This is a genomic window from Streptomyces sp. NBC_00096 (assembly GCF_045041305.1).
GTDB lineage: Bacteria > Actinomycetota > Actinomycetes > Streptomycetales > Streptomycetaceae > Streptomyces.
In genome coordinates this window covers 167,637-629,009 of record NZ_CP108221.1, presented here as the reverse complement: position 1 = coordinate 629,009, position 461,373 = coordinate 167,637, and the positions used below count along the sequence as shown (strand labels likewise).

At 72.4% G+C, this 461,373-nt stretch carries 401 protein-coding genes, 5 tRNA genes, 7 pseudogenes and 3 riboswitches (2 of these 416 running past the window's edge); of the genes and pseudogenes, 236 read left to right on the top strand and 177 right to left on the bottom strand.

What is annotated here, in order from left to right:
- From hpnE to OG904_RS02825, 6 genes are all read left to right on the top strand, one after another.
- On the top strand, positions 1-985 hold the 3' portion of the coding sequence (gene hpnE / locus OG904_RS02850) for a hydroxysqualene dehydroxylase HpnE (protein WP_405487016.1). It extends 389 nt beyond the left edge of the window; 985 of the gene's 1,374 nt are visible here — the last part of the coding sequence; its start codon lies off the left edge, out of view; its stop codon occupies positions 983-985.
- A gap of 92 nt (positions 986-1,077) precedes the next feature.
- On the top strand, positions 1,078-2,172 hold the full coding sequence (locus tag OG904_RS02845) for a polyprenyl synthetase family protein (protein ID WP_405487014.1): 1,095 nt from the start codon (positions 1,078-1,080) through the stop codon (positions 2,170-2,172).
- A 125-nt stretch (positions 2,173-2,297) separates the two neighbouring features.
- Positions 2,298-4,331: a squalene--hopene cyclase gene (gene shc / locus OG904_RS02840; RefSeq protein ID WP_405487012.1), complete on the top strand. Its 2,034-nt coding sequence runs from the start codon at positions 2,298-2,300 to the stop codon at positions 4,329-4,331.
- The gene (locus OG904_RS02835) at positions 4,331-4,993 is read left to right on the top strand and encodes a 1-hydroxy-2-methyl-2-butenyl 4-diphosphate reductase (RefSeq protein WP_405487010.1); all 663 of its coding nucleotides are present in this window, start codon (positions 4,331-4,333) and stop codon (positions 4,991-4,993) included. The genes shc and OG904_RS02835 overlap by 1 nt, the downstream gene beginning before the upstream one ends.
- A 5-nt stretch (positions 4,994-4,998) precedes the next feature.
- Entirely contained in the window at positions 4,999-6,030 is a 1,032-nt protein-coding gene (gene hpnH / locus OG904_RS02830) for an adenosyl-hopene transferase HpnH (protein WP_405487008.1), read from the top strand.
- Positions 6,027-7,460, top strand: a complete 1,434-nt coding sequence (locus OG904_RS02825) for an aspartate aminotransferase family protein (RefSeq protein ID WP_405487006.1) — start codon at positions 6,027-6,029, stop codon at positions 7,458-7,460. The genes hpnH and OG904_RS02825 overlap by 4 nt, the downstream gene beginning before the upstream one ends.
- A 66-nt stretch (positions 7,461-7,526) precedes the next feature.
- On the opposite strand, the gene OG904_RS02820 is transcribed toward OG904_RS02825, so the two are convergent.
- Positions 7,527-8,333 (bottom strand): tyrosine-protein phosphatase, encoded by an 807-nt coding sequence (locus tag OG904_RS02820; protein ID WP_405487004.1) that lies wholly within the window; start codon positions 8,331-8,333, stop codon positions 7,527-7,529.
- 361 nt (positions 8,334-8,694) lie between these two features.
- A riboswitch (cyclic di-AMP (ydaO/yuaA leader) is annotated at positions 8,695-8,889 on the top strand.
- A 4-nt stretch (positions 8,890-8,893) separates the two neighbouring features.
- On the opposite strand from OG904_RS02820, the gene OG904_RS02815 reads away from it, so the two are divergent.
- The 9 genes from OG904_RS02815 (at position 8,894) to OG904_RS02775 (ending at position 17,013) form a co-directional block, all read left to right on the top strand.
- Complete coding sequence (locus tag OG904_RS02815; protein WP_405487002.1) at positions 8,894-9,913, top strand: peptidoglycan DD-metalloendopeptidase family protein; 1,020 nt, start codon at positions 8,894-8,896, stop codon at positions 9,911-9,913.
- Between the two features lie 200 nt (positions 9,914-10,113).
- A complete protein-coding gene (locus OG904_RS02810; RefSeq protein ID WP_405487000.1) occupies positions 10,114-10,941 on the top strand; it encodes an SGNH/GDSL hydrolase family protein in 828 nt (275 codons plus the stop codon).
- Positions 10,942-11,100: 159 nt separating this feature from the next.
- Positions 11,101-12,303, top strand: coding sequence for an MBL fold metallo-hydrolase (locus OG904_RS02805; protein WP_405486998.1), 1,203 nt, complete (start codon positions 11,101-11,103; stop codon positions 12,301-12,303).
- A gap of 326 nt (positions 12,304-12,629) precedes the next feature.
- Positions 12,630-14,312 carry an ATP-binding protein gene (locus tag OG904_RS02800; RefSeq protein ID WP_405486996.1) on the top strand — a complete coding sequence of 561 codons (1,683 nt, stop codon included), beginning with the start codon at positions 12,630-12,632 and terminating at the stop codon, positions 14,310-14,312.
- A 38-nt stretch (positions 14,313-14,350) separates the two neighbouring features.
- Positions 14,351-14,782 (top strand): roadblock/LC7 domain-containing protein, encoded by a 432-nt coding sequence (locus tag OG904_RS02795; protein WP_405486994.1) that lies wholly within the window; start codon positions 14,351-14,353, stop codon positions 14,780-14,782.
- Complete coding sequence (locus OG904_RS02790) at positions 14,779-15,198, top strand: DUF742 domain-containing protein (protein WP_405486992.1); 420 nt, start codon at positions 14,779-14,781, stop codon at positions 15,196-15,198. The genes OG904_RS02795 and OG904_RS02790 overlap by 4 nt, the downstream gene beginning before the upstream one ends.
- Entirely contained in the window at positions 15,176-15,868 is a 693-nt protein-coding gene (locus OG904_RS02785; RefSeq protein WP_405486990.1) for a GTP-binding protein, read from the top strand. Before OG904_RS02790 ends, OG904_RS02785 begins: the two co-directional genes overlap by 23 nt.
- The gene (locus OG904_RS02780; protein WP_405486988.1) at positions 15,865-16,410 is read left to right on the top strand and encodes a GAF domain-containing protein; all 546 of its coding nucleotides are present in this window, start codon (positions 15,865-15,867) and stop codon (positions 16,408-16,410) included. The genes OG904_RS02785 and OG904_RS02780 overlap by 4 nt, the downstream gene beginning before the upstream one ends.
- Positions 16,411-16,584: 174 nt before the next feature.
- Positions 16,585-17,013 carry an MmcQ/YjbR family DNA-binding protein gene (locus tag OG904_RS02775; RefSeq protein ID WP_405486986.1) on the top strand — a complete coding sequence of 143 codons (429 nt, stop codon included), beginning with the start codon at positions 16,585-16,587 and terminating at the stop codon, positions 17,011-17,013.
- On the opposite strand, the gene OG904_RS02770 is transcribed toward OG904_RS02775, so the two are convergent.
- The gene (locus OG904_RS02770; protein ID WP_405486984.1) at positions 16,975-17,874 is read right to left on the bottom strand and encodes a transketolase family protein; all 900 of its coding nucleotides are present in this window, start codon (positions 17,872-17,874) and stop codon (positions 16,975-16,977) included. The two genes, OG904_RS02775 and OG904_RS02770, sit on opposite strands and share 39 nt — an antisense overlap.
- Before the next feature lie 39 nt (positions 17,875-17,913).
- Positions 17,914-18,618, bottom strand: coding sequence for a transketolase (locus OG904_RS02765; RefSeq protein WP_405486982.1), 705 nt, complete (start codon positions 18,616-18,618; stop codon positions 17,914-17,916).
- 144 nt (positions 18,619-18,762) lie between these two features.
- Between OG904_RS02765 and OG904_RS02760 the strand changes: the two genes are divergently transcribed.
- The 4 genes and pseudogenes from OG904_RS02760 to OG904_RS02745 form a co-directional block, all read left to right on the top strand.
- Positions 18,763-18,836 (top strand) — tRNA-Pro (locus OG904_RS02760).
- Positions 18,837-19,373: 537 nt separating this feature from the next.
- Positions 19,374-19,742: a VOC family protein gene (locus OG904_RS02755; protein WP_405486980.1), complete on the top strand. Its 369-nt coding sequence runs from the start codon at positions 19,374-19,376 to the stop codon at positions 19,740-19,742.
- Between the two features lie 413 nt (positions 19,743-20,155).
- A complete protein-coding gene (locus OG904_RS02750) occupies positions 20,156-20,320 on the top strand; it encodes a hypothetical protein (RefSeq protein WP_405486978.1) in 165 nt (54 codons plus the stop codon).
- Positions 20,321-20,445: 125 nt separating this feature from the next.
- A pseudogene (locus tag OG904_RS02745) lies at positions 20,446-21,063 on the top strand (transposase); the annotation flags it as partial.
- A gap of 149 nt (positions 21,064-21,212) precedes the next feature.
- On the opposite strand, the gene OG904_RS02740 reads toward OG904_RS02745, so the two are convergent.
- Positions 21,213-22,262: an NUDIX domain-containing protein gene (locus OG904_RS02740; RefSeq protein WP_405486976.1), complete on the bottom strand. Its 1,050-nt coding sequence runs from the start codon at positions 22,260-22,262 to the stop codon at positions 21,213-21,215.
- Between the two features lie 235 nt (positions 22,263-22,497).
- Between OG904_RS02740 and OG904_RS02735 the strand changes: the two genes are divergently transcribed.
- A complete protein-coding gene (locus tag OG904_RS02735; RefSeq protein ID WP_405486974.1) occupies positions 22,498-22,641 on the top strand; it encodes a hypothetical protein in 144 nt (47 codons plus the stop codon).
- 104 nt (positions 22,642-22,745) lie between these two features.
- On the opposite strand, the gene OG904_RS02730 is transcribed toward OG904_RS02735, so the two are convergent.
- Positions 22,746-23,408, bottom strand: a complete 663-nt coding sequence (locus OG904_RS02730; RefSeq protein ID WP_405486972.1) for a LysE/ArgO family amino acid transporter — start codon at positions 23,406-23,408, stop codon at positions 22,746-22,748.
- Between the two features lie 70 nt (positions 23,409-23,478).
- On the opposite strand from OG904_RS02730, the gene OG904_RS02725 reads away from it, so the two are divergent.
- Positions 23,479-24,393, top strand: a complete 915-nt coding sequence (locus tag OG904_RS02725) for a LysR family transcriptional regulator ArgP (RefSeq protein ID WP_405486970.1) — start codon at positions 23,479-23,481, stop codon at positions 24,391-24,393.
- A 60-nt stretch (positions 24,394-24,453) separates the two neighbouring features.
- The gene (locus OG904_RS02720; RefSeq protein WP_405486968.1) at positions 24,454-24,846 is read left to right on the top strand and encodes a molybdopterin-binding protein; all 393 of its coding nucleotides are present in this window, start codon (positions 24,454-24,456) and stop codon (positions 24,844-24,846) included.
- A gap of 90 nt (positions 24,847-24,936) precedes the next feature.
- Here the strand turns inward: OG904_RS02720 and OG904_RS02715 are convergent, their stop codons facing one another.
- Positions 24,937-25,530, bottom strand: coding sequence for a hypothetical protein (locus OG904_RS02715; RefSeq protein WP_405486966.1), 594 nt, complete (start codon positions 25,528-25,530; stop codon positions 24,937-24,939).
- 147 nt (positions 25,531-25,677) lie between these two features.
- Here OG904_RS02715 and corA point away from each other — a divergent pair, with 147 nt between their 5' ends.
- Both corA and OG904_RS02705 read left to right on the top strand, forming a co-directional pair.
- Positions 25,678-26,760 (top strand): magnesium/cobalt transporter CorA, encoded by a 1,083-nt coding sequence (gene corA / locus OG904_RS02710; RefSeq protein ID WP_405486964.1) that lies wholly within the window; start codon positions 25,678-25,680, stop codon positions 26,758-26,760.
- A gap of 122 nt (positions 26,761-26,882) precedes the next feature.
- Positions 26,883-27,506, top strand: a complete 624-nt coding sequence (locus OG904_RS02705) for a GNAT family N-acetyltransferase (protein ID WP_405486962.1) — start codon at positions 26,883-26,885, stop codon at positions 27,504-27,506.
- Between the two features lie 60 nt (positions 27,507-27,566).
- Here the strand turns inward: OG904_RS02705 and OG904_RS02700 are convergent, their stop codons facing one another.
- Positions 27,567-28,553: a class I SAM-dependent methyltransferase gene (locus OG904_RS02700; protein WP_405486960.1), complete on the bottom strand. Its 987-nt coding sequence runs from the start codon at positions 28,551-28,553 to the stop codon at positions 27,567-27,569.
- A gap of 249 nt (positions 28,554-28,802) precedes the next feature.
- Here OG904_RS02700 and OG904_RS02695 point away from each other — a divergent pair, with 249 nt between their 5' ends.
- Positions 28,803-29,648 carry a chitosanase gene (locus OG904_RS02695; RefSeq protein WP_405486958.1) on the top strand — a complete coding sequence of 282 codons (846 nt, stop codon included), beginning with the start codon at positions 28,803-28,805 and terminating at the stop codon, positions 29,646-29,648.
- Here OG904_RS02695 and OG904_RS02690 read toward each other — a convergent pair.
- Positions 29,621-31,090 carry a glycosyltransferase family 87 protein gene (locus OG904_RS02690; protein WP_405486956.1) on the bottom strand — a complete coding sequence of 490 codons (1,470 nt, stop codon included), beginning with the start codon at positions 31,088-31,090 and terminating at the stop codon, positions 29,621-29,623. The two genes, OG904_RS02695 and OG904_RS02690, sit on opposite strands and share 28 nt — an antisense overlap.
- 114 nt (positions 31,091-31,204) lie before the next feature.
- Here OG904_RS02690 and OG904_RS02685 point away from each other — a divergent pair, with 114 nt between their 5' ends.
- Together OG904_RS02685 and OG904_RS02680 are read left to right on the top strand one after the other, a co-directional pair.
- Positions 31,205-32,458, top strand: coding sequence for a molybdopterin-dependent oxidoreductase (locus OG904_RS02685; RefSeq protein ID WP_405486954.1), 1,254 nt, complete (start codon positions 31,205-31,207; stop codon positions 32,456-32,458).
- A 5-nt stretch (positions 32,459-32,463) separates the two neighbouring features.
- Positions 32,464-32,868: a hypothetical protein gene (locus OG904_RS02680; protein ID WP_405486952.1), complete on the top strand. Its 405-nt coding sequence runs from the start codon at positions 32,464-32,466 to the stop codon at positions 32,866-32,868.
- Between the two features lie 266 nt (positions 32,869-33,134).
- Here OG904_RS02680 and OG904_RS02675 read toward each other — a convergent pair whose 3' ends face one another.
- From OG904_RS02675 to OG904_RS02665, 3 genes are read right to left on the bottom strand one after another with little or no spacing between them, the layout of a single operon-like run.
- Positions 33,135-33,899, bottom strand: coding sequence for a methyltransferase domain-containing protein (locus OG904_RS02675; RefSeq protein ID WP_405486950.1), 765 nt, complete (start codon positions 33,897-33,899; stop codon positions 33,135-33,137).
- Positions 33,896-34,555: a DUF2064 domain-containing protein gene (locus OG904_RS02670; RefSeq protein ID WP_405486948.1), complete on the bottom strand. Its 660-nt coding sequence runs from the start codon at positions 34,553-34,555 to the stop codon at positions 33,896-33,898. The genes OG904_RS02675 and OG904_RS02670 overlap by 4 nt, the downstream gene beginning before the upstream one ends.
- A complete protein-coding gene (locus OG904_RS02665) occupies positions 34,552-35,271 on the bottom strand; it encodes a glycosyltransferase family 2 protein (protein ID WP_405486946.1) in 720 nt (239 codons plus the stop codon). Before OG904_RS02665 ends, OG904_RS02670 begins: the two co-directional genes overlap by 4 nt.
- Positions 35,272-35,440: 169 nt before the next feature.
- Between OG904_RS02665 and OG904_RS02660 the strand changes: the two genes are divergently transcribed.
- Together OG904_RS02660 and OG904_RS02655 are read left to right on the top strand one after the other, a co-directional pair.
- Entirely contained in the window at positions 35,441-36,205 is a 765-nt protein-coding gene (locus OG904_RS02660) for a response regulator (RefSeq protein WP_405497712.1), read from the top strand.
- Complete coding sequence (locus OG904_RS02655) at positions 36,202-37,323, top strand: sensor histidine kinase (RefSeq protein ID WP_405486944.1); 1,122 nt, start codon at positions 36,202-36,204, stop codon at positions 37,321-37,323. Before OG904_RS02660 ends, OG904_RS02655 begins: the two co-directional genes overlap by 4 nt.
- 107 nt (positions 37,324-37,430) lie before the next feature.
- Here the strand turns inward: OG904_RS02655 and OG904_RS02650 are convergent, their stop codons facing one another.
- Complete coding sequence (locus tag OG904_RS02650) at positions 37,431-38,456, bottom strand: NAD-dependent epimerase/dehydratase family protein (RefSeq protein WP_405486942.1); 1,026 nt, start codon at positions 38,454-38,456, stop codon at positions 37,431-37,433.
- A 271-nt stretch (positions 38,457-38,727) separates the two neighbouring features.
- Between OG904_RS02650 and OG904_RS02645 the strand changes: the two genes are divergently transcribed.
- The 3 genes from OG904_RS02645 (at position 38,728) to OG904_RS02635 (ending at position 42,246) form a co-directional block, all read left to right on the top strand.
- Complete coding sequence (locus OG904_RS02645) at positions 38,728-39,081, top strand: DUF805 domain-containing protein (protein ID WP_405486940.1); 354 nt, start codon at positions 38,728-38,730, stop codon at positions 39,079-39,081.
- A gap of 234 nt (positions 39,082-39,315) precedes the next feature.
- Positions 39,316-41,535: an NADP-dependent isocitrate dehydrogenase gene (locus tag OG904_RS02640; RefSeq protein ID WP_405486938.1), complete on the top strand. Its 2,220-nt coding sequence runs from the start codon at positions 39,316-39,318 to the stop codon at positions 41,533-41,535.
- A 183-nt stretch (positions 41,536-41,718) separates the two neighbouring features.
- Positions 41,719-42,246 (top strand): GNAT family N-acetyltransferase, encoded by a 528-nt coding sequence (locus tag OG904_RS02635; protein WP_405486936.1) that lies wholly within the window; start codon positions 41,719-41,721, stop codon positions 42,244-42,246.
- A gap of 61 nt (positions 42,247-42,307) precedes the next feature.
- Here the strand turns inward: OG904_RS02635 and OG904_RS02630 are convergent, their stop codons facing one another.
- The gene (locus tag OG904_RS02630) at positions 42,308-42,748 is read right to left on the bottom strand and encodes a hypothetical protein (RefSeq protein ID WP_405486934.1); all 441 of its coding nucleotides are present in this window, start codon (positions 42,746-42,748) and stop codon (positions 42,308-42,310) included.
- Positions 42,749-43,181: 433 nt separating this feature from the next.
- Between OG904_RS02630 and OG904_RS02625 the strand changes: the two genes are divergently transcribed.
- The 4 genes from OG904_RS02625 (at position 43,182) to OG904_RS02610 (ending at position 48,346) form a co-directional block, all read left to right on the top strand.
- Entirely contained in the window at positions 43,182-44,891 is a 1,710-nt protein-coding gene (locus tag OG904_RS02625) for a glycoside hydrolase family 71 protein (RefSeq protein ID WP_405486932.1), read from the top strand.
- A gap of 88 nt (positions 44,892-44,979) precedes the next feature.
- Positions 44,980-45,130, top strand: a riboswitch (cobalamin riboswitch).
- Positions 45,131-45,158: 28 nt separating this feature from the next.
- Positions 45,159-46,937: a ribonucleoside triphosphate reductase gene (locus OG904_RS02620; protein ID WP_405486930.1), complete on the top strand. Its 1,779-nt coding sequence runs from the start codon at positions 45,159-45,161 to the stop codon at positions 46,935-46,937.
- Complete coding sequence (locus OG904_RS02615) at positions 46,934-47,569, top strand: anaerobic ribonucleoside-triphosphate reductase activating protein (protein ID WP_405486928.1); 636 nt, start codon at positions 46,934-46,936, stop codon at positions 47,567-47,569. Before OG904_RS02620 ends, OG904_RS02615 begins: the two co-directional genes overlap by 4 nt.
- Before the next feature lie 87 nt (positions 47,570-47,656).
- The gene (locus OG904_RS02610; protein ID WP_405486926.1) at positions 47,657-48,346 is read left to right on the top strand and encodes a hemerythrin domain-containing protein; all 690 of its coding nucleotides are present in this window, start codon (positions 47,657-47,659) and stop codon (positions 48,344-48,346) included.
- Here the strand turns inward: OG904_RS02610 and OG904_RS02605 are convergent.
- Positions 48,343-48,762: a YybH family protein gene (locus OG904_RS02605; protein ID WP_405486924.1), complete on the bottom strand. Its 420-nt coding sequence runs from the start codon at positions 48,760-48,762 to the stop codon at positions 48,343-48,345. The genes OG904_RS02610 and OG904_RS02605 overlap by 4 nt on opposite strands.
- A gap of 108 nt (positions 48,763-48,870) precedes the next feature.
- On the opposite strand from OG904_RS02605, the gene OG904_RS02600 reads away from it, so the two are divergent.
- The gene (locus OG904_RS02600) at positions 48,871-49,794 is read left to right on the top strand and encodes a LysR family transcriptional regulator (RefSeq protein WP_405486922.1); all 924 of its coding nucleotides are present in this window, start codon (positions 48,871-48,873) and stop codon (positions 49,792-49,794) included.
- A 37-nt stretch (positions 49,795-49,831) separates the two neighbouring features.
- Positions 49,832-51,118, top strand: coding sequence for an aminotransferase class V-fold PLP-dependent enzyme (locus OG904_RS02595; protein ID WP_405486920.1), 1,287 nt, complete (start codon positions 49,832-49,834; stop codon positions 51,116-51,118).
- 71 nt (positions 51,119-51,189) lie between these two features.
- On the opposite strand, the gene cobF is transcribed toward OG904_RS02595, so the two are convergent.
- The gene (gene cobF / locus OG904_RS02590; protein WP_405486918.1) at positions 51,190-51,942 is read right to left on the bottom strand and encodes a precorrin-6A synthase (deacetylating); all 753 of its coding nucleotides are present in this window, start codon (positions 51,940-51,942) and stop codon (positions 51,190-51,192) included.
- Positions 51,943-51,960: 18 nt separating this feature from the next.
- Here cobF and OG904_RS02585 point away from each other — a divergent pair, with 18 nt between their 5' ends.
- The 4 genes from OG904_RS02585 to OG904_RS02570 are packed head-to-tail and all read left to right on the top strand — an operon-like array spanning position 51,961 to position 55,224.
- Positions 51,961-52,716 (top strand): (Fe-S)-binding protein, encoded by a 756-nt coding sequence (locus OG904_RS02585; protein WP_405486916.1) that lies wholly within the window; start codon positions 51,961-51,963, stop codon positions 52,714-52,716.
- On the top strand, positions 52,713-54,200 hold the full coding sequence (locus tag OG904_RS02580) for a lactate utilization protein B (RefSeq protein WP_405486914.1): 1,488 nt from the start codon (positions 52,713-52,715) through the stop codon (positions 54,198-54,200). The genes OG904_RS02585 and OG904_RS02580 overlap by 4 nt, the downstream gene beginning before the upstream one ends.
- Positions 54,197-54,829, top strand: a complete 633-nt coding sequence (locus OG904_RS02575) for a lactate utilization protein C (protein ID WP_405486912.1) — start codon at positions 54,197-54,199, stop codon at positions 54,827-54,829. Before OG904_RS02580 ends, OG904_RS02575 begins: the two co-directional genes overlap by 4 nt.
- A 5-nt stretch (positions 54,830-54,834) precedes the next feature.
- Positions 54,835-55,224, top strand: a complete 390-nt coding sequence (locus OG904_RS02570) for a VOC family protein (RefSeq protein WP_405486910.1) — start codon at positions 54,835-54,837, stop codon at positions 55,222-55,224.
- 19 nt (positions 55,225-55,243) lie between these two features.
- Here the strand turns inward: OG904_RS02570 and OG904_RS02565 are convergent, their stop codons facing one another.
- Positions 55,244-55,774, bottom strand: a complete 531-nt coding sequence (locus tag OG904_RS02565) for a DUF309 domain-containing protein (protein WP_405486908.1) — start codon at positions 55,772-55,774, stop codon at positions 55,244-55,246.
- Between the two features lie 108 nt (positions 55,775-55,882).
- On the opposite strand from OG904_RS02565, the gene OG904_RS02560 reads away from it, so the two are divergent.
- Positions 55,883-55,956, top strand: a tRNA-Pro gene (locus OG904_RS02560).
- A 167-nt stretch (positions 55,957-56,123) separates the two neighbouring features.
- Here OG904_RS02560 and OG904_RS02555 read toward each other — a convergent pair.
- The 4 genes from OG904_RS02555 to rfbB all read right to left on the bottom strand — a co-directional run bounded on the left by OG904_RS02555 (position 56,124) and on the right by rfbB (position 61,262).
- Complete coding sequence (locus OG904_RS02555; RefSeq protein ID WP_405486906.1) at positions 56,124-57,800, bottom strand: 3-deoxy-7-phosphoheptulonate synthase; 1,677 nt, start codon at positions 57,798-57,800, stop codon at positions 56,124-56,126.
- Between the two features lie 115 nt (positions 57,801-57,915).
- Complete coding sequence (locus tag OG904_RS02550) at positions 57,916-59,181, bottom strand: hypothetical protein (protein ID WP_405486904.1); 1,266 nt, start codon at positions 59,179-59,181, stop codon at positions 57,916-57,918.
- A gap of 40 nt (positions 59,182-59,221) precedes the next feature.
- A complete protein-coding gene (gene rfbA, locus OG904_RS02545; protein WP_405486902.1) occupies positions 59,222-60,091 on the bottom strand; it encodes a glucose-1-phosphate thymidylyltransferase RfbA in 870 nt (289 codons plus the stop codon).
- 154 nt (positions 60,092-60,245) lie between these two features.
- Positions 60,246-61,262 (bottom strand): dTDP-glucose 4,6-dehydratase, encoded by a 1,017-nt coding sequence (rfbB, locus tag OG904_RS02540; protein ID WP_405486900.1) that lies wholly within the window; start codon positions 61,260-61,262, stop codon positions 60,246-60,248.
- Positions 61,263-61,684: 422 nt separating this feature from the next.
- On the opposite strand from rfbB, the gene OG904_RS02535 reads away from it, so the two are divergent.
- From OG904_RS02535 to OG904_RS02495, 9 genes are all read left to right on the top strand, one after another.
- Complete coding sequence (locus OG904_RS02535; protein ID WP_405486898.1) at positions 61,685-62,626, top strand: acyltransferase; 942 nt, start codon at positions 61,685-61,687, stop codon at positions 62,624-62,626.
- Positions 62,627-62,769: 143 nt separating this feature from the next.
- On the top strand, positions 62,770-64,974 hold the full coding sequence (locus OG904_RS02530) for a prenyltransferase/squalene oxidase repeat-containing protein (protein ID WP_405486896.1): 2,205 nt from the start codon (positions 62,770-62,772) through the stop codon (positions 64,972-64,974).
- The gene (locus tag OG904_RS02525; protein WP_405486894.1) at positions 64,971-66,206 is read left to right on the top strand and encodes an MFS transporter; all 1,236 of its coding nucleotides are present in this window, start codon (positions 64,971-64,973) and stop codon (positions 66,204-66,206) included. The genes OG904_RS02530 and OG904_RS02525 overlap by 4 nt, the downstream gene beginning before the upstream one ends.
- On the top strand, positions 66,203-67,129 hold the full coding sequence (locus OG904_RS02520) for an NADP-dependent oxidoreductase (RefSeq protein WP_405486892.1): 927 nt from the start codon (positions 66,203-66,205) through the stop codon (positions 67,127-67,129). The genes OG904_RS02525 and OG904_RS02520 overlap by 4 nt, the downstream gene beginning before the upstream one ends.
- 385 nt (positions 67,130-67,514) lie before the next feature.
- A complete protein-coding gene (locus OG904_RS02515; protein ID WP_405486890.1) occupies positions 67,515-67,862 on the top strand; it encodes an ArsR/SmtB family transcription factor in 348 nt (115 codons plus the stop codon).
- Between the two features lie 91 nt (positions 67,863-67,953).
- Positions 67,954-68,799, top strand: coding sequence for an aldo/keto reductase (locus OG904_RS02510; protein ID WP_405486888.1), 846 nt, complete (start codon positions 67,954-67,956; stop codon positions 68,797-68,799).
- Complete coding sequence (locus OG904_RS02505) at positions 68,796-69,329, top strand: hypothetical protein (protein WP_405486886.1); 534 nt, start codon at positions 68,796-68,798, stop codon at positions 69,327-69,329. The genes OG904_RS02510 and OG904_RS02505 overlap by 4 nt, the downstream gene beginning before the upstream one ends.
- A complete protein-coding gene (locus tag OG904_RS02500) occupies positions 69,326-69,817 on the top strand; it encodes a hypothetical protein (protein ID WP_405486884.1) in 492 nt (163 codons plus the stop codon). The genes OG904_RS02505 and OG904_RS02500 overlap by 4 nt, the downstream gene beginning before the upstream one ends.
- A gap of 6 nt (positions 69,818-69,823) precedes the next feature.
- A complete protein-coding gene (locus tag OG904_RS02495; RefSeq protein ID WP_405486882.1) occupies positions 69,824-70,864 on the top strand; it encodes an MAB_1171c family putative transporter in 1,041 nt (346 codons plus the stop codon).
- Here the strand turns inward: OG904_RS02495 and OG904_RS02490 are convergent.
- Complete coding sequence (locus tag OG904_RS02490; protein WP_405486880.1) at positions 70,849-71,757, bottom strand: aldo/keto reductase; 909 nt, start codon at positions 71,755-71,757, stop codon at positions 70,849-70,851. The two genes, OG904_RS02495 and OG904_RS02490, sit on opposite strands and share 16 nt — an antisense overlap.
- An 84-nt stretch (positions 71,758-71,841) precedes the next feature.
- Here OG904_RS02490 and OG904_RS02485 point away from each other — a divergent pair, with 84 nt between their 5' ends.
- The 4 genes from OG904_RS02485 to OG904_RS02470 all read left to right on the top strand — a co-directional run bounded on the left by OG904_RS02485 (position 71,842) and on the right by OG904_RS02470 (position 74,138).
- The gene (locus OG904_RS02485) at positions 71,842-72,819 is read left to right on the top strand and encodes an ArsR/SmtB family transcription factor (protein WP_405497710.1); all 978 of its coding nucleotides are present in this window, start codon (positions 71,842-71,844) and stop codon (positions 72,817-72,819) included.
- 84 nt (positions 72,820-72,903) lie between these two features.
- Positions 72,904-72,977: transfer RNA gene (locus OG904_RS02480), tRNA-Met, on the top strand.
- 80 nt (positions 72,978-73,057) lie between these two features.
- Positions 73,058-73,249, top strand: coding sequence for a hypothetical protein (locus OG904_RS02475; RefSeq protein WP_405486878.1), 192 nt, complete (start codon positions 73,058-73,060; stop codon positions 73,247-73,249).
- A gap of 10 nt (positions 73,250-73,259) precedes the next feature.
- Positions 73,260-74,138: a PhzF family phenazine biosynthesis protein gene (locus OG904_RS02470; RefSeq protein WP_405486876.1), complete on the top strand. Its 879-nt coding sequence runs from the start codon at positions 73,260-73,262 to the stop codon at positions 74,136-74,138.
- Positions 74,139-74,242: 104 nt separating this feature from the next.
- On the opposite strand, the gene OG904_RS02465 is transcribed toward OG904_RS02470, so the two are convergent.
- Positions 74,243-76,309 (bottom strand): phosphocholine-specific phospholipase C, encoded by a 2,067-nt coding sequence (locus OG904_RS02465; RefSeq protein ID WP_405486874.1) that lies wholly within the window; start codon positions 76,307-76,309, stop codon positions 74,243-74,245.
- 323 nt (positions 76,310-76,632) lie between these two features.
- Here OG904_RS02465 and OG904_RS02460 point away from each other — a divergent pair, with 323 nt between their 5' ends.
- Positions 76,633-78,408 carry an ABC transporter ATP-binding protein gene (locus OG904_RS02460; RefSeq protein ID WP_405486872.1) on the top strand — a complete coding sequence of 592 codons (1,776 nt, stop codon included), beginning with the start codon at positions 76,633-76,635 and terminating at the stop codon, positions 78,406-78,408.
- A gap of 11 nt (positions 78,409-78,419) precedes the next feature.
- On the opposite strand, the gene OG904_RS02455 is transcribed toward OG904_RS02460, so the two are convergent.
- Positions 78,420-79,172, bottom strand: a complete 753-nt coding sequence (locus tag OG904_RS02455) for a BTAD domain-containing putative transcriptional regulator (RefSeq protein ID WP_405486870.1) — start codon at positions 79,170-79,172, stop codon at positions 78,420-78,422.
- Positions 79,173-79,493: 321 nt separating this feature from the next.
- Here OG904_RS02455 and OG904_RS02450 point away from each other — a divergent pair, with 321 nt between their 5' ends.
- From OG904_RS02450 to OG904_RS02430, 5 genes are all read left to right on the top strand, one after another.
- Positions 79,494-79,760, top strand: a complete 267-nt coding sequence (locus OG904_RS02450) for a StsA-related sactipeptide RiPP (protein ID WP_328301962.1) — start codon at positions 79,494-79,496, stop codon at positions 79,758-79,760.
- Between the two features lie 71 nt (positions 79,761-79,831).
- Positions 79,832-81,325 carry a StsB family radical SAM/SPASM domain sactipeptide maturase gene (gene stsB, locus OG904_RS02445; RefSeq protein ID WP_405486868.1) on the top strand — a complete coding sequence of 498 codons (1,494 nt, stop codon included), beginning with the start codon at positions 79,832-79,834 and terminating at the stop codon, positions 81,323-81,325.
- Positions 81,306-81,593, top strand: coding sequence for a PqqD family protein (locus OG904_RS02440; RefSeq protein WP_405486866.1), 288 nt, complete (start codon positions 81,306-81,308; stop codon positions 81,591-81,593). Before stsB ends, OG904_RS02440 begins: the two co-directional genes overlap by 20 nt.
- On the top strand, positions 81,590-83,005 hold the full coding sequence (locus OG904_RS02435; RefSeq protein ID WP_405486864.1) for an NAD(P)/FAD-dependent oxidoreductase: 1,416 nt from the start codon (positions 81,590-81,592) through the stop codon (positions 83,003-83,005). Before OG904_RS02440 ends, OG904_RS02435 begins: the two co-directional genes overlap by 4 nt.
- Positions 82,995-84,959 carry a prolyl oligopeptidase family serine peptidase gene (locus tag OG904_RS02430; protein ID WP_405486862.1) on the top strand — a complete coding sequence of 655 codons (1,965 nt, stop codon included), beginning with the start codon at positions 82,995-82,997 and terminating at the stop codon, positions 84,957-84,959. Before OG904_RS02435 ends, OG904_RS02430 begins: the two co-directional genes overlap by 11 nt.
- An 18-nt stretch (positions 84,960-84,977) precedes the next feature.
- Here OG904_RS02430 and OG904_RS02425 read toward each other — a convergent pair whose 3' ends face one another.
- The 6 genes from OG904_RS02425 to OG904_RS02400 form a co-directional block, all read right to left on the bottom strand.
- Positions 84,978-86,267 carry a helix-turn-helix domain-containing protein gene (locus OG904_RS02425; RefSeq protein WP_405486860.1) on the bottom strand — a complete coding sequence of 430 codons (1,290 nt, stop codon included), beginning with the start codon at positions 86,265-86,267 and terminating at the stop codon, positions 84,978-84,980.
- Positions 86,268-86,349: 82 nt separating this feature from the next.
- On the bottom strand, positions 86,350-86,988 hold the full coding sequence (locus tag OG904_RS02420) for a GAF domain-containing protein (protein WP_405486858.1): 639 nt from the start codon (positions 86,986-86,988) through the stop codon (positions 86,350-86,352).
- Positions 86,985-87,878, bottom strand: a complete 894-nt coding sequence (locus tag OG904_RS02415) for a S8 family serine peptidase (RefSeq protein ID WP_405486856.1) — start codon at positions 87,876-87,878, stop codon at positions 86,985-86,987. The genes OG904_RS02420 and OG904_RS02415 overlap by 4 nt, the downstream gene beginning before the upstream one ends.
- The gene (locus tag OG904_RS02410) at positions 87,869-90,829 is read right to left on the bottom strand and encodes an AAA family ATPase (RefSeq protein ID WP_405486854.1); all 2,961 of its coding nucleotides are present in this window, start codon (positions 90,827-90,829) and stop codon (positions 87,869-87,871) included. The genes OG904_RS02415 and OG904_RS02410 overlap by 10 nt, the downstream gene beginning before the upstream one ends.
- 146 nt (positions 90,830-90,975) lie before the next feature.
- Complete coding sequence (locus tag OG904_RS02405) at positions 90,976-91,425, bottom strand: aroma-sacti cluster domain-containing protein (protein WP_405486852.1); 450 nt, start codon at positions 91,423-91,425, stop codon at positions 90,976-90,978.
- Positions 91,426-91,438: 13 nt separating this feature from the next.
- Positions 91,439-92,422 carry a hypothetical protein gene (locus OG904_RS02400; RefSeq protein WP_405486850.1) on the bottom strand — a complete coding sequence of 328 codons (984 nt, stop codon included), beginning with the start codon at positions 92,420-92,422 and terminating at the stop codon, positions 91,439-91,441.
- Positions 92,423-92,598: 176 nt separating this feature from the next.
- Here OG904_RS02400 and OG904_RS02395 point away from each other — a divergent pair, with 176 nt between their 5' ends.
- From OG904_RS02395 to OG904_RS02380, 4 genes are read left to right on the top strand one after another with little or no spacing between them, the layout of a single operon-like run.
- Positions 92,599-93,540: an ABC transporter ATP-binding protein gene (locus tag OG904_RS02395; RefSeq protein ID WP_405486848.1), complete on the top strand. Its 942-nt coding sequence runs from the start codon at positions 92,599-92,601 to the stop codon at positions 93,538-93,540.
- Positions 93,541-93,544: 4 nt separating this feature from the next.
- Positions 93,545-94,354 carry an ABC transporter permease gene (locus OG904_RS02390; RefSeq protein ID WP_405486846.1) on the top strand — a complete coding sequence of 270 codons (810 nt, stop codon included), beginning with the start codon at positions 93,545-93,547 and terminating at the stop codon, positions 94,352-94,354.
- A 20-nt stretch (positions 94,355-94,374) separates the two neighbouring features.
- Positions 94,375-95,550, top strand: coding sequence for a YcaO-like family protein (locus tag OG904_RS02385; RefSeq protein WP_405486844.1), 1,176 nt, complete (start codon positions 94,375-94,377; stop codon positions 95,548-95,550).
- Entirely contained in the window at positions 95,550-96,881 is a 1,332-nt protein-coding gene (locus tag OG904_RS02380; RefSeq protein WP_405486842.1) for a TfuA-like protein, read from the top strand. The genes OG904_RS02385 and OG904_RS02380 overlap by 1 nt, the downstream gene beginning before the upstream one ends.
- On the opposite strand, the gene OG904_RS02375 is transcribed toward OG904_RS02380, so the two are convergent.
- Positions 96,833-99,664: a glycosyl hydrolase 2 galactose-binding domain-containing protein gene (locus tag OG904_RS02375; RefSeq protein ID WP_405486840.1), complete on the bottom strand. Its 2,832-nt coding sequence runs from the start codon at positions 99,662-99,664 to the stop codon at positions 96,833-96,835. The genes OG904_RS02380 and OG904_RS02375 overlap by 49 nt on opposite strands.
- Before the next feature lie 211 nt (positions 99,665-99,875).
- Positions 99,876-100,985, bottom strand: a complete 1,110-nt coding sequence (locus tag OG904_RS02370) for an MFS transporter (protein WP_405497708.1) — start codon at positions 100,983-100,985, stop codon at positions 99,876-99,878.
- A gap of 192 nt (positions 100,986-101,177) precedes the next feature.
- On the opposite strand from OG904_RS02370, the gene OG904_RS02365 reads away from it, so the two are divergent.
- The 3 genes from OG904_RS02365 to OG904_RS02355 all read left to right on the top strand — a co-directional run bounded on the left by OG904_RS02365 (position 101,178) and on the right by OG904_RS02355 (position 104,863).
- Positions 101,178-101,930: an AraC family transcriptional regulator gene (locus OG904_RS02365; protein ID WP_405486838.1), complete on the top strand. Its 753-nt coding sequence runs from the start codon at positions 101,178-101,180 to the stop codon at positions 101,928-101,930.
- 164 nt (positions 101,931-102,094) lie between these two features.
- Entirely contained in the window at positions 102,095-103,765 is a 1,671-nt protein-coding gene (locus OG904_RS02360; RefSeq protein ID WP_405486836.1) for an FAD-dependent monooxygenase, read from the top strand.
- A gap of 48 nt (positions 103,766-103,813) precedes the next feature.
- Entirely contained in the window at positions 103,814-104,863 is a 1,050-nt protein-coding gene (locus OG904_RS02355) for an enoyl-CoA hydratase/isomerase family protein (protein WP_405486834.1), read from the top strand.
- 170 nt (positions 104,864-105,033) lie between these two features.
- Here OG904_RS02355 and OG904_RS02350 read toward each other — a convergent pair whose 3' ends face one another.
- The gene (locus OG904_RS02350; protein WP_405486832.1) at positions 105,034-105,960 is read right to left on the bottom strand and encodes an SDR family oxidoreductase; all 927 of its coding nucleotides are present in this window, start codon (positions 105,958-105,960) and stop codon (positions 105,034-105,036) included.
- A gap of 281 nt (positions 105,961-106,241) precedes the next feature.
- On the opposite strand from OG904_RS02350, the gene OG904_RS02345 reads away from it, so the two are divergent.
- Positions 106,242-107,489: a cytochrome P450 gene (locus tag OG904_RS02345; protein ID WP_405497706.1), complete on the top strand. Its 1,248-nt coding sequence runs from the start codon at positions 106,242-106,244 to the stop codon at positions 107,487-107,489.
- A gap of 64 nt (positions 107,490-107,553) precedes the next feature.
- On the opposite strand, the gene OG904_RS02340 is transcribed toward OG904_RS02345, so the two are convergent.
- Both OG904_RS02340 and OG904_RS02335 read right to left on the bottom strand, forming a co-directional pair.
- Positions 107,554-108,225: a response regulator transcription factor gene (locus OG904_RS02340; RefSeq protein WP_328301998.1), complete on the bottom strand. Its 672-nt coding sequence runs from the start codon at positions 108,223-108,225 to the stop codon at positions 107,554-107,556.
- The gene (locus tag OG904_RS02335; protein ID WP_405486830.1) at positions 108,222-109,421 is read right to left on the bottom strand and encodes a sensor histidine kinase; all 1,200 of its coding nucleotides are present in this window, start codon (positions 109,419-109,421) and stop codon (positions 108,222-108,224) included. The genes OG904_RS02340 and OG904_RS02335 overlap by 4 nt, the downstream gene beginning before the upstream one ends.
- A gap of 132 nt (positions 109,422-109,553) precedes the next feature.
- Between OG904_RS02335 and OG904_RS02330 the strand changes: the two genes are divergently transcribed.
- The gene (locus tag OG904_RS02330; protein ID WP_405486828.1) at positions 109,554-110,474 is read left to right on the top strand and encodes an ATP-binding cassette domain-containing protein; all 921 of its coding nucleotides are present in this window, start codon (positions 109,554-109,556) and stop codon (positions 110,472-110,474) included.
- Positions 110,471-111,322, top strand: a complete 852-nt coding sequence (locus OG904_RS02325) for an ABC transporter permease (RefSeq protein WP_405486826.1) — start codon at positions 110,471-110,473, stop codon at positions 111,320-111,322. The genes OG904_RS02330 and OG904_RS02325 overlap by 4 nt, the downstream gene beginning before the upstream one ends.
- Before the next feature lie 46 nt (positions 111,323-111,368).
- Here the strand turns inward: OG904_RS02325 and OG904_RS02320 are convergent, their stop codons facing one another.
- Complete coding sequence (locus OG904_RS02320) at positions 111,369-112,439, bottom strand: alpha/beta hydrolase (protein ID WP_405486824.1); 1,071 nt, start codon at positions 112,437-112,439, stop codon at positions 111,369-111,371.
- 326 nt (positions 112,440-112,765) lie between these two features.
- On the opposite strand from OG904_RS02320, the gene OG904_RS02315 reads away from it, so the two are divergent.
- Entirely contained in the window at positions 112,766-113,548 is a 783-nt protein-coding gene (locus OG904_RS02315; protein WP_405486822.1) for a hypothetical protein, read from the top strand.
- An 86-nt stretch (positions 113,549-113,634) separates the two neighbouring features.
- Entirely contained in the window at positions 113,635-114,597 is a 963-nt protein-coding gene (locus OG904_RS02310) for an exonuclease SbcCD subunit D (RefSeq protein ID WP_405486820.1), read from the top strand.
- Between the two features lie 16 nt (positions 114,598-114,613).
- Here the strand turns inward: OG904_RS02310 and OG904_RS02305 are convergent, their stop codons facing one another.
- From OG904_RS02305 to OG904_RS02285, 5 genes are all read right to left on the bottom strand, one after another.
- Positions 114,614-116,194, bottom strand: a complete 1,581-nt coding sequence (locus OG904_RS02305) for a molybdopterin-dependent oxidoreductase (RefSeq protein ID WP_405486818.1) — start codon at positions 116,192-116,194, stop codon at positions 114,614-114,616.
- Positions 116,195-116,270: 76 nt separating this feature from the next.
- On the bottom strand, positions 116,271-116,549 hold the full coding sequence (locus tag OG904_RS02300) for a hypothetical protein (protein WP_405486816.1): 279 nt from the start codon (positions 116,547-116,549) through the stop codon (positions 116,271-116,273).
- Between the two features lie 295 nt (positions 116,550-116,844).
- The gene (locus tag OG904_RS02295; RefSeq protein WP_405497704.1) at positions 116,845-117,249 is read right to left on the bottom strand and encodes an alpha-N-acetylglucosaminidase C-terminal domain-containing protein; all 405 of its coding nucleotides are present in this window, start codon (positions 117,247-117,249) and stop codon (positions 116,845-116,847) included.
- Between the two features lie 18 nt (positions 117,250-117,267).
- On the bottom strand, positions 117,268-117,420 hold the full coding sequence (locus tag OG904_RS02290) for a hypothetical protein (RefSeq protein WP_405486814.1): 153 nt from the start codon (positions 117,418-117,420) through the stop codon (positions 117,268-117,270).
- Entirely contained in the window at positions 117,402-119,126 is a 1,725-nt protein-coding gene (locus OG904_RS02285; protein WP_405486812.1) for a ricin-type beta-trefoil lectin domain protein, read from the bottom strand. Before OG904_RS02285 ends, OG904_RS02290 begins: the two co-directional genes overlap by 19 nt.
- A gap of 228 nt (positions 119,127-119,354) precedes the next feature.
- On the opposite strand from OG904_RS02285, the gene OG904_RS02280 reads away from it, so the two are divergent.
- Genes OG904_RS02280 through OG904_RS02270 form a run of 3 tightly spaced genes read left to right on the top strand, consistent with a single transcriptional unit; the run spans position 119,355 to position 122,323 of the window.
- On the top strand, positions 119,355-119,999 hold the full coding sequence (locus tag OG904_RS02280; RefSeq protein ID WP_405486810.1) for a TetR/AcrR family transcriptional regulator: 645 nt from the start codon (positions 119,355-119,357) through the stop codon (positions 119,997-119,999).
- A gap of 33 nt (positions 120,000-120,032) precedes the next feature.
- Positions 120,033-120,977: a serine/threonine dehydratase gene (locus OG904_RS02275; RefSeq protein WP_405486808.1), complete on the top strand. Its 945-nt coding sequence runs from the start codon at positions 120,033-120,035 to the stop codon at positions 120,975-120,977.
- A 38-nt stretch (positions 120,978-121,015) separates the two neighbouring features.
- Entirely contained in the window at positions 121,016-122,323 is a 1,308-nt protein-coding gene (locus OG904_RS02270; protein ID WP_405486806.1) for a penicillin-binding transpeptidase domain-containing protein, read from the top strand.
- A 6-nt stretch (positions 122,324-122,329) separates the two neighbouring features.
- Here the strand turns inward: OG904_RS02270 and OG904_RS02265 are convergent, their stop codons facing one another.
- A complete protein-coding gene (locus OG904_RS02265) occupies positions 122,330-122,779 on the bottom strand; it encodes a universal stress protein (protein ID WP_405486804.1) in 450 nt (149 codons plus the stop codon).
- Positions 122,780-122,961: 182 nt separating this feature from the next.
- Here OG904_RS02265 and OG904_RS02260 point away from each other — a divergent pair, with 182 nt between their 5' ends.
- Entirely contained in the window at positions 122,962-123,318 is a 357-nt protein-coding gene (locus tag OG904_RS02260) for a hypothetical protein (RefSeq protein WP_405486802.1), read from the top strand.
- Positions 123,319-123,361: 43 nt separating this feature from the next.
- On the opposite strand, the gene OG904_RS02255 is transcribed toward OG904_RS02260, so the two are convergent.
- Both OG904_RS02255 and OG904_RS02250 read right to left on the bottom strand, forming a co-directional pair.
- Positions 123,362-125,329, bottom strand: a complete 1,968-nt coding sequence (locus OG904_RS02255) for a hypothetical protein (protein ID WP_405486800.1) — start codon at positions 125,327-125,329, stop codon at positions 123,362-123,364.
- Positions 125,330-125,331: 2 nt separating this feature from the next.
- Positions 125,332-125,404 (bottom strand) — tRNA-Cys (locus OG904_RS02250).
- 305 nt (positions 125,405-125,709) lie between these two features.
- On the opposite strand from OG904_RS02250, the gene OG904_RS02245 reads away from it, so the two are divergent.
- From OG904_RS02245 to OG904_RS02215, 7 genes are all read left to right on the top strand, one after another.
- Entirely contained in the window at positions 125,710-127,047 is a 1,338-nt protein-coding gene (locus OG904_RS02245) for an ABC transporter substrate-binding protein (protein ID WP_405486798.1), read from the top strand.
- A gap of 59 nt (positions 127,048-127,106) precedes the next feature.
- Positions 127,107-128,000, top strand: a complete 894-nt coding sequence (locus OG904_RS02240; RefSeq protein ID WP_405486796.1) for a carbohydrate ABC transporter permease — start codon at positions 127,107-127,109, stop codon at positions 127,998-128,000.
- Positions 127,997-128,872: a carbohydrate ABC transporter permease gene (locus tag OG904_RS02235; RefSeq protein ID WP_405486794.1), complete on the top strand. Its 876-nt coding sequence runs from the start codon at positions 127,997-127,999 to the stop codon at positions 128,870-128,872. The genes OG904_RS02240 and OG904_RS02235 overlap by 4 nt, the downstream gene beginning before the upstream one ends.
- Before the next feature lie 85 nt (positions 128,873-128,957).
- Entirely contained in the window at positions 128,958-131,981 is a 3,024-nt protein-coding gene (locus OG904_RS02230) for an alpha-mannosidase (protein WP_405486792.1), read from the top strand.
- Positions 131,982-132,130: 149 nt separating this feature from the next.
- Positions 132,131-132,811, top strand: coding sequence for a DUF4328 domain-containing protein (locus tag OG904_RS02225; RefSeq protein ID WP_405486790.1), 681 nt, complete (start codon positions 132,131-132,133; stop codon positions 132,809-132,811).
- 291 nt (positions 132,812-133,102) lie between these two features.
- Positions 133,103-135,127, top strand: a complete 2,025-nt coding sequence (locus OG904_RS02220; RefSeq protein WP_405486788.1) for an FAD-dependent oxidoreductase — start codon at positions 133,103-133,105, stop codon at positions 135,125-135,127.
- Between the two features lie 69 nt (positions 135,128-135,196).
- On the top strand, positions 135,197-135,613 hold the full coding sequence (locus tag OG904_RS02215) for a PaaI family thioesterase (protein WP_405486786.1): 417 nt from the start codon (positions 135,197-135,199) through the stop codon (positions 135,611-135,613).
- 15 nt (positions 135,614-135,628) lie between these two features.
- Here the strand turns inward: OG904_RS02215 and OG904_RS02210 are convergent, their stop codons facing one another.
- Complete coding sequence (locus tag OG904_RS02210) at positions 135,629-137,614, bottom strand: hypothetical protein (protein ID WP_405486784.1); 1,986 nt, start codon at positions 137,612-137,614, stop codon at positions 135,629-135,631.
- A 231-nt stretch (positions 137,615-137,845) separates the two neighbouring features.
- On the opposite strand from OG904_RS02210, the gene OG904_RS02205 reads away from it, so the two are divergent.
- The 5 genes from OG904_RS02205 to OG904_RS02185 are packed head-to-tail and all read left to right on the top strand — an operon-like array spanning position 137,846 to position 143,766.
- Positions 137,846-139,195: an ABC transporter substrate-binding protein gene (locus OG904_RS02205; RefSeq protein WP_405486782.1), complete on the top strand. Its 1,350-nt coding sequence runs from the start codon at positions 137,846-137,848 to the stop codon at positions 139,193-139,195.
- Positions 139,192-140,118, top strand: a complete 927-nt coding sequence (locus OG904_RS02200) for a carbohydrate ABC transporter permease (RefSeq protein WP_405486780.1) — start codon at positions 139,192-139,194, stop codon at positions 140,116-140,118. Before OG904_RS02205 ends, OG904_RS02200 begins: the two co-directional genes overlap by 4 nt.
- Positions 140,115-140,945: a carbohydrate ABC transporter permease gene (locus OG904_RS02195; RefSeq protein WP_405486778.1), complete on the top strand. Its 831-nt coding sequence runs from the start codon at positions 140,115-140,117 to the stop codon at positions 140,943-140,945. Before OG904_RS02200 ends, OG904_RS02195 begins: the two co-directional genes overlap by 4 nt.
- 2 nt (positions 140,946-140,947) lie before the next feature.
- Complete coding sequence (locus OG904_RS02190; RefSeq protein WP_405486776.1) at positions 140,948-142,756, top strand: glycoside hydrolase family 36 protein; 1,809 nt, start codon at positions 140,948-140,950, stop codon at positions 142,754-142,756.
- On the top strand, positions 142,753-143,766 hold the full coding sequence (locus OG904_RS02185; protein WP_405486774.1) for a LacI family DNA-binding transcriptional regulator: 1,014 nt from the start codon (positions 142,753-142,755) through the stop codon (positions 143,764-143,766). The genes OG904_RS02190 and OG904_RS02185 overlap by 4 nt, the downstream gene beginning before the upstream one ends.
- 33 nt (positions 143,767-143,799) lie before the next feature.
- Here OG904_RS02185 and OG904_RS02180 read toward each other — a convergent pair whose 3' ends face one another.
- The gene (locus OG904_RS02180; protein ID WP_405486772.1) at positions 143,800-144,669 is read right to left on the bottom strand and encodes a DeoR/GlpR family DNA-binding transcription regulator; all 870 of its coding nucleotides are present in this window, start codon (positions 144,667-144,669) and stop codon (positions 143,800-143,802) included.
- A gap of 129 nt (positions 144,670-144,798) precedes the next feature.
- Here OG904_RS02180 and galT point away from each other — a divergent pair, with 129 nt between their 5' ends.
- Complete coding sequence (gene galT, locus OG904_RS02175; protein WP_405486770.1) at positions 144,799-145,848, top strand: galactose-1-phosphate uridylyltransferase; 1,050 nt, start codon at positions 144,799-144,801, stop codon at positions 145,846-145,848.
- Entirely contained in the window at positions 145,845-147,080 is a 1,236-nt protein-coding gene (gene galK / locus OG904_RS02170) for a galactokinase (RefSeq protein WP_405486768.1), read from the top strand. Before galT ends, galK begins: the two co-directional genes overlap by 4 nt.
- 12 nt (positions 147,081-147,092) lie before the next feature.
- Here galK and OG904_RS02165 read toward each other — a convergent pair whose 3' ends face one another.
- Both OG904_RS02165 and OG904_RS02160 read right to left on the bottom strand, forming a co-directional pair.
- Positions 147,093-147,935, bottom strand: coding sequence for an alkaline phosphatase family protein (locus OG904_RS02165; RefSeq protein WP_405486766.1), 843 nt, complete (start codon positions 147,933-147,935; stop codon positions 147,093-147,095).
- Between the two features lie 115 nt (positions 147,936-148,050).
- On the bottom strand, positions 148,051-150,189 hold the full coding sequence (locus OG904_RS02160) for an alpha-galactosidase (protein ID WP_405486764.1): 2,139 nt from the start codon (positions 150,187-150,189) through the stop codon (positions 148,051-148,053).
- A gap of 174 nt (positions 150,190-150,363) precedes the next feature.
- Here OG904_RS02160 and OG904_RS02155 point away from each other — a divergent pair, with 174 nt between their 5' ends.
- The 6 genes from OG904_RS02155 to OG904_RS02130 all read left to right on the top strand — a co-directional run bounded on the left by OG904_RS02155 (position 150,364) and on the right by OG904_RS02130 (position 158,673).
- Positions 150,364-151,521 (top strand): ROK family protein, encoded by a 1,158-nt coding sequence (locus OG904_RS02155; RefSeq protein WP_405486762.1) that lies wholly within the window; start codon positions 150,364-150,366, stop codon positions 151,519-151,521.
- Positions 151,522-151,777: 256 nt separating this feature from the next.
- Positions 151,778-153,055 (top strand): ABC transporter substrate-binding protein, encoded by a 1,278-nt coding sequence (locus tag OG904_RS02150; protein ID WP_405486760.1) that lies wholly within the window; start codon positions 151,778-151,780, stop codon positions 153,053-153,055.
- On the top strand, positions 153,055-153,981 hold the full coding sequence (locus OG904_RS02145) for a carbohydrate ABC transporter permease (protein WP_405486757.1): 927 nt from the start codon (positions 153,055-153,057) through the stop codon (positions 153,979-153,981). The genes OG904_RS02150 and OG904_RS02145 overlap by 1 nt, the downstream gene beginning before the upstream one ends.
- 7 nt (positions 153,982-153,988) lie before the next feature.
- Positions 153,989-154,834: a carbohydrate ABC transporter permease gene (locus OG904_RS02140; protein ID WP_405486755.1), complete on the top strand. Its 846-nt coding sequence runs from the start codon at positions 153,989-153,991 to the stop codon at positions 154,832-154,834.
- A gap of 72 nt (positions 154,835-154,906) precedes the next feature.
- A complete protein-coding gene (locus OG904_RS02135) occupies positions 154,907-156,871 on the top strand; it encodes a glycoside hydrolase family 5 protein (protein ID WP_405486753.1) in 1,965 nt (654 codons plus the stop codon).
- Between the two features lie 47 nt (positions 156,872-156,918).
- On the top strand, positions 156,919-158,673 hold the full coding sequence (locus OG904_RS02130) for a glycoside hydrolase family 35 protein (RefSeq protein ID WP_405486751.1): 1,755 nt from the start codon (positions 156,919-156,921) through the stop codon (positions 158,671-158,673).
- Positions 158,674-158,694: 21 nt separating this feature from the next.
- On the opposite strand, the gene OG904_RS02125 is transcribed toward OG904_RS02130, so the two are convergent.
- Together OG904_RS02125 and OG904_RS02120 are read right to left on the bottom strand one after the other, a co-directional pair.
- On the bottom strand, positions 158,695-160,269 hold the full coding sequence (locus OG904_RS02125; protein ID WP_405486749.1) for a carboxylesterase/lipase family protein: 1,575 nt from the start codon (positions 160,267-160,269) through the stop codon (positions 158,695-158,697).
- Positions 160,270-160,299: 30 nt separating this feature from the next.
- Positions 160,300-161,931 carry a carboxylesterase/lipase family protein gene (locus tag OG904_RS02120; RefSeq protein WP_405486747.1) on the bottom strand — a complete coding sequence of 544 codons (1,632 nt, stop codon included), beginning with the start codon at positions 161,929-161,931 and terminating at the stop codon, positions 160,300-160,302.
- A gap of 264 nt (positions 161,932-162,195) precedes the next feature.
- On the opposite strand from OG904_RS02120, the gene OG904_RS02115 reads away from it, so the two are divergent.
- The 11 genes from OG904_RS02115 to OG904_RS02065 all read left to right on the top strand — a co-directional run bounded on the left by OG904_RS02115 (position 162,196) and on the right by OG904_RS02065 (position 175,931).
- Positions 162,196-163,368, top strand: a complete 1,173-nt coding sequence (locus tag OG904_RS02115) for an ABC transporter substrate-binding protein (RefSeq protein WP_405486745.1) — start codon at positions 162,196-162,198, stop codon at positions 163,366-163,368.
- Position 163,369: 1 nt separating this feature from the next.
- Complete coding sequence (locus OG904_RS02110) at positions 163,370-164,248, top strand: branched-chain amino acid ABC transporter permease (RefSeq protein ID WP_405486743.1); 879 nt, start codon at positions 163,370-163,372, stop codon at positions 164,246-164,248.
- Complete coding sequence (locus tag OG904_RS02105) at positions 164,245-165,222, top strand: branched-chain amino acid ABC transporter permease (protein WP_405486741.1); 978 nt, start codon at positions 164,245-164,247, stop codon at positions 165,220-165,222. The genes OG904_RS02110 and OG904_RS02105 overlap by 4 nt, the downstream gene beginning before the upstream one ends.
- Positions 165,219-166,004 carry an ABC transporter ATP-binding protein gene (locus tag OG904_RS02100; RefSeq protein WP_405486739.1) on the top strand — a complete coding sequence of 262 codons (786 nt, stop codon included), beginning with the start codon at positions 165,219-165,221 and terminating at the stop codon, positions 166,002-166,004. Before OG904_RS02105 ends, OG904_RS02100 begins: the two co-directional genes overlap by 4 nt.
- Positions 166,001-166,708, top strand: a complete 708-nt coding sequence (locus OG904_RS02095) for an ABC transporter ATP-binding protein (RefSeq protein ID WP_405486737.1) — start codon at positions 166,001-166,003, stop codon at positions 166,706-166,708. The genes OG904_RS02100 and OG904_RS02095 overlap by 4 nt, the downstream gene beginning before the upstream one ends.
- Positions 166,709-166,831: 123 nt before the next feature.
- Positions 166,832-168,898 (top strand): SpoIIE family protein phosphatase, encoded by a 2,067-nt coding sequence (locus OG904_RS02090; RefSeq protein WP_405486735.1) that lies wholly within the window; start codon positions 166,832-166,834, stop codon positions 168,896-168,898.
- A 194-nt stretch (positions 168,899-169,092) separates the two neighbouring features.
- Complete coding sequence (locus OG904_RS02085; protein WP_405486733.1) at positions 169,093-172,998, top strand: Pls/PosA family non-ribosomal peptide synthetase; 3,906 nt, start codon at positions 169,093-169,095, stop codon at positions 172,996-172,998.
- 22 nt (positions 172,999-173,020) lie between these two features.
- Positions 173,021-174,427, top strand: a complete 1,407-nt coding sequence (locus OG904_RS02080; RefSeq protein ID WP_405486731.1) for a M1 family metallopeptidase — start codon at positions 173,021-173,023, stop codon at positions 174,425-174,427.
- Between the two features lie 75 nt (positions 174,428-174,502).
- A complete protein-coding gene (gene panD / locus OG904_RS02075) occupies positions 174,503-174,922 on the top strand; it encodes an aspartate 1-decarboxylase (protein WP_328302091.1) in 420 nt (139 codons plus the stop codon).
- 14 nt (positions 174,923-174,936) lie between these two features.
- Positions 174,937-175,290, top strand: a complete 354-nt coding sequence (locus tag OG904_RS02070) for a GNAT family N-acetyltransferase (RefSeq protein ID WP_405486728.1) — start codon at positions 174,937-174,939, stop codon at positions 175,288-175,290.
- Complete coding sequence (locus tag OG904_RS02065; protein ID WP_405486726.1) at positions 175,284-175,931, top strand: arylsulfatase; 648 nt, start codon at positions 175,284-175,286, stop codon at positions 175,929-175,931. Before OG904_RS02070 ends, OG904_RS02065 begins: the two co-directional genes overlap by 7 nt.
- Before the next feature lie 382 nt (positions 175,932-176,313).
- Here the strand turns inward: OG904_RS02065 and gndA are convergent, their stop codons facing one another.
- Positions 176,314-177,759: an NADP-dependent phosphogluconate dehydrogenase gene (gndA, locus tag OG904_RS02060; RefSeq protein ID WP_405486724.1), complete on the bottom strand. Its 1,446-nt coding sequence runs from the start codon at positions 177,757-177,759 to the stop codon at positions 176,314-176,316.
- A 206-nt stretch (positions 177,760-177,965) separates the two neighbouring features.
- Between gndA and OG904_RS02055 the strand changes: the two genes are divergently transcribed.
- A complete protein-coding gene (locus tag OG904_RS02055; protein WP_405486722.1) occupies positions 177,966-179,222 on the top strand; it encodes a transglycosylase family protein in 1,257 nt (418 codons plus the stop codon).
- A gap of 192 nt (positions 179,223-179,414) precedes the next feature.
- Here the strand turns inward: OG904_RS02055 and OG904_RS02050 are convergent.
- Positions 179,415-180,137 (bottom strand): annotated as a pseudogene (locus tag OG904_RS02050) (DMT family transporter); the annotation flags it as partial.
- Between the two features lie 201 nt (positions 180,138-180,338).
- Here OG904_RS02050 and OG904_RS02045 point away from each other — a divergent pair.
- Positions 180,339-181,814 carry an SDR family NAD(P)-dependent oxidoreductase gene (locus tag OG904_RS02045; RefSeq protein ID WP_405486720.1) on the top strand — a complete coding sequence of 492 codons (1,476 nt, stop codon included), beginning with the start codon at positions 180,339-180,341 and terminating at the stop codon, positions 181,812-181,814.
- A 129-nt stretch (positions 181,815-181,943) separates the two neighbouring features.
- Here the strand turns inward: OG904_RS02045 and OG904_RS02040 are convergent, their stop codons facing one another.
- Positions 181,944-182,279, bottom strand: coding sequence for a hypothetical protein (locus OG904_RS02040; RefSeq protein ID WP_405497702.1), 336 nt, complete (start codon positions 182,277-182,279; stop codon positions 181,944-181,946).
- A gap of 343 nt (positions 182,280-182,622) precedes the next feature.
- Between OG904_RS02040 and OG904_RS02035 the strand changes: the two genes are divergently transcribed.
- Together OG904_RS02035 and OG904_RS02030 are read left to right on the top strand one after the other, a co-directional pair.
- Positions 182,623-182,799 carry a hypothetical protein gene (locus OG904_RS02035; protein ID WP_405486718.1) on the top strand — a complete coding sequence of 59 codons (177 nt, stop codon included), beginning with the start codon at positions 182,623-182,625 and terminating at the stop codon, positions 182,797-182,799.
- Between the two features lie 148 nt (positions 182,800-182,947).
- A complete protein-coding gene (locus tag OG904_RS02030; RefSeq protein ID WP_405486716.1) occupies positions 182,948-183,940 on the top strand; it encodes an NAD-dependent epimerase/dehydratase family protein in 993 nt (330 codons plus the stop codon).
- On the opposite strand, the gene OG904_RS02025 is transcribed toward OG904_RS02030, so the two are convergent.
- From OG904_RS02025 to OG904_RS02015, 3 genes are read right to left on the bottom strand one after another with little or no spacing between them, the layout of a single operon-like run.
- Complete coding sequence (locus OG904_RS02025) at positions 183,928-185,397, bottom strand: lipase maturation factor family protein (protein ID WP_405486714.1); 1,470 nt, start codon at positions 185,395-185,397, stop codon at positions 183,928-183,930. The genes OG904_RS02030 and OG904_RS02025 overlap by 13 nt on opposite strands.
- Positions 185,355-185,951 (bottom strand): DUF1990 family protein, encoded by a 597-nt coding sequence (locus OG904_RS02020; RefSeq protein WP_405486712.1) that lies wholly within the window; start codon positions 185,949-185,951, stop codon positions 185,355-185,357. Before OG904_RS02020 ends, OG904_RS02025 begins: the two co-directional genes overlap by 43 nt.
- Positions 185,948-186,901: a YndJ family protein gene (locus tag OG904_RS02015; protein WP_405486710.1), complete on the bottom strand. Its 954-nt coding sequence runs from the start codon at positions 186,899-186,901 to the stop codon at positions 185,948-185,950. The genes OG904_RS02020 and OG904_RS02015 overlap by 4 nt, the downstream gene beginning before the upstream one ends.
- 186 nt (positions 186,902-187,087) lie before the next feature.
- Between OG904_RS02015 and OG904_RS02010 the strand changes: the two genes are divergently transcribed.
- The 4 genes from OG904_RS02010 (at position 187,088) to OG904_RS01995 (ending at position 191,891) form a co-directional block, all read left to right on the top strand.
- Positions 187,088-188,437 (top strand): DUF6777 domain-containing protein, encoded by a 1,350-nt coding sequence (locus OG904_RS02010; protein ID WP_405486708.1) that lies wholly within the window; start codon positions 187,088-187,090, stop codon positions 188,435-188,437.
- A gap of 7 nt (positions 188,438-188,444) precedes the next feature.
- Complete coding sequence (locus tag OG904_RS02005; RefSeq protein WP_405486706.1) at positions 188,445-190,508, top strand: SpoIIE family protein phosphatase; 2,064 nt, start codon at positions 188,445-188,447, stop codon at positions 190,506-190,508.
- 52 nt (positions 190,509-190,560) lie between these two features.
- The gene (locus OG904_RS02000) at positions 190,561-191,421 is read left to right on the top strand and encodes an Fpg/Nei family DNA glycosylase (RefSeq protein WP_405486704.1); all 861 of its coding nucleotides are present in this window, start codon (positions 190,561-190,563) and stop codon (positions 191,419-191,421) included.
- A gap of 71 nt (positions 191,422-191,492) precedes the next feature.
- On the top strand, positions 191,493-191,891 hold the full coding sequence (locus OG904_RS01995) for a hypothetical protein (RefSeq protein ID WP_405486702.1): 399 nt from the start codon (positions 191,493-191,495) through the stop codon (positions 191,889-191,891).
- Positions 191,892-191,960: 69 nt separating this feature from the next.
- Here OG904_RS01995 and OG904_RS01990 read toward each other — a convergent pair whose 3' ends face one another.
- Positions 191,961-192,425, bottom strand: coding sequence for a hypothetical protein (locus OG904_RS01990; protein WP_405497700.1), 465 nt, complete (start codon positions 192,423-192,425; stop codon positions 191,961-191,963).
- Positions 192,426-192,661: 236 nt separating this feature from the next.
- Positions 192,662-193,201, bottom strand: a complete 540-nt coding sequence (locus tag OG904_RS01985) for a sigma-70 family RNA polymerase sigma factor (RefSeq protein WP_405486700.1) — start codon at positions 193,199-193,201, stop codon at positions 192,662-192,664.
- A gap of 285 nt (positions 193,202-193,486) precedes the next feature.
- Here OG904_RS01985 and OG904_RS01980 point away from each other — a divergent pair, with 285 nt between their 5' ends.
- Positions 193,487-194,692: a CapA family protein gene (locus OG904_RS01980; RefSeq protein ID WP_405486698.1), complete on the top strand. Its 1,206-nt coding sequence runs from the start codon at positions 193,487-193,489 to the stop codon at positions 194,690-194,692.
- A 105-nt stretch (positions 194,693-194,797) separates the two neighbouring features.
- Here OG904_RS01980 and OG904_RS01975 read toward each other — a convergent pair whose 3' ends face one another.
- Positions 194,798-195,259: a universal stress protein gene (locus tag OG904_RS01975; RefSeq protein ID WP_405486696.1), complete on the bottom strand. Its 462-nt coding sequence runs from the start codon at positions 195,257-195,259 to the stop codon at positions 194,798-194,800.
- A 153-nt stretch (positions 195,260-195,412) separates the two neighbouring features.
- Here OG904_RS01975 and lysX point away from each other — a divergent pair, with 153 nt between their 5' ends.
- Together lysX and OG904_RS01965 are read left to right on the top strand one after the other, a co-directional pair.
- Positions 195,413-198,724 carry a bifunctional lysylphosphatidylglycerol synthetase/lysine--tRNA ligase LysX gene (gene lysX, locus OG904_RS01970; protein ID WP_405486694.1) on the top strand — a complete coding sequence of 1,104 codons (3,312 nt, stop codon included), beginning with the start codon at positions 195,413-195,415 and terminating at the stop codon, positions 198,722-198,724.
- Between the two features lie 116 nt (positions 198,725-198,840).
- A complete protein-coding gene (locus tag OG904_RS01965; RefSeq protein ID WP_405486692.1) occupies positions 198,841-199,746 on the top strand; it encodes a polysaccharide deacetylase family protein in 906 nt (301 codons plus the stop codon).
- Positions 199,747-199,865: 119 nt separating this feature from the next.
- Here the strand turns inward: OG904_RS01965 and OG904_RS01960 are convergent, their stop codons facing one another.
- Positions 199,866-200,558 (bottom strand): class F sortase, encoded by a 693-nt coding sequence (locus tag OG904_RS01960; RefSeq protein WP_405486690.1) that lies wholly within the window; start codon positions 200,556-200,558, stop codon positions 199,866-199,868.
- A 352-nt stretch (positions 200,559-200,910) separates the two neighbouring features.
- On the opposite strand from OG904_RS01960, the gene OG904_RS01955 reads away from it, so the two are divergent.
- A complete protein-coding gene (locus OG904_RS01955) occupies positions 200,911-201,405 on the top strand; it encodes a hypothetical protein (protein ID WP_405486688.1) in 495 nt (164 codons plus the stop codon).
- A 130-nt stretch (positions 201,406-201,535) separates the two neighbouring features.
- Here OG904_RS01955 and OG904_RS01950 read toward each other — a convergent pair whose 3' ends face one another.
- The 3 genes from OG904_RS01950 to OG904_RS01940 form a co-directional block, all read right to left on the bottom strand.
- On the bottom strand, positions 201,536-202,186 hold the full coding sequence (locus tag OG904_RS01950; RefSeq protein ID WP_405486686.1) for a hypothetical protein: 651 nt from the start codon (positions 202,184-202,186) through the stop codon (positions 201,536-201,538).
- Positions 202,187-202,401: 215 nt separating this feature from the next.
- Positions 202,402-203,172 carry a hypothetical protein gene (locus tag OG904_RS01945; protein ID WP_405486684.1) on the bottom strand — a complete coding sequence of 257 codons (771 nt, stop codon included), beginning with the start codon at positions 203,170-203,172 and terminating at the stop codon, positions 202,402-202,404.
- 39 nt (positions 203,173-203,211) lie between these two features.
- Complete coding sequence (locus tag OG904_RS01940) at positions 203,212-203,382, bottom strand: hypothetical protein (RefSeq protein ID WP_405486682.1); 171 nt, start codon at positions 203,380-203,382, stop codon at positions 203,212-203,214.
- A gap of 937 nt (positions 203,383-204,319) precedes the next feature.
- Here OG904_RS01940 and OG904_RS01935 point away from each other — a divergent pair.
- Complete coding sequence (locus tag OG904_RS01935; RefSeq protein ID WP_405486680.1) at positions 204,320-205,150, top strand: SAM-dependent methyltransferase; 831 nt, start codon at positions 204,320-204,322, stop codon at positions 205,148-205,150.
- Positions 205,147-207,336, top strand: coding sequence for a putative bifunctional diguanylate cyclase/phosphodiesterase (locus OG904_RS01930; protein WP_405486678.1), 2,190 nt, complete (start codon positions 205,147-205,149; stop codon positions 207,334-207,336). Before OG904_RS01935 ends, OG904_RS01930 begins: the two co-directional genes overlap by 4 nt.
- A 148-nt stretch (positions 207,337-207,484) precedes the next feature.
- Here the strand turns inward: OG904_RS01930 and OG904_RS01925 are convergent, their stop codons facing one another.
- Positions 207,485-208,594 (bottom strand): FAD-dependent monooxygenase, encoded by a 1,110-nt coding sequence (locus OG904_RS01925; RefSeq protein WP_405486676.1) that lies wholly within the window; start codon positions 208,592-208,594, stop codon positions 207,485-207,487.
- 105 nt (positions 208,595-208,699) lie between these two features.
- Between OG904_RS01925 and OG904_RS01920 the strand changes: the two genes are divergently transcribed.
- Positions 208,700-209,344 (top strand): TetR family transcriptional regulator, encoded by a 645-nt coding sequence (locus tag OG904_RS01920; RefSeq protein ID WP_405486674.1) that lies wholly within the window; start codon positions 208,700-208,702, stop codon positions 209,342-209,344.
- A gap of 421 nt (positions 209,345-209,765) precedes the next feature.
- Here the strand turns inward: OG904_RS01920 and OG904_RS01915 are convergent, their stop codons facing one another.
- Positions 209,766-210,644 (bottom strand): LysR family transcriptional regulator, encoded by an 879-nt coding sequence (locus tag OG904_RS01915; protein WP_405486672.1) that lies wholly within the window; start codon positions 210,642-210,644, stop codon positions 209,766-209,768.
- Positions 210,645-210,738: 94 nt separating this feature from the next.
- On the opposite strand from OG904_RS01915, the gene OG904_RS01910 reads away from it, so the two are divergent.
- The 6 genes from OG904_RS01910 to OG904_RS01885 all read left to right on the top strand — a co-directional run bounded on the left by OG904_RS01910 (position 210,739) and on the right by OG904_RS01885 (position 217,379).
- Positions 210,739-211,443: a succinate dehydrogenase cytochrome b subunit gene (locus tag OG904_RS01910; protein WP_405486670.1), complete on the top strand. Its 705-nt coding sequence runs from the start codon at positions 210,739-210,741 to the stop codon at positions 211,441-211,443.
- 2 nt (positions 211,444-211,445) lie between these two features.
- Positions 211,446-213,410, top strand: coding sequence for a fumarate reductase/succinate dehydrogenase flavoprotein subunit (locus tag OG904_RS01905; protein WP_405486668.1), 1,965 nt, complete (start codon positions 211,446-211,448; stop codon positions 213,408-213,410).
- Complete coding sequence (locus OG904_RS01900) at positions 213,407-214,153, top strand: succinate dehydrogenase/fumarate reductase iron-sulfur subunit (RefSeq protein WP_405486666.1); 747 nt, start codon at positions 213,407-213,409, stop codon at positions 214,151-214,153. Before OG904_RS01905 ends, OG904_RS01900 begins: the two co-directional genes overlap by 4 nt.
- 159 nt (positions 214,154-214,312) lie before the next feature.
- Positions 214,313-216,220 carry a stealth family protein gene (locus tag OG904_RS01895; protein ID WP_405486664.1) on the top strand — a complete coding sequence of 636 codons (1,908 nt, stop codon included), beginning with the start codon at positions 214,313-214,315 and terminating at the stop codon, positions 216,218-216,220.
- Between the two features lie 36 nt (positions 216,221-216,256).
- A complete protein-coding gene (locus tag OG904_RS01890) occupies positions 216,257-216,904 on the top strand; it encodes a hypothetical protein (protein WP_405486662.1) in 648 nt (215 codons plus the stop codon).
- 103 nt (positions 216,905-217,007) lie between these two features.
- Positions 217,008-217,379, top strand: a complete 372-nt coding sequence (locus tag OG904_RS01885) for a cupin domain-containing protein (protein WP_405486660.1) — start codon at positions 217,008-217,010, stop codon at positions 217,377-217,379.
- A 49-nt stretch (positions 217,380-217,428) separates the two neighbouring features.
- On the opposite strand, the gene OG904_RS01880 is transcribed toward OG904_RS01885, so the two are convergent.
- Both OG904_RS01880 and OG904_RS01875 read right to left on the bottom strand, forming a co-directional pair.
- Positions 217,429-219,846: an ABC transporter gene (locus OG904_RS01880; RefSeq protein ID WP_405486658.1), complete on the bottom strand. Its 2,418-nt coding sequence runs from the start codon at positions 219,844-219,846 to the stop codon at positions 217,429-217,431.
- Positions 219,847-219,856: 10 nt separating this feature from the next.
- Positions 219,857-220,891: an LLM class flavin-dependent oxidoreductase gene (locus tag OG904_RS01875; protein ID WP_405486656.1), complete on the bottom strand. Its 1,035-nt coding sequence runs from the start codon at positions 220,889-220,891 to the stop codon at positions 219,857-219,859.
- Between the two features lie 88 nt (positions 220,892-220,979).
- On the opposite strand from OG904_RS01875, the gene OG904_RS01870 reads away from it, so the two are divergent.
- Positions 220,980-221,474, top strand: a complete 495-nt coding sequence (locus OG904_RS01870; RefSeq protein ID WP_405486654.1) for a hypothetical protein — start codon at positions 220,980-220,982, stop codon at positions 221,472-221,474.
- Positions 221,475-221,593: 119 nt separating this feature from the next.
- Here the strand turns inward: OG904_RS01870 and OG904_RS01865 are convergent, their stop codons facing one another.
- On the bottom strand, positions 221,594-221,809 hold the full coding sequence (locus tag OG904_RS01865) for a dodecin (RefSeq protein ID WP_405486652.1): 216 nt from the start codon (positions 221,807-221,809) through the stop codon (positions 221,594-221,596).
- A 167-nt stretch (positions 221,810-221,976) separates the two neighbouring features.
- Here OG904_RS01865 and OG904_RS01860 point away from each other — a divergent pair, with 167 nt between their 5' ends.
- The 3 genes and pseudogenes from OG904_RS01860 to OG904_RS01850 form a co-directional block, all read left to right on the top strand.
- Positions 221,977-223,236: an extracellular solute-binding protein gene (locus tag OG904_RS01860; protein WP_405486650.1), complete on the top strand. Its 1,260-nt coding sequence runs from the start codon at positions 221,977-221,979 to the stop codon at positions 223,234-223,236.
- A gap of 165 nt (positions 223,237-223,401) precedes the next feature.
- Positions 223,402-224,250, top strand: coding sequence for a GNAT family N-acetyltransferase (locus tag OG904_RS01855; RefSeq protein WP_405486648.1), 849 nt, complete (start codon positions 223,402-223,404; stop codon positions 224,248-224,250).
- A pseudogene (locus OG904_RS01850) lies at positions 224,247-224,777 on the top strand (lysophospholipid acyltransferase family protein); the annotation flags it as partial. The gene OG904_RS01855 and the pseudogene OG904_RS01850, both read left to right, overlap by 4 nt.
- Positions 224,778-225,013: 236 nt before the next feature.
- Here the strand turns inward: OG904_RS01850 and egtD are convergent.
- Genes egtD through egtA form a run of 4 tightly spaced genes read right to left on the bottom strand, consistent with a single transcriptional unit; the run spans position 225,014 to position 229,573 of the window.
- Positions 225,014-226,066 carry an L-histidine N(alpha)-methyltransferase gene (egtD, locus tag OG904_RS01845; RefSeq protein ID WP_405486646.1) on the bottom strand — a complete coding sequence of 351 codons (1,053 nt, stop codon included), beginning with the start codon at positions 226,064-226,066 and terminating at the stop codon, positions 225,014-225,016.
- On the bottom strand, positions 226,063-226,854 hold the full coding sequence (gene egtC, locus OG904_RS01840; RefSeq protein WP_405486644.1) for an ergothioneine biosynthesis protein EgtC: 792 nt from the start codon (positions 226,852-226,854) through the stop codon (positions 226,063-226,065). The genes egtD and egtC overlap by 4 nt, the downstream gene beginning before the upstream one ends.
- Positions 226,854-228,176, bottom strand: a complete 1,323-nt coding sequence (egtB, locus tag OG904_RS01835; RefSeq protein ID WP_405486642.1) for an ergothioneine biosynthesis protein EgtB — start codon at positions 228,174-228,176, stop codon at positions 226,854-226,856. The genes egtC and egtB overlap by 1 nt, the downstream gene beginning before the upstream one ends.
- Positions 228,173-229,573 (bottom strand): ergothioneine biosynthesis glutamate--cysteine ligase EgtA, encoded by a 1,401-nt coding sequence (egtA, locus tag OG904_RS01830; protein ID WP_405497698.1) that lies wholly within the window; start codon positions 229,571-229,573, stop codon positions 228,173-228,175. Before egtA ends, egtB begins: the two co-directional genes overlap by 4 nt.
- A 106-nt stretch (positions 229,574-229,679) precedes the next feature.
- Here egtA and OG904_RS01825 point away from each other — a divergent pair, with 106 nt between their 5' ends.
- Positions 229,680-230,516 (top strand): TIGR02452 family protein, encoded by an 837-nt coding sequence (locus OG904_RS01825; RefSeq protein WP_405486640.1) that lies wholly within the window; start codon positions 229,680-229,682, stop codon positions 230,514-230,516.
- 248 nt (positions 230,517-230,764) lie between these two features.
- On the opposite strand, the gene OG904_RS01820 is transcribed toward OG904_RS01825, so the two are convergent.
- Complete coding sequence (locus tag OG904_RS01820) at positions 230,765-231,226, bottom strand: type II toxin-antitoxin system PemK/MazF family toxin (protein ID WP_405486638.1); 462 nt, start codon at positions 231,224-231,226, stop codon at positions 230,765-230,767.
- Positions 231,227-231,862: 636 nt separating this feature from the next.
- Here OG904_RS01820 and OG904_RS01815 point away from each other — a divergent pair.
- Complete coding sequence (locus tag OG904_RS01815) at positions 231,863-233,068, top strand: glycosyltransferase (protein WP_405486636.1); 1,206 nt, start codon at positions 231,863-231,865, stop codon at positions 233,066-233,068.
- Positions 233,069-233,716: 648 nt separating this feature from the next.
- Here OG904_RS01815 and OG904_RS01810 read toward each other — a convergent pair.
- On the bottom strand, positions 233,717-234,412 hold the full coding sequence (locus tag OG904_RS01810; protein WP_405486634.1) for an alpha/beta fold hydrolase: 696 nt from the start codon (positions 234,410-234,412) through the stop codon (positions 233,717-233,719).
- A gap of 148 nt (positions 234,413-234,560) precedes the next feature.
- Positions 234,561-235,832, bottom strand: a complete 1,272-nt coding sequence (locus OG904_RS01805) for an MFS transporter (protein WP_405486632.1) — start codon at positions 235,830-235,832, stop codon at positions 234,561-234,563.
- Positions 235,833-236,139: 307 nt separating this feature from the next.
- Here OG904_RS01805 and OG904_RS01800 point away from each other — a divergent pair, with 307 nt between their 5' ends.
- From OG904_RS01800 to OG904_RS01780, 5 genes are all read left to right on the top strand, one after another.
- A complete protein-coding gene (locus OG904_RS01800; RefSeq protein WP_405486630.1) occupies positions 236,140-237,264 on the top strand; it encodes a LacI family DNA-binding transcriptional regulator in 1,125 nt (374 codons plus the stop codon).
- 419 nt (positions 237,265-237,683) lie between these two features.
- Complete coding sequence (locus OG904_RS01795; protein ID WP_405486628.1) at positions 237,684-238,883, top strand: thiolase family protein; 1,200 nt, start codon at positions 237,684-237,686, stop codon at positions 238,881-238,883.
- Positions 238,884-239,111: 228 nt separating this feature from the next.
- The gene (locus tag OG904_RS01790; protein WP_405486626.1) at positions 239,112-240,551 is read left to right on the top strand and encodes an aldehyde dehydrogenase family protein; all 1,440 of its coding nucleotides are present in this window, start codon (positions 239,112-239,114) and stop codon (positions 240,549-240,551) included.
- Positions 240,552-240,612: 61 nt separating this feature from the next.
- Complete coding sequence (locus OG904_RS01785; protein WP_405486624.1) at positions 240,613-241,089, top strand: thioredoxin family protein; 477 nt, start codon at positions 240,613-240,615, stop codon at positions 241,087-241,089.
- Positions 241,090-241,128: 39 nt separating this feature from the next.
- Positions 241,129-242,559, top strand: coding sequence for a dihydrolipoyl dehydrogenase family protein (locus OG904_RS01780; RefSeq protein WP_405486622.1), 1,431 nt, complete (start codon positions 241,129-241,131; stop codon positions 242,557-242,559).
- On the opposite strand, the pseudogene OG904_RS01775 reads toward OG904_RS01780, so the two are convergent.
- A pseudogene (locus OG904_RS01775) lies at positions 242,547-242,657 on the bottom strand (class II glutamine amidotransferase); the annotation flags it as partial. The gene OG904_RS01780 and the pseudogene OG904_RS01775 sit on opposite strands and share 13 nt — an antisense overlap.
- 424 nt (positions 242,658-243,081) lie before the next feature.
- On the opposite strand from OG904_RS01775, the gene OG904_RS01770 reads away from it, so the two are divergent.
- Entirely contained in the window at positions 243,082-243,279 is a 198-nt protein-coding gene (locus OG904_RS01770) for a hypothetical protein (RefSeq protein WP_405486620.1), read from the top strand.
- A gap of 664 nt (positions 243,280-243,943) precedes the next feature.
- On the opposite strand, the gene OG904_RS01765 is transcribed toward OG904_RS01770, so the two are convergent.
- Positions 243,944-244,222, bottom strand: a complete 279-nt coding sequence (locus OG904_RS01765; protein ID WP_405486618.1) for a hypothetical protein — start codon at positions 244,220-244,222, stop codon at positions 243,944-243,946.
- 23 nt (positions 244,223-244,245) lie between these two features.
- Here OG904_RS01765 and OG904_RS01760 point away from each other — a divergent pair, with 23 nt between their 5' ends.
- Positions 244,246-244,428 carry a hypothetical protein gene (locus OG904_RS01760; RefSeq protein WP_405486616.1) on the top strand — a complete coding sequence of 61 codons (183 nt, stop codon included), beginning with the start codon at positions 244,246-244,248 and terminating at the stop codon, positions 244,426-244,428.
- A gap of 76 nt (positions 244,429-244,504) precedes the next feature.
- Here OG904_RS01760 and lysA (OG904_RS01755) read toward each other — a convergent pair whose 3' ends face one another.
- The 3 genes from lysA (OG904_RS01755) to OG904_RS01745 form a co-directional block, all read right to left on the bottom strand.
- The gene (lysA, locus tag OG904_RS01755; protein WP_405486614.1) at positions 244,505-245,866 is read right to left on the bottom strand and encodes a diaminopimelate decarboxylase; all 1,362 of its coding nucleotides are present in this window, start codon (positions 245,864-245,866) and stop codon (positions 244,505-244,507) included.
- Positions 245,867-245,875: 9 nt separating this feature from the next.
- Positions 245,876-246,292: an SAV_915 family protein gene (locus OG904_RS01750; protein ID WP_405486612.1), complete on the bottom strand. Its 417-nt coding sequence runs from the start codon at positions 246,290-246,292 to the stop codon at positions 245,876-245,878.
- Between the two features lie 170 nt (positions 246,293-246,462).
- Positions 246,463-248,028 carry a Na+/H+ antiporter gene (locus OG904_RS01745; protein ID WP_405486610.1) on the bottom strand — a complete coding sequence of 522 codons (1,566 nt, stop codon included), beginning with the start codon at positions 248,026-248,028 and terminating at the stop codon, positions 246,463-246,465.
- A 252-nt stretch (positions 248,029-248,280) separates the two neighbouring features.
- Between OG904_RS01745 and OG904_RS01740 the strand changes: the two genes are divergently transcribed.
- The gene (locus OG904_RS01740) at positions 248,281-250,881 is read left to right on the top strand and encodes an ATP-binding protein (RefSeq protein ID WP_405486608.1); all 2,601 of its coding nucleotides are present in this window, start codon (positions 248,281-248,283) and stop codon (positions 250,879-250,881) included.
- Between the two features lie 16 nt (positions 250,882-250,897).
- Here OG904_RS01740 and OG904_RS01735 read toward each other — a convergent pair whose 3' ends face one another.
- From OG904_RS01735 to kdpF (OG904_RS01700), 8 genes are all read right to left on the bottom strand, one after another.
- Complete coding sequence (locus tag OG904_RS01735) at positions 250,898-253,441, bottom strand: ATP-binding protein (RefSeq protein ID WP_405486606.1); 2,544 nt, start codon at positions 253,439-253,441, stop codon at positions 250,898-250,900.
- Between the two features lie 10 nt (positions 253,442-253,451).
- Positions 253,452-254,135, bottom strand: a complete 684-nt coding sequence (locus OG904_RS01730) for a response regulator (RefSeq protein WP_405486604.1) — start codon at positions 254,133-254,135, stop codon at positions 253,452-253,454.
- 124 nt (positions 254,136-254,259) lie between these two features.
- On the bottom strand, positions 254,260-255,003 hold the full coding sequence (locus OG904_RS01725) for a potassium-transporting ATPase subunit C (protein WP_405486602.1): 744 nt from the start codon (positions 255,001-255,003) through the stop codon (positions 254,260-254,262).
- Between the two features lie 5 nt (positions 255,004-255,008).
- Positions 255,009-257,108, bottom strand: coding sequence for a potassium-transporting ATPase subunit KdpB (gene kdpB, locus OG904_RS01720; protein ID WP_405486600.1), 2,100 nt, complete (start codon positions 257,106-257,108; stop codon positions 255,009-255,011).
- Entirely contained in the window at positions 257,105-258,769 is a 1,665-nt protein-coding gene (gene kdpA / locus OG904_RS01715; RefSeq protein ID WP_405486598.1) for a potassium-transporting ATPase subunit KdpA, read from the bottom strand. The genes kdpB (OG904_RS01720) and kdpA overlap by 4 nt, the downstream gene beginning before the upstream one ends.
- 8 nt (positions 258,770-258,777) lie before the next feature.
- Entirely contained in the window at positions 258,778-258,867 is a 90-nt protein-coding gene (gene kdpF, locus OG904_RS01710; RefSeq protein WP_042817481.1) for a K(+)-transporting ATPase subunit F, read from the bottom strand.
- 239 nt (positions 258,868-259,106) lie between these two features.
- Entirely contained in the window at positions 259,107-259,865 is a 759-nt protein-coding gene (locus OG904_RS01705) for a DUF4118 domain-containing protein (RefSeq protein ID WP_405486595.1), read from the bottom strand.
- Positions 259,866-259,911: 46 nt separating this feature from the next.
- Positions 259,912-260,001 carry a K(+)-transporting ATPase subunit F gene (kdpF, locus tag OG904_RS01700; protein WP_405486593.1) on the bottom strand — a complete coding sequence of 30 codons (90 nt, stop codon included), beginning with the start codon at positions 259,999-260,001 and terminating at the stop codon, positions 259,912-259,914.
- A gap of 241 nt (positions 260,002-260,242) precedes the next feature.
- Here kdpF (OG904_RS01700) and OG904_RS01695 point away from each other — a divergent pair, with 241 nt between their 5' ends.
- The 5 genes and pseudogenes from OG904_RS01695 to OG904_RS01675 form a co-directional block, all read left to right on the top strand.
- Complete coding sequence (locus OG904_RS01695) at positions 260,243-262,120, top strand: APC family permease (RefSeq protein ID WP_405486591.1); 1,878 nt, start codon at positions 260,243-260,245, stop codon at positions 262,118-262,120.
- A gap of 237 nt (positions 262,121-262,357) precedes the next feature.
- Positions 262,358-264,502 (top strand): potassium-transporting ATPase subunit KdpB, encoded by a 2,145-nt coding sequence (gene kdpB / locus OG904_RS01690; RefSeq protein ID WP_405486589.1) that lies wholly within the window; start codon positions 262,358-262,360, stop codon positions 264,500-264,502.
- A 319-nt stretch (positions 264,503-264,821) separates the two neighbouring features.
- Positions 264,822-265,628, top strand: a complete 807-nt coding sequence (locus OG904_RS01685) for an SDR family NAD(P)-dependent oxidoreductase (RefSeq protein WP_405486587.1) — start codon at positions 264,822-264,824, stop codon at positions 265,626-265,628.
- Between the two features lie 258 nt (positions 265,629-265,886).
- The gene (locus OG904_RS01680; protein WP_405486585.1) at positions 265,887-266,582 is read left to right on the top strand and encodes a GNAT family N-acetyltransferase; all 696 of its coding nucleotides are present in this window, start codon (positions 265,887-265,889) and stop codon (positions 266,580-266,582) included.
- Positions 266,583-266,662: 80 nt separating this feature from the next.
- Positions 266,663-266,813: pseudogene (locus OG904_RS01675) on the top strand (DNA-binding response regulator); the annotation flags it as partial.
- Positions 266,814-267,025: 212 nt separating this feature from the next.
- On the opposite strand, the gene OG904_RS01670 reads toward OG904_RS01675, so the two are convergent.
- The 4 genes from OG904_RS01670 to OG904_RS01655 all read right to left on the bottom strand — a co-directional run bounded on the left by OG904_RS01670 (position 267,026) and on the right by OG904_RS01655 (position 270,822).
- Positions 267,026-267,832 carry an SDR family NAD(P)-dependent oxidoreductase gene (locus OG904_RS01670; protein ID WP_405486583.1) on the bottom strand — a complete coding sequence of 269 codons (807 nt, stop codon included), beginning with the start codon at positions 267,830-267,832 and terminating at the stop codon, positions 267,026-267,028.
- Positions 267,833-268,885: 1,053 nt separating this feature from the next.
- Positions 268,886-269,035: a hypothetical protein gene (locus tag OG904_RS01665; protein WP_405486581.1), complete on the bottom strand. Its 150-nt coding sequence runs from the start codon at positions 269,033-269,035 to the stop codon at positions 268,886-268,888.
- 64 nt (positions 269,036-269,099) lie between these two features.
- On the bottom strand, positions 269,100-270,434 hold the full coding sequence (lysA, locus tag OG904_RS01660; RefSeq protein WP_405486579.1) for a diaminopimelate decarboxylase: 1,335 nt from the start codon (positions 270,432-270,434) through the stop codon (positions 269,100-269,102).
- A gap of 13 nt (positions 270,435-270,447) precedes the next feature.
- Positions 270,448-270,822, bottom strand: coding sequence for an SAV_915 family protein (locus OG904_RS01655; protein ID WP_405486577.1), 375 nt, complete (start codon positions 270,820-270,822; stop codon positions 270,448-270,450).
- A gap of 293 nt (positions 270,823-271,115) precedes the next feature.
- Here OG904_RS01655 and OG904_RS01650 point away from each other — a divergent pair, with 293 nt between their 5' ends.
- The 4 genes from OG904_RS01650 to OG904_RS01635 all read left to right on the top strand — a co-directional run bounded on the left by OG904_RS01650 (position 271,116) and on the right by OG904_RS01635 (position 274,341).
- Complete coding sequence (locus tag OG904_RS01650) at positions 271,116-271,628, top strand: universal stress protein (RefSeq protein WP_405486575.1); 513 nt, start codon at positions 271,116-271,118, stop codon at positions 271,626-271,628.
- Between the two features lie 177 nt (positions 271,629-271,805).
- Positions 271,806-272,201, top strand: coding sequence for a luciferase family protein (locus OG904_RS01645; protein ID WP_405486573.1), 396 nt, complete (start codon positions 271,806-271,808; stop codon positions 272,199-272,201).
- 480 nt (positions 272,202-272,681) lie between these two features.
- Positions 272,682-273,839 carry a hypothetical protein gene (locus tag OG904_RS01640; RefSeq protein WP_405486571.1) on the top strand — a complete coding sequence of 386 codons (1,158 nt, stop codon included), beginning with the start codon at positions 272,682-272,684 and terminating at the stop codon, positions 273,837-273,839.
- A gap of 49 nt (positions 273,840-273,888) precedes the next feature.
- Positions 273,889-274,341, top strand: coding sequence for a hypothetical protein (locus tag OG904_RS01635; protein ID WP_405486569.1), 453 nt, complete (start codon positions 273,889-273,891; stop codon positions 274,339-274,341).
- A 141-nt stretch (positions 274,342-274,482) separates the two neighbouring features.
- Here the strand turns inward: OG904_RS01635 and OG904_RS01630 are convergent, their stop codons facing one another.
- Positions 274,483-275,052, bottom strand: coding sequence for a hydrolase (locus OG904_RS01630; RefSeq protein ID WP_405486567.1), 570 nt, complete (start codon positions 275,050-275,052; stop codon positions 274,483-274,485).
- Between the two features lie 87 nt (positions 275,053-275,139).
- Entirely contained in the window at positions 275,140-275,586 is a 447-nt protein-coding gene (locus tag OG904_RS01625; protein WP_405486565.1) for a MarR family winged helix-turn-helix transcriptional regulator, read from the bottom strand.
- A gap of 135 nt (positions 275,587-275,721) precedes the next feature.
- On the opposite strand from OG904_RS01625, the gene OG904_RS01620 reads away from it, so the two are divergent.
- Both OG904_RS01620 and OG904_RS01615 read left to right on the top strand, forming a co-directional pair.
- Positions 275,722-277,275: an FUSC family protein gene (locus OG904_RS01620; RefSeq protein ID WP_405486563.1), complete on the top strand. Its 1,554-nt coding sequence runs from the start codon at positions 275,722-275,724 to the stop codon at positions 277,273-277,275.
- A gap of 133 nt (positions 277,276-277,408) precedes the next feature.
- A complete protein-coding gene (locus tag OG904_RS01615) occupies positions 277,409-278,173 on the top strand; it encodes a metallophosphoesterase (protein WP_405486561.1) in 765 nt (254 codons plus the stop codon).
- On the opposite strand, the gene OG904_RS01610 is transcribed toward OG904_RS01615, so the two are convergent.
- Positions 278,146-278,436 (bottom strand): DUF2087 domain-containing protein, encoded by a 291-nt coding sequence (locus tag OG904_RS01610; protein ID WP_405486559.1) that lies wholly within the window; start codon positions 278,434-278,436, stop codon positions 278,146-278,148. The two genes, OG904_RS01615 and OG904_RS01610, sit on opposite strands and share 28 nt — an antisense overlap.
- A 220-nt stretch (positions 278,437-278,656) precedes the next feature.
- On the opposite strand from OG904_RS01610, the gene OG904_RS01605 reads away from it, so the two are divergent.
- Positions 278,657-281,407, top strand: a complete 2,751-nt coding sequence (locus tag OG904_RS01605; RefSeq protein WP_405486557.1) for a penicillin acylase family protein — start codon at positions 278,657-278,659, stop codon at positions 281,405-281,407.
- A 95-nt stretch (positions 281,408-281,502) separates the two neighbouring features.
- Here the strand turns inward: OG904_RS01605 and OG904_RS01600 are convergent, their stop codons facing one another.
- From OG904_RS01600 to OG904_RS01575, 6 genes are all read right to left on the bottom strand, one after another.
- Positions 281,503-282,156 carry a hypothetical protein gene (locus OG904_RS01600; protein ID WP_405486555.1) on the bottom strand — a complete coding sequence of 218 codons (654 nt, stop codon included), beginning with the start codon at positions 282,154-282,156 and terminating at the stop codon, positions 281,503-281,505.
- The gene (locus tag OG904_RS01595; protein ID WP_405486553.1) at positions 282,153-282,566 is read right to left on the bottom strand and encodes a DUF6114 domain-containing protein; all 414 of its coding nucleotides are present in this window, start codon (positions 282,564-282,566) and stop codon (positions 282,153-282,155) included. The genes OG904_RS01600 and OG904_RS01595 overlap by 4 nt, the downstream gene beginning before the upstream one ends.
- Positions 282,557-283,093: a DUF6230 family protein gene (locus OG904_RS01590; protein WP_405486551.1), complete on the bottom strand. Its 537-nt coding sequence runs from the start codon at positions 283,091-283,093 to the stop codon at positions 282,557-282,559. Before OG904_RS01590 ends, OG904_RS01595 begins: the two co-directional genes overlap by 10 nt.
- A 248-nt stretch (positions 283,094-283,341) precedes the next feature.
- On the bottom strand, positions 283,342-284,118 hold the full coding sequence (locus OG904_RS01585; protein ID WP_405486549.1) for a MerR family transcriptional regulator: 777 nt from the start codon (positions 284,116-284,118) through the stop codon (positions 283,342-283,344).
- 64 nt (positions 284,119-284,182) lie between these two features.
- Positions 284,183-285,388, bottom strand: a complete 1,206-nt coding sequence (locus OG904_RS01580) for a methyltransferase (protein WP_405486547.1) — start codon at positions 285,386-285,388, stop codon at positions 284,183-284,185.
- A 149-nt stretch (positions 285,389-285,537) separates the two neighbouring features.
- Positions 285,538-285,888, bottom strand: coding sequence for a tetratricopeptide repeat protein (locus tag OG904_RS01575; RefSeq protein WP_405486545.1), 351 nt, complete (start codon positions 285,886-285,888; stop codon positions 285,538-285,540).
- A gap of 209 nt (positions 285,889-286,097) precedes the next feature.
- On the opposite strand from OG904_RS01575, the gene OG904_RS01570 reads away from it, so the two are divergent.
- Complete coding sequence (locus OG904_RS01570; RefSeq protein WP_405486543.1) at positions 286,098-287,063, top strand: pirin family protein; 966 nt, start codon at positions 286,098-286,100, stop codon at positions 287,061-287,063.
- A gap of 687 nt (positions 287,064-287,750) precedes the next feature.
- Here the strand turns inward: OG904_RS01570 and OG904_RS01565 are convergent.
- Positions 287,751-288,635, bottom strand: coding sequence for a helix-turn-helix domain-containing protein (locus OG904_RS01565; RefSeq protein WP_405486541.1), 885 nt, complete (start codon positions 288,633-288,635; stop codon positions 287,751-287,753).
- 393 nt (positions 288,636-289,028) lie between these two features.
- On the opposite strand from OG904_RS01565, the gene OG904_RS01560 reads away from it, so the two are divergent.
- The 3 genes from OG904_RS01560 (at position 289,029) to OG904_RS01550 (ending at position 292,310) form a co-directional block, all read left to right on the top strand.
- Entirely contained in the window at positions 289,029-290,264 is a 1,236-nt protein-coding gene (locus tag OG904_RS01560) for an ice-binding family protein (RefSeq protein ID WP_405486539.1), read from the top strand.
- Positions 290,265-290,440: 176 nt separating this feature from the next.
- Positions 290,441-291,193, top strand: a complete 753-nt coding sequence (locus OG904_RS01555) for a DUF5819 family protein (protein WP_405486537.1) — start codon at positions 290,441-290,443, stop codon at positions 291,191-291,193.
- Positions 291,194-291,236: 43 nt separating this feature from the next.
- On the top strand, positions 291,237-292,310 hold the full coding sequence (locus OG904_RS01550; protein WP_405497696.1) for an HTTM domain-containing protein: 1,074 nt from the start codon (positions 291,237-291,239) through the stop codon (positions 292,308-292,310).
- Positions 292,311-292,418: 108 nt separating this feature from the next.
- Here OG904_RS01550 and OG904_RS01545 read toward each other — a convergent pair whose 3' ends face one another.
- The 3 genes from OG904_RS01545 to OG904_RS01535 all read right to left on the bottom strand — a co-directional run bounded on the left by OG904_RS01545 (position 292,419) and on the right by OG904_RS01535 (position 294,025).
- Positions 292,419-292,589 (bottom strand): hypothetical protein, encoded by a 171-nt coding sequence (locus OG904_RS01545; RefSeq protein ID WP_405486535.1) that lies wholly within the window; start codon positions 292,587-292,589, stop codon positions 292,419-292,421.
- 37 nt (positions 292,590-292,626) lie between these two features.
- Positions 292,627-292,983 (bottom strand): PRC-barrel domain-containing protein, encoded by a 357-nt coding sequence (locus OG904_RS01540; RefSeq protein WP_405486533.1) that lies wholly within the window; start codon positions 292,981-292,983, stop codon positions 292,627-292,629.
- A 406-nt stretch (positions 292,984-293,389) separates the two neighbouring features.
- Positions 293,390-294,025 (bottom strand): CBS domain-containing protein, encoded by a 636-nt coding sequence (locus OG904_RS01535; protein WP_405486531.1) that lies wholly within the window; start codon positions 294,023-294,025, stop codon positions 293,390-293,392.
- A gap of 181 nt (positions 294,026-294,206) precedes the next feature.
- Here OG904_RS01535 and OG904_RS01530 point away from each other — a divergent pair, with 181 nt between their 5' ends.
- The 3 genes from OG904_RS01530 (at position 294,207) to OG904_RS01520 (ending at position 296,887) form a co-directional block, all read left to right on the top strand.
- On the top strand, positions 294,207-294,488 hold the full coding sequence (locus OG904_RS01530; RefSeq protein WP_405486529.1) for a hypothetical protein: 282 nt from the start codon (positions 294,207-294,209) through the stop codon (positions 294,486-294,488).
- Complete coding sequence (locus OG904_RS01525; protein ID WP_405486527.1) at positions 294,485-294,625, top strand: hypothetical protein; 141 nt, start codon at positions 294,485-294,487, stop codon at positions 294,623-294,625. Before OG904_RS01530 ends, OG904_RS01525 begins: the two co-directional genes overlap by 4 nt.
- Before the next feature lie 213 nt (positions 294,626-294,838).
- Complete coding sequence (locus OG904_RS01520) at positions 294,839-296,887, top strand: M60 family metallopeptidase (RefSeq protein ID WP_405486525.1); 2,049 nt, start codon at positions 294,839-294,841, stop codon at positions 296,885-296,887.
- A 45-nt stretch (positions 296,888-296,932) separates the two neighbouring features.
- Here the strand turns inward: OG904_RS01520 and OG904_RS01515 are convergent, their stop codons facing one another.
- Positions 296,933-297,418, bottom strand: coding sequence for a Crp/Fnr family transcriptional regulator (locus OG904_RS01515; RefSeq protein WP_405486523.1), 486 nt, complete (start codon positions 297,416-297,418; stop codon positions 296,933-296,935).
- A 111-nt stretch (positions 297,419-297,529) separates the two neighbouring features.
- Positions 297,530-299,893 carry a phosphoketolase gene (locus OG904_RS01510; protein WP_405486521.1) on the bottom strand — a complete coding sequence of 788 codons (2,364 nt, stop codon included), beginning with the start codon at positions 299,891-299,893 and terminating at the stop codon, positions 297,530-297,532.
- A 206-nt stretch (positions 299,894-300,099) separates the two neighbouring features.
- On the opposite strand from OG904_RS01510, the gene OG904_RS01505 reads away from it, so the two are divergent.
- The 8 genes from OG904_RS01505 (at position 300,100) to OG904_RS01470 (ending at position 310,068) form a co-directional block, all read left to right on the top strand.
- Positions 300,100-301,302 carry an IS110 family transposase gene (locus tag OG904_RS01505; protein ID WP_405486519.1) on the top strand — a complete coding sequence of 401 codons (1,203 nt, stop codon included), beginning with the start codon at positions 300,100-300,102 and terminating at the stop codon, positions 301,300-301,302.
- 309 nt (positions 301,303-301,611) lie between these two features.
- Entirely contained in the window at positions 301,612-302,040 is a 429-nt protein-coding gene (locus OG904_RS01500; RefSeq protein ID WP_405486517.1) for a DUF1003 domain-containing protein, read from the top strand.
- Between the two features lie 167 nt (positions 302,041-302,207).
- Positions 302,208-302,888, top strand: a complete 681-nt coding sequence (locus OG904_RS01495) for a helix-turn-helix domain-containing protein (protein WP_405486515.1) — start codon at positions 302,208-302,210, stop codon at positions 302,886-302,888.
- Positions 302,885-303,640 (top strand): HAD family hydrolase, encoded by a 756-nt coding sequence (locus OG904_RS01490; RefSeq protein WP_405486513.1) that lies wholly within the window; start codon positions 302,885-302,887, stop codon positions 303,638-303,640. The genes OG904_RS01495 and OG904_RS01490 overlap by 4 nt, the downstream gene beginning before the upstream one ends.
- Complete coding sequence (locus OG904_RS01485) at positions 303,637-306,090, top strand: glycoside hydrolase family 65 protein (RefSeq protein WP_405486511.1); 2,454 nt, start codon at positions 303,637-303,639, stop codon at positions 306,088-306,090. Before OG904_RS01490 ends, OG904_RS01485 begins: the two co-directional genes overlap by 4 nt.
- Before the next feature lie 161 nt (positions 306,091-306,251).
- Entirely contained in the window at positions 306,252-306,767 is a 516-nt protein-coding gene (locus OG904_RS01480) for a flavodoxin domain-containing protein (RefSeq protein ID WP_405486509.1), read from the top strand.
- Between the two features lie 27 nt (positions 306,768-306,794).
- Positions 306,795-307,382, top strand: a complete 588-nt coding sequence (locus tag OG904_RS01475) for a hypothetical protein (protein ID WP_405486507.1) — start codon at positions 306,795-306,797, stop codon at positions 307,380-307,382.
- A gap of 34 nt (positions 307,383-307,416) precedes the next feature.
- Positions 307,417-310,068 (top strand): cation-translocating P-type ATPase, encoded by a 2,652-nt coding sequence (locus OG904_RS01470; protein WP_405486505.1) that lies wholly within the window; start codon positions 307,417-307,419, stop codon positions 310,066-310,068.
- Between the two features lie 25 nt (positions 310,069-310,093).
- Here OG904_RS01470 and OG904_RS01465 read toward each other — a convergent pair whose 3' ends face one another.
- From OG904_RS01465 to OG904_RS01455, 3 genes are all read right to left on the bottom strand, one after another.
- Entirely contained in the window at positions 310,094-310,969 is an 876-nt protein-coding gene (locus OG904_RS01465; protein ID WP_405486503.1) for a universal stress protein, read from the bottom strand.
- A gap of 173 nt (positions 310,970-311,142) precedes the next feature.
- Positions 311,143-312,015: a universal stress protein gene (locus tag OG904_RS01460; RefSeq protein WP_405486501.1), complete on the bottom strand. Its 873-nt coding sequence runs from the start codon at positions 312,013-312,015 to the stop codon at positions 311,143-311,145.
- A 38-nt stretch (positions 312,016-312,053) separates the two neighbouring features.
- The gene (locus tag OG904_RS01455; protein ID WP_405486499.1) at positions 312,054-312,677 is read right to left on the bottom strand and encodes a CBS domain-containing protein; all 624 of its coding nucleotides are present in this window, start codon (positions 312,675-312,677) and stop codon (positions 312,054-312,056) included.
- Between the two features lie 286 nt (positions 312,678-312,963).
- Here OG904_RS01455 and OG904_RS01450 point away from each other — a divergent pair, with 286 nt between their 5' ends.
- From OG904_RS01450 to OG904_RS01430, 5 genes are all read left to right on the top strand, one after another.
- A complete protein-coding gene (locus OG904_RS01450; protein WP_405486497.1) occupies positions 312,964-313,866 on the top strand; it encodes a universal stress protein in 903 nt (300 codons plus the stop codon).
- Positions 313,866-314,732 carry a universal stress protein gene (locus OG904_RS01445; RefSeq protein WP_405486495.1) on the top strand — a complete coding sequence of 289 codons (867 nt, stop codon included), beginning with the start codon at positions 313,866-313,868 and terminating at the stop codon, positions 314,730-314,732. The genes OG904_RS01450 and OG904_RS01445 overlap by 1 nt, the downstream gene beginning before the upstream one ends.
- Before the next feature lie 328 nt (positions 314,733-315,060).
- Complete coding sequence (locus OG904_RS01440; protein WP_405486493.1) at positions 315,061-315,354, top strand: hypothetical protein; 294 nt, start codon at positions 315,061-315,063, stop codon at positions 315,352-315,354.
- 129 nt (positions 315,355-315,483) lie between these two features.
- Positions 315,484-315,602, top strand: a tRNA-OTHER gene (locus tag OG904_RS01435).
- Positions 315,570-315,902, top strand: coding sequence for a DUF2867 domain-containing protein (locus OG904_RS01430; RefSeq protein WP_405497694.1), 333 nt, complete (start codon positions 315,570-315,572; stop codon positions 315,900-315,902). Before OG904_RS01435 ends, OG904_RS01430 begins: the two co-directional genes overlap by 33 nt.
- Here the strand turns inward: OG904_RS01430 and OG904_RS01425 are convergent.
- The 6 genes from OG904_RS01425 to OG904_RS01400 form a co-directional block, all read right to left on the bottom strand.
- Positions 315,796-316,908: a type IV pilus twitching motility protein PilT gene (locus OG904_RS01425; RefSeq protein WP_405486491.1), complete on the bottom strand. Its 1,113-nt coding sequence runs from the start codon at positions 316,906-316,908 to the stop codon at positions 315,796-315,798. The genes OG904_RS01430 and OG904_RS01425 overlap by 107 nt on opposite strands.
- On the bottom strand, positions 316,905-320,738 hold the full coding sequence (locus OG904_RS01420; protein WP_405486489.1) for a hypothetical protein: 3,834 nt from the start codon (positions 320,736-320,738) through the stop codon (positions 316,905-316,907). The genes OG904_RS01425 and OG904_RS01420 overlap by 4 nt, the downstream gene beginning before the upstream one ends.
- Positions 320,739-320,806: 68 nt before the next feature.
- Positions 320,807-321,331 carry a type II secretion system protein gene (locus OG904_RS01415; RefSeq protein ID WP_405486487.1) on the bottom strand — a complete coding sequence of 175 codons (525 nt, stop codon included), beginning with the start codon at positions 321,329-321,331 and terminating at the stop codon, positions 320,807-320,809.
- Positions 321,328-321,762 (bottom strand): prepilin-type N-terminal cleavage/methylation domain-containing protein, encoded by a 435-nt coding sequence (locus OG904_RS01410; protein ID WP_405486485.1) that lies wholly within the window; start codon positions 321,760-321,762, stop codon positions 321,328-321,330. The genes OG904_RS01415 and OG904_RS01410 overlap by 4 nt, the downstream gene beginning before the upstream one ends.
- Positions 321,759-322,970, bottom strand: coding sequence for a type II secretion system F family protein (locus OG904_RS01405; protein WP_405486483.1), 1,212 nt, complete (start codon positions 322,968-322,970; stop codon positions 321,759-321,761). The genes OG904_RS01410 and OG904_RS01405 overlap by 4 nt, the downstream gene beginning before the upstream one ends.
- 94 nt (positions 322,971-323,064) lie before the next feature.
- Complete coding sequence (locus OG904_RS01400) at positions 323,065-324,924, bottom strand: GspE/PulE family protein (protein ID WP_405486481.1); 1,860 nt, start codon at positions 324,922-324,924, stop codon at positions 323,065-323,067.
- 300 nt (positions 324,925-325,224) lie between these two features.
- Here OG904_RS01400 and OG904_RS01395 point away from each other — a divergent pair, with 300 nt between their 5' ends.
- The 3 genes from OG904_RS01395 (at position 325,225) to OG904_RS01385 (ending at position 327,458) form a co-directional block, all read left to right on the top strand.
- Complete coding sequence (locus tag OG904_RS01395) at positions 325,225-325,563, top strand: type IV pilin protein (RefSeq protein ID WP_405486479.1); 339 nt, start codon at positions 325,225-325,227, stop codon at positions 325,561-325,563.
- Between the two features lie 287 nt (positions 325,564-325,850).
- Positions 325,851-326,669, top strand: a complete 819-nt coding sequence (locus OG904_RS01390; protein ID WP_405486477.1) for a prepilin peptidase — start codon at positions 325,851-325,853, stop codon at positions 326,667-326,669.
- 234 nt (positions 326,670-326,903) lie between these two features.
- Positions 326,904-327,458 carry a PadR family transcriptional regulator gene (locus tag OG904_RS01385; protein WP_405486475.1) on the top strand — a complete coding sequence of 185 codons (555 nt, stop codon included), beginning with the start codon at positions 326,904-326,906 and terminating at the stop codon, positions 327,456-327,458.
- 153 nt (positions 327,459-327,611) lie between these two features.
- On the opposite strand, the gene OG904_RS01380 is transcribed toward OG904_RS01385, so the two are convergent.
- Positions 327,612-329,600, bottom strand: coding sequence for an FG-GAP-like repeat-containing protein (locus OG904_RS01380; protein WP_405486473.1), 1,989 nt, complete (start codon positions 329,598-329,600; stop codon positions 327,612-327,614).
- 229 nt (positions 329,601-329,829) lie between these two features.
- The gene (locus OG904_RS01375; RefSeq protein WP_405486471.1) at positions 329,830-331,059 is read right to left on the bottom strand and encodes a hypothetical protein; all 1,230 of its coding nucleotides are present in this window, start codon (positions 331,057-331,059) and stop codon (positions 329,830-329,832) included.
- Between the two features lie 336 nt (positions 331,060-331,395).
- Between OG904_RS01375 and OG904_RS01370 the strand changes: the two genes are divergently transcribed.
- The 4 genes from OG904_RS01370 (at position 331,396) to OG904_RS01355 (ending at position 334,958) form a co-directional block, all read left to right on the top strand.
- On the top strand, positions 331,396-331,992 hold the full coding sequence (locus OG904_RS01370; RefSeq protein WP_405486469.1) for a hypothetical protein: 597 nt from the start codon (positions 331,396-331,398) through the stop codon (positions 331,990-331,992).
- On the top strand, positions 331,989-333,644 hold the full coding sequence (locus OG904_RS01365; protein WP_405486467.1) for a prepilin-type N-terminal cleavage/methylation domain-containing protein: 1,656 nt from the start codon (positions 331,989-331,991) through the stop codon (positions 333,642-333,644). The genes OG904_RS01370 and OG904_RS01365 overlap by 4 nt, the downstream gene beginning before the upstream one ends.
- Positions 333,645-333,648: 4 nt before the next feature.
- Entirely contained in the window at positions 333,649-334,041 is a 393-nt protein-coding gene (locus OG904_RS01360; RefSeq protein ID WP_405486465.1) for an excalibur calcium-binding domain-containing protein, read from the top strand.
- Between the two features lie 212 nt (positions 334,042-334,253).
- On the top strand, positions 334,254-334,958 hold the full coding sequence (locus OG904_RS01355; protein WP_405486463.1) for a M24 family metallopeptidase: 705 nt from the start codon (positions 334,254-334,256) through the stop codon (positions 334,956-334,958).
- Positions 334,959-335,111: 153 nt separating this feature from the next.
- Here the strand turns inward: OG904_RS01355 and OG904_RS01350 are convergent, their stop codons facing one another.
- A complete protein-coding gene (locus OG904_RS01350) occupies positions 335,112-336,341 on the bottom strand; it encodes a DUF3472 domain-containing protein (protein ID WP_405486461.1) in 1,230 nt (409 codons plus the stop codon).
- Positions 336,342-336,735: 394 nt separating this feature from the next.
- Here OG904_RS01350 and OG904_RS01345 point away from each other — a divergent pair, with 394 nt between their 5' ends.
- The 3 genes from OG904_RS01345 (at position 336,736) to OG904_RS01335 (ending at position 340,200) form a co-directional block, all read left to right on the top strand.
- Positions 336,736-338,370 carry a ricin-type beta-trefoil lectin domain protein gene (locus OG904_RS01345; RefSeq protein WP_405486459.1) on the top strand — a complete coding sequence of 545 codons (1,635 nt, stop codon included), beginning with the start codon at positions 336,736-336,738 and terminating at the stop codon, positions 338,368-338,370.
- A gap of 105 nt (positions 338,371-338,475) precedes the next feature.
- The gene (locus OG904_RS01340; protein WP_405486457.1) at positions 338,476-338,937 is read left to right on the top strand and encodes a ricin-type beta-trefoil lectin domain protein; all 462 of its coding nucleotides are present in this window, start codon (positions 338,476-338,478) and stop codon (positions 338,935-338,937) included.
- A 183-nt stretch (positions 338,938-339,120) separates the two neighbouring features.
- Positions 339,121-340,200, top strand: a complete 1,080-nt coding sequence (locus OG904_RS01335; protein WP_405486455.1) for a hypothetical protein — start codon at positions 339,121-339,123, stop codon at positions 340,198-340,200.
- Positions 340,201-340,329: 129 nt separating this feature from the next.
- On the opposite strand, the gene OG904_RS01330 is transcribed toward OG904_RS01335, so the two are convergent.
- Positions 340,330-341,280 carry a TauD/TfdA dioxygenase family protein gene (locus tag OG904_RS01330; RefSeq protein WP_405486453.1) on the bottom strand — a complete coding sequence of 317 codons (951 nt, stop codon included), beginning with the start codon at positions 341,278-341,280 and terminating at the stop codon, positions 340,330-340,332.
- 154 nt (positions 341,281-341,434) lie between these two features.
- On the bottom strand, positions 341,435-342,895 hold the full coding sequence (locus OG904_RS01325; RefSeq protein WP_405486451.1) for an MFS transporter: 1,461 nt from the start codon (positions 342,893-342,895) through the stop codon (positions 341,435-341,437).
- Positions 342,896-342,996: 101 nt separating this feature from the next.
- On the opposite strand from OG904_RS01325, the gene OG904_RS01320 reads away from it, so the two are divergent.
- Positions 342,997-343,851: a helix-turn-helix transcriptional regulator gene (locus tag OG904_RS01320; protein ID WP_405486449.1), complete on the top strand. Its 855-nt coding sequence runs from the start codon at positions 342,997-342,999 to the stop codon at positions 343,849-343,851.
- Positions 343,852-343,969: 118 nt separating this feature from the next.
- Here the strand turns inward: OG904_RS01320 and OG904_RS01315 are convergent, their stop codons facing one another.
- Entirely contained in the window at positions 343,970-344,386 is a 417-nt protein-coding gene (locus OG904_RS01315; protein ID WP_405486447.1) for a hypothetical protein, read from the bottom strand.
- Positions 344,387-344,508: 122 nt separating this feature from the next.
- On the bottom strand, positions 344,509-345,498 hold the full coding sequence (locus OG904_RS01310; protein WP_405486445.1) for a LysR family transcriptional regulator: 990 nt from the start codon (positions 345,496-345,498) through the stop codon (positions 344,509-344,511).
- 103 nt (positions 345,499-345,601) lie between these two features.
- On the opposite strand from OG904_RS01310, the gene OG904_RS01305 reads away from it, so the two are divergent.
- Positions 345,602-346,522, top strand: coding sequence for an NAD(P)H-binding protein (locus OG904_RS01305; protein WP_405486443.1), 921 nt, complete (start codon positions 345,602-345,604; stop codon positions 346,520-346,522).
- Positions 346,523-346,694: 172 nt separating this feature from the next.
- Positions 346,695-348,689 carry a UvrD-helicase domain-containing protein gene (locus OG904_RS01300; RefSeq protein ID WP_405486441.1) on the top strand — a complete coding sequence of 665 codons (1,995 nt, stop codon included), beginning with the start codon at positions 346,695-346,697 and terminating at the stop codon, positions 348,687-348,689.
- 18 nt (positions 348,690-348,707) lie between these two features.
- Here the strand turns inward: OG904_RS01300 and OG904_RS01295 are convergent, their stop codons facing one another.
- The 8 genes from OG904_RS01295 to OG904_RS01260 all read right to left on the bottom strand — a co-directional run bounded on the left by OG904_RS01295 (position 348,708) and on the right by OG904_RS01260 (position 355,750).
- Positions 348,708-350,132 carry an ATP-binding protein gene (locus tag OG904_RS01295; protein WP_405486439.1) on the bottom strand — a complete coding sequence of 475 codons (1,425 nt, stop codon included), beginning with the start codon at positions 350,130-350,132 and terminating at the stop codon, positions 348,708-348,710.
- Positions 350,129-350,851 (bottom strand): response regulator transcription factor, encoded by a 723-nt coding sequence (locus OG904_RS01290; RefSeq protein WP_405486437.1) that lies wholly within the window; start codon positions 350,849-350,851, stop codon positions 350,129-350,131. Before OG904_RS01290 ends, OG904_RS01295 begins: the two co-directional genes overlap by 4 nt.
- Before the next feature lie 81 nt (positions 350,852-350,932).
- Positions 350,933-351,508: a hypothetical protein gene (locus OG904_RS01285; protein ID WP_405486435.1), complete on the bottom strand. Its 576-nt coding sequence runs from the start codon at positions 351,506-351,508 to the stop codon at positions 350,933-350,935.
- A 129-nt stretch (positions 351,509-351,637) separates the two neighbouring features.
- Positions 351,638-352,423 carry a cytochrome c biogenesis CcdA family protein gene (locus tag OG904_RS01280; protein WP_405486433.1) on the bottom strand — a complete coding sequence of 262 codons (786 nt, stop codon included), beginning with the start codon at positions 352,421-352,423 and terminating at the stop codon, positions 351,638-351,640.
- Complete coding sequence (locus tag OG904_RS01275) at positions 352,420-353,043, bottom strand: TlpA disulfide reductase family protein (protein ID WP_405486431.1); 624 nt, start codon at positions 353,041-353,043, stop codon at positions 352,420-352,422. The genes OG904_RS01280 and OG904_RS01275 overlap by 4 nt, the downstream gene beginning before the upstream one ends.
- Positions 353,040-353,819 (bottom strand): thioredoxin family protein, encoded by a 780-nt coding sequence (locus tag OG904_RS01270; RefSeq protein WP_405486429.1) that lies wholly within the window; start codon positions 353,817-353,819, stop codon positions 353,040-353,042. The genes OG904_RS01275 and OG904_RS01270 overlap by 4 nt, the downstream gene beginning before the upstream one ends.
- 316 nt (positions 353,820-354,135) lie before the next feature.
- On the bottom strand, positions 354,136-354,702 hold the full coding sequence (locus tag OG904_RS01265) for a hypothetical protein (RefSeq protein WP_405486427.1): 567 nt from the start codon (positions 354,700-354,702) through the stop codon (positions 354,136-354,138).
- A gap of 202 nt (positions 354,703-354,904) precedes the next feature.
- Positions 354,905-355,750: a CAP domain-containing protein gene (locus OG904_RS01260; RefSeq protein WP_405486425.1), complete on the bottom strand. Its 846-nt coding sequence runs from the start codon at positions 355,748-355,750 to the stop codon at positions 354,905-354,907.
- 164 nt (positions 355,751-355,914) lie between these two features.
- Between OG904_RS01260 and OG904_RS01255 the strand changes: the two are divergent.
- A pseudogene (locus tag OG904_RS01255) lies at positions 355,915-357,030 on the top strand (ATP-binding cassette domain-containing protein); the annotation flags it as partial.
- 28 nt (positions 357,031-357,058) lie between these two features.
- Here the strand turns inward: OG904_RS01255 and OG904_RS01250 are convergent.
- Both OG904_RS01250 and OG904_RS01245 read right to left on the bottom strand, forming a co-directional pair.
- On the bottom strand, positions 357,059-358,201 hold the full coding sequence (locus OG904_RS01250; protein WP_405486423.1) for an FAD-dependent oxidoreductase: 1,143 nt from the start codon (positions 358,199-358,201) through the stop codon (positions 357,059-357,061).
- Positions 358,202-358,355: 154 nt separating this feature from the next.
- Entirely contained in the window at positions 358,356-359,192 is an 837-nt protein-coding gene (locus OG904_RS01245) for an alpha/beta fold hydrolase (RefSeq protein ID WP_405486421.1), read from the bottom strand.
- A gap of 139 nt (positions 359,193-359,331) precedes the next feature.
- On the opposite strand from OG904_RS01245, the pseudogene OG904_RS01240 reads away from it, so the two are divergent.
- Positions 359,332-359,442 (top strand): annotated as a pseudogene (locus OG904_RS01240) (beta-1,3-glucanase family protein); the annotation flags it as partial.
- Positions 359,443-359,721: 279 nt separating this feature from the next.
- Entirely contained in the window at positions 359,722-360,084 is a 363-nt protein-coding gene (locus OG904_RS01235) for a transglycosylase family protein (RefSeq protein WP_405486419.1), read from the top strand.
- Positions 360,085-360,123: 39 nt separating this feature from the next.
- Here the strand turns inward: OG904_RS01235 and OG904_RS01230 are convergent, their stop codons facing one another.
- Both OG904_RS01230 and OG904_RS01225 read right to left on the bottom strand, forming a co-directional pair.
- Complete coding sequence (locus tag OG904_RS01230) at positions 360,124-362,244, bottom strand: SpoIIE family protein phosphatase (RefSeq protein WP_405486417.1); 2,121 nt, start codon at positions 362,242-362,244, stop codon at positions 360,124-360,126.
- 223 nt (positions 362,245-362,467) lie between these two features.
- Positions 362,468-363,868 carry a short-chain fatty acyl-CoA regulator family protein gene (locus tag OG904_RS01225; RefSeq protein WP_405486415.1) on the bottom strand — a complete coding sequence of 467 codons (1,401 nt, stop codon included), beginning with the start codon at positions 363,866-363,868 and terminating at the stop codon, positions 362,468-362,470.
- Positions 363,869-364,250: 382 nt separating this feature from the next.
- Between OG904_RS01225 and aceA the strand changes: the two genes are divergently transcribed.
- The 4 genes from aceA (at position 364,251) to metE (ending at position 370,950) form a co-directional block, all read left to right on the top strand.
- Positions 364,251-365,543, top strand: coding sequence for an isocitrate lyase (aceA, locus tag OG904_RS01220; protein WP_405486413.1), 1,293 nt, complete (start codon positions 364,251-364,253; stop codon positions 365,541-365,543).
- Positions 365,544-365,583: 40 nt separating this feature from the next.
- On the top strand, positions 365,584-367,182 hold the full coding sequence (gene aceB, locus OG904_RS01215; protein ID WP_405486411.1) for a malate synthase A: 1,599 nt from the start codon (positions 365,584-365,586) through the stop codon (positions 367,180-367,182).
- Positions 367,179-368,063, top strand: coding sequence for a 3-hydroxybutyryl-CoA dehydrogenase (locus tag OG904_RS01210; RefSeq protein ID WP_405486409.1), 885 nt, complete (start codon positions 367,179-367,181; stop codon positions 368,061-368,063). The genes aceB and OG904_RS01210 overlap by 4 nt, the downstream gene beginning before the upstream one ends.
- A 148-nt stretch (positions 368,064-368,211) precedes the next feature.
- Positions 368,212-368,437: riboswitch (cobalamin riboswitch) on the top strand.
- Between the two features lie 173 nt (positions 368,438-368,610).
- On the top strand, positions 368,611-370,950 hold the full coding sequence (metE, locus tag OG904_RS01205; protein WP_405486407.1) for a 5-methyltetrahydropteroyltriglutamate--homocysteine S-methyltransferase: 2,340 nt from the start codon (positions 368,611-368,613) through the stop codon (positions 370,948-370,950).
- A 73-nt stretch (positions 370,951-371,023) separates the two neighbouring features.
- On the opposite strand, the gene OG904_RS01200 is transcribed toward metE, so the two are convergent.
- Complete coding sequence (locus OG904_RS01200) at positions 371,024-371,557, bottom strand: hypothetical protein (RefSeq protein ID WP_405498409.1); 534 nt, start codon at positions 371,555-371,557, stop codon at positions 371,024-371,026.
- Here OG904_RS01200 and OG904_RS01195 point away from each other — a divergent pair.
- Complete coding sequence (locus OG904_RS01195; protein ID WP_405497692.1) at positions 371,451-371,828, top strand: patatin-like phospholipase family protein; 378 nt, start codon at positions 371,451-371,453, stop codon at positions 371,826-371,828. The genes OG904_RS01200 and OG904_RS01195 overlap by 107 nt on opposite strands.
- On the opposite strand, the gene OG904_RS01190 is transcribed toward OG904_RS01195, so the two are convergent.
- The 3 genes from OG904_RS01190 to OG904_RS01180 all read right to left on the bottom strand — a co-directional run bounded on the left by OG904_RS01190 (position 371,731) and on the right by OG904_RS01180 (position 377,369).
- Positions 371,731-372,432 carry an aspartate/glutamate racemase family protein gene (locus OG904_RS01190; protein WP_405497690.1) on the bottom strand — a complete coding sequence of 234 codons (702 nt, stop codon included), beginning with the start codon at positions 372,430-372,432 and terminating at the stop codon, positions 371,731-371,733. The genes OG904_RS01195 and OG904_RS01190 overlap by 98 nt on opposite strands.
- A gap of 123 nt (positions 372,433-372,555) precedes the next feature.
- Positions 372,556-375,621, bottom strand: a complete 3,066-nt coding sequence (locus tag OG904_RS01185) for an SGNH hydrolase domain-containing protein (protein WP_405486405.1) — start codon at positions 375,619-375,621, stop codon at positions 372,556-372,558.
- Between the two features lie 14 nt (positions 375,622-375,635).
- Complete coding sequence (locus OG904_RS01180) at positions 375,636-377,369, bottom strand: glycosyltransferase family 2 protein (protein ID WP_405486403.1); 1,734 nt, start codon at positions 377,367-377,369, stop codon at positions 375,636-375,638.
- A 231-nt stretch (positions 377,370-377,600) separates the two neighbouring features.
- Between OG904_RS01180 and OG904_RS01175 the strand changes: the two genes are divergently transcribed.
- From OG904_RS01175 to OG904_RS01145, 7 genes are all read left to right on the top strand, one after another.
- The gene (locus OG904_RS01175; RefSeq protein ID WP_328302403.1) at positions 377,601-377,804 is read left to right on the top strand and encodes a cold-shock protein; all 204 of its coding nucleotides are present in this window, start codon (positions 377,601-377,603) and stop codon (positions 377,802-377,804) included.
- 174 nt (positions 377,805-377,978) lie between these two features.
- Positions 377,979-379,211, top strand: coding sequence for a 2-isopropylmalate synthase (locus tag OG904_RS01170; protein WP_405497688.1), 1,233 nt, complete (start codon positions 377,979-377,981; stop codon positions 379,209-379,211).
- A gap of 16 nt (positions 379,212-379,227) precedes the next feature.
- Positions 379,228-380,007 carry an L-threonylcarbamoyladenylate synthase gene (locus OG904_RS01165; RefSeq protein ID WP_405486400.1) on the top strand — a complete coding sequence of 260 codons (780 nt, stop codon included), beginning with the start codon at positions 379,228-379,230 and terminating at the stop codon, positions 380,005-380,007.
- Between the two features lie 145 nt (positions 380,008-380,152).
- The gene (locus tag OG904_RS01160; protein WP_405486398.1) at positions 380,153-380,686 is read left to right on the top strand and encodes a DUF6328 family protein; all 534 of its coding nucleotides are present in this window, start codon (positions 380,153-380,155) and stop codon (positions 380,684-380,686) included.
- A gap of 156 nt (positions 380,687-380,842) precedes the next feature.
- Positions 380,843-382,336, top strand: a complete 1,494-nt coding sequence (locus OG904_RS01155) for a bifunctional phosphatase PAP2/diacylglycerol kinase family protein (RefSeq protein ID WP_405486396.1) — start codon at positions 380,843-380,845, stop codon at positions 382,334-382,336.
- A 129-nt stretch (positions 382,337-382,465) separates the two neighbouring features.
- Positions 382,466-383,314 (top strand): helix-turn-helix domain-containing protein, encoded by an 849-nt coding sequence (locus OG904_RS01150; RefSeq protein ID WP_405486394.1) that lies wholly within the window; start codon positions 382,466-382,468, stop codon positions 383,312-383,314.
- Positions 383,315-383,880: 566 nt separating this feature from the next.
- Positions 383,881-384,693 (top strand): crotonase/enoyl-CoA hydratase family protein, encoded by an 813-nt coding sequence (locus tag OG904_RS01145; protein ID WP_405486392.1) that lies wholly within the window; start codon positions 383,881-383,883, stop codon positions 384,691-384,693.
- A 34-nt stretch (positions 384,694-384,727) separates the two neighbouring features.
- Here OG904_RS01145 and OG904_RS01140 read toward each other — a convergent pair whose 3' ends face one another.
- The 3 genes from OG904_RS01140 to OG904_RS01130 all read right to left on the bottom strand — a co-directional run bounded on the left by OG904_RS01140 (position 384,728) and on the right by OG904_RS01130 (position 388,821).
- Positions 384,728-386,809 carry an ATP-binding cassette domain-containing protein gene (locus OG904_RS01140; protein WP_405486390.1) on the bottom strand — a complete coding sequence of 694 codons (2,082 nt, stop codon included), beginning with the start codon at positions 386,807-386,809 and terminating at the stop codon, positions 384,728-384,730.
- 319 nt (positions 386,810-387,128) lie between these two features.
- Positions 387,129-388,304, bottom strand: coding sequence for a PP2C family protein-serine/threonine phosphatase (locus OG904_RS01135; RefSeq protein ID WP_405486388.1), 1,176 nt, complete (start codon positions 388,302-388,304; stop codon positions 387,129-387,131).
- A 154-nt stretch (positions 388,305-388,458) separates the two neighbouring features.
- Positions 388,459-388,821, bottom strand: coding sequence for a DoxX family protein (locus OG904_RS01130; RefSeq protein WP_405486386.1), 363 nt, complete (start codon positions 388,819-388,821; stop codon positions 388,459-388,461).
- 123 nt (positions 388,822-388,944) lie between these two features.
- Here OG904_RS01130 and OG904_RS01125 point away from each other — a divergent pair, with 123 nt between their 5' ends.
- Positions 388,945-389,796: a LysR substrate-binding domain-containing protein gene (locus OG904_RS01125; protein ID WP_405486384.1), complete on the top strand. Its 852-nt coding sequence runs from the start codon at positions 388,945-388,947 to the stop codon at positions 389,794-389,796.
- Between the two features lie 22 nt (positions 389,797-389,818).
- On the opposite strand, the gene OG904_RS01120 is transcribed toward OG904_RS01125, so the two are convergent.
- On the bottom strand, positions 389,819-390,430 hold the full coding sequence (locus OG904_RS01120) for a DUF4232 domain-containing protein (protein ID WP_405486382.1): 612 nt from the start codon (positions 390,428-390,430) through the stop codon (positions 389,819-389,821).
- A 293-nt stretch (positions 390,431-390,723) separates the two neighbouring features.
- On the opposite strand from OG904_RS01120, the gene OG904_RS01115 reads away from it, so the two are divergent.
- The 4 genes from OG904_RS01115 to OG904_RS01100 all read left to right on the top strand — a co-directional run bounded on the left by OG904_RS01115 (position 390,724) and on the right by OG904_RS01100 (position 393,894).
- Positions 390,724-391,323, top strand: a complete 600-nt coding sequence (locus tag OG904_RS01115; protein WP_405486381.1) for a hypothetical protein — start codon at positions 390,724-390,726, stop codon at positions 391,321-391,323.
- A 137-nt stretch (positions 391,324-391,460) separates the two neighbouring features.
- Positions 391,461-391,931 carry a hypothetical protein gene (locus tag OG904_RS01110; RefSeq protein ID WP_405486380.1) on the top strand — a complete coding sequence of 157 codons (471 nt, stop codon included), beginning with the start codon at positions 391,461-391,463 and terminating at the stop codon, positions 391,929-391,931.
- A 238-nt stretch (positions 391,932-392,169) separates the two neighbouring features.
- A complete protein-coding gene (locus OG904_RS01105) occupies positions 392,170-392,682 on the top strand; it encodes a hypothetical protein (protein WP_405486379.1) in 513 nt (170 codons plus the stop codon).
- 195 nt (positions 392,683-392,877) lie between these two features.
- Positions 392,878-393,894 carry a serine/threonine-protein kinase gene (locus OG904_RS01100; protein WP_405486378.1) on the top strand — a complete coding sequence of 339 codons (1,017 nt, stop codon included), beginning with the start codon at positions 392,878-392,880 and terminating at the stop codon, positions 393,892-393,894.
- Between the two features lie 13 nt (positions 393,895-393,907).
- Here the strand turns inward: OG904_RS01100 and OG904_RS01095 are convergent, their stop codons facing one another.
- The 5 genes from OG904_RS01095 to OG904_RS01075 form a co-directional block, all read right to left on the bottom strand.
- Positions 393,908-394,132, bottom strand: a complete 225-nt coding sequence (locus OG904_RS01095; RefSeq protein WP_405486376.1) for a response regulator transcription factor — start codon at positions 394,130-394,132, stop codon at positions 393,908-393,910.
- A 303-nt stretch (positions 394,133-394,435) separates the two neighbouring features.
- The gene (locus tag OG904_RS01090; protein ID WP_405486374.1) at positions 394,436-396,445 is read right to left on the bottom strand and encodes a SpoIIE family protein phosphatase; all 2,010 of its coding nucleotides are present in this window, start codon (positions 396,443-396,445) and stop codon (positions 394,436-394,438) included.
- 79 nt (positions 396,446-396,524) lie between these two features.
- A complete protein-coding gene (locus OG904_RS01085) occupies positions 396,525-397,241 on the bottom strand; it encodes a 4'-phosphopantetheinyl transferase family protein (protein WP_405486372.1) in 717 nt (238 codons plus the stop codon).
- Positions 397,242-397,252: 11 nt separating this feature from the next.
- Positions 397,253-401,950 carry a type I polyketide synthase gene (locus OG904_RS01080; protein ID WP_405486370.1) on the bottom strand — a complete coding sequence of 1,566 codons (4,698 nt, stop codon included), beginning with the start codon at positions 401,948-401,950 and terminating at the stop codon, positions 397,253-397,255.
- Between the two features lie 109 nt (positions 401,951-402,059).
- Entirely contained in the window at positions 402,060-404,258 is a 2,199-nt protein-coding gene (locus OG904_RS01075) for an MMPL family transporter (protein ID WP_405486368.1), read from the bottom strand.
- A 296-nt stretch (positions 404,259-404,554) separates the two neighbouring features.
- Between OG904_RS01075 and OG904_RS01070 the strand changes: the two genes are divergently transcribed.
- The 3 genes from OG904_RS01070 (at position 404,555) to OG904_RS01060 (ending at position 408,205) form a co-directional block, all read left to right on the top strand.
- Complete coding sequence (locus tag OG904_RS01070) at positions 404,555-405,967, top strand: family 2B encapsulin nanocompartment shell protein (RefSeq protein ID WP_405486366.1); 1,413 nt, start codon at positions 404,555-404,557, stop codon at positions 405,965-405,967.
- 64 nt (positions 405,968-406,031) lie between these two features.
- Positions 406,032-407,303, top strand: coding sequence for a family 2 encapsulin nanocompartment cargo protein terpene cyclase (locus OG904_RS01065; protein WP_405486364.1), 1,272 nt, complete (start codon positions 406,032-406,034; stop codon positions 407,301-407,303).
- 14 nt (positions 407,304-407,317) lie between these two features.
- Complete coding sequence (locus OG904_RS01060; protein ID WP_405486362.1) at positions 407,318-408,205, top strand: geranyl diphosphate 2-C-methyltransferase; 888 nt, start codon at positions 407,318-407,320, stop codon at positions 408,203-408,205.
- An 87-nt stretch (positions 408,206-408,292) separates the two neighbouring features.
- Here OG904_RS01060 and OG904_RS01055 read toward each other — a convergent pair whose 3' ends face one another.
- The 6 genes from OG904_RS01055 to OG904_RS01030 all read right to left on the bottom strand — a co-directional run bounded on the left by OG904_RS01055 (position 408,293) and on the right by OG904_RS01030 (position 413,721).
- A complete protein-coding gene (locus OG904_RS01055) occupies positions 408,293-408,979 on the bottom strand; it encodes a DsbA family protein (RefSeq protein WP_405497686.1) in 687 nt (228 codons plus the stop codon).
- A 77-nt stretch (positions 408,980-409,056) separates the two neighbouring features.
- Positions 409,057-410,370 (bottom strand): methyltransferase domain-containing protein, encoded by a 1,314-nt coding sequence (locus OG904_RS01050; protein WP_405486360.1) that lies wholly within the window; start codon positions 410,368-410,370, stop codon positions 409,057-409,059.
- Positions 410,367-411,206: an iron-containing redox enzyme family protein gene (locus tag OG904_RS01045; RefSeq protein WP_405486358.1), complete on the bottom strand. Its 840-nt coding sequence runs from the start codon at positions 411,204-411,206 to the stop codon at positions 410,367-410,369. The genes OG904_RS01050 and OG904_RS01045 overlap by 4 nt, the downstream gene beginning before the upstream one ends.
- Positions 411,200-411,967 (bottom strand): dihydrodipicolinate synthase family protein, encoded by a 768-nt coding sequence (locus tag OG904_RS01040; RefSeq protein ID WP_405486356.1) that lies wholly within the window; start codon positions 411,965-411,967, stop codon positions 411,200-411,202. The genes OG904_RS01045 and OG904_RS01040 overlap by 7 nt, the downstream gene beginning before the upstream one ends.
- A 22-nt stretch (positions 411,968-411,989) precedes the next feature.
- A complete protein-coding gene (locus OG904_RS01035) occupies positions 411,990-412,547 on the bottom strand; it encodes a DUF6190 family protein (protein WP_405486354.1) in 558 nt (185 codons plus the stop codon).
- On the bottom strand, positions 412,537-413,721 hold the full coding sequence (locus tag OG904_RS01030) for an aminotransferase class I/II-fold pyridoxal phosphate-dependent enzyme (protein WP_405486352.1): 1,185 nt from the start codon (positions 413,719-413,721) through the stop codon (positions 412,537-412,539). Before OG904_RS01030 ends, OG904_RS01035 begins: the two co-directional genes overlap by 11 nt.
- A gap of 381 nt (positions 413,722-414,102) precedes the next feature.
- Between OG904_RS01030 and OG904_RS01025 the strand changes: the two genes are divergently transcribed.
- Complete coding sequence (locus tag OG904_RS01025) at positions 414,103-414,690, top strand: TetR/AcrR family transcriptional regulator (protein ID WP_405486350.1); 588 nt, start codon at positions 414,103-414,105, stop codon at positions 414,688-414,690.
- Between the two features lie 123 nt (positions 414,691-414,813).
- Here OG904_RS01025 and OG904_RS01020 read toward each other — a convergent pair whose 3' ends face one another.
- Positions 414,814-415,392: a YceI family protein gene (locus tag OG904_RS01020; protein ID WP_405486348.1), complete on the bottom strand. Its 579-nt coding sequence runs from the start codon at positions 415,390-415,392 to the stop codon at positions 414,814-414,816.
- Between the two features lie 42 nt (positions 415,393-415,434).
- On the bottom strand, positions 415,435-415,767 hold the full coding sequence (locus OG904_RS01015; RefSeq protein ID WP_405486346.1) for a rhodanese-like domain-containing protein: 333 nt from the start codon (positions 415,765-415,767) through the stop codon (positions 415,435-415,437).
- Positions 415,768-415,861: 94 nt separating this feature from the next.
- On the opposite strand from OG904_RS01015, the gene OG904_RS01010 reads away from it, so the two are divergent.
- Complete coding sequence (locus OG904_RS01010) at positions 415,862-416,317, top strand: MarR family winged helix-turn-helix transcriptional regulator (protein ID WP_405486344.1); 456 nt, start codon at positions 415,862-415,864, stop codon at positions 416,315-416,317.
- 165 nt (positions 416,318-416,482) lie between these two features.
- Here OG904_RS01010 and OG904_RS01005 read toward each other — a convergent pair whose 3' ends face one another.
- Positions 416,483-416,893 carry a Fur family transcriptional regulator gene (locus OG904_RS01005; RefSeq protein ID WP_405486342.1) on the bottom strand — a complete coding sequence of 137 codons (411 nt, stop codon included), beginning with the start codon at positions 416,891-416,893 and terminating at the stop codon, positions 416,483-416,485.
- A gap of 324 nt (positions 416,894-417,217) precedes the next feature.
- On the opposite strand from OG904_RS01005, the gene katG reads away from it, so the two are divergent.
- The 3 genes from katG to OG904_RS00990 all read left to right on the top strand — a co-directional run bounded on the left by katG (position 417,218) and on the right by OG904_RS00990 (position 422,064).
- On the top strand, positions 417,218-419,449 hold the full coding sequence (gene katG, locus OG904_RS01000) for a catalase/peroxidase HPI (RefSeq protein WP_405486340.1): 2,232 nt from the start codon (positions 417,218-417,220) through the stop codon (positions 419,447-419,449).
- Positions 419,450-419,625: 176 nt separating this feature from the next.
- Complete coding sequence (locus OG904_RS00995; protein ID WP_405486338.1) at positions 419,626-419,976, top strand: hypothetical protein; 351 nt, start codon at positions 419,626-419,628, stop codon at positions 419,974-419,976.
- 123 nt (positions 419,977-420,099) lie between these two features.
- A complete protein-coding gene (locus tag OG904_RS00990; protein ID WP_405497684.1) occupies positions 420,100-422,064 on the top strand; it encodes a potassium channel family protein in 1,965 nt (654 codons plus the stop codon).
- On the opposite strand, the gene OG904_RS00985 is transcribed toward OG904_RS00990, so the two are convergent.
- The 3 genes from OG904_RS00985 to OG904_RS00975 form a co-directional block, all read right to left on the bottom strand.
- Positions 422,052-422,489: a hypothetical protein gene (locus tag OG904_RS00985; RefSeq protein WP_405486336.1), complete on the bottom strand. Its 438-nt coding sequence runs from the start codon at positions 422,487-422,489 to the stop codon at positions 422,052-422,054. The genes OG904_RS00990 and OG904_RS00985 overlap by 13 nt on opposite strands.
- 11 nt (positions 422,490-422,500) lie before the next feature.
- Entirely contained in the window at positions 422,501-422,893 is a 393-nt protein-coding gene (locus OG904_RS00980) for a molybdopterin-binding protein (protein WP_405486334.1), read from the bottom strand.
- A 62-nt stretch (positions 422,894-422,955) separates the two neighbouring features.
- Positions 422,956-423,954 carry an NAD-dependent epimerase/dehydratase family protein gene (locus OG904_RS00975; RefSeq protein ID WP_405486332.1) on the bottom strand — a complete coding sequence of 333 codons (999 nt, stop codon included), beginning with the start codon at positions 423,952-423,954 and terminating at the stop codon, positions 422,956-422,958.
- Positions 423,955-424,063: 109 nt separating this feature from the next.
- Between OG904_RS00975 and OG904_RS00970 the strand changes: the two genes are divergently transcribed.
- Together OG904_RS00970 and OG904_RS00965 are read left to right on the top strand one after the other, a co-directional pair.
- Positions 424,064-424,288, top strand: coding sequence for a hypothetical protein (locus OG904_RS00970; protein WP_405486330.1), 225 nt, complete (start codon positions 424,064-424,066; stop codon positions 424,286-424,288).
- Positions 424,289-424,340: 52 nt separating this feature from the next.
- Positions 424,341-424,955 (top strand): RraA family protein, encoded by a 615-nt coding sequence (locus tag OG904_RS00965; protein ID WP_405486328.1) that lies wholly within the window; start codon positions 424,341-424,343, stop codon positions 424,953-424,955.
- A 42-nt stretch (positions 424,956-424,997) separates the two neighbouring features.
- Here OG904_RS00965 and OG904_RS00960 read toward each other — a convergent pair whose 3' ends face one another.
- The 12 genes from OG904_RS00960 to OG904_RS00905 form a co-directional block, all read right to left on the bottom strand.
- Entirely contained in the window at positions 424,998-425,669 is a 672-nt protein-coding gene (locus tag OG904_RS00960) for a DUF6445 family protein (RefSeq protein ID WP_405486326.1), read from the bottom strand.
- 100 nt (positions 425,670-425,769) lie between these two features.
- On the bottom strand, positions 425,770-427,707 hold the full coding sequence (locus tag OG904_RS00955; protein ID WP_405497682.1) for an amino acid transporter: 1,938 nt from the start codon (positions 427,705-427,707) through the stop codon (positions 425,770-425,772).
- Positions 427,708-427,823: 116 nt separating this feature from the next.
- Positions 427,824-429,248: an ammonium transporter gene (locus tag OG904_RS00950; protein WP_405486324.1), complete on the bottom strand. Its 1,425-nt coding sequence runs from the start codon at positions 429,246-429,248 to the stop codon at positions 427,824-427,826.
- A complete protein-coding gene (locus tag OG904_RS00945; protein WP_405486322.1) occupies positions 429,245-430,618 on the bottom strand; it encodes an ammonium transporter in 1,374 nt (457 codons plus the stop codon). The genes OG904_RS00950 and OG904_RS00945 overlap by 4 nt, the downstream gene beginning before the upstream one ends.
- 77 nt (positions 430,619-430,695) lie before the next feature.
- Positions 430,696-431,706: an urease accessory protein UreD gene (locus OG904_RS00940; RefSeq protein WP_405497680.1), complete on the bottom strand. Its 1,011-nt coding sequence runs from the start codon at positions 431,704-431,706 to the stop codon at positions 430,696-430,698.
- Between the two features lie 59 nt (positions 431,707-431,765).
- On the bottom strand, positions 431,766-432,389 hold the full coding sequence (gene ureG / locus OG904_RS00935; RefSeq protein WP_405486320.1) for an urease accessory protein UreG: 624 nt from the start codon (positions 432,387-432,389) through the stop codon (positions 431,766-431,768).
- 65 nt (positions 432,390-432,454) lie between these two features.
- Positions 432,455-433,180: an urease accessory protein UreF gene (locus OG904_RS00930; protein WP_405486318.1), complete on the bottom strand. Its 726-nt coding sequence runs from the start codon at positions 433,178-433,180 to the stop codon at positions 432,455-432,457.
- Complete coding sequence (ureC, locus tag OG904_RS00925) at positions 433,177-434,901, bottom strand: urease subunit alpha (RefSeq protein ID WP_405486316.1); 1,725 nt, start codon at positions 434,899-434,901, stop codon at positions 433,177-433,179. The genes OG904_RS00930 and ureC overlap by 4 nt, the downstream gene beginning before the upstream one ends.
- Positions 434,901-435,389 carry an urease subunit beta gene (locus tag OG904_RS00920; RefSeq protein ID WP_328302493.1) on the bottom strand — a complete coding sequence of 163 codons (489 nt, stop codon included), beginning with the start codon at positions 435,387-435,389 and terminating at the stop codon, positions 434,901-434,903. The genes ureC and OG904_RS00920 overlap by 1 nt, the downstream gene beginning before the upstream one ends.
- Positions 435,390-435,412: 23 nt before the next feature.
- Entirely contained in the window at positions 435,413-436,315 is a 903-nt protein-coding gene (locus tag OG904_RS00915; RefSeq protein ID WP_405486313.1) for a sirohydrochlorin chelatase, read from the bottom strand.
- Between the two features lie 3 nt (positions 436,316-436,318).
- Positions 436,319-436,624: an urease subunit gamma gene (locus tag OG904_RS00910; RefSeq protein WP_405486311.1), complete on the bottom strand. Its 306-nt coding sequence runs from the start codon at positions 436,622-436,624 to the stop codon at positions 436,319-436,321.
- Positions 436,625-436,687: 63 nt separating this feature from the next.
- Positions 436,688-437,653 carry an urea transporter gene (locus OG904_RS00905; protein ID WP_405486309.1) on the bottom strand — a complete coding sequence of 322 codons (966 nt, stop codon included), beginning with the start codon at positions 437,651-437,653 and terminating at the stop codon, positions 436,688-436,690.
- A gap of 348 nt (positions 437,654-438,001) precedes the next feature.
- On the opposite strand from OG904_RS00905, the gene OG904_RS00900 reads away from it, so the two are divergent.
- Positions 438,002-438,946: a tellurite resistance/C4-dicarboxylate transporter family protein gene (locus tag OG904_RS00900; protein WP_405486307.1), complete on the top strand. Its 945-nt coding sequence runs from the start codon at positions 438,002-438,004 to the stop codon at positions 438,944-438,946.
- A gap of 48 nt (positions 438,947-438,994) precedes the next feature.
- Here OG904_RS00900 and OG904_RS00895 read toward each other — a convergent pair whose 3' ends face one another.
- Positions 438,995-439,705: a YoaK family protein gene (locus OG904_RS00895; protein WP_405486305.1), complete on the bottom strand. Its 711-nt coding sequence runs from the start codon at positions 439,703-439,705 to the stop codon at positions 438,995-438,997.
- A 348-nt stretch (positions 439,706-440,053) separates the two neighbouring features.
- Here OG904_RS00895 and OG904_RS00890 point away from each other — a divergent pair, with 348 nt between their 5' ends.
- The 5 genes from OG904_RS00890 (at position 440,054) to OG904_RS00870 (ending at position 443,962) form a co-directional block, all read left to right on the top strand.
- Positions 440,054-440,470: a VOC family protein gene (locus OG904_RS00890; RefSeq protein WP_405486303.1), complete on the top strand. Its 417-nt coding sequence runs from the start codon at positions 440,054-440,056 to the stop codon at positions 440,468-440,470.
- Positions 440,471-440,499: 29 nt separating this feature from the next.
- Positions 440,500-441,183, top strand: a complete 684-nt coding sequence (locus OG904_RS00885; protein ID WP_405486301.1) for an epimerase — start codon at positions 440,500-440,502, stop codon at positions 441,181-441,183.
- Between the two features lie 110 nt (positions 441,184-441,293).
- Complete coding sequence (locus OG904_RS00880; RefSeq protein ID WP_405486299.1) at positions 441,294-442,511, top strand: RNA ligase; 1,218 nt, start codon at positions 441,294-441,296, stop codon at positions 442,509-442,511.
- A 3-nt stretch (positions 442,512-442,514) separates the two neighbouring features.
- Positions 442,515-443,588: an AAA family ATPase gene (locus OG904_RS00875; RefSeq protein ID WP_405486297.1), complete on the top strand. Its 1,074-nt coding sequence runs from the start codon at positions 442,515-442,517 to the stop codon at positions 443,586-443,588.
- Between the two features lie 20 nt (positions 443,589-443,608).
- The gene (locus tag OG904_RS00870; RefSeq protein ID WP_405486295.1) at positions 443,609-443,962 is read left to right on the top strand and encodes an NTP pyrophosphohydrolase; all 354 of its coding nucleotides are present in this window, start codon (positions 443,609-443,611) and stop codon (positions 443,960-443,962) included.
- A gap of 33 nt (positions 443,963-443,995) precedes the next feature.
- On the opposite strand, the gene OG904_RS00865 is transcribed toward OG904_RS00870, so the two are convergent.
- Complete coding sequence (locus OG904_RS00865; protein WP_405486293.1) at positions 443,996-444,493, bottom strand: hypothetical protein; 498 nt, start codon at positions 444,491-444,493, stop codon at positions 443,996-443,998.
- 485 nt (positions 444,494-444,978) lie between these two features.
- On the opposite strand from OG904_RS00865, the gene OG904_RS00860 reads away from it, so the two are divergent.
- The 4 genes from OG904_RS00860 to OG904_RS00845 all read left to right on the top strand — a co-directional run bounded on the left by OG904_RS00860 (position 444,979) and on the right by OG904_RS00845 (position 450,988).
- Positions 444,979-446,172: a sensor histidine kinase gene (locus OG904_RS00860; protein ID WP_405486291.1), complete on the top strand. Its 1,194-nt coding sequence runs from the start codon at positions 444,979-444,981 to the stop codon at positions 446,170-446,172.
- Positions 446,173-446,251: 79 nt separating this feature from the next.
- A complete protein-coding gene (locus OG904_RS00855; RefSeq protein ID WP_405497678.1) occupies positions 446,252-446,914 on the top strand; it encodes a response regulator in 663 nt (220 codons plus the stop codon).
- 46 nt (positions 446,915-446,960) lie between these two features.
- Positions 446,961-447,335 (top strand): YbjQ family protein, encoded by a 375-nt coding sequence (locus OG904_RS00850; RefSeq protein ID WP_405486288.1) that lies wholly within the window; start codon positions 446,961-446,963, stop codon positions 447,333-447,335.
- A gap of 215 nt (positions 447,336-447,550) precedes the next feature.
- Positions 447,551-450,988 (top strand): endo-alpha-N-acetylgalactosaminidase family protein, encoded by a 3,438-nt coding sequence (locus OG904_RS00845; RefSeq protein WP_405486286.1) that lies wholly within the window; start codon positions 447,551-447,553, stop codon positions 450,986-450,988.
- Here OG904_RS00845 and OG904_RS00840 read toward each other — a convergent pair.
- Both OG904_RS00840 and OG904_RS00835 read right to left on the bottom strand, forming a co-directional pair.
- The gene (locus tag OG904_RS00840; RefSeq protein WP_405486284.1) at positions 450,980-451,873 is read right to left on the bottom strand and encodes a helix-turn-helix domain-containing protein; all 894 of its coding nucleotides are present in this window, start codon (positions 451,871-451,873) and stop codon (positions 450,980-450,982) included. The genes OG904_RS00845 and OG904_RS00840 overlap by 9 nt on opposite strands.
- 32 nt (positions 451,874-451,905) lie before the next feature.
- The gene (locus OG904_RS00835; RefSeq protein WP_405486282.1) at positions 451,906-452,922 is read right to left on the bottom strand and encodes a DMT family transporter; all 1,017 of its coding nucleotides are present in this window, start codon (positions 452,920-452,922) and stop codon (positions 451,906-451,908) included.
- A 28-nt stretch (positions 452,923-452,950) separates the two neighbouring features.
- Between OG904_RS00835 and OG904_RS00830 the strand changes: the two genes are divergently transcribed.
- The 6 genes from OG904_RS00830 (at position 452,951) to OG904_RS00805 (ending at position 459,072) form a co-directional block, all read left to right on the top strand.
- Entirely contained in the window at positions 452,951-454,471 is a 1,521-nt protein-coding gene (locus tag OG904_RS00830; RefSeq protein WP_405486280.1) for a PLP-dependent aminotransferase family protein, read from the top strand.
- Between the two features lie 162 nt (positions 454,472-454,633).
- Entirely contained in the window at positions 454,634-455,071 is a 438-nt protein-coding gene (locus tag OG904_RS00825) for an LAETG motif-containing sortase-dependent surface protein (RefSeq protein WP_405486278.1), read from the top strand.
- Positions 455,072-455,079: 8 nt separating this feature from the next.
- Positions 455,080-455,742, top strand: a complete 663-nt coding sequence (locus OG904_RS00820; RefSeq protein ID WP_405486276.1) for a SigE family RNA polymerase sigma factor — start codon at positions 455,080-455,082, stop codon at positions 455,740-455,742.
- Positions 455,739-456,338 carry a hypothetical protein gene (locus OG904_RS00815; RefSeq protein ID WP_405486274.1) on the top strand — a complete coding sequence of 200 codons (600 nt, stop codon included), beginning with the start codon at positions 455,739-455,741 and terminating at the stop codon, positions 456,336-456,338. Before OG904_RS00820 ends, OG904_RS00815 begins: the two co-directional genes overlap by 4 nt.
- Before the next feature lie 130 nt (positions 456,339-456,468).
- Positions 456,469-457,497 (top strand): helix-turn-helix domain-containing protein, encoded by a 1,029-nt coding sequence (locus tag OG904_RS00810; protein ID WP_405486272.1) that lies wholly within the window; start codon positions 456,469-456,471, stop codon positions 457,495-457,497.
- A 162-nt stretch (positions 457,498-457,659) separates the two neighbouring features.
- Entirely contained in the window at positions 457,660-459,072 is a 1,413-nt protein-coding gene (locus OG904_RS00805; protein ID WP_405486270.1) for an AMP-binding protein, read from the top strand.
- On the opposite strand, the gene eno is transcribed toward OG904_RS00805, so the two are convergent.
- On the bottom strand, positions 459,061-460,377 hold the full coding sequence (gene eno / locus OG904_RS00800; RefSeq protein WP_405486268.1) for a phosphopyruvate hydratase: 1,317 nt from the start codon (positions 460,375-460,377) through the stop codon (positions 459,061-459,063). The genes OG904_RS00805 and eno overlap by 12 nt on opposite strands.
- Before the next feature lie 162 nt (positions 460,378-460,539).
- Here eno and OG904_RS00795 point away from each other — a divergent pair, with 162 nt between their 5' ends.
- On the top strand, positions 460,540-460,962 hold the full coding sequence (locus OG904_RS00795) for a MarR family winged helix-turn-helix transcriptional regulator (RefSeq protein ID WP_405486266.1): 423 nt from the start codon (positions 460,540-460,542) through the stop codon (positions 460,960-460,962).
- Between the two features lie 222 nt (positions 460,963-461,184).
- On the opposite strand, the gene OG904_RS00790 is transcribed toward OG904_RS00795, so the two are convergent.
- Positions 461,185-461,373: the end of a LamG-like jellyroll fold domain-containing protein gene (locus OG904_RS00790; RefSeq protein ID WP_405486264.1), read on the bottom strand. It continues 2,475 nt past the right edge of the window; the window shows 189 of its 2,664 coding nt (coding positions 2,476-2,664); its start codon lies off the right edge, out of view; its stop codon occupies positions 461,185-461,187.

The following is a 461,373-nucleotide window of genomic DNA, read 5'->3' as shown; positions in this document are numbered from 1 at the left end:
GAGCGTCGGGCGCGCCGCCCTCGCGCTGCGCCGCCTCGACCCCGCCGACCCGGCGCTCGACGGCCTGGACTTCGCGACCTGGCTCGGCCGGTACGGCCAGTCCCCGCGCGCCATCGAGGCGCTGTGGGACCTCGTCGGCGTCGCCACCCTCAACGCCACCGCCGGCCGGTCCTCGCTCGGCCTGGCCGCCATGGTCTTCAAGACCGGCCTGCTCTCCGAGAACGGCGCCGCCGACATCGGCTGGGCCCGAGTACCGCTCGGGGACCTGCACGACACCCTCGCCCGCAAGGCCCTGGACGCCGCCGGGGTGCGCACCGAACTGCGCACCGGGGTCACCGGCATTTCCCGTACGCCGCAGGGCGGTTGGCAGGTCACCACCGCGAGCGAGTCGCTGGACGCCGCCACCGTCGTCCTCGCCGTCCCGCAGCGCGAGGCGCACGGCCTGCTCCCCGCCGGCGCGCTCGCCGACCCCGACAAGCTCCTCGACATCGGCACCGCGCCCATCCTCAACGTGCACGTCGTCTACGACCGCAAGGTCCTCAAGCAGCCCTTCTTCGCGGCCCTCGGATCCCCGGTCCAGTGGGTCTTCGACCGCACCGACTCCTCCGGACTGCCCGACGGCGGCCAGTACCTGGCCCTGTCCCAGTCCGACGCCCACGAGGACATCGACGAGCCGGTCTCGGTCCTGCGCGCGAAGTACCTCCCCGAGCTGGAACGGCTGCTGCCCGCCGCGCGCGGCGCCAAGGTACGGGACTTCTTCGTCACCCGGGAACGCACCGCGACCTTCGCCCCCACCCCCGGCGTCGGCCGGCTGCGGCCCGGGGCCCGGACCGACACGCCGGGGCTCTACCTCGCCGGTGCGTGGACCGCGACGGGTTGGCCCGCGACCATGGAGGGCGCCGTCCGCAGCGGACTGAGTGCGGCCCACGCCGCGCTCGCCCCGCTGGGCCGCCACCGCGAACACCCCTTGCAGGAGGCGGCATGACCACCACCAGCGCCATCGGCGCCACCGGTACCAGTACCACCGGCAACGCAGCACCACGCACAGCAGTACGTACAGGAACCAGAGGAGAGCCAGTGAACCCGGGGAATCCGGCCGTCGAGAACACGGACGCCAGCACGGGCCCGGCCGGCGGGGAGAAGGCGGACACGCTCGCCCTCCTCGAACGCGGCCGTACGCTCTCGACGCCCGTGCTCCGCGCCGCCGTGGACCGGCTCGCCGCGCCCATGGACACCGTCGCCGCCTACCACTTCGGCTGGATCGACGCACAGGGCAACCCGGCGGACGGGGACGGCGGCAAGGCCGTCCGCCCCGCCCTCGCCCTGCTCTCGGCCGAGGCCGCGGGCGCCGCGGCCGAGGTCGGCATCCCGGGAGCCGTCGCGGTCGAGCTCGTGCACAACTTCTCACTGCTGCACGACGACCTGATGGACGGCGACGAGCAGCGCCGCCACCGCGACACGGTGTGGAAGGTCCACGGACCGGCCCTCGCCATCCTGGTCGGCGACGCGCTGTTCGCCCTGGCCAACGAGGTGCTGCTGGAGCTCGGCACGGTCGAGGCCGGCCGCGCCGCCATGCGCCTGACCACCGCCAGCCGCAAGCTCATCGACGGCCAGGCGCAGGACATCTCCTACGAGCACCGCGAGAGCGTCAGCGTCGAGGAGTGCCTGGAGATGGAGGGCAACAAGACCGGCGCCCTGCTCGCCTGCGCGGTCTCCATCGGCGCCGTGCTCGGCGGCGCGGACGACCGTACGGCCGACAAGCTGGAGGAGTACGGCTACCACCTCGGCCTCGCCTTCCAGGCCGTCGACGACCTCCTCGGCATCTGGGGCGACCCGGAGTCCACCGGCAAGCAGACCTGGAGCGACCTGCGCCAGCGAAAGAAGTCGCTGCCCGTAGTCGCCGCCCTCGCGGCCGGCGGACCGGCCTGCGAGGAACTCGCCGAGCTGCTCGCCGCCGACGCCAAGAGCAACGACTTCGAGAACTTCTCCGAGGAGGAGTTCGCGGCCCGCGCGGCGCTCATCGAGGCGGCGGGCGGCCGCCAGTGGACCGCCGACGAGGCGCGCCGCCAGCACGCGGTGGCGATCAGGGCCCTCGACGACGTGGACATGGACCAGCGGGTGCGCGACCAGCTCGTGGCGCTCGCCGACTTCGTCGTCGTGCGCAAGAGGTGATCGCCACCCGCGCGCGCATATGAATCGCGAGTCGCCGGCCGGTACTGCCTGCCAGTAGTACCGGCCGACGGCGGCCCCCAGTACAGCGGATGACAGCAGAGGACACTGCACGCAAAGGGGAAGCCATGACAGCGACGACCGACGGCGGCGCCAATGCCTGCGGCGCCGATCCGGACGACAGCGCGGCCGCGGGGCCACCGGGCCACGGACCCGGCGGGATGCGGGCGGTACGGGAGGCCACCGAACGGGCGGTCCGGGACCTGCTGGGCCGGCAGGACGAGGCCGGCTGGTGGAAGGGCGACCTGGAGACCAACGTCACCATGGACGCCGAGGACCTGCTGCTGCGCCAGTTCCTCGGGATCCGCGACGAGGCCACCACCCGGGCCTCCGCCCTGTTCATCCGCGGCGAGCAGCAGGACGACGGCACCTGGGCCACCTTCCACGGCGGCCCCTCCGACCTGTCCGCCACCATCGAGGCCTACGTGGCCCTGCGCCTGGCCGGCGACGCCCCCGACGCCCCGCACATGGCCCGCGCCTCGGCGTGGATCCGGGCCCACGGGGGAATCGCCGGTGCCCGCGTCTTCACCCGCATCTGGCTGGCGCTGTTCGGCTGGTGGAGCTGGGACCACCTGCCCGAACTCCCGCCCGAACTGGTCTTCCTGCCGCCCTGGGTGCCGCTGAACATCTACGACTTCGGCTGCTGGGCCCGCCAGACCATCGTCCCCCTCACCGTGGTCTCCGCGCTGCGCCCGGTGCGCCCGGCCCCCTTCGCCCTGGACGAGCTCCACACGGACGCCCGGACGCCGAACCCGGTCAAGCGGCTCGCGCCGGTGACCACCTGGGACGGTGCCTTCCAGCGGATGGACCGGGCCCTGCACGCCTACCGCCGGTTCGCCCCGCGCCGGCTGCGCCGGGCGGCCATGGCGAGCGCGGGCCGCTGGATCGTGGAGCGGCAGGAGAACGACGGCTGCTGGGGCGGGATCCAGCCGCCCGCCGTGTACTCCGTCATCGCCCTGCACCTGCTCGGCTACGACCTCCAGCACCCGGTGATGCGCGCCGGACTGGAGTCCCTGGACCGGTTCGCGGTGTGGCGCGCGGACGGGGCCCGCATGATCGAGGCCTGCCAGTCCCCGGTGTGGGACACCTGTCTGGCGGCCATCGCGCTGGCCGACGCCGGACTGAGCCCCGACCACCCGGCCCTGGTCAAGGCCGCCGACTGGATGCTCGGCGAGGAGATCGTGCGCAGCGGGGACTGGGCCGTGCGCCGGCCCGGACTGGCCCCGGGCGGCTGGGCGTTCGAGTTCCACAACGACAACTACCCCGACATCGACGACACCGCCGAGGTGGTCCTCGCCCTGCGCCGGATCAAGCACCCCGACCCGGTGCGCCTGGAGGGGGCCATCGCCCGGGGGGTGTCCTGGAACCTCGGCATGCAGTCGAAGAACGGCGCCTGGGGGGCCTTCGACGCGGACAACACCAGCCCCTTCCCCAACAAGCTGCCCTTCTGTGACTTCGGCGAGGTCATCGACCCGCCGTCGGCCGACGTCACCGCCCACGTCATCGAGATGCTCGCCGTCGAGGGCCGGGCGGGCGACGCGCGGACCCGGCGCGGGATCGCCTGGCTCCTCGCCGAGCAGGAGCACTGCGGCGGCTGGTTCGGCCGCTGGGGCACCAACTACGTCTACGGCACCGGCTCGGTGATCCCGGCGCTGGCGGCCGCCGGCTTCGCCCCCTCGCACCCCGCGATCCGGCGGGCCGTGGCCTGGCTGGAATCCGTACAGAACGAGGACGGCGGGTGGGGCGAGGACCAGCGCTCCTACAAGGACCCGTCCTGGGCCGGGAAGGGGGTCTCCACCCCTTCGCAGACGGCCTGGGCGCTGATGGCCCTGCTGTCGGCGGGGGAGCGCGAGGCGGCCTCCGTGGAGCGGGGGATCGCGCACCTGGTCTCCACCCAGCGCGAGGACGGCACCTGGGACGAGCCGTACTTCACCGGGACCGGCTTCCCCTGGGACTTCTCCATCAACTACCACCTGTACCGGCAGGTCTTCCCGCTCACCGCGCTCGGCCGGTACCTGTACGGAGAACCGTTCGGCCCCGGTGGCCGGTACGCCGATCCGGCGGCCCTGCCGAACCCGGCCCCGTCCACCGGGGAGGCCTGATGGCAAGCGGGCCCGCCGGGACCCCGCCGCCGCTGCTGATCGCCTGCGCGCTGCGGATCGAGCGGACGGCCCTGCGCAGCGGCCGCGACCGGGGCGCGCCCGAACGGTACGAGGTCCTGCGCACCGGCATGGGCCCGCGCGCGGCCGAGCGCGCCGTCGGCCGGGCGCTGGAGCAGCCGCAGCTGCTCGGGGCCGCGGTGCTCGCCACCGGATTCTGCGCCGGGCTGCTGCCCGGCATGAGCCCCGGCGACCTGATCGTCGCCGAGGAGACCCGGGACCCGCGCGGCACGGTCGCCTGCGCCGGTACCGCCCTGCTCGCCGAGGCGCTGGCCCGGGCCGTACCCGGCCGGACCGTACACCTCGGTGCACTGACCGGATCCGACCACGTCGTCCGGGGCCAGGAGCGCGCGCAGCTGCGCGCCGCCGGCGCCATCGGGGTCGACATGGAATCGGCGGCCACCCTGTGGACCGCGGCCCGGGGCGGGGGCGCCGCCGGCGCGGACCGTCCGGTTGCGGCCGTCCGGGTGATCGTGGACGCTCCGGAGCATGAGCTCGTCCGTATTGGCACTGTTCGCGGAGGAATATCAGCCTTTCGCGTACTGCGCGCACTACTGCCCGCGTTTTATGACTGGCACCGTTCTTTGTTGCTCCCCCGGAGGTGAGCCAGATGGCCATGCCACTGCGACAGACGATCAGGGTCGGGACGTACCTGCTCGAACAGAAGCTCCGCAAGCGTGAGAAGTTCCCGCTGATCGTCGAGCTGGAACCGCTCTACGCCTGCAACCTGGCCTGCGAGGGGTGCGGGAAGATCCAGCACCCGGCCGGGGTGCTCAAGCAGCGCATGCCCGTGGCCCAGGCGGTCGGCGCCGTGCTGGAGTCCGGCGCGCCGATGGTGTCCATCGCGGGCGGCGAGCCCTTGATGCACCCGCAGATCGACGAGATCGTGCGCCAGTTGGTGGCGAAGCGGAAGTATGTATTCCTCTGCACCAACGCGATGCTGCTCCGCAAGAAGATCGAGAAGTTCACCCCCTCCCCCTACTTCGCCTTCGCCGTGCACATCGACGGACTGCGCGAGCGCCACGACGAGTCGGTGGCGAAGGAAGGCGTCTTCGACGAGGCGGTCGCGGCCATCAAGGAGGCGAAGAAGCGCGGATTCCGGGTGACCACCAACTCCACCTTCTTCAACACCGACACCCCGCAGACCATCATCGAGGTACTCAACTACCTCAATGACGATCTCCAGGTGGACGAGATGATGATCTCGCCGGCCTACGCCTACGAAAAGGCCCCCGACCAGGAACATTTCCTGGGTGTCGAGCAGACCCGCGAACTCTTCAAGAAGGCCTTCTCGGGCGGAAACCGCAGGCGCTGGCGCCTCAACCACTCCCCGCTCTTCCTGGACTTCCTGGAAGGCAAGGCCGATTTCCCCTGCACCGCCTGGGCCATTCCGAATTACTCGCTCTTCGGCTGGCAGCGCCCCTGCTATCTGATGAGCGACGGATACGTGCCCTCGTACCGGGAACTGATCAACGACACCGACTGGAGCAAGTACGGCCGCGGGAAGGACCCGCGCTGCGCGAACTGCATGGCGCACTGCGGGTACGAGCCCACCGCCGTCCTGGCCACCATGGGTTCGCTGAAGGAGACGCTGCGCGCGGCCCGCGAGACCATCGGCGGGAACCGGGACAAGTCGGCATGAGCGAAGGCCACGCGGTCCGGGCGGGGGAGGCGGGCGCGCGCGGCCGGGGCAAGGGCTTCGACCTCGGCGCCCTGCTGGCCGAGCGCGGCGGCGAGCGGTACGAACTGCACGCCCGCCACCTCAACCACCAGCTGCCCCGGATGCTGCACACCATCGGCTTCGACAAGGTCTACGAGCGGGCCGAGGGGGCCCACTTCTGGGACGCCGAGGGCAACGACTACCTCGACATGCTGGCCGGGTTCGGGGTGATGGGCCTGGGGCGCCACCACCCGGTGGTCAGGCAGGCCCTGCACGACGTGCTGGACGCCCAGCTCGCCGACCTCACCCGCTTCGACTGCCAGCCGCTGCCCGGGCTGCTGGCGGAGAAGCTGCTCGCCCACAGCCCGCACCTGGACCGGGTCTTCTTCGGCAACAGCGGCACCGAGGCGGTGGAGACCGCCCTGAAGTTCGCCCGGTTCGCCACCGGGCGGCCCAGGGTCCTCTACTGCGACCACGCCTTCCACGGGCTCACCACCGGCTCGCTCTCGGTCAACGGCGAGGACGGCTTCCGGGACGGCTTCGCGCCGCTGCTGCCCGATACGAAGATCGCGCTCGGAGACCTGGGAGCGCTGGAGCGGGAGCTGAAGAAGGGCGACGTCGCGGCCTTCGTCGTCGAGCCGATCCAGGGCAAGGGCGTGCTCGCCGCACCCCCCGGCTTCCTGCTCGCCGCGCAGGAGCTGCTGCACCGGCACAGGGCGCTGCTGATCGCCGACGAGGTGCAGACCGGCCTCGGACGCACCGGGGACTTCTACGCCTACCAGCACGAGGCCGGGGTGGAACCGGACCTGGTGTGCGTGGCCAAGGCCCTGTCCGGCGGCTACGTGCCGGTCGGCGCGACCCTGGGCAAGGACTGGATCTTCAAGAAGGTCTACTCCTCCATGGACCGGGTGCTCGTCCACTCCGCCAGCTTCGGCTCCAACGCCCAGGCGATGGCGGCCGGACTGGCGGTGCTCTCCGTCATGGAGGACGAGCGGGTGGTGGACAACGCCCGCACGATGGGCGACCTGCTGCGGGGGCGGCTCGCCGCACTCGTGGGCGAGTACGAACTGCTCCACGAGGTACGGGGACGCGGGCTGATGATCGGCATCGAGTTCGGCCGGCCGTCCTCGCTGGGGCTGCGGAGCCGGTGGACCATGCTGCAGGCGGCCCGCAAGGGACTGTTCGCGCAGATGGTCGTGGTGCCGCTGCTGCAGAAGCACCGGATCCTCACGCAGGTTTCCGGGGACCACCTGGAGGTGATCAAACTGATCCCGCCGCTCATCGTGGACGAGGCGGACGTGGACCGGTTCGTCGGGGCCTTCCGCGAGGTCATGGACGAGGCGCACGGAGGCGGTGCGCTGATGTGGGACTTCGGCAGGACGCTGGTGAGGCAGGCAGTCGCCAACGGCTGAGCCGGCGGCGGGGGCGCCGCCCGCGCGGGCGGGCGGCGCCGGGCGGACGGCCCGCCTCGCGGGTGGTCAGTCCAGCAGCCGGTCGCGGAGCCGGCCGAGGGTCGCGGGCGTGAGCCCGAGACCCTCGGCGAGGTAGCGCTCCACGCCGCCCCACTCCTCGTCGATCGTCGCGAAGGCCGTGGTCAGGTACGGGGCGCGGGCGTCGAAGAGCGGGGCGAGCAGCTCCATCGCCTCGGGGTGGCGGGCCTCGGGGGTCCCGCTGCCCCGCCGGACCCGGTAGCGGTTGTGCGGAGCGTTCGACTCCAGGTAGTCCGCGACGATCGCCTCGCGCTCGACGCCCAGCGCGAGCAGGGTGACGGCGATCGACAGGCCGGCCCGGTCCTTGCCGGCGGCGCAGTGCATGAGGGCCGGGACGCTGTCCTCGGCGAGCGCGTGCACGACCCGGCCGTGCTCGGCGGTACGGGTCCTGATCATCTCCCGGTACGAACGGGACATCCGTGCGGCGGCCCGGCCCTCGCCGAGGAGTTCGCGGAGCTGGGCCAGGTCCCCCTCCCGGACCATCTTCCAGAACTCCCCGCCGGCCGCCGGATCCGACAGCGGAATGCCGACGTTGCGCACGCCGGGCAGTTCCACGTCCGGACCCTCCAGCGCCTTGTCGGCGTCGTTGCGGAAGTCGAAGACGGTGTGCAGGCCGAGCGAGCCGAGGAACTCCGCGTCGGTTTCGGTGGCATGCGCCAGATGTCCGCTTCGAAACAGTCGTCCCGACTTGACCCTCCGGCCGTCCACGGTCGGCAGGCCGCCCACGTCGCGGAAGTTGCGTACACCGGTCAGTACCGGCTCCGTGTGCGGGCTCTGGGGTATCGGCTGGGTCACAGGGGCTCCTCCGTGTCGTCCGTGTCGTCATCGTCGCGCGGCCGTCGGGCCGTCGTCGCCCGCGCGGTCCGGTGCGTGTCCGAATTGCACTGCTTGCAGCCAACTTGCCATAGCGAGAGGCGAGATCGGACACCTCCCCGTGAGCCAGATCATACGGTGACCGTGAGTGCCTGATCGTGAATGCAGAATTGCCTTGCCGGAGCGGTTGTTGGGCGCTCGGAATGGACGGAGGGTGACCGGAATTCCGGCGGCCCGTCATCTGCAAGATTCTGTTGGGGAATTCATGACTTGTTCCGCGCGGCCGGACTGGATTACGTTCGCGATCGATCCGGACGGACCGCCTAATCCTGCCGCCGACCGGAAACCGCACCCGACTATTCACGCGCGCGGCAGGAGCGGGGGAACCAGGTAAGCCGCTGTTCCGGATCTCCTTCGGGATCTTTGCAACCGGACAGCTTGGGGTGAAGCCGTTCATCTGCCGTTCACCGGCGGATGGGCGGCCGGACATCTCCAGTCCGAACCCGACAGCTCACCTCGCAGGCGTCGGAGAGGAATCCGCCATGCCCGCAACGGGTAAGCACCGCCGTCCCAAGTCCAGCTCGATATCGCGCGGTTTCGCCGTCGCCGGCACCGGTGGCGCGGCCCTCGCACTGCCGCTGCTCGGAGCCACCGGCGCCCATGCCGCCGCCGCCCCGGCCGCCGCGCCCGCCGCCGCTCCGGTCCAGGCCCCGCAGGTCCCGGCCGCGCTCCAGGCCGCGCCCGCCCCCGCGCAGAGCGCCCCCGCCGTCTACACCGTGGTGCCGGGCGACTACCTCTCGAAGATCGCCGAGCGTCAGCACCTCACCGGTGGCTGGCAGCGGCTCTACGAGGCCAACCGCGAGGCCGTCGGCACCGACCCGTCGCTGATCCACCCGGGCCTCAAGCTGACGCTCGGCGCGAAGGGGGCGGCACCGGCCGCCGAGTCCGCACCGGCCGAAACGCCGGAACCGGCCGGGAAGTCCGCTTCCTCCGCTTCTGACGACTCGGATAATTCGGGTGATTCAGGTGATTCGGCGGGTTCTGCCGATTCCGCCGATTCCGCCAACTCCTCCGACGAGGGCTCCTCCGGCGAGTCCGCGGCCCCGGTCGCGCCCGCCCCCAAGCCGGCCGAGCCCGCCGAGCGGCAGGCCACCTCCGGCGGCTTCGTCGCCCCGGTCAGCGGCGGCACGTCCACCGCGTACCGCACCGCCGGCGCCATGTGGTCCAGCGGCTACCACACGGGTGTTGACTTCATCGCGAGCACCGGCACCACCGTCAAGGCGGTAGGCGCCGGCACCGTGGTCTCCGCCGGATGGGGCGGCGCGTACGGCAACGAGGTCGTCATCCGGCACGCCGACGGCAAGTACAGCCAGTACGGCCACCTCTCCCAGCTGTCCGTCTCGACGGGCCAGAGCGTCACCGCCGGGCAGCGCATCGGCCTCTCGGGCGCCACCGGCAACGTGACCGGACCGCACCTGCACTTCGAGATCCGCACGGGCCCCTCGTACGGCTCGGACATCGACCCGCTGGCGTACCTCCGGTCCAAGGGCGTCAGCATCTGAGACACCGCCGGACGCGCGGGTGGGACCGCGCGTCCGGCAGGGCGTGGACGCCCGGAGCGCCGTCTTCATCGGCGCCGCCGGGGGTTCGCGGCGCGTGGGCCGGGACCGGAGGGGGGTCACGGCCCACGCGCCTGTTATTCCTCATCCGGCGGGTGGTGAAGATCACGGTCAGTAAGTCCCTGGCTACGGTCGCGTAGGTCATGATCAGGGGTGAAGGATGGGCTCCCGTGGCAGCGACGACGACATCCAAGACCAAGACCATTGGCTCGTACGCGGCGATCGGGGACAGTTTCACCGAGGGCGTGGGGGACCCGGGACCCGGGGACACGTTCCTCGGCTGGGCGGACCGGCTGGCCGTCCTCCTGGCCGATCAATGCGAGGAGCACGAAGACCCCGGCGAGTTCCGCTACGCGAACCTGGCCGTACGGGGCCGCCTGCTGGACCAGATCGTGGCCGAGCAGGTCCCGCGGGCCAAGGAGCTCGCCCCCGACCTGGTGACCTTCTGCGCGGGCGGCAACGACATCATCCGGCCGGGCAGCGACCCGGACGACGTGGCCGAACGGTACGAGGCGGCCGTGCGCGACCTCACCGGATCGGTCGGCCTGGTCGTGATCACGACCGGCTTCGACACGCGCGACGTGCCGGTCCTCAAGCACCTCCGGGGCAAGATCGCGACCTTCAGCGCGCACGTCCGCTCCATCGCCGACCGGTACGACTGCCCGGTGCTCGACCTCTGGTCGCTGAAGTCCGTACAGGACCGGCGGGCCTGGGACGACGACCGGCTGCACCTCTCGCCCGAGGGGCACACGCGGGTCGCCCTGCGGGCGGCCCAGGTGCTCGGCCTGGACACACCGGCCGATCCGGACCAGCCGTGGCCGCCGATGCGGCCGCGCGGCTCGGTGGACGTCACCCGGGACAACATCCAGTGGGCGCGGGAGTACCTGGTGCCGTGGATCGGGCGGCGGCTGCGCGGGGAGTCCTCGGGGGACCACGTGGAGGCCAAGCGGCCGGACCTGCTGCCGCTGTAGGACCCCGCCGGGGAGCCGTACAGGGGCAGGTGGGGGCGGGTGGGGCGGGGCTCGGGGCGCCTTCGGGGGCGCGGAGCGGAATCCTTGGGGAGTGCCATGCGTTGGGATGGTGGTAACCATGAGAACGCCCTGCCCGCATCCCCCCACACAGGAGGCGCCTTGACCGGCTCCCGTCCCTTGCGTCCACGGCTGCGCGCGCTGCGGCCCGAAGCCTTCGGCGCGGACCCGTCCGGTGCCCGGCTGGAGCGGATCCGGCGCTCGCCGAACTTCGCCGACGGAGTGTTCCAGAACCCGATCGGCACCCGGACCAGGCCCTCCGGGTCGATGGCGGAGTTCGCCAAGATCTACTTCCACAAGGAGCAGCGGCTGCGGCGCAGCCCCGGTGCGCCCATCCCGGTGTACCCGACGACGCTCGCCGAGCTGGCGAAGCCCCCGGCCGGCGGTCTGCGCCTGACCTGGATGGGCCACTCCAGCGTGCTCGCCGAGATCGACGGGCGCCGGGTGCTCTTCGACCCGGTCTGGGGCGAGCGGTGCTCCCCCTTCCCCTTCGCCGGCCCCAAGCGGCTGCACCCGGTACCGGTCCCGCTGGCCTCGCTGGGCGAGGTCGACGTCGTGGTGATCTCGCACGACCACTACGACCACCTGGACCTGCCGACGATCAAGGCCCTGGCCGGCACGGACACCGTCTTCGCCGTGCCGCTGGGCGTCGGCGCGCACCTGGAGCGCTGGGGGATCCCGGCGGACCGGCTGCGCGAGCTCGACTGGAACGAGAGCACCAAGGTCGCCGGGCTCTCCCTCACCGCCACCCCGGCCCAGCACTTCTGCGGGCGCGGACTGCGCAACCAGCAGTTCACCCTGTGGGCGTCCTGGGTCGTCGCGGGGGACGAGCACCGGATCTACCACAGCGGGGACACCGGCTACTTCCCCGGCTTCAAGGAGATCGGCGCCGCCCACGGCCCGTTCGACGCCACGATGATCCAGATCGGGGCGTACTCCGAGTTCTGGACCGACATCCACATGACGCCCGAGGAGGGCATGCGCGCCCACCTCGACCTCCAGGGCGGCACCCCGCACGGCACGATGCTCCCGATCCACTGGGGCACCTTCAACCTGGCCCCGCACCCGTGGGACGAGCCGGGCGAGGGCACGGTGGCCGCGGCGGAGCGTGCCGGGGCCGCCATCGCGCTCCCGGTACCGGGACAGCCCTTCGAGCCGGGCGCGCCGGACGCACCGAGCGAGCCCTGGTGGAGGCCGTTCGTGGCCGCGGGCCCGCCCGCGCCCGTCACCGGGTCCCGGCCCGCCGCCGCGCCCGGCCGGCCGGCCGCGGTGACCCGCGAGGAGCCGGAGGCGGTGGGCTCCTAGGCCGTCGCCTCGTCGCCTCGTCGCCCCGTCTCGTCGTCCCTGTCCTCCCGTCCCGCCGTTCCCCTTCCGGGGCCGGTGGGGCGGGAGGGGCGCATGGCGCGGGCGGGGGTGGCGGGAGGCGGCGGGCGCCCGCGGGTGCCGGGGAGTGTGCGCTCCCGGCGTATTCGGGCTGTCGTACGAGCGCTCCATCGGGAGCGGGAAGCACCCGGGCGAAGTTCCCCAACTGGCCGCCCCGGGACGGAGCGTGCGGTCTAGCGTGGGTATCCGGTGATCAACACCGGGTCCCGGGACGCCCGGGGTCCGGGCCCCACTGACCGAGGACGCAGATGTCCGGACTCCGCGCCGCCCGCCACTCCCCGTCGAGACATGCCGCCACCGGTCCCGGTCGGCAGATACGGCCTCAGCTGATCCGTGCCGCCCTGCTGCCCACGCTCGCCGCCGGGCTCAGCGGCGCCGCCGCGGTGATCTTCACGCTCCAGCTCGGCGGGGGCGCGGGCGCCCGGGACGACCGGCTGTGGCCCGTGCTCTCCGGCTGCGCCCTGCTCTTCGCCGCCGCGTTCGCCGCCGCCCTGCTCGGGGCCCAGCGCGCCGCCAAGACCGTCCGCGACCGCTGCGAGGCACTGCGCCGCTCCAGCGTCCGCGGCCGCCAGGAGCTGCGCACCACCGCCGACCGGCTGGAGCGCGGCGAGCCGACCGCCCGGCCGCTGCGCGGCGGACCGGCCGAGCCGTCCTTCGGTTCGGGGACGGCGGGCGTGGACGAGTTCTGGCTGCTCTCCCAGGAACTGCGCGGCGCCCGCGAGCAGGCCCACGCGACCCTGGTCCGCCTCGGCGGCCCCGTCACGCCCTCCGACAGCGACCGCAAGGTCGAGGTCTTCGTCAACCTCGCACGCCGCCTGCAGTCCCTCGTCCACCGCGAGATCTCGCTGCTGGACGACCTGGAGGACACGGTCGAGGACCCGGACCTGCTCAAGGAGCTCTTCCACGTCGACCACCTCGCCACCCGGATCCGCCGCCACGCCGAGAACCTCGCGGTCCTCGGCGGCGCCGCCTCGCGCCGCCAGTGGACCCGGCCCATCGACCTGAGCGAGGTGCTGCGCTCCTCGGTCGCGGAGGTCGAGCAGTACACCCGGGTCAAGGTGGTGCCCCCGGCGGGCGGCGCGGTGCGCGGCCACGCCGTCGCCGACGTCGTGCACCTGCTGGCCGAACTGATCGAGAACGCCACCGTGTTCTCCGCCCCCGACACCGATGTCGTGGTGCGGGCCGAACGGGTCACCGCCGGAATCGCGGTCGAGGTGGAGGACCGCGGCCTCGGCATGCCGTCCGAGGAAGCGCAGCGGATGAACGCCCTGCTCGGCGACCCCGACCAGATCAGCGTCCGGCAGCTGCTGGCGGACGGGCGGATCGGCCTGTTCGTGGTCTCGGCGCTGGCCCGCCGGCACGGGATCGCCGTCGAACTCAAGTCGAACATCTACGGTGGCGTGCTCGCGGTGCTCGTCCTGCCCCGGGAACTGCTCGGGGCGGAGGCCCTGGGCACTGCGGAGGCCCTGGGCACCGTGGAGGCCCTGGGCACCGCGGGCACCCTGGGCACCGCGGACGCCCTGGGCGGGTCCCGGGCCACCACGCGCGGGACCGGGGAGGGGACGGGCGCGCCGCCGCTGGAGCCGGTGCGCGTGGGCCTGCCCGGGGCGGAGCCTTCCTGCGCCCCGCCGGCCGTGCCGGGATGGGCCGGCGAAGTCCCGGGCACCGTGCCCCGTAAGACGGAGGCGGTCCCGGAACCGGCGTGGACCGTGGCGGCGCCGCTCGCGCCGCCGCTGCCCGTACCCGCCGCCCGGGCCGGTGAGGAACGGCCGCCGCTGCCCCGGCGGCGGGCCCAGGAGCACCTCGCGCCCCAGCTGCGCGAGGCCCCCGCACCGCGCGCCACGGGTGTGGACCAGCCCGTGCACGACCCGGGCCTGATGGCCGCCTTCCAGCGGGGCTTCGGCCTCGCCCAGTCGGAGCACCAGACGTGACCCCGGCCTCACACCCGACAGCTAAGGAGCGCACCCCCATGGGCGGCGAAGTGGCGACCACGACCAGTCGGCTCTCGGACCTGGACTGGCTGCTCAGCGGCCTGGTCCAGCGGGTGCCCTACACGCGCAGCGCGGTACTGCTGACCGCCGACGGGCTCGTCACGTGCGTGCACGGGCTCGACGCCGACAGCGCCGACCACCTGGCGGCGCTCGCCTCCGGCCTCTACTCGCTGGGGCGCAGCGCCGGATCCCGGTTCGCGGACGGCGCCGAGGTCCGGCAGGTGGTGGTCGAGCTCGACTCCGCCCTCGTCTTCGTCTCGGCGGCCGGCTCCGGCACCTGCCTGGCGGTGCTGGCCGACCGGGAGGCCGACGCGGGTGTGCTCGGCTACGAGATGGCGATGCTGGTCAAGAGCGTGCGCCCGTACCTGGCGGCCCCGCCGAGGCGGCCCGTCGCCGACGCGGAGCGATGAGGGCGCGCGCGAGGGGGGCGGCGGCACCGGGGGCGCGGCAGGACACGCCGTGGCTGGACGATTCGGCGGGCCGGGTGATGCGCCCGTACACCGCGAGCGGCGGGCGGACCCGACCGGCCGTCGCCCTCGACCTGCTGTCGCTGGTGACGGCGACCGGTGTACGCCCGCGCGCGCCGCTCGGAGCCGAACACACCCTCGCGCTCCGGCTGTGCGCCGGCTCGGCGGTGGTCACCGTCGCCGAGGTGGCGGGGCACCTGCGGCTGCCGGCGGTGGTGGTCAAGGTGCTCCTCTCGGACCTGATGGAACACGGGGCCGTGACGGTGCGGGCGCCGCGCTTCCCGAGTGGCGGCTCGTTCGCCGACGAAGACCAGTCCCTGCTCCGGGCGGTGCTCGATGGCCTGCGCAAACGGCTCTGAGCCGCCCGCCCACGGATCCTCCGCGACCTTGAAGATCCTGGTCGCGGGCGGGTTCGGGGCGGGCAAGACCACCTTCGTGGGCGCGGTGAGCGAGATCGAGCCGCTCAGCACGGAGGAGCTGCTGAGCGGGCTGAGCGAGGCCGCCGACCCGCTGGACGGGGTCGAGACGAAGACGACCACCACCGTGGCACTGGACTTCGGCCGGATCACGCTGGACGAGCGGCACGTGCTCTACCTCTTCGGCACACCCGGCCAGCAGCGCTTCTGGTTCCTCTGGGAGGAGCTGTGCGCGGGCGCGCTGGGGGCGGTGGTGCTCGCCGACACGCGCCGCCTCGCCGACTGCTTCCCCGCCGTGGACTTCTTCGAGCGGCGCGGGATCGGCTTCATCGTGGCCGTCAACGAGTTCGACGGCGGGCACCGTTACGCCGCCGACGAGGTGCGCGAGGCCGTGGGGCTCGGGCCGGAGGTGCCCGTCGTGCGCTGCGACGCACGGCTGCCGAGCTCCGGAACGGGGGCACTGGCAGCCCTCGTCCACCATCTGCTGGACGCGAAGTATCCGAAGTATCCGAAGTATCCGAAGTATCCGAAGTATCCGGAGCATTCGAGGGACCCGAAGCATGCGTCGTATACGACGTATGAGGAGCGACGGGATTGGGGGGAGAGCGCATGACCTACTACGAATCGACCGGACACCTGCTGCTCACGCCGGTGGACCGGGAGGCGCCCGCGCGCGTGGTGCGGCTGCGCGAACTGGGCCTGGGGGAGCGGGTGGACGGTGAGCTGGACGCCTTCGCGCGGCGGGTCGCGGGCGCGCTGGACGCGCCGTACGCGGGGATCAACTTCATCGGTGAGGAACGGCAGTTCTTCGCCGGCCTGCACCACGCGCCCGACGCCCCGGCGAGCGGGTACCCGGCGCGGGTGCTCGCCCGGGACCACGGCTACTGCCCGCACGTGGTGGTGCGGCGGCGCGCGCTGGTGCTGGAGGACGTACGGGACTTCGCGCGCTTCGCGGGCAACGCCGTCGTGGACGGGAGCGGGGTGCGCTCCTACGTGGGTGCCCCGCTGACCGACCGGCGCGGGATCGTGCTGGGGACGGTGTGCGCGGTGGACGTGGTGCCGAGGCGGTGGGGGCTGGCGGGGCTGGCGACGGTGAAGGAGCTGGCGGCGGAGCTGGTGGAGCTGGTGCACGGGCGGGAGGACCGGTGCGGGTGATGTCGGGGGCCGGGGGCTCGGGGCTCGGGTCGGGGGCTCGGGCTCGGGCTCGGAGGTGATTGTCAGTGGTCGGGTCTACGGTCGGAGACGAGGGGTCACCGGCACCTCAAGAGGACTGAAGAGGGCTGAACAGGGCTGAACAGGGCCGGCGAGGGCTGGAAAGGAGTCGCGGGGATGGCCACGACGGCGGAGGACGTCCGGAAGATCGCGCTGTCGCTTCCGGGCAGCAGCGAGAAGCTCGCCTGGGGCATGCCGACCTTCCGGGTGGGCGGAGCGGACGGGCAGAGCGGGAAGAGCGGGAAGATCTTCGCCGCGCTCGCCGACGACGACACCTCGATCGGGGTGAAGTGCCCCAAGGAGGACCGCGAGGAGCTGATCGAGGCCGAGCCGGAGAAGTTCTTCATACGACCCGGCCACGACGACAACTACGCGTGGCTCAGGGTCCGGCTGGCGGCGGTGGAGGACGCGGCGGAGCTGCGTTCGATCCTGACCGACTCCTGGCTCCAGGCGGCCCCCAAGCGGCTGATCGCGGCCCACCCGGAGCTGAGCGGCCGAGGGGACCCGTCAGGCACCGGTGAAGGCGGCGATCCGCGCGCGCAGTGACGCCGGGTCCAGACCGTGGGCGGCCGTGTGCTCGTCGATCGTGCCGTACCGGCGGAGCTCGGCGCGGGCGACGCCGAGGCCGAGCACCCGGTGCGGAACCGCTTCCAGCGCCCCGTTGGCGGCGCCGGTGGAGGTACCGGCGAGATACGGCTCCACCAGGACCACCTCGGCCGGGCCGTGCCCGACGGCGGCGCGCACCGCCTCGTCGTCGAAGGGCCGTACGGTCGGCGCGTACAGCACGCTCACGTCCATGCCCTCGGTCGCGGCGAGGACGTTGTCGAGCAGCGGGCCGACGGCGACGACGACCCCCGCACGCCCTTCGCGTACGGTCTGGAAACCCGGACCGGTGACGGGGCGGGCCGTTGCGTTCGACTGCGCGGAGAGCCGGACGTAGACCTTGTCGTCCCCGGCGGCGTAGGCGTGGCGCAGGAGCGCCTCGGCTTCGTCCGGGTGGCCCGGGACGTGCACGGTCCAGCCGTCCAGGGTGTCCAGCAGCGCCACGTCGCCCGGCGCCATGTGGGTGAAGCCGCCGGTCGGCCAGTCGTAGCTGGCGCTCGCGCTGACCAGTACCCCGCCCGTGCCCTGGTGCCCGAAGTCGAGCTTGAGCTGTTCGAAGGGCCGCTCCACGAGGAAGCTGGCGAAGGTGTGCAGCACGGGCCGCAGCCCCGTGAGGGCCAGTCCGCCGCCCACGCCGATCAGGAGCTGCTCGCGGATGCCCACGTTGACGACCCGGTCCGGGTGGCGGTCCTGGGCCGGTCGGAATCCGTCCATGGTGATCTCGGCGAGCACGAGGGCCAGCCGGGGATCCCCGTCGAGTGCGTCCGACGTGACCGAGATGAACCGTTCGCGCATGGTGTCCATGTCTCCCCCTGGAATGTCGCTTGCGTGGACTGGGTGTGGTCAGTGCTTCTTCTCGACCCGGGCGACGACGGCGTGCGGCCGGCCCGGATGCGGTGCGGTGAAGGCGGCGTACAGGGCCGCGTGGTCCCGGCCGTCCACGGTGGCCGTCGACCAGCCGGCCGCCTCGAAGCGGGAGGCGATGCCGCCGCGCCAGCCGTGGGTCGCGGAGTCGTTGTCGATCACGACCGTGTGCAGCCGCTCCAGGCCGGCCGGGCCGGCGTAGGCGATCGCCTCGTGGTTGCTTCCCTCGTCCAGCTCCGCGTCGCCGATCAGCACCCACACGGCCGGGTCCGTGAGCCCTTGGGCCCGCAGACCGAGCGCGCTGCCGACGGCGAGCGGCAGCCCGTGCCCGAGCGAGCCGCTGCCGATCTCCACCCCGGGGATCAGGGTGCGGTCCGGGTGGTGCCCGAGGGGCGAGTCGTACGCGCCGAACCCGCTCAGCCAGTCGACGGGGAAGAACCCCTTGGCGGCGAGGACGGCGTAGTAGGCCATGGGCCCGTGCCCCTTGGACAGCAGGAACCGGTCCCGGCCGGGATCCCCGGCCGTCCCCGGACCGACGCGCAGGATCCGGTCGTAGAGCACCCACAGGGCGTCGAGCGTGGAGGTGGCGGCGGGCCCGTGCTTCTCGGCCCCGGTCATCAGGGCCATGAGCGGCCCAAGGTCTTCGTAGCGGAACCCGGTGTCCGCGGCGGCTGCCTGTGTCATGAATCGATCTTGCAACCTCAAGCGCACTTGAGGTCAAGGACCCCTGGTCCTCCCGCCGAAGAAAGGGTGCGCGCGACCACCTCCGGAAGTGCGGTATTGTTCTCCTGCGCCTTCAACCAGGGGAAACCCCAGGTCAAGGGGCATCGGGACGTGGCGCAGCTTGGTAGCGCACTTGACTGGGGGTCAAGGGGTCGCAGGTTCAAATCCTGTCGTCCCGACTTTGCTTCATGCAAGTCGGAGGCCGTTCTCTCACACACGAGAGGACGGCCTTTTCCATGCCCGGAGTCCTGGTGGTCGCGGTGTGGTCGCAGCCGCGCGGGCCGGTCCGTCCGGCGGCCGGTCTTGTCGGCTTCCGGGTGCCGCAGGTCGTGAACGGTCACCCGCGGTACACCGGCCTCGGCGGAGAGCTGGTGGAGCCGGTCGAGAACGGTGGGGGGTTTGAAGGGCAGGCCGTCGGGCCGGCAGAAGTCTCCCACTCGAGGCCCTCCTCCGGACGGCTCCATCTGCTACGCGTGCTCCTCCGTGGCGCCTCTCGGGACCGGCGGAGGCGGAGCTTCATTGAAGCGAGTCCGCTGAACCGGGCGGCCATGCCCACAGCCACTTGAAGCAGCTGGTCAGCGGGGTGGCGTGGTGCTCGTGCTGGTTGTGGGCGGCAGTCTGTGTCGTAGATCGTCCGGCGGGGTGGTTTTCGCCGATGAGTTCACCGTCCTCAGACGGTCTACCCAACGACACCAACCGAGCTCGACAGGAGTGCCATGTCCACCATCCAGCCAGTGATCGTGACTGCCGACCAGGACGTTCTGCTCGGCTTCTATACGAAATTGTTCGGCGCTGAGGAGATCTTCCGGGTACCGGCGGAAGGCCCGGCCTTCTACCTCGGCTTGCGCATCGGCGACACCGACCTCGGGCTGGTGGCCAAGGCGAACCCGGGGACCGGAGCGGCGCCGCGGATCCTGCTCAGCATCGCTGTCGATGACCTCGACGAGACGCTCGGCCGGGTGGCGGTGCTGGGCGGCTCGGTCCGCAGCGGCCCCAACGACATGCCGTGGGGACAGCGCGTCGCCCACATTCAGGACCCCGACGGCAACCCGGTGAACCTCACTCAGCCGATCCCGGCCCAGTGACGCAGTTCCGGGGGAATGTGCTGATCGTGATCTCTACCTGCGGTAGAGATCACGGACCTCGATGAGGCCGGGCGGCAGATCGGCAAGGACCGTCCGGAACCCGCGCTTGACCGTATTGGCGGGCCGCCATGCCCGCGGCGGCGGTGCGTGGGTCGGTCCATGCCGCCTTGCGGCAACGAGTGCCCGATGGCAGGACAGAGTCCGCTCGCTGGGGATCAGTTGGGGACCACGCGGTGTGCGCGATGGCGCATCCCCCGCGTATGAGAGGGCGGCCTTTTCCATGCCCGGAATGCTGGTGGTCGCACGGTGGCCGCACGCTCGCTTCGGGGTTGGCCGGCGGTGGGGTGGAAGCCGGTCGGAAGGCGAGTCCGGCGAACGGGTCGCTGGGGTGCCTGCGCGATGAGCGCCTCCTGGTGAAGACCGCCATGGTGTCGGCCGCGGCGGTCGCCGCCACCCTCATTCCGCTGGCCGGTACCTCGTACGCGGCGGGCTGCTCCAACGCGGGGTGCGACAACCTCGGCCCCGTGTCGCAGGGTTGTGGCGCGCCGACGCGGTCACGGGCGTCAACGGCCCGCTGATCCGCAGCCTGGCCGTCGCGATCCCCAACCCGGGGAGGGCGCCCCCCTGTTGCGGTTGATGATCCGAGGGTGGTGTCACCGGGCCCGGAGGCATCGACGGACCGCTGTACCGGCGACATCGACGGCCCGACACCGGACCCGAGCTTCGCGAGCTGTTCGCCAAGCTGCAGGCCAAGCACGGAACGGTGCTGGTCGTGGTCGACCAGCCGGCCTCGATCGATTGCCTGCCGCCGGCCGCGGCCCGGGACATGGGGTGTCCTGTGGCCTACCGTCCAGGGCTGACGATGCGGCGGATCGCCGACCGCCACCCAGGCGAGGCCAAAACGGATGCGAAGGATGCGTTCATCATCGCGGACGCGGCCCGCGCCATGCCTCCCACGCTGCGGGCGATCGACGGCGAGGCCACCAGGGTCGCCAACCGGCTCCACGGCCTGCCGACCCAGGTCCATCCCCCGCTGGAGCGAGTGCTGGGGCCGCGGTTGCAACACCCGGCCGTCCTGGCTCTGCCGGAGCGGTTCGGTTCACCGGCCCAGATCCGCTGGGCAGGCCGGCGACGGCTGGTCACGCCGTGACGGCCGAAGGCGCCGAGGACGGCCGAAGGGCTGGCCGAGGACATCTTCACCGCCCTGGACGAGCAGACAGCCACCGTCCCCGGCACGGACGCACTGGTCGTCCCGAGTCCGGCCGGCTCACTGACAGCGGTACTTGACCAGCGCAGGCTGCTGGCCCGGCGGTCGACGGCCGCGGTCACATGACCAGCGGCTCAGCCAGGAGGACGACCCGATCGGCCCCGACATCGAAGTCGATGACCTCGGCGTCAAGGAAACGGAAGATCGCCAGCACATCCAGAACCAGCCAGACCCGCAGATCCGGGCACTCCGCGTCCGCGCGGTCAGGGCTCCGGGACGGTGCGGCCGGCGTGGAGTTCGAGGGGGCCGGTGGCCGTGGTGCGCGCCGTGAGGCAGGCCTTGATCTGCCGGCGCAGGGCGGGTTTGACGAAGCGGCGCAGTTCGCTCCGGGGCACCGCCCGCCACTGGAGGAGTTCCGTCGCGGGCAGGCGGATCCGGGCCAGGGCGGCGGAGTCGAGGACGCCGCCGTCGTAGAGGAAGCGGACCCGGGCCGGATAGCCCGGCCGGTGCGACCAGTTGACGGCGAGCAGGCGGCCGGGGGCGAGGTCGATCCCGAGCTCCTCGCGGACCTCACGGCGGGCGGCGGCCCGCGGGATCTCGCCGAGGTCGCTGTCGATGCCGCCGCCGGGCAGGTGCCAGTGGTCCGGGTTGCCGTACGCGGGCTGCACCAGCAGTACCCCGCCCGCGGTGTCGGTGAACACCACGCTGGCCGCCGTCAGGGCCTTGGGCCGGGAGGCCCGGTGGCCGGCGGTGTCGAAGGCGCCCGCGTGTTCCAGCTCCGCCCGGCGCGCCGGGTCGAGCCCGGCCGGCGATCCGGGCTGGGGGACACCGCCGATCAGGTGCGCGAGGGAGCCGGAGTACAGGGCGGCGAGGGCGGCGCGCAGTCGGGGTGCGTTCCGGGCGGGCAGGGCCTCGTAGGCCTCCTCCGGGCTGAGCCAGTGCGCGTCGGTGATCTCGCCGTCCGGGAAGGAGATCGCGGAGACCTCCCCGGGCGTGAGCGGGCCGACGAGGTGGAGGTGGACGACGAGGGAGCGGCCGAGCGGCCCCGGCGGGCGCGAATCGACGGCGAGCAGCCGCCCGACCGGCACGCTCAGGTCCAGCTCCTCCTTCAGCTCGCGGGCCAGGCCCTCTTCCGGGGTCTCGGTGTCCTCCACGCCCCCGCCCGGGAGGTCCCGCTCCGTCTTGTACGAGGTGGTGAGGACGAGGACCCTCCCGCGCGGATCCAGCACGATCCCGGTCGCGGCCACGAGGGGGGAGGGGTGGGCGGCGTAGTAGGCGCGGACCGAGTCGGTGTACGGGGGCTGGTCCGGCACGGGTGCTCCTGGGGGTGCGGGGGTGCGGGGGTGCGGTGTGAGGCTCGTGGGGCCGCGAGTCGAGAGTCGCGGGTCATGGTCATCCGTACCCACTCGGACGGTGTCCATGGGGTGGACCTGTGGCGGTGGTGCCAGGCCGGATGACGGGGATTGGCTCTGCTGGGCAGGCCAATCCGGTTCCAGACTGGGGACCGGCTCCGGGAATTGGTCTGGTGTCCGGCGGAAGGAGACCCGTATGTCCAGTGAGTTCACCACCCTCAGCGACCGCGCCGAGCGCACCCTCCAGCAGCGCCGCGAACTCCAGGTCCCGGCCGCGCCGCCCGCCCTGCGGGAGTGGCTCCAAGGGCTGGTCAGAGCCGTGCGGGAGCCGGTCCGATGAGTCGTGCCCGGTGCTGGCGGTGCCCGCGCCGGCGCTCCCCGGTGCCCGGCTGCGGCGGCTGCGGCGGGCCACACCGGCGGACTTCGGCGGCGCGGGTGCGGAGGTCAGGCCCGGGCGAGGAGCAGGCCGCCCATCGTGACCATGGTCGCCGCGACGAGCCCGTCCAGCACCCGCCAGGCGGAGGGCCGGGCGAACAGGCCGCTGAGCAGCCGGGCACCGTAACCGAGCGCCCCGAACCAGGTCAGGCTCGCCAGCACGGCCCCGGTGCCGAACGCCCAGCGCAGGTCGCCCCGGTCGGCGGCCAGGGAGCCGAGCAGCAGCACGGTGTCGAGGTACACGTGCGGGTTGAGCCAGGTCATGGCCAGGCAGGCCAGTACCGCGCCGCGGGTGGAGAGGGAGGCGGAGGCGCCGGTGGCGGAGGCGCCGGTCGAGCCGGTGCCGGTGTGCTCCGCGGTGAGGGCCGCGCCGGGGGTGGGGCGCAGCACCCGGCGGGCGGCGAGGAATCCGTAGCAGATCAGGAAGGCGCCGCCGACGAGGCCGACCAGGGTGAGGGCGGGCGGCCAGGCGGTGACGAACGCGCCCACGCCGGCCACGCCGAGCGCGATGAGGGCCGCGTCCGAGACGGCGCAGATGGCGACCACGGTGAGGACCGAGTGGCGGCGTACGCCCTGGCGCAGGACGAACGCGTTCTGGGCGCCGATGGCGACGATGAGGGAAAGGCCGGTGCCGAAGCCCGCGAGGCCCGCCGGGATGATGCCGTGTGTCATGTCTTCGACCGTAGGCAGCGGCGGGGCGAGTAGTACAGCTAAAGATTCTTACCTAGCATTAGTCGCTGTGATGGATGAGCTTCCTGCCGACCAGGTCCGGACCCTGCTCGCGGTGATCGACGAAGGCACCTTCGACGCCGCGGCCGCCGCCCTGCACGTGACCCCGTCCGCCGTCAGCCAGCGGATCAAGGCGCTGGAACAGCGGACCGGGCGGGTGCTGCTGATGCGGACCAAACCGGTGCGGGCGACCGAGTCCGGGGAGGTCGTCGTCCGCTTCGCGCGGCAGCTGGCCAGGCTGGAGCGCGACGCGCGGGCCGAGCTCGGCATGGCCGAGGGGCTGGGGCCGGTGCGGCTGCCGATCGCGGTCAACGCGGACTCGCTCGCCACCTGGTTCCTGCCCGCACTGACCGGGGTGCCACAGGACCCGCCGGTCTGCTTCGACCTGCACCGGGAGGACGAGGGGCACGCGACCGAACTGCTGCGGGACGGACGCGTGATGGCGGCGGTGACCTCGCAGCCGGTCGCCGTCGCCGGGTGCACGGTGCGGCGGCTCGGCCTCGCGCGGTACCTGCCGGTGGCGAGCCCGGAGTTCAAGGCCCGGCACCTGCGGGGGGACCTGGAGTGGGACCTGCGGGAGGCGCCCGTCGTCGTCTTCGACCGGCTGGACCTGATCCAGGACGAGTTCGTGCGGATGGTGACGGGGCAGGCCGGCGCCCGGGCCTCGGAGGTGCGCCACCACGTGCCGACCTCGGAGGGGTTCTGCGACGCCGCGGTCGCCGGACTGGGCTGGGCGATGGTGCCGCAGGCGCAGGCCGGCCCGCTGCTGGAAGCGGGGAAGCTGGTGGTGATCGCGCCCGGTCGGACGCTGGACGTACCGCTGTACTGGCAGCAGTGGAAGCTGGACTCGCCCGCGCTGTCGATGGTGGCGCGCGCCGTGGCGCGGGCGGCGGAGGGTGCGCTGCGCCAGCCGGCCGAGCCCGGGTAGCGGCCGCTCGTGGGGGGTGTGGCCTGCGGGAACCGCTCGGGCAGGGCATAGGCTGCGGGCATGGAGTCCTACACGATCGGCCAGGCGGCGCGGTTGCTCGGCGTCAGCGTGGACACGGCCCGGCGGTGGGCCGACGCGCAGCGGTTCCCGACGCGCCGGGAGGGCACGCGGCGGATGGTGGACGGCCCGGACCTGGCCGCGTTCTGCGTGGAGGCCGCGCAGGAGGCCGGTGACGGCGAGGAGACCCCGTACACCTCGGCGCGCAACGCCTTCCCCGGCATCGTGACCGGCGTGAAGCTGGGCACGGTCGACGCGCAGGTGGAGATCCAGGCCGGACCGCACCGCATCGTGTCGCTGCTGACCCGGGAGGCGGTGGAGGAACTCGGCCTCGAAGTGGGGGCCCGCGCGACGGCCCGGGTGAAGTCGACGAGCGTTTTCATCGACCGCGCGTGAGCCCGGCCTGATCGGCGGGGCGCCGCCCCGGGGTGGCCGGTCTCACGACCCTCGGCCAGGCGCCGCCGTCGGCCAACGGCCGGGACGGGCTCAGCGTACGGAGGCCCCGAGGTGGTCGGCGGCCTCGCGCGCCGCGTCCAGTGCTCCGGCGCGGGCGGCCTCGCGGTCGGTGTCGGCGCGGGTGTAGGTGACGTTGACGACCATGTTGCTCAGCCGGAAGCAGACCTGGGCGGCGGCGGGGCGTTCGGGCGCGGTCGTACGGGAGCGGAGGAACGCCTCGTCCCCGATGCCGGTGGCCTCCGCCGGGGCGGTCTTCTCCCAGCCCAGGGTGTTCGCGCGGTCCTCGCGGAGGTCCTCGGCGGCGAGTTCCTCGGTGACGACGAAGGCCTGCAGGAAGACCCCGGCCCGGTTGGGGCCCTCCTCGCGCGGGGCGGACCAGCTGCACGACCCCTCGCCGTCGCGGCCGCCGTAGGAGGTGGGCACCAGCCGGTGGACGGTCTGCGGGGACAGCAGCTCGCAGGAGTGCGGCGCGGCGGTGAAGTCGCCCGGGTGGTTGCGCTGCCAGTGCTTCCACGCCACGAGGGACAGGCCGGTGGCGAGGAGCAGGCCGATCAGGACGAGCGCGATCAGCGTGGCCCGCGCGCGGAATTGGCGGGGTGCGGCTCTGCCGGGGGGTGTGGTCACCGCGGCAGCATAGGGGCCGGGTCCGAGGGGTGCGTAAACGTTTCCGCAGGAGGTCGCGGACGTGGCGCCCGGAGACCGGCGGCGGGCCGCGGCCCGTGCGGTGGCACACTGGCCGCTGATCAGCCGAAGAGGAGTACGTCGTTGTCCATGTTCAGCAACCTGCGCCGGGCCGTGAGCCGCGGCTACCGGCGGGCCGTCGACCTCAGCCACCCGGCGCGCTCCCCGCTCGGCAGCGCCGTCGTCAACTGCATCGTCTACCGCGACGGCGTGCGGCAGGACGGCTGCGCCGACGCGGAGGAGGCGCTGCGCAGGGTCCGCAAGACCGGCGACGGCTTCGTCTGGATCGGCCTGCACGAGCCCTCGCAGGCCGAGCTCGCCGGACTCGCCGAGCTGTTCGGCCTGCACCCGCTCGCCGTCGAGGACGCCGTCCACGCGCACCAGCGGCCCAAGATCGAGCGCTACGACGAGACCCTCTTCGCCGTGCTCAAGACCGTGCGCTACGTGGAGCACGAGGAGCTGACCGCGACCAGCGAGGTCGTGGAGACCGGCGAGCTGATGGCCTTCGCCGGCGACGATTTCGTGATCACCATCCGGCACGGCGGCCGCGGCACCCTCGGCTCGGTCCGCGAGGAGCTGGAGGCCACCCCCGACCACCTGGCCAAGGGGCCCGTCGCCGTCCTGCACGCGATCGCCGATCACGTGGTCGACGAGTACGTGGCCGTCACGGACGCGGTGCAGAACGACATAGACGTGGTCGAGACCATGGTGTTCAGCGAGCACGGCGGCCGCGGCGACGCGGGCCGGATCTACCAGCTCAAGCGCGAACTGCTGGAGCTGCGGCGGGCGGTGGCCCCGCTGAGCCGGCCGCTCCAGCAGCTGAGCACGCTGCCGATACCGGTCATCCCGCCGGAGATGCGCACGTACTTCCGCGACGTCGCCGACCACCTGACCCGTGCCACCGACCAGATCGGCGCGTACGACGCCCTCCTGGACTCCATCCTCCAGGCCCACCTCGCGCAGGTGACCGTCGCCCAGAACGAGGACATGCGCAAGATCACCGCCTGGGCGGCCATCGTCGCCGTCCCGACGATGGTCTGCGGGGTCTACGGCATGAACTTCGACAACATGCCCGAACTGCACTGGACTTACGGCTATCCCATCGTGGTCGCGGTCATGGCCGTCGCCTGCTTCGTCATCCACCGGGGCTTCAGGCGCAACGGCTGGCTCTGACCACCGGGCGCCGTCACGGCGCCAGCGTGCGACGGAAATCCCGGTGGGGCCGACGGCTGCCGCCGGGTAGGGTCCGCCTGTTGGCGCGGCACCACGGTGAGCACGGAACGGGCAGGTCGGGGATGCGGGAGACGAAGACGGCGACATCGGTGGCGGCCGCGACGGCGGAGCTGGTCGGGGAGCGGGTGCGGCTGGAGCCGCTGGACCTCCACCACCACGACGGGCTGAGCGAGGCGATCCGCGACGGGAACCTATGGGAGCTCGCGGTGACGATCGTCCCGCACCCGGACGAAGTCCGGGGATTCATCGAGGACGCCGTCGCGGCCCGCGCGCAGGGCACGCAGATCCCGTACGCGACGGTGGACGCTGCGACGGGACGGATACTCGGCTCGACCCGGCTGATGGTGATCAACACCGCGAACCGGCGGCTGGAGATCGGCTGGACCTTCCTCGCCGAGTCCGCCCAGCGGACCGGCGCGAACACGGAGGCGAAGCTGCTGATGCTGACGCACGCCTTCGAGACGATGGGGATGAACCGGGTCGAGCTGCTCACGGACGTGCGCAACGCGAAATCGCGGGCGGCGATCACCCGGCTCGGCGCGACCCAAGAGGGCGTACTGCGCCACCACATGGTCATGCGGGACGGCTGGATCCGCGACACGGCGGTGTACAGCATCACCCGCCCGGAATGGCCGGACGCGAAGCGCGGCCTGGAGGCCCGCCTGACGGGTCGCTCCGCGGGCTGAGCGCGGCACCGGCCCGGAACTCCGCCCCGGCCGTCCTGGGCGAGGCCGGCCGGGGCGCGGTCAGCGTTCCGCGCGGGTCAGGAAGTGCGTGGGGGCGTCCTCGTACGTGGTCACGTGCCAGCCCGCCGCTTCGAGGGCCGGACGGAGGTTCGGTTCGGCCAGGGGGTCCTCGGGACTGACGGCCCGGCCGTGGCGGGCGGCGCGCTCCGCACGGCCGGAGGGGTGGAAGAGCAGGAGCTCCCCGCCGGGGGCGGTGACGCGGGCCCATTCGCGCAGCGCGACACCGGCATGCGGCAGGTGGTCCAGCAGCCCGGCGGCGAAGATGCCGTGGACGGCGCCGGCCGGGAGCGGGAGCCGCCCGCAGTCGGCCAGCAGCAGCCGTGCCGGGCCGCCGTGGCCCGCGCGGGCGGCGGCCGTGAGCATGGCGTGCGTGACGTCGACGCCGATCACGGTGCCGGTGGCTCCGACCAGGGCCCGTAGCGCGGGCAGGGCGCGGCCGCTGCCGCAGCCCAGATCGAGCGCGCGCTGCCCGGGGCGCAGCCGCATCCGGGCGACGGCGGCCTCGTAGGCGGGGGTCTGATAGGCGAACCGCTCCTCCCAGGCGGCGGCCCGGGGGGTGAAGAAGGCCCGGGTGGCGGTGGTCTCGGCCCGCCCGGCGACCAGCTCGGCGAAGCGGCGCAGCAGTTCGCAGTCCGCCTCGTCGGGCACGGGCAGCCCCCACGCGCTGGCGCCGATGCGGAATCCGTGCGGTGCGGCGCCCCCGCCGAGCAGCGGGTCGGTGGCCCCGCCGCCGGTGCCGCCGGTGCCGGCCGCCTCCGCGAGGAGCCTTGCTCCGTCGCCGAGCGCGAGCACGGGCACCTCGGCCGCCAGGGCCGGTCCGACGAGGGGGAGTGCGGCGGGCGTGGCGGTGGGGGAGAGGATCACCGCGTCGATCCCGGTGAGGCCGGCCGGGAGCGGGTCGTCGGCGTCGGGCCGGCACGGGTGGATCAGCAGACCGGCCGCCTCGATGGCGGCGGTGGGTGCTTCTCCGATCACGAGGACGGCCATCGGCGCCTCCATTTCTTGCGCATGCCTCCGCACCCGATCCCGCGCGTGCTCTTGCATGTGAGCTTCCTGCGGCCGGAATGGGCCGCATATGCGTAAGCATGCCTCGATTCGGCTCTCAGATGCCAGAGGCGGTGCGTCCAATGCGGCCGGGGCCGACCGGGTCGTTCCGGGGTATTGAGCTGACGGGACTTCTGGTAGTAAAGTTTCCTAACGAAGTCGCCCGAGCATCAACTCCCTTATGGAGGTACCGTGTTCACCCCCCACCGCAAGCGACTGGCCGTCAGCGCCGCTCTGTTGGGCTCTGCCCTTCTCGCCGTCCCCGTCACCGCCCACGCGACCGCCGCCCCCGCCGCGGCGCCGGCGGCCGCGCAGGTGTCGGCGGCCGCCGTCGGACTCGACGATCCGGTGAAGAAGGACATCGCCATGCAGATCGTCTCCAGCGCCGAGAACTCCTCGCTGAACTGGAAGGCGCAGTACAAGTACATCGAGGACATAGACGACGGCCGCGGCTACACGGGCGGCATCATCGGCTTCTGTTCCGGCACCCACGACATGCTCGAACTCGTGCAGTACTACACGGACATCAAGCCCGGCAACGTGCTGGCCAAGTACCTCCCCGCCCTGAAGAAGGTCGACGGCAGCGACTCGCACTCCGGGCTCGACCCCAACTTCACCAAGGACTGGGTGAAGGCGGCCTCCGACGCCGACTTCAAGAAGGCCCAGGACCACGAGCGCGACCGCGTCTACTTCAACCCGGCCGTGAACCAGGGCAAGTCCGACGGGGTCGGCGTGCTCGGGCAGTTCATCTACTACGACGCCATCGTCATGCACGGCGACGGCGGCGACTCCACCAGCTTCCGCAACATCCGCAAGCGCGCCCTCTCCAAGGCCAAGCCCCCGGCCCAGGGCGGCAGCGAAACCACCTGGCTCAACGCCTTCCTCGACGCCCGCGTCTGGGCGATGAAGCAGGAAGAGGCGCACAGCGACACCAGCCGCGTCGACACGGCGCAGCGGGTGTGGGTCAAGAAGGGCAACCTCAACCTCAACACCCCCCTCGACTGGAAGGTCTACGGGGACTCGTTCCACATCGGCTGACGGCTCCGAAGAGCGTGCGACGGCGGTCCGGGACGAACTCCCCTGCTGTCCCGGGCCGCCGCCCGCCGCCGCAGCCACCACCCCACCGGCACGGCCGCGCCCGCCAGTCCGTACGCCACCGGGACCGTCGCCCCGCCGAACGCGCGGACCGAGACGTACGCGGCCGCCCCCGCGAGCGCCACCCCCAGCCACTCCGCACGGCCGTCCAGCGCCACCAGGGCGATCAGCAGCAGCGCGTACCAGGAGTACCCCGGGGTCATCAGCAGGAACGCCGTACCCGTCACCAGCAGGGCCGCGCTCCACGGCCGCCCCGGATCCCCGCGCCGCCAGACGTACGCCACCACCGCCAGCATCCCGACCGCGACGGCGGGCACCGACCAGGAGTCCGGGAGCACCAGGCGCAGCAGCGCGTAGCGGCCGCCCGCGCCCGGGTCCTCGTACCCCTCCTCCTGCGCGTAGCCGCCCAGGTACCCGAAGACCGACCCGCGCGAGACGAGCACGTACGGCAGGTACGCCAGGCCCGTCACCGCGGCCGCCGGCGCCAGCAGCGCCGCCGCGTCCCGCCAGCGGCGTACGCCGGCCAGCGCGCCCGGAAGCAGCACGGCGGGCAGCAGTTTGGCGGCGACCGCCAGCCCGAACAGGGCCCCGCCGAGCGGCCGTCGGCGTACCACCGCGCCCAGCGCCGCCACCGACAGCAGGACGGCGAGGACGTCGACGTGCGCGTTGTTCACCGCCTCCACCGCCACCGCCGGACACCAGGCCCAGTACGCGACCGTACGGAGCTCCGCGCCCCGGCGGCGCTGGACGAGCAGCAGCGCCCCCGTGACGGCGAGCGCCAGCAGCGCCCCGCCGGTCTGCAGGCCCTTGTGCCGCACGCCGGTCGGCGACAGGACGTGGACCAGCCCGAACCAGCCCTCGGCGACGGGCGGGTAGACGGTGTGCACGGTCGGCCGGTTGATCCGCGTGCAGACCCCCGGTTCGATCCCCACCCGGTCCGGCCCGGCGCAGGCGGCCCCGCCGCGCGGGAACAGCCAGTCCTCGCGCAGCGCGCGCAGCGCCGGATCGGCGGGGGCGTGGTCGTACGGGGAGATCCCCGCGGCCTGCACCCGCCCGTCCCAGGCGTAGCGGAAGGAATCGGTACTGGTCAGGGGCGGCCCCGCCAGACCCGCCGCGCAGCAGGCCACCGCACCCGCCAGCACGAGCGGGACCACGTACCGGCCCGGCACCCGCCGCAGCGACCGGGCGGCCGCGCCGAACAGCGCCCAGGCGGCCGCGTACCACCACGTCAGCCGCGCCGGGTCGGCGAAGTACCCCTCCTCGCGAACGGCCGGCACGAGGACGGCGGCGAGCGCGGCGAGCAGCACCGCGGTGAGGCAGATCCGGGCGCGGGCACGGGGGTGGGTGCGGGAGTTCTCGCGGGGGCCGACGCGGACGTGGTTCATGCGGGCCAGCCTGGCAGCGATGGCCGCCACCGGACGGGCGGCCGGGCCCGGTGTCCGCGTTTCGTAAGGTGTCGGGCCGCCCGAACGGGGCCCGCCGGCGCTCTGATGGAGGACATGAATCCCCCTGCACCTCCGCCCGCACCGCCCACGCCTCCCGCGCCGCCGCCGTCCGGGCCGCCGCCGTCCGGGCCGACGCCGCCGTCCGGGCCCGCCCCGCGGGAGTCCGGGCCCGGCCGCCGGTTCGCGCTCCGGCCGCCCTCCTTCACCGGCCGGCTGCACGACGCCCGCACCGCCACCGCCATCGGCCGCTGGCTCGGCGCGGCCTTCGCCGTCTGCTTCGTGACCGGCCTGATCAGCCACTACCTCCAGCACCCGCCCGACTGGGCCGCGGACCTGCTGCCCGGCCGGCCGGTCTGGGGGTACCGGCTCAGCCAGGGCCTGCACATCGCCGCCGGGCTCGCCGCGATCGTGCTGCTCCTGGCGAAGCTGTGGACGGTCTACCCGCGGCTCTTCGCGTGGCCTCCGGTGCGCGGCGTACGGCACGCGCTGGAACGGCTGTCGGTCGCGGTGCTCGTGGCCTCCGCCGTCCTGGAGGTCTTCACCGGGCTCCTCAACATCGCCGAGTGGTACCCGTGGCCGTTCGGCTTCATCCAGACGCACTTCGCGCTCGCCTGGGTGGTGACCGGCTCACTGCTCCTGCACCTCGCCGTCAAAGCGCCCGAGATCAAGGCCCATTGGAGCCCCAGCTCGCCCGGTACGCTCCAACTCCCCTCCCAGGACGGCCCGGACCGGCGTTCCCTGCTGCTCGGTGTCGGCGCGGCCGTCGGAGCCGTCACCCTCACCACGGCCGGGCAGTCCTTCACCCCGCTGGCCCGCCTGGACCTGCTCGCACCCCGCCACCCCGACCACGGGCCCCAGGGACTCCCGGTCAACCGCACGGCCGCGGCCGCCGGGATCACGGAGCGGGCGGTACGGGACTGGCGGCTCGAGGTGCGGGGTCCCACCCCGTACACGCTGACGCTCGATCAACTCCGGGCCCTGCCACGGGTACAGGCGCGACTGCCGATCGCCTGTGTGGAGGGCTGGAGCGTGGAAGCGCGCTGGAGCGGGGTGCGGATCCGCGACCTGATGGCGCGGGCCGGCGCCCCGGCCGGAGCCGGGCTGCGGGTCACCTCCATGGAGGCGGGAGGCGCGTACCGGGTGATGGAGATGGGCCGCGACTACGCCGGGGATCCGCTGACCCTGCTCGCGCTGGAACTGAACGGGCAGGTTCTGACCGCCGACCACGGCTATCCGGCGCGCGTCATCGCGCCGAACCGGCCCGGAGTCCTGCAGACCAAATGGGTCACCCTGCTGGAGGTGCTGTGAAGGGCGTGCGGTGGGTACTGGGCTGCGCCGGGCTGCTGTTGATCGCGATCGGCGGGCGGCTGCTGTCGGTGCTGCCCGACCCGGCCGGGGTCCTGGTGTGGCTGGGCGGCGCGCTCGTGCTGCACGACGGGGTGATCGCGCCGCTCGTCCTGGCGGCCGGACTCGCGGTGGCCGCCGGGCCCGCGCGCGGCCCCGTACGGGGAGCCCTGCTGACGGCGGGCGCGCTCGTACTGGTCACCCTGCCCCTGCTGCTGCGACCGGGAGCGCCGCCGAACCCGTCGGCGCTGCCGCTGCCCTACGGCCGGAACCTGGCCGTCGTGCTCGCCGCGGTGGCGGTGGCCGCCGGGGTGGTGGCCCTGGTCGGGCGGTGGCGGCGGCAGCGCGGGCGAGGGCGTCCGGAGTCGGGCTGATGGGATGCCCGGAGCCGCGCTGAGCGGAGGCCCGGAGCCGCGCTGAGGGGACGCAGTCCGCAGCGGCGCCGAGGGGCGCGGGTGGGTGCGCCGGCCGCCCGGTGGCGGGCGGCCGGCGAAGTGGAAGCGGCCGGGATGCGCGGGCGGCCAGTAGGGAGGGGGGAGGGAGGCCGGGAGGGAGGGCGGGCGCAGGGCCCCGACGGGCCGGCGCCCGCCGCCGTGGGGTCCGGGGGCGGGCGCCGCGTGCTGCGGGGGAGGGGGGCGGGTCAGGGGGTTCCCGTCCCGCGGGTCAGGACGGCGAAGCAGCGGTCCGCGACCGTCCAGTGGGCGGCCGGGGTCCAGCCCGCGGCCCTCGCATGCCGGGTCAGGGCGGCCGGGCCGACGCGGGCCCAGGGGAACGGCGCCCCCAGAGCGCCGCGGCCGTCGGCCACCCGGACCTCGCAGCGCTCGTCCACATCGGCCTCGGCCTGCGCGCACTCCACGATCAGCGAGCCGGTCGCCGCCACCACCTCGGCCATCCGGCGCAGGAGCGCCGCCGGGTCACCGCCGATGCCGATGTTGCCGTCGATCAGCAGTGCCGTTTCCCAACGCCCCTCGCCCGGAAGGGAGTCGAAGACGGACCGGTGCAACGCGGCGCCGCCCGTACGGGCCGTACGGGCCACCGCCTCCGGGCTGACGTCGATGCCCAGGGACACGTGCCCCCGGGCGGCGAGTGCGGACACCAGCCGGCCGGGGCCGCAGCCGATGTCCAGGACGCTGCCCCGGCAGCGCCGCAGCACCGTCAGGTCGGCGCCGTCCGGAGCCTCGCACCAGCGCTCCACGTCCAGCGGGAGCAGCCAGCCGTCGTCCCGCCGCAGGTAGAGCGGGCCCCGGCCGGTGCGCAGGGCCACCGTGTACGGGTCGGCGGACCAGGCGGTGACCGGCCCGCCCGCCGCCGGGGCCGCGTGGGCCGGCCGGACCGCCCCGGGCAGCGCACCGGCCGGCCGGGGGGAGTCGGCCGTGCCCGGCCCGGGGGAGGTGAGCGTGCTCATCGGGAGACCGGCCCGGTGATTCCCGCCAGCCGCGCGGCGAAGGCGCCCGCCGGGGCCCCGGCGGCCACCGCGCGGGCGTCCTCGGCGGTGTCCACGTCACGCAGGACGGGGAGCCGGCCGGTCCGGAGCCCGGCCGCGCGCAGGCGTTCGTACTGGACCGCGCCCGTCTCGGGGACCGACATCGGCACCCCGCGCAGCAGCGCGGGGTCCGGGACGGCCAGTCCGAGCGCCCAGAACCCGCCGTCGGCGGCCGGGCCGAACCAGGCGTCGTACGCCGACCAGTCGACCTCCAGCAGTTCCGGGGTGACCTGCGGGGTGTCCATGCCGATCAGCAGCGCGGGCCCGGTGCAGACCCCGAAGGCGGCGGCCAGCCGCAGGTCCAGGGTCCCGGCGCACTGCGGGACCACCTCGATGCCGGGCGGCAGCCACGGGCCCGGCCGGCCGTCCAGGACCAGGACCCGGCGCGCCGCCGGGGTCGCGGCCACGGCGGCGAGGGTGTCGGCGAGCGAGGCCTCGGCCAGCGCGGCCGCCTCGGCCGGGGTGAACGGCGGGGTGAGCCGCGTCTTGACCCGGCCCGGGACCGGTTCCTTCGCGATCACGAGCAGCGTGGTCCCCGTCATTCCCGTCGTCTCCGCCATCTCCGCCGCCCCCGTCATCGGGCATCTCCCGCGGGGGCGCCCGCGCCGGAGCGGTCCGCGGCCCCGCCGGAGGGTTCCGCGAGGACCCGGCTCATGTCGCGCACCGCCTGCCACGTGCCCCGCCAGGTGCCCGTCACCTTCGACTTCCCCGACCGGGGCAGGTACGGCACGTCAACCTCCCGGATCCGCCAGCCCGCGTCCGCCGCCCGGACCACCATCTGCAGCGGGTAGCCGGAGCGCCGGTCGGACAAATCCAGCCCGAGCAGCCCCTCCCGGCGGGCGGCCCGCATCGGGCCCAGGTCCCGCAGCCGAAGTCCGGTCCGCCGGCGCAGCAGCCGGGCCAGCGCCAGGTTCCCGGCCCGCGCGTGCGCCGGCCAGGCGCCGGGGCCCTGCGGACGGCGGCGGCCGAGCACCAGATCGGCCTCGCCGGCGGCCACGGCGGCCACGAAACCGGCCAGCAGCCCCGGATCCAGGGAGGCGTCGCAGTCGCAGAAGCAGACGACGTCCGCCTCGGCGGCCAGCAGCCCGGCGTGGCAGGCGGCGCCGAAACCGCGCCGGGACTCGGTCACCACGGTGGCTCCGAGCGCCCGCGCGAGCTCGGCGGAGCCGTCCGTGGAGCCGTTGTCCACCACCAGCGCCCGCCAGCCGGCCGGGATGCGGGCGAGGACCCAGGGCAGGGCCCCGGCCTCGTTCAGACAGGGAAGTACGACGTCTACCGTCACGGTTTCGCTCACCGGTTCACCGTATGAACCGGGCCCGCGCAAAAGGGGCACCGACTCCTTACGAAACGCGGACATCGACCCCTGCGGACGTCCCTGCCGGTCCCGTGCCGCTCGCGCGGGTGGGAGGCTGGACGGCATGAGCGGCATGAGCGGCATGAGCGGCATGAGCGGCATGAGCGGCATGAGCGGCACGAGTGGCATGAGCAGCACCGAAGCAGCGCCCGCACGGATCCTGGTCGTCGACGACGACCCGACCGTGGCGGAGGTCGTCACCGGCTACCTGCGGCGCGCCGGCTACGCCGTGGAGACGGCCGGCGACGGCCCGGCGGCCCTCGCCCGCGCCGACCGGGTCCGGCCGGACCTGGTCGTACTGGACCTCATGCTGCCGGGTCTGGACGGGCTGGAGGTGTGCCGCAGGCTCCGCGCCACCGGCCCGGTACCCGTGATCATGCTGACGGCACGGGGCGACGAGGACGACCGGATCGCGGGGCTGGAACTGGGCGCCGACGACTACGTCACGAAGCCGTTCAGCCCCCGCGAACTGGTCCTGCGGGTCAACTCGGTGCTGCGGCGCGGGGCGGCCGCGGCGGCGGGGACGGGGGCCGCGGGTCCAGACGTACGGGAGGGGCGGCTCGAGGGTGCCGGGATCACACTGGACCCGGCCACCCACCGGGCCTCGAAGGACGGCCGCGAACTGGCCCTGACGGTACGGGAGTTCGATCTGCTGGCGCATTTCCTGCGGCATCCGGGACAGGCGCACGGGCGGGAGGAGCTGATGCGTGAGGTGTGGGGCTGGGACTTCGGGGACCTGTCGACGGTGACCGTGCACGTACGCCGTCTGCGCGCCAAGGTCGAGGAGGACCCCGGGCGGCCGCGGCTGATCCAGACGGTGTGGGGCGTCGGCTACCGCTTCGAACCCGGCGAGGGCGAGGTGTCCGCGGCATGAAGGACATGGCGCTCATCGCGCTGTTCGCGTTCGGCGGGGCCGTGTGCGCGGGGGCGCTCGGCGCGGTCGTGCTCAGGCTGGTGCGGCACAGGTCGGTGGCGGTCTCCCTGGCGGTGATCGCCGCCGTGGCGGTCACCGCCATGCTGGCCGGGACCCTCGCGGTGGCCCGGGCGATGTTCCTCTCCCCGCACGACCTCGGGGTGGTCACGCTGGTCGTGGCGATGGCGGCGGTGGTCTCGCTGGCCACCGCGCTGCTGCTGGGCCGGTGGGTGGTGGCCCGGAGCCGGGAACTGTCCCTGGCCGCACGGGACTTCGGCGACGGGGGCAGCTTCGCGGCGCCTCCGGGCCTGGCGACGGCGGAACTGGCTTCGCTGTCACGGGAGTTGGCGGCGACGAGCGAGAAGCTGGCGGCATCCCGGGAGCGGGAGCGGGCACTGGAGAAGTCGCGCCGGGAACTGGTGGCCTGGATCTCGCACGATCTGCGGACCCCGCTGGCGGGGCTGCGGGCGATGTCCGAGGCGCTGGAGGACGGCATGGCCGCGGATCCGGGACGGTACCACCGGCAGATCCGGACGGAGGTGGACCGGCTGAACTCCATGGTCGGGGACCTGTTCGAACTGTCCCGCATCCACGCGGGGGCGCTGGCGCTGAGCCCGAGCCGGATGTCCGTGTACGACCTGGTGGGCGACGCGCTGTCCGGGGTGGACCCGCTGGCGCGGGAGCAGCGGGTCCGGCTGGTGGGCGACGCGGTGGACCGGGTGCCGGTGGAGGTGGACGGCAAGGAGATGACGCGGGTGCTGGCGAACCTGCTGATCAACGCGATCCGGCACACGCCGGCGGACGGGACGGTGGCGATCGCGGCCTCGGTCCGGGCGGGCGGGGGCGCGGTGGTGGTGTCCGTGACGGACGGCTGCGGGGGCATTCCGGCGGAGGACCTGCCGAGGGTCTTCGACACGGGCTGGCGGGGCACGTCGGCGCGGACGCCGGTGCCTTCGGCGGGGGCGGGGCTCGGGCTGGCGATCGTGCGGGGCATCGTGGAGGCGCACGCCGGGCACGCGGCGGTGCACAACGTTCCCGGGGGGTGCCGGTTCGAGGTGACGCTGCCGGTGCCGGCCTGAGGCCGGGTGCGGGGTGCCGGTGCGGGTCCGTTGCCGGGGGCCGGCCCCCGGACCCCCGCGCCTCAAACGCCGGCGGGGCCGAAATGAGCCCGAGCGACCCGGTGGGTTCAGGCTGTTGGGCGTTGGGGGGCGTGGGCGAATTCCGTCATGCCTGTGGTGAAGTCCGTTCGGGGGTGCCAGCCCAGGTCGGTGCGCAGGCGGTGGGAGTCGGCCGTGATGTGGCGGACGTCGCCGAGGCGGTACTCGCCGGTGATCACCGGGAGGGGGCCGCCGTGGGCCGTGGCGAGGGCGGTGGCCATCTCGCCGACCGTGTGGGGGGTGCCGCTGCCGGTGTTGTACGGCGTGCACGCGCCGGGCGGCGTCGACGAGGCCTCCAGGGCCAGGGCGTTGGCCTCCGCGACGTCCCGTACGTGGACGAAGTCCCGCCGCTGGCCGCCGTCCTCGTACACCTGCGGCGCCTCGCCCCGGGCCAGCGAGGAGCGGAAGAAGGAGGCCACCCCCGCGTACGGGGTGTCGCGCGGCATCCCCGGGCCGTACACGTTGTGGTAGCGCAGTGCCACCGCCCGGCCGTTCACGCACCGCGCCCACGAGGCCGCCAGGTGCTCCTGGGCCAGCTTCGTCGTGGCGTACACGTTGCGCGGGTCGGTCGGGGCGTCCTCGGCCACCAGGCCGGGCGTCAGTTCCGAGTCGCAGACGGGGCAGTGCGGTTCGAAGCGACCGGCGTCAAGGTCCTCGGCCCGGCGCGGGCCCGGGCGGACGACACCGTGGCGGGGGCACTCGTAGCGGCCCTCCCCGTAGACCACCATCGAGCCCGCCAGGACGAGGTCGCGCACCCCCGAGTCCGCCATCGCGGCGAGCAGCACGGCCGTGCCGAGGTCGTTGTGGGAGACGTAGGCCGGGGCGTCCGTGAAGTCCTTGCCGAGGCCGACCATCGCGGCCTGGTGGCAGACGGAGTCCACCCCGTGCAGCGCGGCCCGGACGGCCCCGGGGTCCCGTACGTCGGCCCGGACGAACTCGGCGTCGTACGCCGGGGGGACGAGGTCCAGGACGAGCGGATCATGGCCGCGAAGACGCAGAGTGGTAACGATGTGGGAGCCGATGAACCCGGCTCCTCCTGTGACGAGTACGCGCATGGCGGGGACGCTACGGACCGTTGGGGGCGGGCGGGGGGTCCCACGCCCCACCGTAAGACTTCCGTCAGCTCATTTCGTCACGATGGGTGACCCTTTCGGACCGGTGAGTCCCAAGTTGCGCCCGTTACTGGTGTGTTTGGGACCCCGAGCGAGGAAAAGTAACCCTTTTGGTGCCTTGCTAAGTGGCTTGACCTCGGCGTAAGCGGGGCATAAGTTCTGCCCCGGCTTGCTTCATCAGGACGGGCCGCGAACCGGTCTCTTGGGGGGACTCATGCACTACTACACCGATGTTCTGAAGAAGTACGTCGACTTCTCCGGCCGCGCGCGCCGCCAGGAGTACTGGATGTTCTTCCTCTTCAACCTGGCCGCGCTGATCATCGTCGCCATCGTCGACAACGTCATCGGCACGTACCCGCTGCTCTACGGCATCTACGCGCTGGCCGTGTTCCTGCCGGGTCTGGGCCTCGGTGTCCGCCGCCTGCACGACACCGGCAAGTCGGGCTGGTGGCTACTCATCGCCTTCGTCCCGCTCGTCGGCGGCATCTGGCTGATCGTCCTCATGGCGACCGAGGGCCACGCGAACCCGAACCAGTACGGCCCGAGCCCCAAGGCGATCCACGCCTGAGCAGGCCTGTAACCGGTAGTGCCGAAGCGCCGCCCCTGGCTGGAAACAGCCGGTGGCGGCGCTTTCGCCGTTCCCGGCGGCCCCGACCGGTCCCCGCGGCCCCGGGCACCGAGCGTGACGTGTCTCTCGCACGGGCTTGCGCCGGGGCGCTGTCCGGACCGGCCCGATCACGAGATATCTTGATGTCGAGCAATGTTGCAGACGAGAGACGCAGACTGTGGAGCGGAGCATCCGGTGACTGACTCGACCATCATCTACACGCACACTGACGAGGCCCCGGCCCTCGCGACGTATTCGTTCCTGCCCGTGATCCAGGCATACGCGTCGACGGCCGGTGTGAATGTCGAGACCCGTGACATCTCCCTGGCAGGTCGGATCATCGCCAGCTTCCCGGAGTACCTGGAAGAGGGCCAGCGGATCGCGGACGCCCTCGCCGAGCTCGGCGAACTGGCGAAGACCCCGGGCGCCAACATCATCAAGCTGCCCAACGTCTCGGCCTCGATCCCGCAGCTCAAGGCCGCGGTCGCCGAGCTCCAGGCCCAGGGCTACGCGCTCCCGGACTACCCGGACGACCCGAAGAGCGACGAGGAGCGGGAGAACCGCGCCCGCTACGACAAGATCAAGGGCAGCGCCGTCAACCCGGTCCTGCGCGAGGGCAACTCCGACCGCCGCGCCCCCGCCTCGGTCAAGAACTACGCCAAGGCGCACCCGCACCGCATGGGCGCCTGGACCCCCGAGTCGAAGACGAACGTCGCCACCATGGGCGAGAACGACTTCCGCTCCACCGAGAAGTCCGCCGTGATCACCGAGGCGGGCACGCTCCGGATCGAGCACGTCGCCGTCGACGGCGCCGTCACCGTGCTGCGCGACTCCGTACCGGTACTCGCCGGTGAGGTCGTGGACGCGTCCGTCCTGCACGTCGACGCGCTGCGCACCTTCCTGAACGACCAGATCGAGCGCGCCAAGGCCGAGGGCGTCCTGTTCTCCGTGCACCTCAAGGCCACGATGATGAAGGTCTCCGACCCGATCATCTTCGGCCACGTGGTCCGCGCCTTCTTCCCGAAGACCTTCGCCCGCTACGGCGAGACCCTGGCCGCCGCCGGCCTGTCCCCGAACGACGGCCTCGGCACCATCCTGAACGGCCTGGGCGCGCTGCCCGACGCCGACGCGATCAAGGCCTCCTTCGACGCCGAGATCGCCGAGGGCCCGGCCCTCGCGATGGTCGACTCGGACAAGGGCATCACCAACCTGCACGTCCCGTCCGACGTCATCGTCGACGCCTCGATGCCGGCCATGATCCGCACCTCCGGCCACATGTGGGGCCCGGACGGCGCCGAGGCCGACACCCTCGCCGTCCTCCCGGACAGCAGCTACGCCGGCGTCTACCAGGTCGTCGTCGACGACTGCCGCGCGCACGGCGCGTACGACCCGTCCACGATGGGCTCGGTGCCGAACGTCGGCCTCATGGCCCAGAAGGCCGAGGAGTACGGCAGCCACGACAAGACCTTCGAGCTGGCCTCCGCCGGCACCGTCCGCGTCGTCGACGCCTCGGGTGCCACGGTCCTGGAGCAGGAGGTCGCCGCCGGCGACATCTTCCGCGCCTGCCAGACCAAGGACGCGCCGATCCAGGACTGGGTCAAGCTCGCCGTCACCCGTGCCCGCGCCACCGGCGTCCCGGCCGTCTTCTGGCTCGACGAGGGCCGCGCGCACGACGCGCAGCTGATCACCAAGGTCAAGACGTACCTCGCGGACCACGACACCGCCGGTCTGACCATCAAGATCCTCTCGCCGGTCGAGGCCACCGCGTACTCCCTGGAGCGGATCCGCCGCGGCGAGGACACCATCTCGGTGACCGGCAACGTCCTGCGCGACTACCTGACCGACCTCTTCCCGATCTTGGAGCTGGGCACCAGCGCCAAGATGCTGTCGGTCGTCCCGCTGATGAACGGCGGCGGCCTCTTCGAGACCGGCGCCGGCGGCTCCGCCCCGAAGCACGTGCAGCAGCTCGTCAAGGAGAACTACCTGCGCTGGGACTCGCTCGGCGAGTTCCTCGCGCTGGCCGTCTCCTTCGAGCACCTCGCCACCACCACCGGCAACGCCCGCGCCCAGGTGCTGGCCGACACCCTGGACCGCGCGACCGGCACCTTCCTCAACGAGGACAAGTCGCCGAGCCGCAAGCTGGGTGGCATCGACAACCGCGGCAGCCACTTCTACCTCGCGCTGTACTGGGCGCAGGAGCTGTCGCGCCAGACCGACGACCCGAAGCTGGCCGCCGCGTTCGACCCGCTCGCCAAGAGCCTGGCCGAGTCCGAGGAGAAGATCGTCGGCGAGCTCATCGCCGTCCAGGGCTCCCCGGCCGACATCGGCGGCTACTACCAGCCGGACGCCGCCAAGGCCTCGGCCATCATGCGGCCGTCCGCGACGCTGAACCAGGCGCTCGCGCTCCTCGGCTGAGCTCCGCCACTGCCGGGCCGCACCGCTGAGGTGCGCCCCGGCTGAGCTCCACCGCTCCACCGCTCCACCGCTCCACGGGCCCGCCCCGGTCGGCAGTCGCCGGCCGGGGCGGAGCCGTTCCCGGGGCCGGCCGGGGCGGAAACCCGGTTGTGTACACCGCCGTCCGGGGGTTATCAAGGGCGCATGATTCAAGGGAGAACAGCCGGGCTGCGCGCCCGGCACGCCGACGACGTGGCCGTGCTCCACGCAGAGCTGTACGAGGACGTGGCGACGCGTTCGCGCGCGGACAGCAGGCCCTGGCGGCCGCTGACCGCCGACCACTCCCCGTACGCGCCCACCGGCCCGGCCGATGACGTGGCGTTCTTCTCGGTGGTCGAGCTGGCCTCGGGCGAGCTCGCGGGCGAGGCCGTGCTGTGGGGCATCGACGCCCACAACCGCTCCGCGCACCTCGGGATCTCGCTGCGGCCCGGCAGCCGCGGCCGCGGTCTCGGCGCGGAGACCGTCCACCTGCTGTGCCGGTACGGGTTCACCGTGCGCGGGCTGAACCGGCTGCAGGTGGAGACCCTGACCGACAACGCCGCCATGATCGGCGCCGCCGAGCGGTCGGGGTTCCGGATCGAGGGCACGCTGCGGCGCTCCGCGTGGGTCACCGGGGCCTTCGTGGACGAAGTGATCCTGGGGCTGCCGGTCGAGGAGTGGCGGGGCGCGTAGGCACTGCCGAACACGGGCACGGGCCCCGCCCGGTCCCGGGCGGGGCCCGTGCCCGGGGTCGTCAGAGCCGGTGCACCCGTTCCGGGGCGAAGGGCAGCGGGTGGCGCCCGGCGGCCAGGATCCGCAGCCCGGGGGCCACGGAGAGCAGGTCGCGGAGCCAGCCCAGGGTTTCGGACGCCAGGTGTTCGCAGCCGTCGAGGACGAGCAGCATGTCGCGCTCCGCGAGCCATGACGCCGCGTTCGAGGTGCCGCACGGCAGGAAGGGGATGCCCGGTACGCAGCCCAGTGCGGCGGTCAGATCGCGGACCCCGAAGCGGTGGTCCATGGCGACCACGGCCACCCCGTCGCAGAAGTTGGACGCGAGCCGTTGCCCGATCTCCCGCACCAGCAGGCTCCGGGGCTCCCGGAACCGTCCGGTGACGGTGAGCACCCTGCCCCGCCGGACGGCGGTGAGCAGCCGGGACAGCTCGGCGGACGTCGCCGGAATCGTACCGGCGCCCATGGAATTGGAATCCCTCATCGGCACGATGCCCCCCATGCATGCGTGACCATACGCGGCAAGAGGGTTGTTTCGAGCCGCATGAAGACGATTATGCGCCACTTTCATGGGAAGGCTAGGGGAATTTCCTATTCCGGTGAAAGGCCCGTGCCGCCCGGTGATCACCGCAGTTGTACAAGTCACATATTTTTGTCCACCGCCTGTCCACGGCCTGTTCGCCACACTGCGAAGAGGTGTCGTCAAGATGAACTCAGGCCGCAGTCAAGGCCGGAGGGCGTCCGAGTGGCCGGATCTCCCGCCATCCGGACGTAGTCCCCGTGGTCCCCGTGACGTACGTGCCGGGCCCCGGCTCACAGTGAACAGTTGTCCGGGGAGCCGGAATCGGCTGTACTGCTGTGCAGCCCGACGTGCGGGCATATTCGGGGAGGGGCCACGAATGAGTAGGGACCAGCGGCGGGCCGAGCGGAGTGCGAGACCTGCATCGCACCGCCGCCGTCCGGGCTTCCGGGGCCGTAGGTCCCTGCTGGCCCTCTTCCTGTCGGCCTTCTTCCTGGTCGGCGTCTGCACCGCGACCGGAATCGCCTGGGATCCCCTGACGGCCGCCGAACGGTCGGACCGCTCCGCGGCCGGGCCGGCCGACGACCGGGTGCCCGGTGACCCCGGTGACGTCGCCACGCCCTCGGCCACCGGCCCGAGCCCCTCCGCGTCCGCCGGCGGGAGTCCGGGTGCGAAGGCTCCGGACAAGGGCGTCCCGCAGACCGGTACGGACAGCGGGGTGCGCCCCGCCGGAGCCCTGCCCTTCGACCTGCCGCAGACGGCCACCCTGCGCTCCGGCGACGCCGGCAAGAAGCTGGTCTTCGCCCACTACTTCACGCCCTACCCGCTCTCCCTCGACAACGCGAAGGCCGACTCCGACTACTACACCCGCAACTACCTGGACCCGGCGGGCGAGAGCGGCAAGCACGAACGCTACGGCGGCCTGCTGCGCGACCGGCCGCTGCCCGTCCAGCCCAAGGACGGCAACTGGGAGCTCGCCAACCTCCAGCAGGAGGTGCGCACGGCCCGCGCCGCCGGCATCGACGGATTCACCCTCGACCTGCTCTCCCTCTCCGGGAAGAACTGGGACCGCTCCAAGCTCCTGATGGAGGCGGCCCGTTCGGTGGACCCGGCCTTCAGGGTCATGCTGATGCCGGACATGACCTCCCTGGGGACCGATGATCCGCGCGTGCTCGCCGACGCCCTGGCCGACCTCGCCGCGGCCCCGGCCGCACACCGCCTCTCCGACGGACGGCTGGTCGTCTCGCCCTTCAAGGCGGAGGCCAAGAGCGCGGCCTGGTGGACCCAGGTCATGGACGCCCTGAAGTCCGGGCACGGCATCCGCACCGCGTTCGTCCCGCTCTTCCTCGACTTCGGCGCGCACAGCGGCGATTTCTCGTCCATCAGCTACGGGTTCTCCGAATGGGGCAGCCGGAGCTACGTCGGCCAGGAGAGCTCCACGCGCGACGTGCGCAGGGCCCACGACGCGGGCAAGATCTGGATGCAGCCCGTGTCGGTCCAGGACGCCCGCCCCAACCAGGGCATCTACGACGAGGCCGGCAACACCGCGACCCTGCGCGCCACATGGACCCGGTCCATCGAGGACGGGGCCGACTGGGTCCAGCTCACCACCTGGAACGACTACAGCGAGGGGAGCCAGTTCGCCCCGTCGCTGCACAACGGTTATTCCTACCTCGACCTGTCCTCGTACTACCTCACCAAGTTCAAGACGGGCAGCTGGCCGAAGATCGTCCGGGACACGCTGTACCTGACCGCGCGCACCCAGTTCGCCTCCGCCGACCCGAGCGGCAGCCAGTCCCTGGTCATGTCGCTCCGCAAGGGCAGCGCCGCGGCCCGCGACACGGTGGAGGTGCTGAGCTTCCTGGCCGCGCCCGCGAGCATCCGTACGGCCGTCGGGACGGCCGAGGACGTGCGCGAGGCCCCGGTCGGGGTGCACTCCGAACTGCTGCCACTGAAGCCGGGCAGGGCCTCGGCGGTCGTGGTGCGCGGTGGCAGCACCGGGGTTCGGGTGGAGCTGGGCTACCCGGTGGACCGTGCGGTGGAGGTCCAGGACCTCCAGTACTACGCGGCCACCAGCGGCCGCGGGTAACGGGCGGGCGGAGCCGGGGCGAAGGGCCTGAGTCGCAGGACCTTCGTCACCCCATATGTAGTGGTGGCGTGCCCGAGTCGTATCCATATGTAGTGTTGGTCCTGCCGGTTCGGCGGGGCCCGCTCATGCGCGCCCCGACCGAGGCAACAGGGAACCCGGTGGGAATCCGGGACTGCCCCGCAACGGTGAGTCCGCTCCGGCGGACGAGTCCGACACCTGCCGGCACGTGATCCATTCTTCCGTGCCAAGCCTCGTGGGAGGGCTGCCGTGACTGCTGCCGTCGACGCCGTAGAGACCGTGACCGAATACCTGGACCGCCGGGACTGGCGGGTGAACGCCAATGCCAACCAGGGGTACTCGCTCGGCGGCCTCATCCTCAACGCCGCGGGCAAGATCACCGCGAACTACTGGCTGGAGCAGGTCTACCCCGAGGCCGTGGCCCGCGCCCACCGCGAGGGCGACCTCCACATCCACGACCTGGACATGCTCTCCGGCTACTGCGCCGGATGGTCCCTGCGCACCCTGCTGACCGAGGGCTTCAACGGAGTCCCCGGCCAGATCGACTCCGCCCCGCCCCGGCACCTGTCCTCGGCCGTCGGGCAGATCGTGAACTTCCTCGGCACCCTGCAGAACGAATGGGCCGGCGCCCAGGCCTTCTCCTCCTTCGACACCTGCCTCGCCCCCTACGTCCGCCTCGACGCGATGACGTACGAACAGGTCAGGCAGTGCGTCCAGGAGCTCGTGCACAACCTGAACGTGCCCTCGCGCTGGGGCACCCAGACCCCCTTCACCAACCTCACCTTCGACTGGACCTGCCCCGAGGACCTGCGCGAGCAGATCCCGGTGGTCGCGGGGGAGGAGACCGGTTTCACCTACGGCGAGCTCCAGGCCGAGATGGACATGATCAACCGGGCGTACATCGAGGTGATGACGGAGGGCGACGCCACCGGCCGGGTGTTCACCTTCCCCATCCCGACCTACAACATCACCCGGGACTTCCCCTGGGAGAGCGAGAACGCCGAACGGCTCTTCGCGATGACCGCCAAGTACGGACTCCCGTACTTCCAGAACTTCATCAACTCCGAGCTCGAACCGAACATGATCCGCTCCATGTGCTGCCGGCTCCAGCTGGACCTGACGGAGCTCCTCAAGCGCGGCAACGGCCTCTTCGGCAGCGCCGAGCAGACCGGCTCGCTCGGGGTGGTCACCCTCAACTGCGCCCGGCTCGGACACACCCACGCGGGCGACGAGGCGGGGCTGCTCGCCGAGGTGGACCGGCTGTGCGCGCTGGCCAGGGACAGCCTCGAACTGAAGCGGACCACCGTCCAGGACCTGATCGACGGCGGCCTCTTCCCGTACACCAAGCGGTACCTGGGCACCCTGCGCAACCACTTCTCCACCATCGGCGTCAACGGCGTCAACGAGATGATCCGCAACTTCAGCGGGGGCGCGTACGACATCACCGCGCCCGAGGGCCACGCCCTCGCGGTCCGGCTCCTCGACCGGGTCCGGGAGCGGATGGTGGACTTCCAGGAGAGCACCGGTCACCTCTACAACCTGGAGGCCACCCCGGCCGAGGGCACCACCTACCGCTTCGCGAAGGAGGACCGGGCCCGCTTCCCCGGCATCCTCCAGGCCGGCACCGACGCCAACCCGTACTACACCAACTCCTCACAGCTGCCCGTCGGCTGGACCGACGACCCCTTCGAGGCGCTGGAACGCCAGGACGAACTCCAGGGCAAGTACACGGGCGGCACCGTCCTGCACCTGTACACCCCCGAGCGGATCCCGACGGCGGAGGCCTGCCGCGCACTGGTCCGGCGCTCGCTGGAGACCTTCCGGCTCCCGTACCTGACGGTCACCCCGACCTTCTCCATCTGCGCGGACCACGGCTACCTGGCGGGGGAGCGGCCCGACTGTCCCACGTGCGGGGCGGTGTGCGAGGTCTGGACCCGGGTCATGGGCTACCACCGCCCGGTCTCCTCCTTCAACATCGGCAAGAAGGGCGAGCACGCGGAGCGCCTCCACTTCAAGGCGGCGGTGTGACCTCCGCGGCGCCGTCCGCCGCGGTCCCGGCCGAGGTGGTCCGGATCGGCGGCTGGTCCCGGCTGTCCACCTGCGACTGGCCGGGCCGACTGGTGACCACGGTCTTCTGCCAGGGCTGCCCCTGGCGGTGCGGGTACTGCCACAACCCCGGGCTGCTGCCCGCGCGCGGGCCCGCCGCCGTCTCCTGGGACGAGGTGCTCGCCCACCTCGTCCGCCGTACGGGGCTGCTCGACGGGATCGTCTTCTCGGGCGGGGAGCCGTTGCTCCAGCGCGGTCTTCCGCAGGCGGTACGGGAGGCCCGCGCGCTGGGTTTCCAGGTCGGCCTCCACACCGGGGGAGCCTTTCCCCGGCGCCTCGCCCGGCTGCTGGACGCGGAGCTGCTGGACTGGGTCGGCTTCGACGTCAAAGCCCCGCCCGGCCGCTACGAACGGGTCACCGGCATCGGCCACGCGTCCGCATCGGCGGAGCGCAGCCTGCGGCTCCTCCTCGCCTCGGGGGTGCCCCACCAGCTCCGCACCACGGTGGACCCGTCCCTCCTGGACCCGCCCGCCATGGCCGACCTGGACGACTGGCTCGCCGGGCTGGGCGCGGGGGCGACACTGCGCCAGACGATGCGCCCGCCCGCCGCCTAGGTCCATCCGTGCGCCCCTGCCGGGTGCGCCCGGGCCTGCGTCATCCTGGTTCCGGGGTTGTGTCGACCAAGACGGGGGTCACGGGAGATGGAGAGTCGGGAAAGGCCGTTCACGCATGACATGGTCGTGGTGCACCGGATGTTCCGGCGCGAGTTCCACGACGCGGCGGGCCGGGTGCGGGCAGCGCCCGAAGGGGGCCGCGCGCAGGTCGATCGGGTCGCCGGGCGGCTGATGCTGCTGCTGGAGACCCTGCACCACCACCACGCCGGCGAGGACGCGCTGTTGTGGCCCGCGCTGACCGAACGGCTTCCGGAAAGCGGGGAGTTGTGGCGGCGCATGGAGAGCCAGCACGAAGGCCTGTCGGAAGGGCTGGGCCGGGCCGCCGTACTGCTGGAGCGCTGGGCGGCCGCCGGGGGCGCCGGGCCCGACGGGGGCGGCCCGAGTGGCGCGGGCGGGGAGGAGCTGGCGGCGGTGTTCGAGGAGGTCTCCCGCGCGGTCGGGGCGCACCTCGACGAGGAGGAGCGGGAGGTGCTGCCGCTCGTCCCCGGAGTCGTGTCGCGGGAGGCGTGGGCGATGGTCGGCGAGGCGGCCAGGTCGGCCATCCCGAAGAGCGGGCTGTTCACCGTCCTCGGGATGATCCTCAAGGACGCGGATCCGCGGGAGCGGGAGATGATCCTCGGCGAGATGCCGCTCCCGCCCCGCGTGATGTGGCGGCTCGTCGGCGAGCGGAACTTCCGCCGGCGGGAGCTGCGCCTGCGGCCCGCGGACGGCCGCTAAGGGGTGTCCTGCACGTCCGCCGGCGCCGGCGTCGGCGCCGGGGTGAACTCCGGCTGGTCCAGCAGCCGGAGCCAGCTGCCGTCGGGCTGGCGGCGTACGACCTGGGCGCGGGCCCCGGTGCCGTCGCTCGGCGGCGTGGAGGTGAGGGCGATGCCGTCGCCCAGCAGCGTCGGCAGCGGCGGCTCCGGGGTGAACCGGGGCCGGTGCTCCAGCACCTTCGCCCACATGGCCCGGATCGCCTCGCGGCCCACCGTCAGCTCGCCGGGCGGGAAGGCCATCACCGCGTCCTCCTCGTACAGGGCGGCGACCCCGGTCGCGTCGCCGGCGTTGGACCGCTCGACGAACAGCCGGGTGATGTCCTCGGGCCGAAGGGCCTTCTCGTACGAGGCGTAGTCGAACGGCGCTGCGTCAGGCATGGCTTCCTCCGTCTGGTCGAGGGGGTTCCCCGGGGTGTGCTTCAAGCTTCGCGGTCACGAGATCAGAAGTCCAACAGCTGGTTCTACTGGAAGCTAGAATCTCCAGTCATGGAACTCAGGCAGCTCGAATACTTCGTCGCGGTCGCGGAGGAGCAGAACTTCACCCGTGCGGCCGAGCGCGTCCACATCAGCCAGTCCGGGGTCAGCGCCCAGATCCGCCGCCTCGAACAGGAACTGGGCGCCGAGCTCTTCGACCGTTCCGGCCGCACCGCCACCCTCACCGTCGCCGGGAAGGCTGCCCTTGAGCACGCGCGCACCGCGCTCGCCGCCACCGGGGCCCTCGCGCAGGCGGTGGGGGAGGTGTCCGACCTGATCCGTGGCCGCCTCACCGTCGGCATGGTCGTCGGCTGCACGGTCACCCCGCTCTTCGACGCCCTCGCGGACTTCCACCGCGCCCACCCCGGCGTGGAGATCGCCCTGCTGGAGGACAACTCCGACCGGCTGGTGCAGGCGGTGCGCGCCGGATCCCTCGACCTCGCCCTCATCGGCAGCGCCGCCACCACCCCGGACGGGCTGGAGGCGCTGACCATCGTCAGCGAGCGGCTGGTCGCGGCGGTGCCGCCCGGGCATCCCCTGGCCGGGGCGGACCGGGTCACCCTCCGCGACCTCGGCTCCCACCCGCTGATCTGCATGCCCCCGGGCACGGGACTGCGTACGGTGTTCGACCGGGCCTGCGCCGCCCAGGGGCTGCACCCCGCGATCGCACTGGAGGCCGGTGCGTCCGACGCCATGGCCGACCTCGCCGCGCGCGGGCTGGGGGTCGCCGTCCTGAGCGCCTCGATGGCCGAGTCCTACCGCGACCGGCTCACCGCGAGGACCATCGACGACGTGGAGATCCCGGCCCTGCTCTGCCTGGTCTGGCGCGACGCGCGCGGACCCGCCGTACGGGAGCTGCTCCTGCGCTGCCGACGCGCCTTCGCGGCCCCGCCGCCCGTGGGCGGGGGTGTCGCTCCGGGCGGCGGCGGGGCATGATCGGCCCGACAGCCGCGCCGCACCCACGGAGGTCCACGTGACCGCGCCAGCAGAGCCCGCAGAGCCCGCCGACCGCACTGACCGGATCGACCGCACTGACCGGATCGACCGCGCAGACCGCACCGACCGCGCAGACCGCACCGACCGCGTCGAGGCCGCCGGTCCGGCCGGGGCCGGTTCGCCCGGCGGGTCCATACGCCCCGCCGAATTCCCCGGCGGGCGGGCGCTGTTCCGGCTCGACCGCGCCGTCAGCCACCTCAACCACGGGTCGTTCGGCGCGGTCCCCGTACCCGTCCAGGAGACGCACGCGGCCCTCCGGGCGCAGGCGCACGGCGACCCCGACGCCTTCTTCATCGGCGCCCCCGACCGGCTCGTGGCGGCCCGGGCCCGGATCGCCGCCCGGCTCGGCGCCGACCCGGAAGGACTGGCCTTCATCTCCAACGCCACCGAGGGCGCCAACGTCGCCCTCGACGCCGTGGAGTTCGCCCCGGGCGACGAGATCCTGGTCACCGACCACGGTTACGGCACCGTCGTGGCGGCCGCCGCCCGCCGGGCCCCGGTCACCACCGTCGCCCTGGACCCGCACCTCCCCGACGAGGACGCCGTACGGGAAACCGTGCTGGCCGGGGTCACCCCGCGGACCCGGGTCGCCGTGCTCGACCACATCAGCTCGCCCACCGCCCGGCTCATCGCCTCGCCCCGGCTGCTCGCCGAACTCGCGGAGCGGGGCATCACCACCATCGTGGACGGCGCCCACGCCCCCGGCATGATCCCCGACCCGCTGGGCGGGGGCGCCGACTTCTGGTTCGGCAACCTCCACAAGTGGGGCTACGCACCCTCCGGCACCGCGCTGCTGTCCGTCGCTCCGCGCCACCGCGAGCGGGTCCGGCCGCTGGTGCCCTCCTGGGAGGACCACTACGGCTTCCCGCGCTCGGTCGAGAACCGCGCCACCTTCGACTACACGGGCTGGCTCGCCGCCCCGGACGGGCTCGACCTCCTGGAGCAGCTCGACGCGGCCAAGGTACGGGCCCACAACAGCGCCCTCGCCGGCTACGGCGCGGCCCTGCTCGCCGCGATCCCCGGGATCACCCCGCTCCCGTACACCGAGGGCCTCGCCCTGCGCACGCTGCTGCTGCCGCCCGGGGTCGCCGCGACCCCGGCCGACGCCCGCGAGCTGCGCGAGCGGCTCGCGGCCGAGCAGCGGATCCGGGTACTGATCTGGCCCTGGCCGGGCGGCGGCGGGATCCGGCTCAGCGGGCAGATCTACAACCGGGCCGAGGAGTACGAGCGGCTCGCCGAGGTCCTGCCCGCCTATCTGCCGTAGGGGTCCCGGGCACCGATCGCCCCGCGAGCGGATCCACCCGCGAGCCGAGCGGGCCCGGGCCGCGAACCGGTCTACCCGCGCCGGAGCAGGTACGTGTCCATGATCCAGCCCTTGCGGGCGCGGGCCTCGGTGCGCAGCTCCTCGATCCGGCCGGCGACCTCCGCCAGCTTCCCCGAGACCAGGATCTCGTCGGGGGTGCCGACGTAGGCCCCCCAGTAGATGTAGAGGTCCTGGTCGAGGTGGGCGGTGAAGGCGTGCCGGGCGTCCAGCATCACCACCACGTCGTCCACACCGGCCGGCCAGCCCTCCGCCAGCCGGCGGCCCGTGGTGATCTGGACCGGGCGGCCGACCCGGTTGAGGTTGGTCCGGTGCCGGGCCAGCAGCGAGGAGATGCTGCTGATGCCCGGGACGACCTCGTGGTCGAAGGCGACCCGGCCCTTCTCCAGCACCTCGTCGAGGATCGCGAGCGTGGAGTCGTAGAGCGAGGGATCGCCCCACACCAGGAACGCCCCGGTCTCGCCCTCCGCCAGGTCCTCGGCGATGAACCGCTCGAAGATCTCGGCCCGCGCGCTGCGCCAGCCGTCCACCGTGGGCGCGTAGTCGGAGGGGGTCCGGTCGCGGTCGGGGTCGCGGCCCTCCACCAGCCGGTGTCCGGGGCGGGCGTGCGCGTCGAGCATCGCCCGCCGCAGCCCGGTCAGATCCGCCTTCTCCTCGCCCTTCTCCAGGATGAGGAATGCGTCCGCCGCGCCGATCGCCCTGACCGCCTGGAGGGTCAGGTGGTCAGGGTCGCCCGCGCCTATGCCGATCACTGAGAACTTCTTCACCGGGCTATTCTGCCCGTCATGCGCGTCGCCCTGTTCGTCACCTGCGTCAACGACGCGCTGTACCCGCGCACCGGCATCGCCGTGGTCCGCCTGCTGGAGCGGCTCGGGGTCACCGTGGACTTCCCCGCCGCACAGAGCTGCTGCGGCCAGCCGCAGTACAACACCGGCTACCGGCGGGAGGCCGAACCGCTGGTCCGGCGGACCGCCGAGGCCTTCGCCGGATACGAGTACGTCGTCACCCCGTCGGGTTCCTGCGCGGCCATGATCCGCGCCCACTACCCCCGGATCGGGCGCTCGGCCGAGGCGGAGGGGCGGGGCGCGGGCCTGGCCGTGCTGGCCGAAGGCCTCGTACCGCGGGTGTACGAGCTCACCGAGTTCCTGGTGGACGTGCTCGGGGTGACCGACGTGGGCGCGCACTTCCCGCACACCGTCACCTACCACCCCTCCTGCCACGGTCTGCGGACCCTCGGGCTCGGTGACCGGCCCCGGCGGCTGCTGGCCGCGGTGCGCGGCCTGGAGCTGCGCGAGCTGCCCGGCGCCGAGGAGTGCTGCGGCTTCGGCGGGACCTTCGCCGTCAAGAACCCGGAGGTCTCGGCCGCGATGGGCGCCGACAAGATCGCGGGCGCGGTGGCCACGGGCGCGGACGTGCTGTGCGGGGCCGACAACTCCTGCCTCGCCCACCTGGACGGCATCCTGCGGCGCGAGGGCGCCCCGCTGCGGGCGCTGCACCTCGCCGAGATCCTGGCCGCGACCGAGGAGGAACCCCTGTCATGACGGGCACGCATCTCGGGATGCCCTCCTTCCCCGAGGCCGCGCGCGAGGCGGTCCGGGACGAGGTGCTGCGCGTCAACCTCCGCCACGCCACGCACACGATCCGCGACAAGCGGGCGCGGGCCGTGGCCGAGCTGGAGGACTGGGACCGGCTGCGCGCGGCGGGCAAGGCGGTCAAGGACCACACGCTGGCGCACCTCGACCGCTACCTGCTGGAACTGGAGGCCTCCGTCACCGCCGCCGGCGGCACCGTCCACTGGGCGGCCGACGCGGAGGAGGCCAACCGGATCGTCACGGAGCTGGTCCTGGCCACCGGCGAGCGGGAGGTCGTCAAGGTCAAGTCCATGGCCACCCAGGAGATCGGCCTGAACGAGGCCCTGGAGGCGGCCGGGATCGCCGCCTACGAGACCGATCTCGCCGAGCTCATCGTCCAGCTCGGCCACGACCGGCCCTCCCACATCCTGGTCCCGGCCATCCACCGCAACCGCGGCGAGATCCGGGACATCTTCGCCGCGGAGATGGGCAGTTGGGGCCGTCCGGCGCCGGAGGGGCTGGGTGACGACCCGCGCGAACTCGCCGAAGCCGCCCGGCTCCACCTGCGCGAGAAGTTCCTGCGCGCCAAAGTCGCCGTGTCCGGCGCCAACTTCATGGTCGCCGAGACCGGCACGATGGTCGTCTTCGAGTCCGAGGGCAACGGCCGGATGTGCCTGACCCTGCCCGAGACGCTGATCTCGGTGGTGGGCATCGAGAAGGTGATCCCGACCTTCCGGGACCTCGAGATCTTCCTCCAGACGCTGCCGCGCTCCTCGACGGCCGAGCGGATGAACCCGTACATCACGATGTGGACCGGGCTGGGGCCGTCGAAAGGGGCCGACGGCGACGGGCCGGCCGTCTTCCACCTGGTCCTGCTCGACAACGGCCGCACCGACACCCTCGCCGACGAGGTCGGCCGCCAGGCCCTGCGCTGCATCCGCTGCTCCGCCTGCCTGAACGTCTGCCCCGTCTACGAGCGCGCGGGCGGCCACGCCTACGGCTCCGTCTACCCCGGCCCGATCGGCGCCATCCTCAGCCCCCAGCTCCGGGGCACCGGGAGCGGGATCGACGCCACCCTGCCCTACGCCTCCACCCTCTGCGGGGCCTGCTACGAGGTCTGCCCGGTCGCCATCGACATCCCCGAGGTACTCGTGCACCTGCGCGAACGGGTCGCCCAGGGCGGCCCGGTGACCCGCGAGGGCATCCGCGTCCGGATCCGCCCGGCGCACGGCCACACCGCCGAACGGGCCGCGATGCGGGCCGCCCGGCTCCTCCTGGACCACCCGGGCGCGCTGCGCGCGGGGGAGCGGCTGCTGGCCCGGGCCCGGCGGCTGCGGCCGCGCCGGCTGCCGGGGCCCGGGCGGGCCTGGACGGACAGCCGGGAGCTACCGGAGCTCCCGGAGCGCTCGTTCCGCGACTGGTGGGCGGCGCGGGAACGGGAGGGACGCCCGTGAGCGCCAGGGACCTCATCCTGGCCCGCATCCGCCGGGCCCTGCCGGAGCCGCGCCCGGACTCCGCGATTCCCCGGGACTACCTCCAGGTCCACGGCGCCCGCACCCCGGCCGAGACCGCCGACCTCCTCGCCGCGAACCTCACGGAGTACCGGGCCAAGGTCCACCGGGTCGACGAGGACGGCATCACCATGCTGCTGATGCGGCTCCTCGCCGAGCGGGGCTCCAAGTCGGTCCTGGTGCCGCCCGGGCTGCCGCCGCACTGGACGGCGGCCGTCGACCCGACCCGGATCCACGACCGGGCCGCCTCCACCCCGTACCAACTGGACGCGGTGGACAGCGTGGTGACCGGCTGCGCCCTGGCGGTCGCCGAGACCGGGACGATCGTCCTCGACGGCGGCCCCGGGCAGGGGCGGCGCCGGATCACCCTGATCCCGGACCACCACATCTGCGTGGTCCGGGTCCCCGGCCAGGTGGTCGACTCGATCCCGCGGGCGCTGCCCCTGCTGGACCCCACCCGGCCCCTGACCTGGATCTCGGGCCCCTCCGCCACCAGCGACATCGAGCTGGACCGGGTGGAGGGCGTACACGGTCCCCGCACCCTGGAGGTCGTGCTCCTCGGCGCACAATGAGTGGCATGTCCGCACACATCGCCCTCACCGCCCTCCTGGTCCACGACTACGACGAGGCCATCGACTTCTACACCCGCGCCCTCGGCTTCGACCTCGTCGAGGACACCGCGCGCCCGGACGGATCCCGGTGGGTCGTGGTCCGTCCGAAGGGCGCCGCGGAGTCCGCGCTGCTCCTGGCCCTGGCGAAGAACGACGACCAGCGCTCCCGGGTCGGCGACCAGACGGGCGGCCGCGTCGGCTTCTTCCTCCACACCGCCGACTTCGCCGCCGACCACGCCCGCATGACGGCCGAGGGCGTCCGCTTCCTGGAGGAGCCGCGCCACGAACCGTACGGCTCGGTCGCCGTCTTCCAGGACCTCTACGGCAACCGCTGGGACCTCCTCCAGCCGGCGTAGCCCCTGACCGGGCGGTTGCTCAGCCCGTGAGGCGCGGCGCCTCCCTCGCGGCGTCGACGACGGCGCCGCCCTCCACCCGCCCCGCCAGCGCCCGCGCCCAGCGAACGATCGCGGCCAGGTCCATTCCGTACGGCGCCCCGGGGGCGGTTCCGGGGGCGGTTCCCGGGGCGGTTCCCGGGGCGGAAGTGCCCCCGGGACCGTAGAGCCCGGCCAGGGCATCGGCTCCGCGGCGCAGCAGGCGCGCCCCGCCCACCGCGTTCCCGCGCGCGGAGTGCGTCAGCCCGACCGCCAGCTGCGCGAGCGCCCGCCACAGTGGCGCCTGCGCCTCGGGCCCGGACTTCCAGGCGTCCTCGAACACCTCGTGCGCGTGGAACGGCATCCCGGCGTCCAGCAGCCGCTGCGCCTCGGCAACGGTCCCGGCGGGCGTGCGCACCACTCCCTCGGGCTGCCGCTCCACGCCCTCGGCCCCGTAGGGCAGGGGCCGCCCCAGCCCGTCCCTGGGCCGCGCACTGCGCGCCCGTCCCTCACCGTCCCGATCCCGTACGTTCACCTCCTCATCCTGCCTGCCGCCGATTACTGGTGCATGCACACCCCTCGTCGTGGGGTAATGTTCTGCATGTGCCGCAGGGACGGGGGAAACCCCAGATCAGAAGCACATCGGGACGTGGCGCAGCTTGGTAGCGCACTTGACTGGGGGTCAAGGGGTCGCAGGTTCAAATCCTGTCGTCCCGACTTTTCGAAGTCGCAGATCAGGGGCCGTTTCAGAGCAATCTGAAACGGCCCCTTGGTCGTTCCCGGCGCCCCGCACGGCCTCGTTGCGGGCCTCTCGCCGGCCCCGGCCCAGAAGGCCGGGCGTCCGCCGCCGTCGGCCTGCTCTCCGCTCGGGGCCGGGGCGATGCTCACGCGGTCAGGCTGAGGGCCGGGGCGGTGGTGGCGAGGAGGGAGGCGATCAGATCGGCCAGGCGGAGGGACTGGGACGGGTTCAGGCGCGGGTCGCACGAGGTGTGGTAGCGGTCTGAGAGCCAGGCGTCGTCGATGTCAACGTCCACGCACTCGGTGACGTCGTCTCCGGAGAGCTCCAGGTGGACACCACCGGGAGGAGTGCCGGTCTCCCGGCAGGCGGCGAAGAAGCCGCACAGCTCCTCCTCGATCGCCCGCATGGTGCGGGTCTTGATCCCACCGGGGCTGGTGACCCCGTTGCCGTGCATGGGGTCGCTGACGAAGCGGTCGGCCAGGCCCATGGTGGAGGCCGCGATGAGCAGTTCCCGGGCACGTTCGTGGGCCAGCGCCCGGCCCATGCGCAGTACGAAGGTGAGCCGGCCGGGGACGTTGTCCGGGTTGAGGACCGCGTGCAGGGCGAGGAGTTCGTCAGGAGTGCAGCCGGGGCCGATCTTGACGCCGATCGGGTTGGCGATGCCGGCGGCGAACCCGATGTGCGGTCCGCTGAGCGACCGGGTGCGCTCACCGATCCACAGCATGTGACCGGAGTGGGCCCAGCGGGCGCCGTCGACGGGTGAGGTGCGGACCTGGGGGAGTTCGTAGTCGAGGAGCAGGGCCTCGTGGGAGGTGTAGATCCCCGAACCGGCCAGGAAGGAGAGGGTCTTGGCCGACTCCCGGTAGGCGCGCAGCAGGTTCCTCGGGTCGGGGACCCGGCCGGCCGCGGTGAAGGCGGCGGCGTTGACGGCGTCACCCAGGTAGGAGGGGACGGAGGTGTCGCCGCGTCGTTCGACGGATGACGAGCGCGGCTTGGCGTACTGGCCGGCGATCCGCCCGACGGTGACGACCCGGGCCCCGGAGCCTTCGGCGATCCGCTCGGACATGGCGCGCAGCAGGTCGACACGGTTGCGCACGGAGAGGGGGGTGTTGTCGGCGAAGGTCTCGGCGCAGTCGCCGCCCTGGAGGAGGAAGGACGGGCCGGCGAGTTCGGTGCGCAGGGCGCGGGCTTCCGGCATCGGGACGAGCGGGTCGGCGTGGGCGAGGATCCGCCGGGCGCGGGCCGTCTCCCGGGGGTCGGGCCAGCGGGGCTGGTGGTCGGGGAGTCCGGTGGGAGGCCGGGTGCCGGCCTCGTTCGTGGTGGTCACGAAGCGGGGGTTGAAGACCTCGTGCACGAGGACCGTGGCGTGGTTGGAGAAGGCGATTTCGTAGGCGCGGCCGGGGGATCCGGCGGGAATCAGGCCGAAGCGGCCGACCGTGAGGCCGGTGGCGAGGATCCGGCGGCGTTCGTACAGGCCCAGGCTGCGCGTGTGCAGGCCGAAGGGGATGTCGCCCCGGGGGATCACGTGAGCCGCGTCGGCCTGGCGGAAGGTGATCAGGTTCTCGCTGACCACGGCGCCCGTGCGGTCGCGCAGCCGGGAGCGTCGGATCCGCAGGTCCGGGTGGGGCCCGGCGCCGAAGACGTCGGTCAGGTGACCCGAGGTCGGCTGGGCGTCCGGGTCGGGGCCGGGCAGCACCTCGGCGGAGAGCGGGGAGTCCATGAGCGATTGCAGCAGCACGGTCGTGGAACCTTCGTTGCGCAGCATCATGCGGGTCGCCGACGGCAGCGCGGGAGGCTCGGCAAATTCGGGGTACGCGGACAATCGAAACACCCTTGGGTCGGAGATGGTCTCGTGGTGTGGGGGTGGACTCGTGGTGTGGGGGTGGGCTGGTGGTGGACTCGTGGTGGTGGTGTGTGCGGCCGGACCGGGCGGTGGGTCAGGCCGCTTCGGCGGGCTCCCGGCCGGCGGAGGCCTCGGCCACCACCTGGCCGATCAGCTTCGCGGCCGCCTCGGCCCCGTTGCCCGTCGGCGCGATGGCCCGGGACGCCCGCGCGGCCCGGCCGCGGAAGGCCTCCGGTTCGTCGAAGGCGTCGCGCAGGATGGCGAGCAGCGTGTCGGCGTCGGGCTCGGTGGCCGTGGTGTATCCGAGGTGGTCGAGCCGGGCCATGGCCTCCCGTTCGTGGTACTCGTCCCGGCCGCTGAGCACGTAGGCGACCGGGGCGTCCATCACGGCCAGCTCGGTGACCGAGAGCCAGCCGGGGGGCGAGAGGATGACCTTGGCGTGCTTGACCAGGGAGTGCCAGTCGGAGACGTAGTCGACGAGGACGACCCCGTCGATCTCCTCGCTGAACGTCTGGCGGCCGATCACGACGAGCCGGGCGTCGGGGCGGTCGGTGCGCAGCTTCTCGAAGGCGGTGAGGTACTCGGCGAGCAGCCGTTCCTTGTTCTCGGTGAACATGGTGGTGCCGCCGAAGCCGACGATGGCGTACTCGGTGCCGTGCAGACCGAATCGGGCATCGATCGAGGCGCGGGGTGCCGGGTCGGCGGCGCACTCGTCGCGGACCATCGGGCCGACCACGTGGCCGTTGCCGGCCGCGATGGCTTCGAACACCGGGGTTCCCCGGTCGAGTTCGGGAACGCTGGGCTTGTCGGTGAGGACGGCGCGGGCCCGGCGGGTCACCCATCCGAAGAGCGTGGTGAGCGAGGCCCGGATGGCATCGACCTCGTCGGGGTCGTCGAGGACGAAGCCGGCCTCCAGGAGGGTGGCGTTGTCGATCTGGCCGAGGGTGAAGTCGTAGCGCTCGGTGACCAGGACGTAGGGGACACCGCATATCTCGGCGGCCAGACAGGCGGCGACGTTGTAGTCGCTGACGACCACATCGGGCCGGACGGAGCCGATCAGCGCGACCGCGGCGAGCATCCGGTCGCCGCTGATGAACGTCCGGTTGAGATAGCCGGTCACGTACGAGGTCCAGTCGAAGCGCCGGGCGAGCTGCGAGGTGTTGGCGTGGTCCTGCTGATCGGAGGCGGTGTGCACGTGCACGCCGAGCTCCTCGAACATCGGGGTGAACAGGGCGCTCTTGGAGCCGAGGTACACGTGCTGCTCCGCTCCGGGGAACAGCGTGCGCACCTTCGCGGCCACCGCGAGGGCCCGCATGTTGTGGCCGGTGCCGGTCTCGGCCGGCAAGTGGAGGACCTTCATCTGTGGGACCTTTCGAGGTGGGTACGGGCCGGACGGCGGCTCAGGCGGCGGCCAGCTCCATGACGTACTGGCCGTAGCCGGACGAGGCGGAGAGCTCCTTGCCGAGCAGTGCCAGCTGCCCGCGGTCGATGTAGCCCATCCGGTAGGCGACTTCCTCCAGGCAGGCGATGCGGATGCCCTGGCGCTTCTCCAGCACCTGGACGAACATTGCGGCCTCCAGGAGGCTGTCGTGGGTGCCGGTGTCGAACCAGGCGGAGCCGCGTCCGAGGTTGACCAGGCGGGCCCGGTCCTCGTGGACGTAGGTGAGGTTGAGGTCGGTGATCTCCAGCTCGCCGCGGCCGGAGGGGGTGAGCCCGGCGGCCCGGCGCACCGCGTCGGCGTCGTACATGTACAGACCGGTGACGGCGAGGTTGGAGCGGGGGGCGGTGGGCTTCTCCTCCAGGGTGAGGATGGCGCCCGCCTCGTCGACGGTGGCCACCCCGTACCGTTCCGGGTCGCTGACCGGGTAGCCGAACAGGGTGCAGCCGTCGAGGCGCGCGGCTTCGGCGCGCAGCATGTCGGGCAGCCGGTGCCCGTAGAAGATGTTGTCGCCGAGGACGAGGCAGAGGTCCTGGCCGTCGGCGAACGGGCCGCCGAGGACGAGGGCTTCGGCGATGCCGCTCGGTTTCCGCTGCACGGTGTAGGTGAGCGAGACGCCGAGGCGTTCGCCGTCACCGAGGAGTGCCCGGTAGCTCTCGATGTGCTCGGGGGCCGAGATGACCAGGATCTCGGTGATCCCGGCCTGCATGAGCACGGACAGCGGGTAGTAGATCATCGGCTTGTCGTAGACCGGCAGCAGCTGCTTGGAGTGCACGCTGGTGAGCGGGCGCAGGCGGGTGCCGGAGCCGCCGGCGAGGATGATGCCGCGCATGGTTCCCCCTTCGGGGTGCTCGGCCCGGGCGCCGGTTCGACGGGCGCCGGGCCTTGGGCGGGTGAGGTGGGCTCGGGCCGTCAGCCGTCAGCCGTCAGCCGTCAGCCGTCAGCCGTCAGCCGTCAGCCGTCAGCCGTCAGGGCGTGAGCCGCCGTCAGCCGACGTCGGCGCCCGTGCTCGCGTCGACGGTGCGGACGGCGGGGGCGGCGGAGAGGAGGGGGCGCCACCAGTCGGCGTGTTCCCGGTACCAGGCGATCGTCCTGGTGAGGCCGTCCTCGAAGGCGACTTCCGGGCGGTAGCCGAGGGCGCGCAGCTTGGAGTCGTCCAGGGCGTAGCGGCGGTCGTGCCCCTTGCGGTCGGCGACGGGGCGGACGGCGGACCAGTCGGCGCCGCAGGCGTCGAGGATCAGTTCGGTGAGGCGACGGTTGGTCAGTTCGCGGCCGCCGCCGATGTTGTAGACCTCCCCGGACTCGCCCTTGGCCAGGACGAGGTCGATGCCCCGGCAGTGGTCGTCGACGTGGAGCCAGTCGCGGACGTTGAGGCCGTCGCCGTACAGCGGCACCGATCCGCCCCGCAGGAGGGTGGTGACGAAGAGCGGGATGACCTTCTCGGGGAATTGGTGCGGGCCGTAGTTGTTGCTGCAGCGTGTGATGGAGAGGTTCAGCCCGTGGGTCCGCGTGTAGGCCAGGGCGAGCAGGTCGGCCCCCGCCTTGGCGGCCGCGTAGGGCGAGTTGGGGGCCAGGGGCCATTCCTCGGTCCAGGCGCCCTCGTCGATGGATCCGTAGACCTCGTCCGTGGAGATGTGGACGAACCTCGGCAGGCCGGCGGCCCGTGCGGCGTCCAGCAGGTTCTGGGTGCCGAGGACATTGGTACGGACGAACTCGGCCGGGTCGTCGATGGAACGGTCCACATGGGTCTCCGCGGCGAAGTTGACCACCGCGTCCACGTCGCCGAGCAGCTTCGGGACGAGCTCCGGGTCACCGATGTCGCCCTCGACGAACCGCAGCCCGGGATGGTCCGCCACCGGGGCGAGGTTGGTGAGGGTGCCGGCGTAGGTCAGCTTGTCGAGCACGGTCACGCGGTCGACCGAGAGGTCCGACCGGCCGTCGAGAAGTCTTCTCACATAATTTCCACCGATGAAACCAGCGCCACCGGTCACTAATATGTGCATGAATTACATCCGCCCTTCGACGGTGTCCAATCGGATTCCGCAGCGCATGGCGCCGTCCGGAAATACGCAAAGAAGAGGGAGGGGAACGATATCGCCCATCCGGCGATCCCCTCGTTGCCTCGTGCACTCCGAGCCGGGACGCGGTCGTGGCTCAGAGGCGATGTCCAAAGATCGTAGAACGTCGAACATGGCTGCGCAACACTATACTCACCACTGCCGAGGTCGGCGGGGTGTGGCGGTGGCCACGCGAAGGGCAATGGGTTCGTCAAGTTCGCACTTGGGAAGTGAAATCGGAATTCAGCATTCCCCCAAGGGGTGCGGATCTGAACTCTTTTGATTCCGGGCGAGCGCGCCGGAAATAACGGACAGAAGCCCGGACGGTGGTTGCGGAGTCTGGCCGGGGGACACTAGTTTCCGGCTACATGAAACATTCCCTGGCGCCATCGGCGCTCTTGGAGGGCGACACCGTGACGGCATCCGGCACGACCGTCGGGTCCGGCAGCTGGATCCGGTTCGGTACGTCGGTGAGCGGATCCTCCCTCGCGGGCGGGGTCTTCGTCGGCTTCCGCTGCCGGCTGGACGGGGTCCGCGTGGCGAGCGGCTGCCAGATCGCCTCGCTGGCTCGCGTGGGCCGCCCGGGCGCCGCCCCCGTCACGATCGGGGCCGGTGCCTGGATCGGTGCGCGGGCCGTGGTGGAACCCGGAGTCGCCATCGCCCCCGGGGCCGTCGTCGCTGCCGGGGCGCACGTCCTCGCCGACGTCGACTCCGATGTGATCGTCGTGGGCCGCCCGGCGCGCGTGCTGCGCCGACGCGAGGTGGCGGAGGACGGGGCGCCCGAGTTCACCGCCACCCTCGAGCGGGTCAGGGCCCGTGGCGGCGCCGGACTGATGTCCGCCCCCGCCCACTGGACCGCGGACGGGGACGGCTTCCTCGACGCGGCCCTCTCCGGCGGCGCCGGCGTGCACCTGGGTGCGGGGGTGATCGCGATGGGCCGCCCCGACGGACCGTCACCGCACGGGGGCGTACGGATCGGCGCGCGGGCCCGGATCGGCGCCGGGTCGATCCTCGAGGGGTCCGGCGGCATCGACATCGGGCCGGACGCCGACCTCGGTGACGGCGTCCTGGTCGTCTCCAGCGGTCATGACCTCGGCCGTCGCTCCCTGCCCTGGCAGGGCGGGCCGGTCCGGATCGGCGCCGGGGTCGCCATCGGCGCGGGGGCGACGATCGTCGGCCCCTGCCGGCTCGGCGACGGGGCGATCGTCGCCCCCGGCTCCGTCGTCATCGGCGATGTCCCCGCCGGCGGCTTCACCGCCGGGGTGATCTCCACCGAGGACGGGCCCGGCCGCACGCCGCCGCTCGCCTGACTCCTTCCACTCGCCCAACTCCCTTTCCTGCCCGTGCCGTCGCACCGCGTCTTCTGCTACGCTCCTTAAAGTTCGAACTTCTTCGAATAACGAAATTTGGGAGCGGGCGCTCCGACCACGCGCTCCGGATCCAAAGGAACCCCATGACCAGTCCTCCTTCTCTCCGCGACTTCGTCCGCGAACACCTCCTGGGCGCAGAGGCCCGAATCCCTGCCGTCCTCGGCCGCGACTCCGCCGACGTGATCACCCCCGACCGCACCCTGCAGGACGCCGCGCTGGCCCTGCTGATCCTCCCCGGTCCGGACGACACGGACCTCGCACGCCAATTGCTCGGCGCCCTGCGGGAGTTCACCGACCCGGACCTGCCGGGCTTCCGTGAACTGCTCGACGTCACCGGCGCGCCCCACCCGATCGGCGACATCCGCACCCCCTCCGTGCAGGCACTCGCCGCCTGGGCCCTGCACCGGGCCGGGACGCTGACCGGTGACGACACCCTGCTCACCGAGGCCGAGAGCCACCTGCGGCGCATCGTCGAGGTCGTCCTCGGCCACGACTGGCCGGCCCGGCTCGACCGCTCCGCGAGCACCGTCCTGGACGAGTCGGGCCCGCTGGAGGAGACCGCCGTACTCGTCCTGGCCGCCGACGCCCTGACCCCCGGCACCGGTTCGGCCTTCCTCGACGCGGCGGCCGACCGGCTCGAGCGCCACGTCCACGGCGAAGCCGTCTGGGACCGCCTGACCCCCCGCGGGGTGCCGGACACGCTCCGCGGCCACCGCACCGGCCCGGCCGCCCTGGCGGCCATGGCCTGGGCGGCGCTCCACCGGCGCGGCCGCGCCGGAGCCGCGGACCGGGCCCGCCGGGTCCTCGTCCACGTCCACGACCACCACCGGCACCTCGGCACCGGCGGCTACTGGGACCGCAGCTCCGCCGACTCCGTGGTGCGCGTCGACGCGGTCGCCGCCCTGCACGGACGCCCCGACTCGCCGTTCCCCGCGCAGTTCGTCGCCGACCACGCCCTCCTCGTCCTGGCGGCGCGGACCGTCGCCGGGCTCGACGACCCGGACGCGCAGGACGGACCGGTCCTCAAGGCCCTCGCGCAGGAGGCGGAAGCCGAGCTGGAACGGAACACCGACCCCGTGGCGGGCGGTGTCTTCCACGGCCAGGGCAGCTGGTTCTCCACCCCCGTCGACCCGACGGTCCCGCTCGCCCGGCACGTCATGGCGCCCCCGCGCACCACCGGCTCGTTCGCCGTCGGCAACACCACGTACGTCCCCTTCCACGCCAAGCACGCCCGCACCCAGTTACTGGCCCTGGCCGTCCTGGGCGACCGGGTGGTCGCCCACCGCGCCGCGCCGGAGCCGGCCGGGCGTCCGGAGCCGGACCCGTTCGACAACGACCTGGGACACGTCACCACCGGGCGGCTGTCCGAGGGGCTCATCGACACCGGTCACTACCTGCGCTGGCTGCGCTCCACCGCCTCAGGCCTGGGCTACGGACTCACCCCCTACCGGTCCCCGCTCGGCCTGCGCTCCGACCGCACCGCACAGACCTTCTCGGTGCTGCACGTGGTGTCCGACCTGCTGGCCCTGGACCAACCGGTGCCGAACACCCCCGGTGTGCTCACCGGTGTCTTCGCCACGCAGAACCCGGACGGTGGTTTCGGCGAACAACCCGGCCTGCCGTCCGAGGTGTTCACCACCTACTGCGCGGTGCTGACGGCCGTCGTACTGGGAGGGGCGGACCACCCCGACTTCGACCGGGACGCCTGCGTGGCCTTCCTGCGCTCCTGCCAGCGCCCGGAAGGCGGGTTCGGCAACGCCCCCGGGTTCCCCTGCGACGCCTGGCACTCCCACCTCGCCACCCTGACCCTCGTCGCCCTGGACGCCCGCCCGGAGCGGGAGGACGACCTGACGGCCCACCTGCTCGCGTGCCGCAACCCGGACGGCGGCTACGGCAACCGGCCCGGCTCCCCGTCCGACACCTTCGCGACCTTCCGTGCGGTCGGCGCCCTGATCGCGCTCGGCCTGCGCCCGCCGCACGCCGAGGAGACCGTCCGGTGGCTCCGCGGCCTGCAGACCGGGACCGGCGGCTTCCGCTACCGGACGGACGGGGCGGAGAGCTTCGTCGGCTCGTACCACGCCATCGGCGGGCTCTACATGCTGGGCGCGCGTCCGGCCGACACCGGGGCCTGCATCCGGTGGATCTCCGTCCGCCAGAGTGCCGACGGAGGGTTCTCCCGCACGCCCGGCGCCCCCTCGGAGACCACCGACGAGGGATTCATCGCGGTACAGGCCCTGCACATGCTCGAAGGGAAGCTCAACCGCTCCTGGGCGGTGATGATGACATGACCACCACTTCACCCGTATCCTCCACGGCCGGCGCGACGCCGGCGCAGCCCCCGGCCGCCCGCTCCTCGCGGACCGTCGCCTTCCTCGCGTTCGCCACGATGTTCGTCATCGGGACGGACACCTTCCTCGTCGCCCCGCTGCTGCCGACCCTGACCGACGCCTTCGACGTCCCGCCCGACATCGCGGGCTGGATGGTGAGCGCGTACGCCCTGGGCTACGCCGTCTTCGCCCTGATCGCCGGTCCGATATCGGACGGGCGGGACCGGCGCCGCGTGCTGCTGGCCGGGCTGACCGGGTTCATCGTCATGACGGCGCTGTGCGGGTTCGCGCAGGGGTTCTGGACGATGATCCTCTTCCGGTTCCTCGCGGGCGTGAGCGCCGCCTTCGTCTCCCCGCAGATCTGGGCCTCCATCCCGGTGCTGGTCAAGCCCCAGGAGATCGTCCGGACCATGGGATTCGCCACCGCGGGGCTGTCCATCGCCCAGTTCGCGGGGATCCCGCTCGGCAGCTGGCTCGCCGCGGGCTCCTGGCACCTGCCCTTCTGGGCCATCGGCGGCCTCTCCGTGGCGCTGTGGCTGCTGCTCGCCCGCCTCTTCCCCTCGGTCCCGGGCCGGCCCGGCGCGGGCAGCGGGGCGAAGGCCGTCTTCGGCGTGTACAAGACGGTGCTGGGCACCGGCCGGCTGCGCTGGTACCTGCTGGGTTACCTCGTCTTCCAGACCGGCAACTTCGAGGCGATCTCCTTCCTCGGATCCTGGTTCACCAAGGACTTCGGGCTGCACGTCGCCTCCGTCGGCACCGCGATGATGGCCGTGGGCGCGGGCAACGTGATCGGCTCCCTGTTCGGCAGCCGTCTGGTCGCGCGCCTGGGTCTGTACCGGTCCCTGCTGACCGGCGTGCTGACCATGGCCGCCCTGTACTGCCTGGTCCCGCTCGCCCCGAACCTGGCGGTCGCGCTGACGCTGCTGGCACTGGTGATGATGACCGGTGGATGCGTCTTCCCGGTCTTCATGAGCATCCTGCAGTCGCAGACCGACACCGCCCGGGGCACCGTCTCCTCGCTGTCCAACTCCGCGATGTACGTGGGCACCACCGTCGGCGGAGCCGTCGGCGGAGTGCTCCTCGGCAACGTCACGGGGTTCTGGGGCGTGGCCGGGTTCACCGTCGCCGCCTACCTGGTCTCGCTCTGCGTGTTCGCGGCGGCCGGCGCCTTCAGGAAGCAGGAGGACGCGTGAGCACCGCCGTCCTCTTCGACCGGTACGGCGGCCCCGGGGTCCTGTACCCGGCCGAGGTGCCCGACCCCGTGGCCGGGCCCGGCCAGGTGGTCGTCCGGCACACCGCGATCGGGGTCAACCCGATCGACTGGAAGATCCTGTCCGGCGAGGTCCGCGAGCACGTCCCGATGGACCTGCCCGGCGGCTGCCTCGGCGTCGAGGCGGCGGGCGTGGTCGTGGAGGTCGGCGCCGGGGTGCGCCGCTTCCGGGTCGGGGACCCCGTCGTCCGGCACGGCCGGCCCGGCGCGTTCAGGGAGTACGAAGCCCTGGCGGCCTCGCAGCATGCCGACGAACTCACCCTGCGCCCCGACCGGTTCTCCGACGAACAGGCCGCCGTCCTGCCGGTGGCCGCCGGCACCGCCTACTCGGCCCTGCGCCGGGTGGGGCTTGGGCCGGGGGACCGGCTGCTGGTGCACGGCGCCTCCGGCGGCGTGGGCCTGGCCGTGGTGCAGCTCGCGCTGCTGCTGGGCGCGGACGAGGTCGTCGGCACGGCCTCGCCCGCCCGCCACGGCCTGGTCCGGGCCGCGGGGGCGACCCCGGTCGGGTACGGGGAAGGGCTGGCGGAACGCCTCGCGGAACACGGGCCGTTCCATGCCTCGATCGACTGCGCGGGTGGGCCGGAGTCCACCGCGGCGGCCGTCCGGCTCGTCGCGGGCGCCGCCCGCCGGGTCACGATCGTCCCGGACGCGGCCGCCCGCGCACGGGGGATCCCCTTGCTGGAGCACTTCCCGCTGGAACTGGCGAGCACCCTGGACCTGTTGGGCACGGCCGCGTTCGAGCTGCCCGTGGCCGCCCGGTACCCGCTGGAGCAGGCCGGCGAGGCACTGGCGCACTCCCTGCGGGGAGGCGTCGGCGGGAAGATCGTGCTGGTGCCCGGCGGGTGACTCCGTGACGCGTGACCCGTGACCCGTGACACGTGACCCCGTGACGCGTGACCCCGTGACGCGTGACCCCGTGACGGGTGACCCCGTGACGGGTGACCCCGTGACGGGTGACCCCGTGACGCGTGACCCCGTGACGGGTGACCCCGTGACGGGTGACCCCGTGACGGGTGACCCCGTGACGCGTGACCCGTGACGCGTGACCCGTGACCGGGCCCCGAGGGCCGGCTGCCGCATCCGCGGCACCGGCCGGCGGGTCCCGGGGCCCAGCGCGCCTCCACCGGACGACTCGATTCTTCTATCATCGTAGAACGTTGAATCTGCCGGGCCTGGAGGTAGCCGCCGGGAAGGCGCGGCCCTGGTGCCCACCACACGAAGAAGGTCGCCCATGCGCAGCCCGCTCTACCACCCCGACCGGTGCGAGGTATCCCTGGACCGGGTGCTGCACGCGCTCAGCGATCCCATCCGCCGGGACATCGCGCGCGTGATGTTCCTGGAGGGCTCCCGCTCCTGCGGCCAGCTCGTCTACCCGATCGCCAAGTCGACGCTCTCGCACCACCTGAAGGTGCTGCGCGAGTCCGGTGTCATGCACACCGAGATCCGGGGCACGACCCGGATCATCACCCTGCGGCGCGACGACCTCGAGGCCCGGTTCCCCGGGCTCCTCGACGCCACGCAGGTCACCAGCCCCGCGCCGGAGGCGGAACCGGCCGGCGTGGGCGCGGCCTCAGCCTGAGGGGACCTTCCGGCCCCGCACACGATCCCCTCGGGCCCTGACACCCGGCGCGACCCCCGTGCGCCGGCCTCTCGCAGTGAAGGGATCACCGATGACCTCGACCGTGCCCCGGCGCCCGGCCCGCAAGGCCGGCGTCGACCTCCCGGTCCTCGGACTGGGCACCTGGCGGACGATCGACCGGGCCGGCCCGGACCGGCTGGCCGACCTGCTGGGGGCCGCCCGCACGGTCGGCGCCCGGCTGGTGGACACCGCCCCGGTCTACTCCGACGCGGAACCCCGGCTCGCGAAGCTGCTCCGCGAGGACCCGTCGTTCTTCGTCGCCACCAAGATCTGGGACACCGAACCGGAGGCCGTCGAAGCCGTCTTCGCCGGCCAGCTCGCGGCCTACGCGCGCACGTGCGTCGACCTCCTCCAGGTGCACAACCTCAACGGATGGCAGGCCAACCTGGCCTGGCTGGAGCGGCAGAAGGCGGCCCGGCGGGTCCGCTTCACCGGCGTCACCTACCAGTTCGACCACGCCTTCGGCATGGGCGGCACCCGGGCCGACCTCGCCCGGGTCATCGCCGCCGACCTGGTGGACTTCGTCCAGGTCAACATGAACGCGGCGGAGCCCACCCTGGCCGAGGACATCCTCCCGGCCGCCGCCGAGGCGGGCATCGGCGTGATCGTGATGCGGCCGTTCGGCGAAGGCGCGCTGCTGGCGGCGCCGCCCCCCGCCGCCTTCCTGCGCGAACTGGGCTGTACGAGCTGGCCCGAGGCGCTGCTGCGCTGGGTGCTCGCCCACCCCCAGGTCACCACCGTCCTGACGGCGACCTCCCGGCCGGAGCACTTCCTGGCCAACGCGGCGGCCGCCCGTTCGGGTCCGCTGGGCCCGGCGGAGGCGTCGGCCGTGGCCGACCACGCCCGGTCGGTCCTGGGGGCGAGGTCCGGGCGATGACCACGAACCGAACGGACGGCGGCCGGCCCGGTGAACGCGGCGGCCCCACGGGCGGGCACGGCGGCGAGAGCCTCACCGGCCGGATCAACCACCTCTTCTCGATCGCCGGATTCCGCGACCACAGCGGCCGCTGGCAGACGTTCGGCACCGGCGAGGTCGCCGACCTGATCAGCCGTTCCGAGGGCCGCTACGGTGTCCGGCTCTCCCGCAGCTACCTGGGCATGCTCCGGTCCGGGCGCTACACCAATCCCTCGATCGCCGTGGTGATCGCGCTCGTCCGCTTCGTCAACGGCCATCTCGTCGAGGGCCATCCGGAGATCACCGTCGACTGGCTCACCTCCGGCGCCACCACGGCCGCCTCCGGTGCACCGGCCGGCCCGCCCACGGCCGACCGGGCCGGACCGGCCGAGGGGCCCGGCACGCTCGCGGACCGGCAGGTGCAGCACATCGCGCTGCGCGCCGGCCGCATGACGCCCGAGCTGAGGGACCGGCTCATCGGGATCCTCGACACCATGGAAGGGACCCCGTGACCACCGGACGGCTGAGCACGATGCGCGACTGCCGCAGGTACGTCCGCTCCCTGCGGCTCGATCCGTACTCCTCCGCGCACGAGCTGTGCGACCAGATCAGCTCGGCACGCGGCAGGCCGATCCGGGTGATCGAGGCGCGGCTGCCGGTCCCCGGCCCGATGGGGGTCTGGGTCTGCCGGACCGACGACGACGTGGTGATCGTTCAGGACCTGGCCGTCGGCGTCCACCGCGACCACATCGTGCTGCACGAACTCGCCCACATCCTGTGCGAGCACGAGGGCGAGCGGTACCGGCACGACGAACCGGCACTGTCCGCGCTCGACGGCCTCCCCGAGGGGGGCGCCGTGGTCAGGTTCCGCTCGGTCCACGGCTCGGCGGCCGAGCGCGAGGCCGAACTGCTGGCCGCCGCGTTCGCCGAGTTCGCGATCGACGACCGGGCCGAGGCGAAGGTTTCCTGGGACGTGCAGCGGTACTTCGGCGGGGCGTGAGGGGGCATGGTCACCCGGCTCCAGTCCCTGCTGTCCGCATTCCTCTGCCTGGCGCTGCTCGCGAAGATGGTGGCACTGCGGTTCGGCTCCCGGCCGACCCCGCAGGCCCCCCTCCTGCTGACCGCGCTGGGCAGCTTCACCGTCGCCGCGCTCGTGGGCATCCCCGCGGTCCGCGCGCGGCTCCCGATCGCGACCGTGCCCGGGGTCGCCTCCATCATCATGGACACCGGCGTGTCGGTGAGCCTGGCCCTGCTGGCCACCTACTTGTGGACGCCGCTGCGGCGCGGCGACCCGGTGCCGTGGTGGCGAGGTCGGCTCTTCCTGACCGCGTTGGCGGTGAGCGGGCTGCTCGCCGCCCTGATGGCATCGACCCCGCGGTCCCTGCGCACCGATCCGCTGCAGAACCAGTACACCGGGGACTGGCGGATCGCCGGCGTCTACGTGATCGGGAACCTGTTCTTCCTGATGTGCTCCGGGGCCTCGGCGATCGCCTGCGCCCGGATCGTCCGGATGGTGCGCGGCCACATCGCCGTCGGGGTCGCGGTGGGGGCCGTCGGGATGGTGGCCTACGCGGTCACCTGTGTGAACCGGCTGTTCCTCGTGGCCGGTCAATCCAGTCTGGCAGGCGACTGGTTCACCTGGTACAGCGTGCTGAACTTCGTCTTCACCGAGGCCGCGGTCCTGGCCAGCGTGCTCGGCCTGCACTTCACCCCCGTCTGGCGGATCACGGTGGGCTGCTGGCGGCTCTTCGACGACCTGCGGGTCTTCCTCCTGCTCGGACCGGCGTGGCGGCGGCTGACCGCGCTCCACCCGGACGTGGTGCTGCCCGGGGAACCCGGCCCCCGCGGCCTGCGGGACCGGCTGGACCCCTCGTACCGCAGGTACCGGCGGGAGATCGAGTGCCAGGACGCCCTGCTGCTGACCGGCGCCCGCCCGGCCGGGCGGCCCGCTGGGCCGCCGCAGGCGCACCGCCGGTCCGGGGGAGCGGGACTCCCGGGCGGCCCTCGCCCGACCGGCGTCGAGGAGCTCGTTCACGCTGCTTCGTGACGGGCGGAGTCCAGGGCGGCGAGTTCCTCCCCGGACAGCCGCAGGGAGCCGGCGGCCACGTTCTGGGCGAGGTGGCCGGGGTCGCCGGTGCCGGGGATGGCCAGGACGTGGGGACCCTGGTGCAGGGTCCAGGCCAGCCGGATCTGGGCTGCGCTCACGCCGTGGGCGCGGGCGACGGCGTGCACCTCGCCGCTGTCCTCGGTGGTCGCCCCGGCCGTGCGTCCGGTGCCGGCGATCGAGTAGAACGGCACGAACGCGATGCGCTGTTCACCGCAGAGGTCCAGGAGCTCCGCCTGCTGCGGTGACGCGCCGATGCCGTACATGTTCTGGACGCAGACCACGGGTGCGATGGTCCGGGCCTCGGCGAGGTGGTGGGCGTGGACGTTGGACAGGCCCAGGTGACGGATGAGCCCGGCCTCGCGCAGTTCGGCGAGTGCGCCGAAGCGTTCGGCGATCGAGTCGGTGCCGACGATGCGCAGGTTCACCACGTCGAGGTGGTCGCGGCCGAGCTGGCGCAGGTTCTCCTCGACCTGGCCGCGCAGCTGCCCGGGGGTGGCGTGCGGCAGCCACTGGCCCGAGGGATCGCGGCCGGGGCCGACCTTGGTGGTGATGACGAGGTCTTCCGGGTAAGGGGCCAGTGCCCGGCTGATCAGCTCGTTGGCGGAGCGCAGGGGCGAGAAGTAGAACGCGGCGGTGTCGATGTGGTTCACGCCGAGCTCGACCGAGCGGCGCAGTACCGCCACCGCCCGGTCGCGGTCGCGCGGGACGGCATCGGCCGCGAACGCCTCGCCGGTCTGGGGGAGGCGCATCGCGCCGAAACCGATCCGGTTGACGGTGCGGTCTCCGAGCGTCCAGGTGCCCGACGCCGCCGCGTCGATCGTCTGTGTGGTCATGGCGGGATGATCTCCACCCGATAGGCTGGCACGCCATTGATTCACACATGTCTGAATCCACTGGGGGCGGTCGTCTTGGCGGAGCTGGCGTTCTCGGCGAGCGATCTGGCGCAGGTGCGGTTCGCCGTATCGCCGATGTGGGAGGTGGCGCCCGGCTTCCGACTGCTGCGGTCCGCCGCGGCGCATCCGCTCCACCGGTCCTGGGCCGACCAGGTACGTCCGCGGCTGGTGGCCGCCGGGCTCGACCGCGGCTGGCTCTCGGAGTTGATCCCGCCCACCGGATACGTCCCGGACTTCCTCAACCCGGCCCCCGCCGGGCCGGCTCCCGCACCGGAGGCGGAGTGGGAGGCGATCCGGGCCTCGTCCGCCGACCGGGTGCGCCAGGACCTCGATCACCTGGCCCGCCATCAGGGCGGCCTCGGCCCCCGGCTGCGGATGCTGCACGCCGATCCGCAGACCCGCATGGTCAAGGTCACCGACGAGCTCGAGACGTACTGGGAGCTGGCACTGGCCCCGTACTGGGCGCGGATCCGTACGATGCTGGACGCCGACGTCTTCCACCGGGCCCGCACGGTCGCCGAGCACGGCGCGCGCCGCCTCTTCAACGATCTGCACGCCTCGCTGGTCTGGGACGACAACGGGCTGCGGATGGCGCACCGCAAGCAGCCGCTGACCCGCGAGACGGCGGGCACCGGGCTGCTGCTGATCCCCTCGGCCTTCACCGGCCCGGGCCTGCGCACCCGTACGACACCGCCGGATCCACCCCAGCTCGCCTATCAGGCGCGCGGTGTCGGCTCCTTGTGGCAGGCGCGGCACGCCGCCCCGGGCGACGCCCTCGTGGCCGTACTCGGCCGCTCGCGGACCCTGTTGCTGACCGAACTGGAGACGCCGGCCTCCACCACACAGCTGGCCCGGCGCACCGGGCTCTCCACCGCCGGGGTCTCGCAGTACCTCACCGCACTGCGCGACGCGGGCCTGGTCAGCGCCCACCGCGCCGGCCGCTCCGTCCTCTACACCCGCACCGCCGCGGCCGAGACCCTCCTCAACGCCGCGCCCACCTGACACGAGACCGGCCCCGAAGGGCTTGCCCGAGTGAACGCCGTGGTCATCGCACGCGCCGGAGTGCCGTAGAGTCAGGTTTACCGACGCGGGGTGGAGCAGCTCGGTAGCTCGCTGGGCTCATAACCCAGAGGTCGCAGGTTCAAATCCTGTCCCCGCTACTGCTGGAAGAGGCCCGGATCCCATGGATCCGGGCCTCTTCCGCGTCCGACAAGATCCGAAAGAGACGGCCTAAGCTCGTATGGGCGAGGACCTGCGCCCGGCTGCGGCCCAGCAGACGCGCCAGTCCGTCGCCGGCGCCCTCACGCCGTTCCCACAGGGCGAGTGCTTCGGCGCCCGGACGGCCCTGTGGGCCGGGGCCCTGGGCGAACTCCTCGCCGTGCTTCCGCTCCTCCTCTCGCCGCTGCGGAGCGCACGTGAAGTCCCCAGGTAGCGTCGGCCCCATGCGCTACCACCACGTCGACGTCTTCACCGGCCACCCCTACAGCGGCAACAGCCTGGCGGTGTTCCCCGAAGCCGATGCGCTGACCGGCGCGCAGATGCAGACCATCACCCGGGAACTGCGGCACTTCGAATCCGTCTTCCTGATCCGCGACGGCGCGGCGGAACGCACCCGGCGGGCGCGGGTCTTCGACCTCACCGAGGAGCTGGACTTCGCCGGTCACCCCCTCATCGGCGCCGCCGCCGTCCTGCACGCCCTCCACGGGACCGCGGAGCACGAGGCCTGGACCCTGCACCTGCCGGCCCGGACGGTGGAGGTCTCCACAGAACGCCGCGGCCCGGGCCGGTACGCGAGCCTCCTCGACCAGGGCGCCGCCGAGTTCCTCGGCCGCCCCGACCCGCACGGCCTCGCCGCCCTGTTCGCCCTCGAACCGGCCGACCTGGACCCCGCCCTGCCCCCGGAGATCGTCTCCACCGGGCTGCGCTACCTGGTGCTCCCCGTACGCGGCGACGCACTGGCCCGCGCCCGCATCACCGCGCCGCTCGACGAGCCGCTGGCCCGCCTCGGCGCCCGGTTCGCCTACCTCCTCGACGCCGCCGCCCTGGAGGGCCGGCACTGGAACAACGACGGAATCGTCGAGGACGTGGCCACCGGCAGCGGTGCGGGCTGCGCCGCCGCCTACCTGCGCCGCCACGGCCGCATCGGCGCCGGGGAACGGACCCTCCTGCACCAGGGCCGCTTCACCGGGCGCCCCAGCGAGATGACCGTCAGCGCGGACGGCCACGGCCGGGACATCCGCTCCGTGCGCGTCGGCGGCAGCGTCGTCCTCGTCGCGGAGGGGCGCCTCCACGAGCTCCCGCCGGGGCCGGTGGCTCGGTAGTCACCGAACATGCGGGTGCCGCACGGGGAGGATTCCGTCAGGGCGACCGGCCCCCAGGAGGACCGGCCCCTCAGGCGGACCGGTCCCTCAGGAGGCCTCGTCCGTCAGGAGGACTGGTCCGTCAGGATCGCCGGGTCCGACAGGCCGGCCGCGCCCGTCTCCACCTTGCCGGCGAAGCGCCGCAGGAAGCCCGGGGTCCCGGACGCGGTGACCGTCACGTCGTACCAGCGCCGCGTGTTCTTCAGCGGGACGCTGTACGTCACGGTCGCGCCCCTGGCGACCGTCAGGCGCTTCGGTCCGCCACCGTAGGCGTTGGTGAGCGTCAGCGCGGCGGTGGACCCTCCGGCGTTGGTGAGGGTGAGGTCCAGGTTCCCGGTGGTGGCGTTGTGGCGGGCGGTGACCTCGGGGCCGGCGGTGGTGCCGGGGTTGCGGAAGCCGCGCAGGAAGCCGTTGGGGCCGTGCACGGTCAGGTCGGTGGCCCCGGCAGAGTAGCGGGTGTTCCAGGTGTCCGTGATCGACTTGCCGGCTTCGGTGGTGTACGTCCAGGGGGCGTCGGTGCGGTTGCCGGAGGTGACGTAGAACTGCGCGCCCAGAGCGGGGCCGCCGCTGAACGTCAGCCGGAACGTGCCCTCCGCGACCAGCGCCGAGCCGTCCACGTACGGGGCGTACTTCAGCGCACGGGTCTGGCGCAGGCCCTTCTCCTGGCGAGGCATGACGCCCTTGGCCGGCGGGGTGGCCCGGAAGTCCGGGTGCCGCTCGCGGTCCGGCGGGAACCAGGCGCCGGTGTCGGGCAGCGGGGCCGTGCCGGAGTCCTTGCGGGCGAAGTCGAAGGCGGAGGTGAGGTCGCCGCAGACGGCACGGCGCCAGGGCGAGATGTTGGGCTCCCGCACGCCGAACCGCTGCTCCATGAAGCGGATCACCGAGGTGTGGTCGAAGGTCTCCGAGCAGGAGTAGCCCCCGGTGCTCCACGGGGAGACCACGAGCATCGGCACGCGCGGGCCCAGCCCGTACGGCCCCGCGACGTATCCGGCCTTGCCGGGGAAGACGTCCAGGGAGGTGGGCGTGGTCGAAAGGCCCTGCGCGGCACTGGCGGGGGCGTAGGGCGGGACGACGTGGTCGAAGAAGCCGTCGTTCTCGTCGTACGTGATGAACAGCGCGGTACGGGCCCACACGTCGGGGTCGGAGGTGAGGGCGTCCAGCACCTGGGCGATGTACCAGGCGCCGTAGTTCGAGGGCCAGTTGGCGTGTTCGCTGAACGCCTCGGGGGCGGCTATCCAGGAGACCTGGGGCAGCGTGCCCGCGGCGACGTCGGCGCGCAGCCGGTCGAAGTACCCCTCGCCGGCCTTGGCGTCCGTACCGGTGCGGGCCTTGTCGTACAGCGGGTCGCCGGGCTTCGCGCCGCGGTAGCTGTCGAAGTAGAGGAGGGAGTTGTCGCCGTAGTTGCCGCGGTAGGCGTCGTTGATCCAGCCCCAGGAGCCGACGGCGTCGAGTCCGTCGCCGATGTCCTGGTAGACCTTCCAGGAGATTCCGGCGGCCTCCAGGCGCTCGGGGTAGGTGGTCCAGCCGTAGCCGGCCTCGGCGTTGTTGAGGACCGGACCGCCGCCCTTGCCGTCGTTGCCGGTGTGGCCCGACCAGAGGTAGTAGCGGTTGGGGTCGGTGGAGCCGATGAAGGAGCAGTGGTAGGCGTCGCAGACGGTGAACGCGTCGGCCAGGGCGTAGTGGAAGGGGATGTCCTGGCGCGTCAGGTGGGCCATGGTCGTGGGCGTCTTGGCGGGCACCCAGTTGTCGTACCTGCCCTGGTTGAAGGCGCTCTGGCCGCCCGCCCAGTCGTGGTTGAGGCCCTGGAGGAACTCCATGCCGAGGTCCTCGGACGGCGGCCGGAAGGGCAGGATCTCCTTCGTGCCGTCGGACTGGTGCCAGACGGACTTGCCGCTGGGCAGGGTCACCGGGCGCGGGTCGCCGAAGCCGCGGACTCCGCGCAGCGCGCCGAAGTAGTGGTCGAAGGAGCGGTTCTCCTGCATGAGCACCACGATGTGCTCGACGTCGGCGATGGAGCCGGTGGCCCCCTGCGCGGGGATGGCGGCGGCGCGCGCGATGCTCTCTCCCAGCATCGTGAGGGCGGTGGTGCCGCCGGCGAGCTGCAGGAAGCGGCGGCGGTTGAGTTCTGCCATGACGGGAACGACCTCTGCGTTTGAGGGGTGGTGGAGCACCCCCAGCACAGCGCGCCCGGGATGCCGGAGAGGGAGCCTGACGTGACGCCGGTGCGTACACCAGTCGAACGGCAGCCGGATTTCTGCCGGGTTCGGCCGGTTCTGGACGGTGCGGGGAAAAGCCTTGGACCGTGCGGGCGCCCGTGCGGGACACTCCGTCTCCTGACCTGACGGTCCGACAAGGCAGGGTTGGGATGGAATCGCCCGAATCGCGCGACAGTTCATCGAATGACAGTCCACGGAACGGAAGTTCGCCGAACGACAGTTCACGGCGCGGGAGTCCGGTGTTCCTCGCGCTCCGCTACTACGGACGGGAGCTGGTCCGCCTCAAGTGGCTGACGGCGCCCGCGATGCTGCTCCCCGCGCTGGGCAACATCGGCATCCACTACATCGCGCCGCTGGTCGTCGCGAAGCTCGTCGGCCGGATCGCCGGGGGCGGCGAAGGCGGCGGAGCCCTCGCCTGGACGATGCCCTACGTCCTCGCCTTCGCCGGGGTGCTGCTGCTCGCGGAGACGGCGTGGCGCATCGGACTGCACTGCCTCAACCGCCTCGACGCCCGCGGCATCGAGCAGCTGTACGTGACCGGCATGGACGAGCTGTTCGCCAAGGACGCCGCGTTCTTCCACGACAACTTCGCCGGATCGCTGACCAAGCGGGTCCTGAGCTTCGCCTCCCGCTTCGAGGAGTTCGTCGACACGCTGACCTTCTCGGTCATGGGCAGCTTCGTGCCCCTGGTGTTCGCCTCGGTGGTGCTGTGGCAGTACGACCCGCTGCTCGTCGTGGGGCTCCTGACGATGATCGCGGTCACGGGGCTGTGCGTGGCACCGCTGATCCGTCGCCGGCAGGCGCTCGTGGCCCAGCGGGAGGAGGCGATCGCCCGGGTGTCGGGGCACGTGGCGGACAGTCTGATGAACATGGACACGGTCAGGGCGTTCGCCGCCGAGTCGCGCGAGGCCGCCGAACACCGCTCCCGCGTCGCGGAGTCGCGCCGGCTCACGCTGCGTTCGTGGGACTACGGCAACCTGCGCATCGACACGCTGGTCGCGCCGATGTCCGTACTGACCAACGTGCTGGGCCTGATGCTCGCCATCGTGCTCGGCGGGGGAGCGCACGGCGTGGAGGCGGTCATCGTGGCCTTCACCTACTACGCCAACGCGACACGGATCATGTTCGAGTTCAACCAGATCTACCGCCGCCTGGAGAGCTCGATGACGGAGGCCGCGCAGTTCACCGAACTGCTGCTGACCCCGCCGACCGTGCTCGACCCGGTGGAGCCGGAGCCGCTGCGGTCGCGCGCCGCCGACGTGCGGTTCGAGCGGGTGACCTTCGCCCACGAGGGCGCGACCCCGCTCTTCGACGGCCTGGACCTGTCCGTGCCCAGCGGATCGAAGATCGGCCTCGTCGGCCGCTCGGGCGGGGGCAAGACCACGCTCACCCGGCTGCTGCTGCGGATGACGGACATCGGCGCCGGCCGGATCCTGATCGGCGGGCAGGACATCAGCAGGCTCAGCCAGGCCGACCTGCGCAGCCTGATCGCCTACGTGCCTCAGGACCCGGCGATGTTCCACCGCACGCTGCGGGACAACATCGCGTTCGCCCGCCCCGACGCCACCGACGCCGAGATCCGCCGCGCGGCCGAGGCGGCGCACGTCACGGAGTTCGCCGACGCGCTCGCCGAGGGCTTCGACACCATGGTGGGCGAGCGCGGGGTGAAGCTGTCCGGCGGACAGCGCCAGCGGGTCGCCCTCGCCAGGGCGATCCTGCGCGACGCGCCGATCCTGCTGCTCGACGAGGCGACCAGCGCCCTGGACTCCGAGAGCGAGATCCTGGTCCAGGACGCGCTGTGGCGGCTCATGGCCGGGCGGACGGCGCTCGTGGTGGCGCACCGGCTCAGTACGGTCGCCACCATGGACCAGCTCGTCGTCCTCGATCGCGGACACATCATCGAGCAGGGCACGCACCGGCAACTCCTCGCCGCGGAAGGCGCCTACGCGAAGCTGTGGCAGCACCAGTCGGGCGGCTTCTTCGACGACTCCGCCGCGGGGGCCGACGTGCGCTGAACCGGGCCCGGTCAGTACTCCGCCGTCATGGCGAGCTGGCGCTCGCGGTCCTGTCTGAGCAGCTGCGGGATGGCGCCGCTCGGGGCCACGCCCAGTTCCGAGAACAGCAGCTCCCGGTAACGGCGGTAGCGGCGGTGCGCATCGGCCACCTCGCCGACCCAGAGGCACGACTGGACGGCTATGCGCCGGGGTCCCTCCCGCAGCGGGTCGGCCTGGGCGGCCGCGTCGGCCAGTTCCAGGACCGCGGAGTGCTGGCGCCGTTGCAGGAACTTCTCGGCGAGGTGCTCCAGCGTCTGGACGCGCTGCAGTTCCCACTTCTCCTGGAACGGCGCGAGCCAGTCGTGGTCCCAGCCGTACAGCAGGGGGTGGCGCAGCACGCTCCACGCGTGCGGCAGCTGGTCGTCGCTCACTGCCGCCGGACCCGCCCCGGAGACGGTCGAGATCAGCCTCGCCGCCGTCCGGTAGTCCACCTCGACGTGGTCGGCGAGGGAGACGGTGGTGTGCGAGGCGTGCAACAGCCCGCCGGCCGTCGCCTGGTTCAGGCGCCACAGCGTCTGGCGTAATCGCGTCGCGGCACGATCGGGCGCGACGTCCGGCCAGAGCCGCGCCGCGAGGTCGCCGCGCCGCATCGGACGGTCGCTGAGCACCAGGGCCGCGACGAGCCGCTGCTGGATGTCGCTGAGTTCGGCGACCCTCTGATCCGTGCGGCAGACGAAGTCTGGCAGGAGCGATATGTGCACGAGACCGAAGCCGATGGGATTCATCGCACCTCTCGGGTCGTCCGGCGGGCCGTCGGCCGCCGGCTGGGCGTGTCAAGGGTCTCCGCTGCCGATTTCCACGTTCGCTTCACATGAGCTTCACAACAGCCGTGGAATGAGGGTGAGGCACGGTATGGAGATCGTCAACCACCCGCGGACAGCAGGTTCCTGGCCCCCCGATCCGGGCCCGGACGCGTGGTCGCCCGCGCGCGTATGTCGCCGCCGCTCCCTTGCCGCAACCCACATTCGTGGGGTTGTCTCACCGATCCGGCACGCGCAGTCTCGGTGGCGTCCCCGTATCGATCGTGACAGCGAAAGGGTGGAAACATGACCTTCAACGCACTGGAGTCCCTGCGTGCCGCCGGCGTTCTCGGCGGCACGATGGCGCCCGCCCTCGAAGAGTTCTACGCCAGCCTGACCCCCGAGGAGACCAAGGTCCTCATTTCGACCAAGACTCGCCTTGCGGCGATCCTCCCCGACGTGGTCGCGCACTCCCAGGACTGGTCCTCGCCCGAGGCCACCAAGGAGGGCTTCGACGCCGCCATGCTCTGTGCCTGCGGCCTCTGGTCGGGCTCCGGCCAGGCCGAGAACTGACAGTTCACAGGCGGGGTCCGACGGCAGCCACCGCGTCGGGCCGCGCCTGTGCCAGCCCAGAGAGGAGCGGGATGCGCGGGAATCTGGTCCGGAACCTGGCGTTGTTCGAGGTGCCGAACGACCTGACGTACTTTGTGCACGACGAGGACCACCTCGTGGTCAACCCGGAGGTGGCCGCCCGGTGCGTCCTTTCCGGACGTGAGTTCCGGGTCCTCCAGACCCTGGCGGCCGCGCAGGCCCGGGGGGAGCGGGCGGCCCTGGAGGCGGACGCGGAGACGGAGCGCGTCCTCGCCAAGCTCATCCTGAACTGGATCGTGTACTTCAACGGCAACAGGCCCCAGGTCAGGCTCGGTGAACCGCCCCTGCGCATCGCGTACTACGCCATCACCGACGGCTGCAACCTGCGCTGCCCCTACTGCTACGCCTCGTCCGAGAAGTGCCTTCCGGGCGAGCTCTCCACCGCCGAGTCGCTGGATCTCGTCTCGCAGATCGCCGAGTTCGGCAGCGAGACCATCGTCTTCACCGGCGGCGAGCCGATGCTGCGCAAGGACCTGTTCCAGATCGTCGAGCACGCCAATCGCGGCGGCCTGAAGTCCAACATCATCACCAACGCGACGATGATCCGGACCGAGGCGACGGCGAAGCGGTTCGCCGAGCTGTTCAACATGGTCACGGTGAGCCTCGACGGCGGCACGGCCGAGACGCACGACCGCACCCGCGGCAAGGGCGCGTTCGCCAAGACCCGCAAGGCGATCCAGCTGCTCAACGCGGCCGGCGTGAAGCCCGCCATCAACCACATCGTCACCTCCGAGAACGTAGAGGAACTGGAGGACTTCGCGTCCTTCCTCGACGGGATCGAGATCCACAGCGTCCGCCTGATGAACCACAACGACCTGGGTCGGGGCGCCGGGGACGACTACGACTTCGGCTGGCAGGACCACCTGCGGGTGCAGGAGCTCGTCTGGACCTCGCCGGTCGCCGGCAAGTTCAAGCCGGACGGGCCGAGGCCGGTGACCCCGTGCTCGGTCAAGGGCAACTGCGGCATGGGCGGCAACGAGATCTACGTCAACTCCCTCGGTGACATGTACCCGTGCAAGCTCGTCACGGGCAAGGGCGAGTACGCCGGCAACATCAGGAAGCAGCGGCTGTCCGAGATCTTCGCCAGCCCGGTCCTGACCTCCATGCGCAAGAGCACCGTGTACGGCGGGGAGTTCCACGCCGACTGCGAGAAGTGCTACATCAAGGCCAACTGCGGCGGCGGCTGCCGGGCCGCGCACATGTCGGAGTCCGGGGACCTGCGGCGCAACAGCCGCCACCTGTGCCGGATCCTGCGCCACGGCATCACCACGCAGCTGTGGACCGAGACCGGGGTGACCCGCGCGGAACTGGCCGCGGGCGGCGTCGACATGACCGTCCCCCGCATGGTCGCCACCGGCGAGGTGCACGTGGCCCACGACCAGTGGAAGACCTGGTCCCGCACGCCCGAGCCCGCGATCAAGGTCGGTGAACTGATTCCCATCATGCCGGTGAACAGGAGGCTGGGCGATGTCCCTGCACATCAGTGACGCGGTCATCTGGCAGGAGACCCCGGACGGCATCTCGCTCTACCACAGCGAGTCCGGGGACTTCCGCACCTTGAACGCGACCGCCGCCCAGATCTGGGCGCTCGTGGAGAGCGACGGGGACCGGGAGACGGTCATCAAGAACCTGTCCCTCCTCTTCGCGGGCCACAACGCCGTTCTGACGGCACGCATCCGCGCGGAAGTGGACGCGTTCATCAGCTCCATGGTCGAGGCCGATCTGCTCCAGGAGACGGAAAACCCGCGCCCATGACCAAGGCCGTCGTCCTCGGCGGGGGCTTCGCCGGCGTACTGGTGGCCAGGGTGCTCGCCGGCCACGCCGACGAGGTCACCGTGGTCGAAGGCGGCCGGTACCCGGTGGGCCCCGCGGCCCGGCCGGGGCTGCCGCAGGCCTTCCACAGCCATGTGCTCGTGACCGCCGGCGCCGAAGCCCTGGAGACGCTGCTCCCGGGCACCCTGGACACGCTCCTGGACCGGGGCGCGCACCGCCGGGGCCTGCCGGACGGCGCCCTGATCCTGAGCGCGGACGGCTGGTTCCGCCGCCACGAGACCGGCGCCTTCCTGGTCTCGTGCAGCCGCTGGCTCATGGACCACGTCATCCGGCAGCGGGCCCTGTCCGACGGCGCGGTGTCGGTGCGGGAGGGCACCCGGGTCCTCGGACTCGCCGGGGACGCCGCGCGGGTCACCGGAGTCGTGGTCGCGGGCCGGGACGGCGCCGCCGAGACCATCCGCGCGGACATCGTGGTGGACGCGACCGGGCGGCGCTCGCGGGCCGGCCGGTGGCTGGCCGCGCTCGGTGCGGCCGGCGTCGCGGAGGAGGTGGTCGACCCGGGCCTGGCGTACTCCACCCGGATCTACCGGGCGCCCGCCCAGCTCGCCGCCGAGATCCCGGCGATCATGCTGCACCCGCGCCCGGAGAACGGACTGCCGGGGTACGGGGCCACGCTGCTGCCCGTGGAGGACGGCCGGTGGATCGTCACGCTGACCGGTACGCGCGCCGCCACGCCGCCGGCCGACGAGCAGGGATTCACCGAATGCGCCCACGCGCTGCGCTCACCGGTCGTCGCGGAGCTGCTGGCCGCGGCCAAACCCCTCGGCGGCGTCCGGCCGTACCGGGCCACCGCGAACCGCCGGAGGTACTACGAACGGGGGCCCCGGCCCGAGGGGTTCCTGGTCGTCGGCGACGCGCTGACCGCGGTCAATCCGGTCTACTCGCACGGGATGTCCGTAGCCCTGCTCAGCGCCGTACGGCTGGACCTCGAGCTGGCCCGGCACGGCGCCGGGCCCGCGGCCCTTCCCGCGCTCCAGGCCGCCGTGGCGGAAGTGGCCTCCACGTCATGGCGGATGGCGACCGAACAGGACCGGGCGCGGCCCGGCACGCAGCCGCCCGCGTCCGCCTCGGCGCACCGGATGCGGGCCAGGATGTCCCGGGCCGTGCTCACCAGCCCGCCGCTGATGACACGGCTCTTCCGGTCCCAGACGCTGGTCCCCGTACCGCCCTCGGCGGCGCCCGCGGACCCGTCCCTCCCGCGCGGGCCGTCCGCCGCCGCCGATCCGCCGTCCGGCACCGACGAGGCGGTCGCGCAGTTCCCCGGGCTCGCCGAGTGGTGGTTCTCCGGGGGCCGGAGCCACCCATCCATCCGGGAAGAGAGCCGTGACGACTGACTCCGTACCGCTGGAATCCGATCCGTCGGGATCCGATCCGTCGGGATCCGAACCGCCGGGATCCGAACCGCCGGGATCCGTACCGCTGATCCCGCACTCCGTCCTGTTCGGGAACCCCACGTACCTCGTCCCCGAGATCTCACCGGACGGGACCCGGCTGCTCTACCTGGCACCGGACGAGGGCGTGCTGAACGTGTGGACGGCGCCGGTGGACCGGCCGCAGGAGGCCACGGTCGTGACGCACGACCGGGGGCGCGGCATCCGGACGTACGGCCTGTGCCACGACGACCGCACCCTGTTCTACCTGCGCGACGAGAACGGCGACGAGAGCTGGCGGGTGCACCTCGTCGACCTCGTCTCCGGCGAGGAGCGCTGTGCCACGCCCTTCGACGGGGTCCAGGCACGCGTGCTGGCGCACAACCGGTGGCACCCGACCACCCTCCTGATCGGGCTGAACCGGAACCGGCCCCAGCTGCACGACGTGTACGCCCTGGACCTGGTGACGGGCGGGCTCACCGAGGTCGCCGAGAACCCCGGGTACCTGAGCTGGATCATCGACACCGATCTGCGGGTCCGCGGCGGCACGGCGATGAAGCCCGACGGCGGCGTGGCCGTCTTCCTGGACCCGCCGCAGGAGCAGGAGCAGGAGCAGGAGCAGGAGCAGGAGCGGCATCCGGAGCCGGACGGGGCGCCGCCCTGGCTGGACGTCCCGTACGAGGACGCCGTGGGCACGCGGGTCATCGGCTTCTCGCGCGACGGCGCCACCTGCTACCTGCTCTCCTCCATCGGGGCCAATGCCAGCCGCCTGTTCGAGGTGGACGTCGCGACCGGCCGGCGGACCCTGCTCGCCGAGGATCCGGTCCACGACGTCAAACAGGTCGAGATGGACCCGGTGACCCGCAGGCCGCAGGCGGTGCTGTTCGCCAAGGACCGCGACGAACGGGTCTTCCTCGACGAGGAGTTCGGCAAGGACATCGGGCGGATCCGCGGCGAGCTCGCGCTCCGCTCGGTGGACGGCGAGCTCTACGTCGACCGCACCGACCGCTCGGGACGGCTGTGGACGGTCTCGGTGGTGACCGGAGCCGGTCCCGTCCTCTACTACGTCTACGACCGGTCGGACGGTACGCTGCGCTACCTCTTCAGCCACCAGACCGAGCTGGAGCGCTACCGGCTGGCGAGGATGGAGCCCTTCGAGTTCTCCGCGCGCGACGGGATCACGGTGCACGGTTACGTGACCTGGCCGCCCGGCGCCGTACGGCGGGGCCTGCCCGCGGTGGTCAACGTGCACGGCGGACCCTGGGCCCGGCACACCTTCGCCTTCGACGAAGAGGCACAGCTGCTGGCCAACCGCGGCTACGCCTGCGTGCAGGTCAACTTCCGCGGTTCGACGGGCTACGGCAAGCACTTCCGCAACCTCGGCGCCAAGCAGTGGGGCGCGGCGATGCAGACCGATCTGCTCGACGCGGTCGGCCACCTCGTCGCCGGCGGGGGGATCGACGCCTCGCGGGTCGCGATCATGGGCTGCTCGTACGGGGGGTACGCCGCGCTGGTCGGTGCGGCGTTCACCCCGGACGTGTTCACCTGCGCCATAGACCTCTGCGGTCCGTCGAACCTCCTGACGATGCTCGCCGCCGGGGCGCCCTACCGGACCCCGCTGCGGTCCTTCATGTACGCCCACGTCGGGGATCCGCAGACCGAGCGCGACATGCTGTGGGAGCGCTCTCCGCTGTCGCGGGTCGACGACATCCGCATACCGGTCCTGGTGGTCCAGGGCGCGAACGACGTCCGGGTCCCGCAGGAGGAGGCCGAGCAGATCGTCGCGGCGCTGGCGGCCAAGGGGCTCGCCCACGAGTACCTGCTCTTCCCCGACGAGGGCCACGGCCTGGCCAGGCCCGCCAACCGCCAGACCTACTACGCCGCGGTCGAACGGTTCCTGGCCGAGCACCTGGCGTGACGCGCACGGGCGGTCCCGTCAGCGCGGGGACAGGACCGCCCGCACCAGGTTCGGCAGGTACAGGCGGGTCTGGGCCTCCTCGTGGGAGGCCCGGACGAATCCGCGGCCCATCAGTGCGTTCAGGTCCTCCACCACCTGGTTCAGCGGCCGGTGCAGCGCTTCGGCGGCCTCGGACGCCGTCAGTGCCCGGCCGAAGCGGACCAGCTCCTGGAGGAGCGCGCGGTGAGCGGCGTCCAGGTGCTCGAAGCCGGACCGGATCAGTCCGCCGATCGTCTCGGGAGCACCGGCCGCCCGCGTCGCCGCCGGCAGGTCGAGCAGGTGCGGCGTCGGCGCGTCCGCGAGCTGGCGCGGACTGAGCACCCCGGACCGCGCGGCCGCCGCCTCCAGCGCGACGGGCAGCCCGTCCAGCCTCCGGCACAGCCGCACCACCGCCCCGGCGTCGGCCGGGCCGAGCGCGAAGCCCGGCCGGACCTCCGCGAGCCGGTCCACGAGCAGCCGTACCGACGGCACGCCGGCGAGGGCGTCCAGCGACCTGGTCGCGTCCCAGTCCGCCCCCGGGGTGGCGAGCGGGGCCACCACGGTCCCCTGGACGCCCGCGACGTGCCACGGCGTGCGCGAGGTGCTGACCACGCGGATGCCCGGGCAGTACGCCAGCAGTTCCTCCACACCGACGGGTCTCCTCGTGTCGGCGACCCCGTCGAGCACGAGCAGCACCTCGTGGCGGCCGAGGAGGCGGCAGACCGTGGACACGTCCTCCGTCCCCGATTCGACCAGCAGCCGCAACGACTGCAGCAGGGAACCGAAAGCCGTGCCGTGTCCGTCCAGGGCCACGGTCCCGGTCCCGATCCACAGCACCGGCCAGCCGCGGCGCGCGCTCAGCCGGGCCGCCACCTCCGCGGCCACCCGCGACTTCCCGACCCCGGGGAGCCCCGAAATGGAGATCATGCGGCGGTGGTCCGACTCCAGGGCGCTGACCATCGCCCGCACCTCGGTGTCGCGCCCGAGGAGGGCGTTGACGGACCGGGGCACCGCGAGGCAGGGATCGGCCGCGGGCGGCCCCTGACGCTGGCTGCCCAGGCCCGCGTTGACGAAGAGCTCGCGGGTCAGGCCGTCGAGTCCCAGGGCGTCGGCGAGCAGGCGGACGGTCTGCATCCGCGCGTTCACCCGGCCCGACTCCAGGGCGCGGATCGTGCGCGGGCTGATCGTCGACAGATCGGCGAGCGTCCGCTGCGTCAGTCCGGCCTGGACGCGCTTGAAGCGGAGCAGTTCGGGAAACGACGGAGCTTCGGCCTCGGCAGTGTGGACCATGGGCCAGGAGCGTAGGAGGGGCGCGTTCCGTCCGCGTCTCGGGTTCGTCGCCGGCACGTCTGCGATCCGTCTCCGTCTGCGGTCAGCCCCTCTTCGAACTGGGGTGCGCACTGCGGTCCAGCAGGTCCAGGGAGATGCTCAGCAACGAGACGGCCAACGGGTCGGACGAGTCCATGACCGCGTGCTGCGACAGCCGCGCCGCCAGCTCGCCCACGCGCGGCAGCGCCCGCTCGCCGCGCTCGCCGCGCCGCAGCAGCGCGAGGCTGAGCGCGGCCTGCGTGGCCAGCAGCCCCAGCAGTTCGATGTCGTCGAGCTCCCGGCCCGGGGCGTTCGTCCCGCGGGTGTGGCGGTCCAGCACCTCGAGCACGCCGATGCACTCCCCGTCCGCGATGAGCGGGGCGGCCATGATGCTCGCGGGCACGTACCCGGTGGAGGCGGCGGCATCGCGGGCGAAGCGGTCGGAGCCGGTCACATCGTCCGTGATCAGGGGCTGGCCGCTGGCCGCCACCCAGCCGGCGATGCCGGTACCGGGCTCGAACCGCTTGCCGACCAGGCCCTGTTCGCCTTCGCCCGCGACCGCCGCGAAGATCAGCTCACCGGTGTCGGGGCTCACCATGAACACCGACGAGGCGGCCGCCCCGTAGATGTGGCGGGCCACCGAGACGACGGACTGCAGCAGTTGACGTTCGGTGGCCATGAGATCTTGTGGCCAGGGCTTCATTCTCCGCCTCCTTGGACCGAGGTGTTCGCGGTGGGGTGCGCGGCCACGTTCGCGGCGCAGTGGTACAGGACGCTCTTGAGCTGGAACGGCGTGAGCCAGGGATGCTTGCTCAGGACGAGCGCCGCGATCCCCGCCATGTGCGGCGCGGCAAAGCTGTTGCCGGTGTTGCGCACGGTGCCGCCGCCCGGGCTCGCCACCGGCACGCGCACCCCCCGGGCACGGAACTCGACCGGCGGCGCGGCGTTGTAGTAGAAGCGCATGCTGTCCGGCTCGGCGTGGCTGGCGACCGAGATCACCGAGGCGAAGTTCCACGGGAAGCTCTCGATGGGCAGGTTGTGCGCCGCCGCCACCACCGTCGTCCGGCGGAAGTAGGCGCGGTCGCACAGCTCCGCCAGGCGGTCGCGGAACTCCGCCCTGTTCGTCGACAGGCTCATGCTGATGACGTCGAACCCCTCCTCGATGGCGAAGGCGAGCCCGGCGACCAGTGCGGAGGCGCTGCCGGACCTCCCGTCGCCCAGCACCTTGAGCGAACTGAGCGAGACCCCCGGCGCGATGCCGCGGATGATCCCCGCGCACGCGGTCCCGTGCCCGGCGCCGTCCAGCGGCTCGCATTCCTCCACGCGCGGCGCCCGGCCCTCGGCCGTCACCACGTGCCACGCCCGCCGGACCGGACCGACCAGCGGATGCGTCCCGTCGACGCCGCTGTCGAGCACGCAGACGCGGACGCCCTCGCCGCTCGCACCCTCCCAGGCCCAGCGCGAGTCGAGCCCGTCGAACAGGGCCGTCCGCAGGGGCTCACCGGGATCACCGTCGGCCGGCATGCTCCACGCGGGCATCCCCGAGGGGTGCGGCTGCCGTTCGCGCCGCCAGGGCGCGCCGTTCACATCCATGTCCGCACCGTCCCCAGGGGCTTCGTCGCACCGGCGGCCTCGTAACCCCCGGCGGCCAGAGCGGCCATGCGGCGGGCACCGGCCGCGTCGCCCAGGGCGCGGTGGGCCCGGGCCAGGTCGAAGTGGACCTCGCCGCGCAGACACGGATCGTCGATGTCCTCCAGCAAGGCCAGCACCTCGGCGCGCACCGGATCCTCGCGGCCCCGGCCGGCGGCGGTCAGCACGGCGGCCGACATGCACAGGATCCGCCCCCGTACGTCCATCTCGGCGCGCCGGCCCAGGAGTTCGGCGATCCGGCCGGCGGCCTCGGCCGCCCGGCCCTGCCGGGCGCACTCGCGTGCCGCCTGCACCCGCATGGTCAGCGCGACCGGTACGTAGCCTGCCTGTTCGAGGGCGTCGGCCGCCCGGCCGAAGCGCCGCTCGGCCTCCTCGTGCTCACCCTCCAGCGAGGCGGCCAGAGCGGCGACCTGGTCGACCAGCACCCGGCCGATGGTCAGCCGGAGCTGGTCGACGGCGGACTCGGCCTCGGCCAGCGCCGCGCGGGCGCCGAGCCGGTCCCCGGTCAGGGCCAGACAGCGGGCGCGGGCGGCCAGCGCGGGCAGGGCCAGGAAACGGTCGGCGGCGAACCGTTCGAGGAGCTCCGCGCAGCCCGCCAGCTTCTCCCCGATCGGGGTCGGCGACCACTGCCGGATCTCGCACAGTGCCACGAGGAGACGGTCCTCCTCGTACGCGTCACCGATGGCCCGGGCGTGGGCGAGCGCGGCGACCGCCGCCTCCTCGGCCGCGCCGAACCGGCCGTGGTCCAGGTGGAGCAGCATCCGCAGCTGCTCGAACCGGCACCAGGCGAACCGGTCGGGCTCGTCGCCGTCCAGTTCGGCCCGCAGCCGCTCGACGTCGACCGCGGTGACCTCGCCGAGCCGCGCCGTCAGCAGGTACCGCTGCACCTGGATCAGGCAGGCCCGCTCCCCGTCGCCGACGGGGCCCTGCCGTGCGGCCTCCGCGACCACCTCCAGTGCGCGCCGGGTGTCCCCGGAGAGCATGAGGGCGTCGCTGAGCCGGACGGCAGCCACCGACCGGCAGCGGTCGGGGCCGCCCCGCGCCAGCGCGAGCGCCCGGCCCAGCAGTCCGATCGCGGTCGGCACGTCACGCTGCCGCAGCGCCACGGTGCCCTCGGCCAGCAGCGCCTCACCCGCCTGCCGCGTCAGCCGCGGCAGCTCCGCATCGTCGGGGCGCAGGCCCCCGAGGAGCCGGGCGGCGGCCTCGAAGTGGAATCCGGGACTGAAGCCGTGCTCGGCGAGGCGCCGGTGCCAGGAGATGCGCTGCTCCTTCTCCAGCCGCCCGTACGCCACTTCGTGCACCGGCTGCTGAACGAAGCGGTATCCCCCCTCCTCCGCCGTGCCCTGGAACAGCCGCTGCCCCGCGAGCGCGTCGACCTGCTCCGCGGGCACCGCCTCACCGAGCAGCGCGAGCTGCTCCAGGGTGAAGGAGGGGCCGATCACCGAGGCCGCGCCCAGCAGCCGCCGGGCGGGCCCGGGCAGCCGGTCGATCATGGCGCCGACCATGGCGGTGATGGTCGGCGGCACCTCCTCGACGGTCCGGCCGTCCCGCAGCCAGTCCATCATCAGCCGGATGTACAGCGGATTGCCCGCGCTGTACAGCGCGACCCGGTCGACCACGTCGAGGTCGTGCAGTTCCACTTCCTCGCCGCTGCTGCGCCCCGCCAGCGCGATCGCCAGCCGCGCGCTGTCGATCTCGACCAGCGCGCCCACGTCGATCACGTCCTCGCCACGGAGCAAGGGGCCGTCGGGACCCGCGGCCCCCGGGGCCCCGGCGAGTTCCGGCCTGGCCACGCAGACCATCAGCAGCGGCACGTCCCGCAAGCTGCCGGCCAGCTCGCCGATGAGCCGCAGCAGCGACTCTCCCGCCCACGCGAGGTTGTCCCACACCACCACGAGCGGGCTGGAAGCCGCGGCCGTGAGCAGCTCGCGCGCCGCCCAGGACACCTCCTCCACGCCCGGCCCAGGCACGGCGGGGGAAAGGCGGGACAGGGAGGCGTCGCGCAGCCCCGTGAGCACCCCGGCGATGCGCTCGTCCGCCCGCAGCAGCTCCGCGCTGGACGGCGCCTGCCTGGTCAGCGCGTCCAGTACCTCCACGAGCGCCGCGTAGTTGCCGTTCGTACCGTAGGACTGGCAGCTGCCGAACACGGCCACGGGAGCGGCCCCGGCCGCCACCAGGTCGTCCACGGTCTCCCGGACCAGCCTGGTCTTGCCGATGCCCGGCGGCCCCAGCACGGTCACCAGCTCGGAGCGCCGGTCGCGGGCGACCCGGTGGTAGATCTGGCGCAGCCGGTGACGCTCGGCGCTGCGGTCCACCATGGGCGAACCGTCGGCCGCCCGGCCGGCGGCGGTCTCACCGGTCACCACCAGCACCGGAACCGGTTCGGCCTTGCCCTTCAGCGTCACCGGCGGCACGGGGGCCATGGTGTAGTGCGGGCGGGCCAGATGGGCCACCGTCTCGTTGACGATGATCTCCCCGGCCACCGCCAGCGACTGCAGCCGGGCGGCGAGGTTGACCACGTCGCCGATGACCCGGATGCCGGCCCGGGCCGAACGCGTCACCAGGGCCTCGCCGGCCGCGATGCCGCAGTGGACCTCGACCGGCGCCGCATCGGTGGCCGGGGTGCGCAGACCGCGGACCTCGGCCCGGATGTACGTCGCGGCCCGCAGCGCCCGCAGCGCGTCGTCCTCCTGGGAGGTGTCCGCGCCGAAGACCGCCATCACGGCGTCGCCGATGAACTTCTCCACCACGCCGCCGTGTTCCTCCACCGCGGCCCCGCAGATCTCGTAGTACTGCTCCAGCAGCTGCTGGAGCTGCTCCGGATCGACGCGCTCGGCGAGCCGTGTCCATCCGACGAGGTCGAGGAAGAGGACGACCACCAGTCTGCGGCTCACGCGTGGTCCTCCTCGAAGGTCGTCCGCCGTCCGGCGGACCGGGTCGGTGCCGGGTCGGTGCCGGGGTGGGTGCCCCGGGCCGCCAAAGGTGCCGTTGCGGACGGCGCGGCAGGTGCAGGTGCAAGTGCCGTCGCCGTCGCGGGGGGTCAGAGCAGTTTCAGATCGTGCGCCCACACGTCGGCGTCCGTCCCGGCGTCCGCCTCGACCAGCCGGTGCTGGACCGATACGACGACGGCGGCCTCCTCCTCGGTCAGAGCCGCCAGCACCTCGCGCTGCGCGGTGCTCAGCTGGTCGACGGGAAGTCCCGCTTCGCGCAGGGCTGTCAGAGGGTCGAACACGTCACTCACCTCTTCCACGGGGCCGCACGGCGGCGGCCAGATACCGATCGGCAGGATCCGGTTGACATAGCAGTAGGCCACCAGCTCCGCCCTGTTCCGGCAGTTGAACCGGTCCAGGAGGACGCTGATCTCCTCACCCACGGTGTGTCTGCTCAGGCGCAGCGCGCGGGCCACGCGGTCGGTCGTGTGCCCCTGCGCCACCATGGCCACGAGTACCCGGCCCCGGCCGGATATCTCGGCCCCCTGTATCGCCGTCATCAGCACGAGCTCCTCACGACGCGTTCCGTACGAACAACTCGCGGACCATGACGGCGGCCATGAACGAGACGCCGTGCCAGCGCGCCTTGCGTTCGAACCAGAGCCAGTCGCCGTCCGGGTTGGCCTCCAGGAACACCGGCTCCCCGGTGTCCGACACCAGCAGGTCGAACGCCCCGTAGCGCAGGTCCCACGCGGCGCACAGGGTGCGCACCGCCTCGGCCACCGGCCGCGGGCAGTCGACGCGCGTCACGGTCACACTGTCGGGATCCGTCATCAGGCTCGACGGATCGGGCTTGCGGACCTCGAAGGCGCAGATCCCGCCGTCGAGTTGGTAGACGCGCAGCTCGCGGGCGTGGGCCACGTACTCCTGGACCACGACCGGACGGTCACCGGCCGCCGCGGCGGCGCCAGTCGGTCCCCCCGCTGCCGCCTCCCGGCCCACGACCGAGGGCAGGTACGCCTTCCAGTTGCGCCGGTCGGCCTCGAACAGCCTGAAGTCCGGCGTCTTGACCACGAGGGTCGGGGCCCCCACCTCGCGCGCGCCCGCCGGGACGTCGTTGGTGACGACGGTGCGCGGCGTCCGCACGCCCAACCCGCGGGCCAGGGCCAGCTGGTCGGGGCCGGCGACGGTTCCGCCGGGCAGGGCCACGGTGGCCGCCGAGGCCACCTGCCGGAGGAATCCGGACCAGGACTCCGCCCGCAGCGGTGTCATCGAGCCCGGCGGCCGCGCCTGCGCCACCAGCGCACAGGCCGAGGAATGGCGCACCCACACCACGGCCGGTCTGACCCGGCGCCCGGCGATGTCCAGCAGACCGGTGTCCACGTCGAGCGCCATGGGCGTCGAGAGGAGTTCGTCCTGCCGGATCAGAACCGTCGGGGTTTCCAGCGGTCCCGTCAATGCGTCGCGAACGATCTCCAATTCACGGCCGCCCGCGCAATTAACAAGAACCACGACGGATTTGCCGTCGCGGTCTTCCGCATGTCCTGAACGGCTCATGCAGCGAATGCTAGCCAACGCGGACGTGCGGAGGGGGGCAGAGCAGAGGCAGTTCAAAGGCAGCTTGGGTCTGCGCCGCGACCGTCCTGTCCGACGGGCGTAACGTCCACCCGCAGCTACTCGATCGGCATTCCTGATACCTGGGGAAACATCAATCACATTGTGGAGGGCGGACCGTGGCGAACGGTGTGGTGAACGCCGAAGAGCTGACCAAACGATACCGGGGGAAAGAGACGCCGGCCGTCGACGGCATCTCCTTCGAGATCGCCAAGGGCGAGACCATCGGGCTGCTGGGACCCAACGGTGCCGGGAAGACCACCCTGATGAAAATGATCTGCGGCGTCACCCCTCCCACCACCGGGAGCATCCGGGTGTTCGGGGTGGATCCGGCCCGTGATCCGGTCGCCGCCAAGAGCGGCATCGGTGCCATGCACCAGTCCGCCCCCTACGACGAGATGCTGTCGGCTCTGGACAACCTGCTGATCGCCACGCGGTTCAAGGGCCTGTCCTGGCGCACCACCCGGCCCTGGGCGCTGGAGGTGGCCGAGTACCTCGGGCTGAAGGACGCCCTGTCCCAGCTCGTCTTCCAGCTGTCCGGGGGACAGCGTCAGCGCCTGCAGCTCGTACGGGCGCTGCTGACCATCCCCGAACTCCTGATCCTCGACGAGCCCTCGGCCGGACTGGACGTGGCCGGACGGCACCAGATCGAGCGGTTCGTGCGGTGGCTCCGGGAGGAGAACGGCATGACCGTGATCTGGACCAGCCACATCATCCAGGAGCTGGAGCGCAACGCCCAGCGCGTCCTGGTCATCAACAAGGGCAAGGTGGTCCGCTTCGCCCAGCCCAGCGAGCTGGTCCGGGAATTCGGCGGCGCGCACCTGCTGGTGAAGGTGGACGACGCCGTCGCGGCCAAGGTCGTCAAGGAGTGGGCCGCCGCCGCCGGCCTGACCGCCACCGCCGAGGACACCGAAGTACGCATCGAGAACGCGCAGGTCCGGGACGTACTGCCGCAGTTGTCACGGCACTGCCACGACTCCGGGGTCGCGATTTCGGGAATCTCCACCGTCACCGACTCGCTGGAGCGGGTATTCCTGCGCATGACCGGGAACGAGGGCTGAGACCGTGTCCGACTTGGCATTCAAGAACACCGCACCGGTCGCCTCGGGAAAGCCGGCCGACTTCATCGCCGTGTTCTACCGCGAATACGCGCTGCTGGCCCGCAACAGGGTCAACCTGATCCTCGGTCTGACCCCGATGCTCGTCTACCTGCTGCTGGTCAACACCTCCCTCGGCAATGTCGTCGGGAACATCACCTACCGCGGTGAAACACTTCCGTTCTCGGTCTTCCTCCTCCCCATGGTGCTGTCCATGTCCGTGGTCAGCGCCTCCGGTACGACCGGCATGGCGATGTTCCAGGAGGAGATGAGCGGAGTGTCGACCCAGCTGTGGAGCTGGCCGCTGCGCCGCTCGCGCTTCCTGGCCGGCAAGCTGCTGGCCGGGGTCTCGCTCGTGCTCGCCCAGAGCCTGCTGGCCCTGGCCGTCGCCGCGGTCATCTTCGACTACCCCTTCCACGCCTCCCACTGGATCTGGCTGCTGCTGGCGCTGGTGCTCTCGTCGGTGGCCTTCAACGGGCTGTACCTCGCCGCGGCGGTCCTGATCAGCGACTACCGCACCTTCATGGTGCTCACCAGCGTGTCGGTGCCCGTCCTGGTCTTCGCCGCTCCCTCGCTGTCCACCTCGCAGCAACTGCCCACCGTGCTCCGGTGGATCTCGACGGTGAACCCGGTGTCGTACGCGGTCACCGGGATGCGCGACGCCGCGATCTTCGGCCTGGGGGAGGCGTGGCCCTCCCTGGTGGTCCTGGCCGCCGTCGCCCTCGTCGCCAACTTCGTCGCCGGCCGCGCGCTGCTGCGCCGCACCCGCAACCTCTGACTCGCTGGGAGCCCCTCATCGTGCAGACCGACGATTCACCCCTGTCCTGGCTCGCCTCGCCGCAGGACCGTTCCGTACTCCGCCTGCCGGGGACGAACAGGGCCCGGCTTCCCGCCGCCACCTGGGAGATGGCGACCCGTGCGGCGGCCAAGGTGGGCGTCACCCGGGTCGCCGACATCACCCGGCTCGACAGCATCGGCATCCCGACCTTCCAGGCCGTCCGGCCGTTGTCCAGGACCCTCGCCGTCTCCCAGGGCAAGGGGATGACGCCCGAACTGGCCCGGCTGTCGGCCGTGATGGAGTCGGTCGAGACCTGGCACGTGGAACAACCCGTGGAGCCCGCCCTGACGGCCGCCCCCCGCGACATCGCCGCGCGGCTCGGCTACGAGGTCTCCGCGCTGGCACCCTGCGTACCGAGCCTGCTGCACGACGGGCTGCCACTGGAGTGGATGGCGGCCAGATCGCTGGTCGACGGCGCGCCGACCTTCGTCCCCGTGGACACCGTCCGGCTGACGCTGGAGGAGAACACCGACTGGAACCCGCCGGTGTTCTTCGAGTCGACGAACGGGCTGGCCAGCGGGAACACCCGGGTGGAAGCCGCCATCCACGCACTGTGCGAGGTCATCGAGCGGGACGCGATGACGGCGGCGCTCGCCGGGGGCGGGGAGATGGGGGTCCGCGTCGACCCCCGGACGTCGGGGTCGGCCGAGGCACGGGAACTGTGCGAGCTGATCGAGCGGGCCGACGTCACCCTCGAGGTCCGCCTGGTGCCGTCGCCCACCGGTCTGCCGTGCTTCCTGGCCTGGGTCGCCTCCTTCGAGTACCCGGCGGCAATGTACGGGTTCGGCTGCCACCTCAGCCCCGACATCGCCCTCACCCGCGCCGTCTCCGAGGCGGCCCAGGCCAGGCTCGCGTACATCTCGGGGGCCAGGGACGACCTGCGGGACGACTTCGGCCACGTGGACGCCGCCCGGCTGGAGAGCGCCCGGACCGCCCCGGCGGCCGACATCGCGGACCTGCTCCGGGAGCCCGTCCGGCACGACAGCCTGGTCGGCGATCTGGAGTACGTGGTCCGGCAGGCGGCCACCGCCTTTTCCCACCCGCCGGTCGTCGTCGACCTGACGCGGGACGAGATCGGGGTCCCCGTCGTCAAGGTCGTGGCGCCGGGCAGTCGCGTATGCGCGGAGGTGCTGTAGTGAGCGGGACCAGGGTGGTCGTCTACGCCGGGCCGACGATCTCGGCGGCCGACGTGCACGCGCTGCTGCCGGAGGCGGAGGTGCGCCCGCCCGCCGGCCGGGGAGACCTGCTGGCGGACCGGTGGCAGCCGGGAGACGTGGTCGTCGTCATCGACGGCTACTTCCGGGAACGGCGCTCCGTCGGCCACAAGGAGATCCTCCAGGTCCTCACCGAAGGCGCCGAGGTCATCGGCGCCGCGAGCATGGGCGCGCTGCGGGCGGCGGAACTGGGCCCGTGCGGGATGCGGGGCACGGGCGCCGTCCACGAGATGTACGCCTCGGGCGAGATCGACGGGGACGACGAGGTCGGCGTGCTGCACGGTCCGGCCGAGATGGGGTACCCGGCGCAGACCGTGGCGCTGGTGAACCTGCGCTACGGCTGCGAGGAGGGGGCCGAGACGGACCTGGTTCCGATGGCGGCCGGCCGGCGGATCGTCGCGGCCGCCGCGGCCCTGCCCTTCACCCACCGGGGCTGGAAGGACATCGAGCGGGCTCTGGAGGAGCGGGACCACGACGCCCTGCGGACGCTGGAGGAGATGATCGGCTCGGGCGTCTGGGACCTCAAGCGGCTCGACGCCGTATCGGCGCTCCGCGAGATCGCGGACCGGGGCACGGTGCCGGCCGCCCCGGTCACGGCCGACGTGCCGTTCACCGGGATCAGCCGCGCCCAGTCACTGGTCCGCCGGACCCGGCGCGAGTACGCCCCCGGCCGCTGGATGTCGGACCTCGACGTGCTGGACGCGGCCCGGCTGTTCGACGACGGCTACCCGGCACTGCACGAGAGCGTGTCGAACGCCCTGCTGGAGGAGCTGTCCGGCGCCCGGGGCGCGACCCTCGAGGAGTACGCGGCGGCCAAACTGGGGCTCGACGCCGGCTCACCGCTGCCGGACCCCCTCACCCGCTGGTTCACGGAAGGGGAACTGGCGCAGCTCACCGGAGCGGACCGGATCCGGCTCCTCATGGTGAGGGTGTGGCCGGTATGGCAGTCGGTCGACTGGAGGCCGGCCGTCCTGGAACGCCTGCGGGAGTCCGCGCGCTGGGAGGAGTGGCGCGAGCTCGTCGCCCGGGCGGACGAGGCCACGGAGGCGGCCCGGCCCCGGCTCGTGGTCCCGCCTCCGGCGATGTGCGCCAAGCTCTTCCTGCGCCACTGGCAACGGCGCGGCACCTCACCCGACGTGGAGATGGCCCGGCGGGGCTTCTCCGGCCTCGACGGGCTCGGCGGGGCGGTCACGAGGTTCTTCGCCTACGACATCCGGCGCGGCCGCGAACGGGGGAGTTCCGCCGCCCGGTGATCCCGGGGCGCGGCCGGGACGGTGGCCACCGGGGTGTTCCAGCCCGAGATCCGCACGCGCGGAGCGGATCCCCGGAGATCGGCGGTGCGGTAGGTCGCCGTCAGGGTCGCGGATTCGCCGGGCCAGAGGCTGACCTGGTTGTCGGACCAGCGGACGGGCAGGACGGGCGCGCCCTTGCCGTCGACGAGGTGGACGTCGGTGAGGAGCGCGGGCGTGCTGCCCGTACCCGCGTGGCGCAGGGTGACCGTGGTGGTGGAGGTCCCCGAGGAGTCCGCGGTCACCGCCGTGGCGGACACCGGGGTCGCGGCCATCGAGCGCAGCCCCGTGAGGTCCGCGTACCCGGTGGAGGGAGTGTGGTACCAGTCGGTGGCCGCGTAGTCGAGGACGTCGGGCCGGGTGGAGAGCCAGTAGACGTTGCGGCTCGTCTCCCGGCCGGCGCCGTCACTGAGCACGAGGCGCGCCAGGTAGGTGGCGGGCAGCCCCTTCACGGAGGCGGGCAGGGTCAGCGCCGTCTTCTTGGCGCCGTCCCCGGCGACCGAGACGCCGCGCACGGTCCGGTCGTACTTGGGCACCCCGGCGGGGGTGAACAGCGTCACCCGCGCGGTCAGTCCCGACGCGGGGGCGTGGCGCCGGTTGACGACGGCCACGGTCCGGTCGTCGTACGAGTACTGGACGTGCAGCGGCTCGTTCGCCTTCTTCGCCCCGAAGTAGGAGCCGCCCTGGTCGAGGTGACGGTCCAGCAGCTGCCAATGGAGTGAGGTCCAGCCGCTGTTGAACATCCAGTAGACCATCCCGGTCGACGGCCGCTCGGCGTCCTTGGCGTTGCGGGCGTACGCCTCGAACTGAGCCCGTACGTTCTCGTACTGGGCGAGCTGCGCCGTGCGGACGTACTCCTCCAGCGAACGCGGAGCACCGTAACGCGCGCTGAGCGCCTCGCCGTACAGCTTCAGCGTGCCGAAGGTGCGTGAAGGGGAGCGGTGGTACTGGCGCGCCGACGGGTCGCGCCACAGCGTGTCCAGTTCGGCGGGGGACATCATGCGGCGCAGGGTGTCGAGGGTGGGGATCGAAGGTCCCGCGCTGGTCTCGGAGTTGAATCCGGTGGCCCCGCCCTCGCGCTTGTCGTACCAGTAGCCGGGCGGCACCCAGTCGTAGGGACCGGTCATCCGCATTCCCGAACTCCCGGTCAGGGGAGCCGAGGCGGCGCTTGCCGCGGACACCACCGGTGTGCGCCAGTCGGCGGCGCGCAGCGCGTTCACGTACCCCTTCTCGATCCGGGCATCGGGCGCGAAATCGCTGCCGATGAGGAAGGAGGCCACGCTGGGGTGGCCGCGCAGGCGGGCGGCCTCGGCGGCCATGGAGGCTGCGGCCACCGGATAGTCCTCCTCCTCCCACGGCTCCCCGGCCTCCGTGCCGTTGACCTGTCCCTCCCACTTGCCGCAGCACTGCCAGCCCGGCAGCGTCAGGATCCCGTACCGGTCGGTGAGGTCGAAGAACTCGTCGGGCTCGATGTGCCCTTCGAGGCGCAGGGTGTTGAGCCCGAGGTCGAGCGCGTACTTCAGCCGGTCCTCCACGTACCCACGGTCCCAGCGCAGGAACTCGTCCGGTGACCAGCCGCCGCCGCGGATGAGCAGGGGGCGCCCGTTGACGGAGTACCGGCGGGCGCCGTCCTCGTCGAGCGGGGCCAGCACCTCGCGGATGCCGAAGCTCCGGGTGGCCTCGTCGGAGAGGGTGCCCGCCACCGTCGCCGTCAGCCGCAGCCCGTACAGCTCCTGCCCGCCCATGCCGGCGGGCCACCACACGCGGGGGGATTCCAGGTGGAGTCGGGGGTGGGAGGCCGCGGTGAACTTGACCGTCTTCCTCTCGTGGGCGCGCAGCCTGACGTCCTGGCGGAACGCGGCGTGCGCCTTGTCGATGAGGCCGGACACCGTGGCGGTGACGGGGGCGGCCGAGTCGTTGCGCACCTCGGCCTTGACGGTCAGCTCGGCGGAACGGAGCGAGGGCAGCGCCAGGCTGGTCACGACGTGGGCGTCGCGCAGGGCGACGGGCCCGCCGCGGCGCACGAGCACGTCGCGGACGATGCCCATGTTCGCGTCGGGCGGCGGCTGCAGCCAGTCGAGCCAGCCCGCGGTGAGGTGCTTGTGCGGGTTGTTCGGCCGGATCCGGAAGGCCACGGTGTTCGCGCCCGCCCGCACGAGAGCGGTGATGTCGAGCTCGTGGTGGGTGTACGCGCCGGTCACCTCGGAGGCGCCGGCGATCTGCCGGCCGTTGACGTACACCTCCGCCGCCGAGATCACCCCGCTGAAGTCCAGGAAGGTGCGGGCGGTGGTGTCGGCCACGGCGAAGTCGGACCGGAACCACCACGGGACGGTGAAGTCCGTGGCGGGGATGCGTTGTTGGTTGGTGGAGTAGAAGGGGTCGGGATACGTTCCGCGCGCGATCAGGGCCGCCAGTACGGTCGAGCGCGGTCCGGCCGGGTACCAGCCGCTGGTCCGGTAGCCGGGGGAGGAGACGGCGGCAGGCGTGTCGGAGACCCGGGCGGTCGACTGCACGGCGTACCCCGACAGCGGGGTCGTGCTTCCCGGGGCCGCCGCGACGGTGGTCACCGCGGTGGCGGTGGCGGTGGTGGTGGTGGCGGGCCGGCCCGGGGCGGGATCCGGGGCCGGGGCGGCGGCCGTCAGCGCGCACAGCAGCCCGAGGACGGCCAGGGCGCGGGTGCGGACTCGGACGCGGACGCGGCCACGGGTGAAGGTGCGGACGCGGGCGCGGACTGGGCGGTGCGGCACGGCGCTCTCCGAGCGGGCTGGTCGTCACGAACGCCCCGACCTTAGCCCCGCCGCCCGTGCCCCCGGCGGTTCGGCGCGCGCACCGGGCCGGGGTGCCGGGCGGTGCAGGACGGCAGTTGCCGGGTGCGGCGCTCGGGACTCCGCATCGCGGGTGCGGGCGCCGTCCGGCCGCGGCGCCGACACGGCGGGCTTCCCGGGGGTCGGTGCGGACTCAGCGGGATGCCGGTGCGGTCTGCGGCTCCGGCGGCTCCGGGAGGCGCCTGGCCAGGGCCCAGGCCAGCAGCGGGAGCACGGCCAGCGGGAGCAGGGCGGTGCGCAGCGAGGTGGCGTCGGCCGCGGCGCCGATGAGGGGGCTCGCGAGCCCGCCGACGCTGACGGTCAGGCCCAGGGTGACCCCGCTCGCCGTGCCCATGCGCGTCGGCAGGTAGTCCTGGCCCAGGGTGACCTGGAGGGAGAACGGCACGTACAGCGCGGCGGCGGCCAGCGCCGCGCAGACGTACACCAGCGGCAGCGGGAGGAAGAGGACGCCGGCGACGGCGGGTACCGCGGCCGCGTAGGACCGGTGGACGGTGGTGACCCGGCCCCAGCGGGTGGCCAGCCGGCCGCCGAGGAGGGTGCCGCCGGCGCTCCCCGCGAAGAGGGCGAACAGGGCGACGGCTCCGGCCGTTTCGCCGCCGCCGCGCTCGCGGACGTAGAGGGCGATGAAGGTGCTCAGGCCGATGAAGACCACGGAACGGACCACGACCACCAGGGACAGCCGCAGGAAGGCGCGCCAGTCGTCGCCGGGCCGCCGGGCCGCGGCCGGGACTCCTGCCCGGCCCGCGGGCGAACCCTTCGCGGACGGGGGCCAGTTGAGGAACACGCCGAGCACCGCCGGGGCGGCCAGCAGCCACCACCCGGCCCGGCCCGGCAGGGCCAGCGCGCCGACGACGAGCAGCGGAGCGCAGGCGAAGCCGATGTTGCCGCCGAGCGCGAACCAGCTCATCGCGCCGTGCCCGGAGCCGCCCGCCGTGCGGACCAGCCGGGCGGCCGCCGGGTGGTAGGCGGCGACGCCCAGCCCGGACAGGGCGACGGCGGCGAGCGTGGCCGCGTACCCGGCGTCGAGTCCGACCAGCGCCACGCCCAGCCCCGCCGCGGCGGTGGCCAGCGGGATCAGCCAGGGCATCGGCCACCGGTCGGTGAGCGCTCCGAACAGCGGCTGGACCACCGAGGAGAGCAGCGAGGCGGCCAGCACGATGCCGGACGCGGCGGCGTACCCGTAGGAGCGCTCGGAGACCAGGAAGGGGACGAGCGCGGCGACGGCGCCCTGGTAGACGTCCACGCAGGAGTGGCCGGCGGAGAAGGCGGCGGTACGGAGCCGGGCGGGGGCCGGAGCGGGCGGCGGCGCAGGTGCAAGAGCGGGTGTCAGCGTCGGTGTCGGTGTCGGAACAGGTGTCGGTGCAGGTCCAGTGGAGGTCACCGGTTGAGAATCTCTCTGGCCGGGGGCGGCCCGCTTCCGATAAATTGCCGGGTGATGCAGAAAATCCGCCACACTCCCCGCGCAGCGACGAGCATCCGCGAGCTCGACACCCACAACGGCATCGATCCGCACCGGCACGACGACCACCAGATCTGTTACGCCGGGTCCGGGGTGGTAGCCGTCACCACCGACGCCGGTACGTGGGTCGCGCCGCCCACCCGGGCCCTGTGGATCCCGGCCGGGACGGTGCACGAGCACCGGGCGTTCGGCCGGGTGGACCTGCACTGCGTGGGCCTGCCGACCCGCCTCAACCCGCTGTCGCTCTCCGCCCCCGCCGTGCTCGCCGTCGGCCCCCTGTTGCGCGAGCTGATCCTGGAGTACACCCGGACCCCCCAGGACGACAGCGCCGAGCGGCGCCGCATGCTGGGGGTGCTGCTCGACCAGCTGCGCGCCTCGCCGCTTCAGCCGCTGCACCTGCCCGCTCCCGCGGACCCCCGGCTGGCCGCGGTGTGCGCGCTGCTGCACGCCGATCCGGCGGATCCACGCGGGCTGGCGGAGCTCGCCGCACAGGCCGGGGCCGGAGCCGGGGAGCGGACCCTGAGCAGGCTGTTCCGCGCGGAGCTGGGCATGACGTTCCCCCAGTGGCGGACCCAGCTGCGGCTGCACCACGCGCTGCGGCTGCTGGCCGTCGACACCCCCGTGACGGCGGTCGCGCACCGCTGCGGCTGGTCCTCGGCGAGCGCGTTCATCGACGTGTTCCGCCGGGCCTTCGGGCACACCCCGGGGGCGCACGCCAAGGGGCACTGAGGCCGGCTCCGGGATCCGGGATCCGGGATCCGGGATCCGGGATCCGGGATCCAGGCTCCGGGCTCCGGGCCCGCCTCGCCGTCCGCGTTCCGCCGGGTGAGCATGGAGGAAGGACCGGATTCGGGGCCGGGCGACGATTCGGGGCCAGGAGACCGGGAGGACCCGTGGCACAGACCCGGACGACAGACGTGCTGATCACGGGTGCGGGCCCGGTGGGGCTGAGCGCGGCGGCCGAACTGCGCCGGCAGGGCGTGGGCTGCCGGCTGATCGACCTGCTGCCGGCCCGGCTCCCGTACGCGAAGGCGGTCGGCATCCAGCCGCGCACGCTGGAGATCTGGGACCGGATGGGCCTGGCCCGTACCGTCCTGGAAGCCGCGGTCGAGCTGAACGGACAGCTGATCTACGTGAACGGCCGCGAGCAGGCCCGGATCACGATGGAGCTGCCGCCCGAGGTGCCCTACCGCTTCGCCGCGCTGCCGCAGTACGAAACCGAGCGCCTCATCGAGGAGTACGTGGCCGGCCTGGGCACCGTCATCGAGCGCGGCACCGAGCTGCTGTCGTTCACCCAGGACGCGGACGGGGTCACCAGCCGGCTGCGCACCGCCTCCGGCGCCGAGGAGGAACTGCGCACCCGGTACCTCATCGGGTGCGACGGAGCGCACAGTACGGTGCGCAAGGGGCTGGGCCTCGCGTTCGAGGGCGGGGCCTTCCCGGAGGGATACATGCTGGCCGACGTCGAAACCGACTGGGACCTGCCCCACGGATACGCCGTGCGGTCCACTCACTACGGCGCCGACGGGGCCATCGACGACGTGCTGGTCTGCGTACCGCTGCCCGGTGCGAACCGCTACCGCATGACGATGCGGATCCCGCCCGAGCTCTCCGCGGAGCCCGGTGGGGCGGGGTCCGGCGCGCCGGGCCCGGTGCCCGGTGACGGTGTGGAGCACGGGCTGGAGAGGGGCGGCCGGGTTCCCGAACTGCCCCACGTCCAGGCCGTCGTCGACCGCCTGGCCCCGACGCCGACCAGGCTCTCCGCGATGCGCTGGTCGTCCGTCTTCCGGATCAGCCACCGCATCGTCGACCGCTACGGCGACGGCCGGGTCTTCGTCGCCGGCGACGCGGCGCACATCCATCCGCCCACCGGTGCCCAGGGCATGAACACCGGCATCCAGGACGCCTGCAACCTGGCCTGGAAGCTGGCCCTCGTCCTGCGGGGAGCGGCGGGACCCGCCCTGCTCGCCGGCTACGACGCCGAGCGCCGGCCGGTCGGCGAAGAGGTCGTCGGCCGGACCGTGCGGCACGCGTCCGGGCCGGGCTTCCACGACGACACGGACGACCCCGGGACCGTGCTGCTCCGCGAGGCGCAGCTGCTCGTCGGTTACCGGGGCGGGCCGCTCGCCGGCAGCCCGTACGGACCGGCCGGGGCTCCCCAGCCCGGCGACCGGGCCCCGGACTGCACCGGGCTGACCCTGCCCATCGCCGCCTACCCCGTGCGGCTGCTCGACGTCCTGCGCGGCCGTACCGCTCACGTGATGCTCCTGTACGCGGCCGGGGCCGCCGCCCTGGCCGGGGCCGCCGAGCGGAGCCTGGCCGCCCGGTCGCGGCTGCCCGGCCTGGAGACCGTCGCCGTACTCGCCCGCGAGGCCGATGCGGACTCGGCCGCCGCCCTGGCCGTCCCCGGATACCGGGACGCCGCCGGGGAGTTCGCCCGGCTGTACCGCCCCGACGGCCCGACCGGTTTCCTCGTACGCCCGGACGGCTACCTCGCCGCCCGCTTCGCCCCCGCCGACACGGAGGCGGCCCTGTCCGGCTACCTCGAGGCCCTGTCCGCCTAGCGGCCACCCCATCCGGGCGCCTTCGGCCGGGCGGCCATACTGGCCGGTGTGAAGACCGAACACGACACCAGTGGCGACACCCGCGAGGACAGCGTGCTGTGCGCCGTCGAAGGCCGCACCGGGGTGATCACACTCAACCGCCCCAAGGCCCTCAACGCCCTCACCCACCCCATGGTGCTGCGCATCAGCGAGGCCCTGACCGGCTGGGAGCGGGATCCGGCGGTGGACCAGGTGCTCATCCGCGGCGCGGGGGAGCGCGGGCTGTGCGCGGGCGGGGACATCCGGGCCATCCACGACGACGCCAAGGCCGGCACGAGGGCCTCGGTGGACTTCTGGCGCGACGAGTACCGGCTCAACGCGCACATCGCCCGCTACCCCAAGCCCTACGTCGCCCTCATGGACGGCATCGTGATGGGTGGCGGAGTCGGCGTCTCCGCGCACGGCAGCGTCCGGGTGGTCACCGAACGCTCCCGCGTCGCCATGCCCGAAACCGGCATCGGCTTCGTCCCGGACGTCGGTGGCACCCACCTGCTCGCCCGCGCCCCCGGCCTGCTCGGTACCCACCTCGCCCTCACCGGCTCCGCCGTGGGGGCCGCCGACGCGCTGCTGTGCGGGCTCGCCGACCACTTCGTACCCGCCGGCCGGCTGCCCGCGCTGACCGCCGAGCTCACCGGAGCCCCCGCCCACGAGGTGCTGGCGCGGTACGCGGCCACGCCCGGGCCGGGACAGCTCGCCGCCTGGCGGGGCTGGATCGACCACTGCTACGCCGCCGCCACCGTCGAGGAGATCGTGGACCGGCTGTTCGCGTACGGAGACCCGGCGGCCAAGGAGGCTGCCGGGACGATCCTCGCCAAGTCCCCGACCGCGCTGAAGGTGACGCTGGAGGCCGTCCGCCGGGCCGCCGCCCTCGGCGGGCTGGAGCCGGTGCTGGAGCAGGAGTTCCGGGTCTCCTGCCATGCGCTGACCTCGCCCGACCTGGTGGAGGGCATCCGGGCACAGGTCCTCGACAAGGACCGCAGCCCGCGCTGGTCCCCGGCCACCCTCGGCGAGGTCACCGGGCAGGACGTGGCCCGCTTCTTCGCCCCGCCCGCCGGCTGAGCCCGCCCGCCGGCTGAGCCCGCCCACCGGCTCCGCGCGTGCTCGAGGGGATCGCCCGGCTGGTGCGGACGGCCTGAGGTCCGCCGAGCGGGTGGTTCCGGGGGCGGCACCCGGGGCGATGCCAGGGGGTGGTGCCGATGATGGTCGGCCACGCGGACGAGTGGGGCCGCTCAGCGGTATCCGGTGGTGTCCGCCGGGCGGTCCGGGTCCTGGACCTCCACCATGTACCGCCAGGCGTCCGGGCGGCTGCCGTCGAGGTCCGTGAAGCCGTAGACCGCGGCGAGCTGCCCGCTGGAGAGCGACTGCCCGTTCCAGCGGGCCAGTTCCGGGTCCGCGGCCAGCGCCGCGACCGCGCGGCCGACGTAGGACGGGGTCTCCGAGATCCCGAAGTGCGGGACCTTCTCCAGCGCGTCGCGCCAGTTCGCTTCGGTGACGCCGAAGGTCTCCAGCATCATCTCCGAGCGCAGCCAGCCCGGGGTCAGGGCCACCGCCGTCGCTCCGCGCGGACCGACCTCGTGCCCGAGCGCGAACGCCATGCGCATTACCGCCGACTTGGCGATGTCGTAGAAGAAGGAGACCCGGTAGCGGCTCGCGTTGTACTCCGCCGTGCCGTCCGTCATCTCCACCAGCAGCCCGCCCGGTTCGCGCAGCAGCAGCGGGAGCGCGTGGTGGCTGGTGACGGCGTGGGTCTCCACCGCGAGCCGCAGCAGGCGCAGCCCGTTGTCCAGGTCGTGCTCCCAGACCGTGCTCTCCCACTCGAAGAGCCGCTCGCCGCCCCAGATGTCGTTCACCAGGACGTGGAGGCGGCCCTGTTCGGCGTCGATCCGCCCGACCAGGGCGGCGACCTGATCGGGCACCAGGTGGTCCGCGACCACCGGGATCCCGCGCCCGCCGGCCGCCGTGACCAGCTCGGCCGTCTCCTCGATCGTCTCCGGCCGGTCGTACTCGGAGCGCCGGCCCCGCGTGCTGCGCCCGCTCACGTACACGGTCGCGCCCCGGGCCCCCAGTTCGACGGCGATGCCCCTGCCCGCGCCGCGCGTCGCCCCGGCCACCAGGGCGACCTTTCCTTCGAGGGTCCTGCGTGCTTCCTCCGTCATGACCGCGAGCCTACGACGCGCACGCGCGGACGGCGCGGACGGCGCGGCCGTGCCCGGGTGACCCCGGGCCCTGCGGTGACCCCAGCCCCGCCGTGACCGGACCCGCCGTGAGACGGGAGCGGGGCGGACTTGAACAACCCGCCCTCCAGGACGCACTGTTGGCCGAGTTCCGTCCATATTGTCAGGAGACCCGCTTGTCCATCGATCCCGCACGCGACGCCCACGCATCCGCTCCGGCACCGGTACCGGCACCGACCCGGGCACCCGCACCCGCGTACGTCATCGACCCCGCGGGCGGTTGCCCGCACGCCCTCAACGCCCGGCTGCGCGCCCAGGGCGACGTGGCCGACGTGGTGCTCCCCGGCGGCGTGCCCGGGGCCGTCGTCCTCGGGCACGAGGCGCTGAAGGAGTTCCTCGCCCACCCCGATGTGGCCAAGGACGCCCGGCACTTCCCCGCCCTGCACGACGGCACCATCGCCCCGGACTGGCCGCTGCGCGTCTTCGCCAACGCCCAGGGCATGCACACCGCCGACGACGCGGACCACCGGCGGCTGCGCTCCCTGGTGGGCAACGCCTTCACCGTCCGCCAGGTGGAGCGGCTGCGCCCCCGGATCGAGGAGCTGACGGCCGGTCTGCTGGACGACCTGGAGCGAGCGGCGGCCCAATCGCCCGACGGGGTTGCGGACTTGCGCACCCACTTCGCGCTCCCGCTCCCCATGGGCGTGATCTGTGAACTGCTCGGCGTGGACCCAGAGCACCGGGGTCGGCTGCACGAGCTGTCCAATACCGTCATCATCGCGACCGACACCACCCCCGCCGAGGTCATGGCGGCCGTACGGGAGCTCGTCGAGCTGATCGCGGCCATCGCCGCCACCCGCAGGGCCGCCCCGGGCGAGGACCTGACGAGTGCGCTGATCGCCGCCCGCGACGGCGACGGCGACCGGCTCAGCGAGGCCGAACTCATCGGCACCATGCGGTTGATGCTGGTCGCCGGGCACGAGACCACCCTCAACCTGATCAGCAACGCGGTGCGCGCCCTGTGCACCCACCGCGACCAGCTCGCCCTGGTCCTGGAGGGGAAGGCCACCTGGTCGGACGTGGTCGACGAGACGCTGCGCTTCGACGGCCCGGTCAGCTGGTTCCCGTTCCGCTACCCGACCCGCGACCTGGCCATCGGCGGGACGGTGATCCCGCGGGGCACCCCGGTCCTCGCCGGGTACACGGCGGCAGGCCGTGACGAGGCCTTCCACGGACCGGACGCCGACCGCTTCGACCTGACCCGTCCCACGGCGGCCCGCAACCTCTCCTTCGGGCACGGCGCCCACTACTGCGTCGGCGCGCCGCTCGCCCGGCTGGAAGCCACCATCGCCCTGGAAGCCCTCTTCACCCGCTTCCCGGACCTGGACCTGGCCGTCCCCGAGCCCGAACTCCCGCACCAGCGGAGCTTCATCGGCAACAGCGTCGAGTCGCTGCCGGTCCGGCCGGTACGGCAGGTACGGAGCGGGACGGCCGGGCAGGGCCCTCTGTAACCCGGCGGCCCCCGCAGCCCGGTCGGCCCCGCAGTCCGGCCGGGCCCGCGATCCCCGGCCGGGCTCAGCGGGGTAGCGTGACGAGACCCGTCTCGTACGCGGTGATCACCAGCTGGACCCGGTCCCGGGCGCCCAGCTTGGTGAGCAGGCGCGACACGTGCGATTTCGCGGTGGCCACGGAGATGAAGAGCTCCCCGGCGATCTCGGAGTTCGACAGGCCGCGTCCGACCAGCGTCAGGACTTCCCGTTCGCGCTCGGTGATGCCCTCGATCGGCCTCGGGGAGCGGGCCGGGGCGGCTTCCGGGCGCCCGGCGAACTCCGCGATCAGGCGGCGCGTGACACCCGGAGCGATCAGCGCGTCGCCGGCGGCGACCACACGGACCGCCGCGAGGATGTCGTCGATCGCCATGTCCTTGACCATGAAGCCGCTAGCTCCGGCCCGCAGCGCGCCGTAGACGTGGTCGTCCTCGTCGAAGGTGGTCAGCACGAGGACGCGGGCGGTCGCCGGACCCGAGGTGATCAGCCGGGTGGCCTCGATCCCGTCCATGCCGGGCATCCTGATGTCCATCACCACCACGTCGGGGTCGATGTCCCCGGCCAGCCGCACCGCCTCGGCGCCGGTGGACGCCTCGCCGACGACCTCCAGGTCGGGGTGGTCGGCCATGATCACGCGCAGGCCGGACCGCACCAGTGGCTGGTCGTCGACGAGCAGGACGCGTACGGGACCGCCGGTCATCGTGCCTCCACCGGAACTCCGGCCGCAGCGGGCAGCGGCAGCCGGGCCGCGACCCGGAACCCACCCCCGGGTCGTGGTCCGGCGCTGAGCCGGCCCTGCAGCAGGGCGACCCGCTCGCGCATGCCGACGATCCCGAAGCCGTGGGCCGGGCCGTCCTCGGTGGCGCCGCGCCCGTCGTCGACGATTTCCACGGATAGTTCCCCGTCCCCGTAGTCGATGGCCACCCGGCAGTGTCCGGTGCCCGCGTGGCGGACCACGTTGGTCAGCGCCTCCTGGACGATACGGTAGGCCGACAGGTCGATGTCGGCGGGCAGCGGCCGCTGTTCGCCGCCGAGTCGCACGTCGACGTGTACGCCGGCGTCCGCCGTTGCCGCCGCCAGCCGTTCGAGGTCCGCAAGTCCGGGCGAAGGCGTGAGCGGTGCCCGGCCCGAACCCTCCGTGCCGGGGTCGGCCTGACGGAGCGCCACCAGCGTGCGCCGCAGCCCCGACAGGGTTTCCCGGCTGGTGGTTTCGATGGCCCGCAGCGCCTCCAGGGCCTCCGCGGGCTGTGTCCGGATGACCCGGCTCCCCACCCCGGCCTGGATGGCGATGATGCCGATGCTGTGCGCGACCATGTCGTGCAACTCCCGTGCGATACGCAGCCGTTCGGCGATCACGGCCTCGGCCACCTCCTGCGAGCGCAGCTCCACCGCGTGCTCGCGGCGCTCCCGGACCAGCAGTCCGGCCGTGCAGGACGCGGCCATCGCCAGGAGGGCGATCACGAGGTTGACGGCCATGCCGTCCCCGTGGGCGAAGCCGCCGACGAGCAGGAGCTGGACGAGGAGGGAGGCGGCCGCGGCGACGGCCGAGGTCCGCCGCGTGCGGGTGGCGACGAGGAGGCCCAGGACCAGGTCCACCGCCAGGAACGGCAGGAACTGCCCCTGGTACGAGGCCGACAGGTCCACGCCCGCGGCGCTCGGGGGGCCCGCCACCACGGCGGTGGATCCGAGGAGCACCAGGACCAGGGCCAGGACCGGCCCGCGGCGCAGGACGCCGGCGAGCAGGCTCGCGGCCAGCAGTGCCCCGATGCCGTGGACCGTGCCCGAAGCCCGCGGGGCGCCCCCGATGAGCAGACCCACCGCGAGGACGTACAGAACACCCCCCGACCAGGCGGTGACCTTCGTTCCCGTGGACGGGGTGGCCGGTATGTCGTTCATCCCGCGAGGTTATCCAGCCGCCGGCCCCGCGGCATCCGCCCGGGGGCTTACGCCCACGGGCCAAGACGGCCGCGCGCGATTGCCTCCCACGGCCCCATGACCGGCCGGGCCCCTCCCGGCAGGGTTGTCCACGTGATCGAAGTCAATGAACTCACCAAGCACTACGGCGGCAAGACCGCCGTCGACCACCTGTCCTTCACCGTGCGGCCCGGCCAGGTCACCGGCTTCCTCGGGCCCAACGGAGCCGGCAAGTCCACCACCCTGAGGATGATCCTCGGCCTGGAAGCGCCCACCTCGGGCACCGCCACCGTCAACGGCGTTCCCTTCCGCAGCCACGCCCGGGGACTGCGGCACGTCGGCGCCCTCCTCGACGCGGGTCAGGTCCACGGCGGACGCACCGCCGCGGCCCACCTGACCGCCCTGGCCCGCAGCAACGGGATCTCCCGGCGCCGCGTGGACGAGGTCCTGCACGAGGTGGGACTGGCCGAGGCGGCGAACCGCCGCATCGGCGGCTTCTCGCTCGGCATGAAGCAGCGCCTGGGGGTGGCCACCGCCCTGCTCGGCGACCCGCCGGTCCTGATGTTCGACGAACCGGTCAACGGCATGGACCCGGAAGGGGTGTTGTGGATGCGCCGCCTCTTCGGCCGCCTCGCGGCCGAGGGCCGCACGGTCTTCCTCTCCAGCCACCTGATGTCGGAGATGGAGAACACCGCCGACCAGCTCGTGGTCATCGGCCGGGGCCGGCTCATCGCCGCCGAGCCGGTACGGGAGTTCGCGGCCCGCGGCGCCGGTCCCGGCGTCGTGGTGGGCACGCGGCAGGCCGCCGAGCTGGCGGCGGTACTGACCGCGGCGGGCGCGTCGGTCGAACCGGAGGGATCGGCGGGCGCCGAGAAGCTCACCGTCACCGGACTGCCCGCGGACCGGATCTCCGTGCTCGCCTTCGAGAACGGGATCCTGCTCAACGAGCTGACCACCCGGACCGCCTCACTGGAAGAGGCCTTCATGGAACTCACCGCCGACAGCGTCGAATACCAGGCAGGACAGCCCCGATGACCACACTCGCCTCTGCCCCCTCCTCCGCCTCCTCTGCCCCCTCCTCCGCCCCCGCGACCGCCTGCGAGCCGCGCGCCCGGTTCGGCGACCTGCTCGCCGCCGAGTGGATCAAGGTGCGGTCCCTGCGCTCCACCCCGTGGACCCTCGCACTCATCACCCTGTTCGTCATCGGCTCATCCGCCGTGGCCGCCCTGGCGAACAAGTCCGTGCCGTCCGGACCCGCCGAATTCCTGCCCTACGACGCCTACCCGCCGGCCGGCTACATGACGCTGATGCTCGTCGCCGGCAGCATGGGCGCCCTCACCGTCGTCAGCGAGTACAGCAGCGGCCTGATCCGTACCACCACCGCGGCCGTCCCCGCCCGCGGGGCGGTGATGCTGGCCAAGGCGGTGGTCACCGCCGCGCTGTGGACCGCGGTCGGCACGGTGATCTCCACCGGTTCCTTCCTGGTCTCCCAGGCCGTCCTGGACGGGCATGGGGCAGGGGTCGGTCTCACCCATCCCGGCGTGTTCCGGGCACTGGTGGCCTCCGCCCTGCTGGGCCCGGTCTGCGCCCTGGTCGGCCTCGGCTTCGGAGCCCTGATCAGGCACGGCGCCACCACCATGGTCACCAGCGCCTTCGTCCTGGTGATGCTGCCGCCGGTCTTCTCGCAGAGCGCACGCTGGTCCGCCGCCGTGAGCCACTCGATGCCGGCCACGGCGTGGAAGCGCCTGGTGCAGAGCTGGGAACCGGATCCCCACTCGCTCGCCTACGACGCCACCGTCCCCGGCTCCTGGACCGTGTACGTCCTCTGGCCGCTGATCGCGGTCGCCCTCGCGGTGGTCCTCGTACGGCGCCGCGACGTGTGAGACGGCCCACGGGTCTGCGGGTCTACGGGGTCTGCGGGCCCCGGGCCTACCGGCCCACCGCCGGCGGGGAGATCTCCGTGCTCAGCCAGCCCAGCGCCTCGGGGTACATCCCGATCCAGGTCTGGAAATTGTGCCCGCCCTGCGGCCTGACCAGGGTCTTGATCCGGACCCCGGAGTCCTTGGCCGCCGCGGTGAAGGCGGTGAGCTGCTGCGGCGGGCTGTCCTTGTCCTGCGCGGACGTGGCGAGGAACAGCCCGATGTCCGCCTTCTTCGTGTGCTCGATCAGCCACATCGGGCTGTTGCGCTCCCGCAGCACCGGATCCTCGAGCACGTCCGGGTCGCCCGTCAGCGGATCCGGGTCCAGGGCCGCGCCCGCCCGGAACGCCTTCGGGTACTGGAGCGGCAGCTTGGCCGCGCAGAACGCCCCGGTCGAGATGCCCATCAGCCCCCAGCCCCTGGGCTCGGGGAGCGTGCGGAAGTTCTTGGCGACCAGGTCGGGCACGTCCTCCGCGAGCCAGCTGGCCACCTTGCGCGCGGGAGTGTTCGTGCAGTCGGTGTTCACCCCTCCGGGGGCCACCTCGGGGATCACCAGGATGAACGGGTGCGCCGCGCCCAGCTGAACCAGCTGCTCCAGGGCGCCCGGCATGCTGCCGATGTCGATCCAGGAGCGCGGCGAGCCCGGGTAGCCGTGCAGCAGCATCAGTACGGGGAAGCGGGTCTTGTCCGCGCCCGGTGCGTCGTACTCGGGGGGAGTCCACACGATCACCTGGCCGGCGAGCTTCGAGTGGGAGCCCCGGAAGTACGTGCTACGGGTGCCGTCGCCGCCCTGGGTGAACTTGGCCCGCCCGAGCGGCGGCCCGGTCATGGCGGAGAGGTCCTGCCCGGTGTCGGTGCCCAGCAGGTCGTCCCAGGAGGAGTAGAGGCCGTAGCTGCCGTTGATCCAGGTGGCCACCACGCAGATGGCCGTGAGCTGGCAGACCCCGATCATCACCAGCCGGGCCGGCCAGCGCACCCAGCCGGGGCCGGGAATCCGGTTCCACAGGAGCAGCGCGGCGAGCATCGCGAGTGCGGTGACGGCGATCAGCGTCACGAGGAACGACGTACTGGTCAGCTCCACTGCGCCGGCTCCTGACGTGCGGACGAGGTGATGGAGAATTCCGGACAATACGTCAAATCTACGGTGCCCGCCGCTCCGGGGAAGGGTGCCGTGCACCGTGTCGGGCCCGGACCGGTACAAATGCGGGGGTCGCGAGGCGCCCCATATCCGCTGCCGGCAGCTCAGGTCTCCGGCCTTGCGGTAGATTCACCGCCTGTTCACCGGCGCGGTTCCGGAGGTTTGTCCGTGCTGGTGTCGTATGCGGCATGATCGACGGGGATATGCGGAACACGCGGAAAATCACCAATCGACGGATTCGATCCGGAACGCGGGCCAGGGTGTCGCCGATGGCGGCGGCGCGCGCGGGCTATCAGGTCAAACTGCTGCTCGACCCGGACCGGGTGCTGGACGCCGACGGCCTGCCCACGGAGCCCGCGGCCGCCGCACTGTCGCTCGGCGCGCCCGGCCGCGTCGAGGTCGCGCAGTACGTGGACGACGCCGGGCTGAGCCTGGGCGGCCAGGGCTGGATCGTCCGCATCCGGCGCCACGACGACGAGAACCGCATCCGCCTCGCCTACAAGGCCCGCTTCGACATCGACGGCGACGGCGCGGACCCGGCCGCGGTGCGCCGCGTGATGGACCGGGCGAGCGGATACAACTTCGGTGTCGGCGACCAGAACTACTCGGTTCAGGTCAACCTCAGCCACACCCGAGCCACCCTCGACTTCACGAACAAGAAGTGCCGGCCGGTCCCGGGCCTGGCGCCCGGCGAGCTCCCCGGGCTCGACGCCTCCCGCGCCCTCGTCCTGGACCGCCTCCCCGGGAAACTCGCCAAGTGGGGTGCGAAACCTGCCGGTTGGGCCGAGTCGGTCACCGCTTCATCCCGTCTCCACGGTCCCGTAAGGCAGGCCAACTACCCTGGCCGGATGCTGGATCACGCGATGGAGACACAAGTCAGCCGGATCCGGACCGCGTCCGGGGAGCTGACCTGGTTCGCCGAGATCACGGCCAAGGGGCGCACCCTCCGGGAGGCCGTCGAGCTGCGCTCCGACCTGATGGGCAAGCTCCGCGCGGAAGGCTGGCTGCTGGAGCGGGACGCCTTCAAGACCGACCTGGTCCTCGGCCGGTGAACACGCCCGGGACCGGTCCGATATCCGGTCCGACCGCTGGTCCGATACCCGGTCCGATACCCGGTCCGGCCCCTGCTCCGGTACGCGTGGCCCACCTGGCCGACCTGCACATAGGGTCCGCGCTGCGCGGGCTGGCGGACTACCCCGGGGCGCCCGCGGTGGACCCGCACGAGGCCCCGTACGAGGCCCTGCGCGCGGCCGTGCGCCGGATCGTCGGGGGCGGCTACCAGGCGGTGCTCGTCGCCGGGGACGTCTTCGACCGCCGCCACGCCGACGCCCGCGCGCTGGCCGCCTGCCAGGACGCGCTCGGCACCTTCCACGAAGCGGGCCTGCGCACCGTCGTGGTCTCGGGCAACCACGACGCGGAGACCCCGCTGCCGCAGAAGCTGCAGCTCCCGCCGTCGGTGCGCTGGCTGGGCGCCGACGCCCCCGAGTCGGTGGTCTGGCCCGACCTCGGCGTCGCCGTCCACGGCCAGTCGGTGGCGGGGCCCGACGAACGCCGCGACCTGGCCGCCGGATACCCCGGCCGGGTCCCCGGCACCGTGAACATAGGGCTCCTGCACACCAGCCTGCACGGCGCGTGGAGCCGCCGGATCTGTGCGCCGACCGACCCCCGAACGCTGGCCCGCGCCGGATACGACTACTGGGCGCTCGGCCACGTCCACCACCGGCTCCTCCCCGGCGCCGGTGCGTTCGCGGTGTACCCGGGCAACACCCACGCCCGCGGCCCCGGCGAGCCGGGCGGGCGCGGGTTCACCGAGCTGCTGATCGAGGGCCCCGGCCCGGACTCCGGCCCCGGATCCGGCCCAGGCGGTGCCGGCCACCGGATCGGGATCCGGCAGGTGGACACCGCCCCGGTGCGCTACGAGACCCTGCACCTCCCGCACCGGGCGACCGCCGAAGCCGACCTGCGGGACCGGTTCGCAGCCGTCGCGGAGCCGCCCGCCGGCGGCGCCGTCATCTGGACGCTCAGCGCCGGGACCCCGCCAGCACTCCTCCACCCGGCCCGCGCCCTGGCCGGCCCGGGCGCGATGGTCTGCCCCGCCTAGGATCCCGTCGGCCGGGTCAGCTCCGGACCCGCACCGCCACGGAGTGCCACCCGGTCGCCCCGTCGGGGAGGGTGCCGGTGCGTTCCCCGGTCTGGACGGCGCCCGTACGGTCCGTGGCGCGGACCTCCAGGACGTGCCTGCCGGGAGCCGCCTCCCAGAACCACACCCACTGGCGCCAGGTGTCGTCCCCGTCGGCTTCCGCGAGCCGGGCCTCCCGCCAGGGGCCCGCGTCCACCCGTACCTCGACCCGCGCGATGCCCCGGTGCTGCGCCCAGGCCACCCCGGCGACGGCCACCCGGCCCGCCGCCGGCTCGGCGGAGGCGCGCGGGGTGTCGATGCGGGACTGGGTCTTGACCGGAGCCCGCTGGGCCCAGGAGCGGCGCACCCAGTACGCGTCGTACGCGCCGAAGGTGGTCAGGCGCAGCTCGCGCAGCCATTTGCAGGCGGAGACGTACCCGTACAGGCCCGGCACGACCATCCGTACGGGGAAACCGTGCCGGAAGGAGAGCGGCTCGCCGTTCATGCCGACGGCCAGCAGTGCCTCGCGGCCGTCCATCACGGCCTCGACCGGGGTGCCGAGCGTCATCCCGTCCACCGAACGCGCCACCAGCTGGTCGGCGGGTCCGCCCTGCGACGGCGGCCGGACCCCCGCCTCGCGGAGCAGGTCGGCGAGGCGTACGCCGAGCCAGCGCGCGTTTCCCGCGTACGGGCCGCCGACCTCGTTGGACACGCACGTGAGGGTGATGTCGTGCTCGACCAGGGGCCGGGAGAGCAGCTCCCGCAGATCCAGGGTGAGGGGCCTGGCCACTCCGTCGCCGTGGATGTCCAGCCGCCAGGAGTCCGCGTCCACGCGCGGGACGACCAGGGCGGTGTCCACGCGGTAGAACTCCTGGTCCGGGGTGAGGAAGCGGGCGGTCCCGGGGATCCGCAGGTCCGCCCCGGCCGGTACCGGCGGGGCCGGGACGGCGGGCCGCGGGAGGACGAGGCCGGCCCGCGAGGCCGTGGCTCCCGCGGAGCCGTGGGCGCCGAGCCGCCGCCCGGCGTACCCGGCCCCGACGGAGACCACCAGGGTGGCGAGGGCGAGGCGGCCGAAGCCGCGCCGGTCCATGGCACCGATCCTTCCGGAGCCGCCGGGCAGAGTCCGCGGCGGGGGTCGGTTCAAGGCGGTGACCAGCAGGTACAGCACTCCGGCGGCCGTGATTCCGCCCGCCGGGGAGGGCAGCGCGTCCTTCCAGGACGCCTCCGGGCGGCTGAGTGCGGCCGCCGCGCCGAGCGCCCCGAAGGCGGCCGCCAGCGAGGCGGCCGAGGGCAGGTGGTGTACGGCGAGCAGCCCCGCCGCGACCGCCGCGGCGGCCAGCACGGCGCCGATGCCGAGGGTCAGGACCAGCTTGTCGTCCGTCCCGAACTGGCGGACCGCCCATTCCTTGACGGCGGCCGGGGTGCGGTCGACCACTGCACCGCCGACCGCGGCGAGCGGGGCGGCCTCGGGCCGGACGGCCACCGCCACGAGCTGCGCCAGGACCAGTCCGGCGAACGCGGCCAGCAGCCCGCCGAGGGCGGCGAGCGCGTACCGCTTCGGTGTTCTCGTACGCGTCATCCGGAGTCACCGTCCGCCCGGTCCGGTGGAACTGGTACCCCCCGGCTTCCAGCGTGCGCCCGAACACCCGCTCCGGTCACTCGTGGGGGTGGTCGGACCCGCTCTCCGCGTCCGGTGGGAGCACGGCCCGGTGGCTGGTGGTCCCCCCGCGCTTGCGCAGTTCCACGATCCCGTCGGTGAGCCGTTCCCGCAGGTCGGAGCGGAGCCCCGGATCCGCTGACCGCGCTAACCGGTCGGCGGTGGGATCGGTGGCGTCGCCGCCGTCGGCGGGTCTGGCGGGTCCGGCGGCCCCACCGGTGAGGAGGGCCAGCAGCTCCAGGGTCGGGGAGGGCCGGTTCGGGTCGGTCTCGGACATGGCGGGAGTCCTTCCGGCGGTGGCTGGAGGCGGCCGGCGGTGGCTGACGGCGGCGGCGATGAGCAGCGGTGGTGCGGTGCGGTGCGGTGCGGTCGTGACGGCGTCGCAAGGGGCGGTCACCGGATCGTCCCGGTGACCGCCCCTGATCGAATCCCGTCAGATTCCGGCAGTGAACCCAGCGCCCCGTCCGCCCGACGGGCAGTCGGCCCGCTTGTCCCCCGGGAGAGTGGGGAGATTCCCCCCGGAGGGTGAGCGGCGCGTCATCCGGGGATCCCCACCGCCCCTCTGGTGTAGGTTATTCGGCCTCGGGCAGCGTGGCCGCGATCCCGGACGCCAGGACGTGCGGGTCCCCGGTCGGCCGGTCCGGGTGACGGGTGGTGAGCCGGGCCCAGTCGTCCTCGAAGCCGTGCCAGTCGATGGCCTGCGGCGCCGCCCGGCGCACCAGCGCCTCCTCCAGCGAGGCGAAGTACGAGGACCAGCGCGGCGCGTACAACTCGCTGATCAGGCCGTTCCATTCGCGGTTCGCGTAGTCGTGCAGGAAGCCGCCCTCACTGGTGCTCTGCGGGCCCCACACGCTGAGGACCGAGCGGGCGTCGTACTCGTACCGGTCGGCCTCGGCCGGGTCCGCGCCGTGCGCGCGGGCGGCCGACAGCCAGGAGCCGGGCAGGAAGTTCGGATCCGAGCCGACGAGCGCGTCCAGCTGCTTCTCCCGGCGGGCTCACTCGGCGGTCAGCTCGCGGAACAGGTCCACGTCCTGGGCCTCGTAGGCCTCCGTGATCCGGGGCAGCAGCACCCGCGAGTGGTTGGCGAGGGCCTGCCGGGCCGGGTCCGCTTCCCCATGGGTGCGGACCGTCAGACCGGCAGGGCCCACGCCTGGTCGACCTGGTGGTCGCCGCAGGGGGCCAGCCGCAGCCGCTCGGCGGGGGTGCCCGGCTCGGCGGGGGCCGCCGGGGCGGCGGGCGCCGTCAGGCAGAGTCCGCTCGTGTCCTCGACCAGGGCTCCGTCCCGGCGGGGCGTCCAGCTCTGCCCCGGCTCCCGGCGCCGCCGGCCGGAGGAGCAGTCGGCCAGTTCCACGAGCTGCTCCGCGCCCACCGACAGGCACTCGCCGGCCAGCCGCAGGCCGCCGTCCCGGTCCAGGGTCCAGCGCTGGTCGGGCGCACCCGTGCAGGCGCCCATGACGACGGCGCCGACAGCCGTGGTGTTCGCCCCGTCGGCGCACGCGGCGCCCGTGCCGGTGCCCCGTCCGGTGATCTGCCCGGTCGGTACGGCCGGTGCGCAGCCGGCACGCGGGGTGAGCCGCCAGACACCGGTGTCGTGCGCGGCCAGCGTCCCGGTCAGGGCGTCGGACACCTCGTCGACCTGCCCCTTCCAGAGGTCCTTCGTGCCGACGGTGCAGGAGCCCAGCCCGATCTCGTCGAGCGGTACGCGGATGTCGCGGGTGGCGCCGGACCGGTTGAGGACGGCGACCGCGCGGTCCCCGTTCGCGAGCGGCCGCACGAGGATGTCGAAGGTGGCGTTGGAGGAGACCACCGCGCCCTGCCGGCCCATCGGGTCCTGGTCCAGCGCGATCAGGTCGGTGTTTCCGAGGGCGGCGAGCCCGGCCGCGGTGAGCTCGGAGACCTGGGAGGACAGGATGAACGGCGCGGCCATCATGGCCCACAGGCCGACCTGGCTGCGGCTCTCCGCCGCGGTGAGCCCGGGTGCGCCCGCGATCAGGAAGTCGGGGTCGTTCCAGTTGCCCGGGCCCGCGTACCGGCCGAGCCAGCGGTTGTAGCCGTAGTTGCCCATGACCGAGCTCCAGCGCGAGGTGTCCGGTGCGGTCGGCTTGTAGACCTTGATGTCCCGGCCCTCGCGCCACAGCTGGCCGGTCTCGCCGACCCAGTCGATCACCTTGTGCCAGTCGGAACCGCCCCACTCGCCCTGCTGGAAGTAGGCGGGCGCGGAAGCCGACAGCACCATGTCCCGGCCGCTTTCGCGCAGCGCCCTGGCGACGGAGTTGTAGGCGTCCCGGTAGGCCTGCTCCTTGGTCCGGCCCTCGGGCACCCAGAGGTTGCAGCCGTCCATCTTGACGTAGTCCACCCCCCAGGAGGCGAACTGCCGGGCGTCGCGGGCGTAGTGGTCGGGGCCGCCGCCCTCGGGGGCGCCGCTGCCGGGGTAGCGCTCGCAGGTGAGGTGGCCGGCGTCCTCGTAGATGCCGAACTTGAGCTTCCTGGCGTGCAGGTACCGGCCGAGCCAGGCCATGCCGTGCGGGAACTTCTCCGTGTCGACGACGAGGGCGCCGTCCGCGTCGCGGCTCTTCTCCATCCAGCAGTCGTCGACGGTGACCGTGTCGTAGCCCTTGGCGGCCAGGCCGGTGGACACGAGCGCGTCGGCGTTCGCCACGACCTTGGCCTCGTCGATGTCGCACATGTAGTGCGCCCAGTTGTTCCAGCCCATGGGTGGGGTGAGCGCGAGCGGGGTGGCGGACGTCGCGTCGGGCCCGGTGGGCTCGGCCGTCGCCGGGGCGGGGCAGAGTGCGAGGGCGAGCAGGGCGGCCGCGGTCAGACAGGGGAGCGACGCACGCAGGCGAGGCGGCACGGAGTCTCCTTGACGAGGGGGCTGTCGAGCGCTCAGTGCAGCGGTGTGACTACCCTCTGTCAACATAAGTCGATGGATATTGCCTCATGACCAGCAATATGGGCGCAGTTGATGTCACACGAAGGGGTTGACCCGAGGTTCGGTACGGCGGCTGTGACAGTGGATGTGACGATGGCTGTGTCACTGGCCATGACGCCGGATGTGACAGTGGCTGATACGATGTATCCCATGCCGAGGAAATCAGCCGCCCTGGACCGCGCGACACCCGACGCGATCGCCGCCGCCGCCCTGCGGATCCTCGACGAGGAGGGGCCCGGCGCGCTCAGCTTCCGGGCCCTCGCCGACCGGCTCGAGGTCTCGCACGCCACCGTCCAGCGCCGCTGCACCGACCTCGCCGGCCTGCTCGACCTCTGCACCGAGCACCTCGCCGCCCAGTTGCCCGAGATCCCGGAGGGCACCGGCTGGGCCGAGGCCACCGAACAGCGGTTCACCGCCCTCTACCGGCTCCTCACGGCCCACCCCGGTCTGCCGGCCCTGCGCGGCGGGCGTCCCTGGCTCGGGCGGCAGCTGCTGGCCCGGCTGGTGGAACCGGCGCTCGCCGACAGCGTGGCCGCAGGGATGACCCCCGCCGGGGCGATGACCGTGTACCGGCGGATGTACCTGCTGACCCTGGGCAGCGCGGCCTTCGTGGACCACCGGGATCCGGCCGGCGCCACCGCCGCCTCGCGCGCGGCGCTGGCCGCCCTGGACCCCGCCGGGTTCCCGGTGCTCTCGGGCGCGCTGGCCGACGTACTGCCCGCCCTGACCGACCACGAGGTGTACTACGGCGCGCTGCGCCAGCTGATCGAGGCAGCCCGGCCCGCCGGAGCCTGACGGCGGACCGGTTCGAACGACAGGAGTGGGTTCATGGAACAGCAGCTCGACTACGCCGCCGTGCGCGCGGCCGCCGGCCGGATCGCCGGGGCGGTACGGCCCGTCGCGGTGATACCGGCGGGCGGGGGCATCTCGTACGCGCTGGAGTACCTCCAGCACACCGGCTCCTTCAAGGCGCGCGGTGCCCGCAACTTCCTCGCGGCCCACCGCGCCGCCGGCACCCTTCCGGACGCCGGGGTCACCATCGCCTCCGGCGGCAACGCCGGACTCGCCTGCGCCTGGGCGGCCCGCGCCGAATCGGTGCCGGCCACCGTGTTCCTGCCGACCGGTGCCCCGCGCGTGAAGGTGGAACGGCTGCGCGGCTACGGGGCCGACGTACGGCTCGTCGGCGACCGGTACGCCGAAGCGCTGGCCGCGTGCCGGGAGTTCGCCGCCGGGAGCGGGGCGCTGAGCAGCCACGCCTACGACCATCCGCTGATCGCGGCGGGAGCCGGGACCCTGCTCGACGAGATCCGCGCCGCCCTGCCCGGCCTGGACACGGTCGTCGTCGCGGTGGGCGGCGGCGGGCTGTTCGCCGGCATCGCCACCGCCGCCCGGGAGCACGGAGTACGGGTGGTCGCGGCCGAGCCGGAGAACTGCCGCGCCCTGAACGCGGCCCTCCAAGCGGGCCGGCCCGTGGACGTCCCCGTGGACTCGGTGGCCTCCGACTCGCTCGGAGCGACCCGGGTCTCCGCGGACGCACTGGCCGCCGTACGGGCGGACAACGCCGCATCGGTCCTGGTCCCGGACGCGGCGATCACCGCGGCCCGGCGCGCGCTCTGGGAGGAGCACCGCATCGTGGTCGAGTCGGGCGCCGCCACCGCGCTCGCGGCCGTACGCACCGCGCCCGGACCGCTGGGCGACCGGGTCGCCGTGGTGCTGTGCGGAGCGAACACGGACCCGTCGGACCTGGGCCGCGCCGGGGCGGTCGTGGGATGACCGCCCGGGCCGCGCCGGGGCGGTCCTAGGATGACCGCATGCTCCTGCCGCCGCGCCGCCCGGCCCTCGTACTCGCCACGCTCGTAACGCTGTTGGCCGCCTGCGTGTCGGGATGCGCCGGGGACGAGCGGGACCCGGCCGGGGGCCGGCCGGGTGCCGAGGGTGGCACCGGGACGGCCCAGGACGCGAAGCCGCCCGCTCCCAAGCCGGCCGGAAGCCCCGGGGACATCCTCGTCGCAGGACGTCCCGTCACGGGTTCGCAGGCCTCCGGAATCCCCAAGGCGCCGTTCAAACGTACGTACACCGACGGGGAGTTGTACGCACCGGTCACCGGCTACCGGTCCCTGGCCTTCGGCGCCGCCGGAGGACTCGAGGGCGTACTGGCGGCCGACATCGACGCGGGGAAGGACGTGGCGACGACCATCGACCCCGCGGTACAGCGTGCCGCCTTCGACGCACTGCGCGGCCGACAGGGCGCCGCGGTCGCCCTCGACGCGGAGACCGGAGCCGTCCTCGGCCTGGTGAGCGCCCCGTCGTTCGACCCGGGTTCCTTCAGCGGGAACACGCAGGCCGACGAAGGGGCGTGGAACGAGCTGAAGGCCCAGGGCCTCGACGGCCCCATGAAGAACCGGGCACTGCGCGACGTCGAGAACCCGGGGGCGGCCGTCCACGTACTCGTCGCGGCCGCCGCCCTGGAGAAGGGCCTCCTCCCGTCCGTGGACACCCCGACCCGCAGCCCGGCCGTGTACCTCGCCCCGCAGAGCACGACCGGGTTCTCCGGCGATCCGGCCCACTGCACCGACGCCAGCCTGCGGGTGGCCCTGCGGTACGCGTGCGCGAACGTCTTCGCCGCCATCGCCTCGGAGCTGGGCGCCGACGCGCTGGCCTCGACGGCGACGGCATTCGGATTCGGCGACGACACGATGGACACGCCCGTGCGCGCCTTCGAAAGCACCTGGCCGAGCAAGCCCGGGAACCCGACCCAGCTCGCCCTCATGGCCAACGGCCTCTTCGAGGTCAAGGCCACCCCGGTGCAGATGGCCATGGTGATGGCCGTGCTCGCCAACGGAGGCAACCTGGTCCACCCCAGCACGGTCACCAGCCCGAAGACACCCGTGCCCGCCCAGCGCGCCGTCTCCCAGCGCACGGCGGACCAGCTGCGGTCGGCGCTCGGCGCCCCGGCCGTCGCATGGGTTCCCTCGGCTTCGGTCTCCTGGGCGCTGTCCTCCACGCGTTCCCCGTCCGGCCGCCCGCTGGCCGTCGCCGTCTGCCTGTCTTCCCCCACCGACGGCACCTCGCAGGCGGGCCCGATCGCGGCGCGGATCGCCGGGGCCGACAAGAGGTAGCTCCCGTCAGGCGGAGTCGTCCTCACGGACCACGACGACCGTACTGGCCGCGTACTGGACCACCTGCTGGCTCACCGAGCCCAGCAGCGCGCCCCTGATGCCGCCGTAGCCGCGGGTGCCGACGACCGTGAGGGCGGCTTCCTTCGAGGCGTCGACCAGCACCTGCGCGGGCGAGCCCTGCTCCACCCGGCGGAAGACCGGAACGCCCGGCGAGGTGCCGACCGCCTCCGCCACCGTGTCGGAGAGCTTCTGCCGGGCCGCCTCCTCGGCGGTGACCAGCTCGTTCCGCTCTGACGCGCTCACGCCGAAGGGGTTGGTGTTCCACTCCCAGCTCATGACGGCGTGCACCCGGCCGCCGATGGCCTTCGCCTGGGCGACCCCCCAGCGCAGGGCCTGCTTCGAGTGGCTCGAACCGTCCACGCCGACGACGATCAGGGGCTCGGTGTTCTGGGTCACGGTGAATCCTCACGTTCATCCGAATGATCGTTCTCATCCTGTATACACGCCCCGCCCGGCCTGACCTCGAACGACGATCGTTGCGCGGACCGAAGACTTTGGAGTACAGCGCGGGAGGTCCCCGCTTGCGAGAGTGGGTGGTGACGAACGGGAACCGTTCGCCGGACGACGAGGAGCGGGACGTGGCACGACGCAATGGATGTCTGATCGGCTGTCTGGTGGCGGTGGTCCCGGGGATCGGACTGCTCGTGGTGCTGCTCTTCGGGGTCGGCAAACTGGTGGACGTGGCCGACAAGACCCTGGTCGACCCCAAGGTGTACGAGGCCGTCAAGGCCGGCGACTCCGAGTCCGAGGTCCGTGCGAAGCTGCCCTCGGGGGAGACCTTCGTGAAATCGACCCTCAAGGACGGCGGCCCCGTCGAGCCCGCGGGCAGCCAGTGCGCCTGGTACCTCTCCAGCGCCGGTGACGGCAACACGGTGTTCCGCTTCTGCTTCAAGGACGGCAAGCTCGCGGAGAAGGCCGACTACCGACTGAAGTAGGACCTTCGGCGCGCGTCCGTGGTGGCGGCGCGTGGGCGGGGCTCTACGGAGCCGTCGCGAGTCGCACGTCCGCGATCAGGGGCACGAGCCGGCCGGCCGTGCAGGCCGGGAGGCGGGCCGTTTCGGCGGCGATCCCTTCGAGGACGGCCGCCCGCTGGTCCGCGTCGCACAGCGACAGGTGGAACAGCAGGTGCCGGCAGGCGCGGGCCCTCGTGCGGGGTGTGGCCGACCGTCTGCGCATGGCGGTGAACGCGGCCCGGGCGAGCTCCCGCGGATCGGGCCGGGGGTCGACGCCGGTCTGGACGACCAGCGCGGCGAGGTTGAACGCCGTGAGGATCCGGACCTGTTCGATCACGGCGGCATTGCCGGCGACCTCCGAGGAGCCCCGGGGATCTCGGTACAGGACTCCGGGGGCGGGGTGCCCCGCGCGCACGGAGCAGAGCCGGGCGAAAGCCTCCCTGTCGTCCGCGTCGGCCATGGCGCGCACGGCGGCGAAGTCGATGGAGTAGTAGCGCTCGTACGGCGTCCCGCGCAGCAGGCCGGCTGCCACCCGTGCGGCGGGCAGCACCTGCGCGTTCACGCAGCCGGAGTACGAATCGGCGAACGGCTCCACCGCGAACGACGCGGTGACCCCGGCCGCCCGGGCCAGCTCGGACAGCCCCCGGACGAGTGGTCCGCTCGGGTCGCTGACGGAGGCGGAGCAGTCGGAGTATTCGGAGGAGCCGGGGTATTCCGAGGAGTCGGAGGAGCCGGGGTACTCCGAGGAGCCGGGGTACTCGGCGGAGTCGGAGGAGTCGGCGGAGTCGGAGGATCCGGAGCCGGTCCCCGTCCCGGATCCGGTGTACGGAGCCATGGCCAGGGCGGCGAGTCGGCGCAGGGCCGGGCCGAGCGGCGCGGGCCCGGGCGAGGGCGGCCCCGCCACGGCGCGGATCCAGGGGAGCTCCCTGAGGTGCGCGAAGTTCCACAGCCCGTGGTTGTACCGGGCACTGCCCTGGTAGAGCTTCGCCAGCAGGGTCCGCAGCGCGGTGTCGGTGACCCCCGGGTGGTACGCCCGGGCGAGGGCCTCCCCGACGCGCAGCGGCACGCGGACCCCGGAGAGCCCGGACTCCCACGCCGCCCGCGCCTCCTCGGCGGCGGCCAGGCCGTCTCTTTCGGATCTTGCCGGGCCCGCGACGCCCGGCACCGCGCCTGGCCGCACTGCCGGGGCGAACGGCCCCCGCAGGAGGGCGGCTTGGCGGACCTGCTCCTGGCGCAGCCGGGTGTGCTCGGGGGAACCGGGCCGCCCGCGCCTGGCGACCATCGAGGTGACGGCGTGCCGCAGCAAGCCGGCCTGCCGGGAGCCCAGTTCACGGCCATCGACCGTCTCCTCCAGGGCCCGCCGCAGGATGGCCGGGTTCGACTTGGGGTCGCGGTGGCGGCCGGTCAGGGGGTGGGCCGCCGCCAGGGCCCCGTACCGCTTCAGCAGTTCGGCGCCCTCCGTGCGCGCGGAGTGGGAGTCGTACGCGTACATGTCGTGCGCGAACGCGCGCAGCCAGTACGCGAGCAACTCGTCCTCGAAGGGCCGCCATACGGTCAGCGCCTCGCGCTGCGCGGCGACGGCGGGGTTCGGCCGCCGCCGCGCGAGCAGCCGGGCCGCCTCGCGGGCCGGGCCGGTGACCTCGGGGCCGTACGCCTCGGGGCCGGTGACCCGGGGGCGCGGAGTACAGGGCAGGTGATCGGCGAACGGCTCCAGGAGCGAGGTCAGTCCGGCGGCGGCTTCCCGCTCCCCGGCGCGCAGGAGCCACGCCACGCACAGCAGCGCGGCCTCCTGGGGTGCGTGGATCTCGTAGCGGCCGTGCTCCAGGAGCGAGCCGAGCCCGGCGAGACCCGGTTCGGTGAGGCCGTGCGCGAAGAGGGCGCGCCGGGTCTGCGGTACGCCCGCCAGCCGGGCGGCCTCCCGCTCGTAGGGCCGTATCCGCGCGTGCGCCGCGCCGGAGCGGGCCCAGCCGGGCCACGTGGATTTCTCGTTCATCGCCGGCGTGGCAGGTCCTGCCCCTGCGCCCTCCGACTGTGCAGGTCGGTGCTCTGGCTGCTGAGCTACACGCCGTGGCGCGAATCTACCCCGGACGGGGCCGTCGGGTCCATGGGGTTCGCCGACTCGACCGCAAGGCCGGCAAAGACACCTCGCGGTGGGCGAGATAAACCGCATTAGTGCAAGTTATCCAGTGAATCGACATCACGCCAAAGCGAATGAGAACTAAAGCGCATCAGTGGAGGTAAACGCCATGGTGATGGAGTGATTTTCGGACGGTGTTCCCACGCCCTGCCGTAATTCGGGACACGCGGATGCTTGCCGGTCGGGAAATTGGTCATATTGGCGGGACCTTGGAACTCCCCCTGGAGGCGGCGACGATGACGACCCGTAAGCGCGTGACCCGTACGGCCATCAGCACGCTCGTGGCCGGTGCCTTCCTGGCGGCCTCCGGGTGCGGCATGAGCGGGGGAGCGGGGGACGTGAAGGAGGGGGAGCGGACCGGAAAGGTGTCCGGACGGATCACGTTCCGCACCCTCCAGCTGAAGCCGGTGTTCACCTCGTACGTGCAGGGCGTCATCGACGCGTTCGAGGAGCGGTACCCGGACGTGGAGGTCACATGGGAGGACGTGCCGGGCGACGGCTACAACGAGAAGCTCGTGGCCGACGCCCAGGCCGGGGCGCTCCCCGACGTGGTCAACCTCTCCACCGACTCCTTCCAGCTCCTCGGCGACCGCGGGATGCTCGCCGATGTGGCCAGGCTCGACCCGGAGGTCGCCGAGGACTACGTCCCCGGCGCCTGGAAGCAGTTCAAGCTGCCCGGCAAGGGAGACGGCGTGTACGCGTACCCCTGGTACGTGACCCCGGAGATCCTCACCTACAACAAGGACCTCTTCGAGAGGGCCGGCCTCGACCCGGCGAAACCGCCCACGAGCGTGGAGCAGTTCTTCGACTACGCCGAGCAGATCGCGGCCAAGTCCGGTGGCCAGTACTCCGCGTTCATGGCCGACCCCAAGGGGCGGCTGCCCGGGGACTGGCAGAAGATGGGCGTCCCGATCCTCAACGAGAAGCAGGACGCCTTCACCTTCGACACCGGCAAGGCCGTCGAGTGGGCCGAGCGGATGAAGGACCTGTACGCCAAGGGCGCCATGCCCAAGGAGTCCCTGCTCAAGAGCGACGACATCAGCCAGCTGTACGGCAGCGGGAAGATCGCCTTCGGTCCCGGCTCCCCGGGCTTCGTCAGGGACATCAAGCAGAACGCCCCGCAGGTCTACGCCAGGACGCAGGTCGGCCCCGCCGTCACCGGAAAACTCGGCCACATCGGCATCTACGCCCAGTCGCTCGGCATCAGGAAGGACACCAAGCACCTGGACGCGGCGACCGAGTTCGCCAAGTGGATCACCAACGGCCCCAACCAGGTGGCCTTCTCCAAGAAGGCCACCATCTACCCGTCCAACGCCGCGGGCCTGGCCGACCCGTACTTCGCCGACAAGGGCGACGGCAAGGACGCGGAGACCCTGGCGCGCGCCGTCGGCGCCGAGCAGCTGAAGAGCGCCGCGCTCGACGCCAACACCCCCGTCCAGTGGACCAACCAGGTCGGTGACGCGGTCGTGCGCGAGATGCAGAAGGTCATCAACGGCGAGCAGGACGCCAGGACGGCGGTACGCAAGGCGCAGGAGGAGGCCAACGAGCTGCTCGCCAAGTCGGCGCGGAAGTGAAGGCCGGGAGGGCCGGAGGGGCCGGTAGGGCAGGGAAAGCCGGGAAGGCGAGGAAGGCCATGGAGGCCGAGACGGGACTGAGTCACCGCAAGTGGTGGACCCCGTACCTCTTCCTCGCCCCCGGCCTCGTGATGGTCACGATGTTCAGCCTCTGGCCGTTCGTCAACACCGTGATCCTCTCCTTCACCGACGCGCAGATCCTGCGCGGCGGCGGGTTCGTCGGCTTCGACAACTACACCCGCGCATTCGCCGACCCGGACTTCTGGGTGGCCACCGGCAACAGCGTGCTGTACCTCGTGGTCGTCGTCCCCTGCCTGGTGTTCCTGCCGCTGGCCCTCGCGGTCCTCGTGCAGACGAAGATCCCCGGCATCGGCTTCTTCCGCTCGGCGTTCTACACCCCGGTGATCGCCTCGGCCGTGGTCGTCGGCCTCATCTGGCAGTGGGTGCTGCGCAGCGACGGTCTCGTCAACACGCTGCTGCGGAAGCTGCGCATCGTCTCCGATCCGATCCCGTTCCTGACCGACAGCACCATGCTGCTGGTGTCCGCGATGATCGTGACCGTGTGGAAGGGCCTCGGCTACTACATGGTGTTCTACCTGGCGGCCCTCGGAAACGTCTCCGCCTCGCTCTACGAGGCTGCGGCGATCGACGGAGCCGGCCCCGTACGCCGCTTCTTCAGCATCACCGTCCCCCAGGTGAAGCCGATGATGCTGCTGGTCGGGACCCTCTCCGCGATCTCCGCGCTGCGCGTCTTCACCGAGATCTACATCCTCGGCGGCGAGAGCGGCGGCCCCGGCGGCGGCGCCCGCACCCTGCCCTTCCTCATCCGGCAGGTCGGCCTCGGCTTCTCCGGCGAGACCGGATACGCGTCCGCCATCTCCATCCTGCTGTTCCTCCTGACACTGGTCTTCAGCCTGCTGGGCCGCCGTCTGTCGAAGGGAGACGAAAGGTGAGGACCCTCCCCTCCTCCGGGAGCACGGCGGGCAAGCGCGTCGGAGCCGATGCCCGGCGGTACCGGCTGGGCCTCGTCGGCCGGTACGCCACGCTCCTCCTGATGCTCGTGATCATGCTCGGGCCGATCGTCTGGCAGTTCCTGACCTCGATCCGCGGGCGCACCGAGAACGTGTACGACGGGGTGCTGCCCTCGCGGCCCACCCTCGGGAACTACTTCCGGGTCGCGGACTCGTTCCCGCTGTTCCAGTACGCCGGGAACACGCTGACGGTCGCGCTCCTCGCCATCACCTCGAACATGCTCTTCGCGGCCATGGGCGGCTACGCCCTCTCCCGGGCCGCGTGGAAGGGCCGCAGGACCGTCTTCACCGTGCTGGTGGCGACGCTGATGTTCCCCTTCGAGTCCGTGATGATCTCGATGTTCCTCACGGTCCGTGAGATGGGTCTGGTCGACACCCTCATCGGCGTCTGGCTGCCCGGCGCCGTCTCCGTACTCAACATCATGATCATGCGCTCGGCCTTCCTCGCCGTCCCCAGGGAGGTGGAGGAGGCCGCGGTCCTGGACGGGGCGGGCGAATGGGCCCGCTTCACCCGGGTCTTCCTCCCCGCCGCCAGAGGAGCCCTGGCCGTCGTCTGCATCACCAGCTTCATGGGTGCGTGGGACGACTTCCTCTGGCCCCTGCTGGTGCTGACAGACAGCGACAACTACACCCTCCAGCTCGGCCTGAAGACGCTGGCCGGCGCCACCACCGTCAGCGACCAGCGGATCATCGCCGCCGGCGCGATGGCCGCGCTGATCCCGATGATGCTCCTCTTCTTCGCGCTCCAGCGGTTCTTCTTCAAGGGCGTCGGCGAGGGAGCCGTGAAGACCTGACCCGGCGCCCCGGGCCTGCCCCCGCACTCCCCTGCTTCCCCCCAACCTCAGGATCCGCTCTCACCCCCAACCTGGAGCAGCCGTCATGCACGACGACCGCAGCATCACCGAACACCGTCTGCGCCGTGTCCTCAAGGAGCGCATCAAGCCCGCCGTCCACTCCCGCCCGGTCCCGCTGGCCGTAGAGCGGTGGGAAGCCCCCGGTGAGCCCGTTCCCGTGGCCGAAGGCCTGGCGGCCGCGTACGAACCCTGCGCCGTGGGCGACCCGTGGGGCCCGGCCTGGGGCACCACCTGGTTCAAGGTCACCGGCACCGTCCCCGCCGCGTGGGCGGGCCGCACGGTGGAGGCCGTGCTCGACCTCGGCTTCGACCGGATGATGCCCGGCTTCCAGTGCGAGGGCCTGGTCCACCGAGCCGACGGCGGGGAGATCAAGGCGCTCAACCCGTACAACGACTGGGTGCGCGTCAGTGACCGCGCGGCCGGCGGCGAGCGGATCGAGTGGTACGTCGAAGCCGCCTCCAATCCGGTCCTCGTCGACCACTCGGTCACCTACGAGGGGGACCTGCGGACCAGCGGCGACCAGCCCCTCTACCGGCTCGCCCGGATGGACCTCACGGTCTTCGAGACCGAGGTCTGGGAACTCGTACAGGACCTCGAAGTGCTCCACGACCTGATGACCCAGCTCGACGGGGGCGATGCCCGGCGCCACGAGATCCTGCGCGCCCTCGACTCCGCCCTCGACGCGGTCGACCTCTGTGACGTCCCCGGCACGGCCGCCGCCGCCCGCGCACGGCTCGCGGCCGTACTGGCCGCACCCGCCAACGCCTCCGCGCACCGGATCAGCGCGATCGGCCACGCCCACATCGACTCCGCGTGGCTGTGGCCGCTGCGCGAGACCGTGCGCAAGGTCTCGCGCACCTCGTCCAACATGCTGGGACTGATGGACGGGCACCCCGAGTTCGTCTTCGCCATGTCGCAGGCCCAGCAGTTCGACTGGATCAAGACCCACCGGCCCGAGCTCTTCGAGCGGATCAAGAAGAAGGTCGCGGACGGGCAGTTCGTCCCGGTCGGCGGCATGTGGGTCGAGTCCGACACCAACATGGTCGGCGGCGAGGCCATGGCCCGGCAGTTCCTGTACGGCAAGAAGTTCTTCATGGACGAGTTCGGCATCGAGACGAAGAACGTCTGGCTGCCCGACTCCTTCGGCTACACCGCCGCGATGCCGCAGATCGTCAAGCTCTCCGGCTCCACGTGGTTCCTGACCCAGAAGATCTCCTGGTCCCAGGTCAACAAGTTCCCCCACCACACCTTCTGGTGGGAGGGCATCGACGGCACCCGCGTCTTCACGCACTTCCCGCCCGTCGACACCTACAACTCCGACCTCGGTGGCGCCCAGCTGGCGCACGCCGCCCGCAACTACCAGGAGAAGGGCCGGGGTTCGCGCTCGCTCGCCCCCTTCGGGTGGGGTGACGGCGGCGGCGGCCCCACCCGCGAGCAGCTCGCCCGCGCGAAGCGGCAGCGGGACCTGGAAGGCTCCCCCCGCGTGGAGATCGAGCGCCCCGACGCCTTCTTCGAGAAGGCGCACGCCGAGTACGGGGACGCCCCCGTGTGGGCCGGGGAGCTCTACCTGGAGCTGCACCGCGGCACCTACACCTCCCAGGCCAAGACCAAGCAGGGCAACCGGCGCAGCGAATCACTGCTGCGCGAGGCCGAGTTGTGGGCGTCCACGGCCGCGGTGAAGGTCCCCGGGTACACCTACCCGTACGAGGACCTGGAGCGGATCTGGAAGACCGTGCTGCTCCACCAGTTCCACGACATCCTCCCCGGCTCCTCCATCGCCTGGGTGCACCGCGAGGCGCGCGAGACCTACGCCGGGGTGCGCGAGGAGCTGCTCGGGATCACCCTGGAGGCGCAGACGGCACTGGCGGGCGAGGGCGAGGAGGAGCTCGTCTTCAACTGCGCCCCGCACACCCGGCGCGGGGTCCCGGCCGGCGGTGCGGGACTCCCGGTGGCCGCCGGGCGGCCGGTCACGGTGGAGGCGCGGCACGGCGGCGGACAGGTCCTCGCCAACGGCCGGCTGCGCGTGGAGATCGACGGCCGCGGCCTGCTCGTGTCCGCCTACGACCTGGAGGCCGGCCGGGAGTCGGTCGCACCGGGGGCCGCCGCGAACCTGCTCCAGATCCACCCCGACTTCCCGAACATGTGGGACGCGTGGGACATCGACCAGTTCTACCGCAACAAGGTCACCGACCTGGTGGACGTGGACGCGCTGGAGGTCACGGAGGCCGAGGCCTCGCAGTGCACGGTGCGGGTGGCCCGCTCCTTCGGCTCCTCCTCGGTCGTCCAGTCGGTCACCCTCCGGGCCGGAGCCGGGACCGTGGACATCGTCACGGACGTGGACTGGCACGAGACGGAGAAGTTCCTCAAGGCGGCCTTCCCACTGGACGTCAAGGCCGAACGCTCAGCGTCGGAGACCCAGTTCGGGCACGTCTACCGGGCCACCCACACCAACACCTCCTGGGAGGCCGCCAAGTTCGAGATCTGCGCCCACCGCTGGATCCACGCGGAGGAGCCGGGCTGGGGCGTGGCGGTCCTCAACGACTCCACGTACGGCCACGACGTGACCCGCGACGTGCGCCCCGACGGCGGCCAGACCACCACGGTGCGCCTCTCGCTCCTGCGGGCCCCGCGCTACCCCGACCCGGAGACCGACCAGGGCGCGCACACCCTGCGCTTCTCACTCGCCCCGGGCGCGGGCATCGGCGACGCGGTCCGCGAGGGCCACGCACTGAACCTCCCGGAGCGGACCGTCACCGGAGCGGGCCCGGTCGCCCCGCTCGTCACGGTCGACACGGACGCGGTGGTCGTGGAATCGGTCAAACTCGCCGAGGACCGCAGCGGGGACGTCGTGATCCGCCTCTACGAATCCCGCGGCGGCCGGGCGCGGGCCACCCTGACGGCGGGCTTCCCCCTGTCGGCGGCGGTGGAGAGCGACCTGCTGGAGCGCCCCCTGCACGGCACCGCCGTCTCCGCCCCCGCCCCGGACGGCACGGTGGCCCTCACCCTGCGCCCGTTCCAGCTCGTCACGCTCCGCCTCCACCGCACCTGACCCCGAACCGCAGGGCGCCCGCACAGGCCGGGGTGCCCTGCGGCGCTGGCCCGCCGGAGAGGGACCGGCGCCGGTGGCGTATGTTCTGCCTGCCCGCCCCCGTCGGCGGGCTTTCCGCATGTCAACGCACCCGTGGGGGGTCCCTCGTCATGTCCGCCGGTACCGCAGGACCGTCCGCCCCCGGCGCGCCGCGAGTACGCTCCGCGCTCCGCCCGCCGAAGGGACTGGCGGCGGCCCTGACCGTGCTGCTCGGCCTGTGCGCCGCGACCCGGCTGCTCGCCGCGGCCGCCGGGGTCTACCGGTACCGGGCACTCGACAGCTTCGCGGAGGTCATGGGGCTGGGTCATTCCGCGGCCCTGCTCTCGATGGCGATCAGCCTGGTCATGCTGGCCATGGTCCCGACGGCGGTGGTCTTCATCGTCTGGTTCCACCGGGTCCGGGTGAACGCCGGCATGTGCGCGCCGGGGAGGTTCCGGGTCGGCGCCGGCTGGGCGATCGGGGTCTGGTTCGTCCCGGTCCTGGGCTGGACCGTCCTGCCCTGTCTGACCGCCTTGAAGGTGTGGGCGATCAGCGCTTCGAGGCTGCCCGGCGAGGCCGCGCCCGCCTCACCGGCCCCCGTCTTCGCCTGGGCCGGGGCCTTCGGCGCGGCGATGCTGGCGAGCGGCGGTGCGGGCCTGCTCGCCGCCGACGCCACGACCGGGGCCGCGATGCGCGAGAACGCCCTGCTCAGCGCGGGCTCGGACCTGCTCTACGCCGTGGCGGCGGTCCTGGCCCTCCTCTTCGTACGCCGCCTGTCGGCCATGCAGTCGGCCATGCAGTCGGCCGGCTGAACCGTGCCGCCGCGGGCCCGGGTGTGCCCCGGGGGCGCACCCGGCCTCAGGCCTTGAAGGCCCCCGGCGCACCGCCCGCCGGCCCTCGGCCTCCACCCGGCGCCAGGCGCCGATGACCCCGTGAGCTCCGCCACAGGCCCCGGTGGTCGGGGCCCCGGGTCCCGGGCGCGGCGGGCGGGCGGGGTCCCCGGAACCCGCGGAGCCCCGGACCTGTTTATGCACCTAGTTGCACAATAAGCGCTCGCTCAGCTAGAACAGGTTCATCACCCCCGCGCGAGGAGGCGCCCCCTCATGAGTTCCCAGAGCCGGTACCCGCACCTGCTGAGCCCGCTGGACCTCGGTTTCACCACCCTGCCGAACCGCGTGATCATGGGCTCGATGCACACGGGCCTCGAGGAGCACGAGCGCGGCTTCGAGCGCCTCGCCGCCTTCTACGCCGAGCGCGCCCGCGGCGGCGCCGGGCTGATCGTCACCGGCGGCATAGCCCCGAACGACGCCGGCCGCCCCTTCGAGGGGGGTGCCCGCCTCACCACGGAGGAGGAGGCAGCCGAGCACCGGGTGATCACCGGGGCCGTGCACGCCGAGGGCGGGAAGATCGCGATGCAGATCCTCCACTTCGGCCGTTACGCCTACCACAAGGACCTGGTCGCCCCCAGCCCGCTCCAGGCGCCCATCAGCCCCTTCGTCCCGAACGCGCTCACCGACGCCGACGTCGAGCGCACCATCGAGGACTTCGTCCGCGCGGCCCGCCTCGCCAAGCTGGCCGGCTACGACGGCGTCGAGATCATGGGATCCGAGGGGTACCTGGTCAACGAGTTCATCGCCGCGGCCACCAACAAGCGAACCGACCGCTGGGGCGGCGCCTACGAGAACCGCGTGCGCTTCCCGCTGGAGATCGTCCGGCGCACCCGCGCGGCCGTCGGCGAGGACTTCATCCTCATCTACCGCCTCTCGATGCTCGACCTGATCCCCGGCGGCTCCACCCTCGACGAGGTCGTCCACCTCGCCAAGGAGGTCGAGGCCGCCGGCGCCACCATCATCAACACCGGCATCGGCTGGCACGAGGCCCGCATCCCCACCATCGCCACCTCCGTCCCGCGCGGCGCCTACACCTGGGTCACCAAGCGGCTGATGGGCGCGGTCTCCGTCCCCCTCGTCACCAGCAACCGCATCAACACCCCCGAGATCGCCGAGGAACTGCTCGCCGACGGCCGGGCCGACCTGGTCTCGCTGGCCCGCCCCTTCCTCGCCGACGCGGACTTCGTCGCCAAGGCCGCCGCCGGCCGCTCCGAGACCATCAACACCTGCATCGGCTGCAACCAGGCCTGCCTGGACCACACCTTCAGCGGCAAGATCACCAGCTGCCTGGTCAACCCGCGCGCCTGCCACGAGACCGAACTCACCCTGTCTCCCACCAAGCTGAAGAAGCGCGTCGCCATCGTCGGCGCCGGTCCGGCCGGCCTCGCCTGCGCCGTCTCGGCGGCCGGCCGCGGCCATGCCGTCACCCTCTACGAGGCCTCCGGCCACATCGGCGGCCAGCTCGACATCGCCCGCCGCATCCCCGGCAAGGAGGAGTTCGAGGAGACCATCCGCTACTACGGCACCCAGCTCACCGAGCACGCGGTCGAGGTCAGGCTGAACACCCGCGCCGACGTGGAGACCCTGCGCGGCTACGACGAGGTCGTCGTCGCCACCGGAGTCACCCCCCGCACCCCCGACATCGAGGGCGTCGACGGCCCCAACGTGGTCAGCTACCTCGACGTGCTGCGCGACGGCGCCCCCGTCGGCGAGCGCGTCGCCGTCCTCGGCGCCGGCGGGATCGGCTTCGACGTCGCCGAGTTCCTCACCGACAGCGGCGAAGGCGCCTCCCAGGACCCCGAGGTCTACTTCCGCCACTGGGGCGTGGACACCGCCTACACCGGCCCCGGCGGGCTCACCGCCCCCGAGCGCCCCGCGCCGCCGCGCCAGGTCCACCTGCTCCAGCGCAAGACCACCAAGGTCGGCGCCGGGCTCGGCACCACCACCGGCTGGATCCACCGCGCGGAGCTCAAGCACCGCGGGGTCGTCTCGGTCGCGGGCGCCGCGTACGACCGCATCGACGCGGAGGGCCTGCACATCACGGTGGAGGGCGAGCAGCGCCTCGTACCCGCCGACACCGTGGTGCTCTGCACCGGCCAGGAGCCGCGCCGCGACCTGTACGAGGCCCTGCGCGCGGCCGGCGTCGAGGCGCACCTGATCGGCGGCGCCGACGTGGCCGCCGAACTCGACGCCAAGCGGGCCATCCGGCAGGGCACGGAGCTGGCCGCCGCCCTCTGAGCCGGACCGCTCCGCGGGGGCGGAGCACGGGTGTTGTGGCGGTCCGTACCGGGCCGCCACAATCGTCCCGTGACGACGCTGACACCGGCAGACGCGGACAAGATCCTCAACGACAACTTCGCCCCGTGGGTGCTCGCCCTCGGGCTCACCGTCCAGGAGACGGGTGAACGGCACGCCGTGCTCCGGCTGCCCTGGTCCGACGCCCTCGCCCGGGACGGAGGAGGCCTCAGCGGCCAGGCCCTGATGGCCGCCGCGGACACCGCCACGGTCATCGCGATCTCCGCAGCGCGCGGGGCGTACGGCCCGATGACCACGGTCCAGCAGTCCACCAGCTTCCAGCGACCGGTGGTCGGCGCCGACGTCCTGATCCACGTGGCCATCACGAAACTCGGCAAGCGGATGGCCTTCGCCGACATCACCATGACCCCCGAGGGAGCCCTGGAACCGGCGGCGAAGGCCTCCACCGTCTACGCCCTGCTGGGCTGACCCCCGCCCCGGGCCTCAGCCCGCCTGGACGGTGACCGTGCGGCCCGGGGCCACGAGCGGGGTCACGTAGGTGTAGGTCACCCCGTCCACCACCTTGGTGCGGGCCGGCTGCGCCACCCCGTCGACCGCCAGCGTGGCGTACGTACCGGGGAAGCGGGCCTCCCAGGTGTAGGCGGCGCTGCCCGAGGTGTGGGTGAGGGAGGACCTGCTCGCCCCGTCGTGGCGCAGGGAGAACGCCGAGTCGCCGATCCGCAGGTCGTCGATGCGCAGCCAGTCCATGCCCGAAGGCAGCCGGGAGCCGGTGCTCAGGGCGTGTGCGGGCGCGTCGGGGGAGACGCCCATCAGCCCTTCGACGGTCTGGCCGAGCAGGGTGAAGGAGACCTCGGGATAGTCCCCGTTGGTGCCCTGCTTGGTGTTCACGTGCTGGACGTCCTTGTGGTCGTAGACGTCCTTCATCCACTTCCAGCCGGTGTCGTTGCGGTTGTTGCGGAAGAAGGTGTCCGGCAGGTAGGTGAGGGCCTCGATGTTGGAGGGCCGGCCGGGGCCCGAGGCCTGCTGGTCGATGTAGTCCAGGTAGGCCTCCCGGCGGGGGCCGGGGTCGAGGATCTGCTTCATCGGCATGAACCAGCTGTTCTCCTTGCCCCAGCCGGTCAGGGCGCGCCCGTCCGTGGTGTAGCCGCGCACCATGGCCGCGCCCGAACCGGTACCGCTCCAGGTCGAGTTGAAGTACGCCTTCAGGTCCCGGGCCTTGGCCCCGTACCGGTCGGCGAGCGCGCAGTCGCCCTTGGAGCGGGCGAGCGAGGCCATCGCCAGGTAGGCCTGGTACTGGGAGCCGATCGCGTCGCCGGCCTCGGCGAGCGGTTCGCCGCTCTGCTCGTTGTAGCTGGCGGTGCCCTGGAAGATGCCCTTGCCGGTGCCTTCGGCCACCTTGACCGTCCCGTTGTTCTTCAGCCCGTCGTGCAGGGTGACGAACTCGTCGGTGGCGTGCCGGTAGAAGTCCCACAGGACCGGGTCGTCGACGTAGGAGCGGTCGCCGCTCCAGCGGTACGCCTCTTCGGCCTTCTGCACCAGTTCGAAGGTGGCGGGCACCTCGCGGACGAAGTTCGAGGGGCTCTTGTAGTCGATCGAGAGGTAGGTCTTCGCGTCGAAGTTGAGGGCCCACGCCGGGTAGTACTTGTGCTCGGGGGTGGCGGAGGCGGCGAAGGAGCGGAGCATCGTCCGGTTCTCGGCGTGCAGGGCGAGGACCCCCGCCCCGGCCAGCTGGTGGGCCATGTCGCGCGAGTAGTAGCCGCTGCGGTTGGCGTACCCGGCCCAGTAGGAGGCGGCGTACGCGCCGGAGCCGCTGCCGCCGGTGTGGTTCTCGTCGGCGTTGAGCGGGCCCTGGGTGCCCGGGAGGTGGACCCAGCTGTTGGCCTTCCGCTTGGACCATTCGAACATTTCGACGATCTTCGGGTCGGAGGAGCTGACCCTCGGGTCCGCGGGGGAGGCGGGGGACGGCATCAGGTCGTCGGCGTTGACCCAGCCGTCCCCCGACTCGAAGGCGATCTCCAGCGTGTCGCCGGGGGCGAGGGAGATCCGGCTGAGCGTGTGGCGCCGGTAGTTGGAGGCGCTCGGCAGGGTGAGGGCGGCGGCGACCGCACCGTTGACCCGGGCGACGTACCGGCCGTTCGGCCCGCCCGTCGCGATCCAGGCGGATACGTCGTACACGCCCCGGCCGGTGGCCGTGACGGTCTGGGACACCTTCATCCCGGGGCCCGCGTCGAGGTACGCGAGCCGCGCCCCGCCGTGCGGGTAGTTCGTGGCGACCCCGGTCCCGGAGGTGAACTGCCAGCCGGTGGCGCCCTGTTCGAAGCCGGGGTTGGTGAAGGCGAGCGCGGCGGGCGGCTCCTGCCCGGCGGCCGCGCCCGGCGGGGCCGCCGCGGCCGGACCGCCGAGGGCCAGCGGGGTGAGGGGGAGGAGCAGGGCGAGGGCGGACAGGAGCGGCACACGGGAACGCGTCATCGGGTTCTCCCTGAGGGGGTGGGGTGGGCCGTGTGGAGGGGCGGCCGGGTCGCGCTGAGCGCGGCGGGCGGCACGCTAGCAACCCCCCCTGAGGATTTGCAATGACCTTGTCAAAATTCCCTGCCGGATCGAACTGAAAGATTTCATCGAACTCTTGCAAGTCTGAGGGGCGCGTGGCTACAGTCCTGGCCAGTCGGCTTCGGCAACGGTGCGAGCAGGGGTGGGTCAGGCATGGAACTGGAACGTCGGAGAGTGCTGCGGATGGGCGGCGCGATCGCCGCGGGGGCCGGCCTGACCGGTCTGACCGCCTGCTCCGGTACGGGCGCCGCGGGCCAGGGCGGCGGCGCCGCGGGGGAGCGGGGCAAGGGCCGGATCACGGTCTGGTCCTGGCAGGGGCCGGCCGCCCAGATGAAGGCCCTCGTCCCGGAGTTCAACAAGAAGTACCCGGAGATCGAGGTGGCGGTCGAGGACATCGGCAACCCCGCCATCTGGGACAAGATCACCACCGGCCTCGCGGCCGGCGGCCAGGGCCTCGCCGACGTCCTGCACATCGGCGTCGACTACCTGCCGGGCTACGTGGAGAAGTTCCCCGGCGGCCTCGCCGACCTCGCCCCGCTGGGCGCGGCCACCCACCGGGACTCCTTCGCCCAGGGCATGTGGCAGACCGTGTCCCCCGACGGCAAGCGTGTCAACGCCCTGCCCTGGGAGGCGAATTCGGCGGGCTTCTACTACCGCGCCGACCTCTTCGAGAAGGCCGGCGTCGATGTCGGCGCCCTCCAGAGCTGGGAGGAGACCATCGAGGCCGGCAAGGAGATCAAAGCGAAGACGGGTGCCCACCTGCTCGGCATCGACAAGCCCGCCTCGCAGGCCGACGCCGCCAACTTCTTCCAGATGCTGCTCCAGCTGCAGGGCTCCTTCTACTTCAACCTCGCCGGGGACATCACGCTCGACTCCCCGGAGGCCGTGAAGGCCATGACCCTGATCAAGACGATGAACGACGCGGGCCTGGTCAGCGACCTCGCCGGCGGCTGGAACACCCTGATGAGCTCCCTGAAGCAGGGGACCGCGGCCGTACTGCCCATGCCCACCTGGTTCGGCGGGGTCATCGAGGAGCAGGTGCCCCAGGAAGCGGGGAAATGGGGGGTGAGACTTCCCCCGGCCGTCCGCCGGGGCGGCTCCGTCGCGGCCACGGTCAACTCCACCCACCTCGCGGTCGCGGGCAGCAGCAAGCACCAGGCCGCCGCCTGGTCCTTCATCGAGTTCGTCCTCACCCGCCCCGCCTCCCAGGTGCAGATCTACCGGGGGAAGGGCATCGCCCCCGCCCTGATGAAGGCCTACGAGGACGCGGTCTTCCACGAGCCGTCCGCCTTCTTCGGCGGCCAGAAGAAGGGCGAGGTCTTCCTGGAAGCGCTGAAGGCGCCCTCGCCCGCCTTCAACTACACCGCCGACTACGCCCGCGCCCTCAAGCTCGTCACCGACGCCCAGTCCAAGGTGCTGCTGAGCGGCGCCGACCCGGCGAAGGTCCTCGAGGAGGCCGCCGACCAGCTCGGCCGGCAGACCGGGCGCAAGGTCTCCCGATGACCACGACGTTCACCGGCCGCGCCGCCGCCCGGGCCGTTCCCTCCCGGGGGACGGCCCGGCGGCCGCGGCCGCGCCGGCGCGTGGCACCGTACCTCTTCGTTACGCCCGCGCTGCTGCTCTTCGCCGTCTTCAAGCTCTACCCCATCGGCCGGTCCTTCGTGATCAGCCTCCACAAGACGGTCGGCGGGACCGAGCAGTTCGTCGGCGCCGACAACTACACCCGCCTGATGGGCGATCCGCTGTTCTGGACCGCCCTGAAGAACACCGCGGTGATCCTCGTCGTCCAGGTGCCGGTCATGCTGGCCCTCGCCACCGGGCTCGCCGCGGCCCTGAACTCCACCCTGCTGCGCGGCCGCGCGGTCTTCCGGCTGGGCTTCTTCCTGCCGATGGTCACCGGACTGGTCGCCTACGGGATCATCTTCTCGGTCCTGCTCGGCAAGGACTACGGGCTGGTCAACTGGGCGACCGGGCTCGTCGGCCTGGAACCCGTACCGTGGCTGACCGACCCCCTGTGGGCGAAGGTCTCCCTCGGCCTCGCGCTGACCTGGCACTACACCGGGTACAACGCGGTGATCCTGCTCGCCCGCCTGCAGTCCGTGCCCGCCGAGCTGTACGACGCGGCCGCCGTGGACGGGGCCGGAGCCTGGGCCTCCTTCCGCCACGTCACCCTGCCGGGACTGCGCCCCGCGCTGCTGCTCACCACCGTGCTTTCCACCATCGGCACCCTGCAGATCTTCGACGAGCCGTACGTGCTCACCGGCGGCGGCCCGGACAACGCCACCCTGACCATCGGCGTGTACCTCTACCAGAACGCCTTCAAGTACTTCGACTTCGGATACGCCTCCGCCATCGCCTACGCCCTGGCCGTCCTGATCGGGATCCTCGGAGTGATCCAGTTCCGCTTCCTGGGGGAGAAGTCATGACCGCCGCCCGCCACCGCGGCCGGAGCATCCTGCTCACCTCCGGACTCGCCGTCGCCCTGGCCGCCGTGCTGATCCCCTTCTACTGGCTCGTGGTCGCCGCCACGCACAGCTCCGGGGAGATCTTCGACAGCCCGCCACCGCTGCTGCCCGGCGGCCACCTCGCGGCCAACCTCGAAACCCTCCAGGACACCGCGCAGTTCGGCCGGGTGATCCTCAACTCCCTGCTCATCGCCGTGATCTACACGCTGTGCGCGGGCGTCGTCTGCGCACTGGCCGGTTACGGCTTCGCCAAGTACCGCTTCCGGGGCCGCGAGGCGCTGTTCGGACTGCTCATGCTCGGACTCGTGATCCCCGCACAGGTCACCCTCGTACCGCTGTTCCAGATGATGGCCGAGTGGCACTGGCTGAACACCTACCAGGCCGTGATCATGCCCAATCTGGCGCTGCCCTTCGGCATCTTCCTGATGCGCCAGTCGATGGCCGCGCTCCCCGACGAGCTGCTCGACTCGGGCCGCATGGACGGCTGCGGCGAACTGCGGCTGTTCTGGAAGGTGGTGCTCCCGCCGATGCGGCCCGCGCTGGCCGCCCTGGCGATCTTCCTCTTCCTCTACCAGTGGAACGACTTCATCTGGCCGCTGATCGTCCTGCGCGACGCCGCCTCGTTCACCGTTCCGGTCGCCCTGGCCTCCCTGCAGGGCCTCGACGAAACCGACTACGGCGCGATCCTCGCCGGAACGGCGGCCGCGGCGATCCCCATGGCCCTCGTCTTCCTGGCGCTGCAGCGCCACTTCGTGTCCGGCCTGCTCGCCGGCGCCGTGAAGGAGTGACCGTGCACACCACCACCGCCCCGGCGGACGGCACCGAGGCCGTGACCACGGCGGGGCTGGCGCCCGCCCCCGGCGAGCCGCTGCTCGACGGGGTCTCGCTCGCCGTCCTCGCCCACGCCCAGGGGGTCCGCCCCGCGTGGACCCTCGGCGAACTCCCCGGTGACCCCTCCGACGAACTCCCCGGCGGGATCCGCCTGCTGGAGGTACGGGCCGACGGCGCCCCCGTGGAGATCCGCTTCTCCGTGCCGCTCGGCGACGCCGCCGGGTACTGGCACCCGCAGGGCGCCTGGCAGCGCACGCTGCTCGCCGACTGGGAGGGCCGCTCCCGGGTGTCCCTGGTCGACGGACACGCCGCCGGCTGCCTGTACGACCACACCGGCGCCACCCTGCTGACCTTCGCCGCCGCCGACCCGGTGCCCGAGGCGACCCTGCGCTTCGGGGTCTCCGAGGAGAACGACACCCACGTCGTCCACCTCCACCTGCCCGCCTCGGCCCGCCCCCACCGGATCCTGCTCGTCCCCCGCTCACCGTCGGTGGCACGGGCCATGCGGGCCCTGCGCACGTGGTTCGCCGCCACGACCCCCACCGCGGCGGTGCCCGACGCGGCCCGCGTCCCCGTCTACTCCACCTGGTACGCCTTCAACCAGGACGTCAGCGCCACCGCCGTGGAAACCCAGGCCGAACTGGCCGCCGGACTCGGCTGCGGGGCACTCATCCTCGACGACGGCTGGCAGGAGCTGGGCCACGGACGCGGATACGCCGGCCTGGGGGACTGGCGGCCCGACCGGGCCAAGTTCCCCGACTTCGCCGGGCACGTCTCCCGGGTCCGCGCCCACGGCCTGCGCTACCTGGCCTGGGTCGCCCCCCTCCTGCTCGGCCCCGGAGCCGACTGCCACGACCTCTGGGCACCCCGCGCGCCCGCCCCCGCCACCGTGCCGGGCGCGCACGTGCTCGACCCCCGCAGCCCCGAGGTGCGCGAGCACGTCGTCGCCGTCTGCGTCCGTCTGGTGCGCGCGTACGGGCTCGACGGGCTCAAGCTCGACTTCCTCGACCAGGCCATGGTGTACGCGGGCGACGGCGCGGGGGACGTCGGACAGGCCATGGTGGCCCTGCTGACGCAGCTGCGCGCGGCCCTGGAATCCGTACGCCCGGGCGTGCTGCTGGAACTGCGCCAGCCCTACGCGGGACCCGGCATGGCCCCCTTCGGCAACATGCTCCGCTCCTTCGACTGTCCGGCGGACGCGACCGCGAACCGGGTCCGCACCCTCGACACCGCACTGCTCGCGGTCGGCGGCGCCGTCCACTCCGACATGCTCCTGTGGTCCGCGGACGCGCCCGTGACCACGGTGGCCCGGCAGCTGATCGGGGCCCTGCACTCGGTACCGCAGATCTCCGTACGGCTGGACCGGGTGCCCGCGGCGCACCGGGAGGCGGTCGGCTTCTGGCTCGCGCGGTGGCGCCTGCACCGCGAGCTGCTGCTGGACGGGGAGGTGGAACCGGGCCGGCCCGACGAGCTGTACCCGCTGGTGCGGGCGAGCGCCGGGGAGCACTGCCTGCTGAGCGTCCACGGCGACCGGGTCGTCCCGCTGGACTTCTCCGCGTACCGGCACTTTCACGTGGTCAACGGCTCGGACCGGGACCGGGTGATGGTCGAGGTGGTGGGCGCGGGGGCCCGTGTCCAGGGCGTGGTCCACGGGCCGGACGGACGTATCATGGACGATCCGCCGTCGTATCTGCCGCGGGGAGCACACTCGCTGGCCGTGCCGCGCGGCGGTCTGGCAACGCTCACGATCACGGAAGGACCGCGATGAAGGTCGGGATCACCGAGGTCGCAGCACGGGCTCAGGTCAGCGAGGCGACCGTCAGCCGGGTGATCAACCGACGCCAGGGCGTGTCGAAGAAGACCCGGGACGCGGTCGAGCAGGCGATGGCCGAGGTCGGCTACGAACGGCAGACCCAGGGCCAACTGGTCGCGGTGATAACCGAGTTCGTCTCCAATCCGTTCTTCGCCGATGTGGCCGAGCGCATCGAGTCGGCCCTCGCCCCGCACGGACTGAAGACGATCCTGTGCCCCGCCTTCCCGGGCGGTGTGCAGGAGCGGGACTTCATCTCCGCCCTCGTCGACAAGGGGGTCGCGGCCGTGGTCTTCCTGTCCGCGTCCAACACCGTCGAGGGCGCCGACACCGAGACCTACGAACTGCTGCGCCAGCGCCGGGTCCCGTACGTCGGGATCAACGGGGAGTTCGCGGACGGGGTGCCCACCCCGGTCTTCTCCACCGATGACGCGCTCGCCGCCGAACTGGCCGTGGACCACCTCCACCGGCTGGGTCACCGCAGGATCGGGATGGCCTCGGGACCGGCCGGCAACCAGCCCGCCGACCGCCGGGTGCGGGGCTTCCTCGACGCCATGGCCAAGCGGGGCATCGAGGAGCCGGAGCGCTGGGTGATCCGGCAGTCCTACACGGTGGAGGGCGGCCAGGCCGCCGTCGGCCCGCTGCTCGCCCTGGGCGCCACCGCGATCGTCGCGGCCAGCGACTACATGGCCCTCGGCGCGATCCGGGGCGTCCGCCGGCACGGCCGCTCGGTGCCCGGGGACGTGTCGGTGGTGGGCTACGACGGCTCGGCCATCACCGAGTTCACCGATCCGCCCCTCACCACGGTGCGGCAGCCCGCCGACCGGCTGGCGCTGGAGGTGGGCCGCAGCGTACTGGCGCTGGTGAGCAACCGGGACGTGCCGACGGGGGAGCTGCTGTTCGACCCCGAACTGGTCATCCGGGCCACCACCGGTCCGGCGCCCGCGGAGAGCGGTCCCGAAGCCTGACCGGGGTGTTGCGGGTCCGGCGCGCGAGGCCGGTCAGTGCTCCGCGCCGTCGACCACGCCCGGGCCCTCGCCCGCGTTCCCGCCCCCGCCCTCGCCCGCGCCCTCGCCCGCGACGAGGAGTTCACCCACCGTCTCGGTGAGGACGGCGCGGGCGGGGGCGGGCATGCCCGAGTCGGTCACGAACCAGTCGGCCCGGCCCAGCGCCGCGAAACCGCTGAGCCCGACCACCCCCCACTTGCTGTGGTCGGCGACGACGGCGACCCGCCGGGCCGAGGCGACCAGGGCCCGGTTGGTCTGGGCCTCCGTGAGGTTGGGCGTGGTCAGCCCGGCCTCCTCCGTCACCCCGTGCGCGCCGAGGACGAGCAGGTCGACGTGGAGCGAACCGATCACGAGGTCGGCGAGCGGGCCGACCAGCGCCGCCGAGGGGGTGGGGGAACCGCCGGTGAGCAGCAGGATGGGGGCCGCGGCCCCGCCACCCCGGGCGGCGGCCCGTACCAGCTCGGCCACCGGAAGGGAGTTGGTGACGATGGTGAGCCGTGGGACGGCGAGCAGCCGGGCGGCGACGGCGTGCGCGGTGGTGCCGCCGGAGACCGCCACCACGCTGCCCGGTTCCACCAGTGTCGCGGCCACGTCCGCGATGGCGGCCTTGGCGGCCCCCTCGAGATCGGACTTGGCGTCGAACCCGGGCTCGTGTCCGCTGGTCCCGGTGGTGGCGACGGCCCCGCCGTGCACCTTTTCCACGGCCCCGCTCCGGGCCAGGGCCTCCAGGTCCCGGCGGACCGTCATGTCCGAGACGCCGAGCCGTTCGACCAGCTCCGCGACCCGTACCGTGCCGTCGCGCCGGACCGTGTCGAGGATGAACGCGCGTCGCTGGTGGGCCAGCTGAGCAGCCTGCTCGGCCACGAGATCACTCCCGGGTAGCGGGGAAAACCGGTCAGAAAGCAACAAGGTAGCATGGCTGTTCTGTTTGATTCTGTAGGAATGTGGACGTCAGGCTGTTGATTTGGTTTGAAGTCGGTTTAGTCTTGGCAGGTGAAGAAGACCCTCGCGAAACTCGCGGACGGCCGCGAACTGATCTACTTCGACACGGACGAAGGTGCCGTGCGCGATGCGCCCGATCTGCGTCCGATGGACCGGGTGGCCAGCCACCCGGAACCGCGGCGGGACGAGGCGACCGGTGACTGGATCACGATCGCCTCCCACCGGCAGGACCGCACCTACCACCCGCCCGCCGGCGAATGCCCGCTCTGCCCCTCCCGGGACGGCCGGCTCAGCGAGATCCCCGCCGCCGACTACGAGGTGGCCGTCTTCGAGAACCGCTTCCCCTCCCTCGCGGGCGAGGCCGGACGCTGCGAGGTCGTCTGCTTCACCCCGGAGCACGAGGCCGGTTTCGCCGACCTCACTCCGGCCGCCGCCCGCCTGGTCCTGGACGCCTGGACCGACCGCACCGCGGAGCTCTCGGCCCTGCCGGGAGTCGAGCAGGTGTACTGCTTCGAGAACCGCGGGGCCGAGATCGGGGTGACGCTCGCCCACCCGCACGGCCAGATCTACGCCTTCCCCTTCGTCACGCCGCGCACCGCCAAGATGACGGCCGCCGCGGCCGCGCACCGGGCCGCCACCGGACGCAACCTCTTCGAGGACCTGCTCTCGGCCGCCCGCGCAGCCACCGGGCGGGTGGTGACGGCCGGGGAGCACTGGACCGCCTTCGTGCCCTACGCCGCCCGCTGGCCGTACGAGGTGCACCTCTACCCGCACCGCCGGGTCCGTGACCTGACCTGCCTCGGCGAGGCCGAGCGGGCCGAGTTCCCGGAGATCTACCTGGACCTGCTGCGCCGCTTCGACCGGCTGTTCCCCGTACCGGGGGAGCCGCAGGGGCCGGCCCCCACGCCGTACGTCTCGGCCTGGCACCAGGCGCCCCGCACCCGGGGGGAGGAACTGGCCCTGCACCTGGAGCTGTTCACCATCCGGCGGACCCCCGACAAGCTCAAGTTCCTCGCCGGGACCGAGTCCGGGACGGAAGCCTTCATCAACGACGTGGCCCCCGAGACGGCCGCGCGACGACTTCGGGAGGCCCTGGCGTGAACCCGACCGCTCAGTGGGACGACGAGGACGGCCGGGCCGACGGCAGCCGGACCGGCGACGACAGCCGGGCCGGCGGAGTCGCGGAAGCCTTCGGGCAGCTCTACGGAGGGGCCCCGGACGGGGTCTGGGCGGCGCCGGGGCGGGTGAACCTCATCGGCGAACACACCGACTACAACGACGGGTTCGCCCTGCCCATCGCCCTCCCGCAGAACACCCTGCTCGCCGCCCGCGCCCGTACGGACGGACGGCTGCGCCTGCACAGCGCGCAGGGCGACGGCCGGATCACCGAACTGTCCGTGGCCGCGCTGGCCCCCGGTGCGGTGACGGGCTGGGCCGCGTACCCGGCCGGCGTGGTCTGGGCACTCGCCGGGGCGGGACACCCCGTCGGGGGCGCCGACCTCCACTTCGACAGTACGGTGCCCACCGGCGCCGGCCTCTCCTCCTCGGCGGCACTGGAGTGCGCCGTCGCCGTCGCGTACGACGAGCTGTACGGGCTGGGCCTGCCCGGGCCCGAACTGGCCCGGACCGCCCAGCGCGCGGAGAACGCCTTCGCGGGCGTCCCCTGCGGGATCATGGATCAGATGGCCTCGGTCTGCTGCACCCCCGAGGCCGCCCTCCACCTCGACGCCCGTACCCCGCAGGACCACAGGCAGGTGCCCCTCGACCTCCGGGGGCAGGGGCTGGGGCTGCTGGTGATCGACACCCGGGTCTCCCACGACCTCGGTGACGGGGCGTACGCCGCCCTGCGCGCGGGCTGTGAACGAGCGGCCGCGCTGCTCGGACTGCCCGCCCTGCGCGACCTGGACGCCGGAGACCTGCAGCAGACCCTGGACGCCCTGCCGGGCGAACTCGTACCCCTGGTGCGCCACGTGGTGACGGAGAACGCCCGGGTCGCCGAGGCCGTCTCCCGGCTGCGGGAGGGGGACGCGGCGGCCCTCGGGCCGATCCTCACCGCGGGCCACGCCTCGCTGCGCGACGACTACCGGGTCTCCTGCCCGGAGACCGACCTCGCGGTCGCCGCCGCACTGGACGCCGGGGCGCTCGGCGCCCGGATGACGGGAGGGGGCTTCGGGGGCTCCGTCATCGCACTGGTGGAGACGGGGCGCCAGGACGCGGTGGGCGGAGCCGTGACGACCGCCTTCGGTGCGGCCGGCCACCGCCCCCCGCGGCTGTTCGCCGTCACCCCGGCCGCGGGCGCCCGCCGCCTCGCGCCGGGGCGCGGGGCGCGGTAGCCCCCCTCCGGGTCAGACGGTGAACGCGGCGCCGTCCAGGGTCCAGTGGGGATCCCGGGCGATGCCCAGGGCGGCGTAGACGTGGGCGGCGACGTCGGCGTGCCGGACCGCCGGCGGAGCCGCCCCGGCGGGCAGGCCGGGCCCGCACGCGGCCACCCACGCCGTGCGCTCCAGCTCGCTGCGGCCGCCGTGGCCGCCCTCGTCCCGGTGGCCGTGATCGGTCACCACGATGACCGTCCACTGCTCCCCGGCGTGGCCGGGGCGCTCGCGCACGGCTTTGACCAGCCGCCCCAGGCGCTGGTCCGCGGTCTCGATCGACCGGCGGTACTCCGCGCCGCAGCCGAGGAAGTGGGCGGTCTCGTCGACGGCCCCGAGGTAGACGAAGGAGGCGTGGAGCTCCTCCCCGGAGCCCAGGACGTGCGCGGCCTCGGCCGTGACGGCCTCGTCGGCCTCCTCCCAGGCTTCCGGGGTGTCCTCGCGGGGAGCGATGAAGCTCAGCCGGCTGGGGGCGGTGAAGAGCGGGCCGCCCTGCTGGGCGAGGAACAGGGGTGCCCAGCCGCCGACGGCGAAGGTCCGTAGCCCGTGTTCGAGGGCCAGGCGCGTGGTGAAGTCGGGGAAGACGTCCAGGCGGTTGCCGTCGAGGCGATTGCCCCAGACCCCGTGCTTGGCGACCGAGACCCCGGTGACGATGGTGGTCCAGCAGGGGCCGGACATGGTCGGCGTGGCCCCGTCGATCTCGACGGGGGCCAGGAAGCCCGCGTGGACGATCTCGTCGAGGTGCGGGGTGTCCAGCTGCGGCAGCAGGTCGAGGCGTACGCCGTCGATGCCGACGACCAGAACGTGGCGGTTGTTCATATCGCGGTCCAGGGTGTCCGTGGGCGGGTGGGTGGATACATGGGTGGATGGGGCCCGGTCGGGAGCCCCCGTCGGGCGCCCCCGTCGGGCGCCCTGCGGGGCGTCCCGCGGGGCGTCAGGGAGCCACGCGCCGCAGCCGGAGCAGCCGGCTCGCGTAGTCGCCCGTGGGCAGCCGGAAGTCGATTCCGCGCCGGACCAGCACGGCGCCGCTGTGCACGCGCCCCAGGTCCGGGTCCAGGTAGTGGGCGCCGGGATCGAGCGCGGGCAGTGCGACGGGGGCGGGCTGGTGGCCGAACCGGGCCGAGGGGCGCCAGGCGAGGACGGCGTGTTCCCCGCCGTCCGCGGCGGCGTAGTGGACGGCGGTCACCCCGTCCGGGGCCCCGAGACGGTGCTGGAGCCCGTACTGGACCAGTGGGCGGATCTCCTTGTACCGGGCCACGAGCGCGGCGGCTTCGTCGAGTTCCTCGCCGGACCAGCCCGTCAGGTCTCCGCCCAGGCCGAGCGCTCCGGCCATGGCCACGTGGAAGCGGAAGCGCAGCGGAGTGCGCCGCCCGGTGCTCACGTTGGGGCTGTCGGTGACCCATGCGGCCATCACCAGGGCGGGAAAGAGCTGGCTGAAGCCGTCCTGGATCGCGATCCGGTCGACGGGATCGGTGTTGTCGGAGGTCCACACCTGGTCGGTGCGGGCGAGGATGCCCAGGTCGGCGCGGGCGCCACCGCCCGCGCAGGCCTCGATGCGCAGGCCCGGGTGGGCGGCGCGGAGCCGGTCCATGACGCGGTAGACGGCCCGGGTGTGGTCGATCCAGAGCCGGTCCGGATCGGGGCTGCCCTCCCAGCCGGCCTCGGTGAAGGGGCGGTTGGCGTCCCACTTGAGCCAGCTCACCCGGTGCTCGCGCACGAGGCCGTCGAGGGTTCGGCCGGCCCAGGCCTCCACCTCGGGGCGGGCGAAGTTCAGGACCAGCTGGCTGCGGAGCTCGGTCGCTTCGCGGGTGGGGGAGTGGATGACCCAGTCGGGGTGGGCGCGGTACAACTCGCTGTCACGGTTGACCATTTCGGGCTCCACCCACAGCCCGAACTCCATGCCGAGGCGGTGGACCTCGTCGGCGAGGGGGCGCAGCCCGTCGGGGAAGGCGCCGGGGTGCGCAGTCCAATCGCCCAGCCCCGCCCGCTCGTTGCGCCGGGCCCCGAACCAGCCGTCGTCCAGGACGAAGAGCTCGGCGCCGAGCCCGGAGGCCAGGCGGGCCAGCCGGATCTGGCCGGCCTGGTCGACGTCGAAGCCGGTGGCCTCCCAGGAGTTGTAGACGACCGGCCGCTCCCGGCCCGGCTCCGGGAGCACGTGGTCCCGGATGTGACCGTGCCAGGCGCGGCTGGCCGCGCCGAAGCCGTGCGGGGTGTAGAGGCCGTGGAAGGCGGGGGTGCGCAGGCTCTCGCCCGGCCGCAGGATCCAGCGCACTCCCTCGTGGCCGAACCCGCCGGTCCAGGTGGTGCGCCCGACCGGGTCGCGGTGCAGGGTGATGCGCCAGCTCCCGCTCCAGGCCAGGGCCGTGCTCCACACCTCGCCCCGGTCCTCGGTCGCGGTCCCGTCGTCGATCGCCAGCCAGGGGTTGGCGTGGTGGCCGGTGAGGCCCCGGCGGCTGGTGAGGACGGTCTCGGCGACGGGGAGCCGGTCGCGGCGCAGCTGGAACTCGCTGTTCCAGCCGCCCGTGAGGTGGCTGAGCCGGTAGTCGGCGAGCGCGGGGGCCGTCCAGGAGGCGGAGTCCAGCCGGTCGACGGTGATCGCACCGGCGGCCGCCGCGTCGTCGTCGCCGGCCGGTGCGGTGTGGGTCAGTTCCACCCAGCGCTCGACGACGTCACTGCCGGGGCGGACGCGGTAGCAGAGCTCCGCGCGCAGTGGGTAGTGGCGGTCGGTCAGGCGCAGCCGCAGTTCGCCGCCGTCGATGCTGTGTCCGTCGAACCGCCACTGGGCGCCGCTGGTTCCGTCGGCGAACCGGACCTGGAGCCCGGCCGGACCGAACCGCGCCCCGGTCTGCGGGGCCAGCTCGTCCGCGGCGGCCTCGGCCTCGAAACTGCTCGCCGCGGGTGAGGCGGCGTCCGGCAGCCGGGCGAGTGCGGCGGTGTCGAGCGGCGCACCCCAGTACAGGTGCCGGGGACTGCCGTCGGGCCCGATGCGCAGGGCGTACAGGCTGTTCGGCGTGCGGAGCACGGCAAGGCCGAGGCCGGGGTCGAAGGTGGCGGGCGGGAGCGCGTCAGGCACGTAGGGGTCCCCTGAGGTGCGGAAAGGAGCGGGAGCGTACGGAGGGTGGTGCGGACGTGCGCCCGTGGGAGCCGAAGAGACCTGCACGGGCGAGGAGTTGGGCCAGAGGCTAGGGCGGAGCCGGGTCGGAAATCAATACTGGACGAAGTTATTTATTTGCTCTACGTTGCACCCGTGTTTCGAAACCAGGCCCAACCACTGGTCACCGCACCGGCCGAGACGGCGGTCCTCTCGCTGCTCCTGGCCGAGGGCCCGCTCAGCCGGGTCGAGCTCGCGCGCCGGACGGGGCTGTCCTCGACGGCCATTACCAAGGCCGCCCGACCGCTCATCGACGACGGGTACCTCCACGAACTGGCCCCGGAGCGCACGGCTCCCGGGGCCGGACGCCCCGTCAACCCGCTGGCGATCACCCCGGACCGGGAGTTCTTCGTCGGCGTGAAGATCAGCGACGACCGGCTGTTCGGCGTGGTGTGCGACCTTCGGGCCCGGGTGCGGGCCACGGCCGGCCGGCCCCTGGCCGACCACCAACCCGAGTCGGTGGGCGCACTGCTGGCCGAGCTGGTCGACGAACTGCTCGACTCCGCACCCGCGTTCCGCGACCGCACCCGGCACCTCGGAATCGCGGTCTCGGGGGACGTGGACCGCGGCGGCGGCCGGGTCCGGTTCTCAGGCCGCCTCGGCTGGCGCGACGTACCGCTCGCGGAGATGGTGACCGCGTCCACCGGTCTGGCGGTCACCGTCGAGAACGACGTCAAAGCACTCACGATCGCCGAGCACTGGTTCGGGGAGGGAGTCGGCACCGGCTACTTCGCGCTGGTCACCATCGGCGCGGGCATCGGCTCCGCGCTCGTCGTCAACGGACAGCTGGTGACGGGCGCCCACGGTGTGGCCGGGGAGATGGGGCACATCTCCGTCGACCCGGCCGGGCCACGCTGCCGCTGCGGTTCGGTCGGCTGCGTCGAGGCCATCGCCTCGTCCGGCGCGATCCTCGAAGCGGTCCGCCGGGGCACCGGCCTCGGCGGGCTCGCGTTCGAGGAGGCCGTGGAGATGGCCCGCGACGGTGACCCCGTGGCGCGGGAGGCGTTCGCCCGGGCCGGTCGCGCGATCGGGGTGGGCATCGCCACGCTCGTCAACCTCATCGGCCCCGAACGCGTCGTGGTGAGCGGCGAGGGAGCGGGCACCTACGACCTGTTCGGACAGCACATCAAGGACGCCTACGCGGCCCACACCTTCGGGGCGGCGGGCACGTGCCCGCTGTCGCTGCGCCCGCTCCCCTGGGAGGAGTGGGCCCGCGGGGCCGCCGCGGTGGCCGTACAGGCCCTGTTCCCGTAGCGCCACGCACGTCTGGGGCACCGCACACCTCTCGGGCGCCGCACACGTCTGGGGCGCCGCACACATCCCGGGCGCCGCACACGTCCCAGGCACCACACACATCTCAGGCAGCGCGCACGGCTCAACCTGCACAACGTCTCAAGCAGCGCACACGGCTCACCCGCCCGGCGCCCTTCTCTGCCGGCAAGCACTGACGAAGGGCACCGGCCGGGCCGAACACACCCACATCACGCCTGCCCTCACGGAAGGATGCGACATGAGCGCACACAGAACCGAGCTTAGCCGACGGCGTTTCCTCGGCGGCTCGCTGTTGATCGTCGCCGGAAGCGTCGTGACCACAGCCTGCGACACCAGCCCGGGCGCGGACGACCCGTCCGGAGCGAGGACCACCCTGAACGTCTGGTACCACGCCTACGGCGAGGCCGGCGCACAGCAGGCCGCGCTGCGCTACGCGACCGCCTTCACCAAGGCCCATCCGGACACAGCCGTCAAGGTCACCTGGGTGCCCGGCGACTACACCGGCAAACTCAACGCCACGCTGCTCACCGACGCGGCCCCGGACGTCTTCGAGATCGGGGACTTCAACGAGAGCCTGGCCCGCCGGGGGCAGATCGCCGCGCTCGACGACCTCTACGGCAGCGCCAGGGCCGACTTCAACGACAACGCCATCGGCTGCGTGACGGTCGACAACAAGCTCTACGGCGTCAAGATGATCGACGACGTCATGGTGCTGTACTTCCGCAAGAGCACGCTGTCCAAGGCCGGCATCACCCCGCCCACCACGTTCGACGAGCTCGTGTCGGCGGCCAGGGCCCTCACCACCAAGACGGGCAAGGGCCTGTTCCTCGGCAACGACGGCCTGGGCGACAGCCCGATCCTCGCCGTCCGCTCGAACGGCGCCGATCTGGTGACCGACGGCAAGGTGGCCTTCGGCTCCCCGCAGGCCCTCGAAGCCCTGACCGGCCTCAAGCGGCTGCGCGACGACGGGTCCCTGCTGCTCGGCTTCACCACCGACTGGTGGGATCCGTCCGCCTTCACCCAGGGCGTCGTACCGATGCAGTGGTGCGGCCTGTGGGCGATGCCCGCCGTCAAGGCCGCGCTCGGCGAGGACTTCGGCGTCCTGCCGTGGCCCGCCTTCAAGGCCGGTGGCTCTCCCGTCGTGCGCGTCGGCGGCTGGACCAGCTGCGTCAACGCCAAGGGCCGGAACGTGGACGCCGCAAAGCGGTTCGTCCAGTGGCTGTGGATCCAGGAGAGCGGCCTGCAGAAGGACTGGGCCGAGAGCTACGGGTTCCACGTGCCGCCCCGCAAGACGGTCGCGGCGGGGGCCGACAAGCTCTCCGCCGGCGTGGCCAAGGAGACCGTGGAACTGGCCGCCAAGTACGGCAAGTACAACCCGGGCACCTGGGACACCGCGGTCAGCACCGCCTTCACCGCGGCCGCCGCGAAGATCACCGGCGGCCAGGGCGACCCCGCCGGACTCCTGGCGGACGCGGTGCGCCAGGCCCAGACCGCCGTCGACAAGCAGCGCGGCTGATGGTCGCCGCGACGGGGGCCCGGCCCCGCGCGGGCCGCTCGGCCCGGTTCGCCTTCGCGCTGCTCACCGCGCCGATGCTGATCGGGCTCGGCGTCTTCAAGTACGTCGCGATCGGCTGGAGCTTCCTGCTCAGCCTGAGCGACGCACGCGGCACCATCACCCCCAGCCACTGGGTCGGCCTGGACAACTACCGCGTGCTGCTCTCCGACCGGGCGTTCCGGGACTCCCTGCTCCAGATCCTGCTGTTCACCGCCTTCATCGTGCCGGTCACCTTCGCCGCCGCCCTCGGGCTCGCCCTGCTGGTGCACCGCATCCGGCGGGGGCGGGCGGCGCTGCGCACCACCTTCCTCGTCCCGGCGGCCGTCTCCTACGTGGCCGCCTCGCTCCTGTGGAAGATGAGCCTGTTCAGCGGTCTCCCGGCCGGCATCGCCAACACCGTCACCGGCTGGTTCGGCATGGACCCGGTCCCCTGGCTCCAGACCACCTCACCACCGCTGTACTGGATCGTCCTCGTCAGCCTCCGGCTCTGGCTCCAGGTCGGCTTCTACATGGTGCTCTTCCTCGCCGGACTCCAGGGCATCCCCGAAGAGCTCTACGAGGCCGCCGCCCTCGACGGGGCGACCGGCCTGCGACTGCTGCGCGGGATCACGCTGCCGATGCTGCGCAACACCTCCGTCGCCGTGCTGATGCTGCTCCTCATCTCCGCCTTCCAGGCCTTCGACGAGTTCTACAACCTCTTCAACAGCGGTCTCTCCGGCACCGGTTCGGCCCCCGTCCAGACCCCGCTGGTCTACCTGTACAACACCGCGATGGGCAGCCAGGACTACGGCCTCGGATCGGCCGGGGCCTTCGTGCTCACCGCGCTCATCGTCGGAGTGACCCTGATCCAGGGGCGCTTCACGGGATTCGGCCGGAAGGAAGGGTGAGCCGTCCATGAGCACCGTGCCGGGAATCTCCCGGGCCCTGCGCCTCTCCGGGCGCGGACTGCTGGTCGGCCTGCTGACCACGGTCTTCCTGACCCCCTTCTACCTGCTGCTGCGCGGCTCCCTGATGGACGCCCGGGGCCTGACGTCCCCGCACTGGACGTGGTGGCCGTCGACGGCGCACTTCGAGAACTTCACCGCGCTCTTCGACGACCCGGCCCTGTCCATGGGCAGGGCGCTGGCCAACTCGGCCCTGATCGCCGTCATCACGGCCCCCGTCTCCACGCTCCTGGCCTCCGCCGCCGGCTACGCCTTCGCGCGGATACCGGTACGGGGCCGCGGGATCCTGCTGGCCCTGGTGGTCGGCACCCTGATGATCCCCGGCTCGGTGACCTTCGTGCCGACCTTCGTCGTGGTCGGGTCCATGGGCGGGGTGAACACGCTGTGGGGCATCATCGCGCCGGGCCTGTTCAACCCCTTCGCCGTCCTGCTGTTCCGCAACTTCTACCTCCGCTTCCCGGCCGAGATCGAGGAGGCCGGACGGCTCGACGGGCTGGGCTGGTTCGGCCTGTACCGCCGGATCGCCCTGCCGAACTCGGGGGCGATGCTCGCCTCGCTCGGCGCACTGGCCTTCATCGACAGCTGGAACTCCTTCCTGTGGCCCCTGGTCATCGGCCAGGACCCGTCCGCCTGGACGGCCCAGATCGCCCTGTCCACCTTCCTCACCTCGCAGACCATCAACCTGCCCGGCCTGTTCGCCGGAGCCGTCGTGACGATCCTCCCCCTGGTCGTCATGTTCCTGGTCGCCCAGCGCCACATCGTCGAGGGCATCGCCACCAGTGGCCTCAAGGGCTGACCGGGGCGAGCGCCACCGACGCCGCGACGCACGTCAAGAGCACGGCACATCCCCTCCTCAGAAGGAGCCCACGTGACAGGCAAACCACTGCTCCGACGCGCGACCGCGGCACTCGCCGTGCTGTCCGCGCTGCTCCTGGGCACGGCTGCGGCCGCCGGCGCGGCGACGCCGGCCCTCGCCCCGGCGGGCACCGCGGCCGCCGCACCGACCCCGCCCGCGGTCCTGTCCGGTCCGCAACTGGCCGCTTCCTGGACCGGTCCGCTCAGTACCCGGGGCCGCTGGATCGTCGACGCCGCCGGCAACCGCTTCAAACTGAAGGCGGGCAACTGGGCCGGTGCCCAGGGAACATGGACCGGCAGCGGAGACATCAACGACCCCGCCAGCCACATGCACGGCGAACCGGCCCACAGCATGCCGCTCGGCCTGGACCGGGCCCCCATGGCCGCCATCCTGGCCGACTTCCACTGCCTCGGCCTCAACAGCATCCGGCTGCCCTTCTCCAACGCGCTCGTCCGCGACACCACACCCGTCCCCGACGCCGCGGTCGCCGCCAACCCGCAGCTGAAGGGCAAGACCCCGCTGCAGGTCTTCGACGCGGTCGTCGCGGCGCTCACCGCCGACGGCTTCGCGGTGATCCTCAACAACCACACCACCACCGCCCGCTTCTGCTGCGGCCTGGACGGCAACGAACGCTGGAACAGCAGCCAGAGCACCCAGCAGTGGGTGGACGACTGGCTGTTCATGGTGAACCGCTACAAGGCCGACAAGCGCGTGGTGGGCGCGGACCTGCGCAACGAAGTGCGCCGCGACACCTGGGACGACCCGAACTGGGGCTGGTACGACAGCCACGACGCCTACGCCGCCTTCGAGGAGGCCGGCAACCGGATCCTGCAGGCCGACCCCGATATGCTCGTCATCATGGAGGGCATCAACTGGTACGGGATCCCCCTCGCCGGACTCCCGCACGGCCGACCGGTGCTGACACCGGTCGCCAACCTCTCCCACACGCTGATCCAGTCGGGCAAGCTCGTCTACGCCGCACACTTCTACGCCTACACCGGCCCCGCCAACACCGGCGCCGGCAGCGGCCCCGGCTCCACGAGCGACCCTCGCTACCAGGACTTCACCCCGCAGCAGCTCGCCCAAGTGGTCAACTCCCAGGCCCTGTTCGTCACCGAATCCGGTCAGCACTTCACCGCACCGGTGTGGATCAGTGAGTTCGGGGCCGGCGGCCGCGGCTCCGACGACCCCAAGGAACGGGCCTGGCTGCACAACTTCACCGACATCCTCGTGGCCAACGACACCGACTTCGCGATCTGGCCCCTGGTCGGCTGGACCGATCCCGCCGGCGCCCCCATGGACAACTGGGCCCTGCTCTCCTACGGCGCGACCGGCGTCCGCCAGGGCATCGGGGACGGCGGGGACTGGCGCGCCGACGACTGGAACAAGCTGGTCACCACCCCCGGCCGGACCGGCCAGGTACCGCAGGTCAGCCACTGGAACATGCTCGACCTCGACCACGCCGACTACGACGTCTCCGTCACCATGGCGGCCAGGGCCGACTGGTCCCCGGGCAACCGCAAGGGGAACTGCCCCGACACCCAGCGGCTCACCGGCCTGAGCCGCAGCGACAGCCGCGGCCTGTGCACCGACGCGGGACAGCCCCTGAAGGCGGGCTCGGACTGGACCGTCGTCACGGACGAGCGGTACGTCACCCAGGGGGACTGGGCCGGCGGCTACGACAAGCTGCAGTGCCCCCAGAACACCTTCGCCGTCGGCTACAGCGTCCGCAGCAACGCGGTGTCCGCCCTGCTGTGCGCGCCCGCCGCCACCACCCTGCCCACCACCGGCCGCACGCTCTGGTTCGACCACGGCGACAACCGCCCCGCCACCGGGGGTTCGAACGCGAGCGACTGGGCTCCGGGCCACTACAAGGGCCAGTGCGCCGACACCGAATACGTCGCCGGAGTCGCCCGCACCTGGAAGTGGAACCACGGCGGGGTCCCCGACGCCCTGCTGTGCCGCCCCCTGCACTGACCGCCCCCCTCCCCTTCCCCCTCCCCACCCTCCGAGGAGCGCACGGCATGCCCCGACTGGAGATCGCCGCAGACGGCTTCCGTCTCGACGACCGGCCGTTCCGCATCGTCTCCGGTGCACTGCACTACTTCCGCGTCCACCCGGAGCAGTGGGCCGACCGGCTCCGCAAGGCGCGCCTGCTGGGCCTCAACACGGTCGAGACCTACGTCCCCTGGAACCTCCACGCCCCCCGGCGCGGGGAGTTCCGGCTGGACGGCGGTCTCGACCTGCCCCGGTTCCTCCGGCTCGCCGCCGCCGAGGGCCTGCACGTCCTGCTGCGCCCGGGACCGTACATCTGCGCCGAATGGGAGGGGGGCGGCCTGCCCTCCTGGCTCCTCGCCGGGGAAGGCATGGAGCTGCGCAGCCGCGACCCGCGCTTCCTGCGGGCCGTGGACGAGTACCTCGGAGCCCTCCTGCCGCCCCTCCTGCCCCTCCTCGGCACGAGCGGCGGCCCCGTCATCGCCGTCCAGCTCGAGAACGAGTACGGGGCCTACGGCCAGGACGGCGGCTACCTCGCCGACCTGGCCGCGCTGCTGCGCGAACACGGCGTCACCGTCCCCCTGTTCACCTGCGACCAGCCCGCCGACCTCGTACGCGGCGGCCTGGACGGCGTGCTGCGCACCGCCAACTTCGGCAGCCGGGTAGAGGCCGGCCTCAAGGACCTGCGGGCACTCCAGCCCGAAGGGCCCCTGATGTGCTCGGAGTTCTGGATCGGCTGGTTCGACCGCTGGGGCGGCGCCCACGCCGGCCGCGACGCCGGGGACGCCGCGGCCGATCTCGACCGGCTGCTCGCGGCCGGCGCCTCCGTGAACGTCTACATGTTCCACGGCGGCACGAACTTCGGCTTCACCAACGGGGCGAACGACAAGGGCACCTACCGGTCCACCGTCACCTCGTACGACTACGACGCGCTGCTGGACGAGGCCGGCGACCCCACGGCCAAGTACCTCGCCTTCCGCGAGGTCATCGCGAGGTACGAGCCGGTCCCCGACGAGCCGGTGCCCGTGCGGGCGCCGAAGCTGGGCCACGGACCGGTCGAACTCACCGACTGCGCAACCCTGTTCGGCCACGTGGACCTCCTCGGGAAGCCGGTGCGGGCCGAACGTCCGCGCACCATGGAGCAGCTCGGCCAGGACTTCGGCTTCGTCCTGTACGAGACCCGGCTGCCGGACCGGGGCCCCGCCCTCCTGCGGGCCGAGGACGTGCGCGACCGCGCACAGGTCTTCGTGGACGGGCAGCCGGTCGGCGTGCTCGAACGCGAGGGCCACGAGCACGCCCTCGCCTTCGAGGTCCCCCGCCCCGGAGCCCGGCTGACCGTGCTGGTGGAGAACCAGGGCCGGGTCAACTACGGACCGGGCATCCACGACCGCAAGGGACTCCTGGGCCGCACCCTGGTCAACGGGCGGGAACCGGCGCAGTGGTCCAGCCGCGCCCTGCCCCTGGACGACCTCACCCCCCTGACCTTCACCGCCTTCGACCCGCAGTCGCCCCCGGTGGGCCCCGCCTTCCACCGCGGGCACTTCGAGGTCGAGCGGCCCGCCGACACCTTCCTCGCCCTGGAGGGCTGGACCAAGGGGAACGTCTGGGTCAACGGCTTCGCCCTGGGCCGGTACTGGTCCCGCGGCCCCCAGAGCACGCTCTACGTCCCGGCCCCGGTGCTCAGGACCGGCCGCAACGAGATCACCGTCCTCGAACTGCACGCCCCGGCCACCCGCACGGTCGACCTGCGCGACCGCCCGGACCTGGGCCGGACCGAGGAGTGAGCCGGCCCGGCCCGCTCGGCCTCACAGCCCCGACCGCTCGCGCCAGATCCGGCGGGACGCGCGGAGCGGGTCCACGGCGAGCCTCGGTTCGGTGTCCCAGACGCGGGCCGTCGGCTCCTCCCCGGTGAAGGGGGCCCAGCCGGGGTCTCCGGTGGAGGCGAAGGAGATCCAGGAAGCACGGAGCCGTTCGGACAGGCGGACGAACTCCCGGGACGGCTCCTTGCCGCCGAACAGGGGCCCGCGCGCATGGCCGAACGTCGCCGGGATGTCGATGGCGTGACAGGCGCCGAGGGCTCCGCCGAACGCCGGGCTGCGCCAGGTGAAATCGTAGAGCCAGGCCCGGCCGCCCGCGGCGCCGTGCGCCTCGGCCAGCCAGGTCGCGGGCATCCGGAACAGCGCGTCGGAGAAGGCGGTGACGTACAGCTCGGGGTCGGTCAGGCCCGGGTGCGCGGCGCGGTACTCGTCGGCGGCCCGGCGGCCCAGCCCCAAGCCCTCGGTGACGGCTCCGAGATCGAGGTCGCGCGCCCGCAGCTTGGCCGGGGACCGAGCGGGCCCGCCGGGCGCCCGCTCGCGCCATCCCGCGCGTGCCGCCGACAGCATCATGGGCACGGCCTTGAGCAGCGCACCGGGCCCGATCCTGACGAGGCCGCGTTCCATGGCGAACAGGGTGAACTCGTCGTGGGTGTAGCCGGAGATCAGGTCGACCGAGCGGGCGCACCCCGAACGGAGGGCGAGCCACGGCTTGTCGACCACGGTGATTCCGTCGATGACGGGGGAGAAGGCGGTGATGGCCTCGGGAGTCGTCCAGCTCCCCGGATCCGTCCGCATCGCGGCCAAGGGCGCGTCCTGCACCGCGAGCAGCGCCTCGGGAGGCAGGGAGGCCAGAGCCCCGATGCCCACGCCGGCCGCTTCCCCGATCTCCGTGGCGATCCGCCGGGCCTCCTCCTCGGGCAGGAAGCGCCCGGCCATGCTCTGGACGATGGCCCGGCGGAACAGACCGCGCGCCGCCGGAGCGGACAGCAGGGCGGCGACGGACGCGCCCCCGCCGGATTCCCCGAAGACGGTCACGTTGTCCGGGTCGCCGCCGAAGGCCGCGATGTTCTCCCGCACCCATACGAGTGCGGCGGCCTGATCCAGGAAGCCCCGGTTGGCGGGCGCTCCCGGAACGAAGCCGAACCCTTCGAAGCCGACCCGGTAGTTGAACGTCACCATCACCACGCCGCCCCGCGCGAGCACCTCCCCGTCGTAGCCGGGGTCGGCGCAGTGGCCCGACTTCCACCCGCCGCCGTAGATCCACACCATGACCGGCAGCCGGTCACCGGAGCCGCCCGGGGTCCACACGTTCACGCTGAGGCAGTCCATGCCGTCCTCGGGCCGCCAGGCCGGGGGCATCCCGGGGACCAGCGGCAACTGTGGCGGCGCGGTGCCGAAGGACGTGGCCGGACGGACCCCGTCCCAGGCGGGGACCGGGGCCGGTGCCCGGAACCGCAGCGGCCCTTCCGGCGGGAGGGCGTAGGGGATGCCCTTGAAGACGGACAGTCCGTTCTCGGTCGTGCCTTCGATCGAGCCGGTCGAGGTCGCGATGACGACACCCATGCGTGGTTCCTTTCGGGCGGGGTCACGGGGTTACGGGGCTGCGGGGTGGTGCAGGCGGCGCCAGTGGCCCGCGAGGTCGCTGACCGAGGTGGTGACGGAGTCGAGGGCCATCGTCGTGCGGGAGTCCTGGTCGTAGCGGTCCCACCGGGGCACGGGGTGGACGTTGGGGTCGCCGGTGCGGATGAAGGAGATCCAGGCCGTGTGCATGGTCGCGGCGAGACCGTCACGGATCCTGGGGGCCAGTCCCGCGAGGAAGGGCGCCTGTGACCACTTGTCGAAGTTGTTGAACACGAACGGCAGTTCCAGGCAGTGCGCGGCCGCGAGCCGGCCGTCGTGCGCGGGCGTCGGGAGGTTGAACTGATAGGCCCAGACCGGACGTCCGCGGGCCGCCCGCCGCTCGGCCAGCTCCACGGCGGGCATGCGGAACAGGTCGTCGGTGATCAGGTCCATGAGGACGTCCACCGGGCGGGCGCCCGGCCGGGCCTCCTCGTACGCCGTGTACGCCTGGCCCGCCCGGTTCCCGAAGGTGTCCCGCGCCCGGGCGAGGACCTGGTCCTTGGTCGAGGCGGCGTACGGCTCGCTGAGCCCGAAGGCGAAGTTGGCCTCCTCCCTGGTCCAGCCGATCAGTACGTCGATGTCCGCCCCGGCACCGGTGAGCAGCAGGTCGGCGGGGTCCCGGTCCAGCGTGACCCCGTCCAGTACCGGCAGGAACGGGGTCGACCAGTAGCCCCACCGTCCGGTGCGCCCGAACATCTCGTAGGTGGCGGCGATCAGGCGGGGCCAGGGCACGGCCCGCAGCTCCGTCACGTTCCCGGCCCCGGCGATGTCCAGGAAGGCGGCGGTGCGCTCGAGCGACTCGGCGCGGGTGGGGATCTGCAGCCCGAGCGGCGGGCTCTGCAGGATGGCGCGCCGGAACAGCGGACGGCCCTTGGGCCGGGCACCCGCCAGTGCCGCGACCGACAGCGCGCCACCGGACTGGCCGGCGACGGTGATGTCTTCCGGGTCGCCGCCGAAGGCGGAGATGTTCTCGCGCACCCAGCGCAGCGCGGCGAGCTGGTCGGTGAGCCAGAAGTTTCCCCCGGCGCCGTCCTCGCCGAAGTAGAGGTAACCCAGTGGTCCCAGGCGGTAGTTGATGGTGACGACCACGAGGTCGCCGTCGCGCGAGAAGGTCTCGCCGGAGTAGTTGGGCAGCGATCCGGACCCGGAGATGAAGCCGCCGCCGTGGATCCACACCATCACCGGCCGCTTGGCGCCGTCGGCCCCGGGGGTCCAGACGTTGAGGGTGAGGCAGTCCTCGTCGAAGGGGGGCGAGCCGTGGGTGCCGAGCACCTGGTCGCCTCCCTCCCGGTAGGGCTGTGGTGCGCTCGGGCCGAAGGCGATCGCGTCGCGCGTCCCCCGCCAGCCGGGATGGGGCTGGGCGGGCCGCCACCGCAGGGCGCCGACCGGGGGCGCCGCGTAGGGGACGCCCTTGAAGACGTGGAGGCCTCCTTCGGTGCCTCCGCGCAGCCGGCCGCCGGAGGGCAGGTCCACGACGGGAGAGGGGCCGTCCGCGCTCGGGGCGGCCTGCGCGGCCCGCCCGCCCGCGAGTCCGGAGAGCAGTGCGGCGCCCGTCAGCACGCCGCTGTTCCGGAGGACTCTGCGTCGCGATGGGTCGTCGGTCATGGTGCTTCACTCCCTGACTGATCGGGGGCCCGTCACCCGAATCGGTATGGCGGGAAAGTGGCGAGGGTCAGTATTGCGATATATCCCGGGTCGGGGTCAAGGGGTCGGGGCCCGGTCCCGGCATCTATCTTGCGTAGTCTTGACGGGCGTCGTAAAAGCGCGATAGACACGTGTCACCTCACTTCACCCCACCTCAGTTCACGACGCCCGGCGGGTGAACAACTTCCCGTCCCCCAGGGCCGGTTGACGACGTACGGAGTTCCCATGACAGGTCGGTTTCGTCCCGTTGGTCTGGTCGCCGTATCGACGGCCCTCTTGCTGGCCACGGCATGTGGTGGTGCCAGCCTCGGGACCGGCGCGGACAAGCAGAGCGGGCCCGTGAAGATCGGACTCCTCCTCCCGCAGTCGGGGACCTACAAGGCCCTGGGCGACGACATGAAGCAGGGCTTCGAGCTCTACGTCGCGCAGCACGGCGGCAAACTCGGCGGCCGTGACGTGGAGATCGTCATCGCCGATGAGGGGGAGACGGCCGATTCGGGCAAGGCGGCGGCGGAGAAACTGGTCAAGCAGGACCGGGTGCTGGCGGTGAGCGGCGTGGTCAGCTCCGCCACCATCAACGGGGTCAAGGACCTGTTCGAGACCGCCAAGGTCCCGCTCGTCGGCTCGAACGCCTCACCCACGACACTGACCGGGGCCAAGTACATCTGGCGGACCTCGTACGTCAACGACGAGCCCGGCAAGGCGCTGGGCAAGCACGTGGCCGAGCAGGCCGGGGGCCCCGTCTTCCTGATCGCGGCCGGCTACCAGGCGGGCAAGGACGAGGTGGAGGGCTTCAAGTCCACCTTCCTCCCCGCCGGAGGCAAGATCGCGGGGGAGGAGGTCTACACGCCGTTCCCCGGCACCAAGAACTTCCAGCCGTACCTCGCGCAGATCGAGAAGTCCGGTGCGAAGTCCGTGTACTGCTTCTACGCCGGCGGCGCGGCCGTCGACTTCGTCAAGCAGTACCGGGACTTCGGGCTGGCGGGCAGGATCCCGCTCTACGCACCCGGCTTCCTCACCGAAGGCGGAGTCCTCAAGGGCCAGGGCGACGCGGCCACCGGCATCCGCACCGCGCTCAACTACAGCGCGGACCTGGACAACGCGGCCAACAAGCGCTTCGCCCCGGCCTACGCGTCCGCCTACGGTACGGCCCCGACCACGTACGCGATGGCGTCCTGGGACGCGGCGCAGGTCCTCGACAAGGCGATCGGGGCGGCCGGTTCCACGGTGACCTCCGAGACGGTCAACACCGCCATCGCCGCAGTGGGGGACATCGACAGCCCGCGCGGCACCTGGCGGTTCAACAGCGGGGGCACCCCCGTCCAGCCCTGGTACCTGCGCGAGGTCAAGCAGGGCGCCAACACCGTCAGTTCCGAGCTGGGAAGACTGGGCGGCTGACATGTACGGATGGTTTGACGGCAACCTCGTCAGCGTCGTCGACGGAGTCGCCTTCGGTCTGCTGCTGTTCACGATCGCGGTCGGCCTGTCCCTGGTCTTCGGCATGATGGACGTGCTCAACCTGGCTCACGGAACGCTCTACCTCGCCGGCGCCTACGTCGCCTACGCACTGTCCGACGGAACCCTGTGGGGCCTGCTCCTCGCGCTGGCGGCCGGCGTCCTGGTGGGCGTCATGGGCGGCGCGGCACTGACGTTCCTCACCCAGCCGCTCGCCCGGCGCGGCCACCTGGACCAGGCCCTGCTGACGCTCGGGATCACCTTCGTCGTCGCCGATCTGCTGGCCGCTTCCTTCGGCGGGGAGGTGCTGCCCACCGACCCTCCGGCCTCGCTGCGCGGGACGGTGGACCTCTTCGGCCACGCCTATCCGGTCTACCGGCTCGTGTTCATCGCCGTCGCGGCCGGCCTCGCGCTCGTGGTGTACCTCGTCTTCGAACGCAGCTCGCTCGGAGCACTGGTGCGGGCCACCGTCGCGGACCGGGACATGGTCCGCGCACTCGGCGTCGACATCCGCAAGGTGCTCTACGGGGTCTTCGCCTCCGGCGCGGCCCTGGCCGTGGCCGGCGGGGTCCTCGGCGCCCCGATCCTGGGGCCCGGGCCGGGCGTGGACGAGACCGTACTCGTCCTGTCGCTCGTGGTCGTGGTCGTGGGCGGCCTCGGATCGGTACGCGGCGCACTCGCCGGAGCGCTCCTCATCGGCCAGGTGCAGACGCTCGGGGTGGCGCTGCTCCCGCAGTACGCCCCCTTCCTCCTCTTCGGCACCATGCTGCTCGTCCTCGTGGTCCGCCCGCACGGCCTCGTCCCGTCGGCGGTGCGCGCATGAACCCGTCCACCACCGCGGGCCCGACGGCGCGGCGGCTGACGGCGGCCACAGTCGTCGGCGCCCTCGCCCTGGCCCCCTTCGCCCTCGGCCCGTACGCCATCGGCACCCTGTCGCGGATCCTCGTGTTCGCACTCCTCGCCATGAGCGTGCACCTGCTCACCGGCCTGACCGGACTGCCCACCCTCGGCCAGTCGGCCCACTTCGGGGTCGGCGCCTACACGGCGGCCGTCGTGGCGACCGGGCTCACCGACATCGGGGTGCTCCAACTCCTCATCGCCGCAGCCGTCTCCGCACTCGTGGCCGTGCCGGCCGGCTGGCTCGCGGTACGGGCCAGGCGCGTGGTCTTCCTGATGCTGACGCTGGCCATCGGGGAGATCGCCTACAGCGCCGCCGTCAACTGGAAGTCCCTGACGAACGGTTCCGACGGGATGGCGGGCATCCCGCCCGTCGTACCGCTGCCGGGCCTGCCCGCCCTGGAGCTCGACGGGCTGGTCTACTTCTACGTCCTGGCCGTGTTCCTGCTGCTCTTCGCGGCGCTCTCCCGCCTGGGCCGGACCCCGTTCGCGCTCGCCCTGCGCGGCATCCGCGACAACGAGCCCCGCATGCGCGCGATCGGCTATCCCACCCAGAGGTACGCCCTCACCGTCTACTGCGGGGCCGCGGCACTGGCCGGCGCCGCCGGAGCCCTGTGGGTCTCGGTGCAGCGGTTCGTCTCGCCCGGCGACGCCGGCTTCGAGATCGCCGCGCTGGCGCTGCTGGCCGTCGTCATCGGCGGCTCCGGCTCCCTGTGGGGAGCCTGCTCCGGAGCCGCCCTCGTCTGGCTCACCCGCGACTACCTCGGCAACCTCGAAGCCGTCGCCGGACGGGGGCCGCTGCTGCTCGGACTGCTCTTCGTCGTCGCCGTCTACACGCTGCCCCGCGGACTGGCCGGCGTACGGATCCAAGCCACCTTCACCCGGAAGAGGACGGCGTGACAGCACTACTGCAACTGCTCGGAGTGTCAAGGCACTTCGGCTCCTTCCGGGCCCTGGACGGCGTCGACCTCACCGTGCGGGCGGGGGCCCGGCACGCGGTCATCGGCCCGAACGGCGCGGGCAAGTCCACGCTGTTCGGCCTGATTTCGGGAACACTGGCCGCCACCGCCGGGACGATCCTCGTCGACGGCCAGGACGTGACCCGGCTGTCCGTGGACCGCCGGGTCGGCCTCGGGGTCGCGGCCACGTTCCAGCACTCCAGCCTCTTCCTGCGCGAGACCGTACTGGAGAACGTGCTGCTCGCCGTGGAGCGCCGGGCCTGGGCCGGGGCAGGGGCCGCGGCCGGGGCAGGGCCCGGGCCCGGACGCCGGCGGAGGGCCGGTGCCCGCGGCGTCGCGATCGCGCAGGCCCGCGAACTCCTCGACCAGGTGGGCCTGCCCGGCCGGCACGAGCTCACGGCCGGCGAGCTCTCGCACGGGGAACGCCGCCAGCTGGAGGTCGCCGTGGCCCTGGGCACCGATCCCCGGCTGCTGCTCCTCGACGAGCCGGCCGCCGGCATGTCACCGGCGGAGACCGCGCGCCTCACCGAACTGATCGGGGCCCTGCCGGGGGAGGTGACCGTACTCCTCGTCGAACACGACCTCGACATGGTCTTCGAGCTCGCCGACACGGTGACGGTCCTCCACCTCGGCAGACACCTCAAGACCGGCTCCCCGGACGAGGTGCGGGCCGCCGCCGAAGTCCAGAGCGCCTACCTCGGCACCACGGAGGTCTCCTCGTGAAACCGTTCTTCAGCGTGCGCGGACTGAGCTCGGGCTATGCCGGGGGCGTGGTCCTGGGCGGCGTCGATCTGGATCTCGACGCCGGCGGGACGGTCGCCGTCCTCGGGCGCAACGGGGTCGGCAAGACCACCCTCATCTCGACCGTCATGGGACTGGTCCGGCCGTACGCGGGCAGCGTCACGCTCGACGGCCGGGAGATCGCCGGGGCCCGCGTCGACGCGATCGCCCGGGCCGGGGTGGGGGTCGTGCCGCAGGGCCGCCGTGTCTTCGCACCGCTCACCGTGGCAGAACACCTGTCCATCGCCACCCGGCGGCGCACCCGGGGGCCGTGGACCCGGGCCCGCGTCCTGGACCTCCTGCCGAGGCTGGGAGAACGGCTCGGACACCGCGGTGACCAGCTCTCCGGCGGGGAACAGCAGATGCTGGCGATCGCCCGGGCCCTGCTGGGCAACCCGCGCCTCCTCCTGCTCGACGAGCCGTCCGACGGCCTCGCTCCCGCGATCGTCGCCCAGGTGGGCGAGGTGATCCGCGAGGTCGGCGCGCAGGGCATGTCGGTGGTCCTCGTCGAGCAGAACCTCGCACTGGCCCTCTCCGTCGCGCAGGAGGTGGCCGTCATGCAGAAGGGCCGCATCGTCCACCGCGCACCGTGCGCGCAGTTCGCCTCCCGCCCCGAGGACCGCAGGAGGCTGCTGGGAGTGGACTGACCCGGCGGGACCGGCACGAACGCCGCCGGGCCGACCGGAATCGGCGCCCCGGAGCGGCCTCGGCAGGCGGTGGCACGCGGATTGGGCAGAGGATGGAGGCGTGGAGACGGGTACGGGTGCCGGATGAACGAGCACATCCCGGTCGAGGAGCTGATCAGCGGCGCCGCACAGGCCGCCGGCGGCTGGCTGGGCGCGCTGCCGATCGCCCTGCTGGCCACCAGCGCCGACGGAACGGTCGTGCGCTGGAACCAAGTGGCACAGGAACTGCTGGGGTACACCCCGCCGCAGATGCTCGGCCACAACATCGCGGACCTCCTGCATCCGGGATCCGACCGCAGCCTGGGCCGCTCCCTGTGGGAAGCCACGGCCACCGGGCGGGGCGTGATGGGCACCGTGACCGCGTGGCACCGCGACGGACACCCGCTGGAGGTGGAGATCTGGGCCTCCCCGGTGTCCGACCGCCAGCAGGGCGCGGCGTCGGTGCTGGTCTTCGCCGCCGACGCGCACGCGGCGCGGCGCATCCGCGGGTCGTCGGCTGTGTGGGACGGCCTGTTCGCCCGCTCCCCGGTCGGCATCGCCGTCCTCGACACACAGCTGCGGTTCCTGCAGGTCAACGCCGCACTGGAAGCCATGAACGGCCTGCCGGAATCGGCCCATGTGGGACGCCGGCTGGCCGAGCTCCTCCCGGAGGTGAACGCCCGCGAGATGGAGGAGGCGATGCGGGAGGTGCTGGAGACCGGGCATCCGGTCCTCGACCGCCGCCGGGTCGGACGGACACCGGCCGAACCGGACCACGACCGGGTGTGGTCCTGCTCCTACGTCCGGGTGGAGGACCCCGCCCACCTGCCCATCGGGGTGATCGCCTCCCTCGTCGACATCACCGAGCAGCAGCGCGACCACGTCGAAGCCGAAGCGGGACGGCGCCGGCTAGCCCTGCTCAGCGAGGCCAGCATGCGCGTCGGCTCCAGTCTCGACCTGGAGCGCACCGCGCAGGAACTCGCCGACCTCGCCGTGCCGCGCCTCGCCGACGCCGTGACCGTGGACGTCCTGGACGTGCTGGCGAGCGGGGACGAGCCCGGCATGGGGCTGACCGGCGGGGCCTCCCTGCGGCGCCTCGGCAAGGCCCCGCTGTCCGGATCCAGGGTGACCGACATCCTCGCCCCCCTCGGCAGGACGCTCGTCTTCCCCCCGAACGCCCCCTACACCCAGGCCCTCGCGGCCCGCCAGCCCTTCCTGATCGCCCGCCTCGACGAGCAGTCGGTGGCCCCCGCCGCGCGGCATTCGGCCAAACCCGCCCGGCTGGTCGGGGTGGGGGTGCACTCCTTCGTGATGGCGCCCCTGGTGGCCCGGGAGACGGTGATCGGCGTCGCCACCTTCTACCGAACCCGCCCGATCGGACCCTTCGGGGCCGAGGACGTCACCCTCGCCGGCGAACTCGCCGCCCGCGCCGCGCTCAGCATCGACAACGCCAGGCTCTACCACCGCGAGCACGAGACCGCCGTCATCCTCCAGCGGAGCATGCTCCCCCAGCACGTCACCCCGCCGCCCGGCATCACGGTCAGCCACCGCTACCTCCCCGCCAGCGACGTCAACGAGATCGGCGGCGACTGGTACGACGTCCTGCCCCTGGCCGGCGGCAAGGCGGCCCTGCTCATCGGCGACGTGATGGGGCACGGCATCGCCGCGGCCGCGGTCATGGGGCGGCTGTCCGCCTCCGTACGGGCCCTCGCGCGCCTGGACCTCCCGCCGGTCCGGCTGCTGCACCAGCTGGAAGCCGTACTCGGCGACCTCACCGAGCCGATGCTGGCCACGTTCCTGTACATCGTCTGCGACCCGGCCACCGGCCACTGCACCGTCACCCGGGCCGGGCACCCGCCGCCCGCCCTCGTGCTCCCCGACGGCACGGTCCGGCTCGTGGACACCCCGCCCGGCGTCCCCCTGGGGGTCGGGGGAGTCGCCTTCACACCCACCGAGATCGACGTGCCCCCCGGCAGCCTGCTCGTGCTCTACACCGACGGGCTGATCGAAGCCCGCGGCTACGACCTCGACGAACGGCTCGCCGAGCTGACCCGGCACCTCGCGGATCCGCACCGCCAGCTGGACCACCTGTGCGACTCGCTGATCACCCACCTCGTACCGGCCGCGGCCGACGACGACGTGGCGCTCCTGGTCGCCCGCATCGGCGACTAGGAAGGTTCACGGCAGTCCGCAGAACGCCGTTTCCCGATGCATACCTTCCCGGCCACGCGCAAGCCATCAGCGGGAAAGACTCCGCAGAGACACTAGACTGGCGGGTTGTTTGGCGCTGGAACGGAACAACCCGGGCAAACCTGGGCTCCGCCGGCGACCCGGGAGACGTCGCCGGGAACGAAACGCGAGGGCCGATGGCAGCCACACCTGAGCACGGTGAACTCACCCTGCTCGACACCGGGGACACGCGCGAGGACTCCGGCAAGTCCGCCCGGTTCTCCGCCGGACCCGCCGCACCGGCACGGACCCTCGTCGACGTCTTCGAGGCCTCCGTACGGGCGTACCCCGACGAACTCGCCCTCGACGACGGCACCGTCCGGCTGACCTACCGGGCGCTGGCCGCCGAGGTCGAGCGCCGCCGGCGCGCCCTCGCGGCCGCCGGAGTGGGGCTCGGGGACCGGGTCGGCGTCCGGGTCCCGTCCGGGACCAACGAGCTGTACGCGGCCATCCTCGCGGTGCTCGCCGCCGGCGCCGCCTACGTACCGGTCGACGCCGAGGACCCGGACGAGCGCGCCGAGCTGGTGTTCGGCGAGGCCGGGGTGCGCGCGGTGCTCGGCGGCGGGCAGCGCATCGAGGTCACCGGCCTCGCGGAACCCGGCGCCCGCGCGGCGCGTCCGGGGCCCGGGCACGACGCGTGGATCATCTTCACCTCCGGCTCCACCGGCAAGCCCAAGGGCGTCGCCGTCAGCCACCGCAGCGCCGCCGCCTTCGTGGACGCCGAGGCCGCGCTGTTCCTCACCGAGGAGCCGATCGGACCCGGCGACCGGGTCATGGCCGGACTGTCCGTGGCCTTCGACGCCTCCTGCGAGGAGATGTGGCTGGCCTGGCGCTACGGTGCCTGCCTCGTGCCCGTGCCCCGCGCCCAGGTGCGCAGCGGAGCCGACCTCGGCCCCTGGCTGGTGGAACAGGAGATCTCGGTGGTCTCCACGGTGCCGACCCTGGCCGCGCTCTGGGAGCCCGAGACCCTCGGCGAGGTCCGGCTGCTGATCTTCGGCGGCGAGGCCTGCCCGCCCGAGCTGACCCAGCGCCTGGTCACCGAGGGGCGCGAGGTCTGGAACACGTACGGCCCCACCGAGGCCACCGTCGTCGCCTGCGCCTCCCTCCTGACCGGCGAGGAACCCATCCGGATCGGCCTCCCGCTGAACGGCTGGGAACTGGCCGTCGTCGACGAGTCCGGTGAGCCGGTGCCCATGGGCGGCAGCGGCCAGCTCGTCATCGGCGGCGTCGGCCTGGCCCGCTACCTCGACCCCGAGAAGGACGCCGAGAAGTACGCCCCGCTGGAATCCCTCGGCTGGGAGCGCGCCTACCGCAGCGGCGACCTCGTCCGCGCCGAACCGGAAGGGCTGGTCTTCCTCGGCCGCGGCGACGAGCAGATCAAGCTCGGCGGCCGCCGGATCGAGCTCGGCGAGGTCGACGCGGCCCTCCAGGCCCTGCCCGGCGTCGCCGGCGCGGCCGCCGCCGTACGCACCGCGCGCAGCGGAAACCAGCTGCTCGTCGGCTACCTGGTCACCCAGGAGGGCTGGGACCACGCGTCGGCGGTGACGCGGCTGCGCGCCGAGCTGCCCGCGGCGCTCGTACCGCTGCTCGCGCCGGTCGACGAGCTGCCGACCCGCACCTCCGGCAAGGTGGACCGGGCCGCGCTGCCCTGGCCGCTGCCCGAGCTGGAGGGCGCCGGACCCGTCGAGCAGCTGTACGGCACCGAGGCCTGGCTCGCCGAGCAGTGGAGCGAGACCCTCGGCGTGACCGTGACCGGCGCCGCCGACGACTTCTTCGCGATCGGCGGCAGCAGCCTGGCCGCCGCCCAGCTCACCACCCGGCTGCGCACCCGCTACCCCAGCGCGGCCGTGCTCGACATCTACCAGCAGCCCACCCTGCGCAAGCTGGCCCGGCACCTGGAGAAGTCCGCACAGGACGACGGCGCGACCCGGACCGTCGCCCCCGTACCGCTGCGGACCAAGGTGGTGCAGTCGCTGCTGCTCCTCCCGCTGTTCACCCTGGTCGGCCTGCGCTGGACGGTGGCGCTGCTGGCGCTGGGCAACGTATTGCACCTGTTCGGGTCCTACCCGTGGGCACCGGCCGCCTCCTGGTGGCTCGTCGCCGCCGGCGCCGTGCTGCTCTTCAGCCCGCCGGGCCGCCTCGCGATCGCGGCCGGCGGCGCCCGCCTGCTGCTGCGCGGGGTGAAGGCGGGCCGCCACCCGCGCGGCGGGAGCGTACACCTGCGGCTGTGGACCGCCGAGCGGCTGGCCGAGTACGCCGGCGCCACCTCGCTCACCGGCTCCTGGCTGGAGCGCTACGCGCGGGCCCTCGGCGCCAGGATCGGCCCCGAGGTGGACCTGCACTCGCTGCCCCCGGTCACGGGCATGCTCAAGCTCGGCCGCGGCTGCGCCGTGGAGTCCGAGGTGGACCTGCGCGGGCACTGGCTGGACGGGGACCGGCTCGTGATCGGCCCGGTCAAGGTCGGTGCGGGCGCCGTGGTCGGCACCCGGAGCATGCTCTTCCCCGGCGCCCGGGTCGGCAAGCGCGCCGAGGTGGCCCCCGGCTCCGCCGTCACCGGCCAGGTCCCGACCGGCCAGCGCTGGGCCGGAGCCCCCGCCGTCAAACTCGGCAAGGCCAAGCACAACTGGCCCAAGGAGCGCCCGCCGCGCGCGGTCCGCTGGCGCGCGATGTACGGGGCCACCGGCTTCTACCTCACCGCCCTGCCCGTGCTCGCCACCCTGCCCGCCCTGCTCGTGGTGAGCCGGTTCGTCTCCCCCGACGCGGGGTTCGCCCCGGCACTGCGCGGAGCACTGCTCGCCGTCGTGCCCGGAGCCCTCGCCTTCGGATTCGCGTACGCGGCCCTCCTGCTGGTCTCCGTACGGCTGCTCAGCCTGGGGCTGCGTCCGGGAGTCCATCCGACGCACAGCCGGGTCGGCTGGCAGGTCTGGACGGTCACCCAGCTGATGGACCTGGCCCGGGAGACGCTCTTCCCGCTGTACGCCGGGCTGATCACCCCCGTGTGGCTGCGGCTGCTCGGCATGAAGATCGGCCGGGGTGCGGAGGTGTCCACCGTGCTGGCGCTGCCGAGCCTCACCACCGTGGGCGAGGGCGCGTTCCTCGCCGACGACACCCTGACCGCCCCCTGCGAGCTGGGCGGCGGCTGGGTGCGGATCGGGCACTCCGAGATCGGCCGCCGGGCGTTCCTCGGCAACTCCGGCATGACCGCGCCCGGCCGCAACGTGCCGGACGACGGGCTGGTCGGCGTGCTGTCCGCCACCCCGAAGAAGGCCAAGAAGGGCAGCTCGTACCTGGGCCTGCCGCCGATCCGGCTGCCGCGGTCCGCCGCCGACGCCGACCAGAGCCGCACCTACGACCCGCCCGCGCGGCTGCTGTGGGCGCGCGGGCTGGTGGAGCTGTGCCGGCTCGTCCCGGTGTTCTGCTCGGCCGCGCTGGCCGTCCTGACCGTGGCGGCGCTCTGCGCGCTGACGCGGACGGACGGCCTGGGCGTCTGGGGCGCCGCGCTGCTGTCGGGAGCGACCCTGCTGGCCGCCGGAACGGCCGCCTGTGTGGTCACGATGGCCGCGAAATGGCTGCTGGTGGGCCGACACCGGGTGGGAGCGCACCCGCTGTGGAGCGGCTTCGTGTGGCGCAACGAGCTCGCCGACACCTTCGTCGAGGTACTGGCCGTGCCCTGGCTGGTCGGCTCGGTGCCCGGCACCCCGCTGCTGGCCCTCTGGCTGCGCGGGCTGGGGGCCAGGATCGGCCGGGGCGTATGGTGCGAGAGCTACTGGCTGCCCGAGACGGACCTGGTCGTCCTGGGTGACGCGGTCAGCGTGAACCGTGGCTGTGTGCTGCAGACACACCTCTTCCACGACCGGATCTTGAGGACGGATACTGTGGTCCTCCGTGAGGGCGCCACCCTGGGCCCGGGCGGAATCGTCCTGCCCGGGAGCACGGTCGGTGCCCGCAGCACACTGGGTCCCGCCTCCCTCGTGATGGCCGGGGAATCCGTCCCCGCCGACACCCGCTGGCTGGGCAATCCGATCGAGGCGTGGCGGTCCTGAAGGGGCCAGAACGGAAGCGGCAGTGAGCGGCCAGAAGACAGCGGCATCGGACCCGTACTTTCCGGCCAACGGCGACCCCCGTTACCGCGTGCACCGGTACGAACTCGCTCTGGAGTACCGTCCCGGCCCCAACCGGCTGGCCGGGACGGCCCGGCTCAGCGCGATCGCCGGGCGGGCGCCGCTCACCGAGTTCCACCTGAACCTGGCCGAGTTCAAAGTGGGCCGGGTCCTGCTGAACGGCCGGGCCCCGCACTACAGCCACCGGGCCGGCAAGCTGCGGATCCTGCCGCCCAAGCCGCTGCCCGCCGGTGCCGCCTTCACCGTGGAGGTCCACTGGGCGGGCAACCCCAAGCCGGTGCGCAGCCCCTGGGGCGGTCTCGGCTGGGAGGAACTGACGGACGGCGCGCTCGTGGCCAGCCAGCCCGTCGGCGCACCCTCCTGGTACCCCTGCAACGACCGGCCCGCCGACAAGGCCTCGTACCACCTCTCGGTCAACACGCCGTCCGCCTACACGGTGGTGGCCGGCGGCCGCCTCCTCACCAGGACGACGAAGGCCAGCACGACCACCTGGGTGTACGAGCAGTCCGCGCCGACCTCCAGCTACCTGGTGGGCCTGTCCATCGGCATGTACCAGACGGTCCTGCTGGGCGACCCCGGCCTCGGCGGGGTCCCGCAGAGCGCCCACGTACCGGCGCACCTGCTGCCCCGCTTCTCCCGCGACTTCGCCCGGCAGCCCGCCATGATGCGGCTGTTCGAGGAACTCTTCGGCCCCTACCCCTTCGGGGAGTACGCGGTCGTCGTGGCCGACGAGGAACTGGACGTACCGGTGGAGGCCCAGGGCCTCTCCCTGTTCGGTGCCAACCACGTGGACGGCGTACGCGGTTCCGAGCGCCTGATCGCCCACGAGCTCGCGCACCAGTGGTTCGGCAACAGCGTGACCATCGCCGACTGGCGGCACATCTGGCTCAACGAGGGCTTCGCGAAGTACGCCGAATGGCTCTGGTCGGAGCGCTCCGGCGGCCGCACCGCGCACGACCTGGCCGCCGCCGCACACCGCCTGCTGTCCGCGCAGCCCCAGGACCTGCGGCTGGCCGACCCGGGCCGCAAGCTGATGTTCGACGACCGCCTGTACCAGCGCGGGGGCCTCGCCGTGCACGCCGTCCGCTGCGCCCTGGGCGACGGAGCCTTCTTCCGCATGCTGCGCGAGTGGACCTCCGCGCACCGCCACGGCGTGGTGACCACCGCCGGCTTCACCGCCCACGTGGCCCGCTACGCGCTCGAGCCGGTGGACGAGCTGCTCTCGGCCTGGCTCCACGAGCCCTCGCTCCCGCCCCTGCCCCCGAACCGGACCCTCCGGCCGACCCCGTCGATGCCCCCGTACCCGCCCACGGCGGGCGACCCCACGGGACGCGGCATGGCCTCCGCGTAACGGACGGGGTTAGAGTGCGGCAACGCCCTTGACCTGCGTACGCGGGCAGGGAGCAGACACCTCGGGAGCTTCCTCATGTTTCGCACCATGTTCAAGTCCAAGATCCACCGCGCCACTGTCACCCAGGCCGACCTGCACTACGTCGGGTCCGTGACCATCGACGCCGATCTGCTGGACGCGGCGGACCTGCTGCCCGGCGAGCTCGTGCACATCGTCGACATCACCAACGGGGCGCGGCTCGAGACGTACGTCATCGAGGGTGAGCGCGGTTCGGGCGTCATCGGGATCAACGGGGCCGCCGCGCACCTCGTGCACCCCGGTGACCTGGTCATCCTCATCAGCTACGCACAGGTGGACGACGCCGAGGCGCGGGTGTTCCAGCCGCGCGTCGTGCACGTCGACGCGGACAACCGCATCGTCGAGCTGGGCGCGGACCCGTCCGCCCCGGTGCCGGGAACGGATCAGGAGCGCAGCCCCCACGCGGTGGCTGTCTGAGGGGAGTCGGGACCATGCCGCAGAACGAGCCGATCGAGATCGTGGACGACCGCAAGTCCGGGAGGCTGCTGGCCGTCGAGGACGGGGCGGTGGTCGGTTTCATCGCCTACTTCGTGCTCGCCGAGGCCCCCCACGCCCTCGTGGCGGTCCACACCGTCGTCGAACCGGGGCACGAGGGCCGCGGGATCGCCGGGAACCTGGTGAAGACCTTCTACGGGATCGCGGCCGGGGAGGGCGTACCCGTGGTGCCCCTGTGCCCGTATGCCGCGAGCTGGGCCGCCAAACACCCCGATCAGGCGCCCGCGGCGCCGGCCGGGGTGGTGGCCGCCGCCAAGGCGCAGCTCGACTCGGACTCCGATCTGTGGTGACTCCGCTGACCCTGCTGCACACCTCGCCGGTGCACGTCCCGGTCTTCGACGCCCTGCGGGACCGGAACCACCCCGGAGCCGTCCTGCGGCACCTGGTGGTTCCGGAACTGCTGGACCGGGCCCGCGCCGAAGGGCCGCAGTCGGTGGCCCCGGAACTGCGGAAGCTGCTCGAGGGCGCGGGCGGGCCCGTGCTGGTCACCTGCTCCTCCATCGGGGGGACCGCGGAGGGCCTGGCCGCGGACACCGGAGTCCCGGTCCTGCGGGCGGACCGGCCGATGGCTGCGGCCGCGGTGCGCGGTGGCAGCGGTAGCGGCGGCCGCACGCGGATCGTCGTGCTGGCCACGGTGGAATCGACCGTCGGCCCGACGCGGGAACTGCTGGCCGAGGAGGGCGCGGGCCGTTCGGTGGAGATCCGTACGCACCTCGTGGCCGGGGCCTGGGACCGCTTCGGGGCGGGGGACATCGCCGGCAGCCACCGCCTCGTCGCGCAGGCCGCCGACGCCGTCACGGACGCGGACGTCATCGTGCTGGCCCAGGGCTCGATGGCCGGGGCCACGGAGCTCGTCACGACCCGGATACCCATCCTGACCAGCCAGGCCTCCGGTCTGGCCGCGGGGCTGGAGTTGCTGGAGGGCGTCTAGGCCGTCTCTTTCGGGGCATGCCCGCCGGAATCGGGGGAACATGGGCTGCATGGTGCGAAAGTCAGAAGAGACCCAGCCCCCGGCCCCCGGCCCCGGGCCGACCCCGCAACCCGGGCCGCTCCCGGTGCCCGATCCGGTTCCGCAACCCGACCCGGCCCCGGTGCCCGATCCGGTCCCGCAACCCGCTCCGGTCCCGCAGCCCGACCCCGTCCCGCAGCCCGACCCGGTCCCGCGCCCCGTGCCGCCCGAGCCCGTCCCCTTCCCGGAGCCCGACCCGGTGCCGGCGCCTCCGGGGCCCGCGCCCGTGCCGCAGCCCGGGCCCTGGAGCTGAGCGGACTCAGAGGCCTCAGGTGCCTCTGCGCCCTCAGCCGCCTCGGCGGCCTCAGACCGTACGGACCTCGGAGCGGTCACCGCTCCACAGGGTGTGGTACGAGCCCTCGCGGTCGGTGCGCCGGTAGGTGTGCGCCCCGAAGAAGTCGCGCTGGCCCTGGGTCAGGGCCGCCGGGAGCCGCTCCGAGCGCAGTGCGTCGTAGTACGCCAGCGAGGCCGCGAAGGCCGGTACCGGAATGCCCTGGCGGACCGCCGCCACCAGCACCTCGCGCCAGTCGTGCTGCGCCGCGCCGATCTCCCCGGCGAAACCGGCGTCCGCCAGCAGGCTCGGCAGCTCCGGCCGGGCGTCGTACGCGGCGCGGATCCGGTCCAGGAACGCGGCCCGGATGATGCAGCCGCCGCGCCACAGCGAGGCCACGGCGCCCGGGTCCACGCCCCAGCCGTACTCCTCGCTGCCGGCCTGGATCTGATGGAAGCCCTGCGTGTACGAGACGATCTTCGAGGCGTACAGGGCCTGCTCCACCTGCGCCGCGAAGGCGTCCGCGGCCTCGGCGGACAGCGGCGCGGCCTTGGGGCCGGCCAGCTCCCGGGCGGCGGTACGCAGGTCGCCGTGGCCCGAAACCGCGCGGGCGAAGACGGCCTCGGCGATGCCCGACACCGGCACGCCCAGGTCGAGGGCGATCTGCACGGTCCAGCGGCCGGTGCCCTTCTGCTCGGCGGCGTCGGCCACGACGTCCACGAACGGCAGGCCGGTCGAGGCGTCCGTGTGCGCGAGCACCTCGGCGGTGATCTCGATCAGGTAGGAGTCCAGCCGGCCCTCGTTCCAGGAGCGGAAGGTCTCGGCGATCTTCGCGGGGGAGTAGCCGGCCACCTCGCGCAGCAGGTGGTAGGCCTCGGCGATGAGTTGCATGTCGGCGTACTCGATGCCGTTGTGGACCATCTTGACGAAGTGGCCCGCGCCGTCGGGGCCCACGTGGGACGTGCAGGGCGTACCGTCGGCGGCCTTCGCGGAGATCTTCTCCAGCAGCGGGCCCAGGGAGGCGTACGACTCCTCGGAGCCGCCGGGCATGATGCTCGGGCCGAGCAGCGCGCCCTCCTCGCCGCCCGAGATGCCGACGCCCACGAAGTGCAGGCCCTGCTCGCGCAGCTCCTTCTCGCGGCGGCGGGTGTCCTCGAAGTGGGCGTTCCCGCCGTCGATGATCACGTCGCCCGGCTCCAGCAGCGGGGCGAACTCGCGGATCACCGCGTCGGTCGGCTCACCGGCCTTCACCATGATGATCAGACGGCGCGGGCGCTCCAGCGCGTCCACGAACTCCTTCGCGCTCCCGGCGGCGATGAAGGAGCCCTCGTGCCCGAACTCCTCCACGAGCGCCGTGGTCTTGGCGGTGGTGCGGTTGTGGACGGCGACGGTGAAGCCGTTGCGGGCGAAGTTCCGGGCGAGGTTGCTACCCATCACCGCGAGTCCGGTGACGCCGATCTGGGCCGTACTGCTGCTCATTGCGTGCGCTCCTGAGTGCTTCGACAGTGCATTCGGCGTGCGGCGGAATGCAGGAACACCGACGCTACATCGGTGGAGATCATCAGCGGCGTCCCACATTCGGCGCGAAATCAACTTCCGCTCCAACGTGTCTTGTTGTGTGCCTTGTCATGTTCTGGTCGCGGCGTTAAGTTGCGGGGTTCCTGATGTCTTCGATGGGGGCTCCCATGGGTGTACGGGGCCGGCACCGCCGGTATCAGCCGAGCAGCATCAACCGTGCCTCGCTCGTCGTCACCGCGGGCGGCGCCGGCATCGCGCTGCCCCTGATCGGCGCCGGGGCCGCGCACGCCGCCTCGGTGGACACCTGGAACAAGGTCGCCGCCTGCGAGTCCACCAGCAACTGGCACATCAACACCGGCAACGGCTATTACGGCGGACTGCAGTTCAGTCAGAGCACGTGGCGCGCGTTCGGCGGTACCGCGTACGCCGCCCGCGCCGACCTGGCGACCAGGGACCAGCAGATCGCGGTGGCGGAGAAGGTGCTCAAGGGGCAGGGCCCGCAGGCCTGGCCGGTGTGCGGGAAGCAGGCCGGACTCAGCCGCAGCGGCCCGGCGCCCGCCTCCGGTACGCAGCCCAGGCCGGCCGCCCCGGTCCAGCAGGCGAAGGCCGCCGCTCCACAGAACGCCCCGCAGGCCGCATCGCAGAGCACGCCGCAGAACGCCCCGCAGGGCTCGGCGCCCAGCCCGACCGGGACCTCCGTCCTGCCCAACCCGTACGTGGTCGCGCCGGGGGACTCGCTGTCGGCGATCGCCACCGACCAGCACGTGCAGGGCGGCTGGCAGTCCCTGTACGAGACCAACCGGGCCGTCGTGGGCGGCAACCCGGACCTGATCTTCCCCGGACAGCGGCTCACCCTGCGCGTCACGGCGGCGCCGCCCGCGCCGCCCGCCCAGAATCCCGAGAAGCCGCCGCGCACGGCGGAACCCGTCACGCCCGTGGAACCGGTGGCGCGGACGCCCGAGACGAAGCCCGCCGAGAAGCCGGCGGAGAAGCCCGCCGAAAAGCCGCAATCCCCGTCGGGCGCCTTCTTCGCCCCCGTCGACGCCGGGCTCGGCACCGCGTACCACGTCGCGGGCGCCTCCTGGTCGAGCGGCTACCACACCGGTGTCGACTTTCCCGTGGCGACCGGCACCACCGTCAAGGCCGTCGGCAGCGGACAAGTCGTCTCAGCGGGGTGGGCCGGTGCGTACGGGTACCAGGTCGTCATCCGGCACGCCGACGGCCGGTACTCCCAGTACGCGCACCTGTCGGCGCTCTCGGTCAAGGCCGGTGCGCAGGTCTCCGGCGGGCAGCGCATCGGCCGCTCCGGCTCGACCGGCAACACGACCGGACCGCACCTGCACTTCGAGATGCGCACGGGACCCGGCTACGGCACCGACATCGACCCGCTGAAGTACCTGCGCGGCCGCGGCGTCGACATCTGAGGTCCGGTCCGGGACCGCGGCATCCCGAGCCTGGTCGGGGACCACGACGGGACTACGGGCCGGGTCCGACGGCGCGGGCGCGGGGGCTTCGCGGGGCGAGACGGTGAGCAGGACGAGCCCGGCCCCCGCCAGGGCCGCGCTCGCCAGCGCGGCGGCGGCTCCGGCCGCCCCGTAGCGGAAGCCCTCGTCGAAGAGCACGATGCCGACCGCCGCCGCGACCACCGGGTTGGTCACCGTCACGGTGGCCAGCGGCGCGGTCAGCCCGGCGCCCCGGTAGGCCGCCTGCGACAGCAGCAGCCCCGCCGCCGCCAGCGCGGCGATCGCGGTCAGCTCCGGCCACAGCGGGACCAGCGCGTCCGGGGCGAAGCCCTCGGCCACCGACTTCGTGAACACCGAGGCCATGCCGAAGGCCGCACCGGCGGCCGAGGCCAGCAGCACGCTGCGCGCGGCGGCCCGCCGTACCCGCCGGGAGGCCAGGAACAGCACGGCCGCCCCGGCCCCGGTCACCGCCAGCAGCAGGCTCTGCTCGCCGCCCGTCAGGGTCTGCCCGTCCCGGCCGTCGCCGCCCGTCAGGGCCAGCAGCCCGGCCAGCCCGGCCGTGGCCAGTACGGCCCCGCGCCAAGCGGCGGCGCGCGCCCGGCGCCGTACGAACACGGCCGCCATCGGGAGCGCGAAGACGATGGTGAGCGCCCCGAGCGGCTGCACCAGGCTCAGCGGCCCGTAGGCCAGCGCCATCACGTGCAGCAGCGCGCCCAGGCCGTTCAGTGCGACGGCGGCGTACCAGGCGCCCTGGCGCACGGGGGCGTAGGGCCGGCCCGCCGTACGGGACGCGACCCGCTCCTGGACGATCGCCCCGCCCGCGTACGCCACGGCGGACACGAGGCAGAGCAGGACCGAAACGGCGAGGGCACTCATAAAAGTCACAATGCCTGACCAGGCAGAGCTATTCCTCCACCTACAGGCGGGGACATGTACGGCTTGAGGACTACTCCGTACGCAGTAGCCCGGAGCGGTGCAGTGCGTTTGTCTTCCCGCCGGGGGGATCCGTACACTAGCCCTTTTGGGGACTTCCGCAGCCGGCGGATGCGGACGAGTGATCAAGGAACGACTGCGGGTATGACGGTGACCGAAGACAGCCAGGAGCACGGCCACGCCTTCGGGCCCGGCATCGACCCCGACCGCCTGGCCCTCTGCCTCGGCGTGCTCGACGAGCTGGACAAGCTCGACGTCGACCACCCGGACGCGATCACCGTGCGCCGTGCCACCGCCGGTCTCTACCGCACGGTCAAGCAGCGCCGCCGCCAGGACCGCCGCGCCGCCAAGACCGCCAACGACAAGGCCGTCACCGAGGCGACCGCGACCGGCTCCGCCGAGCGCATCGACGACGAGACCCAGGGCAACGCCCTGACCGCCGCCGCCAAGGGCCCGATCGCCGGAATCCTGCAGCGCCCGCGCTCCTGCTACGTCTGCAAGACCCGCTACGTCGAGGTCGACGCGTTCTACCACCAGCTCTGCCAGGACTGCGCCGCCTTCAACCACGCGCGCCGCGACGCCCGCACCGACCTGACCGGCCGCCGCGCCCTGCTCACCGGCGGCCGCGCCAAGATCGGGATGTACATCGCGCTGCGACTGCTGCGCGACGGTGCGCACACCACGATCACCACCCGCTTCCCCGGTGACGCGATCCGCCGCTTCAAGGCGATGCCCGACAGCTCCGAGTGGCTGCACCGCCTGAAGATCGTCGGCATCGACCTGCGCGACCCGGCCCAGGTCGTGGCGCTGGCCGACTCGGTCGCCGCCGAGGGCCCGCTCGACATCCTGATCAACAACGCCGCGCAGACCGTGCGCCGTTCGCCCGGCGCCTACAGCGAGCTCGTCGCCGCCGAGGGCGCCCCGCTCCCGGCGGGCGAACTGCCCGCCTCCGAGGTCATCGGCACCTTCGGCAGCGGCACCGTCGACCGCGTCGCCGCGCTGCCCACCGGCAAGGGCGAGAAGCTCAGCGCCCAGGACATCACCGAGCTCGCGCTGGTCTCCGGCTCGGCCTCCCTGGAGCGGATCGCCGCCGGCACCGCGATCGACGCGGGCGGTCTGGTCCCCGACCTGCACGACACCAACAGCTGGATCCAGACGGTGTCCGAGGTGGACCCGATCGAGCTGCTCGAAGTGCAGCTGTGCAACTCCACCGCGCCGTTCATCCTGATCAGCAGGCTCCGTCCGGCGATGGCCGCCGCCGAGGCCGGCCGCCGCTACGTGGTCAACGTCTCGGCCATGGAGGGCGTCTTCAGCCGCGGCTACAAGGGCGCCGGCCACCCGCACACCAACATGGCCAAGGCCGCGCTGAACATGCTGACGCGCACCAGCGCCCAGGAGATGTTCCAGAAGGACCAGATCCTGATGACCGCCGTCGACACCGGCTGGATCACCGACGAGCGGCCGCACCCGGACAAGATCCGCCTCGCCGAGGAGGGCTTCCACGCCCCGCTGGACCTGGTCGACGGCGCGGCCCGGGTCTACGACCCGATCGTCCGCGGCGAGGCCGGCGAGGACCTGTTCGGCGTCTTCCTCAAGGACTACGCGCCCGCCAACTGGTAGACCGCGTCGCGGCGTCCGCCGAAGTCCGCACGCGTGCCCGCCGACGGTCCGCACGTGCGCCCGCCGCGTCCGTACGTCAACCGCGCGCCCCCGGTTCCTCCCACGAGAGGGCCGGGGGCGCGCGGCGTTTCACGCCGTGCGGTCGCAGGCCCCGGCCGCGACCAGTTCCAGCACCGGCCGCCAGTCCTCCAGTACGCCCGCGTCCAGTCCCGCGGCCCGGCCCGCTTCGGCGGCGTGGCTCAGGGAGTCGACATCGGGATCGGCCCCGTGGGGCGGCGCGCCCGGCACGTGCAGCCGTACCAGCCGGGCCACCCGCTCGCCCAGCAGCGGACGGATCACCTCCGCCGGCTGGTCGATCAGCAGCCCCGCGACCTGGAGTTCCTTGTCGGAGGGGTGCGAGCGGCGCAGCAGCGCCGCCGCCCGCATCCCGTGGCCGTCACCGGGCCCGCTCCGCAGCAGGTCCATCAGTTCCCCGACGCTTCCGACGACCGCCGGCACTCCGTACTTCGCCACTGTCGTTCCCTCCGTCGCCCAGACCGCGCATCACCCGTATGGCGCCGTCGAGCAGATCATTCCCGTGCGACGTGACTGCGTGCGAGGTGATGAACTCATGGCGAAAACAAGCGGACCAGTGTGGATTTTACCTTTCCATCGAGCGGGGGTGCGCTCATATGTGTACTCTGAGCGCCATGAGAGCCCCACCCGGGCCCTCGCTCCACCAAGGCGCCACCGCGTCCGGAAACCCTTTATTCCTGCTACCGGCGAGCGGTCCGCGCCCGCCGGGTTACGCGACACAAAGGAGTGCGCGGTGACACCAGAAATGACGAAGACCGACCAGGTCACGAGGGAACGTACGGGGTCGCGAAGCGGTAAGCGCCCCGAGACGCTCGGCAACCTGGAGGTCTGGGCCCGATCAGCCCCGATCCGCCTCGCCGGCTACGAGGACGACCTCGCCGAGCCGCACATCCTCCCCGGCATCGACTAGCCGGCGCCCCACCCGAGTGTTCCGAGCCCCCGCTGCCGACGACCGGCGGCGGGGGCTCGGAAGTTCCCGGGACCGGTACGCCGTCGGCGTCATCGCTGTGGGCGATCACGGGTTACGGGCGGCCGCGCTCCCGGGCAGGCTGACCGGCATGAAGCTGCTGATGCTGGATGGTACCGAATTCGTCGGGCGCGCGATCACCGAAGACGCCCTGGACCGCGGCTGGGAGGTGACCGTCTTCCACCGCGGGCACCACGCGCCCCCCGCCGGCACCAAGGGCCTGCACGGGGACCGCACCGCCCCCGGCGGCCTGGACGCCCTCGCCGAGGAGGAGTGGGACCTCGTCGTCGACACCTGGGGCGGCGCCCCCACCGCCGTGCGCGACACCGCCCGGCTGCTCGCCGGCCGGGCCGGCCGGTACGCGTACATATCCAGCCGGTCCGTGTACCGGTACCCCGCCCCGGCGGGACTGGCCGAGGACGGCCCGCTGGTCGACGGCTCGCCCGACGCGGGCGCCGTGGCCTACGCCGAGGACAAGCGCGGCGGTGAGATCGCCGCCGCGGACGCCTTCGGCGACCGCGCCCTGCTGGTCCGCGCCGGGCTCATCCTCGGCCCCTACGAGAACGTCGGCCGGCTGCCCTGGTGGCTGAACCGCACCGCCCGGGGCGGCCCGCTGCCCGCCCCGGGGCCGCGCGAGCTCCCGCTCCAGTACGTGGACGTGCGCGACCTCGCGCGCTGGACCCTCGACGCCGCGGAGGCCGGGCGCGAAGGACCGTACAACCTGGTCTCCCCGGTCGGCCACGCCACGATGGGCAGCTTCCTGGAAGCCTGCGCGAAGGTGACCGGCGGCGGCGCCGAGCTGCGCTGGACCGATCCGGCCCGGATCGGGGAAGCGGGCGTGCAGCCCTGGACGGAGCTTCCGGTCTGGCTGCCGGAGGGAGAGCAGCACGACTTCATGTACGGCGGCGACGTGACCAAGGCGCTCGCGACGGGCCTGGTGTGCCGGCCGGTCGAGGAGACCGTCGCCGACACGTGGGCCTGGCTCGGGACCCTGGGCGGGGTCGCGCCGCAGCGCACCGACCGGCTGTCCCCCGGGATGAGTGCGGAGCAGGAGGCCGTACTCCTCGGCGCTCAGGGCTCGTAGGACTCCGACGACCGGGCACCAGGTGACGGGGACGGGGACGGGGCCGCGAGCCGGGTCGGCGGGAGGTATTCGCGCACCAGCGTGCGGTGCCACCACGCCCCCGTCTCGCGGAGCTCGCGCCAGGTCGTGAACCGGTAGCGGTACAGCCGCGCCCGGACGTAGCGCGGCGGCGCGTCCGGGAAGGGGTTGTACCGGATCAGCCGCAGCGTGTCCCGGTCTCCCGCCAGCAGCCGTTCCACGAACGGACCGAACCAGTCCCGGGCGTAACCGGGGGAGAGCGCCGCGAACCACATGAGCCAGTCGAGGCGCAGGTGGTACGGGGCGAACTGGCGGGGGATCCGGCGCACGTCGCCCGGCTTGCCCCTGAACCCGTACTCCCGCCACGCGCCGTCCTCCCGGGGCACCCGGTCCGCGGTGCCCTCCACCACCACCTCCTCGCGGATCCGGCCCACCGTGCCGAACGCCCCGTAGGTGTTGACCAGGTGGAGGGGGTCGAAGGACCGGTTCATCACCTGGCGGCGCGAGACCATGTTGGCCACCGGATGCCGGCTGAGCACCAGCACCAGCACGGTCAGCGCGCACACCGCCGCCACGTACCAGAGCGGCCCCTCCCGGGAGGCGGCCGGCGGCGGGGCGCCCGCGAACGCGCTGAAGTCCACGGCCGGCAGCGCCGCCGTGATCGTGATCCAGTTCAGCCAGGCGAAGTTCCCCGACAGCACCAGCCACAACTGGGTCGCCACGATGGTCCCGGCGGCGTACGAGGCCACCGGCTGCGGGGCGAACAGCAGGACCGGGACGACCAGCTGGGTCACGTGGTTGGCGGCGCACTCCGCCCGGTGCAGCGGCCTCGGCAGATGGTGGAAGAACCAGCTCAGCGGACCGGGCATCGGCTGCGTCTCGTGGTGGAAGTAGAGGCACGTGAGCCGCCGCCAGCAGGGGTCGCCGCGCATCTTGATCAGCCCCGCGCCGAATTCCACCCGGAAGACCACCCAGCGCAGCAGCCACAGCACCGCCGCCGGCGGCCCGGCCCCCGCGTTCCCGAGGAAGACGGCCAGGAAGCCGACCTCCAGCAGCAGCGACTCCCAGCCGAAGGAGTACCAGGTCTGTCCCACGTTCACGACGGACAGGTACAGCGCCCACAGCAGCGCCCACATCGCCATCGCCGCGCCCAGCGGCACCGCGTCCCCGGCCCCCGCGGCGAGCGCCGCCGCCAGCGCGGCGCCGGCCCAGGCGCAGGCGACGAAGAACCGGTCGGAGTAGTGGAGGTGGAACAGGCTCGGGGCGCGGCGGAAGGGCGCGTACCGCAGGTACCGCGGCACGGGCAGCATGCCGTGCGTCCCGATCAGTGCCCGGAACTGCAGGGCGGCCCCGGTGAAGGCGACGAGGTAGACGCCGGCCAGGGCCCGCTGGAAGATCAGCCGCCCCAGCCAGTATCCGGGCGCCGTGAACCAGTCCATCCCGTCCAGTATCCGGCCGGGCGGGCGCCCGTGGCGAGTCCCCGTACGTACCGCCCGAGGCGGCAAGCGTAGGCCTGCTGGAGGAAGGGGAGGACCGGGCCCGCCAGGCGGGTGTACCAGCTGCCCGGACGGCTGAAGGCGTTCACCTCGAACCACACCGAGCCGTCCGCCTCCATGTCCACCACGAAGGACTCCTCGCCGCGCGCGGGATGCCCGGCCAGCGTTCCGTAGGCGAAACCGATCCGCCGGGGCTCGTACGCCGTCCAGACCACCTCGCACGGGGCGTCGATCCGCAGCCGTCCCACGCCGATCCCGACCACCACCCGGTCGCCCGTCCGGACGGGTTCGCCGCCGGCCGTGACGAGCATCCCCGAGGCCCGGTGCGCCCGGAAGGTGGTGACGGCGGCGCCGGCGGCTTCGAGTACGGCCCGCCCGTACCCGATGCGGGTGCGGTGGTGGGTGATGCCGTAGCCGGCGGGCAGCGGCCGCCGGGCCGTGGCGCCCCGGTCGGGGTGGTTGAAGGTGCTGCGGGCTGCGCTGGTGAGGCGGGTCATGCCGTGATCTCCGTTCGGTCTGTTCGGGCGGCCCGGCCGGCCCGGGCCGTTCGGCCGGGCCGCCCGGGGGCCAGGCGGCGCCAGGCCAGCAGTGAGCACAGGGCGAATCCGAGGGCGTTGCCGAGACCGTGGGTCGCGGCCATCCAGGTCAGGGTGGGGTGCACGACCCCGGTGGCCTCGCCGAGCGCCCACCACAGGGCGAGCAGCATGGTGGCCACCAGGACGGCCGCCGAGGTGCCCAGCAGCGCGCCGGTGACACGGTCCCGACCGGCGGCCCCGGGGCGGACGTCCCGCCAGGTCAGCAGGGCCACCGCCCACATGCCGCCGGTCAGCGTCACCGCGCCCACCAGCTCGGCCCAGTCGTCGACGAAGTAGCCGAGGAGGACGAGCAGCGTCCCGGCCGGGACGCTGTACGCCGCCCAGCGCGCGAGGGCTCCGGAGGTGGTGGCCGACCGGCACACCAGGCCGGCGACCAGGGCGGCGGTGAACCCGGCGAAGTGGAAGTGCGGCACGGTCAGGGCGAGGATGTCGAGGTCGAAGCCGAAGAGCCGGTATCCGGCGCGTTCGGCGACCAGCGCGGTCCCGGCGACCGAGGGCGCCGCCAGCGCGGTGAGGACGGCCACCTCGGCGGGGGTCGGGCTCCGCCGCCCGGGCGGGTCGCTCCGCGCCGGCGGGGCCGAAGCGGGCCGGGCCGGTGTGCGCGGGGTCAGGGTCCGAGCCGCGAGGACCAGGGCCCGCGCCGCGAGGCTCAGGGTGGCCGCCGCGTAGAGTGCGGCGAGGGCCGTGGCGGGCGCTCCGCGCGGCATCCAGAGGCATATAGCTCCGGGGGCCGCGAAGAGGGGCCAGAGCCGGGCCGTCCGGCCGAACCGGACCGGATCGATCAGGCGCAGGCCGGTCGGGACGACGTAGAGCATGCCCAGCGTGACGATCAGATTCACCAGCACGGTCACCGTGCACTCCCCTCCACGGAACGAACGCTTTGAACGCGTTCAACTCACGATCGTGAGCCTAGACGGTCTCTTGAACATGTTCAAGATGCTGTCCGGGTGTGGTCGGATCCCCGTTCCTCCGGTTGCGGCCGTGGCGCACATACGGCAGACAAGAGGAACAAACCGGGGCAAAAAGGGAGATGAAACGTGCACGCACCGACACCTCGTCAGGCGCCGCGTCGTCACGCACCGGCTCGTGCGGCCCTCTTCGCCGCCCTCGGACTCCTCGCCGCGGCCTGCGGAACCTCCGACGGGGGCGCGCAGACCAAGGGGCCCGTCGCCGAGAGCCAGGAGGTCCGCCTCCAGCCCGTGGCCTCGGCGGGCCCCGACCCCTTCACCAGCTCCTCCGCCATGGGCGAATCGGCCCCCGTGCAGCCCCCGGTGCCCAACGCGACCGGCCAGGGCATCCGTACCGTCAACGCCGCCACCCCCGGCCTGTACGGCGGAACCCAGCGGATCGGCAGCTGCGACGTGGAAGCGCAGGTCCAGTCCCTCACCGCCGACGACGGCAAGGCCCGCGCCTTCGCCGAGGCCTCCCAGGTGAAGCAGGAGGAGATCCCCGAGTTCCTGCGCGGCCTCACCCCGGTCGTGCTGCGCGCCGACGCCCGGGTGACCAACCACGGCTTCGCCGGCGGCAAGCCGAACGCCTTCCAGTCCGTCCTCCAGGCCGGCACCGCCGTCCTGGTGGACGCCCACGGAATGCCCCGGGTCCGCTGCGCCTGCGGAAACCCGCTGCTGGCGCCGCGCGCCGCCCAGGGGGCCCCGGTGCTCAAGGGCGACCCGTGGACCGGCTACCAGCCCAACCAGGTCGTGGTCATCGAGCCGACCGCACAAGTGATCAACAACCTGGTCATCGTCAACATCACCGACAACACCTGGATCGAGCGCAGGACCGGCGACGACGGAGCCCAGGACCGCGCCCCCGGGACGCCCCCGCCCTACGACCCGGCCGACGGCATCCCCGCCGGACCCGTGACCCCGCCGGGCACCTCCCCGGCCGATCCCTGCCCGACCCCGGACAGCAACAGCCTCGCCCGTACCTCGCCGCCCGTCCCCGGCAAGCCGAGCCCCGGGCAGAGCCCCGTACCGAAGCCGGCCGACTGCCCGCCGGGCGCCCCGCAGACGGTCCCGAACACCCCGGCGGTCCCGAACACCCCGGCGGTCCCGGACACCCCCACGGTCCCCGACAGGCCCTCGTCCCGGACCCCCTCGGGGCCGCCCACCGTCCCGCCGCCCGCCTCCGACGTGCCCACGGACGTGCCCACGGACCTCCCGTCCGATCTGCCCGGCCGGACGCCGGGCGACCCGGGGACCCTGGTGGGCCCGGACGGATCGACGCCGTGGCCGACCGATCCGAACGCCCCCTACGACCCGTTCGCGGAGCCGTACACAGACCCGTACACGGACCCGTACACCAACCCGTACACCAACCCGTACGTCGTCCCCGACCAGCAGCCCCCGGCCCCGAACGAGACCCAGTACCTGGAGAGCGCCTGACCGGCCCGTGTGTCATGGTGGACCGGTGCCGACCGCCGTATCGCTGCCGGACGACTGGCCCGCACACCCGGACCGGTCGCTCTCGCTGAACCGCATGGGGAGTTTCGACTGGGACCTGGTCACCGGTCTCATGCACATGGACTCCGCGGCCCTCGAGGTCTTCGACACCACCCCCGAGGAGTACGACGGACGGCCCGAGTCGCTCTCGCCGCGCGTCCCGCCCGCCGAGAGCGTCCGGCTCGACGCCCTGGTCTCCTCCGCCCTCAAGAGCGGCGTCGACAGTTACGGCGCCTACTTCCGCATCCGCTGCCGCGACGGCCGGCTGCGCTGGACGCACACCCAGGGCCGGGTCATGCGCGGCCCGGACGGGCGCCCGTACCGGATCATCGGCATCGTCCGGGACGCCACCGAGGAGCTCAGCCACTCGGCGGAACGCCTCGGGCTGGACGAGGAGCGGCGCCGGCAGACGTCCGTGGTGGAGAGCACCACCGCCGCGCTCGCGCACGCCCGCACCGTCCAGGACGTCATCGACGTGCTCGGTGACGCCCACGGCATGGAACGGCTCGGCTCGATGGGCATGGTGATGGGCCTGGTCGAAGCCGGCCGGATCCACCTCGTCGCCGAGGGCCCGGCGGGCAGTTTCGTCCCCGGCACCCGCTACACCCGCATCGACGAGCAGTACCCGATGAGCGAGGTCGTCCGCTCGCTCCAGCCGCGCTTCCTCGACTCCGCGGCCGAGTTCGCCGCCGGCTATCCCGGGCTCTGGTCGAAGATCTCCTCCATGCACATCTCGGCGGCCGCGTACCTGCCGCTGATCGCCCAGGCCCGCCCGATCGGCGCCATCGGCCTGCTCTACCAGGACAAGGACGGCTTCACCCAGGACGAGCGGAACCTGCTCGTCGCGCTCGGCAGCAGCATCGCGCAGAGCCTGCAGCGGGCGATGCTGCTGGAACAGGAACACGACTTGGCGGAAGGGCTGCAGCAGGCGATGCTGCCGCGCCGGATCCCGTCGGTGCCGGGCGCCGAGATCGCCGTACGGTACCGCTCGGCCCGGATGGGCCAGGACATCGGCGGCGACTGGTACGACGTCATCCCGCTGCCCGGAGGCCGGGTCGGCGCGGTCATCGGCGACGTCCAGGGCCACGACACGCACGCGGCGGCCGTCATGGGACAGCTCCGGATCGTGCTGCGCGCCTACGCCGCCGAGGGGCACTCGCCGGGCACCGTCATGGCCCGCGCCTCCGTCTTCCTGCACGAGCTGGACACCGACCGCTTCGCGACCTGCACCTACGTCGAGGCCGACCTGTCGACCGGAGTGCTGCAACTGGTCCGGGCCGGCCACATCGACCCCCTGCTGCGCACCGTGGACGGGGGCTGCGAGCGCCTCGCGCTGGAGGGCGGGATGCCGCTCGGGCTGTCGGCGGAGTTCGGGCGGCTGGAGTATCCGGTGACCACCGTGGAGATGGACCCCGGGGAAACGCTTCTGCTGTGCACGGACGGCCTGGTGGAACAGCCCGGAGCCGACCTCGACGACGGCATCGAGCTCCTCGCCTCCATGGTCCGCACCGGCCCGGCGGACCTGGCCCGGCTCGCGGACCGGCTGTGCGAGGTCGTCGACGACCGGGGCGGCGACGACGACATGGCGCTCCTCCTGCTGCGCCGCGAGGTCGAGGACGTCCCGCAGGGCGGCGGCCGCCTCCAGCAGCACGTGGCCCCCGGCGATCCGGAGGCCCTGGTATCGGCCCGCCACATGATCGGCGCGGCGGTCCGGGCGTGGGGCGCGCGCGACCGGGCCGACGAGATCGAGCTGATCGCGGACGAACTCATCGTCAACGCCCTCATGCACACCGACGGCCCGGCCATCGTGACGCTGCGCGTCCTGACCGGCCCCCAGCGCCGGCTCCGGGTGGAGGTCGAGGACCGCTCCAGCGCCCTGCCGAGGCGCCGGGAAGCCGGCGACTCCGGGGTCTCGGGGCGCGGCCTGATGCTGGTGGATCGGCTGGCCGACGTCTGGGGCGTGGAGTCCCGGGGAAGCGGCAAGTGCGTGTGGTGCGAGTTCACGATGGTGTGAGTCCGCGGCGCCCCGGCTCGCGCTCCGCCCGGGGGCACGGCAGGCTGGGGGCATGCCCGAGCTGCCCGAGGTCGAGGCCCTGCGGGAGTTCCTCGACGAGCACCTCGCCGGGCGGGTGGTCGAGCGCGTCCTCCCGCTCGCGGTGAGCGTGCTCAAGACCTACGACCCGCCCCTGACCGCCCTCGAAGGACGGCCGGCCGGTCCCACGGCCCGGTACGGCAAGTTCCTCGCCCTGCGGATCGGCGAGCTGCACCTCGTCACCCACCTCGCCCGGGCCGGCTGGCTGCGCTGGACCGACAGCGTTCCCGCGCAGCCGCCGCGCCCCGGCAAGGGGCCGCTCGCGCTGCGCGTCGTACTGGAGGGCGGCGGCGGTTTCGACCTCACCGAGGCGGGGACCCAAAAGCGGCTCGCCGTCTACGTGGTCCGCGATCCGCAGGAGGTCCCGGGCATCGCCCGCCTCGGCCCGGACCCGCTCGCCGAGGGCTTCGGCCGCGAGGCCTTCGGCGCACTGCTCGCGGGGGAACGGCGGCAGATCAAGGGCGTGTTGCGCGACCAGAGCGTCATCGCGGGCATCGGCAACGCGTACAGCGACGAGATCCTCCACCATGCCGGGGTCTCGCCCTTCAAACTGGCCGCCTCCTTCGACGGGGCACAGGTGGACCACCTGTACGCGGCCGTCCGCGAGACCCTGCGCACGGCGGTCGAGCGGGCGCACGGGGTGGCGGCCGGCCGGCTCAAGGCCGAGAAGAAGAGCGGGCTGCGGGTGCACGGCCGCGCGGGCGAGCCGTGCCCGGTGTGCGGGGACACCGTCCGCTCGGTCTCCTTCGCCGACTCCTCGCTCCAGTACTGCCCCACCTGCCAGACCGGCGGCAAGCCGCTTGCGGACCGCAGGCTGTCGAAGCTCCTCAAGTAGCAACGCGCCGGCGACCGGACGGGCCGTACGCGGGCCTTTCCGCGGCCGGGGAGAGCAGTAGACTCCGCCCCATGGCCGAGCCGCAGCAGCCGCCCCGGCGCGAGATCGTCACGGGTGTCCCGCGGGGCACCCGCCGCCGGCCGCCCGCGCACACGCCGGCCTGCTCCGAGATCTCCGAACAGACCACCCTGGGCGCCACCTACGTGCGCTCCCTCATGCGCAGCCAGCTCCGCGCCGGACTCTGCGCCCTGGCCGCGCTCGCCGTCCCGGTGGCCCTGCTGCCGCTGCTGTTCCTGCTCCCGTGCTTCGCGTCGGGCCCGCTGGTCTGGATCGTGCTCGGGGTCCTGGTGTACCCGGTGCTGTGGTGCGTCGCCCGGCGGTACGTGATCCGGGCCGAGCGCAACGAGGCCGATTTCACCGGGCTGGTCACCGACCACACGGAGCCCCCGGGCCCGCGCCGGGCGGGGTAGCCGCCGGCCGGGGTGGCCGCCCGGGGGATGGCCGTCCGGGTGGTGACCGTCCGGCCCGGCCCCGCCCGGTCAGAACAAGTGCATCGCCAGGTGCCCCAGGGGGAGGCCCAGCTGCCAGGCGGGCGTCCAGACGCGGGCGTTCTCGTCGAGGCCCGGCGGGGTGTCTGCGTGGCCGTGCCGGCCCGGGTCGAGGTTGGTGGCGAAGAGCTCCGTGTGGTCCAGCCAGCGCCAGGCCGCGCGGGCCAGTTCCAGGTCCGGGTCCTCGCCGCTGCCGCGCTCGCGGGCCTCTTCGCCCAGCGCCAGGAACCGGGTGTGGACCCAGTCGCGCCAGGGGTGACCGTACGCCGTCAGCGACATCCACTCGTCGAGCTGGGAGACGACCCGGATCCCGGAGAGTTCGCCGGCCGCGTCGGAGAGGTAGATGGTCAGCGCGAGCGTGTCGCGTCCGGCACGGAACTCCAGGGTGCTGACCGGGATCAACCGGCCCGTGCGCAGCAGTTCGTCGGCGATGTACTCCGCGTAGAGCCACGCCATGGGCACCGCGAGCCCACCGTCACTGGTGCCGTTCGTACCCTCGGGCTGCACCGTTCCACCTTCTCCCGCATGCGTCGAGTCATCCCGCCGTCAGCGCCGAGCCTTCCTTGCGGGGCTCACCCGATGGGGGATGTTTACTCAACTTGAACGGTCCGGTGCTGAATTCGATGCGGTTTGTGTCCGGTTCACGGGTGTTCGGGCCAGCCTTTGGCGCATTGACCGCGTGTCGTCGGGCCTCAGGCGCCGAGTCCGTAACCGTACCCCTGGAGTCCCTTGCGCAGGGCGCGCAGGGCGTAGTGGGTGCGGGACTTGACCGTCCCCGCCGGAATGCCCAGCTCCGCCGCGGCCTCGGCCACCGAGCGGTCCTGGAAGTAGACCTGCATCAGCACCTCCCGGTGCTCCGGCCCCAGCGAGCCCACGGCCCGTCGTACGTCGATGGCCGTCACCGAGCCCGCCACCGCGTCCCCCGGCGCCGCCGCGTGCTCCAGCCCCTCCGGATCCACCTCCTGCGGCCGCGACAGGCGGGCCCGCCGGGCGTCGATGGCGATCCGCCGGGCCACCGTGAACAGCCAGGGCCGCAGGGATTCGTACCCGCTCGCCAGGACCTCGGGATGCTGCCAGAGCCGTAGCAGGGTCTCCTGTACGAGATCCTCCGCGCGCTGGGCGTCCCCGGCCGTGAGGCCCAGCAGGAAACCGAACAGGGCACGTCCGTGTTCGTGCTGGAGTTCGGCCAGCGCCTCGGGGTCGGTGCGGCTGAGGGCGGGGGCGAGGGGCACGGGAGGCTCCTTCCGGGGGTCGGTCCGGGTTGCGTTCGAGGTCGACGAATACACCCTGACCTGCACCGGGCCGCCCGGGAACCGTCCGGCCCGGGTGGTGCGCCCAAGCACCCGGGTCATCCGGTGGGCGGCCGCGCGGGGCGTTGAACGGTCGAACGGCGCGCCGAACGGCCATTGGAGTGAGTGCGCGGCCGGGCGGCGGAGCCGTCCCTTGACTCGGGGCGTCTCTTTCTATGAATTGACAGGTGATCAGATAGTCGGATTTATTGAGGAGAGCCGGGACAGATGACCGCGCGCACCCGCCACGCCCTCGCACTCCTGACCGCCGTGGTGCTCTCGGCCGTCGCCGGCTGCTCCGCCGGCGACGGCCCGGCACCGGCCCGCCTGGTGGGCTCCCCGCCGGGGCGGGGCCCGTCCGGCGCCCCCGGAGCCACCACGGCGCCCGCCGCGAGGGGCTTCACCCTCGTCGCGAGCGGGGACGTCCTGCCGCACGAGTCGGTCATCCGGCGCGCGGCCTCCGACGCGGACGGCGAGGGCCACGACTTCCGGCCGATGTTCTCCGGGGTCAAGCCGGTGGTCTCGGCCGCCGACCTGGCGATCTGCCACATGGAGACCGTCTACGGGCCGGACGGCGGTCCGTTCACCGGATATCCCGCCTTCCAGTCCCCGCCCGAGGTCGCGGAAGGCCTGAAGGACGCCGGGTACGACGGCTGCTCCACCGCCTCGAACCACACCCTCGACGGGGGCGGCGAAGGCCTGAAGCGCACCCTCGACACCTTCGACAAGGCCGGTCTCAAGCACGCAGGTTCGGCCCGCACGGCGGCCGAGGCGAACACCGTGACGATGTACACGGCGGGCTCCGCGAAGGTCGCGCACCTCGCGTACACCTACGACACCAACGGCTACCCGATGCCCGACGGCCAGCCCTGGGCCGTCAACCTGATGGAGGAGGAGAAGATCGTCGCGGACGCGCGGGCCGCCCGTAAGGCGGGGGCGGACGTGGTCCTCGTCAGCCTCCACTGGGGCACCGAGTGGCAGACCGAACCGGACGAGAAGCAGCTCTCGCTCGGCAAGGCGCTGACCGCGTCGCAGACCGGCGGCCGTCCCGACGTGGACATGATCCTGGGCACGCACGCCCACATCCCGCAGGCCTACGAGAAGGTCAACGGGACCTGGATCGTCTACGGCATGGGCGACCAGGTCGCCGGCGAGATGTTCAACGACACCGGCGCCCGGGACCTGCGCGGCAACTACGGCTCCATCGGCCGCTTCACCTTCGCCCCGCCGGCCGCCCCCGGGCAGCGCTGGCAGGTCACCAAGGCCGAGTTCGTCCCGCAGATGATGGACCTCGGGGCGGGCCGGGTCGTCAACCTGCCCGCCGCCCTCGCCCAGAACCCGGGCCGCGAGGACTACGAGGACGCCCGCGACGAGATCACCGGGGCCGTGCTCGGGCGCGGCGCGGCCAAGGACGGGCTGACGATGGCGAAGTAGGCCTCTACGGGGCGGGGCGGGGCTGGGCGGGCCTGGGTGCGGCTGGGCCCGGCGCGGCGCAGCTGGACCCGGCCCGGCCCCCGCCCCCACCCCCGCCCGCCGCGGCTAAGGCACCACGGTCACCGGCCAGCGGCCCGCCTTCACCAGGCGGACCGCCACCGACCCCACGATCCGGTGCCCGGCCTGCTCCGAGGCCCCGACCACCACCGCGTCCGCCGTCAGCTCCGCCGCCGCGCTCACCAGCCCGGCGTACGGATCCCCGCGGAAGGTGTGGAACTGCCAGCGGACGTCGTAGACGCCCTTGAGGCGCTCCGCGGACTCCCGGATCTCCGCCACCAGGCCCTCGGCGATCTCCTCGGTGGCATCGGCCACCGGCGCGCCCAGCGAAGCCCCGGCCGGCATCACCGGCTGGACGTACACCAGCGCCAGCAGCGCGTTCTGCCGCCGGGCCAGCCCCGCCGCGTAGGCGGCCGCGCGGAGTGAGGACTCCGACCCGTCCACCCCGGCGAGGATCACCTTCGGGCCGTCCGTACCGCGCTCGAATCCCGTACCCACGTGCTCTGTCACCCTTCTGAGGCTAGGCCATCTCTTTCGGATCTTGCCGGGCCCGCGATGCCAGGCACGGCACCAGACGCCGCGGGCCCGGCCGACAAGATCCGAAAGGGACGGCCTGACCGGCTCGCCGCGCGAAGGGGCGCGGCCCTCCCTACAGTGCGAACCATGAGTGCCACCGTGGAGGAGACGCGCGGGACGCGCGGGACCCGGAACCGCTTCCTGAACCGGGTGCCCGATGCCTTCGGGGCGTTCTTCGGAACGCTAGGGCTGTTCTGCGCCCTGCTGGCGCTGTCCCCGACGCTGCGGCGGCTGCTGCGGCACATCGTGCGCTTCCTCGACGCCGTCGTGGTCCCGGTCAGCGCGAACCTCGCCTACGCCGTCTTCCTCTTCCTGCTCGCCGCGGCACTCGGCATGCGCAAGAAGGTCGCCTGGTGGATCGTCGTCACCTATTTGGCCCTGCTGGTCCTGACCGACGTGCTGATCATCGCGGACGAGGACTACTGGGTCGGCTTCTCCTCCATGGCCATCGCCGTGGCCGCCCTCGTGATCCTGATCGTCGCGCGCAAGGAGTTCAACGCCGCCTCCCGCCCCGGAGCCCTGTGGCGGGCCATGCTCGTGCTCGGCCTCGGCCTGCTCGCGGCCGTGTTCCTCGGTTGGGGCCTGGTCGCGCTGTTCCCCGGGACCCTGCCCAAGGGCCAGTGGCTGGACTGGGCCGCCAAGCAGGTCATCGGCGGGCTGTTCTCGGGCCGCGAGTTCGACGGCCACCCGCCCAGGCCCCTGTACTTCCTGCTCGGCCTCTTCGGCGCCCTCGCCCTGCTGAACGCCGCCGCCACCCTCTTCCGCTCCCAGCGGCTGACCGCCGCCCTGCACGGGGACGAGGAACCCCGCATCCGGGCCCTGCTCGGTGCCTACGGCCGGGCCGACTCCCTCGGATACTTCGCCACCCGGCGCGACAAGGCCGTCGTCTTCGCCCCGAACGGCAAGGCCGCCGTCACCTACCGGGTCGAGGCCGGAGTCTGCCTGGCCAGCGGCGACCCCGTCGGCGACCCGGCCGCATGGACCCCCGCCATCGACGCCTGGCTCACCGTGGCCCGGCGCTACGGCTGGCAGCCCGCCGTCATGGGAGCCTCCGAGGACGGCGCGACCGCCTACGCCCGCTCCGGGCTCGGCGCCCTCCAACTCGGTGACGAGGCGATCCTGCACGTCGCCCACTTCGACCTCGACGGCCGCGACATGCGCGTGACCCGCCAGGCCGTCAACCGGGTCAGGCGCACCGGAGCCACCACCGTCATCCGCCGCCACTCCGCCCTCTCCGAGGACGAGATGCAGATGATCGTGGACCGGGCCGACAAATGGCGCGACACCGAGACCGAACGCGGATTCTCCATGGCCCTCGACCGGCTCGGGGACTCCGCCGACGGGGACTGCCTGCTCGTGGAGGCCTTCGACGACAAGGACGAGCTGATCGCCCTGCTGTCCTTCGTGCCCTGGGGCAAGGACGGCATCTCCCTCGACCTGATGCGCCGCGACCGCGCCGCCCCCAACGGGGTCATGGAGTTCATGGTCGCCGAGCTCTGCGCCGCCGCCCCGGGCCTGGGCGTGCGCCGGATCTCCCTCAACTTCGCCGTGTTCCGCTCCGCCTTCGAGGAGGGCGGCCGGATCGGCGCCGGACCCGTCCTGAAACTGTGGCGCAAGCTGCTGCTGTTCTTCTCCAAGTGGTGGCAGCTGGAAGCGCTCTACCGCTCGAACGTCAAGTACGGCCCCGAGTGGTACCCGCGGTTCCTCTGCTACCAGGACGCCGGCTCGCTCGCCCGGGTCAGCCTCGCCTCCGGCATCGCCGAAGGCTTCGTCTCCGTGCCCAGCATGCGCACCCTGTGGGGCAACGGGCACCCGCGCGGGCTCACCGCACCCGCCACCACGGCGGGCCTGCCGCCCATCGACGCCCTCGGGCTGGAATCCGTGGAGGAGGGGGGCGAGGGCGGGCAGGAAGAGCGGCTGCCCGAACAGGTCCGGGTCCGCCACGAGAAGCTGGAGCGGATCCGCGCGTCCGGCACCGACCCGTACCCCGTCGGCATCCGGCAGCGGACGCACACCGTCGCCGAACTGAAAGCCGCCCACCCCGGCCACCCCGCCGGCACCCGGACCGGATCCCCGGTCACCGTCGCCGGCCGCGTGATGGTCGTGCGCGACCTCGGCGGCGTGGTCTTCGCCGTCCTGCGGGACTGGTCCGGCGACGTCCAGCTGATGCTCACCCGGGACGAGGCGGGCGCCGCGGCGCTCGGCACCTTCACCTCCCAGGTCGACTTCGGCGACCACGTCGTCGCGAGCGGCGAGGTCGGCGCCAGCAGGAGCGGCGAACTGTCCGTCGTGGTCGACTCCTGGCAGCTCACCGGCAAATGCCTGCGCCCGCTGCCCGACAAACGCAAGGGCCTCGCAGACCCCGAGGCCAAGGTCCGGCGGCGCTACCTCGACCTGGTCGCCAGCCCCGAGGCACGTGACGTCGTACGGGCCCGGTCCAGCGCGGTCCAGGCCCTGCGGCAGGGGCTGCTGGAGCGGGGCTACCTCGAGGTCGAGACCCCGATGCTCCAGCAGATCCACGGCGGAGCCAACGCCCGGCCGTTCCGCACCCACATCAACGCCTACGACCTCGACCTGTACCTGCGCATCGCCCCCGAGCTGTACCTGAAGCGCCTGTGCGTGGGCGGCATGGAGAAGGTCTTCGAGATGGGCCGCACCTTCCGCAACGAGGGCGTCTCCTACAAGCACAACCCCGAGTTCACGATGCTGGAGGCCTACCAGGCCTTCGCCGACTACGACGTGATGCTCGACCTGACCCGCGAGCTGATCCAGAGCGCGGCGACGGCCGCCTTCGGCTCGCCGATCGCGCACAAGGCCGGCCCGGACGGGAAGCTCGTCGTCCACGACATCTCCGGGGCCTGGCCGGTCAAGACGATGTACGGGGCGATCAGCGAGGCGCTGGGCGAGGAGGTCGACGCCGATACGGAGGAGCACGTGCTCCGGCGGCTGTGCGACCGCGCGGCCGTGCCGCACACCCCCGAGAACACCCGGGGCGACGTGGTCCTGGAGATGTACGAGCGGCTGGTGGAGGAGCGGACCAAGCTCCCCACCTTCTACAAGGACTTCCCCACCGACGTCTCCCCGCTCACCCGGCAGCACCGCAAGGACCCGCGCCTCGCCGAGCGCTGGGACCTGGTCGCCTTCGGGACCGAACTGGGCACCGCCTACTCGGAGCTGACCGACCCGGTGGAGCAGCGGCGCCGGCTCACCGCCCAGTCGCTGCTCGCGGCGGGCGGCGACCCGGAGGCGATGGAGCTCGACAACGACTTCCTGGACGCGCTGGAGTACGCGATGCCCCCGACCGGCGGCCTGGGCATCGGCGTGGACCGGCTGGTCATGTTCCTCACGGGCCTCACGATCCGCGAGACGCTGCCGTTCCCGCTGGTGCGGCGCGGCTGAGCGGCACTGCTGAGCGGTGCGGCCGACCGGCGCAGCCGTGCGCTGATCGGGTGAGTGCAACGGGGCGCGTCCGCGCCTCTCGACATCTGCGGGGATGTCGTTGATACGTAGTAGTAATGAAAAATGACGAGCCGACAGTAGGGCGACGCGTGCTCCTGCGCTCCGCCGTCTTCCTCGGAGTCGCCGCGGCCGCCGGACTGCTGACGGGCGGCGAGAGCGACTTTCCGGCGCCCGGAACCCAGGGCGCGCCCGCACCCCTGCCCGGCGGCCCCGGCGGCCCCGCGGGGCCGGGCCCCCTCGCCGGACCCCCCGGGCGCGCGCAGCAGCTCCCGCGCGGATCCGCGTACCGGCTCCAGCCCATGGCCTCCGAGGGGTTCCCCGAGCGTGCGCATCCGGCGAAACCCGCCGTACGCACCCGGCCGATCCTCCAGCTGCCGGCCGACGCGAGCACGGCCGGCGCCATGACGCTCACCTTCGACGACGGCCCGGACCCCCGCTACACCCCGGGCATCCTGGACACCCTCGCGCGCCACGGCGTCCGGGCCATGTTCTTCGTCTGCGGGGAAATGGCCGTGGACAACCAGGACCTGCTGCGCCGGATGGAGGCCGAGGGGCACCTCATCGGCAACCACACCTGGACCCATCCGCAGCTCACCCAGCTCAGCCGGCCGGCCATGGCCTCCGAGATCGGCCGCACCAGCGAGATCGTGGAAAAGGCCGTCGGAGAGGCCCCGATGTGGTTCCGGGCGCCCTACGGAGCATGGAACCGGGCCGCCTTCGAGATCGGCGCGGAGCTGGGCATGGAGCCGCTCGCCTGGACCGTGGACACCCTCGACTGGACGGAACCCGGCACCACCACCATCGTGTCGCGGGTCCTCAAGGGGGCGGCGCCCGGAGTCATCGTGCTGAACCACGACGCGGGCGGAAACCGTTCGCAGAGCGTGCAGGCGGTGGCGACCTACCTCCCGCAACTGCTCGCCCGGGGGTACCGGATGACGCTGCCGGCCCTGCCCGCGCGGTGACGCCGTAGTGCTGGTGGCGACGCCGTGGTGGTGCCGTGGTGGTGCCGCCGTCGGGGCCGGGGGCGCGTACCCCCGGCCCGACGGCATTCGCGTACGACGCGTCTCGCGTCACCAGCCGGTCAGCGGACCTCCACCATCCGCGCGAAGACCACGACGTTGCCGTCGTAGCCGCGCGCCTTCGAGTAGCCGCCGCCGCACGTGATCACCCGGAGTTCCGGTTGTCCGGTGTCCCCGTACACCCGGGCGCCGGGGAAGGCGTTCTTGGCGTACACCTCCACGCCGTACACCTCGAACACCGCCGTGCGCCCGTCGTAGCGCGCCACCTCGATGCGGCTGCCCTTCTGGACCGAGCCCAGGCCGTAGAAGACCGCGGGGCCCTGCGCGTTGTCCACGTGGCCCACGATCACCGCCGAACCCTGCTGACCCGGCGAGATGCCGTTGAGGTACCAGCCCGCCAGGTTCTTCTCCTGCGGGGGCGGTGCGTCGATCCAGCCCGTCGCGTCCAGCCCGACCGTCATCACCGGCGCGTCCACGCTGATCGACGGGATGCGGATGCGCTGCACCGACGAGTGCTCCAGCACCTCCACGTTCGGAGCCGTCACGGGCGCCTCGACGGGCGCCGTCCGATCCGCCTGCGGCGCCACCGTCGCCCCGGCCGACGCTCCGACCGCCGCCGCGGCGGCCGGCTGCGGAGGTCCGGCGCCCACATCGGCTCCGTTGCGCATCATGGCGAGGCCGGTGAGCATGACCAATGCGATGGCGCCCCAGGGGGAGCGCCTCCTCGGTGGCCTCTCACTCTCGTCCTCGGTCATGGTTCTCCCTTCCCGACGCGGGGGTCCCGACCCGCGTTCCTGTCCCACCCCTTTACGCCCTACTTCACGCACGCTAAGGCGGTGCGCGCGGGACGGCGATCGGGGAGGGGCGAACGGGTGGTGGGGCCGGAAGGGGTGCGCCCATCCAGGTAATCGTCACATAAATGCCTGACGGGTCGTGACCTGCGGATCCGTCAGCAAACACGTCCGCGCTTCGGCGTGTCGCTCAACCTTGCGGCCCAAAGCCGGAAATGCGCTGGTTGCGGACCGCCCCGAGGGTTCGTGATGGGAGGCGTTCTCGTCGATCTGCCCGGGCCACCGCTCCGGGGCGCTTCCCGCTGGAGGTTCCACCATGCGTGCATCTCGCGCCCTCGCCGTGACCGCGGCGGCGTTCGCCGCCGTCGGACTCGCCACACCGATCGCCGTCGCAAATCCGCCGGGTGGCGGTGGGCCAAGCAACACGACGGTCAACCCGTACTCCGTGCACCAAGGTGCCACGATGCAGGTCAGCGCGGCCGGCTGCGGCCACGGCGGCATCGTCTCCTCGCAAGGCAACTTTCCCGACGCCAACCTGTCGGCCGGCTCCATCGGCTTCGCGACCGTCCGGATCTTCAATCACGCTTCGCCCGGACACCACACGCTGTCCGTCAAGTGCCACGACAACAGCCTCGTCGCCACGCAGCGCTTCACGATCCTGGACGGCAACGGTGCCCAGGGCGGCATCGGCGGTTCCTTCGGCCCGTCCGCCACCGAGACCGCCATCGGCGCGGGCCTCGTCGGCTCGGCGGCCCTCGGCGCCGGCGTCCACGTGATGCGCCGGCGACGCCCGATCCACGGCCGGGCCTGACCGGCCGACCTCCCCGGTCGGCCCGGACAACCGCCGGTCGCCCCGAGTCCTGGCCAGGACTCGGGGCGACCGGCGGTTGCGGGCTGTTCGGTTGGGGGAGAGGGGCGTGTTCGGTCGGGCCGGGAGGGGCTCAGTGGACGCGCCGGATGCCGCGGCGGCGCAGTGCGTATCCCAGACCCACCAGCGCGCCCAGGACGAGGCCCGCGCCGGCGCCGAGCTCCATGGGGTTGAGCCGGGCCACGCTGCCGCCGAGGCCGCCGCGGACTCCGAGGGTGGCGGGCTTGGAGGAGCTGGTACCGGTACCGGCACTCGTACCCCGCCTCGTACCCGTCGTACCGGTGCCCGCGCTGGTGCCCGTACGGCTTCCGGTGGTCGAGCTGGTCGTGGGCCTGCTAATGCCGCCCGTGATCGTGAGGTCGGCCGAGCCGTTCAGGCTGGCGGCCGACCCGTTCACGGCGTCGCAGGTGACGGAGACGGAGTACTGGGCCCCGCGCCGGGCATCCTGGTCCACGGTGACCCGTGCGGTCTTGCCCCGCTGGATGCTCACGGTGTCGAAGACCCCGGAGGAGACGGTGGCGGAGGCGGTGTCGCAGCCGCTGACGGTCAGCGTCACCTGTCCGCCGGGGGCGACCGTTGAAGGGGTGAGGGTGACTTTGGGCGCGGGCGCCGGCACGGCCTCGGCCGCGCTCACGGCGGGCGCGGCGGCGGCGCCGAGTACGAGGGCCGCACCAGCGGCGGCGGCGCCCAACAGGGCGGTGGGGGAGGTGCGTATCGCGCCCATGGTTGATTCTCCGGATCCCCGAGGAGCAGCCGCGGAACGGTTTCCGCACGTGGGGGGTCGTGCGCCTCGATGTCCGCCACGCTAGGTCCGGGCGCCGCAACCCGCGATCAGGAACGGGCGAATGGGGCATGACACTGGGCCGAACCGGGGACGGAAGGCCCGTCCCCGGTTTGCCGGACTCCGGCAGGGCCGGGCGCGGTGTCGGTCGTGCGGCCTCAGCCGTGCAGGCCCAGATGCGGGAACTGCGCGAGGAACGGCTCGGCGGTGGCGGCGATGCCCCGGCCGAAGGGGGCGTCGAAGTCCCAGATGAGGAACAGCAGGAAGGCGATCAGTGCGCTGAACAGGCCCGCCAGCAGCAGTTCCCGGAACGAACGCCTGATCTGCAAGGTGAAGATCAGCCCCACCGTCACCAGGGCTCCGGCGATCAGGCCGAACCAGACCACCCCGGGCATGGTGGCCCCGGCGCTCTGGCCGCGCGCATTGCGCGCGTCGTCGACGACGGCGACCTGGTCCACGAGCGGCTGGTACGCCTGACCCTCGTGGTCGGTCCGCGGTTCGTAGTCCGTCACATCGCGACGGATGCGATCCAGCAGTTCCCCGCTGCGGTCGGTGAGATTGCCGCTCTCGGCCATCTCCTTCCATTCGGTGTCCACGACGTAGGTCACGTAGGCGTCCACGTCGGACCGGATCCGCTTGCGCACGTCGGCCGGGTAGACCTCCGAGCGGACGCTGATCTCGTGCAGGGCCTGGGATTCCTGGCGCACGTACTCCTGGGCGGCCCCGCGGCCCTCCCAGACGCCGGCGATCGCCAGACCCAGCACGATCGCGTAGATCACCCCGATCATCATCGTCATGTACTCGATGACGTCCGGGGTCTCGCTGGGATCGTCGTCCTCGCCGATCCGGCGCTGGTTGAAGAAGGCGATGGACAGCACCACGGCACACGCGGCGGCCATCGCGATGGACAGGACGAGCCATTCCGACAAGATGACTCCAAGTCGATTACGGGGTTGGTCGCGGGGCCGCTAGCGCGGGCGCAGCGCGATGATCGCGAGCACCGCGGGGGCCGCGGTCATCAAGGTGAAGGTCACCGGTGAGATGTGGTGCTCGACCGGCTTGCGGGCCGCCGCGTGGTACGAGGGGCGTGCGACCGGCTTCTTGGGCGCGGGCGGGGGCGGCGGCGCGGGGGCCGTCACGGGTACCACCGGGGCCGGGGGCGGTTTCGGCAACGGCTTGGGGGCCGGCTTCGGAGCCGGGGGAGCGGGCGCCGCGCGCACGGGCGGCGGGGCCGGCGCGGGGGGCTTCGGCACGGGTTTGGGCGGGGGCGGCGGGGGCGGTGGTGTCGGTTTGGGCGGGGGCGGGGGCGGGGGCGGTGGCGTCGGGGTGGGAGGCGGGGTGGGCTTGGGAGGGCACGGAGGGGGAGGCGGCGGCGGGCAGGGAGGGTCGTGGTGATGACCCCCTCCGTGTCCTCCGTGCCCTCCGTGCCCTCCGTCGTGGTTGCCGTCGTGGTCGTGGTCGTGCTCGTCGTGGCCGCGACCACGACCGCCCTGGCCGGCCTGGGTGATCTGGCTGACCCTGTTGGTCTGCTTGATCTGGTCGGTCCGGCTGCTCCGGTCGGCCTGGGCGCCGTGATGTCCGCCACCCCGGATGCCCCCGGTCGCGTCGCCGGCGAGGGACGCGACCAGTCTGACGGTGCTCGCCCCGCCGTCGGCGTCGGTCGTCGCGTATGCGCTGCTATCAGCCATGGCCGGTGTTGTGGACAGTGCCGCCCACAACAGGACCGGGACGGTCAGCAGGCGCCTGGAAGAGGCTCTTTTCACCCCGGGATCATGGGGTCGCGCGCGCCCGCGCGTGGAGCGGTTGACCTTGGTTCGCCTGAACGGGTGAGGCGGTGGCTATGGAGGTTTGAGCCAGTCTTGAGGTGTGCGCGATCGATCACCGGCCTTTTCTCAAAAGGTATTTGTCGGTTTCGATCATTCGGTGACCATCACCTCGTCGGGCCTTTGAGGTGTGACGAAGAACGGATCGCCAATTTCCGCTTTCGCTCGCTCCGTTGGGCAATGATCAGTACATTCGGCTCGGACAGGAGTCCGACCCGTCCGGACCGCTGCAGGACTAAGGCTTGGAGACCCGATGGAGCGCCCCGCCTGGGCCCCGCCAGGCATCGACATATCGGTGCCGAGCGTGTCCCGCATCTACGATTACTACCTGGGCGGCTCCCATAATTTCGAGGTCGACAGGCAGGCGGCCCGCCGGGCCATGGAATTCCTGCCGGGTCTGCCAAAGATCATGCAGGCCAACCGGGCATTCATGCGCCGTGCCGTGCGGTACGCCGTCGCCCGGGGCGTCACGCAGTTCCTCGACATCGGCTCCGGCATCCCCACCTTCGGCAATGTCCACGAGGTCGCACAGGCCGCCAGCCCCGAGGCGCGCGTGGTCTACGTCGACCACGACCCGGTGGCCGTCGCCCACAGCCAGGCCGTCCTGGCCGGCACCGCCCGGACGGGCGTGGTCGCCGCCGATCTGCGCAAGCCCGAGGAGATCCTGACCGCCCCCGAGACCTGCCAGGTGCTCGACCTGAACCGTCCGGTCGCCCTGCTGCTGGTCGCCGTCCTGCACTTCCTGGAGGACGCGGACGATCCCTACGCCGCCGTCGCCCAGCTGCGCGACGCACTGGCCCCCGGCAGCCTCCTGGTCCTCACGCACGCCTCCTACCAGGGAATCCCGCTCCCGGAGGAAGTCGCGGTCGGTGCGGTCGGGGTCTACCGGGACATCCGCAACCCGCTCGTCATGCGCGACGCGGAGCAGATCGAGCGCTTCTTCGACGGCTTCGGCCTGGTCGAGCCCGGCCTGGTGCCGATGCCCAACTGGCGGCCCGACGGGACCGACGGGCCGGAGGGCGAGGCCGCGGACGAGGACCCGTACGCCTTCTCCGGCTTCGCGGGCGTGGGACTCAAGACGTGAGACTGCCGGCACAGACGGCGGGCGACACGGGCGCGCCGAAGGGCGGTCTGGAGGACCGGATCGCACGGTTCGCGACCATCTGGGGGCGGGCGATCTTCCCGGTCACGGCGACCTCGCTCACCCGGAGCGAGTTCGAACAACACCTCGTACCGCTCACCCGCACCCTCGTCGAGGCCCTGCGCGCACGGCCCTTCGACGCCTCCGTCGGCCAGCGCGTCGGCACGGAACTCGTCGCAGTGCACTGCACCGACCCGGAGGCACTGGCCGGCACGCTCGGCGTCGTCGAGTCCTACCTGGTGCTGTACTGCGGTCCGGAGGGCCCCGACGCCGAGAGCGTCGAGGGGACCGAGGAGTATCGGTCCCGCTGCGCCCGGCTCCAGCACGGCATCGCGGCCGGATTCGCCCGAGCCCTGCGCGAGCGCACCCTCAGGGAGCAGGAGGCCATAGCCCGCTCCGCCCTGACCGCCCGCATCGACGCGCAGCAGGCCCTGCACGCCAGCGAGGCCCGTTTCCGGGCGGTCTTCGAGGGCGCCGCCATCGGGATCGGCATCGCCGATCTGGAGGGCAACGTCCTGGAGGTCAACGACACGCTGCTGCACATGTTCGGCGGCATGGACGGGCACGTCCGGGGCCGCAACGTCAGCGAATGGGGACACCCCGACGACACCCCGCACGTCTGGCGCATGTACGGCGAACTCGTGCGCGGCGAGCGCGAGAACTACCGCGTCGAGAAGCCGTACTACCGGCACGACGGAACCGTCCTGTGGACCAACCTGACGGTATCCCTGCTGCGGGACGCCGAGGGCGTCCCGCAGTACCAGCTGGCGCTGATGGAGGACACCACCGAGCGCCGGCTGCTGAACCTGCGGCTGCGCTACGAGGCCACCCACGACGCCCTGACCGGCCTGCCCAACCGGACGCTGTTCTTCGAACGCCTGGAGAAGGCGCTGGGCGGAGCCGGCGCCACCCGCTTCGGCCTGTGCTACCTCGATCTCGACGGCTTCAAGGCGGTCAACGACAGCCTCGGCCACTCGGCAGGCGACCGGCTGCTGGTGGAGGTCGCCGACCGGCTGCAGAGCTGTGCGACCGGTCCGGGAGAGGTGGTCGCCCGGCTCGGCGGCGACGAGTTCGTGGCACTGACCACCGGTCCCGACACGGAGGAGAAGTCCACCGAGCTCGCCGTGCGGATCCTCTCCGCCCTCTCGGTCCCGATCCGGCTGGAAGGCCGGGAGCTGACGGTCCGGGGCAGCATCGGCATCGTCGAGGGTCCCGCGCGCGAGCGGACTCCCGCGGAGGTGCTGCGCAGCGCCGACATCACCATGTACCGGGCCAAGGCGGCCGGCGGCAACCGCTTCGAGTTCGCCGACGCCGCGGCCGACGCGCGCGCCATCACCCGGCACGGCCTGACCAACGCCCTGCCGGCGGCGCTGGAACGCGGAGAGTTCTTCATCGAGTACCAGCCGCTGGTGCACATGCACGACGGCAGCGTGCACGGTGCGGAGGCACTGGTGCGCTGGTCGCACCCGCAGCACGGGGTGCTCGGCCCGGACCGCTTCATCCCGCTCGCCGAACGTACCGGGCTGATCGTGCCCCTCGGCCGCTGGGTCCTGGAGGAGTCCGTCCGCCAGGCCCGCAACTGGCAGCACCAGCAGGGCGGCGCCACCCTGCGGATCAACGTCAACCTGTCACCGACCCAGCTGCACCACCCCGGCCTGGTCGCCGATACGATCCGCGTCCTGGAGTCCTCGGGCCTGGCCCCGGGCTCGCTGTGCCTGGAGGTCACCGAATCGGCCCTGATAGGAGCCGACGACGAACTCCTCGAACCGCTGCGCCGGCTCGCCGCCCTGGGCGTGGACATCGCCCTGGACGACTTCGGCACCGGCTACTCGAACCTGGCCAACCTGCGCCGCCTGCCCGTCAGCGTCCTGAAGCTGGACCGCTCCTTCACCAAGGGAATGCAGCAGCACCCCGCCAACCCCGTCGACGTCAAGATCGTGGAGGGCATAGTCGCCCTGGCCCACAGCCTCGAACTCGCCGTCACCGTCGAGGGTGTGGAAACCGGCGCCCAGGCCGCCCAGCTCCGGGCCCTCGGCTGCGATACGGCCCAGGGCTGGTACTACGCCCGCCCCGGCGCCCCCGACCGCATCCACGCCCTGTCCCTGTCGGACGCGGTGCCCACCCTCTGACCGCTGCCGGGTCGGACCTTCCCGGGGGTCGGGGCCTCCCGGGTCGGACCTTCCCAGCTCGGACCTTCCCGGGCGGGGCCCTCCCGGGTTGGCCGCTCGCGGGTGGCGATTCCCGGGCTGCCCAGTCCCGGGTCCGGGCCCGGCCGGGTCATTCCAGGCCTGCCTCCGTGCCCCGGCCCGGCTCGCGGACGGCGGCGAGCACCCGCTCGTAGCGCCGGGCCGTATCGGCGAGGAGCTCGGCGGCCACCGGGAGCCGCTCGGCCTGGTACGCGTCGAGCGCCTCCTCCCCGGCCGCCCCGGCGAGGGTGGCGGCCAGCGCCCGGCCGAGGGCGGCAGCGTCCTGGATGCCGGTGTTCATGCCCAGCCCGCCGGCTATCGGATGCACGTGTGCCGCGTCCCCCGCGAGGAAGACCCGGCCCTCGCGTATCCGGGTGGCCATGCGGACGTTGACCCGCCAGGTGGAGAGCCAGGTGGGCTCCGCCAGCCGTATCCCCGGCATCCGGGCATGCCGGTCGAAGAGCCGCTGGAAGCTCTCCAGCGAGGGCGGCAGCGACTCGCCCCGTTCGTCCGTCTCGGGCGCGGCCTGCAGTTGGAAGGTGTCCGTCCCCGGCATCGGGCAGAGCAGTATCCCGCCGCCCTCCGAGGTGAACCACTGGTGCCAGAACTCGCGGCTGAGCCCCGGTGCCCTGACGTCCCCGAGGACCATCGCCGGTTCCTTCTCCCCGTTCCCCTCGAAGGGGATCCCGAGGAGTCCGCGGGTGGTGCTGTGCCCGCCGTCGCACCCCGCGAGATACCCGGCTCCGATCACGGTGCCGTCCTCCAGCTCCGCACGGACGCCGGCCTCGTCCTGGGTGATTCCGGCGAGCCGGGACCCGTACTCGACGCGCACGCCCAGCTCGGCCAGCCGGTCGCGGAGCGCCTCCTCGACCTGCCACTGCCCTATGAGCAGGCCTCCGTCGACGGTGGTGTCGTTGATGTGCGTCCCGTCGAAGTATTTGCGCAGCACCACGCTGGCCCGGCCCTTCGCCGTCACGGCATCGGCCACGCCGAGCTCCCCGAAGACCTCGAGGCTGGCCGGCCGGAGTCCCTTGCCGCGCGACTCGCGGTGCGGAGCCGGGCGGCTGTCGAGGATCCGGACGGTGATGCCCTGCTGTGCCAGGTGGCAGGCGAGCGTGAGGCCGGTCGGGCCGGAGCCGACGACCAGCACGTCCGGGGCCGGCCGGGCCGGCGGGGCCGGCAGGTTCGTTGTGTTGGTCATCGGGTGTCCCCTCGTCGTCGTTGTCTCAAGGAAAGCGCCTCGAGGAAAGAAATGCAACCCGGTTACAAAAATAACCGGGTCACTCATTCGTGTTATCCTGTGCCCATGGAGAACACGACGGGTCTGCGCGAGAACAAGAAGCTCCGTACCCGCCGCCAGCTGGCGGCCACGGCGCTGGAGCTCTTCCTGGAGCGCGGTTTCGACGCCGTCTCGGTGGCGGACGTCGCCGCGGCGGCCGAGGTCTCCAAGCCCACGCTGTTCCGCTACTTCGCCAGCAAGGAGGACCTGGTCCTCGACCGGTTCGCCGACCATCAGGACGAGGTGGCGCGCCTCGTGCGGGACCGCGGCGCGGGTCAGACTCCGGTGGCGGCGGTGCGTGCGCACTTCCTGGAGGCGCTCGCCGACCGGGATCCGATCACCGGGCTGTGCGACCACCCGAACGTGCTGGCCTTCCAGCGGCTGCTGTTCACCACCGCCAGCCTGGAGTCGCGGCTGACGCACTACACCTCGCGCGAGGTGGAGCTGCTCGCCGCCGTGCTCGAAGTCGAATCGGTCGATCCGCTTACGGCGCGGCTTTCGGCGGAGTATCTGGTCGGGGCCCGTCGGGAGCTCGGGCGGGAGAACTTTCGCCGGATCGATGCCGGGCAGAGTGCGGATGCGGCGCATTCGGCTGCGGTGGCTGATGCGGAGCGGGCGTTCGGGCTCTTGGCGGGGGGGCTTGACGGGGCTCTGCCCGTGCGTCGGGGCTGACCGGATCCCCCCCCGTGCCCGGCAGCCGGCACCGGGCACCCGGTGCCTGCGACCCTGCGGCCGCGCCCGGTGCCTGCGACCCGCCGCCCGGCACCCGGTGCCTGCGACCCGGTACCCGGAAGTGGGCGCCGGGCGTGTGCCGCTGCGCGGGGCCGTCCCCTACCCGCCCTTCCCCCGTTCCCCGGGGCTCCGCCCCGGACCCCTGTCGGGTGCGGCGCCGTTGCCGGGGGCCAGCCCCCGGACCCCCGCGCCTCAAACGCCGGCGGGGCTGAAAAGTCCCCGGGCGGGCTGGAAGGGGGCGACGGCCGGGCTGGAAGGGGGCGCCGGCCGGGCCGGGAGGGGGCGACGGCCGGGCTGAAAGGTCGCAGGCGGGGCTGGAAAGTCGCGGTGGGGCTGGAAGGTTGCCGGGCCGGTTCAGGGGTCAGGTCAGGAGGGTGCGCTTCAGTTCGCGGGCCGCGCGTGGGGGTGCCACGTCCGTGCGGTGGGCCAGGGCGATCGTGCGGCGCAGCGGGGAGCCCGCCAGGGGTGTGGTCCGCAGGCCGGAGCCCGCGCGGCCGGCCACCATGGCCGGGACCACCGCGATGCCGAGCCCCGCGCGCACGAAGCCCAGTACCGCGTCCATCTCGCCGCCCTCCACCGTGAACACCGGCTCGAAGCCCTCCGCCCGGCAGGCCGCCACCGTCAGGTCCCGCAGGTCGTAGCCGTGCCGGAACATCACCATCGGCTCTTCGCGCAGCGCGGACACCGTGAGCGGACCGCCGCCCGCCGGGGGCGGGAGGGCCGCCGAGGAGATCACCACCAGGTCCTCCGTCAGCAGCTCCACCGTGGTCAGCGCCGGAGCCGAGGGGGGCAGCGGCAGGGCGATGAGCGCGAGGTCCAGGGACCCGCGCGCGAGCTCTCGTACGAGGTCCAGCGAACCACCCTCCTCGATCAGCAGCTCGATCCCCGGATGCGCGGCGTGGAAGGTCCGCAGTACGTCCGGCAGCAGGCCCGTGCACACGCTCGGAGTGGCCCCCAGCCGGACCCGTCCGCGCCGGAGCTGCGCCAGCTCCTGCACCTCCAGGCGGGCCGTGTCCGCGTCGGCGAGGATCCGGCGGGCCAGCGGCAGCAGGGTCTCGCCGGCGTCGGTGAGTGCGATGTTCCCGCGCGCCCGGCTGAACAGCTCGGCGCCCAGTTCCCGTTCGAGCGCCTTGATCTGCTGCGACAGCGAAGGCTGGGCCACGTGCTCGCGCTCGGCCGCACGCGTGAAGTGCCGGGTCTCGGCGACGGCGACGAAATAGACCAGCTGCTGGAACTGCATGCCCCCAGGCTAGCGCCCGCATAGGCTGCACCTATCGACTTCAGCTCCGTCATGTCTTGGACCTTTCGGGACCTTCGTCCTTACGGTCGATGGCATGGCACTGGCAACGCGGACGGGTCGACGGCCGTCCACCACGCGAACACTCTGGGACTCCTCCGTCGGCAAGAAGTCCGTGATGGCCGTCTCCGGCCTGATCATGCTCGGCTACCTGGTCGTGCACATGCTCGGCAACCTCAAGATCTTCTTCGGGGCGGACGAGTTCAACGGATACGCGCACTGGCTGCGCACCCTCGGCTCGCCCTTCCTGCACCACGAGTGGGCCCTGTGGATCGTCCGCGTGGCCCTGGTCGCCGCCGTCGTGGCGCACGGGGTGTGCGCGTACCGGCTCAGCCGCCGCGACATCAAGGCGCGCCCGGTGAAGTACGCCCACAAGCGCCGCAGCGCGAGCTACGCCACCCGAACCATGCGCTGGGGCGGCGTCATCCTCGCCCTCTTCATCGTCTGGCACCTGCTCGACCTCACCACGCTCACCGTCAACGAGCGCGCCTGGGCCGGGCATCCCTACGAGAACGTCCTGGCCACCTTCTCCACCTGGTACGGCAACACCATCTACCTCGTGGCGATGGCAGCCCTCGGACTGCACGTCCGCCACGGCTTCTGGAGCGCCGCCCAGACCCTCGGCGCGGGCAACGCCCGACGGGACCGGACGCTGAAGTTCCTGGCCAACGCCCTCGCCCTCGTCCTCTTCGCGGGTTTCGTGTCCGTACCCGTCGCCGTCATGACCGGAATGGTGAGCTGACCATGAGCGGAACCACGGGCGTCCCCTACGCCGACTACACCACCGGCGAGCCGATCGCCGACACCAAGGCCCCCGAAGGCCCCATCGCCGAACGCTGGGACCGCCGCCGCTTCGAGGCCAAACTGGTCAACCCGGCCAACCGGCGCAAGCACACCGTCATCGTCGTCGGCACCGGACTGGCCGGCGGAGCGGCCGGCGCGACCCTCGCCGAACAGGGCTACCACGTGGTCCAGTTCTGCTTCTCCGACTCCCCGCGGCGAGCCCACTCCATCGCGGCCCAGGGCGGCATCAACGCCGCCAAGAACTACCGCAACGACGGCGACTCCGTGCACCGCCTCTTCTACGACACCGTCAAGGGCGGCGACTTCCGCGCCCGCGAGTCCAACGTCCACCGCCTCGCCCAGATCTCCGTCGAGATCATCGACCAGTGCGTGGCCCAGGGCGTCCCCTTCGCCCGCGAGTACGGCGGCCTCCTCGACACCCGTTCCTTCGGCGGAGTCCAGGTCTCCCGCACCTTCTACGCCCGCGGCCAGACCGGACAGCAGCTGCTGCTCGGCGCCTACCAGGCGCTCTCGCGCCAGATCGCCGCCGGAAACGTCGAGATGCACGCCCGCACCGAGATGCTCGACCTGATCACCGTCGACGGGGTGGCCCGCGGCATCGTCGCCCGCGACCTGGTCACCGGCGCGATCGGCACGTACTACGCCGACGCGGTCGTCCTCGCGAGCGGCGGCTACGGAAACGTCTTCTACCTCTCCACCAACGCCATGAACTCCAACGCGACCGCCGTCTGGCGGGCGCACCGGCGCGGCGCGTACTTCGCCAACCCCTGCTTCACGCAGATCCACCCCACCTGCATCCCGCGCACCGGCGACCACCAGTCCAAACTCACTCTGATGAGCGAGTCGCTGCGCAACGACGGCCGCATCTGGGTGCCCAGGGCCGAGGGGGACACCCGCCCCGCCGCCGACATCCCCGAGGCGGAGCGCGACTACTACCTGGAGCGGATCTACCCCTCCTTCGGAAACCTCGTGCCCCGTGACATCGCCTCCCGCGCGGCCAAGAACGTCTGCGACGAGGGCCGCGGCGTGGGCCCCGGCGGCCAGGGCGTCTACCTGGACTTCGCCGACGCCATCCGCCGCATGGGCAAGGAGAAGGTCGCCGAGAAGTACGGCAACCTCTTCGAGATGTACGAGCGGATCACCGCGGAGAACCCGTACGAGGTCCCCATGCGGATCTACCCCGCCGTGCACTACACGATGGGCGGACTATGGGTCGACTACGACCTCCAGACCACCGTCCCCGGCCTGTTCGCGATCGGCGAGGCCAACTTCTCCGACCACGGAGCCAACCGCCTCGGCGCCTCCGCCCTCATGCAGGGCCTCGGCGACGGCTACTTCGTCCTGCCCTCCACCATCAACGACTACCTCGCCCGCCACCCCCACCAGGAGGCCGTGGACGACACCCACCCCGAGGCCGCGGCCGCCGTCCGCGAGACCCGCGACTGCCTCGCGAAGCTGCTCGCCGTCGACGGGGACCGCACCCCCGACTCCTTCCACCGGGAGATCGGCGAACTGATGTGGGAGTACTGCGGGATGGCCCGGACCGAGGAGGGCCTGCGCAAGGCACTCGCCCGGATCCCGGAGATCCGGGACGAGTTCTGGCGGCGGATCAAGGTGCCGGGCAGCGGCGAGGAGTTCAACCAGTCGCTCGAGAAGGCCAACCGCATCGTCGACTACCTCGAGCTCGCCGAGCTGATGTGCCTCGACGCCCTCCACCGCGCCGAGTCCTGCGGCGGCCACTTCCGCGAGGAGTCCCAGACCCCGGACGGCGAGGCCGCCCGCCGCGACGAGGAGTTCGGGTACGCGGCCGCCTGGCAGTACACCGGAACCGGCGCCGCCCCCGTCCTGCACAAGGAAGACCTCGTCTTCGAGTACGTCCACCCCACCCAGCGGAGCTACGCATGAAGCTCACCCTGCGCGTCTGGCGCCAGAAGAACGCCGCCGCCCCCGGCACCATGGCCTCGTACGAGGTCGACGGGATCTCGAAGGACATGTCCTTCCTCGAAATGCTCGACACCCTCAACGAGGAGCTCATCCTGCGAGGGGAGGACCCGGTCGTCTTCGACCACGACTGCCGCGAGGGCATCTGCGGTGCGTGCAGCCTCGTCATCAACGGCGACGCCCACGGGCCGGAGCGCACCACCACCTGCCAGCTCCACATGCGCTCCTTCACCGACGGCGACACCATCGACGTCGAACCCTGGCGGGCGTCGGCCTTCCCGGTCGTGAAGGACCTGGTCGTCGACCGAAGTGCCTTCGACCGGATCATCCAGTCCGGCGGCTACATCACCGCCCCGACCGGCGCCGCCCCGGAGGCCCACGCCACCGCCGTACCCAAGCCGGACGCCGACTTCGCCTTCGAGCACGCCGAGTGCATCGGCTGCGGGGCCTGCGTGGCGGCCTGTCCCAACGGCTCCGCGATGCTTTTCACCTCTGCGAAGGTCAATCACCTGAACGTGCTCCCGCAGGGCTCGCCGGAGCGCGAGACCCGTGTCCTGGACATGGTGGCCACCATGGACGCCGAGGGATTCGGCGGCTGCACCCTGACCGGCGAGTGCGCGACCGCCTGCCCCAAGGGGATCCCGCTGCCGTCGATCGCCGCGATGAACAGGGAATGGCTGAGAGCGGTCCGCCAGGCTCCCCGCTGACCCCTATGTCCTATCTGACCTGTGGGTTTCATGAGAATGGGGTGGGGGCCGGAAGATCCTGTTCATCTTTCGTGCACTGGCCCGTAAGGTGAGTTACGGCCACCGGGGGCTGCCGACAAGGCGGGGCCGCTGAGCGCGTCCACGAGCCCTGAGGTGATCATGAGTGGCATCCGTCGGCATCTGAGCTGGATGCCCTTCCAGCCCCGGAGCTGGATGCCGGTCCCGAAGCGGGCACCGGAGCCGGGACCCGACGCGCAATCCGCGGCGGAATCCGTGGCGGATTCGCGCGCGGCCCTGGCCGCCGCCCGGGAACAGCGGATCCTGGCCCACGCCGGCGAATCCGGCAGCGTCGTCGAACACGGGGGCCGGCTGGCCGTCGTACGGGACGACCTGCTGCCGGCCCAGCTGGCGGAACTGAACCTCCGGGCGGTCGCCGAGGCACTGGAGGCGGCCGCACTGCCGTACGGACTGGTTCCCGACGGCGAACTGGTCCACCGGGTGGCGCTCGCCCCCGGAAGCCGCGCCGCCGCGCTCGCCGCCTGCGCGGAGGGCTTCGCCGGCCGGCCCGTCTACGCCGACCTCCTCGGCTACGGCACGGCGCTCGGCACCACCCTGGCCGAGGACCTGCCCGAGGCCGTCGCCGCGGCGGAGGCCGAGGCCTGCGACGGCGCCGTCGTCGCCGGCATCCGGCTCTACCTCCCCGTGGTCACCTCGGGGTACACGCTCCACATGGGTGCCGAACAGGGCTGTGACCTGGAGTTCTGGAATCCGGCCGACGGTCCGGGCGGGGTCGCCTCGCTCAGGGAGACCCCCTTCGGATGGTGGGTGCCCTCGCTGGCGGCCACCGCGAGCCGGCGCATCGGAGACCGGGACTATCCGGTGATGACGGCCCTCGACCGCCGTTTCCCCGAGGACATCGACTTCCCCGTCGACGCCGTGGTCACCTGGGTGGACGGCGCGGACCCCCAGTGGCGCCACCGCAGGGACACGGCATCCGCATCCGGAGCCACCGACGCCGGCGCGGCCGCCGGATCGGATCCGGCCGAATCCGAAGGCGGAGCCGGGGCCGGGGTCGGGGTCGGGGTCGAGGCCGGGGCCGGGGCCGGGGCCGGGGCCGGGGCTGGAGCCGGGGCCCAAGCCGAGGCCGACAGCGCCGACCACCGCTTCCGGGACCGCGGCGAGCTGCGCTACTGCCTGCGCTCCATCGCCGCCTACGCGCCCTGGATCCGCCAGGTCTTCCTGGTCACCGACGACCAGGTGCCCGACTGGCTGGCGGTGGAGCACCCCGGGCTCACCGTGGTCCCCCACCGGGAGCTGTTCGAGGACCCCGGCGTCCTGCCCGTCTTCAACTCGCACGCCATCGAGACCCAGCTGCACCGCATCCCCGGCCTCGCGGAGCACTACCTCTACTTCAACGACGACATCTTCCTCGGCCGCCCGCAGCGGCCCCAGAACTACTTCCTGCCCTCCGGGCTGCCGAAGGTCTTCCACGACACGCGGGCCGTCCCGCCCAGCTCTCCGGACAGCCACGACGACGTCTTCACCGCCTCGCAGCGGGTGACCCGCCGCAAGGTGGAGGCGCTCGCGGGCCGTACGTACCCGCGCATCCTGGCGCACGCCCCGTACCCGCAGAGCCGCTCCCTCTACGCATGTCTCGAGGAGCAGCTGCCCGGCGGACTCGCCGCGACCAGCCGCTCCGTCTTCCGCAGCGCCGCTGACCTCGCCCCCGTCACCCTCTCCCTGCACCTGGCACTCGCCCAGGGGCGGGCCGTGGAAGGGGACCTGGTCACGGCCTACGTGTCCACCGGCCGGGCCGAGGAAGTCCAGCGGCTGGGCGGCCTCCTGCGCGACCGCGGCACGGACGCGTTCTGCCTCGCCGACGACTCGGAGAGCGAGTTGTCCCCCGAGGCGCAGCAGCGTGCGCTCAAGGCCTTCCTGGAGGCCTACTTCCCCGTCGCCTCCCCGTACGAGGCCCCGGCCCGGGCCGTCGTGCGGCGCCGGAGCGCCGGGAAGGACCACCGGACGTCCGCCGATCGGATGATCGGAGCGGCGCCCGTCGTGCCGTGACCGGCGGCCCTACCGGGCATGGGTGACAGTGGGCCCATGCCTCAAGCCCCCGCCGGATCCGGCCCGCGCCGCCGTACCGTGCTGGCCGCCGCCCTCACCCCACTGGTGGCGGCAGGCTGCGCCGGGGAAGAAGACCCCCCGGCCCCGCGCCCCGGCCCCGGGACCGCCAAGGACGCGCTGGTCATGCTGATCCGGCACGCGGAGAAGCCCTACGCCGGGGACACCGGCGAGGACGACGAGGGCAACGAGGACCCCGGCTTCCTCGCCGGCCGGGGATGGCGCAGGGCCCAGGAGCTGCCCGCACTCTTCTCCCCGGCCCGGGGCGCGGCCCTGCCCCGCCCCGGGGCCGTCTTCGCGGCCGGCGGGAAGAAGGGGGCGCCCGAGCGGTGCCGCCAGACGGTCGGGACGCTCGCCACCGCACTGCGCACGCCCGTCCGTGCGGAATTCGCCGTCGGAGCAGAGCCGGCCCTGGCCCGCGCGGTGCTGGCCGCGCCGATGCCCGTCCTCGTCTGCTGGGAGCACCAGGGCATGCCCCGCCTGATCCGGGCCCTCGGGGCGCAGGACGTACTGGGACTGCCCGCCGCCTGGCCCGACCGCTACGACCTGGTGTGGATGTTCACCCGCCGGCAGGGCGTGTGGAGCTTCCGGGAGCACGCGCAGCACCTGCTCTCGGGCGACGCGTAGAGCAGCCCGGAAACACCGCCGGGGGATCCGGTCCTGCCGGTCCGGTACGGGCGTACGCTGAGAAGTGGACTCGGGGCAGTCGTGCGCCGGGAGGTTGACGGTCATGTCTGGAATCGTGCGAAGAGGCTTCGATTCCGCCGACGAGACGCGTCGGTTCGAGGACGGCAAGGGCAGGCTCGACCTGCTCAACACCGACCACGGGCCGGTCGGCAGGGCCGTGTTCGAGCCCGGCTGGCAGTGGTCGGAACACATCAAGCCCATCGCGGGAACCGCCAGTTGCGAGGCCGCTCACGTGGGCTACATCATCAGCGGCCGGATGAAGGTCGTCATGGACGACGGCGAAAGCATCGAGGCGCTGCCCGGGGACTTCATCCAGATCGACCCCGGACACGATGCCTGGGTGATCGGTGAGGAACCGTGCGTCGTCCTCGACTGGCAGGGCTACGGGGACTTCGCCAAACCCGCCGACGCGTGAACGGGTAAACGGGTAAACGGGTGAACGCGTGAGCGGGTGATCGGGTGAGCTACCGCCGTCTCGCGAGGGCCCGCTCCAGATAGGCGGCCGTGCGGCTGCCGGTGGCCCGGGCCACCTCGGCGGGCGTGCCCGAGGCCACCACCCGGCCGCCGTCCGCGCCGCCACCCGGTCCCAGGTCGATGACCCAGTCCGCGCCCGCCACCACCGCCATGTCGTGCTCCACGACCACCACCGAATGCCCGGCGTCCACCAGCCCGTGCAACTGCCGCAGCAGCACCGCCACATCGGCCGGGTGGAGCCCGGTCGTCGGCTCGTCCAGCAGGTAGAGGGTGTGGTCGCGGCGCGTTCGCTGGAGCTCGGTCGCCAGCTTGATGCGCTGCGCCTCACCGCCCGACAGCTCCGTGGCCGGCTGTCCCAGGCGCAGGTATCCCAGGCCGATGTCCGACAGCGCCGACAGGCTCCGCGCCGCCGCCGGGACCCCGGCGAAGAAGGAGGCCGCCGATTCCACCGTCAGGGCGAGCACCTCCGCGATGTTCAGCCCCGAGTAACGGACCTCCAGGGTCTCGGAGTTGTACCGCGCACCGGCGCACTCCGGGCACGGGGCGTACGTACTGGGCAGGAACAGCAGCTCCACCGAGACGAAGCCCTCGCCCTGGCAGGATTCGCAGCGCCCACCCGGCACGTTGAAGGAGAAACGGCCCGCCTTCCAGCCCCGCGCCTTCGACTCCGGAGCCGCCGTGAAGAGCCGGCGGACCACGTCGAACAGACCCGTGTACGTGGCGAGGTTGGACCTCGGGGTGCGGCCGATCGGCTTCTGGTCCACCTCCACGAGCCGCCGTACCGGGAAGTTCGGCTCCGCCAGCCGCTCGCGGACCTCCCGGGCGAGCACCTGGCCCACCAGGGTGGACTTGCCCGAACCCGACACGCCCGTCACGGCCGTGAACACCCCGAGCGGGAACTCGGCCGTCAGGTCACGGAGGTTGTGCCGTTCCACACCGCTGAGCCGGACGGACCCGGTCGGCCTCCGCGTCGCCCGTACCGTCCGCTCGTCCGCGCGCAGGGTCCCGAACAAGTGCCGCGCCGTCGCCGACTCCGCCACCGCCGCCAGTCCCGCCGGCGGCCCGCTGTGCAGCACCCGCCCGCCGTGTTCCCCGGCCAGCGGACCGACGTCCACCAGCCAGTCCGCGTGCCGCACCACGTCCAGGTGGTGCTCCACCACGAACACCGTGTTCCCGGCCTCCTTCAGCCGGTCCAGTACCCCGAGCAGCGCCTCGGTGTCGGCCGGGTGCAGCCCTGCCGACGGTTCGTCCAGTACGTACACCACGCCGAACAGTCCCGAACGCAACTGCGTGGCCAGCCGCAGCCGTTGGAGCTCGCCCGCAGACAGGGTCGGAGCGCCGCGGTCCAGGCTCAGGTAGCCCAGCCCGAGCTCGGTGACCGGGCCGATCCGGGAGCGCAGGTCCTCGGTCAGGACCCGGGCGGCCTCGCCGCCGCCGTGCGCGGTGGCCAGTACCCCGTCCAGCTCGGTCAGGGCCAGAGCCGCCAGCTCCGCGATCGTGCGGCCCGCGAAGGTCACGGCCAGCGCCTCCGGACGCAGTCGCCGCCCCTCGCACCCCGGGCACGGGGAATCGGTGAGGAACTTCTCGGCGCGGGCCCGGAGGGTGGCGCTCCGACTGTCGGCGAACGTCCGCATCACGTACCGGTGGGCACTCATGTACGTGCCCTGGTAGGGCCGTTGGATCCGGTCGGCCTCCCGCACCGGATGCACGGTCACCACCGGCTGTTCCTCGGTGAACAGGATCCACTGGCGGTCCTCCGCCGTGAGCGACCGCCAGGGCGCGTCCACGTCGTGGCCCAGCGCGTCCAGGATGTCGCGGAGGTTCTTGCCCTGCCAGGCCCCCGGCCAGGCGGCGATGGCACCCTGACGGATCGACAGCCCGGCGTCCGGCACGAGCAGTTCCTCGCTCGTGCGGTGCACGCGGCCGAGCCCGTGACAGGAAGGGCAGGCCCCGGCGGCGGTGTTGGGGGAGAAGGCGTCGGAGTCCAGCCGCTCGGCGCCGGGGGGATGGTCGCCGGCCCGCGAGAACAGCATCCGCAGGGAGTTGGACAGCATGGTCACCGTCCCGACGGAGGACCGCGACCCGGGGGAGGAGCGGCGCTGCTCCAGTGAGACGGCCGGCGGCAGCCCGGTGACGGAGTCGACCTTCGGCGCGCCGATCTGGTGGATCAGGCGGCGGGCGTACGGAGCCACGGACTCGAAGTACCGCCGCTGGGCCTCGGCGAAGAGCGTACCGAAGGCCAGCGAGCTCTTCCCGGAGCCGGAGACCCCGGTGAACACGGTCAGCGCGTCGCGCGGGATGTCCACGTCGACCCCGCGCAGGTTGTGCTCCCGGGCGCCGCGGACGCGGACGTAGGGATCATGGGCGTGCGGGGCATGTGGGGTGTACGGGGCGGCGGGCCGGTGCATTGGTCCCAGTTTAGTGTCCGGAGAGGGCGGACTGCCCGGCGAGGTCCGCGTGCCCCGCCAGGCCGGCCAGCCGGGCGAGCCTGCCGAAGGAGTCCAGCAGCGCCGTCCGGTCGTACGTGGACGTGGTCACCAGCAGCTCGTCCGCCCCGGTCAGCTCCGCGATCGCGGACAGTTCGGCCGCGACCTGGTCCTCCGTGCCGTGGACGTGCCCCGCGAGGGCGCCCTCGTACAGCTCCCGCTCCTTGGGGGTCATGGCGAGGGCGTCGATCTCCCCGGCCGGGCGGAGCGGCGGGAAGCTCCCCCGGGTGCGGGAGTACGCGACGGCCCACGCCTCCGGGACCAGGATCCGGCGGGCGGCCGCGGCGTTGGCGGCCACCGCGACCGTTCCGGAGACCACGACGTACGGCTCCGCGCCCCAGCGGGAGGGCCGGAACTCCTCGCGGTACGCCGCGACGATCTGCGCGACCCGTGCGCGGGTCCGCAGGTCTCCCACCACCAGCGGCAGCCCGGCCCGGGCCGCGATGCCGGCCCCCTCGCCGGTGGCCAGCACGTACGGCGGGATCCGCAGCCCCTCCGCCGGGCGGGCGTGCACCTCGGGGTGGGCGCGCTGGGAGCCGTCGAGCCAGCCCAGGAGCTCCGCGAGCTGCTCCTCGAACCGGTCGGCGTCCCCGGTGTCCCGGCCGAGCGCGCGGCGGATCCCGCCGGTGAAGCCGACCGAGCGGCCGAGTCCCATGTCGATGCGGCCGGGGAAGAGCGACTCCAGCACCCCGAACTGCTCCGCGACGACCAGCGGCTGGTGGTTGGGCAGCATCACCCCGCCGGTGCCGACGCGGATCCGGCCGGTCGCCCCGGCGACGGCGGCGGCCAGCACGGTGGGCGCGGAACCGGCGACGCCGGGCACGCTGTGGTGCTCGGAGACCCAGAACCGGTGGTAGCCGAGCCGCTCGGCGGCGCGTGCCAGCTCCACGGTGTCGCGCAGGGCCTGCGCGGCGGGGTGCCCCTCACGGGTGCGGGACCGGTCGAGTATCGAGATTCTGCTGATCACACAGGGGTCAACGCGCTGGGGCCGCCAACATTTCCCGGGACCTCCCGCCGGCGGTGGTCCGGAGCCTGCCGCTGCTTAGGCTGGCGGTGTGACCGAGACTCAGAACCGCAGGCCCCTGGCCGTCTTCGACATCGACAACACCCTGGCCGACACAGGTCACCGCCAGCACTTCCTGGAGCGCCGGCCGCGCGACTGGAGCGGATTCTTCGGCGCGGCGCCCGCCGATCCGCCGCTCGCCCGCGGGATCGCGCTCGCGGTGGAGAGCGCGGCCGACTGCGAGGTCGCGTACCTCACCGGCCGCCCGGAGCGGTGCCGGGCGGACACGGTGGACTGGCTCGCGCGGCACGGGCTGCCCGAGGGGCGGCTGTGGATGCGCGGGAACCAGGACCGGCGGCCCGCCCGGACGACCAAGCTGGAGGTGCTGACGCGGATCTCGCGGGGCCGTGAGGTGCGGATGCTCGTGGACGACGACGAGCTGGTGTGCCGGGCGGCGCGCGAGGCGGGCTTCCGCGTGGTCCTGGCGGACTGGGCGGCGGACGCGCCGGAGCTCAAGGACGCGCAGGAGGGCGAGGGGCGCACCTGACATCCCCGGGACTGCCCGATGGCCTCTGCGGCGACTCCTCGGGCAGCCCCCGCAGGGACCTCGGGCAGCCCCGCAGGGACCTAGGGCAGCCGGGGGACCTCAGCAGCCCCGGAGGGGCCTCAGGCCTCGCCGTCGAGCCGGAAGCCGACCTTGATGCCCACCTGGTAGTGCGCGACCTCGCCGTTCTCGATGTGCCCCCGGATCTGCGTGACCTCGAGCCAGTCCAGATGGTGCAGGGTCTCGGCCGCGCGGGCGATGCCGTTGCGGATGGCCTTATCGATGCCCTCGTTGGACGTGCCCACGATCTCGGTCACCCGGTACGTGTGATTGGACATGGGGGTCTCCCGACACTGGGTGGCTGTTGCCTTGTTCTACGGTGCCCCAGTAAGTCCGGGTCCGCGAACTTTGCGCGAAGGATCCACAGCGATACCCCCTTGACCCGCGCATTGGTCCATGCCAATTTTCAAGCCATCTGAGATTCATCCCCAGAAGGTGACTTTTCGTGAAGATGCGCTTCCTTGCCGTGTCCACCGCTCTCGTGGCCGCGACCGCCCTCACCGGCTGCAGTCCGGCCGGATCGGCGGCCGGTCCGCAGAAGGTGACGCTCTGGTTGATGAAGGGCAGCGCCTCCGACGATTTCATCAGCCAGTTCACCAGCACCTTCGAGCGGGAACACCCGGCCATCGACCTCGACGTCAAGATCCAGGAGTGGAAGGGCATCGGGGACAAGGTCAACGCCGTGCTCGCCGGGACGAGCAAGGAGGGCGCCGACGTCATCGAGGTCGGCAACACCCAGGTCGCCCAGTACGTCGAGACCGGCGGCGTCAGCGAACTCACCCTCGAAGCCCTGCGCGAGTGGGACGGCAAGGACTGGCTGAAGGGTCTCTCCGACCCCGGCAGCGTCAACGGCGCCCAGTTCGGCGTCCCCTGGTACGCCGCCAACCGCGTGGTGATCTACAACAAGGACCTGTTCGCGAACGCCGGGATCAAGGCACCGATCAGGACCCGCCAGGAGTGGATCCAGGCCACCCAGAAGCTCGACAAGGGCAGCCAGCAGGGCATATACCTGGCCGGGCAGAACTGGTACGTCCTCGCCGGCTTCGTCTGGGACGAAGGCGGCGAACTCGCCGTCGAAGGCGGCGGCCAGTGGCTCGGCACCCTCGACGACGAGAAGGCCCTGGCCGGCATGGAGTTCTACAAGCAGCTCCAGGCCCTCGGCAACGGCCCCAAGGACGCCGACGAGGAGACACCCCCGCAGTCCGACGTCTTCGCCCGCGGCGGGATCGCCCAGATCATCGCCCCGCCCGGCCAGGCCGCCGCCATCGAGGCCGCGAACCCCGAGCTCAAGGGCAAGCTCGGATTCTTCCCGATCCCCGGCAAGACCGCCGACAAGGTGGGCGCCGTCTTCACCGGCGGTTCGGACCTGATCGTCCCGGAGAAGACGAAGCAGCGTAAGAACGCGGTCGCGCTCATCACCGCCCTGGTCAGCGAGAAGTGGCAGACCGAGCTCGCCCGCACGATGAGCTACGTACCCAACAAGACCACCCTCGCGCACGTGGTCCAGGGCAACGAGGGCGCCACCGCGATGGCCCCCGGCGCCGCCCAGGGCCGCGCCACCCCGAAGTCCGCCCGCTGGGCCGAGGTCGAGGCCAAGAACCCGATCAAGCCCTTCATGACGGCGGTCCTCACCGGCCAGGACCCCGAGGAGGCCGCGAAGACGGCCTCCGACAGCATCAGCAAGGTCCTCAGCTCCGACCGCTGACCGGCCGGGGCCCACCGGGCGGGGCGGGCCCCGCCCGGCAAGTTCAGCGTTCGCACATCCAAGGGCCGCGAAGCGGTCATGTCGAATCCAGCCGGTCACGGAAGAAGTAAAGGAGCCAGGCCGCACACCTGCCGGCCTGGCTCCCGTGCCGGACCAGGAGCCGCCATGACCATCGCCCCCCTGTCCCCGTCCGCCGTGTCCCCGTCCGCCTCCGTGCTCGCCTCTGCCCCTGCCCCTGTGCTCGCTCCCGCCCCTGCCCCCGCCCGGCCCGCGGTCGAGACACCCGCACCCCGCTACGCCGTACGCCTGGCCCGTGACGAGGACGAGGTGCGCGCCGCCCAGCGGCTGCGCCACCTGGTCTTCGCCGGCGAGCTCGGCGCCCGGCTCGAAGGCCCGGAGCCGGGCCTGGACGCCGACGCCTTCGACGCCTACTGCGACCACCTCCTGGTCGTCGACGAGGAGACCGAGCAGGTGGTCGGCACCTACCGGCTGCTGCCCCCCGAACGCGCCGCCGTCGCCGGACGCCTCTACTCCGAGGGCGAGTTCGACCTCTCCGCCCTCGCGCCCATCCGCCCCGACCTCGTCGAGGTCGGCCGCTCCTGCGTCCACCCCGACCACCGCAACGGCGCCGTCATCGCCCTCATCTGGGCCGGCCTCGCCCGCTACATGGACCGCTCCGGGCACAACTGGCTCGCCGGCTGCTGCTCCATACCGCTCGCCGACGGCGGGGTCCTCGCCGCCGCCACCCGCGAGAACGTCCTCACCCGCAGCCTCGCCCCCGTCGAGTACCGGGTCACCCCGCACCTCCCCTGGAGCCCCGAAGGCATCGACTTCCCCGCCCGGATGGAACTGCCCCCGCTGCTGCGCGGCTACCTGCGCCTGGGTGCCTGGGTCTGCGGCGAACCCGCCCTCGACTCCGAGTTCGGCTGCGCCGACCTGTACGTCCTGCTCTCCCTGCGCCGCACCAACCCCCGCTACCTCAAGCACTTCCTCTCGCTCGCCCCGGTCGCATGAGCGTCTGGCTCCCGACCTCGCCCTGCACCCCCGTCGTCTGCGCCGACCACGGGGGCCGCACCGCGAGCGTGCCGCGCGCCGTACTGCGGCTCGCCGCGGCCGTCGCCCTGATCCTGCTCGGGATACTCGGCGCCCCGCCGCTGCGCCTGCTGCCGGAGCGGCCCCGGCACCTGGTCGTCCGCGCCTGGGCGGCCGCGCTGCTGGGCGCCTTCGGCCTGCGGATCACCGTCCACGGCAGCCCGGGCCCGGACGGCGGCCGCCTGATCGTCGCCAACCACATCTCCTGGCTCGACATCCCGCTCGTCGCCGCCGTCATGCCCTCCCGGATGCTGGCCAAGAGCGACATCCGGAGCTGGCCCGTCCTCGGCCCGCTCTCCCGGCAGGCCGGCACCCTGTACATCGAGCGCGACCGGATCCGCGCCCTGCCCGCCACCGTCGACACCGTCGCCCGGGCCCTGCTCGCCGGCGACCGCGTCACCGTCTACCCCGAGGGCTCCACCTGGTGCGGGCGCGCCCAAGGGCCCTTCCGCCGGGCCGCGTTCCAGGCCGCGCTGGACGCGCGGGTGCCCGTACAGCCCGTACGGATCGCCTACCTGCTCGACGACGGGAGCCCAGCCGGGGCGCCCGCGTTCGTCGGGGACGATCCACTGACCGCCTCGCTCTGGCGGATCGCGCGGGCCCGCGGGGTGCGCGCCGAGGTGTGGCTGCTGCCGCGGATCCCGCCGGGCCGGCACGCGGACCGGCGGGACCTCGCGGCCGCCGCTCAGGCCGCCGTGCTCGGGGAACCCGATCCGTCGACCGCACCGGTGCGCCCGCTCCTGCCCGGCGTCCCCTCCCAGCCATCCGTGCCGATGCCGTCCGCCACCGACAGGGACAGGGCGAACCGGCCCGCCGCGTCCGTCCACCAGTGGGTCAACTCAAGCCCTGCAGATGCCAGTTCCTTCCGGAGCCCCTCCTGACGGAACTTCGCCGAAATCTCCGTCAGGATCTCCTCACCCGCCTCGAAGGGCACCTCCAGATCCAGCGCCCGGACCTTCACCACCACGGGCTTGCGGGCCCGCAGCCGCATCTCGATCCACTCGTGCTCCCGGTTCCACACCGCCACGTGAGCGAAGTCGGCGGTGTGGAAGTCCGCGCCCAACTCCCGGTTGATGACGGACAGCACGTTCCTGTTGAACTCGGCCGTCACCCCCTGCACGTCGTCGTAGGCCGACACCAGCACGGCCGGGTCCTTCACCAGGTCCGTCCCCATCAGCAACGCGTCCCCGGGCGACAGCATCGCCCGTACGTCCGCCAGGAACACGGCCCGCTCCGCCGGCAGCAGGTTCCCGATCGTGCCGCCCAGGAACACCACCAGCCGGGGCCCGGGGGAGTCCGGCAGTCGCAGCGCCCGGGTGAAATCGGCCAGCAACGCGTGCACGCGCAGGCCCGGGTGATCCGCCAGCAGCGCCTCGGCCGCCCCCGTCAGCGCGCTCTCGCTCACGTCCACCGGTACGTACGTGTCCAGCGCGGGCAGCGCCTCGATCAGATGCCGGGTCTTCTCCGAAGAGCCGGAACCCAGCTCCACCAGGGTCCGGGCACCGCTCTCCGAAGCGATCTCCTGCGCCCGCTCCAGCAGGATCTCCCGCTCGGCGCGCGTCGGGTAGTACTCGGGCAACCGCGTGATCTCCTCGAAGAGTTCACTGCCGCGCGCATCGTAGAACCACTTGGGCGGCAGAGTCTTCGGGGACCCGGTCAGCCCGCTGCGCACATCCGTGCGCAGCGCCGCCTCGGCGGCGTGCTCGTCGAGGGTGCGGGTCAGCTGGAAGTCGTTCACGTGCCTTCGTCTCCTTGGTGCGGTGCGGTGCCGGTGGGGGTCTCCTTGAGGGAGACCAGGTCGACCCGGGTGCGCGTGGCGGTCAGCAGGGTCCGGTCCGGCACCTCGCACCAGCGCGGATCGTCGTCGTAGGGCTCCGACGCCACCACCGTGCGCTGCGCGGCCGCGTCGAACAGGTACCAGAGCGAATCCCCCCAGGCCGTCGCCGCGATCGCCCGGCCGTCGGTCAGCAGCAGGTTCAGCCGCGATCCGGGCGCGGCCTCGGCCAGCTCCCGTACCGGACCGGCGAGCGCCGCACCGAGGTCGGGGTCCTCCCGCAGCCGGTGCAGGACCAGCGCCCAGACCAGCGCCGAATCCGTACGCGCGGCCAGCGAGAGCAGCTCCTGCGGCGCCAGCCCGGCCGCGACCGGGGCCGCGGAGTCCGGCCAGTCCCGCAGCGTCCCGTTGTGGCTGAACAACCAGGGCCCTTCCGTGAACGGTGCGGCCGCGGCCTCCCCGTCCGCCCCGGCCCACGTGGCGTCCCGTACGGCGGCCAGCACGGCCTCGCTGCGGACCACCCGAGCCAGGTCGCTGAAGGTCAGGTCGCCCCAGACCGGCCCGCTCCGCCGGTAGCGGGCGGGCACCGGATCGGCCTCCGCGTACCAGCCGACGCCGAACCCGTCGGCGTTGACGGTGCCGTGCCGCTGGCGGCGCGGCTCCCACGACTGGCGCACCAGGGAGTGCTCGGGCTCGCTCAGCAAGCGGCCGAGACTCACGGACGGTCCCAGATAGGCGAGGTGACGGCACATCAGCCGTTCCCCGCGGGGCTCGCGTCACGTGCGGTCCGGAACCCGGAGAAGATCTGCCGGCGCACCGGCAGGTCCCAGTTCCGGAAGGTCCCGCGGCAGGCCACGGGGTCCACGGCGAAGGACCCGCCGCGCAGCACCTTGTGCTCCGGGCCGAAGAACACCTCCGAGTACTCGCGGTAGGGGAACGCCCGGAACCCGGGATACGGCAGGAAGTCCGAAGCCGTCCACTCCCACACGTCGCCGATCAGCTGGCGCACCCCCAGCGGGGAAGCCCCCGCCGGATACGCGCCCGCGCGGGCCGGCCGCAGATGGCGCTGGCCGAGATTGGCGTGGGCGGGCGTGGGGTCCTCGTCGCCCCACGGGTAGCGGGTGGACCGGCCGGTCCCCGGATCGTGGCGGGCCGCCTTCTCCCACTCCGCCTCGGTGGGCAGCCTGCGCCCCGCCCAGCGGGCGTAGGCGTCGGCCTCGTACCAGCTGACGTGCAGCACCGGCTCGTCCCCGGGCACCGGCTCCGTGACCCCGAAACGGCGGCGCAGCCAGACCTCGCCCTCGCGGTGCCAGAACAGCGGGGCCTCGATCCCGTGCCCGCGGATCTCCTCCCAGCCGGCCGGGGCCCACCACCGCTCCTGCCGGTAGCCGCCGTCAGCCATGAACACCTGGTACGCGGAGTTGGTAACCGGCACCGTGTCGATCCAGTACGCCTCCGTGTCCCGCTGGTGCGCGGGCCGCTCGTTGTCCAGCGACCACGGCTCGGCGGAGGTTCCCATCGTGAATGGCCCTGCCGGTACGAGGGCTTCGCCCGCCGGAGGCGGCGGTCCTTGCGGGGGCTCCGGATCGGGCGCCGTCAGCACCGGCGCGCCCTGCCGAAGCTGATGGGTGATCAGCATCGTCTCGTCGTGCTGCTGTTCGTGCTGGGCGATCATCCCGAAAGCGTAACCGCCGTCCAGCAGCGCCGTTCCCTCCAGCGGGGTGCGCTCCAGCAGGTCGAAGACCCGCCCGCGCACTTCGGCGGCGTACCGGCGGGATTCGGCCGGGTCCAGCAGCGGCAACTTCGGGCGCTCAGAGCGGGGATGCTCGAACGCGTCGTAGAGCGGGTCTATCTCGGGGTGCATGGACTCCCGGCCGGCCACGTTGCGCAGCAGCCAGAGCTCCTCCATGTTCCCGATGTGCGCGAGGTCCCACACGAGCGGGGACATCAGGGGGGAGTGCTGGGCGGTCAGATCCCGGTCGGTGACGGCATCGGTGAGTCCGGCCGTGCGGATCCGCGCCGCGGTCAGTGCGGCGGCGGCGCGCTCGCGCAGGGGCTCCGGGTCGGTGGTCATGAGTGTGCCTCCTCGCCGGCCGGCTGGGGATGTGCCTGTGCCTGTGTCTGAGTCTGCGTCTGCGTCTGCGGGTGAGGACGTGGGTGTGGCTGGGGCCGCGCCTGGGTCCGCGCCTGCGGTCGCCCCGTCTGCTGCGGCTCGGTCCGGTCGTCGGCGGGGCAGCGGCCGCGGGACGCGTAGCGTTCGGTGAACTCGCCCACCGCGTCGGTGACATGGCTGCTCGCTCCCAGCCCGGGCAGCGCCGCGGCGGCCGCCCGGAAGCAGGCGCGGGCGGCGGACCTCAGCTCCGGATCGGACAGGGCGTGCCGCGCTGCGTGGCGCCACAGCGGATTGCGCGGCGCGGGCTGGGCCCCGTAGGAGTCGGCCAGACCCTTCGCCACCCGGTACGCGGTCTCCGCGGCCTCCGGGTCGTCGAACAGTGCGTGCACGACGGCCACCGGAACCAGCCAGCCGTCGTCGCCGGGCTGGGCGTCGATCATCCGCAGCTCCAGATGGCCGCGGGGCCGTACCGGCGGGAAGAGGGTGGTCAGGTGGTAGTCCAGGTCCTCGGCGGTCGCCGGCCGGGGGGCACCGGAGCGCAGCCAGTCGCGGAAGGTCAGCCCGCGCGGCACCGCCCAGGGCCGGCCCCCGCCATCGGTCCGTACGCACATCACCTCGGTGTCCAGGGCCTGCGCGGTCCACGCGCCGCGGGGCTCCGCCTCCAGCGGCGGGGCCAGCGAGCGCCGGGTGTCGATGTCACTCCAGACCCCCTGGCGGGCACACCGCCAGCCGGCGTACGGGCCCTCGCGCGCGGGGGAGTTGGCGAACGCGGCGACCAGCACCGCACCGAGGAGGTGGGCCAGGCGCCAGCGGCGGCCGTGACCCAGCGGGCCCGGCTCCTCGTGACCGGCGTCCACGCAGACCTGGACGGAGGCGGAGGCGCACATCATGGAGCGCCCGGCCGGGCCGGTGCGGTCGAAGTAGGTCTCCATGGCCTCGTAGCGCGGGCTGGTGAGCATCCGCCGCAGGGGCCCGCGCGGATCCAGGCCGAGACCGCGCAGCACCAGGCCCCGCTCGCGCAGGGCGGCCCTGACGGCGGCCAGATCGGCCTGGAGGCCGTCCACGCATCCGGTGAGGGAAGCGGCGGGGGCGGAGCTCAGCTCCAGCTGGCCGCCGGGCTCGACGGTCACGCGGGAGCTCAGGGGAAGCGCGCGGGCCGCGTCGTGCGCGGCGGCCAGCCGCTCGTGGGACACGGGCCGGTCGGGGTGCTCGGCGTCGAACAGCAGCCATTCGAGTTCGGCCCCGAGCAGACGGGGCGGACCGGTCTTGAAGCAGATGCCGTGGACCAGCTCCTCGGCGGCGGTTTCGGTCAGGGGGGTGAGGCGGGCTGAGCCAGGAGATGCGGCGTCCTGGGGCATGACGGGGCCCTCGTCTCGCTTCGTCGGCTGTGACATGAACCCGCCTACCCGTCCGTTGGGGCACAAATCCCTTGAAACGCGCCACTGGAGCGTCGAAGATCGCCACATGAGTGGCAGATTGCGCGAGATCGCGAGGGAGAATGCGGAGATCGTGGCGACCGGGGGTTACCGGGCGCGGTCGGGGCGGCAGGTGGTGCTCGCCGCCGCCGTGGCGGAAGCCAAGGCAGGAACCAGGATATATGGGCCAAACCGGGTCATTCCAGGCGAGCAGATCCTGTCGGGTGCGGGAAGGACCGCCGTCGAGGTCACGGACGAGAGCAGCACGGTCGCGGCCCGCAGGCTCGCGGCGGACCACCCCGGAGAGGTCGCGGTGGCCGTCCTGAACTTCGCCTCGGCCCGAAATCCCGGGGGTGGCTACGTCCGCGGGGCCAAAGCCCAGGAGGAGGCGCTCTGCCGCGCCTCGGCGCTCTACGAGACCCTCCTGGAGGCTCCGGAGTACTACGGGATCCACCGCGCCGAGGTCAGCACGTTCTACACCGACCGGGTGATTCACTCGCCCGGGGTCCCCGTCTTCCGCGACGACCGGGGCGACCTGCTGGACACCCCCTTCCGGGCCGGCTTCCTCACCTCCCCGGCCCCGAACGCGGGCACGATCCGCCGCCAGGAGCCGGAGCGGGTGGCCGAGATCCCGGCCGCCCTCGCACGCCGGGCGGAGCTGGTGCTGGAGGTGGCGGCGCTGCACGGGTACCGGGACCTGGTGCTGGGGGCGTGGGGCTGCGGGGTCTTCCAGAACGACCCGGCCCAGGTGGCGGAGGCCTTCCGGAGCCTGCTCGCGGAGCGGTTCGCGGGTGTGTTCGAACGCGTGGTGTTCGGGGTGCTGGACCGCAAGCCGGAGACCCGCGAGACCTTCGAGCGGGTGCTGGCGGGGGTTGTGGGGGGCTGAGGGGGACTGAGGGGGCCGCGGAGGGGGTGGGGGGCGTGGAGGGGCGCGGGTCGCGGGCCTGCACGTGGCGCGTCTCCGCTCCCTGCGTTCGGGTGCGGGTGCGGGCCGAGGCGCGGCCCCGGCGGCCGCGCCTCGGCTCGGGTGGTTACCGCCAGCAGCGCCTCGGCTCGGGTGGCTACCGCCAGCTGTACCTCGGCCTGGGTGGCTACCGCCAGCAGCGCCTCGGCCTGAGTGGCTACCGCCAGCCGCTACCGCCAGCCGTACCGCTCGCGCAGCCGGTCCACCACCAGCTGGAACCGGCCCCGGTCCAGCGCGCAGGCCTCGCGCCGCATGCCGTCCTCGTGTACGCGCAGCACCCGGTCGACGTCCACCCAGGACTCGCGGCCGGCGCTGTCCCAGGGCCCGGTCCCGATGGGGACCCACTCCCGGTCGTGGTCGTGCCGCTTGCTGGACAACTGCACGGCCAGGAGCGTGCCGCCCGCCTCGCGGGCCACGACCAGCACCGGGCGGTCCTTGCCGCGCCCGTCGTTCTCCTCGTAGGGGACCCAGGTCCAGACGATCTCGCCGGGATCGGGATCCCCGTCGCGATCGGGGGCGTACGAGGTCTGCACCGGCCCGATGGCATGCGGATCGGCCTCGGCCGTCGCGGTGGCGCCGTCACGGCCGGGCTGCTCGAGGTGGCCGTTGCTGTGGTGTGAAAGTGCCGTCATTCGGGCGAGGTTACCGGGTCCGGGGCGGTCGGGGGTGGGGCTGGGCTGCGGGTTGGGCGGGGCGTTGACAGGGTCCGGGGGGAGCCCGGCAGTCCAGTGTCCTTTCGGTGCGGGCCGGCCCGTCAAGGGCGCTCCTCCTTCGTCGTCGCGTCGCTTCGCGATGGCCTTCGGCCACCCTTGACCGACCGACCCACCCCGAAACGCCACAAGACTTCCGGGATCCCCCCGAGGAACGGCCGGGAGGGACGGATACGGAGGAGCGGCCGGATCAGGGATCTCCGTGCCCCCTTCGGCCGGTCATCATCCGGACCGGTCACCTGTCGGGACCGCCCAGCCGGACGGTATGGAGGCCCGGGACGGTCGGAGCATCCAGGATCGGGCGGTCGGACACCCTTCCCGAGGGTTCCCATGGCCAACCGGACCGTAAGGACGACCACCAGCCCTTCGCAGGGTCGGTGGGCGCGTCAGATCGCTACACAGTCCCACTCGGCTCAGCGACTGCGGCACGTGGGCACGTGGGTGGTTCTCCTGCTCCCTCTTCAACGTATAGCTGACTGGGGGGCTTGCGGCAAGGCCCGGTATGTAGCGCAGAATCGACGGTCCAAGGCGCGGACCTGCGGAAATGGGAGCTGTGAGATGCGAGTGTTGCTGACTGCATGGGGGTCGCGCGGGGATGTCGAGCCGCTGGTGGGACTGGCGGTCGGGTTGCGTGAGCTCGGTGCGGAGGTACGGGTGTGTGCGCCGCCGGACGAGGAGTTCGCGGCGCTGCTGGAGCGTGTGGGCATGAGCTTGGTGCCGCTCGGCCCGACCGTGCACTCGGTGGTCGCAGGCACGAGGCCACCGACGGGGGAGGACGCGTTCCGGCTCGCTCCCGCGCTGGTTGCCGCGAGGTTCGAGACGCTCACCGCGGCAGCCGAGGGGTGTGACGTACTGCTGGCGACCGGACTGATGCCGGCCGGAGCCCGGGACGTGGCCGAGAAGCTGGGCATCCGGTACGTGTACGCGTGCTTCCACATCTTCGGACTGCCGTCGCGGCACTTCGCTCCCGGCTCGAGGCCCGGCAAGCCGTCCCCGGAGGGCGAAACCGACAAGCGGGTGCTGTGGGAGCAGGACGCCCAGAGGGTGAACGGGTTGTACGGCGAGGCGCTCAATACCCATCGGGCGGCAATCGGTCTGCCGCCGGTGGACAACGTCCGCGACCACGTCTTCACCGACCAGCCGTGGCTGGCGGCAGACGCGACGCTGTGTCCGTCGCGGGGCATGACGGACCTGGACATCGTGCAGACCGGCGCGTGGATCCTGCCCGACGACCGTCCGCTCCCGGAAGGGCTGGAGGCCTTCCTGAACGCGGGTACGCCACCGGTGTACGTGGGCTTCGGCAGCATGGCCGCTCACGCCCCGAAGGGAATCGCCCGGGTGGCCATCGAAGCGTGCCGCGCCCAGGGCCGGCGCGTACTCCTCGCCCGTGGCTGGGCGGACCTGGCCCCCGTGGACGACGCCGACGACTGCTTCGTCGTCGGCGAGGTCAACCAGCAGGCGCTGTTCCCCCGAGTCGCCGCCGTCGTGCACCACGGCGGCGCGGGCACCACGACGACAGCGGCCCGGGCCGGCGCACCCCAGGTGGTGGTCCCCCGGATCGCGGACCAGCCGTACTGGGCCGCCCGGGTGGCCGAACTGGGCATCGGCTCGGCTCACACCGACCCGACACCCACGGTCGCCTCCCTGTCCACCGCCCTCACCACGGCACTGACCCCCGAGACCCGATCACGAGCGCAAGCCCTGTCCGGCACGATCCGCACCGACGGAGCAACCCAGGCCGCGAAGCTCCTCGTATCGGGCTGAAACGTCAGACAGTTGAGCGGATTCGTACGTCCAGCCACGGACGGTCGGTAGTCGCTGAGCCGAGTGGGACTGTGTAGCGATCCGATGCGCCCACCGACCGCGCGACGCTTCTCGTCGTCCTTACGCTCATGGTGGCCTGTCGAAGTCTCGGGAAGGGTGGCCGACCGCCCCTGCCTGGATGCTCTGACTGTCCCGGGCGTCCATTCCCTCCGGCTGGGCGGTACGGACAGGTGACGGGTGCGGATCGTCGCACCGGCCGAAGGGGGCACGGAGATCCCTGATGCGGCCGCTCCTCCGTATCCGTCCCTCCCGGCCGTTCCTCGGGGGGATCCCGGAAGTCTTGTGGCGTTTCGGGGTGGGTCGGTCGGTCAAGGGTGGCCGAAGGCCATCGCGTAGCGACGCGACGACGAAGGAGGAGCGCCCTTGACGGGCCGGCCCGCACCGAAAGGACACTGGACTGCCGGGCTCCCCCCGGGCTCCCCCCGGGCTCCCCCCGGGCTCCCCCCGGGCTCCCCCCGGGCTCCCCCCGGGCTCCCCCCGGGCTCCCCCGGCTCCCCCGGCTCCCCCGGCTCCCCCCAACGCCCCCGCCCAACCCGCAGCGCCTGGCGGGCAAGCCTCAGATCGCCGACCCGATCCCCGCCCGCCCCCTCAGATCCACCCCTCCAGCGATGCCATGAAGCCGTCGAAGTCATCCCGGTGGATGGTGTGCCCAGCCCCCGCGACCGAACGGACCTCGAAGCCGCGCTCCTTGAGTACCGCCGCGCGCTCCGGGGAGATCAGGAAGCTCGGGTCGGCCAGCTGCACGAGGGACGGGACCACCGGCGCGGGCGGCAGCAAGTCCGTGCCCGTCAGCGGGGCCAGGCTCATCGCGGTCGCCTCGTCCCACGCTGCCAGGGTCGCCAGCTCGATGTCCACGTCGGCCTCCTCCCAGCGCGGGTTCATCGCCTGGATCTGTTCCTTGGGCGCGGCCTTGAACTGGGCGAACAGCTCGGGGCCGAAGCCCGCGCCGAGCTCCGCCAGGTGCCATGCCGGGTCGGAGAACACGGCACGCTTCGGCTTCAGCCGGCCTACGGCGTAGGAAAGGGTCAGGCCGCCCAGGGAGTGCCCGATGGCGAGCTCGGCGCCGACCGGGAGGGTCTCGACCACGTCGTCGGCGAAGGCCTCCGGGCTGTACTCGCCCCGGCCGCTGGCGCCGTGGCCGCGCAGGTCCACGGCGATGACGCGGTAGCCGTGGTCGGCGAGGGCGGGGCCCACCCGGCGCCAGGTCCGGTGGTCGGCCATGATCCCGTGGATCAGGAGGGCGATGCGGTCGCCCTCGCCCCAGGTGTGGGTGTGGAGCTGCACGGTAGTGCCTTTCACATCAAGGTTGCTGAGTACAGAAACAGAACATGCCAGTCAGGAGCTGAAACGAATCGGACCGATCCCTACGGATCCACCGCCCCTTACCGCCGCCTACGGACCCGTACGGACCCCTACTGAGCCCTACGAACCCCTACCGAACGCTGCGGATCGGCTTGACCGCCAGCGCGCCCGCCACGGCGAGTGCGGCTGCCGCGATGAACAGGGCCGTGTAGCCACCGCTCACGGACACGATCACCGAGGCGATGAACGGGGCCACGATCTGCGGGCCGGCATTGGCGATGTTGAGTACGCCCATGTCTCGCGCAGCGTCCTCCGCCTTGGGGAGCACCATCGTCACCAGGGCGGTGTCCACGGCCATGTAGGAGCCGAACGCGAGGCCGTTGATCACGGCGAAGGCCAGCATCGCCGTCCAGCTGGTCGACAGGGCCGGGATCACCAGGGCGATGGCGGACAGCAGTGCGGAGGCGCCGACGAAGAGCTTGCGGCGGTCGTACTTGTCGGAGAGCCATCCGCCGAGGACGGTGGAGACGACCATCGCCACGCTGGTCAGCGGCATCATGATGGCCACGGCCGCCTCCGGCTTCATGCCGTCGGGCAGCACGGTGTGGTCCTGGAGGATGTACAGCTGGTAGCCGCTCACCGCGAAGTAGCCGAGGACGAGCAGCGCCCGCCCGATGAAGGCCCAGCGGAAGTCGTGGTCCTTGAGCGCGCTCGCGAAGGCGGCCAGCTGCGCCTTGACCGGCATCGCGGCCTTGGCCGGCCGTCGTTCCTCGCGGGTGCAGACGGTGAACAGCACGGCGGCGCCGGCGACGAGCGCGCCGAAGATCAGGTACCCGGTGCGGTAGTCGTCCGAGAAGGCCGCGCCGACCAGGGCGCCGACGGTGGAACCGAGCGGCAGGCCGAGGCCGACTGCGGCGGAGGCCTTGCCTCGGGCGGTCATCGGCACCCGGTCGGGGACCACGGAGGTGATGGCGGCCTGGTAGATGTTCATCACGGCCTGGCCGAGGCACCAGGCGATCGTGATGAGCAGGATCGTGTCCGCGAGGCCGAGCAGGAACATCGCCGGTATCGCGGCGAGCCCACCGCCCAGGATCCAGGGGTTGCGCCGTCCGCTGCGGTCGGAGAGGGCTCCGGCGACCGGGTTGAAGACCGTCGCGAAGATCGCCGCGACCCCCGCGATCAGGCCGAAGTTGGAGACCTTGTTCGCCGCGTCGATGTGTTCGACCTGGAGGGCGAGGAGTACGCCGGCGACACCGATGTACAGCGCGTACATGGCTCCGTTGCCGACGAGGAGCAAGGGAAGCAGTCCGCGTCCAGGGGCGGACCCGGCGGACCCGGCGGAGGCGTCAGAGGCGTCGGTGGTGGCGGCGGCGGTGCCGGTGCCGGGGGAGGAAAGGGCCACGGTGCCCTCCTGGGCAGTTGGTAACGGGACGAGGGGTACGGGACGAGGGGTACGGGAGGGGCGGTACTGGAGCCGAGGTACGGGAGCAGAGGCACGAAGAGGGGGAGGGTGCGCGCCGCCCTGTCACGACGGCGGGGGTGCGACGGAACGCGACAGGGCGGCGGCACGGCTGGGCACGCACCGACACGTGAAGCTGGGATGACGCCTGGGTTACACGTGTCAATGAATCGTGTAACCACTGTCTAGCATTCGTTTCCGGCCATCCGCTAGCCCCTGGGCGCAACCGGTCTGGAAAGATGCCACGGCAATGTCTCAGTCATCGAAACCGCCGAAGCAGTCCGAGTCGCCGTCACTCACGACGGCCGCGCTGACCGCCCCCACTGGCCCCGCCACCCCCGAGGCCGCGACCCTCGAGGCCCCCGCCCCCGCGCCGCCCCCACCCGTGCCGACCAGCGCGGACGTGGCCCGCCTCGCCGGAGTGTCGCGCGCGACGGTCTCGTACGTCCTGAACAACGCGGAGGCCGTACGCATCAGCGAGCCGACCCGCCGCAAGGTGCGCCAGGCCGCCGAGGAGCTCGGCTACGTCCCCCACGCGGCCGCCCGCAGCCTGCGTGCCGGGCATACGCGCATCGTGCTGCTGCCCACCTCGCACGTGCCGATCGGACCGCTCTACAGCAGCTTCCTCAACGAGTTGCAGTGGGCGCTGCGCAGCCTCGACTACACGGTGGTCCAGTACGGCAGCCTCGGCCTCACCGGCGACGAGGCCGCCCGCGCCTGGGCCGAGCTGCGCCCGGTCGCGGTGATCTCCCTCGGGGAGATCACCCTGTCCGCGCACAACGTGGCCACGCTCAAGCGGGCCGGGGCGCGTGCGGTGATAACGATGGGCCCGGTCAGCGTTGCCGGGGCGCACGCGCTGGTCATGGACCAGGCGGAGGTCGGCGCGCGGGCGGCGGCGCACCTGGTGGAGCGCGGCCGGCGGCGGATCGGCGTGATCGTCCCGGAGGAGGAGGGGCTGGAGCTGTTCTCCACCCCCCGCCTCGAGGGCGCGCGGTCCGCGGCGGCGTCCGTGGCGGTGTCGGAGGTCGTGCCCCTGCCGATGGCGTACTCCGAGGAGTCGGCGGCGGTGCTGGCGGGCCGCTGGGGGTCGCTCGGGCTGGACTCGGTGTTCGCGTACAACGACGAGTACGCGATGCTGCTGATGCGGGCCTTCCAGGAGGCGGGGCTGCGGGTGCCGCAGGACGTCGCCGTCATCGGGGCGGACGATCTGCTGATCGGGCGCTTGCTGCGGCCGCGGCTGAGCACGGTGCAGATCGAGATGCCGACGGGGGAGCGGCTGGCGGGACTGGTGGACCAGGCCGTACGGGAGCCTTCGGCGGTGGTCCGGCGGTACGACCTGATGGCGGCGGTGGCGCTGCCGCGCGAGTCCACGTGAGCCGGGGGCTCGGTTAACCCGGTCCCGGGCGGCGGGGTGCCAGCGCATCGGGATACCAGCACGTCGGTGCCCGGTGCCCGGTGCCCGGTGCCCGGTGCCCGGTGCCCCGGAGCCCCGGAGCCCCGGAGCCCGCGGGACCGTGGGGCCGGACCACGGGGCCGGACCATGGGGTGCCCGCAGCCCGCAGCCCGCAGCCCGCAGCGCCATGGTGCACGGACCACCGGGGTGCACGGCCCACGGGACCGGACCGTGCGGCGCCCGCCGCGCCTGCCGCGGCCCGCCGTCGCAGGCCGTTGACAGGCGGGGACGGCGGGACGGAGACTTCGGGCGCGCCCCACAGGGCGCGGGCGGAGCGTGCGCCGGGCCGGACAGCGGTGTCGGTGTGCCGCGCCGCCGGCCGCTCGCCCAGGAGGGACTCCATGAGCATCCGCACCGTCCGCGACGTGTACGTCGTCGACGCCGTCCGCACCCCGATCGGGAAGTTCGGCGGCGCCCTCGCCGGGATCCGCCCCGACGACCTGGCCGCCCACGTGGTGCGCGCGCTCGTGGACCGTACGCCCGCACTCGATCCGGCCCGCATCGACGACGTCGTCTTCGGCGATGCCAACGGCGCGGGCGAGGACAACCGTGACGTGGCCCGCATGGCGGTGCTGCTCGCGGGGCTGCCCGTGACCGTGCCGGGTGTCACCGTCAACCGGCTCTGCGGCTCCGGGCTCGAAGCGGTCGTCCAGGCGGCCCGCGCCATCGCGCTCGGCGACGCCTCCGTCGCCATCGCGGGCGGTGTCGAGTCGATGTCCCGCGCCCCCTGGGTGGTGCAGAAGCCGGAGCGGACCTTCCCCGCCGGGCACCAGCAGATGTGGTCCACCACGCTCGGCTGGCGGATGACCAACCCCCGGATGCCCGCCGAGTGGACCGGTTCCCTCGGCGAGGGCGCCGAGCTCGTCGCCGACGAGCACTCCATCAGCCGGGAGGCGCAGGACGCCTTCGCGCTGGAGAGCCACCGCAAGGCGGCGGCCGCCTGGGCCGCCGGGCAGTACGACGCCGAGGTCGTTCCGTACGCGGGTGTGGACCTCCTGCGGGACGAGTGCATCCGCGAGGGTTCCACCCCAGAGGCGCTCGCGCGGCTGAAGCCCGCTTTCCGGAGCGACGGCACCGGCACGGTGACCGCCGGGAACGCCTCGCCGCTCAACGACGGCGCCGCCGCACTGCTGTTGACGGACGAGGAGGGCCTCGCCGCGACCGGGCGGGAGCCGCTGGCCAGGATCAGCGCCTCCGCCGTCACCGGGATCGAGCCCCAGCTCTTCGGCCTGGGACCGGTGGAAGCCGTCGAGCGGGCGCTCGCCAAGGCGGGCCGCGGATTCGGGGACTTGACCGCCTTCGAGCTCAACGAGGCCTTCGCCGCGCAGGCGTTGGGGTGTCTCGCCGCATGGCCGGAGCTGGATCCGGCCGTGGTCAACCCGCGCGGCGGGGCCATCGCGATCGGGCACCCGCTCGGCGCGTCGGGGGCCCGGTTGGCGGGTTCGGTGGCGCACCAGCTGGCGGCGGCCGGATCGGGTACCGGTGTCGCCGCGCTCTGCATCGGTGTGGGCCAGGGCATCGCCCTCGTTCTGGAGCGCTGATCCGCGCTACGGCAACAGCGGCGGGAGCGGGAGCGGGAGCGGTATCGGCAATGGGGACGGGAACGGCAACGGGAAACGGCGACCCGAGCAGTCGATCGTTTCCGGTCATAGTGGTGGACCAACTGCGCAGTAACTGAAGGGAATTGATGCCTCCGGTCCGGGGCGATGGCAGCATGGCGCGTGCTGCCACCCCCCGGCACGCCCGCCCGCATCCGGAGGCCCCGCGCCATGCCGCTCCTCGATCCGACGCTCTGGCAGGACGGACCCACCCTCACCGGCGGTACCGCTCCGGTGGTCGAACCCGCCACCGGTCAGACCCTCGCGACCATCGACCTGGCCGCCCCGGCCGACGTGGCGGAAGCCGCCGTACGGGCCCGCGCGGCTCAGCGCGACTGGGTGCGGGCCGCCCACCTGGAGCGGGCGGCCGTGCTGCGCCGCGCGGGGGACCTGTTCGCCGCGGACTCCGACGAGTTGCGGGACTGGCTGGTGCGGGAATCCGGATCGATCCCGGGCAAGGCGGACTTCGAGCTGCACGTCGCCGCGCAGGAGTGCTACGAGGCGGCGGCGCTGGCCTCGCGTCCGGCCGGCCAGGTGCTGCCGAGCGAGGCGCCCCGGCTGTCCTTCACCCGCCGCGAACCGGTCGGTGTGGTCGGGGTGGTGGCGCCCTTCAACGCCCCGCTGATCCTCTCGATCCGCTCGGTCGCGCCCGCGCTCGCCCTGGGCAACGCGGTGCTCCTCAAGCCGGATCCGCGCACCGCGGTCTGCGGAGGCCTCGCACTCGCCGCCGTCTTCGCGGCGGCCGGTCTGCCGTACGGGCTGCTGCACGTCCTGCCGGGCGGTGCGGATACGGGGGCGGCGGTGGTGGCCGATCCCCTGGTCCGGGTGGTGTCGTTCACCGGGTCCACTGCGAGCGGGCGGGCGGTCGGAGAACTGGCGGGTAGTCACCTCAAGCGTGTGCACCTGGAGTTGGGCGGGAATTCGGCGCTCGTGGTGCTCCGCGACGCCGATGTGGAGGCGGCCGTGGCGCAGGCCTCGTGGGGTTCCTTCTTCCACCAGGGCCAGATCTGCATGACGGCGGGCCGGCACCTCGTCCACGCCTCGCTCTACGACGAGTACGTGGAGCGGCTCGCCGCGCGCGCGGAGGAGCTCGCGGTCGGTGACCCGTACCGCGAGCGCGTGCACCTGGGCCCGCTCATCGACCGGCCTCAACTGGAGCGGGTCCACGGCCTGGTGGAGGCCAGCACCGCACGGGGTGCCAAGCTCGTCGCGGGCGGGACCCACCGGGACCTCTTCTACCGGCCCACGGTGCTGGCGGGCGTCGGCGACGACAGCCCGGCCTACGCCGAGGAGGTCTTCGGCCCGGTGGCGCCCGTACGGTCCTTCGCGACGGACGAGGAAGCGGTGGAGCTGGCCTCCGCCGGTCCCTACGGGCTGTCCCTCGGGATCGTGACCGCCGACGCGGCGCGCGGGCTGGACCTGGCGGGGCGGATCCCGGTCGGGATCGCGCACGTCAACGACCAGACGGTGAACGACGAGGCGGTGGCTCCCTTCGGCGGCGTCGGCGCGTCCGGCACCGGCGCCCGCTTCGGCGGCGAGGCGAACCTCGACGCCTTCACCGAGCTGCGCTGGACCACGCTCCGGTCCACCCCGGGCGGACACCCGTTCTAGGGCGCCCCCGCCCCGGCGCCCCCGCCGTCGGTGGGGGTGGAATCACATGGCGTGACCAGGAATGCTTCGCGCCGGTCGTTCGTTCACGGAGAACAAGCAGAGCAGCACTCAGGAGGTCTGGAATACCGTGGCTACCGTCGAACTGACCAAGGAGAACTTCGACCGGACGGTGAGTGAGAACTCATTCGTACTGATCGACTTCTGGGCGGGCTGGTGCCGTCCCTGCCTGCAGTTCGCCCCGGTCTACGAGAAGGCCTCCGAGGCCAATCCCGACCTGCTCTTCGCCAAGGTGGACACCGAGGCGCAGCAGGAGCTCGCCGGGGCCTTCCAGATCAGCTCGATCCCGACCCTCATGATCGTCCGGGATCAGGTCGCGATCTTCTCCCAGCCTGGCGCGCTGCCGGAGGCCGCCCTGACGGACCTCATCGCGCAGGCCCGCGCCCTGGACATGGACGAGGTGCGCACGAAGATCGCCGCCGAGAGGAACGGCGGCGCGGCCGGTTCGCCGGCCGAGGAGTCCGGCACGCCGGACGCCTGATGCGTGACGGGCCCCCGTCGGACGGTGAGACTGGCCCGTATGACTGAAGCGGTGGAGTACGACGTAGTGGTCCTCGGCGGGGGACCGGCCGGCGAGAACGTCGTGGACCGGACCCGCGCCGCCGGGCTCAGCACGGCCGTGGTCGAGGGCGAGCTGCTGGGCGGCGAGTGCTCGTACTGGGCCTGCGTGCCCAGCAAGGCGCTGCTGCGCCCGGCGCTGGCCCGGGCCGACGCGCGGCGGGTGCCCGGTCTCGCGGGGGCCGTGGCCGGTCCGCTGGACGCGGCGGCGGTGTTCGCGCACCGGGACTACTGGACCGGCAGCTGGAAGGACGACGGCCAGGTCGACTGGCTGGAGTCGGTCGGTGCCCACGTGTACCGGGGCCACGGGCGGCTCTACGGCGTCCGGAAGGTCGCCGTCACCAGCCCCGAGGGGGAGCATCACGTGCTCTCCGCCCGGCACGCGGTGGTCGTCGCGACCGGTACCCGGGCCGTGATCCCGGACGTGCCGGGCCTGGCGGACGCCCGGCCGTGGACCAGCCGTGAGGCCACGTCCGCGCAGGCGGCGCCGGGCCGGCTGCTGATCGTCGGCGGATCGGTGGTGGCCGCGGAGATGGCCACGGCCTGGCAGGCGCTCGGCTCCCAGGTGACCCTGCTCGTGCGGGGCTCCGGGCTGCTCCCGCGCATGGAGCCGTTCGCCGGGGAGCTGGTCGCCGATGCGTTGCGCGAGGCGGGCGCGGTGGTCCGTACGGGTGTGGCCGTCGAGTCCGTCGTACGGGACGGCCCGACCGGGCCCGTCACCGTGGTGCTCGAGGGCGGCGAGCGGGTGGAGGGCGACGAGCTGCTGGTGGCGACGGGACGTTCCCCGCACACCGAGGACATCGGCCTGGACACCGTCGGGCTCACGCCGGGCGGGTGGATCGCGGTGGACGACAGCTGCCGCGTTCCGGGGATCGACTGGCTGTACGCGGTGGGCGACGTCAACCACCGGGCGCTACTCACCCACCAGGGGAAGTACCAGGCCCGGATCGCGGGCGCCGTCATCGCCGCCCGTGCGGAAGGCGGGGTACCGCTGGACACCGGCCCCTGGGGCGCGCACGCGGCGACCGCCGACACCGAGGCGCTCCCGCAGGCCGTCTTCACCGACCCGGAGGCCGCGTCGGTGGGCCTGACCCTGGCGGAGGCGGAACGGGCCGGCCACCGCGTCCGGGCCGTCGACTACGACCTCGGCAAGGTCTCCGGAGCGGGCCTGTACGCCGACGGATACCGGGGCCGGGCCCGCATGGTGGTGGACCTGGACCGGGAGATCCTGCTCGGCGTCACCTTCGTCGGACCGGGCGCGGCCGAGCTGTTGCACGCGGCGACCATCGCGGTCGCGGGACAGGTGCCGATCGACCGGCTGTGGCACGCGGTTCCGGCGTTTCCGACGATCAGCGAGGTCTGGCTGCGGCTGCTGGAAGCCCACAGGGGGTAGCGGCCGTGCCGGAACGGGTGGCAGTTCGACTGCTGGACCGCGGTCCCGGTCGACGCCCGGATGCGGGCGAAGAACAACGGGGAGCGGACCTGGTCGGCCATCGCCACGCAGGACCGACCGTTCCCGTTGGGGGAGGCGCGATGACCAGGTGCCCGCCGTGCCGACGCGGGGCGGCCGGCCCTGCGATTCGAGCCATTTCGCGAGGTCGGACGTGACCTGGGCGGCGTCGACCCGGATGTCGGCCACCTCGTCCGCGCGTGCAGTTGTGCCCACCGTGGGCGGAGCTCAAGCCGATCCTGGAGTCCCCGGCCTGCCGGGGGCCGGACGCCCCGGGGTCGTGGACTGGTCCGGGTGCGGCCGTGGGGCACGCCCGGCTGGTGATCGTCGGTCCTGGCCCACCCGCCGGCGGAAACGATTCTTGACCTGCCGGGCCTGCGCGAACTGATCCTGGCCTCACCCCCGATGGTCAACTCGCCGGGGCGGACGGCTTTCCCGGGCCGCAGCGAGGTGCCGCCCGGGCGCGTGGTTACGATCGACGCCACCGGCGGGGCCGCCGTGCGCCGCTACTGGTCCCTGCCCCCGCGCGAGCACACCGACGACCTCCCCGACACCGTCGCCACCGTCCGCGACCCCTTTGTCAGGACGGCGCCTCCACCGCCCTTCTCCATCGTCGCCGCCGGCGGCATCGGCATGACCACCGTCTTGGAACGCCTCAACTGACCAGCGCGGTAAACGGCGTTCAGCCCAGGCCCCCATCTCCCGGGGGATGCGAGGATTGCTCCGGTCCACCGACTCCGCCAAGGAGCCGGCGCGCGTGGCGCTCGAACCGGCCGCCCGCGATTACCGCGAGGGCCAGCAGCTGAGGCTGCGAGTCGAGGCCCTTGAACGCAGAGTGAAGGCACGCCATCGTCCTGCGGGACTGTCGTTGGTCACGGCGGGCCGGAGAGGGGCTCATGAGGAAGGCTGAACGAGCGCTGGGGACTACGGTGGCCGGGGCCTTGGTGCTCCTTTCGCTGGTGAGCTGAAGTGCGCCGATCCGGTCTTGAAGCGGCTATGAGGGTCTTCGTGCAGAAGGGTCTGGTCCCGGCGGGTACGCCCTACGGCACCTGCCCGTCGGGAAGCCCGCAGGTGTGGTGGATCGGCAGCTCCGGCAACTGCTGGGCCGACCACTTCGCCCTGGCGCCGGCTCCCACGTCACAGCCAACTCCATTGCCGCTGCCTTCCTACCGTCCTGGCGGCACTGTGTGTGGCGACGGATGGATCTCTGGGTCCAGCGGGCGGGGCACTTGCTCCCACCACGGCGGACTTTCCCGGTGAACTCCGTGGCGCCTTGGAAGGCACTCGAGTTTCGAAGTACCCCGCTCGTGGCCACGGCCCGCTGCCGTCAGGGGCCCGGCGTGTTGGTCGTGTCCCACGTCGGACCAGGTGAGGGCGTGCTTGAAGGCCGCGTCCAGGAATGGTCGATCGGTGGCGGACTCCATGGGGCGGGGGCAGGCGTCGGCTTGAAGGGGCCGACGCGGTTGGCCATGAGGATCAGCATCGTCGCGGCGAAGAGCAGGCTGATGACGATCAGGGCGAGCCCGAGGGGGTTGGCCGGGTTGTAGTAGTAACGGTTCGTTCCCCACTTGCTTCGCTTGAAGACCGGCTCGTCGTCGTGATTCACACTCCGGATCCTATGGAGGACGCTTGAGCGTTCCCCATCTCGCGGTACCGATCGCCGCCGCGCTCGGCGTCCAGCTGGGCGGCCTCTTGGTGGTCGACTCCGCCTACCGGTCCGCCGTCACCATGCCGGGCGCCGTGGCGCTCCTCTTCGCCTTGGTCCTGAGCACACGTGCCCAGCGTCCGCCGCGTACCCGGCAGGGCCGCTGAGAGCCGCTCTCCGTTGGGTCTTCGGCATCGTGGAGCCTGCCCGACGGACCCGATCCGTACGCCCTGACCGGCGGCCCTACAGGCCGATGTCCCGGCGGTTCATGTCGTCCATGGATTCACGGCGTACGAGCATCCACGCGGAGCCGTCCCGGACCGCGATCACGGGCGGGCGGCCGACGAGGTTGTAGCCGGAGGCCATGGACAGGTGGTAGGCGCCGGCGGCCGGTACGGCGACGAGGTCTCCGGGCCGCACGTCGCCGGGCAGCGCGACGTCCTCCGCCACGATGTCACCGGCCTCGCAGTGCCGGCCCACCACCGTGACGGGGGCGGGTGCGGCCGTGGAGCGGCGCCCGATCAGCCGGGGCGCGTACCGGACCCCGTACAGGGCGGGCCTCGGGTTGTCGCTCATCCCGCCGTCGACGGCGACGAACGTGCGGCCGGAGGTCTCCTTGACGGTGAGGACGCGGTAGACGGCGACTCCGGCGGGGCCGACGAGGGCGCGCCCGGGTTCGATGGTCAGGCGCGGGACGGGCAGCTTCGCGTGGGAGCAGCCGTCCGCAAGCTCGGCCCGGACCCGGTTGGCGAGGGCGGTGAGGTCGAGGCTGTCCTCGCCGGGCCGGTAGGCGATGCCGTGGCCGCCGCCGATGTTCAACTGGGGGAGTTCCAGGTCGTGGTGGTCCCGTATCAGGGCCATGAGGCCGACCATCCGGCGTACCGCGGCGACGTACGGCTTGACCGAGGAGATCTGGGAGCCGATGTGGCAGTGCAGTCCCACGAGTTCGAGGCGCGGCTGGGCGAGGACCCTGGCGATGGCGTGCTGGGCGGAGCCGTCCGTGATCGAGAGGTCGAACTTCTGGTCCTCCGTACCGGTGCGGATCTTGGTGTGACCGCCGGCCGCGATGCCGGGCACGACCCGGATCATGACCTTCTGGCGTTCACCCTCCGGCAGGATCTCGGCCAGTCGGGCGATCTCCGACGTGCTGTCGAGGACGATGCGTCCGACGCCGAGCCGGACGGCGGTGTAGAGGTCCTCGGGGCTCTTGGCGTTGCCGTGCAGCACGATCCGCCCGGCGGGGAAGCCGGCGGTCATGGCGAGGCCCAACTCACCGACGGAGCAGACGTCCAGGCCCAGGCCCTCGTCCTCGACCCAGCGGGCCATGGCACGGCAGAGGAACGCCTTCGCGGCATAGACGACGTCCGCGTCAGGGAAGGCCGTGCGGTAGGCGCGGCAGCGGTCGCGGACCTCGCCCTCGTCCAGGACGTACAGCGGGGTGCCGAACCGGTCGGCCGCTTCGGTGAGGGAGATACCGGCGACGGTGACGTCGCCTCCGGCGGCCGGGCGGGCCGAGGCGGGCCAGACGCAGAGCCCCCCGGCGGCGTCGGGGGCCGGTATCGGATCCGAGACCTGGGCCGGGGAGGAAAGGGAAGTGACAGACATGGAGGGTCCTCAGCCGATCAGGAGGTTCATGCAGGAGACGACCGCCGCGGCCCCGGTCACGCGCAGGACACCGACGTGCTGCGGATCCCAGTCGCGCCAGGCCGGAAGCGGCTTGGCGGCGAGGGCGGGGGCGGGGGCAGGGGCGGGGGCGGAGAACTGAGGGTCGACCGTGAGGCGTCGGACGCCCAGCGGTTCGGCGAGGGCCCGCAGCGCGGACTCGGAGAGCCTGATCCATCCCTGGTCGGCGCCCAGGGTGGCGGTGAGCCGCTTCTCGGAGGTGAAGCCGACGGCCGTGCGCTCCCCGGGCGGGGTGCGGAAGAAGCGGGCCGAGCAGCGCGCGGGTCCCGGCCGGACGGGGACGTAGAGAGGTCCGGCCGGGAAGGGTTCGCAAGGCTCGGGGTCCTCGGGGTGTGTTGTCGTAGACATGGTGTTCCTCCTGGTGGGGAGCGTGCGACGGCGCTCCGGCGGGACGGCCGGGGTGCGCTTCGGCGAAGGTATGCCCGTCGGCCGGGGGGCGTCCCCCGCGCTGACGCATGTTTGACGCGCTTTCCCGGACCGCTGACGCGATGTTGACGGGGTCCTTGCGGAACCGGCCGTCAGAGGTCGCAGAGCCGGGCTTCCTCCAGGTCCAGCGAGCGCTGGAGCCGGCGGCGGGTGGTGTCGCTGATGCGGTGGTCGTCGTAGAGGCGCTGGAGTTCGGCGGCCTCCTTGTCGATCAGGTCGCGGCGCAGCTGGCGGTAGACCTGGTCGGCGGACTCGTACGGTCCCCCGTCGTCGCCGAGCCGGTCCTGCGCGTGGTCGCGGCGGGCGTGCAGGGCGCGGCGGAGACGTTCGAGGACCGCCTCGGGCGCGGCTTCGAGTCCGGAGAGTTCGTCCAGGCGGCGCAGTCCCGCTTCGGCGAGGCTCAGCCGTGCGCCGGTCTCCTCGCGTTCGGTGTGGTCCGGTTCGAGGGCTATCCCCGAGCGGCGTACGACCGGGGCGAGGGTGAAGCCCTGGACGACGAGGGTGACGACCACGACGGAGGAGGTCAGCACCAGGACCAGCGGGCGCTGCGCCAGGGCGGTGCCGTCGGCGGCGGCGACGGGGATGGACAGGGCTGCGGCGAGCGGCATGACACCCCGGGTGCCCGCCCACGACAGGACGGCGGGCACCCGCCAGTCGGTCCTGTCCCGTCCGGCCTTCCGCTGGAACAGGGCCGACAGCGGAAAGACCCACAGCACGCGTACGGCGACGAGCGTGCAGGCCAGGGCGAGCGCGTAGAGCGGCCAGAGCCGGTTCTCGTCGCCCAGCTCGCGGATGAGGCCCGGCAGGGAGAGCCCGATCAGGCTGAACACGACGCTTTCGAGCAGGAAGACCACGGTGCCGTAGACGGCGTGCAGTTGGAGGCGGATGCGGGCGCTGGTGAGGCGGTCGCCGCTGCCGCCCATCACGACGCCCGCCACGACCACGGAGGTGACGCCGGAGGTGTGTGCCGTCTCGGCCAGGACGTAGGCGGCGTACGGGGTGACGAGCGCGATCACGGTCTCCAGCACCGGGTCCTGGGTGCGGCGCCGGATCAGCACCACGACGCCGGCGACCGCGGCCCCGATCAGGGTGCCGCCGCCGGCGAGCAGGGCGAACTCGCCGCCCGCGCTGCCCCAGGAGACCGCGGAGGAGGCGACCGCGACGCTCACCGCGACCCGGAAGAGGACCAGGGAGGTGGCGTCGTTGAACAGGCTCTCGGCCTGCACCATGACCTGGACCCGGGGCGGCAGTGCGAGGCGCCGGCCGAGCGCGGTGACCGCCACCGGGTCGGTGCTCGCGAGCACCGACCCCAGCACCAGCGCCATCTGCCAGGACAGCGGGGTCAGGACGGAGGCCACGTACCCCACCACGGCGGCCGAAGCCAGTACGAGTCCCACCGCGAGCACGGACACCGGCTTCCACACCGCGCGCAGCTCGCGCCAGGACATCTCCTCGGCGCTGGCGTACAGCAGGGGCGGCAGGACGACGAGGCCGATGAGCTCCGGGGTGACGTGTATCCGCGGGGCGCCGGGCAGCAGTGCCACGGCGAGGCCCGCGACGACGAGCAGCGAGGGCGCGGGGATGCGCCAGCGGCGGGCTCCGGTCGCCACGAGAGTGGCGAGGACGACAAGAAACAAGATCGTACCGACGCTGCGCATGCCGCCCCTTGGACCCCTGGAGTCGAGATCGGGGCCACGTGACCCGTCACGCCGACCAGACTTCCCGGCACACCTCCTTCACCCTATCCGCATGGAGTGTGTCAGGGCAGCGTCAATGTCTTCGTCCTCTGCCGCGATCCGGCCGATTTTCACCCGATGATGATCGCCAGTAGCACTTGTGTGCCTCTGCCGGCCAGGGAAAGCCCTCTGCACGGATCGGGGCGTGCTCTTTGGCGTGAGGAGGCGCGTGTCGTGGCGGAGGCGGTTGCCAGACCCGGAAGGCTGAAGGTCTTTCTCGGGGCGGCCCCCGGTGTGGGCAAGACGTACCGGATGCTCGACGAGGGGCGGCGCCGGGCCGTCCGGGGGACGGACGTGGTCGCCGCCTTCGTCGAGTGCCACGGACGCCGCCTGACCGAGGAGAAGCTGGCCGGCCTGGAGATCGTTCCGCGTGCGGAACGCACCTACCGGGGAAGCCGGTTCGAGGAGATGGACCTGCAAGCGGTGCTGGAGCGGCGGCCGGAAGTGGCGCTCGTCGACGAACTGGCCCACTCCGTCGTCCCCGGGGGCGGATCCTCCAAGCGCTGGCAGGAGGTGGAGGCGCTGCTCGCGGCCGGGATCGACGTGGTGACCGCCGTGAACATCCAGCACCTGGAATCGCTCAACGACGTCGTCGAGAAGATCACCAGGGTGCCGCAGCACGAGACCGTCCCGGACGAAGTGGTACGCCGGGCCGATGAGATCGAGCTGGTGGACCTGTCGCCCGAGGCACTGCGGAGGCGGATGGCGCACGGGAACATCTACGCCCCGGAGAAGGTTGACGCGGCGCTGTCCAACTACTTCCGGATCGGGAACCTCACCGCGCTGCGGGAGTTGGCCCTGCTGTGGCTGGCCGGGCGGGTGGACGAGGCGCTGCAGAAGTACCGTGCGGAGCACGGCATCGGGGGAGTGTGGGAGACCCGGGAGCGGGTGGTCGTCGCGATCACCGGCGGACCCGAGGGCGAGACGCTCATCCGGCGGGCGGCCCGGATCGCCGCCCGCTCGGCGGGCGGCGACCTCCTCGCCGTGCACATAGCGCGCAGCGACGGCCTGGCGGCGGGAGCCTCGGCCTCCGCACTGGTCCGCCAGCGCGCGCTCGTGGAAGGACTCGGTGGCAGCTACCACTCCCTCGTCGGAGACGACGTGGCCACGGCGCTCGCCGAGTTCGCCCGCGCGGAGAACGCCACGCAGCTGGTACTCGGCACGAGCCGGCGCGGCCGCGTCGAGCGCTTCCTCACCGGGCGGGGGACGGGGGAGACGATCGTCGGGATGTCCGAGGACATCGACGTCCACATGGTCACCCATGAACGGGCGGGCAGTGGAAGACTGTTGCCCTCGAGGCGGCGGACGCTGCCGACCTCCCGGCTGATCGCCGGACCGGTCCTGGGCCTGGTGCTCCCGTTCGCGCTCACGTTCCTCCTCGACCACACCCGGGGCAGTCTCAACCTCACCAGCGAGGCCCTGCTGTTCCTGCTGGCGGTGGTCGGGGTCGCCTGCGTGGGCGGAGTGGTGTCGGCCCTGGTCGCGTCCGTGACCGCGTCGCTGCTGCTGAACTACTGGTTCATCCCACCGGTCGGCGAATTCACCATCGCCGAGCCGAACAACATCCTCGCCCTGGTGGTCTTCGCCGTGGTCGCGGGGACGGTCGCCGCGGCCGTCGACCGGTCGATGCGGCTCTCGCGCCGGGCCGCCCGGGCGACGGCGGAGGCGGAGACGCTCTCCTCGCTGGCCGGGTCCATCGTGCGGGGGGACCAGGCCGTTCCCGCGCTCCTCGAACGCACGCGGGAGACCTTCGGCATGGACTCGGTCGAACTGAGTGCCGATCCGGCCGCGAGCGAGCCTCCCTCCGCCCGGGCTGCGGGCGAGCCCCCCGCCCACCGGGCCGCGGGCGCTCCCTCCGCCGCCCGGGCCGCGGGTGATCCCTCCGCCGCCCGGGCCGCGGGCGATCCCTCGGTCGTACGGGTCCGGGTCGGGCCCGGCACGCACCTCGTCCTGCGGGGGCGTCCGCTGCCCGCCTCCGACCGGCGGGTCCTGGCGGCCTTCGCCGCGCACGTCACCGTCGCGGTGGAGCGGGCCCGGCTGGCGGAGGCGGCTGCCGAGATCGAACCCGTCAAGGCGGCCGACCGGATGCGTACGGCCCTGCTCGCCGCAGTAAGCCACGATCTGCGGACCCCGCTCGCCGCGGGCTGGGCCGCCATCGAATCGCTGCGCGCCAGCGACGTGGAGTTCAGCGAGGAGGACCGCGGCGCACTGCTCGCCACCGCCGACGAGTCGATGGCCCGGCTGAACCGGCTCGTCGAGAACCTCCTGGACATGAGCCGGCTCCAGGCCGGGGCGCTGAAGCTGGAGCTGCGGGCCACGGACCTGCTGGAGGTGCTGCCCGCCGCGCTGGACGGACTGCCCCCCGATGCGCCGGCCGTAGACACCCGGACCCTCGAGCGGGCCCCGGCAGTGCTGGCCGATCCACCGCTGCTCGAACGGGTGGTCGCCAACCTGCTGAACAACGCAGCCCGGCACACTCCGCCGGGACGGCACGTACTGCTGACGGCGAGCGCGCTCGACGACCGGGTCGAGATCCGGGTCGTCGACCGCGGGCCAGGGATCCCGGAGGCGGACCGCGAGAGTGCCTTCGTACCGTTCCAGCGTCTCGGTGACACCGACAACACCACGGGCGTCGGCCTCGGCCTCGCCCTATCGCGGGGCCTCGCCGAGGCGATGGGCGGCACCCTGACTCCCGAGGACACCCCCGGAGGCGGCCTGACCATGACCCTGTCGCTACCGGCCGCTCCCGCACTCCCCGATCGGCCCCGTACGTAGTACCGACAGGACCTCGTCACGTCGTGGCGTCCGTCGGGAGGTCGGGGCGGGACAGGGGAGTCCCCTGCCTGGCGGGCAGGGTGATGACCATGGTGAGTCCGCCGCCGGGGGTGTCCTCGGCGGTGAGGGTGCCGTTCATCGCTTCGAGGAACCCTCTGGCGACGGCGAGGCCGAGACCGACTCCGGCGCCGGCAGGCGCGTCTCCGTAGCGTTGGAAGGGTTCGAATATCCGGTCCTTGGCCTCATCGGGGACGCCGGGCCCGCGGTCGACGACACGCAGTTCGAGGCGCTCGGCGAGGGCGCTGGCGGAGACGAGGACGGTCTGACCGGGCGGGCTGTACTTGACGGCGTTCTCGACGATGTTGGCGACCGCCCGTTCCAGGAGCCCGCGGTCGACGGCGACCATGGGCAGGGTTTCGGGGATGTCGAGGGCCACGCCGCCGTCGGGGACTCCGGCCAGGGCCATCGGGACGACCTCGTCGAGGTCGGTTTCCCGGACGATCGGGATCACCGTGCCGGTCTGGAGGCGGGACATGTCGAGGAGGTTGCCGATGAGGTGGTCGAGGCGGTCGGCGCCGTCCTCGATGCCTGCCAGGAGTTCGGCGCGGTCCTCCTCGGACCAGGCGACGTCGGTGGAGCGCAGGGAGGTGACGGACACCTTGATGCCGGCGAGCGGGGTGCGCAGGTCGTGGCTGACGGCGGCCAGCAGGGCCGTACGGATCTGATGGCCCTCGACGAGGCGGCGGGCCTCCTCCGCTTCGCCCACGAGCCGCTGCCGGTCGAGGACGACGGCGGCCTGGGCGGCGAAGGCGCCGAGTACCCGCCGGTCCTCGGCGGGCAGGACCCGTCCGGTCAGGGCGAGGGACATGTTCTCGCCGATGGGCATGTCGACGGCGGCGTCCTCGGGGCGGGTGACGGGGTTGCGCCCGGTGCTGCCCGCCGTCGTCCACGGTTCGACGTCGGTATCGCGTTCCAGGAGCGCGACCGATTCCATGGCGAAGGTTTCGCGCACCCGCTCCAGCAGTGCATCGAGGGCGGTTTCGCCGCGCAGGATGCTGCCGGCGAGGAAGGAGAGGATCTCGGATTCGGCGCGCAGCCGGGCGGCCTGGTGGGTACGGCGGGCGGCCAGGTCGACGACGGAGGCCACGGACACGGCCACGCCCACGAAGATCGCGATGGCCACGATGTTCTTGGGGTCGGAGATGGTGAACTCGTGCAGCGGCGGCGTGAAGAAGTAGTTCAGCAGGAGTGAGCCGAAGGCTGCCGAAGCGAGGGCGGGGAGGAGCCCGCCGAGGAGCGCTGCCGCCACGGTGAACGTCAGGAACAGCAGCATGTCGTTGGCCAGACCGAGGTCGGGCACGAGCTGGTTCAGCAGGACGGTGAGCAGCGCGGGGCCGGCGACGCCGGCCAACCAGCCCCAGATGAGGCGGGACCGGCCCAGCCGTGCCCCGCGCGCGACGGGCAGGCCGCGGCCCTTGGCGGCCTCGTCGTGGGTGACGATGTGGACGTCGAGGTCGGGGCCGGATTCGCGGGCGACGGTGGCACTGACGCCGGGGCGGAACACGGACTGCCAGGATCGTCGGCGGCTGACCCCGAGGACGATCTGGGTGGCGTTGCACCCGCGGGCGAACTCGAGGAGCGCGTCGGGGACGTTGTCGCCGATGACGTGGTGGAAGGTACCGCCGAGGTCCTCCACCAGGGTGCGCTGGACGGCGAGTTCCTTGGGCGAGGCCGCGGTCAGCCCGTCGCTGCGGGCGATGTACACGGCCAGGACCTCGCCGCCCGAGCCCTTCTCGGCGAGGCGGGCGGCGCGGCGGATGAGCGTACGGCCTTCCGGGCCGCCGGTGATGCCGACGACGATGCGCTCGCGGGCCTGCCAGGTCGCCCGGATGTTGTGCTCGCCGCGGTATTCGCGCAGGTACTCGTCGACGCGGTCGGCGACCCAGAGCAGGGCCAGTTCGCGCAGGGCGGTCAGATTCCCGGGACGGAAGTAGTTGGAGAGGGCCGCGTCGACCTTGTCCGACTTGTAGATGTTGCCGTGGGCCATGCGGCGGCGCAGGGCCTGCGGGGACATGTCGACGAGCTCGATCTGGTCGGCCCGCCGCACCACCTCGTCGGGGACGGTCTCGCGCTGGCGGACGCCGGTGATCGTCTCGACCACGTCCCCCAGCGATTCGAGGTGCTGGATGTTGACGGTCGAGACCACGTCGATGCCGGCCTGGAGGAGTTCCTCGACGTCCTGCCAGCGCTTGGTGTTGCGCGAGCCTGGGACGTTGGTGTGGGCGAGCTCGTCGACGAGGGCGACGGCGGGGCGGCGCGCGAGGATCGCGTCCACGTCCATCTCGGTGAAAGCGGAGCCCCGGTACTCCAGCTCGCGCCGTGAGATCTGTTCCAGTCCGTGCAGCATCACCTCGGTGCGCGGACGGTTGTGGTGCTCGACGAAGGCGACGACGACGTCGGTGCCGCGCTCCACCCTGCGGTGGCCCTCCGAGAGCATGGCGTACGTCTTGCCGACGCCGGGGGCCGAGCCCAGGTAGATACGAAACTTGCCGCGTCCCATGGTGTGTACGTCATCCCTCGAAGCGGTAGCCCATGCCGGGCTCGGTGATCAGGTATCTCGGATGTGAGGGGTCCGCTTCCAGTTTGCGGCGCAGCTGGGCCATGTAGACCCGCAGGTAGTTGGTGTGCTCGGAGTACGTCGGCCCCCACACGTCGAGCAGGAGCTTGCGTTGACTGATCAGCCGCCCCGGGTTGGTGATGAGGATCTCCAGCAGGTGCCACTCGGTGGGCGTCAGACGCACGCTGCGATCGTTGCGCACGACCTTCTTCGCGACGAGATCGACGGTGAAGTCCTCGGTCGTGACCACGGCGATCTCATCTGCGGGCGCCGGAACCTCCCGGCGGCGGACGGCGGCCCGCAGCCGGGCGAGCAGCTCGTCCATGCTGAACGGCTTGGTGACGTAGTCGTCGGCTCCCGCGTCCAGGGCGCGGATCTTCTCCTCGGAGGTGTGCCGGGCGGAGAGCACGAGGATCGGGACGCCGCTGCCCTCCCGTACGGCCTTGATCACGTCGATGCCGTCCATGTCCGGCAGGCCGAGGTCCAGCAGGATGACGTCCGGCTTGCGGACGACTGCGAGCCTCAGGGCGGTGTTTCCGTCGGAAGCCGTCTCGACCGCGAACTTCCGCGCCTCCAGGTTGATCCTGAGCGCGCGGACGAGCTGGGCGTCGTCTTCCACCACCAGCACCTTGATCATCGGTGTGGGGCCTTCCTCTTCCAGTGGGTACGGGTCGGAGCCGGGGGGAGGTCGGGGGTCCCTCCAGTGAGAGCCGGAGGGAACTCCGCGACCCGCCGGCTCCGGACCCTTGCGGTGCGGAACGTCAGCTCTTGGTCAGTGCCTTGAGGGCGGTGTTGAGTTCGAGGACGTTGACGCGCGGTTCGCCCATGAAGCCGAGGGTGCGGCCGGTGGTGTGGTCGGCGACGAGCTTCTCGACCTGCTTGACGTCGAGCCTGTTCTGCTCGGCGACCCGGTGGATCTGGAGCTTGGCGTACTCGGGGGAGATGTCGGGGTCGAGGCCGGAGCCGGAGGAGGTGACGGCGTCAGCCGGTACGTCCTGCGGCTTGACCGTGTGGGACGCGGTCGTGTTGTCGGCGATGACGGCGTCCTTGGCGGCGATGACCTGGGCACAGAGGGTGCCCTCCTCCGCCTGGTCGGTGCACTTGCCGTTGACGGCGCCGTTGTCGGCGGACCGGTTGGTGGCGCCCGAGAGGATCAGCGAGTACTGCGTGTTGACGCTGTTGCTGCCGAGGCCGTTGGAGGGGCGCGGCTGGAACCACTTCAGGTCCGGCTTGGCCGCCTCCTGCGCGTCGTCGGGGTTCTGCTTGGGGTGCGCGTCGTCGGGGTTCTGCTTGGGGAGGTTGTACGTCTGGCCGATGAGGGAGGAGCCGACGACCTGGCCGCTCTTGTCCCTGATCTCGGAGCCGTTGGCCTTGTCGTTGAAGACCGCCTGGGCGATCCCGGTGACGGCGAGCGGATAGATCACGCCGCAGATGACCGTGAGGACCAGCAGGGCCCGCAGGCCCGCCCCGATCAACCGCACTGTGTTGCCTACAGAGTTGTTCATTGGGGTCAGCCGATTCCGGGGATGAGGGTGATGATCATGTCGATGAGCTTGATGCCGATGAACGGGGCGATGAGGCCGCCGAGTCCGTAGATTCCCAGGTTCCGGCGGAGCATCTTGTCGGCGCTGGTGGGCCGGTACCGGACGCCCTTGAGGGCGAGCGGGACGAGGGCGATGATGACCAGCGCGTTGAAGATGACGGCGGAGAGGATCGCGGAGTTCGGCGAGGTCAGGCCCATGACGTTGAGCTTGTCGAGGCCGGGGTAGACCACGGCGAACATGGCCGGGATGATCGCGAAGTACTTGGCGACGTCGTTGGCGATGGAGAAGGTGGTCAGTGCGCCGCGGGTGATCAGCAACTGCTTGCCGATCTCGACGATTTCGATGAGCTTGGTGGGGTTGGAGTCCAGGTCCACCATGTTCCCGGCCTCTTTGGCGGCGGAGGTTCCGGTGTTCATGGCCACGCCGACGTCGGCCTGGGCGAGGGCGGGGGCGTCGTTGGTGCCGTCGCCGGTCATGGCGACGAGTTTTCCGCCCGCCTGTTCCCGCTTGATGAGGGCCATCTTGTCCTCGGGCGTCGCTTCCGCGAGGAAGTCGTCCACGCCCGCCTCTTCGGCGATGGCCTTGGCGGTGAGCGGGTTGTCGCCCGTGATCATGATGGTCTTGATGCCCATGCGCCGCAGCTCGTCGAAGCGTTCGCGCATGCCCTCCTTGACCACGTCCTTGAGGTGGATGACACCGAGGACGCGCGCGCCCTTCTCGTCCTCGACGGCCACCAGGAGGGGAGTGCCACCGGCCTCGGAGATCCGGTTGGCGAGGAGGTCGGTGTCGTCGGAGACCCGGCCGCCCTGCTCCTTCACCCAGGTGATGACCGAACCTGCCGCGCCCTTACGGGTCTTCTTGCCGTCGACGTCCACGCCCGACATGCGGGTCTGCGCGGTGAACGCGATCCAGTCGGCGTGGGCCAGCTCGCCCTGGTGGCGTTCGCGCAGCCCGTACTTCTCCTTCGCCAGGACGACGATGGAGCGGCCCTCGGGGGTTTCGTCCGCGAGGGAGGAGAGCTGGGCGGCATCCGCGAGCTCCGCCTCCGTCGTGCCCTTGACCGGGACGAACTCGGAGGCCTGGCGGTTGCCGAGGGTGATGGTGCCGGTCTTGTCGAGCAGCAGGGTGGAGACGTCGCCGGCGGCCTCGACGGCCCGGCCGGACATGGCCAGGACGTTGCGCTGGACCAGGCGGTCCATGCCCGCGATGCCGATCGCGGAGAGCAGCGCGCCGATGGTGGTCGGGATCAGGCAGACCAGGAGCGCGGTGAGCACGATCATGGACTGCTTGGCGTCCGCGTAGATCGCGAAGGGCTGGAGGGTGACGACCGCGAGCAGGAAGATGATCGTGAGCGACGCGAGCAGGATGTTCAGCGCGATCTCGTTCGGCGTCTTCTGCCGGGCCGCGCCCTCGACGAGCGCGATCATGCGGTCGATGAACGTCTCGCCCGGCTTCGTCGTGATCTTGATGACCACCCGGTCGGAGAGGACCTTCGTGCCGCCGGTGACGGCGGAGCGGTCGCCGCCGGACTCGCGGATGACGGGGGCGGATTCGCCGGTGATGGCGGATTCGTCGACGGAGGCGACGCCTTCGACGACGTCTCCGTCGCCGGGGATGATGTCCCCGGCCTCGCAGACGACGAGGTCTCCGATACGGAGCTCCGTGCCCGGGACCTGCTCCTCCACTGCGCCGTTCAGGCGGCGGGCGACGGTGTCGGTCTTGGCCTTGCGCAGGGTGTCGGCCTGGGCCTTGCCGCGGCCCTCGGCCACCGCCTCCGCGAGGTTCGCGAAGATCGTGGTCAGCCACAGCCAGGCGGTGATCGCCCACCCGAACCAGTCGGTCGGGTCCTTGACCGCGAGGACGGTGGTGACCACCGAGCCGATCAGGACGACGAACATGACCGGGGACTTGATCATGACGCGGGGGTCGAGCTTGCGGACCGCGTCCGGGAAGGACTTCAGCAGCTGCTTGGGGTCGAAGAGGCCGCCGCCCACTCGCCCGGCGTCCGGCTTGTGGCCGGTGGGCGCGTCCTGGTGCGGAGCCCTGGTGGGTGTGGCGGTGCTCATGATGCGAGCCCTTCGGCGAGCGGACCCAGCGCCAGGGCCGGGAAGTAGGTCAGACCGGTGATGATGATGATCGTGCCGACGAGCAGCCCCGCGTAGAGCGGCTTGTCGGTGCGCAGGGTTCCTGCCGTCTCGGGGACTGGCTTCTGCTCGGCGAGGGAGCCGGCCAGCGCGAGGACGAACACCATCGGCAGGAAGCGGCCGAGCAGCATGGCGATGCCGATGGTGCTGTTGAACCACTGGGTGTCGGCGTTGAGGCCGGCGAAGGCCGAGCCGTTGTTGTTGGCGCCCGAGGTGTAGGCGTAGAGGATCTCGGAGAAGCCGTGCGCCCCGGAGTTCGTCATCGAGTTGACCGGGGTGGGCAGGGCCATCGCCGCGGCCGTGAAGGCGAGGACGAGCGCCGGGGTGATGAGGATGTAGCAGGCCGCGAACTTGATCTCGCGGGTGCCGATCTTCTTGCCCAGGTACTCGGGGGTGCGGCCGACCATCAGGCCGGCGATGAACACCGCGATGATCGCCATGATCAGCATGCCGTACATGCCCGAGCCGGTACCACCGGGCGCGATCTCGCCGAGCTGCATGCCCAGCAGCTGGATCCCGCCGCCCAGACCCGTGAAGGAGGAGTGGAAGGAGTTGACCGCACCGGTCGAGGTGAGCGTGGTGGCGACCGAGAAGATCGACGAGGCGGCGATGCCGTAACGCGTCTCCTTGCCCTCCATCGCGCCGCCGGCCACGTCGAAGGCCGGGCCGTGGTGGGCGAACTCGGTCCACATCATCAGGGCGGTGAAACCGAGCCAGATGGTCGCCATCGTGGCGAGGATCGCGTAGCCCTGGCGCAGGTTTCCGACCATGCGGCCGAAGGTGCGGGTCAGCGCGAAGGGGATGACCAGGATCAGGAAGATCTCGAACAGGTTCGAGAAGGGGCCCGGGTTCTCGAAGGGGTGGGCCGAGTTGGCGTTGAAGTAACCGCCACCGTTCGTACCCAGCTCCTTGATGACCTCCTGCGAGGCCACGGCTCCGCCGTTCCACTGCTGCGTGCCGCCCATGAACTGGCCGACCTCGTGGATGCCGGCGAAGTTCTGGATCGCGCCGCACGCGACGAGGACGAGCGCGCCGATCACCGAGATGGGCAGCAGGATGCGGACCACTCCGCGGACCATGTCGGCCCAGAAGTTGCCGAGTTCACCGGTGCGGGAGCGGGTGAAGCCCCGGACGAGTGCCACGGCGACGGCGATGCCCACGGCGGCGGAGACGAAGTTCTGCACCGCGAGGCCGCCGGTCTGGACGACGTGGCCCATGGCCTGCTCGCCGTAGTACGACTGCCAGTTGGTGTTCGACACGAAGGAGGCGGCGGTGTTGAAGGCCTGGTCCGGGTCGATCGCGGAGAAGCCGAGCGAGCCGGGCAGGATGCCCTGGGCGCGCTGGAGAGCGTAGAGGAAGAGGACGCTCACGGCGGAGAAGGCGAGTACGCCGCGCAGGTAGGCGGGCCAGCGCATTTCGGCCGAGGGGTTGGCGCCGATGGCCTTGTAGATCCACTTCTCCGGCTTGTAGTGCTTCTCGGAGGAGTAGACCCGGGCCATGTAGTCGCCGAGGGGACGGTAGGCCAGCGCGAGCGCGCCGATCAGCGCGAGCAGCTGGAGCACACCAGCGGTTACGGGGCTCATAGCAGTGCTCAGAACCTCTCCGGGTACACGAGGGCGAGGACGAGGTATCCGAGCAGGGAGACGGCCACGACGAGGCCGACGATGTTCTCGACAGTCACAGCTTGGTCACCCCCCGGGCGATGAGAGCCACCAGCGCGAAAACCGCGACCGTGGTGACGACGAAGGCCAGATCGGCCATCGCGAGCTCCTGAGTGAAGTGGGAAGAGATGAATCGGCCAGATGGCCGATGACGAGATAACCGTGTCTTCACCCGGGTGTTAAGACGCCTTGACGGGGTCCATACGGCGGGACGGGAACCCTTAACGCCGCCCTTACGCGGCATGCCGCGCAAGGGCGGTCAGCGCTGGTGGGGCAGCCCGGCCGTGTCCAGGGCCCCGCCGGCCTGCGCGGCAAGCGCGACAGCCACCAGACGGGCCTCCTCGGGCGGCAGTGGGCGGCCCGGGAACGGTTCGAGGAGGAAGCGGCCGTAGTAGTGGCCGCCGCCGACGACACGCAGCTCGGTCTCACCCTCCGGCCAGTCCGCGTACTCCGTGACCCGGGTCCCCTGACGCAGCCACAGGCCGCCGCCGTGCTCGAGCCGGGGCAGGTTCCCCATCAGGGTCCCGTACTCGAAGCGGCAGCCGCGCAGCCCCAGCAGGCCCACGAGTTCCCGCCGCACGTATTCGACGACGGCGTCCGGTGAGCCGCCGTCCTCGGCAAGCCGGGCGGTCCCCCGGAGGCTCGACAGGTGCGCGGTGCCGGTGACCACGACCGCCTGGAGACGACGGGCGCGCACGGACAACTGAGAGACGATCAGGCCGACGATCAGCAGCAGGACCGCCGTCTCCACATCCGCGCGGTCCGAGATGGAGAACCGCTGATAGGGCTCGGTGAGGAAGAAGTCGAACCAGCCGGCCGCCGAGAGTGCGGCCAGCGCCCCGGCGGCCCGCGTGCCCGTGGAGGCGACCGCGACCACTGCGACGACCAGGATCAGCGCGGTGTTCGTCGCCGAGAGGTCCGTACGGAAGGGCACGAGCGCGAGCGCCACGAGGAAGGGGGCCACGAGGCCCGCGACCAGGGCCATGGGGTCGCGGAGACGGAACCAGTACCCGGACATGTGATGCCTCCCGTCCGGACGAGCCGATCTCGGTCCAGAGCGCCGTTCAGAACTTGTCGGGCTTGATCGGGGCGAACACGAGGTAGCCCAGCAGCGCCAGGGCGATGACCGGGCCGACCACGTTCTCCGCGTCCATCGGGGTTCTCCTCACGCGTTCCGGTCGGGCTGGTGTCGCCCAGATCAAGCCTGCCCCTCCGCAGAGCCGGGGCAACGCGCGACAGCGCCTCTTGACGGACCTCTTACGCCCCCGCCACCCGTGTGTATGAAACGCGTGAAGAGTGACCGGCCCGGCATATGGAACGCGCCAAGAGGGCTGGCGGCCACCCGGCACGCCTCCGACGCTGTCCTCACTTTGCTCATTCGGAGGGAACGGCGACATGGCCACAGGCGTAGGGAATCCGACCACGACGGCTCAGGGGCCGGGCCGGGAGGAGCCCCCCGACACGGGCGCACGCGGGGCCGGTGACCGGCACAGGCTGACCGCCGTCCAGGGCCTTGCCGCGCTGTCGCTCGACGCGATGGCGTCCGTCGCGTACGGGCCGGAGTCGATCGTGCTCGTGCTGGCCGCCGCCGGTGCGTACGGCATGGGCTTCACCCTCCCCGTGACCCTCGCGATCGCCGCGCTCCTGGCCGTGCTGGTGGCCTCGTACCGGCAGGTGATCGCCGCGTTCCCGGACGGTGGCGGCTCGTACGCCGTCGCCAAGCGACACCTGGGCCGGCGTACGAGCCTGGTCGCGGCGGCCTCGCTGATCCTCGACTACGTCCTCAACGTCGCGGTGTCCGTCACCGCCGGAGTGGCCGCCCTGACCTCGGCCTTCCCTGGGCTGCACGGCGAACGGGTCTGGATCTGCCTCGCGGTCCTGGTCCTGGTCACCGCCGTGAACCTGCGCGGGGTCGTCGACTCCGCCAAGGCGTTCCTCGTACCGACCGCGCTCTTCGTCGGGTCGATCCTCGCGATGATCGTCGTCGGCCTCTTCCGTGACGGCCCGGTCAGCACCGCCTCCGCCGCCGGACACGCCTCCGCGCTCGGCGAGGGGGCCACGACCGTGGGTGCGCTGCTGCTGCTGAAGGCCTTCGCCGCCGGATGCTCGGCACTGACCGGCGTCGAGGCCGTCGCCAACGCCGTGCCGTCCTTCCGTGCGCCGGCCGCCCGCCGCGCCCAGCGCACCGAGGTCGCGCTCGGCGCCCTGCTCGGCGTCATGCTGATCGGCCTGTCGATCCTCATCGGCCGCTTCCACCTCCAGCCCGTCGAGGGCGTGACCGTCCTCGCCCAGCTCGCGGACGCGTCGTTCGGGCACAACGCGGCCTTCTACGTGGTCCAGTTCGCCACCATGGTGCTGCTGGCGCTCGCCGCCAACACCTCCTTCGGCGGGCTTCCGGTGCTGATGAGCCTGCTGGCCCGCGACAACCACCTGCCGCACTTCTTCGCCCTCAAGGCCGACCGGCAGGTGCACCGCCACGGCGTGGTCTGGCTGGCACTCGTATCGGCTGTCCTGCTCGTCTTCTCGGGCGGCGACACCAACACCCTCGTCCCGCTCTTCGCCATCGGAGTCTTCGTCGGCTTCACCATCTGCCAGGTGGGGATGGTCCTGCACTGGAACGGCGAGCGCCTCAAGGGCTGGCGGGCCAAAGCCGCCCTCAACGGCTTCGGCGCGCTGCTGACCGGCGTCTCGGCGGTCGTAGTCACCGCCACCAAGTTCACCGAGGGCGCCTGGTTGATCGTGCTCGCCCTGCCGCTGATCGTCCTCGGCTTCGAGAAGGTCCACCGTGCCTACGCGGAGATCGGGGAACGCCTCGAACTGGGGCGGGTCCCGCAGCCGCCGCACCGTGCCCGGTCGCTCGTCGTGGTTCCCGTCTCCGGACTCTCGAAGCTGACCTGCCAGGCCCTCACCGCGGCCCGCTCCCTCGGCGACGAGGTCCTCGCCGTCACCGTCACCCACCCCACGGCCGAGGACCGAACGACGTCCGAAGCACTGCGCAGGGACTGGGAGTTGTGGAATCCCGGCATCGAACTCATCGAGGTCGCCTCGGACACCCGCTCGCTCGGCCGCCCGGTGTCGGCGTACGTCCGCAAGCTCGCGCAGACCCACCCGGACACCCAGGTCACCGTGCTCATCCCGGAGACCGAACCCGCCCGCCTGTGGCAGCGGATGCTCCAGAACCAGCGCGGATCCGTCGTCGCCCACGCGGTCCGCCGCGACACCGACGCCGTCATCTGCCGACTGCGCTTCCGGATCACCACCGACGCACGCTGACGTGCCCTTGACGGCGGTCTGACGGAGGGTTGACGCGTCTCGTGCGCCGCCGTCAAGACGGTGCCAAATCCCCGGCCCACATGCCGGGAACCACCGGAACGGGCAGTAGTTTTCTGCCCGTTCCACCGCCGGGGATCCCAACGTCACGCGACGAGCCGGAGGGGGTCCCACAAGGGACGGATCCCCGGCGGTGCACTCCGCGCTCCTGCTGTGCCGATTCGACCAGAAGGTCTCCCCATGCCTCCCGCCGCCACCCGGCAGGTACCTCCCGTCCCGTCCCCGCAGGCTCCGCCCAACCGGCCGCCCCGAAGGCGCCCGGGCCGAGGGCCCCTGTTGGAGTCGGTACGGCCGGCCGCCTCCTTCCACGAGGCCGTACGCAAGCTCGAACCCCGCGAACTGATCCGAAAGCCGGTGCTGTTCGTGGTCGCGGTCGGCTCCGCGCTGACCACGCTGTCGGCACTCATCCACCCGTCGGTCTTCACCTGGGTCATCAGCGTCTGGCTCTGGCTCACGGTGATCTTCGCCAACTTCGCCGAGGCCGTCGCCGAAGGGCGGGGCCGGGCCCAGGCCGAGTCGCTGCGCAAGGCGCGCACGGACACGGTCGCGCTGAGGCTGCGCCACTGGACGTACGGCATGAACCTGCGGAACGCCGAGTCGCAGGCCGTGGCCCCGAGCGAGCTACAGCCCCTGGACGTCGTGCTGGTGGAGGCGGGCGAACTGATCCCGGCCGACGGCGACGTCATCGACGGCGCCGCGGCCGTGGACGAATCCGCCGTCACCGGTGAATCGGCGGCGGTGATCCGAGAAGCCGGTGGCGATCGCAGCGGGGTCACGGGCGGTACGACCGTGCTGTCCGACTCGATCGTCGTGCGCGTCACCTCGCGCCCGGGGCAGAGCTTCATGGACCGGATGATCGCTCTGGTCGAGGGCGCGTCCCGGCAGAAGACCCCCAACGAGATCGCGCTCAACATCCTGCTGGCCGCACTCACCGTCATCTTCATCCTGGTCGTCGTCTCGCTCCAGCCGATGGCCGCGTACGCGGGCGCCGCCCAGACCACCACCGTCCTCGTGGCCCTCCTCGTCACGCTCATCCCCACCACCATCGGGGCGCTGCTCTCCGCGATAGGCATCGCCGGCATGGACCGCCTGGTCCAGCGCAACGTCGTCGCGATGAGCGGGCGCGCGGTCGAGGCCGCCGGCGACGTCAACACCCTGCTCCTCGACAAGACCGGCACCATCACCCTCGGCAACCGCGAGGCGGCCGCCTTCGTCCCGCTCCCCGGAATCGACCACGTCAAGCTCGCGGACGCCGCCCAGTTGGCCTCACTGTCCGACGAGACCCCCGAGGGCCGGTCCGTCGTCGCCCTGGCCCAGCAGTACGGACTGCAGCCCGCCCGGGTGGAGGACCTGAGCAACCCGCGCTTCCAGGCGTTCAGCGCCCGTACCCGCATGAGCGGAATCAACCTGAGCTGGGAGAACGGCGCCGGCTGCGCCATTCGCAAGGGTGCCGTGGCCCAGGTGTCCGAGTGGGTGACGCTGCGCGGCGGGGCCGTGCCGGCGGAAGCCGCCGCATGGTCGGCCACTGTGTCCGAGTCCGGGGGCACGCCCCTGCTGGTGGCGGTCCACGACTGGGACGGCCCGCGGGTGCTCGGGATCATCCACCTCAAGGACGTGGTCAAGGACGGCATCCGGGAGCGGTTCGCGGAGCTGCGCAGCATGGGGATCCGTACGGTCATGGTGACCGGCGACAACGAGCTGACGGCCCGCGCCATCGCCGCCGAGGCCGGAGTCGACGAGTACCTCGCCGAGGCGACCCCCGAGGACAAGCTCGCCCTCATCAAGCGGGAACAGGAGGGCGGGAAACTCGTCGCGATGACGGGCGACGGTACGAACGACGCCCCGGCCCTCGCCCAGGCCGACGTCGGCGTCGCGATGAACACCGGCACCTCGGCCGCCAAGGAGGCCGGGAACATGGTGGACCTGGACTCCAACCCCACCAAGCTCATCGACATCGTGGAGATCGGCAAGCAACTCCTCATCACCCGCGGCGCGCTGACCACCTTCTCCATCACGAACGACGTGGCCAAGTACTTCGCGATCATCCCGGCCATGTTCACCGCGGCCTACCCGGGACTCGAATCCCTCAACGTCATGGGACTGAGCAGCCCGACCTCGGCCATCACCTCGGCGATCATCTTCAACGCCCTGATCATCGTCGCCCTGATCCCGCTCGCCCTGCGCGGCGTCCGCTACCGACCCGCCTCCGCCCACGACCTGCTGCGGCGGAACCTCGGCGTCTACGGCCTCGGCGGCCTGGTCCTGCCCTTCGTCGGCATCAAGCTCATCGACCTGCTGGTGTCCACGATCCCCGGGCTCGGCTGAAGTCCGTCAGGACCGCATCAGAGGGTCATCAGGGAGCTTGAGCCGTCATCCCCGGGCGAGTTGGATGGATGACGTGAACATCGGTCAGCGCCACGACGACCGGCCGCCGCATCAGGCTCGGCCGGGCACGCGCCCTGTTCACTCCCGCCTGCACAGCGCCTGTTGACCCTGGCGGCAAGCGTCTTCGGCCCTGCCGCGGCCAACCGCACGTCCACAGGTGCACGCACCCCCGTACGCGATACGGGATCACACTCCACCGCACGGCTGCGCCCCGGCCTCCTCGGCCGCCCGCTGCCGTGCCCGTCCACTGGATCCACTCATGTCTTCGTTCCTGTCCGGTCGGACCGTCATGGTCACAGGTGCCACCTCCGGCATCGGCTACGAGACCGCCCGCCTGCTCGCCGAGTGCGGCGCCACCGTCCTTCTCCACGGCCGCACCCCGGACGAGGCCCGGGCGGCCGTGAAGCGGCTCCTCGCCACCGCTGACGTGGACGCGGAACTCCTGCGTCCGTGCGCGGCGGACTTCACGCGGCTCGACGAGGTCGAGCGGCTCGCCAACCGGGTCATCACCGGGCACCCCCACCTCGACGTCCTGGTCAACAATGCCGCCGTCGCGGCCCCGGAGCAGCACACGGTCACCCCCGACGGCAACGAGCTCTCCTTCCAGGTCAACTTCCTCGCCCACTACCTGCTGACGCACCTGCTGGAGCCGGCGCTCACCACCGACCCGGGTGGGCGCGTCGTGAACGTCTCCTCCTCCGTGCACCGCACCGCGTCGATCATGTGGAACGATCCGAACCGCACGCGCCGTTACTCGCGTCTCGCGGCCTACGCCCAGTCGCGGCTCGCGCTCACCGTCTTCGCCGCTGACCCGCGTGTCGCCGCCGTGTCCGTCAACCCGGGCGTCTGCGAGACCGCGCTGAGGCCGCTGTACGGACACGAGGGCGCGACGCCCGCCGAGGGCGCTGCCCACGTGGTGCGGCTGTGCGATCCGGCCGTCGAGATCGCCAACGGCGCCTACTACGACCGCAGCGAGCGGATGGAGCCCGCCGCCGGCGCCACCGAGGAACGCACGGTCAAGCGGTTGAACAGGCTCGCCGATCAACTCGTCGGCCACTCCGTCTGACGGGGTCCGCGCGCACGTCCGACCGCGCACGTCCGACCGCGCACGTCCAATCCCGGCCTCACCACCAGCCGGCGCCGACGCCCACCGGCGCCGGTTCCCCGCGGGGGCGGTCCGCTGTCCCGGGCCGCCCCCGCCCCTCCTCACTCTTCGACCTAGGCGGCGTCCGTCGTGATCGAGCTCCTTCCCTCCCGTCTGCCCGCTCTGGCCCGCTGGTTTCCCGGCGGGGCTCCCGGTGTCGCGGCTCTCCCCGAACACGTCATGACCACCGGTAGCGGCCGCTGGTGGGCGGACCGTCCCGTGGACCCGAGGGCGGTCGCGGTCTCCAGCGGGGACCACGTCCTGCTGCGCGGGGAGCCGGGCGCACTCGCTCCCGATGCCCTCGCACGGTTCGCGGGCAGCTACGTCGAAGCCCCGGCCCGCTTCCTGCCCGTCCTCGGCAACGGCTTCCAGCGCGTCGATCCGTGGGAGCGCATGGTCTACGTACACCAGGCGAGCGCCATGACTGCCCGGCCCGCCCCCGGCATCACGGTGCGCCGGCTGACCCCCAAGGACGCGCCGGCTCTCGTCGCCCTCGGACCCGGGGCGGCCTGGATCCACAAGACCTGGGGCGGCCCCGAACGGCTCGCCTCCTCCGGTCTCTGCTGGGGCGCCTTCCACCGGGGCCGCGCCCTCTCGCTGGCCTGCACCTACTTCCTCGGCAGCCGGCACGAGGACGTCGCGGCCCTCGCCGACCCCGGCCACCGCCGCCGGCACCTGGCCCTCGCCTGTGTCACCGCCCTCTGTGAGGACATCGCCGCACGCGGCCGCACACCGAGCTGGACCTGCTCCCGCGACAACCGCCCCAGCCGGCTGCTGGCCTGGTCGGCCGGGTTTCGCCTGTCCCGCGAGTACGTCCACTACGCGACGGGCCCCGCCCGCCGTCCGGGGCCCGGCGGACGGGCGGAGGCGGCGTGAGTCCGGAGAAGTACGACGTGGACTGCGCGCAGTGATCCAGGCGGCTGCGCGTGTGGTCGAAGGTGCCCGTCCTGGTGGCCCGGCGCCGCGGGAAGAACATCAGGCTCACGCCGACTGAACGGCACCCGCTGGCGGTCCTGATCCGCAACCGCGGCCGGCTCGTCAGCCAGCGGCGCCTGCTCCAGGGAGGTGGCGCACCCGCGCCACCTGATCACCGCTCCCGGCATGGGTACCGCTTCGACGTGTGAGAGCGGCGAAGCCGACGGGGCGCCGCCGTCAGGGCCCCGGCAATTCCCAGGGGCATGGAGGTGGGGCGGCCCTGGTCGGGGGCCGCCCCACGGGGTGGGTCGCTTGTCAGCAGTTGGGTTTGCCGCCGTGGTTGGAGCCCCTCTTGCGGCGGGCCTTCTTCTTGCGGGCGCGCTTGGACATGTCCGGTGATCCCTTCAGGAGGTGTGGCCGACGAGGAGGTCGGCGAGCTTGTTGAGGCGCTTTACGGTGCGGTCGTCGGTGGCGGCGGCGGCCGGGGCGACGCGCTCGGAGCGGTCGTAGTAGGCGCCGTTGACGATCTCGGTGGCCGGGTCGCAGAGCCGTACGACGTGGGCCGCACCCTCGGCGGCGGACTCGCCCTCGTTCCCGTACAGGGGGCGGAGCCCCGTCTCGCAGATCCCGGGGTGGACGGAGACCGCGGTCACGCGCGGGTCGGAGGCGAAGACGGTCAGCGCCAGCTGCGACTGCGCGTAGGCGGCGAGGCGCGAGTACCGGCGGATGCGCTGCGGGTCGTTCCACTGGATGGCGGCGGTGCGGTGGAGCGAGGAGGAGACGTTGACGACCCGGCCGCCGGGGTCGGTGGTGAGGGCGGCTGCCAGGAGGTCGGTGAGGAGGTAGTGGGCGAGGAAGTTGACCTGGAAGGAGATCTCGTTGCCGTCGGCAGTGAGGGTGTGGCGCTCGGGCGCGGCGATGGCCGCGTTGTTGACGAGTACGTCGAGTCGCGGGTGCTCTCGTACGACGGCGTGGGCGAGGTTCTCGACCTCCTCCAGGCGGGCGAAGTCGGCGGCGAGCGGGCGCACGAGGGTTCCGTCGATTCCGGCGGTGGCGATGAGCCGGTCGGCGGCGGCCCGGGCCTCCTCGGCGGTGCGGCCGTGGAGGAGGACGACGGCGCCGCGTCCGGCGAGCTGGCGGGCGGTCTCGTAACCGATGCCGGAGGTGGCGCCGGTGACGAGGACGGTACGTCCGGACAGGGATGAAGGCATGTCGGGTTCCTGGATCCTGGAAGCGGGCATGGCCGGCGGGCCCGGCGACCCGGCACGTGGCGGGTGAGGGCTCAGCTCATGCGGTGATGGTGATGGTGATGATGATGCGTACGGAGCGCGGCCCGGCTCTCTTCACGAGGCCGGCGGCAGGTACGTGGATGACGCGCGGCCGGTGTCGGAAGACGGTGTCAGAAGGCCGGGCGGACAGCGGGCGCCGTCGGCTGCACCGGATTCGGTGGCCGATCGTCGTAGCGCGGACCGCTGTTCATGCCCCCATTCCAGCGGATCCGGGACGGGCGGACAAGATCTCGAACGGGTCCTTGACACTCTTCTGACGTGCGTCGGGTGACGGAATCACCGCCGTGTTCGCACGTCGTCAGGGCCGCGTCAAAGATCGACGGCCATGCGGAAGGAACGCGTCAGGAAGTGTTGTTGCGGCCCTCGGCCGTGCACAGACTGGTGGTGCGACGGAGCCGGGTGACGGACCGGCGGCACGCGGCTGGAGGGCGGTGACCTGAACACCGCCGACGAAGCGCATGGTTCCACCGTGGGGGTACGGGCCGATGCGACCGCGTGCCGGTCACCCGTCGCACACCACATGAGCCGTCCGGCTCCCGGGCGGGGGATACCGGGGCCGGGCGGCTCGCGTGCCTCCGATGGCTGCGGCCACGTGCGGCGATGCCGACCGGTCGCCGTCACGGCGGAGCCGTGCCGAGGCCACCGCGGCGTCGCCGACCGCGTACCACGCCGACTTCCCGGCGCTCAGGCACCGTTGGAGACCCTGAGTCCGGCCGGCCGTGCCGACCACCGGCAGGTTCCTCCTCATCCCTGACCACGGCCTTCCAGGCCACCGGCGTTGATCCACACCTCGCCGGCTCCCTCGCGGGGGCGGCCCCCGTCCGGGCCGCCCCCGCACTCCGCCTTGCTCCCCGAGCCCGACCGCGACGCGTCCGGATACCCTCGGTACGGTGCGAACGACGTCATCGAGCTGATCAAGATCCGAACGCGCTCGCTGAAGCCGGTGTTCCCCTGGCCCGTATCCGGGACCTGAGATCAGCAGCCGACGAGGAGTTCCAAGCAGCGCTGCGCGAGATCGACGCCGAACTCACCGTCCGCATCCATGGCCTGCAGGCAACGCAACGACGCCTGCGCCAGCTCGCCGCCGGGCAGCCGGCGCCGCTGCCCACCGAGGTCGGTGCCCACCTGGAGCACCTGGCCCGCTGGGGATTCACGCCTCGATGGGTGAACCTGCAACCCCGATGCGGCACTAGTCACCGATGTCCCGGCCGCGGAAGTCGTCCAGTGTCTCGCGCCTGACCAGGACCCGGGCCGCGCCCCCGTGGACCGCGACGACCGGGGGGCGGCCGACCATGTTGTACCCGGAGGCCATGGAGAGCTGGTACGCGCCCGCCACCGGTACGGCGAGCAGGTCGCCGGGGTGGATGTCGCCCGGGAGCTCGACGTCGGCGGCGAGGATGTCGCCCGCCTCGCAGTGGCGGCCGACGACCGTGGTGGTACGGGATCCTGCCGCGGAGCGGCGCCCCACCAGCCGGGGCGCGTACCGCACCCCGTACAGGGCCGGCCGCGGGTTGTCGCTCATGCCGCCGTCCACGGCGACGAAGACCTTCCCGCCGGTGTGCTTGACCGCGAGCACCCGGTACAGCGCGACTCCCGCCGGTCCGGCTATCGCCCGGCCCGGTTCGATGGCGAGCCGGGGCGCGGTCAGCCCGACGGCGGCGCAGCTCTCGATCAGCTCGGTACGGAGCCGTCGGGCGAGCAGGGTGAGGTCGAGGGCGGGTTCGCCGGGCCGGTAGGCGATGCCGTGGCCGCCGCCCATGTCCAGCTCGGGCAGGACGATCCCGTGCGCGTCGCGGATGTGGGCCATCAGCCCCGCCATGCGGCGCAGGGCCACCAGGTAGGACTCCACGTCGGTGATCTGGGAGCCGATGTGGCAGTGCAGGCCGGTGAGTTCGAGCTGTGGCTGGCCCAGGATCTTCGCGATGGCGTGCTGAGCGCCCCCGTCGGTGAGGGACAGGCCGAATTTCTGCCCGTCCGTACCGGTGCGGATCTTGTCGTGGCCGCCGGCCGAGACGCCCGGCACGACGCGCACCATGACCCTCTGGTGGCCGTGGGGGCCGACGGCGGCCGCGATCCGGGCGATCTCGGACGGGCTGTCGATGACGATCCGTCCCACCCCGAGCCGCAGGGCGGTGGCGATGTCCCGGGGTGACTTGGCGTTGCCGTGCAGCACGATCCGCCCGGGCGGGAAGCCGGCGGTCACGGCGAGTTCCAGCTCCCCGGCGGAGCAGACGTCCAGCCCGAGGCCCTCCTCCTGAACCCAGCGCACCATCGCGCGGGAGAGGAACGCCTTGGCGGCGTAGAGGACTTCGGCGTCGGGGAAGGCGTCCCGGTAGGTACGGCAGCGCCCGCGCACCTCGCCCTCGTCCAGGACGTAGGCCGGGGTGTCGAACCGCTCGGCGATCTCCGTCAGGTCCACCCCGCCGACGGCCAGGCCGCCGTGCGGGAGCCGGGTGGTGGAGGCGGGCCATACGGACAGGTCGTCGGCGCCGGCCGCAATCTCCGGGAGGGCGGCGATGGTCATGGCGTGATCCCCTTCAGGAGCTCCGGGCAACGGTCTCGGGGGCCTGCGGAACAGGAGCGGTGCCCCGAGCAGTGACGGGACCGGTGGCCGCCGCCGGAGTGACCGGGGGAGCGGTGAGGGTGGGGTCGACGGTCAGCAGGGAGGCTCCGAGCGGCTCGGCCATCGCGCGGAGCGCGGTCTCGGAGAGCCGGATCCAGGGCTGCTCCACACCGAGGGTGGCCGCCAGCCGCTCCGCGCTGGTGAAGCCGACGGCGGTACGCGCCCCGAGCGGGGTGCGGAACAGGCGTACCACCACCTGCGCGGTACCCGGCCGGGCCGGTACGTACAGGGGCCCGGCCGGAACAGGTTCCTCAGGCTCGGGGTCGCCTTCGTACAGGAACAAACACATGGGGCCCTCCCAGAGGAACCACGAGTGGCGGTGGAGGCCCCGGGTGCGGGGAGGCAGTCCGGGGCACGACACCGAAGCTATCCCCGCATCCGTACGCCCGCGGTCACCCCATGACGGGACCTTGACGGCGACCGGCCGACTCCATACGGATCACTGACGGGCGGCGCCGGCCGCCGTCAGAAACCCGTCATGTTTTCCGTCTCCCGCGTCAGAGGGCCGTCAGCAATCACCGCGAACCCCGTGCTGTGGGCTTTTCATGTATTCCCTCGGACGGAGAAGCGGGGGAAGAAGCTGTGCGAAGAGTCGTGGTCGGCGCGAGTGGAACCCTGGGCAATCCGGCCGTGTTGCACCGGGGCGCCGCCGAAGCCCGGGTGCGCGACGCGGAACTGTGGGTGGTCATGGCCTGGCAGGCTCCCGGCGGCGAACTGGGAAGCCGCAGCGCCTGCAACGTCTCGTCGCTGGCCGCCTGCCGTACCGCCGCCGTCGAGCGGCTGCGCGAGGTCCTGGACGAGGCCTTCGGCGCGGAGGGCCCCGGTACGACCCTCGCGGGCCTGACGGTACGGGCGACTCCCGGTACGGCCCTCGTGGACGCCGCCCGCGCCTGCGACGACCTCCTCGTGGTGGGCAGCGGATCGCGCTCCCCGCTGCGCCGGTTCCTGCGGCCCTCGGTGGCCCGCTACTGCCTGGCGCACGCCCCCTGCCCGGTGCTGGTCGTCCCGCCGTCTCCGCTGGAGGCCGAGCTGGACGCCGCGCACCGGCGCAACCTGTGGCACCTGCCCCTGGACACGAGGGAGCTGGCCCCGTGAACCCTCCGCCGGGCGTCCGGAACGGCGAATGGCCCGCCGGGGTCCCGGCGGTCCCCGGGCTCGTCGTTCCGAGCCGGGTGTCCGGGTGTCCGTGGAGCCAGGCCGGGCCGGGACCGGTGCGGTGTCATTGCGCCATGGGCCTTGTGGCCGCATGCTCCGGGCGGGCAGGCTCGATGCATGAACACGGCCAGGCATGCCAGTGAACAGCTGATGAGTTGGCCCTCGCTCGTCGAAGGCCGGCCCACCTGTGGTGCGGCACTCGGTTTCAACGCGGGGGCGCAGGAGATCGTCCACTTCCACGGGGAGCACGAGGCCGACGTCCACCTGACGCGCGCGATGATCTCGAAACTCCGGCCGGCCCTCGCCTCTTCCACCGCCATCCAGCTGCGTACCGGCTCGGAATGGGTGACGGTACGCCTGGACATCGGCTCGGACATCGACCTGCTGGCCACCCTGGTCAGCGCCGCGCTCCAGGCAGCCACCCGGGCGCAAGCGGACTTGAGCGGCTGGCACCCGGACCCTTGCTCACGTCATGGAAGCCCGGTCATCGTCGGCGGAACGATCCGCGCCTGACGGCAAGCAATGGCAAGCCACGGCGAGCCACGGCAGGTGGTCGGCGAAGCACCAGGAAAAGCGTAACTATGGGCCGAACTCATTGACTTGACGAGGCCGGTGGTCATAGACCTGTCGTACCGGCCGGGCGAGGGGGAGACCCGCCGGACCGCACATATGACGGGGATGGCGGACGCCGCGATCGTTCAGGTCCAGCGGGTCCGTCGCCTCATGGGAACCGGTGGTCTGCATACCGGTCCACATCAGTCGGGTTCCGTGCCGAGGAGCACGAGCGCCGCGGACGCGGGGAGTGGCGGGCTATCGCCCCGGCCCCGTGGAGCGGAAGTTCCGTGCCGGCAGCGGACCGACGACATGGCCCCGAGGGCATCAAGGCGTGGCAGGTGCGCAGGCGCGGACGGTGACACCGGCGCGCCGACGCCGCCGTGCGCCGCCCGGGGGCCGTACGCGATGCGCGTACGAGCAAGAGAAGGGGTGGTCGGCATGAGCCGACCCGACATGATGCGAGGACCCACCGGCGGGCAGGTGAGCGACAGCTCCCGCCGCCAGGCACTCGCCGATTTCATGCATCCGCAGGCGCCGATGGCCAATGTCGTCGGCTTCGGTCACGGTGTGAAGTGGACCGGTGGACAGCCGACCGGCGAGCCCGTGCTGCTGGTCTTCGTGAACCAGAAGGTTCCCGAGTCGATGCTCCCCGAACGGGACGTCGTGCCGCGGCAGATGGACGACGGCACGCCGACCGACGTGGTCGCGGTCGGCCACGTCTTCGCCCAGCGCGGCCAGCAGCCGCGCCGGACGAGGATCGAGCAGGACGACTTCGCCTACCGGGCCGACGGCAGCGCGCGCGAGCAGCTGGCGCAGTTCTCGCAGCCGATGCTCCAAGAGGGCTCCGGCGTCGGCTTGTTCGAGCCCCAGCTGCTCAGGCGGAGGATGCGGCCGTGCCCGTCGGGCTTCTCGGTCGGAAACGTACGGGTGACGGCCGGCACGCTCGGCAGCGTGGTGTACGACTTCCTGCCGGGCGCCTCCACCGACCCGCCCGGCCCGGGACTCGGTACGCCGGCGAAGCTCTACGTCCTCAGCAGCAACCACGTGCTGGCGGACTCGAACCAGGCGCCGGCGGGAAGCGCCATCGTCCAGCCGGGGACCTTCGACGGCGGGCAGGACCCCGCCGACCGGATCGGGACGCTGGACCGGTTCATCACCCTCCAGTTCGCCCCGCAGATCCCGGTGGAGCGGCACCACAACATCGTGGACGCGGCGCTGGGCGCGGTCGAGTTCCAGGACGCGACCCGGGACCAGTACTTCAGCGGCGTGCCGCGGGCCTGGCGGCGCAAGGCCAACGTGGCCGTGGGCGACCTCGTCCGCAAGACCGGCAGGACGACGAACGTCACCTTCGGCCGGATCATCTCGGTCGACGCGACGATCGACGTCAACTACGGAGCGGCGGGCATCGCACGCTTCAAGGACCAGATCCTGACGACCAGCATCTCCGCGGGCGGCGACTCCGGCTCGCTGGTGACCTCTCAGGACGGTGTCGCGCTGGGGCTGCTCTTCGCGGGCTCCCAGGTCATCACCGTGGCCAACCACATCGAGAACGTCCGGACCCTGCTGCGTGTCGAGATCGCCGAGCAACTCGCCTGACAGGAAAGGGTTCCTGACCACCGTCAGAAACCCGGAGAGGACTCTCCGCATGACCGTTCACGCACAGAAGACGTCGAAGGGCCGGCAGGCCGGCCGCGAGCACCGCTTCCTGAACTCGCAGGGAGCCGAGGTAAAGACCCGCGACGAAGCGTTCGCGCCGGTCCAGGAGGTGGCGGCGGAAGCCGTCCTGACCACCGCGAAGCTCCAACTCCACAACGGGCCGGTCACGTTCGACCTGGAAGTGAAGTACAACCCGAACACCTACCCGTACGTAGTGACGGGCGGCCGGATCACCTCGGGCATCTGCGGCGCTCCGTGGGACATCACGGGCGGCTCCTTCGGGGAGCAGCTGAGACTGGAGGCCAAGCGGTCGGGGCCGGGCTCGTGCGCCGACTCCGTCACCATCGTCGGCGAGTACCAGAACCCGCCTTCGTACCGCGGGACTTACGGGTTCCAGGGCGCCACGTCCACGTTCAGGCACACGACACGGTACGAGTGCTGATCCGCTGAGGGGAGTGACCGGGCGAACGGGTTCCTGTCCGCTCCGGCCCCTGTCCGCCACGGCTCCTGTCCAACACGGCTCCTGTCCATCACGGCCCCGGGCCGGGTGGGCAGGGGCCGCTCCGGCGGGCCGCGCCGGACGTCAGGTGGTGAGGGCCTCGATGATCGCGTCGGTGGTGCTGACCTTGCCGATGCGGGGGAAGATCTTGGTGAAGGTGTGGGCGTGGGAGTCGGCGTCCGTGTCGGCGGTGGCGTCCTCGGCGAAGACGAGCCGGTAGCTGTGCTCCCAGGCGGTGCGCGCGGTGGATTCGACGCCGACGCTGGTGGAGATGCCGGCCAGGACGATCTGGTGGATGCCGCGGCGGCGGAGCTGGAGGTCGAGCTCGGTGCCGGTGAAGGCACCCCAGTGGCGCTTGGTGATGATGATGTCGCCGTCGGCGGTCAGCTCGGCCGGGAGCTCGGAGAACGCGGCCGGCGGGGCGGTGGCCGGACCGGGGCGGTCCACGTTCGTGGTGGGCAGGTCGCCGCCGTCCGGGGACCAGGCGACCCTGACCAGGACCACGGGCAGGCTCTTGGCGCGGAACGCGTCCGCCAGCCGGATGCCCTTCTTGAGGATTTCGTCGGCGGGCTTGGTGGTGGGCAGTCCCAGGATGCCCTTCTGGAGATCGATCAGGACCAGGGCGGTCTGCGCGTCGAGGCTCAGGTCGGTCATGGGTACGTCTTCTTCCTTGGGGTCTGTGTCCCGCGGACCTCGGGTTCCGGGGCTCCGGGGTTCGGCTCCGGACTTCGGGCTCCCGACTCAGCTCTCGGCCAGGCGCCGGAGCAGTGGGACGGCGGAGGTGACCATCTGCAGTTCGGCCGTGGTGAGACGCCGGGCCATGAGCTCGGCGAGGCGCCCGTGGCCGGCCTGCTTGCGCTCGCGCAGGAAGCGGTGGCCCAGGTCGGTGAGCGTGATCACCCGCTGGCGGCCGTCGGTCGGGTGCGGAGTGCGCTCCACGTAGCCGTCGGCCTGCAGGCCGCTCACGGTGGAGTTCAGTGACTGCGGACGGATCTTCTCCGCTTTCGCCAGGTCGGTCACCGTGCTCGGTCCGTCGCGGTCGAGCCGCTTGAGGACGGAGATCTGCGACAGGGTCACCCCGCTGCCGGCGGAGGCCATCCGCATGTGGCGCACCAGGAGGCTGACCGCCAGCTGGAGCTCCTCGGCCGTTTCCCGTAGCTGGGTGTCCAGCTGCTGTTCCGCTGCCATGACACGACCATAGCGGACATACAGGGTTACTGTGAAGTCTGACTTAGTATTTTGGATTGGGTGAACCAGGCGATCCGGGCGAACCGCGTGAATCGGGCGAGCAGGGATGGGATGTGTATGGCTGCCATGGGTGCCATGGCCGGACTGACACGGCGCACCGCGCATTCCCTGCGCGGCCTGTGGGAGGTGTACCTCTCGCGTGACGCCTCGGCCCGCTTCGACTGGCGCCTGGCGCTCGGTACCGCCGTGCTGGTCGGCGTACCGGTCCTGTCCGGGGTGGCCACCGGGAACACGCGCCCGGCCATCATCTTCACCATCGCCGCCTTCTTCACCTCCCTCGCCACTCCGAAGGAGGAGCTGGGCGGGCGGATCCGGCAGTTCGTGCTCCGCGTCGGCCTGCTCACCGGGGTGCACGCCCTGGGCATGCTCACCGCGGGGGACGTGTGGGCGACCGCGGCCGTCGCCGCGGTGCTGGCCCTGCTCGTCCCCCTGCCCGGCGTGGCCGTCACTCCGTTGATCATCATGGTGATGGGCACCACCCCACAGCCCGGCATCGGCTTCGGAGAGCACATCCTGCTCTTCGCCGCCGGCAGCCTGTGGACCACCGCCATGATGCTGACCCCCTTCGTCGGCGGCCGCTACCGACCGGCCCCGCCGCGCGGGCCCACCCCGCCGTGGGGCGGACGCACGGCCGCGACCCGGCACGCCCTGCGCCGCGCCATCGCGTACGGCGATCCGAAGGTCCGGTACGCCGTCCGCCTGTGCGTGTGCTTCACCCTCACCTACATCACCTTGACCCTGCTCCACGTCCCGCACGCGAGCTGGGCCCTGACCGGCATCCTCACCACCCTGCGCCCCACCTGGGGCGCCACCCACAGCCGCATCGTCAAACGGCTCACCGGAATGATCGTCGGCTGCGCCCTCACCGCCCTGCTCCTCGTCCTCACCCCGGGCAACGCCCTTGCCGAAGGGCTGGTCGTCATCGCCTTCGCCGCCGTCGCCCGCCCCGTACGCGGCTTCAACTACGGCTTCTGGCCCATCTTCGGCACCCCCGTGCTGCTCCTGCTCGACGACTTCAACCACCACCTCGGCTGGCCGGACGTGGTCGAACGCCTCGGCAACAACATCCTCGGCGCGTTCCTCGCGGCCACCACCATGCTGCTGCTGTGGCCCGCGCACGAGGAAGGCCGGATCCCCGAACGCCTCGCCACCCTCCTCGACGCGCACGCCCGGTTCGCCGAACGGGTCGCGACGGTGGTCGAGTTCGGGCCCCAGCTGGAGCGCGAGTACCGCATCCGCAGGGCGGAGGACGCCACCGCGGACCTGCGCGCGGCCCGCGCGCGCCTGGCCACCCGGCGCGGAGCCGACCCCGGACTCCTCGCCCACCTCGACGACGTGTGCGCGGCCGCGGACCGCCTGCGCGGTCTCATCACCGTCCACCGCCCCTACGAACACGCCCGCGCGGCACTCGCCCCGGCCGAACTCCTGGCCTGCGCCACGGGCCTGCGCGACGCGGCCGCCTTCGTCACCGGCATCCGCTCCGCCGAAATCGGCGACCCGGGAACCGCCCCCGGCCCGCTCGAGGAGGCGGCGTACGACCTCATCCGCGCAGCCGTACTCACCTCTGCGGCCAGCACCCCGGACCGGCCCGTGGCGATCGCGGACCGGGCGGCTGGGCCCGGGCACTGAGAGAGGCGCCGCGGCTGCGCGGAAGCCTGGGGGCGTTGCATCAAGTCCCATCAGGTGCATCGACGTCCATCGACGTCCATCGAGGTGCATCGCGCATACAATCCCAGCTTCCGGACCGAAGGAGCCGCCACCCGTGATCGTGATAGCCCACCTCAGCGACATCCACCTCGACGGCGGAAGCCGGGCCGCCGAGCGGACCCGCCTCGTCATGGAGTACCTGGAGGGGCTCCCGTACGCGCTCGACGCGGTGCTGGTCAGCGGGGACATCACCGATCACGCGACCGCCGGGGAGTATGAGGAGGCGCGCAAGGCCCTCGGCTCACGCCACCCGTTGGTGGTCTGCCCGGGAAACCACGACGACCGCGCGGGCTTCCGGCGCGGGCTACTGGGGGAGGAACGCCCCACGGGAGCCCCGGTGGACCAGGTGCTGCGCGGCGACGGCTTCGTGCTCGCGGTGTGCGATTCCTCCGTCCCCGGTGAACACCGGGGGTACTTGGAGGACTCGACGATCGCCTGGCTGGACGGGGTGCTCGCCGGCACCCCGCACGAGGTGCCCGTACTGGTCGCCTTCCACCACCCGCCCGTCCCGCTGCACATTCCGTACGTGGACGGGATCCGGCAGTTCGGCGAGGAGCGGCTGGCCGAGCTCGCCGGGCGGCACCCGCACCTGACCGCGTTCCTGTGCGGGCACGCCCACACCGGGGCGGCCACCACCTTCGCGGGGCGGCCGCTGCTCGTGGCGCCGGGCGTGGTGTCCACGACCCGGCTCCCGTGGGAGGCGGCGTCCGGGGAGAGCGAGTACATCCACGCCGACGAGCCGCCCGCCGTGGCCTTCCACGTCATCGGCGAGGACGGGCGGCTGACGACCCACTACCGGGTGGTCGTGGCCCGCCGGTAGCCGGAGCCGTCGCGGGTCCGGGTGAGGTGCCCGGCGATGACCAGGTACCGCCGCAGCGCCGCGCAGTCCTCGTGGACGGTCCGCAGCAACTCGTTGACCTCGGGTTCCGCGTAGTCGCGGTCCACCGCGAACAGGGTCTCGGTGAGGTGGACGAGCAGCTGTTCGCGGCGGGCCGCCTTGCGCGGGATGGCCGTGAGGCGGCCGGCGGAGGTGAAGAGGTCGGCGACGCCGCGTTGCGTACGGGGCTCGGTGCTTTGTGACATGTCATGGAGCTTTGCCCGCCCCAGTCTTCCTGGGCAACCGGTTTTCCCGCCCGAGCTCCGGCCTCCGGGACGAGTTCCGGGCGGATCCCGGGCGGGCCGACGGCCCCGTCTCGAGGTCCGGCACTCGCCCAAAAAGTGACGGTCGTTCATCTTACTGAGTGGTAGTACCTGCCAGTACCCTCCCCCGTGACCGGTTCCTGCCCCCCACGGAGGAGCACGTATGCCACGCCCCACCGCCCGTACGAGAACAGCCGTCGCCACCGCGCTCATCGCACTCGGCGCGGCACTTCTGACCCCGGCCGCGGCCGCCGCGGGGGCCGACGCCCCCGTGCCGCTCCCGATCGCCGACTACTGCGGACAGCAGTGCGCGGACATCCTGCCGCCCGGCCAGAGCGGCAACGCCACCCTCGCCCAGATCCTGGCGCACAAGGCCTTCGGTACGCTGCCCGCCCATACCTCCGACCAACTCGCGCGCTACGACTCCCTGGTGGCCGGGTATCCCGGCCTGACCGACGCGAAGGTCAATGACTTCTTCAACGACGCCTCCTTCGGGGTCCCCGGCGACCAGGTGGAGTCCACCAGCAGCCCGCGCTCCGACGTCACCATCACCCGGGACAAGAAGACCGGCGTCCCCCACATCAAGGGGACCACCCGCTACGGGACTTCCTTCGGTGCCGGCTACGCGGCCGGCCAGGACCGCCTCTGGCAGATGGACCTCTTCCGCCACGTCGGCCGGGGCGACCTCACCCCCTTCGCGGGCGGCGCCCTCGCCAACCAGGGCCTGGAGCAGCAGTTCTGGCCGCAGGCCCCGTACACCGAGGCGGACCTCCAGGCCCAGGTGGACCGGATCCGGACCACCGAGGGCGAGCGCGGACGGCTCGCGATGGAGGACGCCCAGGCGTACATCGACGGCATCAACGCCTACCGCGTCCAGTCCAAGAACGGCCGCTACTTCCCCGGCGAGTACGTGCTGACCGGGCACATCAACTCCATCACCAACGCCGGCGAGATCCAGCCCTTCAAGCTCACCGACCTGATCGCCCTCGCCTCCGTGGTCGGCGGCCTGTTCGGCGGCGGCGGTGGCGGCGAGGTCCAGGCCGCGCTCTCCCTGCTGTCAGCGCAGCAGAAGTACGGCGTGGAGGAGGGCACCCGCGTCTGGGAGTCCTTCCGCGAGCGCGAGGACCCGGAAGCGGTGCTCACCGTGCACGACGGCGCGAGCTTCCCGTACGCCCAGAAGCCGGCGAACCCGCAGGGCACGGCCCTGCCGGACGCCGGCTCGGTCACCGCCGAACCCCTCGTGTACGACCGTACGGGCGCGGCCGCGAGCGCCGCGGCGGCCAGTCCGCCCAAGCTGATGAAGCCGAGCATGTCCAACGCCCTGCTCGTGTCCGGCGCGAAGACCGCGAGCGGTCACCCGGTCGCCGTCTTCGGCCCGCAGACCGGCTACCTCGCACCCCAGCTCCTCATGCTCCAGGAGATCCAGGGGCCGGGCATCAGCGCGCGCGGCGCCTCCTTCGCCGGCGTCAGCATGTACGTACAGCTCGGCCGCGGGCAGGACTACGCTTGGAGCGCCACCTCCGCCGGCCAGGACATCACCGACACCTTCGCCGTCGAACTGTGCGAGCCGGGCGGCGGCGCCCCCACCGGGGCGAGCACCTCGTACCTCTACCGGGGCACCTGCACGCCCATGGAGAAGCTGGAACACACCAACGCCTGGAAGTCGTCCGTGGCCGACTCCACCCCCAACGGTTCCTACCGGATGCAGGTCTGGCGCACGAACTACGGCATCGTCACGCACCGCGCCACGATCGCGGGCAAGCCCGTGGCCTACACCGCGCTGCGCTCCACCTACCGTCACGAGGCCGATTCCATCATCGGCTTCCAGATGCTCAACGACCCGTCCTACGTGAAGGACGCCCGCACCTTCCAGGAAGCGGCCCAGCACATCGGCTACGCCTTCAACTGGTTCTACGCCGACTCGCGCGAAGCGGCCTACTACAACAGCGGGTTGAACCCGGTCCGGCCGGCCGGAGTCGACCCGGCGCTGCCCGTCCAGGGCAAGCAGCAGTACGAGTGGCAGGGCTTCGACCCGGCCGCCAACACCGCCGCCTACACCCCGCCCGCCCAGCACCCGCAGTCCATCGGCCAGGACTACTACATCAGTTGGAACAACAAGCAGGCCAAGGACTACGGCGCGGCCGGATTCGGGATGGGCTCCGTCCACCGCGGTCACCTCCTCGACCAGCGCGTCAAACCGCTCGTCGCGGCCGGCGGCGTGACCCGGGCCAAGCTCACCCAGGCCATGGCGGACGCGGCGGTGACCGACCTGCGCGCGGAGAACCTGCTGCCCGAGCTGCTGGCCGTGCTGCGCAGCGCTCCCGCCACCGATCCGGCGGTCGGCGCCGCGATCGACAAGCTCGCCGCGTGGCAGGCGGCGGGCGCCAAGCGCAAGGAGACCGCGCCCGGTTCGAAGACCTACGCGCACGCGGACGCCATCCGGATCATGGACGCCTGGTGGCCGGCGCTGGTCGAGGCCGAGTTCAAGCCCGGCCTGGGCGCGCCGCTCTACGATTCCCTGCGCGCCTCGCTGACCATCGACGAGGCACCCAACGCGGGCCACGGGCCCACCGGTTCGCACGCCGGATCGGCCTTCCAGTACGGCTGGTGGAGCTACGCGGACAAGGACCTGCGTACGGTGCTCGGCCTCCCGGTGTCCGGTCCGCTGGCCCGGTCCTACTGCGGCGGCGGCTCGCTCGCCGGGTGCCGGGACGTCATGACGGCGACGCTGAAGCAGGCGGCCGCGGCCACCCCCGCCGCCGTCTATCCGGCGGACGGGACCTGCGCCGCGGGCAACCAGTGGTGCGCGGACACGATCGTGCAGCGTCCGGTGGGCGGCCTGGCCCACCCGCAGATCAACTGGCAGAACAGGCCCACCTATCAGCAGGTGGTGGAGTTCCCCGCCCACCGCTGAGGAAGCGCCCGTGCGAAGGCCCGCCGGCCCCGGATCGCTCCGGGGGCGGCGGGCCTCCTCGTACGGGTGCGGGCGGGTCGTCGTGGTCCGGCGGGTCAGGGTCCGACGGTGATCTGCTGCGCCGGGTCGGTGGTGTCGGTGACCTTGTACACGGCGGTGAAGGCGGACGAGCTCGCGCTCGTCGGGCAGCCGAAACTGCCGGTGACCGTGACCGGCACCGAGGCGCTGGTGAAGGTCAGGCTCGGCGGGGCGCCGTTCGTCCAGCTCCCGGCGACGCTCGCCGGTCCGGAGGGGGCGGTGATGACCGTACAGACCGCCAGGCCGGTCGTGTGGACGACGAGCCCGCCCGTCGGCACGGTCATGGTCGCGGTGATGGGGGAGCCGTTCTGCATCGACACCGACCAGGCTCCGCTGGTGGTGACCGTGGGGGTCACGCCGGGCATGCTGGAGGTACAGGAGCTGTACGTGGGCGGCGAGATCGGGGACGAGACGGGCCCGGCCGCGTTGTGGTTGCCGGGGGCGGCCGGCACCGTGCCGGTGGACACGGAGACCGTACAAGTCACCGTGACCGAACCGGCTTTGAGAGTGGCCTTCCCGCTGAGGGTGGCCTTGAAGGCGTGCCCGGCCGGGGTGACGGTGGTCGACCCGGCCAGGGGTAACGGCGCGGCGGTGGCGGAGACCGTGGCGAGGGACAGGGCTCCGGCCGCGGTGGCCGCGGCGAGCGCGAGGGTGGTGCGCGTACGGCTCATGGCTGTGCTCCTTGGGGGTCGTGGTGCTGCGGGGGAGCGGACGTGGGGGGCGTGGTCGCGGGCTGGGCCCCGTACGGCTGCCAGGCGAACATCAGGCCGCCGCCGAGGATGCCGAGCAGGGTGCCGATCAGGAACCCGCCGAGGTTGGACAGGACCAGTGCGGCGGTGGCGATGAGGGTGGTGAGGACGCCGGCCAGGCTGCGCTGGGATGGGGAGAACCAGGCGGTGAGCCCGAGAACGATCATGACGATGCCCATCAGGACGGACGGGATCCCCGCCACTCCCTGCTGGAGCATGATCTTCAGTGGCGCCAGCGGCAGGGCACAGATCTCGGCCCCGGCGAGGACGGCGAAGAGCCCGCCCCAGAACGGCCGGCCGCGCCGCCACCGCCGCCAGCGGGTCAGAAGCATTCCTTCTTGCCCTTGCTGATGTTCATGTTGAGCCCGGTGAGCTTGAAGGTGCCCGCGTTGGTGGCCCAGGCCGTCTGGTGGAGATCGGTGATGCTGACGGTGTCGGCCTGCTGGGCGAACAGGTCCTGCATGCCCACCGCTTCCGCCGGCCCCTTGTCGAGGGTGGAGGCGTCGCGGCCGATCTCGATATTGGTGAATACCGCGTCGCCGGACAGCTGGGTGGCGTCGACGAAGAGGTTGCTCGCCTCGACCGGGGCCTTCTGGCCGGCGGTGAGGTTGAGCGAGATGTCGCCGATGATCGGGAGGGTGGTGACCACCGACTGGCACAGGCTGTTGAGCTTGGCCTCCCTGATGGCGGTGACCGCCACCGGGATGAGTTCCTGGCGGGCGTTGACGTCCACGCTGCCGTACTGGGCGAAGCCCTCGCCCTGCAGGCTCTTCGCCGACACCTTGAACTGCTGCCCCGATACGGCGAAGGAGGCGGCGAGCGCGCCCTGCGCGAGGGCGATGCCGAGGCCGGCGGTCACGGCGACGGCGGGGACGGTCAGGAGGGCGAAGCGGCGCCAGCGGACCCGGCCCTCACGGCCCGCTCTTCCGTCGCTCCGTGTGGTGGGCGGTTCTGGTGAGCTCTCGGATAACTTCGGGGAATCTGCCATGAGATCGTCCCTTATGTTCGGCTGTGCACCGTTGTTACCGACGAGTTGAATGTAAGAGTGCCAATGGGGGTTGGCAAGGTCGCTCGGGCGTACCTTTTCGGCCGAGTCCTACTGGGCGGTCACGCCCCGGGAGGCTCCGCGCGCAGCTCAGTACGGAGCAGGCCGGCGACCTCGGCGTCCACCCGCCGGGCCATCGCCCGGGCGAACTCGGAGGCCACGACCTCGCCCGCCAGCGGACGCAGCGCCGCCACCGCCTCCGTGATGTCTTGCAGGCGCGTGGCCGAAAGCTGCTCCAGCCCCTCCGCGCCGATCACGTGCGCGCTGAACAGCGCGACGAACCGGTCCGCGACCGCTGCCGCCTGTGCCTGTACGAAGACCCCCACGTCCAGGACCTCACCGAGCGGCACCCCCGCGCGCACCAGCGCGAGCGTCGCCTCCAGCAGCCGCCGGCTGCGGTGCGTGACCAGGTCGCCCTCGATCGTCACGTAGCCCAGCTCGGCCGCCCGCCGGGTGTCCTGCGGGGAGGCGGTCGGGCCGAACAGCTCGCGCAGCTCGGCGCGGGACATGGTGACCGAGTCCTCCTGCTCCCAGTCGCGGGTCATCTCCCGCTCCAGACCCAGCAGTTGGGACAGTCCGCCGCCCTGTTCCCAGGCGGCCAGCAGCTCCGCGATGCCGTTGACGGTGTAGCCGCGCCCCAACAGGTCGCTGATCAGGCGCAGTCGGGTGAGGTGGTCGTCGGAGTACCAGGCGATCCGGCCCTCACGGCGCGGCGGCGGGAGCAGCCCGCGCTCCTGGTAGTAGCGCAGGTTGCGCACCTTGACCCCGGCCGCGCGGGCCACGTCCTCCCGGCGGTAGCGCCCGCCGACGCTCGCACCCTGATCCACCTGACTGCTCACGCGGCCGAGTGTAGGACGTGACGGCGGACCTACCGGCGGGTTACCGAAGGGGCGTACCGGCAGGTCACGCGCCGCGGGGCTGCTCGCGCCGCTTGACCGCCCGCAGGACCACGAACTTCGGCTCGCTCGCGGCGACTTCGCTGTTGCCGAAGAGGCGGCGGAGATGGGTGTGGTACCCCATGTGGCGGTTGGCCACCACCCACAGCTCGCCACCCGGGCGCAGCGCCTTGCGCGACTGCGCGAACATGCGCAGCGCGGTCGCGTCCGTCGTCGCCTGGTGGGAGTGGAAGGGCGGATTGCAGAGGATCAGGTCCACCGAACCGGGGGGCAGCATCGAGACGCCGTCCCCGACGAGGAACTCGGCACGGTCCAGGCGCCCTTGGACATTGGCGCGGTACGTGGCCTGCGCCGAGGCCATCGCCTGGTACGACTCGTCGGTGAAGACGATCTCGGCGTCCGGGTCGGCCACCGCGACCGCCGTACCGACGATGCCGTTGCCGCAGCCCAGGTCGACGACGCGGGCCCCGTCCGTATTGGTCGGGATGCTCTGGAGGAAGAAGCGGGTGCCGACGTCGAGGCGGTCCGCGCAGAAGATCCCGGCGTGGTTCACGACGGTGAGACCGGAGCCCGATCCCGCCTGCTGGTCGACGGTGTACGTCACCGGCCACGGCCCGTCGGTCCTGGGGTGAGCGGCTCCGGGGTTCCCGGGCGTGCAGAAGATCAGGCGGGCCTTCTTCTCGGCCAGCGAGGTCTTCGTCGGACCCAGGATCTTCTCGAAGAGCCGCAGCGTCGAGGTGTGGATCTCCTTCACCATGCCGGTGCCGACGACGACGGTGCCGGCGTGCACGTGCGGGGCCAGCCGGTACAGCTGGTCCTCGAGCAGCGCCAGGCTCTTGGGCACCCGCACCAGGAGCACGTCGATCCGCTCCGGCGGCGCGTCCTGCGTCGTCAGCAGCGTCACGGTGCTCTTGGCGGTCCCGATGCCGTTGCGGTCCAGGTTGGCCGCGGTGGCGGAGCGGGTCAGGATGGAGTCGGTGATCTGGGTGGGGTGGTGCGCGGCCAGCGCCGTCGTCAGCGCTCCCCAGCGGTCCCCGATCACGGTGATCTGCCCGGCGCCGGCCAGATCCACCGGGCCGCGTTCGCCCGTACCGGATTCGAGGTGGCGGAGCAGGTACTCGTCGGCGGCGTCCCATGCGAAGAGCCGGTCGCGCGGGTCCTCGGGGAAGCGGGCGAGCTCGTAGGAGCCGAAGGGCGTGGTCAGACGGTTCATATTGTCCCCAGGCTAACCGAGGGACCGCCCCGGTCCCGCACGGGCGGGGCCGGGGCGGTCCGGGAGAGTGGGGACGGGCACCGGGGAGCGGACCGCGCGGCCCGGCCCCCGACCGGCCCCCGACCGGCCCAGGACCGGCTCCGGACCGGTTACTCCGGGAAATCCCCGGCCATCGCGGCGGCGATCCGCAGGTAGGGAGCCGCCTCGGCGGCCCTGCCCTGGCGCTCCAGGGTCCGCCCGAGCATCAGCTGCGCGTAGTCCTCGACGGGCCAGCGGTCCAGGATGGCGCGCAGCTCGAGCTCGGCCCGGGAGAGCTGGGCGGAGTGGTAGTAGGCGCGGGCCAGCAGCAGCCGGGGGGCGAGCAGCTCGGGGGCCGAGGCGGCCACGCCGTCCAGGACCCGGGCGGCGTTCGCGTACTCCTTCGCCTCGAAGAAGAGCAGACCGCGGTCCCAGCGCTCGGCCGCGGTTCCGTGCTCCAGGTAGCCCTGCTGCGCGTTCATCGGTTCCCTTCCGCCAATCGGGTGACTGTTCACGGCTGCCGCGGCAGCGGCGCTGTCCGCCGCTCCGCCGGACCGTTCAGTCAGCTCGCTCCGTCATCTCGCTCCGCCGGACCGTTCCGCCGGGCTGTTCCGTCCGCCTGCTCCAACGCGTGGATCCGGACGTACATTCCAATGACCGCGGAGGCGGCGGCGGGACTAGGTTGTGCGGTATGAGCAATCTCGATCGCCAGCCCGCTCTCTCCACCTGCGGCGGCCGCGGTTTCGTCGTGGCCGAGCCTGTGCGCGAGCTCCTGAGCCCGCGCACCGTCAAGCTCGGTGCGTCCACCGAGGTACGCCGACTCCTGCCGAACCTGGGCCGCCGCATGGTCGGCGCCTGGTGCTTCGTCGACCACTACGGCCCGGACGACATCGCCGACGAGCCCGGTATGCAGGTCGCGCCCCACCCGCACTCGGGGCTCCAGACCGTGAGCTGGCTCCACGAGGGCGAGGTGCTGCACCGCGACAGCGTGGGCAGCCTGGCGACGGTACGCCCGCGCGAGCTCGGCCTGATGACCTCCGGCCGCGGAATCAGCCACTCGGAGGAGAGCCCGCGCCCGCACGCCCGCCTCCTGCATGGCGCGCAGCTGTGGGTGGCCCTCCCCGACGCGCACCGCGACGTAGACCCGCACTTCCAGCACCACGCGGAGCTCCCGGAGGTCAGCGCCCCGGGCCTGACGGCGACCGTGATCCTGGGCACCCTCGACTCGGCGACCTCGCCCGGATCCACGTACAGCCCGATCGTCGGCGCGGACCTGACCCTGGCGGCCGGCACGGAAACCCGGCTCCCGCTGGACCCGGACTTCGAGTACGCGGTCCTGTCGATGTCGGGCGAAGCCCACGTGGACGGCGTCCCCCTCCTCCCGGGCTCCATGCTCTACCTCGGCTGCGGCCGCCGGGACCTCCCCTTGCGCGCCCTCTCGGACGCCGGCCTGATGCTGCTGGGCGGTGAGCCGTTCGAGGAGGAGATCGTGATGTTCTGGAACTGGATCGGACGCTCCAACGAGGAGATCGTCCAGTTCCGCAAGGACTGGATGGAAGGCACCCGCTACGGCGAGGTAAAGGGCTACGACGGCCCCCCGATCCCTGCGCCGCAGCTCCCGCCGGGGCCGCTGAAAGCGCGTGGGCGGGTGCGCTGACTTGCGTGTTTCTTGATCAGGTCGATCGGTCGGGACTGGCCAACGAGAGGCTGGAGCTCCGGCGGAGATCGTCGCGCGGGAGGGAGGGGCGAGGTCCCCCGGAGGCCCTCGCCGGCCTCCCGGCGTCTCCCGTGTGTGATCACCTGCGGTCAGCTTTGCCGGGATCAACGCTGACCGAATGCCGGCCTTGGTGATGGCTCGTCAGTTCGCGGCATGGCCTCCGGCCGTCGGGAAGGAGCCTGGAACGAGGTCCGTCAGGGGTCTCGTCGCGTAGGGGACCCCTGACGCCACGTCATCGCCTACCTCGCCGCGACCTGCCGGTTCCGCGTCGTCTCCGACCCGCCGTCGTGGCTCAGCGGCGAGGAACAGGCTGAAGTCGGTGCGTTCTTGCGCAGCACCCCGGGCGTCCGGTGCACCGGCACGCTGCGAGCCCGGGGATCGGCAACCTCACCTGTTCCCGGGCGTCCTGGGGGCGTGAGGAACACATGGAATGCAATCGCGTTGGCGGCAGCCGTGGCCTGCCTGGGCAAGGGGGACAAGATCACCGCGAGGATCGTCCTGCGCGGCCACTACACCGGGACGTTCGAACCAGACCCTGCTCGCCCGGCTCGGGGCCGCGCGATGACCACCGACGGCCTTGCCCTCGCCGAATGCTTGGCCCGATCCGGTACGCGCGGCGCGGCAGATTCAGGAGAGGGGGTCCGGCAGGAATTCCGTGCCGATGTATGCCTTGACAGCTTGGGTGATGAACTGGCGGGTGTCGTCCGGGCAGAGCGCCTCGGCTTGCAATCGCGCGTACAGATCGCTGTAGGGCTGCGCGGCGGATCGATTTTCCAGGTAGAGGTCGCTGGCTAACCTTTCCAGATACACCATGCTCGCATTGGTGCTGTCGGCGAAATCGAGCAGTGAGAACTGCCCCGAGACACCCGGGTGCGCCCCGGCCTCGTAGGGGAGGAGCTGCAGGGTGATGTGCGGCTGGGAGCCGAGATGGTTGAGGTGCTCCAGCTGCTCCCGCATGATCTCGCGGCTGCCCACGACACGCCGTAGTGCCGATTCGTCGAGTACGGCCTGCAGGCGCAGCGGATCGCCCGGGGTGTTCAGTCGGTCCTGGCGTCGCAGTCGCACTGCGAGCCGTGTGGCGATCTGCTCGGCCGTTGCGTGAGGGACCGTTCCTGCGATGACCGCCCGGGCGTAGCCGGGGGTCTGGAGGAGGCCCGGGATCACCAGGGCCTCGTAGGTCCGGATCCCAGCCGCCTCGGCCTCCAGGCCGATGTAGGTGCCGTACGGGATGTCGCCGTAGGCGTCCCACCATCCCTGCACGCTCGAGTCGCCGGCCAGGCGCATCAGGTCGTCGAGGAGCTGCTCGTCCTGGACTCCGTAGAGCCGGCAGAGGTCACGCACGTCGCGCGGCTTGATGAGGCGGTGGCCGTTTTCCAGGAGGCTGATCTTCGGCTGCGAGATCAGCAGACACGCCGCCACCTGCTGGGTCGTCATTCCGCTGATCTTGCGCAGCCGGCGTAGCTCCGACCCCAGTCGGCGCCGACTGGTGACGGGATTGGTGTTGACGCCCACGGGGCGTTTCCTCCGTTTCAAGAATCCTTTTTCCAGTGAGCAGACTGCCATGTTCCAGGGGCGGTCCGAACCGCCTCCGTGCCGTGTCGTGAGCGGGATGCGGCCCTGCGCAGCGGTGTCGCCGACCGGTTCCCACCTGCCGCCACGTCGTGAATTCAGGGAACCGGGATTCGCTGGATCACAGGAATCATCATTTCCCCTACAAGGCCTAATAGGTCAGCTCAAGCCTTTATGTGATTGTCGATCCGCATGAATTGCAAATCGCGCGGAACCGTCCGAACGAATCCCAGCGGGGTGAAAATTTCTGCGTAATATGCCAGCGACAGCGAGGCGGTCCTGTGCGACCGGGACCGTCATTTACGCCACCATCCACTAACAGGAGTTGGCCCCTCGATGACGCTGAACATCTCTGGCGCGGCGCTACGGCGCACCACGCCGATCTGGATCGCGACGGTGCTCGCCACGGTGATCGCCTCCGCGGTCGTTGCGGTGACGCCGGACCGGGCGGACGCGCTCGCCACCCCCGTACCCCTCGGCACGGCCACCAGCTTCGCGGTGCTGGCCGGCGCGGCAGTCACCAACACCGGCCCCTCCGTGGTCACCGGAGACCTCGGGGTGCACCCCGGAACGAGCATCTCGGGATTCCCGCCAGGCCGGGTGCTCGGCACCCAGCACTCCGCGGACTCCGTGGCCCAGCAGGCCAAGACCGACCTGGTCGCGGCGTACAACAACGCCGCCGGCCAGGCCACGGACGGTGCTCTTCCCCCGGACGCCGGCGGTCTGACGCTGGTGCCCGGCGTCTACACCGCCTCGTCCACGCTCGGGCTCACCGGCACCCTCACCCTGGACGCGCAGGGTGACCCCAACGCGGTGTGGGTCTTCCAGGTCGGCTCGGGTCTGACGACGGCCTCCGCGAGTCGGGTGCTCCTCGTCAACGGCGCGGCACCCTGCAACGTCTTCTGGCAGATCGGGAGTTCGGCGACCATCGGCACCAACTCCACCTTCGTGGGCACCATCATGGCCGGGGCGGCCATCACCGTGACCACGGGTGCTTCCATCGACGGTCGCGCGCTGGCCATCACCGAGGCCGTGACCCTGGACACCAACCGGATCACCCGGGCCACGTGTGCGGCGGGCACCACCGGCGGCACCACCGCAGGCACGGTGGGAGGCCTGGTCACCGGCGGTCTGATCGCCGGCACCACGGGCGGTACGGGCGGCACCGCGACGGGCGGCACCGCGACGGGTGGCACAGCCACCGGCGGCACCACCACCGGAGGCCTTCTGGGCGGTGTGCTCGGCGGAGCGACGACGGGCGGCGGCCTGCTCGGCGGCGTACTGGGCGGAGCGACGGGCGGCGGCCTGGTCGCGGGGACCACCACCGGCGGCACCACGGGCCCGGTCACGGGCGGAACACTGGGCGGCGCAACAGGGGGAGGCGGCCACCAGCCTCCCGGCAAGCCCGGTCACCACCAGTCGGGCAAGCCCGGTCACGAAAAGCCCGGCAAGCCCGGGCACGACCACCAGGGCGAGCAGGACAAGCCCGGGCACGACCACCACGCCGAGCACGACCAGCACGACCAGCCCGGAGAGCACGGCGGATACGGCGGATACGGCGGCGCAGAGTGAGTGCACGCTCCGCGGTACGGGCCGCGGTAGCGGATCCCGCGCGGCCCGCAGCGGACTGACTGCCGCAGCGGTCGCCCGCCCGCACGAGGCGGACGGCGGCGTACGACGGAACACCTCGAGCCCGTCGTACGCCGCCCGAGCAGGAGCCGAAAGAACGCAAGCCAGGGGAAACCGCGATGGGAAGGCCGGGTGAGGCCGTGCTGGGTGGTGTCGAGCCAGTGGACGTGGAGGAGTCGGAGCACTCCGAGACCGGGCCGGCGGTCCTCGACCGGGGCGGCGGCCCGCACGCGTACAGGGGCGATCCGGGCCCGCGCGGCCCGCTGAGCGCAGGAGCCGGGGCCGCCATCGTCCTGTGTCTGGCACTGGCGCTGGTCCATGTCCTCCTGGTCTTTCTCCACGTGGCACCGCCGAACCCGGTCTCGCAGCTGTACAGCAGGCCGGTCAACGCATGGGTCTATCCCCTGTTCGAGCAGAACTGGCGGCTCTTCGCCCCGGATCCGGACTCGGTCAACCGGCAGATCTCCGCGAGGACCAGCCGGACGAAGCCCGACGGCACCGTGGAGGTCAGCGGCTGGTTCGACCTGAGTGCGGTGGACACGTCCGCCATCGAGCACAACCCCTTCCCGAGCCACACGGCACAGAACATGCTGCGCCGGGCCTGGAGCTCCTACCTCGAAGCATTCGGCGCCGATGACCAGCCGCGCTCGGACCGGGCCGTGATGATGCGGACGTACCTGCGCAACATCGCGGCGGATCGCGTCGCCGCCCACCGGCGCGGCTCGTTCGACTCCCTCCAGCTGCGGGTGACCACGCTCCGCATCCCCGCCCCGAACGCGGCAGGTGGCACCCGCCCGCCCGGGCCCGCCGCCGCACCGGTCGACATCCGTAATCTGCCCTGGTGGAAGGTGGCCCCCCGTGGAACGGACTGATCAGACACCCGCCGGCACGCCCGCCCGCCCGCCGGGGACCCAGATGCTCGACCGCATGGGCTCGCTCCTCACTCTGCTCATCGAACGCCCGGTCTCCCTCTATGCCGCGGCCGTCCTCCGCATCGGGTACGGACTCCTCCACCTCCTCTTCCTGCTGCGCGAGTTCCCGCACCGCGAGGAGATCTGGGGGCCGGGTTCCCCTTGGACGCCCGCGCTGGCCGAGCAGCTGTTCGGCCAGACCGGCTGGGCCAGCGTCCTCACCCTGTCCGACAGCCGGGCGTACTTCGAGGCCTGCTACGCGGCCGCCGTCTTCATCTCCGTGCTCTTCATGCTGGGATGGCGGACCAGGGCGGTATCCGTGCTGTTCGCGGTCATGGTGGCCTCGTTCCACGCCCGGGCGATCTTCATGACGGACGGGGGCGACAACCTCATCCTCCTCATGTCCGTCTACCTCGTCTTCACCGCGTGCGGCCGGCACTGGTCCCTGGACGCGCGCAGACAGCCGGGCCGGGCAACGGCCCGGGCAACGGCCCGGACCCGGCCCCGTCCGCGGCCCCGGTTCCACGAGCTCCGCCGGAGCGCGGGCACCGTGCTGCACAACTGCGCCATGTTCGTCATCGCCGCCCAGGTCTGCTTCCTCTACGGGTCCGCGGGCCTGTACAAAGTGCAGGGCGGCTCATGGGGCAACGGGACCGCCCTCCACTACGTGCTGAACCTCGAACTGTTCAGGCCCTGGCCCGCGCTGTCCCTCATGCTGGACCAGCACCCGATCCTGATCGCCGTCGCCGGCTACCTGACGGTACTGCTCCAAGTCGCCTTCCCGTTCGTCCTGTTCGGGCGGCTCAAGTACCCGGTCCTGACCATGCTCCTGGGCCTGCACGTGGGAATCGCCGTCTTCTTGGGACTGCCGCTCTTCTCAGGCGTGATGATCGTCGCCGACGCCGTGTTCCTCCCGGACCGCTTCTACCAGTCCGTGGGTCGGATGTGGGCCCGCGCTACCCGGCCGGCGCTCACCAGGAAGACACCGGCGCCGGACCCGGGAAGACCGGCGCGCGTCCCCGCTCAGCCCGAACCGGCCGGCCCGACATGCCGCGAGCGGTCACGCAGCCATCCGTAGCCCCCCACGGGCCGCCCCTGGCGCCATATGGCACCAGAGTCCCGAAGGAACCGCTCCGTTACCCGGTGACGGGCACGGTCGCCGCGCCCCGCCGGTCGTGGCATTGCCCTAGCGGATGGCGCGGTCGCGGGAGCGGCGGACCCAGCGGGCGGTGAAGAAGGCCACGTCGGCGGTGAGCAGGGCGATGCCGATGACCAGGAGGTAGCCCAGGCCGTCGGCAACGATTCCGATGAGGCCGAGGACGACGGCGATCAGGATCAGGAACAGGAAGACCGCCATGGGGCGGACGCCTCCTTGGTCGTGGCGGCGGTGTCGGTCAGCGGCGTGCGAGCTGTCGTTCGCCGTTGGCGCCGGGCTGGTAGGGCATGCCGTAGTGCTCGAAGATCGCTTGTTCGTCCTCGGCGGGCAGGACGGAATCCGTGCCGATGGCAGGGGACTTGCGCACGGTCGTCTTGATGTAGGCCACCTTGAGGTAGCCGGGTCCGACGATGGCTCTGTCGAGGGGAACGAAGACCAGGCGCCGGCGGGTGGGAAGGCCCGTGAGGATGGTGGCCATGGCCGGCTCGTCCGTACTGGTGTCGACGTAGACGGCTTCGAGGACGCCGATCTTGTGTCCGTCCGGGTCCGTGACGTCGTGGTTGCGCCACTCGCGGATGTCGGCTGCCTGGATCATCTGCTCGACCCTTCGGGGAGAGTTCGTGCTCTGGACCGTCTGCGCAGCTGACGTGATGGGGCGCAGTTGAAATCACCGGGCTCTGCCGGACGCTCGGGGCTCCACCCCGGCGATGGAGGCCCCGCCATCCACCATCACACCTTCACGGCCCGGCCGGACGGGCCTGTCGGGGCCCCGTGCGGGACCAACCGGCCCTGTCTCCGAACCGGCGGCGGGCCGGCTGCCGACCTCGTCGCTGATCAAGCCATCGATTCGGGCTGGGGCAGACGGGCGGAGGTGAGCGCTGCGCCGAACCCAACGGTGCGGACCCTGGCCCGGGGGCTCGGCGCCGGGCCCGCCGGACCCGCCGGACCCGCCGGACCCGCCGGACCCGCCGGGCCCCGGGGCCAACGGTCCACAGCCTGGATCAGCGGAGTACGTCTTCGGCGCTGCGGTCCGGCGGAGCGGTGCGCGTACGGGGACGGGTGTCGTTGGAGTGGGCCGTGAGCCGGTCGATGACCGCGACCACGCCGTCCAACTGTCCGGCGAGCCGGAGTACGACGGGAATCTGGCTGCTCCTGGGCAGGAGGCCGGCCAAGGTGACCACCCCGTCCACGACACGCACGTTCACGGCGTCGGCGCCGATGCCCATCGTGTCCGCCAGCACGTCCTCGACCAGCACGCGGCGTATCTCGTGGTCCGGGCGGAGGAACACGCGCAGCAGGTCCCGACGGGTCACGATGCCGACCAGCCGGTCCTCGTCGTCGACGACCGGCAGTCGGGTCACGCCCCGTCGGGTGATGAGGCGGGCGGCCTCGGTGACGGTCTGTTCGGCGTGGATCGTGACGGCGGGCGCGGTCATCAAGTCCTGGGCGGTGAGGTGGTCTTGGGTGAGCAGATCGGCCCGCGAGACGACCCCGACGACGCGTTCGTCCGAGTCCACGACCGGTACGCCGCTGATGTCGTGCTCGACGAGCAGCGTGGCCACCTCCGCGGACGGAGTCCGCCCGGTGACCGATACGACATCGTCGGTCATCAGGAAGCCGACTTTGGCGTGCTTCATCTGCGGCCCTCCTGTCGGCTTCGGCCGGTGAGCGCACCTTGCGGAGCGCCCTCACCAGCCACCATCCGCCGTGTCCGCCCGCGGTGCGAGGGCCGAACGGTCCTGTGTAGGGCCTGATCGGTCCCCGGCGGTCCGCGGTCTGAAAGCCGTCGCCGACCGCGTACGCGAGGAGTTTCCCGTATTGACGGTGAACACCGACGCCGAGAAGACCGTGTCGGTGGCTTCGGTCCTGGTCGAGGCGTCCCGCCGTGCGGACCTGCTCGTCACGGGAGGGCGGCGGTCGCCCGGGTACTTCGGGCCCACCCTGGGACGCACCACGCACGTGCCCTCGCCCCACGACACCGAGCACATGGTCACCGAGCACATGGTCGACGACACCGCGCAGCACGATGCCGTACGGCAGGGGCCAGCTCGGAGGCGCTCGAAGAGGCCGCGGGCTGGGTGCGGGAGTACCCGGACGTGAAGTTCACCCACGAGGTGCTGACCGGGCACCCGGTGGAGTGCCTCGCCGAGGCGGCCGAGCACGCGTTGGCCCTGGTCGTGGTCCGACGGGGCGGCCTCCGCCGGGTTTCCGGAGCGCCGAATTCGTCGGCCCGATGAAGGAATTCTGACAGCGGATGGGAAACGGCAGATCGGCCGAGCGGAGGAATTGTCCGGAGCCGCGCGGAGGTACGTTCCGGCTGCGGATTGCTTCCACCGGCGGGAATTAAATGCCTCCGTGTTGATTCATTGTTCGACTAAGGGGCGGTGCTTAACTCTCCCCAATGCGACGGATCGGTCGCGCGGTCGGTTTGCTTTTCGGAGGAGTTGACGGTGGGTAAATCAGTGCTGTCGCGCCGGCTCGTGATGGCCGCGGTGACGGTTGCGCTGGCCGTGACCGCGCCCGGGGTGTCGGTCGTGCAAGCCCGCGCCTTCGGCGGTTTCACCGCCCCCACCGCAGTGGCCGCCCCCGCCGCCGTGGCCGCTGCCGCCGCCCGGCCGGCGTACGGGCCGGTCGTCTCCGAGGACCGTTCGGAGCTCGATGTCCGCGCGCTCGGCAGCGCCGAAGCGGCCCGTTTGGTCGAGCGCCGCTCGCTGCGGCACTCCGTCCTCCAGCCCGCCGGCCGGTTCGTGGCCGAAGGAGAGAAGTTCACCGTCACCGTTCCTGCGGGTGTCACCGGCCTCTCGGTACGCGTCGGCGTCGACGGTGTCTACAAGAACCTGAACGGCGGTGTCGCGAAGACCCCGGTGGTGCAGACCCTTCAGCCGGGGACCAACACCGTCACCGCCGCACAGGACGGTCTGGTCAACCTCACGGACGGCTCCGCGGCCGGTACCCGGACCACGCACGTGGTCGTCACCGGAGGCCAGGCGGTACCCACCTTCGTGCTCGGCACCACCACGCCCGCAGCCTTCGACGCCCAGGTGGCGGCTTCGACGGCTCCCTTCGCCGTCATCATCGGCGACCGGTTCATCGCGGAGATGCAGCGCCCCTCGATCTCGAACAGTCTCGCGAAGGGAGACATCGGGAACCGGGCCGCCTCGATCGACCGAGTGGTCGAAATCGCGGACCGCACATGGGGTCTCTCGCGCGAAGGCTCCGGCCTCACGAAGCGGGCGGACCAGCGGGTGCGGATCACGAGTCCGGACACCGGGTCCGGATATGCCAGCGCCACGCACGACCGGGTCACGTTCCAGCTCAACACCGGTGCGGCGGCGGACCTGTTCAAGAACCCGGTCACCAGCCAGTGGGGTCTGTGGCACGAGATCGGCCACACCTACCAGCCCGGCTTGGTGAATTGGTCGGGGCTCGGTGAGGTCACGGTGAACCTGACCTCGCTCTCGGTGCAGAGGGAGCTGGGGCAGCGCAGTCGCCTCGACGGCACCGGCATGGTCACCGCGGCCAAGAACTTCCTCGCGAAACCCGATGCCGAGCGCCAGTTCGACAGTGGCGACGTCTGGGTGCGCCTTCGCATGTTCGACCAGCTCACGCTGGCGTTCGGGAACGACTTCTACGCCCGCATGGCACAGACGGACCGCGTCGAGGCGCGGTCCGGGACGCCCATCGCGTCGGGCCCCAGCGCCATGACGCAGCGGTTCGCCACGCTCGCGGCCCAGACCGCGCAGCGTGATCTCCGCCCGTTCTTCGCCGCCTGGGGCTTCGCCCTCACCGCGGACACCGGTGAACGTATGGCGGCGCTCCCGGCCTTGCGGAACCACATCTGGGAAACCCTCGACAGTACCAAAGCCGTGATCGAGCGGAAGGTCACCTACCAGCCCCCGGCAGTGACGCTGACGGTTTCCGGGGCGGCGACTCTCGGCGTACGCGCTCCCGGGAAGGGCCTGACGCCGACGGTGTGCGTCGTGGGAGGCGCCTCGTCGGATCCGGCGCTCGTCCAGGCCCTCAGCATCGGTACGGCGGCAGGCACCGTCCTGCAGCGCGTCGTCGGACCGGACGGGACTCCGAACGCGGTCTACGCGGCGGTGGACGTGGTGCACGGCTCGGACTTCTCCGTACGAGGGCTCGGCGACACCGAGCTTGCGGTCATCGCCATGGACACGGTCGCGGGGCGCATCCGCGCGATCGTGAAGTCCTCCAACCAGGCCCACACCTATTTCGGAGACGAGGAGTACGCGGCGGCGCGCTACATCACCGCCGGGGGCACCGTGCTCGCGGACGAGACGATGGCCGGCAACGAAACGAGTGCCGCACTCGTGAAGGCCCTCGACGGAATCGAGTACCAGAACGGGGACGTACTCGAAATTCGTCACGCCGAGCCCGCACGGCTCCTGCGCTGGGACGCGGGGAAGCCCGCACCGACGGGCGCCAAAACCCAGAGGTTCCGCATCAAGGACGGCGGACTGATTCCCCTCACGCTGTAGGAGCCACGGGACCGGCTCCCCGTTGCGGGAGGACCCGGCGGGGTCTCAGATACCGCTTCCGCTGCCGTAGGGCGCGTACAGGTCGAGCAGTCGGACCTGGGCGGAGACGAGCCGGTGGGCGAGCACCTGACCCACCCATTGCCACATCGCGGAGGCGAGCGCGGGGTTCGAGTCCATGAGCGTCCGCACCGCGGCGGCGTCGAACTCGTCCGTACGCACCGGAGTCATGGCCTCGGCACCGAAATGCCAGGTGTAGGGACGGAACAGCCACGACCAGCCGACCAGCTCGCCGGGGCCGACCGTCTCGACCACGGCCGCCTGCCGGCCGGGCACGTGCACGTCCATGCCGACTCTGCCCGTTCGGACGACCCAGAACCGGTCGGTGTGCCCGTCCTGGTTGAACAGGCGTGCACCGGCCGGGAAGTTCGCCTCGTGGGCCAGGGCCAGCAGGCTGCCGCGGTGCTCCGGTGACAGCGCGCGGGTGAAGCGGTCGGGGGAGGAGGTGAGCCGCTGGAAGGAAGGGGTGCTCATTGCCGTTCTCCTTTCGAGTCCGTCCAACCCTCCGCCGTAGGCGGCAGGCCCGGGAAGGGCCGTTCGGTACCCTCCCGGACCCGGGGCCCGTGTTCTGCGCCGGGCGGCCGGTCAGTAGGGCCAGGACCAGTCGGTGACCTCGGGCATGTCGGTTCCGTGGGCGCGGATCCAGTCGTGGTGGCGGATCCGCCGGTCCTCCATGCTCTGGCGCAGGGTCGTCGCGCGGCCGGCGAGGCCGGGGACGCGGTCGATCACGTCCATGACGAGCCGGTAGCGGTCGAGGTCGTTGCGCACGACCATGTCGAAGGGCGTGGTGGTGGTGCCGGACTCCTTGTAGCCGCGCACGTGCAGGTTCGGATGGCCGGTCCGGCGGTAGGCGAGGCGGTGGATCAGCCACGGATAGCCGTGGTAAGCGAAGACCACCGGCTTGTCGGTGGTGAAGAGGGCGTCGTACTCGGTGTCGGTCATGCCGTGCGGGTGCTCCTCGTGGGGCATCAGCCGGGCGATGTCCACGACGTTGACGACCCGGACGGCCAGCGAGGGGAGGTGCTCGCGGAGCAGGGCCGAGGCGGCCAGGACCTCCATGGTGGGCACGTCCCCGGCGCAGCCGAGCACGACGTCCGGCTCGCGGCAGCCGTCGTCGGTCCCCGCCCACTCCCAGACGCCCGCACCGCGAGCCACGTGCGCGCGGGCCTCCCCGATGGGCAGCCAGTCGAAGCAGGGTTGCTTGCCCGCGACGATCACGTTCACGCGGTCGCGGCTGCGCAGGGCGTGATCGGCCACGGCGAGCAGGGTGTTGGCGTCCGGCGGCAGGTAGACCCGTACGACCTCGGGGCTCTTGTTGAGGACGTGGTCGACGAAACCGGGGTCCTGGTGGGAGAAGCCGTTGCTGTCCTGGCGCCAGACGTGCGAGGTGAGCAGGTAGTTGAGGGAGGCGACGGGCGCGCGCCAGCTCAGTTCGCGGGCGCTCTTGAGCCATTTGATGTGCTGGCCGACCATGGAGTCGACGATGTGGGCGAAGGCCTCGTAGGTGGAGAACAGGCCGTGCCTGCCGGTGAGGAGGTAGCCCTCCAGCCAGCCCTGGCAGACGTGCTCGGAGAGGATCTCCATGACCCGGCCGTCGCGGGACAGGTTCTCGTCGGTGGGCTCGGTCATGCCCTGCCAGGCCTTGCCCGTCACGTCGTACAGGTCGTCGAGGTGGTTGCTCGCCGTCTCGTCCGGGCCGACGACCCGGAAGTCCCGCCGTCCCGCCGTGTCCCTCATGACTTGCGCGAGGTAGCGGCCCAGGACGCGGGTCGGCTCGTTCAGGGTGCTCCCGGGCTTCTCCACGGGCACGGCCCAGGCGTCGAGCCCGGGCAGGGGTAGCGAGCGCAGCAGCCGGCCGCCGTTGGCGTACGGGCTCGCGCCCAGGCGGCGCTCGCCCTCCGGGACAGAGGCCAGTACGGCGGGCGTCGGACCGCCCTGGGTGTCGAAGAGCTCCTCGGGCCGGTAGGAGCGCATCCAGCTCTCCAGCTGCTTCAGGTGCTCGGGGTTCTCGCGGACCCCCGCGAGCGGCACCTGGTGCGCGCGCCAGGTGCCCTCGACGGGTTGGCCGTCGACGGTCGCGGGACCGGTCCAGCCCTTGGGGGTCCGTAGGACGATCATGGGCCAGCCGGCGCGCTCGCCGCCCCGATCGGTGCCTGCGGCCCGTGCTTCCCGCTGGATGGCGTGAATGCGGTCGAGTGCCTGGTCCATCGCTCTGGCCATGGCCGGGTGGACGAGGGCGGGGTCGTGGCCGGAGACGTAGAGGGGGTCGTGGCCGTAGCCGCGCAGCAGCGCGTCGAGCTCGGCCTCGGGGATGCGGGACAGCACCGTCGGGTTGGCGATCTTGTATCCGTTGAGGTGGAGGATCGGCAGTACGGCGCCGTCGTGGACCGGGTCCAGGAACTTGTTCGAGTGCCAGGAGGCGGCCAGCGGCCCCGTCTCGGCTTCGCCGTCGCCGATGACGCAGGCCACCAGCAGGCCGGGATGGTCGAAGGCGGCCCCGTAGGCGTGGGCCAGTGAGTAGCCGAGCTCACCGCCCTCGTGGACGGAGCCCGGTGTTTCCGGCGCCACGTGACTCGGTACGCCGCCGGGGAAGGAGAACTGGCGGAACAGCTTGCGCATCCCGTCCTCGTCCCGGCCGATGTCCGGGTAGGTCTCGCTGTACGTGCCCTCCAGCCAGGAGTTGGCGAGGACGGCCGCACCGCCGTGGCCGGGTCCCCAGACGCACAGGGCTTCCAACGAACGTTCCCTGATCACCCGGTTCAGGTGGGTGTGGACGAGGTTCAGGCCGGGGGCGGTGCCCCAGTGGCCGAGCAGCCGCGGCTTGATGTGCTCCGGCCGCAGCGGCTCGGCGAGCAGCGGGTTGTCCATGAGGTAGATCTGGCCGGCTGCCAGAAAGTTCGCGGCGCGCCAGTGCGCGTCCAGCTCCGCGATCCGGTACGTGGTCGTCATGAGTGCTCCGTAAGTTGTTAGGCGGCCCGAGAGGGCCGGGTGTGGCTGATGAGGCTCTGCCTTCAGTGGCTTCGAAGGAGTGGCCGCCCGGCTCTCTTGGGCGCCCTGGCTGCTGATTGAGATGTGCGCTTCGGTCGCTGATTACGGAGATGACAGCGGGGTGTCCCTCGGGCCGACGGCAAGCCGTGTGGAACGAGGAGGGGTAGATGAACGAGCGACGAGCCCGGCTCTGGGCCGGCATCGACGCGGGCAAGGGACACCACTGGGTGGCAGTGGTCGACGAATCCGGCACCACCCTGTGGTCGAAGAAGATCGACAACGACGAGGCGGCGATCCTGACCGCACTCGGGGAGATCCTCGACCTGGCCGACGAGGTCCGCTGGGCGGTGGACATCTCCGGAACGTCCTCCGCGCTGCTGCTGGCGTTGCTCGCCGCGCACGGCCAGCAGGCCGTCTACGTGCCCGGACGGACCGTCAACCGCATGTCCGGTGCCTACCGGGGCGAGGCCAAGACCGACGCCCGGGACGCCTACGTCATCGCCGAGACAGCCCGTCAGCGGCGGGACTTCGCCGTGATTGACGTGCCTGCCCAGCTGGCAGCCGACCTCGCACTGCTGACGGCGCATCGCTCGGACCTGGTGGCCGACCGGGTTCGGATGATCAACCGGCTCCGTGACGTGCTGACCGGCATCTTCCCCTCGTTGGAACGTGGTTTCGACTACAGCAACCACAGGGGTGCACTGGTGCTGCTGACCGGCTTCCAGACCCCGGCCGCCCTGCGTCGGCGTGGGCAGACCAGGCTCACGGCATGGCTGGCCAAACGCGGCGTCCGTAACGCCGATACCGTCGCAACCACCGCTCTGGAGGCGGCCGGAGCCCAGTACACAGTGCTGCCCGGCGAGGACGTTGCAGGACAGATCACCGCCGACCTGGCCGGGCAGATCCTGGCGCTGGACGATCGCCTCAAGCGCGTCGACAAGCAGATCCGCGAGACGTTCCGTACCCATCCGCAGGCCGGGATCATCGAGTCGATGCCCGGCATAGGCCCGATACTCGGCGCCGAGCTGGTCGTCGCCGCGGGAGACCTGACCGCCTACGCGGACGCCGGTCACCTCGCGTCGGCGGCCGGGCTGGTACCGGTTCCCCGGGATTCCGGCCGCCGGACGGGCAACTTGCACCGGCCCAAGCGCTACAGCCGCCGTCTGCGACGGGTGTTCTACATGTCCGCGCAGACCAGCATCATCTGCGATGGCCCGAACCGGGACTTCTACCTCAAGAAGCGCGGCGAGGGCTGCAAGCACGTCCAAGCCGTCATCGCCCTGGCCCGCCGCAGAGCGAGCGTGCTGTGGGCGCTGCTGCGTGATGGAAGGGAGTTCACCTCCGCTCCGCCGGTCACGCAGACGGCTTGACTTCGTCATTGAGACTCCTTCGAACCGCAGGCCGGGGCATGCGTCGGTTGAGCCGATGCTTGAGCCGATGGTCGAACCGTGCTCCCGCGGGACCGGAGCGGGGAAGGGCAGGACCGGCCCCTGCGTGGGGGCCGGTCGGCCCCTTCTGCACCCTCGGCCGGGCGTGGAGTGTGGGCAGTCGGATCGTTGGCGGATCACGTCGCTCCCGGCGGACGGCAGGCCTCGGCGGTACGCCGGGAACGGCGGACGGTTTGAGACGATGCGGGGCGCAGGACCGCGTCAGGGTGCTCGTCCCGAGGAGGCAGGCAGATGGAGAGAACCGAGGCCGAGGGCGAGGCGCGGCATCATCCGGTCGTCATCGCACACCGCACGAACCGGGCCGCCGACGTCCAGCTGCGCGTCGCCGACGCGATCACGAAGTTCGCCGGCTCCATGCCGTTCGTCTACCTCCACGCGATCGGCTTCGCTCTCTGGATGCTGTTCGTGGAGGCCAATCCCTGGCCGATGCTCACGCTCGTCGTCTCCCTGGAGGCGATCTTCCTGTCGACGTTCGTGATGATCGGCCAGAACCGGCAGGCGGCGTTCCAGCAGGAGAAGGCCGACCACGACTTCGTCGAGCAGGAGCTGGAACTCAAGACCAACACGGAACTGACCCGTGCCATCCACGCGATGACCACGGAACTCCACCGCCGACTGGTTCCCGAAGGGGACGGCGATGGCGGGCCTCCCGCGCGGTAGAAGAGGCCTGCCCCGGCCCGAGGCGAGGGCCGCATGGCCCGGACGGGCCCCGGTAGGGGACCGTCCGGCCCTGTGGCGGGCACCGGTGGCGGGTACAGCCTGGGATTGACGCCCGGTGCGGCGTCAAAGTTCCTGTACCCGCTACGAACCGCAAGGGTGTGACGATCATGGGAGAGACCACGGCAGACGCGTCTTCGATCAAGGTTCCGGCTGCCCGGGGCGACCTCGGGCGACGCGTGACCGCCCGCCGCGAAGAGCTGGGGATCACCCGTGAGGAGCTCGGGGAGCGTTGCGGGGCCGCGGCGTCGTACATCGCCTACGTGGAGGAGCGGGCGGCGGCGCCCAGCATGGGCATGCTCGTGGGTCTCGCGGACGGTCTGGAGACCACCGTTGCCGAGCTGACCGGGAGAACGACCGACAGTCCCCCCGGCATGGGGACCTCGATGCGCGGTTCCGAGTCGACGGTGCTGAACGAGGCCGAGTGCCACCGGCTGCTCTCCACCCACGGCATCGGCCGGGTCGGGTTCTCCGGCCTGGAAGGACTTGCCGTCTTCCCCGTCAACTACGTCGTCGTGGGAAACGAGATCGCCTTCCGCACGGCGGCCGACTCCCGGCTCGCCGGGGCATCGGGGACCGAGGTCGCCTTCGAGGTGGACCACATCGACGACGCGATGCGAGAAGGCTGGAGCATCATGGCCGTCGGCGAGCTGTCCGGCGTCACGGACGGTGAGCGGGTCAGCCACCTGTACTCCGTCGCCCGCTCGCTGCCCTGGGCCGGCGGACCCCGTACGCACTGGATGACCGTGACCCCGACCAGGGTCACCGGCCGGCATGTGGGATCCGGGTGAGCGCCCCGCTTGCCGTCGTGTTCGACACCGACGGGGTACTGCTCGACTCGGCGCGGCTGCACGCCGCGGCCTGGAAGACCGCCTTCGACAGCTGTCTGGCCGCCTGGGCCGCGGCCGGGACCGGGAGGCAGCCGCCCTTCGACGCGGACCGTGAGTACCGCCAGTGGGTCGACGGCAAGCCCCGGCTGGACGGGGCGAACTCCTTCCTGACCTCCCGTGGCATCGACCTGCCGACCGGGAGCCCCGACAGCGCACCGGGGGACGACACGGTCTGGGCGGTCGCCGCGCGCAAGGAGGCGGCGTTCGTACGCACGCTGGAAGCCGGGGCCGTGGAGGCCTTCGCCGACGTCGCCCCGGCGCTCGCCCGGCTGCGGGCGCACGGCGTGCGCCGCGCCGCCGTATCGGCCTCCCGGCACGCCCGGCCACTTCTCGCAGCAGCCTCCCTCCTGGGCTACTTCGACGCGGTGGTGGACGGTACGGACGCCGCCGAACTGGGGCTGGCCGGCAAGCCGGACCCCGCCCTGTTCCTCGAAGCGGCCGTACGGCTCGGAGTGGACCCCGCCCGGTCCGCGGTGGTGGAGGACGCCCTCGCGGGGGTCGAAGCAGGCCGGCGCGGCCGGTTCGGCCTCGTCATCGGTCTCGACCGGACGGCGAGCCCCGCCACCGCGCGGGCGCTACGGGAACACGGGGCGGACCTGGTCGCGGCCGAGCTCCACGCCGTGGCCGACACCGTCTGCGGGGCAGGGCCGTGACCGCCCCGTGGACGTGGGAGTACGGCCACTACGACCCCAAGACGGAGCGACTCGTCGAAGCCCTGTGCACGCTGGGCAACGGCAGGTTCGCCACGCGCGGTGCGGCCCCCGAGACCCCGGCGGGCCCCGTGCACTATCCCGCCACCTACGCCGCCGGCTGCTACAACCGGCTCACCTCGCACGTGGCCGGACAGCGGGTCGACAACGAGGACATGGTCAACCTGCCCAACTGGACGGCCCTGCGGTACCGCTGCATCACCGACGACGGACTCCCGGGCGACTGGCTGACGCCCGACGACCCCGGCCTGCTGCACCACAAGGTGGTGCTCGACCTGCGCCGGGGAACGCTCACCCGGCACATGCTCTTCCGGAACGGCCACGGCGGCCGCCTCGGCGTCACCCACGTCCGCATCGTGCACATGGGGGACCCATACCTCGCGGCTCAGCGGACCACGTTCCACGCGTACGGCTGGAGCGGCCTGGTCGAAGTGGAGTCAGGGCTCGACGGAGACGTGGCCAACGCGGGAGTGGAACGCTACGGCGGGCTCGACGGCCACCACCTCACGGACCACCGGACGGGCTTCGCACCGCACGGAGTCGGGTGGATCACCTGCCGCACCACCACCTCGCACACGGAGATCGCCCTTGCCGTCCGGACGGTCGCCCGCCCCGACGCACCCGCCGTGACCGGCCGTACCGCGGCCGGGACGGTGCAGACGTTCACACTGCCCGTGGCCCCCAGGCGATCCGCGACGGTGGTCAAGACCGCGGCCCTGTACACCTCCCTCGACCGGCCGGCCGGAGACCTCCTGCCGCGCGCGATCGAGCACGCCTCGAGGGCCCCGGAATTCCCGGAGCTGCTCACGGCGCAGCACTCGGCCTGGGAACGGCTCTGGGAGCAAGGGGAGTTGACCGTCTCGGGTGAGGCGGGCCGGATCCTGCGCCTCCATGCCTTCCACGTGCTGCAGACGCTCTCCCCGCACACCGCGGAGCTGGACGTGGGCGTCCCCGCGCGGGGCCTGCACGGCGAGGCCTACCGCGGCCACGTCTTCTGGGACGAACTCTTCGTCCTGCCCTACATCACCCTGCACTTCCCCGAAGTCGCGCGAGCCCTGCTCATGTACCGCCACCGGCGGCTCCCGGCCGCCCGGGACGCCGCCCGGCAAGCAGGGCAGCACGGGGCCATGTTCCCCTGGCAGAGCGGGAGTTCGGGACAGGAGGAGAGCCAGGCCCTGCACCTCAATCCCCGCTCGGGCCGCTGGCTGCCCGACCACTCGCACCTGCAGCGCCACGTCGGCTCCGCGATAGCCCTGAACGTCTGCCGGTACGGGCGGGCCACCGGGGACACCGGCTTCCTGCACGGCCCGGGCGCGGAACTCCTCCTGGAGATCGCGGACTTCTGGGCCGGAGCCGCCGCCTACGACCCCGGGCGAGGGCGGTACCGCATCCGCGGTGTGCTGGGCCCGGACGAGTACCACGACGCCTACCCCGAGGCGGCGGATCCCGGGATCGACGACAACGCCTACACCAACGTGATGGCCGCCTGGGTGATCCAGCAGGGGCTCGAACTGCTCGACGAGCTGCCGCCCGCCCGCCGAACGGAGCTGTCCGAACGGCTCGCCCTGGACCGCGGAGCGCTCGAGCGCTGGGAGGAAGTGTCCCGCCGCCTGTACGTCCCTTTCCACCGGGGCGTCATCAGCCAGTTCGAGGGGTACGGAGACCTGGCCGAGCTGGACTGGGCGGCCTACCGAGCCCGGTACGGCGACGTCCGCCGGCTCGACCGCATCCTGGAAGCCGAAGGGAACACGGTCAACCGCTACCAGGCGTCGAAACAGGCCGACGTGGTCATGCTCGGCCACCTCTTCCGGCCCGCCGAGCTGTACGGCCTCTTCGCCCGGCTCGGCTACCGGCTCGACGACGCGGTGTGGCGGGCGACCGTCGCGTACTACCTGCCGCGCACCAGCCACGGATCGACGCTCAGCAGTCTCGTGCACGGCTGGGTGCTGGCCCGGCAGAAGGATCCGGACGCCTGGAAGTACTGCGAGGAGGTGCTGCTCGGTGACGTCACGGACATCCAGGGCGGGACCACCGGCGAGGGCGTCCACCTGGGCGCCATGGCCGGCACCCTCGACCTCGCGGAGCGCGGAGTCACGGGCCTGGAGACCGGCCCCGAAGGCCTGTACGTCGACCCCGTCCCCCTGCGGGAGATCGAGCCCGTCGCATTCACGCTCTGCCACCGGGGACACCGTGGCGTCCGCGTACGACTGCTTCCCGGCAGGTTCGGCATCACCGTGCCGGAATCCTGCCAAGGTCCCCTGGCCCTCATGCTGCCCGGGGAACAGGCCGTCGTGGTGGCGGCCGGCGACGAGCACTGGTTCCGGCTTCCCGGGGAGCAGACCCACGGCCCTCTTCCCGGGGACCAGCCCCGCTGCCCTCTTCCCGGGGACTAGACCCGCTGCCCTCGTGGCCGGACCCGGCCCCGAGAGGGCCGAACGGCCCCCACCCGGCCCCCGGTGGGCCCCTGCTGGCCCCGCGTCCCCGAGTGGACAGTGGAGGAAGCGCCACGGCATATCGCGTACGGGCTCACGGGAACGACCGAAGGAGGAGACGCATGAGTGCGAAACGGGTTCTGGTCGCCTACGGAAGCAAGCACGGTGCGACTGCCGGGATCGCGGAGCAGATCGGAACGTCGCTGCGCGAGGACGGGATCGACGTGTTGGTGGTCCCGGCCGGCGAGGTCGCGGACGTCCGCGGTTACGACGGGGTGGTGCTGGGCGGCTCCCTGTACGCGGGGCGGTGGAACGGCCGGGCCCGGCGCTGCGCGAAGCGCAACGCCCGGTACCTGAAGCACCGTCCCGTCTGGCTGTTCAGCAGCGGACCGGTCGACTCCTCCGCCGAACGCAGCGACATCCCGCCGGTACGGGCCGTCGCCCGGCAGATGCGACGGCTCGGCGCCCGCGACCACATCACCTTCGGCGGCAGCATCACGGAAGGTACGCCCGGCCTGCTCGCCCGCACCCTCGTACGCCAGGGCAAGGGCGGGGACTTCCGCAACCCCGAGCGCATCCAGGCCTGGGCCCATCACATCGGCGCCGAGCTCACCGCTGCCGCCTCACCCGCTTCATGAGAAGACTCCCGGTGCCGGAGGCCCGCCATGCTTCACGGAACATCGCCCAATCCGCTGCGGCGGACGGCTGACCGCACGCGCACCCGGTGGCTCCTCGCCTTCGCCCTGTCGGCTCTCGTCGCCGCACTCTGCGGAGTGGGCGTCGGGCTGGCCGTGTGGAACGTCGACAGCCGCACCGCGCGGGAAGAGGCCGAGCACGTGCACCGGATCACGGCCACGACGCTCGGGGCCGCCGAACTCGCACCCGACTCCTGGAGCGGCGGTGTCGCCGCATCCGTAGCGCAGGCTGCCTGGCAGTTCCCTTCGGCCGCCCGGCACACAGGCCTCGTAAAGGTCCAGCCCAAAACCCCCGCGGGCAGTTCCGTCGTGATCTGGGTGGACGACACGGGCCGTACGGTCCAGGTGCCCCCGTCTGCGGGCGAGCGGGCCTTCGCCGCGATGACCGTCGGCGCCACTGTCGCCGCCCTGATCGCGCTGACAGCCGCGGGCGTCGTCCACCTGAGGCTTCGGACCGTCGAGGCGCGCAGCCTGTCCATGTGGGAACGGGACTGGCGGCGCGTGGAACCCGGCTGGTCGGGCCGACTGCCCACTCAATCTGGAGTCGACGATGAGTGAGGCGCTCACCGGCCATCTCCCTTCCCAGGGAGAAGTGCCACCCACACCGCGTGATCCGAGCGAGCCGCTGCCTTTGCTGCGCCGGGAGCTCGGCACCGGAGCGGACGGGCTGTCCACGCGGGAGGCCGAACGCCGGCTCGCCGTCTACGGACCCAACGAGGTCCGGCGCAAGGGCCACACCTCTCTGGGACGCGAGCTGGTGCGTCAACTGGTGCACCCGCTGGCCCTGTTGCTGTGGGCCGCGGCGGTCATGGCGTTCGTCGCCGACATTCGCGTGCTCGGGATCGCGATCGTCGCCATCGTCCTCGTCAACGCCGCCTTCGCCCTGGTGCAGGAGCGGCAGGCCGAGCAGGCGGTGGAAACCCTCGCCAAGTACCTCCCCGAACACGCCATGGTGATTCGCGACGGGAAGTCCCGGCAGACGGAGGCCCGCACTCTGGTCCCGGGCGACATCATCGCCCTCGACGAGGGCGACAAAGTACCCGCCGACGTCCGACTCGTCGACGGAGGCCTCGAAGTCGACCTGTCCATGCTGACGGGGGAGTCCACCCCGGCCCAGCGCATCGCCGGGCCGGGGACCGCGGGCTCTACACTCCTGCAGGAACCCAACCTCGTGTTCAGCGGCACGACCTGCACCGCCGGCCAGGCCCGGGCGATGGTCTTCGCCACCGGCGACCGCACCGAACTCGGCCGCATCGCCGCCCTCAGCCAGCACACTCGACGGGACCCGAGCCCGTTGGAGCAGCAGGTCAAGAAGGTCGCCTGGCTCATCGCCGCTGTCGCGGTCGCGATGGGCGCGCTGTTCCTGGTCCTGGGCGTCGCCGTGGGGCTGCCGCTGACCGACGCGCTGATGTTCGCCATCGGACTGCTCGTCGCCAACGTGCCCGAAGGACTGCTGCCGACCATCACCCTCGCCCTCGCTGTCGGAGTGCGCCTCCTGGCACGCCAGGGCGCGGTCATCAAGCGACTCAGCGCCGTGGAGACCCTGGGATCCACCAACGTCATCTGCACCGACAAGACCGGCACCCTCACCCAGAACAAGATGCGGCTCCAGAGCACCTGGACGCCCGCCGCCCGCACGAACCCCGGCCCCGAGGCCGTACGGCTCACTGCTACCGCCGCCCTGTGCACCACCGTCACCAGGGACGCAGACGGTGAACTCCACGGCGACCCCACGGAGATCGCGCTGGTGACCGGCGCCGCCGATCGAGGCGCCCCGCTCGACATCGACGTGCGCGACACGGACCGCCACACCGTCTTCCGCTTCGACCCCCGCCTGCGCCTGATGTCCGTCGTCCAGCGGGATCCGGCGGGCGGCGGCGGCATGCGGCTGATCGTCAAAGGGGCCCCGGAATCGGTCCTGGCCCGCACCCTGGACCACGCCCAGAACGCCGCGGCGCATGCTGCGGCCGAAGAACTCTCCGGCCGCGGCATGCGCGTACTCGCCGTCGCCACCCGCGAACTGGCCGGCGACGTGCAGGTGACCCGCCGAGAGAACGCAGAGACGGAGCTGACGCTGCTGGGCCTCGTGGGCCTCTACGATCCCCCGCGCCCCGAGGTCGCCGCCGCGGTACGTCGCTGCCACGAAGCAGGGCTCCTCGTGCACATCGTGACCGGCGACAACGGAGCGACCGCCGCAGCTGTGGCCCGGGAGGTCGGCATCGGGGCGCCCCGCCTCGTCGTGGTGCCGGAGTCGGAGTCGATCGGCGACGACGACCTCGACCGGCTCCTCGCGGACGGCGACGCCGAGATCGTCTTCGCCCGCTCGTCACCGGAGACGAAACTGAGGGTGGCGGACGCCCTACGGGCCCACGGGCTGATCGTCGCGATGACCGGCGACGGCGTCAACGACGCCCCCGCACTGCACCGCGCCCACATCGGCGTGGCGATGGGGCTCTCCGGCACCGACGTCGCCCGCGAGGCGTCCACGATGGTGCTGACCGACGACAATTTCGCCACCATCGTCACCGCGATCGAATCCGGCCGCCAAGTCTATGACAACGTACGGAAGTTCATCGTCTACATTTTCGCCCACCTCACCCCCGAGGTAATCCCCTTCCTGGTCTTCGCACTCTCGGGCGGCTCCATCCCGCTTCCCCTCACCGTCCTGCAGATCCTGGCCATCGACCTCGGAACCGAGACCCTCCCGGCTCTGGCCCTGGGCCGCGAACGCGCGGAGCCGGGCAGCATGAGCCGGCCGCCCAGGCCGAGCTCCCAGGGCGTCATCTCCAAGGACATGCTCATCCGCAGCTGGGGCTACCTCGGCACCGTCTCCGCCGCCCTGGTCATGACCGCGTTCTTCTACGTGCTGTGGCGGGCCGGCTGGCACCCCGGGGACCCGACCGGCCCTGGAACCCCGCTGCACCACGCGTACGTCACCGCGACGACCGCAACCTTCGCCGGCATCGTCACCTGCCAGGTCGGCACGGCGGTGGCCGCCCGCACCGACCACGCGTCACTGCGCGCCATCGGGTTCTTCACCAACCCGCTGCTCCTGGCCGGCATGGCCTTCGAACTCGTCTTCACGGCGGCCCTGGTCTACGTGCCGCTCCTGCAAGGCCTCTTCGGCACCGCGGCCCTGCCCCTCGACGTGGTCGCCCTCATCGCGGTCTTCCCCGTCCTGGTCTGGGGCACCGACGAACTGCGCCGCCTCAGGCGGCGCACCCGTAAGCCCGCGCACACCTGACACGAGCAGGGCAACACCGGTGGGTTCACTCGTGGGCGACGACGGCGACGGGCGCGGCGGCGTGGTGCAGGACCGCGTGCGCGACCGCGCCGATGTGGGTGCCGTAGGCGGAGCGTCGGATGCGCCTGCCGACCACGACCAGCGCGGCACCCTTGGAGGCGTCCACGAGCTGGATCGCGGACTGGCCGATGAACACCTCGGGGGCGACTGGCACCGAAGGGTACTTCTCGCACCAGGGGCGGATCATCTCGTCCACGGCGGTGGCGATCCCCCGACCGATCTCCTCCTGGACACCGGGGTCGAGACCGGGGCCGTAGCCGACGACCGGCGGCGGTGCCCAGGAGTGGAGCACCCGCAGGGCGCACCCGCGGCGTGCTGCCTCGTCGAAGGCGAAGGAGAGCAGCGCGTCACAGGGGCGCCCGATGTCCACTCCCGTCACGATCGGGCCGTCGGTACCGGGCCCCTCGGCGGGCGTCGCCCCATCGTGCGGTGCCCGGACGAGGACGACCGGCTGATCGGTTGCGCCGATGGTCCCCGCGCCGATGGACCCGAGGATGAATCCGGCGATGGCGCCGAGCCCTCGGGAACCCAGCACCAGCATGTCCGAAGAGCCGGCCGCGTGGGCGAGGGCCGTGGCCGGGATCCCCGACAGCCGGCGGGCGGTGATCTCCAGCTCCGGGTACAGCCCCTTGATCTCCTCGGAGGCCTCGCGGAGCAGGGCCTGTGCCCACTGGCGCTGGACTTCGGTGGTCGCGACGGCGAGAGGGGGCCGCTCCAGCCACTCCTCCACGTGGACCAGGGCCAGGGGCACCCCTCGGAGGTCCGCTTCGTGCGCGGCCCATCGGGCCGCCGCGACACTTTCGCGCGAGCCGTCGAGGCCGGCGGTCACAAGGTTGGCCATGGTGCCCATCTCCCTTGGTTGACGTGTGAGTTCCAGACTCCGCCCCGGCCACCGCTTCCAGGAGGGGCCGAGGGGCCCGTTGTGGAGCCGACCGGCCCTTACCGGGCGAGGAGGAGAGCGGGCGGGCAGGGCTGCCGGGCATGGTGCGGTACCGGTGCGGCTCTGGCGGGTGGTCAGTCGTGGGCGAGTACGGCGACCGGCGCGGCCGTGTGGTGCAGCACGGCGTGCGCGATCGGGCCGAGGTGCGTGCCCATGGGCGAGCGGCGGATGCGGCGTCCGATGACGACGAGGTCCGCGCCCGTGGTGGCCTGGACCAGCTCCCGTCCCGCCGATCCGATGAACGTCTTCTCCTCGAGTCGCACGTCCGGGAACTTCAGCCGCCACGGCATGAGCATGTCGTCGAGCATCTGGGCGACGGTGCGGTCGACCTCGCGTGCGACCGAGGGATTGAGGACGGGCGAGTAGCCGGACGCGGGAGGGAGCTTCCAGCCGTGCACCGCCCGCAACGCGCAGTCGCGGCGCGAGGCTTCCTCGAAGGCGAAGGCCAGGACCCTGTCGCAGGCCTGATGGATGTCGACGCCCACGACGATCTCGCCGTACGGGGTGCCGGCCCCGTTCTCCCCGCCGTCCTCCTCCGCCCGTACGAGGACGACGGGTGTCTCGGTGGCCGTGAGGGTGGACAGGCTCACGGAGCCGACGATGAAGCCCACCACACTGCCGAGCCCGCGGGAGCCGAGGACCAGGAGGCCGGCGCTCTCGGCCTCTGCCGCCAGAGCCGTGGAAGGCCTGCCCGAGAGGCGACGGGTGGAGATCTCCAGGCGGGGATAGGCCCGCTTCAGCTCGTCGGTGGCGGAGGCCAGGACCTCGTCGGCCCAGCGGTCGCGCGTCCCGGGGTCCAGTTCGGGTATCAGCGTGCCGGAGGACCAGTCCTCGGCGTGGACGATCCGCAGGGGGGCCTGCCGGAGCGCGGCCTCGCGGGCTGCCCAGCGGGCTGCGGAGAGGCTCTGGGGGGTGCCGTCGACGCCGACGGTTACGTGGTGGTTCATGACGGTGGCCTCCTCAGGCTGCGCGGAGTGTTCCGCTGTCACCAGGTGATGGGTTGCGCCCCGCGCTCCGGCGGGATCAGACGGGAGTCGTCCGTGCGGGCGGTGAGCTCGTCCACCACGGCGACGACACCGTCCAGTCGTGCGGTGAGCCGCAGGGCGAGGGGGATCTGGCTCTGCCGTTCCAGCCGGCCCGCGAGGGTCACGACACCGTCCAGGACGTGGATGTCCACCGCCCCGGTGGGCGCCCCGATGCTGCTCGACAGCACGTCCTCGCTCACGTGCCGCCGTATCTCGGCATCGGGGCGCAGGAAGACGCGCAGGAGGTCACGCCGGGTGACGATGCCGACGAGGCGTTCTTCCTCGTCGGTGACCGGAAGACGTTGCAGACCCAGGCGCGTCATGAGCTGCCCCGCCTCCGAGACGCCTTCCTGCGTGCGGACCGTGACAGCGGGAGCCGACATGATGTCCGCGGCCGTCAGGGCCCTGCGGGCGAGCAGATCGCTCTCGGAGACGACGCCGACCACCCGGTCGTCCTCGTCCACGACGGGCAGTCCGGTGATGTCGTAGTCGGCGAGGAGCTTGGCGATCTCCCGGAACGTCGTCGAACGGTCCACCGAGACGACATCTGCCGTCATCACCTCGCCGACCTGGGTGTGCTTCACGACCGGACCTCCTGTACGTCGTCATGCAGGGGCGCAGAGGGCTGGTGTGCACCACCCGTACCGGCCACCATCCGCCCCGCCGGCGTCCGTATCGAGGGCCGAACGGTCCTGTACGGGGGCCGACCGGGTCCGACCACGGGGGCGTACGCCGATTCCGGGAGCCGGGGAGGGGAGCCCGGGAGGGACCGGTCGGCCCTTGCCCTGGCCCCTATGGCCCTCGCCGGCCCCGCACCCGCGATGCCAGCGTGGGAGGGCAAGCACGATGGCCCCTCGATCAGGAGAAACCATGGAAGGCATCACTGCCGGTCCGGAACTCGGGACGGTCATCGTCGGCGTCGACGGGTCGGACCCCGCACGCGGGGCAGCCCTGTGGGCCGCGGCCGAAGCCGCACGGCGGGGGAGCACCCTGCACATCGTCCACGCCGCCGACACGGACAGCAGAGCCGCCTACGCATCGGTGGAAACCATCGAACGGGTCCGCACGGCAGGGCGCGAACTACTCGATGACACCGCCGCGGCCGTAGCGGAACTCCATCCCGATCTGTACGTCACCACGGAGTTCAGCCGCAACGCACCCGTACCCAGCCTCCACCGGGCCGCCGGCGTCCACGGCACGATCGTCGTCGGCAACCGCGGTCTCGGCGGGTTCACCTCGCTGATGCTCGGCTCCGTCGGACTCAAGGCCGCCGCGAGTGCCATCACCCCCTTGGCCGTGGTGCGGGGTACGGACCCGCGGGTCGAGACGGGCAGCGTACTGGCCGGTGTCCACGACGAACACGACCTCGACTGCGTCCGGTACGCGGCGTGCGAAGCCGGGCTGCGCAAGGCGTCGCTGCGGCTGCTGCACGTATGGAACCTGCTGCACTCCGTGGGCAACGTCGTGAGCATGCTCGACGACGTCGAGGAGATCAGCGGCCGGCACGCGGAGCGCCTGACGGGCATGGCCGCCCTGATCCGCGAGGAGTTCCCGGATCTGACCGTGCACGCCGACCTGGAGAAGAGCTTCTCGGTGGCCGGTGTACTGGCCGAGGCCTCACAGGACGCGGACCTGCTGGTCGTCGGCGGGAGGCGCTCGCCGGGGTACATCGGCCGCACGCTGGGGCACGTGACCCACAGCCTCCTGCACCACGCGCGATGTCCCGTGCTGCTCATCCCGCGGCACGGCAACGACCAGGGGAGCCAGTCGTGATGAAGAACATGACGGACCGTGAGATCGTCGTCGGAATCGACCCGGTCAGGGACTGGCACATGGCCCTGGCCTGGGCCGCCGACGAGGCGCACCGCCGGGCACTCGGACTGGGTCTCGCACTGGTGGTGCCACCGCAACACGACACCCAGCACGCCGACGGGAGCACGCACCGCATCGACCTGCGCCGGACCGGAGCGGAAACCCTCGAAGCGGCCGCGGTGTGGACGCGCTCGCGGCACCCGGATCTCGAACCGTCCACCCACCTGTTCGACGGGCTTCCGGCCCCCGTACTCGGCCGGCTTTCCTTGCAGGCCCCCCTGCTGGTGCTCGGCTCGCGACACCTCAGCCGCACCGAGGAGTTCCTCAGTGCCGGTTCACTGGTGGTGCCCGTCGTCGCACAGGCGTACTGTCCGGTCGTGGTCGTCGGCGATGCGGAGCACGTCAGCCAACTGTCGCCGTACATGGTCGTCGCGGTCGACGGCAGCGAGTCGTCGAAGGCGGCGCTCGCCGTGGCCTTCGAGGAAGCGAGCGTGCGCGGATGCACCCTGCGGGCCATCTCGGTGTGGCACCAGCCCCTGCTCTCGTTCCAGGACAGGAACGAGGGTCTCCAGGAGCAGCGCCGCATGCTGTACGAGACCGTCGCCGGCTGGTCGGAGAAGTACCCGGACGTCGCGCTCACCCACGAAGTGCTGGCAGGCCACCCGGTCGAGGAGCTCGCGAAGGCGGCCGAACACGCCCTGGCCCTGATCCTGGGCCGCCGCGGAAACGGGGGTTACACGGGCATGCGGCTCGGCTCCGTCGTCCACGGACTGCTGCACCGGGCCCACTGCCCGGTCATCACCGTCCCCCTCGCGCAAGGGACCTGATGTCCGCACCCGCGGCCGGCCGAGCACCCGCCACCTCACGCAGGCCCCGCGGGCTCACCGAACGGGAGGCCGGGCGCCGCCTCGTCGAGCACGGCCGCAACGAAATCGCCGCCCAGCCGGCCACACCCCCCTGTACGCCCGGGTCCTGGCGCAGCTCCGAGACCCGCGCCTGCCGATCCGGGTGCATCAACGTGCGCCCCACCGATGGCCGTTGGAAGCGCGGCAGGGGCAGCGTCGTTCGCTGTAGATTGAGCCGGCGGGGCGAGGCCGGCGAACCGAGCCGGCCGGCGGAGATGCTCGCGGACTACTGGCGCTGAGGAGGACTTTCGTGACGGACTCGCAGCGTAAGCCGTTCCTGTACGTCGTCGTCTGTGCTGCCGGGATCGCCGACGACGTCGGCAAGCTGATCACGGCGGCCCAGGAACGGAACTGGGACGTCGGGGTCATCGCCACTCCGCATGCTCTGCCCTTCCTCGACATCCCTGCGATCGAGACTCGGACCGGCTTCCAGATACGTTCCGGCTGGAGATGCTCTCCTCCCTCGTCTCCCACGCCGGGGATGCCGATCCCTCCCGGTGAGACCTGTCGTGTCCTCATCGAGGGCGGCGCCTTCGGCATGTGACTGGGGATCTCGCACAACCTCGCCGGTCTTCTCTGGCAGAGGTTGGCGTGTCCCCGATAAGGACTGGTCCCCAGAGAACGATGTCTCTACTCTGATCCGAACGGGACGGCGCGCCTTCCCGCAGGTTGCGGTGCCGTGGCAGAGCGGCCCATAGCGATCGACGTGGGGGAGGCCCCTCTCACGGCGACTGACGGAGACGGGGCGGGCCTGCTCCCATCTGTCCGCGGGTTCGAATCCCGTCGGCACCGCAGCCGAGCCGTACTTGGTCCAGTGCACGGCACTGCCTCATCGGGCAGCGGGCCCTGTTCCACCCGCACGGACTGCTCGGCCGCGCCCACTGGTGGAGTATTCCTCCCTTCCGCGCCATCGTCTTCGGCGGCATGGCCCGCAACATCGCCCGCACCGCCGAGCGGACGGGCGGACGGGCGGACGGGCGGACGGTCAGGTGTGGCCGATCGGGACGTGGGGCCGCCGGATGTCCTCCGGGTAGGCCGTGTGCAGCACGGCCTCCTCGTAGGCGATGGTGCCCGCCGCGACGAGGGCGTTGATGCTGGTTTCGAGGGTCTGCATGCCGTCACGGTGGCCGGTCGCGACCATGTTGCGGATCTGGCGGGTCTTGCCCTCGCGGATCAGGTTGCGGATCGCCGACGTTCCTGCCAGCACCTCGAAGGCGGCCACCCGGCCCCCGCCGGTCCGGGGGATGAGCGTCTGGTTGAGGATGCCGACCAGGGTGTGCGCCAATTGCAGCCGGATCTGCGGCTGTTGCTCGGCCGGGAACACGTCGACGATCCGGTCCAGCGTCTGCGACGTGTCGTTGGTGTGCAGGGTGGCGAACACCAGGTGTCCGGTCTCGGCGATGGTCAGGGCTGCGGAGATGCTCTCCGGGTCGCGCATCTCGCCGAGGAGCAGGACGTCGGGATCCTCGCGCAGGGCCGCGCGCAGCGCGGCGTGGAACGAGTCGGTGTCGGTGCCGATCTCACGCTGGTTGACCGCGGAGCGCTTGTGCTGGTGGAGGTACTCGATCGGGTCCTCGATGGTGAGGATGTGCACCGACCGGTGCGTGTTGACGTAGTCGAGGAGCGCCGCCAGGCTCGTCGACTTCCCCGACCCGGTCGGCCCGGTGACCAGCACCAACCCGCGCGGCATGCCCGCCCACCCCATGACGGCCGGGGGGAGCCCGAGCTGCTCGGACGACGGCACGTCGAACGGGATGATCCGCAGCGCCAGCGCCGACGCGCCGCGCTGCACGAAGGCGTTCCCGCGCAACCTGGCCTTCTCCCCCCAGCTGAACGCGAAATCGACCTGCTTCTCCCGGCGGAACCGCTCCGTGAGTTCCTTGCCCAGCACCCCGGTCACCAGGCGATCGGCCTCCGGCTCGGTCAGCGCGGCCCCCTCGACCGGTCGCAGGGCGCCGTCGACGCGGAGGAACGGCGCCGATCCGGTGGTGAGCAGCAGGTCGCTGCCGCCCCGTTCCCACAGCTCGCCGAGCAGGTGGTCGATGATCGCGGAACTCGGCCCGGGCATGGTGGTCTCCAAGGTGGTGTGCGTACTCATGGCAGGACCGTCCACTGCTTCACGGTGCCGGCGTGGCCGTCGAAGGACACGGCGGCCCGGACGAGGGGGCCGGACAGCAGGTCGATCCGGGTGCCGCCCAGGTGCTCGGTCGCGCCGCCGCTCCCGGCGGTGACGGTGTAGGTCACGGTCAGCCCGGCCAACTGGGAGGCTGTGGTCAGGCCACACGGTGCCAGGTCGACCCGGTCGGTCACCGGGCCGCCCGTGCCGGGACGGACCGGCACGTCCAGTGCGTTGTCGACGCCGGTGCAGGTGCTGCCGGTGAAGTCCACCGACATCCTCACTGACTCCACGTCACCGTCTTCATGGTGCGCCACCTGCAGGAAGACGTGGTCGAGCGGTCCGGTCGTGGCCGGTGCCGGCGGGGCGTAGCCGCCGAACGTGAGGGACGCCCGGCCGCTGCCGGGGATGGTGGCGTCCGTGACGTCGACGGGTGCGCCGGGAGCCGGAGGCGTGAACCCGGTGATCGCGGTGACCGACGCCGGTTTCGCCATCACGGCCGGATACGTCGTGAACAGCACCGGCTCCGGTGGGACTCCGATCACCGGGCGGAGGTACCTGGCGGTCGGGCTGATGCCGAGATCGATGGTCCGGGCGATGATGCCGCGGGTGACGACCTGCGAGCCGACCTGGCTCATCGACAGGTCGACGGCAGCGGTCGGCGCGTAGACGGTGCCGTTGATCACCAGTCGGCTGTGATCGCTGGCCGTGTCGGCGTCGTCGGTCGACTTCAGCACCGCGCAACGGCCGCCCGCGGTGAGGCAGCCGGACAGGGCCCTGATGGACGGGGCCCGGTACACGATGTCGAGCTCGACGCCGTCGAGCTGGTCGGCGGCTTGGGTACTGCCCGTGCCCAACCTCGCCGCATAGTCGACAGCGAGCTTGGACAACTGGTCTTCCTGCGTGACCCCGCAGGCGCCGAGGTCGACCACGTCGACACCGAGTGCCCCTTCATGGGCGGTCAGGGCGTGGTTCGCGTCGCAGGCGGTACCGGTGCCGGAAACGGTCAAGGCGGCCGTGGGTGGCTCCGTCGGTGAGGGCGGTGCCGTCGGTGATGGCGGCGCCGGGGTGGTGTCGTCGTCCTGGTGCGATACGCGCAGCACGACCTTGTCGATCACCGCCCCCGCCGGCAGGGGCAGCATCGCGAACGCACCGAGCCGGATCGACGCCGACGGGGTGGCCGTGGCGAGCCTCGCGGTCGAGGCGGTGGTGTCCATCGCCTGCGCGTTCTTCGGGTCGAGGAACGCCGCGGCGGTGGGCGTAGCGGTGCTGATCGCCGTGGTCGGCCGTACCGAGACCGGGGGTCGGTAGGCCAGTTCGAGGGCGATGCCGTCGAGCTGATCGGTGGCGGCGGTGCTGCCGGCGCCGAGGGTGGCGGTGTAGGTGACGACCAGGCCGGTCAGCTGGGCGGGGTCGGTCAGCCCGCAGGTGGCGACCAGGTCCAGGGTGTCGGTGGCCAGGGCGTCCTGGTGTGCGGCGAGCTTCTGCGAGGTGGTGCAGGAGCGGGGTATGCCGGGCCCGGTCAGGGTGACCGCCACCGTCGGCGGCGGTCCTCCGGACGCCCCGGGATCGTCGCGATGCGCGACGTGCAGCAGGGCCCCGTCCAGGACCGAGCCGGGCGCCACCGCAGGGGCGTCGTAGCCGCCGAGGTCGATGCCGGCGGTCGGCGTGGTGACCGAGTCGAGTGTGGCGCGGGCCGTGCTGGCGCCGTCGATCGCCTGGGCGTTGGCCGCGTGGATGAACGTCGTCGACGATGCGCTCGTCGCGGCCCGGGGCGGCGGCGGGTCGTAGACGATTTCGAGCCACATGCCATCCAGGGAATGGGTGCCCGCGGTGCCGCCCGCCTTCAGTCCGGCGGCGTAGGTCGCGGTCAGGCCGGTCAGCCGTGCGGGGTCGGTGATGCCGCATGCCTTCAGGTCGACGCGGTCGTCGCCCAGGCCGGCCCGCGCGTTGAGCGGCAGGTTGGTACAACTGCCACCGCCGCCCGCGGGGGTGACGCTGATCCTGGGCGCCGCCGCGTCGCCGGTCTCCTGATGGGCCACCCGCAGCACGGCAGAATCGATCGTCGACCCCGGCGGCACGGGCGGCTGGCCGAATCCGGCCAGGGTGATCGACGCGGACGGGGCTGCCGTGGTCAGATCGGCGCCGGCCGCCAGCGATGTCGGCTGCTCGCCGATCTCCAGGGCGTTGTGGGGATCGGTGCCGGTAGCGGTGAACCCGGTCGATGCGGTCACGGCGGTCGGCTTGAAATTGGTCGGCGTGCGGTAGGCGACCTCCAGCCGGATGCCGTCCAGGCGTTCCGTGGCGGTGGTGCCGCCGGTGTCCAGGGAGGCGGCGTAGGTCACTGTCAGGCCGGTGAGCCGAGCCGGGTCGGTGAGCCCGCACGCGCCCAGCAGGTCGATCGGGGGATCCACGGCGAGCGCCGCGTGCCGGGGCAGGTCGTCGGTGCGGCAGGTGTCCGCTCCGACGGCGGTCGTGACCTTCACCGCGCCGGGGGCGGTCAGATCGCCGTCGTCCTCGTGCTCGACATGCAGCGTCGCGCTGGTGATGACCGAGCCGGGCGGCACCTGCGGGGTGAAGCCGGCGAGCTGCATCGTGGCCGACTGACGTTTCGTCGGGTCGAGGACGGCGTCGGCCGTGCAGCCCGCGGTGCCCGTCGGCTGCGAACACCCGGGCGGGGTCGGCCGTTCGCCACTGGTCAGGGCATGGACCGGGTCGGCGAAGCCGGTGTTCGTGACCACCGCTGTCGGCTTCAGCGTGTGTGACGGCTTCGGCGGCTGGACCCCGTACACCGCCACCCGCTGCGCGTCCGGGGTCACCGGGGCACACAGTTCGGCGTGTCCACGGTCGACCTGGAACTGGCTGCCGCCGCCCATCATGACCTCGACGCCTTCGGGCCGCGTGCTATCGCAACCGTCCGGGTTGGGGATGACCGGGCGGGTGGGGGACCCGGGATCCCAGCCTGCCTGCGTGCCGCCGACGACGCTGACCGTGGGGTCGTCGACCGTCCAGATCGCGGCGGCGCCGGTGAAGGTGAAGTCGAAGTAGTAGATGCCCGGCCGCAGCCACACGACGAGGTTGGGGCAACCGCCACCGGTGAGGCGGGTGAGGGCGCGGGCGTCGTCGTAGTAGCCGGGCTGCAACCGCACCAGCCAGGAACCGGGGGCGGGGCACGCGGGCACCGTCCGCCGGACCGGGACGGTCGTGGCGGGCGGGGTGTAGTCCGGGTCGGCGCCCACGACCTCGTCGGCGGGCGCCGGCGGGGTGTCGTTGGCGCAGTCGTGCACGTACGGGGCCTGGGCCGGGGGCAGCTGGGGCTGTGACACGGCACTGGAGCAGTCGCCGACGGCGGACACGTCGCCCGACACCACCATCGAGGCGCCGGCGCCGGTGGTGATGTTCGAGTGGGAGAACACGCTGCCCTGCACGCGCAGACCGGGCGTGGTCACGTTGATGCCGTCCTTCGCCGCCCGGCCCAGGCTGCGCAGCGCGTCCTGCGGTTGGGTCGCGCGCGTGGCCGCGGGAGACGTGTTGAGGGGGTCGCAGTGGACGGTCATCTGCCGGCCGTTGATCGGCGGGGCGATGTAGTCGGCGCACGGGTTGCCCTGCGAGAAGTTCTTGATCGCGAGCTGCGTGGCACCGTCCGCGCTGTAGTCCCGCTTGCCCTGGTCGACGTACACGCCCGCGGCTTTCAGTCCCGTGCCGGCGAAGGACAGGACCGACACGGTGACCAGGCTGAAGACGAAGATGAAGGCCAGCGCGAGGACCAGTGTCGCGCCCTGTTCGTCGTCGCGCGGGCGGCGCGGATCCATGCGGCCCGGATCCATGCGGCCCGGTTTCGGCCGGCCCGGATTCAGGCGGCGCGGATTGCGGCGGCCGGTCATGACGAGCTCGATCGCCGGACGGCGGTGAGGGCCGTCGGGGGCGCGGCGGGGTCGCTCTGCACGGTCAGCGTTACCTCCATGGGCGAGGTGCACGAGGTCTCGGCACCGCAGCTCAGAGTCACCGGATGGGTTGATGTGGCGTTGTCGAACCGGCCCAGCAACGTGGTGACGACGCCTCCGTCGGTGCACTTCACCCGGTTGAGGGCACCGGTCGGCTGGTCGTAGGTGTAGACGACGTCGGTGCCGGGCCGGCTCAGGTGGACGATCACGTCGGCAACGCCGCATGCGGGGGCGGTCGTTACTCTGTCCGCGCTGTGCACGTCGCCGTAGAAGTAGCGGCCCAGCGTGCCCGCCGCGCTGGTGGCGGCCACCCGCTTCCCGGTGCCCGCTGTGAACCGCAGTCCGAGGACGAGCGCCGTGGGCAGCAGTGTCCCGATGATGCCCACGATGACGATCGTGACCAGCAACTCGGTCAGGGTGAACCCCGACTCCGGGCGACCGGTGGGTCGTTGGGTCGTCATGACAGCATCGACTCCCGTTTGACCACCTCGAGGGTCGCGTCCCTGACGGGGTGTGGGCCGGTCGAGCGCACGGTGAGCGTCACCCTCTGGACTCCGGTATCGGCCGATGGGCAGGACCGGCCGAACGAACCCACCCCGTCCCAGTACTCGATCTCGACGGTCACGGTGTACCCGGCCGGCGGTGTCGGAGTCCCGTAACCAATGGCGCAGGACACGTACGGGTCGCTGACGACCTTCTCGGCGGCGCTGCGGATGACCGAGTCGGCGGTGGTCACCTTCTGCTGCGCAACCGAGCTGACGATCGCGGTGCCCATGCCCCCGAGGATGGCCACGAAGGCGACGCCCATGAGCACCACGGCGACGAGGACCTCGATCAGGGTCTCGCCCTCTTCGCCGCGGCGGCGCCGCGGGCGGCGTGCCGGGCCGGTCATTGGACGTTGACCTGGTTGTAGACGCCGTAGATCGCCGAGAGGAGGGCGACGGCCACGAACCCCACGACGACCCCGACCATGATCACCACGGCCGGTTCGAACAGGCTGGTCAGCCGCTTGAGCTTGTGCTGCAGTTCCTTCTCGTAGAACTCCGACACGTGTCCGAGCTGGTCGTCGAGAGTTCCGGTCTCTTCCCCCACGCGCATCATCTGGGTGACCGCCCCGGGGAACAGCTTGGTGCGGGCGATCGGCCGGGAGATGCCGCCACCTTCGAGCATCTCCGTCCGGGCCGTCCCGATGGACCGTTCGTACACCAGGTTGTTGGCGCCCGAGCCGGCCAGGCCGAGCGCCTCCGGGACGGGCACGCCGGCCTTGATCATCGAGGTCAGGATGCGGCAGAACCGTTCGATGACCATGAAGCGGACCACGTCGCCGACCACCGGCAGCGCCAGCAGGAAGCGGTCGCGCAGTACCCGTCCCCGCTCGGTCCGCAAACCGGCGATCAGTGCCGCGACGAGCGCGACGAGCACGCCGGCGATGACCGGATACCAGGCCGTGACGAAGTCGGTGAAACCCAGCAGGATCCGGGTCGGCAGCGGCAGTTCCGCGTTGAAGGACTCGAAGAACACCTTGAAACGGGGCAGCACGAAGAGGACGAGGACGAGAACGACGGCGAGGGCCAGACCCATCACCAGGATCGGATAGGTCAGGGAGGAGCGGATACTGCGCCGGGCCTCGACGTCGCGCTCGATGTAGCGGGCCAACTGGGCCATCACCACGTCGAGTTCACCGGTCGCCTCGGCCGAGCGGAGGACGGAGACGTAGAACGGCGGGAGAGCCTTGGTGTGGACGGCCATCGATTCGGCGAAGCTTTCGCCGAATCGCAGCGAGTCCATGACGTCGACGAGAACCTTGCCCAGCTTCTTGTCCTTGGTCTCGGCGCGGATGATCTCCAGGGAGTCCAGGATGGGGACTCCGGCCTTGATGAAGGCGGCCATCTGGCGGGAGAAGTTGCTCAGCTCGACCAGATCGACCTTTTCCGCGGTCAGTTCGAGCTGCAGCAGATTGCGGCCCGCGGCCTTGACCGACTGCACGGCGTATCCCTGCCGGGTCAGGCTGTCGGTCACGCCGTCGACACTGGAGCCCGTGAGCACGCCGGTGGCCCGATTCCCGTCCGGGCCGACCGCGACGTACTTGAAGGTGGCCATGCCGATGCACTCCTGGTTTCCGGTGTCAGAGGTTCGCGTCGTCAGTGTTCGGGTGCGGCATCCGGCGGGTCCGGCAAGATCCGGAAGAGACGGCCTAGACCACGTACACGCTGGACATGATCTCGGCGATGGTCGTGACCCCCTCCTCCACCAGACGGACGCCTCCGTCCAGGAGGCTGTCCATGTGCTGCTCGCGGGCGGCCTTACGCAGGCTGTTCATCGGAGCCTTCTCGACGAGCAGCCGCTTGACCGCGTCGGTCATCACGAGCAGTTCGAAGACGCCGATCCGCTCCTGGTAGCCGGTCCGGGAGCAGAAGTTGCAGCCCCGGCCCTGCCAGAACCCGGTGTCGGTCGATCCGCCGGCCTGCGCGAAGAAGGCCAGTTCGTCCAACCCCGGCCGGTAGGGCTCGCGGCACTGATCGCAGATCCGCCGCACCAGTCGCTGGCTGACCACCCCGGCGACCGTGGAGGTGATCAGGAACGGCTCGATGCCCATGTCGACGAACCGGTGCAGCGCGGAGCAGGCGTCGGCGGCGTGGATGGACGACAGCACGAAGTGGCCGGTGAGAGCGGACTCGACCGCGATCCGCGCCGTCTCGGCGTCCCGGATCTCGCCGACCAGGATCACGTCGGGGTCCTGCCGGAGGATCGAGCGCAGCCCGGTCGCGAACGAGACGCCCGCCTGTTCGTTGATCTGGATCTGGTTGACCGACGGGACCACGTACTCCACCGGGTCTTCGATGGTGGTGATGTTGCGCTCGCTCTGGTTCAGTTCACCGAGCGTGGCGTACAGGGTGGTCGTCTTGCCGCTGCCGGTCGGTCCCCCGCAAGCGACCATGCCGTACGGGGAGCGCAGCAGGGACGAGAACCGTTCGTGGGTCGCGGCGGGCATGCCGAGCTCGGCCAGCCGCAACAGTGTGCGGTTGCTGTCGAGCAGCCGCAGTACCGCCTTCTCGCCCCAGATGGTGGAAGTGGTCGCGACCCGGATGTCGACCGACCTGCCGTCGATCTCAGTGGCGATCTGCCCGTCCTGCGGGCGCCGCCGGTCGACGATGTTCATGTTGGCCATGATCTTGATCCGGCTGACCACGGACGGGCCCATGCTCTCCGGCAGGCTCAGCACGTCATGCAGCGCGCCGTCGATGCGGTACCGGACCCGGACCCGGTCGGCATGCGGTTCGATGTGGATGTCCGAAGCCCGGTCGCGCAGGCCCTGGGTCAGCATGAGGTTGACCAGGTGCACGACCGGTGCGTCCTCGCTCACCACCCTGGCCCCGGAGGTGGCGCCCCGGCCGGTCTCGGTCGCCTCGAAGGCCTCGACCAGGCTGCCGGCGCCGGCCAACGCCCGGTAGGCGCTGTCGATCGATCGCCGGATGTCCGAGGGAACCGCGATCGCCAACTGCACCCGATCCGGCGCGACGGCCCGGCCGACCTCCTCGAGCACGCGCGGGTCACCCGGGTCGCCCGCCGCGATCAGCAGCGTGCCTTCGGCCCGCCGTACCGCGACGACGCCCAGCGAGCGGGCCAGCGCCTCCGGCACCCGGGCGGCCGCCTCGGGATCGGGTTCGCTCTGGCGCAGGTCGGCGACGGGGACACCGAGTTGAACCGACAGCGCCTCGATCAGTGACCGCTCGTCGACCATGCCGAGTTCCACCAGCAGGGCGCCGAGTCGCTTGCCCGAGGCCGACTGCTGCAGGAGTGCCTCGTCCACCTGCCCCGGGGCGAGCAGCCCGCGCTGCACCAGCAGTTCCCCGATGCGCGGCCGCTTCCGTCCTGCGGGCGACGACCGCCGCACGCCGGACGTCGCGTCCCGGACCGGTTCGTCCGCCGGGACCTGGTCGCCCGCCGGGACCGGAGACGGCGCCGGGCCCCCCGCTCCCGCGGGCAGGGTGCCGTCCTCGCCCGCAGGGCTAGTCGTCGCCGCGCGGCGCTGGAGAAGCCAGCGATTCGCCAAGGAACCCACCCCTTTCGCGCATCCAGAAAGAGCGGTCGATCATTCGCCGCGAGTGCATCCGCAGTACTGTCAGCCGCTGATTAGTCAGCCGGATACTACAGCACTCCATGTACCGACATCCGACCTGCCCGGATTGGCTGCGCTCGCCGGAGTCGCCCCTTGTAAGTCCAGTGCCTGCTCAGTAGTCTGCCGCTGATTAATCAGGCTGTTACTAGTGCTCGGTTCTGCTGAACCGGTCGCCGTAGATGGAGAAAGATGTTCACATACCTGCAAGGCAAGTCGCGCCAGCGAATGCGTGCGATGAACGAGACGGCGGAAGCCGGCTTCACGCTCATCGAGCTTCTCGTGGTCATCGTGATCCTCGGCATCCTGTCCGCCATCGTCGTCTTCTCCGTCCGCGGCATCAACGACAAGGGCCAGGGGTCGGCGTGTAAGACCGACAAGTCCACGATCCAGACTGCGGAAGAGGCGTACTTCGCCGGGGGCAACAAGTACGGCACCGTGGACGAGCTGGTGACCGCCGGCTTCCTGTCCACCCGCTCCATCTGGTACGAGGTCACCGCGACCGCCACCACGTACACCATCAAGGCGATCGACGCACCTGTGGGCAGCCCGGCAAACCCCTGCGCCGCGATATAGGGGGAGTCTCACCGGACGTCGCCGGCGGGCGGTCGTCAGCGGTCGAGTTGGCCAGGTGGCATCGGGAGCGCCACCTGGCGAACCACGGCCGGCGGCCTCCGGCCTCCGGCCTCCGGCCTGCGGCATCGCCGGCATCGCCGGCATCGCCGGAATTGCCGTAGGCCTGAGCCGCCTTGCGGACGGTGAGGTCGGTCGCGGTGAGGGTCGCAGAACCCTGGAGTGCCGGTCTGGACCACCCGGATCGTGCCGGTATCGACAGGCTCGCAGGGTACGGCACCATTGCGGCCATGCCATCCACATTTATCGTGATTATCGGTTTGCTGGGGCTCGCGGTGGGGTCGTTCCTCAACGTCGCCGTTTCCCGAGTGCCGGCCGGCCAATCGGTCGTGCGGCCCCGCTCCGCCTGCCCGCGATGCGCCACGCCGATCGCGGCCCGGGACAACATCCCCATCGTGTCCTGGCTCCTGCTGGGCCGGCGCTGCCGCGCCTGCCGGGTTCCGATCCCCGCGCGTTACCCGCTCATCGAGGCGCTCACCGCGCTCCTGTTCGTCGCCGAGGCCCTGCGCTTCGGCTGGTCGGAAGTGCTACCGGCCGCACTGGTCTTCACCGCGGGGCTGCTGGCCCTGGCCACCTGCGATGCCGAACTGTTCCTGCTGCCTCGGCGGCTCATCTACCCGACTCTCGGGCTCACCGCCGCTTGTCTGCTCGCGGCCGCGGCGGCCACCGGCCAGTGGCACCGGCTCGGCGTGACCGCGGCATGCGGAGTGGGCGGCTTCGCCGTCTTCTTCGCCCTGCACTGGGTGCGGCCGGCCTGGCTCGGATTCGGCGACGTACGCCTGGCCGGCTTGCTCGGCACCGGGCTGGGCTGGCTCGGTCCGTGGTATCTCGTCTTCGCGCTGCTCGCCGGCTGCGTCGCCGGGTTGCTGGTGGCCATCGCGCTCATGGCGGCGGGGCGAGCGACCCGCCATACCCGCCTGCCCTTCGGCGTGTTCCTCGCCGCCGGCGCCATCGCCGCCATCCTCGTCGGCGCTCCGGTCGTCCACTGGTACGAGGGCGTGAGTGACCCGTACGCGATGGGTGCGCCGCTCACAGCGGTCCGCCACTGACCCATCACCACCCGGGCCGGACGCCAGTCGCGGGCCGGTCGTCGGCGGACCCGCAACGCCGCTTCCGGGCCTACGGCGCCACGAGCCGCCGGGGCACCGCAGACTGTTCCATCGCGCGACCGCCTGCCGGACCGATCGCCGTGTTCTCCCGGCATCCCGTCCCTGTGCCGGCCTTTTTTGCTCCGGGCTTGGTCGGCATCGCAAATACCATCGACGCTCCTTACCCTAGTCACCATGAAGCAACCTGATCTTGATCTGCCGCTGGCCGAGTGGATTGTGCTCGCAGTCATGGCCGAACGACCCAGCCACGGCTTCGCCATCGCAACCCTCACCGCGGAGGGCGCGGAAATCGGTGAGTTCTGGTACATCTCGCGACCCATGGTCTACCGGTCGATCACGCGGCTGGTCGAGCGCGGACTGATCACGGCGGTCGGCGCCGAGGAAGGCAACCGCGGACCGCAGCGCATGATCTACGCCGCCACCCGCTCTGCGAAGACGACGGTCAGCCGGTGGCTCAGCGAACCCGTGACCGGCCTGTTCGATGTCCGCGCCGATCTCACGTGCAAGCTTCTGCTGCTCCGGCGCCGCGATACCAGCCCGGCTCGCCTGGTCGAGCGTCAGCGGGTCGTCATCGACGAGATCGAGGAGTCGCTGCGCGCCAAGGAGCACGTCGGTGACTACCTTCCCCGCGCGATCTACGCCTGGCGGCTGGAACACGTCCGCGCCGCACGCCGGTTCCTCGACGCCGTGGACGTCGACTCGACGCGACCGGCCGTCAAGACCGGCTGACGTCACGCTCGTGGTCATCCACCCCTCGGTATCCACGGGTCCCAACGATGCGCCTGTGCCGGCGAGACGGGCTCGGCGATCGCATCATCGCGATCGCCGAGCCCGCCTCGCACGTCAACGTCTCATGGAAGGCCGCCGGAAACGGCTCGTCGCCTACGGCACCTCGACGACGGTCTCGCAGGAGCCGCCGGACGCGATCGCATCCGTGCCCGGGAGCGTCGCACCGCCGTTGGCGTCGCCGGCGCAGACGTCCGTGTCACTGCCGCCGGAGAGGGTGTCGCTGCCGGCGCCACCGACCACGGTGTCGTTGCCGGAGCCACCGGAGAGCGCGTCGTCGCCGGCCCCGCCCTGGACGACGTCGTTGCCGCTGCCGCCGCTGATGGCGTCGTTGCCGTCACCGCCGTCGACGTAGTCGTTGCCGCTGCCGCCCGACACGGCGTCGTTTCCACCGAACGTGCAGATCGTGTCGTCGCCGCCGTTGCCGCTGACAGCGTCGTTCCCGTTGCCGGTCACGATCACGTCGGAGCCGCTCGTGCCGTTGACGATCCCGTTGCCGGTGATCGTGGCGCCGAGACCGTGGCAGCCGGCCGAGACGCTGATGGTCACGGTCGCGACGTTCGAGTCGACCGTGCCGTCAGTCGCCTTGTACGTGAAGCTGTCGCTCCCGACGTAGGCGCCGGCGGGCTGGTAGCTGAACGAGCCGTCGGTGTCGAGCGTGAGGGTGCCGTGCGTCGGCCCGGTGACGAGCGACGCCGTCAGCGTGTTGCCGTCGGGATCCGTGTCGTTGCCGAGGACACCGGGAGCGCCGACGACGAGCGGGGTGTCCGCTCCGACGTGGCCGTACGGGTCGTTCGCGGCCGTCGGCGTCCGGTTCGTCGCGTTGAGCAGCACCGACGCGTCCTTGACGAACGTCGCCGAGCTGTTGCTGTTGGCCGTGACGACATCGGGACGACCGTCGCCGTTGAGGTCGGCCACCGCTGCGGCGTACGGGTTGCTACCGCCGCCCAGCCCGAAGGCGAGCGGACTGCCGAACAGACCCGTGCCATCGCCCTCGAACACGACGACCTCGCTCGAGCCGGAGCTGGAGACGACCAGGTCGACGTGGCCGTCGCCGTTCAGGTCGGACACCGACGCGGAGGTGAGGTTCGACCCCCCGGACAGGAGGCTGGCGGTGCCGAAGCCGCCCGCGCCATCGCCGAGCAGGACGGCGACGCGCCCCGGCGTGCCGGGCGCCACGATGACGGCGTCCTGCTTGCCGTCCTCGTTGACGTCGGCGAGCTTGAGCTTGGACGGAAATGTCACACCGGCCGAGACGCTCGACGCCGTGCCGAAGCCCCCGTGTCCGTCGCCCAGCAGGGCGGAGAGCGTGCCGGTCGACGAGTTCGACGTGACGAGATCCAGATGGCCGTCGCCGTTGAGATCGGCGGCTCCGATGCCCTGCGGGCCGGTACCGCCGTTCAGTCCGAAGCGCGTCACCGCGCCGAACGTGCCGTCCCCGTTGCCGAGCACGACCGCGACGTTGTTCGTGTTCGCGTTGGACGTCGCGAGATCCGGCTTGCCGTCCTCGTCGAAGTCGCCCACGGTGACGCCGGTCGGGAAGCGTACGACACACGGGTTGTCGCCCGTGGTGTCGCACCCGGGCGTCGGGTTGAGTTGCACCGCCGCTCCGGCGCCGAGAGCGCCGGAGCCGTCGCCGAGCCAGACCAGGGCGACGTTGCCGCGTGCGTCCTGGCTGATGACGTCCTTGTGGCCGTCGCCGTTGACGTCGCGGATCTCCGCCGAGTTGAGAAAGAGGCTCGTCCCGGTGAGCGGCGCAGAGTACTTCGTCACGGCGCCGAAGCTGCCGCCGCCCGAACCGAGGAACACGCCGAGGCCCTCGGTGCGGATCGCCGTCACGAGGTCCGGCGTCCCGTCGTCGTTGAGATCGCCGATCGCGACGGCGGAGCTGCCCCGGCCGTTGTCGTCGAGGTTCGTCGCGGTCCCGAAGCCGGTCGTGTTGGTGCCGGTCGCCGAGGCCGGGGTGGCGGCCATCATGACGGTCGCCACCGCGAAGACGAGCATCGGAACTCGCAGTCGCCGACGGCGCGTGACCGCGACCGAGTGGCCGTCCGGCGTGAGGTGCGGACGTGGTGATCTGTGCATGGGTGAGGACCCTCCTAAGGGCCTGATGAAGAGGAATGGGTGGCAGGCTTCGGCCATTGACGACTCGGGCGGCGTACGCGATGCGCGTCATGCGGCCCGCCGGGACGCGTGTTCCGGCGGTTCTGCCGTCGATGGGCAGTGGAGCCGCCGACGAGGGTCGTCGAGCCGGGACCGTCGGCCGGGCGATGTTCGCCCGGCCGACGGTCCGTTGCCCAGCGTTCCGGATCGCCTAGTAGCCGTAGGCGGAGAGGGTCGACTGGATGTTTCCGTCGATGTCCCACTGGTTGTTGAACAGGTCGTTCCAGGCGGCGGCTGCGCCGGTGTTGCCGCCGTTCAGTGCGACGCCGAACTGCTTGATGGGTCCGTAGCCGGAGTACGTGCTCGGATTGACATCGGTCCAGGTGTTCGGATCATTGGCCGTGGTGCCGTTCAGCGAACTCGACGTCCAGCTCACGTTCGCGATGTTCGACTTCGCGACAAGACCGAGCTGGGTGTTCCCGCCGGCGTTCGCCGTCACCGCGCCACGTACCTGGCTGATCCCTGATTCCAGGCGCACCTTGCACGCCGTACCCGCGCTGTCGCACGCGCTTCCCCGGAACACGTTCTGGCCGGCCCCGCTGTCGGTCCAAGTGAACCCGTTCTGTACCAGCGCCTGCTTGGACGCCGCACCGAACGGCGCGGAAGCCGGGTCGGCGACCGCGATCCGGCGCCCACTCGTCGCCAGCCAGCTCACCACTCCCGAGATCGTCGTGGGCGCGCCGCCGGAGATCGGTGATGCGTCACAGCGGGGCGACTGAGCCTTGCCGTTACCGCTGCCGTTGGCGTCCGCGCCGAACGCCAGCGGCGGACTTCCGGCGTTGGACGGGTCATCACCCTTGGTCGAGCCCGCCCAGCTGCCGTTACAGCTGTAGATCGCCAGGCGCCCGATCGCCACCGGGTACTTGCTCAGGTAGTCGCCGTTGCACTCGACGCTCCCGCTCGCCGTGCACGTCCCGCCATCCGAGGTCGGGATGACGGCGTCCACGTTGGCCTCGTCCGCCGACAGGAACGCGTCGATGTGCAACGGCCCGTTGACGCAGTTGTTCGAAGAGGAGGGATTGCATGTGGTGTAGGGGCCGGCGCTCTTCAACTGCTGGCGCAGGCTTCCCGAAGTGATGCCCCGCATCGTCGACGTATCGATCGCCGGCTTGTTCCAGAACCCGCCGATCTGCGATGCGGCGTTCGCCGTGAACGGTGTGAACGACTCAAGCGACTCGATCGAGCCCTTCATGTCCTTCAGGGCGGGATACATGTTGTTCGCGATGCCGACCTGCGAACCCGTCGTCGCGAACGCTGCCGGTGCCGCGGCGGCGATCAGTGCCGTGGCGAGGGCACCCGCCGCGAACACGTTCCGTACCCGGCGCATCGCGGTGCGGCCGGAGTGCGGACCGCCTCGAGCGCGGCTGAACCTAATTTGCATCTGCTACTCCTAGTCGATCTGATAGGCGGCGGCCGCCGGACGGGCGCCCTGCTGGCGAGGCCAGGTAATTGTCGGGAACACCTGGGCATCTGCCAGGTTTCTGGCATGAATGTGCCGCACGCGCCTAGATGGTGCTCATGCGAGAACCCAGTAGTCAATGATTGACAACCGTGCTTGCCGTGGATCTAATGCACGTATCCAAACTGCAACTGGCCTGCCGGGAGAGTGCCGTCGGTCCACTGCAGGACGCAGGAAAGGGGTCGGCGGCACGATGGGCAGAGGCGTGGAATGGCAGTGTTGAGCAGACCGTCGCGCTCGCGCGCGATCAGGCGGGGTGTGCTGGTTCTCGCGCTGGTTGCGGTGGCGCTGGTCGTTGTGGTGTTCGTACGCGGCGGGTCGGATACGGCCGCCCGAGCCCAGAGGCCAGACCGCGAGTGGTGCACGCCGGGCACCCCGCGCACCGCGCTCTGCCCGAACAACAAGGCGTTCGACGCAAAGGGATACGCCACTCACGGCGACGCCTTCAAGTGCATCAACTTCGCCAGTCAGGCGGATGCCCAGGCGGTGCTGCGGGCCGACCCCGGCGATCCGAATCGCCTTGATGACGGAGGCGGCGTCGCCTGTCGCGGATTGCCGGAACCGCGCGACACGAAACCGGTTGCCGAGATCGCACGGCAGTTCAAGTGCGGTCCTGGCGAAACCCGTAGCGCGATCTGCCCGCAGCCGGATCGAGCCTTCGACGTTCGCTACTTCCTGCGCTACGGCAATGACGCCTACGACTGCCCGGACTTCGCCAGCCAAGCGGACGCGCAGGCCGTCCTGCGCTTCGCGCCGGCCGACCCGAACCACCTTGACGGCGGTGGGAAGGGCATCGCGTGCCCGGACCTGCCGGGACCCAAGGACGTCAAGCCCGTGCGACGGGGAACACCGTGACGCGGCAAGGGCTCGCGCGTGCGCTCGGGCTGGACGTGACCCATCGATCGAAGGAAGCCCCGACTGTCATGACACCGCATCATCGCCCGTTCCCCTTGCGTGCCAGACGCCAGGACGGCTTCACGCTCATCGAGTTGCTCGTGGTCATCGTGATCCTGGGCGTCCTCGCCGCCATCGTGGTGTTCTCGGTCAGGGGCGTCGGCGACAAGGGCCGCAAGAGCGCGGTCGCCGCGGACGCGGCGACCCTGCGAACAGCGGAAGAGTCCTACTGCGCGAAGCACGGACACTATGGGACAGTCGATGATCTGAAAGCTGACGGGCTGCTGGCCGGCGAACCGGTCTACAACATGGTGGCGGTCGGCGAGGAGAACAAGTGCGGCCGAGGCGAAAAATCGTCGTTCACGCTGTATGACACCTCACCAACGGAGCGCGCGGCGGCCGCGATCCCGGTGGGCGCGAATCCGACCGACCTCGCGGTCGATGAGAAGGCCAATCGCGTGTACGTCGTGTCCAGCCTTGGCGTGACCGTGATCGACGGCAAGACCGACGAACCGATCGGTACTCCGATCAACGTCCCCAGCGCTGTGTCGAACCCGACCCGGATCGCGGTCAACCCCGGCACGGGGCAGGTCTACGTCGGGGGTACGGGCGGCGTCGCGATCATCGACACGGCCAACGGCAATCAAGTGACCTACGTCAACGACTTCACGACCACCGTCGCCGGCCTGGCCGTCTCTCCCGAGAACGGCGACGTCTACGTCGGTGGCGGTGCTGGAAACACCTCGATGGTCGCCTACATCGCGGCCGGCAGCTCGTCGGCGACGCAGATCCCACTGCCCGCTGCGGGAATCGTGAGCGCGACCAACGGCATGGACTTCTCCTTTGACCCCGCGCGCCACGCGGTGTACCTCGCAAAACTGGGTACCAGCACGAGCCCCAACATCGGTCTGTTCGCCATCTCGTCGCAGACCCACAAGGCCAGGCTCGTAGTGGACTTCCCGACGAAATCAGACTGCTTCACCCCCGGAAACGCCCTCCAGGCCAACAGCGTCCGTGGCAGCACCGTCATCGATCCGAACCGCAACCTCGTCTACCTCCTTGCCAGGAGGTGCGCGCCGGACCCGGCGAGGCCCGAGGACGAATGGAAAGCCGTCGCGACAACGATCGCCATCGACCCCAGCAACGATGTTTCAACGGCGATCGACGACCCGGCGGGACCGGCCTACATTCCCCAGTCCGCGGTCTACAACGCCGCGGCAGCGTCGGTCTACGTCCTCTCCAACGGTGGAGCCGCAGCGCAATGCGGCAGTTCGCCGGGCCGCATCAGCCGAATCGTCGGGACGACGGTCACGGCGCAGGCATCAGTCTGCACAATGTCGAATGCCACCGGGAACACAGCGCACAAGGTCGCCGTGCTGAAGAACTTCAACAGGGTCTTCGTCGCACAACTGTTCAAGAGCGACCCCAAAACCGGCGCGGCCACCACGCCGGGCGGCCTCGCGGTGGCCGACGGCACCACGATGCTGACGCAAGCTCAGCTCGGCACGCCCAGCCACTTCGCCGCGCTGGCCGTGAACAACACCACGGCGAAGTTGTACGCGGTCGACCCGGCGAACAAAAAGGTCGCGGTGTTCCGGACAGGATCGGTCTAGGACCATGCCAGACCAGTCACGCAACATCCACAAGGGCCGGGATCACCGGCTGCGACCGGGTCGTCGTACCTCCGTCGCGGCGGTCGGTGTGATCGCGGCGATCATGCTGACCGCCTGTGCCGGAAGTGAACCCCCGGAGCGCACGTTCGACGTCGCTCCGTACGTGCGCAAGGGGCATGTGGTCGACTGCGACGCGTTCAAGGCCCAGGCCGACGCGCAAGCGGTGCTGCGGGCGGACGCACTCGACCCGAACGGACTCGACCGGGACGGCGACGGCATCGCGTGCCCGAACCTCCCCGGGCCGGCGGACAAGAAGCCGGCCCACCGCGACTTCATGACCGACGTGGACGGCGCGCCGATCGTCGAGCCGATCAAGCCGACGCCGACGGGTTCATAGGTATCACCAGGTCGTGGTCCCTTTCCGGGCGTGGGAACTGGTGGGGCAACCACTGCGCTTTCCGGGGCCCGGCGTGTTGACTGCTGCTGGCTCTCCGTTGTTCCAGCGCGCCGCGTTGGGTTCCGTCCCGTCGGCGCATGCGGGTGAGGGCTGCGGGAGCACGGGGCCGTGCGCCTTCGCCCGAAGAGAGCGGCAGGAAGAGGAGCGGCACGATGGCGGTACCCGACCGGATGGACGAGCGTCTGCGGGCCTTGAGGCTGGTGGAGGGGCAGCGGATGGCTCAGGCCGTGCTGGCCGAGGTGGTCGAGGGCGGTCTGATCGTGCCCGGTAGCACGGAGTGCGAGGTGGACGACCGGATCTGGGACGTGGCGGGGGAGGTCTTCGGCACCGCCGTGGGTTGGCCTGACCGTCTTGTCCGCTCGGGGCCGCACACCGTGCTTCCGTACGGTCAGGGACCACCGGACCGCGTGATCGGGGTGGACGACATCGTCGTGGTCGATCTCGGCCCGCTCTTCGCCGGGCACGAGACGGATTTCGCCCGCACGGTCGTCCTCGGCGACGACCCGGGCAGGCGCCGGCTCGTCGAGGACCTGGCCAAGGTGGGCGCGGCGGCCCGCGAAACGTTTCTCGGACAGGACGACATCACCGGCAGGCAGCTGCACGCCGAGGTGCGGGCCCTGGCCGGCAAGGCGGGATGGAGCCTGGGCACGTGGCAGGTGGGCCGGCTGTGCGGGCAGGCCCCGGCTGTGGGCGGATCCGACCCGGAGCCCTGTTCCTTCATCGGTCCGGACAACGACGAGCCGCTCCGTCGCACCGCCGAAGGCGGGTGGAGGGCGCACTGGATCCTGGAGATACGCCTGGTCGACGACTACAGCGGTTTCGGCGGCTCGTTCACACAACTCCTCGACCTGGTGTGACCCCGGGCCGCATTGCCCGATGACCGCTCGGCCCGGCGGCTCCACCACGTCTGAGGGCCCCGCACCTGTCGGTGCGGGGCCCTCAGACGTGGTGCGGGGGAAATCAGGCGGCGGATCTTCAGAGTCCCGCTCGTGCTGCGACCCGCACTCCCATCAGGGGATGGCTTGCCACTGCTGGAAACCGTTGCCCAGGCAGTTGTAGACCCGGAGGGGCGCACTCAACGCGGCGTTCCGGAGCGGGTCCAGGCATTTGCCTGTCCCGGCGTTGAAGTATGCGTGACTCTGCGGCATGTACATCCACTGCTGGGTGGCGCTGTTGTTGCAGGTGGCGGATTTCACCGAGTCACCGGTGGCAGCCATGAGGCACAGGCCGGCCTTGTCGGCAATGGTCAACCGATAGTTGACATCCTGGGTGAGGATCTGATTCGGGTTGCTGGTGCAGTGCCAGAGTCCGGCGTTGGCTCCACCGCCCAGCAGATCCAGGCAGTAGCCGCTGTGGAGGTTCAGCAGCTTCCGCCGTTTCGGCAGCGCACCTTGATTCACGGTGAGCGTGCACACTTGATCCGTCGTGCAGACGGACTTGGCGATCGAGGCGCAGTCCCCGTACGTATAGGCCGAGCTGCTGCTCGTCCTGACCGTGCCGCCGTTCGCCGTAGGCTGGCCGTAGACCGCGGTCGCCGGGGGCACTTGTGTACAACTGGTCGGCTGATCGCTTCCCTGGGCGAAGTTCTCCACCCACTCCGACAGACCCTGAAGCCCGCCGCGATCTTCCGGGAGCACGATGGTCGCCACGGTGGTGGAGATGCCGGTACGGGTGTCCCTGACGGACGCCTGCCAGCCGTTGGTACCGGACCTGGCAATCTTGATCCGGTATGTGACGCCTTCTCGCCAGGCATAGCTGGCCTGACACTGCACACCGCTGCCTTCGTGGCCGAAGAAGGCACAGTTGGTCTTGCTGCCGGCGTCGCTCCAGCCCGAGGCTCCCCAAATGGAGAAATTGATGGCATGGTCGTCGCCGTTCAAGCTTTGCAGTCCGACGTAGCCACCCTCGCCACCACCGGAATAGTCCCACTGGTGTGCCCAGTACGTACGGCCGTTGTAGCCGGGGCTCTTGGTAATCGTGATGGAGGTCTCGAAGTCGTCGTAGCCGCCTTCCTTGCTCGGCCACGATCGGGAAATCGAGGCCATGCCGCCGGCGACGACTCGCTGCTCTCGCCCCGCAGACGCCCCGTGCTCATCCATCGTGTGCGCCCCGGCCGCCGCTTTCGCTTCCGCCGTAATCTGCGTAGCCGCAGCATTCGAAGGTGAGACTGCCAGCCCGCCAAGGCTCACGGCCCCGGCGAAAGCCGCGCACACCCCCGCGCGCATGATCGCCCCCAACACCCGTGCACTTTCCACAGCAGCAGTACCCACTTTCGACTAGTGGAAAATTCGCCCGGAATTACGAGCCGGGATCATTCTTTAGTTCATTACCCCGGTGATCGTCAACAACATCGAGCCGAACGAGTGAGGCGAGGGCGGTGCGGGCGACGGGGTCCGCCTCTGCTGTGATCAGTTCATATAGGCAGGCGGGCCAGGGATGTTTTCGGCAGTTCCAGTGGGCCCAATGGCGTGTCCCATACGGCCTGGGTTGATGGACTCGTTAGCCTTCGCGGTAATGCACTGGGCTGGAAGGACATAGAGCATGCCCAAAAAAATTCTACCTGGTCAACCGCCGCGGATGGTTGCGAGGAAATCGGCTCTTCTCCTTTCGTCCGCTGCACTCGCGGTTTGCGGAGTGACGCCAGTTCTTACCGGCGGCCCCGCGGCGGCGGAGGAGGGGATTGTCCCGACGAGTCCCGCTGCCGCCGCATCGGCTGGTGGATTCGCCGCCGCGGGCACCGTGCCCGAGCCGCTCACCTGGGCCCCCGGCCTGCCGCCCGCGCAGCTCCCGCCCGCGATGAACGGCGCCGACCTCGCCAGGACCCCGCCCATGGGCTGGAACAACTGGGCGCACTACGGCTGTAAGACCGACAATCCCTACGCGGGTCACGAAGGCGTATCCGAGCAGCTCTTCCGTACCGTGGCGGACAACCTGGTCTCCGGCGGTCTGGCCGCCAAGGGCTACAAGTCCGTCAACATCGACGACTGCTGGATGACCAACAAGCGTGACAGCAAGGGTGATCTGAGCACCAACACGGACCTGTTCCCCAGCGGCATGAAGGCCCTGGGCGACTACATCCACGCAAAGGGCCTCAAGTACGGCATCTACAACGATGCCGGCTTCGCCACCTGCGCCGGCCAGTCCGGCAGCGAGGGCCACTTCGCCGCCGACGCCAAGCTCTTCGCCCGCTACGGCGTGGACTACGTCAAGATGGACGGCTGCAACGTCACCGTCCCCGCGGGAAAGACCCGTCTGCAGGCCTACGTCGATGCCTATACGGCGATGAGCAAGGCCCTCGCCGACACCGGACGGCCGATGGTCCACTCCCAGTCCGAGCCGGGCTACGTGTACATCGGGGTCGAGAACAAGAGCGACTGGTACAGCGCCCTGCTGCACTCCCAGCAGACCGGCCAGCTCTGGCGCGAGGGCGACGACGGCTACGTGTGGACGCCCAGGACCCGCGAGGGCGACGGCTGGGGCTTCGTGCAGACCAACTACAACTACAACTGGCCGCTGGCCCGATACTCCCAGGCCAACTCCTGGAACGACCCCGACTTCCTGCTCGCGGGCGACAACAGCCTCACTCTCGACCAGCAGAAGACCCAGTTCGCCCTCTGGTCGATGATGGCCTCCCCGCTGATCATCTCAAACGACGCGAACAAGCTCACGGACAGCACCACCGTCTCGATCCTGGGCAACACCGACATCATCGCCATCGACCAGGACCGGCTCGGCGCCGCGGCCTCCGTCGTCAAGCGCACCCCCACCGCCGACGTGCTCTCCCGCCCGCTCGCCAACGGCGACCGTGCCGTCGCCCTCTTCAACAACTCCGGCAGCCAGCAGACCCTCTCCACCACCCTCGCGCAGCTCGGCTACACCACCCAGTCCCGCTGCTCCTTCACGGTCAAGGACCTGTGGGCCGGCACCAGCGCCACCTACAACGCCAAGACCGCCATCAGCGCCACGCTGCCGGCCAACGCCACCGCGATCTACCGCGTCAGCGCCTCCTACGGCTGCGGTACCACCACGGCCACCATCCCCATCACCGGACCGATCAACACCAAGGCCGGCTGCGTGACGGTGGCCGACAGCAAGCCGGGTACCGCCGCCACCGTCGGCGCCTGCACCGGCGCAGCCGGCCAGCGCCTGACGCTGCCCGGCGACGGCACCATCCGCAACGGCTCCTCCTGCCTCGCCTCCACCGGCCGCGAGGGAGCCGCCGTGAAGCTGGCCGCCTGTGACGCTTCCGCCGGCCAGAAGTGGACGTAAAGCAAGACCGGAAATCTGACCAACGCCGGCAACGGCCTTTGCCTGGACGTCTACGGCGGTCTGAGCGGCACCTGGTTCGACACTTGGACCTGCGCCTCCGGCCAGGTGAACCAGGTCGCCCAGCTGCCCGTTTCCCAGGCCACCGGCGAGATCCACGTCCTGACGACCCCCGCGGACCTGAGGACCCAGGCGGTCGTGAACTGCCTGACCGCCAACGGCCCCATCGCCGCCGGCACCAAGGTCGTCAGCAGCGCCTGCCAGGGCAGCAGTGCCCAGGTCTGGACGGCACCCGGAGACGGCAGCCTGCACATGGGCAACTACTGCCTCGACGACTTCTACGGCAACGGCGCGGGCACCCAGCAACAGTTGTGGCCCTGCACCAAGAACCCCAACCAGAAGTGGACCTACAACACCCTCGGCTACCTCGCCATCGGCGTGAACGGCCTCTGCCTCGGTGCGGAGGGCAACAACCCCGCGAACGGCACCAAGGTCGGACTCGAGGACTGCGGCTACAAGAAGGCCACCCCCACCAACCCGTCCGGCCAGATCTGGACCCTGCCGACCTGACCCCGCAGGACACGTACGGCTTGAGACGCCGGCCGTGCGACGGACCGAAGCCCCAGGGCTGCAGAGCGAGCCGCTTCAGGCTCGACTCTTCGACCCTGGGGCTCCTTGCGGTGCCGGTGCCGGTGCCGGCACCGGTCGGCGTACCCAGGCGTGACCCCCGTTGCGGAAGATCGTTTGGCCGGTATGAAGACACAGCTGAAGGGCTCCAGCCGCCGGCGTCTGCTCGGCGTCGCGGTGGCGGTCGCGGCCGTGGCCGGCGCCGGGGCGTTCACCACCCCGCCCGCGCGCGGCGTCGCCTCGAGCACGGTGACGTTCGACCAGCCCGGTGCGCACAATTGGACGGTGCCCGCGGGCGTCACGCAGATCACGGTCAGTGTGTGGGGTGCCGGGACCGGCGGGTCGGGCGGTACCGGAGGTGCGGGCGGCGGTGGTGGCGGCGGTGCTGGTGGGCAGAGTGCGACCGGGATCGGTTCGGGCGGTGCGGGCGGCGGTGGCGGCGGGGGTACCGGTGGCGGTGGTGGGGCCGGCGGCAAGTTCATCCAGTGCACGCTGAACGTCACTCCGGGCCTGAGCTTCAAGGTGACGGTCGGCAAGGGCGGCTCCGGCAGTTCCGGCACCGCAGGCACGCCCGCGGGCAAGGGCGGCGAGTACGGGTCCTTCGGTGGCAGCGGAGGCACCAGCGCGCCCAACGCCGCCGAGTCCACCACCGGGAGCGGCCATGTCGGCGGGGGCAGCAAGTTCTCCGCCCGCGGTGTCGCGGCCAAGGCGGACGGGGGCGGCGTCATGGTCTACAAGGGAGCAGTGGGCTCCCCCCACGGCGGCCAGTGGGGCGGCGGCGGAAAGCTCCTCGGAATCGGCGGGGGCAACGGAGGCGGTGGCGCAGCCGCGGGCAAGGGCGGACACGGGGGCTCCACCACGCGTACCGCGCCCAGCTGCCAGGGCAAGGGGCACAAGGCCGAGAGCACCGGCCACGGATCCGGCGGCAGCGACGGCAGCGTCGGGTCCGCGGGCCGTACCGGGAGCAACGACTACGCGATCGGCGAGTCCGGCGGCAAGGGAGGCGCCGGCGGCCAGGGCGGGGCCAGTCCCTCCGGCAGTGCCGGATACGGCAAGGGCGGCAACGGAGGCACCGGCGGAAAGGGCGGCGACGGCGGCCGCGGCGGCCAGTCCGCAGGAGCGGACGGCGCCGACGGCGGCAACGGCGCACGCGGTGGCACGGGCGAGAAGGGGAACGACGGAGCAGTGGTCATCCAGTACGGATGACCGTCCGGCAGCAGCCGCCGCGCGTCCAGCGTGCCTTCGCCCGTTGAACGCGCGGAACCCGCGGAACCCGCGGAACCCGCCGAACCCGCGGAAACCCGTCGCACCAACGGCCTCATGCGTACCGGCGGTTCACCAAACGCCCGGACCGGGGCCCTCGACCGGGGTCGAGGGCCCGCCGTCCACGCCCGCCGGGACGTCGCCGGCCAGCATGACGCGGTGCATGATCCGGGGGGCTTCGAGGTGGGCGGTGTCGGAGGGCGCCAGGTGGATGGTGGCGCGGTTGTCCCAGAAGGCCACGCTGCCGGGCTCCCAGCGCAGCCGTACGGTGTACTCGGGCCGGGTCGCCTCTTCCAGCAGCAGCCGGAGGACCGCGCTGCTCTCGGTGCGGGACAGGCCCAGGATCTGCTCGATGTAGTAGCCGTTGACGGACAGCAGCCGCTCGCCCGTCTCCGGGTGCACCCGCACCAGGGGGTGGTGCGAGGCGGTCTGGTGGTCCAGCAGATGCCGGAGGTACGCGTCGTCGCCCGCCCGGGCCTGGTAGCCGACGCCCAGCCGGTGTTCGGCGCGCAGCCGGTCGGCGAACTGCCGCATCGGCAGGGACAGTCCCGCGTAGGCGGCGGCCAGGTTCGACCAGGTGGTGTCGCCGCCGTAGGGCGGTACGGTCTCGGCGCGCAGGATGGTGGCGGCCGGCGGGTCGATCCGGGCGCCGTGGTCGCAGTGCCAGCCGCGCAGCAGCGTGTGACGCCGCCGGTGCAGCCACTCGGCGTGGTCCATGCCGTACCGGCCGCCGAGTTCCAGCCGGTCGGCCGTGGTCTCCACCTCGGGGAAGCCGGCGGGTGACGCGCTGCCGCGCGAGCCGAGGCGGACCGGGTCGCCGAAGCGCCGGGCGAAGGCCACGTGGGCGGCGTGGTCGAGGACCTGGCCGTGGAAGAACACCACCTTCCAGCGCAGCACCGCGGCGCGGATCTCCGCGACCACCGCGTCGCTCAGGTCCCCGGCCAGGTCGACGCCCGTGATCTCGGCCCCGATGTGCCCCGCCGACGGCCTGACGTCGACCTTGGCCGATCCGTTCCCCGCCATGAGCTCTCCGTTGGTCGTAGGTGCCGGCCGTACGCCAGCCAGGATGACGGCTGCCCCCGCGGTACGAAAGGACGCGGGCAATCGGGGCGGTGCCGACCGCGATCCGTGTGACGGGTGGGGAGGGGCGGCTGCCTCGGGGGAGCGCAGCCGGAAGTCACCGCAGCACGCGCGGCAGGCGCAGGCTCAGCAGGGCGGTCAGGACGATCAGGCCCAGCTGGACGAGCAGGGTGACCACGAGCGCGTCCCGTACGCCCGTGGAGGGGCTCAGCGCGAGGAAGAGGCTGCCGAGCGTGGCGACGCCCAGGGCGAGCGCGGACTGCTGCGTGGTGACCATGACCCCGCCGCCCACGCCGGCCCGGTCGGCGGGGACGTCCGAGAGCATCATCCGCATCAGCACCGGGAGTTGCAGTCCCTGCCCGAGTCCGGCGACGGCGACGCCCGGCGCGATCTCGGCGAGGCCGAGGCCCGACCAGTCGCTCCTGACCGTCACCAGCAGCGTCGCGATGCCCACGGCCTGGAGCACGCCGCCCGCCGTGACCACCCGGCTGCCGAAGCGGCCGACCAGCCGGGGCCCGGCGAGAGAGGCCGCGAAGAAGGCGAGCGCCATCGGCACCAGCGCCAGCCCGGCCTGGACCGGACCCATGTGCAGCCCCTGCTGGAGCACCACCGCGATCACGAACATGAACCCGCTGAAGCCGATCGAGAACGGCACGATCATCACGAGGCCGCGGCGCAGCGAGTCCAGCCGCAGCAGGCTCGGCGGCACCAGCGGGGTGCGCCCCAGCCGGTCCGCGCGGCGTTCGGTGAGGTAGAAGGCCACGGCCGCGAAGGGGAAGACGGTGAGCGAGACCCAGGTCCACAGCGGCCAGCCCGCCGACCGGCCCTCGGTCAGCGGCAGCAGCAGGGAGGTCAGCGTGACGGCGAGCAGCAGGGTCCCGGGTACGTCGAGCGAGGCCGGACGGTCCGAGCGGGTGGCCGGGACGGCCCGTACCGCGAGCACCAGACCGAGGATCACCACGGGGACGTTCACCAGGAACACCGCGCGCCAGCCCGACCCGGCCACGTCCGCGGCGACGAGGACGCCTCCCAGGATCTGCCCGGCGACCATGGACAGCCCGGCGGTGGCCCCGTAAAGGCTCATCGCGCGGGCCCGGCGCGGTCCCTGTGTGGTGGCCTGGATGGTGGCGAGCACCTGCGGCAGCATCAGCGCGGCAGCGGCACCCTGCGCGACGCGGGCCCCGACCAGGGTCCAGGCGGTGGGGGCCAGCCCGCAGGCGAGCGAGGTCAGGCCGAAGGCGGCCATGCCGATCAGGAAGAGCCGGCGCCGTCCGGCCGTGTCGCCGAGCCGGCCGCCGAGGACCAGGAGCACCGCGTAGGTGACCCCGTAACCGGCGACGACCAGCTCCAGCAGGGCGGGTCCGGCGGCCAGGTCGGCGTCGATGGCGGGCAGCGCGACGTTGACGATGAAGAAGTCGATCAGGGGCAGGGCGGCGCCCAGCAGGACGGTGAACAGGCCGAGCGGCCCCAGCACGGCGGTCACCGGCTGCGGGCCGGCGGCAGGGACCCTCGGGACGGCTGGGGACGTGCGGTTTCGGCGGACCGTGGTTTCGCTCATGCAGCGTACGATCCTCCGGCGCTCAGCCTGGTACCAGAGTCTCCTCATCCTGGTACCAGGACTACCTGGCAAGGGGATGAGGAGTGCGGCATCCTGGCGTCATGACCACTGTGGCACCGGAGAGCGACGTACGCCGGCACGAGCTGGCGGACTTCCTGCGCAGCCGACGCGAGCGGATCACCCCCGAACAGGTCGGGCTGCCGCGCGGTCCGCGCAGGCGCACCCCGGGGCTGCGCCGCGAGGAGGTCGCGCAGCTCTCGGCGGTCGGGGTGACCTGGTACACCTGGCTGGAGCAGGCGCGGGAGATCCAGGTGTCCCAGCAGGTCCTGGACGCCCTGGCGCGGGCCCTGCTGCTGGACGCCAGCGAGCGTACGCACCTGTTCGCCCTGGCCGCCATGCCCGACCCGGCACCGCACACGGACTGTCCGGCCATCACCCCGGCGCTGCGGGCGCTGCTGGACCAGATGGGACCCGTACCGGCCTGCATCCAGAACAGCCGGTACGACATCCTCGCGTACAACGAGACATACGGTCGGCTGCTGTGCGATCTGGACGCGCTGCCCCGGGAGGACCGCAACTGCGTGTGGCTGGCGTTCACGAACGCCGAGTGGCGCTCGGCCGTGGTCGACATGGCGGAGATGAACCGGACGCTGGCGGCGAAGTTCCGGGCGTCGATGGCGGAGCACCTGGCCGAGCCTGCGTGGAAGGCGCTCCTCGCGCGGCTGGAAGCCGGGTCACCGGAGTTCCGGGAGCTGTGGGCGCGGCACGAGGTGGTCGGCCCGGCCGGCAAGACGAAGTTCATCCGCAACGCGCAGGTGGGGCTGCTGCACGTGGAGCAGACCAACCTGTGGCTGGGCCCCGCGGCGGGCCCGCGGCTGGTGGCGTACCTGCCGATGGACCAGGAGACCCGCGAACGCCTGGAGCTCCTGCGGCGCCTGTCGCCGGGCGCGGCCTGACCCCGCCGGGCGCGGCCTGACCCCGCCGGGCGCTGCCGGGACCGCCCCTGCCGGGCCCGCCCCCTCGTCGGGCCCGGCCTGACCCCGCGGGGCCGCCGCCCTGCGGCCCCGCCCCGCGCTACCTCACGGTGACGGTGACGGTGGGCGAGAAGACGTCACCGGCCGCGAGGCGCAGCTCTTCCCTGCCCTTGTTCCTGAAGGCGTTGTCGAACTGGTAGCTGGAGCCCTGCTTGATCAGGGTGCTCGCGTGCAGGGTGGTCCACTTGCTGCCGTACTTGTGCTGCAGGACGACCTTGGTGCCGATCGGCAGGCCCTTGCTGCGGCCGGTGAAGGTGACCTTCTCGCCGGCCTTCACCTCGGTCGGGGTGGCCTTGAAGGTGATCTCCCCGATCGCCGTCGAGACGGGCGGACCCGGTGGTGTGGTGGCCTCGGTGGCGGCGGACGCGGTGGTCGCGAAACCCCCGGCGGTCAGCAGTGCCACGGACAGGACGCCGGCGGCGAACGCCCGGGCGGTACGGCGCGGTGTGACCCTCACGTTGGACTCCCGTCTGGAACGGATTCCCCCACGCGGCTCGAACCGCTCCGATGCTAGCGGCGCCGCCCCGACCCCAGCGACTCGATCAAGGGAAGCCCTGCTCCTCGGCGGTGTACGGAGGGCTACGACGGCCCCCCGATCCCCGCTCCGCCACTCCCGCCGGTGCCGCCGCAAGCCCCGGGCCGCAGGGTTCGGCGGACGGCGTCGCGGAGCCAGCGGTGGGCTCTGTCGGCTGCGTGGCGGGGGTGCCAGGCCATGCCGATGGTCACGGGCGGCACGGGCAGGGGAATGTCCAGGAGGTGCAGGCCGAGCGCCACGGCGTCGTCGGTGAGGGGGGAGGGGGCGGCTCCGGGCAGTGCGGCGGGGACGAGGCAGACGACGTCGCTGCGAGCGGCGAGGGCCATGGCGGCCAGGTGGCCGGGGAGGACGATGCTGACCCGTCGGCGCAGGTTCTGCTCGGCCAGGGCGGAGTCGAGGGGGCCTGTGAACCGGCCCCGGCGGCTGACCGCGACGTGCTGGGCGGCGGCGAGCCGGGCCGGGGTCAGGGGTCCTGCCGTGAGGGGGTGGCCCGGCCGGACGGCCGCCACCATGCGGAGGCTGACCAGTTCCTCGACCTGGGTTTCGGGGTCCACGTGGTCGATGGCCCCGACCTCCAGGTCGATCCGGCCGTCGCGCAGGGCGGGACCGGCCTCCCACTCCTCGGCCCGGAGCCGGAACGAGACCCCCGGCGCCTCCCGCCCGGCCAGGCGCAGCAGTCCGGGAGCCAGCGCCGCGCCGACCAGGTCGGCGGTCTGGAGGGTGAAGGTGCCGCGCAGGGCGGCGGGGTCGACGCCCGTGCCGGGGCTGAGCAGGGCCCCGAGGCGCTGCACCACGGCCGCGGCTTCCTCGCGCAGGGCCAGGGCCCGAGGGGTGGGGACCATGGTCTGCCCGGCCCGGACCAGCAGCGGATCCTGCAGGGTGCGGCGCAGGCGGGCGAGCGTGCGGCTCATGGCGGCGGGCGAGGTGTGCAGGCGGGCGGCGGCCCGGGTGACGCTCTGCTCGGCCAGCAGGGCGTCCAACGCGATGGCGAGATTGGCGTCGAGGGCCGAATCCGGGCTGTTCACCAGCATCATTCCATTTCAGTCAATGATTCCGTGCCGGAGTTCCCATTGTGGCAGCACTGGGATCCTCGGCAGGGTGAGGGGCGTACCGACCAGCACGACCTGAGGGGTTTTCATGATCGTCATTACCGCTCCCACCGGGAACATCGGCCGTCCCCTGCTCTCCCGGCTCCTGGATTCCGGCCCCGCCGCGGGCGAGGAACTGCGCGTGATCGTGCGCGATCCCGCCCGGCTTCCGGACGCGGTGCGCGGACACGTCGAGGTGATCACCGGCTCGCACGGCGACGCCGAGGTCGTCGACCGGGCCTTCGAGGGTGCGGACGCCGTCTTCTGGCTCGTCCCCCCGGACGCCGCCCTGACCCCGCAGGACGCCTACAGCGGCTTCAGCGGACCCGCCGTGAAGGCGCTCGCCGCCCACGGCGTCGGCCATGTCGTCGGAGTCTCCGCGCTCGGCCGCGGTACCCCGCTCGCCGACCACGCGGGCCTCGTCACCGCCTCCCTCGCCATGGACGACCTGATCGCCGGCAGCGGCGTCGCCTACCGGGCCCTGGCCAACCCGTCCTTCTTCGAGAACCTCCTGGAGGAGTCCGACTCGATCCGCGACGAGGGCGTCTTCACCGACGCCGCCGAAGCCGACCGCAAGGCCCCCTTCGTCGCCACCGCCGACATCGCCACCGCCGACATCGCGGCCGTCGCCGCCGGCCTGCTGCTGGACCGCTCGTGGACCGGCACCGGCAGCGTCCCGGTCCTCGGGCCGCAGGACCTGTCCCCCAACGACCTGGCCCGCATGATGACCGAACAGCTGGGCCGCCCCGTCCGCTACGAACGCCAGTCGCTCGACGAGCTGCGCACCGCCCTCCTCGGCCACGGCCTCAACGAGGCATTCGTCCAGGGCGTCGTGGACATGAAGCGGGCCAAGGATCAGGGCCTGGACACCGGCGTCACCCGTACCCCGGACACCGCCGCCCGCACCGGCTTCGAGCAGTGGTGCGCCCAGACCCTCAGGCCCGGGCCGGTCGTGCGCAGTGGCAGGTAGGTCGTCAGCGGATGCGCCCTGCCGCTCCGGTCGCTTTCCGTCCTATGATCGCCACTCCGCGTACGAGGGGGCTGGTATGGGGGCAGGCGGGGCGGTGTCGCGGCAGGCGCAGGACGCGCGGCGGCAGGAGCGGTTACTCCGGGAACAGTGGCGGGCCGCCCGGGAGCAGGCCGTGCGGTGGGAAGCAGCCGGCGAGGGCGAGCAGCGGGTGCTCGCCCAGCTGCTGGTACTGGCCGCGCGCGGGTGGCGGTTGCTCGTCGACCGGCGATGGGCCGGGACGCGGACCGCCGGTGCGGGCGCGCTCCCGGCGGACGTGCTCCTGGTCGGGCCCGGCGGTGTCTTCGTCATCGAGGTCAAGGCCGGCGGCGAGCCGGGGGACGAGGCCGCGGCCGGGCTGCTCGCCGCCACGAAGGCGGCCGAGAGCGCAGTGGCGTCACTCGGCATGTCACCGGTGGCGGTCCAGCCGCTCATGGTGTTCGCCGGTCGGAGCCTGGACGGGAGCCTCGGCCGGACACGGCTGCTCGGCGAGCACGAGATCGGCCCCGTACTGCTGTCGCAGCGGCACCGGCTGCGGGTGGAGTCGGTCCGGGCGATCGCCGATCATCTCGGGCGGGTCTTCCCGGACCACACGGACCCGGCGGCCGACGACAGGCAGGCGCCGTCAGCGCCCGACCCCCGCGGGGAAAGCCCCTCGGACGGACTGTTCGACCTCGAGGGGCTGCGTGACGCGGCCCTGCAGGGGGCGATGCGGGCTCCGATCGAGCAGTGGATGACCTTCCTCCACCCCGATCAGGTGGCACTGGTGCGCCGCAACTGGTCGGGCCCCGCACGCATCAGCGGACCGGCGGGTACCGGAAAGACGGTCGTCGCCCTGCACCGTGCGGTCCACCTGGCCAGGCGGACGACCGGCCGCATCCTGTACGTCACCTTCGCCAACAACCTGCCCCGTGTGCAGAGCACCTTCCTCAGGACCATGGCCCCGGCCGTCGCCGACCGGGTGGACTTCCGCAGCCTCCACTCCTGGGCACAGGAGTTCCTGCAGGAGCGGGGCGTACCGGTACGGCTGCACGGGGACAAGGCCGAGACCGCCTTCAGCCTCGCCTGGAAGCACGTCGGCCGCGAGAGCCGGCTGGCCGGGCTCGACCCGGCCCCCGCCTACTGGCGCGAAGAGATCGACTACGTCATCAAGGGGCGGGGCCTCACCCGCTTCGAGGAGTACGCGACCGTCCCCAGGCGACGGCGGAAGGCGAGCCTCCACCTTACGCACCGCCAGTCGGTGTGGGAGCTCTACGAGGCGTACGAATCGCTGCGCGGCGAGCGCGGCGTCCACGACTTCAACGACGTCCTCTCCCTCGCCCTGGCCGAAGCGGAAAGCCGGCCCGGGCGGCCCCGGTACGCGGCCGTCATCGTGGACGAGGTCCAGGACCTCACGCTCGTCGGCGTACGTCTCCTGCACGCGCTCGTCGGTGACGTGCCCAACGGCCTGCTGCTCGTCGGCGACGGCCAGCAGACCGTCTATCCGGGCGGCTTCCGGCTCACCGACGCGGGCATCGACATCCGGGGCGACCGCGGACAGGTGCTGCGGACCAACTACCGCAACAGCAAGCAGATCCTGGACGCGGCCCTCACCGTCGTGGCCGACGATGCCTTCGAGGACCTCGACGGCACGCGCACCCCGGGCCGCCGCGAGGTCGACCTCACCTACCACGACGGGGACGTCGTACGCGTCACCCGGCCCACGGTCGACGCCCACGACGGGGAACTCCTGGACGCCCTGCGCTCCCTGCCCGACGGAGCGCTCGCCGACACCGCCCTCCTGTGCCCCTCCGTGCGCGCCATCGGCCACTACCAGCGGCTGCTCGCCCAGGCGGGCATCCCGGTCTGCCAGCTGGAGCACTACGACGGCCGTCCCGTCGACGCGGTGAAGCTGGGCACCTATCGCAGGGCCAAGGGCCTGGAGTTCAAGAACGTCTTCCTGCCCCGGCACGATGCGGTGCTCGCGAACGGGACGCAGGCCGAACGGGCGGGCGGCCCGGCGGGCGGAGCGGCGGCCGGTACGGAGACGCAGGCGACGGCCCGGGAGCGCGAGGAGCTGTGGCGCAGCCAGCTCTTCGTGGCGATGACCCGCGCTCGCGACCTGCTCTGGCTCGGCAGCGTCCCCACGTAGGAGCCGAGGGGGGACGGCCTACCGTTTGCGGCGCCGGGAGATGCGGGAGCGGTGTCCGGACGGGGCGGGCGCGGCCAGGACGAACACCACCGTGATGTGCGCCCCTCCGAGCGGACTGCGGACGATGCGCATCGTGCCGCCCGTTGCGACCGCGGCCCGGGACACGATGTCCAGACCCAGCCCCGTGGAACCGGTGCTGCTCCCGCGGGAGAGGGCCTGGTGCGGATCCGGGATGCCCGGTCCGCCGTCCTCCACGACCAGTGCCACGGCCTGGGGCAAGCGGACGACGCGGACTGCGAACGGGGTCCCGGCGGGGGTGTGGCGGAAGACGTTCCCGATCAGCGCGTCCACCACGGCGGCGACGTCGTCGTCGGAGAGGCCGACGGGCGTCGGCTCCTGGGTGAGGTCGAGGGAGCAGTCCCGGTCCTGCTGCCCCGCCAGCACCGTCCAGAAGGCGGTCCGGCGACCGACGACCTCGGCGAACTCGCAGTGGGAGCCGGACGGCTTCGCCGCGCCTGACCGCTGCCCCGCACCCTGTCCCGCGCCCTGGCCCGTCCTCCGTTCCGCGCCCTGTTGCACACCGAGCATGCCCTGGCCCATGGGGCCCACCGCGAGCGGGGTGCGCGCCGTGGCGATGATGGACTGGAGCTCCGCCTCCAGCGCGCCGATCGCCGCCTCGACCCTGGCCGACTCCGGTGTGCCGGCCATCCGCTCCGACGCCAGGTGCAGGGCGGTCAGCGGGGTGCGCAGCCGGTGGGAGAGGTCGGCGACGAGTTCGCGTTCGACGGCGAGCAGCTCGTTCATCCGGTGGGCCATCGCATTGAAGGCGACGCCCGCGTCCCGCAGTTCCCTGGGGCCCATGGGGTCCACACGGGTGTCCAGGTCGCCCCGGCCGAGCGCCTGCGACGCCTGCGCGAGCCTCTTCGAGGAGCGGACGACCTTCGAGCCGAGCCGGTCGGCGACCAGGACGGAGCCCGCGATCAGCCCCACGGCGAGGAAGGCCATCACCGCCCAGGACTCCGTCACCCCACGGGTGAGCTCCGCCTCGGGCACGAAGTTCTCGATGACGGCGACCTCGTCGCCCGGCAGCACCACCGGCTGCAGGCAGATCCAGCCGCCCGGGACCTCCTGCGAGATCGATTCGCGCCCCCGCTGCGCCCGCTCGAGCAGGGCCGCGGGTGCCCTGGACGTGCCCAGGGCTCCCGCCCCCGGCAGATGGACGACCAGGTGCTCCGACGCGTCCAGGCTCGCCGCGGACTCCCGCAGGGCGTCCGGATCCGTGGTCAGGGTGAGGACCGGGGCCAGGGCGGCGGCACGCTGTTCGGCGGCGGTGACGCCCTGTTCCTTGACCAGCGACATCACCAGGGCGGCCAGCGGTACGAGGAAGGAGAGGGCGATCATGGAGGTCACGGCGAGGGCCACTCCGGCCAGTGAGCGTCTCACCTCGGTGCCACCAGCTTTATGCCGACGCCGCGGACGGTCAGCAGGTAGTGCGGGGCCGACGCGCGTTCGCCGAGCTTGCGGCGCAGGGAAGACAGGTGCACGTCGACCGTCTGGTCGTCCACGTACGGCTCGCGCCAGACCTCGGTCAGCAGCCGCCGTTTGGAGACGACCTGACCCGTGTGGTGGGCGAGGAACGCCAGCAGGTCGAACTCCCGGCGGGTCAGGCGCAGCTCCCGGCCGGCCAGGTACGCGGTCCGCGCGCCCGGGTCCACCGCCAGCTCGCCCACGATGGTGGGGCGCAGCGGCTCGGCGGCCGCCGCGACCGCCGGTCCGGCCGCACCGCCGCCCGGGGGCGCGCTGCTGGTGCGCCGCAGGACGGCGGAGAGGCGGGCGAGGAGCTGTCCCCCGGAGAAGGGTTTGACCAGGTAGTCGTCGGCGCCCGCGTTCAGGAGGTTGATGATCTCCGCCTCGTCGTCGCGGGCGGTGGCCACCAGTACGGGCACGGAGGAGATCCCGCGGATCATGCGCAGGGCGTCCCCTCCGTCGAGGTCGGGCAGTCCGAGGTCGAGGACCACCGCGTCGACGGGCGACTGCGTGACCTCGCGCAATGCGCCGAACCCGTCGGCTGCGCTTCGTACGGCATACCCGTGCTCCGTCAGGACCTCGATGAGGGACTGGCGGATGCTGGGGTCGTCTTCCACGACCAGGACGCTCGGCATGCGGACACCATAGGGGCTTGGCCGGGCGGGGACGAGGACGGGTCTCCGCCCCGGCCGCCCGGCAGGATCCGAAGGTAGGGCTCAGGGGGCGACGAACGTCGGGCCGTCGTCCGTGACGCGCAGGCGTACGGGGCGGTCGGACACCGGGATGGTGCAGCCGTCCCGGGTGCTGCAGCTCGCGTAGCCGAGGAGTACGGTCGCCTCCCCGCTGCCCGTGGCGCGGACGGCCAGCGTCGTGCTGACCGGGCCGTCCGGGTAGACGGGGACGCGGGAGTCGACCCCGGGGACCTCGATCGACCGTACCTCCGGGGCGGCCCGCAGCTTGCCCTCCGCCCCGAGGACGCCGGTGACGGCCACCGTGGTGGGCCGGCCCACGCCGTCGATGCCGGTGGGCGGCAGATCGGTGCTGTAGAGGTGGAACCCCTCGGCCTCGGGTGTGAAGACCGCGGTGATGGTTCCCTTCGAGTCGTGCCAGGCGGAGAGCGAGAGCGTGACGGTGACCCCGTTCTCGGAGAAGTGCGTCGTGGGGGCGGGGGCGGCGGGGGCGCCGGCCCCTTTGGAGGGTGCCCCGCCGCAGGCCACGAGCGCGGCCAGGGGGACGAGGGCGGCCACCATGCGGGCCCTCCGGGAGTGCCTCACCAGTGCGGAAACGTTCATGTGTGTGCCTCTGCGTCGTGTGTGTCATGTGTGTCGTGTGTGTCGAGCGGTGAGTGCCGGGCTCGTGCCGTCTGCATGCCGTTCGTGTGCCGGATCGGTTGCAGGGCCCCGCAGGGCAGGGCCCGGGCCCTACAGGGCCGTGGTGAAGTTCGCGCTCCACACCTGCATCCGGTAGACGAGGTCGTTCCACGCGCCGGTGGCCAGCAGCACTCCGACGAGCACGAGCATCCCCCCGCCGATCCGCAGGACCCACGGGTAGTGGCGCTTGACCAGTCCGAACGCGCCCAGAGCGCGGCGGAAGGCCAGTGCGGCCAGGACGAACGGCAGCCCCAGCCCGAGGCAGTAGACGGCCATCAGCAGGGCTCCGCGGGCCGCGCTCGCCTCGGTCCAGGCGAGCGCCTGGACGGCGGCCAGGGTCGGGCCGATGCACGGGGTCCAGCCGACCGCGAAGACCGCCCCCAGCACGGGCGCTCCGGCGAGGCCCAGGGCGGGCCGCCGGTGGCTGCGGAACTCCCGCTGCGTGAAGCCCGGCAGGAAGCCCATGAAGGACAGTCCCATGAGCACGGTGAGGACGCCGAGCACCTGGCTGACCGCCTCCTGGTGGGCCAGCAGGGTGCGGCCGAAGTACCCGAACAGGGCGCCTCCGGACACGAGGACCGCGGTGAAGCCCAGGACGAACAGGACCGCGCCGGCCGCCATGCGGCTGCGGCGCCCGCCGCGCGCGTCCGCCAGATCGGCGACCGACAGGCTGGTCACGTAGCTGAGGTAGCCGGGTACGAGCGGCAGCACGCACGGCGAGAGGAAGGAGACGAGCCCCGCGACGAAGGCCACCGGGGCCGCCACCAGGACCGTTCCGTTGACGAGGGAGGAGGTGTCCGCGGCTGCGGCGAGCGGCCAGTGGGCGAAGGTCGTCATCCCTCCTCCACCACGCGGGCGAGCAGGGGCCGCAGTTGCTCCGCGGTGACGGCGCCGCCGATGGCGACGGCGATCCTTCCGCGGCGGTCGATCACGAGGGTCGAGGGCATGGCCTGCGGATTGAGCACCGCGGGAGGGAACCGGAGCAGGAGCTCGCCGGTGGGGTCGTGGAGGCTGGGAAAGCTCAGGCCGTGCGCGCGTACGAAGGACTGCGCCGCGGCCCGGTCGCGGTCCCGGGTGTTGATCCCGAGGAACCGGACCCCCTCGTCCCGGGTCTGCCGGCTGAGCCGCTCCAGATCGTCGGCCTCCGCGCGGCAGGGAGCGCACCAGGAGCCCCAGACGTTGAGGACGACCACCTGGCCGCGGAACCCGGCGAGGGAGACCTGCTTCCCGTCCAGGTCCTCGCCGGCCAGCGCGGGGGTCTCCTCGCGGGCGTCCCGGTCCACAACGGTGGCCCCGGCCGCGGCCCTGACCGTGGTCCTGACCGGAGCCCCGGCCCCGCCCGCCCCGCCGGCCGGCGCCCCGCCGTGGTCCGTCCAGGCACCGGTCAGGAGCAGGAGCGCCGCCACCGCGAGGCCCGCCCCGGCAGGGACGGCGGCCGCCCGGACCCGTCTTCTCACGGAGCCCACTTGTGCAGGAAGGAGTTGATGCCCTCCGCGGTCAGGGGCGGGTTGCCCGTGACATGGGTGTCGGTACGCACCGTGCCGGACGGCGAGACGGCCACCAGGACGGGCATCGTGTACGTCCCGCCCGAAGGGCTGTACTTGCGCAGGAGCGCGGAGTTGGCGGAGCTGTCGCCGCCGATGTCCACCTTGACGAGGTGGTACGAGGCCCCGAGGATCGCCGAGGTCTGCGACTGGGCGAACACCTTGTCTGCGGCCTTGCAGTTGCCGCACCAGTTCGCGCCGAAGTCGAGCAGCACCGTCCGCCCGTCGGACTTGGCCGCGCGCAGGGCGTCGTCGATCAGCTTCTGCGCGTCGGCCGAACTGTCGTAGCCGGATCCGGGTACGCGGGCCGGCGCGGGAGCGGCGGAGGTCCGGGGCGCCTTGGAGGGCTTCCCGGCCGACGACCCGCCGGATCCGGACCCGGACCCGGTGCTCGTACGGGAGGGGCTCGGCGAGGAGCCGGCCGGGACGGCGGAGGCGGACGGCGAGGCCGACGCGGACGGGGAGGCCTCGGGGGAGGTGCCGGCCGACGTCGTCCCGGTGGGGGACGCCGTCGAGGACTGCGCGGCGCCGGCCGGGGCGGAGGAGCCGACGGGCTCGGTGGAGGGCCCGCACGCGGCGGTGAGCCCGGCCGCCACCACGGCCGCGGCCACCAGCGGCAGGCGCTTCCCGAAAGGTGTGGAGGGGCGGGGAGACGTCGTACCGCGATCGGTGCGGACGGATCGGAGCATGCGAGAACTCATGGCGGAGACACCCCAAGGCAAGGTTCGGACTGCGGGATGGGCTGAGCGCACCCCGGCTCGATGAAACCGGGGGCCGGGGGCTCACCGGGCTGGTGCCCGGATGCCCGAGGCCGCTCGGTTGACGCGAGCATAGGACCGCCCGGGGCCTGCGGAACCGTGTCGGTGCGATCTTGAGGTTGCCCTAAGGAACAGCTCATCTTCCGCTTCGGCGGAACCCGGTGCATGAGCGCACACAGGGCCGCGAAACCTTGCAAAAGGGGCTGGAGCGGCCCGAGTCGGTGCGGATCGGCTGCCGTGACCGGCTTCAGAACGAGGACTCGCGGACGCTGGCCTTGGCCCCCGGGACGACCGTCGCCGTGATCACCGACCGGTGGTCGCCGCTGGTGAACGTGACCGTGAGGGTGTCGTCAGCGGTCTGCGAGGTGGTCGTCTTGAAGCCCGGGCTCGGGACCGCCGAGATCAGGCACACGCCCCGGCTCCCGTACCGGACCGTGACCTTGCCGCCCTGCGAGGGGACGGTGTAGAGCCCCGCCCCGCCCTGCTTGCAATCGACACCGCTCTTCGGCGCGCTGTTCCCGGGGGCGCTCGACGAGGCCTTCGCGCGGGAGGGGGTGACGGGCAGGGAGGAGGCCGGCTGCGTCACCGTGGCGGAAGGGCTCGTGGAGGGGGTCGCGGTCGGGGAGGGCTGCTCCGGCGCCGCGCTGCCCGCCTGCCAGGCGGGGGGCGTGTCGATGACCACCGGGGCGGAGCGCGCGACCGGGGGCGTATGCCTGGTCGACCCGACCACGAACTGGACCGTGCCGAGCACGGCGGTCACGCTGGCCGCCGTGCACGACAGCCATATGAGCAGGTAGCGCGGAATTCGGGGCACCGCCCCATAGTGGCCGACGCGCCGGGCGGCCGGGCACCCGCTCCCCCCGAATGTCCGCGGCCGCCCGGTGGGCGTACCCGCGGACGGCCCGGAAAACGCCGGCGTCCCCCGGATCCCCGCGGAGGGGTCGGGGGACGTGCCGGAGCCGCCCGGCGGCCGGGGGCGGGCCGCGTCGGGCCGGTCGGCGGGCCGGGGAGCCCCGCTACTTGCCGGTGCCGAAGTCCTGCGTCCACCAAGGCCCGCCGTCGCCCTGGTGGACGCCTATGCCGATGTCCCGGAAGGCGCAGTTGAGGATGTTGGCCCGGTGCCCGGAGCTGTTCATCCAGGACTCCATGACCGAATCGGCGTTGTCCTGCCCGCGGGCTATGTTCTCGCCGAGGCCGGACCACTTGTATCCGGTCGCCTCCACCCGGCTGGTCATGGTGGACCCGTCGGGTCCGGTGTGCGACATGACGCCGCTACGGGCCATCGTGTCGCTGTACGTCCGCGCGGCGGTGCTCAGCTTCGCGTTGATCGCCAGGGGGCCGCACCCGGCCGTCGCCCGCTCCTTGTTGACCAGGGCGAGGACCGCGGACTCGGCGTCGGCGTTGACGGTTCCCGAACCGCCCGAACCGCCCGAACCGCCGGAACCGCCCGAACCGCCGCCCTTCGTGGGGGAGGGCTTGTGCGTCGGCTGGGACGCCGGCGCCTTGGCCGGAGCGCTGCTCGCCGGCGTCGGGGGACCGGCCGGAGGGGCCGATGCCGTGGCGCCGGCGTCGGGCGTCCCGGACGGGCTCGCGCTCGTCGGGGCCGAGGCCCCGGCGGTACCCGGCGAGGCCGTGTCATCGGGGGCCACCGCCGGCGTCGCCGATCCCGCGGCGGACGCCGTGGCCGCCGCGCCGCCGGCCCGCCGGTCCGTACGGTCGTCACCGCTGGAGTCGGCCACCGCGACCCCGACCGCCACGGCCGCGGCGGCCGCGGTGACGGACAGCACGATGCGGGTGCGCGCCGTCTTCTTCCGGCGCGCCTCGGCGCGGGACAGGGTTCCGGGAGTTCGGCTGCGGCTCATGCCGGTAACACCTCACTGGAGAGGGGGAGGGGGTGCCGTCCGAGCCTAGGCCCGTGACCAGGGAAGAGAGCGCACTGTAAGGGTTCTTCAGGATCCCCTAAGGAAGCCCGCAGGATCCAAACGCGGATGAGTCGGACAATCACGCCAACTCGACCCGTCGGGCCGTGCGCGGGGCCGCTCGCGGAGCGGGCCGCCGGGACGGCTTCGGGGGACGCCCGGCAACGAGTCGCAGGTCACAGCACCTTGGACGGGACGCTGCGGCCCTGGTCGGCGCCAACGGCGCCGGCAAGACGACGCTGCTGCGGCTGATCTCCGGGGAACCGCAGCCGCACGGCGGGAGCGTCACCTCCAGCGGCGGCATCGGGATCACGGACCGGTTCGTCGGCTCGGTGCGCGACGACCGCACGGTGCGCGACCTGCCGGTGTCGGTGTCGCAGCCGCGGATCCGGGAAGCCGCGGCCGCCGTGGACGCGGCCGAGCACCTGGACGTCCCCGGCAAGCGGTGGCTCGAGGAGCGGCTGGCGGAGACCCGCAAGACGGTGCTCTTCATCTCGCACGATCGGGAGCTGCTGGCCCGGGCCGCACGGCGGATCGTCGCGGTCGAGCCCGGCCCGGCCGGATCGGACGTGTGGGTGCACGGCAGGGGCTTCGGGACCTTCCACGAGGCGCGGGAGGAGCGGTTCGCGCGCTTCGACGAACTGCGCCGGCGCTGGGACGAGAAGCGGGCCCAGCTGAAGCGGCTGGTGCAGGACCTCCAGCAGTACGCCGCGCGCAGTGACGACATGGCTTCGCGCTACCAGGCGGCCAAGACCCGGCTGCGCAAGTTCGAGGAGGCTGGTCCGCCGCCGGAGCCGCCGCGCAAGCAGGACGTCCGGATGCGCCTGCAGGGCGGCCGGACCGGCGTACGGGCCGTGGTGTGCGCGGACTTGGAACTCACGGGCCTGATGAAGCCGTTCTCCATGGAGGTCTTCTACGGGGAGCGCGTCGCGGTGCTCGGCTCGAACGGCTCGGGGAAGTCGCACTTCCTCCGGCTGCTGGCGGGTGAGGGCGTCAGGCACCGGGGCGAGTGGAAGCTCGGCGCGCGGGTGGTGCCGGGCCACTTCGCCCGGACGCACGCCCACCCCGAGCTGGTGGGGCGCACCCTGGTCGGGATCCTCTGGACGGAGCACGCCGGGGACCGGGGCGGGGCGATGTCGGCGCTGCGGCGGTACGAGCTGGAACGCCAGGGCGACCAGCACTTCGACAAGCTGTCGGGCGGCCAGCAGGCGCGGTTCCAGATCCCGTCCGGGACTGATCCGGGCGGGTGGTTCAGTGGCTGCCACCAGTGGCGAAGTCGGGCAGTTCGGTGGCGAGCAGCTGCTCGGCTCCGCGGTCGAGGAGCCGCTGCATCTCGTTCGAGCGGGGCAGCATCGTCTTCTCGTAGGTGCGGACGGCTTCGCCGACGGTGTTGCCGTTCGTGAGGGCGAGGGCGAGTTCGCAGGCGTCCAGCATGGCGAGGTTGACGCCGACGCCGAGCGGGGGCATGAGGTGGGCGGCGTCGCCCAGCAAGGTGACGGTGGGGTCGTGTTCCCAGGTGTGGGGGACGGGCAGGGCGTTGATGGGGCGGTCGACGTAGCGGCCGTCGTTGTCGGTGATCAGCCGGCGCAGGGCCGGTGACCACTCGCGGTACTGGTCCACGAGGAACGCCCGGATGGCGTCGGTGTCCTGGATGGTCAGGCCGCTCGCGGTGATCCAGTCGGCGGGGACGCGCTGGATGAGGTAGACGCGGATGTGGTCGCCGCTGTTGCGCTGGGCGAACAGTCCGCGCTCGCCGTCGGCCGCGGCGGCGCTGCCCCGACCGACGAGTGCGGCGATGTCGGGGTGCCGGGTTTCGACCTCGTGGAACCAGGCTTCGAGGAAGCTGACGCCGCTGTACCGGGGGGTGGCCGGGGAGATGGCGCGGCGGACCCTGGACCAGGCGCCGTCGGCGCCGATGACGAGGTCGGCTTCGACGGTGTTGCCGTCGGCGAAGCGCAGTTGCCGGGGGCCTTCGGCAGGGCCGCCGAGGGAGTCGAGGGTGTGGCCCCAGCGGACGGTGCCGGGCCGGAGCGAGCCCAGGAGGAGGTCGCGGAGCACGCCGCGGTCGATCTCGGGCTTGAAGCGTTCGCCTTCCGCGGGGGTGTGGTGGAAGAGGATCGTGCCGGCCGGGTCCAGCTGGCGCATCTCCTGCCCCTCGGGCCGGGAGAGGCGGAAGAACTCCTCCAGGAGCCCGGCTTCGCGCAGGGCGATCTGGCCGTTGTCCTCGTGCAGGTCGAGCGTGCCGCCCTGGTCGCGGGCATCCGGGCCGGGTTCGCGGTCGTAGACGGTGGCGTGGATGCCGTGCCGCTGGAGGATGCGGGCGCAGGTCAGTCCGCCGGGTCCGGCGCCGATGATCGCGATGCGGGGAGCGGGAGTGGGTGTGGAGGTGGACATGGCTGATCACTCCTTTCGGTCGTGCGGGGGATCATGCTGCCGCCGTTCCAGAAAAGCACACTGGGTAATTAAGTGCAACGGCTACAGTTTCGGATCCGCGCAACCTTCCTCGGCGTGCGGTGTGCGGTGTGCGGGGCGCGGGTCCGGGCGTGCGTCAGCCGGAGCGCCCGACGCGGGCGAGCCACTCGACGAGGAGGGCGCGCAGGAGTTCCGGTTGCTCGTGGGGAAGGGCGTGTCCCGCGTCGTCGGCCACGGTGAGCGAGGCGTGCGGGTAGTGGCCGAGGAGGTCGACGGCGGCGGCGTACCCGACCGTCGAGTCCAGCCGCCCCGCCACGATCGCGACCGGACCCGCATAGGGCGGCGCGTGACCGGGGGTCAGTTCCCACCGCTCGCCGATCCGCTCGAGCGCCGACTCGTCGACGAGCGCCGCGGCCGGGGCCACGTAGCGCTCGTACCGGTCGAGCATCTCCGGGGTCTGGATCACGAAGTAGCTCCGGAAGACTTCGTCGCCGATGCCACCGGTGCCGCCGGTGCCACCCGCTCCGATGGCGGCGCGGTGTTCCGGCACCTCGCGCAGCCCCGGCAGCAGCGGGCAGACGAGCGCGAGACCGGCGACCTGCGCCGGGCGCCTCGCGGCCATCGCCTGCGCGAAGTACGCGCCGGCCGAGTGGCCGATGAGGAGGTACCCGGTCCCGCCGGTCCCGCCGGTCCCGCCGGTGGCCTCGTCCGCGAAGGCGAGCAGCGCGTCGAGGACGTCGTCGGCGCTGCGCAGCGTCTCCGGAGCGGCGGTCCGGCCCGTTCCGGGGAGGTCCGGGTAGATCCGCCGCAGCCCCGCGGTGCCGTGGAGGAGCGGCTCGAAGCACGCCTCGGCCTCGCGGTGGTCGACGCCTGCGCCGTGGAGGACCAGCACGGGGCGACCGGTCCCGTGCTCCACGTAGTGGATCACCACCTCGTGCGGCCGCTTTGCGGCCCCCGGGCTCATGTCGGTCATGCGCCCATTCTTCCGCGCGGCCGCGGGGCTCGCCCGCGTAGCCGACGGGGCGGTCCGGCGCCGCGCCCGGCGGGTACCCGCACGCCCGAACATCGTGATGCCGCGTCCCGAGCTGTTCTTGATCGTGATCGGGACGGTCGCCGGCGGCCTGGTGCGGCCTTCCGGTCAGAACCCTTCCGACCCGAACCGCACCATCCGCTTCAACTGGTCCGAGTGCACCCTCGACGATGCCGGCCCGTGGATCAACAGCTTTACTCCGACCGCGTCTTCGGCGGCCACGCGTTGCCGGACGCGCCCAACGGCCCCGTCCGCGGTCCGATCTCCCGCGCCCCGTGCGCGGAACCGGGCCGGTGGCCGCCTTACGGGGGGCTGTAGCGCGTCCGTTCGGGTGGCGTCAACGCTCGGGTGACGCAAGTGCCGCTGGAGACACGTCTGTCCGTGCTGTGCTGTGGCCACGGCCGGATGACGGTCGTTCGCGGGCCCGCCCGCTGTTCGTGGCAGGTACGGCCCCAACAGCGAAGGAGAAGTGATGTCGCGTCACCGGAAGGATCGGTGCAGCGGAAGCGTCATCGGCCAACTGCTGGCCTGTGCCGTCTTGTTGACCGTCATCCTGCTGGACATCACCGGGGCTCATGCCGCCGCTGTCCACTCCAAACGGAGCCCCGACTGGGACGCCGTCGCCCGGTGCGAATCCAGCGGGAATTGGCGGGCGAACACCGGGAACGGCCACTACGGCGGCCTGCAGTTCACCCAGTCGAGCTGGGACGCGGCGGGGGGCCGCAGGTACGCGCCGCGCGCCGACCTCGCCACGAAGGCGGAGCAGATCGCGACCGCGAGGAGACTCGCCAAGACCCAGGGCATGGGCGCCTGGACCTGCGCACGCCGCCACTGAGGCGCACGCCCTCCTCGCCGGTGGACTGCTCCGTCCCGCTCAAGTCAGCGTGTCCGCAGCCCCCTTGGGCGGGTGGTGGTGCACCCGGGCGATGACGAGGGCCACGTCGTCGGCGGCGTCGGGGTGCCGTAGTGCCGACAGGAGCCGGTCGCAGGTCGCCTCCGGGGAGAGGCCGGGATCGGCGAGGAGGCGCAGGAGGAGGTCGAGCCGGTCGTCCAGGGGGTCGTCACGGGTTTCGACGAGGCCGTCGGTGTACAGGATCAGCCGGTCCCCGGGGACCAGGTCGAGGAGGGTGGTCTCGAAATCGGCGCCCCCGAGGCCGCCCGTGCCGAGCGGCACGCCGGCGGGCAGGTCCAGGAGTTCGGGGGCCCGTCCCGACCGGATGACCACGGGCGGCGGATGTCCGGCGAGGGCGACGCGGCAGCGGTAGCGGTGCGGATCCCAAGTGGCGTAGACGCAGGTCGCGATGGTCTGGTCCAGTTCGCTGGTGATGTGGTCGAGGTGGCGCAGGACCCGGGCCGGATCGAGGCCGAGGTCGGCCAGGGTGCGGGTGGCCGTGCGGAGTTGTCCCATGGTGGCGGCGGCGTGGACCCCGTGGCCCATGACGTCGCCGACCACGAGAGCCGTCTTGTCCTTGGACTGGGGGATCGCGTCGAACCAGTCGCCGCCGATGCCGCTGGCCGCTGCCGCGGGCTGGTAGCGGTAGGCGATCTGCAGGCCGGCCGCCCGGGGCGGGGGATGGGGGAGGAGGTGGCGCTGAAGGGTCAGGGCGGTCTCGGTGGCGTGCTGGTACCAGCGGGCGTTGTCGACGGCGATGGCGGCGCGGGTGGCCAGCTCGCCGGCCAGGGTGACGTCGTCTTCGTCGAAGGGAAGCGGATTGCGGGTGCGCAGGAGGCCGAGGACGCCGAGCACCTGGCCGCGGGCGGTCAGCGGCACGGCCAGGTAGGAGTGCGCGCCCTCCCGGGCGAGGAGGTCCGCGGCGGCCTCGTCGCGCGCGATGTGCGCCAGGTCCGGGCCGGTGATGTGCGAAACCAGGACGGGCCGCCCGGTGCTCACGCAGCGGGTGACCAGGCGCTCGGCCGGGTACGTGGTGCGCTCACCCACCGGGTCGGAGGCGCGGACCGAGGCCGTCTCGTAGGACGCCGCCACCGCCAGGGCCATGAAGAGGGCCTGCCCCGTCCCGTGGCCGGTCACCGTGGCCACGTTGCCCTCCAGGACGGAGTCGAGGACGTCGACCGAGGCGATGTCGGCCAGATCGGCCACGACGAGTCCGGCGAGTTCGCGGGCCGTGCGCTCCAGGTCGAGGGTGGTCCCGACGCTGACCGAGGCCCGGGCGATGAGGTCCAGGCGCCTGCGGGCTTCGGTGGCCTCTTTGGCCGCGCGGTAGCTGTCGGTGACGTCCACCACCATCAGGGCGACACCGATCACCCGGCCGCCGGGATCCTCCAGCCGGTAGTACGAGCCCGACCAGGCGTGGTCCCGGCCCGGATCGGCGGGAGTGCGCCCGACGGCGTACTGGTCCAGCAGCGGTACGCCGGTGTCCAGGACCTGGCGCATCGAGCGCTCGATCACCTCGGTGTCCAGGAACGGCAGCGCCTCGCGGACGGTACGGCCGAGGTGCTCCCCGGCGGGCAGGCCGTTGATCCGCTCCAGCGTCGGGTTGACCAGGACGTACCGCAGGTCGGTGTCCAGCACCGCCAGCCCGAGCGGGGACTGCGCCACCAGCGGGACCGACAGTGCCAGGTCGCGTTCCACGCCGCGCAGAACGGCCTCGTCACAGGCGATCCCCAGGGCGTAGACACTCCCTTGCTCGTCCTCCAGCCGCATGTTGCGGAACTCCACCAGCCGCGTGGAGCCGTCCTTGTGCCGCACGGGGAAGACGCCCGCCCAGGCGCCGCCACCGGCCATGACCTTGGCGAACAGCTCGAGGACCAGGTCGACGTACTCATCGGCCACCAGCAACTCGGCCGCGTAGCTGCCGAGCGCCTCCTTGGCCGACCAGCCGAACAGCTCCTGGGCCTGCGGGCTCCACAGGGTGATCCGACCCCCCGCGTCCAGGACCACCGCGGCCACGCTCAGGACGTCGAGCAGACCGCCCGGTTCGGAGGGGACCACTCCCACTGAGCCGGGCGCGGCACGGAACGTCCCGGACGCGACCACGACCGCCTCCTTCCCTCCTCCACCCGCTTCAGTCACCCACTGAGGCGGGCCGTGGACCTGGCGATCCGGTCCCTGACCCGCCCCGCGGCCCTCGCCTCTCGTCTCTCGGCCCCCGGCCCTCTACTCATCCTCCTCCCGCCCGGCCCGGGCGGCAGCCTCCACCGGCGGTGCCCGACGGGAGGGGCCCCGGGGCTGCCCCGACGGGCGGGCCCCCGGGAGCGGGTCAGTGCCCGCTGACCGGGTAGGGGATGAAGGTGCTGCTGTTCTCGTCGACCGCGAGGGCCCGGCCCAGGGGCGGGACGGCGCGCTGGGGGCAGTCGAGGCGCTCGCAGAGGCGGCAGCCCATGCCGATCGGCGTGGCGGCGGCGGTGTTGTCCAGGTCGAGCCCGTCGGAGTAGACGAGACGCGAGGCGTGCCGGATCTCGCAGCCGAGGCCGATGGCGAAGGTCTTGCCGGGTTCGCCCCAGCCGCCGCGGTGGCGGGTGAGCGCGCGGGCGGTCCACAGGTGGCGCTGTCCGTCGGGCATGGCGGCGACCTGGACGTGGATGCGGCCGGGCGCCGCGAAGGCCTCGTAGACGTTCCACAGCGGGCAGGTGCCGCCCGCGCGGGAGAAGTGGAACCCGGTCGCGGACTGCCGCTTGGACATGTTGCCCGCCCGGTCCACCCGGACGAAGGAGAACGGGACCCCGCGCAGGCGCGGGCGCTGCAAGGTGCTCAGGCGGTGGCAGACGGTCTCGTACCCCAGGCCGAAGTGATCGGTGAGGCGTTCGATGTCGTACCGGTACTCCTCGGCGGCGGTGTGGAAGGCGCCGTACGGCAGGACCAGCGCGGCGGCGAAGTAGTTGGCGATGCCGATCCGGGCCAGGGCGTGGGCGGGGGCGTCCGGCGCGAAGTCCTCCGACGCGAGCCGGTCGAGCTCGTCACCGTACTCGAGCAGGGCCAGCTGGGTGGCCATCCGGAACGCCTGCTGGCCCGGCCGGAGCCGGTTCGACAGGTGCAGGACCCGGCTCGCGGCGTCGTAGCGGTGCAGCCGGTCGCAGTCCGCGGCGATCCTGACCCCGTGCCGGTCGGCGAGGCGGCGGGACAGGGCGCGGATGACGTCCCCGGGGCGGATCCCGATCTCGCGGGCCAGGTTTTCGGCGGCGAGGTCGGTGTCGGGCAGGTAGTTCTGGCGCCGGTAGAAGAACTCGCGGATCTCCTCGTGGGGCGAGCGGGGGGCGTCGACCGGGCCCCCGTCCCTGCCGTCGGCAGCCTCGGCGAGCCGTTCGGTCAGCAGCTGCCCGCGCCGTCCGAGGTCGAGCAGGACGGCGGCGACGGCGGGCATGCGGGTGGCGAGCTCGGCGAGGTCCGAGGGGGAGACCCGGGCCTCGGCGACCTCCCCGGCCAGCGCCTCGCGCAGGTCGGCCACCAGACGGCTGGTGTCGCGCTCCGAGAAGAAGCCGGGGTCGACGCCGAAGGCCTCGGTCAGCCTCAGCAGGACGGGAACGGTCAGGGGGCGGGAGTCGTGTTCCATCTGGTTGAGGTAGCTCGGCGAGATCCCCAGGACCCGGGCCAACTCGGCCTGGCTCATCCGCCGTTCCTCGCGCAGCCGCCGCAGCCTGGTTCCGGCGTACGTCTTGCTCACCGCATTCCTCCCCCGTGGGACACACCTTCGGGCGAGCCTACGCGGAACAGTGCTGCCGCCAACCCTTCGCAAGCTTGGCAAAACAGCCGTCGAAGATTCGCAGAACTTGGCACCCGTCCCTTCTTGAGGGCACTCGGTGCCACTGCCAGAGTCTGTGGTGCGGCCCGCCGGACCCGGTGGCCGAGGCGGCTGGTCCGGACCCGATTCACGCCCTGATATCGGTAATCCGGCCATCTTTCCCCGGCAGCCCGGCAACATTGCTCAGCTCGGCCCGCGGGTGGGGCCGGCGGCCGTGATCTCCCACTCAGGCACAGGGTGCCAATGCGCTGAGCGATGGCTCGGAGCATTCGCAGACCCAGCGATCACGGAAGCGGTGACGGTCATGGCAGAGGCGAACACGAAGACGGCAGCGGCGGCCCAGCAGCTGGAGCAGCGCTGGGCGTCCGACCCGCGATGGGCCGGGATCGAGCGGACGTACGGCGCCGCGGACGTGGTGCGGCTCTCGGGCAGTGTCCGCGAGGAGCACACGCTCGCCCGCCGGGGCGCCGAACGGCTCTGGCGCCGGCTGCACGAGCAGGACTACATCCACGCGCTGGGCGCGCTGACCGGCGGCCAGGCGGTGCAGCAGGTGCGGGCCGGCCTCCAGGCGATCTACCTCTCGGGCTGGCAGGTGGCGGCCGACGCGAACCAGGCCGGCCACACCTACCCCGACCAGAGCCTGTACCCGGTCAACTCCGTTCCGCAGGTGGTCCGCCGGATCAACAACGCGCTGCTGCGCGCCGACCAGATCGCCACCGCCGAGGGCGGCAGGGACACGACCGACTGGCTCGCCCCGATCGTCGCGGACGCCGAGGCCGGGTTCGGCGGCCCGCTGAACGCCTTCGAACTGACCAAGGCGATGATCGCGGCGGGCGCGGCCGGGATCCACTACGAGGACCAGCTCGCCTCGGAGAAGAAGTGCGGCCACCTCGGCGGCAAGGTCCTCGTCCCCACGGCCCAGCACATCCGCACCCTCAACGCGGCCCGCCTGGCAGCCGACATCGCCGACACCCCCACCCTGATCATCGCCCGCACGGACGCCCTCGCCGCCACCCTGCTGACCAGCGACGTCGACGAACGCGACGCCGAGTTCTGCACCGGCGAGCGCACCGCCGAGGGCTTCTACCAGGTCCGGAACGGCATGGCCCCGGTCATCGCCCGCGGTCTCGCCTACGCCCCGTACGCGGACCTGATCTGGGTCGAGACCGGCACCCCCGACCTGGAGCAGGCCCGCGAGTTCGCCGAGGCCATCCACGCCCGGTACCCGGACCAGATGCTCGCCTACAACTGCTCGCCCTCCTTCAACTGGAAGGCCGCCCTGGACGACGACCAGATCGCCAAGTTCCAGCGGGAGCTGGGCGCCATGGGCTACCGCTTCCAGTTCATCACCCTGGCCGGCTTCCACTCCCTCAACCACGGCATGTTCGACCTCGCCCGCGGCTACGCCGAGCACGGCATGAGCGCGTACGTCGACCTGCAGGAGCGGGAGTTCGCCGCGCAGGCGCAGGGGTTCACCGCCGTCAGGCACCAGCGCGAGGTCGGCACCGGCTACTTCGACCTGGTCTCCACCGCCGTCAACCCCGCCTCCTCCACCACCGCGCTCGCCGGCTCCACCGAGGAGGAGCAGTTCCACTGAGCAGGCCCCGCCGCCCCACCACGCCGAGGAGCAGAACCGCATGTCACCCACGCCCCTGACCAGCAGCGTCCGGGTTATCGGCGCACCGGCCGAGCGCCACGAGGAGATCCTCACGCCCGAGGCGCTGGAGTTCATAGGCCGGCTCGACGCCGCATTCGCGGACCGGCGCCTGGAGCTCCTCAAGGAGCGCCGCCGCCGGTCCGCCCACCTGATCTCCGGGTCCCCCCTGGACTTCCCCCGTGCCACCGCCGCCGTCCGCGCCGACCCCGGCTGGCGCGTGGCCCCGCCCGCCCCCGGTCTGACCGACCGCCGGGTCGAGATCACCGGCCCGCCGGAGCGCCGGATGACGGTCAACGCCCTCAACTCCGGCGCCCGGGTCTGGATGGCCGACTTCGAGGACGCCACCGCCCCGACCTGGAACAACGTCATCGGCGGCCAGCTCAACCTGCTCGACGCCATCGGGCGGCGCATCGACTTCACCACCCCTGAGGGCAAGGAGTACCGCCTCGGCGCGGACCTCGCGACCATCATGGTCCGCCCGCGCGGCTGGCACCTGACCGAGGAGCACCTGGAGATCGACGGCCGGCCCGTCGCCGCCTCGCTCGTCGACTTCGGCCTGTACTTCTTCCACTGCGCCCGGCGCCAGATCGACGCCGGGCACGGACCGTACTTCTACCTCCCCAAGCTGGAGAACCGGTACGAGGCGCGGCTGTGGAACGACGTCTTCCTGCTCGCCCAGGAACTCCTAGGGATCCCCCGCGGCAGCGTCCGCGCCACCGTCCTCATCGAGACGATCACGGCCGCCTTCGAGATGGAGGAGATCCTCTACGAGCTGCGCGAGCACAGCGCGGGACTCAACGCGGGCCGCTGGGACTACCTGTTCAGCCTGATCAAGACCTTCGGCCACCGGACCGACTTCCAGCTCCCCGACCGGGCGAAGGTCACGATGACCGCCCCGTTCATGCGGGCGTACACCGAACTCCTCGTGCGCACCTGCCACCGGCGCGGTGCCCACGCCATCGGCGGCATGGCGGCCCACGTCCCGAGCCGGGACGCCGAAGCCAACGCCGCGGCCCTCGCCAAGGTGCGCCTGGACAAGGAGTACGAGGCCGAGGCCGGCTCCGACGGTTCCTGGGTCGCCCACCCCGGGCTCGTCCCCGGCTGCCGCGAGGTCTTCGACGGAGTGCTGGGAGAGCGGCCGAACCAGCTGGCGAGGACGCGCGAGGACGTCGAGGTCACGGCCGCCGACCTGCTGTCCGTCCGCCGCATCGCCGCCCCGCCCACCCAGGAGGGCATCCGCTCCAACGTGGCCGTGGCACTGCGCTACTTCGACGCCTGGCTGCGCGGCAGCGGCGCCGTCGCACTGAACGGGCTGATGGAGGACGCCGCCACCGCCGAGATCGCCCGCGTGCAGATCTGGCAATGGCTGCGCCACGACCGGGTGGACCGGGCGACGGTCACCGACCTCCTCGACGCCGAATGCGCTGCCCTGGAGTCCGAGGACCCGCGGGCACTCGCCCTCGAAGCCAGGGAGATCTTCGTGGACACCGCACTCTCGGTCCACCTGCCCGCCTTCTTCACCCCCGAGGCCTACACCCGCCACCTCGTCCGCCGTACCGGCGCGCGGGTGACCGCGTGAGCGCCACCGCGGGCGCGTCCCGCATCCAGCGCGTCGGAGTCGTCGGCGGCGGGCAAATGGGCGCCGGCATCGCCGAGGTGTGCGCCCGCGCCGGAATCGACACCGTCGTCGCCGAGTCGGACGCGGCCGCCGCCCGCGCCGCCGGCGAACGCGTCGCCGTATCCCTGGAACGCGCCGTCCAGCGCGGCAAGCTGGACCGGATCTCCGCCGAGGACGCCCTGGCCCGGCTCGTGTTCACGGGCGACCTGGAAGACCTCGCCGACCGGCAGCTGGTCATCGAGGCCGTCACCGAGAACCCGGACGCCAAGGCGGAGGTCTTCACCGCCCTCGACAAGATCGTCGAGGACCGGGAGGCCGTCCTCGCCACGAACACCTCGGCCATCCCGATCATGCGGCTGGGCATGGCCACCGGCCGCGCGGACCGGGTGGTGGGCCTGCACTTCTTCAACCCCGTACCCGTCCTGCCGCTGGTCGAGGTCGTCTCCTCCCTGCACACCTCGGCGGACACCGTCGCCACCGTGGAGTCCTTCGCCCGCGACGCCCTGGGCAAGACCATGGTCCGCTCCCAGGACCGGGCCGGCTTCGTCGTCAACGCGCTGCTCGTCCCCTACCTCCTCTCGGCCATTCGGATGGCCGAATCCGGGTACGCCAGCGCCGCCGACGTGGACGCCGGGATGGAGCTGGGCTGCGCCCACCCCATGGGGCCGCTCAAGCTCGCCGACCTGATCGGCCTGGACACGGTCGCGGCCATCGCCGAGTCGCTCTACGAGGAGTTCAAGGAACCCCTGTTCGCCCCGCCCCCGCTGCTCCAGCGGATGGTGCAGGCGGGGCTGCTGGGCCGCAAGAGCGGCCGCGGGTTCCACATGTACGGCCGGGCCTGAGGGTCCCGGCAGGTCTCCGGGCAGAGGGTGCGCCGGAGGCGCGCAAGAGCGGTGGGGGCGCGGCGAGTGGTGTCGCCGCACCCCCGCCGTGTCCCATTTCACCGTCCGCCCACCGGACCGCTGTGTCCATTCTCGAGTCCGGCGGCCTAGGGTGGGCCCCGCAGCTGGTTCGCCCCGTCCGCCAGGCGGGATGCGTCGTAAGAGGGAACCCGGTGGAAATCCGGGACTGCCCCGCAGCGGTGAGCGGGAACGACCGCCGTCATACGCACTGGGACCGGAACCGGTCCTGGGAAGCGACGGCCAGTAGGAGCCCGCCGGGAGACCGGCAGGCGTGCCCGCGAGTCCGAAGACCTGCCCGTTGCCCGTGCGCGATCGACCGCGCACGGTTTCCCGGTGACCTCGTGGGCGGGTCGGCGTGCAATGCGGGCGGATCCTCCCGTCGCGTACCCAGACGTACGCGATCCCGGCGGTCCTCCCGTTCCGGCACCCCTTCGCACCCTCGGCCCGTCACCGGGTCCATGGAGACACGCTCGCGAAGGAGAGTTCCGTGACCACCGAGTCCACAGCCGCGCCAGTACGGGCCACCGTGTACGGCTACCCCCGCCAGGGCCAGAACCGCGAACTGAAGAAGGCCGTCGAGGGCTACTGGAAGGGCCGCGTCACCGCCGAAGCCCTCCGGAACACCGCCCGCGAACTGCGCCGCACCAACTGGCGGCAGCTCGCCGAGGCCGGCATCACCGAGGTTCCGACCGGCGACTTCTCCTACTACGACCACGTACTCGACACCACGGTCATGGTCGGCGCGGTACCCGCCCGCCACCGGGCGGCAGCCCGGGCAGGGGCCCTGGACGGGTACTTCGCGATGGCGCGCGGCACACAGGACGTGGCCCCCCTCGAAATGACCAAGTGGTTCGACACCAACTACCACTACCTCGTCCCCGAACTGGGCCCCGACACCGTCTTCACGGCCGACTCCGCCAAGCAGGTCGCCGAACTGAAGGAAGCCCTGGCCCTCGGCCACACCGCCCGGCCGGTCCTGGTCGGCCCGCTGACGTACCTGCTCCTCGCCAAGCCCGCACCGGGCGTCGCCGCCGACTTCGAGCCGCTGACCCTCCTCGACCGGCTGCTGCCGGTCTACGCCCAGGTCCTCGCGGACCTGCGCGCCGCGGGCGCCGCATGGGTCCAGCTGGACGAGCCGGCACTGGTCCAGGACCGCACCCCGGCCGAACTGAACGCCGCCGCCCGCACCTACCGGGAGCTCGGTGCCCTGACCGAGCGCCCCAAGCTGCTCGTCGCCTCGTACTTCGACCGGCTCGGGGAAGCCCTGCCCGTACTGGCGAAGGCCCCCGTGGAGGGCCTCGCCCTCGACTTCACCGGCGCGGCCGAAGCCAACCTGCGCGATCTCGCCGCGGTCGGCGGCCTCCCCGGCAAGCGACTGGTCGCCGGCGTGGTCGACGGCCGCAACATCTGGATCAACGACCACCAGAAGTCGCTGACCACCCTCGGAACGCTCCTCGGTCTCGCCGGCCGGGTCGACGTCGCGGCATCCTGCTCCCTGCTGCACGTCCCGCTCGACGCCGACGCCGAGCGCGACATCGACCCGCAGATCCGCCGCTGGCTCGCCTTCGCCCGCCAGAAGACCACCGAGATCACCACGCTGGCCCGGGGACTGGCCGGGGGCACCGGCTCGATCACCGCCGAACTCGCCGCCAACCGGGCCGACCTGGCCTCCCGCGCCACCTCCGCCATCACCCACGACCCCGCAGTCCGGGCCCGTACCGGGACGATCACCGACGCGGACGGGCGCCGCGCCCAGCCCTACGCCGAGCGCGCCGCCGCCCAGCGAGCCCTCCTGGGCCTGCCGCTGCTGCCCACCACGACCATCGGCTCCTTCCCGCAGACCGGCGAACTGCGCCTGGCCCGCGCCGCCCTGCGGGCCGGACGCATCGGCACCGACGGCTACGAGGAGCGGATCGAGGCCGAGATCCGCGAGGTCCTCTCCTTCCAGGAGAAGGCGGGGATCGACGTCCTGGTGCACGGCGAGCCCGAACGCAACGACATGGTCCAGTACTTCGCCGAGCAGCTCACCGGCTACCTCGCCACCCAGCACGGCTGGGTCCAGTCCTACGGCACCCGGTACGTGCGCCCGCCGGTCCTGGCCGGGGACGTCTCCCGGCCCGACCCGATGACCGTCCGCTGGACCGCGTACGCCCAGTCGCAGACCGCCAAGCCGGTCAAGGGCATGCTGACGGGCCCGGTCACCATGCTGGCCTGGTCCTTCGTACGGGACGACCAGCCCCTCGGCGAGACGGCCCGCCAGGTCGCCCTCGCCCTGCGGGACGAGGTGAACGACCTGGAGGCGGCGGGCACCCGCGTCATCCAGGTCGACGAGCCCGCCCTGCGCGAAACGCTTCCGCTTCGCGCCGCCGACCACGCCGGCTACCTGGACTGGGCCACCGAATCCTTCCGCCTCACCACCAGCGGCGTCCGCCCGGACACCCAGATCCACACCCACATGTGCTACGCGGAGTTCGGCGACATCGTCGAAGCCATCGAGGACCTCGACGCCGACGTCATCAGCCTGGAGGCCGCCCGCTCCCACATGCAGGTCGCCGACGAGCTCGCCGGCGCCGGCTATCCGCGCGAGGTCGGGCCGGGCGTCTGGGACATCCACTCTCCCCGTGTCCCCTCCGCCGCGGAGGCGGCGGCCCTCCTGCGCAAGGGGCTGGAGGCGATCCCCGCCGAACGGCTCTGGGTCAACCCCGACTGCGGCCTGAAGACCCGTGGCTGGCCCGAGACCAGGGCCTCCCTGGAGCACCTCGTCGAAGCTGCCCGCCTGGTGCGCGCGGAGCTCCCGGACCTCCCGGACACCGCGCCCGGAGCCTGATCTCCGTCCGGATGCCGCTGCCGTGACCGGTTGACCTGAAGTCCGGTCGAGGTCCTGCTGTCGACCGTGTCGATCATGTTGATCGCCACTCGGCGACATCGTCATCCGACGGCAGGAGACGCTCGTGGGTCTCGACACCGGAGCAACGTTCGACCGGGCACTGGTACTGGGCCCGGGAGGTCCGGTCGGCACCGCATGGATGGCCGGACTGGCCGCGGGACTGCGCCGCGGCGGCATCGATCTGGGCGAAGCCGACCTGACGGTCGGTACGTCGGCCGGGGCGGTGATGGGCGCCGTGTTCGCCGTGCTCGGGGAAGCGGGGCTGGAACCGGGGGGCCCGGCGCCGCGTCGGCCGGATCGCCCTCGACCACGCCGGCTCCGGCTCCGACTCCGAGGCCGAGCGGGCGCTGGTCGCCGGGCGGGCCGCCCTGATCGGCGCGAAGGCCTGGCCGGAACGGCAGTTGCTGATCACCGCGGTGGACGCGGCCACGGGTGAGCCCGTGGTGTGGGACCATACGAGCGGCGTGCCGCTGGTCCACGCGGTGGCCGCCAGCAGCGCCTTCCCCGGGGCGGAGCCGCCCGTCGGCGTCCAGGGGCAGCGGTACATGGACGGCGCCCTGCGCGCGGGCCCGAACGCGGACCTGGCCGCCGGAGCCCGCTCACTGGCGGCCGGCGTACCGGGCGGGCCTCGCCCAGGCGCCCGCCACCGCCGAGCGGCTCCGTCCCGTGTGGGGGCCGGGCCGGGAGTGACCGGGACGGGACCCGTCAGGACCGGTCCCCTCAGTGGGCTCCTCCGGCCAGGGCCGCGTCGACCGCCGCCTCGGCGTGCAGGCGGGCCGTGGGGAAGAGCGGTACGGGGCTGTCGGCGGGGCCGATGAGGAGCTCGATCTCGGTGCACCCGAGAACGACGCCCTCCGCGCCCCGGGCGACGAGGTCTTCGACGACCTCGCGGTACGCCGCGCGCGACCGGTCGTTCACGACTCCGAGGCAGAGTTCCTCGTAGATCACCCGGTGCACGAGCGCGCGTCCCGCGGCGTCCGGGACGATCACGTCGAGCCCGCCCGCCGCGAGGCGGCCCCGGTAGAACTCCTGCTCCATGGTGAACGCCGTGCCCAGCAGCCCCACCCGCCGCAGCCCCGCGGCCCGGACGGCGGCCGCCGTGGTGTCCGCGAGGTGCAGCAGCGGGAGGGAGGTCGCGGCCTCGACCTGGTCCGCGACCTTGTGCATGGTGTTGGTGCAGATGAGCAGCAGGTCCGCACCGGCCGCCTCCAGCGCCCGGGCGGCGCCGGCCAGCACCTCGCCCGCCTCCGCCCATCGGCCCCGGACCTGGAGCTCCTCGATCAAGGCGAAGTCCACGGAGAAGAGCACGCAGCGGGCGGAGTGGAGCCCGCCGAGGCGTTCGCGCGTCCGCTCGTTGAGGATCCGGTAGTACTCGGCCGTCGACTCCCAGCTCATGCCGCCGATCAGCCCGATCGTCCTCATGCTCGTGCCCACGCTCCCGCTCCTGCTCCTCGGTGTCACCGCCTCACTCAACCATAAGGGAATGTCGTCAATCCGCGCACACCCATAAGTGTCGCTTTGGGTTCCTGTGGTGGGTCGCGGATGTCACCGGGAGGCCGGGGCCCGGCTGGAGACGGTGACGTGGTCCACCCGCATGGGGTGGCCCGGTTCGGTGTCCGGACCGGGTCGCGCGCCGTCGGCGAGGGGGAGGCTGCCGCCGACGGCCACGTTGAGGATCAGGAACAGCCCGTGGTCCACCGCCCGCTTCCAGGTCTCCGGGTCCATCCGGGACGCGGCCACGCGGTGGTGCACGCGGCCGTCGAGGTACCAGCGCACCTCCTCGGCGCCGGGCGCGAGATCGACCTCGACGGCGTACGAGTGGAACCCCGACCGGCATCCGTCGCAGGGCTGCGGGCCCGAGCTCAGGCCCGCCGGTTCCTGGCACGGGCCGCCTTCGAGGATTCCGCAGTGCATGGTCGCGAAGACGCTGTCACGCCCGTTGACCGACTCCATGACGTCGAGTTCGCCGATCCCCGGCCAGCCCGTGTACCCGTCGCGCAGCGGCGCCCCCAGCGTCCAGAAGGCCGGCCAGTAGCCCGCCGCCTTCGCGCCCGTCACGTCGGGCAGGGCGATGGAGGCCTCGATGCGCAGGGTTCCGCCGGGCGGCGGCGCGAAGTCGGAGCGCCTGGTCTCGACGCGTCCCGAACTCCACCGGCCGTCCGTGCGGGTGGGGACGATCTCCAGCGCGCCCTTGCCGTCGAGGCGGACGTTGTCGGTCGAGTCGGTCATGGTCTCGACCTCGCCGGTGCCCCACTGGGCCGCAGGGCATCCAGGATAGCAAGTCCCGGTGTCGTGGAGCCAGTTGATGTCCGACGGGCGGCTGCCCGCAGGACCGTCGAAGTCGTCCCGCAGGAGCTGTGTCCACCCGGCCGCCCCGGCTGCCCCCGCCGAGCCCACCGTGCCGGACGTGCCGGACGCGCCGGACGTGCCTGACGCGGCCACCGCGGGCAGCGCCCCGGATTCGGTGAGCAGCCGTTCGAGCCGGGGGGTCAGGACGACGGCCGCCACATTGGTCAGGTGGGAGTCGTCCCGGTAGAGCAGGATGCGGTCCAGCACGGCCGGGCAGGTCGGTCCGTCGCCCGGGCACAGGACCGGGTTCACGCTCACGCCGAGTACGCCGGGCAGCGCGCCGGAGGCGATCCGGCGCGCCAGCGGATCGGTCTGCTGGGCATCGGCGCGGCTGAACGCGCAGGCGGCCGGGGTCCCCGGGCTGCCGGACACGCACGCGGGGACGTCCGTGCCGGGCACGGGGGTGTCCTCGAGGTAGACGATCGGCGCGCCGGTCGCCCGCAGGGGTTCGAGGGTCTTCTCCCAGCCCTCGGCCAGCAGCCGGGGGTCCGCCGTGTACCGGTTGAGCGAGGCGATCACGATGAGGCGGGGCTTCGGCTGCTGCCGCAGCCGCTCCAGGGTGTCGGCCCGCCAGGTGTCGCACTCCCGGTAGGCGCGGCCGAGCTGCGGGCTGTCCACCGCCAGCTGCGGCAGCGGGCAGCCCTGCTTGACGAACTCCTGGAGCGCCCAGCCCCGTTGCGAGGCGATGGCCAGCATCGAGGAGAACCACTGACCGGCGTGCGAGTCGCCGAGGAGCACGATGCGGTCCGGGCTGTCCACCGCGCCGAACAGGCAGTCCGGGCTGCGGGTCACGGCCGGGGCGACCTCGCAGGCCCCGTCCGGCGGGAAGTCCTTGCGCGCCTGGGCGGGCGCCGGGACCACGGGGCCGCCCGTCAGCGGCGCACCGGCGGTCCGGGCCAGCAGATGGGGACCGGAGACGGCGCCCGGGGGCAGTCCGCTCAGCTCGACGGGTGCGGCCGGGCCGAGCAGGTTGAGCGTCGTGGTGCCGACCACGAGCGCGAGCACCACGGGCAGTACGACGGCCGTGACACCCACGGACAGCCCACGGCGCGGGAACTCCGAGACGGTGCGGCTGCGGCGCAGCGGCCGCTCGACCCAGCGCATGGTGGCGTAGGCGGGCAGTGCGGCGGCCAGGGTGAGCGCGCACTTCACCGGCCAGCCCAGGCCGCCGAAGCGGGCCTCCGCGAGGACGAGTACCGGCCAGTGCCACAAGTACAGGTTGTAGGACAGCCGTCCCACCGCCCGGGGTGCCCGGCCCGCCAGCAGCCGGCCGACTCCGTAGGTACCCATCGCGGTGCGCTCGCCCCGGCCGGGGATCGCCGCGAGGATGACGGCGGCGGTGGCCAGGGTCGGCACGAGGGCCGCACGACCGGGGTAGGGGGTGGAGGCGTCGTACGAGACCACGCACCAGACGATCGCCGCGCCCCCGGCCCAGCCGCACAGCAGCCGCAGCGGCCGGGGGCCGCGCATGAGGTGCCAGGGGAGCAGGGCGAGCAGCGCGCCCGCGCCGAACTGCCAGACGCGCGAGGGCGTGGCGAGGTAGGCGAGCGAGGCGGAGCGCTCCGTCCAGTGCAGGGACAGCGCGAACGAGACGAGGACCAGGGGTACGGCGGCGAGGGCCACGACGGCGCGCACTGCGCGCCCGCGGCGCACCGCCCGGGCCGCACCGAGCACGGCCAGGGCGAGCAGCGGCGCCCACAGGAGGTAGAACTGCTCCTCGACGGCGAGGGACCAGAAGTGCAGCAGCGGGCTCTGGTCGTGCCCGGCGGCCAGGTAGTCGGTCTGCTGGGCGACGAACCGCCAGTTGGCGGCGGAGAGCGCCGCCGCGACCACGTCGTGCTCCAGGTCGGCCCGGCGCAGGGGGACCGTCAGCCAGGCTCCGGCCAGGGCCACCGCGCCCAGTACGACGGCGGCGGACGGCAGGAGCCTTCGCGCCCGCCGGGAGAAGAAGTCCAGGAGCCGGATCCGGCCGGTGGTGACCGCCTCCCGGACGAGGAGGCCGGTGATGAGGTAGCCGGAGACGACGAAGAACACGTCCACTCCGACGAACCCGCCCGCGAGCCCCGGAACCCCGGCGTGGAAGGCGAGTACCGCGAGGACGGCGACGGCGCGCAGCCCTTCGATGTCGGGCCGGAAGGCCGACCGGTGCGGGCTGGGACCGGACTCGCCGCCGGAGCGCGCCGGGGTCGCCGGGGGGCCGGGCGGCGGGGTGGAGGCGGGCCGGCGGTCGCGGTGCGCGCCGGGTGCCAGGGGGAACTGCATGGTGGTGAAGCCTTTCAACTCAGCCAGGGAAGCATCGGGTTGACCCACCCGGATGCCAGCAGGCCAGTGAGCAGGAGGACCGCGGAGGCGGCGAGGGTCTCGGGCCAGCGGCGGGGCAGTACGCCGGTCCGGGGGAGTGGGAGGGCCCGTACGAGGCCGCGCGGGCGGGCGGTCGCCGGAGCCGGCCCGGAGCCGTCGGCGGTGTCCGGGCGCACGGAGGCCCTGGCCGGACGCAGCTCGGTGAACAGGTCGCGGACCAGCGGGCCGTTGATCTGGCACTGCACCAGGAAGTAGAGCAGCAGACCCCAGTTGGGCTCCCAGCCGTTGCGGGCCACGGCCAGCGCGAGCCCCGCGGCGGCCGCGCCGTTGGAGAGGACGAGCCAGAGCAGCGAGGCGCCCACCACCCGGCGGGCCATCCCGCCGGAGGAGCCGGAGCCGCGGGTGCCGGTGGGCACCCAGTCGGCGCTGCGGCCGCGCAGGGTGTGCAGGAAGGCGGTGGCGGCGGCGACGCTCGTCAGGACGTTGGCCCGGATCACCTCGATCCGCCAGCGGGTCCGGCTGATCCGGGGCAGGAGCACGTGCCAGAGCCACAGCGGGGCGAGCAGCGGCAGGACGTGCCAGGGCCGGATGTGGTCCGGGTACCAGAACATCATCACCAGCGGCGGCAGTGGCGCGGCGAACGTGTTCACGGCGGCGGCCAGGTAGCCGACGACGCCCTCGTAGAAGCACAGCCTCATCCGCCAGGGTGCGCCCATCCGGCGCAGCACGGGGGTGCTGAGCAGGTGGAGGTTGCCCATCGCCCACCGGTACTGCTGGTTGACGAAGGAGGTGACCCGGTCGGGGGAGGTGCCCTTGGCGACCAGCACCGGTACGTACAGGGTGCGGAAGCCCCGTTCGTGGAGGGCGAGGCCGGTGTACAGGTCCTCGCTGTGGTCGAGGCGGGCGAAGCCTCCGGCCAGGTCGATGGCGCTGCGCCGGTAGACGGCGTTGCTGCCGCAGCAGATGGCGGCGTCGCTCGCGTCCCGGGACGGCTGGATCCAGCGGAAGAACCATTCCTGGGCGGAGCCCGCGGCCCGCTGGATCCAGTCCATGGTCTCGTCGGTGTCGAAGCACTGCGGGCTCTGCACGATGCCGACGGCGGGATCGGCCAGGTAGGGGACGAGATGGCGCAGGAAGTCCGCGCGGGGCGCGAAGTCGGCGTCGAGGATGGCGATGAACTCCGCGCCGCTCAGCGTCAGCGCGTGATTGAGGTTGCCCGCCTTCTTCAGGTGCCCCCGGTCCGGACGTACGACGTACTCGTAGCCGTACGAGGCCGCCAGCGCGGCGACTTCGGGCCGGTCGGCGTCGTCCAGGACCCAAGTGGTCAGCGCGCCGGGCCAGTCGACGGCCGCGACGGCGCGGTAGGCGTTCTCCAGGACGGGGAGCGGTTCGCCGCAGGTCGGCAAGTACAGGTCCACGCCGGGCAGTCGGGCGGGCTGCCAGGCGTGCACGAGGATTTCGTGCGAGGGCCGGGTCAGCCGGCGCTGGCGCAGGCTGTTGACCGAGGAGAGGGCGAGGGCGACGACGTTGAGCCCGAGGACGGCGAGGAAGGCCCACAGCGCCGGGGTGCGCAGCGCGAACGTGAACATGGTCGCGGCGGTGAAGACGAAGGCGAGAGAGGTGCTGATCAGGACCCAGCGGCGTTGCGGGCCGAAGTACCAGTAGAGCTCTTCGTCGGAAGGTGGTTGTGGAAGATGATGAATGGTCATAAAGCTCCCCACGGCTGGTTATGCGACCGTTTCAGGTGCCACTTTAGCGTCAGAGGTATAGACCATTTGTTGCAGGACGGCCAACAGTTCGAATGAGTCACCGGAACGGCAGGTGAACCAGGTTCCGCGGCCCGGCCGGAACCGGCTGTTTCGTCCGTCGGCGGCTGGGGAGGATGTGCCTGCAGTCGGGCACGGGTCACGTGCGCGGCGTCGTCACGCGAGGGGTTGGGCATGGCTCAGGGGACTGTGAAGTGGTTCAACGGGGAGAAGGGCTTCGGTTTCATCTCGCCGGACGAGGGCGGCGCGGACGTCTTCGTGCACTTCAGCGCGATCCAGGGTTCCGGGTTCCGGAACCTGGAGGAGAACCAGCGCGTGGAGTTCGAGATAACCCAGGGACAGCGCGGTCCGCAGGCCGACCAGGTTCGAGCCCTCTGACCTGCCCGCCCCGGCCCCGGGTGGACCTCGGGGTCCACCCGGGGCCGCGGACCGCCCCGCCCGGGTGTTCCGGATCCGTGCCGCTTCGTGTCGCCGTACGATCCGTCGAGGTGGAACTGCACGGTTCGCGGTCCTGGGTGCCGCGCCAGAACTAGGAGCTCGGCGTTGTCCGTTGTGGACGTGGTACGGGAGTCGGCCGCGGCCGGAAGAGTCGTGTTCTTCGAGGAGTCCGCCCGGGACGGCGCGCAGGCGAAGACGATGATGAGCGCCGCCTTCCGGGTCCGGCTGGCCCGCGAGCAAGGGGCGCTCTTCGGGCCGGACGGCCCGCGGCACGTGGTGTTCGCGGCGGGATTCCCCTCCGTGTGCGGGCAGGAGTTCGAGGCCACCCGGCAAGTCGCGCTGGAGGCGCAGGAGTCGGTGAGCCCGTCCGCCGTCTGCCGGGGCACGGCCGAGGACGTACGGCTGGCCCTGAGCGCGGTACGGGGTGCGGCGCACGGGCGGATCATGGTGATCGTGGCCGCCTCGGAAGCCACCGCCCGGGCACTGGTGCACAGCGACGCCCGCACGTCCCTGGGCCGTGGCCTGGACGTGCTCAAGGGAGCCGTGGACCTCGCGGACGGCATCGCCGTGGACGTGTGCCTGGTGGACGCGCCCCGCGCCGACCCCGCCCTGGTCGCCGAGTACGCGGGTCGGATGACGGCGCACGGGGCTGCCACGATCGTGCTGGCCGACACGGTCGGCGACCTGCTTCCCGGCCAGACCGAAGCGCTGTTCCGGCGCGTCGCCGCCGGGGCGGGGCCGGAGACGGTGCTGGTTTCGCACCTCCACAACGACCTCGGCCTCGGCCTCGCCAACACCCTGGCCGCCCTGGAGAGCGGAGCACGGGTCGCGGCCTGCTCCTGGCTGGGCATGGCCGAGCGCAGCGGAATGGTCGCCACCGAACAGCTGCTCTTCCTCCTCGCGCACGACCGGGCCAAGGCCGCGCGGGTACTGGGGCCCGACTGCGAGCCGTGGTGGACGAGGCCCGACCTGACCAGGCTGCCGGGCATCGCCCGGATGGTGTCCGAGGAGACCGGGGTGCCGCTCACCGTCACCACCCCCATCGTGGGAACAGGGGTCGCCACCATCTCCACCGGAACCCCCTTCACGCACCCGCGGACCTTCCAGCCCTACGATCCCCAGCAGCACCTGGGCCTCGAACCGACCGTGGTGCTGACCCACCTGGCCAGCAGGCGCGTGCTGCGCGCGGTCGCCGCACGCCTGGGCCACCAGCTGGATCCGGACCAGACCGGCAAGGCCCTGGCCTGGGTCAAGAACCGCGCCTACCGCCAGAACCAGGCCCTCGTCGCCGACGCCGACTTCGCCGGCTACCTCGAAGGCCTGACCGCCGCCACACCCGCACGCTGAACGGAACCCCCCCCGCATGTCGGACACCCGATTCCCCGGCTCCTCCCCTGCCCCCGGCTCCTCCCCTGCCCCCGGCCTCGAGATGGCCCCCGCCCCCGAGACGGCCCCCGCCCCCGACATCCGCGCCGCCGCCCGTGCCCTGCACGCCGGAGGGGCGGTCATCCTCCCCAACCCCAGCCCGCTCACCTACGTGGTCACCGCCACCACGCCCCGGGCCGTCAACGAGGCGAAGGGCCGCCCGGCCGGGCAGGAAGTCGCCCTGTGGGTCCACGACGACGCCACGTGGCGGGACCTCACCACCCTCCTCGACCTCGAACCGGTCGCGCTCGAGGTCGCGTTCACCCTGCTGCGCGAGCAACTCGTCACCCTCCTGGTCCCCGTGCGCGCCGACGCCCCCGCCACGGTCTGGACCGCCCCTGCCCTGCGCGACGGCCACCTGCTGCTGTTCGGCGCGCACTGGAGGCCGGTGTCGACGCTCCTGGCGCGCTTCCCCCGCCTCTACGTCAGCAGCGCCAACCGGACCGGGATGCCGCCGGCGGACACCGCGGACCGGGCAACGGCGATGTTCGGACCCGGAGTTCCGGTCGTCGACGCCGACGCCCTGCGCCGCCCCGGTACCCCGCACGCGGCCACCACCATGCTGCGCATGGACGCGGCCGGGGACCTGACCCAGATCCGGCAAGGAGCCCAGGACCTGGCACACGGCACCGACCCGGACGCCTACCTGGCACATCTGCGCGCCACGGAGCCCCACCGGTGGCGGTCGTTCGGACGGCGGAACCCGGCGTCCACCTGACCGGGGCCGGCGCGCTTCCTCCGTACGGCTTTCGCACGGTCTCCCGCTCCGGCGCGCCGTACGCTTCGCGGCCGTGGATCCCCGGCGCCATGGGGCACGCTCACACGGGCGGACGGTCGTCCCGCGCACGAGATGGGGAGAGCGAATGGACGCAAGCGGCGGAAGTGCCCCGTCGGCCCGGGACCAGGGCCGGAAAGAGACGGTGGAGGAGCGTGCGGACCGCAACTGGCAGGATTTGATGCAGGAGATCCGGGTCGTCCAGACCGGCGTGCAGATCCTGCTCGGATTCCTGCTCACCGTCGCCTTCACGCCCCGGTTCGTGGAGCTGGAACAACCGGACCGGACGGTCTACGTCATCACGGTGATCCTCGGCTCCCTGGCGACCGGTGCGCTCATCGGCCCCGTCTCCTTCCACCGGCTCGTCTCCGGGCGGCGGATCAAACCGCAGGCGGTGGTCTGGGCCTCCCGGCTGACCTTCACCGGGATCGTCCTGCTGCTGGCGACCCTCGTCTCGGCACTGTTCCTCATCCTGCGGGTGGCCGCCGGCCACGCCCTCGTGCCGTGGCTGGTCGCCGGAGTCTTCGCCTGGTACGTCCTGTGCTGGTTCGCCCTGCCCCTGTGGGCGCGGAGCCGCCACACGGCCCGGCAGTCGCGGGGCACCCGGGAAGCGGGCGACTGAACCGCACGGCCCGCGGCCCGCGACCCGCGGCTCGCGCCGCACCCGGAGCACCGCCCGGAGGAGCGAGCCGCCTCGGCAGCGAGCGCGGATTCCGGGGCGGGAGTGATTTCGGTCCGCGAAGTGGCTGGTGGGAGCCCAGCTGGGTACACGCTCCCCATGGCGAAGCGCACAGTACACACGGAATCACCGCTGACCTGGCACGGAGCGGTTGCCCACTGGGACCGCAGGCTGTTCGACGCGGTGGCCCGTCGGCACTGGCACGGGGCCGACCGGTTGCTCCCCGGCATCGGGCGCGCCGCGAACCACGGGCTGCTGTGGGGCGGGGCCGCCGCGGCGATCGCCGTCGTCGGATCGCCCCGGGCCCGCAAGGCGGCCGTGCGGGGGGCCGCCTCACTGGCACTGGCCTCCACGGCCGTCAACACCGTGGTCAAGTGGTCCGTACGCCGTCCACGCCCCCTCCTGGAAGGCGTACCCGCCGTGCGGCAGGCGGCGACTCCGCCGCGGACCACCTCCTTCCCCTCCGGGCACTCGGCATCGGCCTTCGCCTTCACCGCCGGGGTGGCCCTGGAGTCCCCGGGCTGGGGCGCGGTGCTGGCCCCGGTGGCCGCGTCCGTGGCCTTCTCCCGGGTGTACACCGGGATGCACTACCCCTCCGACGTGGTGGCCGGGGCGGCTCTCGGCGTGGCCGCGGGGGTCGTCGTACGCAACCTCGCGCGCGGGGCGCAGGAGGCCCGGGTCGTGCCGGGCGGTGAGCGGCCGGCCGCCGGGGCGCCCGCGCTGCCCGACGGGGAAGGGCTCACGGTGGTGGTCAACACCGGCTCGGGCACGGCCACCGACGCGGGGCTCGACCTGCTGCGCTCCCGGCTGCCCAAGGCCGAGGTGATCCGGTGCGAGGGCGGGGACCTGCCCGCGGAGCTGGCGGCGGCGGCCTCGCGGGCGACCGTGCTCGGGGTCTGCGGAGGCGACGGCACGATCAACGCCGCCGCGACCGCCGCGCTGCGCGCCGGGGTGCCGCTGGCGGTCTTCCCCGGCGGCACCCTCAACCACTTCGCGCTGGACCTCGGCCTGGCCGGAGCCGAGGACACCTGCCGCGCCGTGGCCGCCGGCCAGGCCGTGCACATCGCGGTGGGCCGCTTCACCCCCGGGCCGCAGGGCGAGGCCGGCTACTTCCTGAACAACTTCAGCATCGGCGCCTACCCGGAGCTGCTGCGCCACCGCCTGCACTGGGGCCCGCGCATCGGCGGCGGGCCCGCAGCCCTGCTGGCGGCCTGGAAGGTGCTGAGGGCGGAGCGGCCCGTGCGGCTGCGGCTGGCCGGGCGGCGCCGCAGCGTGTGGCTCCTCTTCGCGGGCAACGGCACCTACCACGGCACCGGCCCCACCCCCCGCCGCCGGGACAGCCTCGGCGAAGGCCTCCTCGACGTCCGTCTCGTCCACGGCGGCGGCCGCCCCGGGCCCCGTCTGCTGGCCGCCGCCTTCACGGGGCCGCTGTCCCGCTCCCCGGTCCACGTCGCGACCCGGCTGCGCAGCCTGCGCATCGGGGAGATCCCGGCGGGTACTCCGCTCGCCTACGACGGCGAGTACGCGAAGGCCCCCTCCGACCTGGTGCTCGACGAGCTCCCCAACGCCCTCACGGTCTACCGCCCCCGCTGACGATCGGCCACCCACGCGGGCCGGATTGGCCTCGGGACGCCTACACCCGCGCCGACGTCCGTGTCTACGATGTGGGGTCGTACTTCCAGGAGGGGGGCCGCGGACATGCCGCTGACCGGGAGCGCACGCGTGACCGGTCGGGGGGTCGAGGCGACCAGGGTCGGTGGCCGGTGGCGGGTCACCCGGCCGTGGCCCGCGCAGCTGCGCCCGTTCGTGCACAGCTACGCCGGCTACTGGGAGGCGGCGGCCTCGCCCTACCGGGTGCGGCTGGTTCCCACGGGCCGGGCCGTCGTGGTGATCAGTCTGGGCGAGCCGTTCGCCCAGATCCGCCGGCTGGGCGATACGGGCCCCAGCAGCCTGGTGACCGGATCGCTGGTCACGGGGCTGGAGGACGGGCCCCGGACCTGTGACCATCCCGGCGGCCAGGAGGCGATCCGGCTCGAGCTGACCCCGCTCGGAGCGTTTCGGCTGTTCGCCGTGCCGATGAGCGAGCTGACCAACACGGTGGTCGAGCTCCGAGACGTCCTCGGACCCGCGGCCGGGGAACTGGTGGAACGGCTGGCGGCCACCGGCGACTGGGGCGCCCGGTTCGACCTGCTGGACGCCGAGCTGTCGGCCCGGCTCGAGCGCGGCCCGAGTCCCGCGCCCGAGGTGGGCCATGCCTGGCGACTGCTGTCCCGCGCCGGCGGGGCGATCCCGGTCGGCCGGATCGCGGCCGAAGTGGGCTGGAGCCAGGGCCACTTGGTGCGCCGGTTCACCGAACAGATCGGCCTGACGCCCAAGACGTCCGCCCGGGTGCTGCGCTTCCACCGGGCCGTGGGACTGCTCACCCGCGAGGGTGCCAACCTCGCCGAAGTGACCGCTGCCTGCGGCTTCTACGACCAGGCACACCTCAACCGCGAGTTCCGCGCCCTGAGCGGCACCACCCCCGGCCTGATGGCCGCCGCCCGGGTGGCGGAGGGAGCCCTCGCGCTGTGAGGCGCGAGGTCAAATTTATCCAAGCCAGGCCGTCCGGACACCGATAGTGTCCCCCCGTTCGCAGTTGATCAGGTACCCGGCCCCAGGGAACTCCGGGCCGCGGGCCCGGTCCGGAGGGGAGTGTTCGATGGAAGACCTGCTGCGCCTCCTCGTAGGCGGTGCGATCACGGGCGGCCTGATCGGTTTGGCCGGTGCCCTCGGCCGACGCGGCCGCAGGCGTCGGGAGGGCGGTGACGCGAGCCGCCGCTGACGTCCGGCGCGTCGAAGGCCGGTACGCCGAGGGCCGGTACGCCGAGGGCCGGTACGTCCGGTGCCCGGGTGATCGGGACGCCAGAGGGTGTCGGGCCCCTCGTCCCGGTGCTACGGGGGAGCACCGGAGGCGAGGGGGCCGGAGGGGGCGAGGGGGCGTCCTCCGGGCCGGGGGAAGTGTGGGGACGGCTACGGGTTCTTCGCCGTCCCCACACCTCGGCCTACCCCCCCCTCGCGTCGCCTCCGTCATTGCCGCAGAGTGGTCGTCCGCACCTTCCGTGCATCCGGCAGCACCACTGGACCCATGGAGTTCCGCTGTGGCCACGACCTCTGAAGCACCCGGGACGAAGTCCGCGGACGCGTCCGCCGTCCGCATCGAACGCGACGGTCCCGTCCTCACGGTGATCCTGAGCCGCCCCGGCGTCCGCAACGCGGTCGACGGCCCGACGGCAGCCCGACTCGCCGATGCCTTCCGGGTGTTCGAGGAGGACGAGGACGCTTCCGTCGCCGTCCTGTGGGGCGAGGGCGGCACGTTCTGCGCGGGCGCCGACCTCAAGGCCGTCGGCACCGAACACGGCAACCGGGTACGGGCCGAGGGCGACGGCCCGATGGGTCCCACGCGGATGCGGCTGACCAAACCGGTGATCGCGGCGGTCAGCGGGCACGCCGTGGCGGGCGGGCTCGAACTGGCCCTGTGGTGCGATCTGCGGGTGGCCGAGGAGGACGCGACGTTCGGCGTGTTCTGCCGTCGCTGGGGCGTCCCGCTGATCGACGGCGGGACGGTGCGGCTGCCCCGCCTGATCGGCGAGAGCCGCGCGATGGACCTGATCCTCACCGGCCGGCCCGTGACCGCCGCGGAGGCGTACGGGATCGGCCTAGTCAACCGCCTCGTGGCTCCCGGGGAAGCCCGCCGGGCGGCAGAGCGACTCGCCCGTGAGATCGCCGGTTTCCCCCAGCTGTGCCTGCGGCACGACCGGCTCTCCGTACGGGAGCAGCACGGCCTGGACGAGCGGGAAGCCCTGGCCGCCGAGTACCGGCACGGCCTCGTCCCCCTCGAAGCGGGGGAGACCCGGTCCGGCGCCGACCGGTTCGCGGGCGGCGCCGGCCGCCACGGCTCCTTCTCCGGCTGAGCCGGCCGGCCGCGCCCACCCCGTCCCGGAGTGCTCAGGGGAGGTCACCGGTCCCGGCCCCGGAGGTGCGGCCGCGCTGGGTGGGCAGGGTCTGGGCGAAGGTGGCGGCCTGGACCAGGTAGGCGTTGCGGAAGTCCCCCGAGGTGCTGCCGGTGTTCTCCTCGTCCATGAGCTCGCCGAACGTGCCCGACTCGGCGACCCGCCCGGCCTTCAGGACGTGGATGACATCGGCGTGGCGTACGGAGTGCAGCCGGTGGGTGATGAGGACGACGGTCTGCCCGGTCGCCGCGAGCTTGCGCAGCCGGTCGAAGAAGCGCTGTTCGGCGACCGCGTCCAGGGCGCTGGTGGGCTCGTCGACGACCATGATCTGACCGTGCCGGTACCACGCGCGGGCGATCCCGATCTTCTGCCATTCGCCGCCCGAGGCCTGGCGTCCGCGCTTGTAGCCGCGGGCGAGGAGGGTGTCGAGACCCTGGGGCAGCCCGGCGAGGAACTCGCCGGCGCCCGCGAAGGCCGCCGCCTCCTCGACCGCGCCGTCGTCGATCGGGCGCGTGGGGCGGCCGATCCCCACGTTGACGCGCAGGGTGAACGGCCAGTGCTGGAAGGACTGGGACATGAGCGCGACCCGGGCGAAGATCTGCCTGCGGTCGGCCTTGGCGGCGTCCACCCCGTCCCACCAGATCGTGCCGCCGCCCTCGTCGGGCAGGTACAGGCCGGCCAGGAGCTTGATCAGGGTGGACTTGCCCGAGCCGTTCTCCCCGACGATCGCGATGACCTTCCCGATGGGGAAGGAGAGCGACACCTCGCGCAGCGTCGGTTCCGCCGTCTCCCCGGCCCCGGCCGGGTAGGTGAAGGTCACCTTCTCGAAGCGGACCTCCCGCAGGTGTTCCGGGAGGGACTCTCCCGTGGTGGGGATGGCGCGGGCCGCGGCCTCCTCGCAGAGCCGTTCGTAGTCGGCGACGAACAGGGACTCCTGGTGGAGCTCGGTGATCTGCAGGACGAGGCTGTCCAGGCTGGCCGCGCCGGTCCGGATGGCCAGGACGGCGGTGCCGGCGACGGCGAGGTCCATCGCCCCGCTCCACAGCAGCAGTCCGAGCGCCCCGTAGGTGAGGAGCGTCGCGAGCCCGCCGGCCCCGTCGGCCTTCAGGCCGATCCGGGCCGCGTTGCGGGCCAGGCGGGTCTGCTCGCGTTCGCTGGTCTCGGCCATGTTGCGGAAGTGCGCGAGGAGGAACGGGCCGACCGCGTGGACGCGTACCTCCGCGGCGGCCTCCTGCTGGGTCAGCAACTGCCCCAGCAGGAGGCCGGCGCGGGCGTGCTGGACGAAGGTGTGGAAGGAGATGTAGCGCTGCTTGGAGATCGTCAGCGAGCTCCACGCGCTGGGCAGCGTCATCAGGACCAGCAGGGGCAGGAGGGCGATGTGCAGCACGGTCAGTACGCCCGCCGCCGCGATCAGGGAGATCCCGGAGTTCAGGGTGTTGGTGCAGTAGCGGATCATCCGGCGGGCCGAATCGGCTCCGTAGCGGGCGGCGTCCAGCAGCCGGTGGAACTCGTCGTCCTCGATCGCCGCGAGCTCCACCTGGTGGACAAGGTCCAAATACCTTTCCGTGGCCACCCGTTGGACCTTCGGCTCCAGCGCCCCGGTCGCCGCCGTCGAGGCGGACCGGAGCAGCGAGCCGAACAGTGCCGCGACCGCAACCACCACGAGGGCGGGCAGTGCCCGGGCCAGCCGCTCGTTCGTCGGGCCGCCGGCCAGGACGTGGCCGAGCACGCCGTTGACCGCGACGAGCCCGACGGCCTGCGTGATGCCGCGTCCGAGCTCGGCGCCCAGTACCAGGCGCAGGGAGCGGGCGTCGGCCAGGTGCGCGAGCCGCACGCCCATCCCGACCGTGCGGGGGAGGCCCTTGGCCATGGTCCACAGATCGAGCTTCAGCCAGGCGCCTTCATGCCGCTCCCATCCGATGTCGTAGGCCAACTCGCCGCCGAACAGCAGTCGTTCCGACTCCGATACGTCCGGGCCGCCGGACGGCTCCCGGCCCTTCTCCGGGCCCTCCTCCCGGTTGGGCTCCTGCTTCTGCTGCTGCTTCCGGTTCTGGTCCCGGTTCTGCGCGGGCGTCATGCGCGTACCTCTCGACGTCGGGGCAGCGGTGTGCGCGATCCGGTCGCCGTGGCCGTGGGGAGGTCAACTGTCATTCTCCGGAAGGGCGTTGGTGGTCGGCAGGCGCTGCGGGGATCAACGACGCCGGACCTGCGGTCGAACGCACGTGTTTGAGCCGAAGCGGATTCCGTACGGGAGCGCGCAAGGCCTCAGCTGCAGGGTGCACCGACCCTTGAGGCGCGGGGGTTCCGCCGTCCGGCGGTGATGGCCGAAACGCCGGTGTTGATGCCGGTGCGACGGATGGGGTTGGGATGCCAGGACGCGGGCACTCCGGTCCGCCTCACCGGGGACGGAGCCGAGCGGCCAGGACGGCGACGTCGTCCTCGGCGTGCTGCGCGTCGAGTCCGGCGCAGACCGCGTCCACCACCTCCGAGAGGCTCGACCGGGTGCCCAGCCGGAGGGCGGCGAGCCTGGCCAGCGAGGTGTCGATGTCCTCGCTGCGCCGCTCCACCAGTCCGTCCGTGTAGAGCAGCAGCGTCTGGTCCGCGGAGAGCGGCCGGGCGAGGGCCTCGTACCCGCCCAGGCCCGTGCCCAGCGGCGGGCCCACGGGTACGTCCAGGAGCTCGCCGACGCCGTCGCGGGTGAAGACGGCGGGCGGCAGGTGCCCGGCGCTGGAGTAGACGGCCATGGCGCGGGCGGGGTCGATCCGCACGAGCAGACAGGTGGCGGGCCTGCGGCTCTCGTCCGCCGCGGACAGGGCGTCCAGCTGGCGCAGCACCCGGTGCGGGGCGAGATCGGTGGAGGCCACCTCGCGCAGGACGGAGCGGTACGCGTTCATGTCCACGGCGGCGTCGAGGCCGTGGCCCATCACGTCCCCGATCGCCAGGAGCGTGCGGCCGAAGTGCAGGCGGATCGTCTCGAACCAGTCGCCACCGACCAGGGCCCGCGGTCCCACGGGCAGGTAGCGGCTGGCGACCTCCAGGTTCGGGTGCGGCCGGCCCGGTTCGGCGACGAGCGCGCGCTGCAGATCGAGTGCGGTCCGCTCCGTCGCCGCGAGCCGCCGGGCGTTCCTCAGGTGGACGGCGGTCAGCCGGGCCGCGAAGTGCAGCGCGGCCAGCTCGTGGTCGCTGAAATCCCCCCTGGTGCGGCTGACGAGGAGCCTGCCGTAGACCTCGTCCGGACCGGTCAGCGGTACGGAGGCGAGGTGCGCGCGGGCCCCCGCGACCCGGCCGGTCCACGTCTCCAGGGGATGGCCGCGGTCCAGGGCCCGGACCACCGGCGCGCTCTGATCGACGGCCGCCTCCAGGAGACCCGCCGCCCCGGCCACGGCCACGCGCTCCTCGCGGGCCCGGGGTCCGTGGCCGACCAGGTCCACCGCCGCGGCGTCGGACAGCGTACGGAAGAGGAATCCGGCCAGCTCCCGGCAGGTCTCGCGTTCGTCGAAGGACGTTCCGATCCGCTCCAGGGCCTCCTCCATGGAGTGCAGCCGTGCCTGCAGCCCCTCGTGTTCCGACACGTGCCTCCCTCGCCCACCGCATGCCGCCGTCGGCCGCCGTGGAAGGCATTCCATCAGCCGTCGCGGGTTCCGGCGGGCAACGCGGGGAGTGTTGCGCAGGGCCGTCGGCGTCGTGCGCGGTGCCCCGGCCGCCGGCCGCCGGCCCCGACCGGGGTCATATCCAGGTCGTCGCGAGCGGGACGGTCACGGCGGCGGCGAGCAGGAGCGAGACGTTGAGGGCGACCTTGCGGTCCCCGCGGGCCAGGTGCACCCCGGTCGCGCCGATCTGCAGGACCACGAACCCGATGGCCGCGGCCACGGCCAGCCAGGGCGCGATGCCGGTCAGCGGCGGCAGCACCAGCCCGGTAGCGCCGAGCACCTCGACCGTTCCGATGGCCCTGACGGCGGGCATCGGCGTGCTGTCCACCCAGGCCATCATCGGGCGGAGCCGCTCCCGGCCGCGGACCAGCTTCACCCCGCCCCCGTAGAGGTAGAACAGGGCGAGGAGGCCGGCAACGATCCAGTACGCGAGGTTCACGATTCCCATCCACGGTCGCGGTGGTCCCCGGTACTCCGGGCACGCTCCGATTCCACCGCCTGAGCACGGCGGCCGTCCAAGACTCCTTCCGCCGAGCCGATACCGTACGGGTATCGTGACGCCATGGAGCTACGTACGCTGCGCTACTTCGTGGCGGTCGCCGAGGAACTCCACTTCGGCCGGGCCGCCTCCCGGCTGCACATGAGCCAGCCGCCACTGAGCCGGGCGATCAAGCAGCTGGAGACCGAGGTCGGGGCCCTGCTCTTCGACCGGTCACCGGCCGGTGTCGCGCTCACCGCGGTCGGGGCGGTGCTCCTCGAGGAAGCGCGCGCCCTGCTCGACCAGGCCGAGCGGGTCCGGGTGCGCGTGGCCGGGGCGGCCGGCGCCGCGACCCTCACCGTCGGCATCCTGGGGGACAGCGCCGACCCGGACGTGACCCGACTCGCCGCCGCCTACCGCCGGCGGCACCCGCGGGTCGAGGTCCGCGTGCGCGGGACCGACCTGACCGACCCCACCTGCGGACTGCGTGCCGGACTGGTCGACGTGGCCCTGACCCGCGCCCCGTTCGACGGGACCGGCCTGACCGTACGCGCGCTGCGCGCCGACCCGGTGGGGGCACTGCTGCGCGCCGACGACCCGCTGGCCCGGCACGGCAGCCTGGAGCTGGCCGACCTGGCCGGGCGCCACTGGTTCCGGTTCCCGCCGGGCACCGACCCCGCCTGGCAGTCCTACTGGAGCGGAGGGGAACCGCGCGAGGGCCCGGTCGTGCGCGCCGTGCAGGAATGCCGGCAGGCCGTTCTCTGGAACGGCACGGTCGGCATGACCCTCCTGGACCACGAACCGGGGGAGGGCCTCACCGTGGTGCCTCTGCGCGACATGCCGCCGAGCCCCGTGGTCGCGGCCTGGAACGCCCGCGACACGAATCCGCTGATCCGCTCGTTCGTCCGGATCGCGACCACCGTCTACCAGGACTGAGCCCGCCCGCGGCAGGCGGTCGTCAGGGACCGGCCGGGGCGAAGGCCGTGGCTTCGACGGTGGTGCCGCAGAGCGCGAACAGCCCGCCGTCGTCGGGAGCCAGCTGGAGTCCGCCCCCGCCCACGCCCAGCACGATCGAGGGCGCGGCCGTCGGCTCTGCGCCGGAGACGCAGTACCCGCCCGCCTCGCCGAGCACCGGGGTGAAGGTCAGCCGGGTCGAGGCCCGGTCGCCGACCGCGAGCCGTACGGCCTGTGCCTCGCCCCGGGTGACCACGTTCAGGGGTTCGTTGCGGTCCGGTGAGCCCTGCCCGGCGAGTGCCACGGCGGGGAATCCCTCCAGGACGCACGCCCCCGGACCGCCGTTGACCACGGTGATCCGCACCTGGGTGCCGCCGAACCGCTGCGCGCCGCCCGCGACGAGCTGCCCGCTCGTGCAGGAGGCGTCGGCCCCCTGCCGTACGTCCGGCTCCCGCGCCGCCGCCCCGGCGCCCGGGCCCGCGGCCAGCAGCAGTCCGCAGGCCACGGCGGCCGCCGCGAGCCAGTGGGAGGGGGAGGGGGATGGGCCGAACGGGTTCCCGGCCGCGCCTCCCCGGAGCCCGCCCCTCGGTGCCGTGCCCGTCCTGGGGGTCGTCATGGGCGTCTCCTCGCGGTTCGCGGTGACGCCCGCACCCCGGCCCGTACCCCGCTCCCCGCCGGCCGCGCCGTCCTCCCAGCGTCGCACCGCCCCGGGGGTCGCGCAGCTTTTAACCGGAGTCCACGAGCGTGTCAAGTCCCGAATATGCGGAACATGACCCGGGTGTGCCCGCCGGGGCTTACTGGTGGAGCGGAAAGGACCTCACCGAAAAGGAAACGAGGGAATATCCGCACCGCCCCGGATTCCGGGTCGACCCCATCAATCATCTGCATCTGAACCGGTAGGAGAAGGTCATGAACTTCAAGGCTCGCACCAACAACGCTGTCCGCCCCAACCGTCGCGGGTTCCACATCGCGACTCTGGTGGCCTCGGCCGCAATGATCTCCGGAGGGATCCTCATCCCGGCGTCCATGGCCTCGGCGGCCTCGATGCCCGCTCACGTGGCCGCTGTCGCCCTTCCCTCGGCCGGCGGTGCCGGTGGGGACGGCGGTGAAGGCGGAGGGGGTCTCATCGGGGGCGGCGGCGGCTCCGGCGGCTCCGGCGGGGGCAGCGTCCTCGGGGTCGGCGGCGACGGCGGCAACGGCGGCAAGGGCGGCGAGGGTGTCCTCTCCGGTGGCGGCGGCGGTGGCGGCGGTGGCGGCGGTGACGGCGTGATCGGCGGCAACGGCGGCAAGGGCGGCAACGGTGGCGGCGGCCTCTTCGGTGGCACCGCCGGCAACGGTGGCGGCGGCGGCAGCGGCATCCTGGTCGGCGGCAAGGGCGGCAACGGCGGGAACGGCGGCTTCGGCATCCTCCAGGGTGGAGGCGGCGGCAAGGGTGGCAAGGGCGGCTTCGGCGGTCTCCTCGGTGGCCTCGCCGGCGGCGGTGGCGCCGGAGGCGGCAGCATCTTCTGATCGCTGCACCCGGCACCACTGATCGCGGTACCCGGCTTGACGGGGTGGAGGTCCTAGGGCCTCCACCCCCTGCACCCCCCTCTCGACCCCTCGTCCTCATCCAAGCGAAACCCGTGTTCACGGAAACGGAGAACCCCATGTTTACAAGCCCCTGGCAGCGTCCGCTCATCCTGGCTGCGGCTTCGCTGGCCCTCGTCACCGGAACGGCATGCGCCGCGCAGGCGTCCCAGTCCCACACCCCGGCCTCCGCCAGCTCCTCGGTTCTGACGGACCTGTCCTCGAGCTGCGGTGGCAAGGGCGGCGAAGGCGGCAAGGGCGGCGAAGGTGGCAAGGGCGGGCAGCCCGGTCAGCCGGGCGAACCCGGCCAGCCCGGCCGGGCAGGGTGCTTCCGGTTCGAGGACCTGCCCGACAAGACGAAGTCGGAGCTGACGGTGGTGGACAGGGTCCGCATCGTGGTGACCCTGCTGGCGGACGACTCCGACGCGACGAAGGAGAAGATCGCCAAGAAGTACAAGATCTCGGAGGAGCAGCTCGACACCTGGAAGAAGCAGTACGAGGACGGCGACTGGTTCGCCCTGATGGGAGGCAACCTCGCAGTCTCCCCGTGAGGCACGAGGGCGGGTGAGCGGGGAAAGGCGAGGCGCAGGGAAGAACACACGGGCCCGTCCGGCAGCTGGCCGGCCGGGCCCCACCTGTCCAGGCGGCCGGTCCCCCCCGGGAGCCCGCGTCACGGAAAGCATTTCTCGGCAAGGCAGCAAGGCGGCAAGGGAGAAAATCATGCTTATGCGTTCTTGGAAATTCCGTCTCGGTCTCGTTGTTTCGTCGGTTCTGCTCGGCGCCGGTTCGATGACTTCCGTCGCCATGGCGGCCCCGGCCCCGGCTTCGGCGCCGGGCCTGGCGGTTCCGGCATCCGCCGTTCAGCACCACGGCTCCGGATCCGGCGGCGACAGCAGGCCGGGAGTGGCCCGGTTCGGCAGCGGCTCCGTGAAAGTGGGCAACGGCAGCGTCCGCGTGGGCGACAAGGTGTGCGCCGGCAACTGCAACGGAACGGTGAACGGCACCAACGGCGGCAGCGGCGGAGTCTGCGCCGGACTGTGCGTCGGCAGCGCCAACGGCGGCAACGGCACCACCGGCAGTCCGGGCGGAGGCAACGGTACGAACGGCGGCAAGGGCGGGGTCTGCGTCGGGGTCTGCGGAAGCAGCGCCAACGGAGGCAACGGCGGCAACGGCGGGGCCGCGTGGCCCGGCACCGGCGACGGCGGCACCGGCGGCCGCGGCGGTGTCGGCGGGATCTGCTTCGGCACCGGCTGCGAGACCAGTGGCCGGGGCGGCAACGGTGGTGCCGGTGGCGAAGGCTGACCCCCGCCGCGCGGAGAACCGCGCCGGAGAGCACACGAGGTGGCCGGTCCCCAGGGGGCCGGCCACTTTGGTGCGCGGGGTCCGGACGGACGCGCACGCCTACTGGTCCCTGGCTAGACTCCAAGACATGGAAGAGCGGCCTGCCGCGTCCACGGGGAGTCCGCCGTCGGGCCGGCCGGGTGAGGGGGCCTCCTGATGGGCACGGCATCGAACCGGGGCCTCTACAGCCGGCCCTCCGGCCTGATCGGGAAGCAGATCGCGGGCTACCGCGTCGAGCGCATGATCGGCCGCGGTGGCATGGCCGTCGTCTACTGCGCCAGGGACCTGCGCCTGGACCGCACGGTCGCCCTCAAACTGATCGCCCCGGAACGGGCCCGCGACGAGGTCTTCAGGCGCCGCTTCACCCACGAGTCACGGGTGGCCGCGCGGATCGACCACCCGCACATCGTGCCGATCTTCGAAGCCGGTGAGACCGACGGCATCCTGTACATCGCCATGCGCTACGTCTCCGGCCCGGACCTGCGGGTCCTGCTGGAGCGGGAGGGTCCGCTCCCGGTCGCCACCGCGCTGCGGATCGCCGCCCAGGTGGCCTCGGCGCTCGACGCGGCCCATGCGCACGACCTGGTGCACCGGGACGTGAAGCCCGCCAACATCCTGGTCGCCGACGGTACCGACAGCGAGCATCCCGAACACGCCTACCTCACGGACTTCGGCCTGACGAAGAAGGCCCTGGCGCTCACCGGGTTCACCACCGCGGGCGAGTTCGTCGGCACGATCGACTACATGGCGCCGGAGCAGATCTCGGGCCGCCCGGTGGACGGCAGGTGCGATGTCTACAGCCTCGCCTGCGTGGTCTACGAGTCCCTCGCCGGCGGGCCGCCCTTCGAACGGGACGACGCCCCGGCCCTGCTCTGGGCGCACCAATACGACCGGCCGCCCCTCCTGACGGAGAGGCGGCCGGACATCACGGCGCCCGAGGTGGACGGGGTTCTGGGAAGGGCTCTGGCGAAGGTGCCCGAGGACCGCTACGAGTCCTGCCTGGAATTCGTGGCCGCCCTGCGCGCGGCCACCGGGACCGGAGCGGTCCGGCGAGGTCATCCGCCGACGCTGGTCGTTGCCCGGCCCGCCTGGACCGCGGGGGTGCCGGTGCCCCCGCGGGAGCCTCCGGCATGGGCCAGGCCGGTCTTCCGCGGCCCGGCCGGCGGAGCTTGAGCGGCGCGGGGGGTCACATTCCCAGGGCGATGGCCATCCGGGTCAGTTCCGCCGTGGTGTGGATGCCCAGCTTGGCCCGGATGCGGCGCAGGTAGGCGTCGACCGTGTGCTTGGACAGTCCCATGGAGGTGGCCGTCTGCACGTAGGTGCGTCCTGCGGCGATGTGTCGCAGTGCCTCCTGCTCGCGCGGGGCGAGGGCGGGGGCTTCGGCGTGCGGGGTGACGAGTGTGAGACTCATGGGATTCCCTCCGACACATCGGCTCGGTCATCGCTGCTCACACCCTTGGAAGCAGAAGACATATCCACGAATGTGGGTGTATGTCCGTGATAAAGAGCCTGTCGGTGGGAGTTCATGAGGGTGTCCGGCGACTGTCACAGGCGTGTCACAGGGGACGCCGGCACGCGTGGGACGGGCACGGGCGGGGCAGAGCCGCAGGACGAACGGGGCGGGGCCGCGGGCCCTCAGACCGCGGGCCCCCAGGCCGCGGCTCCCTCAGGCCGCGGCTCCCTCAGGCCGCGGCTCCCTCAGGCCGCGGCTCCCTCAAAACTCGGTGAGGGACTGCTCGGACCAGATGGTCTTGCCGACGGTCGTGTGCCGGGTCCCCCAACGCTGCGCGAGCTGGGCCACCAGCAGCAGGCCCCGCCCTCCCTCGTCGAAGATCCGGGCCCGCCGCATGTGCGGGGCGGTACTGCTCGCGTCGGAGACCTCGCAGATCAGGGTGGAGCCCTCGTGGATCAGGCGCAGCTCGATGGGCGGCTCGCCGTAGCGGATGGCGTTGGTGACCAGCTCGCTGACCACGAGCTCCGTGACGAACGCGGCGTCCTCCAGCCCCCAGGCCGTCAGCTGGTCGGTGGCGTCGCGGCGGGCCTGGGAGACGAAGGAGGGGTCCGAGGGCAGGTCCCAGACGGCGACCTTGTCGGCGTGCAGGGCCCGGGTCCGGGCGATGAGCAGGGCGACGTCGTCATCCGGAGGGTGGGTCAGCAGCGCCGTCAGCACCCGGTCGCAGGCCGTTTCCAGGGTGGAGGAGGGGCGGACCAGGGCCGCGAGCATGCTGTCCAGGGCCTCGTCGATGTCGTGGTCGCGGGCCTGGAGCAGGCCATCGGTGTAGAGGGCCAGGACGCTGCCCTCGGCAAGCTCCACCTCGATGGTCTCGAAGGGCAGCCCGCCCAGGCCCAGCGGCGGGCCGGCCGGGACGTCGAGGAGGTAGGCGGAGCCTTCGGGGGAGACCACCGCGGGCGGGGGGTGGCCGGCCCGGGCCGCGGTGCAGCGGCGGGTGACCGGGTCGTAGACCACGTACAGGCAGGTGGTGCCGATGCCCCCGCCGGTCTCCCCCTCGGTCTCGTCGGCGCCCAGATGGATGATGAGGTCGTCGAGGTGGGTGAGCAGCTCGTCGGGCGGCAGGTCCACATCGGCCAGGGTGCGCACCGCGGTCCGCAGTCGGCCCATGGTGGCGGAGGCGCGCATCCCGTGACCGACGACATCGCCCACGACCAGGGCCACCCGCGCGCCGGACAGCGGGATCACGTCGAACCAGTCGCCGCCCACCCCGGCCTCGCCCCCGGCGGGCAGGTAGCGGGAGGCGATGTCGAGCGCCGAATGACTGGGCAGCGTGTGCGGGAGCAGGCTGCGCTGGAGCGTCATCGTGGAGGTGTGCTCGCGAGCCGCCCGGGGGACGGCCGCTTCGGCCGGCTCCTGCACGGGGCGGGCACCGTCCGGGGTGGCGGCGACGCGGGCGTCCGCGAGATCCGGCGTGAGCGCGGGCGGCCGCTCGCCCGCGGCTGCGGCCTTGCCGTGCGCCGCCAGGTACACGGCCCGGACCCGGCCGTCCCCGTCCCGCAGCGGGGCCAGCGAGGTCGTCCACCCGTCACCGGTGGCCGTGCCCGTGCCCGCGCCCTTGTCCGCGTCGGCGCCCGCGCCCGTGCCCGTCGGGCCGACGAAGCCGGCCACGTACTGAGTCTCACCGGTCTCCAGCGCCAGGCGCATCCCGCGCTCGGCCGCGTCGCTCACCGGACCCGGCGCGATCTCCGGCAGCCGCAGCCCGCGCATCTCGCCCTCGGTGAGGGAGAGCGCGTGCTTCATGCCGGCGTTCGCCCGCACCAGCCGCAGTTCCGCGTCGAAGATCGCCAGCAGGCACGGGGACTGGGCGAAGGCCCATTCCTTCAGCGTTTCGTCCAGGGGCGTGCCGGTCTCGCCGGTGACGGCCGACACCACCGTCCACCTGGTGTTCCCCCCGGTGGAGGTCCAACGGTGCGCGAGCAGTCCCAGTTCCACCCGGCGGCCGTCCCGGTGCCGCAGCGCCACCGTGCCGCTCCACCGCTCCTGCCCGGGCGGGATCCGGTGCACCTCGTCGTCGGCGGTATCGGCGAGCAGGCGCGCGGCGGGCAGCCCCACGACCTCGGCGGGCCCGTACCCGAGCAGCCGACGGGCATCGTCGCTCCACTCGGTCACCAGGCCCTGCTCACTGATGGTGGCCGAGGCGGTGTACGCCGGCTCGTGGACGGCGCTCGTGGCGTGCGGCCGCTCATCAGGAGAGGTGGGAACTTGCTCCATCGCCGCTCATCTCGCCCTCGCTAGATCCTTCGCCGCCGTCCCGCGGCACCCGCACGGCCAGGGGCTCCACTGACAAGCATCATCCGGCGGGGCAAGGAGCACCAACGCAGTGCGCGGCCGCCCGCGCGAGGACGAGGGCGAGGACCGTGTCCCCCGTCCGCCAGGCCATCGCGCGGCGCCGTCCGCCGAGGAGGGGCGGCCGGAGGCCGAGGAGCGGAATGCGGCGCGCGGCGGGGCCGAAGATTCCGGTCCGGTCGGCCTTGACCGCGGCTTCCTTCAGGGCCCAGGCGCCGGCCATGGCCTCCGGCCGGTCCGCACCGATGAGGCAGAGCTCCCCGGGGGACAGGACGTGGTCCGCGGCGCGCCGTACGGCGCCGGCCGACTCCGTCCCGCACAGGTCCACCCCGACCGGTTCCGGTGCGAGGGCCGCCGCGACGTGCCGGGCGGTGTGACTGATGGAGAGGTGCAGGCCGGGCAGCGGGACACCGCCGACGAGCACGTGGGGGCTGCCGTCCGCGCGCGGGAGGATCTCCACGCCCGCCTCCGCCTCCGTCTCCGGTACGGGGACGAGCTCGCCGACCAGGCGCTTGGCCAGCAGCCGGCCCGCGGTCCATTCGGCCTGCCGCCAGGCCGGGAGCGCGTGGACCACGCGCTGTTCGGCCGGGGAGAGGAACGGTGCCCGCAAAGAGCCGGAGGGGAAGCCACCGAGGCTGCCGGAGCGCCGGGCCACGATGAGGACCGCTCCGCCCCACCGGTGGACCTGTCCCGGCGCGATCGACGGGAACACGGAGTTCATGACGGCGGGGGTCAGGCGGCGGCGGCCGCGGCCGCCGCCGGAACGGTGTCCAGCTGTCGCAGCTCGCGCTCCAGCGCGCTCACGGCCTGCCGGATCTGCTCGGGCGTGTGGTCACAGGTGATGAAGAAGCGCAGCCGGGCCATCTCCTCGGGTACGGCCGGGTAGAGGATGGGATTGACGCTGATGCCCTGCTGGAACAAGGCCTCCGCGAGACGCAGGGCCTTCAGCGAGTCCCCGACGATGCACGGGACGACCGCCGTGCCGTGACTGTCCCCGATGTCGATCCCCGCAGCGCGGGCGAGCCGGGTGAACAGCGCGGCATTCTCCGAGAGCCTGGTCACGCGCTGCGGCTCCTCGCGCAGGATCCGCAGGGCGGTCAGGGAGGCGGCGGTGTCGGCCGGGGTCAGGCCGGCGCTGTAGACGAAACCCGGCACGGTGTAGCGCAGGTACTCGACGACCGCCCGGTTCCCGGCGACGTAGCCGCCGCAGCTGCCCAGTGCCTTGGACAGGGTGCCGGACCACAGCTCCACGTCCGGGCGGTCGATGCCGAAGTACTCGCCGATGCCGCCGCCCGTCGCGCCGATCGTTCCGATGCTGTGCGCCTCGTCGATCATCAGCAGCGCGCCGTGCCGGCGCTTGACCTCGACGAGGGCGGGCAGATCGGCCATGTCGCCGTCCATGCTGTACACGCCCTCGACGACGATGAGCACCCGCCGGTACTGGTGGCGGACCTGCCGCAGGACGGCGTCGAGGGCGGTCGCGTCGTTGTGGGGGAACGGTCGCCGGGTCGCGCCGGACAGCTTGCATCCCTGCAGGATGCTGTCGTGGGCGAGGGCGTCGTGGATGACGAGGTCCCCCGGTCCGACGAGGTGTCCGATCACGGTGACGTTGGTGGCGTGCCCGTTGGCCAGGGCGAGAGCGGCCTCGCAGCCGAGCAGGCCGGCGAGTTCCGATTCGAGCTCCAGGTGGAGCGGACGGCTCCCGGAGAGCAGCCGGCTCGCCGACACCGAGGTGCCGCAGCGTTCGATCGCCTCCTTGGCGGCCTCGTTCACCCGGGGGTCCGTCGCCATGCCCAGGTAGTTGTAGCTGGAGAACGAGAGGAGTTCGCGGCCGTCGACGACCGTCGTGTCCGTCATGCCGCCTTCGTGGACGAGGAAGTACGGATTGGCCAGCCCGGTCCGGGTGAGCGTGGCGACGCGCTCGCCGTGGGTGGTGACCTCCGGGAAGCACTCGATCCGCGTGTGCTCTTCGGGCAGCGGGGCCGCGGTCGGGTCGGCGGGCGGCGGCCGAGGGGCTTCGGCGTCCTGGCCGGTGCGCTGTTCGGGGACGGCAGCCGGCGCGGTGTCCGTGGAGCCGCCCGCGATCAGCGCGGCGATCCGGTCGGCGGTGGGCAGCTCGGCGGCCCGTTCGTCGAACGTCCAGCGGGGCCACTGCCGGCTGAGGGAGGTGAACAGGTCCGTCAGCATCAGCGAGTCGAAACCGAGCTCGTCGACCAGCAGCTGGTCGCCCCGCAGCTGACCCACCGGGAAGGCGCTGATCCGCGCCACGTGCGCGAGCACGGAACCGGTGACCTCGTCGATGCCCCCGTCGGCCGGCGCGGGCTCTTCGGCCACCGCGGCAGGAGGGGCGGGGGAATCGGCGGGGGCCGCCGCGGTCGCGGGGGCGGTGATCCGCCGCTCGGCCGCCTCGGCGAGGCGGCCGAGCAGCGCCACCTGCTGCTGAACCAGCTCGCGCAGTTCGTTCATCGGGTCGTTCATCGAAACCTCCTCGGGCTGTACGGGCTGTACGGGCTGTACGCGCTGTGCGGACTCCACGCGCTGTACGGGCTCCACGGACTCGACCGGCTCCACCGGCCGCGCGGGCCTGACCGGCGGCGAAGCGGCCGCGTCCTGCTTCGCGGAACGCCTGGCCGACAGCCAGTAGGACCGGGTGTCGAGCCGCGCCACCGGCAGGTCCAGCTGCCGGCGTTCCTCCCGGGGAACCAGGGCGCGCGGGTCGACGGGGACGCCCAGGACCGCGAGCCGGGCGAGGGCCAGGGCCAGGGTGTGCCCGCCGTCCGGCGCCGCCCCTTCGACGGGGACGACATGGACGTCGCCGTGGCCGGTGAGGTTGCGGCGGACCGAGGTGAGGAGCGAGCTGCCGCCGGTCACCTGGAGGAAGATCCGGGCCCCCTGGTCGTAGGCGGTGCCCACGGCCTCGCCGAAGTGCACCGGCGTGGCCGCGTGACGGGCCCACAGCTCGCGCAGCCGGTCGGGCTCCGTGCAGACCTCCGCGTTCACGGTCGAGACGAACGGCAGGACGGGACTGCTGACGGGCCGGGCCGCGAGGGCCGAGCGGACCTCCTCCTCCACCGCGGCCAGCCGCGGCGAGTGGAAGGCGTTGGACACGTCGAGCGCCGCCGTGACGACCCCGGCCGTGGCGCAGGCCTCCCGCAGGGCGGCGATCCCGTGCGGGGTCCCGCTGACCACGACCTGGCGCGGCTGGTTGAAGCAGGCGAGCCACACGTCGTCGATGCCGTCCATGAGCCGGCGGCAGCTCTCCCTGTCGGTCTGGACGGCGAGCATCCCGCCCCGGAAGCCGGACTCGGCCCGCCGCAGCGCCGCACCCCGGTGGACCAGCAGCCGGATCGTGTCCACGTGGGTGAGGGCCCCGGCCGCCGCGGCCGCGGCGAACTCGCCCGCACTGTGACCGAGGGCGAGGTCGGGAGTGACGCCGCAGTCGGCGAGCACCCGGGTGGTGGCGATCTGGACGGTGCCGAGCAGCGGCTGGCACACGTCGGTGGCGGCGAGCCGCTGCCGCAGTTCCCCGGTGTCGCCCTGGGCCGCCGCGGCTTCCCCGTACAGCAGATCGGCGAGGTCGAAGCCGATGTCCCCGCGGGCCACGGCGCTCAGGACACCCACGGCCGACCGGAATCCGGTGAACCGTTCGTGGAGGTCCCGCAGCATGCCGGGCCGCTGGCTGCCCTGACCGGGGAAGAGGAAGGCGACGCGGCGCTGGGCGGCCGGGAGCGGGGAGTCGGCGGCGAAGGCGCCGTCGCCGAGGTCGCCACGGGTCCCGGCGATGAGCTGCTCACGTGCGTGGCGCAGCCGCTCCACGAACCCCTGCGTGCCGGTGGCCACGATCGCGAGCCGGGCCGTCAGCAGCTGGCGCGCGCCCAGGGTGTGGGCCACGGCAGCCAGCGGGGCGGGGTCCGGCGCGTCGAGTGCGTCGAGCACCTCTCCGATGTGCTGGTCCAGCAGCTCGGGGCTGCCGGCCGAGAGGAGGAGGAGCTGGGGTCGGGGGGCGTCGGCGCGTTCCGGGAGGGGGCCGGGGGCCGGGGCGGGCCGGTGCTCCTCCAGCACCGCGTGGACGTTCGTACCGCCGAAGCCGAAGGAGCTGACGGCGGCACGCCGCGGGGCGCCGCCGCCCGGAAAGGGCCGCGCCGTGTCGGCGAAGCGCAGGCCCGCGGCACCGATGCCCAGCTCCGGGTGGGGGGTGGTGTGCGGCTGCGGCACGATCGTGCGGTGGTGGACGACCAGGGCCGTCTTGATCAGTCCGGCGATGCCCGCCGCCGACAGCGAGTGCCCGATGAGGGCCTTGCCCGCGCCGAGGTAGCACAGACCGGGGTCGTCGTCGGGGAACTCGGTGCGCAGCCGGCGCAGCGCCTCCGTCTCGGCACGGTCGCCGGCGGCGGTGCCGGTGCCGTGGGCCTCCAGGAAGCCCACCGACGAGGGGGCGACCCCCGCGTCGTCGTAGGCCCGGAGCATGGCGCGCAGCTGGCCCTCGGCGGTGGGGACCAGCGGTCCGGGGGACGCCCCGTCGTTGGCCGAGCCGATGCCCTTGATCACCGCGTAGACGCGGTCGCCGTCCGTGAGGGCGTCCTCGAGCGGCCGCAGCACGACGGCGCCCGCGCCTTCGCCGAGGACGAACCCGTCGGCCTCCTCGTCGAACGGGCGGCACACCCCGGCGGCGGACAGCGCGCGGAGCCTGGAGAAGCCGACCAGGCTGTCGGGGGTGAGGTTGAGGTACACCCCGCCGACGATCGCGATCCGGCAGGTCCCCTGGCGCAGGTGGGCCATCGCCTGGTCGAGGGCGACCAGCGACCCGGAGCAGGCGGCGTCGACGGCGAAGCTGGGGCCACCGAGGTCGAACTGCCGGCTGACGCTCCCGGCCGCCATGTTGAGGAGGCTCCCGGGGAGGGTGAAGGAGTCCACGGTACCGAGCTCGCGCGCCCGCTCCTTGACGGCGTCCAGGCCGCTCCGGTCGTCCGCCGCGTCCGACTCGCCGGCCGCGTACGACTCGTCGGCCTCGGCGATGACCCGGAGGGGGGCCGTCATCAGGTCCTTGTAGTCGGAGACCGACAGTCCGAAGAAGACCCCGGTGTGCTCCCGGTCGAAGTCGCCGCGCCCCATCCCGGCGTCCTCGAGGGCCTCGCGGCTGACGTCGAGCATCAGCCGGTGCTGCGGGTCCATGGCCCGGGCGCGGGCCGGGGGAACCCCGTAGTGCATCGCGTCGAAGCGGTCGACGTCGTCCAGGAAGGCGACCTGGTCGGTGTACGCGGCGTTCGGGCCGGACCGGGTGCCGGGTTCGTGGAAGGCCCCGTGGTTCCAGCGCTTCCGGGGCACGGGGGCGAACTGCCGCTCCGCGCTCAGCAGGAGCTTCCAGTAGGCGCGGATGTCGAGGGCGCCGGGGAAGCGGCAGCCGAGTCCGACGATGGCGATGTCGTTCATGAGGGGGCTTCCTTGTCGTTCTTGTCGCAGCACCCGGGCGATCGGCGACCGGGGGCGGCTGGGACGGGTACGGGCGGGACGGGGACGGGGACGAGGGCGGATCCGGTGCTCAGCGCCGCGCGGGGGCGTGGACGCGGACGGCGGTACGGGCCGGATTGCAGCGGCCCGGGGCGCACCGCCCGGCGGCGGCCGGAGGAGGCCGCGGGGCCGGGACGGGCTCCCGGCGCCTCAGCGGCCGCGGTGCCCACCAGTTGAGGCCGCCCGCCAGGCGCATCAGCGCCGGTACGAGGACACCCCGTACGAGAGTGGCGTCGAGGAGGACGCCGAGGCCCGCGCCGATCCCGAAGAACTGCAGGAGGGAGACCCGGGAGGTGCCGAAGCTCAGGAGGGTGAACGCGAGCAGGGCTCCGGCGGTGGTCACGATGCCGCCCGTGCGGGCGACGCCCGAGACGATCGAGGCCGCGGTGTCCTGCCCGGCGTCGTGCGCCTCCTTGATCCGCGCCAGGACGAAGACCTCGTAGTCCACCGAGAGCCCGAAGACGATGCAGAACAGCAGCACCGGCATGGTCGTGCTGAGCGGGCCGGGGGTGAAACCCAGCAGGTGGCTCAGATGGCCGGTCTGGAAGATCCACACCATGGCTCCGAGGACGGCCGTGAGGCTCAGGGCGTTCAGCGCGATCGCCTTGAGCGGCAGCAGCAGGCTGCGCGTGAAGCCGAGCAGCAGCACGAAGGTGGTGAGGGCGATCAGGGCGAGGGCCGTCGGAATCCGGTCCCCCACCGTGTCCTTGGCGTCGACGAGCACCGCACTCGGCCCCCCGACGAGGACGCCGGTGCCCACCGGGGCAGGAGTCCCGCGGATCTCCCGTACGAGCTGCTGGGCGGCGCGCGAGGCGGGGTCGGCCAGCGGCACCACGGAGATCTGGGCCGGGTCGTCGCCGACGGGTCCCACGACCCGGGCCACCTGGGGGAGCGCGGACAGCCGGCGGGCGTACTCCTCCCGTGCCTGCCGGGGCGCCGTACCCGTCATGACCACGCTGAGCGCGCCGGAGCCCTTCATGTCGAACGCGCCGCGCACCAGGTCACCGGTCTGCCGGCTGGCCGCGCCCACCGGCAGGGCCCGGTCGTCGGGGGTGGCGAAACCGGCGTGGGCGAACGGCGCGGCGAGCACCAGCAGCAGGCCGATGACCGGCAGCGCCGCGACCAGCGGGCGGCGTACGACGATCCGCGCCAGCCCCTCCCAGAAGGGCGACCGGGACCCGGTCCGGACCCGGTGGCGCCACGGCACGGGCCAGGCGTTCACCCGCTGTCCGAGCAGTGTGAGCAGGGCCGGCAGGACGGTCACGGCGCTCACCGCGGCGATCACCACCACCGCGATGCCGGCGTAGGCGAAGGACCGCAGGAAGTACGGCGGGAAGACCAGCAGCGTCGCGAGCGCGGCGCAGACCGTCGCCGCGCTGAAGCCGATCGTGTGCCCGGCGGTGCGCACGGTCCGCACGGCGGCGTTGCGCGGCCGGTAACCGGCCGCGAGCTCCTCACGGAACCGCGAGACGATCAGCAGCCCGTAGTCGATGCCCAGCCCCAGGCCGAGCGCGGTGGTGAGGTTCAGCGCGAACACGGACACATCGGTGACGGAGCCGAGGACGCTCAGGACCAGCAGGGTCCCGGCGATGGCCAGGACCCCGATCAGCAGGGGCAGGGCGGCGGCCACCACGCTGCCGAAGACCAGCACCAGCAGGATCAGGGTTCCGGGCAGGACGACGTACTCGGCCCGCTTCAGGTCGGACTCCGCGATCTCCTGGAGCTCGGCGTCGGTGAGCGCCGTCCCTCCAGCGCGCACCGTCAGGGCCGGGGCCGGGCCGGTGGGGGCGGTCAGCTCCCCGCCCAGCCGCCGGACGCGCGCCGCGAGCTGCTCGCCCTCCCCGTCCACGTGCGCGAGCAGCATGGCCGTACGGCCGTCGCGGCCGCGCAGCTCGGCCGCCCGGCCGGTCCAGTACGAGGTCACGCCGGTCACGTGCGGCTGGGCGGCGAGCCGGCCGGTCAGGCCCTCGCCCGCGGTCCGGGCCGCCGGGTCGTCCACGGAACCGCCGGCCGCCCGTGCCACGAGGACCAGGTTGGGGGAGGCCCCCAGGTGCGCGGCCGCCACCCGGGCGGCGCGGCTGGATCCGGACTGCGGATCGTCGTAGCCGCCGGTCTTGAGCCGGCCGGCCGCTCCGGCGCCGAAGGCGACGGACACCAGGAGGAACAGGAGGGCGGCGAGGAGGACGAGCCGGGGCCGACGGGTCACGAAGACCCCTGCGCGACGGTACATCGGGGGCTCCGATCCAGGTGGGGGTCCGTCCCGCTCTGGTGCGGGAGGGTTCGGATTCCACCGTGCCCGGAGGCGGGCCGGGGGCGTAGCCCCGGCTGTTCGTCACTTGACAGGAGCCGGTTCATCGGCTGGGGGCGTGACCGGGGGCGGCTGGATATCGCTGTTCACCCAGGCAAACCCGGGGCGGGACAAGATCACCGGATCGAGCCAATGCCGACGTTTTTTCACGGGCAACGGGCCGCACCAGCCGTTAGCGTTCCCGCCGATCGCCGCCTTTACGAAGGAGAACGCTCCTGATGACCGTTGACACCAGCCCGGAAGCGCAGCTGGATCAGTCCCGGCAGTCCAGCCTGGGCACTTCGGCCGCCCGCAACCTTGCCACCACGACCAAGTCCGCCCCGCAGATGCAGGAGATCACCTCCCGCTGGCTGCTGCGGATGCTTCCCTGGGTGGAGACCAAGGGCGGTGCCTACCGGGTGAACCGCCGGCTGAGCTACACCGTCGGCGACGGGGCCATCGAGTTCGTCCAGGACGGCGCCCGCGTCCAGGTGATCCCCCGCGAGCTCGGCGAGCTGGCCCTGCTGCGCGGCTTCGAGGACGAGGAGGTGCTCGCGACGATCGCGGGCCGGTGCGTCCAGCGCGATTTCCGGGCCGGCGAGGTACTGGTCGAGCGCGGCAGCCCCGCCGAGCAGATCCACCTGATCGCCCACGGCCGGATCAGCCAGACCACCGCCGGCAAGTACGGCGACGAGATCGCCGTCGCGGTGCTCGCCGACGGCGACCAGTTCGGCGAGAACGCCCTGCTGGACGCCGACGCCCGGTGGGACTACACCGCCACCGCGGAGACCGCCGGCACCCTGCTCACGCTGTCGCGCGCCGACGTCGCCGCCGTGGTGTCGGCCGCACCGCACCTCCAGGAGCACATCCAGCGGTTCAGCTCCCTCCCCCTGCAGCGGCAGAACCGGCACGGCGAGGCCGAGATCGCCATGTCGGCCGGCCACACCGGCGAGGCCGAGCTGCCCGGTGCCTTCGTGGACTACGAACTCAAGCCGCGGGAGTACGAGCTCTCCATCGCGCAGACCGTCCTGCGCATCCACACCAGGGTCGCCGACCTCTACAACGGGCCGATGAACCAGACGGAGGAGCAGCTCAGGCTCACCATCGAGGCGCTGCGCGAGCGCCAGGAGCACGAGCTGGTCAACAACCGGGAGTTCGGCCTGCTCCACAACGCCGCCTTCAAGCAGCGCATCCAGACCCACTCCGGCCCGCCCACCCCGGACGACCTCGACGAGCTGCTCTGCCGCCGCCGCGGCACCAAACTCTTCCTCGCCCATCCCCGCACCATCGCGGCGATCGGGCGCGAGATGAACGCCCGCGGGCTCTACCCGGACCACGTCGACGTCGGCGGGCAGCAGGTCCCGGCCTGGCGCGGGGTCCCGATCCTGCCCTGCAACAAGATCCCGATCACCAAGGAGAACACCAGCTCGATCCTCGCCATGCGAACCGGCGAGGACAACCAGGGCGTCGTCGGGCTGCGCCAGACCGGACTGCCGGAGGAGTACGAGCCGGGCCTGTCGGTGCGCTTCATGGGCATCGACGAGCGGTCGATCATCTCCTACCTGGTCACCACCTACTACTCCGCCGCCATCCTGGTGCCCGACGCGCTCGGCGTGCTGGAGAACGTGCAGATCGCCCGCAGGAGCGACTGAGCGGCCGCAGGACCCGCACGCCCGGGATCCGCAACAGCCCACCCACGTCACCAAGGAGCCACGGATGCCCGATCCCGGGCCTTCCCCCCTGCAGTCGAGCCTGCCCGGCGCTGCGGCCCGCTTCGGGGCCCACGTCTTCGCCGCCGCCCACGCCCGTGCCCACGGAGGCCTTCCCGCCGGGCCCGGCCTGCCCGATCCCCCTCCTCCCACCGTCCCGAGCGACCCGCCCTCCCCGGGCCCCGCCCTGCGACGGATCCTGCGCGGTCCCAGTGGTCTGGGCACTGCGGGCCTGTACCTGACGCATCAGGAAGAGCCTGCGGCAGCCGCGGAGCCCGCGGCGCCCGCGGCGCCGGTGGTGGGCAATCCGATCCCCGGCCTCTACCACCACCCGGTGCCGGAGCCCGACCCGGTGCGGGTGGAGGAGGTCAGCCGCCGGATCAAGGCATGGGCCCTGGACGAGGTCGAGCTGTACCCCGAGGAGTGGGAGGACCAGTTCGACGGCTTCTCCGTCGGGCGCTACATGGTGGCCTGCCATCCGGACGCCCCCACCGTCGAGCACGTGATGATCGCCACCCGCCTGATGGTCGCCGAGAACGCGGTGGACGACTGCTACTGCGAGGACCACGGCGGCTCGCCCGTCGGTCTCGGCGGACGCCTCCTGCTGGCGCACACCGCTCTGGACCCGCTGCACACGACGAAGGAGTACCAACCGGCGTGGGAGGCTTCGCTCCTCTCCGACGCCCCCCGGCGCGCCTACCGGTCCGCCATGGAGTACTTCCTCCGGGCGGCCGGGCCCTCCCAGGCCGACCGGTACCGGCACGACATGGCCCGGCTGCACCTGGGGTACCTCGCCGAAGCGGCCTGGGCCCAGACGGAGTACGTCCCGGAGGTGTGGGAGTACCTGGCGATGCGCCAGTTCAACAACTTCCGCCCCTGCCCCACCATCACCGACACCATCGGCGGCTACGAACTCCCGGCGGACCTCCAGGCCCGGCCCGACGCCCAGCGGGTCATCGCGCTCGCCGGCAACGCCACCACCATCGTCAACGACCTGTACTCGTACACCAAGGAACTCGTCGCCCCCGGACGGCACCTGAACCTGCCCGTGGTGATCGCCGAACGCGAGGGCACCTCCGACCGGGAGGCCTACCTGAAGGCGGTCGAGGTCCACAACGACCTCATGCACGACTTCGAAGCCGAGGCCGCCGCCCTGGCCGTCGCCTGCCCCGCCCCGGTGATGCTGCGCTTCCTGCGCGGAGTGGCCGCCTGGGTCGACGGCAACCACTACTGGCACCAGACCAACACCTACCGCTACAGCCTGCCCGACTTCTGGTAAGGATGGACTTATCCGTGACTGGTACCGATCTCACCACTGCGACCACCTCCGCCCCCGCGGCCATTCCCGGCCAGGCGACGCCCTATCAGGGAGACATCGCCCGCTACTGGAACAACGAGGCCAGGCCCGTGAACCTGCGCCTCGGCGACGTGGACGGCCTCTACCACCACCACTACGGCATCGGGGACGTCGACCACGCCGCCCTCGGGGACGCCGACGACAGCGCCTACGACAAGAATCTGGTCGAGGAGCTCCACCGGCTGGAGTCGGCGCAGGCCAAAGTCCTCCTGGACCACCTCGGCCCCATCGGGCGCACCGATACGCTCGTGGACGCCGGCTGCGGCCGCGGCGGCTCGATGGTCATGGCCCACCAGCGCTTCGGATGCAAGGTCGAGGGCGTCACCCTGTCGGCCAAGCAGGCCGACTTCGCCAACCAGCGCGCCGGCGAACTCGGGATCGAGGAGCACGTGCGCGCCCGCGTCTGCAACATGCTCAGCACGCCCTTCGAGACCGGGCGGGCCGCGGCCTCGTGGAACAACGAGTCGAGCATGTACGTCGACCTCGACGACCTCTTCGCCGAGCACTCGCGGATCCTCGGGGTCGGCGGCCGCTACGTGACCATCACCGGCTGCTGGAACCCGCGTTACGGCCAGCCCTCGAAGTGGGTCTCCCAGATCAACGCGCACTTCGAGTGCAACATCCACTCCCGCCGGGAATACCTGCGCGCCATGGCCGACAACCGGCTCGTCCCGCAGGCCGTCATCGACCTGACCCCCGACACCCTGCCGTACTGGGAGCTGCGGGCCACGTCCCCGCTGGTCACCGGCATCGAGGAGGCCTTCATCAACTCCTACAAGGACGGCTCCTTCCAGTACGTCCTGATCGCGGCCGACCGCGTCTGACCGGCGCTCCGCCTGACGGCTTGACCGGCACCGGCCGACGGCCGGGGGCCCGGGCCCGCCTCCCGGCGGACCCGGCCCCCCGGGGTCTCAGGCGGCCAGCCGCGCCGCGTGCGCGAGCAGTTCCTCGTACACCTCGGGGCGGTCCCGGTCGATGACGGGGTACCCCTGGCCGAAATCGCCGTTCAGCCAGTGCGCCTCGACACCGGGGTTGGCCATGTCGGTGCCGTCGTGCAGGAACACGTGCGGGCTGCAGTTGACCCGGCCCCCGCGCGCCGATTCGTACTGCGCCGTCACGGCGGACCTGGCCGAGCCCGTGTCCAGGGCCGCCGCGAGCGCGTCCACGTCGACGGCTCCCGTCCCGGCGGCCACGTCGAGGATGACGTGGCGCATCGAGATGCAGCGGCCCTCGGCCCAGAAGGCGCGGCGCAGCGCGCGGTCGAGCCGCTCGCTGGCGTCCAGCGACTGGGACTTGGCCGCGTGCACCGCCTCGAGCGCGGGCAGGGTCGTGACCGGGTAGGACCAGTCGGGCCCCTGCCACAGCCGCCAGCCGGCTTCCGGCTCGATCGCGCCGAGCACCGCGATCTCGGAGTCGACGCCGGGGCGGGCGTTGACCTCGCGGTTGAACAGTTCCAGCGGGAAGGCCCGGAAGTCGAACCAGATCCGGCCCTCCAGGCCCAGCTTGCGCCGGGTCTCGTGCAGCCGGTGCACGGCCACGTGGGCGAAGGAGCAGTTCAGGTCGGTGTAGACGCTGATCGTGTCGGGCGCCGCGGGCAGCCGCGGGTCCGTGACGGGCCCCGTCGCCGGGGTGACCGTGCTCGCCGTGCTCGTCGCGGTGGTCGCGGTGGTCGTGCTCACGGGGTACCGCCTTCTTCGTCGGGCCGGGTGCTGTGCGCGAACCGGGCGACGGTGACGTCTCCGGAGACGACCGCCCCTTCCCAGCCGTAGACCTGCCCGAAGGATCCGGACCCGGTCGCCGACGGGCGCCGCCGGGAGAAGGTGAGCGCGATCCGGTCGCCGCGCCGCACCGGGACGGCGTCCCGGACCGGCAGGTAGGCGTGCTTCCAGCTGTCCGAGGTCGTACGGGCCTCCGGATCGCCGGCCGAGACTTCGTCGCCGGAGATGTCCAGGGCCACGGTGTCCGACAGGGTGGCCACGAAGTAGCCCTTGAACCCGGTGAACAGACCGTCCCGCTGGACGGTGTACACGAGCGGCACCTCGTACGAGGTCTCGTGCGCCCCGTGCGTCCCCTCGAAGGCGTACCGGCGCGCGAGCCGCGGCGCCGCGAGCTGGCCGCCGACCGGGATGATCGCGTCGTAGTAGAGGTCGAAGGCGTCCCGCGCCCCGCGCGCCCTCAGCAGCTCGGCGAAGGCGGCCGGGCTCCCGGCGTCCTGCGGGACCCCGTCGAGCACCCGGCCGTGGGCCAGCTCCGCCGTGACCGGCACGAGATAGCTCTCCACGGCCACCGGGAGCATGGCGCCGCCCGGCCGCAGGAAGCGGCTGCGGGCGTCGTCGAGGATCGCGACGCAGTTCTCGTTGTCGGCGAGGTTCCCCATGATCTCGGAGATGATCAGGTCCACCCGCTCGGGCAGCTCGATGTCGAAGGAGAACCCGGAGAGCGGGTGGAACCGGTCCCCGAATCCGGCCTCGGTGAGCCGCTCGGTGGCGGTCCGCAGGATCTTCTCGTTGAGGTCGATGCCGTAGACGCGGGCCGCTCCCGCCTCCAGCGCCCACTGCGCCAGGATGCCGGTACCGGTGCCCAGGTCGAGGACGACTCCGCCCGGCCGCACCGCCTCGGTGATCGCCGCCTTGTACGCGGCCATCCGCAGCCGGTCGCCCAGCATGAGGTCGTGGAAGCCGTCGTCCCATTCGAGGAGCCGCTCGGAGGCCGGCAGCCACACGTCCTGCGGCTCGTAGAGCTGCCCCAGCACGCCCGTGTGGTGCACGGTCAGCGCCTGCGCGGAGGGTCCCGCCACCGGGCAGCCGGTGGTGAGGTCGAAGCTCGTGCTGTGCAGGGGGCAAGTGATGCGCAGGGTACGAGGATTGACATGACCGTGCACCAGACGGCCGAGCCGGTGCGTGCACGCGGCGTCGATCACGAACTCACGGCCCTCGACGCGCACCCGGACCCGGTCGCCCGGCAGTTCCTCCAGTACGGCGTCGCTCATGCCGCCTCCCGCGCCCGCTCGACGGCCGCGTCGAAGGCGCCGCCGATCAGCCGGGACAGCAGCTGCGCCCCGATCCAGAGCTTCGTCGCGTCGAGGCCGCACGAGGCCTCGTACTCCTTGATCGCGGTCTGCATCTCGCGCATGTGGAAGGTGTCGATGTGCAGGTGCTCGGTGTAGTACTTGCCCCGCGTCAGGCCGAGCCGGGCGCAGGCCCGGGCCTGCACGGTGAAGGCGTCCGGGATGCTCGCCTCCAGGTAGGCCAGTGCGCCGAGGAAGTACTCGACGTGGGTGGCGCGCAGGGTGAGCCAGTAGAAGACGTTGAGGAACGCGTACGTCTCGTCGCCCGTGGTGTCCAGGAAGCTCTCCAGCTCCTGGGGGAGTCCCAGCTCGGCGAGCAGGTCGAGGTAGAGCTGGGAGTGGGTCTGCTGGAGGTTGCCGCAGCCGAACTCGTCGATGAGGACGCGCATCACGGCCATCTGCGCACGCATCGGCAGCCGGGGTACCGCCGGGAAGAAGTTCTGCGCCTCGGTCAGTCCGTCGAGCGCGAACTCCCGCACCACGTGGGCGAACTGCTCCCGGGTGGCCTTCTCGGCCAGGTAGTCGCCGGCCGGGCTGCCCCCGCGTTCCAGGGCCAGCAGCCCGTCGAGGCGCAGCTTCCACTCGGCGCGGTCGGCGAGCGGCGCGGTGCGCTGCGCGAGGCCGGTGACCAGGGGATCGATCCACGCCGCTTCGGTCTCCTCGATCCGGGCGAGGACCGTGGACGTCTGGAGCGTGCGGTTGAGGATGAACAGCCGTTTGTGCGGGCTGTCGGTGGGCTTCGGTGTCACGTTCAGCACGGGACCTCCCGGTCGGTCTCGATCACGGAGCGCCGCAGCAGCTCGGTCTTCAGCGAGCGGTACCAGTCGTCCCGTTCCAGGCCGTACCGCTCGCACGCGGCGCGCAGCTGCTCCGCCCGCTCATCGCCGCGGTCGGTCAGCAGGGCCCGGCAGAGCTCCGGTTCGACGTTGGCCAGCGCGACGACCCAGCCGTCCACGGGGCCGGACTCCAGCAGGAGGTGTTCGAGTCCCTGGACGACGGGTACGCCCGGGCCGGCCGCGATCAGCGCCCGGGTGAAGCCGGTGTCGCCGGCTGAGTCCTTGACCCCGGCGACCCCGGGCAGCGCGCAGACGCGCAGCAGGGTGGCGAGTTCGAGGGTGTTCCCGGAGACGGCCGACTCGTGGTAGACGACGACCGGCAGTCCGGCCCCGGCCACGGTTTCGACGTGGCGGTACATCTCCTCCTGGGTCACCTCCGGTCCGTGCGGGGTGGTGACCACGACCGCCGCCGCGCCGAGGCCGTCCGCCTCGCGGGCCCGGGCGAGGGATTCGGCCGTCGTGGGCCGCAGGACGCCGGCCAGTACGGGCAATCCGCCGGAGTGCCGGACCGCGGCGGCGACCACCTCCCGCCACTGCCGGTCCGACAGGCTGCCTCCCTCCCCGGTGCTGAGGGCGGGCAGCAGGGCGTCCGCGTACGGGCGTACGGAGGCGATCAGGCGGGCGATGCTCTTCTCGTCGATCTCTCCCGCTCCGTCGACGGGGGTGACGAGGGCTGCGGTCATTCCGGTGATCATCGGTCCTCCGTCACAGGGCTTCGGCGGGTACGCGCAGGGCGAGCGACTGCTGGTAGAGCTGCTCCAGCGGCTCCGGGAAGCGCGCTTCCGGCCCGTCGTCGGCAGCGGCCACGGGCAGCGCGAACCCGGTCGTGGCGGTGAGCCGCGGGCTGGCCGTGCGCAGCAGGCCCCGGCGGACCAGGACCATGCCGAGGAGGAGCCGCTCGTGCATCGGGAGCGTCCGGGGCAGGTCGGGATCGCCGGCGCGCCGGATGTCGGCCTCGTCGTAGCCGAGGCGGCGGATGTCCATGACGGTGTGCAGGTTGTCCATGAACGGGTAGTAGGCGTCCTGGAGTTCGCGGGAGTAGCCCCAGATGATGTCGTCGCAGCGGCCCACCTGCTCCAGGCTCATGACGAGCCGGCCGTCGAGCCGGTCCACGAAGAAGGCCTTGCAGGCGCGGCGTACGTCCTCGTCCGCACTGTTCATGCCGAGGAAGAGCGCGGCGTCGCCGTACTCATCGGGTGCGGCCCCATCGGGTGCGACCTCGCCGGCTGCGCCCTTGCCGGACGCGGTGGTTTCAGACTGCATGGCGGTCGAGCACCTCGCGCATCCGGACCATGGCGTCGGCGAACACCTGCGGGTCGCGGGCGAGGGCGAAGCGCACGAAGGCCTCGCCGCGGTCGGGCTGGCTCCAGTAGAAGAACCGGCCGGGCAGGACGTAGACCTCCGACTCGGCCAGGAGCCGCTGCAGTTCGGTCGCCGTCAGCTCGGGGTGGTTGATCCGGGCCCACGCGACGCTGACGCCGGCGACGGGCTCCTGGTACTCCAGGATCGTGCCGTCGATCGCCTTGCGTATCGCCTCGCGGTTCTGGGTGAGGACCTCGCGGACGGACCCGAGCTGGTCGCGGGTGGAGTCCTCGACGTACTGGGTGAGCATGTTCAGGACGAAGGGCGAGACGTTGAGCAGCACGCTGGTGTGCAGGTTGTACACGTCCTCGCGGATGTCGTCGCTGGCCGTGATCATGGCGGCCTTCGCGTCCTGGACGGGCCAGGTCTTGCCCGTGTCCTCGATGGCCAGGTAGGAGATGCCAGAGCTCTCGAGGAGCTCGTAGACGTCGAAGCGGGCGAGCTTCTCGTCGTAGAGCGTGAACGAGGCGAAGCAGAAGTCGACGACCAGCAGCTTGTTGTGGTCCTTGCAGAAGCGGACGACCTCTTCGAACCCCTTGCGGCCGTGCTGGAGCAGCGTGAAGCCGGTGGGGTTGTTGGGGTCGACGAGGAACAGCGCGTCGGTGCGGACCCGGCGCCGGAGCTCGTCGTAGATCCGGTCCGGGTCGTGGAGCGCGGACTCGTCGATCGGGTACAGCGGTACGCCCATGTTGTTCAGGACGTCGTAGAGGTTGTCGAAGCAGGGCTCGACCAGCGTGACCGACTTGCGCTGCTGCTTGAGGTACATGCCGGCGACCATCGTCGAGATCGAGGCGGCGTACGAGAGCAGGGTCTTGTTCTTGGCCAGGGCCGTGGGCTGGCGGTGCAGGGTGAAGAACGCCTCGGTGAAGCGCTCTTCGGCCGTCGCCTGCAGGCCCCGCTCGGCCTCGTACCAGAGCTCGGGCAGCCGGGCGACGATCTCGCGCTGGCTGTCCGACTGCTGCTGGTGGGTGTGGGCGTCGGCGAGGTTGAACCTGGTGCGCAGGGCCTGGATCTCGTGCTGGGTCAGGTCGAGGAGTTCCTGGGCCGAACCGGTCGGGCTGCTGTGCGAGGTCATGGTTCCTCCGGTCGAGGGCGGACGTGCCAGGGGAGAGGTGCGCGCTCGGGCGCTTCGCTGCCGCGGTGGGCGGGATCAGCTGCCGCTCGGGCGGGCGGGACTTCCCCGGGGGTGGCCGGCTCCTGAGGGGAAAGCGGTGCGGCGGCCCGTGAGCTGTGTCATGGTGATCCCCCGTAAGCGGACTGCGGTCCGTTTCAGCATGACCCTGACACATCGTGTTCACGTGGGCAAGCAAATGAACGGCGAAGAACGGGAGTTGGGGGTTAGGTGTGGCCCTTGCCCACCAGGCATGCGTGATGTCCGAGATGTGTACACTCGCGACATCCCACGTACCTACGAAGTCACGGACGAAGACACAACATGACCGGCGGGTCACCTGAAGTGACCGAACTCATCCAGCAGCCGGTTCGCGAGCGGGCGGACGCCGCACGCAACCGCAGCCGCATCCTGGCGGTCGCCGCCGAACTCTTCAGGGAGCACGGCGTCGACAACGTCTCCCTCGACGCCATCGCGGCGCGCGCGGGCGTGGGCAAGGGCACGCTGTTCCGCCGGTTCGGAAGCAAGTCCGGGCTCGCCGTGGCCCTGCTCGACGCCCAGGAGACCGAGTTCCAGAGCAGGATGCTGTTCGGGCCGCCGCCCCTGGGGCCCGGATGTGATGCGAGCGCGCGGATCACCGCCTTCTTCGACACGTACCTGGACCTGCTCGACGCGAACCTGGAACTGGTGCGGCTCTCGGAGACCACCGCGCCGGGCGTCCGCTACCAGATCGGCTCGTACTGCCTGTGGCAGCGACACCTTTCGGTGCTGCTGGCCGAGGCGCGGCCGGAACTGGACGCGCAGAGCACCTCGCACCTCCTGCTGGCCATGGTCGACGCCGACCTCCAGCAGGCCCTGCGCGGCGGCGAGTTCACCCCCGGACGCATCCGGGGCGCACTGCGCGAGATGGTCCGGCGGGTGCTGGAGGCCTGAGCCGGGCGCGCGGACGCGGGCGCGGGTGGTCCCGGCACGGGCAGCGGCGGTCCCGGCGCGGCGCACGGGTGGTCCCGGCACGGCGGTGGCCGTGCCGGGACCGGCAGGTCGGCGCGACGGGCGTCAGACCTCCCTGATCGCCTCGATCTCCAGCGAGAGCTCGATCTCCTTGGAGACCAGGATCCCGCCGGCTTCCAGGGCCATGTTCCAGGTCAGGCCCCAGTCCTCACGGTTGATCTTGCCGCGCGCCGAGAAGACCGTACGGTCGTTGCCCCACGGGTCCCTGGCGTGGCCGAGGTAGTCGACCTCGAGCTCGACCGGGCGGGTCAGGCCCTTGATCGTGAGATCGCCGGCGAGGGTGCCGCCCTTGCCGTCCCAGCTCACCGACGTCGAGGTGAACGTCGCGCGGGGGTGCTCGGCCACGTCGAAGAAGTCGCCGGAGCGCAGGTGGTCGTCCCGGGTGGTGTCACCGCTGTCGACGGTGGCCATGTCGATCACCGCGGTGACCTTGCTGTCCTCGGGGCGCTCGCCGATGTGGACGGTGGCGTCCACGCCGGTGAAGCGGCCGCGGACCTTCGTCAGCATGAAGTGCCGGCCGAGGAAGCCGACCTCCGCGTGCCCCGGGTCGACCTTCCAGTCGCCCACGGCCGGGAGCTCGACCCCGTCCACGGTGCGGGTCGGCGATGTTGCGCTACTGGTCATCGTCCGTTCCTCTTCCTTTTCCTTGTGTGCGGACGCCGGTGCTCAGGCGCCGGACTCGGTCGGGAGACCGCCCCCGATCCAGTCCTCCTTGCCGTCCTTGTAGGTGTAGACGTTCGAGTAGCCGAGCTCCGCGAGCCGCGCGGCCGCGATGCCGGAGTTGGAGCAGGTCGTGCCGGTGCAGTAGACGATCACCTCGGCGTCCTTGTCGGGCAGCAGGCCGGGGGCCAGCGCGTCGACGTCGTCGACCGGGAGGAGCAGGGCGCCCGGCAGGTGCGCCTCCTTGTAGTACTGCTCCGGCAGGGCCTCGACGACCGCGGCCTTGCCGCCGTCGAGCTTCTGCTTGACCTCGTCGCGGGAGAGGTTCTGAACCGCCATGTAGCCAGCCTCCGAAAATCAAGGATCAATAAGTGCGTACGCACGCACCTTAACAAGTATGTGCGGGCGCACGCAATAGGGGTAGGATCGAGGCGTGACCGGACAGGACGACCGACTTGAGGCCTGGCGCGCGATGCTGCTCGCGCACAACACCGCCGTGCGCGCCATCGAGAGCGACGTGCAGCGCGACGGCCGGATCCCCTTGACGTGGTACGACGTACTGCTCGAACTCAAGGCGGCCGGAGAGCACGGGCTGCGCATGCAGGAAGTCGCCAACCGGGTGGTCCTCAGCCGGACCAGGGTCAGCCGCCTGGTCGACGAGATGGTGCGCGACGGCCTGGTGGACAAGCTGCCCGACCCGCACGACAAGCGGGCGTCCTGGGCCGTGATCACCCCGAAGGGGGCCGACGCACTGCGCGCGACGGCGCCCGTGTACATGCGCAGCATCCAGAAGCACTTCTCCGCGCACCTCACCGAGGCGGACGCCGTGGTGATCGCGCGGGCGCTGTTCAAGGTCGCCCAGCCGGACTCCGGCGTACCGCTGGGCTGACGGGCGGCGCCGCCGTGTGGCCGGCTGACCCCATGGCGCCAGGTGCCGCCGGGCTGACCCGGCGGCGCTACGTTGTGCCGGGCTGACCCGGCGGCGCTACGTTGCGCCGGGCTGACCCGGCGGGTGCCAGGCGTCGCGGGCCCGGCAAGATCCGAAAGAGACGGCCTAGGCGCAGGAGGCGCACAGGCCGCGGTAGGTGACCTCGGCCCCCGAGACCGTGAAGCCGAACCGCTGTTCGGCCGGGAGCTGGGCCAGCGGGTCGCCGCTCGGGTGGACGTCGCGGATCAGACCGCAGCCGGAGCACACCAGGTGCTGGTGCGGGTGGTGCGCGTTGGGGTCGTACCGTTTGGCCCGGCCGTCGGTGGCGACCTCCATGACCTCGCCGAGGGAGACCAGCTCGCCCAGGGCGTTGTACACGGTGGCCCGGGAGATCTCGGGCAGCCGCTGCACCGCGAGGGCGTGCACCTCGTCGGCGGTGAGGTGCACGTGATCGCCGTCGAGGACCTCCGCGACCACGCGCCGCTGGGAGGTCATCCGCCAGCCGCGTCCACGCAGGCGCTCCAGCAGGTCACTCATATCGGCTCACCTTTTCAGGTTGGGCGGAACACCCGGGAGCCCGGAATGTACAGGCTGGCGTCCGGGATCCGACGGGATATGGCCTTGGTGTCCTTCTTGACTTGGATTGCGTCCATCGTAGGATCGGTTGCGCTGATAGCCAAGGGACAGGAACGGTCCGGAGCAGCGCGAGACTGGACTGGAGACCGTCCGGGACGGTGACCGCCCCGGCGTCAGGACGACCCACGAAACCGGGGCCCGCCACCGGGCCCCTGCACCCCAGATGTTCCATCGCATGCAGTTCCTGATCACCGTGACCACATGGTCCGGTCCGGAAGGATTCCCATGTCTGAGAACCATGATGCAATCGTCACGGACGCGAAGGGGGAGGGCGGCGGTGGCTGCCCGGTAGCGCACGACCGCGCCCCGCACCCGACCCAGGGCGGCGGAAACCGCCAGTGGTGGCCGGAACGCCTCAACCTGAAGATCCTTGCCAAGAACCCCGCCGTGGCCAACCCCCTCGGCGAGGAGTTCGACTACGCCGCGGCGTTCCGCACGCTCGACCTCCCGGCCGTGAAGCGGGACATCGCGCAGGTGCTCACCACCTCGCAGGACTGGTGGCCCGCCGACTTCGGCCACTACGGGCCGCTCATGATCCGCATGGCGTGGCACAGCGCGGGCACCTACCGCATCAGCGACGGCCGCGGCGGCGCCGGGGCCGGCCAGCAGCGCTTCGCGCCGCTCAACAGCTGGCCGGACAACGGCAACCTCGACAAGGCCCGCCGCCTGCTGTGGCCGGTCAAGAAGAAGTACGGCCAGAGCCTCTCCTGGGCCGACCTCATGATCCTCACCGGAAACGTGGCCCTCGAGACGATGGGCTTCGAGACCTTCGGCTTCGGCGGCGGCCGCGCGGACGTCTGGGAGCCCGACGAGGACGTCTACTGGGGTCCTGAGACCACCTGGCTCGACGACGAGCGCTACACCGGGGACCGCGAGCTGGAGAACCCCCTCGGAGCGGTCCAGATGGGCCTCATCTACGTCAACCCGGAGGGCCCGAACGGCACCCCGGACCCGCTCGCCGCGGCCCGCGACATCCGCGAGACGTTCCGCCGGATGGCGATGAACGACGAGGAGACCGTCGCGCTCATCGCCGGCGGCCACACCTTCGGCAAGACCCACGGAGCGGGCCCGGCGGAGAGCGTGGGCGACGACCCCGAGGCCGCCCCGATCGAGGCGCAGGGCTTCGGCTGGGCCAACTCCTTCGGCACCGGCAAGGGCGGGGACGCGATCACCAGCGGTCTCGAGGGGATCTGGACGAACACCCCGATCACCTGGGACAACACCTTCTTCGACATCCTGTTCGGCTACGAGTGGGAGCTGTTCAAGAGCCCGGCCGGAGCACACCAGTGGCGGCCCAAGGGCGGCGCCGGGGCCGGCACCGTACCCGACGCCCACGACCCGTCGAAGACCCACGCCCCGACGATGCTCACGACCGACCTCTCGCTGCGGATCGACCCGGCCTACGAGCAGATCTCGCGGCGCTTCCACGAGAACCCGGCCGAGTTCGCGGACGCCTTCGCCCGCGCGTGGTTCAAGCTGACCCACCGCGACATGGGCCCCGTCGTGCGCTACCTCGGGCCGGAGGTACCGGCCGAGACGCTGCTGTGGCAGGACCCCATCCCCGCGGTGACCCACCCGCTCGTCGACGACGCGGACGTGGCCGCCCTCAAGGAGCGGGTCCTCGCCTCGGACCTCACCGTCTCCCAGCTGGTGTCCGCGGCGTGGGCGGCGGCCTCGTCCTTCCGCGGCAGCGACAAGCGCGGCGGCGCCAACGGCGGGCGCATCCGCCTCCAGCCGCAGAGCGGCTGGGAGGTGAACGACCCCGACGAGCTGGCCACGGTACTGCGCACGCTGGAGGGGATCCGGGAGTCCTTCAACTCGGACCGGGGCGATGGCAAGCAGATCTCGCTGGCCGACCTGATCGTGCTCGCCGGCGGCGCGGGCGTGGAGCAGGCCGCGAAGGACGCCGGAGTCGAGGTCGAGGTGCCCTTCGCGCCGGGCCGCGCGGACGCGTCGCAGGAGCAGACCGACGTGGAGGCGTTCGCCGCGCTCGAGCCGGCCGCCGACGGGTTCCGCAACTACGTGGGCAAGGGCAGCCGCCTGCCGGCCGAGTACCTGCTGCTCGACCGGGCGAACCTGCTGACCCTCAGCGCCCCCGAGATGACCGTCCTCGTGGGCGGTCTGCGCGTCCTCGGGGCGAACCACCAGCAGTCGCCCCTCGGCGTGCTCACCACCACCCCCGGCACCCTGACCAACGACTTCTTCGTCAACCTGCTCGACCAGGGCACGATCTGGAAGGCGACGGCCGGGGACGCGACCACGTTCGAGGGCCGCGACGCCGCCACGGGCAAGGTCAAGTGGACCGGCAGCCGGGCCGACCTCGTCTTCGGGTCGAACTCCGAGCTGCGGGCGCTCGCGGAGGTCTACGCGAGCGACGACGCGAAGGGGAAGTTCGTCAAGGCCTTCGTCGCCGCCTGGGACAAGGTCATGAACCTGGACCGGTTCGACCTCGTCTGATCATGACGGCCGCGGGGTCCGGGCCGGCCTGCCGAGAACGGCGGCCGGCCCGGACCCCGCGGGCGGTTTCGCCGGGGGCCCCGTCATCCGGTCGGCCGAGCAGCGGAAGCCAGCCGCGCCGCGCCGGGGCAGGCTGTGCACAGGACCGCCACCACCGCACAGACGAGGACCGCGCCATGTCGCACAGCCGGCGTATCGCCATCATCGCGGGGTCGGCAGCGCTGCTGCTGACGGCCACTGCCTGCTCCGGCCTGGGCCGGAGCACCGTAGGGATGCTCCAGTTCCGCGGCCACGACTCGCCGGTCGAACTGAGCTACTCCAACACCCTGGTCAAGGGCTGCCACAAGATCGCCATCCCGAAGGGGGCGACGCACGTGGAGAACAACACCCTCGTGGACATCGTCCTGTACCGCACGGAGGACTGCCGCAAGGCCGACAAGGTCGACGGCATCTACGTCGGCACGACGCTCTCGAACGTGACGGCCCCCGAGAGCCTGCCCTGGCGCAGCTTCAGGGTCATCCACTGACCCGGTCGGCTCCCGCACGGGTCCGCCGCCGCGAGCGCCACGCCGGCCCGCCCTCCGGCACGGCATGCTGGTGCGGTGTCCTCTCCTTCCGCGCGCCCCCAACAGCCCGACTCCGCCGACCTGATGGTCGTGTGCGGTGACGACGGCCTCGCCCACCGGCTGGCCGCCGAGCTCCGCGACGTGTACGAGGAGCGGGTGACCCTCGTCGTGCCGGCCCTCCGCGAGGTGCGGCCCGCCCCGGGGCGGCCGCGGTCCGGTGCGGGCCGCGGGCTGCTGGGGCGGCTCCCGACCGCGCGGAACCGTACGGCCGCCGGGGACCGGGCCGCCGCACGGGAGTCCGCCGTACGGGAACTGCGCGTACTGGAGGCTCCCGTGCCCGACGAGGAGGCGCTGGCCGCCGCAGGGGTGGCCGGGGCGGCCGCGCTGGCACTGGTCTACGAGGACGACGAGACGAACGTACGGGCCGCCCTGGTGGCACGGCGGCTCAACCCCAGGCTGCGGCTCGTCATCCGGCTCTACAACCGCAGGCTCGGGCAGCACCTGGAGGAACTGCTCGACCAGGCGGCACTGGTGGCCGAGCCCGGCATGGACCTGCGCGGGCTGGACTCCGCCACCACCGTGCTCTCGGACGCCGACACCGCCGCCCCCGCACTCGCCGCCTCCGCCGTCGCGGGCACCAGCAAGGTGATCCAGGCTGACGGACTGCTCCTGCGCGCGGTGGAACGCACACCACCGGGCCCGGGGGAGGTGGCCGACCCGGGGCTGTGCACGCTGGCCCTGCTGTCCGCGACCGCCGTCGACCCGGCGGGCGCCGACGGATCGGAGCTCGGCGGGGACCGGGGGCCCCAACTGCTCCCCGACGACCGGGCCGTCGCCGCCGCGACCGGCCGGGGGATCATCGCGCTGGAGGCCATCTCCCAGGTGGCGCCGGCGCCGGAGGGCCGGCGGCTGAACCAGGTCTCCCTGCCCGTGGGTTCGCTGTTCTCGCGCAGGCTCCGCTGGTCACTGGCCGGGATCACGGCCGCCGTCGGCGCCCTGGCGGTGGCTTCCTCCATGGTCACGGGGGACACCCCGCTGCACGCCGCCTACCTGACCCTGCTCGACATCTTCGCGATCAACGACCCCGCCCTCGACCAGCCGCGCGAGCAGCAAGTCCTGCAGATCCTGGCCGGGTTCGTCGGCCTGCTCCTGCTGCCCGTCCTGGTCGCGGCGGCCCTCGAAGCGCTGGGCGCCTTCCGCACCGCCACGGTGCTGCGCAGGCCGCCGCGCGGACTGTCCGGCCACGTCGTGCTGCTCGGCCTCGGCAAGGTCGGCGCCCGGGTGCTCGCACGGCTGCGGGAGCTGGGAATCGCGGTGGTGTGCGTGGAGTCCGATCCGCTGGCCCGCGGTGTCGCCCTCGCGCGCCGGCTGCACGTGCCCGTGGTGGTGGGCGACGTCACCGACGAGGGGGTGCTGGAAGCCGCCCGGATCCACCGCGCCCACGCGCTCCTGGCGGTGACCAGTTCGGACACCACCAACCTGGAGGCCGCCCTGTACGCCCGCTCGGTGAAACCCGACGTACGGGTGGTGATGCGGCTGTACGACAACGAGTTCGCCACCGCCGTCTACCGCACCCTGCGCGAGGCCCACCCGACGGCCCTCACCCGCAGCCGCAGCGTCTCCCATCTGGCCGCCCCCGCCTTCGCCGCGGCGATGATGGGCCGCCAGGTGCTCGGCGCGATCCCGGTGGAGCGCAGGGTGCTCGTGTTCGCGGCGCTGGACGTGACGGGCTGCCGCCAGCTGGAGGGCCGCACGGTCGGGGAATCGTTCCGGCCCGGAGCCTGGCGGGTGATCGCCCTGGACCGGGCCGTCCGGGGGACCCGCCGCCCCGGCCTCACGACCGAGCCCGGCTACGACGCCGTCAGGCGGCCCGCCCTGGTGTGGGACCTGCACCCCGGCTACGTCCTGCGGCCGCAGGACCGCGTGGTCGTGGCCGCCACCAGACGGGGCCTGGCGGAACTGCTCGGCCGCGGGCAGGCCCGTACGGCAGGGGCCGGTACCAGGGCCGGGGCTGGGGCCGCGGACACCGGGGCGGGTCAGCCCGGCTGACCCGGCGGCCGGTCGTCGCCGGTCGGCAGCAGATGGTGCGTGCCGTGACCGGCGGCGTCGACGTGCACCACGTGGCCGCCCACCCGGACGGTCTGGGTGCCCGCCGCCGTCCAGGACCCCACGGGGCCCTCGGAGCCGGGCAGCGGGAGCCAGACCTCCAGGAAGGTGCTGCCGTCGAGGTTGGTGCCGGTCTCGATCATGTGGTCGCCCTCGGGGCGCAGGACCCCGACATCGTGGCCCGGGACGCCGACCTCGTGGTGGAAGGTGACCCGCCCGCCGTCGTAGGAGGTCCTTCCGGCGAAGCCGCGGCTGTCCGCGTACAGGGTGCCGGTCTGGAGCCACACGACGTGCCCGGTCTCCCGGAGCGGGCCGCCGTCACGGCTGATTCCCGCGCGCAGCCAGGCGCCGCGGAGGGGTGCGTCCACGGGCCCGGGTGTCAGGCGCGGTCGACGTGGACGCTGGTGGACTTCACCCGCGCTGTGGCCCGCACGCCGACGTCCAGCCCCAGCTCCTCGACCGCCTCCCGGGTCAGCAGGGACACCAGCCGGTGCGGGCCGGCCTGGATCTCCACTTGCGCCGAGACCTCGCCGAGCCGCACGGCGGTCACGATGCCCGCGAAGGAATTGCGGGCCGAGGTGTACGCCGGCTCCTCGTCGGCGGCGGCCTCCTGGGCGACCTCGACGCAGAACGCGGCGAGGTCCGGGCCGTCGACGATCCGGCGGGTGCCCACGCGGCGGGTGGGAAAGCGCTCGGCGTCCGCCCAGCGCCGGGCGGTATCGGAACTGACGCCGAGCAGCGTCGCCGCCTGGCCGATGGTGTAGGACTCCATGGACCCAGATTAGGCGGAACGCCCCGGAGCCACGACAGGGTCGCCCCGTCCCCGGACCGCCCTCAGCCCTCCGCCGCCGCGAGGGAGTCGAGCAGCTCGCGCTCCCGCCGGGGGCTGAGGCCGGACCGCCGGGTCCGGTCCAGGCCCTGCTCGCGCTCCCAGCGCAGGGTGTCGGCCAGCAGCTCGGCCCGGGGGCGGTGGCGCAGGCCCGCCGCGCGCGCCGCCGCCCCGCTCCGGGCCGACCAGCCCTCCCAGCCGGGCTCGACCACCCACATCGGCAGCGACTCGGGGCCCATGAACTCGGCCACGCCCTGCGCGAGCAGCCAATCCGAGTCGGCGGTGACCACCGGACCGGTGTGTCCCGCGACGGCGCGGGACAGCTCGATCCACTCGGCGAAGGGAACCACCGGGCCGACGGCGTCGTAGGTCCCGGTGGTTCCCTTCGCCGCGGAGTCGAGGATCCAGGCGGCGAGGTCCCGCGCGTCGACGGTCTGGGTCGCCATGGCCGGTTCGTCGGGGACCAGCACCGGCGCCAGCGGATCGGCCGCGGCGCGGGCCGCCCAGTAGCCGGTGCGGTCGCTGTGATCGCCCGGGCCACCGATGAGGCCGGCCCGTGCGATGAGGAGGCGCTCTCCCAGGGCGGCCGCCGACGCCAGCTCGCAGGCGGCCTTGGCCTCGCCGTACGACTCGCGGTCGGCCTCGCCCGCGTCGGTCGGGGCCAGCAGGGGAGTGGACTCGTCGGCGTCCATGACGGCGTGGGAGGCGTAGGCGCTGACGGAGGAGACGTAGGTCCAGTGCCGGGCGCGGCCGGCGAGCGCGCCGAGTGCCCCGCGCACGAAGCCCGGCTGCCAGGACACTTCGACGACCGCGTCCCACGTGCGGTCCAGGAGGGGCTCGTACGCGGCGGGATCGTGCCGGTCGGCGCTCACCAGCGTCGCCCCGTCCGCGACGGCTCCGCTCTCGCCGCGGGCCAGGCACGTCACCTCGTGACCGCGCTCGATTGCCTGCCGGGACAATTCCCGTCCCAGCCAGGCCGTTCCACCCAGAATCAGAATTTCCATTCCGTCAGCCAAGCACCGGGCGCGCCGGATTCCGAGGGCGGTTCGCGGACAGCGCAGGAGCAGTTGCGCGGGTGTCCGTCCATCCGGTGACCCCTTCGTCGACGAGGCCGTGGTCGACACCACGCTGGAGAAGATGGAGGCCTGGCGGCGGGTCGGCTTCCACCGCCTGTTCACGGGCGAGGACTGGAAGGGCACCGTGCGCGGCGCCCAATGGGAGCGCGACTTCGCCGAAGTGGGAGTCGAGGTCGTCTACCTCCCGTACACCGCGCACGTGTCCAGTACCACCCTGCGCAAGTCGATCCAGGTGCTGATCGACACCGGTTCCGGGCGCTGACGCCGCCGCCGTACCGTGGGCCGCGACAGCAGGCCGCAGCAGAAGGATCGACATGGACAGCGCTTTCACGAACGTCCCGCCCACCACCCTCGCCGACCTCCTGGGCCGCGAGCAGGTCATGGACATCGGCATCCGCCCGCAGTGGGACTCGCCGCGCGTCGCGGGGCCCGCCTACACGGTGCGGTGCGAGCCCGGGGACAACCTGATGCTGCACGCGGCCATCTACCGCGCCGAGCCCGGCTCGGTCGTCGTCGTGGAGTCGGGCGATCTGGACTACGCCCTGGCCGGCGGCAACGTGTGCGCCGTCGCCCGGCGCCGGGGCATCGCCGCGTTCGTGCTCGACGGGCTCGTCCGCGACATCGGCGAGATCCGCGAGGCCGGCTTCCCCGTCTTCTCCCGCGGTGTCATCCCGATCCCGGGCGGCAAGAAGAAGCTCGGCACGCTCGGTGGCGCGGTCCGCGTCGGCGGGGTGAGCGTGCACTCGGGTGACATCGTGGTCGCCGACGAGGAGGGCATCGTGGTCACCCCGGCCGCCCGCCAGGAGGAGATCCTGCGCGGGGCGCTGGCGAAGCTGGCCAAGGAGGCCGGGGAGTCGCTGGACGCCTGGGAGGAGCAGCACCGGGCCCGGATCGAGCAGGCGCTGGGCGAGCAGGGCTTCACCGGCTGAAGCCACCCCGCCCGGTCCGCCGGACTCGCCCGGACCGGGTGGTCAGGCCATCCAGAAGAACACCGCGGTCATGCGCTTGTCCTCCAGGGTGTGGCCCCAGTACCCGGTGGCGGTGTGGATGAGGTTGGCGGAGTAGAGCAGCAGGCGGTTGGCCCGGTGGGGGACCCGGAGGTCCTCGACGAAGGAGTCCGGGGCGACGAAGCGGGTGCCGAGGGCGTCGACGAGGTTGTTGTGCGGGGCCGCCACCTGATTGCCGCCGAGGGAGCCGCCCGGCAGGCTCTGGCGGTAGAAGCTGGTCCCGCAGTCCTTCGGCACCTTCGGGTTGAGGTAGAGCACCGCGGCGTACCGGCACAGAGTGCGCGAGTCGGTGTGCGGTCGCGGCTCGCACTCGCCCTCGCCGACCACCTGCACGCAGTTGTGGTTGAACGTGCCGCCCCCGGTGGGCTCCTGGGCCCAGATCCGTGCGGCTCCGGTGGCCTTGCGCACCAGCCGCTCCACGTGCGCGAGTTCGTCCGGTTCGAGCGCCGGCATGGAGCGCAGACCCGGCCAGGCCTCGGGCTTGTGGGGGTAGCCCTCGGTCCAGTCGTCCCGTGCGAGCAGGCGCTCCCGTACGGCGGCCGGATCGGGCAGTACGTTGTCCAGTTCCCAGTAGTCGCGGCCGCGGGTGGGCTTGCGGTACGGGAGGACGGGCAGGGTCGGGGGGCGTAGGGGCATGCCAGGGAAGGTAGTTGGCCTTCCCGGGCATGCTCGCCACCGAAGTGGTCAACCTTGCGTCAAGTGTTCGCCATGCGCAGGCGGCGGCCCGCCGACCGGATCAGCCGGCGTGGACGTGGGGGCGGCGGGCCCGGTCCGGTTCGGCCTCGCGGATGACCTCGCGGGTGACCGGGGCCACTTCGCCCTGGCCGAAGAGGAAGAACCGGAGGAAGTTGGCCATCGGGTTGCCCTCGGTCCACTCGAAGTAGATGTGGGGGCGCTGGCCGCTCTCGTCGCGTACGTGGAGCAGCAGCGCGGCCAGCGCGTTCGGGATGCTGGAGCTCTCCAGGGTCAGGACCCGGTAGCGGTCGTGGAGCACCTCGCCGCGCACCCGCATGCCGGATTCGAACTCGGACGCGTCCAGCACGGTGACCTCGACGAACATGACGTCGTCGGCGGCCGGGATGTCGTTGTCCCGGCGGATCTGCTCCACCTTCTCGCGGTACTCGGCCTTGTCCCGGTTGTCGGGCTCGTTGGCGATGAAGCGGATCGTGCGGTTCGCGGTGTCGCGGATGAACCGCTCCGCCATGTCGTCGAGTTCCACGTGCGTGACGCGCAGCTCGAAGACGCGGGCGAGGCGGGACAGGAGGGAGAGGGCCATGATGCCGGCGATGAAGCAGGCGCCGATCTTCACGCCGTCGGGGCGTTCGACGACGTTGACGGCGGTGGTGTAGAGCAGCACGGCGGAGATGACGCCGAAGCCGATGGTCCAGCCGCGTTCGCCCGCCCGGCGCGCCGCGATGGTCACGGCGACGGCCGCCGAGGTGATCAGGACCAGGACGCCGGTGGCGTAGGCGCCGCCCTGGGCGTCGACGTCGGCGTCGAACAGCCAGGTCACCAGGAAGGCGATGAGGGTGAAGACGATGACCATCGGGCGCAGGGCGCGGGCCCAGTGCGGGGCCATGCCGTAGCGGGGCAGGTAGCGCGGCATCAGGTTGAGCAGACCGGCCATCGCGGAGGAGCCCGCGAACCAGAGGATCAGGATCGTGGAGACGTCGTAGACGGTGCCGAAGGCGGAGCCCAGGTGCTCGTGGGCCAGGTAGGCCAGGGCTCGTCCGTTGGCCTCGCCGCCCGGTTTGAACTGGTCGGCCGGGATCAGCAGGGTGGTGATGAAGCTGGAGACGATCAGGAAGACGCTCATGATCACGGCGGCGGTGGTGAGGAGCTTCTTCGTGCCCCGGATCCGGCCCGCCGGTTTGTCGGGGGTGTCGTCGGGGTCCCCCTGGACGTGCGGCATGACCGCGACGCCCGTCTCGAACCCGGACATGCCCAGCGCGAGCTTGGGGAAGACGACGAGCGCGATGGCGATCATCATGAAGGGGTTGCCGTGCTCGGTGGTCAGCGCGCTCGACCAGTCGGTGATGACGTGGGGTTCGCTCAGCACTTGCCAGACGCCGACGGCCATGACGACCACGTTGAGGCCGAGATAGGTGGCCACCAGGACCACGGCGACGCCGATGGCCTCGCTGAAGCCCTTGAGGAACACCGCTCCGAGCAGCGCGACCAGGATCAGCGTGATCAGGACCTCGTGCCCGTGGAGGGTGGAGGTGAGGTGCGGGTTCTCCACCATGTGCGCGGTCGCGTCGGCCGCCGACAGGGTGATGGTGATGAGGAAGTCGGTGGCCGCGAACCCGAGCAGGGTCAGGACGAACAGCTTGCCCTTCCAGAACGAGAGCAGCCGCTCCAGCATCGCGATCGAGCCCTCGCCGTGCGGGCTCTCCTCCGCCACCCGCCGGTAGACGGGCAGCGCTCCCAGCAGGGTCAGGAGGACCAGCACGATCGTCGCCAGAGGGGACAGCAGCCCGGCCGCGAGCGCCGCGATGCCGGGCTGGTAGCCGAGGGTGGAGAAGTAGTCGAGGCCGGTCAGGCACATCACCCGCCACCACGGGCGGCCCTCGTGCGCGGTCTCGGCGTGCGCCTGCTGCTTGGGGCGGTCGGTGAGGCCTTCCAGCAGCCAGGCACGCAGTCGCGTGGTCGGGGTCGCGGTGGCGGGGGCCATCGTGGTGCTCCTGTCGTACAACTCGAATTCGGCCATCGGTACGACCGAGCACTGAGCGTACGGAAATCGATCATTTATGCACGCGTCCGACACAATCCTGACGTGCTCTTAACGCATCACCCCTGCTCGCCGCCGTCCTCCCGGCCGCCGGTTCCCTGCCGTGCGCCGCCGCTCTCCGGGGCGCTCAGCAGGACCTCGCGCAGCCGGGCGACCAGCGCGGAGGCGCTCTCCGGCTCGGCACCCTTGCCCGGGGTGCGGTCCTCGTCGGCCGTGAGCTCCTTGAGGTTGTCGTAGAGGACCTCGGAGTACGCCTGCTCCTTCTCCACCATGCCGCCGGGCTGGCGCAGTCCGATGGTGGCCTCGATGACCTTGCCGATCAGCGCGGTCATCGCGAAGGAGTACAGGCCCAGCACCACCGTGGCGGTGAGCTGCTTGCCCAGCAGGTCCCAGGAGCCCCCGTAGAAGAGGCCCCTGTGGCCCGTCAGGGTCCCGGTGGCGCACAGGCCGGCCATGACCATGCCGACGATGCCGCCCCAGCCGTGGATGCCGACCACGTCCAGGGTGTCGTCCACTCCGAGCCGGTACTTCCAGCTGATCGCGAACGCGCAGGTCAGCCCGGCGAGGAAGCCGATGATGCTGGCCCACACCGGGCTCACGCCGCCCGCCAGCGGGGTCATGGCGACCAGGCCGGTGACGGCGCCCATGCACATGTCGAGCAGGCCGACCCGCCGGGTGCGCCACCAGCTCGTGACCGCCCAGCCGGCCATGGCGGCGCCCGCCGCCAGCTGGCTGTTGAGGAAGGCCATCGCGGCCCCGCCCGGGGTGCCCAGGGAGGAGCCGGTGTTGAAGCCGAACCAGCCGAACCACATCAGGGACAGTCCGATGACCACGAGCGGCAGGTTGTGCGGCCGGATCTCCTGGCGCTCGAAGTCCGCCCGCTTGCCCGCGACGGTGGCGAGGGCGAGACCGGCGGCTCCCGAGCCGATCTCCACGACCGTGCCGCCGGAGAAGTCGACGGCGCCGAGCTGCTTGGCGGCCCAGCCGGCCGGGTCGAAGACCCAGTGCGCCATGGGGATGTACACCAGCAGGGTCCAGGCGATGACGAAGGCGATCCAGCCGCCCATCTTGGCGCGGCCCGCGATGGAGCCGGCGATCAGGGCGACGGTGACGACCGCGAAGGACAGGTGGAAGACCACGAAGGTGACCGTGGGCACGGAGCCGGTCAGCGATCCGGAGCCGATCCCGCGCAGGAAGGCCTGGTCGAGGGTGCCGATGACGCCGAGCCCGCCGGCGTCGGGGCCGAAGGCCAGGGAGTAGCCGATCGCGAACCAGAGCACGGTGACGATCACGATGCAGAAGAAGATCATCTTCAGCATGGCGACGATCTGGCCGGTGCGGACCATGCCGCCGTAGAAGAACGCCACGCCGGGGGCCATCAGCAGCACCAGGGCCGAGGCCATCATCAGCCAGGCGGCGTTGCCGGAGTCGGCCACCGGGGCGGCGGCCGTCGCGGAGGCAGCGGTGATCAGGTGGGCGTTCACTTGTCACGCTCTCGTCGGTCCAGCACGGATACGATCTCGGCGAGCAGCGCGGCGTCCTGCTGCTCGGCAGCCTCCGCGCCCGCACCCACCGGTACGGGCTCCCGGGACGGGCCGCCGGACTTGCCCATGTGCTCGCGGATCTGGTCGAGGGTCTCGTTGTCGTACGCGACCTCCTCCTCGCGGCCGGGTACGTTCTCGTACTCCTCGGAGGCGCGGAAGCCGACGGCCAGGTCGATCACCTTGGCGATGAGGCAGGTCATGACGAAGGCGAAGGACCCGACCGCCAGGACGCCGACCGCCTGGCGCCACAACTGGTCGAGCCCGCCCCCGTAGAACAGGCCCTTCTTGCCGCTCATCGCGGCGGTCGCGAAGAAGCCGATGGAGAGCACGCCGACGATGCCGCCCCAGCCGTGGACGCCGACCACGTCGAGGGTGTCGTCCACGCCGATCTTGTACTTCATGTTCACGGCGAAGCAGCAGACCACACCGGCGGTGAAGCCGATGATCAGCGCGCCGATCGGGGAGACCTCGCCGCAGGCCGGGGTGATGGCCACCATGCCCGCGACCGCCGCCGAGGCGACGCCCAGCATCTCCACGTGGCCCAGCCGCCACTTCTCGATGATCGGCCAGCCGATCATCGCGCCCGCGGCCGCCAGTTGCGTGTTGAAGAAGGTGGTCGGCGCACTGCCCTCGACCTGGAGGGCGGAGCCCGCGTTGAAGCCGAACCAGCCGAACCACAGCAGCGCCAGGCCGATGACGACCAGCGGCAGGTTGTGCGGGCGGATCGTCTCGCGCTCGAAGTCCTTGCGCTTGCGCAGCACGATGGCCACCGCGAGCCCCGAGGCGCCGGAGCTGAGCTCGACCGGCAGGCCGCCGGCGTAGTCGAGCGCGCCCAGGGACTTCTGGATCCAGCCGTCGGGGGCGAACACCCAGTGCGCGGTGGGCACGTAGACCAGCATCGTCCACGCGACGACGAAGACCAGCCAGCCCCTCATGGTGGCCCGGCCCGCGATCGAGCCGCTGATCAGCGCCACCGTGATGATCGCGAAGGACATCTGGAAGCAGGCGAAGATCACCGTCGGGATGGAGCCGTGCAGGGAGTCCATCCCGATGCCCTGGAAGAAGGCGTAGTCGAGATTGCCGATCATGCCGCCGCCGGCGTCCTTGCCGAAGGCGAGGGTGTAACCGACCGCGACCCACAGGATCGTCACCAGGGACAGGCAGGCGAAGCTCATCTTGAGCATCACCAGCACGTGCTTGGTTTGGACCATGCCTCCGTAGAAGAAGGCGAGTCCGGGAGTCATCAGCAGCACCATCGCGGTGCTCGCCATCATCCAGGCGGTGTTACCCGTGTCGTAGCCACTGGGCATCGTGGGGGAGATCTCTCTGGTCGTGGACGGGGGAGGGGGAGCGGCTCACTGGTCGTGGACGGGGGAGGGGGAGCGGCTCAGGTCTTGCGCAGGGCCGGGGCGGGTACGCCGATCAGCCGGCGCCGCACCGCGTCCCAGACGGCGCCCAGCGCCCGGGTCACGGCCTCGGACCGCTCGCCGAGCACCCGAACCCAGGCTCCGCAGTCCTGCGGCAGCACGCTGACTCCGTAGGGGAGTTCACGGCCGGCCAGGGTCTCGTGCAGGAGGTCGGCGAGCTCGCGGGCGGGGGCGAGCGGGCTGACCGCGAAGAAGCAGGCCATCACGGAATGGCCCGCCAGCACGGCGGGCCCGTCGACGCCGGAGCCCATGGGGGCACCGGGGCCACCGGGTTCCAGTCGTACGGTGTCCAGCGCGACCAGTTCGCCCCCGGGCCGGCGCAGCTCGAAGTCGGAGGCGAAGACCGCGTAGGCATCGCGTTCACCGCGCGCGAGCCTGCCGGACAGCACCGTCTCGCTCACCAGCACGGTGGCGGTGGGGTCGGCGGTGATCACCGTGCGCTGGTAGAAGCGGGAGTCGACGTAGGGGATGACCGGGTCCGGGAGGTACTCCACGTACGCCTGCGGCCCGGCGGTCAGGAAGGTCTGCGCGACGGCGTAGTCGTGCTCCATCCGGTAGACCTTCGTGGCCGCCTGGGTGGTGACGTGCCCCGAGGTGCCCGGGCCGAAGACCAGATCGGTGCGGAGCCGGTCGGCCTGGATGATCCCGCCGCCGGTGGACATCAGGAAGGTGATCGGCAGATCGGGGCGGTGCGGGTCGAAGTAGAGCGGCCGCATGATCTGCAGCGGGGACTTCTGGTAGTGCCGCACCAGCTCGGTCCGCCCGCCGGCCAGCTCGAAGCCCAGCTCCAGCAGACCGACCTTGCCCGGACGCCCGACGCCGAGGGTGTCCGGCACCGAAGCGTGCCGCAGGACCTCCTGGGGGACGCGCGGGGGCTCGTAGTGCGCGGGGTCCAGCCGCGCGGGCGGGGCCGGGGTGCGCGGTGGAGCCGGGGTGTGCTCCGGGACGGGGGTGTGCGGCGGGACGGGGATGCGCTCCGGGACGGGGACGCGCTCCGGGACGGAGGCGTGCGGCGGGTCCGCCACGAGGCTCACGCCGGGACCCGGCGGAAGGACTCGATGAAGGTCGCGATCTCCTCCAGGCCCTGCCCGGTCAGGCAGTTGGTCAGGACGACGGGGCGACCCTCGCGCACGTGGTGGGCGTCGCGCTCCATCACCCCGAGGTCGGCGCGCACGTACTGGGCGATGTCGATCTTGTTGATCACCAGCAGGTCGGACTCGGTGATGCCCGGACCGCGCTTGCGGGGCATCTTCTCGCCCTCGGCGGTGTCCAGCACGAAGAGGAACAGGTCGACCAGGACCGGGCTGAAGGTCAGCGTGAGGTTGTCGCCGCCCGACTCGTAGAGCAGGGTGTCGACATCGGGGAAGCGCTCCAGCATCTCGGCGCCCGCGGCGAGGTTCATCGTCGGGTCGTCGCGCACGGCGGTGTGCGGGCACGCGCCGGTCTCCACGCCCACGACCCGCTCGGGGGCGAGCAGTCCGGCCAGGGTGCGGCGAACGTGGTGGGCGTCCTCCTGCGTGTAGATGTCGTTGGTGATCACGGCGGGCCGGTGACCGCGCTCGATGAGCACCGGCACCAGGGCCTCGATCAGCGCCGTCTTGCCGGAGCCGACGGGGCCGCCGACGCCGACGCGCAGGACGTTGTCCACGTTCATGAGGAGTCACATGCCTTCTGGAGAGACGAACAGGGCGAAGGGAAATTGCGAAGCGGGAACGGCAATCAGGTGGCGAACAGCCGTGCCTCGGCCCGCTCGTGACGGCCCGACATCACATCGGCCATCGGAACGCACCCGCCGAGATCGGCGAGTTCACGGCGCCGGGCGGCGCCCGCCACTTCCTCGATGACGGGCGCGACGCCCCGCAGGACGACCTGGGCCTTGCGGTGGTCCGTGAGCCGCAGCCGCAGCGCGGCCCCGGTGAAACTCGCCGTGTACGCGAACAGGTCGCTGACCACCGCCTGTTCGGCCGGGACCCCGGCCGCCGCGTACGCGACCCCCGCGGCCACCGCCTGCGAGCCGGGAGCCCGCTTGGCGGCGACGAGCGAGGCGTACTGCTCCAGCGGCTCCCCGCCGACGCACTCGCGGGCGATGTCCAGCAACTGGCGGCCGGTACGGGTGGCCGCGCGGCGCAGCCCCTCGTTCAGCTTGGAGGCGTTCAGTCGCCGGTCGGTCTCGGCCAGCGCCTCCCAGTCCCCGGCCAGCGCCGCCCGGTGGGCCAGGGCCAGCGCCGTGGCGTCGGACGGGCCCACCGAGTGCCGCAGCAGGTCGGCCAGCAGCGACGGCAGGCCCTCCGGGGTCACGGCCTTGGCCTGGGCGTAGCCCTCCAGTCCGTGCGAGAGGGTGTAGAAGCCGCTGGGGAAGGCCGAGTCGGTCAGCTGGAGGCTGACCAGCAGGGCCTGCACGGGAGAGGCGAACGCACCCTCGGCGCGGATCACGGTGGTGCTCATGCCAGGTAGAACAGGTGGTTCAGCGGCAGTTCGCGGGCCGGCTCGATGGTGGCCGGGACCCCGTCCAGGCTGACCTTGTACGTCTCCGGGTCCACCTCGATCACGGGCAGCGCGTCGTTGCGGACCATGTGCTGCTTGCCGACCGTACGGCAGTGCCTGACCGGCAGGACCTTGCTGTCCAGGCCGAGCTTCTGCGGTACGCCGAGGTCGATCGCGGCCTGCGACATGAAGGAGACGCGGGTGGCCTGCCTCGCCTTGCCGTACGCGCCGAACATCGGCCGGTAGTACACCGGTTGCGGGGTCGGCAGCGAGGCGTTCGGGTCGCCCATCAGCGCCCAGTTGATCAGTCCGCCCTTGATGACCATCTTCGGCTTGGCGGCGAAGGAGCCGATCGGCCACAGCACGATGTCGGCGAGCTTGCCGGTCTCCAGGGAGCCGATGTGCTCGGCCGTGCCCGAGGCGATGGCCGGGTTGATCGTGATCTTCGCCAGGTAGCGCAGCACGCGGAAGTTGTCGTTGCGCTCGGTGTCGCCGTCGAGCTTGCCGCGCTGGTCCTTGCAGTGGTGCGCGGTCTGGAAGGCCCGGGTCCAGGACTCGCCGATGCGGCCCATGGCCTGCGAGTCGGAGGAGAAGATCGAGATGACCCCCTCGTCGTGCAGCACGGTCTCGGCGGCGATCGTCTCGGCGCGCACGCGGGAGTCCGCGAAGGAGACGTCCTCCGGGATGTCGTGCGACAGGTGGTGACAGACCATCACCATGTCGAGGAGCTCGTCGACCGAGTTCACCGTGTACGGCAGTGTCGGGTTGGTCGAGGACGGCAGGACGTTGGGTTCGCCCGCCACCCGCATGATGTCGGGAGCGTGGCCGCCGCCCGCGCCCTCGGTGTGGAAGGTGTGGATGGTGCGCCCGTCGATGGCGGAACGGGTGTCCTCGAAGAAGCCGGACTCGTTCAGGGTGTCGGTGTGCACCGCGACCTGCACGTCGTAGGTGTCGGCCACGTCCAGGGCCCTGCTGAGCGCGGCCGGCGTGGTGCCCCAGTCCTCGTGGACCTTCAGTCCGCAGACGCCCGCCTCGACCTGCTCGATCAGCGCCTCCGGGAGCGAGCCGTTGCCCTTGCCCAGCAGGCCGACGTTGACCGGCAGGTCCTCGACCGCCTGGTACATGCGGCCGATGTTCCACGGACCCGGCGTGCACGTGGTGCCGTTGGTGCCGTCGGAGGGGCCGGTGCCACCGCCGATCAGCGTCGTGATGCCGTTGGACAGGCCGTGCTCGGCCTGCTGGGGGGCGATGAAGTGGATGTGGGTGTCGATGCCGCCGGCCGTGGCGATCAGGTGCTCGCCCGAGATCACCTCGGTGCCGGGGCCGATGACCAGCTTGGGGTGCACCCCGGACTGCGTGTGCGGATTGCCGGCCTTGCCGAGACCCGCGATGAACCCGTCCTTGATGCCGAGGTCGCCCTTGACGACGCCGAGGACCGCGTCCATGACCACCACGTTGGTGATGACCAGGTCCAGGGCGCCCTGCAGGTTGGTGGCCTGAGGGTCCTGCGCCATGCCGTCGCGGATGCCCTTGCCGCCGCCGTAGACGGCCTCGTCGCCGTAGTGGCCCTCGTTGTGGTCCTTCTCGACCTCGACGACCAGGTTGGTGTCCGCCAGGTGGAAGCGGTCGCCGACGGTCGGCCCGAAGAGGTCGGTGTACTGCTTGCGGCTCAGCACGGCCATCAGTTCGAGCCCTTCTTGTGGGTCTTGTTCTTCTTCTTGCCGTCTTCGGCCCTGGATCCGTCACCGTCTCCGGCGCCGGCCGCGCGGGGCGCGGTCTCGGTGTGGACGTCCTCGATGCGGGCGCCCTTGAAGCCGAGCTCGACCGCCCGGCGCAGGGCGCGGATGCGGGTGTCGGTGGAGCCGAGGCCGCCGTCGACGAGCGAACTGAAGCCGATCAGCCGGCCGTGGCCGCTGTACGCGGTGAGCTCGACCTCGCGGGTGTCACCCGGCTCGAAGCGCACGCCGGTGCCCGCGGGGAGGTCGAGGTGCATGCCGTAGGCGGCGTTGCGGTCGAAGTCGAGGGCCCGGTTGACCTCGAAGAAGTGGTAGTGCGAGCCGACCTGGACCGCGCGGTCGCCCGTGTTGGACACGGTGACCTTGGCCTTGCGGCGGCCGGCGTTGATCTCTACGGAACCTTCTCCGTAGAGGTATTTGGCGCCACCGGACATGGTGGTACTTCCCTTCCTTCGGATCAGTGGGGGGAACGGCCGTGGCCGTGGCCGCCGCCGTGTGCGTGGCCGTGTGCGTGGCCGTGGCCGGGCTCGCCGTCGTGCGGGTGGCTGGGGGTGTGGCCGGTGCCGGTGCCGGTGCCGTGGGCCGGGCCGTGGTCATGACCGTGGTCGTGGTCGGCGCCCGGGCCGTGCGAGTGCGCGTACCCGTGCCCGTGCTCGGCGTCCAGGCCCCCGGCGACGCCGTCCTGCCCGTGCGAGAGCCGGTGCAGCGCCTCCTGCGCGCGGGCCCGTACGACCTGTGCGATCGCCGCGTCCGACAGCAGCGGACCGGTGTCCAGGACACCGGCCGGTACGGCGGCGGGCGCGGCGAACGCGGCCCGGACCAGGGCGACTTGCTCCGCGCCCAGGCGGCGGCAGCGCTCCACGCCCTCCGCGAGGTCCGGGTCGCCCCCGTCGAAGGCGACCTCGACCCAGCGGTGGTGACCGTACTGGCGCACCAGCCGGGCCACCCGGAAGAGATCGGCGTCCTCGAACGGTCCGGCGGCCGGCGCGGTGACCAGGACCGCGGAGGTGCCGGGCGATTCGCGGACCGCCCTGAGCGCGGCGGTACGGAGCCACGCGGTCAAGTGGTCCACGGTGGCGAAGGGCGGCGCCAGTACGACCCGCCCGTGCCCCTCTCCCCGGCCCAGCCAGCGCAGGGCGCGGGCGCACTCGGCGATCAGCCCGGGGTCGCGCCCCAGCGTCATCGGGACCACGCAGACCGGGCCGGGCGCGGCGGCGAGCGCCGCACCCACGGCGTCGGCCAGCGGCCGGCCGGCGCTCACGGCGCCGGCCGCGGCCCCGCCCTCGTGGCCGCCGGCCAGCACGACCGTGACCTCCGACTCCCGTGTGCCGTGCGGGCGTTCGGGTGCGACGGCGGCCATGGGTCAGGCGCCGACGGGGTCGTGGCAGGAGACGAGCTTGGTGCCGTCCACGAAGGCCGCCTCGACCTGGAGCAGCGGCAGCATCTCCCGTACGCCGGCCATGACATCGGCGCCGGAGACGACCTGCTTGCCGAGCTCCATGCACTCGGCGACGGTCTTCCCGTCGCGGGCGCCTTCGAGGATGCCCTCGCTGATGAGGGCGCAGGCCTCGCTGTAGTTCAGCTTGACGCCCCGGTCCCGGCGCTTGCGGGCCAGGTCGGCCACGACGTAGATCCAGAGCTTGTCCATCTCACGGGGAGCGAGATTCATCGGTCACTCACTTTCGGCTCTCAAGGTGTTCGAGGTGCGCGGAGGCAGCGGCCCGGGACGTGGTCAGGTCCGCTGCAGCCGGGGGATCTGCGGGACGGCCGCGACGAAGACGAGCGTGGTCAGGACGAACGGCCAGGTGAAGGTGTGGCCGCCGAACGGCGCGAAGAACGCGGTCATGGCGGCCGTCAGCCCGGTCGCCGCGGCGGCGCCCAGCACGGCGAAGGCGAAGCTCCAGCCGGACCGGACGACGAAGACCCCGCACAGGGCCATCGCGACGAGCACGCTGCTGTAGCCCATGAGCCCCTGCGAGACCCCGTCGGCCGGTGAACCCATCGACCAGGCAATGGCGATGGCCGTGACGCTGCCGACGCAGGCCATCGCGCCGGCGACCCGGCTGGCCACGAAGATGCCGGCGAGGAAGATCAGGCCGACGTACCACTGCGGCATGAAGAAGATCTGCCCGACGTTGGCGAAGAAGGCGTGCCAGAGCTGGCCCCAGTCCAGCGCGGTGGTTCCGTTGGCGGACTCGGGCAGCGCCGCCAGATCGGGGCCCGTGTGCCACACCCTGGAGAAGCTCGGTGCCGCGATGGTCATGACGCTCGCGATGATGCAGAACGGGGCCGTGAAGGTGGGGATGTTCCACGTGCCGAGGATCGTGGCGAGCGCCGAGGTGACGACCACGACGGTGATGCTGCCGCCGATCGCCAGCAGCAGGGTGGAGAGGTGGTCCCATCCGAGGAAGACGGCGAAGCCGAGCGAGACGAGCGTGCCGTTGAAACCGCGCAGTCCGGCCGAGACGATCTCGCGGTCGATGCCGAACGCGTAGGCGGTGGCGGTACCGACGACGGCGCCGAGGAGTCCGTAGAGGGCGTACTGCCAGCCGGCGGCGGCGAGTGCGGCGAGGAAGAAGATGCCCGTGATCGCGCTCGGCATGAAATCGACCTGGGCGACGCCCCGCAGCACTTCCTGAATGAAGCTCGCGGGTTGAGCGGGAGCCTGTCGTGCGGGCTCCGTTGCCACGGCCTGCATTTCCTTCTCCAATGCGCGAAAAGAGAGAGCCCTGAAGGGCCCGTGAATCAGTGGCGTGTCAACGACAGTACCCGTGAACCGGGCGAATTCTGCCCGGAGATGGGCGTGTCGGAATATCAGGGTGACGGCAGTGTGCTTGCGATAAATGTGTTCGTCATTCGCATGCGAATGAACGGAAAACAGGAATGCGATCCGAATGTCGGAATGTCGGAACGGTGGAATGGTGGAAGTTCGGAATGGCGGAACACCGGGAGGTGGGCGCCGCCGCCGCGCCCGGAAGGGTCATCGCCGCCGCCCCGATGGCGCGCCGTACCGGCGGGACCCGGCGCGGTGGTGTCCCGTGGCAGGGTGCGAGTCCTCGCGGGTGCCCGGTGGTGGGCCGAGCTGTCCCCGGCGGCCGGCGCCGCCGTCATGGCCGCCGGGATCCTCTCGGCCGGCCTGCGCCTGATCGGCCACGAGGCCCTGTCGATCGCCGCGCTGGCCGTCTCCGGGGCCCTGTGGATCGTACTCGCCGCCGATTTCACGGCCCGGCTGCTGGGCGACCGCGGCCGGTTCCGGGCCGAGGCCGACACCCCGGCGGCCCTCACCGCCGTGGCCGCCACGACCGTGCTCGGCGCCCGGCTCTGCACCCTCGGATGGCAGACCCTGGCCGGCGCGCTGCTCGTCCTGGCCGCCGCGCTCTGGCCCGGGCTGCTGATCGCCGTGCTGCGGCACTGGGGGCGCCGGATGCCCGGCGCGGCCTTCCTCGTCTGCGTGGCCACCCAGGGGCTCGCCGTACTGGCGGGCACCCTGTCCACCGCCACCGGCCGCGACTGGCTCGGCCGGGCCGCGCTGGTCGCCTTCGGCCTGGGTCTGCTGCTCTACGCGGAGGCCCTCGTACGCTTCGACTTCCGCGAGGTGGTCTCGGGCGCGGGCGACCACTGGGTGGCCGGCGGGGCGCTCTCCATCACCGCCCTCGCCGGATCCGGACTCACGGCGTCACCCCTGTGGACCGGAGCGGCGCACACGGGCCTGCGCACCGTCACCCTGGTGACGCTCGGGCTCTCCCTCGCCTGGTACGCCGTGCTCCTCGCCGCCGAAGCGGCCCGGCCGCGCCCCCGCTACGACATCCGGCGCTGGTCGAGCGTCTTCCCGCTCGGCATGACCGCGACCGCCTGCCTCTCCGCGGCGGCCCCGACCGGTGTGACCTGGCTGCGCCCGCTCGGCACGGTACTGCTCTGGGTGGCGGTCGGCGCATGTCTGCTGACCTGCGCGGCCTTCCTCGCGGCCCGCGAACCCCGGCAGCGGGGATGAGCGCCCGGCATGGACGGCGAGCCCCTGGCCTCCGGCCTCCGTGGGGCCCTACGGTCGCTCCCGCGCGGCCTCCCGCGCCCGGAAGCAGACCACGCAGCCCAGCAGGGCCACGGCCAGGGCCAGCGCCCACTCCGCACCATGACGCAGGGTCAGCAGTGCTCCGGCGAGCGCTCCGAGCAGCAGCGCCACGACCGTCACGAGGCGGCGTAGCGGCGCCGGACCCCACGGGTCGGCGGCAAGTCCCGTCAGCGCCCTGGTGACCACCGTCGTGGTCAGGTCGGGGACGGCGAGCCGGTGCACCACGGCGTTCTGCAGGCCCATGCCGAGCGCGAGCAGGGCGATCACGCCGGACGGTCCGCCGCCGGCCGTGGACAGGGCGAGCGCCCCGCCGACCAGCACGGTCTGAACCGCCACCAGCGGCGCGAACATCCGGGCGGCCCCGGTGGTCCGCCGCAGCCGGCCGGCGGCCGAGGCCCCGGCCAGGAAGGCACCCAGGGCCAGCAGCGAGTCCGGGGCCGACAGGGACCGGTCCCCGGCGATCGCGAAGCCGAGGAAGACCACGTTGCCCGTCATGTTGGCCACGAAGACGTGGTCGAGCCCCAGGTAGCTCACCGCGTCGACCACACCGCTGACGAACGTGAGGACGATCAGCAGCGGCGGCAGCACCCCGTGCGGCGACCGCGCACCGTCCGGCCCCGGCGGGAACAGCAGGTCGGCCAGCGGCCACAGGATCCCGCGTCGCCGTGGGCTGGGGGTCATGGGTCCCTCCGGTCATGGCGCGAGCCGGTCCGAGGCGGGTGGAAAAGGGAGTTCCGCCACCCGGGAAGGGGGCCCGCACACCCCGAAAGAGGGCGGGGCGAAAGGGGCTTCGTCCCCCGGAAACGGTAGCGGCCCCCGGCACGCGACCGAAGGAGCGACCCGCAGCGGCCGGCAGAGGGTCCAGCCATCGAATCGAGTCTCGGGGCAAGGAACTTCCATGTCGCCCGGCTCCTCCACCACCGGCTCCAGCGTGGCCCGCATGCCCGGCGGCCCCGCCCCTCCCGGCAGTGCCACCCGTGCGCTGTCAGACCCCGGGAGTAGGGTCCCGGCATGGCCTACACGTTTCAAGTGACAGTCGATTCCGCCACCCCGCACGCCCTCGCCGACTGGTGGGCCGAGGCGCTGGGCTGGGAAGTCGAGCCCAGCGACGAGGAGTTCATCCGCAGCATGATCGCCGCCGGGCGGGCGACCGAGGAGGACACCACCACCCACCGGGGCGTCCTCGTCTGGAAGGCGGGCCAGGGGATCCGCCACCCCGACGGCCTCGAACGGGCGCCCCGCGTCCTGTTCCAGCTGATCGAGGAGGCCAAGACCGGCAAGAACCGCGTCCACCTCGACGTCCGGACCGGCGGGGACGACCCGGCGGCCGTGGTCGAGCGGCTCCTCGCCAAGGGGGCGAAGCACCTGCACGACGGCCACCAGGGACCCTTCGTCTGGACCACCCTCGCCGACCCCGAGGGCAACGAGCTCTGCGTCTCCCACTGACCGGGGCCGCCCGCGCATAGGGTGGGGCCGTGAACGTCATCCTCTTCGGCGCGACCGGAATGATCGGCCGGGGCGTACTGCGCGAGTGCCTGCGCGACGACTCCGTCGAACGGGTCCTCGCCGTCGGCCGCAGCCCCCTCTCCGTCACCCACCCCAAGCTCCGCGAGCTGGTCCAGGCCGACCCGACCGACCTCTCGGCGTCCGGCCCGGACCTGGCCACGTACGACGCGTGCTTCTTCTGCCTCGGCATCTCCTCCTTCCGCATGAAGGAGGAGGAGTACCGCCGGATCACCTACGACCTGACGCTCGCCGCGGCCCGCCCGCTCGCCGCCGCCAACCCCCGGCTGACCTTCGCCTACGTCTCCGGCGAGGGCACCGACAGCACGGAGAGCGGCCGCTCCATGTGGGCCCGGGTCAAGGGGAAGACCGAGAACGACCTGCTGGAGCTCCCCTTCGAGGCGTACATGTTCCGGCCGGGAATCGTGCAGCCGGACCGCGGCACGCCCTCCAAGACCCCGCTCTACCGCGCCGCGTACGCCGTCACCGCGCCGCTCTTCCCGGTCCTGCGCCGCGTCGCGCCGAACCTCGTGACCACCACCCGGGCGCTCGGCCGCGCCATGATCGCCGTCGCCGCGGCCGGACCGGGCGACGCGGACACCCGGCGGATCCTGCGGCCCCGGGACATCAACCGGCTGGGCGGCGAAGGCGGGTAGGCGGCGAAGGCCCGGGCCGAGCCGCAGACCTGCGGCAACGGTCGGATATTCGGTTCCGTCAGACCCCTCCCGCCCCCGAGAATGAGGCATCTCGAACCGGGAGGAACCCCATGAGCCAGGACCGCCTGACTCTGCACGACCTGATGCCCGCGCAGGCGCTGACCGAGGCCATCGACGCCGGATACGTGACCCGCAAGTCGCATCCCGAGCTGCCGCTGTCCCTCTACACCTACACCCGCACCGCCCAGTACGAGCGGGTCTGGAACCAGGTCACCACGCGCTGCCGCGGCCTCGTCGCCGACGACCGCACCGGCGCGGTCGTCGCGCTGCCGCTGCCCAAGTTCTTCAACGTCGGAGAGCACGAGTCCGGTCAGCCGTACGCGCCGGCCCTGCCGGACGAGCCCTTCGAGGTGTACGACAAGGTCGACGGCAGTCTCGGGGTGGTCTTCCACTACGCGGGGAAGTGGCGGGTCGCGTCCAAGGGCTCCTTCACCAGCACCCAGGCCACCTGGGCGCAGCGCCGCCTCGACGGACGGGACACCTCCGCCCTGGTGCCCGGCACCACCTACCTCGCGGAGATCCTGTACCCGCAGAACCGCATCGTCGTGGACTACGGCGACCGGCGCGACCTCGTGCTGCTCGCCGCGTACCGCACGGACGGAGCCGAGGGCACCGAGGTGCCGCTCGGCGAGGCCGCGGTCCACTGGCAGGGCATCGGGTCCGTGGTCACCGTGTGGCCCGCCATGCCGCTCGGCGAACTGCTCGCGCTGACCGGATCCAGCACCCTGCCCGGCGGGGCCGCCGCGACCGGCACCGACGCGGAGGGCTTCGTCCTGCGCTTCGCCTCGGGCGTCCGGGCCAAGGCCAAGATCGCCGAGTACGTACGGCTGCACAAGGTGCTCACCGGCGTGACCGAGCGGGACATCTGGCGCGGCCACGGCATCCAGCGGTTCGCCGGTCTACCGGTCAAGCAGCTGGCCCAGGGGCTGAACTGCACCGTCGCCGACATCGAGGCCTCGGGCGGAAAGCCGCTCGACGCCCTGCTGGAGCAGGTGCCCGACGAGTTCGACCAGTGGGTGCGCTCGGTGATCGAACGGCTGGAGGCGCAGGCCGCGCTCCGCGAGCGCGCCATCGACGAGGCCTACGCCTCGCTCGCCCACCTGACCGGTGACCGGGGCGCGTTCGCGCGCGCCGCCAAGGAGATCCGCGACGGCGGGATCCGCGGCGCGCTGTTCCAGCGGCTCGACGGCAGGACGACCGAGCTCGTCACCTGGCGGCAGGTGCGCCCCGAGACGTCCGACCCCTTCACGAACGACGAGGAGAACTGACCCGTGTCCGAAGTCCCCGAAACCGAGACCCCCGGTCCCGAAACCGAGACCCCCGGTCCCGAAACCGAGACCCCCGGTCCCGAAACCGAGACCCCCGGTCCCGAAACCGAGACCCCCGGTCCCGAAACCGAGACCCCCGGTCCCGCGACCGAGACCCCCGCACTCCCGGTGGTCCACGTCATGACGGGGCTGCCGGCCTCCGGCAAGACCACCGCCGCGCGCGCCCTCCAGGCGGAGTCCGGCGGCCGGATGCGCCGCGTCAACCTCGACGACCTGCGGTCCATGCTCGACGTGCCGGACCCCGAGCGCGGGCGCTCGTACAAGCACGAGCAGACCGTACTGGACATCCAGGACGCGGCGGTCGGCGCGGCCGTCGAGGGCGGGTTCGACGTGGTCGTCGACAACACCCATCTGACCTCGTACATCCCCAAGCGGCTGAAGGCGGCCGTCGCGGGACGGGCCACCTTCGTCGTGCACGATTTCACCGATGTGCCCGTGGAGGAGTGCCTGCGCCGCGACGCCGCACGCGAGCGCCAGGTCGGCGGGGAGATCATCCGGATACTCGCGGAGAAGCACGCGAAGGCGCGCAAGGGAGGCTGGCGGCTCACCGCGGACTGGCTCAACGACCAGCCGGACGTGTCCCCGTACGTCGCCGACCCGGCGCTGCCCACGGCGGTCATGTGCGATATCGACGGCACCCTCGCGATGACCGGCGACCGCAACCCGTACGACTTCTCCCGCTGCGGCGCCGACACGCTCAACGCGCCGGTGCGCGACGCCCTGGACGCCTTCCGGCGGGCCGAGGGCGACGTCATCGTGCTGCTCTCGGGGCGGGGCGAGGAGTTCCGCGAGCCGACCGAGGCCTGGCTGCGGGAGCACGGGGTCCCGTACGACGAGCTGTGGATGCGGCCGGCGGGTGACACGCGCCGCGACGACATCGTGAAGGCGGAGCTGTTCAACGCCCACGTGCGCGAGCGGTACGCGGTCCGGGTGTCCCTGGACGACCGCGACCGGGTGGTGGCCATCTGGCGCCGGATGGGGCTGGCGACCTGGCAGGTCAACTACGGGGACTTCTAGCCCGTGCCCATACTGGGGTGGTGGACAAGAAGCTGATCGTGGACGGCGCCAACGTCGTCGGGTCCGTGCCGGACGGCTGGTGGCGGGACCGGCGCGGGGCCGCCGAGCGGCTGCGCGACCGGCTGGCCGAGCGGGACGAGGGCGAGGAGATCGTCCTGGTCGTCGAGGGCGCCGCCCGGGGCGTCGAGTCCGTGCCCGGCGTACGGGTGGACCCGGCACCCGGGAGCGGCGACGACCGCATCGTGGAGCTGGTGGCCGCCTGCGCGGACCCCGGCGCGTGCGTGGTGGTCACGGCGGACCGGGAACTGCGCGAGCGGGTACGGGCGTACGGTGCGCGGTGCGTGGGACCGCGCACCGTACGCCCGCAGGCGTGAGGAGCCGGCCCCGGGGGGCCGGCCCGGACGCTGCTAGCGGCAGTACTTCACTTCGCCGTAGGCCTTGATGTAGCGGGCCGAGACCCAGCGGTCCTTGCGGTCCTTCGCGGCGGCGGTCTTGGTGCCCTTGGCGGCCTTCGGGGTCATCCCGCCGCCGTCCATGCCGTCCTTCTCCTCGCCGTCGAGCAGGTACCAGGTCTTGTTCCCGTCGACCCGCTCACCGTGCTTCTTGCACTCGATGGCGACCTTCTCGTGCGAGTGCAGCTTGCCGAGCTTGTACGAGTGGGTGGTCGGCTTGCTGCGCACCGTGAGCGGGCCGCGCGAGGTGACGACGCCGCGGACGTGCTTGTCCTTGTCGGACCCGTCGGGGCGGGTGAGTCCGTCGGAGTCCTGCTCGTCGTCCACGACGGTCTCCCGGCCCGGGTTGTCGTGCCTCGGGCCATCGTCCGCGACAGCCGAACCCGCCCCCACCAGGCCGAGCACCAGACTTCCGGCGGCGAGTGCGAGGATGGTCCTGGTGGGCTTCAGCATGAGCCGGCTCCTCCGAGAAGATGTCCGCCCGGCCGCGGAACGCGGCGCGGGATGGCAACCAGGCGGTCGCCACGGACGACTATGGCGACGGCGGACCGTGCAGCCCGGTTGACGCACCGTGATTTAGCCCGATATGCCCAATGTGCGGGGTGCGGGGTGCGGGGCGATCGGGCGGGGGAGCGGCCGGGACGTAGGGCCATCCGGGCGAGCCGGCCGCCAGGGCCGTGGAGCCGAGGTCCCGGAGCCCGGGCCGCGGAGCCCCGGGCCGCGGAGCCTGGGTCGTGCCACGCCGGGGCCGTGCCCGCCCCCGAACGGGCACGGCCGCGTGGCGGGCCCCGGGGGGATCGGGCCACTGCCGGTTGGGACCGGCTCAAGGAAATCTACGGGCGCCGGGGTGCCGCTCTCGCCCATCCACGGGTTGAACTGCGGCTACCGCCACGGGTGGTAACCCTGTACAACCAGGGGTGTACACAAGGGGGTTTGACGTGCAGCTGTCCGCACATCCGGCGGTCATCCGGTTCCGCGCCGCGCGATCGGTCATCGTCGAGATCGTGTGGGCCGTCGGCTCGCTCTGGATATCGGCGAGCGTGCTCGCCAAGACGCCCTATCCCAACGGCCACTGGCGGGACGCCGATCCCCTCGCCTACTGGCTGCTCGCCGCCGTGTACCTGCCGTTCGTCCTGCGCCGCCGCTACCCCGTGCCCGTCCTGGTGAGCACGGCGATCTGCATCGGCACCTATTTCACCCTCGGCTACTACCACGTTCCCGCCGTCTGCGGGATGTTCCTGGCCCTCTACACCGTGGCCTCCCTGCGCCCCCGCCGCGTCTCCGTCCGCTGCGGAGCCGCCTCGCTGCTGGTGCTGCTCTGGGGAACCCGGCTCGCCGAGCCCGGACTCGGCCCGCTCAGCGTCGGCTTCGTCACCGTGACGACCACCGTCTGCTGGGTGGCCGGGGACGGTTCCCGCCGGCTGCGCGAGCTGACGCGCCAACTGCGCCTCGAGCAGGAGGAGAAGGCCCGCCGGGCCGTCGTCGCGGAGCGCATCCAGATCGCCCGTGAACTGCACGACGTCATCGCGCACCACGTATCGGTGATCTCCGTGCAGACCGGGCTCGCCGGGTACGTGTTCTCCTCCGACCCGCCCACCGCCCGCCGGGCCCTGGACACCATCGGCGCCAGCGCCCACGAAGCCCTGGCCGAGATGCGCCGGATGCTGGTCGTGCTCCGGGAGGACGGGACCGCGCCGGCCGAGGAGGCGCCCCCCGGGGTCTCGGGGCTGGGCCGCCTCGACGACCTGGTGCGCCGGGTCGGCGCGGCGGGGGTGCCGGTCGACGTCACCATCACGGGAACGGCGTACGCCCTGCCGCCCGGGATCGACCTGTGCGCGTACCGCGTGGTCCAGGAGGCGCTGACGAACGTGCTCAAGCACGCCCCGACGGCCCACACCACGGTCCGCGTGCACTACGCCGAGGACGAGGTCCGTGTCCGGGTCAAGGACGACGGCCGCGGTGACGGCCCGACGGGCTCCGCGGGTCCCTCCGGCGGCTCCGGCCAGGGACTGGTCGGCATGCGCGAACGGGCGAAGATCTACCACGGCACCGTGACCGCCGAGCGTGCTCCCGAGGGTGGCTTCGAGGTCAGCCTGAGAGTCCCCGTCCCGAGGATCGTCCATGACGCCTGAAGAACTCCCGGAACCCGGAGAACATCCCGGTACCGGAGAACATCCCGCCCCCGGAGAACAACGTGATGGAGTGATCGAGCTGCTGCGCGTCCTGGTCGTCGACGACCAGTTCCTGATCCGGTCCGGACTGACCGCGCTGCTCACCGCCGCCCCCGGCTACGAGGTCGTCGGCGAGGCCGAGGACGGGGAGGCGGCGGTGCGGCTGGCCGCGGCCACCCGCCCCGACGTGATCCTCATGGACATCCGGATGCCCGGAATCGACGGGATCACCGCCACCGAGCGGATCCTGGCCGCCGCCGGGCCGGGCCCGCGCCCCAAGGTGCTCATGCTGACGACCTTCGACTCCGACGAGTACGTCTTCCGGGCCCTTCGGGTGGGGGCGGGTGGTTTCCTCTTCAAGGACACTCCGCCCGACCGGCTGCTCGCCGCCATCGCCACCGTGCACGCCGGCGAGATGCTGTTCAGCTCCGGCGCCCTGCGGGGGCTCGTCGACACCTACGCCGCCCCGGCGGCCGCCCGCACCCCGCGCCCCGGCCTGGACACCCTGACCCCGCGCGAGCGGGAGATCCTCGGTCTGGTCGGGGCGGGCCTGTCCAACGCGGACATCGCCGACCGTCTCGTACTCAGCGCCGCCACCGTCAAGACGCACGTCCACCGGTGCATGAGCAAGCTCAAGCTGGCCAGCAGGGCGCAGGCCGTGGTCGTGGCCCACGAGTGCGGGCTCGCCGCCAGGCTGCCCTGACCCGCTCCGGATGCGGGTACCGCCCGGCGCCGCCAGAGTGGAGCCCATGGGTATCGAAGATTACGGCGGCGGCCCCGGCGCGCAGCAGACCGGCGTCATGGTCGTGACGACGAACGACGTCCCCGGCTTCCGGGTCGAGCAGGTCATCGGCGAGGTCTTCGGCCTCACCGTGCGCTCCCGGCACCTGGGCAGCCAGATCGGCGCGGGTCTGAAGTCGATGATCGGCGGCGAGCTGAAGGGCCTCACCAAGACCTTGGTGGAGACCCGCAACCAGGCCATGGAGCGCCTCATCGAACAGGCGAAGGCCCGCGGCGCGAACGCCGTGCTGATGATGCGCTTCGACGTGACCGACGCCGCCGACGTCGGCACGGAGGTCTGCGCCTACGGCACGGCGGTCGTCCTGGTCCCGGCGAGCACCTGACGCCCCGCCGCCCCGCCGACCCGTCCCCCTCCCCGTGGTCCGTGCCTCCTAGGCCGGACCATGTGACCCACCGGTCACATAAATCCAGGACGGGGCTCGGGTTTGTCCATGGGCCTGTCGTGCCGCGATCCGCAAGCTGACTGGTCAGTGAGCGGACCGCCGGCCTCCACGGCGTGCGGTCTTCCGCACAGGAAGCGCCGACTCCCGGAGGTCCGATGCGATTCCCCCTCTGGCCGGCCGCAGCCGCGGTGGCCGGTCTGGTCGCCACCTTGGTCGTGGCCGTGCCCGCCGCCCCCGCCGTGGCGGCCGCCCCCGTGACGATCACCTCGCCCGAGCTGTCCGTCAGTGTGGACAGCGCCTTCCCCCGCGTCATCAGCTACACCCGCACCGCCACCGGGGACGTGCTGAACGGCAACGAGGACGCGATCGGCGCGATCGTCGTCAACGGGACCACCTACACCCCCACCGTCACCGCGACGCCCTCCGCGTCCGGTGTCGACTACGCCCTCGCCTTCTCCGGAGTGACCATCAGGTCCCGTCTCTCGGTGGCCGGTTCGGTCGTGGAGTTCAAGGTCACCGCCATCGAGGACACCGCCGCCCTGCGCGTACGGAGCTTCGCGATCCCCGATCACAACCTCGTCAGCGTCCGCAGCGGCCAGGCGGGCGCCGCGCTCTCCACCGCGAAGATGTACACCGCCACCACCGGCACCGGGGACACCTTCACCCCGATCACCGCCAGTACCCCGGTCGACGCCTCCGCCTCGACCGTGATGTACGGCCTGGCCAACACCGGCAAGCTGGCCGCGGCCATCGACTCCAACTCCTCCTACGACACCCCCTCGGGCGGAACCGCCACCGAGAACGGCCGGATCAGCAAGCAGGTCACCGACAAGGGCGCGTACCGCCGGGCCGGCCTGTGGAGCGGATCCTGGCTCTACCGGGCCGCGGGCGCCGCCGACACGGACACCGAACCGCTGCCCTACGTCCGGGTCGCGATCACGGCCGACCGCAACGGCGACTCCACCGTGGACTGGCAGGACGCGGCGGTCGCCTACCGCGACATCTGGACCCCGCCCACCGGCTGGCAGCAGACCGCCGACCGGGTCGTCCAGCGCATTCCCTTCAACTTCGCCTCCGCGGCCACCCACCCCTTCGCCGAGACCCTCGACGAGACCAAGCGGGTCAACCTCGCCACCGACGGCCTCGGGCAGTTCGTCCTGCTCAAGGGGTACGCCTCCGAGGGCCACGACTCGGCGCACATGGACTACAAGAACGTCGGCTCCAAGCTCGGCGGCGCCACCGACCTGAACACCCTGACCACCGTGGGCCACACGTACAACGCCGACTTCGGCGTGCACATCAACGCCACCGAGGAGTACCCGGTCTCGGCCACCTTCGACCCGGCCCACCAGAGCGGGGGCCTCGGCTGGGACTGGCTCGACCAGTCGTACTACGTGGACACCCGCAAGGACGGCCAGTCCGGCGGGCGCCTCGCGCGGCTCCAGGACCTCAAGGCGGCCGCCCCCGGGCTGGACTTCCTCTACGTGGACGTCTGGTACGGCGACGGCTACGTCTCGCGCAAGCTCGAACGCGAGATCGGCGGCCTCGGCTACCAGCTCGCCACGGAGTTCCCCAATTCCATGACCGAACAGTCCCTTTGGCACCACTGGGCGACCGACGTCAACTACGGCGGCACCGACCTCAAGGGCATCAACTCCAACATCGCCCGCTTCATCGCCAACCACACCAAGGACGACTGGATCGCGGGCAACCCCCTGCTCGGCGGCGCCGAACTCACCGCCTACGAGGGCTGGCAGGGCAAGCGGGACTACACCTCCTTCCTCTCCACCACCTTCGCCACCAACCTGCCGACCAAGTACCTCCAGGAATCCCCGGTCGTGAAGTGGACCTCCGACACCGTCACCCTCGCGAACGGCACGACCGTCACCACGGCCGGCGGCACCCGCAAGATCACCACCGGTGGCCGGACGGTCCTGAGCGGCTCCACCTACCTCCTGCCGCGCGACGGCAAGCTCTACCACTGGAACACCGCGGGCGGCTCCACCACCTGGACCCTGCCGGCCGGCTGGACCTCGCCCAAGCTCTACAAACTGACCGACACGGGACGCCAGTTGGTCGGTGACCTCACCGTCACGGGCGGGCAGGTCACCATCAACGCCACCGCGAAGACCGCCTACGTCGTCACCAACGGCGCGGCGCCCGCCCAGGCCGACCCGAACTGGGGCGAGGGTGCCCCCGTGAAGGACCCCTCCTTCTACTCGGGCAACCTCAACGCCTGGACCGTCACCGGAACCGGCGCCGCCGTCGCCCGCAACGCCCAGGGACAGAACGAGCTCACGATGGCGGCGAACACCGCCCCCGCCGTCTCCCAGCAGCTCACCGGCCTCACCCCCGGCACCTACGCGGCCTCCGTCTGGGTCTCCACCCCGGCCGGCCGCGCCACCACCCTCACCGTCACCCCGGCCGGCGGCGGCGCCGCCTCCGTCTACGCCGACTCCTCGACGCTGACCAACAGCCTCGGCGGCAGCGAGAAGAACACCACCAAGATGCAGCGCATGAAGGTGCTCTTCGACGTACCCGCCGGCCAGTCGAGCGCCGGCCTCAAACTGTCCGCTGCCTCCGGCACCGGCACCGTCTACCTGGACGACGTACGGGTCGTCCGCTCCGCCCGCACCCCGCTGAACGGCCACATGTTCACCGAGGACTTCGAGAACGTGGACGCCGGCTGGGGCCCCTTCGCCTTCGGCGGCGCCGGCGGATCGGCCACCGACCCCCGCACCCACATCGCCCAGCGCAACACCCCGTACACCCAGGCGGGATGGAGCGGAAAGCTGGTCGACGACGTGATCAGCGGGCAGAACTCGCTCAAGTCGCACGAGGAACGGCAGGGCCTCGTCTACCGGACCCTCCCGCAGACGCTGCGCCTCACGCCGGGCCGCTCGTACAAGGTCACCTTCAGCTACGAGAACGGCTTCAGCGGCGACTACCAGTTCATCACCGGCTCCGGCAGCACCGAGACGGCCACCGCGCTGAACCAGGCCCGCACGGCCACCACCTTCACCAAGACCTTCACGGCCGGGACCGACGCCTGGATCGGCGTGCGGAAGGTGACCGGCGAAGGCTCGCACAACGAGGCCGACTTCATCCTGGACGACCTCGCCGTCGACGACCTCGGTACCGGGGGCGGCGGCGAACTCCTCGTCCCACAGAGCCAGATGAGCGTGAAGGCGGTGGACAGCCAGGAGACCGCGGGCGAGAACGGCGCCGCGGCCAACGTGCTCGACGGTGACAGCGCCACCATCTGGCACACCCAGTGGTACCAGGCCACCGCGCCGATGCCGCACGAGATCACCCTCGACCTCGGAGCCCCGTACAACGTGTCCGCCCTGCACTACCTGCCCCGCCAGACGCAGAGCAACGGGCGCATCGCCGACTACCAGGTCCTCACCTCCACCGACGGGGTCAACTGGGGCACGGCGGCCGCCTCCGGGACCTTCGCCAACACCACCGTCCAGCAGGACGCCGCCTTCACGGCCCGTACCGCGCGCTACGTCAAGCTCAAGGCCACCAAGGAGGTCTCGGGCAATCCGTGGACGGCGGTCGCCGAACTCAACATCGGCTACCTACCGTGACGGGGGCTGCTGAGCGGCGGACTGCGGCTGCGCCGAGTGCTGTTGCGTCGACTGTTGCTGGGTCGACTGCTGCTGGCGGAACCGGACGGGCGCCACGCCCACCCGGCGGCTGAACAGCCTGCTGAAATAGGCCGCGTCCTCGTAACCGACCCGCCGGGCGACTCCGGCGACCGGCAGGTCGGTCCGGGCCAGCAGTTCCTTCGCCCGGCTCAGGCGGATGCCGAGGAGGTACTCCTTGACCCCCTCCCCGGTACTGCGCCGCACCGCCCCGCGCAGCTGGGGGAGCGGCATCCCGAGCCGGGCGGCGTGCTCGGCCACCGATATCGGCAGCAGTGCGTCCCGGGCCAGGGTGTCCATCACGGCGTCCCCGTGCCGCGACACCTCGGCCCGGGCGTAGCGCAGCGCGACGAGCAGCCCGTGCACGGCCGCGGCGGCCTCCACCTCCAGCAGCGGTCCGCCGCGCCGGGCCGCCCGGACGATCCCGTCGACCACGTGCCGCACCCCGGCCGTGCCGCCCAGCGGTACCAGCGGGCGGTCGGGGGTGACGTAGCCGAGGTCGGTGTACGCCTCCACGCTGTGACCGGCGAAGTCCACGAAGCACTCGTCCCAGCCGGTCTCCGGATCGGGACCGTAGTGGTGCTCCACGCCCGGTACCAGCCACAGCAGCGCCGGGGCCGTCACCGGCTGCGGGGCCCGGCCGCCGTGGCTGAACCAGCCGCGGCCGGCGCAGACGACCACCGCGACGTGGTGGTCGAGGACGCGCGGGCCGACCACCGGCAGCACGCCCTGCTGCACCCCCACACCGAGGCACACCAGGCCGAGCCGGCGGTGGTTGGCGGTCGGCGAGAAGTACCGCATCCAGCTGCTGTACGGGGGCGTTGCCATCTGCGGATTGTGATCCACAAGGCCCGGCCCGCTCAAGGGGCGGCGGACTCCTGGGCGTTACGGGGCTTTCGCGCGGCCGCCGGGGGCGGCGCGGCGGGCCCCTCAGCCCGCTGCGAAGTCCGCCCGGCAGCCCCCTCCGCCGTCCGCCCCGCTGTCCCGTCCGCCGTCCGCCCCGCCGTCCGCTCCGGCAGGAGCCCGGCCGTGAGGCCGGCGATCACCACGGCCAGGCCCAGCCACACCGCCGTCCCCGGCACCCCGCCGCCCGTCACGGCGCCCGCGCCCGCCGCCGCGAGGGGCGCCACCCCGGTCAGCAGCCCGGCCCGGCCGGAGCCCACCGCGGCCACCGTGCGGTACCAGAGGAGGAAGGCCACCGCCGTCACCATGACGGCGAGGTATCCGGCGGCCGCCCACTGGCGCGGGCTCACCGACCCGAGCTCCGAAGGCCCCTCGACGCACACCGTGAGCACCACCAGCATCACCGCACCCATCCACACGGCGTGCAGGGACACCCCCCACGCGCCGTGACGCCGCAGCACCGGTACCGCGAGCAGGGTGAAACCGGCCTCGCAGCCCAGGGCGAGCGCGGCCCACCCCACCCCCGCCGCGTCCGTCCGGCCCGTGCCCTCCACCAGCACCGCCCCGGCGACGACCACCGGAGCGGCCAGCAGCACCCGGCGGCTGGGCCGGCGGCCCTCCAGCAGCGGGCCGATCAGCCCCAGCACGATCGGCACGGAGGCCACGGCCACGGCGATGACGGCCGGTTCCGCGTGCGCGACGCCCCGTACGACGGCCACGTTGAACAGCACCAGCCCGGTCGCGGCGACCCCCGCCAGCCACAGCCACTCGCGGCCGCGCGGAGCGGCGATCCGCACCCGGGCGACGCGGGCCAGGCCGAACAGCAGCAGTGCGGCCGCCGTGTAGCGGACGGCCTGGACGCCGAACAGCGGGGCGTCCACGAGGGACCGGGAGACGGTGACGCTGCTGCCGACGAGCGCCATGCCGGCGATGCCGGGGACGAGGTCGCGCAGCCGCGGAGGCGATGTACTCATACGTCGAGCCTGGCGCGACAATGGACCCATGGACAGGTCCAAAGAGTACGTCTCGCAGGGGTCCAAAACACCCGGGTCGGACTTCCTCCAGCTCGACATCGGCCGGGCCCCGGCCGGCGGCCGCACCGACTGGCTCGCCGACCGGCTGCGCGCCGCCATCGCCGACGGCACGCTCCCCGTGGGCTCCAGGCTCCCGGCCGGCCGCGTCCTCGCCGCCGAGCTCCGCGTCTCCCGGGGCCTGGTCACCGAGGCGTACCAGCGGCTGGCGGAGACCGGCCAGGTCGAGGGCCGGGGCCGTGCGGGGACGGTCGTGGTGGCCGCGCCGGTGACCGCGCGGGCGACCCGGCGGCCGCCCCCGGACCGGCCCGCCGGGGCCGGATCCCCGGCCCCGGCCGGCCCGTTCGCGCCGGGGGCCCGCGGCGCGCTCGTCGACGCCCTGCGCACCGTGCCGTGCCGGATCGACCTCTCGCCCGGGGTCCCCGACCTGACCGCGTTCCCGCGTACGGCCTGGCTCCAGGCCGAGCGCCGGGTCCTCGCCGAGCTCACCCCGGCCGACTTCGGCTACGGCAACCCGCAGGGCACCCCCGCGCTGCGCGAGGCGGTCACCGGCTGGCTCGCCAGGGGCCGGGGGATCCGCGCCGACCCCGGTGAGGTGGTCGTCGTGGCGGGAGTGGCGCAGGCGCTCGGACTGCTGGCGCAGGTGCTGCGGGCGGACGGCGTACGGCGCGTCGCGGTGGAGGACCCCGGCTCGCTGGGGGCCCGTCAGCAGCTGGAGCACGGCGGCATGGAGATCGTGCCCGTACCGGTGGACGCGGGCGGAATCGACACCGCCGCCCTGGCGGCCGGCCCGGCCCGGGCGGTGCTGCTGACCCCGGCGCACCAGTTCCCGACCGGGGTGGTCCTCGACGGCGAACGGCGCCGCGAACTCCTCGGCTGGGCGGCGGCCGGGGGCATCGTCATCGAGGACGACTACGACGCCGAGCACCGCTACGACCGGGCCCCCGTCCCCGCCCTGCGCGCCCTGCTGCCGGAGGCCGTCTGCTACGCCGGGAGCGTCTCCAAACTGCTGGCCCCCGCCCTGCGGCTGGGCTGGCTGCTGGTCCCGCCCCGCCATCTGGAGGCCGTGATCGAGGCCAAGCGGTACGCGGACCTCGGCAATCCGGTCCTATCCCAGCTGGTGCTGGCCCGGCTGATGGCATCGGGGGAGCTGGAGCGCCACCTGCGCTTCGTACGCCGCCGCCACCGGGCCCGGCGGGACGCGATGCTCCGGGCGATCGCCGCCGCACTGCCCGGCGCACGCGTGCACGGGGCGGCCGCCGGGCTGCACTTGATGGTCACCTTCGACGGAGCGGAGTTCGACGACACCGCGCTGGCCGCGGCGGCCCTGGAACTCGGGGTCAAGGCCCACCCGTTGTCCTGGCACCGCCTGGCCCCGGGCCCTCCCGGCCTGATCCTCGGCTACGCGGCGGGCCCGGTCGGCGAGATCGAGGAGGGCGTGGCCGCCTTCGGCACGGCGCTGCGGGGGCTCGGGCGGCTCCGGCGAACCTGAGCGGGCGAAGCCGGCCGGGTCCGGAACGCGGAGCCGGACCTCGGGTCCGGAACCGAACCGCGAAATGTTTTTCCGGAACGGCGGCAACCTCCCGGAGGGTCGCGCGTCGTGCGGGGTGAAGGGCGTGGTTCCGCGCCCCGCAACCGACCGTGGAGAACCACCGTGAAGAACCTGAAGCGCGCCCCGCTGACCTTCCGCAGGGCGGCGGCCGTCGCCGTCGCCGCCGCCGGGGTGGCAGTCGCTCTCGCCGGGCCGGCCTCCGCCGCGCAGGGGGCGTCCGCCACGCCGAGCGCCCGGCCCGCCCCGGCATCGGCCGCCCCCAGCGCCGTCCCGAGCGCGTCCCCGAGCGCGGTCCCCTCGTCTCCCCGGCCGCAGCCCTCGGTGAGCCTGCCCGCGGGCGCGAAGCCGAGCACCGCCCCGAGCGCCGCCCCGAGCGCGGCTCCCGCCGCCCCCAGCGCGACCCCGGGCTCCAACGGCGAACCCGAGCTCGCGCATACTGGCTCCTCTGCCACCACGACCGCACTCGGCGCCGGGGCCGCCGTGCTGCTCGCCGCCGGGGCCGCGACCCTGTACGCCGTGCGGCGCCGCGCCAACGGCTGAGGATCCCCGTGCTCCACCTCGCATCACCCGTGGGCCCCGCCGTACCCGGTCTCGACCGGGTGCGGCGGGGCTTGTGGTCGTTCCTGCTGCGTCGCGAGCGGTCCGCCCCGGCCGCCCCGCCCGCGCACCCGGAGCCGTACCGGCACGGATACACGTACGGCCACCCCTCCGAGAACGGCGGTCCGCCGCCCACCGTGTCCGAGCTCTACCACGCGCACCGGCTGCAGATGGTCCGGCTGGCCGTGCTGCTCGTGGACGACCTGGGCACCGCCGAGGACGTGGTTCAGGACGCCTTCACGGCGCTGTACCGGCGCCACGGCGAGCGGATCACGGAGGTGGACAACGCGCTGGGCTACCTGCGCACCGCCGTGGTCAACACGGCCCGCTCCGTACTGCGCCGGCGCCGGACCGCCCGCGCCTGGATCCCGCCGGCGCCCGTCGACGTACCGTCCGCCGAGGCGTCCGTGGTCCTCGACGAGGCACACCGCGAAGTGCTCGCCGCGCTGGGCCGCCTGACGCCGAGACGGCGGCAGGTACTGGTGCTGCGCTACTGGGCCGACCTCAGCGAGGCGGAGATCGCCGAGACGCTGGGCATAAGCAGGGGCTCGGTGAAATCGAACGCGAGCCGTGGACTGGACGCGCTGGAACGGATTCTGGAGGGTCGGACATGACGCGTGCGCGGGGACCGGCCGAGGGGTCGGAGCCGGGCCCGGGCCCGGGAGGCGCACCGGCGCGAGCCGAGCGGCCCGTCGAGTACCGGCTGCGCCGCGCCCTCGACGCGCGCGCGGCCGGGATCACCGTGCGCGAACTGCGCCCGGCACAGCCGCCGGGGCCCGGTGTACGACGCCTGCCGTGGGCCCGGCCGCGCGGGTTCGCGCTGCCGCTGGCCGGGCTGGCGGCAGCGGCCGCCGCGGTGGTGGGGTACGCCGTACTGGCCCCGGACCCGGCCCCGGTCCGCCCGGTCCCGGTTCCGCCGGCCGCGCCGCCGTCCCCGTCGACCTGGCCGGACGGTTCTTCCCCGCGGCCGGTCCAGGGCACCCCGTCCCCGTCGCTGCTCTCGCCTTCGCCCACGCCACTTCCCTCCTCCCGGGCCTCCTCCCCGTTCCCGTCCTCGGCGGGTCCGGTGCGCGGGTCCACTACCGGTGGGCCGCGGCCCGGTTCCAGTCCCACCCCGTCCAGCTCCGCCGCCCCATCCGCCGGACCGGGCCCGTCCGCGTCGCCCTCGCCACCACCGGCGACCGGGTCTCCGGGATACCGCCAGCGGTAACCGGGCGTTGTCACCGGCCCCGGGGCGGCGCCCGGCTCCGGCGCGCCACGCGGGCCGGAACCATGCGCCGATGGAGATCGTTCCGCTGCATCCTTGATCCCTGCCGAAGAGTTCGAACGGGGGACGCGGGATGTGGTCAGTGGTGTCGTCGGGTGCGGTACCGGCGGGGGAGCGGTTCGACTGGTACGCCGACATCATCTCGCGCGAGGTGATGCCGGCGGCCCTCAGCAGCGAGCGGCCCGCGGAGTTCCAGGGCGAGGCCGCCGTACTGGACCTGGGGGAGCTGCGGGTGGCCAAGTTCGCCCTGTCGCCGCTCCGTTCGCGGCGCACCCCCGCGCTGATCCGGCGCGGCGACCCGGAGCAGTACCAGCTGGCGCTCCTGCGCAAGGGCAGCACGTCGATGAGCCAGCACCGCAACGAATGCACCATCGGCGCCGGGGACCTGATGCTCTGGGACACCTCGCGCCCCTCCGACAACGAGATGCTCGCCGACCACGGCCAGGTGCGGGCGACGATCCTGATGCTTCCCCGGGACGTCCTGCCACTGCGTGACCAGCGCCTGGAACGGCTGCTCGCCCGCCGCATACCGGGCGACCGCGGGGTGGCGGCGGTCCTGGCCTCCTTCATGACCGCCCTGGAGGACCACGGCGCCGAATGCGAGCCGGAAGAGCTGCGTCGCCTGGGCGCCGTCGCCGTCGACCTCGCGACGGCCTGCCTGGCCCAGCACCTGGACGCGGAGGACCGGCTCCCCGCCGAAGTCCGCACGCAGGCCCTCCTCCAGCGGATCCACGCCTTCATCGAGCACAACCTCGGCGACCCGGAGCTGACACCGCCCGTCATCGCGGCCCGCCACAACATCTCCCTGCGCACGCTCCACCAGCTCTTCCACGGCCGGCAGGAGAGCGTCCAGGCCCGGATCCGCCGGCGCCGCCTGGAGCAGTGCCGGGTGGACCTCGCCCGCCCCGGCCCCGGCGCCCGCCGGGTGCACTCCGTCGCCGCCCGCTGGGGCTTCAGCGGACCCGCGGTCTTCAGCCGCTCCTTCCGCGAGGCGTACGGAGTCAGCCCCACGGAGTTCCGCGCGCTGAGCCTGAACGAAGCCGGAGCCGGAGCCGGAGCCGACCGCGCGGCGGGCCGGCCGGCCCCCGACCGGAACCGGTGAGCCCGGCCGTTCCCGCAGGTCAGAGGTGCTCATTGGGCTTTGCGCTGAGCGGAGGGAGCGCCCATGGTCGGGAAAGCGCATTGCGTGCGCAGGCGCCGAGGGGTTCCCCTTGCCAAGATCAAGACGGCGGGGCGGCTCGGAAGCCGGCAGGGAAGGAAGCGCATGACATCCACGCTCAACGGCTGTACGCCCTGGCCCGAGGAGTTCACCGACCGCTACTGGGCGGCCGGGCACTGGCGCGGCACGACGCTCGACAACCTGCTGCGCGGCTGGGTCCTGCGGTTCGGTCCGCGGACCGCGCTCGTGCACGGCGAAACCCGCCTCACGTACGCGGCCCTGAACCGTCGCATCGACCGCATGGCCGCCGGGTTCCGGCTGCGCGGCCTGCGGCGCGGGCAACGGGTCGTGGTCCAGCTGCCGAACGTTCCCGAGTTCGTCATCACCGTCTTCGCGCTGATGCGGGCCGGCATGGTCCCCGTGCTCTGCCCGGTCTCGCACCGCGCGCCCGAGGTCTCCCACATCGTGCGCGTCGCCCAGGCCACCGGCTACGTCGGCCCCTCGGTGTACCGGGGCTTCGACCACACGGCGATGGCCGCCGGGATCGCGGCCGAAGGGCCTTTCCTGCGGCGGGTGTTCCCCTTCGAGGCGCCGGGTGATTCCTCCCCCTACGGCGGCTTCACGACCGACACGTCGGGCTGCCACTACTTCCCGCTGGGCTCACTCGACTCCCCGCCCGATCCGGCGCTCACGCAGCGCGCCGACGAGGTGGCGTTCTTCCTGCTCTCCGACACCAACGCCGACATCAACGCCGAGACCACCACCGACACCAACGCCTGGCCTCCCAGGCTCGTTCCGCGCACCCACAACGACTACGCCCACCAGGTGCGGGCCGCCGCCGAGTTGGTGTCGCTCACCGAGAACGACGTGTACCTCGCCGCGCTGCCCGCCGATTCCGCCCTCGCCCTCGGCTGCCCCGGCATCCTCGGCACCCTGTCCGCCGGCGGCACCGTGGTCCTGCTGGAGGACCCCGGAGCCGCCGAGTGCCTGGAGGCCATCGGGCGGGAGCGGGTCACCCTCACGTCGGTGGTGCCCGCCCTCGCCCGGCTCTGGCTCGACGAACTGCCCTCGGCCCAGGCCGACGTGAGCAGTCTGCGGCTCGTACAGATCGTCGGCGGACCCCCGCAGCGCGAGCTGGCCGAACGGATCGGCTCCGCACTGGACTGCCGTCCCCAGCAGGTCTTCGCGATGGCCGAGGGGCCGCTCGCCCTCACCCGGCCCGAGGATCCGGACGGGACCGCGCTCACCACGCACGGCCGCCCGCTCTCGTCCGACGACGAGATCCGCGTGGTCGACGCCGAAGGCAAGAACCTGCCCGAGGGGGAGCCCGGCGAACTCCTCGTCCGCGGCCCGTCCACCCCGCGGGGCTACTACCGGGAGCCCGCCCACAACGCGCGTTCCTTCACCCCCGACGGCTACTTCCGTACGGGCCGGCTCGCGCGACGCACCCCGGACGGCAACCTGGTGGTGACCGGCCCGGGCCCGGCAAGCTCCGAAAGAGACGGCCTAGGGCTGTGAGGCCCGGCGCAGTGCGGAGCGGCCCGCGTAGCGCGCCGAGTCACCCAGTTCCTCTTCGATGCGGATCAGCTGGTTGTACTTCGCCGTGCGGTCGGAGCGGGAGAGCGAGCCGGTCTTGATCTGGCCGCAGCCGGTCGCCACCGCGAGGTCGGCGATGGTGGTGTCCTCCGTCTCGCCCGACCGGTGCGACATGACCGCCGTCCAGCCCGCCCGGTGGGCCGTGTCCACCGCGGCCAGTGCCTCGGTCAGGGTTCCGATCTGGTTGACCTTGACGAGGACCGAGTTGCCGACGCCGGTACGGATGCCCTCGCGCAGCAGGGTCTCGTTGGTGCAGAACACGTCGTCGCCGGTGAGCTGGCAGCGGTCGCCGACGCGGGCGGTCAGCTCGCGCCAGCCGTCCCAGTCGTTCTCCGCCATCGGGTCCTCGATGGAGAGGACCGGGTAGGAGTCGATGAGCTTGGCCAGGTAGTCGGCGTTCTCGGAGGGGGTGCGGCGCACCCCCTCGCCCGCGTAGTCGTAGACCCCGTCGCGGAAGAACTCCGACGACGCCGGGTCCATGATCAGGCCGATGTCCGTGCCGGGGCGGTAGCCGGTGCGCTCGATGGCGGCCATCACGAAGTCGAGCGCCTCCTCCGCGGTGCGCAGCGCGGGCGCGAAACCGCCCTCGTCGCCGACGCCGGTGGAGTGCCCGGCGGCCAGCAGATCGCGGCGCAGGGTGTGGAAGACCTCGCTGCCCATGCGGACGGCTTCGGCGAAGGTGTCCGCGCCGATGGGCGCGATCATGAACTCCTGGAAGTCCAGCGGATTGTCGGCGTGGGCGCCGCCGTTGACGATGTTCATCATCGGCAGTGGCAGGAGGTGGGCGTCGGCGCCGCCGAGGTAGCGGTAGAGGGGCTGGCGGTGGGCCGCCGCGGCGGCCTTGGCGGTGGCGAGGGAGACCCCGAGGATCGCGTTGGCGCCGAGCCGGGACTTCGTGGCGGTGCCGTCGAGGGCGACCAGCGCGGCGTCGAGACCCGCCTGGTCCACCGCGTCCCGGCCGCGCACGGACGCCGCGATCTCCCCGTTGACGTGGGCCACGGCGCGGTCGACGCCCTTGCCGTGCCAGCGCGTGGAGTCTCCGTCGCGCAGTTCGACGGCCTCCCGGGCGCCGGTGGAGGCGCCGGAGGGGACGGCCGCGCGGCCCAGGGACCCGTCGGCCAGGACGACGTCGACCTCGACGGTGGGGTTGCCCCGGCTGTCGATGATCCGGCGGGCGGTGACGGTCTCGATGGTGGCGTTGACGGTTCCGACTGCCTTTGCGGACATGGGAGGTCCTTCCCGTTCTCGTGTGCCGTGGCCCCGGCTGCGACAACGCTGGCGCTGAGCCCGACAACAGGAACCCTACAGCAATGCTGCTCAGTTTAGCTGTGCAGCATTGCTGTACAGGTCAGGTGCACAGCTGTGCTGGCCAACGGGGTAAAATGCCCTATGCCCACCTCGGAAGCCGCCGTCATCGCCACCGAACTGCGCACCGCGATGGGCAAGCTCACCCGGCGCGTCAAACACGAGGACCGCATCCCGTTGGGCCAGGCCGCGGTGCTCGGCGCACTCGACCGCAACGGCGCCATGACCACCAGTGACCTCGCCTCCGATCAGCGCGTACGCCCCCAGTCGATGGCCCGGGCGGTGGGGTTGCTCATGGACCAGAACCTGATCACGCGTCGGGCGCACCCCACGGACGGCCGCAAGTCGCTGGTCGAGCTGTCGGAGGCGGGCCGGGCCGCGCTCGAAGCGGAGCGCGGCCGGAGGGCCGGCTGGCTCGCGCAGGCCATCGAGGCCGAACTCACCGATGAGGAAAGGTCGCTGCTGGCCCGGAGCGCCGCCCTGCTGGACCGGCTCGCCACGCGCTAGTGAGGTCAAGGCGCCAGGCCATGTTCCAGAAGTCGCAGCGGCCGGCCATTTGGCGAGGTCGCCCCCTTCCGTCGGTGATGGCCGTGCACCTGCCCCGACGATGTCCCCCGCAGCGGTGAGGGCGCGGACTCCTTCGGAGTCCGCGCCCTCATCACGACCCGCCCGCCCTGATCGCCCGCACCCTCGACGACCAGCGGGGACGGTCGCGGATTGGCAACGCCATCAGGAGGTGAGGGGTTTGACCTCGGCGAGCGAGAGGTAGCCGGTGCCGTTGAGCTGGATCATGACGTAGCGGCCTGTGCGGGACACGGGGATGGTGACGGATGCCCCTGCGGGGGTGGTTTGATGGCTGGACCAGACGCCGGTGCGGGCGGCCTGCTGAGCGGGCGTGAGACCCGGGGTGAAGGGTGT

Coding starts and splice junctions, on each gene's coding strand:
- shc (WP_405487012.1), top strand. CDS start 2,298: ATGACAGCGACGACCGACGGCGGCGCCAATGCCTGCGGCGCCGATCCG.
- OG904_RS02835 (WP_405487010.1), top strand. CDS start 4,331: ATGGCAAGCGGGCCCGCCGGGACCCCGCCGCCGCTGCTGATCGCCTGC.
- hpnH (WP_405487008.1), top strand. CDS start 4,999: ATGGCCATGCCACTGCGACAGACGATCAGGGTCGGGACGTACCTGCTC.
- OG904_RS02825 (WP_405487006.1), top strand. CDS start 6,027: ATGAGCGAAGGCCACGCGGTCCGGGCGGGGGAGGCGGGCGCGCGCGGC.
- OG904_RS02815 (WP_405487002.1), top strand. CDS start 8,894: ATGCCCGCAACGGGTAAGCACCGCCGTCCCAAGTCCAGCTCGATATCG.
- OG904_RS02810 (WP_405487000.1), top strand. CDS start 10,114: ATGATCAGGGGTGAAGGATGGGCTCCCGTGGCAGCGACGACGACATCC.
- OG904_RS02800 (WP_405486996.1), top strand. CDS start 12,630: ATGTCCGGACTCCGCGCCGCCCGCCACTCCCCGTCGAGACATGCCGCC.
- OG904_RS02795 (WP_405486994.1), top strand. CDS start 14,351: ATGGGCGGCGAAGTGGCGACCACGACCAGTCGGCTCTCGGACCTGGAC.
- OG904_RS02790 (WP_405486992.1), top strand. CDS start 14,779: ATGAGGGCGCGCGCGAGGGGGGCGGCGGCACCGGGGGCGCGGCAGGAC.
- OG904_RS02785 (WP_405486990.1), top strand. CDS start 15,176: ATGGCCTGCGCAAACGGCTCTGAGCCGCCCGCCCACGGATCCTCCGCG.
- OG904_RS02780 (WP_405486988.1), top strand. CDS start 15,865: ATGACCTACTACGAATCGACCGGACACCTGCTGCTCACGCCGGTGGAC.
- OG904_RS02775 (WP_405486986.1), top strand. CDS start 16,585: ATGGCCACGACGGCGGAGGACGTCCGGAAGATCGCGCTGTCGCTTCCG.
- OG904_RS02770 (WP_405486984.1), bottom strand. CDS start 17,874: ATGGACACCATGCGCGAACGGTTCATCTCGGTCACGTCGGACGCACTC.
- OG904_RS02765 (WP_405486982.1), bottom strand. CDS start 18,618: ATGACACAGGCAGCCGCCGCGGACACCGGGTTCCGCTACGAAGACCTT.
- OG904_RS02755 (WP_405486980.1), top strand. CDS start 19,374: ATGTCCACCATCCAGCCAGTGATCGTGACTGCCGACCAGGACGTTCTG.
- OG904_RS02735 (WP_405486974.1), top strand. CDS start 22,498: ATGTCCAGTGAGTTCACCACCCTCAGCGACCGCGCCGAGCGCACCCTC.
- OG904_RS02730 (WP_405486972.1), bottom strand. CDS start 23,408: ATGACACACGGCATCATCCCGGCGGGCCTCGCGGGCTTCGGCACCGGC.
- OG904_RS02725 (WP_405486970.1), top strand. CDS start 23,479: ATGGATGAGCTTCCTGCCGACCAGGTCCGGACCCTGCTCGCGGTGATC.
- OG904_RS02720 (WP_405486968.1), top strand. CDS start 24,454: ATGGAGTCCTACACGATCGGCCAGGCGGCGCGGTTGCTCGGCGTCAGC.
- corA (WP_405486964.1), top strand. CDS start 25,678: ATGTTCAGCAACCTGCGCCGGGCCGTGAGCCGCGGCTACCGGCGGGCC.
- OG904_RS02705 (WP_405486962.1), top strand. CDS start 26,883: ATGCGGGAGACGAAGACGGCGACATCGGTGGCGGCCGCGACGGCGGAG.
- OG904_RS02700 (WP_405486960.1), bottom strand. CDS start 28,553: ATGGCCGTCCTCGTGATCGGAGAAGCACCCACCGCCGCCATCGAGGCG.
- OG904_RS02690 (WP_405486956.1), bottom strand. CDS start 31,090: ATGAACCACGTCCGCGTCGGCCCCCGCGAGAACTCCCGCACCCACCCC.
- OG904_RS02685 (WP_405486954.1), top strand. CDS start 31,205: ATGAATCCCCCTGCACCTCCGCCCGCACCGCCCACGCCTCCCGCGCCG.
- OG904_RS02675 (WP_405486950.1), bottom strand. CDS start 33,899: ATGAGCACGCTCACCTCCCCCGGGCCGGGCACGGCCGACTCCCCCCGG.
- OG904_RS02670 (WP_405486948.1), bottom strand. CDS start 34,555: ATGACGGGGGCGGCGGAGATGGCGGAGACGACGGGAATGACGGGGACC.
- OG904_RS02660 (WP_405497712.1), top strand. CDS start 35,441: ATGAGCGGCACGAGTGGCATGAGCAGCACCGAAGCAGCGCCCGCACGG.
- OG904_RS02655 (WP_405486944.1), top strand. CDS start 36,202: ATGAAGGACATGGCGCTCATCGCGCTGTTCGCGTTCGGCGGGGCCGTG.
- OG904_RS02650 (WP_405486942.1), bottom strand. CDS start 38,456: ATGCGCGTACTCGTCACAGGAGGAGCCGGGTTCATCGGCTCCCACATC.
- OG904_RS02645 (WP_405486940.1), top strand. CDS start 38,728: ATGCACTACTACACCGATGTTCTGAAGAAGTACGTCGACTTCTCCGGC.
- OG904_RS02635 (WP_405486936.1), top strand. CDS start 41,719: ATGATTCAAGGGAGAACAGCCGGGCTGCGCGCCCGGCACGCCGACGAC.
- OG904_RS02630 (WP_405486934.1), bottom strand. CDS start 42,748: ATGGGCGCCGGTACGATTCCGGCGACGTCCGCCGAGCTGTCCCGGCTG.
- OG904_RS02625 (WP_405486932.1), top strand. CDS start 43,182: ATGAGTAGGGACCAGCGGCGGGCCGAGCGGAGTGCGAGACCTGCATCG.
- OG904_RS02610 (WP_405486926.1), top strand. CDS start 47,657: ATGGAGAGTCGGGAAAGGCCGTTCACGCATGACATGGTCGTGGTGCAC.
- OG904_RS02605 (WP_405486924.1), bottom strand. CDS start 48,762: ATGCCTGACGCAGCGCCGTTCGACTACGCCTCGTACGAGAAGGCCCTT.
- OG904_RS02600 (WP_405486922.1), top strand. CDS start 48,871: ATGGAACTCAGGCAGCTCGAATACTTCGTCGCGGTCGCGGAGGAGCAG.
- OG904_RS02585 (WP_405486916.1), top strand. CDS start 51,961: ATGCGCGTCGCCCTGTTCGTCACCTGCGTCAACGACGCGCTGTACCCG.
- OG904_RS02580 (WP_405486914.1), top strand. CDS start 52,713: ATGACGGGCACGCATCTCGGGATGCCCTCCTTCCCCGAGGCCGCGCGC.
- OG904_RS02570 (WP_405486910.1), top strand. CDS start 54,835: ATGTCCGCACACATCGCCCTCACCGCCCTCCTGGTCCACGACTACGAC.
- OG904_RS02550 (WP_405486904.1), bottom strand. CDS start 59,181: ATGAAGGTCCTCCACTTGCCGGCCGAGACCGGCACCGGCCACAACATG.
- rfbA (WP_405486902.1), bottom strand. CDS start 60,091: ATGCGCGGCATCATCCTCGCCGGCGGCTCCGGCACCCGCCTGCGCCCG.
- rfbB (WP_405486900.1), bottom strand. CDS start 61,262: ATGCACATATTAGTGACCGGTGGCGCTGGTTTCATCGGTGGAAATTAT.
- OG904_RS02535 (WP_405486898.1), top strand. CDS start 61,685: ATGAAACATTCCCTGGCGCCATCGGCGCTCTTGGAGGGCGACACCGTG.
- OG904_RS02530 (WP_405486896.1), top strand. CDS start 62,770: ATGACCAGTCCTCCTTCTCTCCGCGACTTCGTCCGCGAACACCTCCTG.
- OG904_RS02525 (WP_405486894.1), top strand. CDS start 64,971: ATGACCACCACTTCACCCGTATCCTCCACGGCCGGCGCGACGCCGGCG.
- OG904_RS02515 (WP_405486890.1), top strand. CDS start 67,515: ATGCGCAGCCCGCTCTACCACCCCGACCGGTGCGAGGTATCCCTGGAC.
- OG904_RS02510 (WP_405486888.1), top strand. CDS start 67,954: ATGACCTCGACCGTGCCCCGGCGCCCGGCCCGCAAGGCCGGCGTCGAC.
- OG904_RS02505 (WP_405486886.1), top strand. CDS start 68,796: ATGACCACGAACCGAACGGACGGCGGCCGGCCCGGTGAACGCGGCGGC.
- OG904_RS02495 (WP_405486882.1), top strand. CDS start 69,824: ATGGTCACCCGGCTCCAGTCCCTGCTGTCCGCATTCCTCTGCCTGGCG.
- OG904_RS02490 (WP_405486880.1), bottom strand. CDS start 71,757: ATGACCACACAGACGATCGACGCGGCGGCGTCGGGCACCTGGACGCTC.
- OG904_RS02475 (WP_405486878.1), top strand. CDS start 73,058: ATGGGCGAGGACCTGCGCCCGGCTGCGGCCCAGCAGACGCGCCAGTCC.
- OG904_RS02470 (WP_405486876.1), top strand. CDS start 73,260: ATGCGCTACCACCACGTCGACGTCTTCACCGGCCACCCCTACAGCGGC.
- OG904_RS02465 (WP_405486874.1), bottom strand. CDS start 76,309: ATGGCAGAACTCAACCGCCGCCGCTTCCTGCAGCTCGCCGGCGGCACC.
- OG904_RS02455 (WP_405486870.1), bottom strand. CDS start 79,172: ATGAATCCCATCGGCTTCGGTCTCGTGCACATATCGCTCCTGCCAGAC.
- OG904_RS02450 (WP_328301962.1), top strand. CDS start 79,494: ATGACCTTCAACGCACTGGAGTCCCTGCGTGCCGCCGGCGTTCTCGGC.
- stsB (WP_405486868.1), top strand. CDS start 79,832: ATGCGCGGGAATCTGGTCCGGAACCTGGCGTTGTTCGAGGTGCCGAAC.
- OG904_RS02440 (WP_405486866.1), top strand. CDS start 81,306: ATGTCCCTGCACATCAGTGACGCGGTCATCTGGCAGGAGACCCCGGAC.
- OG904_RS02435 (WP_405486864.1), top strand. CDS start 81,590: ATGACCAAGGCCGTCGTCCTCGGCGGGGGCTTCGCCGGCGTACTGGTG.
- OG904_RS02425 (WP_405486860.1), bottom strand. CDS start 86,267: ATGGTCCACACTGCCGAGGCCGAAGCTCCGTCGTTTCCCGAACTGCTC.
- OG904_RS02420 (WP_405486858.1), bottom strand. CDS start 86,988: ATGAAGCCCTGGCCACAAGATCTCATGGCCACCGAACGTCAACTGCTG.
- OG904_RS02415 (WP_405486856.1), bottom strand. CDS start 87,878: ATGGATGTGAACGGCGCGCCCTGGCGGCGCGAACGGCAGCCGCACCCC.
- OG904_RS02405 (WP_405486852.1), bottom strand. CDS start 91,425: ATGACGGCGATACAGGGGGCCGAGATATCCGGCCGGGGCCGGGTACTC.
- OG904_RS02400 (WP_405486850.1), bottom strand. CDS start 92,422: ATGAGCCGTTCAGGACATGCGGAAGACCGCGACGGCAAATCCGTCGTG.
- OG904_RS02365 (WP_405486838.1), top strand. CDS start 101,178: ATGCAGAAAATCCGCCACACTCCCCGCGCAGCGACGAGCATCCGCGAG.
- OG904_RS02350 (WP_405486832.1), bottom strand. CDS start 105,960: ATGACGGAGGAAGCACGCAGGACCCTCGAAGGAAAGGTCGCCCTGGTG.
- OG904_RS02340 (WP_328301998.1), bottom strand. CDS start 108,225: ATGACCGGCGGTCCCGTACGCGTCCTGCTCGTCGACGACCAGCCACTG.
- OG904_RS02335 (WP_405486830.1), bottom strand. CDS start 109,421: ATGAACGACATACCGGCCACCCCGTCCACGGGAACGAAGGTCACCGCC.
- OG904_RS02325 (WP_405486826.1), top strand. CDS start 110,471: ATGACCACACTCGCCTCTGCCCCCTCCTCCGCCTCCTCTGCCCCCTCC.
- OG904_RS02315 (WP_405486822.1), top strand. CDS start 112,766: ATGGCGGCGGCGCGCGCGGGCTATCAGGTCAAACTGCTGCTCGACCCG.
- OG904_RS02305 (WP_405486818.1), bottom strand. CDS start 116,194: ATGACGCGTACGAGAACACCGAAGCGGTACGCGCTCGCCGCCCTCGGC.
- OG904_RS02300 (WP_405486816.1), bottom strand. CDS start 116,549: ATGTCCGAGACCGACCCGAACCGGCCCTCCCCGACCCTGGAGCTGCTG.
- OG904_RS02280 (WP_405486810.1), top strand. CDS start 119,355: ATGCCGAGGAAATCAGCCGCCCTGGACCGCGCGACACCCGACGCGATC.
- OG904_RS02275 (WP_405486808.1), top strand. CDS start 120,033: ATGGAACAGCAGCTCGACTACGCCGCCGTGCGCGCGGCCGCCGGCCGG.
- OG904_RS02270 (WP_405486806.1), top strand. CDS start 121,016: ATGCTCCTGCCGCCGCGCCGCCCGGCCCTCGTACTCGCCACGCTCGTA.
- OG904_RS02255 (WP_405486800.1), bottom strand. CDS start 125,329: ATGAACGAGAAATCCACGTGGCCCGGCTGGGCCCGCTCCGGCGCGGCG.
- OG904_RS02245 (WP_405486798.1), top strand. CDS start 125,710: ATGACGACCCGTAAGCGCGTGACCCGTACGGCCATCAGCACGCTCGTG.
- OG904_RS02240 (WP_405486796.1), top strand. CDS start 127,107: ATGGAGGCCGAGACGGGACTGAGTCACCGCAAGTGGTGGACCCCGTAC.
- OG904_RS02230 (WP_405486792.1), top strand. CDS start 128,958: ATGCACGACGACCGCAGCATCACCGAACACCGTCTGCGCCGTGTCCTC.
- OG904_RS02225 (WP_405486790.1), top strand. CDS start 132,131: ATGTCCGCCGGTACCGCAGGACCGTCCGCCCCCGGCGCGCCGCGAGTA.
- OG904_RS02220 (WP_405486788.1), top strand. CDS start 133,103: ATGAGTTCCCAGAGCCGGTACCCGCACCTGCTGAGCCCGCTGGACCTC.
- OG904_RS02210 (WP_405486784.1), bottom strand. CDS start 137,614: ATGACGCGTTCCCGTGTGCCGCTCCTGTCCGCCCTCGCCCTGCTCCTC.
- OG904_RS02205 (WP_405486782.1), top strand. CDS start 137,846: ATGGAACTGGAACGTCGGAGAGTGCTGCGGATGGGCGGCGCGATCGCC.
- OG904_RS02200 (WP_405486780.1), top strand. CDS start 139,192: ATGACCACGACGTTCACCGGCCGCGCCGCCGCCCGGGCCGTTCCCTCC.
- OG904_RS02195 (WP_405486778.1), top strand. CDS start 140,115: ATGACCGCCGCCCGCCACCGCGGCCGGAGCATCCTGCTCACCTCCGGA.
- OG904_RS02185 (WP_405486774.1), top strand. CDS start 142,753: ATGAAGGTCGGGATCACCGAGGTCGCAGCACGGGCTCAGGTCAGCGAG.
- OG904_RS02165 (WP_405486766.1), bottom strand. CDS start 147,935: ATGAACAACCGCCACGTTCTGGTCGTCGGCATCGACGGCGTACGCCTC.
- OG904_RS02150 (WP_405486760.1), top strand. CDS start 151,778: ATGAGCGCACACAGAACCGAGCTTAGCCGACGGCGTTTCCTCGGCGGC.
- OG904_RS02145 (WP_405486757.1), top strand. CDS start 153,055: ATGGTCGCCGCGACGGGGGCCCGGCCCCGCGCGGGCCGCTCGGCCCGG.
- OG904_RS02140 (WP_405486755.1), top strand. CDS start 153,989: ATGAGCACCGTGCCGGGAATCTCCCGGGCCCTGCGCCTCTCCGGGCGC.
- OG904_RS02130 (WP_405486751.1), top strand. CDS start 156,919: ATGCCCCGACTGGAGATCGCCGCAGACGGCTTCCGTCTCGACGACCGG.
- OG904_RS02125 (WP_405486749.1), bottom strand. CDS start 160,269: ATGGGTGTCGTCATCGCGACCTCGACCGGCTCGATCGAAGGCACGACC.
- OG904_RS02120 (WP_405486747.1), bottom strand. CDS start 161,931: ATGACCGACGACCCATCGCGACGCAGAGTCCTCCGGAACAGCGGCGTG.
- OG904_RS02115 (WP_405486745.1), top strand. CDS start 162,196: ATGACAGGTCGGTTTCGTCCCGTTGGTCTGGTCGCCGTATCGACGGCC.
- OG904_RS02110 (WP_405486743.1), top strand. CDS start 163,370: ATGTACGGATGGTTTGACGGCAACCTCGTCAGCGTCGTCGACGGAGTC.
- OG904_RS02105 (WP_405486741.1), top strand. CDS start 164,245: ATGAACCCGTCCACCACCGCGGGCCCGACGGCGCGGCGGCTGACGGCG.
- OG904_RS02090 (WP_405486735.1), top strand. CDS start 166,832: ATGAACGAGCACATCCCGGTCGAGGAGCTGATCAGCGGCGCCGCACAG.
- OG904_RS02085 (WP_405486733.1), top strand. CDS start 169,093: ATGGCAGCCACACCTGAGCACGGTGAACTCACCCTGCTCGACACCGGG.
- panD (WP_328302091.1), top strand. CDS start 174,503: ATGTTTCGCACCATGTTCAAGTCCAAGATCCACCGCGCCACTGTCACC.
- OG904_RS02070 (WP_405486728.1), top strand. CDS start 174,937: ATGCCGCAGAACGAGCCGATCGAGATCGTGGACGACCGCAAGTCCGGG.
- gndA (WP_405486724.1), bottom strand. CDS start 177,759: ATGAGCAGCAGTACGGCCCAGATCGGCGTCACCGGACTCGCGGTGATG.
- OG904_RS02055 (WP_405486722.1), top strand. CDS start 177,966: ATGGGTGTACGGGGCCGGCACCGCCGGTATCAGCCGAGCAGCATCAAC.
- OG904_RS02045 (WP_405486720.1), top strand. CDS start 180,339: ATGACGGTGACCGAAGACAGCCAGGAGCACGGCCACGCCTTCGGGCCC.
- OG904_RS02040 (WP_405497702.1), bottom strand. CDS start 182,279: ATGGACCTGCTGCGGAGCGGGCCCGGTGACGGCCACGGGATGCGGGCG.
- OG904_RS02030 (WP_405486716.1), top strand. CDS start 182,948: ATGAAGCTGCTGATGCTGGATGGTACCGAATTCGTCGGGCGCGCGATC.
- OG904_RS02025 (WP_405486714.1), bottom strand. CDS start 185,397: ATGGACTGGTTCACGGCGCCCGGATACTGGCTGGGGCGGCTGATCTTC.
- OG904_RS02020 (WP_405486712.1), bottom strand. CDS start 185,951: ATGACCCGCCTCACCAGCGCAGCCCGCAGCACCTTCAACCACCCCGAC.
- OG904_RS02000 (WP_405486704.1), top strand. CDS start 190,561: ATGCCCGAGCTGCCCGAGGTCGAGGCCCTGCGGGAGTTCCTCGACGAG.
- OG904_RS01995 (WP_405486702.1), top strand. CDS start 191,493: ATGGCCGAGCCGCAGCAGCCGCCCCGGCGCGAGATCGTCACGGGTGTC.
- OG904_RS01990 (WP_405497700.1), bottom strand. CDS start 192,425: ATGGCGTGGCTCTACGCGGAGTACATCGCCGACGAACTGCTGCGCACG.
- OG904_RS01980 (WP_405486698.1), top strand. CDS start 193,487: ATGACCGCGCGCACCCGCCACGCCCTCGCACTCCTGACCGCCGTGGTG.
- lysX (WP_405486694.1), top strand. CDS start 195,413: ATGAGTGCCACCGTGGAGGAGACGCGCGGGACGCGCGGGACCCGGAAC.
- OG904_RS01965 (WP_405486692.1), top strand. CDS start 198,841: ATGAAAAATGACGAGCCGACAGTAGGGCGACGCGTGCTCCTGCGCTCC.
- OG904_RS01960 (WP_405486690.1), bottom strand. CDS start 200,558: ATGACCGAGGACGAGAGTGAGAGGCCACCGAGGAGGCGCTCCCCCTGG.
- OG904_RS01955 (WP_405486688.1), top strand. CDS start 200,911: ATGCGTGCATCTCGCGCCCTCGCCGTGACCGCGGCGGCGTTCGCCGCC.
- OG904_RS01950 (WP_405486686.1), bottom strand. CDS start 202,186: ATGGGCGCGATACGCACCTCCCCCACCGCCCTGTTGGGCGCCGCCGCC.
- OG904_RS01935 (WP_405486680.1), top strand. CDS start 204,320: ATGGAGCGCCCCGCCTGGGCCCCGCCAGGCATCGACATATCGGTGCCG.
- OG904_RS01925 (WP_405486676.1), bottom strand. CDS start 208,594: ATGACCAACACAACGAACCTGCCGGCCCCGCCGGCCCGGCCGGCCCCG.
- OG904_RS01920 (WP_405486674.1), top strand. CDS start 208,700: ATGGAGAACACGACGGGTCTGCGCGAGAACAAGAAGCTCCGTACCCGC.
- OG904_RS01915 (WP_405486672.1), bottom strand. CDS start 210,644: ATGCAGTTCCAGCAGCTGGTCTATTTCGTCGCCGTCGCCGAGACCCGG.
- OG904_RS01910 (WP_405486670.1), top strand. CDS start 210,739: ATGGCACTGGCAACGCGGACGGGTCGACGGCCGTCCACCACGCGAACA.
- OG904_RS01905 (WP_405486668.1), top strand. CDS start 211,446: ATGAGCGGAACCACGGGCGTCCCCTACGCCGACTACACCACCGGCGAG.
- OG904_RS01900 (WP_405486666.1), top strand. CDS start 213,407: ATGAAGCTCACCCTGCGCGTCTGGCGCCAGAAGAACGCCGCCGCCCCC.
- OG904_RS01895 (WP_405486664.1), top strand. CDS start 214,313: ATGAGTGGCATCCGTCGGCATCTGAGCTGGATGCCCTTCCAGCCCCGG.
- OG904_RS01890 (WP_405486662.1), top strand. CDS start 216,257: ATGCCTCAAGCCCCCGCCGGATCCGGCCCGCGCCGCCGTACCGTGCTG.
- OG904_RS01885 (WP_405486660.1), top strand. CDS start 217,008: ATGTCTGGAATCGTGCGAAGAGGCTTCGATTCCGCCGACGAGACGCGT.
- OG904_RS01880 (WP_405486658.1), bottom strand. CDS start 219,846: ATGCACCGGCCCGCCGCCCCGTACACCCCACATGCCCCGCACGCCCAT.
- OG904_RS01865 (WP_405486652.1), bottom strand. CDS start 221,809: ATGTCCAATCACACGTACCGGGTGACCGAGATCGTGGGCACGTCCAAC.
- OG904_RS01855 (WP_405486648.1), top strand. CDS start 223,402: ATGACCATCGCCCCCCTGTCCCCGTCCGCCGTGTCCCCGTCCGCCTCC.
- egtC (WP_405486644.1), bottom strand. CDS start 226,854: ATGTGCCGTCACCTCGCCTATCTGGGACCGTCCGTGAGTCTCGGCCGC.
- egtB (WP_405486642.1), bottom strand. CDS start 228,176: ATGACCACCGACCCGGAGCCCCTGCGCGAGCGCGCCGCCGCCGCACTG.
- egtA (WP_405497698.1), bottom strand. CDS start 229,573: ATGCCCCAGGACGCCGCATCTCCTGGCTCAGCCCGCCTCACCCCCCTG.
- OG904_RS01825 (WP_405486640.1), top strand. CDS start 229,680: ATGAGTGGCAGATTGCGCGAGATCGCGAGGGAGAATGCGGAGATCGTG.
- OG904_RS01820 (WP_405486638.1), bottom strand. CDS start 231,226: ATGACGGCACTTTCACACCACAGCAACGGCCACCTCGAGCAGCCCGGC.
- OG904_RS01815 (WP_405486636.1), top strand. CDS start 231,863: ATGCGAGTGTTGCTGACTGCATGGGGGTCGCGCGGGGATGTCGAGCCG.
- OG904_RS01800 (WP_405486630.1), top strand. CDS start 236,140: ATGTCTCAGTCATCGAAACCGCCGAAGCAGTCCGAGTCGCCGTCACTC.
- OG904_RS01795 (WP_405486628.1), top strand. CDS start 237,684: ATGAGCATCCGCACCGTCCGCGACGTGTACGTCGTCGACGCCGTCCGC.
- OG904_RS01790 (WP_405486626.1), top strand. CDS start 239,112: ATGCCGCTCCTCGATCCGACGCTCTGGCAGGACGGACCCACCCTCACC.
- OG904_RS01785 (WP_405486624.1), top strand. CDS start 240,613: ATGCTTCGCGCCGGTCGTTCGTTCACGGAGAACAAGCAGAGCAGCACT.
- OG904_RS01780 (WP_405486622.1), top strand. CDS start 241,129: ATGACTGAAGCGGTGGAGTACGACGTAGTGGTCCTCGGCGGGGGACCG.
- lysA (WP_405486614.1), bottom strand. CDS start 245,866: ATGTCTGTCACTTCCCTTTCCTCCCCGGCCCAGGTCTCGGATCCGATA.
- OG904_RS01750 (WP_405486612.1), bottom strand. CDS start 246,292: ATGTCTACGACAACACACCCCGAGGACCCCGAGCCTTGCGAACCCTTC.
- OG904_RS01745 (WP_405486610.1), bottom strand. CDS start 248,028: ATGCGCAGCGTCGGTACGATCTTGTTTCTTGTCGTCCTCGCCACTCTC.
- OG904_RS01735 (WP_405486606.1), bottom strand. CDS start 253,441: ATGGGACGCGGCAAGTTTCGTATCTACCTGGGCTCGGCCCCCGGCGTC.
- OG904_RS01730 (WP_405486604.1), bottom strand. CDS start 254,135: ATGATCAAGGTGCTGGTGGTGGAAGACGACGCCCAGCTCGTCCGCGCG.
- OG904_RS01725 (WP_405486602.1), bottom strand. CDS start 255,003: ATGAACAACTCTGTAGGCAACACAGTGCGGTTGATCGGGGCGGGCCTG.
- kdpB (WP_405486600.1), bottom strand. CDS start 257,108: ATGAGCACCGCCACACCCACCAGGGCTCCGCACCAGGACGCGCCCACC.
- kdpA (WP_405486598.1), bottom strand. CDS start 258,769: ATGAGCCCCGTAACCGCTGGTGTGCTCCAGCTGCTCGCGCTGATCGGC.
- OG904_RS01705 (WP_405486595.1), bottom strand. CDS start 259,865: ATGTCCGGGTACTGGTTCCGTCTCCGCGACCCCATGGCCCTGGTCGCG.
- kdpF (WP_405486593.1), bottom strand. CDS start 260,001: ATGGACGCGGAGAACGTGGTCGGCCCGGTCATCGCCCTGGCGCTGCTG.
- OG904_RS01695 (WP_405486591.1), top strand. CDS start 260,243: ATGGCCACAGGCGTAGGGAATCCGACCACGACGGCTCAGGGGCCGGGC.
- kdpB (WP_405486589.1), top strand. CDS start 262,358: ATGCCTCCCGCCGCCACCCGGCAGGTACCTCCCGTCCCGTCCCCGCAG.
- OG904_RS01685 (WP_405486587.1), top strand. CDS start 264,822: ATGTCTTCGTTCCTGTCCGGTCGGACCGTCATGGTCACAGGTGCCACC.
- OG904_RS01680 (WP_405486585.1), top strand. CDS start 265,887: ATGACCACCGGTAGCGGCCGCTGGTGGGCGGACCGTCCCGTGGACCCG.
- OG904_RS01670 (WP_405486583.1), bottom strand. CDS start 267,832: ATGCCTTCATCCCTGTCCGGACGTACCGTCCTCGTCACCGGCGCCACC.
- lysA (WP_405486579.1), bottom strand. CDS start 270,434: ATGACCATCGCCGCCCTCCCGGAGATTGCGGCCGGCGCCGACGACCTG.
- OG904_RS01655 (WP_405486577.1), bottom strand. CDS start 270,822: ATGTGTTTGTTCCTGTACGAAGGCGACCCCGAGCCTGAGGAACCTGTT.
- OG904_RS01645 (WP_405486573.1), top strand. CDS start 271,806: ATGAACACGGCCAGGCATGCCAGTGAACAGCTGATGAGTTGGCCCTCG.
- OG904_RS01640 (WP_405486571.1), top strand. CDS start 272,682: ATGAGCCGACCCGACATGATGCGAGGACCCACCGGCGGGCAGGTGAGC.
- OG904_RS01635 (WP_405486569.1), top strand. CDS start 273,889: ATGACCGTTCACGCACAGAAGACGTCGAAGGGCCGGCAGGCCGGCCGC.
- OG904_RS01630 (WP_405486567.1), bottom strand. CDS start 275,052: ATGACCGACCTGAGCCTCGACGCGCAGACCGCCCTGGTCCTGATCGAT.
- OG904_RS01625 (WP_405486565.1), bottom strand. CDS start 275,586: ATGGCAGCGGAACAGCAGCTGGACACCCAGCTACGGGAAACGGCCGAG.
- OG904_RS01620 (WP_405486563.1), top strand. CDS start 275,722: ATGGCCGGACTGACACGGCGCACCGCGCATTCCCTGCGCGGCCTGTGG.
- OG904_RS01610 (WP_405486559.1), bottom strand. CDS start 278,436: ATGTCACAAAGCACCGAGCCCCGTACGCAACGCGGCGTCGCCGACCTC.
- OG904_RS01605 (WP_405486557.1), top strand. CDS start 278,657: ATGCCACGCCCCACCGCCCGTACGAGAACAGCCGTCGCCACCGCGCTC.
- OG904_RS01600 (WP_405486555.1), bottom strand. CDS start 282,156: ATGAGCCGTACGCGCACCACCCTCGCGCTCGCCGCGGCCACCGCGGCC.
- OG904_RS01595 (WP_405486553.1), bottom strand. CDS start 282,566: ATGCTTCTGACCCGCTGGCGGCGGTGGCGGCGCGGCCGGCCGTTCTGG.
- OG904_RS01580 (WP_405486547.1), bottom strand. CDS start 285,388: ATGAACCGTCTGACCACGCCCTTCGGCTCCTACGAGCTCGCCCGCTTC.
- OG904_RS01575 (WP_405486545.1), bottom strand. CDS start 285,888: ATGAACGCGCAGCAGGGCTACCTGGAGCACGGAACCGCGGCCGAGCGC.
- OG904_RS01570 (WP_405486543.1), top strand. CDS start 286,098: ATGAGCAATCTCGATCGCCAGCCCGCTCTCTCCACCTGCGGCGGCCGC.
- OG904_RS01560 (WP_405486539.1), top strand. CDS start 289,029: ATGACGCTGAACATCTCTGGCGCGGCGCTACGGCGCACCACGCCGATC.
- OG904_RS01555 (WP_405486537.1), top strand. CDS start 290,441: ATGGGAAGGCCGGGTGAGGCCGTGCTGGGTGGTGTCGAGCCAGTGGAC.
- OG904_RS01550 (WP_405497696.1), top strand. CDS start 291,237: ATGCTCGACCGCATGGGCTCGCTCCTCACTCTGCTCATCGAACGCCCG.
- OG904_RS01545 (WP_405486535.1), bottom strand. CDS start 292,589: ATGGCGGTCTTCCTGTTCCTGATCCTGATCGCCGTCGTCCTCGGCCTC.
- OG904_RS01540 (WP_405486533.1), bottom strand. CDS start 292,983: ATGATCCAGGCAGCCGACATCCGCGAGTGGCGCAACCACGACGTCACG.
- OG904_RS01535 (WP_405486531.1), bottom strand. CDS start 294,025: ATGAAGCACGCCAAAGTCGGCTTCCTGATGACCGACGATGTCGTATCG.
- OG904_RS01515 (WP_405486523.1), bottom strand. CDS start 297,418: ATGAGCACCCCTTCCTTCCAGCGGCTCACCTCCTCCCCCGACCGCTTC.
- OG904_RS01510 (WP_405486521.1), bottom strand. CDS start 299,893: ATGACGACCACGTACCGGATCGCGGAGCTGGACGCGCACTGGCGCGCC.
- OG904_RS01505 (WP_405486519.1), top strand. CDS start 300,100: ATGAACGAGCGACGAGCCCGGCTCTGGGCCGGCATCGACGCGGGCAAG.
- OG904_RS01500 (WP_405486517.1), top strand. CDS start 301,612: ATGGAGAGAACCGAGGCCGAGGGCGAGGCGCGGCATCATCCGGTCGTC.
- OG904_RS01495 (WP_405486515.1), top strand. CDS start 302,208: ATGGGAGAGACCACGGCAGACGCGTCTTCGATCAAGGTTCCGGCTGCC.
- OG904_RS01480 (WP_405486509.1), top strand. CDS start 306,252: ATGAGTGCGAAACGGGTTCTGGTCGCCTACGGAAGCAAGCACGGTGCG.
- OG904_RS01475 (WP_405486507.1), top strand. CDS start 306,795: ATGCTTCACGGAACATCGCCCAATCCGCTGCGGCGGACGGCTGACCGC.
- OG904_RS01465 (WP_405486503.1), bottom strand. CDS start 310,969: ATGGCCAACCTTGTGACCGCCGGCCTCGACGGCTCGCGCGAAAGTGTC.
- OG904_RS01460 (WP_405486501.1), bottom strand. CDS start 312,015: ATGAACCACCACGTAACCGTCGGCGTCGACGGCACCCCCCAGAGCCTC.
- OG904_RS01450 (WP_405486497.1), top strand. CDS start 312,964: ATGGAAGGCATCACTGCCGGTCCGGAACTCGGGACGGTCATCGTCGGC.
- OG904_RS01445 (WP_405486495.1), top strand. CDS start 313,866: ATGAAGAACATGACGGACCGTGAGATCGTCGTCGGAATCGACCCGGTC.
- OG904_RS01425 (WP_405486491.1), bottom strand. CDS start 316,908: ATGAGTACGCACACCACCTTGGAGACCACCATGCCCGGGCCGAGTTCC.
- OG904_RS01420 (WP_405486489.1), bottom strand. CDS start 320,738: ATGGATCCGCGCCGCCCGCGCGACGACGAACAGGGCGCGACACTGGTC.
- OG904_RS01415 (WP_405486487.1), bottom strand. CDS start 321,331: ATGACGACCCAACGACCCACCGGTCGCCCGGAGTCGGGGTTCACCCTG.
- OG904_RS01410 (WP_405486485.1), bottom strand. CDS start 321,762: ATGACCGGCCCGGCACGCCGCCCGCGGCGCCGCCGCGGCGAAGAGGGC.
- OG904_RS01405 (WP_405486483.1), bottom strand. CDS start 322,970: ATGGCCACCTTCAAGTACGTCGCGGTCGGCCCGGACGGGAATCGGGCC.
- OG904_RS01395 (WP_405486479.1), top strand. CDS start 325,225: ATGAACGAGACGGCGGAAGCCGGCTTCACGCTCATCGAGCTTCTCGTG.
- OG904_RS01390 (WP_405486477.1), top strand. CDS start 325,851: ATGCCATCCACATTTATCGTGATTATCGGTTTGCTGGGGCTCGCGGTG.
- OG904_RS01385 (WP_405486475.1), top strand. CDS start 326,904: ATGAAGCAACCTGATCTTGATCTGCCGCTGGCCGAGTGGATTGTGCTC.
- OG904_RS01380 (WP_405486473.1), bottom strand. CDS start 329,600: ATGCACAGATCACCACGTCCGCACCTCACGCCGGACGGCCACTCGGTC.
- OG904_RS01375 (WP_405486471.1), bottom strand. CDS start 331,059: ATGCAAATTAGGTTCAGCCGCGCTCGAGGCGGTCCGCACTCCGGCCGC.
- OG904_RS01360 (WP_405486465.1), top strand. CDS start 333,649: ATGCCAGACCAGTCACGCAACATCCACAAGGGCCGGGATCACCGGCTG.
- OG904_RS01355 (WP_405486463.1), top strand. CDS start 334,254: ATGGCGGTACCCGACCGGATGGACGAGCGTCTGCGGGCCTTGAGGCTG.
- OG904_RS01335 (WP_405486455.1), top strand. CDS start 339,121: ATGAAGACACAGCTGAAGGGCTCCAGCCGCCGGCGTCTGCTCGGCGTC.
- OG904_RS01330 (WP_405486453.1), bottom strand. CDS start 341,280: ATGGCGGGGAACGGATCGGCCAAGGTCGACGTCAGGCCGTCGGCGGGG.
- OG904_RS01325 (WP_405486451.1), bottom strand. CDS start 342,895: ATGAGCGAAACCACGGTCCGCCGAAACCGCACGTCCCCAGCCGTCCCG.
- OG904_RS01320 (WP_405486449.1), top strand. CDS start 342,997: ATGACCACTGTGGCACCGGAGAGCGACGTACGCCGGCACGAGCTGGCG.
- OG904_RS01310 (WP_405486445.1), bottom strand. CDS start 345,498: ATGATGCTGGTGAACAGCCCGGATTCGGCCCTCGACGCCAATCTCGCC.
- OG904_RS01305 (WP_405486443.1), top strand. CDS start 345,602: ATGATCGTCATTACCGCTCCCACCGGGAACATCGGCCGTCCCCTGCTC.
- OG904_RS01290 (WP_405486437.1), bottom strand. CDS start 350,851: ATGCCGAGCGTCCTGGTCGTGGAAGACGACCCCAGCATCCGCCAGTCC.
- OG904_RS01285 (WP_405486435.1), bottom strand. CDS start 351,508: ATGAACGTTTCCGCACTGGTGAGGCACTCCCGGAGGGCCCGCATGGTG.
- OG904_RS01280 (WP_405486433.1), bottom strand. CDS start 352,423: ATGACGACCTTCGCCCACTGGCCGCTCGCCGCAGCCGCGGACACCTCC.
- OG904_RS01270 (WP_405486429.1), bottom strand. CDS start 353,819: ATGCTCCGATCCGTCCGCACCGATCGCGGTACGACGTCTCCCCGCCCC.
- OG904_RS01260 (WP_405486425.1), bottom strand. CDS start 355,750: ATGAGCCGCAGCCGAACTCCCGGAACCCTGTCCCGCGCCGAGGCGCGC.
- OG904_RS01250 (WP_405486423.1), bottom strand. CDS start 358,201: ATGTCCACCTCCACACCCACTCCCGCTCCCCGCATCGCGATCATCGGC.
- OG904_RS01245 (WP_405486421.1), bottom strand. CDS start 359,192: ATGACCGACATGAGCCCGGGGGCCGCAAAGCGGCCGCACGAGGTGGTG.
- OG904_RS01235 (WP_405486419.1), top strand. CDS start 359,722: ATGTCGCGTCACCGGAAGGATCGGTGCAGCGGAAGCGTCATCGGCCAA.
- aceA (WP_405486413.1), top strand. CDS start 364,251: ATGGCAGAGGCGAACACGAAGACGGCAGCGGCGGCCCAGCAGCTGGAG.
- aceB (WP_405486411.1), top strand. CDS start 365,584: ATGTCACCCACGCCCCTGACCAGCAGCGTCCGGGTTATCGGCGCACCG.
- OG904_RS01200 (WP_405498409.1), bottom strand. CDS start 371,557: ATGTACCGCTGCCCCTGGACGCCGACGGGCGGCTCCGCCCCGGGGAAG.
- OG904_RS01190 (WP_405497690.1), bottom strand. CDS start 372,432: ATGAGGACGATCGGGCTGATCGGCGGCATGAGCTGGGAGTCGACGGCC.
- OG904_RS01185 (WP_405486405.1), bottom strand. CDS start 375,621: ATGCAGTTCCCCCTGGCACCCGGCGCGCACCGCGACCGCCGGCCCGCC.
- OG904_RS01180 (WP_405486403.1), bottom strand. CDS start 377,369: ATGACCATTCATCATCTTCCACAACCACCTTCCGACGAAGAGCTCTAC.
- OG904_RS01175 (WP_328302403.1), top strand. CDS start 377,601: ATGGCTCAGGGGACTGTGAAGTGGTTCAACGGGGAGAAGGGCTTCGGT.
- OG904_RS01165 (WP_405486400.1), top strand. CDS start 379,228: ATGTCGGACACCCGATTCCCCGGCTCCTCCCCTGCCCCCGGCTCCTCC.
- OG904_RS01160 (WP_405486398.1), top strand. CDS start 380,153: ATGGACGCAAGCGGCGGAAGTGCCCCGTCGGCCCGGGACCAGGGCCGG.
- OG904_RS01155 (WP_405486396.1), top strand. CDS start 380,843: ATGGCGAAGCGCACAGTACACACGGAATCACCGCTGACCTGGCACGGA.
- OG904_RS01140 (WP_405486390.1), bottom strand. CDS start 386,809: ATGACGCCCGCGCAGAACCGGGACCAGAACCGGAAGCAGCAGCAGAAG.
- OG904_RS01125 (WP_405486384.1), top strand. CDS start 388,945: ATGGAGCTACGTACGCTGCGCTACTTCGTGGCGGTCGCCGAGGAACTC.
- OG904_RS01120 (WP_405486382.1), bottom strand. CDS start 390,430: ATGACGACCCCCAGGACGGGCACGGCACCGAGGGGCGGGCTCCGGGGA.
- OG904_RS01115 (WP_405486381.1), top strand. CDS start 390,724: ATGAACTTCAAGGCTCGCACCAACAACGCTGTCCGCCCCAACCGTCGC.
- OG904_RS01110 (WP_405486380.1), top strand. CDS start 391,461: ATGTTTACAAGCCCCTGGCAGCGTCCGCTCATCCTGGCTGCGGCTTCG.
- OG904_RS01105 (WP_405486379.1), top strand. CDS start 392,170: ATGACTTCCGTCGCCATGGCGGCCCCGGCCCCGGCTTCGGCGCCGGGC.
- OG904_RS01100 (WP_405486378.1), top strand. CDS start 392,878: ATGGGCACGGCATCGAACCGGGGCCTCTACAGCCGGCCCTCCGGCCTG.
- OG904_RS01095 (WP_405486376.1), bottom strand. CDS start 394,132: ATGAGTCTCACACTCGTCACCCCGCACGCCGAAGCCCCCGCCCTCGCC.
- OG904_RS01090 (WP_405486374.1), bottom strand. CDS start 396,445: ATGGAGCAAGTTCCCACCTCTCCTGATGAGCGGCCGCACGCCACGAGC.
- OG904_RS01085 (WP_405486372.1), bottom strand. CDS start 397,241: ATGAACTCCGTGTTCCCGTCGATCGCGCCGGGACAGGTCCACCGGTGG.
- OG904_RS01080 (WP_405486370.1), bottom strand. CDS start 401,950: ATGAACGACATCGCCATCGTCGGACTCGGCTGCCGCTTCCCCGGCGCC.
- OG904_RS01075 (WP_405486368.1), bottom strand. CDS start 404,258: ATGTACCGTCGCGCAGGGGTCTTCGTGACCCGTCGGCCCCGGCTCGTC.
- OG904_RS01070 (WP_405486366.1), top strand. CDS start 404,555: ATGACCGTTGACACCAGCCCGGAAGCGCAGCTGGATCAGTCCCGGCAG.
- OG904_RS01065 (WP_405486364.1), top strand. CDS start 406,032: ATGCCCGATCCCGGGCCTTCCCCCCTGCAGTCGAGCCTGCCCGGCGCT.
- OG904_RS01050 (WP_405486360.1), bottom strand. CDS start 410,370: ATGAGCGACGCCGTACTGGAGGAACTGCCGGGCGACCGGGTCCGGGTG.
- OG904_RS01040 (WP_405486356.1), bottom strand. CDS start 411,967: ATGACCGCAGCCCTCGTCACCCCCGTCGACGGAGCGGGAGAGATCGAC.
- OG904_RS01035 (WP_405486354.1), bottom strand. CDS start 412,547: ATGCAGTCTGAAACCACCGCGTCCGGCAAGGGCGCAGCCGGCGAGGTC.
- OG904_RS01030 (WP_405486352.1), bottom strand. CDS start 413,721: ATGACCTCGCACAGCAGCCCGACCGGTTCGGCCCAGGAACTCCTCGAC.
- OG904_RS01020 (WP_405486348.1), bottom strand. CDS start 415,392: ATGACCAGTAGCGCAACATCGCCGACCCGCACCGTGGACGGGGTCGAG.
- OG904_RS01015 (WP_405486346.1), bottom strand. CDS start 415,767: ATGGCGGTTCAGAACCTCTCCCGCGACGAGGTCAAGCAGAAGCTCGAC.
- OG904_RS01005 (WP_405486342.1), bottom strand. CDS start 416,893: ATGAGTGACCTGCTGGAGCGCCTGCGTGGACGCGGCTGGCGGATGACC.
- katG (WP_405486340.1), top strand. CDS start 417,218: ATGTCTGAGAACCATGATGCAATCGTCACGGACGCGAAGGGGGAGGGC.
- OG904_RS00995 (WP_405486338.1), top strand. CDS start 419,626: ATGTCGCACAGCCGGCGTATCGCCATCATCGCGGGGTCGGCAGCGCTG.
- OG904_RS00990 (WP_405497684.1), top strand. CDS start 420,100: ATGGTCGTGTGCGGTGACGACGGCCTCGCCCACCGGCTGGCCGCCGAG.
- OG904_RS00980 (WP_405486334.1), bottom strand. CDS start 422,893: ATGGAGTCCTACACCATCGGCCAGGCGGCGACGCTGCTCGGCGTCAGT.
- OG904_RS00975 (WP_405486332.1), bottom strand. CDS start 423,954: ATGGAAATTCTGATTCTGGGTGGAACGGCCTGGCTGGGACGGGAATTG.
- OG904_RS00965 (WP_405486328.1), top strand. CDS start 424,341: ATGGACAGCGCTTTCACGAACGTCCCGCCCACCACCCTCGCCGACCTC.
- OG904_RS00960 (WP_405486326.1), bottom strand. CDS start 425,669: ATGCCCCTACGCCCCCCGACCCTGCCCGTCCTCCCGTACCGCAAGCCC.
- OG904_RS00955 (WP_405497682.1), bottom strand. CDS start 427,707: ATGGCCCCCGCCACCGCGACCCCGACCACGCGACTGCGTGCCTGGCTG.
- OG904_RS00945 (WP_405486322.1), bottom strand. CDS start 430,618: ATGCCCAGTGGCTACGACACGGGTAACACCGCCTGGATGATGGCGAGC.
- ureG (WP_405486320.1), bottom strand. CDS start 432,389: ATGAACGTGGACAACGTCCTGCGCGTCGGCGTCGGCGGCCCCGTCGGC.
- OG904_RS00930 (WP_405486318.1), bottom strand. CDS start 433,180: ATGAGCACCACCGTGATCCGCGCCGAGGGTGCGTTCGCCTCTCCCGTG.
- ureC (WP_405486316.1), bottom strand. CDS start 434,901: ATGGCCGTGCTGAGCCGCAAGCAGTACACCGACCTCTTCGGGCCGACC.
- OG904_RS00920 (WP_328302493.1), bottom strand. CDS start 435,389: ATGTCCGGTGGCGCCAAATACCTCTACGGAGAAGGTTCCGTAGAGATC.
- OG904_RS00915 (WP_405486313.1), bottom strand. CDS start 436,315: ATGGCCGCCGTCGCACCCGAACGCCCGCACGGCACACGGGAGTCGGAG.
- OG904_RS00910 (WP_405486311.1), bottom strand. CDS start 436,624: ATGAATCTCGCTCCCCGTGAGATGGACAAGCTCTGGATCTACGTCGTG.
- OG904_RS00905 (WP_405486309.1), bottom strand. CDS start 437,653: ATGCAGGCCGTGGCAACGGAGCCCGCACGACAGGCTCCCGCTCAACCC.
- OG904_RS00895 (WP_405486305.1), bottom strand. CDS start 439,705: ATGACCCCCAGCCCACGGCGACGCGGGATCCTGTGGCCGCTGGCCGAC.
- OG904_RS00880 (WP_405486299.1), top strand. CDS start 441,294: ATGAGCCAGGACCGCCTGACTCTGCACGACCTGATGCCCGCGCAGGCG.
- OG904_RS00865 (WP_405486293.1), bottom strand. CDS start 444,493: ATGCTGAAGCCCACCAGGACCATCCTCGCACTCGCCGCCGGAAGTCTG.
- OG904_RS00850 (WP_405486288.1), top strand. CDS start 446,961: ATGGGTATCGAAGATTACGGCGGCGGCCCCGGCGCGCAGCAGACCGGC.
- OG904_RS00845 (WP_405486286.1), top strand. CDS start 447,551: ATGCGATTCCCCCTCTGGCCGGCCGCAGCCGCGGTGGCCGGTCTGGTC.
- OG904_RS00840 (WP_405486284.1), bottom strand. CDS start 451,873: ATGGCAACGCCCCCGTACAGCAGCTGGATGCGGTACTTCTCGCCGACC.
- OG904_RS00835 (WP_405486282.1), bottom strand. CDS start 452,922: ATGAGTACATCGCCTCCGCGGCTGCGCGACCTCGTCCCCGGCATCGCC.
- OG904_RS00830 (WP_405486280.1), top strand. CDS start 452,951: ATGGACAGGTCCAAAGAGTACGTCTCGCAGGGGTCCAAAACACCCGGG.
- OG904_RS00815 (WP_405486274.1), top strand. CDS start 455,739: ATGACGCGTGCGCGGGGACCGGCCGAGGGGTCGGAGCCGGGCCCGGGC.
- OG904_RS00810 (WP_405486272.1), top strand. CDS start 456,469: ATGTGGTCAGTGGTGTCGTCGGGTGCGGTACCGGCGGGGGAGCGGTTC.
- OG904_RS00805 (WP_405486270.1), top strand. CDS start 457,660: ATGACATCCACGCTCAACGGCTGTACGCCCTGGCCCGAGGAGTTCACC.
- eno (WP_405486268.1), bottom strand. CDS start 460,377: ATGTCCGCAAAGGCAGTCGGAACCGTCAACGCCACCATCGAGACCGTC.
- OG904_RS00795 (WP_405486266.1), top strand. CDS start 460,540: ATGCCCACCTCGGAAGCCGCCGTCATCGCCACCGAACTGCGCACCGCG.